The organism is Agrobacterium sp. BT-220-3 (genome assembly GCF_025910175.1).
GTDB classification, from domain to species: Bacteria; Pseudomonadota; Alphaproteobacteria; order Rhizobiales; family Rhizobiaceae; genus Agrobacterium; species Agrobacterium oryzihabitans.
In genome coordinates this window covers 622,368-1,073,700 of sequence record NZ_JAPAIX010000001.1, presented here as the reverse complement: position 1 = coordinate 1,073,700, position 451,333 = coordinate 622,368, and the positions used below count along the sequence as shown (strand labels likewise).

Sequence of the window (451,333 nt, the reverse complement as noted above, 5' to 3'; positions counted from 1 at the left end):
TTGGGAGTCCATGCCGCCTGTCTGGTGCGCTTGCGACGCCAGACCACCAAGATGGCATGGGCGGCAAAGAAAAAGGGCGATCCGAAGACCGCCCTTTCTTGTTCCAGAGACAGGAATGATTGGAAGTCCATGCCGCCCGTCTGGTGCGCTTGCGAGTCAGACCACCAAGATGGCATGGGCGGCAAAGAAAAAGGGCGATCCGAAGACCGCCCTTTCTTATTCCAGAGACAGGACTGATTAGAAGTCCATGCCGCCCATGCCGCCGCCAGGCATCTGGGGCATTGCCGATTCCTTCTTCGGAAGTTCGGCGATCATGGCTTCGGTGGTGATCAGCAGCGAAGCAACCGAAGCTGCGTTCTGCAGAGCCGTGCGAACAACCTTGACCGGGTCGACGATGCCGAGCTGGATCAGGTCGCCATATTCGCCGGTCTGGGCGTTGTAGCCGTAGTTGTCTTCGTTCTTTTCGAGGATCTTGCCAACAACGATGGAAGCTTCGTCACCAGCGTTTTCTGCGATCTGGCGAACCAGAGCCTGCAGAGCCTTGCGCACGATGTTGATGCCAGCTTCCTGGTCGTCGTTTGCACCCTTGGCGGTGATCTTCGTGGAAGAACGCAGCAGGGCAACGCCGCCGCCCGGTACGATGCCTTCCTGAACAGCAGCGCGCGTCGCGTTGAGAGCGTCGTCGATGCGGTCCTTCTTTTCCTTCACTTCAACTTCCGTCGAACCGCCAACGCGGATCACGGCAACGCCGCCAGCGAGCTTGGCAAGACGTTCCTGCAGCTTTTCGCGGTCGTAGTCGGAAGTGGTTTCTTCGATCTGCGCCTTGATCTGGGCAACGCGGCCTTCGATGTCCGACTTCTGGCCGGCACCGTCGACGATCGTGGTGTTTTCCTTGGAGATCGAAACCTTCTTCGACTTGCCGAGCATGTCGAGGGTAACGCTTTCGAGCTTGATGCCGAGGTCTTCGGAAATGACGGTACCACCGGTCAGGATGGCGATGTCTTCCAGCATGGCCTTGCGGCGGTCGCCGAAGCCAGGAGCCTTGACGGCAGCGATCTTGAGGCCGCCACGCAGCTTGTTGACGACGAGCGTTGCAAGAGCTTCGCCTTCGACGTCTTCGGCGATGATGACGAGCGGCTTGCCGGTCTGAACGACAGCTTCGAGAACAGGCAGCATGGCCTGGAGGTTCGAAAGCTTCTTTTCGTGCAGAAGGATGTAGGCGTCTTCGAGGTCCGCAACCATCTTTTCCGGGTTGGTCACGAAGTAGGGCGACAGGTAGCCGCGGTCGAACTGCATGCCTTCGACGACTTCGAGTTCGGTTTCAGCGGTCTTGGCTTCTTCAACGGTGATGACGCCTTCGTTGCCGACGCGCTGCATTGCTTCAGCAATGTCGAGACCGATCTGACGCTCGCCGTTTGCGGAGATCGTGCCGACCTGAGCAACTTCTTCCGAAGTGTTGATCTTCTTGGCCTTGGCCTGAAGGTCCTTCACGACTTCTGCAACGGCCAGATCGATGCCGCGCTTCAGGTCCATCGGGTTCATGCCGGCAGCAACTGCCTTTGCACCTTCGCGAACGATCGCCTGGGCCAGAACCGTTGCGGTGGTGGTGCCGTCACCGGCGATGTCGTTGGTCTTGGAAGCGACTTCGCGAACGAGCTGTGCGCCCATGTTCTCGAACTTGTCTTCCAGTTCGATTTCCTTGGCGACCGAAACGCCGTCCTTGGTGATGCGCGGAGCGCCGAAGGACTTGTCGATTACGACGTTACGACCCTTCGGGCCGAGGGTGACCTTCACTGCATCAGCGAGAATGTCGACGCCCTTGAGCATCTTTTCGCGCGCTGTGCGGCCGAATTTGACTTCTTTGGCTGCCATTTTCAAAACTCCTGGTTTCGAACGGCCGGACCGGGTCCGGCTTGAAATTTACGGAAACGATGGGTCCGGCGAAATCAGCCGATGATACCCATGATGTCGGCTTCCTTCATGATCAGAAGGTCTTCGCCGTCGAGCTTGACTTCAGTGCCCGACCACTTGCCGAACAGGACGCGATCGCCAACCTTGACGTCGAGAGCGACGACCTTGCCGGCCTCGTCACGTGCGCCGGAACCGACGGCGACGATTTCGCCTTCCTGCGGCTTTTCCTTGGCGGTATCGGGAATGATGATGCCGCCCTTGGTCTTTGCTTCGGATTCAACGCGACGAACGACGACGCGATCATGAAGCGGGCGGAAATTGGTGCTTGTCATTGCCTAATCCCTCGATCAAATGACTTCAGGAACCTTTTGGAGGTTCACGTGATGGGTGTTAGCACTCCCCTTGTTGGAGTGCCAGCGAGACCGAGATAAGGAGGCGTTCTACCTGAGTCAAGAACGCGCCGTCGGAAAAATTTTATGCGCTATGGTTATCAGCGTTCCATGACAGAAATTTCCCATGCTTGGGAGAAGTCATAAAACTCCACATCGTGAGCTTGGACGGCGCGAAAAGTCGCCGCCGTCATCCTCGGGCTTGTCCCGAGGATCTGCCAACGCATTGATTTTCTCGACGTGTTTAGATCCTCGGGACAAGCCCGAGGATGACGGCGAGTGTGAGGCGGCATTCCGTTCGGGCCGAAGCCCCGCTCGATACCGCTTTTTTTCTTGCCATCGGCGTCCCGCTTTGCGATGTGACGCACACCCTTTTCTCGCATCCGGAAAGCATATCATGGCCCATCGCATTCTCACCCTCGGCGAAATCACTGATGGGTTCGACGTTATTCTTTCGGATGTCTGGGGCGTGCTGCACAATGGTGTCAGCGCCTTTCCCCATGCGGCGGTTGCACTGCACGAAGCGCGCAAGGCCGGCAAGACGGTGGTGCTCATCACCAATTCGCCGCGTCCAGCCCCCGGTGTCATTGCCCAGCTTCGCGTGCTCGGCGTGCCGGATGAGGCCTATGACCGCATCATCACCTCCGGCGACGTTACCCGCGGCCTGATCGCCGAAGGTCCGAAGAAAGTCTTCCTGCTTGGCCCGGAGCGGGACATGCCGCTGCTCGAAGGTCTCGATGTCGAACGGGTGGGCGAGGCGGAAGCGCAATCCGTCGTCTGCACCGGTTTCTTCGACGACGAGACGGAAACCCCCGAGGATTATACCGAGATGCTCAAGGGCTTCATCGCCCGCGGCGCGCCGATGATCTGCGCCAATCCCGATCTGGTGGTGGAGCGCGGCGAGCGCATCATTCCCTGCGCCGGTGCCATGGCCGCCTATTATGAACAGCTCGGCGGCGAAGTCCGCATTGCCGGCAAGCCGCATGCGCCGATCTATGAAGCCTGCCTTGCGGCAGCCAAAGAAGTGCGCGGCTCCTTCCCGAAGGATCGCGTGCTCGCCATTGGCGATGGCATGCCGACGGATGTGAAGGGCGCGATTGCGAGCGGCCTCAACCTTCTTTATATCAGCGGCGGCATTCACGCCGCCGAATATACGCTGAACGGCCACACGGACGAGGCGCTTCTGAACGCCTATCTGAAGGGGCAGGGTGCTGCTCCCGGCTGGTGGATGCCCCGTCTTGCTTAAAGGGCGTCTGGCTTAAGCTGGCGCAAAAATGGATCGACTGCCATGACCGTCTTTCATCGCAACGAAAAAAAAGAGCCGCTGCCGGAAGCTCTTCGCGGCGGCGTGATCGCGATCGGTAATTTCGATGGTGTGCATCGCGGCCACCGCGCCGTTCTGGACCGTGCGCTGGAACTGGCCGAGGCGCGTGGCGTGCCCGCGCTGGTTCTGACCTTCGAGCCGCATCCTCGTTCCGTGTTCCGCCCCGAAACGCCGGTCTTCCGCCTCACCCCCGCACCGTTGAAGGCGCGCATTCTCGAAGCCATCGGTTTCCGCTCCGTCATCGAATACCCCTTCGACAGGGAATTCTCGCAGCGTTCGGCGGAAGAATTCGTCAAGTCCATTCTGGTCGACTGGCTGGGCGCCAGCGCCGTCGTCACCGGCTTTGATTTTCACTTCGGTAAAGGTCGCGAAGGCGGCCCGGCATTTCTGATGGCGGCCGGCAAGCGCCACGGTTTCGATGTGACGCTGGTGGATGCCTTCCGCGACGAGGGCTCGGATGTCGTTTCCTCCAGCCGCATCCGCTCGCATTTGTGCGAAGGCGATGTGGCGGGTGCGGCCGGATTGCTGGGTTACCGCTTCACTGTGGAAAGCGAAGTCATCGGCGGCCAGAAGCTTGGGCGCACATTGGGTTATCCGACAGCCAACATGGCGCTGGCACCTGAAACGGAACTGAAGGCGGGCATCTATGCCGTACGGTTCCGCCGTCCCGATGGTTCGATCCGAGATGGTGTCGCAAGTTTCGGCTACCGCCCGACGGTGACCGAAAACGGCGCGGCGCTGCTCGAAACCTATGTGTTCGATTTCTCCGGCGATCTCTACGGCGAAGTATGTTCGGTGTCCTTCTTCGGACACTTGCGTGACGAGCTGAAATTCGACGGCCTGGAACCGCTGGTCGCGCAGATCAGGCGCGATGAGGAAGAGGCGAGGGCGATGCTCTCAGGCGTGCGGCCGCTGAGCGAAGTTGATGAGAAGATCGCGTTTTGAGCGCGCAGGGCCGGTCAGCCCGTATTCCGGCCCATTTTACTGTCGCTTTTCTCTTCCTTTTTGCTGGAAAACCGCATAAACAACCGGCCATGTCCCAATACCGGTTGATGTTTAAAAATCAGATTGGCCGAATTATTGGCCCGGCCTTCCGCCCGCTCTGAAGAGCCGGAAGGTCCGGGATTTTGGCGCTTGTCATGGCATTTGTGACGGTGCTTTCCGAATTTGCCCTCTTTGAAATTGAGACGGCGCGACCGATACGGCGCGCAACAACGGTACAATTATGAGCGACACCGCAGAAAAATTCGACTATTCCGCCACCCTCTATCTGCCGCAGACGGATTTTCCGATGCGCGCCGGTCTGCCGCAGAAGGAACCGGAAACGGTGAAGCGCTGGCAGGAGATGGGCCTCTACAGACGCCTGCGCGCTTCCGCCGCCGGCCGCGAAAAATTCGTGCTGCATGATGGCCCGCCCTATGCCAACGGCAACATCCACATCGGCCATGCGCTCAACAAGATCCTGAAGGACGTCATCACCCGCTCGTTCCAGATGCGCGGTTACGACGCCAATTACGTTCCGGGCTGGGATTGCCACGGCCTGCCGATCGAATGGAAGATCGAGGAAGCCTATCGCGCCAAGGGCAAGAACAAGGACGAAGTTCCGGTCAACGAATTCCGCAAGGAATGCCGTGACTTCGCGGCCGGCTGGATCAAGGTTCAGTCGGAAGAGTTCAAGCGCCTCGGCATCGAAGGCGACTTTGAAAACCCCTATACGACGATGAACTTCCACGCCGAAGCCCGCATCGCCGGCGAACTCCTGAAGATCGCCCGCACCGGCCAGCTTTATCGCGGCTCGAAGCCCATCATGTGGTCGGTGGTCGAGCGCACGGCGCTGGCGGAAGCCGAAGTCGAATATGCCGATGTCGAGAGCGACATGATCTGGGTGAAATTCCCAATCCGCTTTATGCCTGATGCGATTTCGCTGCCTGTGGGCAGTCGGCTTCCTGAGGAATATGTTGCACGAGCGGCTAAACTTGGCGCGTCGCTTTCTCCAGACCTCGCGGGAGCCTCTGTAGTTATTTGGACAACCACGCCTTGGACTATCCCCGGCAACCGTGCAGTCGCATTTTCCTCGCGTGTTTCTTACGGTCTTTATGAAGTGGAAAGCGCACAGAACGATTTTGGCCCGCAACCGGGTGAAAAGCTGATCTTTGCGAAGAAACTTGCCGAAGAGGCTGCAGCCAAGGCGAAGCTGACTTTCAAATATGTGAGAGATGTGACAGCGCAAGAGCTGGCAGGCATCACCTGTGCCCACCCGCTCGCCGAATTGGGTTACAACTTCGATGTCCCGCTTCTCGATGGCGATCACGTTACCGACGATGCCGGTACGGGCTTCGTGCATACAGCGCCGAGCCATGGCCGTGAGGACTTTGACGTCTGGACCGCGCATCAGCGTGAGCTGGAAGCGCGCGGCGTGTCGCCGGCCATCCCGTTCCCGGTCGGCGACGACGGCTTCTACACCGAGGACGCCCCCGGTTTCGGCCCGTCCGCCGAAGGCGGTGCTGCCCGTGTGATGGACGACAACGGCAAGAAGGGCGATGCGAACGAGCGTGTCATCAAGGCGCTGATCGCGGAAAACAACCTGTTTGCCCGAGGCCGTCTGAAGCACAGCTATCCGCATAGCTGGCGCTCCAAAAAGCCGGTCATCTTCCGCAACACGCCGCAATGGTTCGTCTATATGGACAAGGAACTGGGCGACGGTACGACGCTGCGTTCGCGCTCGCTGAGCGCCATCGATGACACCCGTTTCGTTCCGGCCTCCGGCCAGAACCGCCTGCGCGCCATGATCGAAGGCCGGCCCGACTGGGTTCTGTCGCGCCAGCGCAGCTGGGGCGTGCCGATCGCCGTCTTCGCCGACGAAAAGGGCGAAGTCCTGGTCGATGAGGCCGTCAACGCCCGCATCATCGAGGCCTTCGAGGCTGAAGGTGCGGATGCCTGGTTTGCCGAAGGCGCCAAGGAACGCTTCCTCGGCAATGACCACGACCACGCCAGATGGCTGCAGGTCATGGATATCCTCGACGTATGGTTCGACAGCGGCTGCACCCACACCTTCACGCTGGAAGACCGCCCGGACATGAAGTGGCCGGCGGATGTCTATCTCGAAGGCTCCGACCAGCATCGCGGCTGGTTCCACTCGTCGCTGCTCGAAAGCTGCGCGACGCGCGGCCGTGCGCCCTATAACGCCGTTGTCACCCATGGTTTCACCATGGATGAGAAGGGCGAGAAGATGTCCAAGTCCAAGGGCAACGTGGTTTCGCCGCAGGAAGTCATGAAGGACGCCGGCGCGGATATCCTGCGCCTGTGGGTCATGACAACCGACTATTGGGAAGACCAGCGCCTCGGCAAGGCCATCATCCAGACCAATGTCGATGCCTATCGCAAACTGCGCAACACCATCCGCTGGATGCTCGGCACCCTTGCCCATTATGAGGGCGAGGAGATCGCCTATGCCGATCTGCCGGAACTGGAAAAGCTGGTGCTGCACCGCCTGTCCGATCTGGATAAGGTTGTGCGCGAAGGTTATGACGGCTTCGAGTTCAAGAAGATCGCCCGCGCGCTGGTGGATTTTGCCAATGTCGAGCTCTCGGCCTTCTATTTCGATATCCGCAAGGACACGCTTTATTGCGACGCGCCGTCGTCGCTGAAGCGCCGGGCGTCGCTGTCGGTCATCGCCAAGCTGTTCGATTGCCTCGTCTCGTGGCTCGCGCCCATGCTGCCCTTCACCACGGAAGAAGCGTGGCTTTCGCGTTATCCGGATGCGGAATCGGTGCATCTTGTCCAGTTCCCGGACATCCCGGCGGAGTGGAAGAACGATGCGCTGGAAGCGAAGTGGGAGAAGATCCGCAAGGTTCGCACGGTCGTGACGGGCGCGCTGGAAGTCGAGCGCCGCGAAAAGCGCATCGGCTCCTCGCTTGAGGCAGCCCCTGTCGTGCATATTGCCGATGCCGACCTGCTGGCGGCGTTGAACGGGCAGGATTTCGCCGAAATCTGCATCACCTCGGCCATTTCGGTGGTGGGTGATGAAGGTCCGGCCGATGGCTTCCGCCTGCCGGAAGTCGCAAAGGTCGTGGTCGAGCAGAAGCTGGCGGAGGGTGCAAAATGCGCCCGCTCGTGGCGCATCACCACCGATGTCGGTTCCGATCCGGATTATCCGGAGGTTTCGGCCCGCGATGCGGCCGCGCTGCGCGAGCTTGCGGCCCTGGCATAATGAAAATGGCCGGATGAATTGCGCTTTGGCTCTTCATCCGGTACACCTGCCTGAAAATGGCCGGATTTGCACGGCAATGCGGGCTGCCGCCTGCCGAAAGACGATGTCTGGCGAAGTGGGACGGACGGCTGGAAGGGTTTCGATGAAGACGATGCAGGGTAATGCGCAGGGTTTGGGCATGTTTCGCACGGTTGCAGGCATCACGGCGATAGGCGTGCTGCTCGGCGCTTGCACGAGCCCGACCTACGGTACAGGCAAGACGGCGGCGGAACAGCTTGTCGACGACCTCGGCAACGCGACGTCGATCACCGGTGATCAGACCAAGCGTAACCTGAAATACAGCCCCCGCCCGGGCCTCGTCGTTCCGGCCCAGTCCCGCGCCGAACAACTGGCCGCGCCGCAGCAGAACATGGCAAGCCGTGAAAACAACCCGCAATGGGTTGAATCGCCGGAAGAGACCCGCGAACGTCTGCGCGACGAGGCGGATGCCAATAAGAATAACCCGCACTACCGCTCGCCGCTGCTCGCCGGTAACGGCACTGCCGGCCAGATGACAGAAAGCCAGAAATGGGAAGCCTTCCGCAAGGCGAAGGCCGAAGCCCAGGGCGGCTCGGTCGTTAACGCCCAGCGCAAGTTCCTCACCGATCCGCCGGCCGAATATCGCAGCGTTCCGCAGGATCAGCTGACCGATCTTGGTGAGCCGGAGCAGAAGAAGGAAAAGCGCCGCAAGAAAGAAGCGGCTGTCGCAAATACCGGCAAGAGCTGGTGGAACCCCTTCTGATAAAATGACGGGCTGATGGTGGCCTGCGGGAAAGGTTTCTCCCGTCGGCCGCTCAATCGTCGAGACGTTTCTCGCGGAAAAATTGCCGCAGGATTTCCGCACTTTCGCTTTCCGCAAGTCCCGAATAAACATCCGGCGCATGGTGGCATGTCGGCTGGCTGAAGAAGCGCACACCACTATGCACCGCGCCGCCCTTGGGGTCTTCCGCGCCGTAATAAAGGCGGCGGATACGGGCGAATGAGATCGCCGCCGCGCACATGGTGCAGGGCTCAAGGGTTACATAGAGATCGGCGCCGGGCAGGCGTTCCTGTTCCAGCGCCTCGCAGGCCATGCGGATCACGGCGATTTCGGCGTGCGCCGTCACATCGTTCAATTCACGGGTGCGGTTGCCGGAACTGGCAATGACGCGGCCCTCCAGAACCAGTACCGCGCCGATCGGAACCTCCTGCCGCTCACCGGCGGCACGGGCTTCCGCCAGCGCCAGTTCCATGAAATGCGTCCTTTCGGCCATTGCGTTTCAATTTCCTCTTAACCCTTGTGCTTGGACCTGATAGGACAGCCCAAACAACAGGCAAACAGCAAATGACTTTTAAAGACAAGCCGAAGCGTGACGGCGGCAAGACAATTAGCCGCGACAAGAAGCCGAAAGGCCCCGGCAAGCCCGCCGCAGAGCGTGAAAACAAACCGGTGGAAGCAAGGGCTGCCACGGCGCAGGAAGCCGTCGTCGGCACCAAGCCAGAGCGCATCTCCAAGATCATGGCGCGTGCCGGTGTCGCTTCGCGACGCGATGTCGAGCGGATGATCATGGAAGGCCGCGTGTCGCTGAATGGCGTCAAGCTGGATAGCCCGGTGGTGAACGCCACGCTTTCGGACAAGATCGAAGTGGACGGCATGCCGATTCGCGGTGCCGAGCGCACGCGTCTGTGGCTCTACCACAAGCCCGCCGGTCTGGTGACGACCAATTCCGACCCGGAAGGCCGCCCGACCGTTTTCGACAATCTGCCGGGTGAATTGCCGCGCGTCCTGTCAATTGGTCGCCTCGACATCAATACCGAAGGCCTGCTGCTTCTGACCAATGATGGCGGTCTCTCCCGCGTGCTGGAACTGCCGACCACCGGCTGGCTGCGCCGTTACCGCGTGCGCGCCCATGGCGAGGTCGATCAGGCCGCACTCGACAAGCTGAAAGAGGGTATCGCCGTTGACGGCGTGCTGTATGGCGCGATCGACGCGACCCTTGACCGCACCCAGGGCCACAATGTCTGGATCACCATGGGTCTGCGCGAAGGCAAGAACCGCGAGATCAAGAACGTGCTCGGCGCGCTCGGCCTTGAGGTCAACCGCCTGATCCGTATCTCCTATGGCCCGTTCCAGCTCGGCGATCTCGCTGAGGGCAAGGTGCTTGAAGTGCGCGGCCGCATGCTGCGCGACCAGCTCGGCCCACGCCTCATCGAGCAGGCTGGCGCCAATTTCGACGCGCCGATCTACGATGCGCCGACGGTTGACGACGAAGAAGAAGCACCGGCAAAGCGCGCCAAGCCGGAATGGGCTAAGGGCGACGCGCCGGAAGGCAAGCCCCGTTTTGAAAAGACCGCCGGCAAGCCGGAAGACCGTCGCGAAAAGGCGCTTGGCCGGCTCGACACCAGGCGTGGCGACAAGCCTGCCGGCAAGTTCGGCTCCAAGCCCGCCGGGAAGTTCGGCGCAAAGGGCCGCAGCGAGGATGATGGCGAAGAGCGCCGCAGCCCCCGCCAGCCCGCCGGCACCAACCGCACCGCCAATGTGTGGATGGCGCCCGGCGCAAGGCCGACCCGTGACGGCAAGGAACGCAAGTCTTCCGCCCGTGCGGAAGCCGAAAGCCTGTTCAAGAAGCCATCTGCCCAGGCGGAGGCGCGCCGCAACGTCGTCAGGCATGCCGATGCCGAGGGCGAGTGGATTCGTTCGGATTCCCCCCGCGAAGAGGAAGGTGGTCGCGGACGCGGCGACCGTCCGCGTGGCGGCAAGAGCTTTGGCGATCGCGCGCCGCGCGGTGAAAAGACTTTTGGCGACAGGCCATTCCGCGACAAGCCGCGTGAGGATGGTGACCGCCCGCGCAGCGACCGCCCCCGTGGCGAGAAGAGCTTCGGCGACCGCACCGCGCGTGGCGGAAAGCCCTTCGGCGACCGGCCGTTCCGCGACAAGCCGCGTGAGGATGGTGATCGCCCGCGCAGCGACCGTCCGCGCGGCGAAAAGAGCTTCGGCGATCGCACCGCCCGTGGCGAAAAACCTTTCGGTGACCGGCCGTTCCGTGACAAGCCGCGTGAAGAGGGTGATCGCCCACGCAGCGATCGTCCGCGTGGCGAGCGACCTTTCGGGGATAAGCCCCGGGGCGCAAAACCGGGTGGCAGACCCGCATCGGGCAAGCCATCCTTTGGAAAACCGGGCGAGCGTGGCGAACGTTCGGGTTTTTCGGGCAAGGGTAAAGGCCCCGGCGGCAATGGCCCCGGCGGCGGCAAGCCGGGTGGCAAAGGCCCGGGTGGCAAACCTTCTGGAGGCAGGGGAATGACACGTAATGCGGATCGTAGGCGGTGAGTTCCGCGGCCGGACACTGGCCGCGCCGAAAACAAATTCCATTCGTCCGACAATCGACAGGACGCGGGAAAGCCTCTTCAACATATTGAGCCACGCCTATCCGGAAAGTCTGGATGGCACGCGCGTTCTGGACGTTTTTGCCGGAACGGGCGCGGTCGGTCTGGAGGCTTTGTCGCGCGGCTGTCGCGTGGCGCTCTTCGTCGAAAACGGCGTCGAGGGCAGGGGGCTTCTGTGGGAGAATATCGATGCGCTGGGGCTGCACGGGCGTGCCCGCATCCTGCGGCGTGACGCGACCAAGCTCGGCGGCGTCAACAATATCGAGCCTTTCGATCTTCTGTTTGCCGATCCGCCCTATGGCCATGGCCATGGCGAGAAGGCTTTCGCTGCTGCCCATGGTGGCGGCTGGCTGACACCCGGCGCGCTTGCCATTCTGGAAGAGCGCGGCGATGTCGCGGTCAATGTCGATGCAGCGTTCAAGCTGCTTGAAAGCCGCATCTTCGGCGACACGAAAATGCATTTCTACCGCTACGAGCCCTGACGGGAACACCTTCCCGTCACGCCACGGTCTTGTCTTGTTTGCCGAATAGGCAGAGCCTGCGTCCTGTCGACCTATACGGTCAGGCAGTGTCGCGGATATGCTATGCCGGCAGACAGGACCTGTGCGGGGAAAGAGTTTTGGGTATTCGCATGGAGCAGGGTGTAAACGAGAGCGTCACGATCGTCCGCGCCGGAGAAGATGTTCTCGAAGGCGGCGGCACGGGTGGCCAGGAACCGACATTCGGCGTGGCGCTCGGCGGCGGCGGTGCGCGCGGCATCTGCCACATCAACGTCATCGAGGCGCTGGACGAACTCGGCATCCGGCCGGTGGCGCTATCAGGCTCATCGATCGGTTCCATTATCGGTGCAGGCATGGCGGCCGGTATGACGGGCCGGGAAATCCGTGAATATACGCTCGAACTCATGGGGCGGAAGGGCTCGGTGGCCAACCGGCTCTGGAGCCTCGGCCCGGCATCGATGCGCCATGCGGTCGATGGTTTTCGCCTCGGGCAGTTCAATCTCGAACTCATTCTGCACGCACTGATGCCGCAGGCCCTGCCGAAGGATTTCTCGGAACTTGCCATTCCGCTCAAAGTGATCACCACGGACTATTACGCCCAAACCGAAGTGGTGGTGGAAACCGGCGAAATCATCCAGGCGCTGGCGGCGTCCGCCGCCATTCCGGCGCTGTTCATGCCGGTGCGTATCGATGGCCGCATCATGATCGATGGCGGCATCTTCAACCCCGTGCCCTATGAACATCTGCTGGATCAGGCCGATATCGTCATCGGCGTCGATGTCGTCGGCGGTCCCGAAGGCGACGGCACCACCATGCCGAACCGGCTGGACAGCCTGTTCGGCGCGAGCCAGCTGATGATGCAGGCGGCGATTGCCCTGAAACTGAGGTTACGTCCGCCGCACATTTTCCTGCGCCCGCCGGTGCACCGTTTCGGCGTGCTGGATTTCCTGAAGTCCGAGGAGGTGCTGAACGCATCCGCTGGCATCAAGGACGATCTGAAACGGCAGATCAACATGCAGGTGGAACTGTTTCACCGCGGGCAGGGCGTGGAGGCTTGAGCGCTACTCCCTGAATATTCACTATCGAGCGAGCGGGTGCCACTCGCTTCTTCTCCCCGCCGGGGAGAAGGTCGCGGCAGCGGAATGAGGGGGCGACGGTAGCGATATACGGAGAGCTTGCCCCCTCATCTGACCCTTCGGGCCATCTTCTCCCCGGCGGGGAGAAGAAACAAGCAGCGCGCTCCCTGCGCTAATGCCTGCCTCGTCACCTACAACGAACTTCCGTTTCCCCGTCTTCCTCTTCCTCGCGCTTCTCCGCCTTGTTCTTCGGCTTCATCAGCGGCTCAGGCTTCACTTCGCGCACCGGCTTGTTATGCAGCATCTGCCTGCCGGCGGCGAGACCTTCCACGGCCTGTAGCTGCAATCTCTCCTCGTCGCGCTCGCGTATGTCGTCGGAGATCGCCAGCGCCCTTTCGCCGTCCATGTCCAGCCCTTCCAGAATGCGCCTGCCGAACAGCAGACCCGATTCCAGCGTCTCGCGGATTTCATATTCCACGCCCTTTTTCCTGAGATCGAGAGAGTGCACGCGGTCATAGGAGCGGGCATAGATGCGCACGCTTGGAAATTCCGACTGGATCATGTCGATGATGCGGTCGGTGACTTCCTTCTTATGGGTGCAGACCGCCACCAGATCGGCCCGTTCGATGCCTGCCGCGATCAGCACATCCTTGCGGGTGCCATCGCCGAAAAAGATGCGGAAACCGAACCGTGCGGCCTGACGCACGCGATCGGCCGAACTGTCGATGACAGTCACATCCCGCCCGCCCGCCAGAAGGATTTGCGAGGCGATCTGGCCGAAGCGCGAAAAGCCGATCATCAGCACATCCGCGCCCGCCCCGTCGAAATCCTCGTCCAGAGTGTCTTCCTCGGCATCCTCCGCCGTCAGCCGGCGCGAAATCACGGCCAGTAGCGGCGTCAGCGCCATGGAAAGCGTCACCACGGCAACGAGGATCGAGGCGGTCGCCTGCGGAAACAGTCCGGAGGCAGCGGCCGTCGTGAACAGCACGAAACCGAATTCACCGCCCTGTGCCAGAAGCAGCGCGATACGGCTCGACGCATAACGGGACGAGCCGGCGATGCGGCACAGATTGTAGATGACGGCCGCCTTCACCGCCATCATCGCCGGCACGGCGATCAGGATGAGGACGATGTGCTCATAGACGATGTTGACATGCAGCGACATGCCGACCGCCATGAAGAAAAGCGCCAGAAGCAGCCCGCGAAACGGCTCTATATCGGCTTCCAGCTCGTGCCGGTAGGAGGATTCCGACAGCATCAGCCCAGCCAGCAGCGCGCCCATGCCCATGGAAAGCCCGACCGCCTCCATGATGGCGGCAGCACCGATGACGACGAAGAGGGCGGCGGCGATCATCACTTCCCGCGCACCCGTGCGGGCGATGATCTGGAACATCGGCGTCAAAAGGTAACGCCCGGCCAGCACCATGCCCGCCACCGCGACAACGGAGGCGACGAGATCGTAGGCCATCGAATCCGTCGGCACGTCCGGGCGATTGGACAGAATGGTGACGAGGGCGAGAAGCGGCACGATGGCGAGATCCTGAAACAGTAGGATCGAGAAGGAGCGGTTGCCATGCCGCGTGTTCATGTCGCCATCGTCTTCGAGAATTTGCAGCGCAAAGGCGGTGGAGGAGAGCGCAAGGCCGAAACCCGCAACAAGGCTGCCGCGCGCGTCGATCAGCCCGGCCCACCACGCGATCAATGCCAGGACGCTGCCCGTTACCAGCACCTGCGCCAGCCCAAGGCCCAGAATGTCGCGCCGCATCTGCCATATGCGCGACGGCTTGAGTTCCAGGCCGATGATGAAGAGCAGGAAAACGACGCCCAGTTCCGAGACATTGAAGATGTCCTTCGCGTCCGTGACGAGATGCAGGAATGGCCCGATGATGATGCCCGCCACCAGATAGCCGAGCACGGTGCCAAGCCCGAGTTTGCGGAAAACCGAGGCCGCGATGACCGCGCCGGCCAGAAGCAGCAATGGTTCGGAAAAGAGAGCGTCGTGCTCGGTCATGCGGGCGGACTTTCGAATATGGCGGCGATGGAGCCGCTCAGATGGAGAAAGCGGCGTTTCGCCCTTGATGCGGGGTGCCTGGCACAATAAATGGAACAGGAATGAAAGGCCAACTCATGTCCTCAGAAATAGATTCTTCCAAACTTCTCGATCGCGCCAGTGAACTTGTCGATCTTGCCCGTGCAGCCGGTGCGGATGAGGCGGATGCCGTTGTCGTCCGTTCACGCTCGCAATCGGTCGGCGTGCGGCTGGGCAAGGTGGAAAGCACCGAATCCTCCGAGAGCGACGATTTTTCGCTCCGCGTTTTCGTCGGACGGCGGGTGGCGAGTGTTTCGGCCAATCCCGGCTTCGATCTGAAGATGCTGGCGGAACGGGCAGTGGCCATGGCGAAGGTCTCTCCGGAAGACCCGTTTGCGTGTCTGGCAGACAGGGAACGGCTGGCGACATCCTACGACGATCTTGAGCTTTTCGATGCGACCGAGGTCTCGGCCGATCAGCTGCGCGAAGCGGCACTCGCCTCGGAAGAGGCGGCACTTGCCGTCAAGGGCGTCAGCAATTCCTCCGGCGCCGGCGCATCGAGCGGCATGGGCGGCCTCGTCCTCGTTACTTCGCACGGTTTTTCCGGCAGCTACATGGGCAGCCGTTTCAGCCGCTCCGTCAGCGTCATCGCTGGCGAAGGCACGAAGATGGAGCGCGACTACGATTTCGACAGTCGCCTTTATTACGCGGATCTGGATGCGGCCGAAGAGATCGGCCGTCGCGCCGGTGAAAAAGTCGTGCGGCGGGTCGGCCCGCGCCAGGTGGATACCGGCAGCAACATTACCGTGGTTTTCGATCCCCGCATCGCCCGCGGTTTCGTTGGTGCCATTGCCGGCGCGATCAACGGCGCTTCCGTCGCCCGCAAGACCAGCTTCCTGCGTGACAAGATGGGGCAGCAGGTTCTGAAAAAGGGCCTCCACCTCACCGATGACCCGCAGATCGTTCGCGGCCCGTCCTCTCGTCCCTTCGATGGAGAAGGTGTCAGGGGCGAGAAGATGACGATGATCGAGGATGGGGTGTTGAAACACTGGTTCCTCTCCACCTCGGCAGCGCGTGAACTCGGCCTTGAAACCAACGGCCGCGGCGTGCGCGGCGGAACCTCGGTATCGCCGGCCTCCACCAATCTCGCGCTGGAGCCGGGCGAACTATCTCCGGAAGAACTGTTGGCGCAGGTCGGAAGCGGTTTTTACGTCACCGAGCTGATCGGCCATGGCGCCAATATGATCACCGGTGAATATAGCTGTGGTGCAAGCGGCTTCTGGATCGAGAATGGCGAAAAGTCCTTCGCGGTCTCGGAGGTGACGATTGCCTCAAACCTGAAGGACATGTTCATGCGTGTCACGCCGGCGAACGATATCGACCGTAAATACGGCGTCGCTGCACCGACGCTCGCCATCGAAGGCATGACGATCGCGGGCAAGTGAGGCGACCCGCGGGTTGTTTTCGCCGGCACTTTGTGTGCAAGTGCGAAGAGAAAAACAGGCGCGCCGCCTGAGGCGCGCGGAAAATACGGCAAAATGAACGATATTGCAGAGGCCCGCTGGGCTTCCGATTTGAGGCTGGTCCTCGAGGCCGCGCGCAAGGCCGGCGAGACGGCGCTCGGTTTTTTCCGCAAGGATCCCGAGGTCTGGTGGAAAAATGGCGGTCTTTCGCCGGTGAGTGCGGCCGACTACGCCGCAAACGAAATTCTCGAAACCATCCTGCGATCCGCCCGGCCTGACTACGGCTGGCTGTCGGAAGAGACGGACGACGACACGGACAGGCTTGCCCGTTCCACCGTGTTCGTCGTCGACCCCATCGACGGAACCCGCGCCTTCATCGGCGGCAGGGACACCTGGTGCGTCAGCGTCGCGGTCGTGCATCAGGGGCGGCCGGTGGCGGCTGCCCTTGTCGCGCCGGCGCTCGCCGAGGAATTCACGGCACTGGAAGGCGGCGAAGCGCTGAAGAATGGGGAACCCATTTCCGCTGCCCGCGAAAATACCGGCACCTTTCATCTGGCTGCACCTGAAGATGTGATCGCGCATCTGCCGGACGAGGTTCGGGACGGCGTCAAGCGCATTCCGCATGTGCCGTCGCTCGCCTATCGGCTGGCCATGGTGGCGGATGGCCGCATTGATGGAACGCTCGTCAAGGCGAACTCGCACGAGTGGGATTTGGCCGCCGCCGACCTGATCCTCGAAAGGGCGGGCGGCCTTCTGGTCGGCCTTGATGGAAAACCTCTGATGTATAATCGCCGTGAGGTAAACCACCCCGCATTGTGCGCTGCAGCAGATTATGCGCTGCCTGCGCTTTTGAAAGCGTTTTCGCATCTGTCCGACGGTTGACGTTTGCCGGGAAATCCCGCAGATGAGGGGCTCTCTCAGAGCTTAAGAAAGAGATAAAGACATGACGGAATCTGGCAAACAGAAACAGCTGCTGCACCTGGTGTTCGGCGGCGAACTGGAAAACCTTCAGGATGTTCAGTTCCGGGATTTGAATGCGCTCGATATCGTCGGCATCTATCCTGACTATGCTTCTGCGCTGACCGCGTGGAAATCCAAGGCCCAGATGACGGTCGACAACGCTCATATGCGTTATTTTATCGTGCATATGCACCGTCTTCTCAATCCCGACGACAAAATTTGAGTACCTTTGCCCTTGCGTTGTAATACTATCGGGTGAAGGCGAGTTTTCCCGTGATTCCTGCCGAAGACGTGCAGGCCGGGATTTGGATTGCGAGAAAATGTGATCGCGCTTTCGTTTCCGATGACAAAAAATGACGCAATTTGAGAAGAAGTAGGCGGCGATAACAACAAAGAACAGGGGCAGGGCATTGAGCGGAATGATCAAGGGCAGAATGTCATGAGCAGCCGTCTCGCACGCTTCGCTCTTTCCGGTTACCGGATTGCCGGGATTGCCGCCTATCCCTTTGCCCGTCCCTATCTTTCCTATCGGGCGGCAAAGGGCAAGGAAGACAAGCGCCGTCGCCTCGAACGCTTCGGTTATGCCAGTGCCGAGCGCCCGCGCGGGCCGCTCGTCTGGTTCCATGCCGCAAGCGTCGGCGAGACGCTCGCTCTCATTCCGCTGATCCGCGAGATACGCAAGCGCGACATCTACGTGCTCCTGACCACCGGTACCGTGACCTCGGCCGAGCTGACCCGCACCCGGCTTGGCGATGATGTCATCCACCAATATGTGCCGCTGGACATCAAGATCGCGGTCAATCGTTTCCTCGCCTATTGGGCGCCGGATGCCGCCATCACCGCTGAATCGGAAATCTGGCCGGTGACGATGATGGAGCTGGAGCGCCGGCACATTCCCCAGATCAGGGTCAATGCGCGCCTGTCCGACCGTTCCTTCGATCGCTGGAACAACCGGCACGATATTGCGGAATCGCTGTTTTCCAAGCTTGCCCTCGTTGTCGCGCAATCCGATCTCGATGCCGAACGCTTCCGCGATCTCGGCTCCTGGCCGGTGGTCATTTCCGGCAACCTCAAGGGTGATACCGATCCGCCACCCTGCGACGAGGCTCTACTCGAGCACTATCGCAAGCAGGTCGGAACCCGCAAGACATGGGCGGCGATCTCCACCTTCGACGGTGAAGAGAAGGCAGCCGCCACCGTGCATGCGGCGATCAAGTCGCGCAATGGTCAATTGACCATCATCGTGCCGCGCCACCCCGAGCGGGGCGACGATGTGGAAGCCATGCTGAAGACCATGGGGCTGACTGTAGCCCGCCGAAGCCGCAACGACGTCATCACGCCGGAAACCGATATTTTCCTTGGCGATTCCATCGGTGAAATGGGGCTTTACCTGCGGCTGACCGAACTTGCCTTTGTCGGCCGCTCGCTGACGGCTGAGGGCGGCCAGAACCCGCTGGAGCCGGCGATGCTCGGCTGCGCGGTATTATCCGGCGCGCATGTGCAGAATTTCCGTGAGGCCTATCAGAAACTGATCCGTGCCGGCGGTGGGCGCATCATCCGCGATGTCGAGATGCTGGCCAAGGCGGTGCATTATCTGCTGGTCAACGACAATGAGCGTTACAAGATGATCGATGCCGGCAACCGGGTCATTCAGGATATGCGCGGCGCGCTTTCCTCCACCGTCAAGGCGCTGGAACCCTATATCAACCCGCTCACCGTTACCGCCAAGCTGCAACCTCGGAGCGCCATCGGTTCATGGTAGCGGATATCGAACGTGATGTGACGCAGTCGATCGCGGCCGTCCTTTTCGACAAGGACGGCACGCTTCTGGGCTATGACGCAAGCTGGGGACCAGTGAACCGCGAGCTTGCGGCGATCGCGGCCAAGGGTGATCCCGTTCTTGCAGACCAGCTGCTCGCCGCCTGCGGCATGGACCCCGTCACCGGCCATGTGGTGCCCGACAGCCTGCTGGCCGCCGGCAATACGGCGGAAATCGCCGCCGGTCTGGTCGCGGCCGGTTCGCCCTGCGATGTCGGCGAATTGACTGCGCGGCTCGATCGGCTTTTCACTGAGGCAGCGGATAAATCCGTGCCCGTCACCGACCTCAAGGCATTTTTCGCAAGGCTGAGGGCACGCGGCTACAAGCTCGGCATCGCCTCCAGCGACAATGAAAACTCCATTCGCCAGACGGCCATTCGCTTCGGTTTCGAAAGCGATATCGATTTCGTCGCGGGTTATGACAGCGGTTATGGCACCAAGCCGCAACCCGGCATGGTTCTCGGTTTCTGCGAGGCGGTTGGGTTCCCGCCGGAGCGGGTGGCGGTGGTCGGCGACAATAATCACGATCTGCATATGGCAAGGAATGCCGGCGCGGGATTGCGCATCGCGGTTCTGACGGGCACGGGATCACGCGAAAGCCTGGGCGCCGATGCGCATTATTGTTTCGATGACATTACGGCACTTGAAGCACTGCTGCCGGAACGGGTTGCTTAGGACGATAAGGTCCATTTTCCGTCATTCCGGCCTTGAGCCGGAATCCAGCCAGCCCAAGTCCTTGGGCTGAAAGGAGACCTTCCCACCGCGCAGACGCGCGTCGACTGGATTCCGGCACAAGGCCGGAAAGACGGAGAGTGGGTGTCCCCAGCGCACAGACATGTCGAGTAAAGCACCGCAAGCCGGTGTCGGGACAGACAAGGGAAACCCACTCAGTCCATTTTTGCAATTTACGGTTTTTTCTGGCAAACAACCTCCGGACATGACATCCGAACGGAATGCCGCGGACGACGCGGCCGGGAGCGGGCATATATGGTTTCTGAAGCGCCGCCCTTCTGGTGGCAGGAAGCAGGCTGGCAGGCCTGGCTGTTATCACCTTTTTCCCTTCTATACGGCAATATTGCCGGCCGGCGGATGCGTACGGCAAAACGGGCGAGCGTTCCCGTTCCGGTCATCTGCATCGGCAACTTCACCGTGGGCGGTGCTGGAAAGACGCCGACAGCGATGACAATCGCCAGAGCCGCCGTCGCAAAGGGCTTGAAACCCGGCTTCCTAAGCCGTGGTTATGGCGGCACGCTTGATGTCACCACCCTTGTCGATCCCGCGCAGCACCGTTCCGCCGATGTCGGCGATGAACCGCTGCTGCTTGCACGCGAGGCGGTGACCGTCATTTCCCGCAAGCGGGTGGAAGGCGCGCACCGGCTGGTGAAGGAGGGCGTGGACCTCATCATCATGGATGACGGTTTCCAGAGCGCCCGCCTGACGCTGGATTATGCGCTCGTCGTCATCGACACGGTGCGCGGCATCGGTAATGGCCATCTCGTGCCGGGCGGTCCGGTCCGGGCGCCGCTTGCCGAGCAGATGCGGCATATGACGGGACTTCTGAAGGTCGGTAACGGCCATGCGGCCGATCCGCTGGTGAGAATGGCGGCAAAGGCCGCAAAACCGGTTTTCGTAGCCGCAATCACGCCGCAGGAGCCGCAGGATTTCAGGGGAAGGCGCGTGCTGGCCTATGCGGGCATCGCCGATCCGGCCAAATTCTTCAGAACCGTCGAGGCTGTGGGCGGCGAGATCGTGGAGCGGCGCTCCTTTCCCGACCATCACCATTTCAGCGACGACGAGATCGCCGATCTTCTGCAGGACGCCGGCAAGCAAAATTTGCAGCTGGTGACGACGGCCAAGGACGCCATACGCCTCAACGGTCACCATGGCCGGGCGGAAGAATTGCTGTGGAACAGCGTGGTGATCGAGATCGACATGGTGTTCGACGATCCCAATGCGGCTGGAACGATCATCGAGACGGCGGTGGTGAACTGCCGCGCCCGCCTGCTGCGGGAACATGCGCGGCCGTCAATTTAGAGTACCTAAGAAGATAAACCGCCGTGCACCTACTTCTCCTCATTCCTGTGCTTGTCACAGGAATCCAGCCGACGCGCGTCTGCGCGGCGGGAATAGTCCTCTCAGCCCAAGGACTTGGGCTGGCTGGATCCCTGTGACAAGCACAGGGATGAGGGTGGAGAGTTGAGCAGTCTCAGCGTGAAAAGAAGCGTTCTCACGCATGGCTCTTTATGGGCGTGCTTCCGCGCCCTTATCACGCGGGCAAATTACCCGCCTTCTTTTCGGCTTCCAGCGAAGCCGCCGCATCCACATAGGCTTCCTGCCGCGCCACGCTCCAGTAGCGGAGCTCATCGAGCGGAATGGTCTTGCCGGTGATGGCGCAGGCAACATGCGAGCCGGTCTGCACGATCCGGAAGTCACCGTCGAGATATTCGATGACGGCGAGACGGTTTCCGCCTCCTTCAAATCTGTTCATCCGTTTTCGTCTCCTGCTATGTCCTGTCAGTGCATCCAGCCCGAAACGGCGCAGCGTTCTCCTGAACAATCCGGATGCTCCAGTCCCTTGAATTTATATCTCTCGACGCGGCCCAAGGCCAGCCCGCCGGGTAACGAGATCAGCTTCGGCCGAAGAGACGTTCTATATCGGAAAGTTTGAGCTCGATATAGGTCGGGCGGCCGTGATTGCACTGTCCGGAACCCGGTGTGTTTTCCATCTGCCGCAAAAGCGCGTTCATCTCCTCCGGCCGCATGCGCCGGCCGGAACGCACCGAACCGTGGCAGGCCATGGTGGCGGCGACATATTCTAGCTTGTTGGCAAGCGTGGAGGCGGCGTCCCATTCGGCAATCTCGTCGGCAAGCTGGCGCACCAGCCCCTGCACATTGACTTCGCCCAGCATGGCGGGCGTTTCCCGGACGGCGACCGCGCCCGGCCCGAAACGCTCGATGACGAGGCCCAGCGCATCGAAACCGGCGGCATGATCCATCAGCCGGTCGCAATCCTCTTCCGGCAGGTCGATGATCTCGGGGATGAGCAGCACCTGTGAAGGCGGTCGTCTGGAATGCAGCGCGTTGCGCATTTCCTCAAATACCAGCCGCTCATGTGCTGCGTGCTGGTCGACGATGACGAGACCGTCTTCCGTCTGCGCCACGATGTAGTTCTGGTGCAGCTGCGCCCGTGCCGCACCCAGCGGATAAAGCACCGGTTCTGGTGAGGGGCTTGCGGCGGTCTCGTAAGTCTCCCGCGGCTCGGCCCGCGCCGTCGGCATGGTGATGTCGGAAAAGCGCGACTGCACGGCCTCCGAAAATTGCGTTCCGCTGGAAACGGCAAGCGGCCGGGAAGGAGAAGTCGCGGCGGACCATGTCGCGGACGGAGAGGGCCGGAGATTGGACGGGCTGTAACCCGGGCGGAAGGCGCTCATCATCTGGCTCGCACCCGTCGTTGCCGCCCTGTCGCCGTCGCGCGTCAGCGCCTGGCGGATCGCGCCGACGATCAGCCCGCGAATAAGGCCGGGATCACGGAAGCGCACGTCGGATTTCGCCGGATGCACGTTCACATCCACAAAGGCGGGGTCGAGCGTCAGGGACAGCACCGCAACGGGATATCGCCCATGCGGCACGGTTTCGGCATAGGCGCCGCGAATGGCGGATAAAAGCAGCTTGTCCTGCACCGGACGGCCGTTGACGAAGACATATTGATGCGCCGAGTTACCGCGATTGAAGGTCGGCACGCCGGCAAAACCGGTCAGCGTCACATCCTCGCGCCCGGCATCGATCTCGATGGCGTTGTCCTTGAATTCCGCACCCAGAATCTGCGCCATGCGGGCGAGGTGGTCATCGCCGGTCGAGGGGATTTCGAGCGTGGAACGGTCGGTGCCTGACAACACGAAGCGGATATGCGGAAAGGCGATCGCCATACGCTTGACGACCTCGGTGATGGCGGCCGCCTCGGCGCGTTCCGTCTTCAGGAATTTCAGCCGCGCAGGCGTGGCGAAGAACAGGTCGCGCACCTCGACGATGGTGCCGGCATTCGAGGCGGCAGGCCGCACGTCCGAGACCTTGCCGCCCGTCACCGAAATCACCGACCCCTGTTCCGCGCCCTGTTGGCGGCTGATGATCGACAGCTTGGCGACCGAGCCGATGGAGGGCAGGGCCTCCCCGCGAAAGCCGAGCGTGCGGATATCATCCAGCGTATTGGATATTTTCGAGGTGCAATGACGCCGGACCGCAAGCTCGAGATCGGCAGGTGACATGCCGGAGCCGTTGTCGGTGATGCGCACCAGCCCCTTGCCGCCGCCTGCCGTGGCGATCTCGATCCGCGTTGCGCCGGCGTCGATGGCGTTTTCCACCAGTTCCTTCGTGGCGCTGGAGGGTCTTTCGATGACCTCGCCGGCGGCGATCTGGTTGATGAGGGTTTCTGAAAGCTGCTTGATGGCCATGATCGTCATTTTCGCGGATTCGTCACCGCTTCGAAAGCAAAAAACTCCGACGACGAGAGTTTGCACATGTTTTCCGGCCCGTTCGGCATTTAATCATTTCCGTCAACGCCGGGTTAAGCGTTAATCCGACTTTAATCGCCCCTGGTTATGGTGAGGCGGCTTGAAATGACCGCAGGAACGAGGCCCCCCTTTCGGGTGGTGTGTGACGTCGACTATGGGTGAGCGTCATCATCTCCTCAAGACTGCTTCAAGTGGCGAACCCTGATGTCTCTTTTTCGGAATGTGTCGTTTCATCCCGGCATCCGCCTCGGACGATTCCAATAGAAACATAAGCCTGACCCCTTAAAAACAGGCGGGAGTTTGCAGTTGAGTGATTTGGCGTCCTCTGGCGCGGGCGTTCATACGGTGATGCTTGATGCCCTTTGCGACGCGCTTGGCGCGGCGATCGTCGTTTACGACCGTAATGATCACATTATTTTCGCAAGCCGGAAGCTGTTAAGTTTTTTTCAGCTCGAAGAGGGCGTTGTCGGACCGGGCGCGCGGCTGCGCGACTATCTGAGTGCGCTTTACGATTGTTATCTTCAGGAAACGGAAAGTCTGGCAGCCAATGCCCGCCAGCTCGGGCGGGACGAATGGATCGGCGAGCGTCTGGCGCTGCACTGGAAGGAACGGGCGGAAAAGACCGAGCGGCTGAAGGGGGAACGCTTCCTGCGTTTCGTCATGAACCGCCTGCCTTCTGGTCTCGGCATCAGTGTCGTTGCCGATATTTCCGAACAGAAGAAAAGAGAAGAGCAGTGGCGCATCGATCTTGAGCGCGTCCAGCTGATCGAGGATATTCTCGACAATCTGCCGTTTCCGGTTTTCGTTAAGGATCGGAACATGGCCTATGCCGCAATCAACAAATCCGCCTGCGCCATGGTCGAGACCAGTGCCGAAGCCATTCTCGGAAGAACCGTTTTCGATCTCCATTCGCGCAAGGTCGCAGGCCGCATCGACGCTGCCGATCGCATGGTGCTGGACACCGGCACGCCGAGCGTCATTCCCGAAAGGGTGAGACGCCTGAATGGCGAAGAGGTGCTGACGATCACGCGCAAGCAGCGTGTTGGGCGTTCGGGCCGATATTTCCTCGTGACGACGATGGAGGATGTGACGGCACTTGCCACTATCGATGCGAACGGCATGCCCGTCATTCCTTCGCTCGAACACGTTGCTTTCGTCGCCTCCACCTACGGCAAGGATGATGAACGCGATGCCAGAAGCGGCCTGCTGAAGAGCAAGGCGGTGCTGGTCGTATCCGAAAACGGTCGTTTTGGAGACGTTGCCGGTCGAAGGCTGACCGCAGGCGGCATGGATTGTGCCGTCGTGACGAGCGAGGAAGAACAGCGCAGTTTCATCGACATTGCCGCCTCTGCGGGCGTCGGCATCGATGTCGTTGTCGTCGATGCGCAGATGAGCGTCGCATGCCTTGATATTGCGGAAGCCCATGGCCTGCCCGTCGTCACCATTGAGGAAGACGAGATTGATGCGTCCCTGCTGCATTATCTTGCCGTTGGCCTCAGCTCTTCTCCCAGAGAAAAATCCTCTGAAGAAGATTGGGAGATCATGACCGAGGACCTGCCCAAAATCCTCAAGACCGGCGGCGTCTGCGAGATACTTCTCGTCGAGGACAACAGGGTCAACCAGATCGTCTTCTCGCAGATTCTCGAAGGCCTGGGGCTGTCTTACCGGCTCGCCACCTCAGGCGAAGAGGCGCTGCGTCTTTTTGCGGAACAGGCGCCCTCCGTCGTCCTGCTGGATACGACACTTGCCGATATCGACGGTTTCGAGGTTGCCCGCCGCATGCGCGAGCTCGCCGGTGACGATCGCATTCCCATTGTCGGCGTCATCACCCATGCATTCGAGGGTGATCTAGACAAATGCCTGGCGTCGGGCATGGACGACATGCTGCTGAAACCCGTCAGTCCCGATATGGTCGAGGCTGTTTTCCTGCGCCTTTTCGGCAAGGATACCCTGCGACTGCAAGCCTGAAATTCAGCCGCCACGGTGAACACACAGCACATTTTTTGCCGCTGCTCGGGTCTTTTTGAGGCAAGCCGTGGATTTGCCGGAAAACGCCGCCGCTTTTTCGGTTCGCGGCTCTATGGCTTTTTTAATACTTGCCCTGCATTGTGAGCGCGATCACACAGGATTCACGAGATGCAGGAATGAAACGGCCAGAGCCGCAGACGTTGCAGGTCAGCCAGAACGAGCTGCAAGCGATGGCTTACAGCGATCCTTTGACGGGGCTCGGCAACAGATACCGTCTGCGAGACAAGATTCGCATGCTCGCGAGCGAACGCTCCAGCGATCCCGCACCCTTCACGGTCGGCATCGCGAATATAGACGGCTTCAAACCCATCAACGATCTTTTCGGCGTGCAGGCGGGCGACGAGATCTTGTGCCAGGTGGCGCATCGCCTGAAGGCCTGCATTCCCGATGGCGCGGTCGTGACGCGCCATGACGGCGATGAATTCGCTTTCGTGCTGCCGCTGGTCTTCGAGCGCACCGGTGCCGAGCGCATCGGCAACATGATCAAGGACGTGCTCTCCGCCCCTTACGATCTCGGCGATCGCAACGTCCGGCTTTCCTCTTCTTTCGGTTTTGCCATCTACCCTTTTGCCGGCGATGATTTCGAGGATCTGCTGAAAAGCGCCGAGACAGCGCTTTACCGGTCCAAACGGCGCGGCCGCGGCCAGATAACGGTCTATTCGCGCGAGATAGCTCAGGAGATGAAGCGCGCCACCCAGCTGGAACAGGCTCTGCGAAACGCCATCATCACCGATGCGATCGATGTGCATTTCCAGCCCATCGTCAGGCTGGAAGAGGCGAAAGTCATCGGTTTCGAGGCCCTTGCCCGCTGGAACGACCCTGATCTCGGCTTCGTATCGCCCGCCGTTTTTGTGCCGCTGGCTGAAGAAAGAGGTTTTATCGACGCTCTTTCGGAAGCCCTGCTCAGGAAGGCGGCGGAAGCAGCCCTGTTCTGGCCGCGCGAGCTTTTCTTGTCCTTCAACCTGTCCTCCGCGCAGCTGATGGACCCTGGCACGGCGGACAATATTCTCTCTATCCTGTCGCGTGTCGGTCTCGACCCGCACCGGCTGGAGCTTGAAATCACCGAAACGGCGGTGATGACATCCGCCGATACCGCGCAGCGCATCATCAGCGAGTTGCAGAGCGCGGGTGTGCGCATTTCCCTCGACGATTTCGGTACGGGCCAGTCAAGCCTCGGCCGTCTGCGCGATTTCACCTTCGACAAGGTCAAGATCGACCGCGCTTTCGTCTCCCGCATCAGCAGCGACCGCCCTTCGGAGCACATCATCAAGGCCATTGTCGCCATGTGCGAAGGTCTCGATCTCGAAGTGGTGGCGGAGGGTATCGAGGAACGGGCGGAAGAAGAAAAGCTGCGTGCACTCGGCTGCGCCATGGGCCAGGGCTATTTTTACGGCCGCCCCGCCGATGCCGCCGCAACCCAGCGTTACCTGCACGAGAATTACCGCGAGATCCTGTCGGATATTCCCTGAAAGGGCGGCGGCCTGGCTGCGACGTTCTTTGGTATATCAGTCTAAGGTTTATGTGTGGGTGCATCCCCACAGCCCTCATTCCTGTGCTTGTCACAGGAATCCAGCCGACGCGCGTCCGCGCGGCGGGAAGAGTCTTTTCAGCCCAAAGACTTGGGCTGGCTAGATTCCTGTGACAGGCACAGGAATGAGGAGAAGACTGCTGGGCCAAACCCTACAGCTTATAGAGCGGCTCGAACCGGCCTTTCACCTCAATCCCAAGCTCGAATGTCTTTCCGTGCTGCGGGTTGGCGGCAATGGCGTCGTCGTCGAGATTTTCGCGGGCGGATGTGACGAGAAGACGGGACGCATCGGGGCCGATGAAGGCCGGGCAGGTGGTTTGTCCCGCCGGCACCAGATAGCGTTCGATATGCTTGCCATTGGCATCGTAACGATCGACCGCCCCCATGCCCCAGCGGGCGTTCCAGATATGACCTTCCGCATCGCAGACCGAGCCGTCTATGCCGCCATCGATACCGGCGGAATCGACCAGCACCTCGGCCTTACCGGAGGGAAGGCCTGTCTCGGCATCAAGAGGCACCTTCATCAGTTTATTCACCTTGGTGTCGACGTAGTATCCGGTCGCGCCGTCAGGTGAAAAGCAGATGGAATTCGGAATGCTGACTTCAGCAAACAGCTTGGTGACGGTCCCTTTGGCGACGTGGTAGATGCTGCCCGCGCCGGTTTCCGCTTTCCGGCCCATCGTGCCGATCCAGAGCGCGCCCGAGGGATGCATGCGCCCATCATTGGAGCGGTTGCCGGGCATGTCCTTTTCCAGTTCCGCATGCAGCGTCAGCACACCGGTCGCCGTGTCACGCAGGAAAAGGCCGTCATCGGATGCGATCAATTGCTTGCTGTCGCTGATCTTGGCCAATGCGCTACCCATGAAAGGCAGGGCATAGACAGTTTTGCGGCCGGAAGCGAAATGCAGCTCATGCAGCTCCCGTTCGACAATATTGAACCACCAGGCGGTGCCGGTCGTCGCGTCGAAGGTCGGGCCTTCGCCAAGCGTCATCGGCGTCTCGTCCAGAACCTGTCCGGCAAAGGGAAAAACGGTTGCCAAGCTCTTATCCTCCGATTGCGGCGTCATAGGCAGAAAGCGTGACGGTGGCACGTTCCCGAACCTCCGCCGCCGTCATGCCGGGCTTGTAGAGGCTTGTTCCAAGCCCGAAGGCAAGGATGCCGGCCTTGGTATATTCGGCGAAATTCTTGTCCGACACGCCACCGACGGCGGCGATGACCAGATCCTTCGGCAGGATTGTCCTGATGGCATTGATACCGGCGGGGCCGATGATGCTGGCGGGGAAGAACTTCAGCCCCGTCGCCCCGGCCTTTGCGGCAACCAGCGCCTCGGTGGGGGTAAGAACGCCCGGCATCGTCACCATGCCCTTGACGCGCGCGGCGACAATCACATCCGCATCGGCGTTGGGGCTGACCATCAGCTTGCCGCCGGCCGCATCCAGCGATTCCACGTCTTCCACGCTCAGCACGGTGCCCGCGCCAATCAGGCAATCGGCGGGCGCCATCTTCGCGGCGATCTCGATCGAACGGAACGGATCGGGGGAGTTGAGCGGGATCTCGATGGCGCGGAAGCCGGTCTCGATCAGCGCGCCGACGACGCCTTCGGTTTCCTCGGGTTTCAGACCGCGCAGAATGGCGATCAGCGGATATTTTATGGAAGGGAAGGGGATACGCATGGTGTTTCTTTCGTCCTGAAGCGGAATGGCGACAAGTGCGGGCGGTTTTCGCGAGAAATTCCGCTCACACTATATGATTTAGGGCCAGATGGCATTTGCAGCGGCCAGCAATCCGCGCCGCACGGCCTCATCTGCATCGATGACCGTATATTGAATGTCCAGGGCTGCGAATGCACCCTCGTAAAGCGCGCCAAGTGCGCCGGAGCCGATCAGCACCACCGGCGTATCCCGCCTTGCGGTGGAATGCGCGCCGGCGATTTCCAGCCCGATCATGATGCCGGAAAGCTTGGCCTTGGCGTCGGTTGCGGCAAGGCCATGCAGCAACTGCCCGGAGCGCAGGGTGAACAGCCGGTTGGTCGCCAGCTGCGGATTGGCGTAGATGTCGCGTACGGCCGCCTTGAAGGCCTCGTGTTCGCCATTAAAGGCTTCGGCCTCGGCCACCGCATGGGAAAGGATCGTCTGCTTGGAGATGACCTCGAAGAGTTCGCCGGTCATGAACGTGGCAAAGCCGGTAACGTCGCCGCCCTTGACCGTCACCCATTTGGAATGCGTGCCGGGCATGCAGACCAGCTTTTCGCCGGCGTCGGCGGAAGCGAGTGCGCCGAGCAGCTGCGTTTCCTCGCCGCGCATCACATCGGGCGCGTTTTTATCCCGCTGCGCCAACCCCGGCAGAATGCGCACATCCCGCGCCTGACCCGGCACACGAACCGCACCGTCGAGAACCGCGGAAAGCGATGCCGGCACGTCTATATAGCCAGCCTCGACCCAGCCCTGCCGCGCCCCCGCCATGCCGCAGACGAGAACCGGCAGGTTGTCGGGCGCGCCGATGGCGTCGAGATGCGATTGCAGCACCTCGGCAAAACCGGTGCGCATGGCTGTCGTCATGCCTTCCGCGCTGCGTCGTTCGGCCAGCACCGCGCCTGATCGGCTGAGAAGCCAGAGCCGGAAGCTGGTCGTGCCCCAGTCAACGGCGATAAAAGCGGGTTCAGACATTATAACAGGCCTCCGTCTACGATTATGGATTGCGCCGTGATGGCGCTCGATGCCGATGATGCGAGAAACAGGCACGGCCCCGCCAGATCGGCGGCGACAAGCGTGCGCTTGAGACATTGCCGCGCCGTGGTCGCGGCAATCCCGTCATCCGTCAGCCACAGTTCCTTCTGCCGTTCCGTCACGATCATGCCCGGCAAAAGCGCGTTGACGCGGATGTTTTCCGGCCCCAGCCTGCCGGCAAGGCTTTTCGTCAGGCCGATGATCCCGGCCTTGGCCGCCGCATAGGAGGGGAGATCGCCCATGTTCAGGAGAAACGAGATCGAGGAGAAATTGACGATGGACGCATCCTTCGCCTTTCTCAAATGGGGAAGCGCCGCCTGAATGGTGAAGAACATCTGCTTCAAATTGACGGCCTGATTGGCATCCCAATAGGCTTCCGTCACGGTGTCGATGTCGTGGCGGTCGTCCCATGCGGCGTTGTTGACCAGCACCTTGAGGCCGCCGGTGGCGAATGCCGCCGCCTCCACTGTCCTTCCGATCGCGGGAATGTCGCTGAGGTCGGTCTTGAAAAAATGCACCGGGTGAGGCGCCATTGCCGAAAGCCGCCGGACAAGCGCGAGGCTCGGCTCTTCCGCAATGTCGATGAAGGCGACCTTCGCCCCCTGCATGGCAAAGGCTTCCACCAGCGATGCGCCGATGCCCGAGCCGCCGCCGGTGACGAGCACGCCCGCGTCCTTAAGGTCAGGGAAATGGGCTTGCGTCATCGGCATCGTCTCATCCATTGAGGGCTTGATTGTTCCAATATATGGAACTAGATTTTACTAAATGGAATTATTCTCTTGGCGTCACGCTTATGTCAAGGCAGATGACGGTGGATGTTGCCATGCCTGATCCTAAAAAGCCCAATCTTAAAAAGCCCGATGATCAAAAGCATGACGCCGTTCCGGGCCGGGCGCGAAAAACGGAAACCGTGACCGGCACGCTCGGAAAGGCCGTCTCGCTTCTGGAACTCATTGCCTTTGCCGAGAAACCGATGCGCTTTACCGATGTGGTCGAGGCTTGCGGCCAGCCGCGCGGCACCGTTCATCGCCAGCTCTCCCATCTCGTCGCCGAAGGTCTGATCGACCATGCCGCCGACCAGACCTATGCCGTGGGTTTGAGGCTGCTGCAACTGGCGGCGAAAGCCTGGAGCGGCAACGATCTGCGCAGCATTGCCGCCCCCCACCTGGCAGCGCTGCAGGAGGCGACGCAGGAATCCGTGCATCTCGCCGTTTTGAACGGCGGCCAGGTCACCTACCTCGACAAGATGGAGGGCAAGCAAAGTCTGCGCATGCATTCGCAGGTCGGCAAAACCTCGCCGGTCTATTGCACGGGGGTGGGCAAGGCCGCGCTTTCGCTGCTTGCCATCAAGGATCTGGCGGGGATCGCCGCAGGGCTGGACTTTCACCGCTTCACACAAAACACGCTCGTAACCCCGGAGGCGTTGATTGAGGATGTCTCGGCTATCCGCAAAAACGGTCATGGCTTCGACCTGCAGGAGCACGAGATCGGAATCCATTGTGTTGCCGCTCCGGTGCGGGCGCCCGGGCGCAATTTTTATGCGGCGATTTCCGTCACCGGTCCCGCCTATCGCGTTGATCTGGAACAGCTTCGCAAATGGGGACCGCTGGTGCGCGAAACCGCGGATAAAATTGCGGCGGAACTTGCTTTCAAATTATCCCCGGTTGCGGACGGTTGAATAAAACAGGGCTAGCGAAACGCTGGCAGAGAACGGGTTTGTGAAAGTGAAATCGTATTTTCGATTATTCTGAATTAAGTTTTCAACTTTTGTTTGCATGAATCGATTTGGTGAGTAACATCCGCAATTCCGGGCAAAGGGGGTCTTTGCGGCGGCATTTTCTCATTCTCGAAGAACAGCTTTCATGCAGAAAACAGAGACGGCCGCCGTTCAGTCGATTGGTGTGGATTGCGTTCGCGAGATCGCCGATCTGAACACGCAATTCGACATATTCCGTTTTTTGAAACGGCTTACGGAGGCATGGGAATTCAAGGCCTTCATGGTACTCGACCTGTCGTCCGAAATGGCGAGCGAGCTGTCGCAATATACCATCATCACCAGCTGGCCGGCCGAACTTTTGCAGCGTTACGATGAAGAGGGCATGCTGCAGAACAGCCGGGTGATGGCGCAGTTGAAAAAATCGACCGCACCCTTTTCCGTTTCCATGGATTTTCTGGCCAAGGGTGACGAACATATCGCCAGGAAATCGGTAATCGGTCTCTTCGAGCGGTTCGAAATGATCAATTCGGTTTGGTTTCCCGTTCACGACATCACCACGACGAGGGGCGCAGTGTCGTTCTCCGGCAATAAGACGGTTCTGCCGCTCAGCCAGCTGGCGGAGCTTTTCTATATTTCCAGCCATATCTTTGCCCGGCTATCTGAAATCCGCCGACTGGACCTGCGCGTGCCCGAAACATTGAGCGAGCGGGAAATAGACTGTCTGAACTGGACGGCGGCCGGCAAGACCAGCGCCGAAATCGCTGAAATCATGATGCTGTCTGAGCATACCATCAATCATTACCTGAACCGCGCGACGAAAAAACTCGACACGGTCAACCGCACCCAGGCGGTTGCCAAGGCTCTGCGCGTCGGCCTGATTAAATAGCGAAATCGCAATTTTATCATTGTGATAAACGGGTTCCTGGGCGATCCTTCTTTCGAATCACCGGAAAGGAGAAATCGTTTGCCGGAACGGCATAAGGTAAAAGCGGGATTTTCTCCGACTGTCGACTGCGCCGTGCTGGTAGCCGCTGCCGAGAAAGGCTTTGCTGCCGATGAAGGCATAGAACTGGAACTCGTCCGAAAGCAGTCCGCGCGCGCCGTGCTTGCCGCACTTGACGAGAATGACGTTCAGATCGCGCATCTGCCCGCGCCGCTTCCGGTCGGTTCCGCCGTTGGCCTCGACGATCTGCCCGCCGATATCATCGGTGTTTTTACACTCTCCCTTGGCGGATCGGCAACGACCGTTTCTCATGGATTTTACGACGAGCTTTACCGTGAAGGTTTGAAGCTGCCGGATCCGGCGGCCTTCGGGCGAGCCATGGCCCGTGTCTGTGCCGCGCGCCGGGCCGCGGGCGGGAACCCGCCTGTATTCGCGGTCGAGGATATCGTCTCCACACCGTTTTATGCCCTGCGATATCTGCTCGGAAGCTGTGGCGTGCTGCTCGGGCGGGATATGGAAATTGTCGAAGCCCTGCCGAAGGCGATGCCGGCACTTCTGGAAAGCGGCAAGGTCGATGCGCTCTGTACCGCCGAGCCGGCGGGCAGCGCCGTGGTTCTGGGGGGTGCCGGACGGATCGTCACGACCGGAGCGCTGATCTGGCACAATGCCCCGGAAAAGATGCTGGCCACGAAGCGGCCATGGGCGGAGGCGAACGCCACCCTGCTGGAGGGGCTGCTGCGCGCACTTTACCGTGCCGGCGAATGGTGCGCCAATCCCGCCAATATAGAAGAACTCACCGGCATTCTCGCCGCTCCCCATTATATTGACGAAAACGGCGAATTCCTGCTTCCGGCGCTGACGGGATATATTTCCACCTCGCTGCGGGACATGCGGCGCAATCCGGAATTTTTCGTGACGAGCGCCAAGGCCGCCAATTTCCCCTGGCAGAGCCAGGCCCTGTGGTTCTTCAGCCAGATGTTGCGCTGGGGCGAGGTTCCCGCCGAGCGCCGGTTCGACGCGGTCGTGGTGGAGGCTGCGCGCAATGCCTACCGGCCGGATATCTTCCGCAAGGCGATGAAGCCGCTTTTTGTGCCCGTGCCGGGCGCAAACCTGAAGCTGGAAGGCACGCTCAGGGAGCCGGTGCATGTCGGTGCCTCGCGCACCGGCCTCGTGCTCGGTCCAGATTGTTTTTTCGATGGCCGCGTTTTCGACCCGGAAACACTCGATATGGACGACGAAATCTGAAACCGGGGTGTTAAATCGTCGCGAATGTCCGCACCATCTTCTTTAGCATTGGCTAAGCGCTCTGGCTTGTCTATGGATGGCGCGGAATTGAGCCCCTATCCGGCGGGATGATGTAGCGGAGTAAAATTATGGCAGAGGTCAGCAAGAACCAGGTCGAGAAGGCTTTGGAGGCCGTCATCTATCCCGGCAGCGATAAAAACATCGTGGCGCTCGGCATGGTCTCTGAAATCTTCATTGCCGACGCGAAAGCCTATTTCTCGATCACCGTTCCCGCCGACAAGGCAGCCGATATGGAACCGTTGAGGCTTTCGGCGGAAAAGGCCGCCAAAAGTGTCGAAGGCATTGTCGGCGCAGTCGTGGCGCTGACCGCGGATCGCAAACCGGGCAAAGAGCCACCGCCGCGCCCCGCCGCCGCAGCCGGCCGCCCGGCCGCCCAGCCACGCTCTTCCAAGGTCGGGGTCCCGGGCGTCGGCGCCATCATCGCGGTTGCCTCGGGCAAAGGCGGGGTCGGCAAGTCGACGACCGCCGTCAATCTGGCGCTCGGTCTGCAGGCGCTCGGCCTCAGGGTCGGCATGCTCGACGCCGATATTTACGGTCCGTCCCTGCCGAGACTGCTCAAGATTTCCGGTCGCCCGCAGCAGCAGGAAGACCGCATCATCGTTCCCATGGAGAATTATGGGCTGAAGGTCATGTCCATGGGCTTCCTGGTGGATGAGGAAGCGGCGATGATCTGGCGCGGGCCGATGGTGCAGTCGGCATTGATGCAGATGCTGCGCGAAGTCGCATGGGGCGAACTCGATGTGCTGGTGCTCGACATGCCGCCCGGCACGGGTGATGCGCAGCTCACCATCGCCCAGCAGGTGCCGCTCGCCGGCGCGGTCATCGTTTCCACGCCGCAGGATCTGGCGCTCATCGATGCGCGCAAGGGCATCACCATGTTCCGCAAGGTGGAAGTTCCGCTGCTCGGCGTCATCGAGAATATGAGCTATTTCATCGCGCCGGATACGGGAGCGCGTTACGATATTTTCGGCCATGGCGGGGCAAAGGCGGAGGCCGAGAGGATCGGCGTACCGTTCCTCGGCGAAGTGCCGCTCACCATTTCCATCCGTGAAATGTCGGATGCCGGAACACCTGTTGTTGCCGCAGAACCGGACAGCCCGCAGGCTGCGATCTACCGCGATATTGCGGAAAAAGTCTGGGCACGCATCGGCGCGGACGAAAGAAAACCGGCGCCGAAAATCGTTTTCGAATAGCGTTCAACAAGCCGACCCAATGGTGGAATAGAAAGAATATCCTTTAAATACAGCAGATTAATCGGTGCATTCGGAGAGGGTCTTCGGGTTTAATCTCCAGAGATGCTTCGCCTGCAAGGCTGTCGCGAAAAAATATTGCTTGATTGCTTCTCGCTTTGGGAGCATACGCCTGCGCCGTTTGGCTCTTGGTCCGTCGGGCTGGCGAGATGTGAAAATCCCGCCCGTTCCAGCGTTCCCTGAAGTGTCGTCCAAAGGTTTGCCGACCTTGAACAGGATATGTTAAGCAGCATTGCGGCTGAAGCCTGCGATGCGGACCGGAGAAACGGATTGATAAAAGCCTATCGCGCCAATTGCGAGGCGATCAGCCTGTCGCCAGACGACGGCTCCGAACAGATTCCCGACGACGTCGTCTGGATCGATCTCGTCAATCCGGACAGGGCTGAAGAGCATCATGTGGAAAAGCTGCTGGGGCTTGACCTGCCCACCCGCGAGGATTTGAAGGACATCGAGCCCTCCAGCCGCCTTTACATGGAAGACGGCAATGTCTTCATGACCGCTTCTCTGGTGTGGAAGGCGGACTCCGACGATCCGCGCCTGACCGACGTCGCCTTCATTCTTGCCGGTAAACGCCTCGTGACGATCCGTTATGCCGAGCCGAAGTCGTTCAACCTTTTCATCGCTGCCATCACCCGCGCGCCGCATGAAATGCGCAGCGGCACCGTGCTGCTTTTGAAGCTGCTTGAAACCATCGTCGACCGGACGGCGGAAATCCTCGAAAACTCGGTGGCCGGCATCGACAATCTCGCCGCCGAGATTCTCGGCAGTCAGGCGCGCAGCAAGCGCAAGCAACCGCGCTATCTCGAGGAACGCCTGACGAATATCGCCGCCTATCACCGCCTCATCTCAAAAGTGCGCGACAGTCTCGCATCGCTTGCCCGTGTGCAGGGTTTTCTGCACACAAGCACGCAGGTGCAGCAGGACAAGGAGGTGAGGGAGCAGGGCAAGTCGATCGGGCGCGATATCCAGTCGCTGACCGAACATGCCTCCTTCGTTTCCGGCAATCTGACATTCCTGCTCGACGCTTCTCTCGGCATCATCAACATCGAGCAGAACGGAATCATCAAGATTTTCTCTATTGCCTCGGTGGTGTTTTTGCCGCCGACCCTGGTGGCTTCGGTTTACGGAATGAACTTTCAGCTCATGCCGGAGTTGAACTGGACATTTGGTTATCCACTCGCGCTCGTCGTCATGCTGATGTCCGCAATCATCCCGTTTCTCTTTTTTCGTTGGAAGGGCTGGCTCTAAGGAGCCAGGATCATCATGTCTCAAATCGTCGACAAGGACGTTGCCGAGAAACCGGATTCGGACGACAAACATCAGAACAAGGGGCTTTATGCCGCGATCCTTGGTTCCATCGGTGTTGTTTATGGCGATATCGGTACCAGCCCTCTTTATGCCTTCCGCGAAGCCCTGCGGCCGATCGCCTATGATGGCGTGACGCGGGAGGAAGTCATCGGTCTGACATCGCTGATGATCTGGGCTTTGACGATCATCGTGACGTTCAAATATATCACGCTTCTGCTGCGCGCCGACAATGACGGCGAAGGCGGCACGCTCTCACTTCTGGCGCTGTTGATGAAGACGGCCGGCACCCACCGCAGCATTCTCATCGTGCTCGGCCTCATCGGCGCTGCCCTTTTCCTGGGCGATGCCATGATCACGCCTGCACTTTCGGTGCTTTCGGCGGTGGAGGGTCTGAAACTCGTCACTCCGGCGATGGATGACTTTATTATACCGATTTCCGTCTGCATTCTCATCGGCCTCTTCGCGATCCAGTCGCACGGCACGGGAACCGTGGCGAAATTCTTCGGACCGATCACCGCGGTCTGGTTCCTGGTCATGGGTGTTGCCGGCCTCATTCACATCGCCGATGATTTCGGCATTCTCTATGCCTTCAACCCCTGGCATGCGGTCGAGTTTCTGGCGAATGAAGGCTTTTACGGCATCGTCGTGCTGGGCGCGGTTTTCCTGACGATCACGGGTGCTGAAGCGCTTTATGCCGATCTTGGCCATTTCGGCCGCCGTCCCATCCAGTGGGCATGGTTCTGTCTGGTGTTTCCGGCACTGACGCTGAATTATCTCGGTCAGGGCGCGCTGGTTCTCAAGGATCCGGCGGCAATGTCCAATCCGTTTTACCTGATGTTCCCGCAATGGGCGATCCTGCCGGCCGTCATTCTGGCGACCGCCGCCACCATCATCGCCAGCCAGGCGGTCATAACAGGCGCGTTTTCGCTGGTGCGCCAGGCCATCCACCTCGGCTACCTGCCGCGCATGGAAATCCTCTTCACCTCGGAAACGAATACCGGGCAGATCTACCTTCCCGCCGTCAACACCATCCTGCTGTTCGGCGTGGTCGCGCTGGTGCTCACCTTCAAGAGTTCGGATGCGCTGGCCACCGCCTATGGCATTTCGGTCACCGGTGCGATGGTCGTCACCAGCCTGATGTTCTTCGAATTCGTGCGCAAGCGCTGGCAATGGTCCATCTGGCTGGCCCTTGCCGTGCTGGCGCCGCTTTTGCTGCTGGAACTGGTGTTCCTCGGCGCCAACCTGCTCAAGATCCACGATGGCGGTTACGTGCCGGTGATGCTGGCAATCGCCTTCACCATCATCATGACCACCTGGCAGCGCGGCTCGAAAATCCTCTTCGCCAAGACCCGTCGCAGCGATGTGCCGCTCAAGGCCTTCGTCGCTTCGGTGGAGAAGGAAAGCGCCCATGCGCCGGTGCGTGTGCCCGGCACCGCGATTTTCCTGACTGGCGATCCGGAGGCCGCGCCGGCCGCATTGCTGCACAATCTCAAGCATAACCACGTCCTTCACGACAAGAACGTCATCCTGACGATCCGCACCGAGGACCAGCCGCGCGTCCGCCCGGAAGATCGTTATACTCTCACGAAACTGAGCGATCGCTTTGCGGTGGTCGAACTGCATTTCGGCTTCATGGAAACCCAGAACGTCACCCAGGCGCTGGGTTACCTGAGGCGCACCGGCTACAAGTTCGACATCATGTCCACCTCGTTTTATCTCGGCCGTCGCAAGCTGGTGCCAGATCCGAAGTCGGGCATGCCGGGCTGGCAGAACCGCCTGTTCATCGCGCTCGCCGAAACCGCCGCCGACCCGTCGGATTATTTCCGCCTTCCGGCCAACCGCGTGGTGGAACTGGGCTCCCACGTCGTCGTCTGACTATTGGGTCGCATGCGCGTTGGTTGCCGCGGAGAAAACCCGGTCGAAGCTTATGGAAATCTGCCCTACGGCTTCGTCAAGGAGCGCCGGTAATGCATGGCGACAACGCCGTTGCGGAGCGGCTTTACCGAAATCAGTTCGAGGTGTCGCGCGCTCGGCAAACCGTTCTCGTACAAAGTGGGGCCGTGGCCGGCGATCCTGGGGTGAACGAGGAACTTGTACTCGTCGATCAAATCCAGCCGATCCAGCGCAGCCGCAAGCTTGCCACTGCCCAGGAGCACGCCCGCCGGGGTCGCATCCTTGAGATTCTGTATGGCTGTTCGCAGATCACCGGCGATGTGGTGGCTATTGTTCCAGAGGAAGTCGGTTCGCGTTGACGACACCACGTATTTCGGCTTGGCATTCAGCTTGATCGCCCAATCGCGCATCGGCGGAGATGCCTCCGCTTCGCCGCGGGCGACTGCCGGCCAATAGCTTTCCATCATTTCGTAGGTGACGCGGCCCCACAACATCGCCCCGCTCTCGTCCATGAGCCGAGTGAAGAAGGCGTGTGTCTCGTTGTCGGCTATACCTTCCTGGTGGTCGACACAGCCGTCCAAGGTCACGTTAATGCTGAAGGTCAATAGTCCCATGCCGCAAACATACAATCTTCCGATATCGCAGTCACGCGGGCTCTTCCCTTGAAACGCCTGCCTCGGCTTTGGTGAGCCCGCACCCTGGAAGATGGTTACACATTAACGTGAAGCCACGTCCGGGCGCGGCGTTAACCAAGCATCAAGGTTAATAAGAGATTCTCGAACACCTGTAGCAAATTTGGTTGTCGGTGTTCGGAGTGCTGGTTTTGCGTTCGAAAAGTGTAATGCGTCGTCGGTCCTCCGCGTCCTTTCAGTCATGGACGTCCAGATGGGCCTCACCGGTCGTCTTCGGCCTTGCCGCCTGGCTCGTCTTTCCCTCCCTCGCTGCGCGTGCTGATCTCGCCTCCCTGCTGGCCGGGTTGGACAATGGCGGTGAGCAATGGCGCATGGTGCTGACAGCCTCTCCGGCCGGTTCCGTCCACAACGCCTCGCTCACTTTCAACGATGCGGCAGGGGAGGCGGCGCTGCATGGCAGCGGCATGACCCTGCCCGATGGCCGCAAGGTGGCCTTCGTGACCAACAAGAAGGGTGAGGAGACGACACCCGATAGCGACCGCGTCAACCGCGCCGCCAAGAAGGGCCGCATCGTCGCAACCGAAATCATGCAGCCGCCGAAGGCCTTCACTGCCGGTTCCGTTCTGCAGCGCACCAGCATGCTGGATATAGAGCCGCTGAAGCGCAAGGACCGCACCGCTTTCGTCAAGCCGAAACGCGGCAAGGATGTCGAACTCGCTTCTTTCTATTTCCGTCGTGATGAAAAGAAGGCGGACAAGAGCGTCTCGCCGATGCTGGCGGAACTCATCACCAACAGGACCCCGGACATTCTCGCCACGGCTTACGCGCCCGCCGCACCGGATTTTGCCCGCGAGTCTCCTTTCGACGCCATTCTCAGGAAGCCCGAGGCGGGACGTTTCGTGCCGCAGATCAGCGAGGAAGACCACGCCTGGGCTGCGACCCCGCTGCCGGCCGAGGTGTTTTCGCCGGCCGAACAGCAATGCCTCTCATCCGGCATCTATTTCGAGGCGCGCGGAGAATCGGTGAAGGGGCAGGCGGCCGTCGCGCAGGTCATCCTCAACCGCGTCCGCAACCCCGCTTATCCCAAAACCATCTGCGGCGTGGTCTACCAGAACAAGGACTGGCGCAACCGCTGCCAGTTTTCCTTCGCCTGCGACAATATCAAGGACCGCGTGAATTCCGAACGCCACTGGAAAATGGCGCGCGAAGTGGCCATGGCCACCACCGCGGGCAAGATCTGGCTGAAGGAAGTGGGTTCCGCCACCCATTATCATGCCGTTTATGTGCGTCCCGCCTGGGGCAAGACCATGAAGAAGGTCGGCAGGATTGGCCTGCACGTCTTTTACCGCACCTATGGTGGCGGCTGGAGCTGATCACACCGCCAATTTGTCGCATTTTCCGTGTCAAAAATGCCGATTCCCTCGCGAAACATCGCCGTCAAACGGCGATTTGGCATCAAGTCATTGTTTTTCAATGATTAATTTGTGCTGAAACAAGCACCCTCAGTGCCTTGACTAGAGAAGCCCCTAAAACTATGTTGCGCGCGACTTCAGAGCGGGCTGGAACAGGCTTAATCCGTCACCGTTTACAACTCCAAAGGGTTCTGGCATGGCTGGAACGGAGAAAATGGGTGGGATTTTAAGATGACTGGCAACCGTGACGATAGTCTGGACGAGCGCCGCAAGCGCCTTGCTGACGAGCTGGCAAAGGTGAAGGCGGAGGATGAGGCGGAAGTGAGGGCGGAGACCAACGCTGCGGAAAACCGAAAAGGTTTTGCGATGGCGGTGAAGCTCTCATCGGAGTTCATTTCGGCCATCGTGGTCGGCGCTATGCTGGGTTATCTTCTGGACTATTTTGTCGGCACGACGCCGTGGGGGATGATCGTTCTTCTTCTTCTCGGTTTCTGCGCAGGCGTATTGAATGTGTTGCGCTCGACGGGCGCGGTGGCAAAGCCGCCGCTGCTGGAGAAGGCGGACAGACGAGACGAGGGTGGAAAAGGCGGCGTTTAAGCTGTTTTTTCTTGCAGTTGAGATGCCGCCATGAGCGGCGACAGGTAAAGAGGGCAGCCGGTGGCAAACGATCCGACCCATCAGTTCTTGGTGCAGCCGATCATTCCGATCGAAATTGGCGGCGTCGATTTTTCCTTCACCAATGCGTCGCTTTTCATGGTTGCGACCGTGGCTGCCGCTTCGGGTTTCCTTTATTTCGCGACGTCGAACCGCGGTCTGATTCCGACCCGCATGCAGTCCGTCGCTGAAATGTCCTATGAATTCATCGCCTCCATGCTGCGCGAAGGCGCCGGCAAGAAGGGCATGGTGTTCTTCCCCTTCGTCTTTTCGCTGTTCATGTTCGTGCTGACGGCAAACCTTCTCGGCATGTTCCCGTATTTCTTCACGGTCACCAGCCAGATCATCGTCACCTTCGCGCTCGCCTGCCTCGTCATCGGCACGGTCGTCGTTTACGGTTTCTACAAGCACGGTCTTCATTTCTTCGGCATCTTCGCCCCCTCGGGCGTACCGAAAGCGCTTTTGCCGCTTGTCGCGTCAATTGAAATGATCTCGTTCCTGTCGCGTCCGATCAGCCTTTCCGTTCGTCTCTTCGCGAACATGCTGGCCGGCCACATCACGCTCAAGGTTTTCGCAGGCTTCGTCGCCTCCATGGGCGCGCTCGGCGCGCTCGGCATCGGCGGCGCTGTCCTGCCTCTCATCATGACGGTCGCAATGACCGCTCTCGAATTTCTCGTTGCCTTCCTGCAGGCATACGTCTTCGCGGTACTGACTTGCATGTACCTGAACGACGCCGTGCATGGTGGTCACTGAGAAGTAAAGTCGCTGACCCCGGAAACGGGCGTCAAAAACAGCCGCAACAACCTATATCTCAAGGAGTCTCACATGGAAGCGGAAGCAGCAAAGTACATCGGCGCAGGTCTCGCATGCCTCGGCATGGCTGGTACGTCCCTCGCACTCGGCCGTATCTTCGGTGATTACCTGTCCGGCGCACTGCGCAACCCCTCTGCTGCCGACAGCCAGTTCGGCCGTCTGGTATTCGGCTTCGCCGTTACGGAAGCTCTGGGCATCTTCTCGCTGCTCGTTGCTCTCCTTCTCCTGTTCGCTGTCTAATACCGGCATCAGGTCTGGATCACGGCTCGCGCTAATGGCGTGCCGTGATCCTTCGCATTTGCAGTCCCCCTGGAGGTGAGCATGTTCGTGACCGAGGCTTATGCCCAGTCAGCACCGACCGTAGGTGAAACGCATACGGAAACTCCGGCTGTCGGCCAGCCGCAACCGGAAGCCACGCACACGGAAACCGGTGTAGCGCACGGCGCTGAACACGGTGCTTCCGGCGTTTTCCCGCCGTTCGACCAGTCTACTTATGCATCGCAGGTCCTGTGGCTGGCGATCACGTTCGGCCTTTTCTACCTGCTCATGCAGAAGGTCATCGTTCCTCGCGTCGGCGGCATTCTCGAAAACCGTCATGGACGCATCGCACAGGATCTCGATGAAGCGGCACGGCTGAAAACCGAAGCTGACGCTGCCGTCGAAACCTATGAAAAAGAACTCGCGGCAGCCCGCGCCAAGGCAAGCTCGATCGGCTCCGCGGCACGTGACGCCGCCAAGGCGAAGGCCGATGCCGACCGCGCCGCGATCGAAGCCGGACTTGCTGAAAAGCTCGTCGCCGCCGAAAAGCGCATTGCGGGCATCAAGGAACAGGCTTTTGCCGATGTCGGCGCTATCGCCGAGGAAACCGCGACCGCGATTGTCGACCAGCTGGTCGGCGCCAAGGTCAAGGATACCGACGTCAAGGCCGCCATTGCCGCCGCTTCGAATGTGAAGGGAGCCTGATATGGCGTTTGATGCATCATTTTTCGCTCTCGTCGGCCTTATCCTTTTCTTCGTCCTGATCGCCTATCTCAAGGTTCCGGGCATGCTCACCAAGTCTCTGGACGAGCGCGCCCAGAACATTCAGGACGAGCTGGCCGAAGCCAAGCGCCTGCGTGAAGAGGCCCAGCACCTGCTGGCTGAATATCAGCGCAAGCGCAAGGAAGCGGAAGCGGAAGCAGCAGGCATCGTTGCCGCTGCCGAACGCGAAGCCGCCGCCCTGACCGCCGAAGCCAAGCAGAAGACGGAAGAATTCGTCGTCCGCCGCACGGCCCTTTCGGAGCAGAAGATCAAGCAGGCCGAAGAAGACGCCATCGGCGCCGTTCGCGCCGCCGCCGTGGACATCGCCATTGCCGCTTCCGAGAAGCTCATTGCCGAAAAGACCACCGCTGCCGCAAAAGCCAAGCTTTTCGCTGCGACGATCAGCGACCTGAAGTCGAAGCTGAACTAAGGTCACTATCGGACTGTTCAAAAACCCCTCCGGCTTCTGCCGCGAGGGGTTTTTTGTTTGAGGTGTTAAAAGTATCGGACCGACTTACGGCTTCACGATTACAGACGTAAAGAAATAATGTAATTTTAAATTATACCTAAGAATATTCACTGGAAATCGAAATTTAATGCGTAAATGGACAATATATCTCACGGCATTAATATTGATCACGTATATTGGATTTAAAATGTTTGAGCGGGATCATCGTCTTGCTATTGCACCATGCGGTATGGGGATAACTAAAGTTCTCTACGCTGAGGAACGATCGTGGGGCATCGGATTTCCCGGCGATAGCGAGACGGGTGTTATCGTGCTGCAACTGCCGGACGCAGTCTCTGAACTGATCGAAACACACGGCACTGAGTACCTTAAAAGCACTAAATGCCCTTTCGAGTTAGCTCGCGACTGGCGTGGTCAGTATTACCGATGGCAACAAACACCGATTATAAGTGACAAGGAATGGCACGTAGACAAAGTCGAACTCAGCGACTATCTCGATCAATACGGTTTTGGAATCACTATTGATCAAGCCATCGAATCAGAAATAAATGATGCAATTTCAAGTGAGGGAAACTTCTTTTCATATGGGCGTATCGGAATCATCGTGCTCGTGCCCAAAACTAAACGAGCATATTATTTTTACGCGGGGTAAGCGCTGTAAAAGTGCCTTACGGCCAATTTGAGCAATACCGAAATTATGGTTGCATTCAATGTTGCGCCGCGCCCGTCCCGCTAGTCTCCTCTGCCGCATCACAATGGTGGTTGGATAGACCTGAATTCGGAGAAACGGCGGTCGCGTAATCAATCCTGCTTCAGTGGCCGGAAGCTCATCCGGTGCAGCGGGCAGGGCCCGTGGCTTTCGATGGCTCGAAGATGAGCCGGCGTCCCGTAACCGGCATGGCCTTCGAAACCATAGGACGAATGCACGATGCCAGCCCGCTCCATCATCCGGTCGCGGGTTACTTTGGCGATGATCGAGGCGGCGGCGATGGAGAGGGAGCGGGAATCGCCCTTGATGACGGCCTTGGCCTCGCAGGTGATGCCCGGTGGCTTGTCGCGGCCGTCGGCCAGCACGAGGGCGGGGGAGGTTTCGAGGCCGAGCACGGCGCGGCGCATGGCATCGAGGCTGGCGCGCAGGATGTTCATGCTGTCGATCAGGCCGGGACCGGAGGAGGCGACGGAAACGACAGAGGTTTCCATGATGAGCCTGAACAGGCTCTCCCGCTTCATCTTCGTCAGCTTCTTGGAATCGTCGAGGCCCTTCGGAATATTGTCCGGATCGAGAATGACCGCCGCAGCGACGACCGGTCCCGCGAGAGGTCCACGGCCTGCCTCATCCGTACCGGCCACGGGCCAGAGGCCCTTCCTTCTCGCTTCCAGTTCGAAAGAGAAATCCGGGCCGGTATCGGCAAGATCGAAGAGGGCAGGAGAATCGGGTGCGGTGCGGCGTTTCATGCGGCGAAACTTGCACACACACCCGATCTCCTGCAAGCCCCCGGAAGCGGGCGATGACAGGCGCGGTGAGCCGGGATCGAGGGGCGTGGCTCACCGTACCCCTGAGGTCGTCATGACCTTTGATCCTCCAGCGGGGCGGCAGAGGAAAAATGATCGCACGCGAGGCGGCGGTTCCGGGGGGTGATGTCCGGCAGGCCAGGGAAAACCCGCCGGGCATTTCGTCGAGAGCAACAAGACAAGAAGGTTGCTCCTATGGTTCTGAATTCCGTCTGTTAAAGGCTCACAGAGCCTCCGATTATTGGCGAATTATCCTTCATGGTCGGCGTCATCTCCGGACCGAGCCCGGGGACGACGCCGTCTTCAGTTCCGGCATTCATCACTCTCGGACACTTTCCGCATCTGCTGCTTAAAGCAGCGATAATTGAACCCCTGCGCCACCCGGCGGCACGAAGAGATCGTCGCGCAGATGAGTGCCGCGGCGAACGAGGCCAAGCCGTTTCGTTGCCATCTCGAAACGCCTGCCGATCTGCCAGGCATAGGGACCGGCGCCCTTCATGCGCTTTCCAAACTCCGCATCGTAATCCTTGCCGTCGCGCATGGAGCGCACCAGCGACATGACATGCCGGTAGCGGTCCGGATAGTTGCGCAGCAGCCAGTCGCGGAAGAGGGGGCTGACCTCCAGCGGCAGGCGCAGCAGCACATAGGAGGCCTCGGTTGCGCCGGCGGCCTTGCCGGCTTCCAGAATGCGCTCGATCTCATGATCGTTGAGCGCCGGAATGACAGGCGCCATCATCACGGCCACGGGAATGCCTGCATCCGTCAGCGCCTTGACGGCCTCCAGCCGTTTTTCCGGCGTTGCGGCGCGCGGTTCCATGCTGCGCGCCAGCTTGCGGTCCAGCGTCGTCACGGAAATGCCGACCTTGGCGAGGCCCTTCCTGGCCATTGGCGCCAGAATATCGATATCCCGCTTGATCAGCGCGGATTTGGTGACGATGGCGACAGGGTGCTCGGCCTTCGCCAGCACTTCCAATATCTGCCGCATGATGCGCCATTCGCGTTCTATCGGCTGATAGGGATCGGTATTGGTGCCGATGGCGATGACGCGCGCCTTGTAGCCGGGTTTCGCCAGCTCCCTTTCGAGCAGCTTTGCCGCATCCGGCTTGGCAAACAGCTTGGCCTCGAAATCCAGCCCCGCCGAAAGCCCCATATAGCTATGCGTAGGTCTTGCGAAACAATAGATGCAGCCATGTTCGCAGCCGCGATAGGGATTGATGGAGCGGTCGAACGGAATGTCGGGCGATTCATTGCGGCTGATAATGCTGCGCGGCTTTTCCACCTGCACCTCGGTGCGGAACGCCGGCAACTCTTCCAGGGTTTGCCAGCCATCGTCGAAAACCTCCCGCTGCAGTGCCTCGAAACGCCCATCCGGGTTGAGACCCGCGCCACGGCCGCGACGACGGTCGATCTCGATCCGCAGGCCCGATGCATCGGCCAGCGCATTGGCAATGTCAGGCGTATGGCGCGGCTGAAAGGCAGCCTGCCCTGAAAGCGTATGGTCTCTCATCTGGATGCTCCAAGGTCATGACGCACCTTTGAAGGCACGCCCAACGCCCTAAACCGTTTCCGTTCGAAGAGGCTTTCACTGCCGCTTCGAATGATTAAATTCCTAACGCAGAAATGAGAACATTACAAGAACAAAAAATCAAGATCGGCATCTTCCGCCGGGTCGTGCCGCGATAAGGCCATCGTGGATTTTCCCGTGACGACCGGAGTGGCAATTTATTGTGCGATGCGTTAGAGCTATGCATATGTTGACAGTCATAATGGAATGCCGGGATCAGGAACCGGAACTGGCGCACACGCTGTCTGCGCTCGTAACCGGTGCCGTGGAGGGGCTTGTAAGCGATGTTGTGGTCCTCGATCACGGTTCGCGCGATGGGTCGTCGCGTGTCGCCGACGCCGCCGGCTGCCGTTTTTATGTGCAATGGGACATTGCCGATGTCATGCATTCCGCGCGCGGACAATGGATCCTGCTGGTCGAACCGGGCGCACGCCCGCAGAGCGGCTGGATCGAGGAAATCCTCGACTATGTGACAGTGTGTGCGGAGCCGGCGCGGTTTTCCCCATCCCGTTACCACAAACGCCCGTTCTTCAGCCGAATCATCCGCCGCCAGCCGCCATTGGAATATGGTTACCTGATGCCGAAGAAACATGCGGTGGCGATCGCAAAACCCGGCATGGGCCTGTCGCAACTCGTCCACGCGCAAAAGCCGCGCCGCCTGAATGCGGAACTGGTTCCGGCCTGGACAGCGCGACCTTCAAGCTAAGCTGAAGCGCTTAGACTCTCAAAGTATAATCAACTGAAGACTGAACTGGGTTGCGATACCTGGAAACTGCAAAATTTTGCCGAGAAGAAAGAAGAGGGACTCGACTTCTGCATGAATAAATGCAACCTATACATGTCTTTCAGGGGAGGGTTGCATGTTCTGCGGATTCTTTAAGTCTAATTCTTCTAAAATCCACGCTGCCTTTTGTTTTGCTACAATATTAGCTCTGCCGACGACAGCTTTGTCCCAGGCCCTATGTGGAACGGGGGGCGTCGTTTTCACCACGAAAGAACTCAAAGTTGATGCCGATGGGGCGCCGAACTCCTATCTGGTGAACGGCGAAGGCCTGTCCTACACCTGCGATGGAGTGACCGCGGTGGGGTCAACACCCGATACTGACCGGAATGGATGGCAGAAAAAATGCCGCGATGCCTGGAAGAAAGCTGTTGCGACCGGTGATTATTCAAAGGTCAGAATATTTGGTTTTTCCAAAGACGAGAACAACAGGCCGATAGTTCAAAAGGCTGGCGATCCCCTGCCGGGAAAGGCTTTCATAACGGAGACTTCCGTCTCGGTTCCGGATGGGCCGGCAGGAACACAAAGGCATTGGGTCGATGCCAACGAAATTCCGTATGTTGTTTTGTCTGGTAGTTTTGTGAGGAAGTATGGTGTGAAGGGTGGCGATATAGCCGTCGTTTATCGCCCGGCAACCAAACGTTTCGCCTATGGGGTTTATGCCGACGGCGGTAAGCTCGGCGAAGCGTCCGTGCGCTTCCATCAGGATATCGGCAACAACCCTTTGGTAAACAAGGGTGGCGTCCTGAGAGCAAAATCAGGCATTGCCGACGAGAAGAGAAATAAAGATCCGATCCCGGTCATTACGGTCGTTTTTCCCGGAAAGACGTCTCATCCCACCGTCGACGCAAAAAAATGGCGTGCCGAGATTGCCGCGATGGGAAAAGAGCAATTCGACAAATGGGGCGGCATTGAGAAATTGATCGAATGTGCACGCTAATTTGAGTTGTCCTATCCTTGCAGAAAGCGGGCGGCGATGGGCCGCCCGTATTCGATCAGACCTTTGCTCAGCCTAACCGGCGGAGAGCACCTTGCCGGGGTTCATAATACCGGCAGGGTCGAAGGCATGCTTGATCCGCCGCATCAATTCCATTTCGATGCCGGGCCGGATGGCGGCCAGTTCGTCGCGCTTCAATTGGCCGATGCCGTGTTCGGCTGAAATCGAGCCGCCGAGCGATAGCACGATGCCGTGGACGATCTCGTTCATATCCCGCCAGCGGCCGATGAACTCGGCCTTGTCGGCGCCGACCGGCTGGGAAATATTGTAATGGATGTTGCCATCACCGAGATGGCCGAAGGCGCAGACGCGGGCGCCCGGAATGGCGGCGATAACCGCCTTTTCCGCCGTCGCCATGAATTCAGGTATATTTGAAACCGGAACGGAAACATCGTGCTTGATCGAACCGCCCTCGGGTTTCTGCGCGTCCGACATGCTTTCGCGCATGTGCCACAGCGCCTGCCGTTGCGCCTCGGATGCGGCGATCACCGCATCCTGAACCAGCCCGGCTTCAAAACCGCGCTCCAGCAGCGATTGCATCATCGTCTCCGCCGTCTCCGCTGAATCGGAGGTGGAAATATCGATGAGTGCGTACCAGTCATGCGGATTTTCGAGAGGATCGCGCACGCCGGGAATATGTCTCGTGGTGAATTCCACGCCGATGCGCGGCATCAGTTCGAAGCCGGTCAGCGCCGTGCCGCAAAGGTTCGAGGCCATTTCGAACAATCTCAGCGCGTCTTCGGTGGAGCCAAGCCCCGCAAAGGCCACCTGATGACCGAGCGGCTTCGGGAAAAGCTTCAGCACCGCACCGGTGATGATGCCGAGCGTGCCTTCCGAGCCGATGAAGAGGTCGCGCAGGTCGTAACCCGTATTGTCCTTCTTCAACCGGCGCAGCCCGTTCCAGATTTCGCCTGTTGGCAGCACCACTTCGAGCCCCAGGCAAAGCTGGCGCATGTTGCCATAGGCGAGAACCGCCGTGCCGCCGGCATTGGTGGCCAGATTGCCGCCGATGCGGCACGACCCCTGCGAGCCGAGCGACAGCGGAAACATGCGCTCCACCGTATCGGCGGCCTTGTGAATATCATCAAGAATGCAGCCGGCATCCGCCACGATGATATTGGCGACGGGATCGATATCGCGGATGCGGTTCATGCGCTCGAGCGACAGGATGATATCGGTGCCGTCCGCACGCGGTGTCTGGCCGCCGACAAGGCCGGTATTGCCGGTCTGCGGCACGATGGGGGTTCCTGTTTCGCTCGCAAGCTTCAGGATGGCCGCAACTTCTTCGACCGAACCGGGCTTGATGAGCAACGGCGAGGCGCCGCGATAAAGCCCGCGATTTTCCACAAGGCGCGGCGCCATTTCCGCCGGGTCGCGGACCGCGTTCTTTTCGCCGACAATGGCGGCAAAGCGGTCGAGGATGTCGGAGGAGGGGATGGCGGTGGTCGTCATGGGCGGCGTCTCGCTGTCATTTGAAACGGTGGGCGAAAGGATTGGGTGCCGTCAGCCTCGCGGCGCGGCGGCGCGGGAGAGGCGGTCGTTGATCGCCTCTCCAAGACCATGGGTGGGAATGGCGGTGATTGCGATGATATTGGCCCCGCTTGCATCGGCGGCTTTGAGATAGTCGAACAGGTTGGCGGCGGCCTCTGCGAGGTCGCCGGAGGGGCTGAGATCGAGAACGGTAAGGGCCGTCTCCTCGCCTTCGACCGCGATGCCGCCAAACCGGATCAGGGCTTCGCTGGCAGAGACTGATGTTGCACCGAGGCGCACGGCAGCGCCCGGCGCATAATGGGAGGCCAGCATTCCGGGCGCCTCAATGGCGGCAGAGGCTTTTTTCGGCCGTTCGAGCCGTTGGCCGGCAATGCGTTCTATGTCCTCGGTGACAATGCCGCCGGGACGGAGCAGCCGCACCCGGCCGTCCTCTTCCACCTTGACGATGGTGGATTCGACGCCGACGGAAGCTGCCCCGCCATCGAGAATAAGATTGATCTTTTGGCCGAGATCGGCCTCGACATGGGCCGCACTCGTCGGGCTGATCTTGCCGGAACTATTGGCGCTCGGCGCTGCCAGCGGCCTGTCGAACTTTCGGATCAAATCACCGGCAAAACCCTGCGGCACGCGAATGCCGACCGTGTCGAGCCCGGCCGTTGCGAGCGAATGAATACCGCTTGCCGGTTTGAGGGGCAGAACCAGCGTCAGCGGGCCGGGCCAGAAGGCTTCGGCGAGGCGGCGCGATACGGGGTCGAAAACCGCGTAACGTTCGGCCATGGCGATATCGGCCATATGGCAGATCAACGGATTGAACTGCGGCCGGCCCTTCGTCTCGTAAATGCGGGTAATCGCCGCCGGATTGGTGGCGTCTGCCGCAAGGCCGTAGACGGTTTCCGTCGGCAGGGCGATGGGCTGGCCGTCTGCAAGCTCGGTGACGGCTGCCTGCAAGGCGGTTTCCCGCTCGTTTTCGATATTGATATGACGCGCCATGATGCTGCCTTTCAGGGCGGTCAATAGCGTATTTCGGGCAGGTATGGAAAGCGCAATCGCGGCTTTTTACATCGCCCTGATGATCTTGCGCATCTCGTCCGACCGCGCGCCAAGCATCAGCACGTTTTTAAGCGCCACGCGCGGATCGTGGGTCTGGAACAACAGGCCGCCGCGATGGAAGGACGTGTCGACGGCGAGGCCCCGATCGGGCAGCGCATTGATGGCGACGGCGAAATACATCCGCGAATAACGCGCATCGATGTTTTCGAAGAAGTTTTCAGCACCGCTCAGCTCGGCAAAGAAATTCGCGAAATAGAACGACCAGAAAACATGACGGCGCGCGTCGAAACTGGTTTTCGCCGCCGTGACATGGCAATAGCCGAGATGCGGCCGTTCATCGAGCAGATGGTGGAAAACCATCTTGGGAAAGCGGATGGACTGGTGAAATCCATTGAGACGGCTATGGGTGGCGTCGGCGGCAGCTTCGAGTTTGCGCCCGGTTATCGCGGCCACCTCGTCATGGCTGTAATAGACGCGCTCCTTCGGCAGCCAGCGTTCTTCGTAACGGGTAATCCGTCCGGTGCGCAGGAAGTCCGAATGCGCGGTATTGGAACGTATCGGCGTGACCGAATGTTTTGCCGCATCGAAATAACGTATGCGTGTCGCCTTCTCCACCAGGAGCGCCCTCGTTGCTGTCGATCAGCCAACATAGTTTAGGCAGCGTTAAAACTCCGTTGCGCCGTTACCCCCGTTTTCTGACGGGTTGATAGGATGTGCGCAGCATCATGCGTCATATTGCGACGCGGTTTATCGGACCGAATAGCGCGCGGATTTCGCAAGCGGAATGGCCTGCGACGGCCATCGGCGCATGTCGCAATTTGTCGCCAATGCGGAAGCCGATGTCGCTGTTTGCGCTGCCGCAAATACCCGCCGGTGTTTAGATGGGATCATGCTTCCGCAGCCCGCGTGAATGGTGCCGGGCAGGGCGGTTTGATCGAGGATTTGGCCATGGAATTGCGTGAAACCGTATTGCGCCAGCTGAAGAACCGCCGCGAAGGCTTCAGTCTGGAACAGCCTTTCTACACGGACCCGGATTATTTCAAGCTGGACATGGAAACGATCTGGTATCGCGACTGGCTGTTCGTTGGCCATGATTGCGAGGTGGCGAAGTCCGGCAGCTATTTCACCGTTCAGGTCGGGGCCTATTCCGTCGTCATCGTGCGCGGCCGGGACGGGCAGATCCGTGCCTTCCATAATTCCTGTCGCCATCGCGGCTCCCGCGTCTGCACCACGCAGAAGGGCCAGTCCGCGCGTCTCGTCTGTCCCTATCACCAGTGGACCTATGACCTGGACGGCAAGCTGCTGTTCGCCCGCCATATGGGCGAGGAGTTCGACAAGGGGGATTTCGGCCTGAAGCCGGTCGCCTGCGAAACCGTTGCCGGTTACGTCTTCATCTGCCTTGCCGACCAGCCGGCGGATTTCGCGCCCATGCGTGCCGAGGTAGAAAGTTACATGGCCCCGCACCGCATCTGGGAAGCCAAGGTCGCGCATGAAAGCACCATCATCGAAAAGGGCAATTGGAAGCTCGTCTGGGAAAACAACCGCGAATGCTACCATTGCGCCGCCAACCATCCTGAACTCTGCCGCACCTATCCCGAAAATCCGAGCGTGACGGGAACCGACGGTGGTGCGAGCGATCCTGAAATCGGCGGCCACTGGGCGCGCTGCGAGGCCGCCGGCCTGCCGAGCCGTTTCAAGATCGACCCCAAGGGCCAGTTCCGCGTCGCCCGCATGCCGCTGATCGGCGAGGCCGAAAGCTACACCATGTCCGGCAAACGCGCTGTGCGCCGGCCGCTGTCCGACGATGTCAGCATCAGCCATATCGGCGCGCTGCTGCTGTTCCACTACCCGACGACGTGGAACCACTTCCTCGGTGACCACACCATTTCCTTCCGGGTACTGCCGCTCAGCGCCAACGAAACCATGGTCACCACCAAATGGCTGGTGCACAAGGATGCGGTCGAGGGCGTGGATTACGATCTGGAAGACCTCACCCACGTCTGGAACGAAACCAACGATCAGGACCGCCGCATCGTTGAGGAAAATGCCTTCGGCATTCGTTCCCCCGCCTATGAGCCCGGCCCCTATTCCATGGAGGACGAGGGCGGCGTGATGCAGTTCGTCAACTGGTATGCCGATTTCATGGTCGACCGGCTGTCCGGCGACAAGGCCAGGCTTTCGGCTGTAGCGTGATGCGAAGATGAATATGGTTGTGAGCTATAAGCACATAGACGAGATGAAGCCGTGGAGTGACAAGCGTCACCTGCTGGAATGTATCTCGGTGACACCAGAGACACCTGACGTGATGACGTTCCTGTTCCGCTCCGAGGATCAGAACTGGTTTCGTTATCTGCCGGGGCAATTCGTGACGCTGGAACTGCCGGTCGGCAAGGAACCACTCTACCGGACATATACATTGTCCTCCAGCCCGTCGCGGCCCTATGCGCTGTCGGTCACGGTCAAGGCGCAGGCCAATAGCATCGGCACGCGCTGGATGTTCGACAATCTGAAGCCTGGTATGAAGATCCGGGCGCTCGGCCCGCTTGGCGACTTTTCGTATGTGCGGCATCCGGGTGAGAAATACCTGTTCATCTCGGCAGGCTCCGGTGTCACGCCGATGATGTCGATGGTGCGCGACATGAGCGACCGCGCTCCGCAGAGCGATATTGCCTTCATCAATTGTTCGCGGACTCCTGGCGATATCGTCTTCCGTCACGAGCTGGAATATCTCGCCCGCTTCATGCCGAACCTGTCTCTCGGCTTTATTGTCGAGAAATGCGGCCGCACCGATCTGTGGTCCGGCCTGAAGGGCATGGTCGACAAGGCCAAGATCGCGCTGCTTGCGCATGATTTCATGGAGCGCACCGTCTTCTGCTGCGGGCCGGAACCTTTCATGGCTGCCGTCCGCTCCATGCTGGATGCGTCAGGCTTCGACATGGGCCGTTACCATCAGGAAAGTTTCTCGCCTGCCGCCCCCGTCGCCGTCGGCGAAAGCGTTCTTGTCGATGCGGATGGCGAAGCGCTCTCGATGGTGGGCTTCACCGTTTCGGGAAAAGAAATGCCGTGCCAGCCCGGCCAGACGGTTCTCATGACGGCGCGTGCTGCCGGTGTGCGCATCGGCGCTGCCTGCGAATCGGGAATTTGCGGCACCTGCCGGGTGCTGAAACTTTCCGGCAAGGTGGAGATGAACCACAATGGCGGTATTCTCGATGAAGAAATCGAGGAAGGTTATATTCTCGCCTGCTGCTCGAGGCCGCTGACGGACGTGAAGGTGGAAGCCTGACAGGCTGTGCACCACCTTCCAGTTCCACCGGTTTTTGTCGTGGAACTAAATTTCCCCAAACTCGTTTGCACGTCATCGAATTCTTTTCGGGTGTTCCATGGGGCTGACCCTTACCTCCGATGAGAGCGAGCGATGAAAAGGCGCGGTTCAACGCGTTAAAGCAAACGGAGGAAGATCATGATGAATTTCCGGACAACGAGCGTCGCCACGGCGATTGTCGTTTTCCTCACCAGCTTCACGCCGTCGCAGGCGTTCCAGGCGCCCGTGCCGATGCCGAAGCCGGCAATATCCACCGACAATAATGTCGTTCCGGTGCAGTACCGCGAATGGGACCGCCGCTACGACCGCAGGCACGGTGACCGCATGTATCGCCCGCGCCCGCCGCGTGACGGATATTACAACGGCCATCGTGGCTATCGCGATCGTCGTCCGGGCTACCGTTATCACAACGGTTACTGGTTCCCGCTGGCGGCTTTCGCCGCAGGTGCGATCATCGGTGGCGCCGTGCAGCAGCCGCGCCCTGCCTATGGCGGCAGCCATGTGTCCTGGTGCCAGAACCGCTGGCGCTCGTATCGCGCTTACGACAACTCCTACCAGCCGACCAGCGGTCCGCGCCGCATATGCGTATCGCCTTACAGCCGCTGATAGTGGTTTTCGAAAGCCCGGACTTGATCCGGGCTTTTGCTTTCGGGCTGCCGGATCGGGTAACCGAAGCGTGAATGCATCGTTAATGCTGGGTTCAGGCGAAAACGCCTAGCCTGCAACCTCAAATGTAACGGCCAGCGCCGACAAGCTGGCTGAGTAAGAAGAAAAAGGTGCTATTATTCACGTATAACGGCCTGTCGACCGTCGTGAATGGAGGAAGTCAGATGAGAGACTATATGAAGAATATCTTGGCTGTCGGTCTTTCTGCGATCGTGGTTGCGGGAGCGATTGTTCCGGCAGAAGCGGCAATGCCATTGCCGACGGCACCGAAGAGTGTCGAGACGGTGGGCAACGACGCCAGCAAGAATATCGTGAATGTGCAGTACTGGCGCGATCGTCGCGACTGGGATGGCGGACGTCGTGGCTGGTACGGTGGTCATCGCGGTTATCGCGATTACCGTCCGGGCTATCGTCATCATGACGGTTACTGGTTCCCGCTCGCAGCCTTTGCGACGGGTGCGATCATCGGCGGTGCACTTTCGCAGCCGCGCGAAATCTACCGTCCGGTTCCGGAATATCGTCCGCGTCCGGTCTATCGCGAATACCGCCCTGTCCGTCGTGCCGGCATGAGCCAGGCGCATGTGAACTGGTGCTATGGCCGCTATCGGTCCTACGATGCCTATAGCAACACGTTCCAGCCGTATCATGGCCCACGCCAGCCCTGCTATTCGCCTTACAGCTGATAAGTGGACGAGCTGAAATCGATGGAGCCGCCCGGAGAAATTCCGGGCGGCTCAAGCTTCTTATAGGCCTCGTAACATCAGCCTTCGTCATCCTCGGGCTTGACCCGAGGATCTATTGTCGCCGGTGGTTGTGGATCCTCGGGTCAAGCCCGAGGATGACGCTGAGTGGGACTGTCGACGCCACCCCGCTAAGAAGTCGGTTGACCTCTGTTGATCGTCACAGAATCCGCGCCCGCTTCAGCACGAACCAGGCGAGCGCCACCGAGATCACGATGAAGATGCTGGCCGAAAGCGTGCCGCCCGTGCCGACCGTAAACGGCAGCTCATCCGTATTCATGCCGAAAAAACCTGTGACCAGCGATGGCGGCAGCAGGAATGCCGTCATCAGCGACAGGATATAAAGGTGCCGGTTGGTTTCGGATGAGAGTTTGGAATCGATTTCCTCGTGCAGCAGCCTTGCCCGCTCCTGCAAAGCGTAGACATCGTGGTCGACAGCTTCCAGACGACCCATCAGACGCGAGGCGACGTCCTCGAAACCATCGGGCATCTCGTCCTCGTCGGCAGCGGAGGCCCGTCGCATCAGGGTGAGCACGGTGCGCAGATGCCGGTGCAGGCGCACCACCGTGCGGCGCAGTGGCGCGAGACGCCGCCGCTCATCGCGGTTCTCACTGTCATAGACGAGATCTTCGATAGCGTTCAGCTCTTCCGTCGTTTCCATGACCAGACTGATGAGCGAGCGCTGGAATTCCGCAACGAGGCCCTCGAAGACGTGGGCAGGCGTGAGGTAGCGGTTGGAATTCTTGTCGACGGCAGCCTTCAGCCGGTCCACCGAACGCAGCGGCTGCAGGCGGGTGGTGATGATGAAGCGGTCGCTCACCGCAAAATGCAGCCACCCGAAATCGCGCGTCTCCTTGTCGAACTCACGCTGGAAATCGACCAGCGTGCCATAGAGCGATTTTTCGTCGACCACGATCGAGGGATGTGTCTCATGGGTAGTGAGGCTTGCCCGCGCCGCCGGATCGAGACCCTCGATCGTTTCGAGAAAATTTGCCACCCGCTGATCGGCGAGATTGAGATGCAGCCAGAAGAAACCGTCGCACTCGGACATTTCCTCGAAACCTGCATCGGGCGCCAGCCGCCGGCAAGGCGCTTTTCCGGGCTGGAAATGATAGGCCCAGACAAGGCCGGGGATGACGGGTGTTATGAGATCCATCGTGGCAGTCCTGACCGGCTGGATGGGAGGGGAGGCGTCCGGCGCCGCAGGGCGGAAACGGCAGCAGAGGCGTGAGCGCCTTTCAGCGCATGCTGAGCAAATTCATATGACAGTTTTATAACAATCCCGCCGAAATGACGGGAATTTTCAAATTGACGTTTACGTAAAAATCATTTAGCCCGAAGGCAGCACGATAGGCAAAAGCTTCGGGAGGAGGCAGCATGTATACCGCGCCGGTGGACGATATCGCCTTTACGCTCAAACATGTGGCGGGTCTGCAAGACGCGCTTGCAAAGGGTGCGCTGGGAGACCTCGGTGAAGATGTCGTTGATGCCATTCTGCACGAAGCCGGTCGTTTCGCCACCGCCGAGGTCGCTCCGCTTGCCGAGATCGGCGATCGTCAGGGCGCAAAACTCGCCGACGACAAGGTCACGACGCCGGATGGCTGGGCCGATCTTTACCGTCGCTGGGCGGAAGCCGGCTGGAACAGCCTGACGGCACCGGAAGAGTTTGGTGGCCAGAACCTGCCGCATATGCTGAATGTCGCCGCGCTTGAGATGTGGAATTCCGGTTCCATGGCCTTTGCGCTGGCGCCGACGCTCACTATGGGGGCAGTGGAAGCCATTGTCACCCATGGCAGCAACGATCTGAAACGCACCTATCTTCCAAAACTCGTATCCGGGGAATGGACCGGGACGATGAACCTCACCGAGCCGCATGCGGGATCGGACCTTGGCGTCCTGAAGACCCGGGCCGAGCGCAATGGTGACGGCACCTACCGCATCTTCGGGCAGAAGATTTTCATCACCTGGGGCGAACATGACGCGGCGGACAACATCATCCACCTCGTTCTCGCCCGCCTGCCGGACGCACCGGCCGGCACACGCGGCATCTCGCTCTTCCTCGTGCCGAAGTTTCTCCCTGACGACGACGGCACGCCGGGCAGCAGAAACGATGTCTTCTGCCATTCTCTGGAGCACAAGCTTGGCATTCACGGCTCGCCCACCTGCACGATGATTTTCGGAGACGGCAGGTTCGGGGAAGAGAAGGGCGCCCTGGGCTGGCTGATCGGTGAGGAGAACAAGGGTCTCGCCTGCATGTTCACCATGATGAACAACGCCCGCCTCGCCGTTGGCATGCAGGGCGTGGCGATCTGTGAAGCGGCGACCCAGAAGGCCATCGAATACGCCAGAGAGCGCACGCAGGGCAAGGCGCCCGGCTGGCAGGGTTCCGGCATGAGCCCGATCATCGAGCACCCGGATATCGCCCGCACGCTTCTGACGATGAAGGCACTGACGCAGGGATCGCGGGCGATCTCCTTCAGCTGCGCGCATGCCATCGATATGGCGCACGCGACTGAAGACGCCCGGCAGCGCGCTTACTGGCAGGAGCGCGCTGCCCTCCTGACACCGATCGCCAAATCCTTCTCCACCGATGCCGGTGTGGACGTTGCCTCCATGGGCATTCAGGTGCATGGCGGCATGGGCTTCATCGAAGAAACGGGTGCCGCCCGTTACCTGCGCGACGCCCGTATCGCCCCGATCTATGAAGGCACCAACGGCATTCAGGCGATCGATCTGGTGGTTCGCAAGCTGCCGCTTTCCGATGGCGCGCAGGTGCGTGGTTTCATCACCGAACTGCGCGAGATCGCCGCCCGGACCGCCGCCTCGAACCGCGACGATCTCGGCGAGACGGCCCGTTATCTCGAAACGAGCCTCAACGATCTGGAAACGGCGACCGACTGGCTGCTGGAACGGCTGAAGGCGGGCGAAACCGAAACCGCACTCGCCGGCGCGACACCCTACCAGCGTCTCTTCGGGCTGGCGCTCACGGGAGCCTATCTCGCCAAGGGCGCATTGGCCTCCGTGGAAGACGGCAGGGGCGGACAACGCGCCGCGCTTTGCCGGTTTGCGGCGGAAAACCTGCTGGCGGAAACGGCAGCGCTCAAGGACCGGGTCATCGCCGGGGCGGCAAGCCTTGCCGCTGCCCGCGCCGTTTTGGCTTCCTGAGTTGATTGAGGAGAGAGCTATGTCGGACGATCATATTCTCGTCGAGCGGGTCAGCCACGCGCCCGAAGTCCTGACCATCCGCTTCAACCGGCCGGACAAGAAAAACGCCATCACCGATGCGATGTATCTGCGCATGGCTGAAGCCTTGCAGGCCGCCAATGCCGATCCTGATATTCGCGTCGTTGCGTTTCTCGGCACGGAAGGCTGCTTTTCCGCAGGCAACGATATGGCCGACTTCCTTGCATTCGCCATGTCGGGCGCAAAAGGAAAGCTTGCCGTTCTCGATGTTCTGAAGGCACTCGCGACCTTCGAAAAACCGCTGGTTTCGGGTGTCGATGGTTTGGCCATCGGCATCGGCACGACGCTGAACCTGCATTGCGATCTGACAGTCGCCTCCAATCGCAGCCTGTTCAAGACACCTTTCGTGGATCTGGCGCTGGTGCCGGAAGCGGCATCCAGCCTGCTTGCACCGAGGCTCATCGGCCACCAGCGCGCCTTTGCGCTGCTTGCCATGGGCGAAGGTTTTACCGCCGAACAGGCGTTGCAGGCCGGAATGATCTGGAAGGTCGTGGCCCCGGAACATGTCGAGAGCGAAACGCTGGCACTCGCGACCCGGCTTGCCGCCAAGCCGCAGCAGGCGCTGAAGATCGCCCGCGATCTCGTGCGCGGCAATCCGCAGGATGTGCTGGCGCGCATCGATGAGGAAGCCCGCCATTTCATCGCGCAATTGCAAAGTGCGGAAGCACGGGCCGCCTTCGAGGCATTCATGCGCCGTTAAGCGTTTCGGCAGGAAGTCCTTGCGGTTAAGGAACCGGTCAATATGGCTCGGGTTAAATACCGTACCGTCATTGTCCGAAGGTCACCCGCATGCGTCACTTCGTTTTCGCCCTGTCCCTATTCCTTTCCGCCGCGACCGTTGCCGAAGCGACGGCGACTACGCCTTTGCTGGTGTCGAGCAACAACATCATTCTGGCGCAGTCCACGCAGGACGATAGCCCGAACTTCTATTCCGGGAACAGCCGCGATCGCCAGCGCCGCGCGCGTTTCGTCTGCGTCATCACTCCGCCGGATAGCGCCAATCGCCGCAGACCCTATATCTGCCCCATCGAGCAGGGCCGCGTCGGCGGTTCGTGCCGCTGCTCGGGCGTGGTCGGGAACGGCACGGTCGATACGGCCTGGTAACAAACCCCTCGGCCCTCATTCCTGTGACAGGCACAGGAATGAGGGCAATGGGCAGCTCTCCGCTCGGATTGCTTATTTCTCCAGCACCGCCACGGCTTCCACATGCGGCGACCATAAGAACTGGTCCACCGGCGTCACCCGTGTCACGCGATAGCCGCCTTCCGTGAGAAGGGCGAGGTCGCGCGCAAGCGTCAGCGGATTGCAGCTGACGGCGACGATCTTCTTCACCGTGCTGCGGGCAAGTTCCTTGCACTGGAATTCCGCACCCGCACGCGGCGGATCGAACACCACCGCATCGTAGTTTTTCAATTCGCTCGTCATCAGCGGCCGGCGGAAGAGATCGCGCTTTTCGATGCTGACGGGTTTCAGGCCCTGCGTGTTGCGGGCGGCGAAATCGAGCGCCTTCAGCGGCTTGTCTTCCGCTTCCACCGCATGTACCCGGCCGATACGCGCGAGCCTCAGCGCAAAGGTGCCGGAACCGCAAAACAGATCGGCAATGCGCTTGGATTTGCCCACATGGGCCAGCACCAGTTCGGCCATGGCGTCTTCGGCCTGTTTGGTCGCCTGGGTGAAACCGCCGGCCGGCGGCGAAACCGGAACGCCGCCGAATTCGATGATCGGCTTTTGCGGTTCGATGAGGATTTCACCCGACAGCGAGACGCGGGCGATGCCGCGCATGGCAAGCACCGTTTCCGTCAAGGCGCGGCGCTGCTTGTCGCCGACGGATTTGATGCCTTCGACTGAAATGTCGAGACCCGAAAGCGTTTCAAGGACGGTCATGCGAAACGGCTCGGCATTCGACGCAAGGGAAAGGCCGATGGCGCGGATGGCATCCAGCCGCGCGACGATGCCGGCCGAGGTGACGGGACATTCCTGGATGGCGACGATGTGATGGCTGTTCGCCTGGCTGAAACCGAGAAGCAGACCCTTTTCCGTCCTGCGGGCGGCAAACACCGCGCGGCGGCGCTCGCCGGGGCGACAGATGACGAGATCGTCCACCGGCGGCGTGAGACCCTTCGATCGAAGCGCCGAAACCACCAGCTCCCGCTTGAAGGCGTGGTAGGGCTGATCGGCGAAATGCTGCAGCGAACAACCGCCGCAGGTGCCGTTAACGCCCTCAGGGCCGAAGTGGCGACAGGCGGGTTCGCGACGGTCTGCCGAGGCTTCCGCAATCGAGATGATGGTGCCGGTATCCTTGACCTTGGCAATCGCCACCGTTTCGCCGGGCAGGGCGAAGGGCACATAGACCGGGCCGTCGGGACAGTGCGCAATGCCGTCGCCCTGCGCGCCAAGGCTCTTTATGCTGACGGTCTGCGTGCTCATGGCTTTTGGCCTCCGAGAAGAAATTCGATATTGCCGTCGCCGCCGGAAATCGGTGAGGGAATGAGGCCAAGGCTCTTCCAGCCCATGTCTTCAACGAGCCAGCGCTCCAGTTCGGCAGCAACGGCGGGGGCCGTTTCCGGTTCTTTCAGCAGCCCCGCCTTGCTGATGGCGTCGCGGCCCGCCTCAAATTGCGGCTTGACCAAGAGAACCGCCAGCGCGCCGGAGGCTGCAAGCCCAAGTGCGGGGGCGAGCGCCAGCTTGATGGAGATGAAGGACACGTCGGAGACGATGAAGTCCACGGATCGGTCATCGATGTCGTCGGCCGTGAGGAAGCGCGCATTCAGCCCCTCCAGATTGGTGACGCGCGGATCGTTTTCGATCCTTGGATGCATCTGCCCGTGGCCGACATCGATGGAGGTGACGTGCTTGGCACCGCGATGAAGCAGCACCTCGGTGAAGCCGCCGGTGGACGCACCGACGTCGAGACATTCGTGGCCCTTCGGATCGAGCCCGAAATGATCGAGCGCGGCGGTAAGCTTGAGGGCAGCGCGGGAAACATAGGCCTGCGCCGGATCGGTAATGGCGATCTTGACGTTTCCGGCAACGGTCTGGCTGGGCTTGGTGGCGGTTTTCCCGTTGACGCTCACGGTGCCGCGCGCAATCGCATCGCGCGCACGCGAGCGGCTGGCGAAGTGGCCGAGCGATACAAGAAGCTGGTCAAGCCGTTCATTTTCAGGTGTTTTGGACATGGTCCCGTGTCAATGACCGTCAAACTCCGCCGATGCAAGCGATTTATCATCGAAACCCGCCGACACTGCCGCCTTCGCCCTGATACAGGCGTGAATGTGGCATCGCTCAAACAGCATATGCGATTAATCCAATATAAAGGCTTGTATTGCACTTTGTGCGCAAGGCCCGTGCGGCCAGTCGGAACCTGCCATGACGGCATCTCCTCCAATCCACATTATTGCGACCGTTGCAACGCAGACGCTTGCTCCGAGGCATCGGGTCGCCGAGAGAGTTTGCGATGTCGCTGAAAAACTTCCCCATCAACATAAAGCTCATAGTCACCTTCTGTGCGTTGATGAGCGTGTGCCTGCTCGCCTCTGCGGTCGTATTCTGGCAGACGCTGGGGAGTGAGCGCGTTACGATCGAAAACAACCGCACCAAGGATATCATCCAAGCCGTGGACGGCGCGACGGCCGCCATGCTGGAACAGGCCGTCAACCAGCGCGGCTTCCTGCTGTTTCGCAGCGACAGCACCTATAATGATGTATTCGCCCAGCGCGACCTGATGCTGAAGAAGCTCGACGAAGCCCGCGTGCTCGCAGCCGGCCGGCCGGACATTCTGCAATCCATCGACGACATGCAGAAATCCGCCACCGTGTTCTTCAAGGAACTGGCGGAACCGCAGATCGCCGCGCGCAAGACGACCGAAGCGCCGATTTCCGAAATCATCGAGATCGGCCGCAACCAGGCCAAGGGCCAGCTCGACGGTTTCCGAGCCTCCGCCGCCAAGATCAAGGAACAGCTGAACGGGCTGTCGACCGCTTACGCGGCCGAACAGCAGGCTGCGGCGCTGAACCTGAAATACGCGCTTCTGGGCGGCGGCGCTGTCGCCGGTCTTCTCGCCGTTACCCTCATCTGGGCGCTGTCGCGCTCGATCGTTACGCCGATCGTCGGCATGACGGCGGCCATGAGCAGGCTTGCCGATGGCGACATGACCACGGAAGTTCCGGCGGTCGACCGCAAGGACGAAGTCGGCAAGATGGCCAAGGCCGTCCTCGTCTTCAAGGAGGCAGGGCTCGAAAAATCCCGTCTCGCCGGCGAAACCGAGCGCATGCGCTCCGCCACCGAGACCGAGCGTCGCCGCAACGAAGAAGAGAAGGCGCAGGACGAGGCCGCCAACGCCTTTGCGCGTGACGAGCTGGGCAAGGGTCTTTCCGCTCTGGCGGAGGGCGATCTTGCCTACCGGATCGAAACACCGTTCGCCTCCTACATCGACCCCATCCGTATCGATTTCAACAGCGCCGTCGAAAAGCTCCAGCATGCCATGCGCGCCGTTGGCGAGAATGCGGCAGCGATCAATGCCGGCGCTTCGGAAATGCTGTCTGCCGCCGATGATCTGTCGCGCCGCACCGAACAGCAGGCGGCCTCCATCGAGGAAACCGCCGCAGCCCTGGAAGAAGTCACCACCACGGTGCGCGACAGCGCCAAGGGCGCCGAAGATGCCGGCAGTCTGGTTCAACGCGCCCGCGCCGGTGCGGAAAAGTCGGGCGTCGTGGTGCGCAATGCGGTTGCCGCCATGCGCGAGATCGAAAAGTCCTCCGGCGAGATCGGCAACATCATTGGCGTCATCGACGATATCGCCTTCCAGACCAATCTTCTGGCGCTGAATGCAGGCGTGGAAGCCGCCCGTGCGGGCGATGCTGGCAAGGGCTTCGCCGTCGTCGCGCAGGAAGTGCGTGAACTCGCCCAGCGTTCCGCCAATGCCGCCAAGGAAATCAAGACGCTGATCGGCGCTTCCAGCCGGCAGGTGGAAAACGGCGTCAATCTCGTCGACGAAACAGGCAAGGCGCTGGACCTCATCGTGGCGGAAGTCGAGGAGATCAACGCCCATGTCAGCGCCATCGTCGTTGCCGCCCGCGAACAGGCGACGGGCCTGCAGGAAATCAACACGGCCGTAAACACCATGGATCAGGGCACGCAGCAGAATGCCGCCATGGTGGAGCAGCAGACCGCCGCCAGCCATTCGCTGGCCCGCGAAGCGGAAGCGCTCAACAGCCTGCTCGGTCAGTTCAGGATGGGTGGCACGCGTGCTGCCGTTGCCAGCGCCGGCAATGGTGCCGGCAGCTATGCGGCTCCTCGCCACTCCTCGGCAAAACCAGCCTTCCAGCCGGCACCTGCGCCGGCCAGGAAAGCACCGGTGAAACCGGCCTCCGCTACCGCAAGACCGGTCTCGTCACCGGCCCGTGCGCTTGGCCAGAGCCTCGCCCGCGCCTTCGGCGGCACGTCGGAAGCGCCAGCCGCGAAGGATCAGGACTGGACGGAGTTCTGAGCGGGGCGGTCAGTATCGTTGCACAGAAAAGAGGGGCCCGGTGCGGCCCCTTTTTATTGCTCGGTTTTCGGATCAAATAGGCAGGCGCTCGACCGCATCAGCAGATGATAAGCTAAGCCCGCCGCAGTTTTTCGAGAAAGGCGATTTCCAGATGGCAGCTCGCGTTAAGTTACGGCTTTTGGATGGTGAATATGGGGTGGCGCGGCTTCACGCGTCTGAAGCCATTCCGGCCTGGGCCGATGGCGGCGGGTTCGTCAGCATCAGCCGCACCGATGACGAACTTTCCATCGTCTGCCGGAAAGACCGCATCCCGCAGGATGTTCACTTTGATGCCGGCTGGTCGTGCTTTAAGTTTCAGGGGCCATTTGCCTTTGATGAAACGGGCATCGTCCTCTCCGTCATCGAGCCCTTATCCACCAATGATATAGGAATATTTGTGGTTTCGACTTTCGATGGCGACCATCTGCTTCTGAAAACGGACGATCTCAAAAAAGCGTTCGGTCTGCTGGCAAATGCGGGACATTCGCTCACCTGAGGATCCATTTAGCCATGACGATTTTCTGACGGTAGGCGTTTTGAAGGGTCTCAGGCGGAATGATCGGCCCGCATTGGATGCCAGATGGAAATATCCCGTGGCGCATCCAGAAGCTCGGGCAGGGCATCGTGCCATGCCTGACGATAGGGGCGATGTATCTGAACGTCGAGAACGTCCTGATGGTCGCTCCAGGTTTCGTGCAGCAGGAAGCGGTTCTCGTTTTCGCCGTCGCGATGCAGGGTCGCGTTCAAGAACGTCTTTTCGTGCCGCATGGCGTCGAGAAGCGCATTCAGCAATTCGAGAAAGCGCTCGCGCTGGCCGGGACGGACCTGAAAGCCGATAAGATAGGTGGTGTGCACGGGTCTTACTCCTTGGTGTCTTGCATCAGGGCGGTGCGGGTTGCCGCGTCGGCCGGGTAGAAACATTCCAGCACCAGTTCGGACAGCGTAACGTCCGTCGCCGTTCCGAAAACCGTGGTGGTCGAGATGAAGCTCAATATGCCGCCCGAAGACGGATCACGGAGCTGGAGCGGTATGGCTAGGGGGTCGGCCCCGGCCGTATGGGGCGATACCTTTGGCGCGGGGTAGGCCGCAAGCTCCGCATGCAATCGAGAAAGCACCTCGTCTCCCGTCTCTTCGACCTGACGGCGCAGGCGTTCCAGCAGGTGATGACGCCATTCGGCAAGGTTGGCGATGCGCGAACTCAGGCCCTGCGGATGCAGGCTCAGCCTCAAGGCGTTGAGCGGTGGGCGAAGCAGCTCTTCGGAAACGCCGGCCAGAAGCGACGTGATCGCCTCATTGGCGAGAACGACGTTCCAGTGGCGGTCTACGGCAAGGGCGGGGAAGGGCATGTGCCCATGCACCACGGTTTCGACGGCCCGCCGGGCCGCCGCCATATCGGGCGCGTCCATCGGCCGTTCGGAATGAACAGGCGCATAACCGGCCGCCAGCATCAGCCGGTTGGCGGCGCGGGCGGGCATCGAAAGCTGCTCGGCCAGTTTCACGAGCATCTCGCGGCTGGGGGATGATCGCCCGCTTTCCACGAAGCTCAGATGGCGCGCGGATATGTCCGCCTCCATCGCCAGATCGAGCTGGCTCAACCTCCGGCGCGCACGCCATTCCTTCAGCACCTGGCCGACATGTTCTCGATGATGTGTCATGTCCGCAACCTAGCAGAAGAGAGCGCCAATGCGATTACCTCTGAGGTAATTGTTCCGCTTCCCGACCGCCGGCATGTTTGGGCCGTCAACCAGAAGGAGCGCAATCATGACGCAGCATCTCGCAATCGCCGAAACCTATCTCGCAGCATGGAACGAGGAGGACAATGAACGCCGCAGGCATCTCGTCGGTCAGGCGTGGTCAGAAAACACGCGCTACGTCGATCCGCTGATGCAGGGCGAGGGTCAGCAGGGGATTGCCGCGATGATCGAGGCGGCGCGGCAGAAATTTCCGGGATATCGGTTCGTACTCACAGGCTCCCCGGATGGCCACGGCAATTTCACCCGTTTTTCATGGCGTCTCATTTCGCCAGACGGAGACGATGTCGCTGGCGGAACCGATGTCGTCAGCCTGAATGCCGAGGGGCGGATCGAAAATGTCGTCGGCTTTCTCGATGGCGCTGCATCCTGAGAAAGAGGCGGGATCGTCCCGCCTCCTGTCCCGGCAATCTTGTCAGCCGGCGAAACCGACGCCGGCCTGACGCTGGCCGAGCGCATTGAACACGGTGGAAACGATGCCGGCCCGGTCGAGGCCGGCATTGGCATACATGGTCTCGGGTTTGGCCTGCTCCACCCACTGGTCGGGCAGGGTCAGCGTCCGCACCTTCGGGCCATGGTCAAGCAGGCCGGCACTGGCCATGAAATGCAGAACATGCGCGCCAAAGCCGCCGACGGAGCCTTCTTCGATGGTCACCAGCACCTCGTGATTGCTGGCCAATTGGCGGATGAGGTCGAGATCGAGCGGCTTGGCGAAACGCGCATCGGCAACCGTGGTCGAAAGTCCGGCGGCATCGAGGTCTTCGGCCGCCGCCAGGCATTCCGCCAGCCGCGTGCCGAAGGAGAGCAGCGCAACCTTGGTGCCTTCCTTGATGATGCGGCCCTTGCCGATCTCAAGAATCTCACCACGCGCGGGCATCTCGACGCCCACGCCTTCGCCGCGCGGGTAACGGAAGGAAATCGGGCCTTCGTCATAGGCCGCTGCCGTGCGTACCATATGTTTCAGCTCAGCTTCATCCGAGGCCGCCATCACCACCATGCCGGGCAGGGTGGCGAGGAACGTCGTATCGAATGAGCCGGCATGGGTCGGTCCATCCGCGCCGACAAAACCGGCGCGGTCGATGGGGAAACGCACGGGCAGGCTCTGGATCGCCACATCATGCACCAGCTGGTCGTAACCGCGTTGCAGGAAGGTGGAATAAAGCGCGCAGAACGGCTTGTAACCATCAGCCGCAAGCCCGGCCGCAAAGGTGACGGCATGCTGCTCGGCAATGCCGACATCGAAGGTGCGGGTCGGGAAAAGCTCGGCCATCTTGTCGAGGCCGGTGCCGTTCGGCATGGCGGCGGTGACGCCGATGATCTTGTCGTCGAGGGTGGCTTCCTGGATCAGGGCTTCGGCAAAGACGCTGGTATAGCTCGGCGCATTCGGCTTGGCTTTCGCCTGCGCGCCGGTGATGACGTCGAACTTGTTGACGCCGTGATATTTGTCCGCCGCCGCTTCCGCCGGCGCGTAACCCTTGCCCTTCTGCGTCACCACATGGATGAGGACAGGGCCTTTCTGGTTGTCGCGCACATTGCGCAGCACCGGCAAGAGGTGATCGAACGAATGACCGTCGATCGGGCCGATGTGATAGAAACCAAGCTCCTCGAACAGCGTGCCGCCGGTCACGTAACCACGGGCATGGGTCACGGCGCGGGTAATGGCGCGATCGATGGTCTTGCCGAGATAGGCCGTCAGTTTCTTGCCGAAATCACGGAAACCCATATAGGTGCGGCCAGAGGCAAGACGCGCCAGATAGGCGCTCATCGCGCCCGTCGGCGGCGCAATCGACATGTCGTTGTCGTTGAGGATGACGATCAGCCGCGCATCGAGCGCGCCGGCATTGTTGAGCGCCTCAAACGCCATGCCGGCTGACATGGAGCCGTCGCCGATGACGGCGATGACCTTGCGGTCGCTTTCATCCAGCCCCGCCGCCACCGCCATGCCGAGACCGGCGGAAATGGAGGTGGAGGAATGGCCGGCGCCGAAATCGTCATATTCGCTTTCGGCCCGACGCGTGAAACCGGAAAGGCCGCCTTCCTGGCGTAGCGTGCGGATGCGCTCGCGACGTCCGGTCAGGATCTTGTGCGGATAACATTGATGGCCGACATCGAAGATCAGCCGGTCTTCCGGCGTGTTGAACACCTTGTGGATGGCAATCGTCAATTCCACCACGCCAAGGCCGGCACCCAGATGGCCACCGGTTTTCGACACCGCGTCAATCATCTCGTCGCGCAATTCCCTTGCCAGTTCCGGCAGGTCGCGATCATCGATCTCCTTGAGATCGGAGGGGAAATTTACCCGGTCGAGCAATGGTGTCTGTGGCATTCCGGTCAATCGTTCGGCCTTTTCTTGTCGTCAGCAGGGCGTGCCGGAGCGTCTTTCACGTCGAAAGCCGACGGCTCGTGCTGCATGTCGTACACTTCTATAGAATTTCAACCTTCCGGCAAAGGGACAAACTCTTCTTCGTCGCCGGGAACGATGTCGAAGCGTCCGGTTCTCCACTCCTGTTTGGCCTGCTCTATGCGTTCTTTTGATGACGAAACGAAGTTCCACCAGATGTAGCGACGCTGATTGAGTGCAGCTCCACCAAAAATCATGATGTGACAGCCATTGCTGCCAGCCTGAAGCGTGATGTCGTCGCCGGGCCGGAAGACGAGCAGCTGGTCGGCGGCGAAGATATCGCCGGCCACATCGAGCGAACCGGAGAGAATATAGATCGCCCGTTCCTCATGATCGGCGGAGAAGGGAAATTTCACGCCCGGCTCCAGCGTCAGATCAACGTAAAGCGTATCGGTAAAGGCCGAAACGGGGGAGGTAAGGCCTTCAAATTCGCCGATTACCACCCGGCCGGACGCGCCCTTGAGGTCGATCAGCGGCATGTCTTCCTTCGCCGTATGGGCAAAGGCGGGGGCGATTTCTTCCATATGGTCTGGCAGGGCAAGCCAGGTCTGCAGGCCGGACATGGAAAGCGGATGGCCGCGCAGGTTTTCCGGTGTGCGTTCCGAATGCACGATGCCGCGCCCGGCCGTCATCAGGTTGATGTCGCCGGGGCGGATGACAAGCTCGGTGCCAAGGCTGTCGCGATGCTTGATTTCGCCGTCGAACAGATAGGTGACGGTGGAAAGCCCGATATGAGGATGCGGTTTGACGTCGAGTGCCTCGCCCGCTTTCAGGATCGCCGGGCCCATGCGGTCGAAAAAGATGAAGGGGCCGACAAGACGCCGCTGCCGCGTCGGCAGCGCCCGACGAACCGCAAAGCCGCCAATATCGCTGGTGCGCGGAATGATGAGATTTTCGATGGCGTCGCAGGCAAAGGCATCACCCGCGACGGGATCGTTGCCGGGAAAAAAGGACATCGCAAGTTCCTCGTTTTGTCTGGCGGGAGTTTAGCATAACTGTCGGTACTGGGGAGCATCGCGATATTGAACGCTGTGTTTGTGCGTCGTTACCGGATGCAAGGGAGCGATTTTAACGCGGCTCAACCCACAAACTCCCTCATTCCTGTGCTTGTCACAGGAATCCAGCCGACGCGCGTCTGCGCGGCGGAAAGAGCTTTTTCAACCCAAGGACTTGGGCTGGCTAGATTCCTGTGACGAGCACAGGAATGAGGGAGGAGATAATTACTCCCCGTCCAGCGGTTCCACGCCCTGCGGCTTGCCCGCACGATCGAGGCGAATCTTCTCGATTCGCTTTTCAGCAGCGTTCAACAGCGTCTCGCAATGTTTCTTCAGGGCTTCGCCGCGCTCGTAGATGGCGATTGATTCGTCCAGAGCCACGTCTCCGCGTTCCAGGCGTGCGACAATGCTTTCCAGCTCGGCGACGGCCTTTTCAAAGGAATAACCGCTGACATCGGCTGTGTTGGCATTTTCCGTCATGTTCAACCCTTCATCATTCTCAAAATATGCATGGCCGCCGATTCCGCCAGCCCTTCCAGATCATAACCGCCTTCAAGCAGGCTGACGACCCGGTTCGAGGCGTATTTGTCCGCCATTTCCAGAAGCCGCCCCGTCGCCCAGTCGAAATCCTCTCCCACCAGATTGATCTGCGCCAGGGGATCGCGGTGGTGCGCATCGAAACCGGCGGAGATGATGATGAGATCAGGCGAAAAATCCGCAATCGCCGGCAGGACGCGCGATTTGAAGGCCTCGCGAAAATACTCGCTGCCGGTATTGGGCGAAAGCGGAGCGTTGACCACATTGTTCTTCACGCCGGTTTCATTTTTATCGCCGCTCCACGGATAGAGCGGCATCTGGTGGGTGGAACAGAACAGCACGGAGGTGTCGCTCCAGAAGATATCCTGTGTGCCGTTGCCGTGATGCACATCCCAGTCGATGATGGCGACGCGCTCCGCCCCATGCACCTTCTGCGCATGGCGGGCGGCAATTGCCGCATTGTTGAAGAGACAGAAGCCCATGGCCTTGGCGGTTTCAGCATGGTGCCCGGGCGGGCGGGCGGCGACGAAAACATTGTCGGCGGCACCCGTAAAGACGTCGTCCACCGCCGCCATCGCCGCACCGATGCCGGTCAGCGCCGCCTGCAGGCTTTTCGGCGAGACATAGGTGTCGGCCTCTATGCGGTTGATCTCGCCATCCTCTTCGGGGATCTGGCGCATGACGGCAAGCAGATGCTCTTCCGGATGCGCCAGAAGCACGGCGTCCTCATTGGCCTGCGGCGCTTGCCTGCGTTCAAGGCGCTCGAAATTCGGATGTTCGAGCGCGATGTTCAGCGACCGCAGACGATCCGGCCGCTCGGGGTGGCCTTCCGGCGTGATGTGTTCAAGGAAGATCGGATGTTCGTAAAGACGGGTCGCCATTCTTTTCCTCCCGGAGAAAGCTAGCTCAGGCGCGCTGCGGCAGAAGCGGATAACCCGCCATCACGGCGCGGCCGGCAAGAGCGGCAAGCACGGCCTTCAGTGCATCGCCGGGAATGAAGGCGAGCGAACCCATGAAGGCCTTTTCGAAACCAAGCCCGACGACCAGCGCCAGATAGGTGATGCCGAAAGCGTAAAGCACAACCACGCCGCCGATCAGGCTGGCGATGAAGAAACCGACGCCCTGCGCCAGAGCCGACTGGCCACGGTTGACGAGTTTTTCCGAGAGAGTGCCGGTGACGAAAACCGCCGCGATCCAGCCGATCAGGAAGCCCGTGGTCGGCGTGGTGAAGATGGAAAGGCCGCCGCGTCCGCCTGACAGTACCGGCAGGCCGATGGCGGCAATCAGGATCGTCAGGAGAACCGCCAGCGTGCCGCGCTTTGCGCCCAGCACGACACCGGCCAGCATGACGCCAAGCGACTGTGCGGTGATCGGCACCGGAATGAAACCCAGCGTGATCGGCGGCAGAAGCCCCAGTGCGATGATGATGGCGGAAAACAGCGAAATCAGCACAAGGTCGCGGGTCGTCATGGCTCGGAAACTCCGGATGGTTATCTGGCCGTCAGCTTTGGCCTCTGAAACCGCGCGCGTCAATGGCGTCGGCAATGGCATCGGCATCCTTCAACGTCATAATCACCAGCGGCACGATGATGGTGGCCATCCGCACCGGCAGGCCGCGCGCCCGGTGCGCATCGCGCACCGCATGGTAACGGTTGACGATTTCAGGCACGAACCGTACCACCAGCCCGACGGCAAGCCCGATATCGGCGGCCTTGACCAGCCCCAGCCTTTCCAGCGGTGTGGCGGCAAGCGCAATTTCGTCCATGAATTGCGAAATGCTGACGGTGATGGTGACGGCGGTGGCGAGAAGCGCCAGTGCTGTCAGCCGCAAAAGATTGACGCTGGCATCATGGGCCGGAAGCAGCAGATAGCTGAAGGCGGCAACCAGGAGAATGGTCAGCATCACCGGGCGCAGCCGCAGGCCGATCTCCCGCAAGGGCAGCCGCGTCTGGCGCAAAATGGCGGCGGCCAGAACCACGGCGCATCCCTGCAAAATCAGGTCTCGGGTAAGGAACAGCGCGATGCTGAAGACCATCAGCGTCAAGAGCTTGAGGCGCGGCGGGACGCGATAGAGCCAGCCGGTGCCTTCGACATGCAGGGACTTCATCGCGATGCCACCTCGAGATAGCGCGCCACCGCCTCTTCGGGGTCGGCATCGGCAACCAGCGCACCCTCGTGGAAGACCAGCACGCGGTCGAAGCCGGCAAGCAGCGGCAGATCATGGGTGATGACAACAAGCGCCTGCGACAGCGCCGCCATCGTTTTTTCCACGATCGCGCGGTTTTTCAGATCGAGCTGGTTGGTCGGTTCATCGAGAATGAGGATTTGCGGGTCGGTGACCAGAAGGGCCGCCAGCGCCGACAGCTGCAATTCGCCGCCGGAAAGCTCGTGCGCGCGCCGTTCTTCCAGATGAGAAATGCCGAGCCGGGCAAGCACGGCCTTCACCCGCGTTTCCGTCTCCATCTTGTTGAGGCCGAGCCGCTTCAACCCGAAGGCGACATCGTCGCGTATGATCGGCAGGATGATCTGGTTCTGCGGATTCTGGAAAATGAAGCCGACCGTCTGCAGCACCGCTTTTGCATCCTTGACGGTATCGAGACCGTTCACCGACACCTTGCCTTCGGTCGGCTTGTTGAGCCCGTTGACGAGCCGCGCAAAGGTGGTCTTGCCCGAGCCATTGAGGCCGATCACGCCGATGCGCCGTTCAGTCAATGTCAGGGACAGGGGCTGTAAAGCCTGCCTGCCCTCGAAGGCCACGCCGGCGCTGTCAAAACGGATTTCCAAGACTGATGCATCCCTCTATCGCTTTCCGGTTCTATATCGTGTCATCAACAGAAGTGAAACAAAGAACAAAAAAAGAACATTGCAATCCTGAAAAAGCCGTCATACCTTCAACGCCATGACGATCAAGGTTTCGAACGAAGCGGCAAGGCGGATTTTTCTGGCGCGGCAGGGGCTTTCCTCTCCGCCCGGCAAGGCGCTTTCCAAGGATGGCCTGCTGCAGCTCATCACCGATATCGGTTTCGTGCAGGTGGACAGTATCGGCACGGTGGAGCGCGCCCATCATCAGATAATATTCTCCCGCAACCAGACATACAGGCGCGAACATCTGACCACATTGCTGGAAAAGGACCGCGCGCTGTTCGAGCACTGGACGCACGACGCCTCCATCGTACCGACGGAATTTTATCCCTATTGGAAACACCGCTTCCGCCGCCGCGAGCCGATCATTCAGGAACGCTGGCGCAAATGGCACGGCGAGGGTTTCGATGCGGCTTTTGCCGAGACGCTGGAGCGCATCGCCGCCACGGGTCCGGTTCTGGCGCGGGAGTTGAAGGAGGAGGGGCACCAGTCCGGCGGCTGGTGGAACTGGCATCCTTCCAAGACAGCGCTCGAATATCTTTGGCACACCGGCAAGCTCGCCATATCCGGCCGCGTCAATTTCCAGAAGGTCTATGATCTGGCCGAGCGGGTCATTCCCGGCGAGCACCACGAAAGCGAAGTGGAGCACGCGCAATTCGTTGACTGGGCCTGCCGGCAGGCGCTCACCCGGCTGGGCTTTGCCACCCATGGCGAAATTGCTGCCTTTTTCGATCTCGTTACCCCGCAGGAGGCGAGGGACTGGGTCAAGAACCATCGCGACGAACTGTGCGAGGTCTCGCTTCTCGCAAGCGATGGCGGTGCTGCCCGCCCGTCCTATGCCTTTGCGGATTTCAGCGCCGATGTCTCCGACCTGCCGGAACCCTCGTCCCGCGTCCGTGTGCTGAGCCCCTTCGATCCGCTTTTGCGCGACCGCAACCGCACGGAGCGGCTGTTCGGCTTTTATTACCGCATCGAGGTCTTCGTGCCGGAGCCGAAGCGGCAATATGGCTATTACGTCTTCCCGCTTCTGGAAGGAGACCGGCTGATCGGCCGCATCGACATGAAGGCGGATCGCAAGCGCGGCACGCTGGACGTGCGCCGTCTTTGGCTGGAGCCGGGCGTGCGTGCCTCCGCGGGAAGGCTCGAGAAAATCGACGCGGAATTGTCGCGGCTTGCGAAGTTTACGGGGGTCGAGAGTGTGAATTATCTGGAGGGCTGGCGGGAGGAAAACTGAGGTCTTTCCCTCGGGTGATTGCTAGACGGGGCACACAGACACAACGTTGCTGATCCGTGATGCCGCATTGTCGCGCGGCGTTGCGGCATATTTCTTCTCCCCGCTGCCGCGAACTTCTCCCCGACGGGGAGAAGAAACGAGCGGAACCCGCTCGCCTCACGATAGCCCTGTGAAGCTAGGCAAAAGCCCCCAAATCAGCAGATATCCGTCGCCGAAATCTTGATGCCGAAACCTTCGAGGCCGACGTAGTGGCGTTCGCGCGTCGTCAGCAGCTTGATCGAACTGATGCCGAGGTCCTTCAGTATCTGCGCGCCGAGGCCGATTTCCAGCCACTCATTTTCGCGGGAGCGGGCCTGTGCATGCGCCTCGTCCGGATCACGCGCCTTGCGACGGCCGGCCACCTGGCCGACGCCGACGGAGCCCTCACGCAGATAAACGATGACGCCGCGGCCCTCTTCGGCGATCTTCTGCATATAGTGCCGCACCGGCTGGCGGTCGCCGAACACGTCGTCGGCGACATTTTCCGGGTGCAGGCGAACGGGAATATCGACACCGTCCCTGATATCGCCGAAAATCACCGCCATGTGCTGCATGCGGTCCCAGGGCAGGGAATAGGTCTGCGCCTTGGCCGGCCCGAAGGGCGTTTCGATGGTGAAGGCGGATTCCATCTCCACCAGCGTTTCCTTGCGCTGGCGATAGGCGATGAGGTCGGCGACGGAAACCTGCTTCAGCTGGTGTTTGTCCGCAAAAGCTGTGACCTGCGGCCCGCGCGTGACGGTGCCGTCATCATTGACGAGCTCGCAGATTACGCCGATCGGTGGCAGTCCCGCCAGCTTGCAGAGATCGACGGCCGCTTCGGTATGGCCGGATCGCATCAGCACGCCGCCTTCGCGGGCAATCAGCGGGAAGATATGGCCGGGCCGGGTAAAATCGGCGGCGCCAACATTGGGGTTGGCGAGGTTGCGCACCGTCAGCGTGCGGTCGTCGGCCGAAATTCCGGTTGTGGTACCGTGCTTGAAATCGACGCTGACGGTAAAGGCGGTCGTATGGGCGCTGTCGTTTTCGGCAACCATGGCATTGAGGTTCAGCCGCTTGGCTTCCTCACGCGGCATGGGGGCGCAGACGATGCCGGATGTGTGGCGAACGATGAAGGCCATCTTTTCCGCGGTGCAATGAACCGCCGAAATAATCAGATCGCCTTCGTTCTCCCGGTCGTCATCATCGGTCACGACAACGATCTCGCCGGCTTCGAAAGCGCGGATGGCGTCGACGACACGTTTCTGATCATATGCCATTTCTAGTCTACCTCACTTCAACCGGCCGGTCTGGCCGCGATCTCTCAAGTAATGGTCGGCAACGGTGCAGGCCACCATCGCTTCGCCGATCGGCACGGCGCGAATGCCGACGCAGGGGTCGTGGCGGCCCTTGGTGCGCACATCCACATTGTTGCCGTCCGCGTCGATCGACTGGCGCTCGGTCAGAATGGAGGAGGTGGGCTTGATGGCGAAGCGTGCGATAACAGGCTCACCGGTCGCGATGCCGCCCAGAATGCCGCCGGCATGGTTGGAGAGGAAAATCGGCTTGCCGTCATTGCCCATGCGCATCTCGTCGGCATTCTCTTCGCCGGAAAGCTCGGCGGAGGCAAATCCCTCGCCAATTTCCACGCCCTTGACGGCGTTGATCGACATGAGGTTGGAGGCGATATCCTGATCGAGCTTGGCATAAATGGGTGCGCCGATACCGGCCGGAACCCCTTCGGCTACCACCTCGACGACGGCGCCGATCGACGATCCCGCCTTGCGGATGCCGTCGAGATAGTCTTCCCACACGGGCACCATGGCCGCATCCGGGCAGAAGAACGGGTTCTGGTCGATCTGATCCCAGTCCCAATTGTCGCGGTTGATCCTGTGTTTGCCGATCTGCACCAGCGCGCCGCGCACATTGAGATCAGGCACCACCCTGCGGGCGATTGCGCCCGCGGCGACACGCGCCGCCGTCTCGCGCGCGGAGGAACGTCCGCCGCCGCGATAATCGCGAATGCCGTATTTCAGGTCATAGGTGAAATCGGCGTGTCCGGGGCGGAAGCGCCTTGCGATCTCGCCGTAATCCTTGGAGCGCTGGTCGGTATTTTCGATCAGCATCGAGATCGGCGTGCCGGTCGTCACCATCGTCTCGCCGTCGTCGTCCAGCATCACGCCGGAGAGGACTTTCACAATGTCGTCCTCGCGGCGCTGGGTCACGAAGCGGCTCTGGCCGGGCTTGCGCTTGTCCATCCAGTGCTGCACCTCGGCAAGCGTGAAGCGAATGCCGGGCGGGCAGCCATCCACCACGCAGCCCAAGGCGGGCCCATGGCTTTCTCCCCAGGTGGTAACGCGGAAAAGATGACCGAAGCTGTTATGCGACATATTTTTCAAGACCGGAAAACAGGGCCGACCTGCGGACAGGGGCCGTTTAAAACAAGCGGATTTGTCATAGTGGAAAATGAGACCAAGGCAAAAGCCTTTCTTTCATCGCAGGCCCGATAAGAAGGTGACATACCGTTCACGAAGCGCGACAGGCCGCAGGGCGACACACATAACCACGGAGAATAGACCCGGCTGGGGAAATGATTCGGTCTGAACCCCCGGGTTTTGGGAGATGACGAGAGTATAAAGATGCCGGCGTTTTCCACGCTAATCCGGAGTTTTCCAATATTGCTGCGAAATGCGGTGTAAAAATCACTAACGGCTTGAACGCGATCCCAAATCCGTTCATCAATTGGGCCGAAAATGTCATGGTTGCGGGCAATTTCCGCCACATTCGAAAGGCAATTCTTCATGCATGTAAGGTTTTCACGCAAATCCACGAAAGCTAGATCGATGCGTATGATGATTGCCGCCCTTCTGGCTACCGCCAACCTCCTGATGCCCATCAACGGCTTCGCCCAGAGCGTCGACGTGGAGGGAACGATCAGCAAGATCGACGCGAATGGGCTCAGCATTACCCTGAACGACGGCAAGACCTATCGCGTGCCGGAAGAGTTCAATTTCGAAGGCTTGAAAGCGGGCGTCAAGGTCGTGGTTTTCTACACGGAAGTGGATGGCAAGCGCGTGGTCGACGATCTTCAGGTCGTTGAGTAAATTTCCAGGCGGTAGCTATTATCCACCCTCATTCCTGTGACAAGCACAGGAATGAGGGAGTTCCCTGAAGAACCGGCAAGATTAAAGTCGCCCGCTGCTATTGATTTTTACGTCGCGGACTCTGTCCGCAATTGAAGCAGCCGTCGCGGCACTTCCCTCACGAAATCCACTCCGCACTATTCCTGTCCATCTCGACTTTCAAAATACGGTCCTGCGGGATTTGCGTCCGTGAGGCCTCGTCCTTGTCCATGCCTGACACCAACCGGAAGATGGAGCGGATCACGCCGCCATGGCAGACGCATACCGTCGGAACCTCGACGGAGGATAGCCATGCGCCGATGCGCCAGGAGAGGATTTCATAGCTTTCGGCATCCTGTCCGGGGGGAATGAAGTCCCACTTGTTGGCCTTTCGCGCCTTCACCCGGTCGGGAAACTCTTTTTTCAGTTCCGGCAGGGTCTGGCCTTCCCAGTCGCCAAAGGAAACTTCGACCAGACGGTCATCGGTGCGGTAGGCCCTGGGATCGAGCCCCATGGCCCCGCGCATCAGTTCCATGGTCTCGCGCGTGCGCCCGAGCGGGCTTGCCACGTAGTCGAAATCATCAGCCGATGCGCCGAGAATACGCGCCAGGACCTTGCCGTTGCCGACCGCCTGCTGGCGGCCGAAATCATTGAGCGGAATGTCTTTCTGGCCCTGAAGCCGGCGTATCGCATTCCAGTCCGTTTGTCCGTGTCGGATCACATAGACGAGCAAGGCGATACCCCTGTTTCAAGCATTCCTGAAGCGGGATGGCGAAAACTGAGAGCAGTTTTCGCCATCCCGCTCTAATTATTTGATCTCGTGGCGGTCAGTCCTTGACCACCGAAATGTCAGGCGCGTCCACCGCCTTCATGCCGATGGTGTGGTAACCGGAATCCACGTGGTGGATTTCGCCGGTCACGCCCGTCGAAAGGTCGGACAGCAGGTAAAGAGCCGACTTGCCGACTTCCTCGATGGAAACGGTGCGCTTCAGGGGCGCATTGTACTCGTTCCATTTCAGAATGTAACGGAAGTCGCCGATGCCGGAAGCCGCAAGCGTCTTGATCGGGCCGGCGGAAACGGCGTTGACGCGGATGCCGCGATTGCCGAGGTCGACGGCGAGATAACGCACGCTGGCCTCGAGTGCGGCCTTGGCCACGCCCATGACGTTGTAGTTCGGCATGACCTTCTCGGCGCCGTAATAGGTCAGCGTGACGATCGAGCCGCCATCATTCATGACAGGCTCGGCGCGCTTGGCAACGGCGGCCAGCGAGAAGACGGAAATGTCCATGGTGCGGTTGAAATTGTCGCGGCTGGTGTCGAGATAACGGCCGGTCAACTCGTCCTTGTCGGAGAAAGCGATGGCGTGCACGACGAAGTCGATCTTGCCCCAGTGCTTTTCCAGCCCGGCAAAAACCGCATCGATCGTCTCGAGATCGGTCACGTCACAGTGGCCGGCCATGAATGCACCGAGTTCCTGCGCCAGCGGCTCGACGCGCTTCTTCAGCGCATCACCCTGCCAGGTGAGTGCGAGTTCCGCGCCTGCGTCCGCGCAAGCCTTGGCAATGCCCCAAGCGATTGAACGATTATTGGCGACGCCCATGATGAGGCCGCGTTTGCCAGCCATGAGGCCGGATGCCTGAGCCATTTTATGCTCCCTGATACTTTCGATTGATCCTGCCTATGGCATAGGCTGCAATCCTGTTCAAGATTGCCAAAGATCATCAACTGTTAGGGAGCGTAACAAAGGGTGCGTTGTCCCGCCTATTCGCAAAACTTTCACAAATAGAGGCCTTCGCGCATGTGCCGCATGAGGTCGGTCACCTTTTCATCCGGCTTTTCGAGCAGGATGATGCGCAATTCAATGACGAGATCGCCATATCCGCCCTTGCCATCGGCAAGACCCTTGCCGTCAAGCCTGAGCACACGATCAGAGCCGGACCAGGCCGGAATGGTGAGATTTTCCTCACCGAGCGGCGTTTTCACGATCGTTTCGCAACCCAGAACGGCATCGCCGAGCGAGATCGGCAGCGTCGTGTGAATATCGAAGCCGCGAACGGAAAAGATGTCGTCGCGTGCAGCCAGCAATGTCACGGCAAGATCACCGCGCGCCATGTTGGGAAGCTTCAGCCCCTGTCCCTTCAGCCGCACCACGTGACCGTCGGTCATGCCGGGTTCGAGCTGGAAACGGGCTTCGCGCTCTTCGGCAAGCGCAACGGTGATCCACTTGCGCTCGAGGAGGTCTGCGACCGTGACCGTGGCTTCCGCCGTAATGTCAGGTGCTTTTTCCGGTGTCGGCTGCGGTGCGCGGAAGCGGCGCACGAGGGCGCTGAAGAGATTGGCGGCAAGCGACGCTGAGGAGGTTTTGTCGTCGGCGGCACCCGGCTGCGCCGTTTCGCCGGCACCCGGCATATCGCTTCTTGCACCGCTGGCCGCCGCTTTCGCGGCTTCCGCCGCCTGCTGCACCTTGGGATCGTTCTGCGCCTCTGCGCCAAATATCCGCTCGACGATATCCTCGGCCGTTTCCGGCCGGCCATCTGTCTTCTGGCCGGTCTGCGCCCGGTTGCGGGCGTCCGCACGGGCCAGCTCCTCCATCAGCTTCTCGGCCGCCTTGGCGCGCTCGGCAGCCTCGCGCGCCGCCTCCCGCTGCTGCATGATGGTTTCGCCGCGCTGCTTCTTCTCGGCCGCCCTGCGGGCCTGATCGTAGAGATCGCGTTTCTTGGGGTCTTTCAAAAGATCATAGGCCTGACCGATCTCGGCGAATCGCGCCGAGGCATCGGGGTCGTCGCGATTGGCGTCCGGATGGACGGTTTTCGCCTTCGTGCGCCAGGCGGCCTTGATTTCCTCGTGGCGGGCGTCACGTTTTACGCCGAGGATCGAATATGGATCGCGCATGCGAAACACCAGTTACGTTGGCTCAGGCGCATGCTGCCGCTCATGGCGCAATCCTGAAACTAACCCCTCCGAAAAGGGATGCCCGCGATCATTCGCCTGCACGCCCTCGTTTTATCAACGTCGACTGTTGCAATAAGTTGCTAATCAGTTCTTTACGGGGATACGCGCTGCGCCGAGGCCGGCCCTATTCCATGCGCCAAGGTAAACAGATTATTTCTGCTCGAAGCGGGTCAGCAGCCATTCGCCGGTTTCCGACAGGCAGGCCTGGCCGGCATAGGCTGCAACGCCCTCGAAGGAGTGGCGTGTCGTCCTGAATTCGCGGCAGACGAAACCGCTGGATTTGTCTTCGTGAATGGCGGTCACGACGCCGGCGCTGCCGGTTGCGGCATTTGCCCAGGGCAGCGGCTGGTCGGCAAGTTTGGCCAGATCCGCCGATGTCACCGCGTTGCGGATGGTCGCGTCGTCGGTCTGCGGCCCGTTATTCTGCTGGTTTGGAACGGAGGCGGTGGAAAGCGAGCGATCGACCTTGTCGCCGCCGAACAGATCGAGACTGACGCATCCGCTCAGCACCACGAGCATTGAGACGACGGCGGAAACTTCCGCGATCGACGAAAGGAGGCCCTTTGTTCGACTGTTCGACTTTGCTATGACGGTCACCATCTTTCACCAGAGATCATCTCTGGGGTCCAAATCAGCTCGGGAGCATTTTAGTCAATATGTCGGAAACGGGGTTAACATCCAGTGACTTCACTGAAGAAAATGAACCGTTCACGCTTTTTGCCGAATGGCTGAAGGACGCGACGGCCTCCGAAATCAACGATCCGAACGCGGTCGCACTCGCAACCGTGGACGAAAACGGCCTGCCGAATGTGCGTATGGTGCTGCTGAAGGACGTCGATGATCGCGGCTTCGTTTTCTATACGAATTTCGAAAGCCAGAAGGGACGCGAGATCCTCGGCCAGAAAAAAGCGGCCATGTGTTTCCACTGGAAAAGCCTGCGTCGGCAGGTGCGCCTGCGCGGGGAGGTGGAGATCGTCACCGATGCGGAAGCGGACGCCTATTACGCTTCGCGCCCGCGCGGAAGCCGCATCGGCGCCTGGGCGTCGAAGCAGTCGCGGCCGCTGGAAGGCCGTTTCGCGCTGGAAAAGGCCGTCGCCGAATATACCGCCAAATATGCGATCGGCGACATTCCGCGCCCGTCTTACTGGTCCGGGTTCCGCATTCGCCCCGTCAGCATCGAATTCTGGCACGACCGCAAGTTCCGCCTGCACGACCGCGTCGAATTCCGCCGCGAGACGCCGGATGCGACCTGGTCCAAGGTCCGCATGTATCCTTGATGCGGTAAAGGCGGGCCGTTTGAACTGTTGGTGAAATCTCACGCCAAACTCGACGTCATCCTCGGGCTTGACCCGGGGGATCCATGGTCGCGCCTGATTGTGGATCCTCGCCTCAAGGGCGAGGATGACGGAAGAGCAAGCGCACTGTTGTTGCAGTTGAAAGGCAGTCCCTTCTCTCTGCCTATTTCAGTAGCGAATCGAAGAGCGGCAGACCGATGACGGCGGAAATGGCGATCAGGCCGTAGCATATGCGCCTGAACGCAGCCTCGTCGGCAAGTCCGTGCAAACGCGCGCCGGCATAAAGACCCGCCCCGTAAAATGGCAGCGCCAGCAGGAAGAAAACCAGGACATCGGCGGTGAACAGGCCGCTGAAAAAATAGCTGGCGGTGGAGATTACCGTCGAAATCGCGAAATAGAGAATGACATTGGCGCGCACGAAGGCGCCCTTGAGGGCGCCGCCGAGCCAGTAGGCAACGATGGGTGGGCCACCCAATTGTGCAGCACCCGAAAACAGCCCGGCGACAAGCCCGGTGAACAGGGTCAGCGGCGTTTTCGGCCGGCCGCTATAACGCCAGCCGGAAAGCAGGAACAATAGGAGCACGACGACCACGACGGAGATGATCCAGCGCAGCGTGAGTGGATCGCCGTTGGAAAGAAGAAGTGTTCCGAGCGGAACGCCGACAAGCGCGCCGGCCGCCATGGTGAAGACTTCCCGCCGGTCCGCCATGCGCCATGCGGGCGGTATCATGCCGAGTGTCAGAACGCCGTCGACCACCAGCAGAACCGCCGAGGCGATGCGCGGCCCAACGATGGCGCTCGCCAGCGGAATGAAGATGAGGGCTGCGCCGAAACCGGAAAAACCGCGCGCAAGGCCGGCGAGAAAGGCAGCGCCCGCAAACATCGCAAGCAGCGACGGGCTATGCGCGGTGATGAGAGCCGAGAAAAAATCGAGGTGGGACATGGGCGATGGCACGGTTGTTCGAATACCTTTTCTCTATCTCGCTTGCAGGCGCATGTCGCGAAAATTTCCGTTCATGGTTGCACGACCCCCTTAAGGGTCGACGCCGTTGGAGAATCATGATTAGAGTTGTAGCGCAGGAACAAAGGATGAACAAATGCTTGCTGTCATGATGCACCAGTTTGAAGAAGCCTCGCAAAAATATGCTGCTGAAAACGGAATCTTCCGCGACCCGGACTGGTACATGCTGAAGCTTCAGGAAGAGGTTGGCGAGGTCACGCAGGCCTGGAACCGGCTGACGGGGCGAGGGCGCAGCAAGGGCACGAGCAAAGAGGAGATGAAGCGGGATCTGGCCGACGAAACCGCCGATCTCCTCGGCCATGTGCTGTTGCTGGCCCATTATAACGGTCTCGACATCAAGGGGTCGATAGAACGCAAGTGGCGCTTTACGCCGCCAGCATGACAGTTCGTGGCGTGCGATTCGACCTCCACGTTGCCGGCTCTGCCACTGCTGCGATTATGAGAGCGAGACCATGAAGAACAGAGTTGCGAGAATGGCGGCGACCGGTGTCATGACCCGCCGCTCCGCACGGCTTCGCGACATGGCGTTCAGCCCGATGCTCACCGCAAGCGTGCAGGCGATGACCCAGATGCCGGCTTCGATCCAGCCTGCCGGCCAGAGAGTGATGACGCCTGCCTTTTGCAGCGGAAAAGATGCGGCAAGGGCGTAGATCGCGACAGACCCCACGCTGGCAATGCGCTGCGTGGCGGGAAGAACCCTGTGCTCGCCGCCCCAGGCGAAGCGACCGAGAGGCGCACCCGCCGCGAGGGTAATCTGAAATGCGGAAAGAACGAGCAGGATAAATGTCGCGAGCGACACGGCGACAAGCAGCATGACCACTCCATTTATGGATGCGCCGACAATGAATTCGAACAGGATCGGCCTTTCAGCCGATATGTGCCTCATCATAAAGACCAATGGCTAAAGCCATGTGACGCGCTTTCATGCCTCTGAAAGCTGCGCCTTTTGCAGGAGGTCTGCAACCGCATGAAGGTCGCTCGATACGGCGATGCATTTTTCCCGCATTTCATTCGTCGGCGGCGCGACATCAGGCACCATGATCGTCAGCATGCCGGCCGACGTGGCGGAGCGGACGCCGTGATAGGAATCCTCAAGCGCAAGGCACTGCCCCGGATCGATGCCGAGACGTTTTGCGGCGGTCAGATAGGGCATGGGCGAGGGCTTCGGGTCCGTATAGTCGCCGCGTGCGACAATGGTGTCGAAACGCCTGAGAAGATCGTAGGGCCCGAGATGGCGGGTCACCGAATCATGCCGCGAGGAGGTGGCGATGGCGCGGCGAATGTCGAGCCGGTCGAGGAGATCGAGAATCTCGATGACGCCGGGTTTCAGCGCCACGCCTTCGGCCATCAGCACGGCGAGATGCCGGAGCCACGCGTCGCGGAAGGTATCGATGGGGAAATCCGCGCCATAATCGGCAAAGATGGTTCCGGTGATGACGTCCCACGGGCTGCCGCAGACCTTCTGATAGGTCTCGACTCGCATTCCGTGGCCGCCCTCATCCGATGCGGCCAGAAAGGAATCGCGATAAAGCGTCTCGCTTTCGATCAGCAATCCGTCCATGTCGAAAACGACAGCATGAGGAAGAAAAGGCAGCATGGTGACTTAACCGAACCGGAAGGGGCGTTCGCCGAGGCTCTCGAACGGGCGGATCAGATAGCCGTCCGGATCGGCGACGATGAATTGCCGGTTGCCGACTTCGACGGTGCCGCGTCGGTACCATTTTTCTTCCGGCGACAGGACAAGATCGATCATGGCCCGCTCCAGCCGTGCGAGAACCGGCTGCAGCGAGGGGACGGCGAGCTGCAGGTTCATGCCGCGCCCCAGCGGAAATTCAAGTGCTGCATTTTCCGCAACGAAGGTCCGGGTCGCGCCGATCTGGTCGATCATCAGCTGCGCGTCACCCAGCGCCAGATAGGCGAAGCCCTCTTCGGCACGTTCATAAACCACATGAAAACCGATCAGGTCACAATAGAAAGCGCGGCTTTTCTGCCAGTCGCTGACGGCTAGTTCCGGGACGAGGGCATTTCGTATGATGGTCATGGTCTCCTATGCCGCGCAGGCCGGCAATGGGAGGAAGGGCCTGCGGTGATGGTGCGATCTTAGCGTCTTACAGGTGACTTGCCAGAGAAATCCTCATCATGGCAGCCATGTGCGAGGCTGTTGGCTGAGACTGCCTGCGACCCTACGGACTGAACCTGTCGCAGGAGGTTCCATTTTCCAGCAGGCCACGACATTCCCACCGTCATGCCGGACCAGATCCGGCATCCAGCCAGCCCAAGTCCTTGGGCTGAAAAGGAGTCTTTCTCGCCGCGCGGACGCGCGTCGGCTGGCTTCCGGCTCAGGGCCGGAATGACGGATGTGGATTTCGCCACATCACGACAAAGGCCGCGCCGTGCATCGTGACTTACGCCACTAGCCGCAAGCCGAAAGACTTACGCCTTCGTGCCGCCGACGGTGATCTGGTCCATGCGCAGATGCGGCTGGCCGACACCGACCGGCACCCATTGCCCGGCCTTGCCGCAATTGCCGATGCCCGTGTCGAGTTTCGAATCGTTGCCGATCATCGAGACACGCTTCATCGCGTCCGGCCCGTTGCCGATCAGCATCGCGCCCTTGACTGGCGCGCCGATCTTGCCGTTCTCGATCAGGTAGGCCTCGGTGCAGCCGAACACGAATTTGCCGGAGGTGATATCCACCTGTCCGCCGCCGAAGGAAACGGCATATATGCCCTTTTTGACGGAGGCGATGATCTCCTCCGGCGTCTTGTCCCCAGAGAGCATGTAGGTGTTGGTCATGCGTGGCATCGGCACATAGGCATAACCCTGCCGACGCCCGTTGCCGGTGGCCTTCGCGCCCATCAGCCGGGCATTCTGCCGGTCCTGCATGTAGCCCACCAGCCTGCCGTTCTCGATCAGCACATTATAGGCCGAGGGTGTTCCCTCATCATCGATGGTCAGCGAGCCGCGACGGCTGTCGATGGTGCCGTCATCCACGACGGTCACGCCGGGAGCGGCCACCATCTCGCCCATCAGGCCGGCGAAGGCCGAGGTCTTCTTGCGGTTGAAATCGCCTTCCAGACCGTGGCCGACCGCCTCATGCAGCATGACGCCGGGCCAGCCGGAGCCGAGCACCACATCCATGGTACCAGCAGGCGCATCGATGGCGGTGAGGTTGACGAGCGCCTGACGCAGCGCCTCATCCGCGCCACGCTGCCAGTTCTCCGTCGTGATGAAATCACCAAAGCCGACGCGGCCGCCAATGCCGTATGAGCCGCTTTCCTGCCGGTCGCCTTCACCTGCGACCACGGAAATGTTGATGCGGGTCATGGGCCTGACATCGCTGACGCGGTGGCCATCGGCGCGCAGGATATCCACCACCTGCCAGCTTGCGGAAATCGTCGCCGTCACCTGCCGGACATTGGCATCCTTGTCGCGCAGATAGGCATCGATGTCGGTGAGAAGCTTCACCTTCTCCTCGAAGCTCGGGCTGCCGATCGGGTTTTCGTCGCCGTAAAGCTTCTTGTTGGTGCGCTGGGGTGCGGCGGCATAGGAGCCTGAATAACCTCTGGTAACTGCGCCGACCGCGTCCGAAGCACGTTTCAGCGCACTTTGAGAAAGCTCGCCCGCATGGGCGTAACCCACTGTCTCGCCGGCAACGGCGCGCAGGCCAAAACCCTGGTCGGTGTTGAAGGAGCCGCCCTTGAGCCGGCCATTGTCGAAGGTCAGCGATTCGGCCTGCGCATGTTCGATGAAAAGCTCGCCATCATCCGCGCCGGTAAGTGCTTCGGCGACCAGCTTGCGCAATTGCGTCTCGTCGCAATCGAAGAGATTTACAAGGTCGTTGGTCATCGGCGGCTCCAGTCTTGATCGTTATGACCGATTTAGGGACTGGAGCGGGCAGAAGCAAGGCTGGCCTTTGATGGCAAGCGGTCTTAAGGAAGCGCGTCGTAGCCCTCGGCAAAGCCGGTCAGTTCGATCGGAATGCCGACGCGGTCCTGATCGACGGATTCACGCAGCGCAAAAACGGCGGCTTTGCCGGCGCGCAGAACCTTCAGCAACTCGTCGTCAATATCCACTTCCACATAGCAGCCTTCGGAGAAGCAGCGGGTGAAATAGGCCCGGCCGATATTGTTGTTGTCGATATAAAGCTCCATGCCATCCTTCAGGAGAACACCGAGCGGCGCGAGGATGCGCAGGATGCGCGACTTGCGGTCGGCGGTTTTCAGCACCACCACCGAAAGCCCCACTTCCGGGCGGTCATCGGCAATCACGTTCTGCATCAGGGCGCATTGCTCTTCGGAGGCGCCTGCCGGCTTGTCGCAGATCACAGACCAGGCGCCATGCGTCGACTTCGGCGTGCCGGGCGGCTGCTGTTGCGCCAGCGCCGCAGCGGCGGGGGCGATGATGGCAAGACCGGCGGCGGCAAGAAAAGTGCGCGCGAGCGGGGAAAGACGCATGGATACCTCTGGGATTCGAATCAGTGCGGCTATTCTGACGCCATAATCCGGAAAAAAAAGCCTTGAGCCTTCAATTCCAGCGGAGTTGGGCGGAAATAGGACCTGTCCGTGCGTATGGACGTGTGATTTGCCTTGCACGACATTTATTATCCGGCGACGAAACTGGCCGCAAACCCGGCGTTAAGCAGGGGCTTTGTCGCATTTGCGCTGTTTGAAACTGCGTTCGGCCAGTCCCTCCGGCATGGGAGCGGAGAAAGTCGTCCGTGGATTGACCAATGGCAAAATTGGGGCGCATCCGTGTCCCGACGCATATTGCGGCTGAGGACAAACTGTGGTTTGAAGTTAGTACCATTAGCATGGATTCTGCGTTTGTGATTGATCAAGATCAGACGCGTGAGGGAGAGGGTACCGTGACGAATAGGATTTACGCAGCACTGGCGGGGATGACCTGTCTGCTCACGGCTGTCGGCGCCCAGGCCGATCAGCCGGTGCATTGGCAAATGGGCATGCAGGAGGCAGCCACGCCGATCATGCACGAAATACGCTGGTTCGAACAATATACGCTTTGGTTCATTGTTCCGGTTACGCTTTTCGTTCTTGCGCTGCTCATTATCGTCGCCTTGAAATTCCGCGCCGCGAAAAATCCGGTGCCTTCCAAGACCAGCCACAACACGACGATCGAGGTTGTGTGGACGCTCGCGCCGGTTCTCATTCTCCTGTTCCTCGCTTTCCCCTCGTTCAATCTTCTGAACGCACAGCTGACGCAGCCGGAAAACCCGGACCTGACGCTGAAGGCGACCGCGACGCAATGGCTGTGGAGCTATGAATACAAGGCCGCTGAAGGCGCAGAGCCGCTCTCCTTCGACAGCTACATGCTGAAGGAGCAGGATCGCGCCGCCGCCGGCAAGGAGGACAAGGCCCGCTATCCGCGTCTTCTTGCGGTAGATAATGAAATGGTCGTTCCGGTCGGCAAGACCGTTCGCCTTCTGGTCACCGCCGCTCCGACGGACGTGATCCACGCCTTCGCCATGCCCGCTTTCGGCGTCAAGATCGACGCCGTTCCGGGCCGCCTCAACGAGACATGGTTCAAGCCGGAAAAGGAAGGCCTTTATTACGGCCAATGTTCCGAGCTTTGCGGCAAGGACCACGCCTTCATGCCCATCGCCATTCGGGTGGTTTCCGAACAGCAGTACAACGCCTGGCACGCCGCCGCCGCTTCTGATCTGAACGGCGCGAACCGGGCGCTGATGGCCTCAATCGACGGTGCTCCGCGCACGGTTGATGTTGCGGCCAACGAAACCAACTGACGACTGGAGTGAGGACAATGGCTGGACCTTCCACACACGACGATCATCACTCGCATGGTCATTCCGCAAATGAAGCGCACGCGCATGACGATCATTCGCATGATGCGCATCATTCCCATACGCCGGGCTTTTTCGCCCGCTGGTTCCTGTCCACCAACCATAAGGACATCGGCACGCTCTATCTGATCTTCGCCATCATGGCGGGCATCATCGGCGGCGGGCTTTCCGTCGTCATGCGCATGGAGTTGCAGGAGCCGGGCATCCAGATCTTCCACGGTCTGGCTTCCATGGTCTACGGCTTCGAGGGCGACGCTGCCATCGACGGCGGCAAGCACATGTTCAACGTGTTCACGACAGCGCATGCGCTCATCATGATCTTCTTCATGGTCATGCCGGCGATGATCGGCGGTTTTGCCAACTGGATGATCCCGATCATGATCGGCGCTCCGGATATGGCTTTCCCGCGCCTCAACAATATTTCCTTCTGGCTGATCGTTCCGGCCTTCATCCTGCTGCTCCTGTCGCTCTTCGTCGAAGGACCGGCGGGCGGTTACGGCGTGGGTGGCGGCTGGACCATGTATCCGCCGCTATCGACCAACGGCATGCCGGGACCGGCGGTGGATCTTGCGATCTTCTCGCTGCACGTTGCCGGCGCGTCCTCGATCCTTGGCGCCATCAACTTCATCACCACGATCCTGAACATGCGCGCACCGGGCATGACGCTGCACAAGATGCCGCTGTTTGCCTGGTCGGTTCTGGTCACCGCATTCCTGCTTCTGCTGTCCCTGCCGGTGCTGGCTGGTGGCATCACCATGCTTCTGACCGACCGTAACTTCGGTACGGCCTTCTTCTCGCCGGAAGGCGGCGGTGATCCGATCCTTTACCAGCACCTGTTCTGGTTCTTCGGCCACCCGGAAGTGTACATCCTGATCCTGCCGGGCTTCGGCATCATCAGCCACATCGTGTCCACCTTCTCCAAGAAGCCGGTCTTCGGTTATCTCGGCATGGCCTATGCCATGGTCGCCATCGGCGCGGTCGGCTTCATCGTGTGGGCGCACCACATGTACACGGTCGGCCTCTCGCTCGAAGCGCAGCGTTATTTCGTTTTCGCCACCATGGTCATCGCGGTGCCGACGGGGATCAAGATCTTCTCGTGGATCGCGACGATGTGGGGCGGTTCGCTGACCTTCTCGACCCCGATGGTCTGGGCGATCGGCTTCATCTTCCTGTTCACGGTCGGCGGTGTTACCGGCGTCCAGCTCGCCAATGCCGGTCTCGACCGTTCGCTGCATGACACCTATTACGTCGTGGCGCACTTCCATTACGTGCTGTCGCTCGGTGCGGTCTTTGCGATCTTTGCCGGCTGGTATTACTGGTTCCCGAAGATCACCGGCTACATGTACAACGAGTTCATCGGCAAGCTGCACTTCTGGGTGATGTTCGTTGGCGTGAACCTGATCTTCTTCCCGCAGCACTTCCTCGGCCTTGCCGGCATGCCGCGTCGTTACATCGATTATCCCGATGCCTATGCCGGCTGGAACCTGGTATCTTCCTATGGTTCCTATATCTCGGCCGTTGCCGTGTTGATCTTCCTGTTCGGCGTATGGGAAGCCTTCGCCAAGAAGCGGATCGCCGGCAACAATCCCTGGGGTGAAGGTGCGACGACGCTCGAATGGCAGCTGTCCTCGCCGCCGCCTTACCACCAGTGGGAACAGCTTCCGCGCATTCGCTGATGCGTGGCCGGAAAGCGCAGGCGGGGCTTGCGCCTTCCGGTGGCTGAAAATGGGATGGCACGGTATCGTTTCGTGCCGTTTCCCACATCTGAAGGCATATCAGGAGGCGTGAGGCATTTTGTCCAAGCGAATCCGGGCGCCTGACATGATAAATGCCAAGCGCTGGGCTAAGATGGCATTCGACGCTTTATTCCGGTGACAGCCGCAAAGAACAAATCAAAGCGCCGCCATACCGAAAAAGCCATTCGGTTTTCGGGCAGGTGCAAAGGATGCCGCGGCAAGCGGCATTCGTAAGAAAAACAGGACAAGAAATGACCGTTATCGACAATCGCGAAATGCTGGGTGCGGAAAGTTCCGAACTTTCGGAAGCCGGCGCGCGCGATTATTTCGAATTGCTGAAGCCGCGCGTCATGTCGCTCGTCGTCTTCACGGCCTTTGCTGGCCTCGTGCTCGCGCCCGGCGAAATCAATCCGGTTCTTGGGCTCATCGCCATTCTCTGTATCGCCGTTGGCGCCGGTGCCTCTGGCGCTCTCAACATGTGGTACGATGCGGATATCGACGCCGTGATGACCCGCACCGCCAGACGGCCGATCCCGTCGGGCCGCGTCGCCCCGGGCGAGGCGCTCGCCTTTGGATTGACCCTCTCTGCCTTTTCGGTGGTCATCCTTGGCCTTGCGGTCAACTGGTTCTCGGCCGGCCTGCTTGCCTTCACCATTTTCTTTTACGCCGTCGTTTATACGATGTGGCTGAAGCGCTCGACACCGCAGAACATCGTCATCGGCGGTGCTGCCGGCGCTTTCCCGCCCATGCTCGGCTGGGCCTGCGTGACCGGCGGCGTCTCGCTCGACAGTATCATCCTGTTCCTCATCATCTTTCTCTGGACGCCTGCGCATTTCTGGGCGCTTGCCCTGTTCAAGATGCGCGATTACGGCTCCGTCGGCATTCCGATGATGCCGAACGTGGCGGGCGAGCGTTCAACCAAGAACCAGATGATCGTTTACGCCGTGCTGACCGCAGCCGCTGCGGTCGCGCCGTATTTTACCGGTCTCGCGAGCGTCGGTTACGGCATTTTCGCGGCGGTGCTGAGCGCGATCTTCATCTACTGTTCGTTCGATGTCCGGCGCATGCCGGAAGGAGACGAGAAGATGCTGCCCGCCAAGAAGATGTTCGCCTATTCGGTGCTTTACCTCTTCGCCATCTTCTCCGGCCTTCTGGCCGATCATTTCGCGCCGGCCCTGAAGGCCGTGATTTCGGGAGTTCTGTGATGGAAACGATAGAACTGAGCGCGGCGCAGAAAAAATCGAGACGCGGGCGCAACATCGCGCTCGGTGTCGTGCTCGCGGGGCTGGTGGTGCTGTTTTACATCATCACGATCATCAAGATCGGTTCGCATTGACGGCCTGACAATGAGAGCATGACTGGAGGAGTGGAGGAGGAGATGGCGAATATGGGAGCAGAAACGGCAAGGTCCGGCACGCAGCGGGTGAGCAATCGCTCCATCCTCGTGCTCTGTCTCGTGTTTTTCTGCGCGATGATCGGCATGGCCTATGCCGCCGTGCCCCTTTATACCCTGTTCTGCCGCGTCACCGGCTATAACGGCACGACCCAGCGCGTCGAGCAATATTCCGACGTCATTCTCGACAAGACCATCAATGTCACTTTCGACGCCAACACGTCGAACGGCCTCAACTGGGATTTCCAGCCGGTCGACAGGAAGGTCACGCCGAAGATCGGCGAAACGGTGCAGGTTACCTTCAAGGCGACCAACCGCTCACCGGTTGCGACCACGGGCACGGCGGTCTTCAACGTCACGCCCATGGAAGCGGGCGCCTATTTCAACAAGGTGGAGTGTTTCTGCTTTACCGAAACGACGCTGCAGCCGGGCGAAACGCTCGAAATGCCGGTGGTGTTCTTCATCGATCCGGACATCGCCACGGCGCGCGAAACCAAGAGCATTCATACTTTGACGCTGTCCTATACGTTTTATCCGGCCAAAACCGAAAAACCGGTTGCGTCCTTGCCGGTAAAAACTGAATCTGGCGAAAGCAAATTGTGAGAGGAGATCTGGCCTTCATCTTAAGGCCGGATCAGGGAAGAGATACCAGGGGATTGTCGCAATGGCAGATACGCATCAGAAGAACCACGATTACCACATCATAGATCCAAGCCCCTGGCCACTTCTGGCCTCGATCGGCGCCTTCATTCTGACCTTCGGCGGCGTCTGTTACATGCGTTACCTGTCAGCTGGCTCCTTCAAGCTGTTCGGCGTGGAAATGGCCAATCCCTGGCTGTTCTATATCGGCCTAGTCATCGTGCTTTACACCATGTACGCATGGTGGGCGGACACGATCAAGGAAGCCAATGAAGGCAGCCATACCCGCGTCGTTTCACTTCACCTGCGTTACGGCATGATCATGTTCATCGCCTCGGAAGTGATGTTCTTCGTCGCGTGGTTCTGGGCCTATTTCGATGCGAGCCTGTTTCCGCACGAGGCCATTCAGGCCTCCCGCCTCGAATATACCGGCGGACAATGGCCGCCCAAGGGCATCGAAGTCATCGATCCCTGGCACCTGCCGCTCTACAACACCGTTATCCTGCTTTTGTCCGGCACCTGCGTCACCTGGGCGCACCACGCCCTGCTGCACAATGACCGCAAGGGCCTGATCACCGGTCTCGTGCTCACCGTCGCCCTCGGCATCCTGTTCTCGACCGTGCAGGTCTATGAATACATGCACGCCCCGTTCGACTTCAAGAATTCGATCTACGGCGCGACCTTCTTCATGGCCACCGGTTTCCACGGTTTCCACGTGTTCGTCGGTACGGTTTTCCTTCTGGTCTGCCTGTTCCGGGCCATTGCCGGCGGTTTCACGCCCAAGCAGCATTTCGGCTTCGAAGCGGCCGCCTGGTACTGGCACTTCGTTGACGTTGTCTGGCTGTTCCTGTTCTTCGCCATCTATATCTGGGGTGGTTGGGGCGCGCCGGTACACGGGTAATTGCATCCGGTAGAGACCCAGGCCCGAAGCAAGGCATCGCTTCTGGAGCGAGCGGGTCCAACTTGTTTCTTCTCCCCGCCGGGGAGAAGTCCGCGGCAGCGGGATGAGGGGGCGACGTTAGCGATGGACCGAGAGCTAGCCCCCTCATCCGACCCTTCGGGCCACCTTCTCCCCGGCGGGGAGAAGAAATGCAACGCCGAGTAACGAGCTATTGCCCTTGTCTGGAGGTGAGCTTCCTGCAGGCTCGGCGTCATCCTCGGGCTTGACCCGAGGATACATAGCTCCGCTCAAATCGTAGGTCCTCGGGTCAAGCCCGAGGATGACGGAGGAGGGAGGATAGGTCCTTCGTCAACACTTCACGGGCGGCGATGCCGCCCTCGTGCTTGAGCGCCTTCCCAGCAAAGGGTTGCAGGCTGAAGCGGGAGGTCTCACCATGTCTGAACAATCAAACGGCAATTTCGCGCCGGTAGATCCGATCAGGGTCGGGCTGAAAGGCTGCTGCCCGCGCTGCGGCAACGGCCGGCTGTTTGACGGCTTCCTGACCCTTAAGCCGGCCTGCAGCGCCTGCGGGCTGGATTACGGTTTTGCCGATGCGGGGGATGGCCCTGCCGTCTTCGTCATGCTGATCGTGGGTTTTCTGGTGGTCGGGCTGGCGCTCTGGTTCGATCAGCGTTTTGCGCCACCCGTCTGGGTGCATGTCATGCTCTGGTTGCCTTTTACGGTGATTGTCTCGCTCGTGCTGCTGCGCAAGCTGAAAGGGATCATGATTGCGCTGCAATACCGCAACAATGCAAGCGAAGGCAGGCTTGATCGTGAATGACGTTTCCCACATGAAGGCGGCGGAAAGACGGGTCTGGTTCGCCGCGCCGCTGGTGCTGCTGGCACTTGCCATCCTTCTCGGGCTTGGCACCTGGCAGGTGAAGCGTCTCTATTGGAAAGAGGCGCTGATCGCCGATATCGAGGAACGGCTGAATGCTGGCCCGGTCGCGCTCTCCGATATAGAGGCGATGGCGAAAGGCGGCGGCGATATCGAATATCGCAGGGTCAGGCTGTCAGGCACTTTCGATCATGCCCGCGAACGGCATTTCTTCGCCACCCATCAGGGCCGAACCGGTTATTACATCTACACGCCGCTGACGCTTGCCGATGGCCGCATTCTTTTCGTCAATCGCGGCTTCGTGCCCTTCGAGATGAAGGAGCAGGCCAAGCGTCCAGACGGCCAGGTCGCCGGCGAAGTCACGATAACCGGGCTGGCGCGCGCGCCGCTGGCGGCGAAGCCATCCTCGCTGCTGCCCGATAATGATATCGCCAAGAATATCTTCTACTGGAAGGATCTGGCGGTAATGGCCTCCAGCACCGATATCCCGTCCGATCGGCTGGTCCACCTTTTCGTGGATGCCGACAATACGCCCAATCCCGGTGGCTGGCCGCAGGGTGGCGTGACGCTGATAGATTTGCCCAACAATCACCTCCAATATGCGATAACGTGGTATGGCTTGGCGGCGGCCCTTGTCATCGTCGCCGGTTTTGCCTATTTCCGGAACGGTAAGGCACAGGGTGACTAAAGCGGGCGCCGTCCGGTAAGGCAGGTTATCGGGCAAAGGCCAAGGAGCACGAATGAACATCGCCGTTTCCAAACCCCCTTTGACGATAAGGCTGTGCGGACCGCGCGGCTTTTGCGCGGGCGTGGACAGGGCGATCCAGATCGTCGTGCTGGCGCTCAAGGCCTATGGTGCGCCGGTCTATGTTCGCCACGAAATCGTCCATAATCGCTATGTGGTGGAAGGGCTGGAAGCCAAGGGTGCGGTCTTCGTCGAGGAGCTGCATGAAATCCCCGCCGAGCACCGCGAACAGCCGGTGGTCTTTTCCGCCCATGGCGTGCCGAAATCCGTGCCGGAGGATGCGCAGGCGCGCAACCTGTTCTATCTCGATGCCACGTGCCCGCTGGTCTCCAAGGTTCACAAGCAGGCAATGCGCCACCAGCGCCTCGGCCGCCATGTCGTGCTGATCGGACATGCGGGTCACCCGGAGGTCATCGGCACCATGGGGCAATTGCCCGAAGGCACCGTCTCGCTGGTCGAAACGGTAGAGGATGCCGGCACTTATGAACCGGTCGATCGTGAAAACCTCGGTTTCGTCACACAGACGACATTGTCGGTTGACGATACCGCCGGCGTTATCGCCAGGCTTCAGGAACGTTTCCCCGCCATTCAGGCGCCCGCCGCCGACAGCATCTGTTACGCAACCACCAATCGTCAGGATGCGGTCAAGCAGGCGGCGCCCGGCTGCGACCTGTTCATCGTCGTCGGTGCGCCCAATTCTTCCAATTCCAAGCGGCTGGTCGAGGTGGCGCTGCGCGCTGGCGCCAAACACTCGGTTCTGGTGCAGCGGGCAGCGGAAATCGACTGGGATGCGATCGGCGATATCCGCACGGTTGGTCTGTCAGCCGGTGCGTCTGCACCGGAAGTCATCGTCGACGAGATCATCGAGGCCTTCAAGGCGCGGTTTGACACGACGCTTGATCTGGCTGTCACGGTTGAGGAAACGGAGCATTTCCTCGTCAATCGCGAGCTGCGCAGCATTGAGCTGACGACGGACGACATGGCTTTCGTCAACGGCAATGCCAGCAACGCCCTGCCGCCCAAAACCGCCGCCGGCGCCTGAAACGGAATGGCGGTCAATGCGGGCGGTTTTCGCCTCGCATCTGTCATCCTCACCCCAGATTTCCACTCCATCCTTCATCAAGAGATTTGAAATTGGCAGTTTATACGGACATCACCGAAGATGATCTGAGGAATTTCCTCATACAATATGACGTCGGTACGCTCACCTCCTACAAGGGCATTGCCGAAGGCGTCGAAAACTCCAATTTCCTGCTGCACACCACCAAGGACCCGCTGATCCTGACGCTCTACGAGAAGCGCGTGGAAAAAAACGACCTACCGTTTTTCCTCGGCCTCATGCAGCATCTGGCCGCCAAGGGCCTGTCCTGCCCCCTGCCGCTGCCGCGCAAGGATGGCGCGTTGCTGGGCGAACTGTCGGGCCGGCCGGCGGCGCTTATCTCCTTCCTCGAGGGCATGTGGCTGAGAAAGCCGGAAGCGAAACATTGCCGCGAAGTTGGCAAGGCACTGGCCGCAATGCATCTGGCCGGTGAGGGCTTCGAGATCGAGCGCCCCAATGCGCTCTCCGTCGAGGGCTGGAAGGTGCTTTGGGACAAATCCGAAGACCGCGCCGACGAGGTGGAGAAGGGCCTGAGGCAAGAAATCCGCCCGGAAATCGATTATCTGGCCGCCCACTGGCCGAAGGATCTGCCCGCCGGCGTCATCCATGCGGATCTGTTTCAGGACAACGTGTTTTTCCTCGGCGACGAACTTTCCGGCCTGATCGATTTTTACTTCGCCTGCAACGATCTGCTCGCTTATGACGTGTCAATCTGCCTCAATGCCTGGTGCTTCGAGAAGGATGGGGCTTATAACGTCACCAAGGGCAAGGCGCTGCTGGAGGGCTATCAGTCGGTGCGTCCGCTGAGTGCTGAGGAGCTCGATGCGCTGCCGCTTCTGGCGCGCGGTTCCGCACTGCGGTTCTTCCTGACGCGGCTCTATGACTGGCTGACGACGCCGGAAGGCGCGCTGGTGGTGAAGAAGGACCCGCTGGAATATCTGCGCAAGCTGCGGTTCCACCGCTCGATCAGCCATGTCGCCGAATACGGGCTGGCCGGCGAATGAAACATGTTGATATCTTCACCGATGGCGCCTGTTCCGGCAATCCCGGTCCGGGCGGGTGGGGTGCCGTGCTGCGTTATGGCGAGGTCGAGAAGGAACTGTCCGGCGGCGAGGCGGAGACGACCAACAACCGCATGGAGCTGCTTGCAGCCATTTCCGCGCTGAACGCGCTGAAAAGCCCCTGCGAGGTCGATCTCTATACCGACAGCGCCTATGTGAAGGACGGGATCACAAAGTGGATTTTCGGCTGGAAAAAGAAGGGCTGGAAAACCGCCGATAACAAGCCGGTCAAGAATGTCGAGCTGTGGCAGGCGCTGGAGGCGGCGCAGGAGCGCCACAAGGTCACCCTGCACTGGGTCAAGGGCCATGCCGGCCACCCGGAAAACGAGCGTGCCGATGAACTGGCGCGCAAGGGCATGGAGCCCTTCAAACGGCGGTAATGGAAGCCTGTTCTGCTGCGGTCTTTATAATCCGGGGTTGTGAAAACTGAAACCCGATCTATCTTGTCGTCAAACAGCCGGACGGTGTTCCGGCGGAGGAGAGGAATTCGGATGATCCTGCATTGTGTATTTTTGCGCTTCAAGGCTGCGACGGCATCCTCTGAAAAACAGGCGATCTTTGAGGCGATTGCGGCCCTGAAGGACGTGATACCCGGCATCATCGATGTGAAATACGGCCAGAATGTCTCGCCCGAAGGCCTGAACGGCGGTTTCGTAGACGGTTTTATCGTGACGCTTGAAAGCCCCGAGGCCCGCGACGATTACCTCGCTCATCCCCAGCATATGGAAGTCGGAGAACGTCTCGTGTCGCTGACCGATGGCGGTCTGGCCGGGCTTCTGGTGTTTGATATGAATGTCTGAGGGGAGGGCGGCTTGGCCGCCCTTTTTGTTTGTGGCTAAAAGCAGCGTTGATGCGTTTGGCGATGTCGTGTCAGTCGATACACCGTCACCCCGGACTTGATCCGGGGTCCAGCGCGATCAAGTCCTTGATCGCAAAAGACCCTTATCACGGCGCAGACGCGCCGTGGCTGGATGCCGGATCAAGTCCGGCATGACGGAGAGACTAAGCCACCAGCTCTCAAAGCTGCTCGATCATCGCCGCAGCGGCCGAAACCGTCGCCTGGCCAGGGTTTTCCTCGACATTGAGCGACTTCACCACGCCGTCTTCGACCAGCATCGAATAGCGCTTGGAGCGTACACCGAGGCCGCCGCCGGAAAGGTCGGCATCAAGGCCAAGTGCCTTGGTGAAAGAGGCATCCCAATCTGCGAGGAAGTGGATCTTGCCCTGGCCGCCTGACGATTGCGCCCATGCGCCCATCACGTGCCAGTCATTGACGGCGACAACCGCGATGTCATCCACGCCTTTTGAGAGAATGGTGTCGCGGTTTTCCAGATAGCCCGGCAGGTGGTTCAGCGAGCAGGTGGGGGTAAAAGCGCCGGGCACGGCGAAGAGCACGACCTTCTTGCCGCCGAAAAGCTGATCGGTGGTGGTTTCCACCGGGCCGTCGGCCGTCTTTTCCTTGAAGGTTGCGGAAGGCAGTTTTTCGCCGATCTTGATGGTCATGTCCATGCTCCTGTGGCCGTTCGGTTCGCGCGACTATAGAGCAACCAAATGAAACGTGTCATGCGGTTTTCGCGGGAAATTCCATTGCGGAAGCGATCGCGCAGGCGTCGCCGCCGAACCGATCAGGGCTTTGGAAAATTGAGCATCGTTTCCATGGCCCGGTCGCCGGATTTCACCAGGATGGGCCAGCTGTTGCCCTGCACCTGATAGGTTTTCGGCAGGCCCTTGATGTTCATGTAGAAAGAAAGCTTGCGCTTGTCGCGGACCATGTTCTGCGGCTCGTAATAGGCAAAGCCGGAGGGACCGGCGATGAAAATGTCGGTTTCCTTCGGCGCGTTTTCCGGCAGCTGCAGCTGCACGCCGAGCATGGTCTTGTCAGGTGTGATATGGAAATCGGTCACCTTGAAATCGTCTGATGCCGCTTCGGGCAGTGTCTCGCGCGCCTCTTCCAGCAGGCGCCGTTCCTCGCCGTCGTCATTGCCCGCATTGCCGCGCTCAATCGAAAACGTCGCCTCGAAGGGAATGCAGATATTCTGGCAGACACCGATGAAGGCGGTGAGGTCGATCTTCCCGTTGGCCGATGTATCGGCGGCTTTCAGCTGAAAGGGAAGGCTGACGGCGTGGTCATAGCCGATATCGGTAAGATCGCCGTTTTCGATGAGCTTGGGAACGGGATACGCCATGGAGATAAGGCTCACGCCGCTTGCCGGGTCAAGCGAGATCTTCGGCGGTATGCCGGCTTCACCCGGTTCGCGCCAATAGGTAATCCAGCCGTCTTTCGGTTCGATCTGCAGCACGCCGCGCACAACGCCGTCGGCATCCATCGCAAGGCTTGCGACGCGCATCTGGCCGCCCTCGCTTCTTGCCCAATCGGTAATTTCCGCCTGGGCGGCTTGTCCGCCGCCGAGGAAGGCGGCGAAAGCGGCCGCGAAACGAAGATGTGAAAATCGAAAGAATGTCCTGACGCTCATAGTTCCCGTCTAACCCAACATCGGCTGGCGGACCAGTTACGAATTCGTGCGATGCATCATTTTCGGTTGATTGATGGCACGCGATGCCGCATCCTGTCCTTTGTCGAAGTGCGAACGCCGCTTTCCGTTCGATGACGGAATTCGGCCTGCTGGAGGCGACGGTGAGCTTTTCAACCCTGATGGACAAACGCGAACGTGGCTTTCTCGATGGTCAGTTCCTCATCGCGATGCCGGGGCTGGACGATGGCAATTTTGCCCGTGCGGTGATCTATATCTGCGCCCATTCGGATGCCGGCGCCATGGGTTTCATCATCAACCGGCCGCAGCAGATCACCTTCACGGATATTCTGCTGCATCTGAAACTGGTTGATAGCAACGACGCCATCATGCTGCCCAACCGCACCCGCGAATTTCCGATCCAGTGCGGCGGCCCGGTTGAATCCGGCCGGGGTTTCGTGCTGCATTCGGACGATTACCTGAGCGAATCCAGCATTCCGGTCAGCGACGACATTTCGCTGACGGCGACGCTGGATATTGTTCGCGCCATTTCCAATGGCCGCGGCCCGCAGAGGGCCACCATGCTGCTCGGTTATGCGGGCTGGGGTCCGGGCCAGCTGGAAAACGAGATCGCCAATAATGGCTGGCTGAACTGCCCGGCTGCGGAAGAGCTGATTTTCGACCGTGGGCTGGACAATAAATATGAGCGGGCGCTCGCGCTGATGGGCGTCGACCCCCGCATGCTTTCCACGGATGCAGGGCACGCCTGAAATTTGCGCCGCCCCCACACACGGTCGCGGGCTGGAACCAAACCTTGACCCCTTACGTTACTCACCCGGAAAGCCGGACAAACAGTGCGGCTCAACTAGGGAGCAGTGACATGGGTAGCACATCAGACAAGATCGCCGGCAAGGCCAACGAAGTCGCCGGCAAGGTCAAGAAGAACGTCGGCGAAGCCACCGGCAACAACGAGTTGCGCGCCAAGGGTGCGGCCCAGGAAACCAAGGGCAAGGTTCAGAAGAACGTCGGCAAGGCGAAAGACGCAGTCAAGGGCGCCGTCGACCGCATGTAATGCAGTCTGACGGGTTTCCGCCTCTTTGATGAAGCGGTGCTTTGGAGCGCATGTGTTTGTAGCACATGCGCTCTTGTCGTCTGGGCGTCGTTTGATGCGGATAATTTCCCCGGGGAGGGAAGCAGCGCAGACAACAGGTCAAGCAAGACCTTGAACCGTCAATCAAACTCGGCGTCGTCCTCCGGTCAGGCCGGAGAATGACGCCGTAACCGTAATTGCCAGGAGTTGGCGTATGTCGCCGACCCCTCCCGTCCCATGATCCATCGCAAGGGTTTCATAAATGAAGCTTTTTTCCTGCGCATCCTGTGGCCAGCCGGTCCATTTCGATAATCGTTTCTGCGTTTCCTGCGGCCATCGCCTGGCCTTCGTGCCGGAACGGCTTTCCATGGAAGCGCTGGCGCCTGCGGGTGAGCCGAACTGGCAGATCGTCGCCGACCTGCAAAAACAGGTGCGGTTCTGCGCCAATGAAGTGAATGACATCTGCAACTGGTCGGTGCCGGCGGAAAGCCAGAACGCCTTTTGCCCGGCCTGCAGCCACAATCGTCTGGTGCCGGATATCGCAACAGAGCAGGGCATCGAACAATGGCGGGGTATCAGCCAGGCGCAGCGGCATCTGTTTTATTCAATATTGCGGCTCGGTCTGCCGCATCCGAACCGGGATGCCGATCCGGTTGGCGGGCTTGTCTTCGACTTTCTGGTCGACGAGGTCGCGCCTGATGGTTCCGTCATTCCCGCCATGACAGGTCATGACGAAGGTCTGATCGCCATCCGTGCGGCCGAAGCCGATGATGCGACGCGCGAGCAGGTGCGCGCCAACATGAATGAGCCCTATCGCACCATGCTTGGCCATTTCCGCCACGAGGTCGGGCATTTCATCTGGAACAAGCTGGTTCGCGATGAGAACCGGCTGGAAGCCTGCCGCGCCGTGTTCGGTGACGAGCGCGAGGATTATGCGGCGGCGCTGCAACGTAATTACGAGCAGGGACCTCGGCCTGACTGGCAGGAGAATTTCATAAGCTCCTACGCCTCCGTCCACCCATGGGAAGATTTCGCCGAATGTTTCGCCCATTACCTGCATATCGTCGACACGCTCGAAACGGCGCGCGCCTTCGGTGTGGCGATCGATCCGGACGGACATGAGGAAATGGCCGCAGAGGTGACGTTCGATCCCTACAAGGCCCGCAGCGCCGCGCAACTGGTCAAGGCCTGGATTCCGCTCAGCGTCGCCATCAATTCCATCCAGCGCAGCATGGGGGAGGCGGACCTCTACCCCTTCGTGCTGACGCCGCCGGTGGTGACGAAGATGGAATTTATCCACGACCTCTTGCATGGCAGGGTGGCGGCGGATGCGTCGCCGCCGGTGGCGATGGTTCAGTAAGGAACGATTTGCCCTCAACGTCATCCTCGGGCTTGACCCGAGGATCCACAATCACCCGCGATAATGGATCCTCGGGTCAAGCCCGAGGATGACCTCGCGTTAAGGGGAGGGAGAAGGGGAGGGGGAGTGCGCTGCTGCACCCAATCCCCTTACGAAGCCCGCTTCGTCGGCTGGAACCGCTCCCTGAGCAACTTCAGCGCCGCATCGCCCGAGACCGGTGTTCCGAACAGGAAGCTCTGGCCAAAATGGCAATTCATGCGCGACAATTCCGCCGCGTCTTCCGGCGTCTCGATGCCTTCCGCCACCACCTGCATGTCAAGCGCGCGGGCCATGGCGATAACGGAGCGCAGGAGCACATTGCGCTTGTCGCTGGTATTGGCCACCAACGCCTTGTCGAGCTTGATCGTATCGAAGGGGAAGCGGGTGAGATAGGCAAGCGACGAATAGCCGCTGCCGAAATCATCCATGGCGAGGCTCAGGCCCGTTTCTTTCAGCTTGGAAAGCACCAGCCGCGCCTGTTCCGGGTTTTCCATGACGACGGATTCCGTCAGCTCCAGCTTCAGCTGCTGCGGATTGCAGCGCGTGCGCGTCAGCATGCTGCGCACATCATTATACAATTCGTTGTTCAGCAATTGCGCGCTGGAGATATTGACGGAAATGAAGATCGGCATCTTCTCGATGGCATGCTGCCAGTCCATTAGATCGGTCGCGGCCCGCTCCAGTGCAAACATGCCGAGCGGCTCGATCAGGCCGGAAGCTTCCGCAATGGGAATGAATTCGCTCGGCGGAATATTGCCGCGCTTGGGATGTTCCCAGCGCATCAGTGCCTCGAAGCCTGCCAGCTCGCCATCGTCGAGCTTGACGATCGGCTGATAGGCGAGCGACAGCTCCTTGCGTTCGATGGCGCGGCGAAGGTCGCTTTCCATCTGCAGGCGGTCGGTGCCGGAGGTGCGGAAGGCGGGGCGGAACGGCTCGACACGGTTGCCGCCGGCGCGCTTGGCGCGGTACATGGCAAGTTCCGCATCACTCAGGAGTCCGGCCGCACTTTCCTGCTGGTCGATCCACGAGACGAGGCCGATGGAGGCGGTGAGGATGATTTCGCGATTGGCGAAATTGATCGGCACCATGATCGCCTTGTTCACCGCATCGGCGAAATCTGCGACACGCTGCGGATCGCGCTCGGAGGTCAGGATCAGGCCGAATTCGTCGCCGCCGAGGCGCGCCAGCGTATCCTGCGGTTTCAACAGGCGGCGCAGGCGCCGCGTCAGCGCGATGAGAATATTGTCGCCCGCGGCAATGCCGAGCGTATCGTTGACCAGCTTGTAACGGTCGATATCGATCGCCATCACGGTCGGGCGCACGCCCTCGCTGTCGGGCGAGAGGTTGAGGATCGATTGCAGGCGGTCGAGGAAGACCTGCCGGTTCGGAAGTCCGGTCAGATTGTCGTTCATCGCATCCTGCAACAGCCGCTCGACCGAATTCTTCTGCTCGGTAATGTCTGTAATCGTGCCGACACAGCGGATGATTTCGCCGTTGGAGCCGAGAACCGGACGGGCGCGGATTTGCAGCCAGTGGAAATGCCCGTCTTCAGCGCGAATGCGGAATTCGTGGTTGAGGCGGCCCTTGCGGTGGTCGAGCAGCACGTCGAGCGTCGCCTTGAACCGGTCGCGATCGTCAGGGTGCAGGCGCGGCAGCCAGTTGCGCGCAGCACCATGCATGGTGCCGGGTTCCAGCCCCAGCCGGTTGGAAATGTCGGGCGTGGTTACGATGCGGTCGCGCGTCACATCCCAGTCCCACACGGTATCGCCGCTGCCCGTCAGCGCCAGCGACTGGCGTTCAAGGTCAGAGAACAGGCCCTGCTGATAGGCGCTGCCGGCAAAGGCATGCTGGATGACGGTAAAGCCGATCAGCAGCACGATCAGCACCAGCCCGCCGCCAAGCGCCGGCTGCACGATGTCGTTGTCCAGTTGCCCCGTTACCGTCAGCCAGCTGCCGAACAGCCAGACGAGAATGAGCGCCCAGGAGGGCACGAGCAAAATCGCCCGGTCGTAACGGTTGAAGCCGAGATAGATGATGAGCGCGATACCGGCCGTTGCGGTGAGCGCGAAGGACACGCGGGCGATGCCCGACGCAACCGAAGGATCGTAGATCGCGACGCCGAACAGCAGCGCCAGACCCACCACCCAAGCAAAGGTCGCGTAACCCAGATGCGCATGCCATCGGTTGAGATTGAGATAGGTGAAGAGGAAGACCACGAAGCTGGAGGCGAGCGCCACTTCGGCGCCCGCCCTCCATATTCGCTGATCGCTGGATGTGACGGTGATGAGCTTTTCAAGAAAGCCGAAATCAACGCAGATATAGGCAAGCACCGCCCAGGCAAGTGCGGCGGAGGCCGGCAGAACCGAAGTTCCCTTGACCACGAACAGAATGGTCAAAAGCACGGCCAGAAGGCCGGCAATGCCGAGAACGATGCCGCGATAGAGCGTGAACGCGTTGATCGTGTCCTTGTAGGCTTCCGGTTCCCACAGATAGATCTGCGGCAGTTGCGGCGTGGAAAGCTCGGCGACGAAGGTAATGACGGAGCCGGGATTGAGCGTGATGCGGAACACGTCGGCATCCGGGCTCGGTTGCCGGTCCAGCGCAAAGCCTTCGCTCGGCGTGATGGCGATGATGCGCTGCGAGCCGAGATCGGGCCAGAACAGTTTGGAGTTCACCAGACGGAAATGCGGGGCGACGATGACGCGTTCCAGCTGCTCTTCGGAGACGTTGGCGAGCGCAAAGACCGCCCAGTCGCCCTGATGATCCGTGGAACTGGCGCGCACCTCGATACGGCGGCGGATGCCGTCTGGTCCGGGGGCGGTGGAAACCTGAAAGGCCTCGCCCTGATTGGCGTAGATATCGGTCGTCGCGGTCAGATCAAGCGCCGTATCGTCACGGGAAATCTTCACCGGCTCGAAGGCGTAGGAATAGGAAGCAAAAAGCAGGAACAGCAGGAAAAACGGCGCAGCCAGTGCGATTGCCGCCAGACGTTTCGACAGGCAAGGCGCAGTGTGATTGTAGGTCATGTATCGTACTTCGTTCCGCCGGAGCTTTGCTTGTCGGCAAGAAGGGAAAACATCATATGATCCCGCCATTGGCCATTGATTTTCAGATATTCCCGCAAGAGACCTTCCCGCTGGAACCCGGCATTTTCGAGAAGCCGGATGCTTTTGAAGTTTTCCGGAATACAGGCTGCCTCGATACGGTGCAACTGAAGTCCGTTGAAGATGTATGGTATTACCAATTTTAATGCGGCAGACATATGGCCTTTGGCGGCGTGGCGTTCGCCTATCCAGTAGCCGATCATGCAGCTTTGCGCGGCGCCCCGGCGGATGTAACCGATTGTGATGCCGCCGACCAGGAGGGTCTCCTTTTCGAACAGCAGAAACGAAACGGCGGTACCGGAGGAAAATTCCTGGCCGTTGCGCACCACACGCATCCGGAAAGAGCCTTCCGTCAGTTCGTCCGGACGCCAGCTTGGCTCCCAGGGCTGGAGAAACTGCCGGCTTTCCGACCGCAGGACGTGCCATTGCTTGAAATCGCCATAGCGCGGCAGTCTGAGAAGATGGTCGGCGCTGCGCAGTTCGGGCGTGTCATTATGTCGGGAAAGAAAACGCAGCATTCACCATCCCCGTGCGGAAGAAACCGCCACGCTTAGCCGTTCGCCTTTATCCTTGCGGGCTGCTGCGCGGAAAGCGCGGCAGTGATGTCTGAAAGAGGCGGCAGATGTTCGAGCGGGCCAATCGCGGACAATGTCGGAACTGTATCGAAAAACAGCCGTCCCGCAAGATCGGTCAGCCGTTCGCGGGTAATGTCGCCAAGGCGCTCCATCATTTCCTCATTGGGAATGGGCCGGCCGTAGAGCATCATCTGCCGGGCCATCTGGCCGGCACGGGCCGCCGGGCTTTCCTGTCCCATGAGCAGTTGGGCGCGGATTTGCGCGCGCGCCCGGTCGATTTCTTCCTGATGGATGGTCTGCGAGGACTTGCGCAATTCTTCCAGAATGACCGGCACAAGTTCCGGCAGGTCGTTGCCGCCGGTGGCCGCATGTACGCCGAAAATGCCCGTATCGGAAAAGCCCCAGTGAAACGCATAGACGGAATAGCAGAGGCCGCGATATTCTCGCACTTCCTGGAAAAGACGCGACGACATGCCGCCGCCGAGGATATTGGCGAGAATCTGCGAACAATAGAAATCGCGGGCGTGATAGGCCTTGCCCTCGAAACCCAGAAGCACCTGCGCGTCCATCAGGTCGCGGGTCTCGCGGATTTCACCGCCGGTATAAACGGCCTTTTCGAGAACCGGCGTGGTGACGGGCAGTTGCGGCAACGAGGCGAAACGTTCTTCCACCTGCTTCACGAAGCTCTCGTGATCGACAGCACCGGCCGCCACGACGAAAATGCGGTCCGTCGTGTAGTTGCGGGCGAGATAATGCCTGATCTGGCCGGTGGTGAAGGATTGCACGGTATCCGGCGTGCCGAGGATCGGGCGGCCGATGGTCTGGTCGCGATAGGCGACACCGGAGAAATTGTCGAAGATCACGTCGTCGGGCGTATCGGTCGCCGCGCCGATTTCCTGCAGGATGACGTTTTTCTCCCGCTCCAGTTCCTCTTCGTCGAACAGCGATTCCGTCAGGATATCGGCAAGAATATCGACGGCGAGCGGAACATGGTCCTTGAGGACGCGGGCGTAGTAGGAGGTGGTTTCCGTCGATGTCGCGGCGTTGACTTCGCCGCCGACATTTTCGATCTCTTCGGCGATCTGCCGGGCGGTACGCCGCGCCGTGCCCTTGAACGCCATATGCTCGAGTAGATGGGCGATGCCGTGTTCGGCAGTCGTCTCGTTGCGGGATCCGGATTTGATCCACACCCCAAGAGCAACGCTTTCGAGATGCGGCATTCTTTCCGTCACAACGGTCAACCCGGACGAAAGCCGGGTCACATTAACTCTCATATCAAGTCTTTCCGCGTCTCTATTTGCCGGCGCGTGCATGTTGGCCGATGAAGGTTTCCACGGCTTTCAGCTCTGCGTCCAGAATGTCGAAACGCTCCTCCCGGTTCATAATGTCAGCTAACCATACTGGAAGCGCAGGCTCGATTGCGCAAGCGGATTTTACAGCAGCCGGGAATTTAGCCGGATGGGCGGTAGACAGAACCACCATCGGGCTGGACGCCTTTTCGTGCTTTTCCGCCACGAAAACACCGGTCGCCGTATGCGGATCGATCAGGTAACCGGTCTTTTCAAGCGTATCGCGGATCGTCGCCGCCACCTGCTTCTCGGTGGCACGACCGGCACGGAAATCCTTCTTGATGAATTTCAGTGCCTTCGGCGGAATTTCAAACGCACCGGACTGCTTCAGGCCGTCCATCGATGCCTTCACCGCCGCGGAATCGCGGTCATAGGCTTCAAACAGCAGACGTTCGAAGTTGGAGGAAATCTGGATGTCCATCGAAGGCGAGGTGGTGGGCGTGACGCCACGCATCTCGTAGCGGCCGGTTTTCAGCGTGCGCGCCAGAATGTCGTTGTCATTGGTGGCGATGACAAGCTTGTCGATCGGCAGGCCCATTTTCTTGGCGACGTAACCGGCAAAGATATCGCCGAAATTGCCAGTCGGAACGGTGAAGGAAATCTTCCGGTCGGGACCGCCAAGCGACAGAGACGCGGTGAAGTAATAAACCACCTGCGCCATGATGCGCGCCCAGTTGATGGAATTCACGCCGGAAAGCTTCACGCCATCGCGAAACTTCACGTCGTTGAACATTTCTTTGACGAGGTTCTGGCAATCGTCAAAATTGCCGTTGATCGCCAGCGCATGCACGTTGGAAGCCGTGGAGGTCGTCATCTGGCGCTGCTGCACCGGCGAGACCTTGCCGTTCGGGAAAAGGATGAAGATGTCGGTGCGCTCACGCCCGGCAAAGGCGTCGATGGCCGCGCCGCCGGTATCGCCCGAGGTTGCGCCGACGATGGTGGCGCGTTCGCCGCGCTCAGTCAGCGTATAGTCCATCAGGCGGGCGAGAAGCTGCATCGCCACGTCCTTGAAGGCGAGCGTGGTGCCGTGGAAAAGTTCCAGCACGAAGGTGTTCGGACCGGTCTGGGTCAACGGCACGACGGCCGGATGCCGGAAAGTGGAATAGGCGTCGTCGATCATCGCCCTGAACTTGTCGGCCGGAATTTCGCCGCCGGTGAAACGGTAGAGAACCTCGAAGGCGACTTCCTGATAGGACTTTCCGCGCAGGTTGCGGATTTCCTTTTTCGACATGGAGGGCCATTCGCGCGGCACGTAAAGCCCGCCGTCACGGCCAAGGCCCGCCAGAAGCGCGTCGCAGAAACCAAGCGAAGGGGCCGCACCCCTGGTCGATACATATTTCACGAGATAGTCCCTTGTCCGGTGCCGGTCATCGGCTTCTTCTTCAGCAGCGTCTCACGGAAATGAGGCGATTGGCGAGGTAATGAAGGGCTTTTTTGAAAATTCAAGCAAAACCGAACATGCCAATCGATTTTTTCCGGCGTCGCTGCTATAGACCATCGCCAACCTGCGTGAAAGGTCAATAAACAGCGTCTCCGGTTCGGTTCCGGGACAATGGAGAGGGAATTAGAAGAGTGTCAGGGAATTTCTTGCGTTTGTCCGCCGCGATGTCGCTTCTGGCCGTTGTTGCAGGATGCAATTCCTCCAATCCGTCGGACTCGCTTGCCGTCAACCCTCCGGCGGCGCAGGCCAATGCCGTTGCTCCGGTAGTGCAGGCCAACTGCCCGACGGTCACGGTTCTCGATGCCAATGCCGTCCACCGCGTTTATGCCGGTGGCACCAAGGATGATCCGCAGAAACTCGCCTATCAGGTCTCGCTGTCAGATACGACGCGCTCGTGCACCGCGAACGAAACCACGCTGACGGTGAACGTGCTGGCGCAGGGCCGCCTCGTTCCTGGCCCGATGGCCAAGCCCGGCCGCGTGACGGTTCCGATCCGCGTGACGGTGAAGGACGGCGACGGCGAGATTTACGGCGAAACGACCAATTTCGCCATCGATGTCCCGGCAGGCGGAGCTGGCACGCAGTTCATTTTCAACAACGACCATGTGGCCATTCCCAACGGTCCGGGCGGCGCACCGAAGTCGGTCAGCGTCTATATCGGCTTCGGCGGCGAGAGCGCGAAGTCAAAGACCAAGCGCCGGTGATTTGACGGGCGAAATGTAAAAACCGGAGTCTGCTCGGCAGGCTTCGGTTCTGATTGCGCGCAAAGGTCCGAATTCCGTCACCCCGGACTTGATCCGGGGTCCAGCGCGGTCAAGTCATTGATCGCAAAAGACTCTTCTCACGGCGCAGACGCGCCGTGACTGGATGCCGGATCAAGTCCGGCATGACGGAGGAGAGGTCTACGACTTTCCATGCTTTTTAAGCGGAGGGTTTTCCCACAGCCATCGCTTTCTCCGCTGACGGGCGGCTACGAGAGTTTCGATACTCCTCCACAGCCTCAAAAAAAGCTGGCGGCAAAACGTCCCTGGCGGGGCGCGCATTTGCTAGCTCTTCATTCGACATCTCGGGAAAGTCGACAGCATCCCAGTCCGCTTCGGTATAGCCTTGGCCGGGTACGAATTCCTTTTGTGGCTGGGATGTAACCACAGCTACCTCGTCAAAAAGCGCCTTCCCACTCCGCCATCGCCGCGATGACGGCCGGCAGATCCTGCATGCGGGAAATCACGGTTTCCGCGCCCGCATCCGTCAGCCGGTCGGCATGGCTCGGATAGGTGTGGGATGCGCCGGTGAAGCCGATGATGCGCATGCCGGCGGCCTTCGCGCCATGGATGCCGTGCACGGAATCTTCGACTACGACCACGCGGTCGGGGGAGACGCCGAACTGGGCCGCGCCGTGCAGGAAGATATCCGGCTTCGGTTTCACGCGGTCGGCTCCGAGATCCTTGGCGGAATAGATATGCGGCGCGAAATAGGGCTTCAGACCCACCTTCGTCAGCATCATGTCGAGGCGGTGGCTGGAGGAATTCGAGCAGATGCAGCGCGGTGTCGTCAGGCGCGACAGCGCGAATTTGACGCCCTCGATGATCTTCACGTCGCGTTCCAGCCGCATGTCGAGCAGCTTTTCGGATTTGTCGAGCAGGGAGGCGGAGAGGGGAATGCTGGCTTCGCTTTCCACCTGCAGAAGACTGTTCTTCCAGGTCATGCCGGCGAAGCGCTCGCCCATTTCCTCGACGGAGATCGGATAACCGGCCTCGGTCAAAAGGCGGGACTCCACCTGCGCCGCGATGATTTCGGAATCGACCAGAACGCCGTCACAGTCGAAAATAATGAGGTCGAAGCCGCTCATGGGCGCTCCCTGTATCGAATTTGCTTGGAAGAAAGTGATGCCGGCGCTTTTAGACCATGTCTGCGCCAAGCTCAACCGGTTGCCCCGCAAGGGTCGGTCCCATCAGGCTCATAGCTTGGCCGGTCGGGCAAGCGACTGTGCGGCTTCGAATATTCGGCTTTGCGCATCTGCCGCGTGCAAAAAGCGCTACACACAGTCGCGCGAGATGCGTTAAGGGATGTTATGCCCAAGACAGTGAAAACCACGCCTGAAGACACCATTGCCGCACGCATCAGCCGCACTCTGGCCGACCGCATCGTTCGCGGTGAACTGTCGCCGGGTGAACGGCTGAGGCAGGATCATATCGCTGCCGAATTCGGCGCCTCGCATGTGCCCGTGCGTGAGGCGTTCCGCAGGCTGGAAGCGCAGGGCCTGGCGGCGAGCATTCCGCGCCGGGGTGTGCGGGTCGCGGATTTCGGCCTTGCCGATGTGCGCGAAGTCGCAGAAATGCGCGCGGCACTCGAGGTTCTGGCGCTGCGCCACGCCATTCCCAACATGACTTCAGCCATTCTCGACCAGGCGGAAGCCGCGACACTCGAAGGCGATAGCGCCGTCGATGTGCAGCACTGGGAGGAGGCCAATCGCCGCTTCCACCGCCTCATCACCGCGCCCTGCAACATGCCGCGCCTGATGGAGGCGATCGACGGCCTGCATGCGGCGAGCGCCCGGTTCCTGTTTTCCGCCTGGCGGGCCGGCTGGGAGCGCCGCACCGATACCGACCACCGGGCAATCCTCGACGCACTTCGCGGCGGTCGCGCCGAAGAGGCGGTGCGCATCCTCGATGGTCACGTGCAATGGATCGGCCGCAAGGCGATCCGCACCTCTTCCGGCTCGATGCACGACGCCTTCGCGATCGTTGGATAAGCCAAGCGCAATTTGCTCCATATGGTGGCTCTCGGCTCGCCCTTTTGGACTCCGTCGAAAAAGTCGGGTATCGATATCCTGTCCGCGACAAGATCAGCGGAAGGGGAGATGGATGACGGTTGAGACGGCGAAATCACCGGGCGGATTTTTCGGCTGTCCCGCCTTGCGCTCCCTCTGTCCGCAGACCCCTTTCCAGCCCGGGAAACACCGCCAGTGACGGTTCGACTGCGCCCGCATCACCTTCTCTGCATGCTGACCTATGTGGGGAAGGGATATTCATCCGGCTTCGTCGAAAATTACGACCGTGTCGCCGCTCGCCTGAATGCGGGCGACGAAGATATCGAGCTGGTGGACGGCCCTGACGATATCTGCATCGGCCTTTTGTGCGAAAGCCATGCCCACTGTTTCAACGAAGGCGTAGTGCAGAGGGACGAGGCGGCCCGGCTTTCGGTTTCGACGCTTTTGGGCGGGACAATCAGTGTCGGAACACGGCTGCGGGTAACGCCGGATCTTTTGGCAAGGATGCGCGTGGCTTTCGCCGCCGGAGATATCCGGCAGGCCTGTCGCGGCTGCCAGTGGATCAGGTTGTGCGATCGCATCGCCGCATCAGGATTTGCCGGCGTGAAAGTTGGCGAGCCGCTGCAAATGACGGTCAAACACGAAAAGCATTTTTCCAGCCATCCGATGCTCAGGCCTAAATATGGATCGTCTGGCCGGAAACTGTGACGGTCCACATTCCACATTCCCCCAACGCCCTCATTCCTGTGCTCGTCACAGGAATCCAGCCAGCCCAAGTCCTTGGGCTGAAAAGACTCCTCCCGCCGCGCAGACGCGCGTCGACTGGATTCCTGTGACGAGCACAGGAATGAGGGAGGAGAGTTGGGGGCGCCGAGACGACTACTCCGGTACGTTCGTCTCTGTCCGTTCTGCGGCCTTGACCGTCGCCTTGATTTCCTTCGGGTCGCGGCCGGACTTCTCGTCGTAGCTCACCTTCACCGAATAATCGCCGGGATGCAGGGTCTCCTGATGCCGGGTGCCGTACCGGCCGGAAATTTCCTTTTGCGTGCCCTGAAGGTCTTTGGTCGTTTCGACAATGTCGATCCGCTCGGCACCCGGCGCCGTGATTGCCAGAACGCCCGCATTAAGGTCGATGTTGATTTCGGAGCGTTTTCCGGCCGCCACGGTAAAGGGCTGCTCGACCGTGACTTTGCCCAGACGGGCGCGCATCACGAAATCGCCCGCCGGCATTTCCATGATCTTGCCGGTGCCGTAAACGCCGTTGATGGTCTGGCGGGTGCCGTCCAGCGTCTCCTTGGCCGAGAGCGCCTCGAAACGGATATCGTCCGTCTCCACCGCCTTGCCGTCCTGCGCATAGACCGCCTTGGCAACGACCACGCCGCTCGGAATGACGAGCTCGTGGCTGATCTTCTCGCCCGCCTTGACGGCAAGCGTTTCCTGCGCCCGTGCTGGGCCGATACTGCCGGTGAGGAGCACGTCGCCCGCGGGTACGAAGACCGTGTTCTGGCCGTAAACGCTATCCTTGAAATCGCCCTTGGTGATGTCGGTCTTTGCCTGCGTTTCCACATCGCCGCCGGGACTGCGTTTCGGCACGACAGTCAGTTCCGCCGCGTTGAAATTAACCTTCGGCCTCGCGACGCTTCCGTCCTTCACTTCGAAGGCTATTTCGCTGATGACATTGCCCAGCGCCGCGACGCCGACATATTTGCCGGCCGGCAGCTTCGCCTCGAAAGTGGCGTCATAGGATCCGCCGGCATTGACGTCGGTGCGCGCTCCGGCTCGGTCCGCCTTGTAGAAATCCCATCGCACTTTGTCGCTGTTGCCCAGCGAGGGGCCGCCATCGAACATCACGGCGTCGGTCACGACATTAAATTGCGGTGCCGGCTCCTGCGCCCGCAATGGCGACGGCAATGCTGCCATCAGAAGAACGGCGGAAACGACATGCATTGAAAAAGAAGCCGTGCGCATCATGGACCCCATTCGGATTACCCCCGTTATTGCCGGTCTTCCTGCCGCACCGATAGGCGGAACAGGACAACCCGTTGTGCACAACGTTTTTACGGGACTTCGGGTTCCCCATGCGCCGCCGCAAATCCGCCATGCACGCCGCAACAGCCATTTATTTTGCATTTTCCGTGACTTGTTCAGGCTTTGATAACCATCTTCGGTAACCATAAGCATCAGTAGAGAGTAAGCGTATGGAGCGAGTACCAATGGCAGCAGTTTTTCCGCTGGCCGATTTTCGGCGTGCCGGTTTTGATCGTGCGGGCGAGAGTGACGCCTGGAAAGACAGCATCATCAAAGGTGATTGTGTCGCTGCCTTGGATGCCCTCCCGAGCCAGTCGGTCGATGCGATTTTCGCCGATCCGCCCTATAATCTCCAGCTTGGCGGCACGCTGCACCGGCCCGATCAGTCGCTGGTCGATGCCGTCGATGACGAATGGGACCAGTTCGCCTCCTTCGAGGCCTATGACGCCTTCACCCGCGCCTGGCTGCTCGCCTGCCGCCGTGTGCTGAAACCCAACGGCACCATCTGGGTCATCGGCTCCTACCACAATATCTTCCGCGTCGGCTCCATGCTCCAGAACCTCGATTTCTGGATCCTGAACGACATCGTCTGGCGCAAGACCAATCCCATGCCGAATTTCAAGGGCCGCCGGTTCCAGAACGCCCATGAGACCATGATCTGGGCCAGCCGCGATCCGAAAGCCAAGAACTACACCTTCAACTACGATGCGCTGAAGGCCTCCAATGACGATGTGCAGATGCGCTCCGACTGGCTGTTCCCGATCTGCAGCGGCCATGAGCGTCTGAAGGGTGACGACGGCAAGAAGGTGCATCCCACCCAGAAGCCGGAAGCGCTGCTGGCGCGCATCATCATGGCCTCCACCAAGCCGGGTGATATCGTGCTCGACCCGTTCTTCGGTTCCGGCACCACGGGTGCGGTCGCAAAACGTCTCGGCCGCCACTTCGTCGGCATCGAGCGCGAACAGGATTATATCGATGCGGCATCGGCCCGCATCGCCGCCGTCGAGCCGCTCGGCAAGGCGGAACTGACCGTGATGACCGGCAAGAAGGCCGAACCGCGCGTTGCCTTCAACACGCTGGTGGAAAGCGGCCTGGTCCGCCCGGGCCAGGTGCTGACCGATGCAAGACGCCGTTATAGCGCCATTATTCGTGCCGATGGTACTCTGGCATCCGCCGGGACCGCCGGCTCCATTCACCGCCTCGGCGCAAAGGTGCAGGGTCTCGACGCATGCAACGGATGGACGTTCTGGCATTTCGAAGATGGCGACGAATTGAAGCCGATCGATGATTTGAGAGCGATCATCCGCAGTGAAATGGCAAAGGCTGAATAGTCAAAAGCCGTAGAGGCTGGAGACGGACGATCCACCGCCCGCCCTTGTCAGGATACGTCTCCGTCCGGTTTAGTACCTTCAGTCCCGGATGGAGAACGACCAACGCCCGGCACCTCGGTGTCGGGCGTTGGTATTTTCGAATATTTTATTTTAGCCAGACAAGTTTCGCGCAAGAGACCGGCCATAGTGTCTGATGCAAAGCAGTGGTTGTGAAAAACCGTTTCGGAAAGATCGCAGGAACATTGCTGTCCCATGCCGCTTGCGGCAGGACTGGCGCAGGCTGGAGACCGCCATTTCCGCCTGCGCCAATTTTCTTTTCCGGGTTTTCGCGGACCTGTCCGAACCCGTCATGGCGCCCACGCCGGGTTCCCCAGCCTTAACGATAGATGTCCTGCGCGTTACGGAAGATTAACGTGACGCTATACATGGCGGGGAGTACATATTCTTCCAGGCTGAGTGTCGCCGGCGACCCAAAAAAGATCGCGACGCGACGATGCGAGACAGCCGGATTCGCGGGCCATTGCCCGCGATGAACAAGGAGGCGTGCCATGCGCTCGCTTTTCAAGACAGTCACAATAGCATCCTTCATTCTGGCGACGGCCACGGGCGGCGCTTTCGCGGCCGGACAGTCGCATGGCGAGCATTCCGGCTCCGGCGGAATGCACAGTGAACGGTCTCATGATGTCGACCGGGGCGGGAGACATTTCTTCCGTCACAACGATGACGACCTGTTCATGAATGACATGTACATGAACTATACCGGCCCCGCCGCTTACGGGCAGAGACCGCATCTGGTTCGTGTGCTTCATGAGCTGCGTGTCGCCGACCACCGGATCGACTTCGAACGCCAGCAGGGCAGGCTGAGCGCAAGCGCTTTCAACAGGCTCGAAAATCAATCATCCGCAATCCGCACCCAGACGCTGAAAACGGCTGACATGCATCATGGCCATATTCCCATGAAGGCATTTTCCACCCTTCAGGGCGAAGTCCGGCAACTTGACCGGAACATCGTCCGCATGAGCTGACCGGGGCTTTCCCGTCCTTGTGTGGCAAGGACCGGCCAGACTGCCAAAGACCTGCCGGAGAGCGGTGACGGGGCACGAACCCGCCCTCCGGCCTTCCAGATTATCACCCCCTTGGGGTTGCGCGGATTTCGAAAGAAACGATCGGAAACTCAAAAAACCATGCGCCCGGCCGGATGCATGGGGAGGCGGGCCTGCCTGCTCCCCTGAGGGCCAAGGCCTTGAGGATGTCCTTGAAAGGAGAAACACCATGACCAGTATTCTTCGCAGATATCGCATCGCGGCTTTGCTTGGCGCGGCCTTTGTCGCCGCTCCGCTTGCGATGTCCGTGTTTCTGCACAACACACCCGCTTTCGCCCAGGCCGGATTATCCGCCATCCCCGGTCCCGTGACCTCGGGCGGCTCCTTCGCCGGCATCGTCGCCGCCGACAAGCCGGCGGTGGTGACCATCACCACCGAAATGAAAACGCAGGAACAGGCGACAGACGACACGACGCCGTTCGACCAGCAGTTCCGCCAGTTCTTCGGCGAGCAGGGCATTCCCATGCCGCAACAGCAGCCGCAGCAGCGCCAGTCCCAGACTGCGGAAGCGCTGGGTTCCGGCTTCATCATCTCGCCGGACGGCTATATCGTCACCAATAATCATGTCATCGACAATGCCACCGCCATCAAGGTGACGCTGGATGATGGCACCGAGCTTCCCGCCAAGCTTGTCGGCGCCGATCCGAAATCCGATCTCGCCGTCTTGAAAGTGGTTTCTCCCAGACCGCTTGCGGTCATTTCCTGGGGTGACTCGGACAGGCTCAAGGCCGGCGATCAGATCCTTGCCATCGGCAATCCGTTCGGCATCGGCACAACGGTCACGGCCGGCATCGTTTCTGCCCGTGGCCGCGATCTGCACAGCGGGCCCTATGACGACTTCATCCAGATCGACGCGCCGATCAACCACGGCAACTCCGGCGGGCCGCTGGTCGATGTCGAAGGCAAGGTGGTCGGCATCAACACCGCGATCTATTCGCCGAATGGCGGCAGCGTCGGTGTCGGTTTCGCCATTCCCTCCGATCAGGCCCAGAACGTCGTCGTTCGCCTCATGAAGGATGGGTCGATCCAGCATGGCTTCATCGGTGTCCAGATACAGCCGGTGACGCCTGACGTGGCCAATGCCATCGGTCTGACGGCAGCGGAGGGCGCGCTGGTCGCAAAGGTCGACGCCGGCACGCCGGCAGGCCGGGCCGGCATCAAGAGCGGCGATGTCATCACCTCTCTGGGTGGGCAGGCGATCAAGTCGCCGCGCGACCTGTCGCGCATGGTCGCCGATTTGTCACCCGGCCAGAAGGAACATGTCACTGTCTGGCGCCAGGGAGAAAGCAGGGACCTGCTTCTGACCGTGGGAGGCAATGATGGCCAGAACGCGCAATCCTCCGCGGATAATGGTCAGCAGAAAGGCGACGCCTCATCGCAGTCCCTGCCGATGATCGGCATCGGGCTGGCCGACATCACCCCGGCGGTCCGCGAAGCCCTCAGTCTGCCTCAGGATGAGAAGGGCGCTATCGTCGAAAGTGTTGCGCCCTCGAAACCCGCAGCCGAGGCCGGCTTGCAGGCGGGTGATGTGATCGTCTCGGTCAATCAGGCGACGGTGAAATCGGCGGGTGACGCCAAGGCGGCCATTGCGCAGGCGGGCAAGGCCGGTCGCAAATCCGTTCTGCTGCTCATTCAGCGCGGCGATTCGCAGACCTATGTCGCCATCCCCTTCGCAAGGGGCTGAGCCCCGGCTTTCGGGGAGAACCGCAAGGAACGGGCAACTCCATCGGAGCTGCCCGTTCCATCATTCTCAGACATCCACACCGTGCGCCCGCAGGTCCTGCTTCAGCTTCTCGGCACCGGTGAAATGCACCGCCTGCCAGCCCGCGGCCTTCGCGCCTTCCACATTCACCAATGTATCGTCGATGAAAATGCTGGTGGCGGGGTTAAGACCGAATTCCTTCGCGTGCAGATCGTAGATCGCCACATCCGGTTTCAGGAGCTTCACGTCGCCGGAGACCGTCACGCCGCGCGGCAGCGTCAGGAAGGGAAACATCTTCTGCGCCTCGCGAAACGTGTCGGACGCGAAGTTGGTCAGCATCGTCACGTCATGGCCGCTGTCGATCAGGGCAACCATGATGGCGACGCTGTCATCATAGGAATGCGAGACCATCTCGTGCCAGAACTTGCGGAAGGCGCGGATATGCTCTTCCCGCTCCGGAAACTGTTCCAACAGCAACGCCTCGGCATCCTCCCAGCGGCGTCCGCGATCCTGTTCGAGGTTCCAGTCATGGGTGCAGACATTCTCGAAGAACCATTTGCGCTCATCGGCATCGGGAATGAGGCGGCTATAGGGAATATGCGGATCGTAATGGATCAGCACCTTGCCGATGTCGAATACGATATGCTCAATCTTGGTCATCGAAATTTCCTGCGTTCATCGAATGCGGATGGAATAGCTTGGGCGATGACTTTTTTCATCACCGTTGGCAGCGCCTGTGCGTCAAGATTTGTAACCGGCTCCCACCATCCGTCATCCGGACCGGCTTGAAGGCCGTCCGGCACCTGCGCGCGATAGACGGTGAGCCGCAGTTCGAAATGGGTGAAGACATGCACGATGACGCCCGCCGCCTGCCAGCCGGCGGCAAAGGGCGCATGGCTTGCCTCCGTGCCGCCGTCCATGCGCGCGGTCCATGCCGTTGTCGGCACCTCGGTCATGCCACCGAGAAGCCCGCTTTCGATGCGCCGCCGCAGCAGGATTTCACCGCTCGCATTCACCGCCACGAAGGCGGCCCCGAGCCGCACCGGTTTTGCCTTCTTCGCCGCCTTGACCGGAAAACGCTCCGGCTCGTCATGGGCAAGCGCAAGACAGTGGCCGTTGAACGGACAGAGCGCGCAGGCCGGCCGTTTCGGGGTGCAGATCGTCGCGCCGAGATCCATCATCGCCTGGGCGAAATCGCCGGGCCGGTCGGAAGGCGTAAGCGCGGCCACCTTCGCTTTCATGGCGGGCTTTGAGCCGGGCAGGGGAGCATCTATGGCGAAGAGGCGGGAGATGACGCGCTCCACATTGCCGTCCATCACTGCCGCCTGCCGGTTGAACGCGATGGCCGCCACGGCGGCGGCGGTATAATCGCCAATGCCGGGCAGTTGCTTCAGGCCCTCTTCGCTGTCCGGAAAGGTGCCGCCATGGTCGCGCGCCACGGCTTCGGCGCATTTCTTAAGGTTGCGGGCGCGGGCATAATAACCAAGCCCCGCCCAGGCCGCCATGACATCCTCGACCGGTGCCGCGGCCAGATCACTGACGCTTGGCCAGGCGGCAAGAAACTTCAGGAAATAGGGCTTGACCGCCTGCACCGTCGTCTGCTGCAGCATGACCTCCGACAGCCAGACATGATAGGGATCGGCGCGTTTTCCCCGTGCCGCCATGGCGGGAGACGTGCGCCATGGCAGTTCGCGATGGTGCCGGTCGTACCATGCGAGAAGTTGTTCCGCTGTCGGATGGGATATGTGTTGTCGCGCATCTGTGTTCATCGCCGCTGAACATAGAGACGGCGCGGCAATCTGCAACAGGATACCCGTTGCGACGGCGTGGAAAACCGTATCCCGCAATGAGCGCCCTGACATAGAATTCCCCATTCGATTCAGGAGGAACGAACCCATGCCAAACGCGCTGCTGGAAATGATACCCCCGCCGCTCCAGTACACTATCGGAGTTTTGCTGGCCCTGTGCCTGATCGGGTGGTTGCTGAACCATATCGGCCGGCTGTGTTTCGGGCATGAGAACAGCGTGGCCTTTGTGGTGGCGCGCCTGATCCGCGAAATCCGCCAGCTGGAAAAGATGCGGGGAAAGCCCTCCCGCCGTTTTCGTATTCTCGAATCCGGTTTCTGGGCGATTTTCTGCCACGGCCTGTGGATATATCTGTCCGTCGTGCTCATCTGCATGTTGGTGATCGCCGCTATCTCGGATAAGCCGGGAATAGGACATCTGAAGATTTTGGCTGGCGGATATTTCCTCTTTGGATGTTTGGCGGTCAGAATGATACGCTTGGGCGCCTGCCGTGACTGGCGGCGATTCCGGGCGCTGTTGCGCGGCGAAGAAGATGACGATGGCGCGACCGCTTGAGGTCAATTGGCCTCTGTCGAGGAGAGCATGAAGAAACCCGCAGATTCATTCCGCAAAGGCGTCGTGCAGATCGCCGAAGTCGCCAATGGCATCATGGACCCCGTGCTGTCGAAACGGGCGGGCATCAACACGGCGCTGCTCGGCTCCTGGGACGAGATCGCCGGTGATGACTTCGCCGATTGCACCCGCCCGGAAAAGATCACCTGGCCGCGCCGCGACGAGGGGCCGGATCGCGGCGGCTACCAGCCGGGCGTGCTGACGATTGCCTGCGAAGGCGCGCGCGCCCTGTTTCTCACCCATGCGCAGGGCGAACTGATTGCCCGTATCAACGGCTTTTTCGGCTTTCCGGCGGTGCGCCAGATCAGGATCGTGCAGAAGCCGGTCTCGCAAACCATCACCCGCAGGCGCAAACCGCAGCCCCTGCGCGGCGATGCGGCAAAACGTCTCGATGACATGATGAATGGCATCGAGAGCGAGGCGCTGCGCAAGGCGGTGGAGAGGCTTGGCACGGCGGTGTTGCAGAAAAAGCCGGGGCGCAGGACGATTTGATGTGACGGCGCCGTCCTTGACTGGTCACAATTCTTTGACAAGAAGAGTTCAAAACCCCGCTTGTGATGAACAGGCCGTCGCTATATCGGAATCAACGGACAATAGAGTCTATTACCAACAGGTGCTTTCATGCATTTTCCCGAACTGACCATTTCCCGTCGCAGCCTTCTCGGCGGCGTTGCCCTTGCTGCCGTTGCCACGGCCCTGCCGTTCGCCTTCGCGCCCGGTATCGCCGAAGCGCAGGAACTGCCTGAATCCACCGGTGATGTGGATATGGCTGCGGTGCTGAAGCCCGGCCCGCTGCCGGAAGCGGCGCTCGGCGATGCCAACGCACCCGTCAAGATCGTCGAATATATGTCGATGACCTGCCCTCACTGCGCCAACTTCCACAACAAGACCTTTGACGAGATCAAGAAGAAATACATCGATACCGGCAAGGTCTATTTCGTCATCCGCGAATTCCCGTTCGATCCGCGTGCGGCGGCCGCCTTCATGCTGGCGCGTTGCGCACCGGAAGGTCAGTATTTCCCGTTCGTTTCCATGCTGTTCAAGCAGCAGCAGAGCTGGGCCACGGCACAGGATGCCCGTGCCGCCCTGCTGCAATTGTCGAAAATGGCCGGTTTCTCACAGGAGTCTTTCGAGGCCTGCTTGACGAACCAGAAACTTCTGGATGATGTGAACGCAACCATGCAACGCGGTGCGACGGAATTCGGCGTCAACTCCACGCCGACTTTCATCATCAACGGCAAGAAATATGCGGGAGACATGTCGGTTGAAAACATGTCGGCTGTCATCGACAAGCTGCTCTGATCGCCGAACCCCTAAAGGAACGGGCGGCGGATATTTCCGTTCGCCCGTTTTTTATTGCCGTATTTCTGTCCGGAGCGTTGCGGCATGAAGTTCAACAAGCTCCGCGTCGTCGGTTTCAAATCCTTCGTTGAACCTTCGGAATTCATCATCGAGCCGGGCCTGACCGGTGTCGTCGGCCCGAACGGCTGCGGCAAGTCCAATCTGGTGGAAGCGCTCCGCTGGGTGATGGGCGAAAACTCCTACAAGAACATGCGCGCATCCGGCATGGATGATGTCATCTTCTCCGGTTCCGGCAATCGCCCGGCTAGAAACACCGCCGAAGTCGGCCTTTATCTCGACAATTCGGACCGCACCGCGCCCGCCGCCTTCAACGATGCCGATGAAATTCAGGTGACACGCCGCATCGAGCGCGAAAACGGCTCGGTCTACCGCATCAATGGCAAGGAAGCGCGCGCCAAGGATGTGCAGCTTCTGTTTGCGGATGCCTCCACCGGCGCTCGCTCGCCTTCCATGGTTGGGCAGGGGCGGATTGGCGAACTCATCAACGCCAAGCCGCAGGCCCGCCGCCAGCTGCTGGAAGAGGCGGCGGGCATTTCCGGCCTGCATTCCCGCCGCCACGAGGCGGAGCTTCGTCTGCGCGCTGCCGAGGCCAATCTGGAGCGGCTGGAGGATGTGACCGCCCAGCTTGAAAGCCAGATCGAAAGCCTGAAACGCCAGGCGCGACAGGCCAATCGTTTCAAGATGCTGTCGGCGGATATTCGCTCCCGCGAGGCGACCCTGCTGCATATCCGCTGGGTGGAGGCGAAGGACGCGGAGGGCGAAGCGGAAAGCGCGCTCAATCAGGCCACGAATATCGTTGCCGAAAAGGCGCAGGCGCAGATGGAAGCGGCAAAACAGCAGGGCATCGCCAGCCTGAAACTGCCGGAACTGCGCGAGGATGAAGCGCGTGTGGCCGCCGCCCTGCAACGCCTGCAGATCGCCCGCACCCAGCTGGATGACGAGGCAAACCGCCTGTTGCGCCGCCGCGATGAGCTGGCGCGCCGGCTCTCCCAGCTTGGCGAGGATATTGTCCGCGAGGAACGGCTGGTTTCGGACAATGCCCAGATACTCGCACGGCTCGATGAAGAAGAGGCCGAACTTCTCGAAATTCTCTCCGATTCCGGCCGCCATGCCGAAGAGATGCGCGAAGCCTTCGAGGCTGCCGCCGCCAAGCTGACCGAAAGCGAAGCCGTTTTCACGGCACTGACCGCAGAGCGCGCCGAGGCCGCTGCGGGACGCCAGCAGCTGGAAAAGGCGATCCGCGAGCTTTCCGACCGTAAACTCCGGCTGGAACGCCAGTCGCAGGAAGCGTCCTCCGAGATCGATGCCGTCGATGAAAAACTCTCCGGCCTTCCCGATCCGTCCGAGCGCCGCGAGGCGGTGGAGGCTGCCGAGATCGCGGTGGAAGACGCGCTGATCGTGGCGGAAGAGGCCGAAGCCGCCGTTGCCGCGGCGCGCTCCGCCGAAGCGCTGGCGCGCGGCCCGCTGGAAACGGCGAGAAACCGGCTGAACGCGCTGGAAACCGAAGCGCGCACCATCACCAAGATTCTCGCCTCCAGCGCTGCCGCCACCGGCAGCTTCACGCCGGTTGCGGAAGAAATGACGGTGGAACGCGGTTTTGAGGCAGCGCTCGGTGCCGCCCTTGGCGACGATCTCGAGAGCTCGCTTGATCCCGCCGCTGCCGCCTACTGGGCCGGCAATGGCGACGGTGCTGGCGATCCCGCTCTGCCGCAGGGTGTAAAACCGCTTCTGGACTACGCGAAGGCACCGGATCCCCTGCGTCGCGCGCTCGCCCAGATCGGCATTGCAACCGATACTGCGCAAGCCCTACACCTGATGCCATCGCTGAAAACCGGCCAGAGGTTGGTGACGCGCGAGGGGGCGCTGTTTCGCTGGGACGGCCACATCGCCAGCGCCGACGCACCGGGAGCGGCGGCCCTTCGTCTGGCGCAAAAGAACCGCCTTGCGGAAATAGAGACGGAGCTTGAAGAGGCCCGTTTCGGTCTTGAGGAAGCCGAAGAGCAGCTCTCCATCAGAACCGAGGATATCCGAAGCGCTGAATTGCGGCTATCGGAAGTGCGCGACAGAAGCCGACTAGCGACGCGCCAGCTTGCCGAAGCGCGAGAGGCGCTCACCGCCGCCGAACGCGCCTCGGGCGATCTTCTGCGCCGTCGCGATATCGTTTCCGAAGCGCTGAACCAGATCGGCGCGCAGATCGACGAGATCGTCGTTCAGGAAGAAAACGCCCGCATCGAAATGGAAGACGCGCCGGATCTTTCCGCCCTTGATCTGCGCCTGCGCGAAAGCCAGCTCGAAGTCGCCACCGACCGCGGTCTCTTGGCGGAAGCGCGTGCCCGCCACGAAGGGGTGAGCCGCGAGGCGGAAAGCCGCCAGCGCCGGCTGCAAGCGATTGCGCAGGAGCGCTCCACCTGGGCATCGCGAGCAGCAAGTGCCGCCGATCATATCGCCACCCTGCGTGAACGCGAGGAAGAGGCGCGCGAAGAAATCGCCGAGCTGGACATAGCGCCGGAGGAGTTTGACGAGAAACGCCGCAACCTCCTCAGCGAGCTTCAGAAAACCGAAGACGCCCGCCGTCAGGCCGCCGACCGGCTGGCGGAGGCGGAAAACCTGCAACGCGCTGCCGACCGGGTTGCCGTGACGGCGCTTTCCGAACTGGCCGAGGCCCGCGAAAAACGCGGACGCTCCGAAGAGCGGCTGGTCTCCGCCCGCGAGAAGCGGCAGGAAACCGAACATCGCATCCGCGAAACGCTGAATACCGAGCCGCATATGGCGCTGCGCCTGACCGGTCTTGGCCCAGACCAGCCGAAGCCCGATATTCGCGATGTCGAGCGCGATCTTGACCGGCTTAAGATCGAGCGCGAAAGGCTTGGCGCGGTCAATCTGCGTGCGGAAGAGGAGCAGGCCGAGCTTTCCGCCAAGCTCGCGGCCCTCATCAAGGAACGCGACGATATCATCGACGCCGTGCGCAAGCTGCGCGCCGGTATCCAAAACCTCAACCGCGAGGGTCGCGAACGGCTGATTGCGGCCTTCGATGTGGTGAATTCGCAGTTCCAGCGGCTTTTCACCCATCTTTTCGGTGGCGGCACGGCGGAATTGCAACTCATCGAATCCGATGATCCACTGGAGGCAGGGCTGGAAATTCTCGCCCGCCCGCCGGGCAAGAAACCCCAGACCATGACGCTGCTTTCCGGCGGCGAACAGGCGCTGACGGCCATGGCGCTGATCTTTGCCGTATTCCTCACCAATCCAGCACCTATCTGCGTGCTGGACGAGGTGGACGCGCCGCTGGACGACCACAATGTCGAGCGTTATTGCAACCTGATGGACGAGATGGTGGCCTCCACCGAAACCCGCTTCGTCATCATCACCCACAATCCCATCACCATGGCGCGCATGAACCGCCTCTTCGGCGTCACCATGGCCGAACAGGGCGTCTCGCAACTGGTGTCGGTGGATTTGCAAACCGCCGAACAGCTGCGCGAAGCCGTCTGAGCATCGTTTTCCAGTCATCATCCATCGTGAATTTATCTGGCCGCATCACCCATTCGGGTGGACGACAATGCGCGGCGTTTTGTTATGGTTAGTACAGAAGCCCAAGAGTGCTCTCCCAACCCCACCATCCGGTTTCCTGTACCGGATGGAATGCCTTGCGAGGCCGCTGCCGTGGCCTCGCAAGGCTTTCTTTATTGGTCTCGTGGTCTCGCGCGCTCTCGATCTCTCGGTCCCTCATTTCCTCATTCCTGTGCTTGTCACAGGAATCCAGCCAGCCCAAGTCGTTGGGCTGAAAAGACTCTTCCCCGCCACGCAGACGCGTGTCGGCTGGATGCCTGTGACAGGCACAGGAACGAGGGAGTGGGGATGTACCGCTTGCGGTACTCAGACGAAGTGGCGCAGGAATTCCTTTCTGGCACCTACTCCGCCTCAAGCCGTCGCCCAACTCACGCGGGCACTAGCCGCAGCCGCGTGCCCCAGGGATCCATTGCTTCCACAACTTTGTTCTCCATCTCCACCAGCACATAACCGGCCGCCCGCAGCCGTGTTTTCTGCACTTCTAGGTCGGCGGGATTTTTGATGGTGAGCGAAAACCAGTCGAGGCCGGTTTCGGTGGTGTTACGGCCTTTTGCGCCCCGGCTGTTCCAGGTATTGACGGCCAGATGGTGATGATATCCGCCTGAAGACAGGAAGGATGCATCCGTGCGGGCATCCTGTGTCGGTTGCAGGCCGATAGCTTCCTCGTAAAAGGCGCGGGCGGCGGCAATCTCGCCGACCCGCAGGTGAATATGGCCGATGCGCATCCCCGTGGGCGCGGCTTCATAATCGCTTTTCCTGGTATCGGTCAGTGTCACGAGATCATCGACATCAAGCGGTTCGGTGCCCATTTTCACCACGTTCCCGCTCCACACCCATGTGTCCTTCGGTCGGTCGCTGTAAACCTCGATGCCGTTGCCCTCGGGATCGTTGAGATAGATCGCCTCGCTGACATTGTGATCGGCAAAACCGGAAAGCGGCACCTGTCTGAGCGCCGCATGCACCAGCCACCGCGCCAGATCCTTGCGGCTGGGCATCAGATAGGCGATGTGGAAGAGGCCGGCTGAAGTGGGGCTTTCGTAATCGGCGGCCGGTTTGTGGACGAGATCGAGCAGCGGCACGGTGCCGACGCCGAGCGTCACGCCCCTCGATGTGCGCTCCACCTCGTTAAGCCCCAGTACGGAACGGTAATAGTCGATCATCGGGTCAAGTTCGCGAACCCGAAGGGCGGCCTGGCCGATATGCATGGGGGTCGTCAGCGCGAAGGGAAGGGCCGCGCCGGCATTTGCGGCGGGCGTGCCGCCTTCTGCTCTCAGAGCACCGGCAAAGGCGGTCGCGGCGCAAGAAATTCCGGCAAATTTCAACGTATGGCGGCGAGTAAATTGCATGAATAATCTCTTTTTGGGCGATGTGAATGGCTTAGGGAACACTCCGTTTCTCCGCACTACACGAATGCGTCAGCAACGCTGTTATTTTGCTTTTGCGGCAATTCTGGCGCGCAATTCGCCGCAATTATGCTGCACTGCGATGTAAACTGCACGTTGCGGCGTTTCCAACATGCTGCCAATGCTGTAGATGATAGAAAAATGACAACGCTTCTGGGTGGAGAGCGTGGAATGAAAAAGTGGGTTTATACCTTCGGCAACGGTGCTGCCGAAGGCCGGGCAGGTGACGTTGCTATATTGGGCGGCAAGGGTGCAAACCTTGCCGAAATGGCAAGTCTCGGCCTTCCCGTTCCCCCCGGCCTCACCATCATAACCGATGCCTGTGCGCTTTATCACAAGAACGATCGCGATCTTCCCGAGGAGCTGAAGCTGCAGGTCATGGCCGGGCTTCATGGCATGGAAGCCGTGACCGGCAAGACATTCGGCGGCAGCCAGACGCCGCTGCTTCTGTCGGTCCGCTCAGGCGCGCGTGCCTCCATGCCGGGCATGATGGACACCGTTCTCAATCTTGGCCTCAACGACCGCACCGTCGAGGCGCTCGGCCACGATGCGGGTGATGCCCGTTTCGCCTGGGACAGCTACCGCCGCTTCATCCAGATGTATGGCGATGTCGTCATGGGCCTCGACCACGAGCTGTTCGAGGAAATTCTCGAAGACGAGAAAGGCCGCCTCGGCCATGAATACGATACCGATATGTCGGCAGTTGAATGGCAGCACGTCGTCTCGCTTTACAAAAAGCTGATCGAGGACGAGTTGGGCGAAGCCTTCCCGCAGGACTGTCACGTCCAGCTCTGGGGCGCGATCGGCGCGGTGTTTGCCAGCTGGACGAACCATCGCGCCGTGACCTACCGGCATCTGCACAATATTCCCGGAGACTGGGGCACGGCGGTCAACGTCCAGGCCATGGTCTTCGGCAATCTCGGCTCGTCCTCGGCAACCGGCGTCGCCTTCACCCGCAATCCTTCGACGGGAGAGGCGGAGCTATACGGTGAATTCCTTGTCAATGCGCAAGGGGAAGACGTGGTTGCGGGCATCCGCACGCCGCAGTCCATCACCGAGGCCGCGCGACTGGTCTCCGGCTCCGACAAGCCGTCCATGGAAAAGCTGATGCCAGAGGCGTTCAGTGAATTCCTGGCGATCTGCAGGCGGCTGGAAAACCACTATCGCGACATGCAGGACCTGGAATTCACCATCGAGCGCGGCAAGCTCTGGATGCTCCAGACCCGTTCCGGCAAACGCACCACCCGCGCCGCCATGAAGATCGCCGTTGATATGGTCGAGGAAAGGCTGATTTCCAGGGAGGAAGCCGTCTGCCGCATCGAGCCATCTTCGCTCGACCAGCTGCTGCACCCGACCATCGATCCCGGCATCTCCCGGCCCGTCATCGGCTCCGGCCTGCCGGCTTCACCGGGGGCTGCGACGGGCGAGATCGTCTTCACCTCCGAAGAGGCGGTCGCCGCCGAAGCCGAAGGGCGTCGCGTCATTCTGGTGCGCATCGAAACCAGCCCGGAAGATATTCACGGCATGCACGCCGCCGAAGGCATTCTGACGACGCGCGGCGGCATGACCAGCCACGCCGCCGTGGTGGCGCGCGGCATGGGCATTCCCTGCGTCACCGGCGCCGGCTCCATGCGCGTCGACATGCGCAACAAGGTGCTGATCGGCGTCGGCTGTATGCTGAAGCGCGGTGACGTCATCACCATCGACGGTTCCTCCGGCCGGGTGCTGAAGGGCGAAGTGCCGATGACACAGCCGGAACTCTCGGGCGATTTCGGCAAGCTGATGCAATGGGCCGACGGGCTGCGCCGCATGACGGTGCGCACAAACGCCGATACACCGGCCGATGCGCGTGCCGCCCGCGCCTTTGGCGCGGAAGGCATCGGTCTCTGCCGTACCGAGCATATGTTCTTCGAGGGCGACCGCATCCATGTGATGCGTGAGATGATTCTCGCCGAAAGCGAAAAGGGCAGGCGGGCGGCGCTCGATGAGCTTTTGCCCATGCAGCGCTCGGATTTCACCGAACTTTTCCAGATCATGCACGGCCTGCCGGTAACGATCCGCCTGCTCGACCCGCCGCTGCACGAATTCCTGCCGAAGACCGATGGTGAGATCGTCGAGGTGGCCGCCGCCATGGGTATGCCGCAGACGGTGTTCCGCCAGCGGCTGGATGCGCTGCACGAATTCAACCCCATGCTCGGCCATCGCGGCTGCCGGCTCGCCATTTCTTATCCCGAAATTGCCGAAATGCAGGCACGCGCCATTTTTGAAGCGGCGGTTGCCGCAGCACGTATCACCGGTGCGCCGGTCGTGCCCGAAATCATGGTGCCGCTGGTCGGCCTCCGGTCCGAGCTCGATTACGTCAAGGCCGTCATCGACACGGTGGCGGCCGAGGTGGCGGAAGAGACCGGCATGACGCTCGAATATCTGACCGGCACGATGATCGAGCTGCCGCGTGCGGCCCTGCGCGCCCATGTCATCGCGGAAGCCGCGGAGTTTTTCTCCTTCGGCACCAACGACCTGACGCAGACGACCTTCGGCATTTCCCGCGATGACGCGGCGCGTTTCATCAATACCTATCAGCGCAAGGGCATCATCGAACGAGACCCGTTCATCTCGCTCGATTTCGACGGCGTGGGGGAATTGATCCGCATCGCCGCCGAACGCGGCCGCCAGACGCGGCCGGAGCTTAAGCTCGGCATTTGCGGTGAACATGGCGGTGATCCGGCCTCAATCCATTTCTGCGAGGATGCCGATCTCGACTACGTGTCCTGTTCGCCCTTCCGCGTGCCCATCGCCCGCCTGGCCGCGGCGCAGGCAACGCTGGCGGCGAAGAGAGATGAGGGCAAGGTGGCGAGCAATGTTGCCTTCATTCCCGTCAGGGGTTCTGTCGGACGATGATCTGACGTTCGACCACGACCGGCCTATAGAACATGTCGCGGTTCATCTGCGCCTGCCAGGCGCGGTTGTCGGCGCGGCGGTCTAGATCAAGGTCCAGCAGGCATCCGGCCATCTGGTCCGTACCGGGGCGGAAACCATAACCCCGGCATGTCGCCTCATCCCGCGCCCGGCGCTCTTCCGGCGTCAGCGTCTGGCAGGCGGTGAGTGCCAGCATGGCGGCAAGCGCACCGAAGACGATGGAAACGCGCATTTTTTTCTCCCTTGAACATGACAGCCGTACGGCACTTTTATTGCCGCGATTGATACGCCTGTTTTCTTGTGGGGAAAAGCCGCGTTGGGGCGGAAAGTTGCATTGGATCTGGGCTTGCGGAAGTCGAACGGGCTTCGGGTTTTCAACAATCTGGCGGTCGCGCTGTCACGCCCGCTTGGAGAAGGCCATTTCAGCGCGCATCCAGCTCGAATCTCCCCACGTCGAGAGCCAGATCATCAGGTCGGTGAGAAAGCCGATAATCGGCAGAAGCAGCCTGTGGCCCAAGCCGCGTGTCGTCTGGTTTTTCTCGGCCTCCTGCAGATGAGCCAATTCCTGTTCTTGAATAGAGGCGATCAGCTGATAGAGATCGGGATCTCTCGCCTGCAAAAAAGCCAGCTGATCTTTGAGATGGCGGTGAACAGTGCTTTCCACGGCCTCGGTGCAAATCCAGACCATGTTACGCCCGCCAAGCGCAGTGAGAAAGCCGAGTAAAAAGCCTCCGAGGCTCCAGAAAGCCATAACGCGACAGGGTTTGGCGTTTCTGGAAGGCATGGCTTCCAGAAACTGGTGGCAATGATCTATTTCGTCGTCACGCATTTCGCGAAGTGCCGGTACGATATCCGGAAACAGCCGACGGGCGACCCAGATCTGTGCTCCGTAGATGCGGATAGCGCCAAACTCGCCAGCATGATTAACTTTGAGAATGCGTCGAACGGTGAGAGCCGGGTCGTGTTTGCTGAAACTATCGGACATATGAAGCATTGCCTACGCTTATCCGTTTCTGGAATCTGTAGTACCGATATTGTCGACGATGGCCGCCTCTCTCAATGCCACCAAGCAAATTGTACGACCGTTTTGCGATCACAGACGTCAAATATGAACACAGCCGCCTCGCATTGCTGGCGGCTGTATTGATTGTGACACCGCTAAAATGATCGAAATCATCAGCGAAGTGCGCAGTCGGCGTTAGGCCGTCGCGACCTCCCGGTCATCGAGCGCGTCGATATCCTTGGCGTTGTTGTAGACGGCTTCGTTCAGAATACCCTCGCGCTTGGCGACGATGGTGGGCACCAGCGCCTGACCGGCGACGTTGACCGCCGTGCGGCCCATGTCGAGGATCGGGTCGATGGCGAGCAGCAGGCCGACACCTTCGAGCGGCAGGCCGAGCGTGGAGAGCGTCAGCGTCAGCATCACCACCGCGCCGGTCAGGCCGGCGGTTGCTGCGGAACCGAGTACGGAGACGAAGACGATCAGCACATATTCCTGGATGCCGAGCGGCACCTGGAAGAACTGCGCGATGAAGATCGCCGAAATCGCCGGATAGATGGCGGCGCAGCCGTCCATCTTGGTGGTGGCGCCGAGCGGCACGGAGAAGGCGGCATATTCGCGCGGAACGCCCAGGCTCTTTTCCGTCACGGTTTCGGTAACGGGAAGTGTGCCGATGGAGGAACGCGAGACGAAGGCGAGCTGGATGGCCGGCCATGCGCCTGCGAAGAAGCGCGATGGCTTCAGGCCATGGGCGAGAAGCAGCGCCGGATAGACCACGAAAAGCACCAGTGCCAGACCGATATAAACGGCCGCCGCATACCAGCCGAGCTGCGAAAGCGTCGTCCAGCCATATTGATCGACCGCGCGGCCGAGCAGGCCGATGGTGCCGATCGGCGTCAGACGAATGACCCACCACAGGATCTTGCGCACGATGGCAAGCAGCGACTGGTTGAAGGCGAGGAACGGCTCCGCCGCCTTGCCCGCTTTCAGCGCTGCGACACCGAAGGCAATCGACACCACGAGCAGCTGCAGCACGTTGAAGTTCAGCGAGGTGCTGGCAGAACCATTGTTGAGCTTGGTCGAAGCCTCAAGACCAAAGACGTTGGCGGGGACAAGACCCTTCAGGAAGTCGAGCCATGATCCGGTGGAGGAGGGTGCTGCCGCTGCCGTATTGGCAATCGCCGTGTTGACGCCAGGCTGGATGACGAGGCCGAGCACGATGCCGATGACCACGGCGATCAGCGCCGTGATGGCGAACCACAGAAGCGTCTGCCATACCAGCTTTGCCGCATTGGAGAGGTTCTTGAGATTGGCGATGGAGGCGACGATGGCCGTGAAGATCAGCGGCGGAACCAGCGCGCGCAGGAGCTGCACGAAAATGCTGCCGATGGTCTGCAGCGTCACGGAAAGCCAGTTCGGGCTGCCAGCGGCATCGGGACCGATATTGCGCGCAACGAGCCCGAGCAGTAGGCCGATGACCATGGCGATCAGAACCTGAAAGCCGAAATTGCGATAAAAGGGTTTGGCCCCAGAGGGGCGGACGGGCGTCGTTGCCTGTGACATGGCGTGTCTCTTTTTTATGCAAGAAAGCGAGAATGATGCACGTTTTACACGCATTCTCGAAGGAAGGGACCGAGAATACGCCGATTTCCTCATCAAATAAGGGATGAGCTTGCGTATTTGTTGCACTACCGGTGCATTATTCTCTTATGGGCAGACAATGCGGAAAAATATTCCCGCCATCGTCGCCCTGGTCACGCACACGCTCGAACCGATGTTGGAGGCTCGGAGCCTTTAGCTTGGCAACGCCGTGACAGCACGCTCCCCCACACCGGAGTGGATCCGGGTCCATTGCGATCACGTCTCCGATCGCGGGAGTCTTCTTCCAATGCGCACACGCGCCGTTGCGTCATACCGGATCATCCTCGGGCTTGTTCCGGGGACCGGCATGACGCAGGAAAGGTTTGCGCACTTTAGCATCGGATCAGACCCGTCCTTTGTTTTCACCGCAAATCCGGTCTATGACATCATATGCAGGTGATTCCCTTGCCAGATTTCGGGTGCAACGCTTTTACGCCAATGCGATCTTACGGATATCCGCTTCCATGACTGTGCGTTTCGTCCGGCCTTTTTCGGTTGCAGCCTATCTTTCCCGCTATCTTGGTCTGGCGGCGCTTTCGCTTTTTCTCATCGCCGCCGGCATTCACCGCTTCGGGCCGTTAACGACGCCTGATCTCGTCGGGCTGCTGATGATTGCCGCCGGAATTGCCCTGGTCGCCGTGCTTCTGGCGTTGATCGGCCTCGAACGGTTATGGACGAAAGGTGCGCGGGGCGGCCTTTCGGCACTTGCGGCGCTGCTTCTGTCGGCTCTTCCGCTCGGCGTCGTCGGTTATGGCGCCTTTCTCTACTGGCAGCAGCCGAAGATTTACGACATCTCCACCGATCTTGCCGATGTGCCGGAATGGCTGGTGATGCCGGCTGCCAACCAGCAATGGCTGGTCAGGCCCGCAACCGCTGCGAAAGAGGACCGCGATGCGCAGGCCGAAGCCTATGCGAGTCTCGCCGGACGCCGTTACGAAGGCGCGATAGACCGCATTTATGCCGCCGCCAAAAAAATGGCTGCCGCTCAGAACATTCGCATCACCCACACCAAGGGCGTCATCGGCGCGGTGGAGGCTCCTCCGGTCGTCATTCCGGAACAGGGCAAGACGCCGCCCGCCGAGGAGGGGCCGGTGGAGGATCTGCCCTCCATCGTTCCGGTGCCCATGGCGCGCCCGGCGGAAGCGCCGCAGCCCACCTTTTTTAACGGCAGCGGCGTGGTGCTGATGCAGGGCGAAACCCGCACACGCATCTGGGGCCTGCGCTTCGATATCCTCATCCGCCTCAAGGAAGAGGCGGAAACCACCATCGTCGACGTGCGCGTCGCTTCCCGCTACGGCCCGCACGATCTCGGTATGGGGGCTGCGATTGCCGAAGCCTATCTCGATGCGCTGGATGCGGAAATGCAGGGGTTGAACGACAATTGATGTGTCGCTGACGCTACGCTCTTGATGAGAAACGAGAGTGTGCCGCCTGTTTCTTCTCCCCGAGGGGGAGAAGGTGGCCCGAAGGGTCGGATGAGGGGGCACGTTCTCCGAATTTCGGGAGCTTAGCCCCCTCATCCCGCTGCCGCGACCTTCTCCCCGCCGGGGAGAAGAAACAAGTGGTATCCGCTCGATCCAATCAGGGAGTAGAGTGAGAGGCGAGGTCACAACGCGCCCTGAAATGTCGCGTGCTAGAAATACCCGCTATGCCGGGAAATATTCCCCCAGCAGCGATGGCGCACCATCGGTCCGCACCTCACCCTTTTCAATCAGGTCTTCGATATGCGCCAGAACGGAAAGGGCCGCAGCCCCATGCAGGCGCTTGTCGGTGCTGGCATAGATGACCTTCACCATATCGGCGATCCGCCGGTCTCCATCTTTGATGCGCTTCAAAACCGCTTTTTCCCGCATGCGCCGATGGGCGCGCAAGCCCCGCATGAAGGCGGCGGGATCGGTGACCGGGCCGCCATGGCCGGGCAGAAACAGCCGGTCGTCGCGGGTGAGCAGCCGTTCCAGCGAGGCCATGTAATCGCTCATCGCCCCATCCGGCGGCGCGACGATGGTGGTGGCCCAGGCCATGACGTGATCGGCGGAAAAGACGATGCCGCTGCCTTCGAATGCGAAGGCGGCATGGTTGGCGGTGTGGCCCGGCGTGTGCAAGGCCGTCAGTGCCCAGCCGTCGCCGGAAAGGCTCTGCCCGTCGCCAAGCGCGATATCGGGCGCAAAAGCGGTGTCGGAGCTTTCGGCAAAGGGATTGGTCTCCCCCACATGCAGCGGACGGGCGGCCCGGTGCGGGCCTTCCGCCACCGTCAGCGCCCCGGTCGCCTCCTTCAGCCGCCGGGCAAGCGGCGAGTGATCGCGATGGGTGTGGCTGACGAAGATATGGGTGACCTCGCGGCCATCAAGCGCCGCCATCAGCGCCTGAAAATGCGCCTCATCCTCCGGGCCGGGATCGATGACGGCGACGGAACGGTCACCGACAATATAGGAATTGGTGCCATGGAAGGTGAAGGCGGAGGGATTGTTGACGGTGATGCGTTGAATGAGCGGGGCGACGGGAACCGCCTCGCCATAGGCCGGCTGGAAATCGAGATCGAATGCCGGGTCCGCCATCGAGACCTCCTGAAAAATGCCATGCCAGCTTGAGTCACGGCCTCAACCGCCCCGCCGCCCAAGCCCTAACATGCGAACTTCGCCACGGCACCCAAAAAGCTTGGGTTTTGTAAAAAAATCGGTCGCCGGGTCATTGCCGGGCCGGGCAGGCTTTGCTAATCAGGCGCGGTTCGGGCAGCGGCGTTTCGCTTCACTGCCCTGTTGGGGCGTCGCCAAGCGGTAAGGCACCGGTTTTTGGTACCGGCATTCCCAGGTTCGAATCCTGGCGCCCCAGCCAAAATTCTCATTTCACGGGCAACCCGGCTTCGCCTCGGAAATTATCGACGCCGAGCGTGGAAAATTAGCTCAAGCGCAGCTTCGACGTCGTCAGGACCACGCACCTTGAAACGTGTATTTCCTCGATCGTCTTTGATCTCCAACTTCGATACACGAGAAAAGTGATCAACTGTGCCGCGAACGGTAATAGACAGTTCCTCGGCACGGGGCTGCACAATAACGTACCAGAAGTTATCCGGGGTTTCGCTGAAGTTGCGGGATAGACCACGCTTCAGTTCTCCTGGATAGCGTTTCCGAACGCCTTCGAGCAATTGCGTGGCAGCTCTTTGCATTGGATCGGGCAACTCGCTGTGGGCCAACTGCAGAAACTCGCGATCACCTGTAGGCATTGATACCGAATATCCATCCATAGGCTTTTCGATTTCGCGGCGTACTAAAGAAATCTCGGCGGTCGACAACAGAACGATAGTTTCCTGCTGCGTCCCTACATTCAATGCAGAGGCGTCGCCGATATCGAACTCTAACGTGCCTGTTTCGGGTTCGTACTTTCCCTCGTGAAGCAACAAAATGCTGCGTTCGCCAATAGCGCTCGGGGGATTGCCCAGCAACCTCACCTGATGAGGCGGCATATCTAACCGCCATATGCCCTCTGCTAGCTTTTGCACGCCGGTCGCTGTCATTCTTAGTGACATAATGCTTTCTCCAGATATACTTCTATCTGTACAGATAAATCTGCAGATAGTCAATTCAGATAAGCTGAAGGCATGGTTCGGGTGCGGTTGCCTGATGACAAGCACTTATAAACAGGTTCAGAATTTTGGACGGCGATAGAAGACAACGTTGCGAGTAGAGAAGTTCCCTCCAACAAAAACGCCGCGCATCCGGAGACACGCGGCGTCCAATCCTAAATCGCACCTAAGCCTTAGAGCGCGATATCCGGCACCTTCTTCACCGGCGCGCCCGCAGGCGCCGAACCGGCACCCTTCAGCGCCTCAAGGTCGATCTGCGGCGGGGTCGGCAGCTGCAGGTGTTCGGCGGTGTAGGCCCATTCCTGCTGTACCTTTTCCGGGTTGTCATTGAGCTTCGTGCCGTAGCTCGGCACGATCTGGCGGATCTTGGCCTGCCATTCCGGCGTTGCCACCTTGTTCTTGAAGACCTTTTCCAGAACGCTCAGCATGATCGGTGCGGCCGTGGAAGCGCCCGGCGAAGCGCCGAGCAGGCCGGCGATGCTGCCGTCCTTGGCGGCGACGACTTCGGTTCCGAGCCGCAGCACGCCACCCTTTTCCGCGTCGCGCTTGATGATCTGCACGCGCTGGCCGGCCTGCCACAGGCGCCATTCGCCCTGCTTGGCATTGGGGAAATATTCCTTCAGCGCGGCAAAACGGTCGTCATCCGACATCATCAGCTGGCCGGCGAGATATTCCACCAGCGGATATTCATCGATGCCCACCCGCACCATCGGCCAGGCATTGCTTGTCGTGACGGAGGAGACGAGATCGAAATAGGAACCTTCCTTCAGGAACTTGGTCGAGAAGGTGGCGAAAGGTCCGAACAGGATGACGCGCTTGCCGCCCAGCACGCGGGTATCGAGATGCGGAACCGACATAGGCGGCGAGCCGACCGAGGCCTTGCCATAGGCCTTGGCCAGATGCTGCATCGTCACATCAGGGTTTTCATTGATGAGGAAGGAGCCGCCCACCGGGAAACCGGCATAATCATCGCCTTCCGGAATGCCGGACATCTGCAAGAGGTGCAGCGCGCCGCCACCGGCGCCGATGAAGACGAATTTCGCATCCACCACCTGTTCGGCATCGGTCTTCGTGTTGGTGTAGGTCACGCGCCAGCTGCCATCGGCATTACGCTGGATATCGGAAACCTCGCTGTTGACCTGCAGGTCGAAGTTCTGGTCACCCTGCAGATGCGATACGAACTGCCGGGTGATTTCGCCGAATTCCATGTCGGTGCCGAGTGGCGACCAGGTCGCGCCGATCTTCTGGGAAGGATCGCGACCTTCCATCATCAGCGGCACCCACTTCTTGATCTGCTCCGGATCAGTGGAATATTCCATGCCCGCGAAAAGCGGGCTGGCTTTGAGCGCCTGATAGCGCTTTTCCAGATAGGCGACGTTTTCATCGCCCCAGACGAAGCTCATATGCGGCGTGTGGTTGATGAAGGAACGCGGGTTCTTCAAAACGCCGTTGCGCACCTGCCATGCCCAGAACTGCCGGGAAATCTGGAAGGATTCGTTGATGTTGACGGCTTGGCTGATCTTGATGTTGCCGTTGTCGTCTTCCGGTGTGTAGTTGAGTTCGGCAAGCGCGGAGTGGCCGGTGCCGGCATTGTTCCAGCCGTTGGAGCTTTCAAGCGCCACGCCGTCCAGCCGCTCCAGCATCTGCATCGACCAGGTGGGCTCGAGTTCGCGCAGCCACACGCCAAGCGTTGCGCTCATGATGCCGCCGCCGATGAGAAGCACATCGACCTTCTTGGCGGCCGTGTTGGCGAGAAGCGGTGTAACCGGCAGCGCGGCTGCGGCAATGCCGGCGAGCGCGCCGCCCAGAACCTGTCGGCGGTTCATGGGAAATGCGTTGGAAAGGGAGGTTTCCTTGGAAAGATCAGTGAGCTGGGATTTGTCTTGATCGATGGGAGTCACGGCCATACCTGATTCTTGTTTTGTGTTAAAAACATTCCTCCCATTCGCCCCGTTACAGCAAAGCGTAAACCGGCACAACCCGGACTCATTCACTCCAGTTCAAGCGTTTTTGCGGGGGGTTTACCGGGACATAAGGTCGCAAACGCGATTTTCGCCGCCTTGCGAATTGTCATTTTTTAGGATTACGAAGATTAGGCGCGGCTTTCAAACGGTTGAAAACGTCCTGCGTGCAAGATGCCGCGGAAAGGCCAGCGAGCCGCCGTTTGCGGAGCTACAGCGGAAGGGCTGGGCCATGGCAGGCAAATTTTTTTTCAGGAAAATGACAATAGTCCCCAAAAAGTGAAAGGCCCGCCGGTGTGGGCGGGCCTTGCTGTTCCATTTGCTTGCCGAAAAGCTCAGTTTGCGGCGAGGAATTCCGCGCAGTAGCTCGGACCGTTGACGCCGGGGCGGTCGGAGACCGTGCGCACCGAGGTGATCGTATAGTCGCTGGAAACGACAAGCTGCACCGTGCAGGAGAGCGAGGCGGTGCGGGCAGGCGAGATCTGGCGACCCTTCTTGCCGTCCTTGCCTTCTTCGAACTTGGCCGGAATGGTGGCCTTCTTGTAGCCGCCGCGCCAATTATAGACGGTCGAGCTGCCGGTCTCCGTGTCGCTCAGCGGCGGGCCGAATTTTGCGAAGAAAATACCTGCCGACTGGCCGACCCACCGCGTTTCAACGGGGCTCTTCTGGGTGAAGGAAGGGGCGGAGCCGCCCGTGGAGGTCGTGCAGGCGGAGAGCGCAATGGCAAACGCTGCGAGCGTTACGCTGCGAAATAGCATGGTGAAATGTCCTTTGTGCCGTGTCCGGCTTCCCGCCGGTCATTCCGTTCCCCTAGCAGATTTGACGGCGACGGGCAGGGGAGGCGTGCTGCCTGACGAAAATTTCCTGCCACAATTGCTTTTTTGTAACGTTTTCGGCCATCCCGGCCCGCGCCGCGGACACCAGTCGGCCGCCCTTCGCCACGCCGGGAGAACTTGTCATAAAAAATGCAATATGCCGCTTGTCGAATGCCGGAGGCTGGTCTATAGAAGCGCCGCTGGTCACGGAGTGTAGCGCAGTCTGGTAGCGCACCACGTTCGGGACGTGGGGGTCGGAGGTTCGAATCCTCTCACTCCGACCAGCTTAAGCCCAATAGTTCCCGAGGGCTTGAAACCAATCCCGATAGTTACTGAAAATCCTTCGAAGTCTTGTACCGAAACGGGACCGTTTAGAATGCATTCGCGCACCCGCGCCCGCAAATCAGAGCTTTAACGACTGCACGGGCAGTCAGCTACTCATTCCCGCCAGCGCGAGAATGAGAAAAACGCGGACAACAGCTTCGGACAAAAGTAATAGCCTCAACGTAAGTGCGGTCTATCGCCATTAGCGATAGCGGTAATCACCACGCCAGTCCCGACGGTCGCGCCAATCCCTCCGGTCGCGCCAGTCGCGACGGTCATAGTCACGATAGTGGCGATCGCGGTCATAGCTGCGGTAATAAACGCCGGTCGTATAATATCCGCCGCTCCGGTATCCTCGATCGTCGACACAGCCGCTCAGGATGCCCACCGAAACCAGGCAGATCGCTGCAGTCAGAATTTTCATGATCTTCATCTCCCAATGACGGACTCTAACGTGCGCTTGAGTACGCAGTTCCATTGCTGTGAGAGTGAGCTGTCGACCATTAACCGGGCCTGAACGCGGCTCCACGGGTTTCCCCTGTCGATGGTCGTGGCTGGACTATCCGGGCACCACGCAGGCTGCAACGCCAGTGCGAAGCGGTGCCACCGCGCTCGCCATCTTCCCGGCTCAGCTTGCGTTCGGAAATCTGATGAGTTTGCCGGTATCGACTGTAAAGAAGCCATTCTCAGCGCAGCCATAGGGAACGCAACCGCGCCTCACCCGTTATCCATTCACAACGACAATGGAGGATAACATGCTAAAGGGTATTGCGCTGTGGGCTATGGGCGTTCCGGTTGTGGTGATCATTCTGCTTTATATGTTCGTGTTTTAAGCGGCGCCTACACAACGGCCCGCAAACGAAAAAAGGCGACCGCATCGCGGTCGCCTTTTCTGTTCGTATCGGAACGTCCTCAGTCCAGATTGCTGATCAGTCGCGAGGCTGTTACGCCATCCGTGCGGCGGATGTCGATTTCGTCGCGGTGTTTGGCCAGCAGTTCGCTTGCCAGAAGCTTCTCAGCCAGATGCGCGGGCAGGGACAGGATGACCCGGTCGCCCTGTTCCTCGGTCGCGCCAACGCTGCGCTTGCCGGTGATCATGCCGCCCGCAACCGTGTTGTTGGTATCAGGGTCGATCAGGATGAAGGAGCCGGTTGCCCGGTTCTGCTCATAGGCATCGAAGATCGCCGTCTCGTCAAAGGAGAGCCGCACCTTGCCGATGGCGTTCATGGAGAGCGACGTTTCATGCGCCTGCCATTCGCCTTCTTTCAGGTTCAGCTGGCTCACCGGCTGCACGCTGACGCGCTGGCGGCGGCTGCCGCTTTTCAGCCAGTAGCGCTTGCCTGCCTCGATGCCGCCCGGCTGCAAGGCCACGATCTGGGCGTCGAAGGCAAGGCCCGTCTGCGGCTGTGCCTCGATGGAGACGATCATGTCGCCGCGCGACACGTCCACCTGACGATCAAGGACGAGCGTGACCGCATCACCCGCGACGGCGGCGTTACGCACCAGATCGAAAGTGACGATCTGCTTGACATTGGCGACCATGCCCGAAGGCAGGATGACGACGCTGTCGCCCGGCTTGACCGAGCCACCGGCAACCGTGCCCTGATAGCCACGAAAGCTCTCACCGGGTCGCGATACGCGCTGCACCGGCAGGCGGAAGCCGCCGGACTGTGCGGAGCGAACGGTGGCAAGCTCCAGCGTTTCAACGAGCGTCGGACCTTCATACCAGGGCATGGAGGCCTTGCCTGAGAGCACGACGTTTTCGCCCTTCAGCGCTGACATCGGAATGGCGGTAATCTGCTTGATTCCGAGATCGGAGGCGAAATCGCGGAACTCGTGGGCGATCAGCTCAAAACCGGCCTTGTCATAATTTGTCAGGTCGATCTTGTTGACGGCCAGCACGAATTGCCTGATGCCCATCAGCGCGGCGATGGTGGCGTGGCGGCGTGTCTGCTCCAGAATGCCGGTGCGCGCGTCGACCAGCAGCACGGCGAGATCGGCCGTGGAAGCGCCGGTCGCCATGTTGCGGGTATATTGCTCATGGCCGGGCGTATCGGCAACGATGAAGGCGCGCCGATCGGTGGCGAAATAACGATAGGCGACATCGATGGTGATGCCCTGTTCGCGCTCCGCCTGCAGGCCGTCCAGCAGCAGCGCGAAATCGGGCAGGCCGAGATCGTTCTGTTTGCCGCTGTCGCGGTGCAGGGTTGCGGCCTGGTCTTCCTTGACGGCCTTGGTGTCCCAGAGAAGACGGCCGATCAGGGTCGACTTGCCGTCATCCACGCTGCCGCAGGTGATGAGGCGCAGCGGGCGCGTGTCGCGCGCCGCCTTCGAATGCTCGGCAAAGGGCAGAATGGTGGCGGAAGAGGCGTTGGGGGTCGCAGCAGCACTCATCAGAAATACCCCTCGCGCTTCTTCTTCTCCATCGAGCCGGACTGATCGCGGTCAATCGCGCGGCCCTGCCGTTCGGAAACGGTGGCGATTTCGAGTTCAGCGATCACGTCCTGAAGCGTCGCCGCCTCGGAGCGGATCGCGCCCGTCAGCGGGAAGCAGCCGAGTGTGCGGAAGCGGATCGAGCCATGCTTAATCTCTTCGCCGGGCAGCAGTTCCAGACGCTCGTCTTCAGCAAGGATCATCATGCCGTCGCGCTCGATGTAAGGACGCTCGGCAGCGTAATAGAGCGGTACCAGCGGAATGTTTTCCGCCTCGATGTAACGCCAGATGTCGACTTCGGTCCAGTTGGACAGCGGGAAGGCACGCACGCTTTCGCCCTTGCGGACCATGCCGTTGTAGATGTTCCACAGTTCCGGACGCTGGTTGCGCGGGTCCCATTTGTGGTCGGGCGTGCGGAAGGAATAGATGCGCTCCTTGGCGCGGCTCGCTTCCTCGTCGCGCCGAGCGCCGCCAAAGGCCGCGTCGAACTGGCCGGCATCCAGCGCCTGGCGCAGCGCTTCTGTCTTCATGATGTCGGTGTAAAGCGCCGAACCATGGGAGAAAGGCGTGACGTTTTCGCTCGCACCGCGCGGATTGGTATGGGAAATAAGATCGAGATCATATTCCTTGACGATATTGTCGCGGAATTCGATCATTTCCTTGAATTTCCAGCCCGTATTGACGTGCAGCAGCGGGAAGGGGATGCGGCCGGGGAAGAAAGCCTTGCGCGCCAGGTGCAGCAGCACGGAACTATCCTTGCCGATGGAATAGAGCATGACAGGGTTGTCGAATTCGGCGGCGACTTCGCGGAAGATGTGAATAGCTTCGTTTTCAAGCGCCTTCAGATGGGGATCGAGCGGCGGCTTGGATGCGACAGTATTCTTGCTGTCCGTCTCGTGGACTGCGTTGGACATTGTGAACTCCGGGAGATGGTCTGAATGATTATCGTTGCGGGATGGCGGAAACGGCGGATGTCTGCTCCGCACCGGCGACGTGAAGACCGCATTCGCGCTTCTCGTCGTTTTCCCACCACCATCGTCCGGCGCGCTCAGGCTCGCCGGGCTTGATGGCGCGCGTACACGGCTCGCAGCCGATGGAGGGGTAACCGCGCTGGTGCAACGGATTGACGGGGATGTTCTCCTGGGCGACATGCGCCCGGATGAGGTCTATATCCCAGTCAGCCAGGGGATTGATCTTGATAAGATTACGCTCGGCGTCGAATTCGGCGAAAGGCGTCGTGGCGCGATTGCCGGACTGGCCGCGTCTGAGGCCGGTGATCCAGAAGGCGGCGCCTTCCAGCGCCTTGCCGAGCGGGATGAGCTTTCTGACATGACAGCAGGCGTGACGGGCTTCGACGCTTTCGTAAAAACCGTTCAGCCCGTATTTTTCGGCGTAAGCGTCGATATCGTCCTGCTCCGGGCGGAAGCGGCGGATTTCGATGCCGAAACGCTCTTCGGTTTCATCGATGAGATCGACGGTTTCCTTGAACAGGCGGCCGGTTTCGAGTGTCACCACATCGATCGGCAGGCGGTGAGTGCCGATGGCTGCCGTGATGACCTGATCCTCGATGCCGAGGCTGGTGGTGAAGACTGCGCGCCCGCCAAGGCCAGCGACAAAGGAAAGGCGCCCGGCAAGATCGAGCCCGGCAAGCGTGGCATCGAGGGAAGCGGTATCGGCAGAGGCATTTGCTGAATTGATCGTCATTGTCACGTCCGGGATTTCCATGGCCGATTATTGTTGAAATCCGGCCTCTGGAACAGAAATGACAGTCTTTGTGCGCTGCGCTTCAGAGCAAAAATGCCTCTCGCGCGCGTGGTATGAGCAAAAGATGCCCGTTCACCTTCTTTGCCGCTTGGATTTGAATTGTGACAACTTCTGCGCTAAGCCGGAATTGCCGGGTTTCCGGGCTTGTGATCTACTGGTTTTACGATGATTTCGCAGAAGGCAAAATATGCGCTGAGGGCGCTCCTTTCGCTGGCCAAGGCCGACGGGGCCTGTCCTGTGCAGATTTCCGACATTGCCCGCGAGCAGGCCATTCCGAAAAAGTTTCTGGAACAGATACTTCTTGAAATGAAGAAGGAACGTATCGTCGAAAGCCGACGCGGCAAGCAGGGCGGTTATCTCCTGGCGCGCCCGGCCTCGGATATCACCTTCGGCGAGGTGCTGCGCCTCATCGACGGGCCGCTCGCCCCCTTGCCGTGCCTGTCGCAGACCGCATATCGCCGCTGCGAGGATTGCGACGGCGAGAAGCAATGCGAGATACGCCACGTGTTCGCACGTGTGGCCGATGCCACCCGCAACATCCTTTTCAATACCACGATTGCGGATGCTGTTGCGGGTGTCGACGTGCCGGAGCTTTTGACGGCCTGACCGCTCGGCGGCATTTGGCCTGCGCCGGCTGTTCCCACCCTCATTCCTGTGCTTGTCACAGGAATCCAGCCAGTCCAAGTCCTTGGGCTGAGAAGAGTCTTTTCGCCGCGCAGACGCGCGTCGGCTGGATTCCTGTGACAAGCACAGGAATGAGGGGAGGGACAGGGTGCGCCGTGTCTACCGCGAGCTTGAGCCCGCTGAACGGACAGCCCTGTGCTGATACGTCTCTCCCATCCCCTCGCACCGCCCGACGAAAAAATCGTCTAAAACCCCATAATATTTTTCGCCGTCAGCGTAAAAAATCGTCAAAAATGTGAAATGCTTTTGCATTCAGCAAAGTTTTACACGACGCTTGTTGCGCCTTTCGCTTATGCTGCGCTGTATTTGTTGCCCGGGGAAACGCTCTCGGGAAACACTTTTTCGATCGTATTCAGCCTCATTGACCAACTCTACTCAGCCGGTAGAGTTAAGCCATCGCAATCAGGAGGGAATACCGATGTCCAAGTTTCTGTCCGGTTTGAGCGCTGTCGCTCTCGGCCTGTCCCTGACATTGGGGGGCGTTGGTTCGGCGGTTGCACAGACCAAGCTTCTTAATGTGTCCTACGATCCGACCCGCGAACTCTACAAGGATTTCAACGAGGCCTTCGCCAAGAAGTGGAAGGCTGACACGGGTGAGGATGTGACCATCCAGCAGTCGCATGGCGGCTCCGGCAAGCAGGCGCGTTCTGTCATCGACGGTCTGGAGGCGGATGTGGTGACGCTGGCGCTGCAGAGCGATATCGACGCCATTGTCGAAAATTCCGGCAAGATCAACAAGGACTGGCGCTCCCGTCTGCCGCACAATTCCTCGCCTTACACCTCCACCATCGTGTTCCTAGTCCGTAAGGGCAACCCCAAGGGCATCCATAATTGGGGCGATCTGGTGAAGGGCGACATCCAGATCGTCACGCCGAACCCGAAGACCTCGGGCGGCGCACGCTGGAATTATCTTGCCGCCTGGGCCTGGGCCAATGAAGAGTTCAAGGGCGACAAGGACAAGATCAAGGCCTATGTCGGCGAACTCTACAAGCGTGCTCCCGTGCTCGACACCGGCGCCCGCGGCTCCACGGTCACCTTCGCACAGCGCCAGATCGGCGACGTGCTGCTGGCCTGGGAAAACGAAGCCTATCTCGCCGGCCAGGAATTCGGTGCTGACGCCTTCGATATCGTCGTTCCGCCGATCTCGATCCTTGCCGAACCGCCGGTCGCCGTGGTTGACGCCAATGTCGACGCCAAGGGCACCCGCAAGGTGGCAGAAGCCTATCTGCAATATCTCTATTCCGATGAAGGCCAGAATATCGCGGCGAAGCACTTCTATCGTCCGTCGAACCCGGCTGTGGTCAACAAGGATCTGCTCAAGCAGCTGCCCGATATCAAGCTTGTCACCATCGACGATCCGCAGTTTGGCGGTTGGGCCAAGGCGCAGCCTGAACATTTCGGTGATGGCGGCATCTTCGACCAGATTTACAAGCCCGCCAAGTAAGCGGATGATGGGCTGAAAGAGATTGCCCGCCCGAAAGGGAAGCAGAATAACAGCAGCTCGATCGACCGGACACCATGCCGGTCGATCCTTTATAACAAGGCCGGGGAACACCGGCTCCCAGAGAGCATTTCCAGGAAAACTGGACCCCGGTTTTCTGTCTGGAAATGCGTCAAACTAAAGATTATCCGGAGCCTTGATGAGCAATAATACATCCGGAAACAGGTGGAAGTGGCGGCAGTCGAGCGTAATACCCGGCTTCGGCCTGACGCTTGGTTACACGGTAACCTATCTGTTTCTCATCATTCTTATTCCGCTGGGCGGCCTCATCTGGTCCACGGCGAAACTGGGTTTTTCAGATTTCATTGCGATCGCCACCGACAGCCGCACGCTGAATGCGCTGCGTGTCAGTTTCGGCACGGCATTTCTCGCCGCGCTGGTCAATGCGGTTTTCGGCGTCATCGTCGCCTGGGTTCTGACGCGATATCGTTTTCCCGGCCGCCGCTTCGTTGATGCCATCGTGGATTTGCCCTTCGCCCTGCCGACGGCGGTCGCCGGCATCGCGCTCACCACGCTTTATGCCAATCGCGGCTGGGTCGGCTCGCTGTTCGAACCTTTCGGCATCAAGATCGCGTTCACGCCGACCGGCATCGTCATCGCGCTCATCTTCATCGGCCTGCCATTCGTGGTCCGCACCGTGCAGCCAGTCATGGAAGAGATCGACCGGCAGGTGGAGGAGGTCGCGGCAACGCTTGGCGCCAACCGTTTCCAGACCATCACCCGCGTTCTGCTGCCGAGCCTCACACCGGCCATCCTCACGGGTTTCGCGCTCGCCTTCGCACGCGGCGTCGGTGAATACGGCTCGGTCATCTTCATCGCCGGCAATATTCCCTACGTATCGGAAATCGCGCCGCTCCTCATCGTCATACGGCTGGAGGAGTTCAACTATGCGGCCGCGACCGGCATTGCCACCATCATGCTGATCATCTCCTTCGCCATGCTGTTCCTCATCAATCTCATTCAGGCCTGGAGCCGCAAGAGGTACGGTTATGTCTGACGCTTCCCGCACGTCTGCCCGGCCGTTCCGTGATCCCGCCAGCGAGAGCCTGCCAGCCCGGCTGGCGCTGATCGCCGTCGCCTTCCTTTTCCTTGCGGCCTTCCTGGTGCTGCCGCTGGTATCGGTATTTTTCGAAGCCTTCCGAAAAGGCGCCGACGCTTTCTTGGAGGCGATCGTCGAGCCGGATGCGCTCTCCGCCATCCGCCTGACGCTGCTTGTCGCCGCCATTTCGGTGCCGCTCAACCTCATTTTCGGGGTTGCCGCCGCCTGGGCAATCGCGAAGTTCGAATTCAAGGGCAAGGCGTTTCTGATAACGCTGATCGACCTGCCGTTCTCGATCTCGCCGGTCATATCCGGTCTGGTCTATGTCATCCTGTTCTCCTCGCACAGCGTGCTCGGGCCATGGCTGAAGGGGTACGGCATTGAAATCCTCTTCGCCGTTCCCGGCATCGTGCTTGCCACCATCTTCGTGACCTTTCCTTTCGTGGCGCGAGAATTGATCCCGCTGATGCAGGATCAGGGCAATGGCGACGAGGAGGCGGCGATTTCGCTCGGCGCATCCGGCTGGCAGACCTTCTGGTATGTCACGCTGCCGAATATCAAATGGGGCCTGCTTTACGGCGTGCTGCTCTGCAACGCCCGCGCCATGGGTGAGTTCGGCGCGGTCTCGGTAGTGTCTGGCCATATTCGCGGTGAGACCAACACCATGCCGCTGCATGTCGAGATCCTCTATAATGAGTACAATATCGGTGCTGCCTTTGCGGTGGCGACGCTGCTGGCCGGTCTGGCGCTCGTGACGCTCGTTCTCAAAACCATTCTCGAAATACGCTTTGGCGCGGGCAACGCAGCCGGCAAGCATTGAAAGGCATATTCATGGAAGTGAAAGTTTCCGGCATCACCAAGCAGTTCGATCGCTTTCCGGCGCTGAACGACGTGTCGCTCGACATTCGTTCCGGCGAGCTGATCGCGCTGCTCGGTCCCTCCGGCTCCGGCAAGACGACGCTGCTGCGCCTCATCGCCGGCCTGGAGCAGCCGACCGAAGGCCACATTTTCTTTGGCGATGAGGATGCCTCGCACCGCACGGTGCAGGAACGCAATGTCGGTTTCGTCTTTCAGCACTACGCGCTGTTCCGCCACATGACGGTGGCGGAGAACATCGCCTTCGGCCTCAAGGTGCGTCCCTCCGCCAAGCGCCCGCCAAAGGCCGAAATCCGCAGACGGGTATCCGAGCTTCTCGACATGGTGCATCTCTCCGGTCTCGAAAAGCGCTATCCGACGCAGCTTTCCGGCGGCCAGCGCCAGCGCGTGGCGCTTGCCCGCGCGGTCGCTATCGAGCCAAAGGTCCTGCTTCTCGATGAACCGTTCGGCGCGCTCGACGCCAAGGTGCGCAAGGAGCTGCGCCGCTGGCTGCGCGAATTCCACGACCGCACCGGCCACACCACCGTCTTCGTCACGCACGATCAGGAAGAAGCGTTGGAGCTGGCAGACCGCGTCGTCGTCATGAGCCAGGGCAAGATTGAGCAGGTCGGCACGGCGGATGACGTCTACGACACGCCCAATTCCCCCTTCGTCTTCTCCTTCATCGGCGAATCCTCAAGCCTGCCGGTAACAATCCGTGAAGGCCATGTGCTTTTTCAGGGGGAAAGCATCGGTATCGATGAGAGCGGCGATGGCGATGGCGAGCTTTTCTTCCGTCCGGAAGATGTGGCGCTGACGGCGGAGAAGGACGCGCTTTACGGCAAGGTCACCACCTGTCGCCGCCTCGCCGGCACGCGCATCGCGGAAATCGACATCGCCAATAATGGCCACGAGCCCTATCACCTTGAAATCGAGGTGCCGCTCAACGCCGCCGTCGCAGTGGGCGCCGAACTGCGCTTCCGCCCGACGCGGTGGAAGATTTTCCGCAAATAACGGGCGGCGGGTTGCTATGCCGCTGATGGTGGCGGCGTCCGCAATGTCCTCGTCACACCGGCCTTGCCGGTATTCAGCCAGCCCAAGGACTTGGTCTGGGTGGTTCTCTGTGACAAGCATAGAGATGAGGCAAGGAGGCGACACTGCCCAGAACCGCAAATAAGGAAAAGGGCCGCCAGAGGCGACCCTTCCATGAGCTTGGTCCTGTTTACAGACCCGGGACTGTTTCTCAACGTTCCGAAGGCAAGAGGTTTTTACGCCGAGGGCTGCCCCGTCGAAAACCCACCCTTTCCATTGCCTGCACCAGAGACCGAAATCTCATTAGACATTGGATCACCTCCTTCCGATACGTTGAACATAACTAGAAGGTAGTACGATTCGCGCTTAATGCAAGAGGGGTTCGTTCGAGGTTTTGCCAGGCGGATTACGCCGCTTCTCCGGCACTCACGTCGAATTCGAAATGGATGCTGTCGTAGGGAAACTCGATGCCGCCCTCATTCCTGTCGATGATGCCCGCGTGGAGGAGCGTTGTCACATCGCGATGAACGGCCTGCACATCCCGTCCCACACGGCGCGCTACCTCGCGGATCGAAAGCGCCCCCTGTCCCGCCAGAGCCCTGACGATGGCAAGACGCAGCGGTGCGAGAATGCGGTGCAAATCCTCATAGCTTGAAAATGCGACTGACGGTTTTGCCGCCACCGGCTTTCCGGACATCGCCAGATTTCCGGCGGTGACAAACCGGTCTTTAATGTCGTCGATTGAGCTGAGACGTACGGTGAGAGCGGTCATGTCAAAATCCTTTTCATATCAGCCTGAAAAGCATCGAAGAGGGCTTCAAGCGTCGTGAACTCAATTGCGTCCTCATGCCCCGCCATATGGCGATGATCACCTTTCCCGCGTTCATTGTCATAACGCAGAACGCATTCCCCCCTCGATCACAAGCGCCAGCCGGTATTTGAAAGAGTGGACGCTTCCAGGAACTGGCTCCGGCAGATGCCACAGGACAACCTCGAAGAAGGCCGTTTCATTGATCACTCTGCGGGTCTTTTCGAGGAGTACGGCCTTCATGTTGTTATTCATGACAACGTCCATGGATGTTGTCAACGAAAACAACGCTGTTCGCTTCTTGCCGTCAGGACACCCGCATCACGATCTTGCCGATATGATTGCTGCTTTCCATCAGCCGGTGGGCTTTCGCCACTTCGTCCAGCGTGAAGACCCGGTTGATGACAGGCGCAACCTTGCCGCTTTCGATGAGCGGCCAGACCTGCTCGACGAGGTCGTCACGGATGGCGCGTTTCTCGTCGGCGGTGCGGGGGCGCATGGTGGAGCCGGTGACGGTGAGGCGCTTGACCATGATCGGCGTGAGGTTGACCTTCTCGGCGGTGGCGCCGCCCAGAAAGGCGATGATGGAAAGGCAGCCATCCTTGGCGAGTGCGGCAAGGTTCTTTTCGAAATAGGCCGCACCAATCATGTCGAGAACGACATCGACGCCCTTGCCATCGGTCTCGGCCTTGATGACGGCGGCGAAGTCTTCCTCGCGGTAGTTGATGGCGCGTCTGGCGCCGAGCTTGACGCAGGCTTCGCATTTCTCCGCTGAGCCTGCGGTGGCGTAGACATCCGCGCCGAAGGCTTTGGCAAGCTGTATGGCCGTTGTGCCGATGCCGCTGGTGCCGCCGTGGATGAGCACGGTTTCCCCTTCGGTGAGGCCTGCCATCTGGAACAGGTTGGCCCAGACGGTGAAGAAGGTCTCCGGCAATGCGGCAGCCTTAACGGCGTCGTAGCCCCTGGGGAAGGGCAGGGCCTGTCCGGTCGGCACGGTGCAATATTCGGCGTAGCCGCCGCCATTGGCGAGCGCGCAGACCTTATCACCCGGCTTGAATTCACTGACGCCTTCACCGAGCGCCACCACCTCTCCGGCAATTTCGAGGCCGAGAATCGGGCTCGCATCCTTCGGCGGCGGATAGGTTCCCTGCCTCTGCGCGACATCGGGGCGGTTGACCCCCGCTGCCTCGACCTTCACCAGTATCTCGCCTTTGGCGGGTTTCGGCAAAGGCGCTTGCGAAAGCTGCATCACCTCCGGCCCGCCATGGGAGGGAAGGTCGATGAAGCGCATTTTTTCGGGCAGGGTCATGGTGTAGGGCATGGCCAGGGGCAACTCCTCACTTGTCGGCGTCGCCTGAAGATGTAGGTCAGATGCGCCGCTTAGGGAAGAAGTCGCTTTGTCACGAGTGTCATTTTGTCTCGCCGAATACCCGGATGACGAGGCCGCCGTCATTTTCCTTTGCGGCCGCCTTGATGCAGGCGATCTCGCCGCCGATACGCTCGGGATTGGCGATGATCAGCCCTTTCGGCAGCGTGAGGACGCCGATCGAGCAGCGCAGCAGGGCGAAGTCGCGCTCGTTGCCGTGGCGGTCCTGGCCCTTCATGCAGCCGGCTGCACGGTCTTCGTCGGAATAGAGTTCGGCGACGTCGTCATGAAAATCGCTGAGCAACCGTTCGAGGATTTCCGTAAGTTCCTCCATCGACCAGTCGCGCACGCCGATGAAGAAGTCATCGCCGCCGATATGGCCGAGAAAGCAGTCACCGGCGAAGAAATACCGGCGCATCAGGGCCGAGAACAGGGTGATGGCGTGGTCGCCGGCGTTGAAGCCATATTTGTCGTTGAAAGGTTTGAAATTGTCGAAGTCGCAGTAACAGAAGAAACGGGTCTCGTCGCCATCGCTGCAGCTGTCGACGATGAAGCCACCGATTGCGCGGTTGCCGGGCAGCGCGGTCAGCGGGTTCTGGTCCTGCGCCATCTTCAGCTGTTTTTCATTGATGACCTTGATGAGTGACGCTGCCGAGACGATGCCGGCATAACGCATGTTCTCGGTCAGGATGATGCAGGCGCTGCCACCCATGCTGGCGAACATGTTCATCAACTGGTCGGCATCCGCATCCAGACCCACAATCGGCGCGGGGTCGACGAAGTGGGAAATGGTGCGCTCGTAGATCTTGTTCTTGAGCAGATCGCGTCCGAAAGGCCGGTAGATATATTCCTTGAGGTGATATTCGTTGATGACGCCGCGCGGTTCGCCATTGGCGTTGAGGACCGGGAAAAAAGCCTGCTGCGGGTTTCTGCGGAACAGTTCGAAGACGCTGTCGACGCTGTCATGCTCAAACACGGTGGGAAGACGCTCTATTTCGCGGCGGATCAGAATTTCGTCCAGCGACTGGCTGCTGCGCCGCGCCACGCCGAGACGGTTGAGATGGGGAAAGCTCTCAGGCAACTCGCTGATGAACACCGTCGGCTTGGCGATCAGCCAGCCCTGCACGAGATCGACGCCATATTCGCGGCAGGTCAGAAATTCCGCTTCCGTTTCGATGCCTTCCGCAATGACGCGAACGCCGAGAACATGGGCGATGTTGACGATGTTGCGCACGAGATGCTGCTTGCGGGGAAGGTGGTCGACACCGCTGATGAAATGCCGGTCGATCTTCAGGTAATCCAGCGGGAAGTCGCAGAGCAGCTTCATCTCGCCGTGGCCGGCGCCGAAATCGTCGATTGCTAGCTTGAAGCCTTCCTTGCGCATCCGCGCAATCAGCGACGTGAATTCCGGCACGCTGGTATTGTCGAAACGTTCGGAAAGTTCAAAGCAGATGGAAGAGGCCGGAATGCCCGCCCGCGCCAGATGGCCGACGAGCTTGTCGAGAATGGCGTCTCCATGCGGGATCAGCCGCACATCCAGATTTAGAAACAGGGTGGTGGAGGAAAAGTCGGGCAGGGTGGAAAATTTTGCCAGCGCCCGGCTTGCCAGCATCTGCTCGAAGGCCTTCAACTCGCCGTCTGCTGCCGCCTGGTCAAGAAGCGCCAGCGGATTGGAAAAGCCAAGCCGATCATGGCCGCGCATCAGCGATTCATAACCGAAGATCGTGCCTGTCGTTGCCTCGACAATGGGCTGAAACGCGGTCTCAAGAACAAGCTTCGCCATCGGAAACATCTGCCCGGAGGCAAACCGTCTTATGACATCGTTTTCCACTGTGACGGCCTGCATTTCTGTTCTCCGCTATTGCCCGTCCCAATCGTGGCATGCGCATGGAATGCCCATACGGGACGCGTCTCTTTTGCGGCAACAATTGCAGATGACAGGTCAACAAAAGCTTTCACGACTGTGAAGCTTTTGTGAACGTTTTATAACGGGCCCTCTATATCTAAAGAGGGCGTTGCGCCGGGCCCTATGCCCGGCGGACGTGGCCGGTGTGAGCAGCGTAAAGTTCCGCAACATTCATGCGTTCGCGGTCCGACTCGACAGGTTCTGCGGGGGTGGAGCCGACACCGTGTTCGGCGGAGGCCGCCCATAGTCTCAGCGCGGCCCTGACGACCTCGCTGCCGGATGCATAAGCGCCGCAATTAACGGCCTCGCGCATTCTTGCTGCCTGTTCCGGGGAAATCGATACTGTCACCATTGGCATGATATCACTCCCTTTTTCAATGACCGCCATAGGCAACCCGATAGATGTCCGCCGTGCGGACGGGGCGATGGCAATCTTTTGCGGGCGGTCGTTTTTTGAGGTTTTCGTCTGGACGCCGCTTCCAGCGAAATTGGTATCATTGTCTATCTTACCACGAAACGCGTTCCATACCCAATTTGCAGTATATAGGGGTTTAGTTTTTCCCTGTTCCGCGTCTAACCGATATGAGGCGGCAGGCGCGTCACAAACACCCTTATGTACGCATTGCCATGGCGAGCGCGATCATCGCAAAGCCCTGCATGATAAGGTCAATCGCCAGAAACAGGCCAAGCACCCAGAGGCTGTTCACCGGCCAGCCGGCGGCAATCACCAGACCCGCCAGTGCGGTCACTGCACCCGCCACGGCAACCCAGCCCCAGCCGGTTGCCGGTTTCAGCCTGAAGCCGACGACAAGGCGGAAGATGCCGGCGATAACCAGCGAAACCGCCATCAATAATGTCAGCACCGCCGCCGTCAGATCAGGGTTCTGGAAGGCGATGACGCCCGCAATGGCATAAAGCAGGCCGCTCAGCGTCCAGAACAGCACGCTTTCCCAGCCCTTCACCTGAAAGGCATGGAAAAGCTGCAAAATGCCGCCCATCAGCATCATGACGCCGACGTAAAATACGGAGGCAACGGTGGCGACGAGAAGATTGCCGAGCGCAATGACCCCAAAGGCCAGAAGAACGAGGCCAAGGGCCAGAAACCAACCCCACTTTGCTCTGAGGGGTGAAAATCCAGGCGCATTGAGACTGTGTGTCATCTCGCTGTCTCCATGAATGGTCGGGGTAAAGCTATCACGATTGCAGCATAGCGCAACGAGAATGCCGAAGATTTGATCCAGATCATGAGGCGCATGCAGCGGCAAAACCGTCTGCGCTTCAGTCTTTCCGCCCGGCAGCACATCCGCGACATGAAATGGCGCATTTTTTATTGATTGATTGATCAATCAAGAATATTTTGCCCGCCATCAAGGAGACCCTTATGCCCAAGATCGGAATGGAGCCTTTGCGCCGGAAGGCGCTTGTGGATGCGGCACTGCGCACCATAGGCCACCACGGTTCGCTGAATGTGACGATGTCGGATATCGCGAGGGAAGCCGGTGTGTCGGCCGCCCTTGCGCATCACTATTTCGGCAGCAAGCAGCAGCTTCTCCTGGAAACCATCCGCAGCCTGCTGCGCGACTTGAGGCGTGATGCGGTGGCGGCGCTGACCCGCGCCAATGGCCCGCGTGCAAGGCTGAGCGCCATCGTCCACGTGTCCTTCCAGAGCGACCAGTTCACACCGGAGACGGTGGCGGCATGGCTTGCCTTTTATGTCGAGGCGCAGCGTTCCGAGGAAACGCGCCGCCTGCTCGTGCTCTATTCGCGGCGTCTGCGCTCCAACCTCATGGCAAGCCTCAACCGGCTTTGCCCGCCCGATGATGCCGCGCGCATTGCGGAAGGGGCGGCGGCCCTTATCGACGGGCTTTATATCAGGCACAGCCTGCGTTCGGCGCCCCTCGGGCTCGCTTCAGCGCCGGCGCTTGTCGAGGATTATTTCGACATGCAGCTCAAATCTTTTCCCGATGGACAGCGCCCGAAGCCGTCCATCCGTGTTCTCTAAGGAGTATTCGACATGACCATCGCGACGCCGCTTAAGGCGCAGCCCAAAGCCTCGCATTTCATCGACGGGGACTATGTCGAAGACAATACCGGCACGGTGATCGAAAGCATCTTTCCGGCAACCGGCGAGGTGATTGCACGACTGCATGCGGCAACGCCGGCCATTGTCGAGCGCGCCATCGCCTCAGCCAAACGTGCGCAGAAGGAATGGGCGGCGATGAGCCCCATGGCGCGCGGCCGCATCCTGAAACGCGCCGCCGATATCATGCGCGAACGCAACGACGCGCTTTCCACACTTGAGACGCTGGATACCGGCAAGCCAATTCAGGAAACCATCGTCGCCGATCCGACCTCCGGCGCAGATGCCTTCGAGTTTTTCGGCGGTATCGCGCCGTCCGCATTGAATGGCGATTACATCCCGCTCGGCGGCGATTTCGCCTATACCAAGCGTGTGCCCCTCGGCGTCTGCGTTGGCATTGGCGCCTGGAACTATCCGCAGCAGATCGCCTGCTGGAAGGCCGCGCCAGCGCTCGTTGCCGGCAACGCCATGGTCTTCAAGCCTTCGGAAAACACCCCGCTCGGCGCTCTGAAGATTGCCGAAATCCTGATCGAAGCCGGTCTGCCGAAGGGCCTGTTCAACGTCATTCAGGGCGATCGCGACACCGGCCCGCTGCTGGTCAATCACCCGGATGTGGCCAAGGTTTCGCTTACCGGCTCGGTCCCGACCGGCCGCAAGGTGGCCGCTGCCGCTGCCGGGCATCTCAAACACGTGACGATGGAACTCGGCGGCAAGTCGCCGCTGATCGTGTTCGATGATGCCGATATCGAAAGCGCCGTCGGCGGGGCCATGCTCGGCAACTTTTATTCCTCCGGCCAGGTCTGCTCCAACGGCACGCGTGTCTTCGTGCAGAAAAAGGCGAAAGACCGCTTCCTCGAAAACCTGAAACGCCGCACCGAGGCGATGATCCTCGGCGATCCCTTGGATTACGCCACCCATCTCGGCCCGCTGGTCTCGAAAGCGCAGCAGGAGAAGGTCCTTTCCTATATCGAGAAGGGCAAGGCGGAGGGAGCAACGCTCGTCACCGGCGGCGGCATTCCCAACAATGTCTCGGGTGAGGGGGCCTATGTGCAGCCGACCGTCTTTGCCGATGTGACGGACGGCATGACCATCGCCCGCGAGGAAATCTTCGGCCCGGTCATGTGTGTGCTGGATTTCGACGATGAGGACGAGGTCCTCGCCCGCGCCAACGCCACGGAATTCGGCCTCGCCGGCGGCGTCTTCACCGCCGATCTCGCCCGCGCCCATCGCGTGGTCGACCGGTTGGAGGCGGGCACGCTGTGGATCAATACCTATAATCTCTGCCCGGTCGAAATCCCCTTCGGCGGCTCGAAACAATCCGGGTTTGGTCGCGAGAATTCGGCGGCGGCGCTGGAGCATTATAGCGAGTTGAAGACGGTGTATGTGAGCACGGGGAAAGTGGAGGCGCCTTATTAATTCGGTTTGGTGGGCGGGGCTTCACCCCCCTCTGTCCTGCCGGACATCTCCCCCTCAAGGGGGGAGATCGACCTGAGGCACGGTCTCGCCAATCTCAACGTTCGAGAATGAAATGACGAAACAGCGTCTTGCTGATCTCCCCCCTTGAGGGGGAGATGTCCGGCAGGACAGAGGGGGGTGAAGCCCCGCCCGCCACAACCAATCGGAACCAACGCTCATCGGAGAGAGCAAATCATGCACGCAGATTACGTCATCGTCGGTTCCGGTTCCGCAGGCTCCGCCATCGCCTATCGCCTGTCGGAAGACGGCCGCTATTCGGTGATCGTCATCGAGGCGGGCGGTTCGGACTTCGGTCCGTTCATCCAGATGCCGGCAGCACTTGCCTGGCCGATGAGCATGAAGCGCTACAACTGGGGTTATCTCTCCGAACCCGAACCGAACCTCGACAACCGCAGGATTACAGCACCGCGCGGAAAAGTCATCGGCGGCTCGTCGTCCATCAATGGTCTCGTTTACGTGCGCGGCCATGCGGAGGATTTCAATCGCTGGGAGGAGCTTGGCGCGCAGGGCTGGGCCTATGCGGATGTGCTGCCTTACTTCAAGCGCATGGAACATAGCCATGGCGGCGAAGAGGGTTGGCGTGGCACGGATGGGCCGCTGCACGTCCAGCGCGGGCCGGTCAACAATCCGCTGTTCCATGCCTTCATTCAGGCCGGCGCACAGGCAGGCTTTGAACTCACCGACGACTATAACGGCTCCAAGCAGGAGGGTTTCGGCCTCATGGAGCAGACCATCCATCACGGCCGCCGCTGGTCCGCCGCCAATGCCTATCTCCGGCCGGCGCTGAAGCGCGGCAATGTCACGCTGGTGAGTGGTTTCGCCCGCAAGGTCGTCATCGAGAATGGCCGCGCCGTGGGGGTGGAGATCGAGCGAAAGGGTGTCTTGGAAACCATCACGGCCAATCGCGAGGTGATCGTCTCCGCATCTTCCTTCAATTCCCCGAAACTGCTGATGCTTTCGGGCATCGGGCCTGCTGCCCATCTGGCGGAAATGGGCATCGAGGTGAAGGCGGATCGTCCGGGCGTGGGCGCAAACCTTCAGGACCATATGGAGTTTTATTTCCAGCAGGTCTCCACCAAGCCGGTCTCGCTTTATTCCTGGTTGCCGTGGTTCTGGCAGGGCGTGGCGGGTGCGCAATGGCTGCTGTCGAAGGGCGGGTTAGGGGCCTCCAACCAGTTCGAGGCCTGCGCCTTCCTGCGCTCGGCACCCGGTCTTAAACAGCCTGACATCCAGTATCATTTCCTGCCCGTCGCCATTTCCTATGACGGTAAGGCTGCCGCAAAAAGCCATGGTTTTCAGGTGCATGTCGGCTACAACCTGTCGAAATCGCGCGGCAATGTCACCCTGCGTTCCGCCGATCCGCATGACGACCCGGTCATCCGCTTCAACTATATGAGCCACCCGGAAGACTGGGAAAAATTCCGTCATTGCGTGCGCCTGACGCGAGAAATCTTCAGCCAGAAAGCTTTCGACGATTTTCGCGGACCGGAAATCCAGCCGGGCGAAAAGGTGGAGACGGACGAGCAGATCGACGCCTTCCTGCGAGAGCATCTGGAAAGCGCCTATCATCCCTGCGGCACCTGCCGGATGGGTGATCGCAACGACCCGATGGCGGTGGTCGATCCCGAATGCCGGGTGATCGGCGTGGAGGGATTAAGGGTCGCCGACAGCTCGATCTTCCCGCATGTGACCTATGGCAACCTGAACGGCCCGTCGATCATGACCGGCGAAAAGGCGGCGGATCATATTCTCGGGAAAGCCCCTTTGCCCCGCTCCAATCAGGAACCGTGGGTGAACCCGCGCGCGGCCGTCAGCGACCGGTAAGGATCAATGATAGTCGTCTTCGCGCTGGTGGCGGACGGCGGCGATGGTGACGGTTTCCGGGCCGTCGATGCGGAATAGCACGATATAGCCGGATGACCCGAACGGTACGAGGAGTTCGCGAATCAGGCTGTTTTCCGCAGATGCTTTGCGGCAACTGAAGGGAAACTCACCGAGAATCTCCAGTCCTGCTCTTATGGCGCGGATCGCTTTCTCAGCCACATCGATGTCGTAGGCGATCAGAAAGTCATAGATGCGATCAAAATCCGCCAGTGCTTCTTCGGTATAGCGAAGCTCATATGTCATTTTCGCTTCGCGGCTTTCGCAGCATCAAGCTTTCGTTGCATCATCGAAAGAACATCGTCGGTCGTATAATAAACGCCGGTGCGCTCAGCGTCTTCGAGTGACGCGAGCCCACGTGCAATGAACTCCGCCTGCGATTTGCGGATTTCCACCTGCCTGCGCACGGACTCTTCAACGAAGGAGGACAGTGTCTCGCCTTCCTTCAGCACGCTTTCAGCAGCTTCGCGAAAATCCGCGGTCACCCGCAACGAAGGGATCGTCGCCGTTTTCATATTGGTTCTCCGTGCGTTGCGATTGCGATGCAGAGAATGCGCCGATAGGGGCAACCTGTCAAATCCAAAACTTGCAATCAGTGCCCGGGAGGCCGATAAACGGGCATCCCGCCTACCAAAGCCTGATCTGGACCGCCATGCCCGCCGACTACAAAAAGCTGAAGATGCTTCGCCGTTCCCGTGTTGTCTGGGGATCGTGGCGGGTGTGGAAGCCAAGAGCCGTATTCTGGTTTGGCGCGCTTGCGGTAGGCATCATCAGCGTCGGGTTCGCATGGGCGGCGGATCGCGCCCAGCATCTTTTCTTCACCGCAACCTCTTCCGGCGAATGGTCGTTCCTGTTGCCGCTCGTCATAACGCCGCTCGGCTTCACGCTTTGCGCCTGGCTGGCATTGACGGTTTTCCCCAATGCAGGCGGCAGCGGCATCCCGCAGGCCATCGCTGCGCGGCACCTGCGAGACGATGCGGATCGCTCGCGGCTTCTGTCGCTGAAACTCGCCTTCGGCAAGGTGGTGCTGACGGTTGCTGGTCTTTTGTCCGGTGCCTCCATCGGCCGTGAGGGCCCGACCGTTCAGGTGGGTGCCTCGATCATGCTGCAGGCCGCGCGCTGGGGCGGCATGGCGCAGGCGAAAGGCCTCATCCTTGCGGGATCGGCGGCGGGCATTGCGGCCGCCTTCAACACGCCGCTCGCGGGCATTGTCTTCGCCATTGAGGAAATGAGCAAGACCTACGAATCCCGTGCCAACGGTCTTGTCCTCACCGCCGTCATCCTGTCGGGTCTTGCCTCGCTGGCGCTGGTTGGAAGCTATACCTATTTCGGTGCGAGTTCGGTACTCGCTGAAACGGTGAAGGACTGGCTTCTGGTGGTGATCTGCGGCATTGGCGGCGGTGCGTTCGGCGCGCTTTTCAGCGCCGGGGCGCTGCGCCTTTCCGCCCGCATCCGCCGCTTTGCGCAGACCATGCCATTGAAGCGGATGCTTGCGGTTGCCGCCGCCTGCGGTCTTGCCTCCGCTATTATCGGCATTGCAACGGGTGGCGCGACCTTCGGAACGGGCTACGAACAGGCCCGTGCGGCGATCGAGGGTCAGGCTGCGCCAACCTTCTTCTTTATCGAAAAGCTGGCTGCGACTTTCCTCGCGATGATGTCGGGTATTCCCGGCGGTATTTTCGCGCCGTCACTGTCGGTGGGCGCGGGCTTTGGCAGCACCATGGCCAATTTACTTGGCACCAGCATCGGCCTCGGCGCCATTGTCGGCATGGCGGGATATTTTGCCGGCGTCGTGCAGGCGCCGATGACAGCCTTCGTCATCATTCTCGAAATGACCGGTAATCATGAGGGGGTCATTCCCATCATGGCCGCTTCGATGCTGGGATATCTGACGTCCCGCCTGTTTTCCCGCGAGCCGCTCTATCACGGCCTGTCGCGCGTTTTCATCGCGCAGGTCATCCGCGCAAGAAGGGCAGGTCATACCTCCGATGCCTGATGGCGTCAGATGCGGGTATCCGCCACCCCGAAATAACCCAGCCCCGGTATCTTCACGCCGGGCCGGCTGAAATCCAAACCCGCAACCAGACCGAGGAAATTGACCTCGAAGCCGCTGCGCGCGCCTGCGGAAATGCCGAACAACCCGCCAAGCGAAAGGCTCGCATCCTTCCAGTCATCGGCGACATGATAAAAAGCGCCGTTCGGCAGATAATCACGGCCAACCGCGTCGGGCGGCAATACCACTCCCAGTTCAGGCACGCTGCGCAGCACATGGGCGACGAAGGTGTTGGAGTTCGGGCCGGGATAGATGCGGTATCCGCCCGGTTTGCCATAGGGGTAATCGGCAATCGCCTTTTCGATCTTCGGGATCAGCTTTTCTGCCTCTGCGCCATGGATGGCGACGACCTGACGCGGGGTGTTGGAATACCAGAAGGCATCCGCCGCATAGCCGTTGCGGCGGATCGGCGTGCCCCAGCCCACCTTGTCGTAGCGGTCATAAGCCGTCGCGCCCGGCTTTTTCAGCACGATCCAGGCGTGGCTGGCAACGGAGCCCTTGAAGCCGCCTGTCATGGCGGAGAACACATAGACCGCGGCCTCACCGTCGGCGTCGGTTTGCGGAAGGGCGCCGGAGGATGACCAGCGGGCATCACGCCAGCCCTGCGGATGCTCCCGCATGGCCCACAAACCGGCTGAGGCCAGTGCGGGAAGCAGATAGATAACGGCAATCGCCAGCAGCAGACGTTTTGCAAATTTCACTGATAGCCCCGTGCATCGGAAAATCAATCGCGCTATCAACGGCATGAAATCAGAATTTTTTGAGGCTGCGAACATGAACAATTCCGTTACCGTCGAAGTCACCCGTGGAAACCTTGTCGAAAGCCGCCATCAGGGCCTTGCCGTGGTGGTGGATGGCGATGGCGGCGTGCTGTTTTCGGCTGGCGATATCGAGCGTGGCATCTTCCCGCGTTCCGCCTGCAAGGCCATGCAGGCCCTGCCGCTGGTGGAAAGCGGTGCTGCGGACGCCTATGGTTTCGGCAGCCGTGAACTGGCGCTTGCCTGCTCCTCCCATTCCGGCGAAGACGACCATGCGGAACTTGCCGCCTCCATGCTTGCCAGGGCAGGCAGGGATGTCGATACGCTGGAATGCGGCGCGCACTGGTCTTCCGATCAGAAAACCATCATTCATCAGGCCCGCACGCTGGAAAAGCCGACGGCGCTTCACAATAATTGTTCCGGCAAGCATTCCGGCTTCATCTGCGCCTGCTGCCACACGGGCACCGATCCCAAGGGTTATGTCGGCTACGATCACCCCCTGCAGCGGGAAATCCGCGCGACGATGGAAAGCCTGACGGGCGCGGCGATCGGCCATGACAATTGCGGCGTGGATGGCTGTTCGATCCCCACCTATGCCGTGCCGCTGAAGGGGCTGGCGCATGGTTTTGCCAAAATGGTAACGGGCAGGGGGCTGGACGAGGGGCGTGCCAAGGCCTCCCGCCGCCTCGTCGAGGCCTGCATGGCGGAACCGTTTTATGTGGCGGGCACCGGCCGCGCCTGCACGAAGCTGATGCAGATCGCACCGGGAAAGATTTTCGCCAAGACCGGCGCCGAAGGCGTCTTCGTCGCGGCGCTGCCGGAGCAGGGCGTCGCGATCGCGGTAAAATGCGAGGACGGCACGACACGCGCGGCCGAAGCGATGATCTCGGCATTGCTCGCCCGCCATTTTGAGGAAGGCAGCGCCGAGCAGCAGGCCTTGCTGGGTATGGCGAACCGGCAGATGCGCAACTGGAACGGCATTCATGTCGGCGATATCCGCGTTGTCGGCCTTTAGAAATAACCTTTGACGCGACCGGTTGCCGGCACGATGATGGCTGGCCCTTGCGCGTGGCAGCCATCCCGTGGCTGCCGGCAGGGGCCGGCGTCCGCACACGAGGAGGTGGGCGCCCTCATTGCTTTGGAGGTCGCATATCCATGTTCACACTGTTTTTCTCCCCCGGCTCCTGCTCGCGCGCCAGCCATATCGTGCTTGAGGAATCCGGCCTGCCTTACACGGCCCACCGCGTCAATTTCGCAGATGGCGAGCAACGCTCCGAGGCATTCCTGAAAATCAATCCGAAAGGCCGCGTGCCGGCGCTCGCCACGGCAAGCGGGGTGTTGACCGAAACGCCCGCCATTCTCGCCTTCATCGCCCAGATGGCCCCGGAAAAGAAACTCGCACCACTCGACGATCCCTTCGAGTTTGCCCTGATGCAATCCTTCAACGCCTTCATTTCGTCCACGGTGCATGTCGCCCATGCGCATGGCCGGCGCGGCAGCCGCTGGGCGAGTGAGGACAGTTCTCTGGCGGATATGAAGGCGAAGGTGCCGCAAACCATGACCGACTGCTTCGAGCTGATCGAGCACGGCATGCTGCATGGCCCATGGGTTCTGGGCACGGCCTATTCGGTCGCCGACCCCTATCTCTTCGTCATGTCCGGCTGGCTGGAAAGCGACGGCGTGGATATTGCCCGCTTCCCGAAGGTGCATGATCACTTCCGCCGCATGAACGAGCGGCCTGCGGTTCAGAACGCGCTGGCGAGTGAGAAGGGGTGAAGCCTTAATGCGCCCAAGGGACCCCGGCTGGCGCCCTCGTTCAAGCAGCTTGCTTGTTTGCCACGCTCGCTTCCCTCATCCCTGTGCTTGTCACAGGGATCCAGCCAGCCCAAGTCCTTGGGCTGAAAGACTCTTCCCGCCGCGCAGACGCACGTCGGCTGGATTCCTGTGACAAGCACAGGAATGAGGGGCGAAAGAGATGCGCGTCGGCTCAAGGCCGGAACGAGGGAGGTGCGGGACGAGGAAGAACGCTTACACGCTCAAGCCGCCTCGGCGGCCCGGCTGTCCCACATCGTCTTGAAGGCCGTGCGGGCCTGGCAGCGGCCCAGCCAGCTTTTTACCGCCGGATGGGCGTCGAACAGCGGCTGGTGGCCCTGCGCATAACGGACTATTTCCGCCGCATTGAGATCGGCGACGGTGAAACGGTCACCCACCAGATAATCATGATTGGAAAGATGCTGTTCCAGCACCCGGAAAGGGCGCTTCAAGAGGCGCGCGGCGACATCGATGACCGCCCTGCCGGCATCGCCTTCCGAGAGCCCTTCGGCCACGGCCGAAGAAATCTTCAGCGAATTGGCTTCGACTTCGGTTGCGGCGAAAAAGGACCATTGCAGCATCGCCGCATCTTCCTTCAGATCGACCGGGGCGAGCGATCCACCATATTTGCGGGCCAGATAGAGATTGATGGCCATGGATTCATAAAGCACCATGCCGTCATCCTCGATGCAGGGAATGGTGCCCATCGGATTGATGGCGAGAAACTCGGGAGACAGCGTGTTGAGCGGTGCGTCGGTCGCCAGCGGATCGGCAAGGCGGCGGGCCTGTATCACCGGCACATGCTTGAATTCTATGCCCAGTTCCCCCGCAAGCCAGAGCGTGCGCGTGGCGCGGGAACGGTAGACACCGTAAATCGTCAACATCGAAATTTACCCCTTGAACCAGTTCGGTGACGGCACGTTACGGTTTCACTGTTTTAAAGTGAAGTTGCGGATCGCTGGGCCAGCTATGATTTTTTCTGATCCGTCAGGAAGTCCGTATCCGGCGACAGACGATACTCGAAACGGTCGATGAAGCGTTCGAACAGACGTGCGAATGTCTCGACATCCTCGTCTGCCCATCCATCCATCACATCCTTGATAACGCTCATCTTGGTCCTGCGCATTTCCTGCAGCAGGCTGGTGCCAAGCGGTGTGATCTCGACGATGCTGCGACGGGCATCCTCCTGCGAGACGCCGCGTTTCAACAGGCCGCGCCCGACCATATCCGCCACCACGCGGCTGCCGCGCGAGGGGTCGATGCGCATGCCCTCGGCAATGGCGCCAACGGTAACATCGCCGTCCGCGCGGCGCAGGATGTCGAGGACGTCGATATGGGAGAGTTCGAGACCGGGAGCGAGCTTGGCCAGCGCCATGCGGCCGATGATGCGGCGTCCGATCATGATGCGCATGCGCGTCATCGTATTGCCGATACGCCTGATGTCATCAGGCAGATCCTCGTTCCAGTCTTCCTCAGTCGCCACGCTTCATCGTCCCTTTCGATGCTGTTTCCGATCACATTTAGTGGCATTAGCATAGATGTCAAAAACTTGCCATTGACATATATATGCTAATAGCACACAAATTGTCGCAGCAAAACCGCCGGAAGCCAACGAGATTTTTCATGGATATGTCTACCGCCCCCGTGGCGCCGCTTGTGTCGGATCACCGGCGCAGGCTCATCGTCTTTCTGTTTCTGATGCTGGCCATGTTCATGGCGACACTCGACAACCAGATCGTATCGACAGCACTCCCCACCATCGTCGGCGAATTCGGCGCGCTGGAGCGTTTCGGCTGGATCGGCTCGGCCTATCTTCTGGCCACCAGCGCGGTCATGCCTGTTTATGGCAAGCTGGGCGATCTGTTCGGACGAAAATACGTGATGATTGCGGCGGTCATCATCTTCACGCTCGGTTCGCTCGCCTGCGGGCTGGCCTGGTCGATGGATAGCCTGATCGCGGCCCGCGTGCTTCAGGGCCTCGGCGGCGGCGGCATCATGGTGTCGATCTTCTCCGTCAATGCGGATCTGTTCGAACCGCGCGAAAGAGCCCGCTACCAGAGCTATTCCAGCCTCACCATCATGGCCTCCGGCAGCGTCGGGCCTATCCTCGGCGGCACGATGAGCGATCTGTTCGGCTGGCGGTCAATCTTTCTGATCAACCTGCCGCTCGGGCTGATCGTCATTACCGGCCTGATTTTCCTGCTGCCTTACCGCCGCCCCGCGCGCCAGCCGAAGATCGATTATCTCGGCGCCGTGCTGCTGGCAGCGACGATTGCCAGCGTCGTCTTCTGGGCCGACAGCAGCGAATTGTTCGGCTCGCTCATTGCCGGTCCAAGCCTCGGCATCATCGCCTTCGCCGTCATCTCCGCCTTTCTCTGGGTGCAGGTGGAGCGCCGCGCGCCGGAACCCGTGGTGCCGCTCAGGCTCTTCAAGGACAGCACCTTCCCGCTATTGATGATCGTTTCGCTGACCAGTGGCGGCATCGGCATCGGCATGGTGAATTATTATGCCCTGTTCCTGCAGACCACCACCGGGCTCTCCCCCTCCCATGCCGGGCTGTTCTTCATCGCGGTCACCGGCGGCATCGTCATGGGCTCGCTATCGGCCGGGCGGCTGATCTCGATCACCGGCGTCTACAAGCCGTTTTCGGTGGCAGGTCTGACGATCAACCTTCTCGCCATGCTCTGCTTTACGCAGGTGCATGCCGGCACGCCGCTGGTGCTGATCGGCGCGCTGATGCTGGTGCAGGGTTTCGCCGTCGGTCTTGGCCAGCAGGCGCCGATCATCGGCGTACAGAATTCCGCGCCAAAGGCGGATATCGGTGCCGCAAGCGGCGCGGTGACCCTGACCCGCATGGGTGGTGCTGCCATCGCCATCTCGGTCTATGGCGCGATTGTCACCTCCAGCCTCAAGGGCGTTGCCGTCACCATTCCGGGTGTCGGCAGGATCGAGGAGTTGACGCCGAAGATGCTGTCCGAACTGCCCGCGGCATCCCAGACAGCGGTTGCAGCCCTTTATTCGGATGCCTTTACCCCGCTGTTTTTCGCAGCCGCCGCAACCGCCGCCATCGGCCTTGCCGCAGCACTGATGCTGAAGCCGGTGCGGCTACCCTCGGCGACACCGGCGGCGAAGCCAGCGGAGAGTTTGGGGGAGTAGGGGCGGGACTTTTGCCTGGACAAGAAAATCGTTGAATGCGGGCTTTACGCGGCATTCAACGATTTTTCGACGGCCAGACGGAAGCCCAGCGCATGCATGACTTTCTGCACTGTTTCGTAGCGAAGCTTCGAGCCTGGCTTTAGAGCCTTGTAGAGGCTTTCCCGGCCGAGACCCGAAACATCCGCAATGTGTGACATTCCGCGAGCCCTGGCGACTGCGCCAAGGGCGGCAATGAAGACATCCGGGTTTTCATCTTCCATCGCGACGGCCAGATATTCGATCATGGTTTCATCGCTGTCGAGGTAGTCTGACACATCAAATTTGCTGAATTCCGTCATGGTCATTTCTTTCCAATTGTTTGCGCCATGTCGATCGCAAGCTTTATGTCCCGCTTCTGGGACGACTTGTCCCCGCCGATCAGAAGGAAATAAACTTTTTTGCCAATGCGGGTGAAATAGACCCTATACCCCGGACCGTAGTGGAGCGCATTTCGGAAACGCCGCCACCTACCGGCTCGCAATCGCCGAAATTTCCATGCTTGGCAGCGGTAAGACGGTGAAGAATCCGCACCTTTCCGGTGCGATCCTTCAAGGCCTTCAGCCATTCGTCGAACTCTGCCGATATCTCGAAACTGTTCATCATAAAAGTATCCGAGTGGATACAATTTAGCAAGCGCAAATCCCATGGCTGTCCTCCAACCGGCCGTGCGCTGGTATTGCGCCCGCGAACGTCGTGCCGCAACTCGATACAGCCCCGGCTCAAAGCCAAAATGACAGTGGGGGTGGCGGCAAAACAAAAACACCCACGCTGGAAATTTAACGCCCGTTCCGCGTTATGCTCGCAGCACTTTACATTCGCGCGGGCGGTCCTATCTCAATGAATATGAAGCCGGAACAGCTCCTGAACTCCACGCCCAAGGGCCTTTATTGTCCGCCGGGCGATTTTTATATCGACCCCGTGCGCCCGGTGGCGCGCGCGTTGATAACCCACGGCCATTCCGATCATGCCCGCGCCGGCCACGGGTCCGTGCTGGCCACCCGCCAGACGCTTGATATCATGCGCATCCGTTATGGCGAGGATTTCTGCGGCAGCGAGCAGGCGGTCGCATTCGGCGAGACGGTGGAGGTGAACGGTGTGACCGTCGGTTTCCACCCCGCTGGCCACGTGCTGGGTTCGGCGCAGATTTCCGTGGAAATGAACGGCATGCGCATCGTCGCCTCCGGCGATTACAAGCGCGGCATCGACCCCACCTGTACGCCCTTCGAAACGGTGCCCTGCGACGTGTTCATCACCGAGGCTACCTTCGGGTTGCCGGTGTTTCACCATCCGCTACCGCGGGTGGAAATCGGCAAGCTGCTGACCTCCATCAGGCAGTTTCCCGAGCGCACCCACCTGGTCGGGGCCTATTCGCTCGGCAAGGCGCAGCGCGTCATCAGGCTCTTGCGCGATAATGGTTACGCCGACCCCATTTATATCCACGGCGCGCTGGCGCGGCTTTGCGATTATTACGTTTCGCAGGGCATCGATCTCGGTGATCTCAGGCCCGCAACAGTGGAAAAAAGCAATCCCGCCGCTTTCAAGGGCGCCATCGTCGTCGGCCCGCCCTCGGCCTTTCAGGAACGCTGGGCGCGGCGCTTCAACGAACCGCTCATCGCTTTCGCCTCCGGCTGGATGATGGTGCGGCAACGCGCCAAACAGGGCGGCGTGGAGCTGCCGCTGGTGATATCAGATCATTGCGACTGGCCGGAACTCCTGGAGACGATCAAGGAAATCGGCCCTCAGGCCGTCTGGGTCACCCATGGCCGCGAAGAGGCGCTGGTGCGCTGGTGCGAATTGCAGGGCATTGCCGCCAAGCCGCTGCATCTTGTCGGTTACGAGGATGAGGGGGATTGAGATGAAAGCCTTCGCCACGCTGCTCGACCGCCTCGTTCTCACCCCCTCGCGCAACGGCAAGCTGAAGCTGCTGACCGATTATTTCCGCGATACGCCTGATCCCGACCGGGGTTACGGACTGGCGGCGATTGCCGGCACGCTGGACCTTAGAAGCGTCAAGCCTGCCATGCTGCGCGAGCTGGTGCTGGAGCGCATGGACGAGGTGTTGTTCCGCTACTCTTACGATTATGTCGGCGATCTGGCCGAGACCATATCGCTGGTCTGGGGCAATATCGGCGGTGCTGATGATTCCCAGGCGCAGGATCCGCGTCTCGGCGACGTCGTGACGCTGATGAATTCGCTCGGCCGTACCGAGGTGCGTGGTGCGGTGCGCGATCTGCTCGACCGGCTCGATACTTCGTCGCGTTTCGCTTTCCTCAAACTCGCCACCGGCAGCCTGCGCATCGGCGTTTCGGCGCGGCTGGCGCGTCAGGCGCTGGCGGATTTTGCCGGTAAGGACATCACCGAGATCGAGACCCTCTGGCACGGGCTGACACCGCCCTATACGCCGCTTTTCGCATGGCTTGAGGGGAAATCCGGGCGGCCGGTGCTGGCGACGCCTGCCATCTTCCATTCGGTGATGCTGGCGACACCGGTTGCAGACGGCGATCTCGATGCGCTGGACCCGGCCGACTACGCCGCCGAATGGAAATGGGACGGCATTCGCGTGCAATTGTCCCGCGCCGGCGCCACGCGAAAACTCTATTCCCGTTCCGGCGACGATATTTCCGGCGCCTTTCCCGATGTGCTGGAGGCGATTGATTTCGAAGGCGTGATGGATGGCGAATTGCTGATTGGCGGCACGGCCCGGTCCAACAATCTCACCCGCACCTTTTCAGACCTGCAGCAGCGTCTGAACCGCAAGACGGTAACGGCCAAGATGCAGCATGATTATCCGGCCTTCATCCGCGCCTATGACCTGCTGTTCGAGGGCGAGAGCGACATCCGCGCGCAGACCTATCTGGAGCGCCGCGGTAGGCTGTCGGATATTATCGAGCACGCACCGCATGACCGTTTCGACCTCTCGCCGCTGATCGGCTTCTCCAGCTGGCAGGAACTCGACACGCTGCGCGCCGCCCCACCCGATCCAGTGATCGAGGGGGTGATGATCAAGCGTCGCGACAGCGCCTATCAGGCCGGCCGCGCCAAGGGGCCGTGGTTCAAGTGGAAACGCGACCCCTATAATATCGACGCGGTGATGATGTATGCGCAGCGCGGCCACGGCAAAAGGTCGAGCTATTATTCCGATTTCACCTTCGGCGTCTGGGCGGAAGGTGAGGACGGCGAACAGCTCGTGCCTGTCGGAAAGGCCTATTTCGGCTTCACCGATGCGGAGCTGGAGGTGCTGGACAAGTTCGTGCGCGATAATACCGTCGAGCGTTTTGGCCCCGTGCGTGCGGTGCGCGCCACGCCCGATTTCGGTTTCGTGCTGGAGGTGGCCTTCGAGGGCATCAACCGCTCCACCCGCCATAAATCCGGCGTCGCCATGCGGTTTCCGCGCATTGCGCGGCTCAGGGCCGACAAGCTGCCGGCGGAGGCGGATCGCCTGTCGACACTGATCGCGATGATCGATGGCGTGGAAGGGTAAGGTGCCTCCGCTACCTCCCTCGTCCCCGTGCTCGTCACAGGCATCCTGCCAGCCCAAGTCCCTGGGCTGACAGGCTCCTCCCGCCGCGCCGACTGGATTCCTGTGACAGGCACAGGAATGAGGGGATGTTTTGTCCAGAAATTGCCACGATGCCTGCGAATACATTGTTGTCATTCGCGAATCCGTGATTGGACAGTCTGTCGCCGCAGTGCTGAACTGCTAATATTCTCATTCCCGCCCTCAGGTGCACATATGGCAGAAAAACGCTTTCTTTCCTCACCCTTCGGACAGGAAGAAAGCGGCGTGATCTGCCCGAGCCTGACGCGGCGCGGCCTGCTTGTCGGCGCGATGGGCGCCTCAGTCGCAGCGATTTTGCCGCCGGGCGCAAGGGCGGCGGGCTTTTCCGCCCCCGAAATCCTGCCGCTCGAAAGACAGGACTATGCGGATGCCCGCCGACGGTTCCACACCCATCTGCTGCGCAAGATGCCCGCACCGGAAAAATCCGCTGCCCTTGGAACGCCGCCGGGTGCCGAACGGGTGACCTATCGCGGCGGGCCGGATGGTTCGATCGAGCTGGTTGCCTGGCTTTCCCATTATCAGCCTTCGAAGGTGGAAAAGCCGGCCGTGTTATTCCTGCATGGCGGCAACGCCACGGGTGACGGTCACTGGGCGCTGATGAAACCCTATTGGGAGGCCGGTTTCGTGGTGCTTCTGCCTTCTTTCCGGGGTGAGAACGGCCAGAACGGCAATTATTCCGGTTTCTATGACGAAACGGCGGATGCGCTGGCGGCGGCGACCTATCTGGAAAACCTGCCCGGCATCGACAAAAAGCGGTTCTTCATCGCCGGCCATTCCAATGGCGGCACGTTGACGCTGCTCGCCGCCATGAGCCGGAAGTTCCGCGCCGCCGCGCCCATGTCTGCGGGCGTCAACTCATGGCGCTATTTCAACCGCTATTCGGACGAGATCTGTTTTGACGAAACCGACGAGCGTGAATTCATCATGCGCTCCTCGGTGTGCTTCGGCCCCAGCCTCAAATGTCCGGCGCTGCTGCTGCGTGGTGACGAAGAGCGGCCATTCGATGCCGATCACCAGCTTTTCGTCGATCGCGCTTTGTCGTCGGGTTTCAAGGTCGATAAAAAACTGCTGCCCGGAACCCACAATGGCGTGGTCCCGGGCGCAGTGGCGGAAAGCATCAGGTTCTTCAACGAATTCGCTTGAAAAGAAATCTGGCTGGAAGGGTATGACGGAAGCAGGGGGCGTCGCAAAACGCCCCCGCACTCCAAACGCTAGCTTGTCAGGCGCTCTTCTTGAAGTAGCCCAGCAGCCGCATGGCATTGGCGGTGACGAGAACCGTCGCGCCGGTATCGGCAAAGACCGCAAGCCACAGGCCGGAGAGGCCGGTAACGGTTGTCACCAGAAACACTGCCTTCAGACCAAGCGCAATCGTCACGTTCTGGCGGATATTCGCCATCGTGGCGCGCGAAAGGCCGATGAGGCGGGCGGCGTCGCCGACATTGTTGCGCATCAGCGCCGCATCCGCCGCTTCCATCGCCACATCCGTGCCCGAGCCGATGGCAACACCTACGCTGGCGGCGGCAAGCGCCGGCGCATCGTTGATGCCGTCACCCACCATCACCATGGTCTTTTGGGCCGCCAGCTTGCGGATTTCCTCGACCTTGTTCTGCGGCAGGAGTTCGCCGCGCGCTTCAAGGCCGAGCTTGTTGCCGATGGCACGCGCCGTGCGGGCATTGTCACCCGACAGCATCAGCGAGGAAATGCCCATATCCTTCAGTGCCTTGATACCTTCCGCCGCATCCTTGCGCGGCTCGTCGCGCATGGCGAAGAGGCCGCTTGCCGCGCCACCGGCCATAACGACAGCCACCGTCTTGCCTTCGCTTTCCAGTGCGGAAATGCGATCGGCAAGGTCCTTCGAGAGGGTGCCGACTTCGGTTGCAAAGCGCGGCGCGCCGATGAACAGGTCCTTTCCGCCGACAGTGCCCTGCATGCCGCGACCGGAAATCGCCTTGATGTTGGAGCCGGGCAGAGGCTTCACGCCGGCCTTTTCGGCATGGTTGACGATGGCCCGCGCCAGCGGATGGCTCGATTCATGCTCGATGGTTGCGGCTTGCGCAATCAGCGTGTTCTCGTCGCCGTCAAGCGCCACAACATCCGTCACGACAGGTTCGCCGAGCGTCAGCGTGCCCGTCTTGTCGAAGGCGACGGTTTCGGTGCGTGCCAGCATCTCAATGACCGCGCCGCCCTTCACCAGCATGCCGTGGCGTGCCGCAGCCGAAAGGCTGGAGGCGATGGCCGCGGGAACGGAGATGACGAGCGCGCAGGGGCAGCCGATCAGAAGCAAGGCGAGACCGCGATAAATCCAGGTGTCCCAGTCACCAAGGCCGGCAAGCGGCGGCACGATGATGGTGAGGACCGAGATCGCCACGATCAGCGGCATGTAATAACGCGAGAAGTTCTGGATGAAGCGCTCGGTTGGCGCGCGCGCATCCTGCGCTTCCTCGACAAGCGTGATGATGCGGGCAATGGTGTTGTCTTCCGGTGCACGGTCGACGCGAATGCGCAGCGAACCGTCATGGTTGATCGAACCGGCAAAGACGCGCGCGCCCTTTTCCTTGGCGACCGGAATGCTCTCGCCGGTCATCGGCGATTCATCGACGCTCGATTCACCTTCCATCACCACGCCATCGGCGGCGATACGGTCGCCCGGGCGCGCGACGACCACCTGGCCGATGCGCACCTGATCGGCAGCGATCTGCCGAAGCGAGCCGTTTTCTTCCACAAGAGCCGTCTTCGGCAACAGCGAGCCGAGAGCCTTGATGCCCGAACGCGCACGCGCGGCCGCAAAGCCTTCCAGCAATTCACCGACGGAGAACAGGAGCACGACGATGGCCGCCTCTTCCGCCTCGCCGATGAAGATCGCGCCGATGGCGGCGATGGTCATCAGCATCTCGATGGTGAAGATCGCGCCGAAACGCGCAGCATTGAAGGCGTTGCGCGCAATGGGAAACAGCGTCACCAGCGTTGCGACGATGAAGGCGTAGCTGCCCCATGACGGGAAGCTGAGTTCCGCCGCATAGGCGACCGCCACAAGCAGGGTGCCGGTGAAGGTGTTGCGGGCCTTTGCGGTGCGCCACCAGACGCCTTTTTCATCCGCGCCGTGGGCGTGGCCGACTTCAGCGCTCTGGGTTGCCGTCGCCGTCTGCGCCTTCTCATGCGAATGCTTGGCGTGATCATGGTCGTGGCCGCCGCAATTGGCGTGGTCGTGGTCCGAATGATCGTGTGCTGAATGATCATGGCCCGAGTGATCATGGCCCGAGTGATCATGATTGTGATCATGGCCGCTGCAGGACCCGTGGTCATGCCCGTGATCGTCGACTTTTTCGCGCGCGGACTTTTCCTGCGGCAGCAGGGCGGGCTTGAAACCGAGCTTGCGCAGCGTGTCCTCGATTTTTTCGACCGGTGTTTTGCTCTCGGCGAGAGAGAGATTCAGCCTTTCGCGTGCAACGGACACTTTGACATCGGCAACGCCGGGCAGGCGCGAAAGCGCGGTTTCGATCTTGGCTGCACAGCTGCCGCAATCCATGCCGCCAACCGAAAAGGTCAGGGCATTGTTCTGCTCGACACTGGGTGCTGCCTCGGCAGGGTGGTGACCGCCGCACGATGAATGGTCGTGATCATCCCCATGATCGTGGGCGTGCTCATGATGTTCCGCCGCGGCCTTTTCGCGGGGGGCCTTGTCCTGCGGCAGCAGAGCGGGTTTGAAACCGAGCTTGCGCAGCGTGTCCTCGATTTTTTCGACCGAGGTCTTGTTGTCGGCGAGCGACAGGTTCAGCCTTTCGCGGGCAACGGACACCTTCACGTCGGCAACGCCGGGCAGGCGGGAGAGTGCGGTCTCGATCTTTGCCGCGCAGCTGCCGCAGTCCATGCCGCCGACCGTGAAGGTCAGATCCTCCGATTGCCCGTTCAGATTGCCGCGTGTCGAAATATTCATGATTTCCGCTCCTGAATTATATTCGACAGCCAATCTGGCACCTCTAGCAACTAGAGGTTCAAGAGCAAAAATGCATTTTCTCGATTTTTTTTGAAAGGCTCACACCAGCCTCGCGCCAGCCGCGCGGTGCATCATGCCGCCACAGTTGGTTCCATGAAGCGGTTCAGATGACAGCACTCCTATTGAAAAACTGCCGCCGGGCGGCCTCTCTGGCGGGCCTTGCGCTGCTGCCCCTGTTGAGCGGCTGCCTTTTCGTGACGGATACGAGCCGGATGAACCCGGACGTCTTCGTGCAGGAAACGGCGCCCGTCTTCAATTTCAATTCCGTAAGCTCCAATCGCCAGCCGGAGCTGCCGCCGCAGCCGGGCCAGCTTTCCACGCGCCCGCCGGACCTGTTCAGAACCCGCTTCCATCAGGAATATGGCCCGCCGGTGCGCGGGCAGGGCCTCAACGCACCGCAGGTGCAGGGTATGAACGCGCCGCGGGCCGGGAGCCAGGGCGCGCCGCTCGCACCCGACCGGATGGCGACCTATGGCCTGCCGGTCTCCAACCCGCTGCACCGCGTGATGTATGGGCCGATCCGCGATGATGATCGTTCCTTGCCGGCCATTCCCTATGGCCGCATCGATCCGCGCTATTTGAGGCAAGAGGTGAGTTACCAGACGGCGGAAGCGCCGGGCACCATCATCGTCGATACGAAACAGCATTTTCTTTACCTGGTGCAATCCGGCGGCAAGGCGATCCGTTACGGCGTCGGCCTTGGCCGTGACGGTTACGCCTGGTCGGGCCGCGGCAAGATACAGTGGAAGGCGAAATGGCCGCGCTGGACACCGCCCGACGAAATGGTGAAGCGCCAGCCGGAACTCACTTCCATTTCCGCCGCCAATGGCGGCATGACGCCGGGTCTCAACAATCCGCTCGGCGCCCGTGCGCTTTATATTTTCAAGGATGGCAAGGACACGCTTTACCGCGTGCACGGCACACCCGACTGGCAGTCCGTCGGCAAGGCGACCTCGTCCGGCTGCGTGCGCATGCTCAATCAGGATGTGATCGACCTCTATGAGCGCGTGCCGCAGGGGGCGCAGATTGTGGTTATCTGACCACGTTCTGAAAGAAAGCGCTGTGCCGCGCCGTCGCTCGAACGCCTTGTGACTGGCTTTTAGCGGTCGGTTAACTATTTTCGCAATACGCCTGAGACGTGGAACAAACGACGTACAACGGCGATATAGCCGTTCGCAATGTGGGACAAACCGGACTTATGACGAGCACCGACACAGATCTTTCCAGACGTACCTTTCTCTCCCTTCTCGGCATTTCCTCCGCTTCGCTTCTGGCAGGCTGCGCCTCGTCGGGCACGGGAGACGCCATCCGCCAGCAGGCAAGCGCCATCGGCAGCGATTTCCGCCAGATGTTCTCGCCGGGCGTCAGCGATGCGGAACTGGCCGTCATGTACGGCTCCGTCGAGGATGGCGGTTACGTCATTCCCGCCGTGCCCTATCAGAAAATCGACCGGCGTTATTATCGCCAGCGGGTCGTCGACCCGACCGGCGAGCGCCCCGGCACCGTCGTTGTGGATACGCGCTCGCGCTTCCTCTATGTCGTGGAGCAGGGCGGCAGCGCCATGCGTTACGGCGTCGGCATCGGCCGCGATGGCTTTGCCTGGTCGGGTGAGGGCGTCATCCAGTGGCGTCAGAAATGGCCGAAATGGACCCCGCCGGATGAAATGGTCGCCCGCCAGCCGGAACTGGTCAAATATTCGTCCAAGAATGGCGGCATGCCGCCGGGCCTGAAGAACCCGCTCGGCGCGCGCGCTCTCTATATCTTCCAGAACGGCAAGGACACGCTTTACCGTCTGCACGGTTCGCCGGAATGGAACTCCATCGGCAAGGCCGTTTCTTCCGGCTGCGTGCGCCTGATGAACCAGGATGTCATCGACCTTTACGACCGCGTGCCGCAGAAGGCGCGTGTGGTGGTCTGGCAGTAAGCCGATACTCAATCGCATAAAAAGGCGGCCATGTGCCGCCTTTGTTTTTTTTGAGAATTATGGTCGCGCCAGGCTATCCTTCAGCGCATTCACCCGGTCCCGCAGCTGCGCCAGTTCCTCCAGCCCGCAGCCGGTGGCGCCGCCAATGGCCGCCATGATCTTCACGCCCTCTTTTTTGAGGTCGGCGCCCTTCGTCGTCAGGGCCACCAGCACCTGCCGCTCATCCACCGTGCCGCGTTTGCGGGTAATCAGCCCCGCATGTTCCAGCCTCTTCAGCAGCGGCGAAAGCGTGCCCGAATCAAGCCCCAGCATTTCGCCGAGCGCCTTGACGGTTGAGGTCTCTTTTTCCCAAAGCGCCATCATGACCAGATATTGCGGATAGGTCAGCCCGATCGGGTCGAGCAGCGGTTTATAGGCCCGCGTGAAGGCATGTGCCGCGCCATAAAGGGCAAAGCATATCTGCTGGTCCAGCCTCAACAGGCTTTCCATCTTGGTGTTATCGCCCTCTACGCCCATCGTTTCGCTCCAAAAATCAACCGGGAAGGGAACAATCGGCCCCGGCTTTCGGTTCCTGCCGCATGGATGCGCGACGAAATTTCGTGAAAATTATCGCAAAAAACAATTTCGCATTCAATGTGCAAAATTATATTGCGCACAATTTAATTGTTCGCTATAAGAGCTTCAACATCAACCCGAAGGGAGTAAATGCCATGCCTATTCTCTACACGACCAAAGCATCCGCCACCGGTGGCCGCGCCGGCAACGCCAAGTCGGAAGACGGCGTCCTCGACGTCACGCTGACTGTTCCGAAGGAACTGGGCGGCGATGGCGCCCGTGGCACCAATCCGGAGCAGCTTTTTGCTGCCGGTTATTCGGCCTGCTTCCTCGGCGCCTTGAAGGCTGTCGCCGGCAAGCAGAAGGTAAAGATTCCTGAAGACACGACTGTGACGGCAACTGTCGGCATCGGCCCGCGCGAAGACGGCACCGGCTTCGGCATCGAAGTGTCGCTGAAGGTCAACATTCCCGGTCTGGAACGCGAAAAGGCAGAGGAACTGGTTGCCGCCGCCCATATCGTCTGCCCCTACAGCCACGCCATGCGCACCTCCACGGAAGTGCCCGTTTCGGTAGCCTGATTTGTCAGGCTTGAAATCCGGGGCCGGGTGATTCCGGCTGCGGATGAGGAGCGAAACTCGCAGCACCCGCGACGTCATCCTCGGGCTTGACCCGAGGATGCATCGGTCTCGGTGGGTATGGATCCGCGGGTCAAGCCCGAGGATGACAGAGGCGAGATTTCGCGCCTCTGTCGGCAACGCTTGGGCCGGGTTCATCCCGGCCTTCTTGTTTTCAGAAAGAAACATGCTATATTCTTTCTAAGGAAAGGATTTGTGCCATGAATATTCACGCCAAGACCGCCAGTGATCCTGCATCGCAGGGCAGGGTCGTTACCAAGGCCGTCATCGCCGCTGCCGAACGGCTGGGCCTGAACGCCGCCCGCACGGCGGATATTCTCGGCGTTTCCGCGCCCACGGTCTCGCGCATGAAACGACTTGATTTCCTGCTGGAGCCGGGCGCCAAGTCCTTCGAGCTTGCGGTGCTGCTGATCCGGGTGTTTCGTTCGCTGGACGCCATCGCCGGTGGCGATGAGGCGGTCGCGAAAAACTGGCTGCGCAATCACAATACGGCGCTTGATGCCGTGCCTGCCGACAGACTCACCACCATTACCGGATTGATCGATGTCCTCTCCTATCTGGACGCCCGACGCGCTCCTGTCTGAAAAACGCACCGCATCGGGAAAATACTGGCGGCTGGTGGAGGCGCAACATCAGGTTTCCACCATGAAGCTGGTGGATACGGTGGAGGAGCAATCGCTGCTGGAAGATATTCTGGAAGCGAGCAAGAGGCCGTTTCCGCCGGAATGCGCCGGCTTCGACTATCTTCTCGCCACGCCCTTCCGTTATGGCGCCGCCTATCCGCATGGCTCGCGTTTCCGCCGGGCAGGGTTTACCGAAGGCGTTTATTACGCCGCCGCGAAGGTGGAAACTGCGCTTGCCGAAATGGCCTTTTACCGGCTGCTTTTTTATGCGGAATCCCCCGGCACGCCACTGCCTGCCAATCCCGCCGACTATTCCGCCTTCGCGGCACGCATTGCCACGGATGCGGCGCTCAATCTCACCAAGCCCGAACTGAGCCGGGACGAAGCGCACTGGACCGACCTGCAGAATTACGAGCCCTGCCAGGCGCTTGCCGAGCAGGCGCGGCTGGCGAAAATCGAGGCCATTCTCTACCGCTCGGTGCGCGATCCCGCAGGCGGCCTCAACATTGCCATCCTGTCGCCCAGGGCCTTTGCCGCAAAAGCGCCGGTGGAACGGATGAGCTGGCGTATTCACCTGTCCAAAACCGGGGTGCAGGCGCTTTGCGAATTTCCGATGCGCAGAACGGGTTTTTCAGTTTCGGATTTTGCCGGTGATCCGCGTCTGGCGGGTCTGTTGGGTTGATGGGCGTGGGGCAGTAAAGTTGCCGCTCGTTTCTTCTCCCCGAGGGGGAGAAGGTGGCCCGAAGGGTCGGATGAGGGGGCAACGGCAGCGATGGACCGCACCCTTGCCCCCTCATCCCGCTGCCGCGGACTTCTCCCCCTAGGGGAGACGAAACAAGCGGCATCGCTACAGTCTAATCGGGCCTAGCCGTAAGTTCGGGCAGCCCTTACTGCTTCGCCACACGTGCGCGCAGTTCTTCCACATGCGCAGCGATTTCCGGTGTCACCGCCTCGCCGAAATCTTCCATTTCGAACATCGGGCGGATTTCGATCTCGCTTTTTTCCAGCATCGGGTTGGGGCAGCGTTTTACCCATTCCACCGCCTCGTCCATGTCTTTCACCTGCCAGAGCCAGAAGCCGGCAACCAGTTCGTTGGTATGCGGGAAGGGGCCGTCGATTACGCTGCGGCTGTCGCCGTCAAAAACGATCCTTTTGCCCTTGGAGGAGGGGTGCAGGCCGTCGCCGGAAAGCATGATGCCGGCATTGACCAGTTCCTCGTTGAATTTCCCCATCGCCTCCATCAGCTCGGTCGTCGGCATGACGCCATCTTCGCTGCTTTTGGTTGCCTTTACAAAAACGATGACACGCATTGTCTTTCCTCCTTGGTTGCGTCTTCCCGATAGTTTCGCCGTTCGTCGCGACGGCCCGATGACATTTTCGGCGACAAAAGTGGCGATATGCCGCCTTCGTGTCAGCCGAGATCGATGAGATCGCGGCGCAGCCGGTCGGGGTCGCCGCTGCCGATGCGGGTTTCTATTTCGGCATGGGTCTGTTCCCATATGGGAAAGGCGGCGGCGAGTACGGCCATGCCATCGGCGGTCAACCGCAGGCGCTTGCCGCGCCTATCCCTGGGGTCCTGCTCGATGCTGACCAGCCCGCGCCGCTCCAGCGGCTTCAGCGCCGCCGTCAGCGTCGTGCGGTCCATGGCCAGAAGGTTGGCGACCGGCCCCATCGGCGGCGGTTCCGGCCGGTTGAGCGACATCAGCAGCGAAAACTGGCCATTATTGATGCCAACAGGCTTCAGCGCGTTGTCGAACAGCCGCGCAAGCGCCCGTGCCGCACGCTGCGCATGCAGGCAGAGACAGGCGTCCCGCACGAAAAGAGTTGCTGAAAAAGGAATTACGCTGGCGTTTGACATGGGATAAATATGTTGATATCAACCTAATTAGTCAAGCGGAACTTGATGCCTCGCTGATGGTTTTATTGACTTTCAATGCAGAAATAGGCGGCGCGCTGCGTGGGAGCGGAGTGGTGCCGTGGTGAAAGACGGATCCAAGGAGGAAAGATCATGTCTCATCCAGTCGTTTCGAATGAGGAGTGGATTGCGGCCCGCCGCGACCTGCTGGTGAAGGAAAAGGAACTGACCCGCGCCCGTGACAGACTGAACGAAGCGCGGCGTGCATTGCCCTGGGAAGAGGTGACGAAGGACTATATTTTCGATGCGCCTTCCGGCCCGAAATCGCTGAAGGAACTCTTTGGCACCTGCAGCCAGCTCATCGTCTACCATTTCATGCTGGCGCCCGACTGGGAGGAGGGATGCACCGGCTGTTCCTTTTTCGCCGACCATGTCGATGGTGCGATGGTTCACCTGAAGCACGGCGATGCGGCCTTCGTCGCGGTCTCCCGCGCGCCGCTCGACAAGATCGAGGGCTACAGACATCGCATGGGCTGGAAGTTTCCGTGGGTTTCGGCTGACGGCAGCGACTTCAACTATGATTATCAGGCCTCCTTCCGCGATGAGGATATCGAGAGCGGGGCTATCACCTATAATTACCGTGAAATCGAGCCTATGGGCGACCTGAAGGACCTGCACGGTGTCAGTGTTTTCGCCAAGGGCGAGGACGGCAAAATCTACCATACCTATTCCGCCTATGCCCGCGGCATGGAACAGGCGCTCGGCACGCTGATGCTGCTCGATCTGGTGCCAAAAGGCCGTAACGAAGACGGGGTAATGGATTGGGTGCGCCGGCACGATCAATATGAGGACGAGCCGAAAGCCGCATCCTGCTGCCACTGAAAACAGACAGACGAGGAGGACACAAGATGGAAATGGAAATCGCCAAACCGCAGAAGGAACATGAATTCCTGAAGAGGATTGTCGGAGACTGGGTCATGACCTCCAGTTCCGGCCATGAGGGATATGATCCGGATGATCCGAACCAGCAATTCAACGAGACCGTCCGCTCCATTGGCGGGCTGTGGATCATTGGCGACGGCACCGGCAAGATGCCTGACGGAACGGAGATGACGGCCGTCATTACGGTGGGTTTCGACCCGGCCAAGGGCAATTTCGTCGGCACCTGGGTGGGGTCGATGATGACCAATCTCTGGGTCTACAAAGGCTGGCTGGAAGATGACGGCAAGACCCTGACGCTGGAAGCGGAAGGGCCTGCCTTCGACGGTTCCGGCCGCATCGACACCTATCACGATGTACTGGTGCTGCATGACGATAATCACCGCAGCTTTTCCGGCAGCGTCAAGCAGCCGGATGGCACCTTCAAAACCTTCATGACGTCGGAATTCCGGCGCAAGGCATAAAGCGCCGCCGGAATTCATCCGAACCCGAAGCGCCGCCGCATTCCGCGGCGGATGATCGCTAAAAATTCGCACCAAGATCTCCGGAGGAGACAAAATGTCCGATACACACGGAAAATTCATATGGGTCGAATTGATGACGCCTGACATGGAAGCGGCCGCCCGTTTCTATGGCCATGCCATCGGCTGGCAGACCAAGGATTTCGGTTCGCCGGAAATGCCCTATCTCGTGCTGGAAGCTGACGGCAAAGGCATGGGCGGCATCATGGAGCTGACCGAGGAACATAAAGGGCAGGGCATTCCGCCGAACTGGACCGGTTATGTCTCCGTGGACGACGTCGATGCCTCGGCGAAACAATTCGAGGCAAAGGGCGGCTCCGTCATGCGCCAGCCGCAGGACATCCCGGAAATCGGCCGCTTTGCGGTGGTGGCCGATCCCTATGGTGCGGTTATCTGCATCATGACGCCGCTGCCGATGGAGAGCGGCGGTTTTCCCGAGGACATGCAGAGCAAGCAGGGGCATGTCGGCTGGTACGAACTGATGACGGGCGATGTGGATGGAGCGACCGCCTTTTACGGCGACGTCTTCGGCTGGACCAAGGACCATGATTTCGACATGGGCGAAATGGGCCCGTATCGCATCTTCGCCCATAACGGCAAAGCCATTGGCGGCATGATGAAACGCATGCCGCAGGTACCCGTCTGTTATTGGGGTTATTACTTCAATGTCGACGGTATCGATGACGCAGTCACCCGCATCAGCACCGGCGGCGGCAAGGTCGTCAACGGCCCGATGGAAGTGCCCGGCGAGAGCTGGATCGTCAATTGCCAGGACCCGCAGGGCGCCTTCTTCTCGCTGGTTTCGCAGAAGAAATAACGGTTAGTACCCCTCCCGCCGCGAAACCGGCGGGAGGGGTGGCCCATTCGAGGGCCATTACGCCGAGGCGAAAAACGCTTCCGGATCGTCGACTTCCACCAGCTTCCGCTTGTCTATCAGCCAGAAACGGGTCCCGACCGCCCGCACGAAACTTCTGTCGTGCGAGATGAGGACGCAGCTGGCTTCATGGCCGGTAATCTCCGCCTCCAGCGCTTCCTGCCCTTCAATGTCCAGATGGTTGGTGGGCTCGTCCAGCAGGTAGAAATTCGGTTCCGTCAGCCGCAGCGCCAGCATGGCAAGCCGGGCCTTCTGCCCGCCGGAAAGCGTTGCGATGCGGCGTTTCTGCATTTCCATGTCGATCCCCGCACCCGCAAGCAGGCCGTGCACACGCTGGTCGCCAATGTCGAAACGGCGCATCAGGAGCGCGAAGGCTGTGCTGTCATCATCGATTTCGGCAAGCGACTGATCGACATAGCCTGCTACCAGCGAAGGCGTGGCCTTTATGCCGTCCTGCATCTGGCCAGTGTCCGTTATCGCCTGCTTCAGAAGCGAGATCAGCCGCGTCTTGCCGACGCCGTTGCGGCCGAGAATGACGATGCGGTCGCCCTGGCGGATAAATTGCCGGCCGGTGCGAAACAGCACTGTTCCATCCGGTGTCGAAACGGGGATATCTTCCAGCGTAATCAGGACTTTGGCGTGGGTGCCACGATTGGAAAGCTGGATTTTGCCGGCCGATCGCTCACTATGCGCAGGCCGGGCTTTTTCCTCCAGCCTTTCGGCGCGCTGGCGCAACTGCTTGGTCTTGATGGTCAGTAGATCGCTGCCGGAATTGATGCCGATATTGTTGAGCTTCGCCGCCTGCCGGCGCAATTGCTGCACGGTTTTCATGTCGCGCTGGAAGCGTCGGTCATCGGCCGCATCCTCCTCCGCAAGTGCCGCACGCGCGTGGCTATAGGGCAGGCGGAAGAGCGCCGAATTTTCCGGCCGCAGAAACAGCGTGGTTCTCGTGACATTGTCGAGGAAGGCGCGGTCATGGCTGACGATGACGACCGCCGTATCGCGTGGCAGCTGATTGAGCCAGCTTTCCAGCACGTTGATTTTTTCGAGATCGAGATGGTTGGTCGGCTCGTCGAGCAGGAGCACATCCGGCTCGGTGATCCAGGCCCGCGCCAGCATGGCAAGCCTCTGCCAGCCGCCACTCAGCTCTTTCAACCGGCGATGACGATAGGGCTCCGGCACCATCATGGCGTCGAAGATAATGTCAGCGCGCCAGCTCTCATTGTCGATCGCATCCGCCGGCAGGGCGGAAAGCACGGCGTCCCGCATCGTCCGTTCCAGAAGCGCCGACGGCAGGTGCTGATGGACGATGGACTGCGTCAGCCCGCGCAGCCGGGTAATATCGCCGCTGGTGGCGTCCAGTTCACCGGCAAGGCAATTGAGCAGGGTGGATTTACCGCAGCCATTCGCCGCCACGATGCCGATGCGGTCTCCCGCATTCACGGTGAGGCTGAGATTGGAGAAAAGCGGTTTTCCCAGAATGATTCCGAGATTGCGAAGCGTGATAAGGGTCATGAAGTCGTCTCTGGCAAACGGACCAGCAACGAGCCGTGGTCCGCCATGGGCAGGACTGCGTTCAGCTCGAGTTGGTCAGTTGTGAAAAATGCGCAACCGCAGACATGCTGCTTTCTGCGCGGCCTTTTGGGCAAACCAGAGTGTTGGTGTTCCGGTCAGCCCTGCAAACGCGTCTGCAGGGCAAAAAGGTGGCAGAGCTGGCGGTTGCGCCAGAAGCAGGAAATATCCATGCGAAGCCTCCTTTCTTGAAACGGGTTGAACTGATCGATGCTTAACAGCGGCGGCTGTGTGAAGCAATGGGTTTTGTAAAAGGGGGAGGTTAGGGAGTGCTGTATGGGCGCGCAGCGACGATTGATCGCCAGACGCCTCCACTTCCGTCATTCCGGCCTTGAGCCGGAATCCAGTCAGCCCAAGTCATTGGGCTGAAAAGACTCTCTCCGCCACGCAGACGCGTGTCGGCTGGATACCGGCTCAAGGCCGGTATGACGGAAGGAGCTTACGGAAACGCTGTAAGCATGGAGCCTGCCCCAACAGGTGCGACCTTTGCGGTAGACCGGCTGAAACGTATCGCTTTACCGCTTCAAGCTCCCCAAAATCCCCCGCACGATCGCCCGACCGACAGAGGTTGCAACCGAGCGGGCCGCGCTTTTCATCGCCGCCTCGATCACCGTCTCGCGCTGGTAGCCGCTCGTCTTGCGTGCCCCGCCATTGCGGGTGCCGGTGGTGGAGGCCTGCGTGGGTTCGTCATCGCCGAAGCCCGGCAGGCGCCAGCGTCCCGAGGCATTGTCGGACTGGTTTGCGGTGTTTTCCTCTTCCGCGCGTTTGGCGGCTTCGGCTTCCGCCGCCTTCTGGGCGCGGGCATTGAGGATTTCGAAGGCTGATTCCCGGTCGATATCCTTGTCATATTGGCCGGCAACCGGGCTCAGATCGATCAGCGATTTGCGCTCGGCATCCGTCAGCGGCCCGACACGGCCCGATGGCGGCCGCACGAGGGTACGCTCCACGATGGAAGGCGCGCCCTTGTCATGCAGCGTGGAAATCAGCGCTTCACCCGTGCCGAGCGTGGTGATGATGTCGGCCGTGTTGAAAGCCGGGTTCTGGCGGAACGTATCTGCCGCCGTTCTCACCGCCTTCTGTTCGCGCGGCGTATAGGCGCGAAGCGCGTGCTGCACGCGGTTGCCGAGCTGGGCGAGGACCGTTTCCGGTACGTCGAGCGGGTTCTGCGTCACGAAATAGACGCCCACGCCCTTGGAGCGGATAAGCCGCACCACCTGCTCCACGCGCTCGACCAGCACCCGCGGCGCGTCGTTGAACAACAGATGCGCCTCGTCGAAAAAGAACACCAGGCGTGGCTTTTCCGGGTCACCCACTTCCGGCAGTTCCTCGAAGAGTTCCGAGAGCATCCACAGCAGGAAGGTGGCGTAAAGACGTGGGTTCATCATCAGCTTGTCGGCGGCGAGAACCGAAACCGTGCCACGCCCATCGGTGCCGACGCGCATGATGTCGGCGATCTTGAGTGCGGGTTCCCCGAAGAAATTTGCCGCACCCTGCTGTTCGAGGACAAGCAGCCCGCGTTGCAGCGAGCCGACCGAGGCCTTGGAGATGAGGCCGAACTGGTTGGAAAGCGCCGTTGCGTTTTCGCCCATGTAGTTCAGCAGCGATTGCAGATCCTTGAGATCGAGCAGCGGCAGCCCGCCCTGGTCGGCGATCTTGAAGGCGATGTTCAGCACGCCTTCCTGCGCTTCCGATGCATCCATCAGCCGGGCGAGCAGCAGCGGCCCCATTTCGGCGATGGTGGCGCGCACGCGATGGCCTTTTTCACCGTAGAGATCCCAGAAGATCACCGGCGACTTGCCATAGGAAAAATCCGTAAAGCCGATCTGTTCGGCGCGTTTCTGCACCCAGTCCTTGGCCTCGCCCTCAGCGGCGATGCCGGAAAGGTCGCCCTTGATATCGGCGCAGAAAACGGGAACGCCGGCCTTGGAGAAGCTTTCGGCCAGAACCTGCAAGGTCACGGTCTTGCCCGTTCCCGTCGCGCCGGTGATGAGGCCGTGACGGTTGCCGAATTTCAGCTCCAGATATTCGCCCTTGTTCAGGCTGTCGTCCGGATTGCGGCTGGTCCCGATATAGAGCTGTCCGTCCTGCAACATCGACCATTTTCTCCTGCGGCTGACGCGAATTAAAGCGTTACAAGCATGCTTTGGCCGCTGCCTGTAAAAGCGGCCTTTTCATAGTTTGGTTGTGATGATCTTATAAGGACAGTTTCAAGGCGCAACAACTGCTTGATGGCGATGAAGAAAAACCGCCTCATGAAAGTTGCCGCACCCGCCCGCCGCCCGCTTGAATGCGGCATGGGATTGTTTTACGTTGACGTTAACGTCAGTTATTCGATGTTGGCGTCGTTTTTCAACAGGAGGCAAGAATGAACGAAGTCGTAGATCAGATCGCCGCAAAGGCGGGTATCGACCCTGCATTGGCCGAAAAGGCCGTTGGCATGATTCTGGGTTTTCTCCAGCGCGAGGCCGCAGACGGTCCGATCGCCCGCATGATCGAAGCCATTCCGGGCGCCAGCGATCTGGTGGCGCAGTATAACGGCGAGGGCGCCGGCAACGGTGGCGGCCTGCTCGGCGGCCTGATGAGCGCGATTGGCGGCGGCGGCATCATGGGTCTCGGCCAGCAGCTGATGAGCCAGGGCCTCGGCATGGGCGAAATTTCCACGCTCGCCAAGGAAACCATCGCCGTTGCCCGTCAGCATGCGGGCGATGAGGTTGTCGATCAGGTGATCGCTTCGGTTCCGGGCCTCAGCCAGTTCGCTTGATGCGAGGTTACTCCAATGCGGGGCGCGGCGGCTGTTCGTTGAACAGGCGCCGCGCCTCTTCTATTTCCGCATGGTGCGTTTCCGCCCAGATCCATACGCCGCAAAAGGCGCTGCCAAGCGTTCTGCCGAGTGGCGTGAGATCATAATCCACATGCGGCGGAATGACGGGGTGCACGGTGCGGCGCACCAGCCCGTCGCATTCCATCTGCCTCAGCGTTTTCGTCAGCATCTTCTGGCTGATGGTGCCGACAAGCCTGCCGATCTGCGTGAAGCGCAGGGTGCCGTTCTCTTCCAGCACCTCAAGGATCAGCATCGTCCATTTGTCCGCCACTTTCGCGATGATGTCCTGCACCAGCGCCTCGATGACCGGATCGGTTTCAGTGGGCGGCGAGACCTTGCGCCTGTTCTCGATCGCGGGATCGGCGGCGTGCCGTTTCATCTTGCACTCTCCTTTGGGTAAGTATAATTCTTTTGGGTGCCTACTTACGAATGGAGAGTAGAGTAGCTAATTTCCTGTCATCCCACAAGCACGACAACAGGTAAGGATTTTCCGATGAAAACGACAGGCAACACCATTCTCATCACCGGTGGCGGCTCCGGCATCGGGCGGGCGCTGGCGGAAGCGTTTCACCAGCGCGGCAACAAGGTGGTCATTTCCGGCCGCCGCCAGACCGTGCTGGATGAGGTGACGGCGGCCAATCCCGGCATGGCCTCGGTGGTCATGGACGCGACCGATGCCGATGGCATCCGCGCTTTTGCGGACAGTCTCATCAAGGCGCACCCGACGCTCAACGCCGTCATCAACAATGCCGGCATCATGCGGCCGGAGGATATCGGCGCGGCCCCGGATTATCTGGAGACGGCAGAGGAAACCATCGCCACCAACCTTCTTGCACCCATCCGGCTGACGGCGGCGCTCCTGCCGCATTTCCTAAAACAGCCTGAGGCCACGGTGCTGACGGTATCCTCCGGCCTCGCCTTCGTACCCATGGTGCTGACCCCCACCTACAGCGCCACCAAATCGGCCATCCATGCTTATTCGGTCGCGCTGCGTGAGCAGTTGAAAGAGACCCCGGTGGATGTCATCGAAATCGTGCCGCCCTATGTGCAGACGACGCTGATGGGCCAAGGGCAGGCAAAGGACGAAAGGGCCATGCCGCTCGAGGCCTTCATTTCCGAAGTGATGGATATTCTGACCAACCGCCCGGAGGACAGGGAAGTGGTGGTGGAGCGTTGCAAGCCGCTGCGTTTTGCCGCCCAGAACGGCAATTTCGATCAGGTCTTCGGCATGATCAACGGCATGCATCCGTAAGCGTCCCTGTGCGGGGCAGGCTGCCTGTGATAGCCTGGCGTTCTTTGAAGGGAGCGCCAGGTTTTTTATGGGCAGTCGTCAATTCCTCATGCCGAAAACTGCCATGCCCGGTATCTCTGCGGTTGTGGCGGATAGCGACCGTGCCTTCCCACGCCACATGCACGACCAGTTCGGCATTGGCCTTGTGGAGCGCGGCGCGCAGAAATCGCTCTCCGGTCGCGGCATGGTGGAGGCGAAAGCGGGCCATGTCATCACGGTCAACCCGGGTGAGGTCCATGACGGCATTCCGCTGGGAGAGGGCGGCCGCGCCTGGCGGATGCTCTATCTCGACGTCGATATCGTGCGGGATACGATTGCCGATGTCCGCGAAAAGGATCGCGGCAGTTTCGAATTTTCCCACCCCGTCGATACCAGGCCCCTGGCAGACCGGTTCCGGGCGCTTTTTTCAGCCGTGACGGCAACGGATCGACCGGGCGAGACCCTGCATTGCGATGAGACGCTGCTGATGCTTCTGGCAGGTGCGATGGAAACGGTGGCAACGCCACGCGAGACGGCCGCGCCGGGCAGCATAAGACGGGCGAAAAGCAGCATCGATGACGATCCCGCCCGATCGTTTCGCCTAACCGATCTGGCGCGGGAGGCCGGCATGAGCCAGTTCCGCTTCCTTCGATCCTTCAGCAAGGCCACGGGGCTGACGCCGCACCGCTACCTTTTGCAGCGACGCCTGCATCTGGCACGGGATGCGCTGGCCAAGGGTGCTCCACCCGCCGATGTGGCGTTTTCCACCGGTTTTTCCGACCAGAGCCATTTGAACCGGCTTTTCGTGCGGCAGTTCGGGGTCACGCCGGCTGCCTATAGGGCGGCAGTTTCGTAGAAGCTATCCTCCCTCATTCCTGTGCTTGTCACAGGAATCCAGCCAGCCCAAGTCTTTGCGCTGAAAGGACACCTGCCCGCCGCGCAGACGCGCGTCGACTGGATTCCTGTGACAAGCACAGGAATGAGGGGGAGTGGGCGGAGCCTAGGCGGTATCCAGCTGCAATTTCATCCAAGACGCCCGCGCCGGGCACAGTCATGCTCCTGTCCTCCATCCCACAGGACTTGCAGCTTTCATGACCCTTGAATTCCTCATCACATCCCTCGTCGTCGTCGCCTCTCCGGGAACAGGCGTGGTTTACACGCTCGCGGCCGGTCTTTCGCAAGGGGCGAAAGCGAGCATCATTGCGGCCTTCGGCTGTACGCTTGGCATCGTGCCGCATCTGCTGGCCGCCATCACCGGCCTTGCCGCCATTCTGCACGCCAGCGCGCTGGCTTTCGGCGTGATCAAATATCTGGGCGTCGCTTATCTGCTTTACATGGCATGGAATACGCTTCGGGAAGACGGCGCGCTGAAGATCGACGATGGCCAGGAGCACCGCAAGGCCACGCGAGTGATTGGCGAGGCGATCCTGATCAATCTCCTGAACCCCAAACTGTCGATCTTCTTTTTCGCGTTCCTGCCGCAATTCATTGCGCCGGAGGAGGTGTCTCCGACATGGCGCATGGTCGATCTGGGGCTGATCTTCATGGCCATGACGTTTCTGGTGTTTGCGCTCTACGGCTGCTTTGCCGCCTCGGTCAGGCGCCAAGTGGTGGCGCGCCCGGCCGTGCTCACCTGGCTGAGACGCAGTTTCGCCGCCGCTTTCGTGGCGCTCGGGGCGAAACTGGCTTTGACGCAGCGGTGAGACCCAGCCGGGCTCACGCTACCGGTTGTCTCAATCGTCCCAATCGGGCGCGAGGTGGCCGGGGCTGACGATGCGGCCGTTCGGTTTGGCAAGCGCGTGGATCGCCTGCATCTCTTCTTCCGTGAGCGCAAAATCGAAAATGTCGAAATTCTCCTTCAGGCGGCTTTCCGTCGCGGTCTTGGAAAGCGCCACGACATCCGGCTGCTGCACGGCCCAGCGCAGGGTCACCTGTGCCGCCGTCTTGCCGTGCCTTGCGCCGATATCCTTCAGCACCGGATCGTTCGGCACCCGGCCATCGGCCATCAGATAATAGGCGGTGACCGAAAGCCCGTTTTTGCGCGCTGCCGAGATCACCTTCGTCTGGTCGAGATAGGGATGGTATTCGATCTGGTTGGTGGCAAGCGGCGTGTCGGACAGTTTAACCGCCTCTTCGGTCAGCGCCACGTTGAAGTTGGAAATGCCGATATTGCGGACCTTTCCGGCTTTGCGCACCTCGTTCAGCGCACCGATCCGTTCCGCCAGCGGCACATCGCTTTTCGGCCAGTGCAGGAGCAGGAGATCGACATAATCCGTCTTCAATTTCTGCAGGCTTTCATCGACCGAGGCTAGAAAATCATCGTGCCGGTAGCGGTCCACCCAGACCTTGGTGGTCAGGAAAATATCGTGCCGGGAAATGCCTGATTGCGCGATGACCTCGCCGACCGCACCTTCGTTCTTGTAGATCTGCGCGGTGTCGACATGGCGGAAACCGAGTTTCAGCGCCTCCGGCAGAATGCGCCGCACATCGTCTTCCGGAATGCGGAAGGTGCCGAAACCGAGGGCGGGAATATTCGCGCCATTGGCGTTGACGTGATACATGGATGTCTCTCCTGTTTGCTGAAAACATGACCGGCAAGGACTGCCGGACGGGGAAGCGGTCTTTTATTAACTGGTGTCCGCGCCATCGGTTTCAACCGGGTGGGCGATATCACATCAATACGTAATCCACCGGGCGCGGATCGGCCGGAAGGTCCGTCTCGCCCATCGCCTCGCGCAGATTGATCTCGATGACGGTGGCGAGCGAATTGATCGGCAGCGCATTGAAGCCGGTGCCGAAGGGGTCTTCCAGCTCGTCGGACAGGGCATCGAGGCCGAAAAATGTGTAGGCGATCAGTGTGCTGGTAAATGGCGTGGCCCAGCCGAGCAGATCGGTGAAACCAAACGGCAGCAAAAGGCAGAAGAGGTGTGCGGTGCGGTGCAGCAGCAGCGAATAACCGAAGGGAACCGGCGTGTGGCGAATACGCTCGCAGGAGGCAAGTGCGGCCCCCATCTGCTGCACGGTGGCATCCAGCATCTGCAGCTGGATATCGCTGATCTGCCCTTTTGCGTTTGCGGCAACGAGATCGCTTGAAATTCCGCGCAGGAGCATTTCCGGCCTGTTGCGGCTGCGGGCGTAGTTCTCGGCCAGATCATCCGGGATGAGCCCGGCAACAGCCGATTTCGCCCCGCCTGGGCGCAGATGCGAAACCAGCTCGTGGCAGAAGACGATGGCGAGATCGATGATCCGTCGGCGCGAGACGGGATCGGTGACGTCCTGCCGGCTTTCCAGAAGGGCGCTCTGGCGCGAGAGCGTGCGCGCCACGGTAATCAGCGCACCCCATTGCTTGCGGGCTTCCCACCAGCGGTCGTAACAGGCATTGGCGCGAAAGCCGAGGAAGACCGAAAGCGCGATACCCAGCAGTGAAAACGGCGCGCCGTTCAGCGCCTGCACCAGATCGGGCCGATCCTTGTGCGCCCAGACGACGAGCGTCGACAGCAGGAAAACGGCAAGCACCTGCGGAAAGATGCGGACGATGATGGAGCCGCGCACGATGATGAAAAGTTGCAGCAGGTTCGGTTTTGGACGAACGATCATGGCGGAGACTCGAAAATGCCTGTGAGCTGGGTGGTGATGGGAGCAAAAACCCGGGGCATATCTACATAATGGCAGGCCTGTATTGTCCACCCTTTTTTACGCGATTGCGCCCGGCGGCAGGCGGCGCTACCTGTCGGGCACGAAGATCGCCAACGGCAGATTGGAATGTGGAGGAAGGTCGCGTGTCGCGCTCACAACGGCTTCTTGATCTGTTGCAGATCCTGCGCTCCCACCGCATGCCGGTCAGCGGCACGGCGCTGGCCGCGCAGACCGGCGTCAGCCTTCGCACGCTTTACCGTGATATTGCAACGCTGCAGGCGCAGGGTGCGGACATTGAGGGCGAGGCGGGTGTAGGTTACGTGCTGCGCCCCGGTTTCCTGTTGCCGCCGCTGATGTTCTCGCAGCAGGAGATCGAGGCGCTGGTGCTCGGGTCGCGCTGGGTGGCGGGCCGTGCCGATGATAGGTTGGCGCAGGCCGCCCGTGATGCGCTCGTGAAGATCGGTGCCGTCTTGCCCGACACCCTGCGCGAGGAACTCGACAATTCCACGCTGCTCGTCGGCCCCGGACAGGCCCTGGCCGCCATCCGCGTCGATCTCGCCGCCATTCGCGATACGATCCGCAAGGAAATGAAGGTCGTACTGACCTATCGCGATGAAAAGGGGGAGGCGACGGAACGGGTGGTCTGGCCCTTCGCGCTTGCTTTTTTCGATCTTGTGCGGGTGGTGCTGGCATGGTGCGAGACGCGGCAGGATTTCCGCAGTTTCCGGGCCGACCGCATCGAGAGTTTCCACGTGACGGACAAGCGTTACCCGCGCCGCCGCCAGACCCTGCTGAAGGAATGGCGCGAGCGGGAAAAACAACGGCGTCGGCAATACCATGCTGACAGGAACTGACAGCAGGCGGGTCTAGAACCTGTTCATCCGCAACCAAGGAGAACAGCCATGACGACCCACCCTGATTTCACCATTCTCTACGTCGACAACCCGCCAGCCAGCACGGAGTTTTACAAGGACCTGCTGGGTGCCAGGCCGGTCGAAGCGTCTCCGACATTTTCTCTGTTCGTCCTCCAGAACGGTATGAAGCTTGGCCTCTGGTCGCGGCACACGGTGGAGCCGAAGGCATCCGTCACGGGCGGCGGCGGCGAGCTTGCCTTCCGCGTTGAAACCGATGCGCAGGTGGACGAAACCTTCTCCGGCTGGAAAGCGAAGGGCATCGCCATTCTCCAACCGCCGGGCACGATGGAGTTTGGCCACACATTCACCGCCGCCGACCCCGACGGTCATCGTCTGAGGGTCTATGCTTTCGCGGGTTAGAGATGAGGCGTTGAGGTCGATTGGCAAAATAGTGTGCCGTAGCCCTGTCGTACTCTAAGCTCTCCTCATCCCTGTGCTTGTCACAGGGAACCAGCCAGCCCAAGTCCTTGGGCTGAAAAGACTCTTCCCGCCGCGTAGACACGCGTTGGCTGGATTCCCGTGACAGGCACGGGAATGAGGGTGGAGGGGTGCGTCGGCATGCGAAAAACGCCGCATCCCGTACCGCGCGCTACTTCTTCACCGCCACCACGAAAAGCCGGGGAAAGCGTAGAAGCAGCCGGCCATCCGCCATCGGTGGATAGGCAGCTGCGATACGGCTTGTATAGTCAGCGAGGAAAGCCTCGCGGTTTTCCTCTCCGGCGGCGGCAAGATAGGGGCGCAGGCCCGTGCCCTTGACCCATTCCACGATGCTTTCCGCATCCTTCATCGGGTGGTTGTAGATGGTGTGCCACACATCCACCCGCGCGGATTTCGGCGCCAGCGCATCGAAATAGGCGGCCGGTGCGGGCAGGGGTTTGCGGCGCAGCTTGCCGTCCGTGAACGTGTCCTTCCAGGGGCCGCTCGCGCCCGTTTCCTCCATGGCGCGATGCGTCGGCTCCTGCAGATTGTCCGGCATCTGCACGGCGAGAACGCCGCCGCTTTCCAGCTGGTCCATCAGCTGCGAAAGAACGGCGAGATGGTCCGGCACCCACTGGAACACCGCATTGGCATAAAGCAGGTCCGCCTTCTGCGCCGGCTTCCACTGGCCGAGATCGGCCTTGCCGAAACGCGTGTTCGGCAGCCGGTCAGCCGCCTTTTCCAGCATGTCGTCATCGCTGTCGATGCCGGTAATGACGTTGACGCCGTAGCGATCGGTCAGAAGCTCGGTGGAATTGCCGGGACCGCAGCCCAGATCAAAGCCGTTCAGCACCCGCTCCAGCGGCACCTGCGCCAGCAGATCCCTTGCGGGACGTGTCCGCTCGTCTTCGAATTTCAGATATTGCTGGGCGGACCATGCCATGATTTCCTCCTGCTGAATGTCGCATCCGGACGGGCGAGCGAGGATGCGTAAAGGACGCCGCAGGCGCCGTGAGACCACCAGCATCGCATGGGCGAAATTGCCCCGCCATCATCCGACACATGAATTATTGTGATGAACCTATTCATCAACCTTTTGTTTCGCCTCATAAAACATCTTTGTCACGGCGTCTCGTTGTTATTTTCCATCAAAATCGAAGATCGCGGCAATTAAAACTTGACCTCGCCCGGTCAGAGGCATTCACTCCCGCCGATTTCCAGACCCCAATGGGCAAAAGCGCGAAGCGCTCTGCATCCGGAAATGCACCAGAACAAGAAGACGGAGCGTTTTCGCCAGGCGGAAATGCTTAGGACAGGAGACCATCATGAGCGTCGATACCGCACCCCGATCAACCACCTGGACCTATGTTGACGGTCAATGGCTGCCCGGCAATCCGCCGCTTATCGGCCCGACCTCGCATGCCATGTGGCTGGCCTCCACGGTGTTCGACGGCGCACGCTGGTTTGAAGGCGTCGCTCCCGATCTCGATCTGCACTGCCAGCGCGTCAACCGCTCGGCCACCAATATGGGCATGAAGCCGACGATGACGGCGGAAGAGATCGAGGCTCTCGCGCTGGAAGGCGTCAAGAAATTCGATGGCAAGATCGCGATCTACATCAAGCCGATGTATTGGGCCGAACATGGTTCGGTTGGCAGCGTTGTTGCACCGGACGCTAATTCCACCCGTTTTGCGCTCTGCCTTTTCGAAGCGCCGATGGATGCCGGCAAGCCCTTGACGCTCACCGTTTCGCCACTGCGCCGTCCTTCGCCCGAAACTGCGATGACGGATGCCAAGGCTGGCAGCCTCTATCCCAATAGCGGCCGCGCCATTCTGGAAGCCCGCGCCCGGGGTTTCGACAATGCGCTCATGCGCGACATGAACGGCAATGTCGCCGAATCGGCCTCTTCCAACATCTTCATGGTCAAGGACGGCGTCGTCCTTACCCCCGTTCCGAACCGCACCTTCCTTGCCGGCATCACCCGCTCGCGGGTCATCGGCCTTCTGCGCCAGGCCGGTTTCGAAGTGCGTGAGGCAACGCTGTCGGTCGAGGATTTCCGCGAGGCGGATGAAATCTTCTGCTCGGGCAATTATTCCAAGGTTTCGCCGGTGGTGAAGCTTGATGATCGCGAGTTGCAGGCAGGCCCCGTCGCGCGCAAGGCGCTTGATCTTTACATGGACTGGGCACGTCTCGGCGCCGACGTCTGAGACCCGTTAATAACGACGATTTCAAAAGCCGTGGCAGGTTTGTACCCGCCACGGCTTTTTATTTTGAACCAGCGCCATTTTCCCCCTCAAAATGAGGGGAGTTTAATCTAATTTTAGAAAAGCACCCTGTAGTTTGCGGCATTATCGATTTGGGCTATGGGGGCCACCAATGTCTTTCAGCATACGCAATATACTTGTGGGCTTTTTCCTGCTTGTCGGCATCGCGCTCGCGGGTTTCGTGGGCAACGGCATGTGGCAGTCCGTCAATCGCGCCCGCACGTTTTCCGAGGTGGCGCAGCTCGTCTCGATCGACAAGCTTCTTTTCAATGCATTGCTGAATTTCCGCAGCGAACGCGGCAACAGCGCCTCGGCGCTGACCGTCGATCCGGCAAAGACAGCGAGCACCATCGCCAGCGTTCAGGCCTCGCGCCAGAAGGTGGATGCGGCCATGGGCGCGTTTCTCGAGCAGTCCGCAGCGCTAGATCAGGCCGGGCTTCAGGCGCCGCTTAAACGCGTGAAGGATATCTACGCGCAGTTCCTCGAACTGCGCAAAAAGGTCGATGCCAACGTCACCCTGCCGCTCGACCGCCGCGAAAGCGGGCTGGACAAGACCGTGCTCGCGCTCGGCGCCGACCTGCTGGCCGCGCTTGAAACGGGCTCGATCGCGGTGGAGGGCGAGGTCCGCTCGCTGGACCAGAGCCTGACCGGTCTCATACAGCTCAGGTCCTATGGCTGGTCGGCGCGTGCGCTCGGCGGCAGCGCCACTGTGGTTATTAATGCGGTCGTGGCCCAGCAGCGCCCGCTGACGGCGCAGGAAGCCCAGCAGCTCAACAATTTCGACGCCGGTGCCGCCTTTGCCTGGAAAGCCACCGGCGAACTCGTCGCGCATGAATCGACGCCGCAATCGCTGAAGGATATCTATGCGGTTGCCGACAGGACCTATTTCAAGGGCGATTTCATCACCCAGCGCGCCAAACTTGTCGATGATCTGAACAACGGCCGTACCCCGGCTTTCACCATCGACACATGGCGTGACACGGTAACGGCGAACCTTGATACCGTCGCGAAGATCGCCTCCGAAGCGATGAATATTCTGAACGCCAACGCGGAAAAAGCCAAACAGGACGCCTTCATCGGCTCCATGGTCTATTTCGCGGCCTTCATTTTCACGCTGGGCGTCTGCATTCTCTGCCTCGGCGTCATCGTTGGCCGCGTCACCCGGCCGATCAGCCGCCTGACCAACGCGATGATGGAACTCGCCAACGGCAACCTCTCCATCGACGTGCCCGGCGCCGGACGCAGCGACGAAATCGGCGAGATGGCCCGTGCGGTGGAGATTTTCCGCGAGGCCGCCATTCGCAACCGTGAGCTGGAGATGCAGGCGGACGCCAATCGCGAAAAGGCCGAGCGCGACCGTTTCGAACTGCAGCAACGCGCCGAGGCCGAGGCCGAGGAACGTCTCAATCAGGCAACGGGCTCACTGGCGGGCGGCCTGCGCCGGCTTGCCTCCGGCGACATGGTCTGCGAGATCGCCACGCCCTTCGCACCGCAATTCGAAGCATTGCGGCATGATTTCAACAGCTCCGTCGTTCAGCTACGCGAGGCGCTGGCAAGTGTGGGCAACTCCGTGCAGACCGTGAATGGCGGCGCGCATGAAGTATCCTCCGCTTCCGACGATCTTTCCCGCCGCACGGAGCAGCAGGCAGCCTCTCTTGAGGAAACAGCCGCCGCGCTGGAACAGATCACTGCCAACGTCTCGGCCACCTCGAAGCGGACGGGGGACGCGCGCGACACGGTGCGCGAGGCACGCACTAAGGCGGATCATTCCGGCAAGGTGGTGCGTGATGCCGTCTCCGCCATGGAGCGCATCGAGCATTCCTCACGCCAGATCGGCCAGATCATCGGCGTCATCGATGAAATCGCGTTCCAGACCAACCTTCTGGCGCTGAATGCCGGCGTCGAGGCGGCGCGGGCAGGCGATGCCGGCAAGGGCTTTGCGGTCGTGGCGCAGGAAGTGCGTGAACTGGCGCAGCGCTCGGCCAATGCGGCAAAGGAGATCAAGCAGCTCATCAACACCTCCGCCATTGCCGTCAGTGAAGGCGTAAAGCTGGTTGCCGATACCGGCGTCGGCCTCTCCGAGATCGAGCAGCTGGTGCTCTCCGTCAACGCCCATATGGACGCCATCGCGACCGCGGCGCAGGAACAGTCCGCCGGTCTGGCCGAGGTCAATACCGCCGTCAACCACATGGACCAGGCCACGCAGCAGAACGCCGCGATGGTCGAGGAAATGAACGCGGCGGGCGCGGGGCTGGCGCAGGAATGCGCCAATCTCCATGCCCTGCTGGCGCAATTCCAGCTCGGCCAGCAAGCCTCCGCCCTGCATGAGACGGCAAGGCAGATGCAGCGCGCCGCAAGCCCGGCCCGTGCCCCTGCCGCTCCGGCCCCGAAGGCCCGCCCGGTTGCCGTCTCGCGCGGCAATGCGGCGCTGGCCGTGAAGGGCGATGAGTGGACAGAGTTCTGAAGGCGATCCAGCGTTGGATATGGCAAGGAACTAGTATCCGCACTCCGTCACCCCGGACTTGATCCAGGGTCCAGTGCGATCAAGTCCTTGATCGCGAAAGAGTCGTCTCACGGCGCAGACGCGCCGTGGCTGGATGCCGGATCTAGTCCGGCATGACGGAAGAGAAGTGTCCCATCAACAGGCCGAGGCTCGCGCCCTCACCCGGCGCGGGCCTCATCGTTTCCGCAGGTCGGGCAAGGCAGCGGCAAGCGCCCTGAGCGGCGCGGTCATGTGCTTGTCGCGTCTCAGCGCCAGCGCGATCCTGCGCTCAAGCGGCGGCTCGAGTGGGCGCCACTCCAGTCCCGACGCTGCGCCTTCGTGCTCCATCGCCATGCGCGGCACGATGGCAAGGCCAAGGCCCGCGCCCGCAAGTTTCTTGATGGCCTCGACGCTGCCCAGCTCCATGGCCGGTTGCACGGTGCGACCGCCTGTCGAAAACCATTGATCCACGAGCTTGCGCGTATTGCCGCCCTCGTAAAGCAGCAACGGCTGTGTCGAAAGGGTCTCCGCGTTCAGGATCGTTGCGGCGGGAACGGAGCCGCGCGGGAAAACGGCGACCAGTTCGTCGAGATGGATATCGCTGATATCGAGGCTGCGGCCGCTCGCGGGCAGGGCCACCACCGCCGCGTCGATCGTATTGGTTTCCAGAAGCCTCAGGATATCGTGGGTATTGCCGGTCTGCACGACGATGTCGATACCCGGCATCGTCTGCCGGATCCTGCCCAGCACCGGCGGCAGCAGATAGATGCAGGCCGTTGCCCCCGCGCCGATGCGCAGGCGTCCCGTCACCCCGTTGCGATGCGGTGCGACGGTGTCAATGGCATGCGCCACTTCCTCGGCGATCCGCCTTGCATGGATCAGGAAATCCCGACCTGCCGCCGTTGGCTGCGCGCGCCTGCCGACCCTTTCGATCAGCCGCACGCCGAGCTGCTTTTCGAGCAGCCGGATGTGCAGGCTGATGGCCGGCTGCGTCAGCCCCGCCTTGTCGGCGGCGGCGGAAAAGCTGCCGAGATCAGCTACATCCATGAAGCTGCGAACCTGCCGCAGATCGAGGTCCATCATCAAAGAAAACCTTATCGTTTGTATAAGACAGATAATCTTTATTTTGATTGCATCGCAATGCACAATGATGCCGTGAATGACCCGCAGGACAAGAGAATGACCCTTTCCACCGTTTCCAGCCTTTTGATCCGCCCCTGTGAGGAGGCGGATATTCCAGCCATTACCGAAATTTACCGGGACGCCGTGCTGCACGGCCGCGCCAGCTTCGAGATCGATCCGCCCGGCGTGGACACGATGCTAGAGCGCCGCCGTCTGCTGGTGGAGGGAAATTACCCCTATCTGGTGGCCGAAATGGATGGAAAGGTTGCAGGATATGCCTATGCCGGGGCCTACCGCGCGCGCCCGGCCTATGGCGCTGCGGTAGAAGATTCCGTTTATGTCGATCCCGCCGCAAAGGGCATGGGAATTGGCCGGAAACTGCTCGACGCGCTGATTGAGGACGCGACCTCGCGCGGCTTCAGGCAGATGATTGCGGTTATCGGCGATAGCGCCAACGCCGCCTCTATCGGCGTGCACCGCGCCGCCGGTTTCGAGCACGTCGGCACCTTCAGGTCCATCGGCTGGAAACACGGCCAATGGCTGGACACAGTGCTGATGCAGCGTGCGCTGGGCGTGGGCGACACCACGCCCCGTTTCTAAGGCATCAAGGCTTGGTGGAGCCGGGAATTTCAACCTTCAGCGTATCGCCGGCAAGCTCGCTGCCGAGTTCGACGGCCTTGGTCTTCTTGTCATAGACGCAGATATGGCTGATCGTCGCGTCAGCACCCTTGGCCTTGCCGGTGATGATGGCGAGGCCGTAATTCTCGCTGCCGACCGGATCGACCACGGCCTTGGCGTCTTCGATCATGTCTTTGCTTGCGGCAAGGCATGCCGTCTGCACATCCGCCACGAATTCCTTCCACGCATCGTCCGACGAGGCGGAGGCGGGCAGAGCCAGCGACGAGAAGGCGGCGACAGCGAGAATGTTTCGGGTGATGGAGCGCGTCATGGAATTTCCTTCCTGCAATCTCGGCAAAAGCGAACCGATAGGGTGGAAAACGGTACGCCAAGGTTGTGAAACAAATGTGGTGGCGGCTGTCAGAGGAGGAATTTTCTCTTTTGTCGGAACATTTTGATATTTCGCAGGTTGCCCAAACAGAGGTTCGCTCCTATGGTCCGCTCACACGGTTTCTAGGAGCGGTAACCCGCTGCAAAAAGGAGTAAAAACCATGGCCTTCGAACTTCCTGAACTCCCCTACGACTACGACGCGCTTGCACCCTACATGTCGCGCGAGACGCTCGAGTTCCATCACGACAAGCACCACAAGGCATATGTCGACAACGGCAACAAGCTGGCTGCTGAAGCAGGTCTTTCCGACCTGTCGCTTGAGGAAGTCGTGAAGAAGTCCTTTGGCACCAATGCCGGTCTCTTCAACAACGCTGCCCAGCACTACAACCACGTCCATTTCTGGAAGTGGATGAAGAAGGACGGCGGCGGAAACAAGCTGCCGGGCAAGCTGGAACAGGCAATCGCCTCCGATCTCGGCGGTTACGACAAGTTCAAGGCTGATTTCATCGCCGCCGGCACCACGCAGTTCGGCTCCGGCTGGGCGTGGCTCTCCGTCAAGAACGGCAAGCTCGAAATCTCCAAGACCCCGAACGGCGAAAACCCGCTGGTTCACGGTGCAGAGCCGATCCTCGGCGTCGACGTATGGGAACACTCCTACTACATCGACTACCGCAACCTGCGTCCGAAGTACCTCGAAGCCTTCGTCGACAACCTCATCAACTGGGACTACGTCCTGGAGCGTTACGAGGCTGCTGCCAAGTAAGGCTTGCTGACTGGAACTTTTCGAACACCCGGCCCCTCAGGCCGGGTGTTCTGCTTTTGAGGCCGTACAATCCAACTGTCGCCCCGGCTTGTCACAAGCCTGTCATCAGCCGGGTTTATCGCGGCGCATCATGACTGAAAAAACCAGACCGCTCTTCTCCTTCGGCATCGTTGCCGATCCCCAATATGCCGATGCTGATCCCCGCCCGGAAATGGGCCGGTATTATGCAGAGAGCCCGAAAAAACTGGCGCAGGCGATCGATGCCTTCAACCGCGAGGACCTGGCCTTCGTGGTGACGCTTGGCGACATCATCGACCGCGGCTTTGAAAATTTCGAGGCGATCCTCGGCGTTTATGACACCCTTCGCCATCCCTCGGTCATGCTGCCGGGCAATCACGATTTTTCCGTTTCCCCCGAGCATCTGCCCGCCATCCATGCCCGTCTCGGCATGAAGGCTCCCTGGCATGATTTCGCCATCGGCGAGATACGCTTCGTCGTGCTTGACGGCAACGAAGTCAGCCTCTTTGCCCCGCCGCCCGGTGATCCGCGCCGCGCGCTTGCTGAAAACAGGCTGAAGCGCCTGCAAGATGCTGAAGCCATCAATGCGCAAGACTGGAACGCATCGCTCAGCGACGAGCAGTTCGAATGGCTGCGCACCGTTCTGCAGAAGGCGGACGCGGCAGGCGAAAAAGTGGTCGTTCTCTGTCACTATCCGGTCTATCCGGAAAACGCCCACAATATGTGGGATGCGCCGCGCATCCTTGATCTTTTAGGCGCGCACCCTTCGGTCATCGCATGGTTCAGCGGCCATAACCACGATGGCAATTACGGCGTGCTGGGCAATACCCACTTCGTCAACTTCAAGGGCATGGTGGATACACCCGACCAGAACACCTTCGCCATCGCCGATGTTTTTACCGACCGGATCGTCATTCGCGGTTTCGGGCGCGAGGAGGATCGGGTGCTGGAGCATCTGCGGCAGAAGTCTTTAGAGCGGCTCAACAATGTCGGTCATGGTCAAGAAATGGCGGGTTGAGATCGGCAAATCTCGGCCCTCATTCCTGTGCTTGTCACAGGAATCCAGCCAGCCCAAGTCCTTGGGCTGAAAGGACTCCTCCCGCCGCGCAGACGCGCGTCGGCTGGATTCCTGTGACGAGCACAGGAATGAGGGCTCGCCTTAGTCACCGGCACGTTCCATATCTCTGCCCAGCTGATTGCTCTGCCAGCCGCTCATCCACAATTGCCGCAACCTTTCGCCTTCCATCTTGAAAAAGCTGCCCGTGGTTTTGCAGGCCATCACCCGGTCCGAGCGAAAGTTGCGGATCGCCTGGCGCAATTCGCACCAGGCGACGATATTCACCGTTTCCGAATAATAGATCACGGCAATGGGCCGGATCTGCCGCCGGGTCTCTGCGCCGGTTTCATCGCGATAGGTGAGGTCCAGTCGCTCCTCGTCGCGCACCGCCCGCCTGACCATGGAGAGATCGATGCCTGCGGGTGAGGGGGCGATGCTGCCCCAGGCATGCAGGGCATTGGCGGAGAGCATCTTCGACAGCGGTTCGGGCAGGGATGCGGCGATCTTGTCGCTGACCTTTTTTGCCGCCTGCCGCAATTCGGCATCCCCCGTGCGGGCAACCATGGCGAGCGCAAGCACGATTGCCTCGGTCTCCTCGATGGAAAACATCAGCGGCGGCAGGTTGAAGCCGGGACGCAGGATGTAACCGACACCGCGTTCCCCCTCGATCGGCACACGCATGGTCTGAAGGGCGGCTATATCGCGATAGACCGAGCGCGCCGTCACTTCCAGCGTCTCGGCAATGGTCTGCGCGGTCACCGGCCTGCGCGCCACCCGCAGGATCTGAATGATCTCGAATAGTCTCGACGCCTTGCGCATTGCCGTTTTTCCCGGTTCCTTCACCACGCAACTGACACAACGCTGTCAGTTGGCTTTTCCTATAAACAGGAAAACACATTGAGAAACATATGCTTTCCCGAATGTGTCGCAAACTGTCTTGGGAGATACTGACATGAGTTATGCTGAAAATCTCTGGCTTTTCTTTCTGGTCCTGTTCGGCATCATCATCCTGCCGGGCATGGACATGCTGTTCGTGCTGGCAAGCGCGCTGACGGGCGGCAAGAGAACCGGCCTTTCCGCCGCAAGCGGCATGAGCGCGGGCGGCATCGTACATTCGCTTTACGGCGCCCTGGGCGTCGGCATGCTTGCCGCCTGGATGCCGTCGCTTTTCCTGCCGCTGCTGGTCTTCGGTGCGGCCTATATGATCTGGATCGGCATCGGCCTGATGCGCAGCGCGATCGTCGTGAACGGTGATGAGGCGCAGGCGAGCGCCTCGGTCAGAAAGGCGTTCTGGCGGGCGGTGCTGACCTGCCTTTCCAATCCGAAAGCCTATCTGTTCATGATGGCGATCTACCCGCAATTTCTCAAACCCGTCTATGGCCCGATCTGGATGCAGGGGCTGGTGATGGGCGCGATGGTGGCGGTCACCCAGTTCACGGTCTATGGCGCTCTGGCGCTGACGGCGGATAAAAGCCGGGCATGGCTCGTTTCTTCGCCGGGCGCCACGATCTTCATCGGCCGCGCCGCCGGTTTCATGCTGATTGCCGCGGCCCTGCTGACGCTTTGGGAGGCCTTGTCCTAGACTTCTGTTTTCACGAGGGAATTCACCGCAATGTGACTTCTTTTCGCCATCCGGAAAGGGCATCCTCGCGCCGTTCCATCTAGCGTCCGGCGTCCGCCGGAATCAAGGAGAGAGTGTATGAAACTGAAAACCATCGCGGCGGCCATGCTTTTCGGCTGTCTTTGCGCCGGAGCGGTCTATGCTGCCGGCGAAGTCGAAAAGCGTGAAGGCATGATGAAGCAGATCGGTGGCTCCATGGGTGCGCTCGCCGCTATCTCCAAGGGCCAGAAGCCCTTCGACGCCGACGTTGTCAAGGCAGCCGTCACGGCCATCAGCGCCAACGCCAAGGCTTTCCCCGACCAGTTCCCGCCCGGCAGCGAGACCGGCAGTGCTGCGGCCCCCGCCATCTGGGAAAATTTCGATGACTTCAAGGCCAAGGCGGCGAAGCTCGGTGCGGATGCGGACACGGTTCTCGCCAATCTCCCCACCGATGAAGCGGGCGTCACCACCGCCATGAAGACGCTCGGTGCAGACTGCGGCACCTGCCACCAGACCTATCGTCTGAAGAAATAATGTGTCGGAAGACTGCTTTCGAGCGGTCTTTTCCCGGTCGCGGCTAAGCCGTGAACCGCTCCCGCGTCATCCTCGCCCCTGAGGCGAGGATCCATAAGCCGTCGAATTGTGGACCCTTGGTTCAGGCCCGAGGAAGACGTCCAGCAAGCGGGAGGGCTATCGATAATCTCGACCGCCTTCGGGCGGCCAAATATGCTCGGTCGGGCAAAAGGGGAGAGGGGTCATGTCCTCCATTTGGACGAAGCTTGCGGGCGGGATCGCGGTTGCGGCCATTGCGGGTTACGGTATTTTCGCCTGGGTCACCGCGCCTCAGCGGCAGGCGCCAAGCCATTGGGTGAGCCTTGGCGAGCCGGATCTGGCCAATGGCGAAACGCTGTTCTGGGCCGGCGGCTGCGCAAGCTGCCATGCGGCACCCGATGCGACGGGTGATGCGCTTTTGACGCTTTCGGGCGGGCAGGCGCTGAAAAGCCCCTTCGGCACCTTCCATGTGCCCAATATTTCCTCCGATCCGCAGCATGGCATCGGCAGCTGGACGCTGGCGGAATTCGGCGATGCCATGACGCGCGGCGTCGGCAAGAACGGCGAACATCTTTACCCCTCCTTCCCCTATGCCTCCTATGCCCGGATGACGCAGAAGGACATCAACGACCTCTACGGTTATCTGAAAGTCCTGCCCGCCAGCCAGAACGACGCGCCGGATCACGATCTGCCTTTCCCCTTCAACCTGCGCATGGCGCTGGGCGGCTGGAAATTCCTCTATTTCGACACATCGACACGGCCCCGTGTCGAGCTTGCCAATGCCAACGCCGAATTGCTGCGTGGCCAATATCTGGTGGAAGGGCCGGGCCATTGCGGCGAATGCCATACGCCGCGCAACGCGCTTGGCGGATTCCTCAAGGATAAATGGCTGGCCGGCGGTCCCAATCCGGAGGGCGAAGGCCGCATCCCCGACATCACCCCCGGTTCGCAAAGCATGGGAGCCTGGGCGGCGGCCGATATTGCCAGCTATCTGGAAACCGGCTTCACCCCGGAATTCGACAGCGTCGGCGGTTCCATGGTCAAGGTGCAGCAGAATATGGCGCGTCTGACGGCCGATGATCGCGATGCGATTGCCGCCTATCTTAAGGCGATACCGTCGCGGTAACCCTCGGCCGTCATGCCGGACTTGATCCGGCATCCAGCCACGGCGCGTCTGCGCCGTGAGACGGATCTATTGCGATCAAGGACTTGATCGTGCTGGACCCCGGATCTAGTCCGGGGTGACGAAGGTGGAGGCGACGGCGTGCGGTTGGAAAGCAGGCCCACCATTGACTCCCGCACCCACCCATCGGATAACAATCCTGTGATGGTTCCTTCCGGGCGTTCCGGAAGGTGAAAAGGGAACACGATAGGGAGACATCCTCATTCGTGGCTGCCCCCGCAACTGTGAGCGGAGAGCCTGAAACGAAATGCCACTGGCAAGCCATCTCGCCGGGAACCGAGGTTCCCGATCAAGGCGAGGGTGATGCCGGGAAGGCGTTTCAGGTTTTGACCCGTAAGCCAGGAGACCTGCCATTACGGAAATGTCCATGCCGGCGGGGTGTCCGGAAGAGCGGAATTTCAGGGCGGTCAGGCAAGGTGGCTCCCTGTGTCAGTCTCGTTATCCCCGTGGTGAAGTGTATCGCATGCGGCTGCGCGGCTTCTTGCCGTTCCGCCGCGTCTAAAGGCGCGGGGTCGCGCCGTAAGAGGGGTCACCATGTCCATCAACCAGAATACGGCAAATGCCGCCGTTTCAGCAAAAACGGGCAGCTTCGCGCAATCGCTGACGGCGATCGTGCTTGGCCTGTTCGTCGTCGGTTTTGTCGGCTTTTCGCATGTCGAAGCCGTTCACAATGCCGCGCATGACACACGTCATGCCAATGCTTTCCCCTGCCATTGAGGGGTAACGGCATGTCGTTCTTTCGCAATATCGTTTTTACCGCCGTTCTCGTCGGCATCGTCGGCGGTTTCGCCGTTTCGGCCATGCAGGCTGTCGGCACCACGCCGCTGATCCTTCAGGCGGAAACCTATGAAAGCGCCGGCGGCGAAGCAGCCCACAGCCATGATGCGCCCGCTGCCGGTTCCGCAGCCGCCGTTCCCGCCCATGAGCATGATGAAGAGGCCTGGGCTCCGGCCGATGGCTTCGAGCGCACCGCCTATACGGTCGCCGCCAATGTTCTGACCGCCATCGGTTACGCACTGGTGCTGACCGGCCTCATCTCTCTGCGTGGCACCAATGCCGGCTGGCGAGAAGGTCTTCTGTGGGGCGTTGCCGGTTTTGCCGCCGTCATGCTCGCACCGATGATCGGCCTGCCGCCGGAACTGCCGGGAAGCCCGGCTGCAGCACTTGAGGCGCGGCAGATCTGGTGGCTCGCAACCGTTGCCGCAACCGCGGGCGGCATTGCGCTGATCGCGTTCCGGCGCGAACCCTGGGCAATCGTTCTGGCGCTGGTGTTGATCGTTGCCCCGCATGTTGTGGGCGCGCCGCTTCCGCCGGAAGGCGAACATGCGCTGGCACCGGTGCCGCTGGAGCGCCAGTTCATTGTTGCCGCGACCATTACGAGCTTTGTTTTCTGGGCTCTGATTGGAACATTGAGCGCGTTTTTCCTGAAGCGCTTCCAGTCGGCTTGAGACCATGCAGGACGCAGCGGAATGGAGTGAGGAACTCGATGCGCTGCGTTTTGCCGTTCCCGGTCACGGCGCTTTCTGCGCCGTGCACCGCCTTGCCTTCAAGGCAGTTCTTGGCGCCAGCCCCGAAAGGGGGGCGGCGCTCGCTTTCTTCCATGAGCACGAAGCTGCTTTTACGGCTGCGGCACTCGCCAAGATAAAACGCTCGGCCTTGCCCGCCGGTCGCAATTTGCATTTGAACAGCCGCGATATTCGCCGGGCGATTGCGGGCGAGGGCGGGGATGTCGCGCCCCGTGTCTGCCGGGTGCTTGATCGCGGGTAATGCGCGATAGTCTCACGACTTAACCTCCCCACCACCCTCATTCCCGTGCTTGTCACAGGAATCCAGCCGACGCGCGTCTGCGCGGCGGAGGGAGTCTTTTCAGCCCAAGGACTTGGGCTGGCTGGATTCCCGTGACAAGCACAGGAATGAGGCTAGGAGAGCCTGCAAAACTGTCGATACCAGAATGCGCCTCACCGGTGCTCCGCCGCAAAAATTCCAAGTTCCGCCTCGGCTTGCGGACCAAAGAGGCCGAGGTGTTTCAGAATTTCCACCGCGAAACTGACCGGCGCACTGCCGGCTGCCGTGATGATGCCGCCATCGCTGACCGCTTTCGGCTGGTCGCGATAAAGCCCTTCCCCGCCATAGGCCGGATAGGCCTTATGCGATGTCAGCGAATTGCCGGTATGGGCGACGTCATCAAGGACGCCCGTGCCGCCGCGCAGATGCCGGCAACCAGCCGGTCCTTCTCGCGAAACCGCTGCACCAGCCCGCCAAGATCGGCAGCCGTTCCCTTTTCCCAGCTGAGACCGCCGGGAATGACGAGCGCATCGATATTGTCAGCGTCGAGCGCGTCATAGGATGTATCGGGCGTAACCTTCAGCCCGCCCATCGACGTCACCGGCCCACCATCCGGCGTGGCGTAAACGATCTCGACGCCGAGATAGCTGCGCGCCGCAGCAGCAAGCAGCGCCGGTTCCCAGTCCGCAAAATCCTGCGCGAGCGCAATCGCAATCCGTGTCATGGCCGTCTCCGTTCGGTGCAATCAGGCAATCGACTGCATGTAGCGCATGCCGGTGACCGGCCGGGGCGCGAAATCCATGTTTTCGTAGAAACGATGTGCCGCCACATTGCCGGTCGTGGCGCTGACGGAAAGATAGTCGCAGCCGAGCCGCTTGGCGATGTCGCGCGCGCGGGAAACCAGGTGCTGGCCGGTGCCATGGCCACGATGGCCGTCACGCACGTAGAGATGATGCAGCTCAAGTCCGCGCCGGCCTTCCTGCGCCCTGTAGAGCGGCAGAAGCAGGGCGTAGCCGATCAATTCACCATCGGCTTCCGCCACCAGCCCATGCACCCAGGGAAGCGGGCCGAACAGGTCGCGTTCCAGCTTCGCCGGCGTGATCGCTGCCGCATCGCCATGGTAGGCGGCAAGCAGGGTGATCATCTCGTTGAGTTCGGGCAAATCCGTCTTGCGCGCGCCACGAATAATGACGACGGGCGGTCTTTCCAGTGTAAGGGAGCTATCTTCGGTCATTTCGCTGGTCCTTCGGTTTTATCGGTGCCGTCAGGACGCTTGAAAAACAACAAAGCCGCCTGACGGCGGCTTGTTGACAATATGATCTGTCGAGCCGCCCTTAAAGGTAGGCCCAAAAGTACGAGCAGGAGATGGGTGCGCGTTCGTTGATCATGCCAATCAAATGCGCCCGAATCTAAAATCTGTCAAGCGGGTCAATTCGCAAATCGCGCGATTGCTGAAACAATGGCTTCCTCCATCCCCGCGTCTGCCGTGGAGTGTCCGGCGCCGTCGACCATGATCAGCTCGCTTCCCGGCCAGGCCACGGCAAGCTCGTAGGCGGTAACCGGCGGCCGCTGAAGATCGCGCATGCCCTGGATGAGCAGGCCGGGAATACCCGCCAGCCTGTCGGCGTTGCGAAGAAGCACCCCGTCGTCCAGCCAGGCCGCATGGTGGAAATAATGCGCGCAAAGACGCGCCCGTGTGAGCCTGTAGCGCTCATCCCGCCATCTTTCGGGAAAGGCCGAGGTGCTCTCTGCGGTAATCGAACCCGCCTCCCACAGATGCCATTCATAGGCCGCCCCTGCGCGGATGGCGGGGTCGGCGTCGTTCAAGAGCTGGTAATAGGCGGCAACCGGGTCGACCTTCGAGATGTGGTCCGGGATCGCTGCGATGAAACGCTGCCATTGCCCGGGCAAAAACATTCCCAGTCCCTGATACAGCCAGTCGATTTCCTTCTGCCGCGTCGTCGTGACGCCCGCCAGCACCATGGCGCGCACGTGGCGGGGATGGCGCTGGGCATAGGTCAGGCCAAGGGTGGAACCCCAGGATGTGCCGAAAACCAGCCAGTCATCCACGCCGAGTGCGACACGAATGGCCTCCATGTCGTCGATCAGATGATGCGTGGTGTTGTGCTCGAGGCTCATAGCGGCATTCGGCGTGCTTTGCCCGCAGCCGCGCTGGTCGAACTGAATGATGCGGTAACGCTCGGGATCGAAATAGCGCCGCACCGTTGCCGATATTCCCGAGCCGGGACCACCGTGAAGCAAGATCGCGGCCTGTCCCGCCGGATTGCCCGCAATCGTCACATGCAGCCTGTGGCCTTCGGAAACATCGATGAAAATAGTATCGAAGGGGGCAATTTCGGGAAAGGTTTCTGGCATCCGGCATCTCTTTTGAAGCGATGGCAGGCGCATATATCGCCGGCATGACAGCTGAATTTCATCGTCTCAGTCTTGCCGGCGTCTCAGTGCTCGCCTTCGCACATGCCGTGGTCGGAAAGCGCGCGGATAACGTAGCAATCCTCGATCGAATGGCCATGGCAATGGGAGACGATGCGCTCCAGCTCATGCTCCAGCTTCTTCAGGCTGGCGATTTTTTCACGCACATGGGCAAGGTGTTCGGCAGCGATACGGTCCGCCCCCTCGCACGGCATTTGCCGGTGCTGGCTGAGCGCGATCAACTCACGAATGGCGTCGATATTGAGCCCGATATCGCGGGCGTGGCGGATGAAGGCCAGCCTTTCGAGATCAGTTTTTTCGTAACGGCGCTGGTTACCCTCCGAGCGTCCCGCCTCGCGGATGAGGCCCATCTGCTCATAATAGCGGATCGTCGGCACCTTGACGCCGGTACGCTTCGACAGTTCACCGATCGACAGCATTGCTTTCTCCATATCCCTGGCACGGTGGCAAGAGGGCGAAGTGGTTTAGCCACTTATGCCCGATGCTCTAGTCTCTAGAGATATGGCTTTTCAGCCCGCCATTCAATGGGTGTCAGGCGGCCGCGTCCACGCCGAGCGCCTGAGCCAGCGCCTTCAAGACTTCCGTCTCGAGGCTTACGGCTGCTTCAGGCTGCGCAGCGGATGTCATCTCAAGCGCGGGCGTGGTGGCAGCGGAAGCACCGCTATCAAGGTTCCACAATGCAGCGGCGAGGCTGGCGGAAGCGCGGGCGGCCGGTGAGACTGCCGCAGCGACGCTTTCGGCGCTCGATATGGCGCGGTGCGCTGCGCGGGTCAGCTCCAGCAGAGCGTCGGTGGTGGAGTGGGCTTCCCTGTTCTTTGCCGGTTCAAGGGTCCGTACCGGCGTTGCGTAATAGCTGCTGGTGGTTGCTGCGATAGTCGTCATGACTGAGTCCCCAAGTTCTGATGGAGCATTTTTAGGGGCCGAAACATTCGCGAGGATTGCGTCACGCAGGCCTTGAACGGAAAAACATCGCGATATAGTATACCCCCCTATAGTATATGAGGTACCGATGTCCCACACGATCCGCAACAAGGAGAAGTTGCTTGCCCGCATCCGCCGCCTGAAAGGGCAGATGGAGGCGGTGGAGCGCGCATTGGACGATTCCAAGCCCTGCGGCGAGGTGCTGCAATTGCTGGCTTCGGTGCGCGGCGCGCTGTCCGGCCTGACGGGCGAGGTGATGCAGGAGCATCTGCACGAACACGTGGTGCATGCCGAAAATGAAGACGAGCGGGCGCGGGCGGCGGAAGAGCTGGCCCAGGTGCTGAAGACCTACATCCGCTAACATATCTCCTGAAAGTCTCCGTGTTTTGGGGGATGCGAGCGTGAAACGAAATATTCCAGGATCGAGCAGGATTAGCGACATGACGACGACATCCGAATTTTCCACAGCGGCCGGCCACGACCATGTTTTCCTTGGCCAGAACCATGAGCGTAACGAAAAGCGCGTGTGGATGGTGATTGCGCTGACCACCGTGATGATGGTGGCAGAGATCGTCGCCGGCCACTGGTTCGGCTCCATGGCGCTGACGGCGGATGGCTGGCACATGTCCACCCATGCGGGCGCGATGCTCATCTCGGCGCTGGCCTATCTCTATGCCCGCCGCGAGGCGCGCAATCCGCGCTTCACCTTCGGCACCGGCAAGTTCGGCGATCTCGCGGGCTTTGCCAGCGCCATCGTGCTGGCGGTGGTGGCATTGCTCATCGCTGTCGAAAGTGCGATGCGTCTCGTCAATCCGGTCGAAATCGACTTCAACCAGGCGATCCTCGTTGCCGTCATCGGCCTTGCCGTCAATCTCGTCAGCGCCGTGCTGCTGAAGGATGATCACCACCATGATCACGGCCACGGCCATGGTCACGCGCAGGGCTCACATGCCCATCACGGTCACGGTTCTCACGCGCATCATGGTGAACACGGCGCAAAGGGCGGCAGGGACAATAATCTGCGCGCGGCCTATCTGCATGTGCTGGCGGATGCGCTGACCTCGGTTCTGGCCATCGTCGCGCTGCTGCTCGGCAAATGGAACGGCTGGTCATTCCTTGATCCGGCGATGGGCATCGTCGGCGGCCTGGTCATCGCCCGCTGGTCATGGGGTCTGGTTCGCTCCACGGCGACGACGCTGCTAGACGCACTGCCGCAGGCCGATGACCTGCCGCAGGAAATCCGTCAAAGCGTGGAAACGGAAGAGGATCGCATTACCGACCTGCACGTCTGGCAGGTCGGCCCGGGCCATCACGCCGCCATCGTCGCCATCCGCTCGCAAGTGCCGAAGGCGCCGGCTTTCTACAAGCAGAAGCTTGCGGCCATACATGAACTTTCGCATGTAACGGTGGAGGTCAGCCCGGCAAGGGCCTGATGGGAATCGCCTATTTCAGTTTGTTGATGAAGGCGCTTGAATCTCTCCGCGTCATCCTCGGGCTTGACCCGAGGATCCATATCCGCTGAAGCCGTGGATCCTCGGGTCAAGCCCGAGGATGACGGAGGGTGCGGTTGAGGATGACGGAGGGTGCGGTTGAGGCTTTGTTCTGAAAGCCTATTCCGTATATTCCGAATAGGCGCTGCGCACCCATTCGGCCTTTGCTTCCACCTCGACCTCTGCAGATGCCGCAGCCGGCGCGCTGCCATTGCCGACGGCCCACAGCACATTGGCGAGCGACTGGGAAAGAATGGTGCTGGAAACAGTCGGGTTTCCGGGGCCGCGTTTTACAGCCTGCTCTTCTGGCGCGCTCTGTGCGTTGCCGGCTTTTTCGATGTCGCGGATACGTCCCTGATAATTGTACCCGCCAATATTGCTTTCGATCTGCATGTCGGTGATTCCGCGTTCAAAAGTTAACAAATGGTTAACGATGGCGGCTTGCCTGAAGCTTGCGTTTGCTGCGTTGCAGCGTCATTCCCGACTTGACAGCCGGCAAAGGAGTGCTTCGTTTTTGCCTAATGAAGACGGGGCAGGAGGAGATTGCCAGCTTTGTCCCTCGCGGCATTGCAGTCCGGTTTAAATTTCTGGCACCGGTGAACACCTCACTCCCGTCATTCCGGCCTTGAGCCGGAATCCAGCCGACGCGCGTCTGCGCGGCGAGAGAGCCCTTTCAGCCCAAGGACTTGGGCTGGCTGGATACCGGCTCAAGGCCGGTATGACGGAAAGAGGAAATCTCGCGGACGCGGCCAATCCGTCCGGTGCCGGATTACGCCGTTTCTTTTTCCACCGGAACAACCGTTTCCCGGGGCTTCTCCGGCTCCTCCGCCACTTCCACCGTAACCTCCGCCTCCTGAGGCGCAGGCGTGACCATGGCCGCCACCAGCGTGTCGAGGCCGATGCTGCCGACCGGCTTGCCGTCCTCGTCCACCACATGCGCGGTCGTCTCGTTCGCCTCCGACATGTCGCGGGCGATGGTTTCCAGCGTCGCGTTCTCAGGCACGGACATGCCCTCCGGGCGGCTTTCAAGCGGCTCCATGACCGTGGTCGCCTGCAGCACGCGGCCGCGATTGACGTCGCGCACGAAGTCGGTGACGTAGCCATCGGCCGGCGAGAGGATGATGCTCTGGCCGTCGCCCTGCTGCACCACTTCGCCGTCCTTCAAAATGGCGATATGGTCGCCGAGCCGCAAAGCCTCGTCCAGATCGTGGGTGATGAACACCACGGTCTTCTTCAGCTCCTGCTGAAGATCGAGCAGCATGGTCTGCATATCGACGCGGATCAGCGGATCGAGCGCCGAATAGGCCTCGTCCATCAGGAGAATATCGGCGTCATTGGCAAGCGCCCGGGCAAGGCCGACGCGCTGCTGCATGCCGCCGGAAAGCTGGTTCGGATAATAATCCTCGTATCCGGCAAGGCCAACACGCTCCAGCCAGTAACGGCCCTTTTCTTCGCTCTCCCTGCGCGGCACGCCCTGGATGTCGAGGCCGTAGACGCTGTTTTCCAGCACGGTACGATGTGGCAGAAGGCCGAATTTCTGGAACACCATCGCCGTTTTGTGGCGGCGGAATTGCCTCAGCGCCGAAGCGCTCATGCCGCAGATATCCTCGCCGTCATAGAGAACCTCACCCGCCGTCGGGTCGATCAGCCGGTTGATGTGGCGGATCAGCGTCGACTTGCCGGAACCGGAAAGCCCCATCACGACAGTGATCTTGCCGCCCGGCATGGTGATGTTGATGTTGTTGAGACCGAGCACGTGGTTGTGCCTGTCGTTCAGCTCCACCTTGTCCATTCCGGATCGCACCGCTTCGAGGTATTTCTCGGGATGCTTGCCGAAGATCTTGTAAAGATTCTTGATTTCGATGCTTTTAGCCATGGGAGACCTCGCGGTATTTCTGCAGACGCTTGCCGAAAGCCTGGCTCGCCCGGTCGAACATGATGGCGATGGCGACCAGAGCGAAACCGTTCAGGAAGCCCACCGTGAAAAACTGGTTGTTGATGGCCTGCAGCACGTTCTTGCCGAGCCCGCCGACACCGACCATGGAGGCGACGACGACCATGGCGAGCGCCATCATGATGGTCTGGTTGATGCCGGTCATGATGGTGGGCAACGCCAGCGGCAGCTGCACGTTGAACAGCTTCTGACCGTTGGAGGAGCCGAAGGCATCGGCCGCCTCAAGCACCTCCCGGTCCACCAGGCGAATGCCGAGGCTGGTGAGGCGGATGACGGGCGGAATGGCGTAGATCACCACTGCGATCAGGCCCGGAACCTTGCCGATGCCGAAAATCACCACCACGGGGATGAGATAAACGAAGCTTGGCAGGGTCTGCATCACGTCGAGCACGGGATTGATGAGGCGTTGCAGGCGTTCCGAACGTCCCATCAGGATGCCGAGCGGCAGGCCGATGACGATGGCGATCAGCGTGGCGATGGCGACGATGGAGAGCGTCGTCATGGCGTCGCGCCAGAGGCCGACGGCGCCGATCATAAGCAGGGAGATGGCAGTGCCACCGGTGATCTTGAAGCTGCGCCCGGCCAGATGAACGATGGCCAGAATGACCAGCATGGTGATGATCCACGGGGTCTGGATGAACAGCCGCTCCGAGGAATTGAGAAAAAGCTGCAGCGGATGCACGACGACGTCGATCGCATCGCCATAATTGCGCACGATGTCGCGAAAACCGTCATCGATGGTCTTGCGTGCCACACGCATCGTGCTGTTGTCGATGGCCGGAAACTTGCAGAGCATGTCCGGCAGGTAATTGCAGAGGGCCATTATTGTTGTTTTCCCTTTGGTTTTGATGGGATGGGCGGCAGAGGCTGGAGCGCGGGGCACCCCCCTCTGTCCTGCCGGACATCTCCCCCACAAGGGGGGAGATCGACAAGCGGCAAGGTCTCGCCCATCAAACAGGTTGCGGATTTGTGAGAAGGGGGCGCCCAGCCGATCTCCCTCCTTGTGGGGGAGATGCCCGGCAGGGCAGAGGGGGGTAAGCCACAGATGCAAACCCAGACTTTTCCCTCCTGCGGATGGGTTACATCGAAGCCTTGATCTTCTCCGCCACCTCGGCCGGAACCCACTTCGTCCAGATGTCCTCGTGGTTCTCGAGGAAATACTCCGCGCCGTCCTCGTTGGTGCCCTGGTTTTCATCCATCCAGGCAAGGATCTCGGCAACGGTCTTGTTGTCCCAGTTGCGGGCCTTGATGTAGTCCATCGTCACGCCCGCCTTGTCGGCGAAATCCTTGGTGATGACGGTGAAGACGTCTGCCACCGGATAAGCGTTGACCTTGGGATCGGCGCAATCGACCTTGGCCGTGCACTCGTCGTAATGGGCGCGGTCCAGCTCGACGCCGTCATCCAGCTTCACCATCTCGTATTTGCCGAGAATGGCGGTGGGTGACCAGTAATAGCCGAGCCAGCCCTGCTTCTTTTCAAACGCGTTGGCGATCGAGCCGTCAAGGCCGGCGGCCGAGCCCGTGTCGACCAGCGTGAAGCCCTTCTTGTCGCCTTCGCGCGCCTTGTAGAGATTGGTGGTCGTCACCTGGCAGTTCCAGCCGGACGGGCAATTGTGCACGGCGCCCTTGCTGGCGTCTTCCGGGGCTGGGAAGAGTTCGGGATGTTTCAGGGCATCCTCGACGGTCTTGATGTCGGGGTGTTCATCCGCGATGAATTTCGGGATCCACCAGCCTTCGACGCCGCCATCGCTGAGGATTTTCGACGCCTCGATCATGCGGCCTTCCTTGACGGCGGCGCTGAGCGGCTCACGCACGGCATTGACCCACAATTCGGGCGCCATATCGGGCTGGCCCTTTTCGTTCATGGAAGCAAACGTCGGCATGGTATCGCCGCTGACGACATTGACCGTGCAGTCATAGCCGTTTTCCATGATGAACTTGTCGACGTAAGCCGCGACACCGGCGGATGCCCAGTTCATTTCGGCGATGGAGATGCTGCCGCACTCTTCAGCGGCATTGGCGGAGTTTGCTGCACCGGCAGCGATGGTAAAGCCCGTTACGAGAATGGTCGAGGCGAGGAGTTTCTTCATGTGTAAGACCCCCAAGTCTGATGCAGTGTTTTCAATTGGCAAAGCGGGAGCACTGCAAAGCCCGGATTGCCAAGGGCGAACTGACATGGCGCGTGGAAAAGCCGAAAAATGACGGCAAGAAGAATATCCGCAGAACACGCTGCGGCATTGCCGCAGGAGATGCGGCGAAAAGGCGCATGAATATGTCAACGACCGGCATAATACGGCCAAAAAGTGATATTGCAACGCGAAATGGCGCATCGCAGCCATGCGTTCGATTCCCGGAACATTTTTCCGTCTGGCGTAATACTGAAAATATATTTGTAATTTACTGAGGTGTATTTTGAGTTTCAGTAGTTTGAAATAAAAATCCGTTATGCTGTAAAGTGGTATTTAAAGAAAAAATACCGGCGCGATTTTGTGGAAAAAATATTCAGAAACGGGTTTTCGAAGGGTATTTTTATACTGTTTTCGAAGCGGGCGACGTTATCCGCCGCCCGTTCCGCCATCAGCGGGTCATGCGGCGTCCTTGCCGGCCACCTTCAGCGCGAAGGCATATTCGAAGGCGATTTCTTCCAGCCGCTGGAAACGGCCCGACTTGCCGCCATGGCCGGCCGCCATGTTGGTTTTCAGCAGGATGGGGGCTTCTCCCGTGGTCTTCTCACGCAGCTTCGCCACCCATTTGGTCGGCTCCCAATAGGTCACGCGCGGATCGGTGAGGCCGGAAAGCGCAAGGATAGGCGGGTAAGGCTTCGCGCCCACATTGTCATAGGGGCTGTAGGCGGCGATCCAGCCATATTCCTCTGCCGATTCCAGCGGATTGCCCCATTCCGGCCATTCCGGCGGGGTGAGCGGCAAAGTGTCATCGAGCATGGTGGTCAGCACATCCACGAAGGGAACGGCGGCGATGATGCCGGCGAATTTTTCCGGCGCCATATTGGCAACGGCTCCCATCAGCATGCCGCCGGCCGAACCGCCTTCGGCGATGATGCCCCCATAGGAGGTGAAACCCTCCTGAACCAGATGATCGGCAGCGGCGATGAAGTCCTTGAAGGTGTTCTGCTTGTCTTCCATCTTGCCGGTTTCGTACCATTCGAAACCCTTGTCCTTGCCGCCACGAATATGGGCGATGGCATAGATGAAACCACGGTCGGCGAGCGACAGCGTGGTGGTGGAGAAGGAGGCGGGAATGGTGATGCCGTAAGCGCCATATCCGTAGAGCAGGCAGGGGGCTGAACCGTCAAGCGGCACGCCCTTGCGATAGAGCAGGGAGACCGGCACCAGCTCGCCATCATGCGCAGGCGCCATGATGCGGCGGGTGATGTAATCGTCCGGATTGTGGCCGGAGGGCACTTCCTGCGTCTTCAGCAGCGTGCGCTCGCGCGTCACCATGTCGTAATCGAACAGCTGGCTCGGCGTCGTCATCGAGGAATAGGAGAAGCGGATGACATCGGTGTCATATTCCGCCGCGCCATGCAGGCCAAGCGAATAGGCCTCTTCGGCAAAGGCGATGGAATGTTCCTCGCCGGTGCGGCGGTCGCGGATGACGATGCGCGGCAGGCCGTCGCGGCGTTCCAGCCAGATCAGGTGGCGGGCATAGGCATCGACGGAGAGAATAAGGCGGCCCGGCTCATGCGGCACGACTTCTTTCCAGTTTTCCTTGCCGGGTGCGGTGACCGGTGCTTCCACGATGCGGAAATCCTTGGCGTCGCCGTCATTGGTGAGGATGAAGAAGACATCGCCGCCTTCGCACATCGAATATTCGATACCCTCTTCGCGCTCGGCCACCACCATCGGCTCGGCCGTCAGGTCCTTCGTGGAGAGAATGCGATATTCGCTGGTCTCGTGGTCGTGAATGTCGATGAAGATGAAGTCATCGAGAACCGATGCGCCGACGCCCATGAAGAAGCCGGGGTCCTTTTCCTCATAGACCAGCCGGTCGGCCGATTGCGGCTCGCCGATGATGTGATGGAAGACTTTGGAAGGACGGTGGTTTTCGTCCTGCAGCGTGTAGAAGAAGCTCTTGCCATCGGGCGCCCATGCGCCGCCGCCGCCGGTGTTTTCCACGATATCGGCAAGGTCCTCGCCGCTTTCAAGATTGCGGATGCGCAGCGTGAAATATTCCGACCCCTTGTCGTCATAACCCCAGATGCCGTGACTGTGATCGGAAGACTGGTCGAGGCCGGCAAGACGGAAATAATCCTTGCCTTCCGCTTCCTTGTCACCATCAAGCAGCACATGTTTTTCGCCGCCATCGCGCGGAGTGCGGAAATAATGCGGCTGCTCGCCGCCGGTCACGAACAATGTCCCGTAAGCATAAGGCCCGTCATTGACCGGCACGGAGGAATCATCCTGCTTGATGCGGCCTTTCATCTCCTCGAACAGCTTTTCCTGAAGCGCCTTGGTGTCGCCCATGGCCGCTTCCATATAGGCGTTCTCCGCCTCCAGATGGGCGCGAATGGCAGGGTCGAGAAGGGTGGGGTCCTTGAACATGGCCTGCCAGTTATCGGCCCGGAACCATGCATAATCGTCGGTGCGGGTGATGCCGTGATGCGTGTCCTGAACGGGCCTTTTTTCGGCGGTTGGAGCAACGGGCAGGTTCTTGAAAATCGGCAAGGGAAACTCGCTTTCCTGTAAAATCCGTGGGCGGTACCAAGATGTAGAGTGCCCCTTACGGCCGATCAAGTTTCAAATCTCCACAGCCGCAATGTGGCTTGGGCACAATTTCGTCAGCTTTCGATCACATTTTGGCAATATCTGGCAAATCGGCGATGATGCGCGCCGGCCATCGGTCCGCCGTCCCTCGCCAGGAAAACGAAAAAAGACAAGAACAAACGAAAAAACTGACAGGATCCCATGCGAAAGCTTCTTCCCGCTGCCCTTTCTGCCTTTTTCCTTGGCTTGCAGGCCTTCACGCCCGCTTTTGCAATCGATGCCAGCGTGATGCGGCAGTTGAACGCGCTGGCGCCGGAGGAGCGCCTGGAACAGCGCTGCGATATCGAAGCGATGGAAAGAATAGCGACCGAGCAGAAGGGCATGCGGCCGGACAAGGTCATCGCTTACACCTTCGGTGATCCGGAGGTGGGCAAGAACTCCATCAAGGCACCGGGCGCGGTCTTCAGAAGCGCCGGCGAATGGTACAAGCTCAAATACAAATGCCAGCTGAAGAGCGACAGCCTCAGCATTCAGTCCTTCGACTACCGCGTCGGCGACAGGATTCCGGAGGAGCAGTGGAAGAAGTTGTATCTTTATGACTGACCGCCGAAATTTTCGGCGTCCATGCAAGGTTTAGCCCCCGCCTTTCTTGCCGCCCCGCCGGTGGCTCTGTAACCCTGTTTCTCGATCGAAGTGAGGGAGACGGGCATGGCGACACGATTCAAGGGACTTTCAGCTTTTCCGATGACGCCGGCCGATGAGGCCGGGCAGGTCGATACGCAGGCCTTTTCCGCTCTCATCGAGCGGCTTGATGCGGCCGGGGTGGATTCCGTCGGCATTCTCGGCAGCACCGGCATCTACATGTATCTGTCGCGCGCGGAGAGACGCCGGGCCATCGAGGCTGCCGCTGCGGTTTTGAAGGGCAGGCGCATATTGATGGCCGGTGTCGGCGCCCTGCGCACCGATGACGCCGTGGCACTGGCAAAGGACGCCGAAGCTGCCGGTGCGGATGCCCTGCTGCTGGCGCCCGTTTCCTACACGCCGCTGACGCAGGAAGAGGCTTATCATCACTTCGCCGCCGTGGCCGGCGCAACGGGCCTGCCGCTGGCCATCTACAACAACCCGACGACGACCCGGTTTTCCTTCAGCGACGACCTTCTGGTGCGGCTCGCCTATATTCCCAATATCCGCGCCATCAAGATGCCGCTGCCGGCCGATTCGGATTATGTGGGCGAGCTTGCGCGCCTGCGGCCGAAGCTGACGGATGGTTTCGCCATCGGTTACAGCGGCGACTGGGGATGCGCCGAGGCGACGCTTGCCGGCGGCGACACCTGGTACAGCGTCATCGCCGGCTTGCTGCCCGTTCCGGCGCTGCGGCTGATGCGGGCGGCTCAAGCTGGCGATACGGAAGAGACACGCCGGATCGACGCGGCCTTCCAGCCGCTCTGGGCGCTGTTTAAAGAATTCGGCAGCATCCGCGTGGTCTATGCAGCCGCCAGCATCCTGCCATTGGCGATCGGCGAACCGCCCCGGCCGATCCTGCCCCTCACCAGTGCGGAACGCCAGCGGGTGGAAGAGGCGCTGGCCGCCGTTGCTGCGCTGGAAGCCACGCCATAATTCGGGCGTTTTGCAGGCGGATTGCCACGTCCTTACACTTCGGAAACTGAAAAATGCTGCGTTGCCTGTCTTCTGCCGTCCTCTTCCTGTCCCTCACGACCGCTGCTTTCGCGGGAACGGGTCTTGTCGAGCCGTCTCTGAAGATGACGCCGCAGCATGACGGCAAGGTGCGGGTGGCCATGACGCTCGATGCCTGCATGGGCAAGACCGACCACCGCATTCTCGATACGCTGGTGAAGGAGCGCATTCCGGCGACGATCTTCGTTACCGCCCGCTGGCTGAAACATAATGGCGAGGCGCTGGCCACGCTCATGGCGCATCCGGACCTGTTCGAGATCGAAAACCATGGCGAAAACCATGTGCCGGCGGTGGATAAGCCGGTTTCCATTTACGGCATCGCCGCCGCCGGTTCGGAAGCGGCGGTCGAGCAGGAAGTGGAGGGCGGCCGGCAGGCCATCGTCGCCGCCACCGGCCTCCAGCCGCAATGGTTCCGAGGTGCCACGGCCAAATATACCAGGTCCTCCATGACCACCATCAACCGGCTGGGCATGCGGGTGGCCGGTTATTCCGTCAATGGCGACGGCGGCTCGCTTCTGGGGGCTGCTGCAACGGCAAAGCACATTGCTTCCGCCAGGGACGGTGACGTCATCATCTCCCACATCAACCAGCCCACCCATGAAGCGGGCGAGGGCGTGGTGAAGGGCCTTCTGGCGCTGAAGGCGCGCGGCGTGATTTTCACAAGGCTGGACGATCCGTCCTTCGCACCGCCGGGGAATTGATCCGCAAGGTCGCCGCCCGTTTCTTCTCCCCGCCGGGGAGAAGATGCCCGAAGGGCAGATGAGGGGGCAAGCTCCTCGCATCTCTCCACCGTCGCCCTCTCATCCGGCGCTGCGCGCCACCTTCTCCCCGGCGGGGAGAAGAAATATGCCGCACCGGCTTGGCCGCGAAACGGCGCGGACACGAGCCGACAACATCCCCTACATCCATGCCCGTTTTTCGGCGGCGCGGGCCAAAAAATTGCGCTAGCATCCTCCCCATGATGCTGTTCAAACGCCCCGACACAGAAACCCTCTATTCCGCCCTTGTAAACAAGGACCCCGCCTATGAAGGCGTGGCCTATGTCTGTGTGACCTCGACGAAGATTTTCTGCCGTTTCACCTGCACGGCGCGAAAGCCGAAGATTGAAAATTGCCGGTTCCGCGAGACCATTGCGGAATGCCTGGAAGCGGGCTTCCGTCCCTGCAAGCGCTGCAAACCGATGCTCGCCTATGGCACGGCCGACGAGACCGTGACTGAGCTGCTGACCGCGCTGGAAAACGAGCCCGCCCGCCGCTGGCGCGAGGAGGACGTGGTGGCGATGGGCCACGACCCGTCTACCGTGCGCCGCACCTTCAAGCGCCGTTTCGGCATGAGCTTTCTGGAAATCGCCAGGCTGCGCCGGGTTGGGGATGCGGCAACGAGCCTTGCCTCGGGCGAAGCCGTGATCGGTGCGCAGATCGATGCGGGCTATGAATCGGGCAGCGGTTTCCGCTCGGCCATCAACCAGCTCTTCGGCACCTCTCCGGCCGCCATGAAGGGCAAGGGCTTCCTGAAGGGCGACTGGATCGACACGCCGATCGGCCCGATGCTGGCCGTCGCCGACGATCACGCTTTGCATCTCCTAGAATTCGCCGACCGGCCGGCGCTTCCCACCGAGCTGAAACGGCTGAAGACGCGCACCGGCGCGGATATGGTGCTCGGCCGGACGGCCGTGACCGGCCAGATCGAAGCGGAACTAAAGGCCTATTTCGCCGGGCATTCCGCCGCCTTCGAAACTAGGCTTGCCGGCCACGGCACGCCCTTCGAGCGCGACGTCTGGCGCAGCCTGCGGGAAATCCCGGCGGGCGAGATCGTCAGCTATTCCTCGCTCGCAACCGCCATGGACAGGTCATCCGCCGTGCGTGCGGTCGCGCGTGCCAATGGCGCCAACCAGATCGCCGTCGTCGTGCCGTGTCACCGTGTGCTGGGCGCGGATGGCAGCCTGACGGGTTATGGCGGCGGGCTGTGGCGCAAGAAATGGCTGATCGAGCACGAGCGCCGCATGGCGAGCGCGCAGGGGGAGGCGCAGGGAATGCCGCTCGCTTCCTGAGCGGCCTGGCTGCTGGCGCGTGGGGTTTACCCCCCCCTCTGCCCTGCCGGGCATCTCCCCCTCAAGGGGGGAGATCGGCAGGAGGCGCTACCGCCATTTCATTCTCAACGTTGAGATGGGCGAAACCTCGCCGCAGATCGATCTCCCCCCTTGAGGGGGAGATGCCCGGCAGGGCAGAGGGGGGTAAACCCCACGCGCCGGCCGTCAAGGACAATCTCCTGACAGCTCAAACCCGGAGTAGTTCGCATTTCCAGCGGGAAAACCGCCGGTCAATCCGGCAGTTTGGGAACGACCCGGCGCGAGGGGAAAAGCTCCCGCGTCACCGTCATGGCGATCAGTGACAGCGGCAGCGCCAGCATCGCTCCGGCCGCTCCCCACATCCACGTCCAGAAGATGATCATCACGAAGACGAGGAAGGGGTTGATCTCCATGTTGCGGCCCACCACCGCCGGAAAGGCGAGGTTTTCCATCAACAGGTGGATGGTGAAGAAGATCGCCGCCGGCAGCAGCGCCAGAACGATATTGTCGTGGGTGATGATGCCGGCCACCGTCAGCGCAATCGTCATGGCGGTAATGCCGAGAAACGGCACGAAGCTGGAGAGGAAGGCGAACAGCCCCCAGAGCAGCGGCATGGCCAGCCCGCCCAGATAGGCGATGACCACCATCGTCACCCCGAGCCCGGCATAGATCAGCGCCGCCGTGGCGAAATAGGTGCCAAGCACCTCTTCCACCGAGGCGATGATGCGGATGGTCCGCAGCCGTTGATGGCGGGCCGGAAAGGCCATGATGATCGCCTTGCGCAGCCGCAGGCGGCTGTAAAGGAACATCAGCAGCGCGGCGAGGAAGATCATGCCCTGAATAACGGCTGGAGTAACATTTGAACCGAGCACGGAAATGATCTCACCACTGCGTGAAATCAGCGATTCCATCGACATCGAGCCCATGCTGAAAGTTGCCGCCGAGATATTCAGCCATCGCAGGTTTTGCAGATAGGGCAGGAAGCGGTCGATGCTGCGCTCCACCAATGCCGGTCCTTCGGAGGCGAGTTGCGACACCGGGTCGATCAGCGAATTGACCACGAAGAACATCACCGCCGCCACCAGGGTGGAGAGAATGAGCGCGACGCCAAAACCGGGAATGCCGTAGGAGCCGAGTTTTTCAGCGGCGATGCCGAGGATCATTCCCACCACGATCGCCATGACCACCGGAATGAGAATGAGCGACAATTCGTGGATGACGGCCATCATCACGACCAGAAAAATGCCGATTATCGACCATGCCACGACGACATCCAGCGCTTCGCGGCCAAGCGGCTGCTGGCTGCGGGCATCGTCGCGGTGCGATCCGGACGCAAGCCCCTCAAGCGGGTCGGCCCTCGTGGCCGCGGCAACGCCCGTGCCCGCACCCGTGCGGCCACCAATATTGCCCAAATTGCCGGCTTTTTCCGGTCTGGCATTCTCATTCATCGAACTGTCCCCCAATAAGACGACAAACGTTCGAAAAATGAGGCGGTTCCGGGGCGGTGAAAATTTCTGCCGCCCCGTCTTCCCTTACGCGGAAAGCTTCAGCCCGATGCCCCAGGGATCCTTCAGAACGATGCCGTCGCTCTGCCGTTCCGTGGCGATTTCCAGCCGGTCGAGAGCAGCCGTTGCGCGGTCAAGGGCATCAGGCTCGTTGAATTTCAGCGAGTAGCCGGAAAGGCCGGTCATGCTGTCCTTGCGGGCCGTGGCGCCGCGGCTGTTCCAGATATTGGCCGCCACGTGGTGGTGATAGGCCCCGGAGCCGAAGAAGCTCGCGCCCGGATACCGCGCCATGATCTTCAGCCCGAGTACGTCCTGATAAAATTCATCCGCCTGCGGAATATTGCCGACCTGCAGATGGATATGGCCGATTGCGGTTCCCTCTGCAGCGCCTTCGAACGCCGTCTTCGGCGCGCTGTCGTAAAGCGCCTGCAGATTGAGGCCGAGCGTTGCCATCTCCACCGTGCCGTCCTGCTGATAGGTCCATTCCTCCGGCGAACGGTCGCGATACACCTCGATGCCGTTGCCTTCCGGGTCGGCAAGATAGATCGCTTCGCTGACCAGATGGTCGGACGCGCCCTGAAGCTGGATATTGTTATGGGCGGCATGCGCCAGCCAGTGCGCCAGATCCTGCCTGCTGGGCATCAGGAAGGCGGTGTGGAACAGGCCTGCGGCATTGCGCGGCGCGCGCTCCGCGGCAGTTGAGGTGGAAAGCGTCAGCAGCGGCTGGCCATTGACGCCGAGAACCTCGCCGCTCGGGCTTTTTTCGATGACCGAAAGACCGATGATCTTCCGGTAAAAATCCGAAACGCGCGGCAGATCGTGAACGACGAGATGAGCCTGACCGACATAAGCCGGGCGCGTCAGGGCGAATTGTTTGATTTCACTCATCATAATCTCCATATTGAATCTGACGCGCCGAGGGCGGATCGGCGGCCGCCGGCATCGTCCGACGCCGCTTTGCGGCGTTTGTCGAAAGCGAATATGGGCGGATTTCATCGTTCAGCAAAGATCGCCATCCGGCGATTGACCGTCCACAATTCGTTGACAATGACCGCCCAAGCATGTCTCCCGGCTTTGACTTCGATCAAGGCGAAGGATGTGCCGGCGGGGAATATGAGCTTGAGCCACGAGAAACGGCAGATTACGCCAAAGGAGACAGCCATGTACAAAAAGATCATCGTACCGGTAGACCTCAGCGCCACCGACAAGGGTGAAAAAATCCTCGCCAAGGCCAAGGCGCTGCTGGATGCCGATGGCGAGATCGTCCTCATCAACGTGGTTGAGGAACTGCCCGGCTACATGGCGATCGACCTGCCCGTCGACCTTATTGAAAATGCCATCAAGGACGCCAAGGCGAAACTTGCCGACTTGAAGACGAGGGTCGGTTTCAACGGCAGCCAGGAAATCCGCAGCGGCGCGCCCGCGCGTGAGATCATCGCCGCTGCCGAAGAGCACAAGGCGGATCTCATCATCATCGCGTCGCATACGCCGGACTTTACCAATTATTTCATCGGCGCCACCGCAGACCGCGTGGTGCGCCATGCCAAGTGCTCGGTGCTGATCGACCGCTAAAGTGAGTTGAAATCTTGGGGTTGCGGGCGGTTTTCGCCCGCACCGGCTGGAGGAGAAGACCATGAATGCCCAAAGTTACGAGAAGATCCTGCGCGACCGTCAGCGTGAGCTTTATCGCCGCCTGCATAAAATCGAGGCTGATTTCGAGGAACCGCGCAATCCCGATGACGATGACCGCGCCATCGAGCGCAGCAATGACGAGGTGCTGGACGAGCTGGGGCAGGTGGGTCAGGACGAGCTGCGCGCCATCGACGCCGCCCTTGACCGCATCGCGAACGGCACTTTCGGCACCTGCGTCAAATGCGGCAAGAAAATTTCGGAAGACCGCCTGAAAGCCGTTCCCTATACGCCGTTCTGCCAGGAATGCGCTGCGGCGCTGTGAGGGGCGTTCCTTATCTACCCTCATTCCTGTGCTTGTCACAGGAATCTAGCCAGCCCAAGTCCTTGGGCTGAAAGAACTCTTTCCGTCGCGCAGACGCGCGTCGACTGGATTCCTGTGACAAGCACAGGAATGAGGGCGCCGGCGAGGACCGCTACTCAACCTCTCCTTTTGAAACAGCCTCGAACGCAATTTGATCGCCGTTAACCGGCTGCTGTCTTGTTCCTGTCTAATATTGCCGTCATGCTTGGCCACAAGCAGGCAAACGGGAATGGACTATGAGTAACGTGTGGCGGTTTGGTCGCCAGTATGATTTTCACGAGATTGTCGCCGATGGCATCGTCCACGGCGTGGGTATCGTTTTTGCGCTGGTGGGCGCCACGGCGCTGATTTTTTACGCGACCGTCTGGGGCAGCCTCAGCGCCATTGCGGCCGCCTGGATTTATGGTCTCGGCCTCGTCGCCTGTCTTTCCGTGTCTTTCACCTATAATATCTGGCCGCATTCCAACGTAAAATGGTTCCTGCGCCGGCTGGACCATTCGGCGATCTTCATCCTGATTGCAGCCACCTATACGCCTTTCCTGATGCGCGGCATTCACGATCCGCTGATTGCCACGATGCTGGGGCTGATCTGGCTTGCCGCCATCTGCGGCATATTGCTCAAATGCCTGTTTCCCGGCCGATACGACCGCGTTGCCATCGGCCTTTATCTCGCCATGGGCTGGAGCGGCATCATGGTGGTGCAGCCGCTTTCGTCCCATCTGGCGCCTGTCACGCTCTGGCTGATCGTTGCCGGCGGCGTCATCTATTCACTTGGCGTGGTCTTCCATGTCTGGGAAAAGCTGCGGTTCCAGAACGCCATCTGGCACGGTTTCGTCGTCGCCGCCGCCGTGGTCCACTATTTTGCGGTCGTCACCTCCTTCAGCCTCGCTCCCCTGACGTCCTGATATCGCGAGCACTGGACAGCCATCCGCGTCATCGCCTAATGCTCGCGTGAAGATCGTGTCCGGCAGGGCGCGGTGCAGGCAAGAACGAGGGCGAACGATAATGAGCGTGGAACTGCGCGATGCGACCGTGGATGATCTTTCCGGCATCATGGAGATTTACAATGACGCGGTCCTGAACACGACGGCGATCTGGAACGAGGTGCTGGTCGATCTGGATAACCGCAAGGAGTGGTTTTCCGCCCGCAAGTCACGCGGCTTTCCGGTCATCGTCGCGATTCTTGACGGCAAGGTCGCCGGCTATGCTTCCTATGGCGACTGGCGCGCCTTTGACGGTTATCGCCACACCCGGGAACATTCGGTCTATGTCCACAAGGACGCACGTGGCCACGGCATCGGCAAAAAGCTGATGCAGGCGCTGATCGACCATGCATCGGGCAATGACGTGCATGTGCTGATCGCCGCAATCGAATCGGAAAATCACGCCTCCATCCGCCTTCACGAAAGCCTCGGTTTTACGGTTGCGGGCCGGTTTTCGGAAGTTGGCACCAAATTCGGCCGCTGGCTGGACCTGACCTGCATGCAACTGAAACTGAGCTAGTTCGCGGGCCGGGATTTCTCTCAGGCGGGACGCCGGGCGAAGGCGAGCATGACGCCGAAGGCCATCATCATGGAGCCGCTGATCCGGTTCACCCGCTTCAGGGCGCGCGCATTGCGCATGAGACCGGACAGCCGAGAACCGACAAAGGCGTAAACGGTGATAGCCACCACCTCGAGCAGCAGGAAAATTGCGCCGAGCGTGGCGAAACTCTGCCAATAGGCGTCCTGCTGGATGAATTGCGGGAAAAACGCCGTGAAGATCAGGATGGCCTTGGGATTGCCGGAGGCGACGAAAAACTCCTGCCGCAGATAGGTCTTGAGAACATTTCCGTTGCCCGAGGATACATCGGGAGCGGTGACGTCCGCCCTTGAGCGGATGAGCTTGAAGCCGATCCACAGCAGGTAGAGAACGCCGATCCATTTGATCAGCGAAAACATCATTTCGGACGCCATCAAAAGTGCGCCGAGGCCCAAAGCGGCGATCGCAATCATGCCCGCGAAAGCAACCAGCCGGCCGCTTGCCGCCATCACCGCCGTCGCCATGCCGTATCGCGCACCCACAGTCATCGACAGGAGATTGTTGGGCCCGAACGCCATGTTCAGGGCAAAGCAGGCGGGAATGAATATGAGGATGGTTTCGAGCGCCATGATGGTGATCCGGAAGGAGTGAGATCGCGATAATCTCACTCTCCGGTCCAGCTGTCGAGACGGTCATTTTCTTCGCAACAAAGGCCGGCAGGCAGCCGGCCGTTACCCGTCTCTGATCAGATAGGTTCGAACACCATCGAATGGCCGTTGATGCAGTAGCGCAGGCCGGTGGGCTTCGGGCCGTCCGGGAAGACGTGGCCGAGATGGCCGCCGCAATTGGCGCAGCGGATTTCCGTGCGGACCATGCCGTAGCTCGCGTCACGATGTTCCGTCACGGCGCCCGGCTTTACCGGCTCGAAGTAGCTCGGCCATCCGCAGCCCGCATCGAATTTCGTGTCGGAGAGGAACAGCGGCTCGTCGCAGGCGGCGCAGCGGTAAAGACCCTTCTGGAACGTGTCCCAGTAGGGGCCGGTAAAGGCGCGCTCCGTGCCGTGTTCACGCAGGATGTGATATTGCTCCGGCGTCAGCTGCTCGCGCCAGTCGGCATCGCTCTTGTTCACTTTGGGGGATGTCAGATCGCTCATGGAATGATCCTTTCTGTTCCTGCCAGAAATAGTCATCACCGTTGCCGATTGAAAGAGGGCAGCCGTCATAACGAGTACGTTATGAGCCATGTGAAGAGTCGATTTGGGTTGAGATGGCGGTTCCTATGCCTTAACTGAAAAAATCGATTTGTAGAGTTTGAAAAGGAACGTCACCGAGTTGGCGTTCAAAGGGGTGGGGGAACCCCGGGAGATGTGAATGACATCAGATGTCACGTCGCTGACATTCCTGTCGCTGTTTTTGCCGTTTCTGGCAGCACTTGCCGCACCGGCGCTGGTGAAGAGGTTCGGTCACAACGCCGCATGGATCCTGGCGATTGCGCCCGGGCTGGCATTTGCCCATTTCGCGCTGATGCTGCCGCAGGTGGCGGCGGGCGGCGTGGTAACGGGTGGTTACGCCTGGGTTCCGAGTTTCAACCTCAGCTTCTCCTGGTTCATCGATGGCCTGTCGCTGACCTTCGCGCTTCTCATCACGGGCATCGGCCTGCTGATCGTGCTTTACGCGGGCGGGTACATGAAGGGGCACCCGCAGCAAGGGCGTTTCCTGTCATTCCTGCTTCTGTTCATGGGGGCGATGCTGGGCGTCGTCGTTTCCGACAGCCTGCTGATGCTGTTCGTTTATTGGGAACTGACCTCGATAACCTCCTTCCTGCTGATCGGCTTTGACCATACGCGTCCCGCCGCCCGCCGTGCCGCCTTGCAGGCGCTGGTGGTCACGGGTGGGGGCGGTTTGCTGCTGCTCGCCGGGCTGATCTTCATCTGGGACATGAGCGGCATGACGCAATTGTCCATGCTGGTGCGTGGTGGCGACATATTGCGCGACAGCCCGTTTTATCTCGCCGCGCTGCTTCTGGTGCTCGGCGGCGCCTTTACCAAATCGGCGCAGTTTCCCTTCCATTTCTGGCTGCCCAACGCCATGGAAGCGCCGACCCCGGTTTCGGCCTATCTGCATTCCGCAACAATGGTGAAGGCCGGCGTCTATCTTCTGATGCGCTTCAATCCCGTGCTCGGCGATACCGCCGCCTGGCAGATATTGCTGCCGTTCTTCGGCGGGCTGACCATGCTCACCGGCGCGCTGCTTGCCGTGCGCCAGACCGATCTGAAGCTGATGCTCGCTTATACCACGGTGTCGTCGCTCGGCCTGCTGGTCATGCTGACCGGCTTCGGTTCGGACCATGCCATCGAGGCGGCGGTGCTTTATCTGGTGGCGCATTCGCTTTTCAAGGGCGCGCTGTTCATGGTCGCCGGCATCATCGACCACGAAGCCGGCACCCGCGACGTGACGAAGCTCGGCGGCCTGCGAAAAGCCATGCCGATCACCTTCTGGGCGGCGCTCGCGGCGGCCATCTCCATGGCGGGCCTGCCGCCCTTCTTCGGCTTTCTTGCCAAGGAAGAGATTTATTATGCGCTGGCGCACGGCAATCCGCGCGCCGTGCTGTTCACCGGCGTCGCCATTCTCGGCAATGCGCTGATGTTCGCCATCGCCTTCGCGGTGGCGCTGAAACCCTTCCTCGGCAAGCCGGTGAAAACCCCGAAACACGCGCATGAGGGACCGCTGCTGCTGTGGCTCGGCCCGGCGTTGCTGGCGGTGAAGGGGCTGACCATCGCGCTCTTTTCCGGTATCGCGCATTTCTACATTTCGACGCCGATGGCAAGCGCGGTTGCGGGCGAGGCGCGCCCGATTGAAATATCGCTCATTCCCCATATCGGCGTGCCGCTCGGCCTGTCGCTGCTGACGATCGCGCTCGGCATCGTCCTCTACACGCAGCTTTCCGCTGTTCGTGGACTGATCGACCGCACCTTCAAGGCGCTGGGGGCAGGGCCGGACAGAGGCTTTGACGTCTTCATCGAAATGCTGGTGAAAGTGTCATTCCACATCACCCGGATCATCCAGCCGGGCAGGCTGGAATTCTACGTCACCGCCACATTCGCCGTCATCGCCGCGGTGCTGCTTGTGCCGCTGTTCCTTTATGGCGAACTTCCCGCCATGCCGGCATGGCCGCACGATATGCAGATCCATGAGCTGACCTTCATCGTCATTGCGGTGGCGGGCCTCGTTGCGGTGCTCACGGCTTCCAGCCGGCTGACCGCCATCATCGCGCTCGGCATTCAGGGCTTTGCCGTGGCCGTCATCTTCCTGTTGTTCGGCGCGCCCGATCTTTCCTTCACGCAGTTCATGGTCGAGACGCTGTCGGTGGTCATTCTGACGCTGGTGATGACGCGGCTTCGCCTGTCACCGTCGGACCATCGCGGCCTTGGCCAGAAGCTTCTGGACAGCACCATCGCCATCGCCTGCGGCACCGGCTTTGCCCTGTTCCTGATGCGGGCGACGGAAGCCTCGTTCGACAATCGCCTGACGGACTTCTACAACACCTATTCCAAGGTCATCGCCCACGGCGCCAATGTGGTGAACGTCATCATCGTCGATTTCCGTGGCACGGATACGCTCGGCGAAATCGCGGTGGTGATGATCACGGGTCTCGCCATTCTCGCGCTCATCCGCATCCGCCCGGCCGCCGCCGTCAAGGGGCCGGCCAAGACCGCGAAAAAGAAGGGAGCGCGGGCATGAACACGCTCATTCTGCGCACCGTCGCCCCTGTCGTCACCAGCCTCATGGTGCTGTTTTCCATCTTTGTGCTGCTGCGCGGCCATAACGAGCCGGGCGGCGGTTTCATCGGCGGGTTGATCGCGGTTTCGGCGCTGGCGATCTACGGCATCGCCTATGGCGTGGCGGCGGTCCGGCGCGCCATCGTGTTTCATCCGCTGTCCATCGCCGGCGCCGGGCTTCTCATGGCGATGCTCTCCGGCCTCGCCTCGATTGCCGCGGGCGTGCCGTTCATGACCGGGCTCTGGATCTATCCAAGCCTGTTCGGCATCGAAGTGCCGCTCTCCACCGTCATGTCCTTCGATATCGGCGTCTACCTCGTCGTGGTCGGCGCCATCACCTCCATTGCCTTGGCACTGGAAGAAAGGGAAAGCGACTGATGGAAGCGGTTTTCTCCATTCTCGTCGGCATCTTCTTTTCGGTGGCGATCTATCTCATGCTGTCGCGCCACAGCATCCGCATGCTGCTGGGCATCGCCATTCTCGGCAATGCGGTCAATCTGCTGCTGTTCACGGCGGGAAGACTGACGCGCGAAGTGCCGCCGATCATTCCGGCTGGCATGGATACGCTGCCGGCAGGTGCCGCCAATCCGCTGCCGCAGGCGCTGATCCTGACGGCGATCGTCATTTCCTTTTCCTTTTTCTGTTTCCTTCTGGTGCTGACCTGGCGTGCGTTCCAGGAATTGCAGACCGATGACACGGACGAAATGCGCACCGCAGAACCGGCAGGCGAGCCTTTGCCGCCGCTCGGTTATTGAGCGGGGCGAGGCGTAGACACACATGGCTTCATCCACCACCTCCGCAGTTTCCGATCTTTCCGCAGCGCTCGTCGTCGCTCCGGTGCCCTTGTCCGACTGGCTGATCATCCTGCCCGTCGCACTCTGCATCGGCGCAGGCGCCATTCTCATGATGATGCGCCACGCGATCCGCCGGCATGCGGCCATTGTCATCACGGCGCTTTCCCTGCTGGTGCTTCTCGATGCCGCATTGCTGTGGAAGGTCGTGACGCAAGGGCCGTTCACCATGGTCATGGGCCGCTGGCTGCCGCCCTTCGGCATTGCCTTCACCGCCGACCTCACCGGTGCCCTGCTATCGCTCGCGGCTGCGATTGTCGCGCTCGCCGGCGCCATCCACGCCAGCGCCGATATCGACAATAGCGGCAGGCGATACGGTTTTTATCCCTTCCTGATGCTTCTGATGGCCGGTGTTACCGGCGCGTTCCTGACCGGCGACCTCTTCAACCTCTATGTTTGGTTCGAGGTGCTGCTGATTTCGTCCTTCGGGCTGATCGTGCTCGGCTCGACACGCGAGCAGATCGACGGCGCGCTGAAATACGCCATTCTGAACCTCATCGGCACAACGCTGTTTTTGATCACGGTCGGTTATCTCTACGCCATCTTCGGCACGCTCAACATGGCCGATATCGCGCAGAAGGCGACGCAGCTACGTGGTACTGCACCGCTGATGACGCTTGCCAGCCTCTTTGCGCTCGCCTTCGCCATGAAGGCGGCGGCATTTCCGGTGAATTTCTGGCTGCCCGCTTCCTATCACACACCGCGAATCGTCGTTTCCGCCCTGTTCGGCGGCCTGCTCACCAAGGTCGGCATCTATTCGCTGCTGCGCGTCATGGTCATGCTGTTTCCGGTCGAGCGTGAGGAACTCAGCATCGTCATCGCCATCTCCGCGGCGCTGACCATGGTGCTGGGCGCCATGGGCGCGCTGGCCCAGAACGATATTCGCCGGATGCTCGGTTATGTCGTCATATCAGGCATCGGTTACATGATGGCGGGCATCGCCATCGGCACGCCCTCCGGCGTATCAGGTGCGATATTCTACGCGCTGCATTCCATGGTGCTGATGACGGCGCTTTATCTTGCCGCCGGCCATGCCGCCCGCCTCGGCGGCAGCTTCAGCATGCGCTCGCTCAGTGGCCTTTACCGGCAGGCGCCTTGGTTCTCGGCGCTCGCGCTCGCGCTGTTTTTCGCCGGCTCCGGCCTGCCGCCCTTTTCCGGCTTCTGGCCGAAGGCGGTCCTCGTCAAATCGGCGATCGATATCGGCGCCTGGTGGCTTGCAGCCGCCATCCTTGCCTCCGGCTTCATCGCCACCATCGCCTTTGGTCGGCTCTTCCTTCTGTGCTTCTGGCGTCCGGCAGTGGCGACGGCCGACCAGACCCCCGCGCCGCCCGCGTCACCACTCGCGGCACCACTCGCGGCACCCTCTCTCGTGCCGCTGGTGGGCCTGACAGCGCTGGTGGTGGGCTTCGGCCTGTTTCCCGAAAGCCTGCTCAATCTCAGCCAGCAGGCGGCCGCCGGGCTGGCTGATCCGCAGGCCTATATCCAGTCCGTCTTTTCCGAGGGGGGCAAACCATGAGCCTCTATATTGTCCAGCTGCTCTTCGTCGCCGTGTGGCTTGCGGTAAGCGGCAGCATTTCACTGGCGAATATCGTCTTCGGCCTCATCGTTTCGACGCTGGCGCTCGGCCTCATCCGCCACCAGCTTCCGGGCGGCGATAATCACTGGCTGCGACTCACCCGGGTGCTGTCGCTCGTGCTGCTGTTCTTCAAGGAGCTGGCGTTGTCCGCCTGGAAGGTGGCGGTGCTGGTGACGCGGCGGAGACTCGACGTGAAGCCCGGCATATTCGCCTATCCGCTGACGGTGACGACGGATTTCCAGATCACGCTGCTCGCCAACCTCATCACTTTGACCCCCGGCACGCTGTCGGTCGATGTTTCGGCGGACCGAAAAACGCTTTACGTCCACGCAATCGATTGCAGCGATATCGAAGCCACGAAGAACGACATCAGAAATGGCTTTGAAAAAAAGATCATGGAGGCGTTTCAGGGATGACGCCGGAACTAATAGTTTCATTTGCAACTATACTTGCCTCGGTTGTACTGTCGGTCGCCTTTTTGCTGACAGTATATCGGGTTGTGGCAGGTCCGACCTTGCCGGATCGGATCGTGGCACTCGATATGCTGGTCGGTATTGCGATCGGCTTCATCGCAGTCATCGCCATCCGTACCGGCGTCAATCTTTATGTCGATATCGCCATTGCGCTCGGTCTCGTGGGCTTCCTGGCGACGGTCGCCTTTGCCCGTTTCGTGCTGTCGCGCGGCCCGGATGGCAAACGGGAACGACAGACGGTGCTGGATGGCGAGCGGACGCCGGAAACCGCTGAAAAACCAGCAAAACCGGGGCCGAGTGGCGGAAAAAGAAAGGGTGGACGATGATGGGCTGGATCGTGGCTATTCTTGTTGCGGCGCTGACTGTCTCGGGGGCGGCGTTCTCGCTGATCGCGGCGATAGGGATTAATCGCCTGCCGGATGTCTACACACGCATGCATGCGGCTTCCAAGGCGGGCACAGTCGGGTCCGGCCTGCTTCTTCTCGCCGTCGGTATTCACGCGATGGAATTATCGACGCTGGCGCGGGCGCTCGCCGGTTTCTTCTTCTTCATTCTGACCGCGCCGGTCTCCGCACATCTTCTTGCAATGGCCGCGCACAAGGCAGGTTATCCACTGGATGTTAAATCGGTAGTTGATGACTTGAAGAAAATTTGAAGTTGAATTTCCCCCTAATAATAGGGGGTATGCATTTTCCATTACTACTTGGCATAGTATTTTATTACCCGTGATTTTTTGTATTGGGATTAGACTGTTTTGAACTGAAAAATTCACAATAGGAATTTGACTTTTGCTGTTTTGCTGTTATCCAAATTAAGTGTAAAGTTGCTAATCGCAATTTGCATCTAGCCTCTTCATAGTCGGCATAGACATTTTATTAATGTCTAATCTATGGTCCATCAGGCCATTGCTGCCCATGTCGCGGGCCGTAAGTTGAATCTCGGATCAATTCGTTTCCGGTTTTCGCTTGAAATCTAGGGGTAGATTTCACGTTGGTTTCAACAGAGCGAAGGTGGGGCACCGGGTAACTTCACATCGCCTGATGCGGCGTTCGCCCGCGTCAGGGGGTCAATAAACAGGAGATACTTAAATGACGGAAACTGCATACGGTAACGCCCAGGATCTGCTGGTCGAACTGACGGCGGATATTGTGGCTGCCTATGTTAGCAACCACGTCGTTCCGGTAACAGACCTTCCCGGCCTTATTTCGGATGTTCACACGGCACTCAGCGGAACATCGGCACCGGCTTCCGTGGCCGTTAATGTCGAAAAGCAGAAGCCTGCCGTCTCCGTTCGCAAGTCGGTTCAGGACGATCATATCGTCTGTTTGGAATGCGGCGGCTCGTTCAAGTCGCTCAAGCGTCACCTGACGACGCATCACAGCATGACGCCGGAAGAATACCGTGAGAAGTGGGACCTGCCGGTCGACTATCCGATGGTTGCTCCCGCCTATGCCGAAGCCCGTTCGCGGCTCGCCAAGGAAATGGGTCTCGGCCAGCGCCGCAAGGCCAGCCGCTAGTCGGATTTGCCCATTCTTCTCCCCGCCGGGGAGAAGATGGCTTGAAGGGTCGGATGAGGGGGCGACGTCAGCGATAGATCGCACTCTCGCCACCCTCATCCCACTGCCACGCCTTTCTCTCCGTCGGGGAGAAGACGCCAGCGGAACTAGCCCCTTCCATATTCAGCGCTGAAAACCATGCCTTGTCTCAAAGGCCATGACCTGCGGGAAGTTCTCTCGCCCTTCACGGAAATGTCCAGCCGGTCTTTCGACCGGCTTTTTTATTGCCGCTAGCAATATGGGTGGAGGAAAAAAATCCTTGATCATGAAGGGCTAGACCTCAAAAATAAAGCGAAATCAATCTCATATTTTTCGTCATCAAATTTGCACTTCCCCACATCCATCCTCAGGTGTATGAATTAATTCCTATTCGTAAAGGAGTTGCATATGCCGTCGGATATATCGTCTTTGCCTCCCCCCGCGCGGCCCTGCCTAGAGGTCGCCGATCGTCGTCTTCGCAGCTGGTCGCCTGCTGCCGGGCGCGATGAGATTTCGCGCATCTGCCGGCTGGTTCGTCAGCTGACGGGCGAAATGGTGAAATTGACCGGCGACCGGCTGGCGGCGCGTCGCGACAGGCGGCGCAGCGAATGCCATATCCGCCAGATCGCCATGTATGTGTGCCACGTGCAGCTCGGCATTCCCATGTCGGATATCGGCCCCTGTTTCGGCAGGGACCGAACGACGGTCGGCCATGCCTGCCAGGTGGTGGAGGACCGCCGCGACGAACCGGCCTTCGATGAATTTGTCGCAACGCTAGAGCGGCTTGCCGGCAGCATTTGCAACGTGATGAGGGGTGTCCGCGATGAGTGAGGCGAAAGGCGCCCCCGATGCTCGCCCCGATCCTGTCCTCCTGCGACTACTGCGTTTTGTCGCGGCGGGCGCCGCCGAGATTTCGGACGATGGCGGCGATATGGTCTTGCGGCGGCCCGGCTCAGGAAATAGCGGGGCAGGGCGCGAGGCATCGCGGTTCCCGGTTATGACGGTGCAGTCCGCCATCTCTTCGGGGTTGATCATGCGGCTGGAAAACACGCTTTCCGCTGCACCGCCGCTCGCCGCTTATCTGAAGCGCGCCATCGTGAAAGACCGCGACGAGATTTTTCAGGAACAGCACCGGGATGTGCAAAATGTGGTGGTGGATGTCGGCGAGGGCAGGCAGCCGGCCCGGCGCAACCTCAACACCTCGCCTCTGACCAGCCTTTCACGCCTGAAGGAGCGGGACGGCTCGGTGTTTTTTACCATTGACGCCCTGCAGGCGGGCGAGCGTCTCGCCGCCGATTTTCACCGCGCCCATCTCAATCCCAGGGTAACGGCGACATGGGAGCCGAGAATTGCCACCCGCACCAAAGGGGAGGCAGGTGGCGCGTTCGATCTCACCGAGGCGGCTATGGCAGCACGGGCGCGGTTTTCCCGCGCGGCCGATGCGATGGGGCCTGAACTCTCAGGCGTCGCCATCGATGTCTGCTGTTTCGAAAAGGGGCTGGAGACGGTGGAGCGGGAGCGGCAATGGCCGGCGCGCTCGGCAAAACTGCTGCTGCGCGCTGCGCTGCTCTCGCTTGCCCGGCACTATGCGCCGCAGGCGCAGGGCTCCAAAAGGACAAGCCACCATTGGGGCGACGACGATTATCGCCCACAAATGGCAAGAACGATGGCGGCGAGGTGAGGGGGATCAGGCGGCCAGAAGCCGGGCTTCCTCGCGGATGCGCTTGACCATGGAGCGCAGGCCATTTGCCCGCTGCGAGGAAAGATGCTCCACCAACCCGATCTTGTTGAACACCTCGATGGCGTCGAGGCCGGCGATTTCGGAGGCCTTCCTGCCGGAATAAACGGCAAGAACGATGGCGACGAGGCCGCGCACGATATGCGCGTCGGAATCGCCTTCGAAGATCATCAGAGGGTCTTCCGCGCCATCGCTATGGCTGACGAGCCAGACCTGGCTTGCGCAGCCCTGCACCTTGTTTTCGGCAGTGCGCTTGTCTTCCGGCAGATCGGGCAGCGCCTTGCCGAGTTCGATGACATAACGATAGCGATCCTCCCAGTCGTCAAGGAAGGCGAAATCGTCAAGGATCGTATCAAGAGAGGCCATTTGCGCGCCGTATCGTCCGTTATTGCATGTCTTTGCTACGATATAGGCGAAGTGCGGGCGGTTTTGAACCGTGCGGCCACGAAAAAGCCCACGGAAAACAGGTTTCCGTGGGCAAGTTTGGCAGGCAGTCACGCAGACGGACATATCCGGCTGCAGAGAAGGGGCGACGCGGCGTTCAGCGGCGGCGCAAAATATCAGGGTGCGGGGCGCTTCTGCGGCAGGGGAATGATGGTGCCGGTCTTCAGCGTGTCTGCATTCCCGGGGAATTCGACGCTGATGGCGGGCACTGCGGCCAGTTTTTCGCTCTCGCTCACAAGTTCGGCTGCAGGGGCGGTCTTTTCACCGCCGGCAAGCTGCGCATCGAGCAATTCATAAGCGACCTTGGCGCCTTCCTTTGCCCGTTCACCGAGTGCGTGGAAGGTTTCTGCGCCCTTTACGCAGACATCAGGTTTTTCGATGCAGATGGCGCTGACATAACGATAGGCCTCACCGGCTGCCGAAACGGCGCTGGGAATATCGAATGCCGAAGGTTCCTTGGCGGGATCGTTGCTGCTGCCAAAATAGGACAGCGCCACGAGAACCAGCGAAAACCAGAATGTTCCTTTGATCAGAAACCACATTGTCAGACTACCCTGCCAGATGATCTTTGTTTTGAAGCCCCGCCCGTTTTGGGTCATCGGCCTTTGTCCCGTTTTTCGGGCTTGTGCAGAAGCTACAGGTGACCGGCGAACAGCCGATTGCAAAAAGCGGCGCAATTTAATTCAAATTGTATCTATTCTCCTCGCATCGGGACTTCGACCTGCAATTCCTTCGCATTTTAACAGTCCATGTTAAGCATAATTGCGACAGAGGCCGCCTGTTCCGGGCGAAAGCTGGGGCCCGCGCTGCCACAAAGGTTAACGCGATGGCAAAAATGAAGCGAAATCCGTCGCTTACCCGTCATTAACCATGATTGGCAAAGGCTGGATGAAATGCCCCGTAATGGGACTGCGACGCATTTCGCAGGCGTTTGGCGTCATTCTTTTTATCCATTCCTTAAGCCGCCGCCTTCTATTGTCGGAGCCGTTAGATCCGCCTATGGGATTCGGTATTGGTATTGCGTAATATGAGAGAAAAAGCGGTCGCACTGGTCGACCATGCCGCAGGCAGATGGCTTGCGCGTATGGAAGAGGACGCCGAAAGGCGCGCCGGAACCGTTGCGCGCCTGCGCCGGCTGATTGCCTTCGGTGCTGTCGGCCTTCTGGTTGTGCCCGCCCTCTTCAGCCTCGTCTTCAGCCCCGCCATTGCGCTGCCCATCGGGGCTGCGCTGGTGCTGGCGCTGTTTCTGTCCGCCGCCGCCCTGTCGATCGCCTTTTCCCGCCCCGTGCGTGGCGTGGCGTCCTTTTCCGCCCCTCTCGCTGGCGACGATTTCGTTGCGGCATCGCAAATGCCGGGCCTTGTGCTCACCATCAATGAAAACGGCCTCGTCGAACGCGTTTCCGGCCGCGACCTCGACACGTTTCCGGTCGATCTCCAGGCCTGCAAGGGCCATGTCTTTGCCGAATATGTCTATGTCTCGGACCGTCTCGAACTGATGCAGGCCTTCGATCTTCTGCGCCAGGGCGAGGACAAGGCAAGCGCGGAACTCAGGTTCGAAACCGGTGCCAAGGCGCGCCAGACACAGTTCATGCATGTGCGCATCGAGATGACGGCGATCCGCAGCGCTGCCGGCCGCCTGCGTCGCGTGGTCGCCCAGCTTTCCGATGTCACCGAGATGGAGCTTCTGCGCCGCGATGTCGCCCGCAAGGCGGCGGAGGCGGAATCGGCCAACGATGCAAAGTCGCGCTTCCTCGCCGCCGTCAGCCACGAGCTGCGCACGCCGCTCAATGCCGTCCTCGGTTTTTCCGACATTCTGGCCGGCGAATATTTCGGCAGGCTGGAAAATGATCGCCAGCGGGAATATGTGGGCTTGATCCGCCAGTCCGGCGCGCATCTCCTGTCGGTGGTCAACACCATGCTGGATATGAGCAAGCTGGAAGCCGGCCGTTACGAGCTGATGATGGAAAGCTTCCCGATTGCCGAGACCATATCGTCCTGCGAGGCCATGCTCGGCCTGCAGGCGAAGGAAAAAGGCCTGACGTTGACGAGCCGCATCCAGCGCGGCATCGGTGAAATTTCCGCTGACCAGCGCGCCATCCGCCAGGTTCTCATCAATCTGGCCGGCAATGCCATAAAATTCACCGATGCGGGTGGTGTTGTGTCGATCGACGCCGCGCGTGAAGGCAAGATGCTGAAGCTGACCGTCAGCGACACCGGCATCGGCATCGCGTCCGACAAGATTGACCTACTGGGCCAGCCCTTCATGCAGGTTCAGAACGAATATACCCGCCGCTATGAGGGCACGGGTCTGGGCCTGTCCCTGGTCAAGGGTCTGGTGGCACTGCATGGCGGCACTTTCGTCATCGCCAGCAAGCCGGGCGAGGGGACAGTCGTAACGATCATGTTGCCTGCCGACGGTTCCGGCATGGCAGGTGGCGAAAACGCTGAAACCGAAAGCATGGTGGAATTTCCGCCGCGCATCAGGCAACTCGGCGAAATGGCCGCGATTATGAAGAAGGATGGTGACGATGGCCCCGCGAAAGCGAAAATCGCCTAAGAAAACAACGGCCCAGATCGGCGCCGGGATTGTTTCCTTGGTGGTTTCGGCCATCGGGCGCGAAATCCTGCGCCATCCGAAGCTGGTGGGCGGCTCGGGCGCCTTCGCCGTCGTCTTCGGTTTTGTCGCCGCCAATGCACTCTGGTATCAGCCGGGCGTGCATCCGTCGCCTTTCCTGCGGACGCGGGATGCGGAAAACCCGAACGGTATTGCCGGTTATCGCCCGGCAGAGCCGCTCGGCACCCACGGCAACGTCACCACCTTTCGCATAGAGCGGCCGGCTGAGACGGAAGCGACGCAGCAACCGGCCGCCGAGACTGCGGCGCTGCCCCCAGCCGACAGCCAGAAGCCGCAGCAGATCGTTGCCGATATTCAGGGCGAACTGAAAAAACGCGGACTTTACGAAGGCGACGCGGATGGTCGCATGGGGCCGAAGACCGCCGCCGCCATCATGTTTTTCGAGGAAACGCTCGGCATGGAACAGACCGGCGAGCCGACGACACGCGTGCTGGCAGCCCTCAGGATCGACGGCGCCACGGTTGCAGCAATTCCAAAGGACCGGCCGTCCGACACCAACACGGGCGGCGGAGTGGAAATCGACCCGGTCGCCGCCGCCATCCGCAAGGCGGAAAAGCCGCAGGTAAAGGCCGAACCAGCCTCCCTCAACAGCGCGGCTGCCGGCGCCAAACCCGTAAACAGCGCACTGATCGCCAAGATCCAGCAGGGGCTGATCAATATCGCCTATGCCGACGTGAAGGTGGACGGTGTGGCCGGCCAGCAGACCCGCAACGCCATTCGCGCCTTTGAAAAACACTATCGCCTACCGGAAACCGGCGAGCCGAGCGAGGCCGTGTTGAAGAAACTGAAGTCGATTGGGGCGATTTAGAGGTTTAAGCTTCAGGAGGTTGTCCGGTTACAGCGGGCCGGAGGTGCGTGGGGCTTACCCGCCTCTGCCCTGCCGGGCATCTCCCCCTCAAGGGGGAGATCGATCCGCGGCAAGGTCTCGCCCATCTCGAAGCTTGAGAATGAAGCGACAAAAGGGCCTCTTGCCGATCTCCCCCCTTGAGGGGGAGATGCCCGGCAGGGCAGAGGGGGGTGAAGCCCCGCGCACCCTCGATCCGTTGTCAAATCAACATTGAGAGCAAGTCCCACCGTTTTCATCGAAAGCACATCCATGCGCCTCAAATCCGAAATCTTCGTCTCAGCCCTCATCCGCCGGGTTTTTGCCGCCGGCGGATTTGCCGCTGTCGAAAAAAAGGGGGCGGAAGATGCGGGCGCGATCTTCATCCGCCAGCGCTTCCGTGATGGCCGTGAAAACCTCTATGGACCGGCCCCGCAAAGTTTCGCCGATGATGAGGAAATCCGTTCTGAGCGCCGTTTTGAAACGCGGCTTGCAGGTGTTGAGGGGGAGGAGGCCGCCGCCCTTCTGGAGAAGGAGCGCCGGTTCGACAGCGATCTGTGGATCGTCGAAATCGAAACCGATGAGATCGGCGCTCTCCTGACGCTGGTCGATCAGGTCTAGGCGGGCTTAACCCAGCGTTCCGGTTCTTTGAGTAGCCGGCGCGCTGCGGCTCGGCCGCTCACGGCCGTGGGTGTAGCTGTCGGCGCGCCGCCAGCTTTCCACGCGCTCTTCACATTCCACTGTATCGAGACGGTCGAGCAGGGCTTCGGCGCGGCTCATATCGCATTCGGCGGCGGCGAGATGCGGATAGAAGCATTGCAGGATGAAAGCGGCCTCGGAAAATTCCATGCCGAGCCCGATGAGCGTGGTGGCGAGCTGTGCGCCTGATATATCGAGCATGATGCGCTCCGACAGCCAGTAGCTGGACGACAGCGAATCCGCCAGTGCCACCGCGAACTGCCGGGCATTGCGCTCACGGGCAAACCGCACCAGCAGGGCCTCCTGCACGTCGCTCAGACGGCGCAGGCCAAGAACGTCGCTTTCCGGACGGTTGAGATGATGCGCCATCTGCTTGATCCGCTGGCGCATTTCCTCTTCGAGTGCGGATGCGGCCGCAATGCCTGCCGCTTCTTCTTCCACCTTCGGCTCTTCGGCGCTGACCACCGGCGACGGCGCGACGGCACTCGTCTCCTCGTCCGGCCGCTTCAAATCCTCGGCGTGGCGCAGGCCGACAAGCGCGTCGATGACGGTGGGGGAAAGATCGTCCCGGCGCACGATGGCGCGCGCATGGGCGGCACCCTGCGTGCGGGCAATGGTGATCAGGGTTTCATCATCGAGGCACTTCGACGAAATGAGGAAAGGGGCGGCAAGGGAAATCGGCTGGCAGGCGATGAAGAAGGCGACCGCCGAAGGCACGCTCGGGTGCTGGGACAGCGCCGCAATCGCTTCCCGCTTGGCCTCTTCGGTGGAGGCAATAAAAAGCGGCATGAAAAGTTCGGCGAACTGCCGAAGGTCCGTTTTTGACGGATGGGAAACATTCTCGAAATTCGTCACCGTGGCCATAAGCACCACATCTTTCTTCCTCACGGCTCTTGGCCTCTCAAGTTCTCGAAACCGGTCGGTCAACGCACTACCCAACAAACGCAAACACAATATCGCGTCAAATTAGAGCAAATGCGTTGACGTCCTGTTAACTATGGGGGGTGGCAAGAGATAATCTGCCTCTATCAACAAGGAAATTTTAAAACCTTAATGACGGAAAAAATGGCATGGAACTTTGCCGCATCGCCTTTGTTTTCAACGGATGCAGGGTTTGGGCGGATAAGTTGCCGTCTGGAGATTAAGGTTAACGGATCATTAACCTCTGTCTGTTTGTAATTTCATGGGCAGTATTAGGATTCCATGTTATTCTGAAACCTGGAATAAGAGCCTGAATGGCATCGAGATGCCTGAATGTCCGCATAGTCCTTCGTTAAGACGCTTTCGGTTTTAAGGGGCATGCGAAAACCAGTCTGTGGGCTGGATTATGCGCAATGTGATGGTGATGAAATTCCCGACGCAAGACGAGGCTTGCGCGGTTCCCATGGGCAACATTGACTCCCGAAGAGGAGACGAGCATGGCAGACATTATTCCAATCGGCGACGCACGACGAAGCCTGCGCCCGGCCGGCCTGGTCGGCAAGGTGATCGGCCCGGCAAAGGTCGTGCTGTTTACCGGCGTGCGTTATGAAAAACGCGATGCCGAGCCCTCCGACAAGGCGGCGCGCAAGCGCAAGCCTGCCCCGGAAACCGCTGCAAAGTCCTGATTACGCGTGATAAACCGGCGTTATTTCCACGGCGTCGGCTGGCATTTCGCCTCGTTCAAGAACCGTTCCGCTTCTTCCCCGAAACTTGGCTGCGGCACCATTGTCCGCAACACCACATACCCTTCCGACTGATCCGATTCCGCCAGAATGGCCTGTGAGAGCGCTGGCGGCTGCGCCTTGCGGATCGCCGCGATCTGCACCGAATCCGCCACCAGAATATCCATCACCCCGGCAGCGGAGGTGCGGTCGTTCATGCTGAAGACCTCGTTCGACGCCTTGTCGTAAACCGCGACGGACCAGAAGGGCACGGCGCCGAGTGCAGTCAGCCGGATCGGCTTTTCCTCGATGTTGAAGGTGCAGACCGCGACCCGCATGAAGGGATCGCCGCTGCCGAGCGTCTTTTTCTCCGTCGTCTCTTCGAGAAGATGAAATAGATGCGGCTTTCCTTCCGCCACCGCCCGGGTATAGGCGTCGCGATTGCTGAAATGCGGTATCGCCAGAAGAATGATGACATGCAGCACGGCGGCGGCGACAAGGCCGGTGACGATGGCGAGCAGGACCCTAAGCATTGCCACACCCCAGCTTGCGGATTTGCGGCATGGCGATGTCGATCAGGCCGGAGCTGCCGGCAACCGGCGTATCGAGCAGTGTCATCACCAGCTTGAAGGTCTGACCCTGCGGCACCGCCAGCCAGTTGTAGGTCTGGGCGTCGGGCGCAATGGTAACGTCGATGCCGCCATCGGCGCTGCGCAGAAGCGTGCGGGAATTGAGCGCGAAAGGCCGTCCGGCATCTTCCGCAAGCACATTGCCCTGCTGGTCGGCGGTATAAAGCGTCCAGAAACGCGAGGGCGGCACGGCCCCCGCCAGCCGGTAACGGCATTCGCCGGTCAGACGCTGGCCATCGCTGTCGACGGAGGCCGTAAAGGCCAGTCCTTCGGCCGTTCCATAAAGCAGCTTGCCGGCATCCGCGCGATGCGACTTGGCGTAAGGATCGGCCTCGATCGTCTGCGCTTCGGGGAAGGCGTCCCATGAGCCGATGCGGATCGAGCCGAAGCCGGATGTCGCCTCAAGTGCTGCGAGCGTCGCGGCAATACCGCCGCCAAAGGCGATCAATAGGGCGATGCCGACAAGGAATGGAACTCGAAACACGCTGTTTTCCCGTTTTTGAACAGGTCGAGGACTATCACTGATTCCCTGTTTGGAAAATGGTACGCCAAGTTTAGTCTTTGTGAAAATGCTCGGAACCGGGATTGCCGCTTTCAGGCCCCCATGACCAGCTTGAAGGCAATCGCCCACATGGTGAAGGCGATGACGCCTTCGAGGATGCGCCAGGCGGAGGGTTTTTCGAAAATCGGCCGCAGCCAGCGCGCGCCGTAACCGAGCGAAAAGAAGAATAGCAGCGAGCCGGTGGCCGCACCCGCGGCAAATGTCTTCTCAAAGCCGGGAAACTGTGTGGAGATGGTGCCGAGCAGCACGACGGTGTCGAGATAGACATGCGGGTTGAGAAAGGTTAGCGCCAGGCAGATGGCAAGCGTCTGCCACAGGCTGGCCTCCTGCCTTTCCGCGACTGAAAGCGCCTCCGATGAGCGCAGCGCCGAAAGCAGGCTTTTGGCGCCATACCAGATGAGGAAGGCGGCACCTGCATAACGCATGATGGGATCGAGCGCAGGCATGACAGCGCTTATCCGCTGAAAGCCGAAGACACCGACGGTGATCAGCAGCGCATCGGAAATGGCGCAGGTGGCGCAGACGGCAAAGACATGCGAGCGCGCCAGCCCCTGCTTCAGAACAAAAGCGTTCTGCGCGCCGATTGCGACGATGAGGCTGAGACCCATCGTCAGGCCGGTGAAGAAGATTTGTATGTCCATGCTGGCTGCTGCCTTTTTGTCTCTGCCTGTGCGGATGGCCGATGCCGCCGCTTCCAGACAGAGTGCCTGGATATTTCGCTTGCGTGGTTTAATCAAATTAAACAAACTCAGTTCAAGTAAGTAAAACTAATGATCCGTCGAACTATGCAAGGAGGACATTTTCCGCGTCATTGCCTCCCCTCCAACCTCATTCCTGTGACAAGCACAGGAATTAGGGAAGAGGAGAGTGCTGCTGCCCGATGCTTTGCTGCACCCACACCGTATCAACCCCTACAGGGACGCCTCTGATGCTCGACTATCCCTCCATGCGGGCCGTGGCGCTCGTCGCGCAGACCGGCAGTTTCGAAAAGGCGGCGCAGGTGCTGTGCGTTACGCCGTCGGCCGTCTCCCAGCGCATCAAGCAGCTGGAGGAGCGGTTGGGCGTCGTGCTGATCGTGCGCGGCAACCCTTGCGTGGCGACTGAAAAGGGTGAGTGGCTCTGCCGGCACATGGACCATGTCGGCATGCTGGAAAGCGAATTGTTCCGGCAGCTTCCGGCGCTCGCGGAAGCGGGGGAGGTGCCGGAGCGCGTCACGCTCAACATCGCCACCAATGCCGACAGCCTCGGCACATGGTTTCTGGACGCCGTTTCGAAATTCACCGGTCATTCCGATTATCTCGCCAACATCGCGGTGGACGATCAGGACCATACGGTGGAATGGCTGCGCGGGGGCAGGGTGCTTGCCGCCGTCACCGCCCATGACAAGCCTGTACAGGGTTGCCGCGTGACGCCGCTCGGTGTGCTCAGATATCACTCCACCGCCAGCCCGGACTTCATGGCGCGCCATTTTGCCGATGGCGTCTCGCCCGCCACGCTTTCGCACGCCCCGGGGCTGACCTTCAACCAGAAGGACAGGCTGCAGGCCAGCTGGATCAAAAAGGCGCTGGGTGAGGATGTCTCCTATCCCACCCACTGGCTGCCCTCGACCGATGGTTTCGTGAAGGCAAGCCTTGCCGGCATGGGCTGGGGCCTCAACCCGGTGCAGCTGGTGGGGGAACACCTTACGGCTGGCCGGCTTGTGGAACTCATGCCCGGCACGCCGCTCGATATCCCGCTCTACTGGCAGGTCAACCGGCTTGCCGCCGATCGTCTCGGCGCGCTGACGTCGCATGTGGTGGAAACGGCGAGGGCGGCGCTCCTTTCTTGAGGCGCATCAAATAGTCTGCCATTCGCTCCAGTTCAACACGCGCGGAATCTGCGGTTTTGCTTCGCCACCAAGAAACGCGATATATTCCAGCGAGTGGCCATCGGGATCCCTGAAATAGACGCTGGCTGCCGGCATCCATGGAAAGACGACGGGCTCGTCTATCTCCTTTGCGCCGTCAAAGCCAAGAGGTACTACGCCGTTTCGGCGTAGATAGTCCGGTGCGGCGAGAAGCTGATCAAACTCGACGCTGAAGGCGATGTGGAGTTTCATGTTAATGGGTGCGGAATGGATGGACCACAGGCCAAGCATCGATTGCCCACGTTCGCCGGTCCAGAAGAACGCTACATTCCTTTCCGGGAACCTTTGCGCCAACTCCAGGCCGACGACATTGCGATAAAAATCAACCGATCGTTCCAGATTCGAAACGGTCAAATGCGTCTCGAACAATGCTTTTACTTTCACCATTTCCTGTCCTCAATTGCCTGGCGCCTGCCCCTTCCGGGCATTCGCTCTCTTGCAACAGGACTGTGCAACCTCAACCATAATTGAGGTCAAGCACCGAATGTCGATTTTTCAAATCAGCGTGCAGTCTGCGGTCGTGAGGGAGGAACGCCTCTAGCGCGGATGAGCCGAGGCGGCCACGCCCTCAGCGCCTTTCCGCCTCATCCCTGCCGTCGCGAATGGTGGCTTCGGCCACCTTCTGCGTCGTCACGGTCAAGGGTGATGCTTCTTTCATCTTCTTGGCGATGGAGCGGATGACGCGGGTGGCTTCGGCCGAGAGCGAGCGCGGGCGGGTGAGCGCCGGCATGGTTGGCGTGTTGGCGGATGCGCCGGCCACCTGCGCCGAAGGCTGCGGCCGCGCGCCTGTTGGCAGCGGGTTCTGGATGCCGGGAATGGGGCGCAGCTCCATGCCCTGATGGGCATAATCCATCAGCCGCTTGTAGGTCATCGCCGGAAGCGCGCCGCCGGTCATGTTGTTCATCGGCGTGAAATCGTCGTTCCCGAACCAGACCGCAGTCGTGTAATTACCGGTGAAACCAATGTACCAGGCATCGCGGTAAGCCTGCGAGGTGCCCGTCTTGCCGCCGGAAACGATGCCGTTTTCCAGCGCGCCGCGCCGCGCCGTTCCCATGACGGGAATGGTCACCAGCATCTGGTTCATCTTCGAATTGGCGTCTTCGGAAAGCACCCGTTTGGCGGGCGGCTCGTCATGGCTGAAGTCGTAGAGAACGTTGCCCTCGTAATCCAGCACCTGCTCGATGCCGTGGCGGCGTGATTGCATGCCGTCGGCCGGGAACACCGCATAGGCGGTCGCCTGATCGAGCACCGTCACTTCCGATGTGCCGAGCGGGATGGTCTTGTCGCTGCGCAGCGGCGTGGTGACCCCCATCGCCTTTGCCGTGTCGACGATCACCTGCGTGCCGAGCACATCCTTGGCCAGCCTGACCGGCACGGTATTGTAGGATTTGGCAAGCGCCACCTGCAGCGTCACCTTGCCGGCATAGGAACGGCCGTAATTCTGTGGCGACCAGCCGCGCCAGGTCACCGGCGCATCGGAAATCACGGTATCGGGTTTCATGCCTTTTTCCATGGCGGCCGAGTAGGTATAGACCTTGAACGAGGAGCCCGGCTGGCGAAGTGCTGCGGTTGCGCGGTTGAACTGGCTTTCGCCGTAATCGCGCCCGCCGACCATGGCGCGCACGCCGCCGCCATTTTCGATCATCACCATCGCGCCCTGCTTGACGCGGTAGCCCTCGCCATACTCGCGTAGCTCCATTTCCATCGCCTGCTCGGCGGCCTGTTGCAGGCCGGTGTCGATGGTGGTGCGCACGACCACGGTGTGGTCCTTGAACTTGCCTTCGGCGGCCAGCCGCTGCACCTCGTCGAAAGCCCAGTCGAGGAAATAATCCGGCGCTTTCACGTCGGCGCGGTCGATGACGGTGGCCGGGTTGCGCCTTGCGCCGATCACCTGGCCCTCGGTCATCAGTCCGCTCTGCACCAGATTTGACAGGACGGTGTTGGCGCGCGCACGCGCGGCGGGCAGGTTGACGTGTGGCGCATATTTGGCTGGCGCCTTGAACAGGCCGGCCAGAATGGCGGATTCGGCAAGCGTCACATCGGTGAGGTTCTTGCCGAAATAAAACTGCGCCGCCGCAGCAGCGCCGAAGGTGCCGCCGCCCATATAGGCGCGGTCGAGATAAAGGCTGAGGATTTCCTTCTTCGACATGTTGCTCTCAAGCCAGAGCGCGAGCAAGGCTTCCTTGATCTTGCGCTCCAGCGAGCGCTCATTGGTGAGGAACAGGTTCTTGGCAAGCTGCTGCGTCAGCGTCGAGCCACCCTGCACGACGCCGCCGGCGCGGGCGTTCTCGCTCATGGCGCGGGCAAGGCCGATGAAATCAATGCCGAAATGGTCGAAGAAACGCCGGTCTTCGGTCGCCAGAACCGCCTTGATGAAATGATCAGGCATCTGGTCAATCGGCACGGAATCCTCATGGATGATGCCGCGATGACCGATGGTGTTGCCGTAGCGATCCAGGAAGGTGACGGCGAAATCGCCGCGATAACGCCAGTCCTTCTTGGTTTCCTCGAAGGCGGGCATGGCCAGCGCCAGAACCACGACGGAGCCCGCCGTTCCGAAGGTCAGCGCGTCCCCCGTCAGGTTGACGAGAAGTTTCTTCCAGCCGCGCACATGCAATTTGCGCGAGGCTATGGTAACGTCTTCCCAGAAATCGACCAGCCTTGCCGCAGCCGTCCACAGGCCGGAGTCGATGAAGCTATCGATCCTCAGCAGGATATGCCGTTTTTTACGGCCTTTTTTATCGTCTTTTTCTTCCTGCACCTGGCGATATTTTCCTGTTCAGCGCAACGCGGCCCGTCGATATGTCTGCTCCAACCCATTCCCGACGCAAAACCGTGGCATGGTTGTGTCGGAATTGCTTGACGCGGTGGCCTCTTGCGGGCCAATGACCCTCAGCCGCCTGCCAATATGCTAAAATATCGTACAAACCAGCCCTTGGCGATACGATATAAAGGATTAGGGACCGGTTAAACACTCCCGTCCAAGTGATCAAAATGAAACGGAAATGTTAACGATGAATGACGCGCCGTTCTGGAAAACCAAATCGCTCACCGAGATGACGGGTGAGGAATGGGAAAGCCTGTGCGACGGCTGCGGCCTGTGCTGTCTGAACAAGCTGGAGGACTGGGACACCGGCGAAGTGGTGTTCACCTCGGTCCGCTGCGTGCTTCTCGACGGCGAAAGCTGTCGGTGTTCCGACTACGAAAACCGCCGCGCCACGGTGCCGGATTGCATCCAGCTCGATCTGAAGAAGGTGCATGAGATTGGCTGGCTGCCGCCCACCTGCGCCTATGCGCTGGTGCGCGACGGCAAGGATCTGTACTGGTGGCACTATCTCGTCTCAGGCGACACCGAGACGGTGCATCAGGCCGGCATTTCCGCGCGCGGCCGCACGGTGAGCGAGGCGGATGTGGATGTTGACGACTTCGAGGATTATGTGGTCGACTGGCCGCTGACAGTGGGTGAGAGGGCAGGCGAAAAGGAGCGGACTTGACGGAAAGCGCCAATTCTCGTTTTGGTCCTATTCCTGCCCCATCAGTCACCTAAACCGCTCTTACCATTCAGGCAAATGATCCGCAAAATGTGGACGAGGGACATCAAAACGCATGCGCTACCGGCTGCCCGCCATCGTTCTTTCGTGCCTTGCCCTTCCGGGCCTCCTGCCGCTTTCCGCTTTCGCCCAGCAACAACCGCAGGCCTTCGAGTGCACGCTCGTCACCTCCATCGAAACCGGCGCGGTCATCAATCAGCAGGGCGCCTGCGACCAGCGCGTGGCGCCGGCCTCCACCTTCAAGGTGCCGCTCGCGCTGATCGGTTATGATGCCGGTATTCTTCAGGATGAGAAAAGCCCCGCCTGGGACTGGAAACCCGGCACGGAAGCCCGCGCTTCGGACCGTAAAACGGTCGATCCCACCATATGGGAGCAGGATTCGGTGCTGTGGTACTCGCGGGAAATCACCCGCCGCCTCGGTCCGGAAAAATTCGCCGCCTATGTGAAGCGTCTCGGTTACGGCAATACCGATGTTTCCGGCGAGCCGGGCAAGAATAACGGGCTGACCCATTCCTGGCTCGGATCGTCGCTGACGATCTCGCCGGTTGAACAGGTGGGCTTCATCCGCCGTCTGCTGGCCGGCAATCTGCCTTTTTCCCGCGACGCGCAGGCGAAGACAAGGGCGATCGTACCGGTTTTCGACGCGCCGGAAAGCTGGGCGGTGCACGGCAAGACCGGCACGGGCTATATGCGCGACGAAAAAGGCAACCCCGATCGCAATCGCCCCTTCGGCTGGTTTGTCGGCTGGGCGGAACGCGAAGGCCAGCACATCGTCTTCGCCAGGTTGCGCGTTTCCGACAAACCGTCGAACGAGCCGCTAGGCCCCGCCGTGCGCGACGCGTTCCTGCGCGATATTCCGCGGCTGGCGGTGCACAGGTGATTGCGCTGTCGGGTTGACCCCGGCTTGACCTTTGCCCGAAAAGGATACGCGCATGTCGGACATCTCCAATGATGTCATCAGGCTCTATAATGACCACGGCGCCGATTTCGACAGTCTGCGCGGTCGTTCGCTTGCCGAGAAACCATGGCTGGACAGGTTCGTGTCGCTCTTGCCGCAGGGCGCTTCCATTCTCGATATTGGTTGCGGTTCCGGCGAGCCGATTGCCGGCTATTTCATCGGCAACGGTTATGACGTGACGGGCATCGATGCGTCATTGCCGCTGATCGAACTTTGTCGCGCCAGATTTCCGGAAAAGTTCTGGGTGGTTGCCGATATGCGAAAACTCGCACTTGGCCGCCGCTTTGACGGTTTGATTGCCTGGCACAGTTTTTTCCATCTGAACGCGGAGGATCAGCGCCGCATGTTCGCAATTTTCCGGCAGCACGCCAATGACGGTGCGGCTTTGATGTTCACGGCCGGACCGGGGCAGGGCGAAGCGATCGGGACTTTTCAGGGAACGCCGCTTTATCACGCAAGCCTTGCCCGGGAAGAATATGAAAGCCTGCTTGCAGCGCACGGGTTCCGGCTTCTCGATCATATCGTCGAGGATCCGGATTGCGGCGGTGCGACGGTTTACCTCGCCAGACGCGCCGCGGCCTGACCGTCGGTTTCGCAGCCCGCCCATCTCAGCCCGCAAGCCGCGTGACCCCCTTGATATTACTGGTTTTATGGTCTGCGGCTGTGCTCACGATTGTGTGTTCAACAAAAAGCTTGCTCATACCTTGACCTTCCCATCATGGGAATCTCTACATAAGGTCTCGAAAGGGGATTTCCCATGAACGAGACAGTCAGACACGCCCATTCACAAGACCCGGTTTCCATTCCAGTGGAAGGCATGACATGCGCCTCCTGCGTTCGCCGCGTAGAAACGGCAGCCGCCAAGGTGCCCGGTGTCCTATCCAGTTCCGTCAACTTCGCCACGAAGAAACTCACCATCGAACCTGCGGATGGATTTTCGGCCAGGGTGCTTGGCGCCGCCATTAAGAAGGTCGGTTACGACATCGCCCCGGAACGGCAGGAATTTCTGGTGGAAGGTTTGCACGGCGAGGCGAATGCAGAACGGCTCAACGCCGTTCTGGAGGCGGTCGCCACCATCGTTGCCGTCAAGGTTGACGCTGCCTCGGCCAAGGTTGCCGTGGACATGATCGGCGGCCGGCGCGAACGCGATGCACTTGTTGAAACGGCAAGGCTTGCCGGTTTTACGCTGAAAACGCCGAGGGCGCACGATCATTCGGCCCATCACGGGCACCATGGACATCATCAGGGTCAGGCTCATGAGGCAGCCGGCGCAACCGGTGGCCACGACCATATGCAGCATGCGGGCGAAGAGGGGGCGCTGAAGCGCGACCTGACGATTGCCGCAATCCTGACCGCGCCGCTTTTCGTGCTGGAAATGGGCGGCCATCTCTATGAGCCGATGCATCACTGGCTGATGAGCATCGTCGAGACGCAGAACCTCTATTATGTATACTTCGTGCTGGCGACGGCAGTGATCTTCGGACCGGGCCTGCGCTTCCTCAAGACCGGTTTTCCCGCTTTGCTGCGCGGTGCACCGGAAATGAATTCGCTGGTGGCGCTCGGCGTCACGGCGGCCTACCTCTATTCGGTGGTGGTGACCTTCGCGCCCGACCTGCTGCCGGAAGAGGCCCGGTTCGTCTATTATGAAGCGGCCACCGTCATCGTGACGCTGATCCTGACCGGGCGTCTTCTCGAAGCCCGCGCCAGTGGCCGCACGGGAGATGCCATCCGCAAGCTGATGAGCCTGCAGGCAAAGACCGCCCGGGTGGAGCGTGACGGGAGCACCATCGATATCTCGCCGGAAGATCTGGTCGCGGGCGATATCGTCGTTATCCGTCCCGGCGAAAGGCTGGCGGTGGATGGCGAGGTCGTCGAAGGCTCGTCCTATGTCGATGAATCCATGATATCTGGCGAACCCGTGCCGGTGGAAAAGACCATTGGCGCAACGGTTGTCGGTGGCACCATCAACAAGACAGGCGCCTTCAAGTTCAGGGCAACCAAGGTGGGTGCCGACACCATGCTGTCTCAGATCATCCGCATGGTGGAGGAGGCCCAAGGATCCAAGCTGCCGATCCAGCTGCTGGTGGACCGCGTCACCGCGCTGTTCGTGCCCGTTGTCATTGCGATTGCGGTGCTGACCTTCATCGTCTGGGCGATCTTCGGTCCCGAGCCTGCCTATACTTTCGCGCTGGTCAATGCCGTGGCGGTGCTCATCATTGCGTGCCCCTGCGCCATGGGTCTCGCCACGCCGACATCCATCATGGTCGGCACCGGCCGGGCGGCGGAACTTGGCGTGCTGTTCCGCAAGGGACAGGCGCTGCAGGAATTGCGTTCGGCGCAGATCGTCGTGGTCGACAAGACCGGCACTGTCACCAAGGGTCGCCCGGAACTGACCGATCTGGTGGTTGCGGAAGGCTTCGCCGATAACGAGGTGCTGACGCTGGTCGCCGCCGTCGAGGGCCGCTCGGAACATCCGATTGCCGAAGCCATCGTCCGGGCTGCGGAAGAAAAGAAGGGTGCGACCCCCGCAGGACTCGAACCTGCGACCGTCGAAAACTTCGAAAGCGTGACGGGTTATGGCATCGCCGCCACCGTCAATGGCCGCAGGGTCGAAGTCGGCGCGGATCGTTACATGGCGAAACTCGGCCATTCCGTGGATATCTTCGCTGAAGCCGCCGCAAGGCTGGGTGACGAGGGCAAGACGCCGCTTTACGCCGCCATCGACGGCAGGCTGGCGGCCGCGATTGCCGTCGCCGATCCGCTGAAACCCTCGAGTGTGACTGCCATCAGGGCGTTGCAGGCCATGGGTATCGAAGTGGCGATGGTGACGGGCGACAATGAACGCACGGCGAACGCGATCGCCCGGCAGGTCGGCATTTCCCGCGTCGTGGCCGAAGTGTTGCCCGAGGGCAAGGTGAAGGCCATCCACGAGATGCGCGCAGGCGGCAAGGTGCTGGCCTTCGTGGGTGACGGCATCAATGACGCGCCGGCGCTGGCCGAGGCGGATATCGGCATCGCCGTCGGCACCGGCACAGATGTCGCCATCGAAAGCGCCGATGTGGTGCTGGTCGGCGGCGATCTTCTGGGCGCAGTCAACGCCATCGAGATGAGCCGGGCGACCATTCGCAACATCAAGGAAAACCTGTTCTGGGCCTTTGGTTATAATGCGGCGCTGATACCGGTTGCGGCGGGCGTGCTTTATCCCGCCTTCGGCATCACGCTGTCGCCGATGATCGGCGCGGGCGCCATGGCGCTGTCGAGCGTGTTCGTTCTTGCCAATGCGCTGCGGTTGAAACGGGCGAAGGTCGCCCATCGGGAGGTGACGTCATGAATATCGGCCAGGCATCGGAAGCATCGGGCGTTTCCGCCAAGATGATCCGTTATTACGAGCAGATCGGCCTCATCACCCCCGCCGCCCGCACCGGCAATAATTACCGGGTCTATGGTGAGCAGGACGTGCACAATCTGCGCTTCATCAAGCGGGCGCGCACGCTCGGTTTCTCGCTCGAAGAGACCGAGACGCTGCTGAAACTCTGGCAGGACAAGACCCGCGAGAGTTCGGCGGTGAAGGAGATCGCACTCCTCCACATCGCCGATCTCGAACAGAAGATCGCCGAGATGAAGAGCATGGTGAAGACGCTCTCCCATCTCGCCCATTGCTGCGGCGGCGACCACCGGCCCGACTGCCCCATCCTCGACGATCTCGCGGGCGCTGAAAAGAGCGCCGGCAAGGCCGCCAGAACCCACTGAGTTGCAATGCCGCTGGAACGAAGATGGAAGATGTGCTACTGAGTAGCACCATCTTCCACGATAAAGGGAGCGCCGCAATGTCGGTCAAGGCATCCGTATCCATTTCCGATCAGCAGGATATCTTTGCCCGCAGGCTGGTTGAGGAGGGGCGTTACGCGAGCCTCAGCGCGGTGGTGCAGCGCGGACTGGAGCTGCTCCGACAGGAAACGGAACTGAAGGAGGCCGAACTCGCCGCGCTTCGAGCTTTACTGGTTGAGCGCGGGAAGGGAGACTTCGTTTCTGTCGAAGACGGCAAGGAGAGGACGGCGGCCATGATCGCAGCCAAGAAGGCCGGTTATGGCCTTTAAGGTCCTGCGTTCGACACAAACGGATCAGGACCTCGGTCTCATTCTGGACCATCTCGTCCAGTCCTATCTGGACCTTGGCGACGCTTTGCCTGCGGCTTTCGCACGGGCTGCGAGGCGTATTGCATCTATTGAGGTGGATATGGACGCTCTGCACAAGGCGCCTTTTCAGGGGACGTTGTCATCCGAAATATTGCCGGGCCTGCGCCGGGTCACAAAAAATCAGGCGGTATTTTATTTCGATGTTGATGAGGGCGAAAAGACCGTGCGTATTCTCGCGGTGTTTTTTGGCGGGCAGGACCATCTGCGCCACATGTTGAAGCGCCTTGCGCCCCGCCCATAGTCGTCTTCAGACCTCGTCGAACGCCCCGCCTTCCCGTGAGGGATTGCGGTTGATCACCCGTTCTTCCGCGTCGTCGGGAAGGGCCTCGTCGCTTTCCTGATAGGGGTCATCCTCGCTCTCGGCTTCTTCTTCCTCGATTTCCTGTTCGATGGATTGCGGAATTTCTCCCTTTGCCGGAAGGGCGTCGATGTCGAGATCGAGCAGGTCCTCATTCATGGCGTCTTCGTTGAGGGGTACAGCTTTCTTGCGGTCCATGACGATATCCTTTCTATCGGGTCATTGCGCAAACGGCCGGGGGCGCAGAGGGTTCCTGAGACCGGTCGATTCGCTCAAACGGCATCGCGTGAAAAAGGCGTCTTGACCTCAATAGCGCTTGAGGTTCTAGCTTGCCCGCCGTATCGCAAAAATGGAAAGGATACGGCTTTGACGAGTGTGGAAATGACGGAGAAAAATGGCTGGATTGAATTGTTGAGCGGGGCGAACCTCTCGCTTCTGACCGTCATTTCCTCCGGTATCGGCCTGCATGCCTTCAATCAGTTCGCGGTGGTAACGGCCCTTCCGGTGGCCGTGCGCGAGATTGGCGGCGCTGCATTTTATAGCTGGGCCTACAGCCTCTATTTCGTCGGTTCCGTGGCGGGTGGCGTCACCGCCGTCCTGTTTCGCGAGCGATTTGGCGCGCGCGCCGTTCTCCTCCTGTGCTGCCTGATCTTTTCCATCGGCTCCGTTATGTCGGCGCTTGCCGACAGCTTCCTCTGGGTCGTCATCGGCCGGGCCTTGCAGGGGCTTGCCGATGGCCTGATCGTGGCGGTGTGCTACAGCCTCATACCTGCCGGTTTCCGTTCCGCCCTGCTGCCGAAGGTCTTCGCCATCGAGGCGGCCATATGGGCGGTCGCATCTTTCATCGGGCCTTTGACCGGCGGTTTTGCCACCGAGCACCTCTCCTGGCGCGCGACCTTTCTTTTGTCCGCGCCGCTGATTGCGCTGTTGCTGGCCTATACCAACTCTGCCGTATCCGCTGAGAGGCCGGTCGCAGCGACGCGCAAGCCGCTGGTTCCCCTGGCTCTTTGCCTTGTCGGCGCGCTGGCCTTTTCCGCGCCTTCCGCCTTCGAGGATGCGAGCCTGCGCGTCATTGCCCTGCTTGCCGGCGCAGCGCTGTTATGGGCCTCGCTGAAGGCGGGCGTCCGCCCTTCGACCGGCCTTTTCCCGAAGGATTCCTTCCGGCTGAAAACGGTGCTTGGCAGCGGTTTCTGGGTGTTGTTCCTGATGTCCTATGCCCATGCGCTGGGTAGCGTTTACCTCGCTTATGTCGCCATCAATCTCTGGCAATACGAGCCGACCTTCGCAGGTTTCATCGTCGTGACGATGCCGCTTGCCTGGAGCTTCGTCGCCATGCTCATCGGCAGCCTGCGTTCCGGCCGCCTGCGGGAAATTTGCCTGCATTACGGGCCTTACCAGATGGTGCCGGGCTGCGCTCTGCTCGGGCTGGGGCTTTCGACGGGGAACTGGATGGAAATGCTCATCGGGCAAATCCTGATCGGTTCGGCTTTCGGCATGTCCTGGGCGGGCATCAGCCAGGCGGCCATGGAAGCGGCGCCTGAAGAGGAGCGCAAGATGACGGGCGCGCTGCTGCCCACGGTCGCGACACTGGGTGCGGCGGCCGGAGCCGGTGCAAGCGGCACCGTCGCCGCGGCAACCGATCTTGTCACGCAGATCGAACGCGCCGATGTGACGATGCCGATGGTCTATCTTTATGGGCTGGGTGTTCTGGTGTCGCTGCTGGCGATCCTCACCACGCGCGGGCTGCGGAGCGCAGAGCGTTAAATCTCCGCCACGTGGCGCGTGGTTTACGACTGGGTGGCGGCGATGGTGATCGCCGCCAGATAGACGACGAAGGACATGATCGCGATTGCGCCGATAATGATGATGATGCCCTTGCCGGCGCGTTTCTTCTCACCCTTGTTTTCGTGGGCTTCGGTCGGAAACAGAATGGGATCGCTTGAATCGCTGATTTTGGTCATGCCGTTTCTCCTTCGGGCGGTTTTCTCAATGATCAACAGCCAGATCCGCCAAAAGGTTCCTCAGGGTCGCAGCGCCCAGGTGGTGGCGTGCACCACGGTGCCGGGTGCTGCTCTGAGTGCGGCGGAGCGCACGGGCTCGAAACCCTCGATCCGTTTCGTGCCGACATAGCGGCCACGGTTGGCAAAGACCTCGATCGAGCCGTAATCCAGAAAGATGCGGATGCGCGATGCCCTCGCGCCCTTGGCGATATAATGCGGGGAGGGGCCGTCACGCCCGTCCTCATGGCGGATCCACAGGCCGGTTTCATCGGAGACGAGACCGAGCGTCACTGCCGGATGATCTAGGGCCAGCTCGAAAGGCGCGCCGGGCGAGGCAAGCTCGATCAGCATTTCCACCGCCCCGTTGATGAAGGTAACGCGCTCGCCGGCCGCCAGACGCGTGCGGTCGAGAATATGGCTGCGCAGGCTTTCCGCAGCACCGATCGGCGGCGTCAGAAGCTCGCCGTTCGAATAGTGAATGCGGCGCGGCAGGGTCATGGAGGTGGGGAAATCGATTTCCGGATTGGCGTCCGCCCAATTGGCAAGCCAGCCGATACCGATGATGCTGTCGCCATCGAGAAACGCCTGAAAGGCGTAATTATCGGTGCCGAAATCCAGTTCCTGGCCGAATTCCCTGTTGAATGTCTTGCCATCGAACCAGCCGACATCGGCCATGGTCAGGTTCTTGCGGCCGGTCTCCGGGTCTTCCGAATGCATCAGCCCATAGACCAGCACCCAGCGGGTGGAGCGGGCATTGGCCGGGCCGTCAAGCGGCAGCAGGCAGGGGCATTCGATGGCCGTGGTCTTGTAGCGCGTTTCCACCCACAGCTTGCCCACATAGGTCCAGCCGGAGGCCGCAGTCGGATCGAGTGTTTCATAAAGAAGAATGACGCCACCACCGTCGCTCTGGCTGCCGAGCACCATTTTCCAAAGCCCATCGGGACCGCGAAAGACGTAGGGATCGCGGAAATCCGGTGTCAGCCCCTGTCCGTCCGGTCGGTGGCCGAGGATGACTTCCGCCTGTCCGGCCATGATGAGATCGGAGGATGTGGCGGTAAGCTGGATCTGCTGTTCGGGAATGCGGTCCTGCACCTGCTCGGTGAAGAACACGCGGATGCCCGTGCCTTCCACCAGCGGAATGGTGGAGCCGGAATAGGCGCCGCCGCGCTTGTCGGGTCGGGTCGTCAGATCCTCGGAGGGGAAAAGAAAGATCGGCAGGTGCCGCCAGCGAAGATAATCCGACGAGACGGCATGGCCCCAATGCATGGTGTTCCAGCGCAGCCCGTGTGAATAATGCTGATAGAACAGATGCGGCCTGCCTTCGAACCGTCCGAAACCGTTGGGATCGTTCATCCAGCCGAAGGGCGGGCGGAAGTGATAGCTGTCAGGCAACTCGGGTGCCGCATTGTCAGGCTTGGTGTGAACGACGGTGATGCCGGTTTCGAGCACGTCCGATGCGGTGAACCAGTAGATGACGGAAACGGCTGTGGTGACCGTGTCGTAACTCAGCTCCACATGGCCGCCGCCGAAGACCTGGTAGATTCGAAAGCCGAACTCTTCCGTGTTGAGGCTTGAAACCTCAGCGAATTTTCCGTTCGCATTGGAGAAGGAGACGGCGCCGGGTTCGGCCGGTTTCTTCGCCTTCAGCCAGACATGGAAGGTCGCATTGACCGGCAGGTCGGTGTGAAGGGTGCGGATGGCGCTTTCCGGCTCGGCGGCTACGGCTTCAACGACGGTCATTCCCGTTCCTTTCGTTGCGGCGTTTCTGGTTCAGGAAACGCAACGAATGGGACGAAAGAAAGTTCAACTGCCGGCTTTAGTCCGGCGTTGTTGTTTCGTATTTGCCTTCCAGTTCGAATACCAGCCCGTCGGGATGGTAGAAGGTGCGGCCTTCGCCTGAGAAATAGGCCGCGACGATCTGGTTGGTGAGCCGCGAACCGAAACCCGTGCGCGTCGGCGTCCTGACCGCGGGCCCGCCAGCCTCCCGCCAGCGCAGCGTGAAACGATCATCCTCATCCAGCGTCCAGACAATGTCGACCTTTCCGTTTTCATTGGAAAGAGCGCCGTATTTCAAAGCGTTGGTCGCCAGTTCATAGACGGCGAGCGACAGGCCGAGCGCCTGTTGCGGCGCGATTTCCAAGTCCGGCCCGGATATCGTGACGCGGGTCCTGTCGTCCAGATGCGGATGCACGCTGCTGTAGATAAGCTCGGCTATGCTGGTGCCCTGGCCGGAGGCGTGCATGAGGTTCTGGGCGTTGCCGAGCGCCGCGATGCGCTTCTTGATGGTGTCGCGCGCCTCGTCAAGCGATTGCGAATGGCGCAGGGTGGCGCTGACGACGGCAGTCGTGATCGCCATCGTGTTCTTGACCCGGTGGACGAGTTCGCGCCGCAGAAGCTCTTCCCGGCTGCGGCTCTGCACCGCTCCGGTCGTGTCGACGGCTATGTCTATCAGCCCCGCGATCTTGCCCTGGTCGTCGTAAAGCGGGCTGTAGGAAAAGGTCCAGTAGGTGTCTTCGGGATAACCGTTGCGGTCCATAACGAGATGCATGTCCTCGGCGAACGTGCCCGTGCCGGAGAGTGCCTGATCAACGAAGGGTTTCACATCGTTCCAGACATCGGACCAGATGATGTGAAACGGCTTGCCGAGCGCACCCTCTTCCTTCAGTCCAAGAAACGGGCGGTAGGCGTCGTTGTAGATGATGTTGAGGTCAGGCCCCCAGAACAGACAGATTGCATGCCCTTGCTTGAGGATCATCTGCACGGTGGTTTTGAGTGATACCGGCCATGTGCTGATCGGGCCCACGCTTGTCGAGGACCAGTCGAAGTGGCGGATGGCCTTGCCCATCTCACTGTCGTCATGGGGGAAGTCTGGCACCAGGATATCCTGCTTGAACTGTCACTCATCTATTGGCTGTTTGTATGTTCAAATATACGTACAGTTCAAACTGATTTTTCCGAAGTCCGGCGCAGCTTTTGACAATTGCAAATTTCGCACTCGAAAACGGGCGTGAAAATGGCCATATCAGGCAAAAGCAGGGAGTTTACCCGTGATCAGATTCGACAATTCCTATGCCCGCCTGCCGGAGCGTTTCAGCGCCGCGGTGCTGCCAACGCCGGTGAAAGCGCCGCGTCTCATCGCTTTCAACCGTGCGCTTGCCGACGAGCTTCTTCTCGACGTATCAGGCCTCGATGATGAAAGGCTGGCGGCGATCTTTTCCGGCAATGTGGTGCCGCAAGGAGCCAAGCCGCTCGCCATGGCCTATGCGGGCCACCAGTTCGGCGGTTTCGTGCCGCAGCTCGGCGACGGTCGCGCCATTCTCCTCGGCGAGGTGATCGACAAAAACGGCAAACGCCGCGATATCCAGCTCAAAGGCTCCGGCCCGACACCGTTTTCGCGAAGGGGAGACGGGCGCGCGGCGCTCGGCCCGGTGCTGCGTGAATATATCGTGTCGGAGGCGATGTTTGCGCTTGGCATTCCCGCAACAAGGGCGCTGGCCGCCGTCCTCAGCGGTGAAAGGGTGCAGCGCGAGATCGGTCTGCCGGGCGGCGTTTTCACCCGCGTTGCGGCCAGCCACATCCGTGTCGGCACCTTCCAGTTCTTTGCGGCGCGCGAGGATGACGAGGCGATCAGGAACCTCGCGGACTACGTGATCGACCGCCATTATCCTGAAGCGAAAAATGCCGGCAATCCTTACCTCGCCCTTTTGCAGGGGATTGCGCAGCGGCAGTGTGAACTCATCGCCCGCTGGATGATGGTGGGCTTTATCCACGGCGTGATGAATACCGACAATATGGCGGTCTCCGGCGAGACCATCGACTTCGGGCCATGTGCTTTCCTTGATGAATATCATCCGAACAAGGTGTTCTCCTCCATCGATGCGCAGGGGCGCTACGCCTTCAACAACCAGCCGGGCATCGCCCAGTGGAACATCGCAAGGCTGGCGGAATGCCTTTTGCCTTTGCTCGATCCGGAAGTGGAGAACGCCGCTGAACTGGCCAATGCCGTGCTCGCCGATTTCGCCGCCACCTTTCCCAGGCGCTGGCTTGCCGGCATGCGCGAAAAACTGGGCCTGAAGTTGGAAGAAGAGGGCGATATCGATCTGGTGCAGGCGTTGCTGGCGCTGATGCAGGCATCGGAGGCCGATTACACGCTGACCTTCCGGCGTCTTTCCCATGCGGTCGTCGGCGATGCCGAGCCGTTTCGCGGCATGTTCATCGATATTGCCGGGGCGGATGAATGGCTGGGGCGCTGGCGGGAGAGGGCAGCGCGGGAAGGTGTTTCCGCCGCTGCAAGGTCACAGGCGATGCTCTCGACCAATCCGGCCATCATTCCGCGCAACCACCGCATCGAGGAACTGATCGCAGCGGCGGTGGAGGACGATGATTTTGAACCCTTCCACGCCATGCTGGCCGCAATTGCAACGCCCTTCGAGGAACGGCCGGACAATTTCGTCTACATGCAGCCACCGATGAGCCATGAGAGGGTATTTCGGACGTTTTGCGGGACGTAGTTGGGATAAGGTCGTGGCCTTCCCCGTCATGCCGGACTTGATCCGGCATCCAGTCGACGCGCGTCTGCGCGGCGGAGAGAGTCATTTCAACCCAAAGACTTGGGCTGGCTGGATGCCGGATCAAGTCCGGCATGACGGGAGAAACTGCAGCCGTTTTCTTTACCCAACCCGGGCGAGCGGCTCATGCGTGCCGTAATACCGGCCGAACCGGTTTTCGAGGAATTTCGGCAACGCCACTTCTTCCTGCCGGACGAAGCCCTTCTGCGGCAAAGAGCCTTCCGCGAGAAGGTCGAGAACCGTGCAGATGCCGGCGGCGGTGGTGATCTGGATGGCGCTCATCATCCGGCCGGAAACCGGACCCGCATAGACCTTGTTGGCATAGGTTTCCTGCAGGAAACGGCCGTTGCGGGTGCCGCAGACGGTGACGAAGACGATGACCACATCCTGCATGGTGCCGGGCAGGGCGTTTTCGAAAAGATCCTTCAGCACGTCGCGGCGGTTGCGCAGGTTGAGGTCGTTCAAAAGCGCCTTCATGATCGCCACATGGCCGGGATAACGGATGGTGCGGTAATTCATCGTCCGCACCTTGCCTTCCAGCGTGGCGCAAAGCGTGCCGAGGCCGCCTGACGTGTTGAAGGCCTCATAGGTGACGCCGTCAAGCGAAAATTCCTCGCGTTCCTCAAGGGCAGGAACGGCGGTAAGGCGGCCTTCGACGATTGCTTCGCAGGGCTCGATATATTCGTTGATCAGCCCGTCCGTGCTCCAGGTGAGGTTGTAGTTGAGCGCGTTGGACGGATATTGCGGCAGCGCGCCGACGCGCATGCGCACGCTGTCCAGCTTGTCGAACCGGGCCGCGAGATCGGCGGCCACGATGGAGATGAAGCCGGGGGCAAGGCCGCATTGCGGAATGAGTGCGGTCTGCGCCGTTTCCGCCAGCGCCTTGACCTTGCGGGTGGATTCGACGTCTTCGGTGAGATCGAGATAATGCGTGCCGACGGCGACGGCCGCCTCCGCAATGCCCGCCGTCAGGTGGAAGGGGGCGGCGGACAGCACGGCGAACTTGCCCTTCAGCAGTGCTTCCAGAGCGGGACGATCGGTGATGTCGACGATTTCCGTGTCGACGCGCTCATGCGCCGGCACATTCGCCAGCTGGTCGGCCGAGCGATCGGCAACCGTGATGCGATAATCGCCGGTAGCAGCCAGCATCCAGGCGATGGCCGAACCGATATTGCCCGCGCCGATGACGACAATGTTTTTCATGTTTTTGTTCCCCGCAGTAAATTCGCATATGTGCGCGCACCGGATGCGCTTCAAAGACAGAATGCCAGCTTTTATTGACGATTCGCAGCTTCACTATGTGCAGATAGCGGGTTAATATTGCGCAGTTAGACGACAGGATTGGTCACTATGACGATTGCCGAAAAGGACCGGGCGCTGCTCGCCCTGCTTTCCGAAAATGCCCGCATGCCGGTGGCGGAACTGGCACGCAAACTCGGCCTTTCGCGCACGACGGTGCAGGCCCGCATCGAGCGACTGGAAGCCGACGGCGTGATCGCCGGCTACGGCCTGAGGCTTGCGGAAAGCTATCTGTCGGGGCTGGTGCGCGCTCATGTGCTGATCACCATCGGGCCGAAGGCGCTGCCCGGCGTGACGGCGGCACTTTCCGCCATCAAGGAGGTGACGACGCTGCATTCGGTCAGCGGCACTTTCGACCTGATCGCCATTCTGGCAGCGCCTTCCATCCTCGACCTTGACCGGCTGATCGACCGGATCGGCGCGCTGGATGGCGTGGAGCGGACGTTATCGTCGATCATTCTTTCGACGCGGATTTCGCGGTAGAACCGCTTGGGAGTGGAAGGTATGCGAAACCCACTTCCGTCATGCCGGACTTGATCCGGCATCCAGCCGCAGCGCGTCCGCGTGGCGGATAGAGTCTTTTCAGCCCAATGACTTGGGCTGGCTGGATACCGGCTCAAGGCCGGCATGACGGAAGCGATGGTCTACAAAAAGAAGCAGCAAAGGAGCTTGTCGCTCCCATGCCTCTGCCGCTACGCGAGGGTGAAGACCATCTAAACCACCGCCCGCTCGTCGTAAGCCCTCTGTGCCGCCATCACCGCGTCGATATTACCCTCCGCCCAATGGGCAAGCGCCGCCACCGTGTCGGTCAGCGTCCGCCCGAGCGGCGTCAGCGAATATTCGACCGTCACCGGCACGGTCGGAAAGACCTGCCGGGAAATCAGCCCGTCGCGCTCCAGCTTCTTCAGCGTCTGCGACAGGACCTTTTGCGAAATGCCCTTGATCTCGCGCCGCAGCAGGTTGAAGCGCACGGGGTCCAGCCGCAGCTTATCGAGGATCAAAAGCGCCCATTTGTCGGCGATCCTGTCCAGAACCATGCGTGTGGGGCAGCGGTCCTCGTAAACGTCATAGATGCGTTCCATCGATGTCATTCCCCTTGTCTCAAGGCCGGCAGGTTTCCCTGAGGATACCAGATAACCGAAAAGTGCTCTCTTTTCATGATTTCCAACACGCAGTATGTGTGTTTTCGAAACATGGTTTCCATTAGATACTAAGGATATTTGAGATGACAGGCAAGATACTCGTAATCGGCTCCACAGGCACCATCGGCACGCCGCTGGTCAAGGCGCTTCTGGCCAAGGGCGAAAGAGTGAAGGCGGCCTCGCGCACCGGCAAGGCGGTGGACGGCGCGGAAGGTGTGAGGTTTGATTATACCGATGCCTCGACTTACGCGGATGCCTTCGACGGCGTGGACCGGCTGTTTCTGATCCTGGCGGGCGGGCGTCTGGATGCCATCGACGCACTGACGCCGGTGGTCGAGGAAGCCGCACGCCGCAAGGTGAAGATCGTGTTCCTCAGCGTCTTCGGCGTCGATGCCGATGATTCCATTCCCTATCGCCAGATCGAGCTGAAGATCATCGCTTCCAGCGTGCCTTACGTCATTCTGCGCCCCAACTGGTTTGCGGATAATTTCCACACCTATTGGAAGGCCGGCATCGAACACGGAGAGATCGCCGTTCCGGCGGGCGAGGGCAAGTCGAGCTTCATCGATGTACGCGACATCGCCGACAGTGCCGCCGCCGCCCTGACCTCGAATGCCTTCGATGGCAAGGCGTTCAACCTGACCGGCCCGAAAGCGTTCGGTTACGGCGAGGCGGCCGCGATCATCTCGCAGGCAATCGGCAAGCCGGTCGGCTATAGCGCGGTTTCGGACGAGGCCTTCATCGCCATTCTCACCGGCGCTGGCGTTCCGAAGGACTATGCCTCTTTCCTCGCCTCTATCTTCCACCCGGTGCGCGAGGGCTGGACATCGGCGGTGACGGGCGATGTCGAGACTTTGACCGGCCGTGCGCCGCGTTCGCTGGAGACCTATGTGGGCGACCATGTGGACGTGCTGAAGGGCTGACGCTCAGAGCAATACGCCCGCCGCGCTCACGCCGGATCGGTGGAGCCGCGGCGGGCCTTGAAGAACATCTTCAGCCGCTGGATATCCTCGGCGCTCCAGCCTTCAGGCTCCGTCACCTCCGTCCAGGCATCGATATAGTGTTCCGGCGCATAGACATGGCCGTAGCCGATCGGGGCCGTGGTGGCGGCGGCAACATCGAGCCCGAGTTGCAGCAGGGTGACTACCGGGAACCAGCGGAAGGATGTGGAAACGTCAGGTCCGTGATGGGCCATCCATTCCGGCCGCCGGTAAAGCGAGGCGGCCTCGAAGAAGGTGATCGGATCGCTCGCATATTGCAGATAGACGATGCGCATCGGCCCCCACGCCACACCGGGCATATGGGCGGTGGTATATTGGTTGGCGAAGCGGATGACGGAGGAGTCGCGGAAACGCGGCAGCCATTCCGGCGTGCCCTTCACCCGGCCATTGGTCGCCATGCGCCATGTGGGGCTGGAAAAGGGCGGGCCGCTCCACAGCGCGCCCTGGAAGGGATCGGCCAGCACATCGTAAAGATCGGAGGATTTCTGCGAATTGAGCGAGCCGAGGCTGAGGCCATGCAGATAGAGCTTCGGCCGCGTCTCCTTCGGCAGGGTCGTCCAGTAGCCATAAACGGCCTGGAACAGCGCGCGCGCCGTTTCCACACCGTAATCCGGTTCGGTCAGAAGTGCGATCCAGCTCGAAAGATAGGAATATTGCACGGCGACGCTCGAGACATTGCCGTCGTGCAGATATTCGATGGTGTCGAGCGCTTCCGGGTCAATCCAGCCGGTGCCCGTGGGAATGACGACCAGCAGCACCTTGCGCTCGAAACCGCCGACCCGCTTCAGTTCTTCCAGCGCAAGCGCTGCTCTTTCCTCGGGCGTCGAGGCCGAGTTGAGCCCGGCATAGACCCGCAGCGGCTCCCTGGCGGGGCGGTGGGTGAAGGCGGAAATCTCCTGTGCCTCCGGCCCGCCGGCCACGAATTCACGGCCTCTGCGGCCAAGCGATTCCCAGCTCATCAGGGAAGCGCTGCTGCCGGTCTTGAGTGCGTCGGACGGGCGCGGCACATCCGGCTCGATCAGCGCATCGACCTGTTTCAGCGATGAATCGGCAAATCTGAGGCCGATGTCGAAGATCAGACCGTTCAGCAGCATCCAGGACAGCACGATGGCGGCGGCGATGCCAAGCACATTGGCAAGCCGGCGCGGCAGGAAATGACGGCTGCGCGCGGAAAAGAACCGCCGGATGAGCTGGAAAAGCCGGCCCGCGCCGATGAGGAGCGCGGCGACCAGCACCGCAACGCCGCCGGTCTTGGTCGGGTGGGCGCTGGGCAGCGGATCAAGTTCCATCAGGATGCGGATGGAATTCTGCCAGTCTTTCGCCTGCCATAAAAACGCGATGGCCGTGATGGCGCTGGCAAGCGCGATGAGGAAGCGAATGCCACGCGCATTATGGCGCGAGGGTTCGGGCAGTTCGAGATAGGCCCAGACCGCGTGTATCGCCACACCGATCAGATAACCGATGGCAAAGGAAAATCCGCACAGCACACCCTGCATCAGCCAGGTGCGCGGCAGAAGAGACGGTGTGAGCGAAGCGCAGAACAGAATAGTGCCGAAGACGATGCCGGTTGCCGAAAGACCCGCAAACAACCGCTCAACCCATTGTTTCACCAACTTGACCTGCCCCTTCTGCTCACCGCTTGCCGCCGAGTGTAATATGCGGCGGGCGAGGGTGCAAACCCTGTGGTAAGGATAAAAATCATGAATATAGGAAAATAATCCTTTACAGCGTGACGGTGGTTTGATAGTGTTTGGATACAGTCGGAGATTTGCGGCTGAGCGGCGGTTGGTTCGAAAAGACCAGGGCGCTGAGTTTTTGCGACTGCCCTTGCCCGCCGACCTCATTCCTGTGCTTGTCACAGGAATCCAGCCAGCCCAAGTCCTTGGGGTGGAAAAAATCGTTCCGACGCGCAGACGCGCATCGACTGGATTCCTGTGACAAGAACAGGAATGAGGGCCGCTTGGTTGAGCCGTTTTGCCCCTATGCCCACTTTATTCATCTCATTTTTCTCGTAGGCCAATCCCATGACTCACAATTGCGATCCGGCGCTTTACAGCGCGTGGCCGGAGAGGCCCGCTTATGGAAGCGAGTGCGTGATGGACACCGCGCCCGAGACAAAGTCGCTGGCCGACAAGCTGGCCGCCGAGGATGCGGCGCGTAACGGCGAGCTGCGGCAGATGCTGAACGAGCTGACGGTGGAGATGCGCGATCAGTTTCACATGTATCGCAACCTGCGTCAGGCGAGCGAGGCGGCATTGCTGGCGGCGGCGGAAGACGCTTCGGGCAAACAGGCGCGCGCCGATGTGAAGGCCGCGACGGACCAGCTTTCGGTGGTCGTCCGCACGCTGGAGAGGATCGATGTCCTGCAAAGGCTTCTGGCGGAAGAGCGCGCCGCGCTTTCCGGAGAGGATGACACCGATACCGAAGATTACGAAGCTGCGGTGGCGCATTTCCTCCAACGTATCGACGAACTGGCCGAGCAGAAATGCCGCGCGAGGATGGAGGCGGAAAGTGCGGTTACGGACGAGCCCCGCAACTCCGTCATGCCTGCCCTTGAGGCGGGGGTGACGTCGGGACTGTTGAAGACTACCCAATGAACATGAAGCCGAAGGCCGAGGAGGCGGGACCAGATGACGAACTTCTCGCCCGACCCCCGTCTGCAGGAACGGGTCCATACCCTTCTGCGCGACTGGCGCTTCATCGGCAACCTGCCGCAGCAGCCGCCTGAGGGAGACTGGCGGACGTGGCTTCTGATCGGCGGGCGTGGCTCCGGCAAAACCCGCGCCGGCGCGGAATGGGTGCACAGGATTGCGTCCGCCGCGCAACATTCGGATCTGCGCATCGCGCTGGTGGCGGAAACGCTGGGGGATGCCCGTGAGGTGATGATCGACGGTATCTCCGGCATCTGCCGCATTGCCCGCCGCCGCCGCCCTGCTTTCGAAGTGTCGCGCCGCCGTCTCGTCTGGCCGAACGGCGCGATGGCGCAGGTGTTTTCGTCTGAAGACCCTGAAAGCCTGCGCGGACCGCAATTTCACATGGCCTGGGCCGATGAACTCGGAAAATGGAAATATCCGCAGGAAACCTGGGACATGCTGCAATTCGGCCTGCGTCTGGGGGAGGCCCCGCGGCAACTGGTAACGACGACGCCACGGCCCATTCCGCTCCTGAAAGCGCTTCTCGCCGACCCCTCAAGCCGGGTGGCGCGGATGCCGACGGCTATGAATGCACAAAACCTGTCGCCCGGTTTCCTGAAAGCCATGCATGACCGCTACGGCGGCACCCGGCTGGGACGTCAGGAAATCGGCGGCGAGCTGATCGACGAGCGCGAGGGCGCGCTGTGGAAACGTTCCGACCTGGAAGCGATTGTGGAGGCGGCGCATGAGCCGCTGGTACGGATCGTGGTGGCGGTCGATCCGCCCGCCGGGGTGGGGGAGAATTCCTGCTGCGGCATTGTCGTTGCGGGGCTCGGCATGTCCGGCAGACTGGTGGTGCTTGCGGATTGTTCGGTGGAAGGCGAAACGCCGGCCGGCTGGGCGCGCGCCGTGGTCGCTGCCGCCCGTCACCACGAGGCCGACCGGGTGGTAGCCGAGGTCAACCAGGGCGGCGAGATGGTGCGGGCGATGCTGCAGAGCATCGACGCCGACCTGCCGCTGACGCTGGTGCGGGCAAGCCGGGGCAAATTCACCCGCGCCGAGCCGGTGGCCGCACTTTACGAACAGGGCAGGGTGCGCCACGCCGCACGGTTTGAAAAGCTCACCGACCAGATGACGGATTTCGGACCCGGCGGCTTGTCGTCAGGTCGTTCTCCGGACCGGCTGGATGCGCTGGTGTGGGCGATAACGGCATTGACGACGATGGTGGTGAATGAGCCGAGGGTGCGGGGGATGTGAGGTCGGCAATTGTTGGCCCCGTGAATGAGAGCCATCGCCTGTCGAACGATTGGGTGCCGCTTGTTTCTTCTCCCCGCCGGGGAAAAGGTCGCGGCAGCGGGATGAGGGGGTACGGTAGAGATATGCGGAGAGGTTACCCCCTCATCTGACCCTTCCGGCCATCTTCTCCCCGGCGGGGAGAAGAAATTCGCGGTGCCGTCATCGCCCATGATCGGGCGTCTGGCAGGTCTTATTTCTTCGGAGATTGCGCCGGCTTCGGCTGGGTGCCGGTTTCGCGCATCTGGCGCCACTCGTTTTCGAGACGGTCATAAACGGTCTGGGGGATTGTCGCTGTCATGGTGGCATTCCTCCTTGAATGGTCAACGCTGCGGAAGTGCGCGGTGAATGGAGTTAGCGCTCCAAGGTTCCCGAACTCAAGGAATTTTTTACCCCAAAACCCCGGCCTGCGGATTAAAATCGATTAGGTTTTTTTCAAATCGATTTAGTCCTGACGGCCGTCATGTGGAAAAACCGGGCGTTACATCGCCCCCGATTTTCAGGAGCCGGCTATGGCCTATGACGAGGCGCGATTCTTCGCGTCGGCGCGGATTTCCATCTTCGGCGGCCGCCTGCGCGCCACGCAGCTTGCCGGCACGAAGACCATACTTGCCGGTTTCGAGAAGGCCATGCCGGACGGCGACACGCGCTGGCTGGCCTATATGCTGGCCACCACCTTCCACGAGACGGCAGCGACCATGCAGCCGGTGCGCGAGACATTGGCGGCTGGCGATACGGAGGCGATCGCAAGGCTCGACCGGGCTTTTGCGGCGGGCAGGCTGCCCATGGTGCGCAAACCCTATTGGCGGCCGGACGCTGAGGGCAAAAGCTGGCTTGGGCGTGGTTTCGTGCAGTTGACACATCGCCGCAATTACGAGGCGATGTCGCGCCTGACCGGTGTGGATCTTCTGGCCCGCCCCGAGCGGGCCATGGAGCTGGATGTGGCGACGACGATCCTGATCTGCGGCATGGCATCCGGCAGTTTTACCGGCCGCAGTCTCTCCGATTTCTTCAGCGCAGAACGCGAGGATTGGGAAGGCGCGCGCGCCGTCATCAATGGCAGCGACCGGGCGCGGCTTGTCGGGGATTACGGGCGGGCATTTCATGGCGCCCTTGTCGCAGCGCGGATTGAACCGGGGCGGGCCAGATGATAACCCGTTACTCGGCGCCCCAAAGGCCGAATTCGAATTTTGCATGACAGGTGACACCGTGATCCGCCATATCGTTTTTTTCACCGTTCCCGAGGAAAACCGCGACGCCGTGCGCAAGGGGCTTTCCGGGCTCACCGCCATACCGCATTCGCTGAAGCTGGAAATCGGCGAGAACGTGAAGAAGGACCAGTGGGGCAACTCGGTCGACTTCATCGTCTATGGCGAGTTTGAAAACGAGGCGGCGCTGGCGGCCTACAAGGCCGATCCCGCTTATGATCTTTCCACCCGTACGGTAAAGCCGCTGCGCGAGACCCGTGTTGCTGCCGATTTCAACAGCGATACCGCGGTGAAAGCGCCTATCCGTTAAGTCTCGTCAAGATCCAAGCCCTCCACCCTCATTCCTGTGCCTGTCACAGGAATCCAGCCGACGCGCGTCTGCGCGGCGAGAGAAGTCCTTTCAACCCAGAGACTTGGGCTGAAAGGACAAGCACAGGGATGAGGGCCTAGCGGGAAACCGAGCCCGCATTAAAACAAGGACAATTCCATGCGATTTCCGTTTTCCCTGCCGTGGCGGCGCCCGGCGGATGGCAGAGCCGTGCCTGAACGCAAGACGGCGACGGGCGGTTTCATGGCGGTGGCGGCACAGGGCGGACAGGCCTTCTGGTCGGGCCGTTCCTATGCCGCACTTGCCCGCGAGGGCTTCATGAAAAACCCGGTGGCGCACCGCGCCGCCCGCATGGTGGCGGAAGCGTCCGCGTCGGTCAGCTGGCTGCTTTACGATGGCGATGAGGAGATAACCGATCATCCCCTGCTGGCGCTTCTGGCCAAGCCGAGCGCCCACATGGGCGGGCCGGATTTCTTCGAGGCGCTTTATGGCCACCTGATGCTTGCCGGAAACGCCTATATCGAGCCGCTGCTGATCGCCGAACGCCTGCGCGAACTGCATCTTCTCAGGCCCGACCGGGTCAGCATCATCGAGGGGTCAGACGGCTGGCCGGTGGGCTACGACTACCGTGCCGAGGGCCGTGCTGCTCGGCGCATCTCAGCCGAACGGGACGGGCTGGGCCTGCTGCACCTGAAGCTGTTCCATCCGCTCGACGACCGGGCGGGTTTTGCGCCACTTGCTTCGGCGGGCGCAGCACTTGATCTGCACAATGCCGCAAGCCATTGGAACAAACGCCTGCTCGACAATTCCGCCCGGCCTTCCGGCGCGCTGGTCTACCAGCCGAAGGAGGGCGGCAATCTTTCCACCGAGCAATATGAACGGCTGAAGCGCGAACTGGAGGAAGGTTATCAGGGCGCGATGAATGCCGGCCGGCCGCTTCTTCTGGAAGGCGGGCTCGACTGGAAGGCCATGGGGCTTTCGCCGCGCGACATGGACTTTCTGGAGGCGCGCAACGGTGCGGCGCGGGATATAGCGCTCGCTCTCGGCGTGCCGCCGATGCTGATCGGCATTCCCGGCGACAACACCTATGCCAACTACCAGGAGGCCAACCGCGCCTTTTATCGTCTCACCGTGCTGCCGCTTGTTTACCGCACGGCGGCAAGGCTCTGCGGCTGGCTTTCGCCAATCTTCGGCGCCGGGCTGCGGCTGGAACCGGATCTCGACAGGATCGCCGGGCTTGCCGGCGAGCGGGACGCGCTGTGGACGCGCATCGGCGCTGCATCGTTTCTCTCCGACGAGGAAAAGCGCGAAGCTGTCGGCTATTGATCGCGCCGCAGCGGGATCGCCCCCCGGTTTCCTGCTCAAGCATTTTCTGAAGTCGCGGACTCTCTTTCTGAGAACTTCCGCCCAAGCGATTCTGAAGATTCGTGAAATCACCCGTCGCAGACGCGCAAAGAACGCCTGCGGGCGACGCGGTGCGTCTGCCCGATTGCAACATCCTAAACCGGAATGATTACTCATGTCTGAATTCGCCAATGAGGCCGGAATCTGGGCCGCCCGCATCACCGGCGCCGTGGCGGGCGCGGGTGTATCGCTCGTCTATCTGCTGCCGAAAAGCAAACGCGAAGCCGCGAGCCGGTTCATCACCGGGGTCTCCTGCGGCATGATTTTCGGCGGTCCCGTGGGGCTGTGGATCGTGCAGCAGCTTGACATTGCCGGCGCGCTTTCGGGCCGCGAGATCATGGTGGCGGGCTCGGCCGCCGCCAGCATGGTGGCCTGGTGGGGGCTTGGCCTCCTGGTGCGCGTGGCCGACCGTTACAACGCCCGTCCCCGCGCTTAGCCTCCACACGCCTCCCTTTCCCCATTGCAGGAGTTACCCATGCACGCCTATCGCGGGCCGCGTCCCGCCACGCGCAAATTCGCCAATCTGGAACTGCGCGGCATTACAAGTGACGGCACGTTTTCCGGTTACGCCAGCGTCTTCGGCGAGGTCGATCTCGGCCGCGACGTGATCGAACGCGGCGCTTTCCACCGCTCCATCGAGGAACGTGGCGCAGCCGGCATCCGCATGCTCTATCAGCATGATCCGGCCGAGCCGATCGGCGCATGGCGCACCATTCGCGAGGACGAGCGCGGGCTCTACGTCGAGGGTGTTCTCGCCCCCGGGGTCGCCCGCTCCCGCGAGGTGCATTCGCTGATGAAGACGGGCGCGCTGGACGGGTTGTCGATCGGTTTTCGCACCGTGCGTTCCAGTAGGGAGGCGCGATCCGGCAAGGCGGCTCGCACGGGCGTCAGGCGCATTCTGGAGGCTGATCTCTGGGAAATCTCGGTCGTGACCTTTCCGATGCTGCCGTCTGCACGGGTCTCTGACGTGAAGCATGCCCGCTTCTTCCGCGACCGCGAGACTGAACTGGTGCGCACCATGCGCCGCGCCGCGCGCTCGCTTTTCGACACTGCCGTCAAACGCTGACTTCCGACAAAAACTTCCGACAAACCACCTCCGACACAAGGATGGCGACATGACTGACCAGACCACCAAACCGGCCGCAACGACGGTCGCGCCGCAGGTGAAGGCCGTGCCCGACACGATGACGGCCGCCTTCGACGAATTCATGGAGGCCTTCGAAGCCTTCCGCGACACCAACGACCAGCGGCTTTCCGATATCGAGCGCAAGATGGGCGCTGACGTCGTGACCCGCGACAAGCTCGACCGCATCGACAAGGCGCTGGACGACAACCGCAGGATCATGGACGATCTGGCACTGAAGAAGGCGCGGCCCGCTCTCGGCCGCAAGGAAGCGCTCTCCCATGACGCGGATGAACACAAGGCCGCCTTCGAGGCCTATATCCGCCGGGGTGAGGAGGGGGCGCTGCGCGATCTGGAGGCCAAGGCCTTTGCCGGATCGACAGGTGCCGATGGCGGTTTTCTGCTGCCGAGCGAGACGGATGGCGAGATCGGCCGGCGCATGACGGCGATTTCGCCGATCCGGGCGCTGGCGACCGTGCGGCAGGTTTCCACCGCCGTGCTGAAAAAACCGTTTTCGCCCGGCGGGCTTGCCACCGGCTGGGTCTCCGAAACGGCGGCTCGCCCCGAAACCACGACGCCGAAGCTCTCCGAACTTTCCTTCCCGACCATGGAACTCTACGCCATGCCGGCCGCGACCCAGGGCCTGCTGGACGATGCGGCGGTCGATATCGAGGCCTGGATCGCTTCGGAAGTGGACATCGCCTTCGCCGAACAGGAGGCCGCCGCCTTCATCGCCGGCGATGGCGTCAACAAGCCGAAGGGTTTCCTCTCCTATACGGCCGTCGCCAATGACAGCTGGAGCTGGGGCAATATCGGTTATGTCGCGACCGGCGTGTCGGCGGGCTTTGCATCTGCCGGGCCGATGGATGTGCTGCTGGATGCCGTCTATGGGGTGAAGGCCGGCCATCGCCAGAACGGCAACTTCCTGATGAACCGCAAGACGCAAGGGGCGCTGCGCCGTTTCAAGGACACGACCGGCGCCTATCTCTGGCATCCGCCAGCCGCCGCCGGCCAGCCCGCTTCGCTGATGGGCTTTCCGGTGATGGAAGCCGAAGACATGCCGAACGTCGCGGCAAACAGCTTCGCCATCGCCTTCGGGGATTTCCGCGCCGGCTATCTCGTCGTCGACCGCACGGGCGTACGCATCCTGCGCGATCCCTATTCGGCAAAACCCTACGTGCTGTTCTACACCACCAAACGTGTTGGCGGCGGCGTGCAGAACTTCGAGGCGATCAAGCTGGTGAAGTTCGGGGTCAACTGACCGCAAACTTTGCTCCCCTTTTCTTCTCCCCGCCGGGGAGAAGATGGCCCGAAGGGTCAGATGAGGGGGCAAGCTCTCCGCATATCTCGACCCTCACCCCCTCATCCCGCTGCCGCGGACTTCTCCCCGGCGGGGAGAAGAAACAAGCGGCGACCGCTCGCACCATCATCAAGCGCGTGGGCGGCGGTGTGCACAATTTTGAGGTGATCAAGCCTGGGAAGTTCGTGGCGAATTGACCGCAGACCTTGCGGCCTTGTTCTTCTCCCCGCCGGGGAGAAGGTGGCCCGAAGGGTCGGATGAGGGAGCAAGCTCTCGGTCTATCGCTAACGTCACCCCCTCATCCTACTGCCGCGACCTTCTCCCCCTCGGGGAGAAAAAACAAGCCGCGCCCGCTCGCGCAATATGTGATTACCTGCATTCCTTTCCGGAGACCCCATGACCTATGCCCTCATTCATCCGCCGCAGGCGGAGCCGCTGACGCTTGCCGAGGTCAAGGCGCATCTGCGTCTCGACGCCGGCGAGGAAGATGCACTTTTCGCCGCACTGATCCGCACCGCCCGCGAGCATCTGGAACGCACAACTGGCCTTTGCCTGCTGCGTCAGACATGGCGGCTTTATCTCGACCGATGGCCGCCAGGCGACGTGATTCCGATTGGCAAGGGACCGGTGCAAGCCATCGAAACGATTCTGGTTTTTGATGGTCAAGGGCGCCCGACCGACATCACCGCCGCCGACAGATTGCTCGACGGCGAGACGCGGCCTGCAAGGCTGTGGCTGCGCGATCCGCCGGCTCCCGGACGGGCGATGAATGGCATCGAGATCGACTTCATTGCCGGCTACGGCGAGGCGGGAACGGATGTGCCCGACACGCTGAAACGCGCCATGCTGATGCATGTGGCCCAGATGTTCGCCTTTCGTGGCGCCGTCGCCCTGGAAAACCAGCCGGCGGGCGTTCCTGCCGGTTATGAGCGGCTGGTGTCGCCTTTCTGCCGTGTGGGTCTTTAAGCCATGAACCTAGTTTTTCTCGACCCCGGCAAGCTGACGGCACGGCTGGAGCTGGAAGTGCGCGCGCAAACGTCGGACGGGCAGGGCGGTGCTGCGGAAAGCTGGAATGTCCTGCGTTCGCTCTGGGCCGCAATCGAACCCGTATCGGATGCATCCCATGAACGCGCCTCGGCCGAGGGCGTGACGATCACCCACCGCGTCTGGCTGGCCCATCGCAACGACATTGCCGCTGGCATGCGCTTTCGCAAGGGCCGGCGCGTCCTGGCAATCCGCACGGTGATGGACCCGGACGAGACCGGCCGCTTCATCGTCTGCCGCTGCGAGGAGGAAAACCCGTGAGCGCCGCAAACCCGCTTCTGCAGGCGATTTTCGCAAGGCTTGGCAGCGACGCGGCGCTGACGGCGCTCATCCCCGGCGGCATTGTCGACCGGCTTTTACCGCGCGGGCTCTTGCCGTTGGTCGTCATCGCCGACCTTGAAAGCCGCGATTATTCGACCGCGACGGAAAAGTCCGAAGAGCATTTTCTCACTCTGGAAATCTGGAGCGATGCCAATGGCCGCAAGCGCGCGGCTGAGATCGCAGCGCGGGTGAAAATCCTGCTCGACGATGCGACCCTTCCGCTAAGCGGTGTCTCGCTCGTCGCTCTGCAATTCCTCTCCAGCCGCTCGCGGCGGGAGCCGAAGACGCGGAATTTCCTTGCGGAAATGCGTTTCAGGGCGGTGACGGAGTAATTCTGTTTCACGAACCCTGCTTGCGCACGGCTCTCCACAGGACGATCAGCAGCAGAAATGAAATGCCGATCAGTACCGAGGCGATAATCAGCATGGCCGATACCCCGCCACGATCCAGCGCCAGCGTGAAGATGATGGGAGCCACGGCAATGGCAAGGTTCTGCGGCAGCGAGATGCGCGCTGCCTGGAGGCCATATTGCTCGGGTGAAAACACCGCCAGCGGCAACACGGCCCGGCTGACGGTGAGCACGCCCGCGCCAAAACCGAAAAACACGATGAAGGCGATGAAAGCGGGCATGGCGGGCGCAAAAGCGAGCAGCAGCAAAAGCGATAGCAGCAGCAGACAGAAACCGATCATGGCCGTTACAAAAGGGTTGCCGTGTTTTCCAAGCAGGAAATCGAGCCCGCGCGCCGTAATCGCAAGCACGCTGCGCGCCGCTGCCAGCTGCACGGCAAGCGATTGCGATGCGCCCGCCTGCACCAGCAAAAGGGGCAGCAGCGGCGACAGGCCGAAGGTCGTGAAGGCGCTGATCGTCGTCATTGCGGCCAGCAGCAGAAAGGCGCGTTTTGTGTCGACAGGCGATGGCGCAATCGCGGCCGCTTCCCCTGACTTTGCGGTTTTACGGGCCGGGCGTCCCGGAAGGACGAAGACATAAAGAGGCAGAAGAACGAAGAGTTGCAGACAGGCGTAAGCGATGAGGGTGCCGCGCCAGCCGAAGTGCTCAGCCACAAGCGCGGTGAGCGGTAGGAAAACCGCCGCAGAAAGCCCGGTAAACAGCATCAGAAGCGTCAGCAACCGGCCGCTTTCCGCACCGACCCGTTCCACCACCGCGGCGTGCGCCGCTGTCGTCAGGCCGCAGGCTGCCGCAAAACCGATCACCGCCCAGCCGATGGCGTAACTTATGACGCCGCCCGCGAAGGCGAGCACGACGAAACCGGCGGTGAACAGCAACGAACCCGCCACAAGGACGGGCGCTGCGCCGCGGCGCACGAGCGTTCTTCCAAGATAAGGGCCGCACAACGCGCTGATTGTCATCATGACGGTGAGGCCTGCAAAAACGACCTCGTTTGCGATGGCCAGTTCCTGCCCGATCCGTGGCCCGAGCACGGCAAGCATATCGAAACCGCTGCCCCAGCTGACGATCTGCCCAACCGCAAGCACGCCGATAAGGCGCGCGCGGGACGTGAAGGGGGCAGCGTCGGACATGATGAAAATCGCGGGTGCGAGATGCGGGAATAGTTTTGGTAGCAGGCCCTTTGCGGCCCGGCAACATCAATCGAGACGACATCCATCGAAACGGCATTCATCGACACGAGAGGGAGAACACCATGGTGGCGCAGAAGGGCAAGGACCTGCTGCTGAAGATCAACAATGCCGGTTCCTACGTGACCGTGGCGGGGCTGAGGACCAAGCGGCTGGCCTTCAACGCGCAGGCCGTGGATATAACCGACGGGGAAAGCGCCGGTCGCTGGCGCGAGCTTCTGGCCGGCGCCGGCGTGCAGCGGGCGTCGCTGACGGCGTCGGGCATTTTCAAGGACCTGGCGAGCGACGCGCTGGTGCGTGGCGCGTTTTTCGCAGGCAGCATTCCGGGGTGGCAGATCGTTATTCCCGATTTCGGCACCATCACCGGACCGTTCCAGATCGTCGCGCTCGAATATTCCGGCCGCCACGATGGCGAGGTGCAATTCGAGACTGCGCTGGAATCGGCCGGTCTCCTGAACTTCGGAGCGCTGTGATGCCGCAAGGACTGCGTTACGGGCGCGCGAACCGCCATCGCGGCGAGATCGAGGCGCAGATTGACGGCGAAAGGCGCATCCTCTGCCTGACGCTCGGCGCTCTCGCCGAACTCGAAACCGCCTTTCAGGCTGATGATCTCACCGCTCTTGCCGAACGCTTTGCAGGCGGGCGCATGAAGGCCGCCGACATGATCCGTGTCATCGGCGCGGGGCTGCGCGGTGCGGGCAACCTGTTTTCCGATGAGGATGTGGCCTCAGCCACCGTGGATGGCGGCATCGCCGGCCACGCCGCCATCGTCGCCGATCTTCTGACCGCGACATTCGCCCGCCCAAGAGGAGAGACCCCGCCGGACCCTTGAGCGCCGCGGCAGGTGAGGCGGACGATGGCGCACCACGCCCGTTTCCCTGGGAGGCGGTGATACACACCGGCTTATGCCTGCTGCGGCTTTCCTCCGAAACCTTCTGGCGCCTGACGCCAAGGGAGTTTTTTGCAATGACGGGCGGTGCGCGCGCCATTTCCCGCACCATCGACCGTCTGGCGATGGAGACGATGATGCGGCGGTTTCCGGATGGGTAAGCAGGTCAGGGCACCTTTCGCGGGCGCCCGCCTTTTGCGCCATTGGCACGGCTGGCGGCAGCCTTGGCCTCCGAACGGGATTGCCCGCCCTTGCGCTGCGCCTCCATGAAAGACCGGCTGCCGAAGATGCCGTTCATCAACCCGCTAATCGTGTAGTCGATATCGAGACTTTCCCAGTGCAGTCCTGTCTCGCCGAGAAGCTCGACCTCGGCAAGCTGTTCTGCCGTGGCATTTTGCAGTCCTTCCAGCGCCCGCACCGGAAACATGAAACAGGCGCCATTGGTGAAATCGACGATGACACGGGCCGATGCCGCTTCGAAACGCACCGAAACCGGAACGGGGCGTTCTGCGCGTTCCTGTTGCCAGCGCTCGCGGGCGGCGGCCAGTTCGGCGTCGCTGACCTCAACCATGATAGTGCCTCCAGGTTTCAAGAAAGAGGGTCCTGTTTTCCTCGATTATATCGACAGCGCGCCGGACATCCCTGTCAGACATGCCGCCCTGCGTGATGACGGTGAGGTTTACGAGATCAATGCGCGCTTCACCCTCGCCATAAACATGGGCATGCGGCGGCTCGTGATCGGCCGTGTAGATGACGAAGCGCATCCCGTGCTGACGTAGAACCGTGACCATGAGGACTATAACCCAAGAAGTTAGGTTTTGAAAGAGTGTGCGATGAAGTGGCCCGTTTTTCGAAGCCGTTTCAGCATCATGCATTCCTCAGTTGAATCAGAAAGGCAAGCGCGATGGCAGGCGAAGGATCGATTGCGGAAAGCCGTGAGCAGGCGGAAGCGCTGGTGGATGTGATGGGTGATCTCGAGTGGCGCTCCGAGCGGTTCGGGACGGCGCTGACCTCCGCAATGCAGGCGGCGGTGACGGGCGGCAAAGGGCTGGATGATGTGTTGCGCGGGCTCGGGGAACGGCTGTCCGGCATGGCGCTTTCCGCCGGTCTGAAGCCGCTGGAGAACATGATCGGCAATGCTGTCGGCGGGCTTTTGAACGGTGGCGGCTCGCTCTTCGCCTTTGCCGACGGCGGCGTGCCGGGACGAAGCATCACGCCTTTTGCCGATGGCGGCGTGGTCTCCAGCCCGGCCTTCTTTCCGATGGGGGCAGGGCTTGGCCTGATGGGGGAGGCGGGGGCCGAGGCTATCCTGCCGCTGAAGCGAGGTTCAGATGGGGCTCTCGGTGTCGCCGCACCGGCCGGTGGAGGTGGCGCGCAGATCGTTTTCAACGTGACGGCGACGGATGCGGCGAGCTTCAGAAAAAGCGAAGGCCAGATTGCCGCCATGCTGGCGCGCAGCGTCGGGCGGGGCCAGCGCGGCTTGTGACGGATTGCCCCTCCTGCCTGTCCTCATTCATGTGCCTGTCACAGGAATCCAGCCGACGCGCGTCTGCGCGGCGAAAAGACTCACTTCAGCCCAAAGACTTGGGCTGGCTGGATCCCCTGTGACAGGCACAGGGATGAGGGAAAGCGAATGACGCAACTGCCCGACCTTTGAGTCGAGCGTGATCCTTCCATCTTTCCCAGACCATCAAAAAGAATCCAGGAACAACGACATGGCGGCATTTCATGAAGTGCGGTTTCCGCTGCGGCTCGCGCTCGGCGTGAGCGGCGGGCCGGTGAGGCGAACCGATATCGTCAACCTTTCCAACGGGCGGGAGAACCGCAACCAGCGCTGGAAGAATGCCAGGCGCGCCTATGATGCGGGGTCGGGCCTCCGCTCCGTTGCCGATCTTTACGAGGTGCTTTCCTTTTTCGAGGCGCGGCGCGGGGAGCTTTACGGCTTCCGGTTTCGCGATCCGGTGGATTTCAAATCCTGCCCGCCGGGCGCGGCACCCGCCGCGACCGATCAGAGGATTGGCACCGGCGACGGGGTGACGGCGGGCTTTCAGCTGGTGAAGACCTATGGCGATGCGGGTGGATCCTTCAGCCGGCGGGTGCAGAAACCGGTCGAGGCTTCGGTCGTCCTCTCCGTCGATGGGGTGAAAGCACTGCCGGCGGATTTTTCGGTCGATCATGCGACCGGCATGGTGACGTTTCGCGCCGGTCGGGTGCCGACAGCCGGTTCGGCGATCCGTGCCGGTTTCGAATTCGACGTGCCGGTGCGGTTTGCGATCGACCGCATCGACGTGAACCTGACCGCCTTCGAGGCGGGCCGCATTCCCTCCATTCCGCTGATGGAAATCCTGCCATGAAGATTGTCCCTCCCGCCCTTGCCGCGCATTTGAGTGGAGACGCCACAACCACATGCCATTGCTGGAAGGTGACGTTGAAGGACGGCGCGGCGATCGGTTTTACCGACCATGACGAGGCCCTTTCCTTCGCCGGTGTGACCTACCTCGCCGCAAGCGGTTTCGGGGCCAGCGACAGCGACAGCGAAACGGGGCTGGGCGCGAGTGCGGGCGAGGTGACGGGGGGCTTTTCGAGCGAGGTCATTTCCGAAAGCGAGCTGGCAGCCGGGCGTTTCGATGGCGCGAAGGTGGAGCTTTTCCTCGTCAACTGGCAGGCGCCGGAACAGCATGTGCTGCTGAACATGCGCGAGATCGGCGAGGTGACGCGGGCGGGCGGTGCGTTTCGCGCTGAACTGCGCAGCATCGCGCACCGTCTCTCCCAGCCGCAGGGCAGGGTCTATGGCCGGCGCTGCGATGCCGCCCTTGGCGACCGGCGCTGCGGTGCCGATCTGGCGCGGTTCACCGGCAGCGGCAGCGTGACGGGAGTGGATGCGGCGGGCAACCTTTCAGCCACCGGGCTTGATGCTTTTGCCGAAGGCTTCTTCAGCCGGGGAAAGTTGCGGTTTCTGACCGGTGGGCTCACCGGCAAGAGTTTCGATCTCGACGGGCATGAGAAGCGCGATGGCGGCACGCGTCTGTCCTTCTGGCTGGCTCCGGAACAGTCGCCGTTGCCGGGTGACGCTTTTTCAGTCATCGCCGGCTGCGACAAGAGTTTTCCGACCTGCAAGGCGAAATTCGCCAATCATTTGAATTTTCGCGGCTTTCCACATCTGCCGGGGGCGGATTTCGCCTATTCCTACGCCAGCGGCGGCCAGAGCCATGACGGCAAGGCGTTGTTTCCATGAAGAGCACCGGAGAAAGAGTGCTGGCGCTGGCTGAAGGATGGATCGGCACGCCCTATCGGCATCAAGCATCGTTGCAGGGCGTCGGCTGCGATTGCCTGGGTCTCGTCAGGGGCATCTGGCGTGCGCTTTACGGCGAGGAACCGGAACTGCCGCCGTCCTATGCGCCGGATTGGGCCGAACGCGGCGGAGAGGACCGGCTGATGGCGGCGGCGGAACGTTACTTTTCAGCGGTGCCGGATATGGGAGAGGCGAGGCCCGGCGATCTGCTGCTGTTTCGATGGCGAGCCGATGCCGCGGCCAAACATCTCGGCATTTTCGCAGGGCCTCAGCATTTCATCCATGCCTATGAACAGGCATCGGTGCTGCGGTCTGCGCTGGTGCCCGGCTGGAAGCGGCGCATTGCCGGCGTCTTCCGTTTTCCCGATCCCTGATATTTTTCCGAGGCGAGCATGGCGACTATTCTCTTTCAGGCGGTGGGTGCAGCACTCGGTGGCGTTTTCGGCCCCGTGGGTGCCATCATCGGCCGCGCGGCCGGCGCGCTGGCGGGCAATGCCGTCGACCGCGCGCTGCTTTCGAACGGGCGGACGATGTCCGGCGCCCGGCTTTCGACGGCACGGATTCCGGGCGCGGACGAAGGTGCTGCGATCAACCGGCTTTACGGCACGGCGAGGATCGGCGGCACGCTGATCTGGGCGACGCGTTTCGAGGAAAGCATCGCGGTGGAGCGTCGCGGCGGCAAGGGCAGTCGCGGCCCGAAGGTCGAGACCTATCGTTATTTCGCCAATCTTGCCGTCGGGCTGTGCGAGGGCGAGGCGGCCATGGTGCGACGCGTCTGGGCCGATGGGCGGGAACTGGACCTGAGCGCCATCGAGATGCGCTTTTATCCCGGCAGCGAGACGCAATTGCCCGATCCGCTGATCGAGGCAAAACAGGGTGCTGGCAATGCCCCCGCCTTTCGCGGGCTGGCCTATGTGGTGTTCGAACGCCTGCCGCTTGACAGCTATGGCAACCGCATTCCGTTCATGCAGTTCGAAGTGGTGCGGCCGGTCGGAAGACTGGAAGAAGCCATCCGCGCCATCACCGTCATTCCCGGTGCCACGGAACACGGTTACGCGACGGCGCAGGTTTCGGAACGCACCGGCATGGGCGAGAGCCGCATCATGAACCGCAACGGCCCGACGGCCTTGACCGACTGGCAGGCCGCGATCGACGAATTGCAGGCGCTGTGCCCCAATCTGCAAAGCGTGGCGCTGGTGGTAAGCTGGTTCGGCACCGACATGCGGGCGGGTGAATGCCGCATTGTGCCGGGCGTGGAAGTGGCAGGTCGCGACAGGGAAAGTGCACCATGGTCCGTCGCCGGTGTTTCACGCGGGCAAGCGCATCTCGTCAGCCACCACGGGGGTGGTCCCGCCTATGGCGGAACGCCGGATGATCAAAGTGTTGTGCAGGCGATAGCCGACCTCAAGGCGCGTGGTCTGAAGGTCTGCCTTTATCCCTTCGTGATGATGGATGTACCCGATGGCAACGGCCTGCCTGACCCCTATGGCAAAGGCGAGCAGGACGCCTATGGCTGGCGCGGACGCATCACCTGTTTTCCGGCACCCGGCAGGGCCGGTTCTCCCGACCGTGGCGACGGCGTGCGCACGGAGATTTCCGCCTTCTGCAACCGTACTGAAGGGTATCGCCGCATGGTGCTGCATTATGCGGCGCTGGTGGCGCAGGCAGGCGGGGTGGATGCCTTCCTGATCGGCTCGGAGCTTCGCGGGCTGACAAGCCTGCGCGACCGCAACGATGCCTTTCCTTTCGTGGAGGAACTGATGCGGCTGGCGGCGGATGTGCGCGCCCTCGTCGGACCGGTTACGAAACTGACCTATGGTGCCGACTGGAGCGAATATTTCGGTTATCAGCCCGCCGATGGTTCGGGTGATGTGTTCTTCAACCTCGATCCGCTCTGGGCAAGCCCGGATATCGATGCCATCGGCATTGACAATTACATGCCGCTCTCCGACTGGCGCGACGAGGATGCTGCAAACGGCAATTCTGATGGCATGACCGGCCCGGACGATGCCGCCGCCTTCCGCCATGCGATCGCGGCGGGCGAGGGCTTCGACTGGTTTTACGCGAGCGACGCGGACCGCGCGGCGCGGCGGCGCACGCCCATCACCGATGGGTTGAAGGGAAAGCCATGGGTGTTCCGCTACAAGGACATCAGGAGCTGGTGGCAGAATGCCCATTTTGACCGGGTGCGGGGTGCGGAGAAATTGACGCCGACCGCATGGGTGCCCGGCTCGAAGCCGGTCTGGTTCACCGAACTCGGCTGCCCGGCGGTGGACAAGAGTGCGACGCGCCCGAATGTGTTTCCCGATCCGAAATCGGCGGAAAACGCCTTTCCCTATTTTTCCCGCAGAAGCCGCGCCGACAGCCAGCAGCGGCGGTTTCTGGAGGCGCATCTCGACCATTGGACGGGCGAGGGCGATGTGGCGATGGTGGACCAGAACCGGGTCTACCTGTGGACCTGGGATGCGCGGCCCTTTCCCGCCTTTCCGCAGAATGGCGCGGCCTGGAGCGATGGCGTCAACTGGCGCACCGGCCACTGGCTGAACGGCCGGCTGGGCACGGCCACACTTGCCGATGCCATGGCTGCGATTTTGACGGACCATGGCTTTTCCGGCTTCGATGTCTCGGCCGTCAGCGGCGATCTGACCGGCTATGTCCAGGGCGATGTCACCTCCGCCCGCAACCTTCTTGAGCCGCTGGTGACGGCGTTTCAGGTGGATGTGGCGGAAGATGGCGGAACCCTGCGTTTCCGCTCCCGCAATACGGCGGTCCTGCCTGTCCACGACGTTCCCGTGCTTGCCGATCTGGACGACGAGCCGCTATGGTCTGAAAATCGCGGCCATGACAGCGATTTTGCCGCTGAAGCCGTGCTGACCTCGTTCAATCCAGCGCTCGATTACGAGCAGGCAAGCGTGCGTTCGCGCCGCGTTGACAATGCCGGTAGCCGCGTCGTGCGGCTGGACCTCAACGCGGCCCTGCCGGCGGAAACGGCGGAAGCAGCGGTTGATGCCGTGTTGCGCGACAATCGGCAGGCCCGGCGCACTTTGCGTTTTGCGCTGCCGCCAGGAGATGTCGTTCTCGAACCCGGCGATTGTATCCGCCTGCCGCAGGACGCTTTTCCGGAAGCTTTGGCGGGGCGGTTTCTGGTCAGCCGGATCGAGGATGGTGCTGTGCGGCAGGTCGAGGCACGCGCGTTTTCCGCCGCCCTCTCTGTTTTCGCGGGCGCTGCGGATGAGCGGCGAACAAACGGCGCGAGCGGTGCGGAAGGTTTCGCCCCGGAAGTGCTGTTTCTCGATCTGCCGCGCCATGACGGCATCGCGCCGGAGGATTCGGCGCGGATCGCCGTCCTTGCAAGACCCTGGCGTCCAATCATCGTTTCCGCATCGCCCGGCACGGAAGGTTACCGGCAGCGCGCGGTGCTGGATCGCCCCGCGATGATCGGCGCGCTGGCGATGCCGCTGATGCCCGGCCCCATCGGCCGTTTCGACCGCAAAAACACCATCCTGATCGATCTGCCTTTCGGAGAGCTTTCCTCGGCTCCGGAGCTTTCGGTGCTGAACGGTGAGAACCGGATCGCGCTCAAGGCTGCAAACGGCGTGTGGGAGATCGCCGCTTTTGCACGGGCGGAGGAAATCGCACCTTGGCGCTGGCGGCTTTCAACTTTGCTGCGTGGGCTTGGCGGCACGGACGATGCGCTGGCAGCGGATACGCCCGCGGGAAGCCCGGTCGTGGTGCTGGATGCGGCCGTGCAGCCGCTCGGCCTTGCCGCAAGCGAGCGCGGCAGGCGGCTGAACTGGATTGCCGAGGCAGCGGGGAGGGCGGGCGCGCCTGCCGGGCCTTTTACCTTCGAGGGTGGTCTGCGGGCTGAAACGCCGCTTGCGCCGGTGCATCTTTTCGGCGAGCGGCGCAGGGATGGCATTCTGCTGCGCTGGATCCGCCGGGGCAGAATGGAGGCCGATGGCTGGGATGCCACGGACATACCGCTGGACGAACCGTTCGAGCGCTACCGCGTGGAAGTACTCGATAGCGGGGCCGTTCGACGCGCAGTGGAGGTCTCCGAACCCTTCTGGCTATACTCTGCGGCAGCCGAACTCACAGATTTCCCGACCTTGCGGGATCACATTTCCGTGCGTGTCCGCCAGCTTGGCCGCGCGGTGCCCTCGGGAGTGGCGGCGCAAGCCCTTCTCCCGCTCTGACAACCACCTGAAAAACAACGCAAAGGACGAGATTATGGAGAGTACCAAGCCATGGTATCAATCGCGCACGATCTGGGGCGCGCTGATTGCGGTTTTCGCACCGCTTTTCAGCATCGCCGGCCTTAACCTGCCTGCCGGCCTGCAGGGTGAGCTCGCGGAAGGGCTGGTGACGGTTGCGGGCGGAATTGGCGGCCTGATCGCGCTTTACGGCCGCCTTTCAGCAACCCGCGCCATCCACTGACAGCGCCCGTGCCCATGCCGTTCCCGCCGTGCGTCGTGGCGTCGGGGGCGGCATTCATTTGCCATTCAGACGCTTTGCGCTACATATTCGGTCACAATAGGGTTCGAGACGCACCCGGTTTTCTGTGGAAGTTTGTTCAATGGCATCACCTCTCATCATCGCGACGCTTGCAGCCGGGCTCTCCGGTTTCACGGCGCCCGAGGCTGATTTGCAGGGCCATTACATCCTGGCTGCCAGCGATTGCGGCGCAGCCGTAGCACGTGTCGTGCGCGAAACCGGTGGCCAGCTTCTTTCTGTCTATCCCTCCGGCGATGGTCAGTCCTGTGTCGTGACCGTTCTCGTCCAGGGCAATGGCGAGCGCCCGCGCAAGGTGACGATGCGCGTGCCGATGTAGCCTTGCCCGCATCGCCGAAATATCGGAAAACAATCCGAGATAATTAGCATGACCGGCGACGCGCGCGCGGGCCGGGACGGAAGGAAAGGGCGGACAATGCGTATTCTCGTGGTTGAGGACGATGCCAATCTCAATCGTCAGCTGACCGATGCTCTGAAAGAGGCCGGTTATGTTGTCGATCAGGCATTTGACGGCGAGGAAGGGCATTATCTCGGCGATACCGAGCCCTATGATGCCATCGTTCTCGATATCGGCCTGCCGCAGCTCGATGGCATCACCGTCGTCGAGAAATGGCGTGCGGCGGGCAAGGCCATGCCGGTCCTCATCCTGACCGCCCGCGATCGCTGGAGCGACAAGGTGGCGGGCATCGATGCCGGTGCCGACGATTACGTGACCAAGCCTTTCCATGTCGAAGAGGTTCTCGCCCGCGTGCGCGCGCTCATCCGCCGGGCCGCCGGCCATGCGTCCTCCGAACTCGTCTGCGGTCCGGTCAGGCTCGACACCAAATCCTCCAAGGCGACCGTCAACGGCACGACGCTGAAGCTCACCTCGCACGAGTTCCGCCTGTTGTCCTATCTCATGCATCACATGGGCGAGGTCGTCTCGCGCACGGAACTGGTCGAGCATATGTACGACCAGGATTTCGACCGGGATTCCAACACGATCGAGGTGTTTGTCGGACGTCTGCGCAAGAAGCTCGGGGTTGATCTGATCGAGACGATCCGTGGTCTCGGTTACCGGATGCAAGCGCCGGCAGATGCGAAGTAACTCTCTTACCGCCCGCGTTCTGCTGCTCGCCTCCGCCTGGTCGGCGCTGGCGCTGGTGGTGATCGCCGTCGTGATTTCGACGCTCTACCGGCAGGGCGTGGAGCGCAGCTTCACCGATCTGCTGCGCGCCCAGCTTTACAACGTCATCAATTCCGTGACGATTTCCAACGAGAACACGCTTGCCGGCAGCCCGCAGCTGGGCGATCTCAGGTTTTCGCAGCCCGATACCGGCTGGTACTGGGTGGTGGAGCCGCTCGGCAATTTCCAGACCGCACCGCTGGTGTCCTCCTCGCTCGGCGTGTCCTCCTTGCCGGTGCCGAGCATTCTCGACGCTCCCTTCGATAACAGATATGAGCGCTTTTACGCCGTCACCGATGAGGCGGGCAACAAGGTGCGTGTCGCCGAAACGGAAGTCGTGCTGGATGGCGAGGGCCGCGCGGCGCGGTTTCGCGTCTCCGGCAATCTGAATGTCGTCGAAGACGATGTGCGCGATTTCTCCAACAGCCTTTATCTGGCGCTTGCCGTCTTCGGCGTCGGCAGTCTCGTGGTCAACGGTTTGGCCATTCTCTACAGTCTGCGACCGCTCGATCAGGCTCGCCTCGCGCTCGGCAAGATCCGGGGCGGGGAGGCGGAAAGCCTCGAAGGCGAATTCCCGCGCGAAATCCAGCCATTGGCAAACGAGGTGAACGCGCTGATCGACAGCAACCGCCGGCTTGTGGAGCGCGCGCGTATGCAGGTCGGCAATCTCGCGCATTCGCTGAAAACGCCGATCGCCGTCCTTCTGAACGAGGCCCGCACGCTGGAACCGCAGCATGGCGATCTGGTGCGCGCGCAGGCGGATGCCATGCAGGCGCAGGTGCAATCCTATCTCTCCCGCGCCCGCATCGCCGCCCAGCGCGGCTCGATCCTTGCCCGCGTGGAGGCGGAACCGGCGCTGGAACGGCTGGTGCGCGTGATGCGCCGCCTGAACCCCGACAAGCAGTTCGTGCTGAATTTCGAGCAGCCCGGCGCCGTCCTCGGCATGGAGCAGCAGGATCTGGAAGAGGTCGTCGGCAATCTTCTCGAAAATGCCGCCCGTTTTGCACAGACGCGCGTGGTCGTCACGCTTGCGACCGGCACCCACCCGTCCTCCGATGCGGAAATCGCCCGTCGTTCCTGGGTGGAATTGACGGTGGAGGATGACGGGCCGGGGCTTGAGCCGGAACAGATCAGCGAGGCGATGAAGCGCGGCAGACGGCTTGATGAAAGCCGGCCGGGCACCGGACTGGGACTTTCCATCGTTTCCGAGGTGGTGTCAGAGTACCATGGCCGCTTTTCGCTGTCGCGCAGCGGCATCGGTGGGCTGAAAGCCGATCTGATTTTGCCGGGCCTCTCGAAAGAGCTTGCGTGAGGCAAGAAAAAAAGCAAGAAATTCAATGGTAGCATATTAGGTGCGATGCGGTAGGAAGAGGACAGGGTTTGGTTGACGTGTATGATGGCTGTCGCTCCGTGACGATGCGTTCGCTGGTGTCACGCCCGGCACTTCTCTCTATCCTGTGCGTTTCGATGCTGAGCGCCTGCACCACCACGGGCACCCGCCCGTCGGGCGGCGGCCTGTTCGGCCGATCGTCGCAGCCTTCGACGCCTTTCCTTGCCAATCTTGAGGGTGGCATTGTCGGGCGAAGCGGCGTGCAACTCGACAGGGGCGACCAGACCAAGGCGCTGGAAGCCGAATACAAGGCGCTGGAAACGGCCCCGGTCGGCACGCCGGTATCCTGGACCGGCGATGACGCCAAGGGTCAGGTGGTCGCCAATGCGCCCTATCAGGTCGGCAACCAGAATTGCCGGCAATATTCCCACAGCCTGACGGTTGACGGGCGCGAAACTAGGGTGCGCGGCGCGGCCTGCCGCAATGCCGATGGAAGCTGGTCTCCCCTGACCTAATCACTTTGACGTAAATCAAGGTCGCGAACCCCGCGCAATGACAGGAAGAGGCATGGCGGCACAGGCGGAATGTGCTGGCGGTGCGGCGTGATGTCTCAAATTCACGTCATTGCCGCGCTTCATGTTTCCATGTGCCGCGCATTCGAGTAATTGAGCCTTATGTTCTGGATTGTCGTTGCGATACTGACGGCGGCTGTCGCCATCGTCCTGATGTACCCGCTGATGCGGAAGACCGAGGTGGCTGAGACGCGCCGCGACGGCGAAGTCGCCGTCTATCGCGACCAGCTTGCCGAACTGGACCGTGAACGCGCCGCAGGCCTGATCGGCGAGACGGAGGCCGAATATGCCCGCGCCGAAATCGGCCGCCGGCTGCTTGCCGCTGCCGATGCCGGACAAAATGCTGAGAGCAGCAGCCGACCGCTGAGGCACAATCTCGCCGCGACCCTCATCACCGTGCTGCTGCCGGCGCTCGGGCTCTGTGTTTACATCTGGAACGGCAGTCCGGATGCGCCGGACATGCCGCTCGAGGCACGTCTTGAAAAACCCGGCAACGACATGAACCTGCTGATCGCCCGGGCCGAAAGGCATCTGGCGGAGAACCCGAATGACGGTGCCGGCTGGGATATTCTCGCGCCGATCTATTTCAAGACGATGCGGCTCGGCGATGCCGAGCTTGCCTATCGCAACGCTATTCGTCTTCTCGGATCGAGCCCGGAACGGCTTACGGGCCTTGGCGAGACGCTGGTGGCGGGCAATGATGGTATCGTCATCGAGGCCGCGCGCGACGCTTTTGCTGCGGCCGAGCGGCTGAAGTCCGGCAATCCGCGCGCCCGCTTTTACCTGGCGCTTGCGCTGGAGCAGGCGGGCAAGGCGGAAGAGGCGCGTGCAGCCTTTGCCGCACTGGCCGCCGATGCGCCGGCCGGCGCGCCATGGCTGCCGCTGGTGCGCGAACACCTTGCCCGGACCGGTGGCGCGGCGGCCCCTGCCGCACCCGGCCCGACCGCAGGTGACGTGGCGGCGGCAAACGACATGACGCCTGCCGACCGGCAGGCGATGATCGAGGGCATGGTGGCAAGCCTTGACGCCAAGCTGAAGGATAACCCGGCTGATTTTGAGGGCTGGATGCGGCTGGTGCGCGCCTATTCCGTGCTGAAGAACGAAGCCAAGGCCGGAGAGGCCCTGCGGGCGGGACTGAAGGCTTTCCCGCCGGAGGGTGAGCAGGGCAGGCAGCTTCTGGCGCTGGCGAAGGAACTGGGCGTTTCCGCCGGGCCGCTTCGGGGGAACGCGCCGCAGAATGCGATGCCGCAGGGAGTGACGCAATGACCCGCAAACAGAAACGACTGGCGATCATCGGCGGCGGCATGAGCTTCATCGTTGCAGCCGTGCTGCTCGTCATGTTCGCCTTCGGCCAGTCCATTGCCTATTTCTACATGCCGGCCGATCTGGAGAAGACGCCGGTCGATCCCGGCACCCGCATTCGCCTTGGCGGGCTGGTGGCGGAAGGCTCCGTCAAGCGCGGCGAAGGCCGCACGGTGAGCTTCACCGTGACCGACGGCGAAGCGAACGTGCCGGTCAGCTATACCGGCATCCTGCCCGATCTCTTCCGCGAAGGGCAGGGCGTGGTGACGGAAGGCGTTTTTGATGCCGCCACCCACGGCTTCGTGGCCGACAGCGTGCTGGCCAAGCATGATGAGAACTACATGCCGAAGGAAGTGGCCGACCGGCTGAAGGACAAGGGCCTGTGGCAGCACACGGAAGAGGGCGGACAGCCTTCGGGCGCTGCGACGGAGGGGGCTTCGGCCGACAAGACCGGAGCGACGAAATGATCAACGAGATCGGCCACTATGTTCTGGTTCTGGCGCTCGCTGTCGGGCTGATCGTCTCGACCCTGCCGGTGATCGGCGCGCGCCGCAACGACAGGGCGCTGATGGATGTCGCCTCGCTCGGCTCCATCGTGATGTTCCTGCTGGTGGCCTTGTCTTTTGCTGCATTGACAAGGGCCTATGCCGTCTCGGATTTTTCCGTTCGCAACGTCTGGGAAAATTCCCATTCGCTGATGCCGACGCTTTACAAGCTGACGGGTGTGTGGGGCAACCACGAAGGCTCGATGCTGTTATGGTTGCTCATTCTGGTGTTTTTCAGCGCACTCGTTGCCGTCTTTGGCCGCAACCTGCCGGAAACGCTGAAAGCCAATGTGCTTTCCGTGCAGGCCTGGATTTCCGTCGCCTTCCTGCTGTTCATCCTCTTGACCTCCAATCCGTTCCTGCGGCTGGAGCCGGTGCCGGCCGAGGGGCAGGACCTGAACCCGATCCTTCAGGATTTCGGTCTCGCGATCCATCCGCCGCTGCTTTATCTCGGTTATGTCGGGTTTTCCGTCTGCTTCTCCTTCGCTGTCGCAGCCCTTCTGGAAGGGCGCATTGATGCGGCCTGGGCGCGCTGGGTCAGGCCATGGACGCTTGCCGCCTGGACCTTCCTGACCGCCGGCATCTCCATGGGTTCCTATTGGGCCTATTACGAACTCGGCTGGGGCGGCTGGTGGTTCTGGGATCCGGTGGAAAACGCTTCTTTCATGCCGTGGCTTGCCGGAACCGCGCTCCTGCATTCGGCGCTTGTCATGGAAAAGCGCGAGGCGCTGAAAATCTGGACCGTGCTTCTGGCGATCATGACCTTTTCCCTGTCGCTGCTCGGCACCTTCCTCGTCCGCTCCGGCGTTTTGACCTCGGTCCATGCCTTCGCCACCGATCCGAGCCGCGGCATCTTCATTCTCGGCATTCTCACGATCTTCATCGGCGGAGCCTTCGCGCTGTTTGCATGGCGTGCGCCTTCGCTGAAAGCCGGCGGCCTGTTCGCGCCGATCTCGCGAGAGGGCGCGCTCGTTCTCAACAATCTGATCCTGACCGTCTCGACCGCAACCGTGCTGATCGGCACGCTTTACCCGCTCATTCTCGAAACCCTGACGGGCGAAAAGATTTCGGTCGGCGCGCCATTCTTCAACCTCACCTTCGGCCTGCTGATGATCCCGATCCTGATCGTCACGCCCTTCGGCCCGATGCTGGCCTGGAAACGCGGCGATCTGCTGGGCGCCTTCCAGCGGCTTTATGTGGCGGCGGCCATCGCTGCCCTTGCCGGGCTGACGCTCTGGTATGTGGAAAATGGCGGTCCGGTGCTGGCGGCGCTCGGCATCGCGGCCGGTTTCTGGCTGATCCTCGGCGCGTTGGCCGATCTCTGGTATCGCGCCAATTTCGGCAAACTGGCCTTGGGTATCGCGTTCCGTCGCCTGAAGGGCCTGCCGCGCTCGGCCTTCGGCACCGCGCTGGCGCATATGGGGCTTGGCATCACCGTGCTCGGCATAGTCATTGTCACCACCTTCGAGACCGAAACGGTTCTGGAAATGAAACAGGGCATGGTGGCGGAGGCGGGCGGCTACAGCCTTACCTTCGATGGTATCCGCCATGCCGTCGGCCCGAACTTCACCGAGGATCGCGGCCATTTCACCATCCGCAAGGCCGGTGTGGAGGTGGCCGATGTCTGGTCGTCCAAACGGCTCTATACCGCGCGCCGCATGCCGACGACGGAAGCCGGCATCCTGACCTTCGGCCTCAGCCAGCTTTACGTCTCGCTGGGTGACCCCATGGACGATGGCGGCATGGTGGTGCGCATCTGGTGGAAACCCTTCATCCTGTGCATCTGGGGCGGCACGCTGTTCATGATGGCGGGTGGTTTCATCTCGCTTTCCGACAGGCGTTTGCGGGTGGGTGCGCCGAACCGCAAGGCAAAGCCGGCAAAAACGGCCGCGATGCCGGAGGCGGCGGAATGAGTGTGGCCTTGCTACCCTCATTCCTGTGCTTGTCACAGGAATCCAGCCGACGCGCGTCTGCGCGGCGAAAGACTCCTTTCAGCCCAAGGACTTGGGCTGGCTGGATTCCTGTGACAAGCACAGGAATGAGGGAGGTTGTGGCGGGACTTACGCTCCTTCTCGTATTCTTGTTTGCAGTCTCTCCTGCCTTCGCCTTCAACCCGGACGAGGTGCTGAAAGACCCCGTGCTGGAACAGCGCGCCAGAAACCTCACCTCGCAGCTGCGCTGCATGGTCTGCCAGAATCAGTCGATCGACGACAGCAATGCCGAACTGGCGCGCGATCTGCGCGTTCTGGTGCGCGAACGGCTGGTTGAGGGCGACAGCGACAAGGCGGTCATCGATTACGTCGTGTCGCGCTATGGCGAGTTCGTGCTCCTGAAACCGCGCCTCAGCCTTCGTACCGTGCTGTTGTGGGGCGCGCCCATCGGCCTCACCCTTGCCGGGGTTTTTGCCGTCTTCATCTTTTCGCGCCGCCGGGCAACGCAGGAACGGCCGGAAACACTGAGCGCGGACGAAGAAGAGCGAATTCGCAATCTCATTGAAAAATAACCGATTTCCATGTCGGTCCCCGGTTCTTTTTCAACATTACGGATTTTTCATTCGTCAGACACTTCGCCGTAAGGTGTTGCCTCCTATATCTTCATCATCCACCGCTTCCATCCCGGTCAAACGGGCCCCAGTCTGAATGAAGAAAGAAGGTACACCATGTCTCAATCGCAAAACGGACGTTCCTCACTGAAGACGGCCTCGCTGAAGACGGCTCTGAAGGCCACGACCGTTGGCGGCCTTGCCGCTCTGATGCTCTCAACCGGCATTGCAGCACCGATCGTCCATTCCCTTGCCGCTCCGGTCGAGGTGACTGCGCCGCAGGTTCCGAGCTTCGCCAATGTGGTTGATGCCGTTTCGCCCGCTGTCGTCTCCGTTCGCGTACAGTCGAATGTGCAGCCCGCTTCCGATGATTCCAGCAACTTCTCCTTCAACTTCGGCGGGCGTGGTCTCGACCAACTGCCGGACGATCATCCGCTGAAGCGCTTCTTCAAGGAATTTGGCGGCCCCAATCAGGACCGTTCCGAGCGTGGCCCGAACCGCCACCGTGACGGCAAGGGTCCGCTGCGCCCGGTCGCTCAGGGCTCGGGTTTCTTCATCTCCGAAGACGGTTATGTCGTGACCAACAATCACGTGGTCGATGACGGTTCCGCCTATACGATCGTGATGAATGACGGCACCGAACTCGATGCCAAGCTCGTCGGCCGCGATCCGCGCACCGATCTCGCGCTGCTGAAGGTCGATGTGAACCGCAAGTTCACCTATGTGAAATTCGCCGATGACACCAAGATCCGCGTCGGTGACTGGGTCGTTGCCGTCGGTAACCCCTTCGGTCTCGGCGGCACGGTGACATCGGGCATCATTTCCGCCCGTGGCCGTGATATCGGCTCCGGCCCCTATGACGATTACCTGCAGATCGACGCGGCCGTGAACCGTGGTAACTCGGGTGGCCCCGCCTTCAACCTCAACGGTGAAGTCGTCGGCATCAACACCGCCATCTTCTCGCCCTCCGGCGGCAATGTCGGTATCGCCTTCGCCATTCCGGCATCGGTCGCCAAGGACGTGATCGCCGACCTGCAGAAGGACGGCAAGGTCGAACGCGGCTGGCTCGGCGTGCAGATCCAGCCTGTCAGCAAGGATATCGCCGAATCGCTCGGTCTTTCCGAAGCCAGCGGTGCGCTCGTCGTTTCGCCGCAGGCCGGCTCGCCGGGCGACAAGGCAGGCATCAAGCAGGGCGACATCATCACCGCCGTCAATGGCGAGCCGGTCAAGGATGCCCGCGACCTGTCGCGCCGCATCGGTGGCATGGCCCCCAATGCCAAGGTCGAAATCTCGCTCTGGCGCGGTGGCAAGTCGCAGTCGGTCACGGTGACGCTTGGTGATCTCGCAAGCGACGACGCTTCCAAGGCGACGCCGACCCAGAACGACGACAAGGGCAGCCAGTCTTCCAGCGAGAAGGTCCTGTCCAGCCTCGGCCTGACGGTTTCGCCCGCCGATGACGGCAACGGCCTTGCCATCACCGATGTCGATCCCGACAGCGACGCCGCTGCCCGTGGCCTGAAGACGGGTGAGAAGATCACCTCCGTCAACAACCAGCAGGTCGCTTCCGCCGCCGATATCGAGAAAATCCTCGAACAGGCCAAGAAGGACGGTCGCTCCAAGGCGCTGTTCCAGATCCAGACGGACGACGGCAGCCGTTTCATCGCTCTGGATATCGACCAGGGTTGATAATTCGAATGACGATGCCGGTTTCCTTGAGAGGCCGGCATCGTATCCCGCTCTTGAGATGGGGCGGTTGAGTATGGCAGGGCGTTGCGGCCCGTTTCTTCTCCCCGCCGGGGAGAAGATGCTCCGAAGGGGCAGATGAGGGGGCAACCTCTCGATCTATCGCGAACGTCGCCCCCTCATCCCGCTGCCGCGGACTTCTCCCCGGCGGGGAGAAGAAACAAGCGGCACCCGCCTGATCCATAGGCGATTGTTCCGCCTTGAAGCGCGATAGTGCTCAAGGCCATGTCTTCGGAGGAAACCTCATGGAAAACAAGGTTCAGGAAATGTCTGTCGCATCTGTTTCCGGTTGTGCGGAAAAGGGCGAGGGCGCTATTGTCCCGCACATGAAGATTCTTGTCATTGAAGACGACCTCGAGGCTGCGGCCTATATGACCAAGGCGTTCCGCGAAGCCGGGATCGTTGCCGACCACGCGAGCGATGGTGAGAGCGGTCTGTTCATGGGCTGCGAAAATGCCTATGACGTCATGGTGATTGACCGCATGCTGCCGCGCCGCGACGGGCTTTCCGTCATCAGCGAGCTGCGCCGGCGCGGCATCGAAACGCCGGTTCTGATCCTTTCCGCGCTGGGGCAGGTGGATGACCGTGTAACGGGCCTGCGCGCCGGCGGCGATGACTATCTGCCGAAACCCTATGCCTTTTCCGAACTGCTCGCCCGCATCGAGGTGCTTGGCCGCCGCAAGGGCAAGCCCGAGCAGGACATGGTCTACCGCGTCGGCGATCTTGAGCTTGACCGGCTGTCGCATGACGTGCGCCGGGGCGGCAAGGAAATCCTGCTGCAGCCGCGTGAATTCCGCCTGCTGGAATATCTGATGAAGAATGCCGGCCAGGTGGTGACCCGCACCATGCTTCTTGAAAATGTCTGGGACTATCATTTCGATCCGCAGACCAACGTCATCGACGTGCATGTCTCCCGCCTGCGTTCGAAGATCGAGAAGGACTTCGAGAAGCCGCTGCTGAAGACCATTCGCGGCGCGGGTTACATGATGAAGGACGAGGGCTGATTGGCGAAAATGGCCCGCCTCAGAATAGTGTTCCGGTCGACAGCGGTGCGCCTTTCGGCGCTCTATATCCTGCTGTTTGCGCTCTGCGCCGCCTTCCTCGTCTTTTATGTCACCGCCCTTTCCGAACGGCTGCTGAACCAGCAGACGCGCGACGCGGTGCTGCAGGAAGTATCGGATGTGCAGCGCATCTATAATCGCGGCGGCATCAACCCACTTCTGCGGATGATGGAGCGCCGCGCCCGTCAGCCGGGAGCGAGCCTCTACGTGATTGCCGGGCCGAACGGCGAAATCCTTGCCGGCAACGTCGCCTCCGTGCAGCCCGGCGTCTTCGACAAGGAGGGCTGGACGGGCTTCCCCTTTCGTTATGAACGTTATTCCGAAAGCGGCGACAGCGTCCAGCATCTCGCCACCGCCAATGTCTTCATGCTGGATAACGGCCTGCGCATCCTGATCGGCCGCGACCTTGGTGAGCCGACCAAGTTCCGGGCGCTGGTGCGCAACGCGCTGATGGTGGCGCTGGCCATCATGGGCGGCGGCGCGCTGCTCATCTGGTTCGGCATCGGCCGCAATGCGCTGAAACGTATCGACCGCATGTCGGCGGCGACCAAGAAGATCATGGCCGGCGACCTTTCGCAGCGCCTTCCGCAGGGCCGTTCCGGCGACGAATTCGACCGGCTTTCCGGCTCGCTCAACGCCATGCTCGGCCGCATCGAAAAGCTGAACGAGGGTTTGCGGCAGGTCTCCGACAATATCGCCCACGACCTCAAGACACCACTGACGCGGCTGCGCAACAAGGCGGCCGCAGCACTTGACGACGATGACGAGACGAAAAGGCGCTCCGCACTCGAGGGCATCATTGCCGAATCCGACCAGCTCATTCGTACCTTCAACGCGCTGTTGATGATTTCCCGCGTCGAGGCCGGCTCGATTGCTGCCGAAATGACCGATGTGGACATGTCGGCAATCGCCGCCGACAGCGCCGAGCTTTACGAGCCGGTGGCCGAGGATGCCGGGCTTGTGCTTGCGGCTGAGATCGAGCCTGGCCTGTCCGTAAAGGGCAATCGCGAGCTGATTGGACAGGCGCTGTCAAACCTCATCGACAATGCCATGAAATATGCCTGCGAGGGTGAAGGTGACAAGAAACTCGTCGTTCGCCTTGTGACGGAACCGGAAGCCATCGTGCTTTCCGTTGCCGACCATGGCCCCGGCATCCCCGCCGATAAACGCGGCGAGGTGCTGAAACGCTTCGTGCGGCTGGACGAAAGCCGCTCCAAACCCGGCACGGGGCTTGGCCTGTCTCTGGTGGAGGCGGTGATGGAACTGCATGGCGGATCGCTCGTGCTTTCGGACACGGACGCCTCGAATGCGGCCTGCCCGGGATTGACCGTTTCGATGGTGTTTCCCCTTCCCAAGCCGTAGACTGTGCCGTCTGGCGAGATTATCGCAGGCGAGATCGCTTCGTGATCGACAAAAGGACCTGCGACGCATGGCAAGCACATCGCCCTCGACCGGCGACCGACACCACCCGATCATTCTGTTCGATGCCGAATGCGTGCTGTGTTCCGTGAATGCGCAATTCGTGCTGCGGCATGACAAGGCCGGATATTTCCGGCTGGCATCCATGCAGGGAGACGTCGGTGCGGAAATTTACCGGCGACATGGCATGGACCCGAAGGATCCGGTCAGCCTGCTTGTCGTGGAAGGCGAAAGGGTGCGGCAGGACAGCGACGCGGTTTTGAGCATCTACGAGGCGCTGGGCATGCCGTGGCGGCTGCTCGCCGTGCTGCGCATCATTCCCGCATTTTTGCGCGATCCCGTTTATCGTTATGCCGCACGCAATCGCTACCGTTGGTTCGGAAAGCGTGAAGAATGCTGGGTGGCGCCGCCGGAATATAGGGACAGGTTCCTTTAACCCGGTGAGGGGCATCCGCCTAAGGCGTGCGGTAATTTTCGTGCCGGGAAAGATGCGCGGCCGGCTTGGCAGTGGCCGCGCACCCTCTCTCTGGGCGGGTGCCCCGGCTCAGAACGTGTAGGCTACACCCACCATCGCGAATGGCTGAATATCCTTTTTCGACAATGGGCTGTCCTTGGCGTCGCCCAACAGGAAGCCAACACCGCCGGTGCCGGTGATCGACCAGTTCTCGGTCATGAGGTAAGTGACGGAGGCGCTGGCATCGATGCGCTTGAAGCCCGATTTGGCGTCAAAGCGGCGCAGGCCCGACCGGGCGGACTGGGCCGAGGTGACGCCGAAATAGGATTTCATGTGCTTGTCGTCCGCCCAGGTGGCGGAAAGGTCTGCGCCGAGGATGAACTGGTCGACCTTGTGCGAAACGCTGGCGCCGACGGTTGCCGTCAGGCCTTCGCTGCCGTTGATGGTCTTGTCCACCTTGGCATAGACTTCGAAGGGGTCGAAGCCATAGGCGATAACGCCGCCGACCACGCCGCCCGCCTTGATGTCGCCCATTCCGCGAAGATTTTTCTTGTCGTCCTTTTCCTTGCGCCCGGCTTCCCAGCCGCCCTTGACGCCCAGTCTGAAGCCGTTGCTGTTCAGCAGGTTGACGGTGACGCCGCTGAAATCGATGCTCAGCGTATCGCCATACTCAACGGAAACCAGCGGAACCGCACCCGCTTCCAGCTTGTCCGAGCCCTCATATTTGGGAGCATAGGCAGCACCCACGCCGAGCGTGATCTTCCACTCGCTGGAACTGCTGTAGCGGGCATTGTCGAAATTGCCCTGCGGTTCGGCAAACCTGTCCGATTTGCCGATATCGGCGGCGAATACGGGCGTGCAGACGGCCTGCGCCAGGGGCAGCGTGCCCAGGCACAAGGCCATTGCACGCAGGTTCTTTTGCCATTTCACTGTAAAAATCTGTTTCATGATCATATCCGTTGCAGCATCAAGCCTTGCAAAACCTGGGAGTCGGGTTTCGTTGAGGAGGACGCTACGCGGGCACAATTGCGGAGACATTACGCGAGATTGCCGGCCACGACTGAAATGGCGCTTCCGCATGCCGGGACCTGGAAAAGATCGGTAAAAACGGTTTTCCTGATCGCAAAGCGCCCCGCATTTGTTACAACGCGGGGTGTATGCGCCCGAAAGCTTCGACAATCGCGGCGGCAGGACGATTTTGCGGGGAGCGATCCTTCCCGAAAGTCAGGCAGCGTCGAAGCGCAGGGCGCCCGGGAGAGGGAGAGAGACAGTGACGAAACGGGAAACCGCTGAAAGGCGGCTGAGCGAGGTTCTGCCGGGCGTTATCCGCCCCTATACGCAGACGGAACTGAAATCCGTTCTCTCGACGCTCAAGGATATCGCCAAGGCCGAACCGGCGGTGGCGGCGCTGCTCGCCGCCGAAAGCCCGCTGAAGGATTTCATCGCCGCGGCTTTCACGCTCTCGCCCTATCTGCGCGACATGGCGGCGGCGGATGAGGGGCTGCTGACGCTTGCGATTTCAAAGCCGCTGGAGCCGTTGCTCGCCGATCTTGTCCGTGAAGCGCGCGATTGCTGGAAACCCGGGGAAGAGGGCGGCGTGCCCGTCGAAAACGAAGTGATGTCGCGGCTGAGGATCGCCAAGCGTCGGCTTTCCTTCGTCGCAGCGCTTGCCGATCTGGCGCGCATCTTCACCGCCCGCGATACGACGCGCTGGCTGAGCGACATGGCGGATGCATCGCTTTCTGCCGCCATAGACCACCTGTTGCTGGCCGCCCATGAGAGCGGCAAGCTCAAACTGAAGAACGTGGCCGCGCCGAGCGAGGGTTCCGGCCTCATCGTGCTTGGTATGGGCAAGCTCGGCGCGCGCGAACTCAACTATTCCTCCGATATCGACGCCGTCGTGTTCTTCGAACCCTCGGCGGGCATCATGGACGATCCCTATGATGCGACGGAGAATTTCGGACGCATGATGCGCCGTCTCGTGCGCATCATGCAGGAGCGCACGGCCGATGGTTACGTTTTCCGCACCGATCTGCGGCTCCGGCCCGACCCCGGCTCGACACCGCTCGCCATTCCCGTGGAGGCGGCGCTGCTTTATTACGAGGGCCGGGGCCAGAACTGGGAACGCGCCGCCTATATCAAGGCGCGGCCGGTGGCGGGCGACATCAAGGCGGGCGAAAACTTCCTGCGTGAGCTGACACCCTTCATCTTCCGCAAATATCTCGACTATGCGGCAATTGCCGATATTCACTCCATCAAGCGGCAGATCCACGCCCATAAGGGCCATGGCGCCATTGCGGTGAAGGGCCACAACGTCAAGCTCGGGCGCGGTGGCATTCGCGAGATCGAGTTCTTCGCGCAGACCCAGCAGCTGATTGCCGGCGGGCGTATGCCGGCGCTTCGGGTGCGCGCAACGCAGGAGGCGCTTGCGGCGCTCACCGAAGCGAAATGGATTGATGCCGAAACGCGTGACAGCCTGACGGACGCCTATTGGTTCCTGCGCGAGGTGGAGCACCGCATCCAGATGGTGCGCGATGAGCAGACCCATGTGCTGCCGGACACCGAAGCCGAATTGAAGCGCATCGCCTTCATGCTCGGTTTTGAGGACACCAAAGCCTTTTCGGAAAAGCTGGAAGAGGTGCTGCGGCTGGTGGAGCGCCGTTATTCGGCGCTGTTCGAGCAGGAAACGAAGCTCTCCGGTGAGGCCGGCAATCTGGTCTTCACCGGCCAGAAAGATGACCCCGATACGTTAAAGACACTGTCAGCGCTCGGTTTCGGACGACCGGAGGATATTTCCCGCGTCATCCGCACCTGGCACAACGGCCGTTACCGGGCGACGCAATCGGTGGAAGCGCGAGAACGGCTGACGGAGCTGACGCCGGATCTGCTGAGGGCCTTCGGCGAAAGCAAGCGGGCGGACGAGGCGCTGCTGCGTTTCGATAATTTCCTCTCCGGGTTACCGGCGGGCATCCAGCTCTTTTCGTTGCTCGGCAACAACCCGGCGCTGCTCGACCTGCTGGTGACGATCATGTCGTCCGCACCGCGCCTTGCCGAAATCATCGCCGCCCGCCCGCATGTCTTCGACGGCATGCTGGACCCGGCATTGATGAGCGACGTGCCGACGCGCGACTATCTCGCCCACCGCATGGGCAATTTCCTCTCCAATGCCCGCCACTACGAGGATATTCTCGACCGGCTGCGCATCTTCGCCGCCGAACAGCGATTCCTGATCGGCGTTCGGCTGCTGACCGGCGCGATCCGTGGCGAGGTCGCCGCCCGCGCCTTCACCCATCTTGCCGATCTGGTGATCGAGGCGGCGCTGAATGCCGTTCTTTCGGAAATGGAAGCGGCGCATGGGCTTTATCCCGGCGGGCGGGTGGCTGTCATGGGCATGGGCAAGCTCGGCTCCTTTGAACTGACCGCCGGTTCGGATGTCGATCTTATCCTGCTTTATGATTACGACGATGCCGCTCATGAATCCACCGGCGCAAAACCGCTCGATGTGGTTCGCTATTTCACCCGCGTCACGCAAAGGCTGATTGCGGCGCTTTCCGCGCCAACGGCGGAGGGCGTGCTTTACGAGGTGGACATGCGGCTTCGCCCCTCCGGCAACAAGGGCCCGGTGGCGACGCGCATTTCCGCCTTCGAGAAATACCAGCGCGAGGAAGCCTGGACCTGGGAACATATGGCGCTTTCGCGCGCCCGCCTCGTCTGCGGCGAGGCTTCGCTGATGGAAGATGCGCGCCGCATCATTGCCTCGATACTGTCCCGCAAGCGCGATGTGGCGAAGGTCTCCACGGACGTGCTGGAAATGAGAACTCTCATCGAGCAGGAAAAGCCGCCGGAAAACATCTGGGACTTCAAACTCATCAATGGCGGGCTGGTCGATCTGGAATTCATCGCCCAATATCTGGCGCTGGTCGGCCCGGTAAAGGGCCTCGCCGCGCACGAACCCGGTCGCAACACGGCCGAAGCGCTGCAGGCGCTCGCCGCGCCGGTGATGGAACCGCAATCCTTCGACGACTGCATGGCGGCAATAGTGCTTTATACCGAGATATCGCAGATCGTGCGGCTCTGCATCGACGGCGCCTTCAACCCGAAGGAAGCGCCGGCCGGTCTTATTGATCTGGTTTGCCGGGCTGGGGATTGCCCTGACATTTCCACGCTGGAGGGTGAGGTGAAACGGCTGGCGAAGGCGGTGCGGAAGGCGTTCGTGGTGACAGTGAAGAATGGTGGTTGATGGGGGTGGGTGCGGCCTCACCCCCCTCTGCCCTGCCAGGCATCTCCCCCTCAAGGGGGGAGATCGGCAAGGAGCTAACACTCGCTCATTCGCAAAATCAGAGATGGGCTAAAGGCTGCCGCATATCGATCTCCCCCCTTTGAGGGGGAGATGCCCGGCAGGGCAGAGGGGGGTACTGCGCATTCGACCTTTACTTATTGCAAGCCAGCGAGCACGGCCCGACATCCCTCAATGCACCGTCCCACAATGCCCCGCCGCATGCGGAATGATGATCGTCACCACCGTACCGCGGCCTTCGCAGGAACGGATTTTCATCGTCCCCCCATGCAGCCGAACAAGCGAGCGCGAAATGGCGAGGCCGAGGCCCGAGCCGCCTTGGCTTTTGGCATATTGGCTCTGCACCTGCTCGAAAGGCTGGCCGATCTTGTCGAGCGCCCCGGCGGGAATGCCGATGCCGGTATCGGCGATGGTGAGGATCATGGCGGCCTCGTGCACATGGGTGCGCAATGCGATCCGGCCACCGTCGCCGGTGAATTTCACGGCATTGGACAGGAGGTTGAGCATGATCTGCTTCATGGCGCGGCGGTCGCCCTGCATCGTCAGCCCGGCGCAGACCTTCTGCTGCACGGTGATGTTCTTCTGTTCCGCCTGAATGGCGGTGAGGCGCAGGGTTTCTTCGATGAGCGGCGCAAGGTCTATCGTCTCGCGATTGATGCGCATATGGCCGGCTTCGATCTTCGACATGTCGAGAATGTCGTTGATGACGTTCAAGAGGTGCTTGCCGCTATCGTGGATATCGCGGGCATATTCGGAATATTTCGGCGAACCGACCGGCCCGAACATCTCGTTTTGCAGGATTTCGGAAAAGCCGAGAATGGCGTTGAGCGGCGTGCGCAGCTCATGGCTCATATTGGCGAGGAATTCGGATTTTGCGCGGTTGGCGGCCTGGGCGCGCTCTTTTTCCGCGAGATAATTGGCGTTGGCGGCGGAAAGCTCGGTTTTCTGCCGTTCCAGCTTGTGCTGCGAGGCGGAGAGATCGCCGATGGTCGCCATCAGCCGGCGTTCGGAATCGCGCAGGCGCTCCTGATGGCGCTTGAGCAGCGTGATGTCGGTGCCGACGGAGACGAGGCCGCCGTCGCGGGTGCGCCGCTCGTTGATCTGCAGCCAGCGATCGTCGGCAAGCTGCACTTCCGTCATGCGCGAAAGGCCTGATTGATCGGGGTCGGCAACGCGCCGCTCCACCACCGGGCGGGCAGCGGCCGCATGCACAGTGCTTTTTTCCGTGCCCGCCACCAGCACGCTGTCCGGCAGGCCGTAAGCCTTCTGGTAATGGGTGTTGCACATCACCAGACGGTCGTTCTTGTCCCACAGCACGAAGGCTTCCGAGGTGGATTCGATGGCGTCTGCAAGGCGCTGGTCGGCCTCGGCGTAGCGTTGCGCAAGGCGGTGCTGCTCGGTCACATCCATGGCGATGCCGATGACGCGCGGGCCGTTATTGGTGCGGATGACCTGGGCGCGGGCGCGCAGCCAGACATAATGGCCCTTGGCATGGCGCATGCGGAAGATCTGATCGATCTGACGCAGATTGCCGCAGCCGACAGCGCGGGCAAGCTCGTAGAGATTTCCATCTTCGGAATGCATCATCCGCGCCGCATCGGAGAAGGACAGCGGCGCAGCCTTGGGCGGCAACCCAAGAATTTCGTAAAGCGAGCCGGACCAGAACATGCGCCGGGTGGAAAGATCGAAATCCCACAACCCGCAGCGGCCGCGCGAGAGCGCCGTCTCGACCCGCAGGTTGGATTCGGCAAAGATATCGTCGGCGTCACGGGCGCGCTTGACCTGCATGTAATAGGCGTAAAGCACGACCAGCAGGATCGAGGATATGCCGGCAAACAACGTCACATTCATGGCGATTTCGCTGCGCCAGAAGGAGCGGATCGGCTGCAGCGAGCGCGCTGCAATCACCATCGCGCCATCGTCGCCGAAGGGGATCATCGTCGCATAATGCTGCTGGCCATCTATATTGGTCTCGATGGTGCCCGGCGCGCCCGGAAAGCGCTGCACGATGGCAATTTCCGGAAGCAAAGCGGGCAGCGACGTGCCGATATAAAGCATCGCTTCCTTGCCGGCGCCGGCGAAAATGCGGCCATTGCTGCCGGAGAGAAGCACCATGGTGCCATCGGCAAGGCTGCCCGACGGCAGCGCCGCAACGAGAGCAGCTTCTGCCTGGGCGCGCTCCTGCGAGGCGAAGACCGAACCGTTATTGAGAAGAGCCGCCTTGGCAGTCAGCGCCGTCAGTGCCGTGGAGTGACGGGCGGCCTCTTCCATGCGGCCGTATTCGGCAGCGATGCCCAGCATGCGTGACGCAGCGACGACGACGAGGAAGGCGAGGATGAGAATGGGGATCAGGCGCTTCAGCAGGGTCTCGACCTGCAAGACCGGGCGGTCGGAGCCATTCATCAAACCCATCAGGTCGCTGGAGAGCTTTTCGCTCCAGGCCGCAAGATCAGAAAATTTGGCATACGGCCGCTCACCGCCCGCAGTCGCCCGCCGCACGTTCGTCATTGTCCCGCCTTTTAGATGTCCCCAGTGATTCGAAGCGCCGCCGCTCGAATATCTCTAATGAATCAAATGCGATTCGCCCTGTCCAGAGGCAAAAGTTAAAAGAATTTTAACCCCTTGAACCGACTCCGTATTTTTTCGGGACAGTGCAGGATGCAAGGACTTCTGATGTCGTTATACCCACATTTCCTCATTCCTGTGCTTGTCACAGGAATCCAGCCGGCACGCGTCTGTGTGGCGGGAAGAGTCCTTTCAGCCCAAGGACTTGGGCTGGCTAGATTCCTGTGACAAGCACAGGAATGAGGGTTGTAGAGCACTCCGGCAGTCCGTTGCTAACTGCCGGAAAAATTAGGGAAATCAGCCCTTCAGGATACGCCCGACAATGTCGCTCACATCCGTCGAAAGCCCCTTTGCGTCGGCGATCGTCGAAAGGGCGGCCCGGGCATGTTCGGCGCGGCTTGCCTCCAGTGACCGCCATGAGCGCATGGAGGTGAGGATGCGGGCGGCAAGCTGTGGATTGCGCTTGTCGATGGCGACGATCTGCTCCGCGAGGAACCGGTAGGCGGCCCCGTCGGCACGGTGGAAACCGGTGGGGTTGGAGAAGGCGAGCGTGCCCACCAGCGACCGGACCCGGTTCGGATTGGTGGCGATGAAATGTTTCGATTTCATCAGCGCCTTGATGCGCTCCAGCGCCCCGTCGCCGGGAATCGCGGCCTGCAGCGAGAACCACTTGTCGAGAACGAGCGCATTATCGGCAAAGCGCGTTTCGAAGGCGGCCAGCGCCGCTTTCGTCTCGGTGCTGTCAGGGAAACGCTGGGTCAGCACACTCAATGCGTGGGCAAGATCGGTCATGTTGGTGGCGTCGGCATAGGCCTTCGCCGCGCGGGCCGGTGTCTCCTCGGCAAAGGCGAGATAGGTGAGCGCGCCGTTGCGAAGCGAACGGCGTCCCGCACTTTCCGCATCCGGGCTGTAGGCCTCGCCGTTGACGGTGCCTTCGCCAAGCTGCCTGAAGGTTTCAAGCCCGGCCGTTGCAATCGCCTTTATCGTGGCGTTGCGCGCCTTGTGGATGGCTTCGGGATCGTTGTCACCGCCCAGTTCACGCGCAATGTCCGTCTCGCTCGGCAGCGCCAGCGCCTGCGCCCGGAACGCGGGCTCGAGCGCCGGATCGCCGACGATTTCGATGAGGGTGGAGATGAGTTCGGCATCCGTGCGCACCTCGCCACCATTCTGCACGGCCCTGGTGGCCGCAATCAGCGCCGGCAAAGCGAGATCGGTGAGCGCCTGGAAGCGGGCGAACATATCCGTCTCGTGCCGGGCGATCTGCACCAGATCGGCAGCACTCTGTTCGAAATGCAGATTGACCGGCGCGGAGAAGCTGCGGTTGATCGACAGCACCGGCCGTGAGGAAATGCCGGAGAAGGAGAATGTCTGGTTACGTTCGGTCAGATGCAGCACGCCGTTGCGGTATTCACCACCCTCGACGGCCTGCGGCTCGGCGATCTGGCCGTTGTCGAGGATCAGCGCCAGCGACAGCGGAATGTGACGCGGCTGTTTCACCGGCTGGCCGGGGGTAGGCGCTGTCGTCTGTTCCAGCGTCAGGTTGAAGGTGGCGGTGGCGGCATCGTAGCGGCATGAAACGGAGACGAGCGGCGTTCCGGCCTCGGTGTACCACAGCGAAAACTGCGAGAGGTCGCGACCGCTGGCATCGGCAAAACTCTTGACGAAGTCTTCCACTGTCGCGGCGTCACCGTCATGACGCTCGAAATAGAGGTCCATGCCCTTTTTGAAGTCGCCTTCTCCAAGGATCGTGGCGATCATGCGGGTGACTTCGGCGCCTTTTTCATAGACGGTCGTGGTGTAGAAATTGTTGATTTCACGATAGGTATCGGGGCGCGGAGGGTGTGCCAGCGGGCCGGAATCCTCGGGAAACTGCTCCGATTTCAGGTGACGCACATCGGCGATGCGCTTGACCGGGCGCGAACGCATGTCGGCGGAAAATTCCTGGTCGCGATAGACTGTCAGGCCTTCCTTCAGGCAGAGCTGGAACCAGTCGCGGCAGGTGATGCGGTTGCCGGTCCAGTTGTGGAAATATTCATGGGCGATGATGCGCTCGATATTGGCGTAATCCGCGTCGGAGGCGGTTTCCGGGTCGGCCAGCACGAATTTGTCGTTGAAGACGTTGAGACCCTTGTTCTCCATCGCGCCCATGTTGAAATCGGACACGGCGACGATCATGAAGATATCAAGGTCGTATTCACGGCCGAAGCGTTCCTCGTCCCATGTCATCGAACGCTTCAACGCATCCATGGCATAGGCCGCGCGCGGCTCCTTGCCGTGCTCGACATAGATCTTGAGCGCCACTTCACGGCCGGAGACGGTGGTGAACGTGTCTTCCACCACGCCGAGATCTCCGGCGACGAGCGCGAAGAGATAGCTGGGTTTCGGATGCGGATCGAACCAGGCCGCAAAGTGGCGGCCTTCATCGTAATTGCCGCCGCCGAGGAAATTGCCGTTCGACAGCAGCAGCGGATTGCCGTCCTTCGCGGCAATGATCGTCACCGTGTAGGGTGCGAGAACATCAGGCCGGTCCGGGAAATAGGTGATGCGGCGGAAACCTTCCGCCTCGCATTGGGTGCAATAGACGCCATTGGTGCGGTAAAGCCCCATCAGCTGCGTATTGACCTGCGGATTGATGTAGTTGGTGACACAGATCTCGAAGGGAGACGCCGCCGGCAGATCGCGGATCGTCAGGCTGTCAGGCGTCGCGTCATATTGGCTTGCGGGAACATCCACCTGATCGAGCAGCAGGCCCGAAAGCGTCAACTCGTCGCCATCGAGAACGAGCGGCGCTGCCACGTCCACGCCCTCTCGGCGATGAAAGATCAGACGGGCTTCGACCTTGGTATTCTTGGGGTCGAGTTCGAAGGTGAGATCCACCCGCTCCAGAACGAAATCGGTGGGGCGGTAATCTGCCAGGTGAACGATCTGGCCCGTGTCTGTTCGCATGACTGTTCCTGAATAACTTTGTCGTTGTCCTCCGGGCATCATGTCGTCATCAGGCCCGGATGTAAAATAGGTGCAGTATTCGTCACGTTCATGTGCGCGTCGGGGGACGTTCTGTCCCGCCATGGAAGGCTTTTCCAGCCCCGTAGACGATCCTCCCGCTGCCGGACCTGCGGACCATGCCAGCAAATGTTGAACGATTGCTGAAGTGTTTCTAATTTTATTGAAAAATGATTTAGCGCTTGGGCATTGCTTGAGCGAAGGAGGGGGATCGTCCATCGCAAGTGCAGTCGCTACAAATTTGATATTTCACCGCGCGGCAATATCAGGCGTCGATAACGCGAGCATCGAAGCCTGTGTCTCCAACAGGATTTTCGATAACCCGAAAGCAGTAAATGCAATCGCACAACCACATTAATGCAAACCGCCACAGCATGCACGAAGGCATGCTGTGGCGTTATGAGACGTCTTGGAAGCTGGAAACCTCGGCAAAGCAGCCGTGTTTCGATTGCAACCAGAAATTATATCAATAAGTCGCTTTCCGTAATGGAAATTACCCCGGTAAAGCGGATATAAAAATCGGCCACACTGTCTCCATCAACGTCTCCCGATAGGGTGGTGACATTCTCAGCGGTTTCGAAACGCACTTCCCCAGCCCTCGAGCTAAAAGAACCTGTGTCAATGAAGGTAGACAGGGACAGTGCCGTGAGATCTATCCTGTCACTATGGCTACGTGAGAAGTCCTGAATGAGATCACCCGCCTGAGAGGAACTGTCTGCGATGTTATCAAAGACGAATGTATCGCTTCCCTCTCCCCCGAAAAGCGTATCCATTCCACCCCTACCATTCAGTACATCATTTAAATTTCCACCGATGATGACGTTGTCATCCCCGTTACCAGTTCCTGTAAATGAAGCGTTTCCGGTATATACGAGGTTCTCCACATGCGCGCCCAACCGATAGTCGGTAAGAGATGTTTGAACCAAATCGGTGCCGCTATTTGCAAACTCTATAATGGCCATATTAGTAGATTCGACTATGTAGGTGTCATTTCCCGCTCCACCAAAGAATTGGAACGGTCCGTTTCCGCCAATAAATACATCGGCATGGCTTGATCCTTGCACGCCCTCAATGCTGCTGAAGGAATCACCTGCCGCATCACCGGTATGGTTGCCGTCGGTCATGTTGACCTTCACTCCAGTGGCGCTATCACTGTAGCTCGCGATATCTATACCCGCACCACCATTCAGAATGTCCATACCGGCTCCACCCCGTAACGTATCGTTTCCACCACTTCCATTCAGAATATTGTCGATTGAATTACCGGTTCCATTGAAATTGCCAATTCCGGTAAAGGTCAGAACCTCGATATTATTTGCGAGAGTGTAGGATGACAGTGACGTTCTTACTGTATCGGTTCCGCTGCTAACCGCCTCGGCTATAGTGACGAGGGTCGTATTGACGAAATAAGTGTCATCTCCTCCTCCGCCTTGAAGAAACTGCCCTGACTTGGAGGACGTCAGGTGGTCAGCGAAAGCCGAGCCGACAATGCGTTCGATTGATGTAAGCACATCACGAGATGCGTCTCCGCCAAGGTTCACGCCTGTTAGCAGATTGATGGTGATTGCGGATAAGGAGTTGGCGTAATTTACCGTATCTGTGCCATTGCCACCATCGAAGTTGTCGCCAGCACTGGTAGAATAGAAAGTATCGTCAAATTTAGAGCCGACGAAACTCTCGATACTGTTAAACGTATCTCCCGCTGCGTCACCGGTGAACGCTCCGGAATGAAAATTGATCACGATCCCCATCCCAGCCGTAGCGTACGAAACAGTGTCGAATCCGCCGCCGCCATTCAGGACATCGCCACCCGCACCGCCGATCAATGTATCGTCGCCGTCTTTCCCATCCAGGATGTCGTTACCCGCGTAACCCTCCAAATGATTGTTGCCAGAGTTACCTGTCAGAATATCCGCATGTTGGGACCCTAGCAGATTCTCAACTCCTCTCAGCACGTCGCCAACGGCATGGCCGCCGCTAAGTGTATTCAAAGTCAAGTTGACCGTGACGCCAGCATTTGAGTTGATATAAGAAACGGCATCAAAGCCTTCTCCTCCGTCCAGTAGGTCGGCACCGTCATTTCCGATTAATATGTCGTTGCCTGCATAACCGTACAGCTGATCGCCGCCTTTACCACTCGTGATGACATTGTCTAGAGCATTGCCGTACAAAGAGGCATTTGTGGTGCCAGTGAAAGTCAGGCGCTCGACGTTTGCCCTTTGGGACAAGTAGTAGGTACTGCTGGTAGTGCGGATTTCATCATTGCCGCCATCTGCCGCTTCGATGATCGCTGCGGACGATGGAACGATGTAAATATCGTCACCCGCGCCGCCTTCGAAAGAGAACCCGGCCTCGCCGGTCAAGGTGTCGTTGAAGGCAGAGCCGATGATCTTCTGAATTCTGTAATATTTGTCCCCTTCCGCATCGCCGCCAGCGCCGGTCCCCATTTTGGTCGACGCAAGGTTGATATTGACCGCCTCCGGCGAGCCAGAATAGTCAACGGTGCCGCCGCCGTCGCCTCCGCTGAACGTGGAGGCTTCACTCCCGCTGATAAAGGTGTTGGGGTGGTTGCTGCCAACGAATATTTCGATGCCGTCGAACGTGTTTCCAGCGGCATATCCCGAATGGACGCCAGTTTTAAAGTTCAACGTAATGCCGACGGGGGACGTAGCATAACTTACGCTGTCGATCCCGGCACCGCCGATGAAATGATCTGCGCCACCGGCCCCATCCAACTGATCGTTGCCACTGCTACCCGTGATGACATTGTTGAGTGCATTGCCATACAAATAGGCATTTGCGGTGCCGACATACGTCAGACGCTCGATATTATCCTTAACGAAGATGGAGTAGGTACTGCTGGTGGTACGGATTTCATCGTTACCGCCATCTTTACTTTCGATGATGACAGCGGACGATGGAACGATGTAAATATCGTCACCAGCACCACCCTCGAAAGAGAATCCGGCGTCGCCTGTGATGGTGTCATTGAAGGCCGAGCCGATGATCTTCTGAATGCCCATCAAGGTATCACCTTGGGCGTCACCACCAGTACCGGTTCCCATTTTGGTCGCTATGAGATTGATGTTGATCGCCGCGCCTGATCCTGAATAATCCGCTTCAGCCCCTCCATCTCCCCCAATCAACTGATCCGCTCCAGCGCCACCTATTAACCTGTCAAAGCCTGATCCGCCAATTAAGACGTCATCGCCCTCTAAGCCGTACATAATATCAGCTTGGCTGGTTCCTATAAGGCGGTCTGCCGCGGAAGTTCCAGTAATAGTTGGCATGTTATCCTCCTATATTGGGGGGGTTGTCAATGATGGGCAGATTGTAAGCTGGTATTGTATCGAATATATTTCCAGATTTTTTTATTTATTTGCGAAGTCATAATTAAAGCCAATTTATATTTTTATTTCTCAATTAGCATTTGTAGTATTGGTGATTGATCCAATGGCTCTCGCGAGCAAATCATGGTGTCGTTAAAAGCATCCGCGATTTAAGTCTACAGCGGGTATAGGGATCCCAGGCATTTGGTCACAAGGCGGATGCAAATAAGCAAAAAAAGGCCAAATTCAATCCTTCAGTCTTGTGAGGACTCACTTCTTCTTATAGTTTCCCCTGCGTCGTCCTTCCCCGCATGAAAAATCTCCCGATGGCGTGTTTGCGCAGCCGATATGAGTAACTGCCAATGAACGCCGAGCCGACAAATCCCTTTCGCGGGATAAGCATGAAGCTGATTTCAGTCGGCTTTTTTCTGGTGATGCAGACCTGTATCAAGGCCTCCGGTCCCGATGTGCCGGCGGGTCAGATCACCTTCTTCCGCTCCGCTTTTGCCATCATTCCCATCGTTGTTTATCTGGCCTGGCTGCATGCGCTGACAAGCGCGCTGCAGACCAACAATCTTTTCGGCCATTTCAAGCGTGGTTTTCTCGGCATTCTGTCCATGGCCTGCGGTTTTTATGGCCTCACGCTGCTGCCGCTGCCGGAGTTCATCGCCATCGGCTACGCGTCGCCGCTGCTCGCGGTGGTTTTTGCGGCATTCGTCCTGCATGAGAAGGTGCGTGTCTATCGCTGGAGCGCGGTTTTCGTCGGCATGATGGGCGTGCTGGTGATCCTGTGGCCGAAGATGACGCTTCTGAGGGAAGGCGGCTTTGCCGCGGGCGAGGGGCTGGGCGCGATTGCCGTGCTTTGCGGTGCAGCACTGGGTGGTCTTGCCATGATCCAGGTGCGGCAATTGGTGGAGACGGAAAAGACGCCGACAATCGTGCTTTATTTCTCGCTCACCGCCACATTGCTGTCATTGATCAGCGTGCCTTTCGGCTGGAGCGACCTGGACACAAGACAGTCCGTCCTCCTGATTACCAGCGGCATCTGTGGCGGTGTTGCGCAGATCTTCCTGACGGAAAGCTATCGCCACGCGGAGGTCTCCACCATCGCACCCTTCGAATACAGCTCCATCGTGTTCGGCATCGTCGTCTCCTATATCCTGTTCGGAGACGTGCCCACCGTCACCATGCTGATCGGCACGGCAATCGTTATCATGGCGGGCATCTTCATCATCTTCCGGGAGCATCAGCTGGGGCTGGCGAGACGGGCGGCGCGCAAGGCTTCGACCCCGCAGGGGTGATGCGCCGGATGCGGCGGATGACGCAGATCCTGCGGCATCTGTCGTTGCGTCCTATACGACGCAGATGTTTCCCACGCCGGGCAAATCTCAACCTCATTCCTGTGCTCGTCACAGGAATCCAGCTGACGCGCGTCTGCGCGGCGAGAGAGTCTTTTCAGCCCAAGGACTTGGGCTGGCTGGATCTCTGTGACAAGCACAGAGATGAGGAGAGGATCGCGCCCTGTAAAAGCAGGCTTCGTAACCGACGCACCGGCGCCAAACCCTTGCGTCGCATCATATGACGCCGCCGGCGGCCATCGTCAGGTGCCGCAAAACCCCTGAAAAAGCAAAAGGCGCCTTCCCGAAGAAAGACGCCAGCGCGCAATCATCTATATGGACAGGATTTTACGCCTGCCTGAATGCTCTCAGCGCTCGCGGAAATCCGCGAAGACAGCTGCGGGACGTGTGACACGAACCTGCTGCATGGCAGCGCGTGCGGTCATCTGTTCGTTAGCGGCAGCGCCGAAACGATGGTAACCCTGACTGGAACGAGGGCCGAGGCCTGCCAGACGGAGGGTTTCAAAGCCGGAATGCACCGGACGGAAGCGAGTTGTCATTGCCTTGGTTCCTTAAACCGAATTCCTCCCAAGACACGCCGCCTATATCGCAGCGCAGCATGGATTCGGCAAGGCGGCCAAATGCGCCGCTGTTATGCACATTGTGCATGGCTTTTTTCATAATTCGTTTACACTGAGCAAGAAGAAGGCAATCAGCCTTCGGAGACTTTTGCTTGAAACGCTAATAAATCCTGCCATGCCAATGACTTGGAGGCCGGAGCGTTCAAAAGTTCCTGCGGATGCAGGCTCGCCAGGGCCGGTAAAACCAGGTGTCCGGCTGCGACATCACGCCACTGTCCGCGCAGCGTATGGATCGTTCCCGTGCCGCCGAAAAAGAAACGGGCGGTCAAGTTGCCAAGAAGCAACAGGTGTTTCGGCTCCGCAAGCGCGATCTGGCGCTCGATGAAGGGGCGGCAAATATCCATTTCGGCCTGGGTCGGCGGGCGGTTGCCGGGCGGACGCCAGGGCACGACATTACCGAGCATGATGCCTGAGCGTTCAAGGCCGATCGCCGCCAGCATACGATCCAGCAAAAGCCCGCTCTTACCGGCAAAGGGCAGGCCCTCCCGGTCGTCATCCGCATCCGGCATGGGGCCGATGACCATGATGGCGGAAGCGGGATCGCCCTGCGTGAACACCGTGTTGCGGGCGCTGTTCTTGAGGTTGCAGCCGCTGAACCCCTCAAGAGCGGTCTTGAGTTCAGGAAGCGACCGCGCGCTTTCCGCCGCAAAACGCGCGGCTGCCACGGCCTGTTCGTCCGGCACGGCGACATTTTGCTGAACGGCGGGAGCGGGCGGTGCAGCTCTGGTCGGCGCGGCACGATCCGCCGCCTGCCGCTGAGGAGCATCGGTGCGACGCTCTGGTCCACCGTCCATCTGGCGCGTGGGGGCGGAATTTTCCTGTCGCGCTGCCGGACGGGCAGGGCGGGCAGCGGCAAATTCGGCGAAACGGTCGAGCGGACTGTCCTCCAGCAGCCAATCCACACCCGCATCCGCATGGAAATGCAGGAGGGCGGCGAGTTCGGCCGGGGAGAGGTCGTGAGCGGCGATCATGGCTGGAAATTATCCCATGTTCGCCGCCCGGGGAACCCGTAAATCACGCTGTCCAGCGCTGAATATCACCGCTTTCGCCGATCATGGCCAGACCATGGGCAATCGAGAGCAGCTCGCCGCCGGTTTCGATCCGGTCCGCGTCGAAACGACGGGTGAAAAGCTCCCGCACCGCCGGCACGAAGGAGGTGCCGCCGGTCAGGAACACCTTGTCGATTGCTTCGGGTGCAACCTTCGTCTTCTCCAGAACCTCGTCCAGCGCGCCCTCGATCTTGCCAAGGTCGTCGGCGATCCAGGTGTTGAAGTCGCTGCGCTTGACCATCTTGCGGCCGGCCTTGCCGAGCGGTGCGAAGTTGAACTCCGCCTCCTCGGCCGAGGAGAGCGCCATCTTGGTGGCGGAAATCGACTGATAGAGCGGATAACCCTCGTCATGCTCCACCAGATCGATGAAAAGTTCGAGCTTGTCCGGCTCGATCGCCGAACGTACCAGCGATTTCAGATCGGTGAATTCCTTCGAGGTCTTGAAGATCGACAGCTGGTTCCAGCGGCCGAAATTCACGTAATAACCCGAGGGCACATCCAGCACCTTGTCGAAGCTCTTGAACTTGCTGCCCTTGCCGATCTCAGGCGAGACCAGATTGTCAATCATCCGGAAGTCGAAATGGTCGCCCGCCACGCCGACGCCCGAATGGCCGATGGGGGTGGCGGAAAGCTTGCCGGCATGGGTCTCGAAACGGATCAGCGAATAGTCCGTGGTGCCGCCGCCGAAATCCGCCACCAGCACGTTGGCGTCCTTTTTCAGGCTCTGGGCGAAATAATAGGCGGCCGCCACGGGCTCATAGACATAGTGGATCTCCGGAAAACCGGCCCGGCCCAGCGCCTCGTTGTAACGGGCAAGCGCGAGAGACTCGTCCGGATTGCTGCCGGCGAAACGCACCGGCCGACCGGCGATGACGGTGGAGACGTCGCCCGGCCATTCCGCGCCCGCATAGGTCTTCAGCTTACGCAGGAACACGTCCATCAGGTCCTCGAAGCTCTGGCGCTTGGCGAAGATCAGCGTGCCCTGAAAGAGGGGCGAGGCCGCGAATGTCTTGATCGACTGCAGGAAACGGCAATCGCCCGCATTGTCGATGAATTGCCGGATGGCGGCGTGGCCCGCCTCCACATGCAGGGCGGCAGCACCCAGCCCTGAATCCTTCATGAAGGAGAGTGCGGTGCGCATGCTGTCATCCGTGCCCGCGCTGCTGGTGAAGCGCATAGAACGGCTGTCGCCGCTGCCGTCGGAAAGAGCCATGACCGTGTTGGTCGTGCCGAAATCGAGGCCGAGAGCCCGCTTTTGCGTCATCGCCATATTCCTTGTCGCCGATGGAAATGCCCGCCCGGCCCTTGAGGTGGCCCGGCGTGAAAATAAGGGATGCCCGCAGCATCCCGATGTCAGAGGAGGGCGGTTGATTGCATAAGCCCGGCGGAATGGCAAGCACCGCACCCACGTTTATTGTGACATTTTCATGAAGTAATCGTCGCAATCAGGATGCACCCTTGTCGCGCACATTAAATATTTTTTCGCACAAGCCGAGTATAAGGCTGGAATATAGCGTTAACGAGCAGGTTGATTTTTTGTATTTGTGCGTTTGTAAACGGAGCCACAATGTCCCACAAGCCGGCTCGTTCCTTGCCTGAAGAAGTGGCGCCAGAGAGGGCCGCGCTTGTTCGCGGCGACGTTGAAAGCTTTAATCACCATCTCATGGATCTGATGGAGGCTTCGCAGCAGGGTTATGCGCTTTTCGACGGCGGAGACCAGTTGCGCTTCGCCAACAGTGCGTTTCGCATGGCGCTCGGCATCGGGCCGGAGGACTTCCCGACATGGGTGGAGCTGATGCGTGTCGGCTATCGCAGCGCCACCGGCACCGCCATCGAAACCTCCGATTTCGAACTTTGGCTGCGCTCCGCCAAGACGAGGCGCGGCAAATTGCCATTCCGCACCATCGAGACCAGCCTGAATGACGGTCGCTGGATGCTGACCACGGAAACGACGCTGCCCGGCGGCTGGATGCTGTGCGTGATCACCGATGTTTCCGAACTCGGCATAGAATTGCGCGATCTTCGCCAGGAACGCGACAAGGCGCTGAAATCGGCACTGAGCGACGAGTTGACCGGTCTCGGCAACCGCCGTTACGCCATGGATAGTCTCAACCACATGCTTGGCCCCAACAAGGCCCAGGCCCTTGCGGTGATCATCATGGATATTGACCACTTCAAGGCGGTGAACGACCGCTTCGGGCATGCAAGCGGCGATCTGGTCCTGAAAGATTTCGCCGGCCGCCTCTGCGCCGCCGCCGGCCGCGACGATCTGCTTGGGCGGATCGGGGGCGAGGAGTTCCTGCTCGTTCTCGGCGGTTCACGCATGCTGAGCGCGGAGATCATCATGCAGCAACTGCTGTCGTCGTTGACCGCGGCATCGCCGCTGAGCGACGTGCCGGATTTCCGCTATAGCTGCTCGGCCGGCATTGCCTTTGCCAATCCCGGCGAGAGCGCCAGCGATGTCTTGCGCCGTGCTGACACGGCGCTCTACGAAGCCAAGAACACCGGCCGAAACCGCTTCGTGATCTACGGAGCGGCTTCTTGACCGGTTGAGTTCTTCCCGGCGTCAGTTCGACTTCGCTGCGCCGCCATCTACCCTGAGCATCGTGCCGGTGATGTAGCTTGCCGGCACCGAGCAGAGGAAGGCGCCGGCGGCGGCGAATTCTTCCACTGTGCCGAGCCGGCCGGCCGGAATGCTCTTGACGGAAGCCTCACGGATTTCCTCAAGGCTTTTACCCAGACGCTTGGCATTGGCGCCATCGAGTTCGTCGATGCGGTCGGTATGGATGCGGCCGGGCAGGAGAAGATTGGAGGTGATGCCGAAACCGGCCACTTCGGAGGACAGCGTCTTGCTCCAGCCCACCAGCGCCCCGCGCAGCGTGTTGGAGAGCGCCAGATTGGGGATGGGCTCGAAAACGCCCGAGGAAGCGACGGTCAGGATGCGGCCAAAACCCTGTTCCTTCATCTGCGGCAAAAGCGCATTGGTGAGCGTGATGACGCGCAGCACCATGGATTGGAAGAAGTTTTCCAGTTTCTCGGCCGTGATCTCCTGCGCAAGACCCGGTGTCGGGCCGCCGGTATTGTTGACGAGAATATCGATGCCGCCGAGCTTGTCTTTCACGGCCTGAACCATGGCCTCGACGAAATTGTCATCGGCAAGATCGCCCCACACCCAGTCTGCCTTGCCCTTGCCCAGCGCGTTGATCGCCTTGCAGTTCGCATCCAGCTTCTCGCCGCTTCTGCCGACGAGAAGAACATTTGCGCCTTCCTTCGCCAGCGCCGTTGCAATGCCCAGCCCAAGGCCGCGTGAGGAGGCGAGAACGAGGGCGCGTTTGCCGGAAATGCCGAGATCCATGGGTTTTGTCCTGTCTTGTTTGCGATGTCTTCGCTGTTTATAGGAAGGTGAAACCCGCTTTTGAAGGTCAAATACGCGTCATGACAGAACAATCTCTGCTTAAATTTTCCATTGCCGTCACGGTTCTTCTGGCCGCGTTCGGCATCGGCGCGGGTTTGTTCTCGGGCTCCTTCGCGGTGGTGTTCGATGGCGTTTATGCGCTGACCGATGCTTTCATGACGGTGCTGGCGCTGCTCGTCGCGCGGCTGATCGCGGCCTCGGCAGCACCAAGGCCCGGTGGCCGGTTGGCGGAACGTTTCACCATGGGTTTCTGGCATCTGGAGCCGATGGTGCTTGGCCTTAACGGCACGCTCTTGATGGGGGCTGCGATCTACGCCCTGATCAATGCCATCGACAGCCTGATGGACGGCGGCAGATCGATCGAGTTCGATTACGCCATCATCGTCACCTTCGTCAGCTTCGCCGTCTCGCTCATCATGGCGTGGTTCGTCAAACGCCAGAACCGCAGGCTGAAATCGGCTTTCGTGGCGCTGGACGCCAAAAGCTGGCTGATGAGCGCGCTCCTGAGCGTGGCCCTGTTCCTGGCCTTCGCCATCGGTTACGGGCTGACGGGAACGGCGCATCAGTGGATCGCGCCCTATATCGACCCCGCCGTACTGGCGCTGGTCTGCCTCGTCATCATTCCCATGCCGTTCGGCAATGTGAAACAGGCGCTGGCGGATATTCTTCTGGTGACACCGCTGGAATTCAAGCAGCACGTGGACAGGGTGGCAGGGGAGATCGTGGCGAAGTTCGGCTTCTCTTCACACTATTCCTATGTGGCCCGCGTCGGCCGCGGTCGGCAGATCGAACTCTTCTTCATCGTGCCGAAGAACTGGCCGGCCCGGCGTCTGGAAGAATGGGACGCCATCCGCGACGAAATCGGCGATGCGCTCGGCGGCGAGGGAACGGATCGGTGGCTGACAATCGTGTTTACGACGGATGAGGAGTGGGCGGTTTGAAGCGGAGAATTCGGCGGCGATCTTCGCGCGCCGCTAATCCTGCGTGAGCGCTTCAACAGGAGCAAATAGCGAAAAGACCAGACCATCACGCTCGAAAGCAAGGTCCACCGTGCCATGAACATAGCTGGCAAGCGCCCTTTCGATCATTCGTGAGCCAAAGCCTTTTTTGGCCGGATCAATGACCTCAGGACCGTCCCGTTCCCGCCAGACAAGATTGAGGCAGTCTTTTTCGTTGACCTTCTCAATCTCCCAGCTGATGGAGATATTTCCGCTCTCATTTGCCAGGGCGCCATACTTGATGGCGTTGGTCGTCAACTCGTGAAAGGCGAGCGCGATTGCGAGACCGCTTTTAGGCGCGAGGGTAACCTTGGGTCCGTCGATCCTTATTCGATCAGCGGACTGCTCGTTTGCCACCGTTTCGGCAACGGCTTTCAGCGTCGTCATGTCGTGGCTCGGGCGCAGCAACAGGTCATGCGCGCGGCCAAGTGCAGCCAGCCGGGCAAGAAAGGCGGGCTTTGCCACTGACATTTCGTCATCGTCTTTAAGGGTTTGACCCGCAACGGATTGCACGAGAGCCAGAATGTTCTTGATTCTGTGTGATAATTCGTTGCGCAGAAGAAGCTGCTGCTCTTCGAATTCCTTCACGCCGGTGATGTCTCGGGAAATGGAAAGAATGCTGTCGACCGAGCCGCTGTCGTCAAAAATCGGAGACACCTTGACGTCCCAGAAGCGGCGGTTTCCCGTTGCCGTATCCGCAAATCCGAGAAATCGGGAGCTTCTGCCTTCACGTGCCTCGTTGATGGCCGCTACAGCTGCGATATTGCCCTTTCCTTCCCAGAAATCCGGCCAGGGGCAGCCTTTTACGGCTTCGAAATCCTGTATCTCCATGACCCGTTGCCCGCCCTCATTCATGAACTGAAGGGAGCCATCCAAACCAATAATTTTTATGCAGTCGTCCGAGGCAGCCAAGGCGGCGTGGATAAATCGCTGGCTTTGATCGTTTGACGTTTGCGTCATTGAAAATCCACCTGAACCGAGAGCACCATATAAGCTCTGCTGAACAATTATTGGTGGCTTTGGGATAAACATAGTGGATACTTTTCTAAATGCCAAGATGATCACATATGGCGCATATCCGCAGTAATGACCTGGCCACGAAGCCCTCATCGGCCGAATGACGGGATGGGTTTTTGGATGCGAGACCCGACGCCAACCTAACGTCACTCTCAAATCTGCAAACACTGACAAGCTTGACGCCCACACCAGCTGCGCCTATCCTCTATATTACGTGAACGTAAAAGTAATAAATTAGTCATCAGGTTGTCTGACAATAGAGTGGCGTGCGACATGTTTTGCCGCTATAGAAGCTCGACAAAGGCGTTGTGCTTTGCGAAGACAGGCGCTGGTGAATGCGGTGTCGCGGATGGCTTTTGACCTGCGCAGCCAATGCGGCGAAGATGCCAAAAAGCGGATATAACAACAGCCGGATGGGACCGGCGATGCGGAGAGGACAAGATGACGGAAGTGATGGAACTGCCCGAACGCGAAGCGATGGAATTCGACGTTGTGATCGTCGGTGCTGGTCCTGCGGGCCTTGCCGCCGCGATCCGTCTGAAGCAGGTCGAGCCGGAGCTTTCGGTCGTCGTGCTGGAAAAGGGCGCTGAAGTCGGCGCTCACATTCTCTCCGGCGCTGTGGTTGATCCCATCGGCATAGACAGGCTGCTGCCCGGCTGGCGCGAAGAGGAGGGGCATCCCTTCAAGACCGAGGTCAAGGACGACCAGTTCATGTTCCTGGGCCCTGCCGGCTCCATCCGCCTGCCGAACTTCATGATGCCGCCGCTCATGAATAATCACGGCAATTACATCGTCTCGCTTGGTCTCGTCTGTCGCTGGCTGGCGGAAAAGGCGGAGGCTCTCGGCGTCGAGATCTATCCGGGCTTTGCCGCCACCGAAGTGCTTTATAATGACGAGGGCGCGGTGATCGGTGTCGCCACCGGCGATATGGGCATCGAGAAGAACGGCGAACCTGGCCCCGCCTTCACCCGCGGCATGGAACTGCACGGCAAATATGTGCTTGTTGGAGAGGGTGTGCGCGGTTCGCTCGCCAAGCAGCTGATTTCCAGATTTGACCTTTCGAAAGATCGCGAGCCGCAGAAATTCGGCATCGGCATCAAGGAGCTCTGGCAGGTCAAGCCGGAACACCACAAGCAGGGTCTCGTGCAGCATTCCTTCGGCTGGCCGCTCGGTTTCAAGACCGGCGGCGGCTCGTTCCTCTACCATCTCGAGGATAATCTCGTCGCCGTCGGCTTCGTGGTGCACCTCAATTACAAGAACCCCTATCTCTATCCTTTCGAGGAATTCCAGCGCTTCAAGACCCATCCGGCCATCCGCGATACGTTCGAGGGCGGCAAGCGCATCTCCTATGGCGCGCGCGCCATTACCGAGGGCGGTTACCAGTCGGTGCCGAAGCTGATTTTCCCGGGCGGCGCGCTGATCGGCTGTTCGGCCGGTTTCGTCAACGTTCCGCGTATCAAGGGCAGCCATAATGCGGTGCTGTCGGGCATGCTGGCGGCGGAAAAGATCGCCGCGGCGATTTCCGCCGGCCGCGCCCATGACGAGGTGGCGGAGATCGAGGCCGAATGGCGCGACGGTGATATCGGCAAGGACCTGAAGCGGGTGCGCAACGTCAAGCCGCTGTGGTCGAAATTCGGCACGCTCGTCGGTGTCGGTCTTGGCGGTCTGGACATGTGGACGAACCAGCTGTTCGGTTTCTCCGTCTTCGGCACGCTGAAGCACGGCAAGACGGATGCTGAGAGCCTGGAGCCGGCCTCGAAACACAAGCCGATCGCCTATCCGAAACCCGATGGCGTTCTGACCTTCGATCGCCTGTCGTCGGTGTTCCTGTCCTCCACCAACCATGAAGAGGACCAGCCGGTGCATCTTCATGTGAAGGATATGGAGTTGCAGAAGCGCTCCGAACACGACATCTATGCCGGCCCCTCGACGCGTTATTGTCCGGCAGGTGTTTACGAGTGGGTGGAGAAGGACGGCGAAGAGGTTTACGTCATCAACGCCCAAAACTGCGTGCACTGCAAGACCTGCGACATCAAGGATCCAAACCAGAACATCAACTGGGTGCCGCCGCAGGGTGGCGAGGGGCCGGTTTACGCCAATATGTGATGGCGACAAGGCCTGATCCATCTGCGTCGTCATGCTCGGGCCTGTCCCCAGCATCTGCAACGGAGTGATTATCGGTCGGTGGATGGATCCTCGGGACAGGCCCGAGGATGACGTTGCGTGTTTTGTCGCAGATGCGCCGTGGCTGGATGCAAGCGCAAGAGCGGTATGGCGGGCGAGCGTTGCCCGCGGCCTGTTTCCCGTCAGTATTTGTGGATTGCTCTTCGATTTCTTACATATAGGATGTTGGGGTGTTGTAGCGTCAACGGCGCGTGGAGTGCGGGCCGTAAATGCGGTAACGCCTTGATGTGCATATGGTCCTAGGTGCCGTCGCCCGGCGGCAGGGAGTTAAGAGAATGTCCGGCTTTCAAAGGCTGAATATCGTGCGGAACACAAGGTTTGGCGTCGCTTTGGCGGCGGGGGTGGTCGTTGCAGTCTCATTGAGCGGCGGTCCGCTGGTGGCTGCCAGCTGCCGTACCGATGCCATGGCCGGCATCGACTGGCGCGAATGCAACAAGCGCCTGCTGATGCTGGGCGGTAGCAATCTCGATTCGGCAATGCTTTACGGCACGGATTTCACCTATACCGATTTGCGCGGTTCCTCTTTGAAGGGCGCCAATCTCGAAAAGGCGAAACTCATCCGCACGGCTCTGGGAGAAGCAAACCTTCAGGGCGCCAACCTGACCAAGGTGGAAGCCTATCGCAGCGATTTTTCAGCCGCCGATGCCACCAATGCCAAATTCATCAATGCCGAAATGCAGCGCACCAAGTTCGAGAATACCAAGCTCGACGGCACGGATTTCACCAAGGCCGAACTCGGGCGGGCCGATTTCGAGGGCGCAACGCTGAACGGCTCGAAATTCTCCCTCACCAACCTGTCGCGTGCCCGTTTCGGTGGCGCAAAGCTTGGCGGCCCGGTGGATTTCACCAGCGCCTTCCTGCTGTTGACCCGGATCGAAGGGGTTGATCTTTCCACCGCGACCGGGCTGGAGCAAAAGCAGGTGGATATCGCCTGCGGCGACGCCAAGACCAAATTGCCGAACGGCCTGACGGTACCCGCCTCCTGGCCATGCCCGGAAGATCCGGACGACGAGTGACGGGAGTGGCCGCGCGGTTTTTACGCGGCAAATGCGTTTTCCGTAAAAGGGGATAGAAGCGTCCGCGATGCGGACGCCTCATCTTCGATCAGAAGCCCGAAAGTACGATCTTGCCCTTGGCCTTGTTGCTCTCGATCAGAGCATGCGCCTTGATGAGGTTTGCGGCGTTGATGGTGCCGAACACTTCCGTCAGCGTCGTTTTGATTTTGCCGGCATCGACCAGCTGCGCGACGTGGTTGAGCAGCTTGTGCTGTTCGATCATATCAGGCGTCTCAAAAACTGCGCGGGCGAACATCATTTCCCAATGGATCGATATGCATTTACGCTTGAAGGCCATGATGTCGAAACCGCCGGCCGGATCGTCGATCAGCGCGAAACGGCCCTGCGGGGCGATGGTTGCGACGCTGTCGGCGGCGTGGATATCGCTGTGGGTGGTCGAGAAAACGAAGCCCGGGGCACCGAGACCAAGCGCCTCCACCTGCGGGGCGATCGGCTTGCTGTGATCGACGACGTGATGTGCGCCGAGGTCTTTGGCCCATTGCATCGTTTCTGGCCGTGAAGCCGTGGCGATGACGGTGAGGTCCGTCAGCGCCCTCAGAAGCTGGATGGCGATCGAGCCGACCCCGCCAGCGCCACCAATCACCAGAACGGCGTTCGCGGCACCCGGAACCGGCTCCTTCACCCGCAGCCGGTCGAACAGCGTCTCATAAGCGGTGATCGCCGTCAGCGGCAGAGCGGCGGCTTCCTCGAAGCTCAGTGATTTCGGCTTTGCGCCGACGATCCGCTCATCAACCAGGTGGAATTCGCTGTTGGAGCCTGGGCGGTTGATGACGCCAGCGTAAAACACCTCGTCGCCGGGCTTGAACAGCGAGACCTTGTCGCCGACGGCCTTTACCACACCCGCCGCGTCGAAGCCGAGCACGCGAGCTGTGCCGTTTTCCGGAGCCTGATTTCGGCGCACCTTGGTATCGACGGGGTTGACCGAAACGGCCTTCACCTCCACCAGAATATCGTGCCCCTTCGCCTCCGGCTGGGGCAGGTCGATATCGACAAGGGCTTCTTTTGCGGTGATTGGCTGGTTCGTCCTGTAACCGATGGCGCGCATGAACAGTCTCCTTTGCTTGTTTGCGTGCCTCTTACTTGATACATATGAACATCGATCGCAAGAATGCACATTTTGTGATGATACATACAAAAAGGATACTGTGATGTCGCGACCGCGCGCCAAGCTTACCGGCAACTTTCCCGGCTGCCCGGTGGAATCGGCCTTAAGTTTTCTCGACGGCAAATGGAAGGGCGTGATCCTCTATCATCTCATCAATGAGGGGACGCTGCGTTTCAACGAGCTGCGCCGCCATATTCCCAGCGTCACCCAGCGCATGCTGACGAAGCAGCTGCGCGAGCTGGAAGAGGCGGGGCTGATTTCGCGCACCGTCTTTCCGGTGGTGCCGCCGCGCGTGGACTATGCGCTGACACCGCTTGGCGAGACCATGCGGCCGGTAATCTCGGCGCTGAAAGTCTGGGGCGACGCCCATGTCGTCTGCAAGAACGGCGCGAAATATACCCAGCTTCCGCAGGCTGCGGAGAAGGCGGCCTGAAAAATCACGGGTAAAACCACATCCACACTTGCGGGCCGGGGATGGTGCAATGCAACACGGATTTGCCCCGATTGATGCATAATGCTGCCATCGTGATTCGCAGCAGGGACATCAAAGCACATGAGCATGGGTTGGATGGAGGCCGGATTCCTCGGCCTTTTGCAAGGACTTACGGAATTTCTTCCGATTTCTTCAAGCGCGCATCTGCGGATCGCCGGGGAGTTTTTGCCCTCCGGCACGGATCCGGGTGCCGCCTTCACCGCGATTACCCAAATCGGCACGGAAATGGCAGTGCTGGTTTACTTCTGGTCCGACATCATGCGGATCGCCGCTGCCTGGCTGCGGCAGAACCTTCGACTCGGCCCCTATGACAAGGCCGACGCCCGGCTTGGCTGGCTGATCATCGTCGGCTCGGTGCCGATCGTCTTTCTCGGCCTGTTCTTCAAGGACGCCATCGAGCACTCGCTGCGCAACCTCTATATCACCGCCGTAATGCTGATCGTCTTCGGTATCGTCCTCGGCATCGCCGACAGGATCGGTGAAAAGCGTTACAAGCTGAACCAGCTGATCTGGCGCGACGGTATCCTGTTCGGTTTCGCGCAGGCCATGGCGCTTATCCCAGGCGTCTCGCGCTCCGGCGGCACCATCAGCGCCGGCCTGCTTTTAGGTTACACCCGCGAGGCTGCGGCCCGTTATTCCTTCCTGCTCGCCGTTCCCGCCGTCTTCGGCTCTGGCTTCTATCAGCTCTTCAAGAGCATCGGTGAGGATAATCCGGTCGGCTGGGGGCCGACGGGACTTGCGACTCTGATCGCCTTCATCGTCGGTTATGCGGTGATCGTCGTCTTCCTCAAGCTGGTCTCGACCAAAAGCTATATGCCCTTCGTCTGGTACCGCGTGGTCATCGGCTTCATTCTGCTTGGGCTGCTGGGAACGGGCGTCATCAGCGCCGGCGGGTGATGGGCTTTTCCAGGAACCATGCTTTTGGCAAAGTTGCATCATCCGCACGCCGTCACCCCGGACCAGATCCGGGGTCCAGCGCGATCAAGTCCTTGAGCGCAAAAGACTCTTCTCACGGCGCAGACGCGCCGTGGCTGGATGCCGGATCAAGTCCGGCATGACGGAGGAGAGATTATGACGTGCCGCGAAATGTAGAAGGCCCGCTCCTCCGAGCGGGCCTTTCGTCTTTCAAAGCAATGTGCCGCTCAGGATTACCAGCGCCACCGAGAAGTAGATGACGAGGCCGCTGACATCCACCAGCGTGGCGACGAAGGGGGCCGATGCGCTTGCGGGGTCGAGCCGCAGGCGCTGCAGCACGAAGGGCAGCATGGAGCCGGCGAGCGAACCGAAGGTGACGATGCCGACAAGCGCCGCAAAGACGGTGGCGCCCACCAGCAACCAGTGCTCGCCATAGTCATAAAAGCCCGCCTGCTGCCAGACAGTCAGACGCAGGAAGCCGATGGCGCCCAGAATGCAGCCAAGCGTCAGGCCGGTCGGGATTTCCCGCAGCAGCACCCGCCACCAGTCGGAAAGCTTCAACTCGCCGAGCGCCAGCGCCCGGATGATGAGCGAGGTGGCCTGCGAACCCGAGTTGCCGCCCGACGACATGATGAGCGGAATGAACAGCGTCAGCACCACGGCCTTTTCCAGCTCACCTTCGAAATGCTGCATGGCGCTGGCCGTCAGCATTTCACCGAGGAAGAGTGCTGCGAGCCAGCCGGCGCGCTTGCGGATCATGTCCGGAAAGCCGATCGTCATATAGGGCTTGCCCAGCGCTTCCATACCGCCGAACTTGTGGGCGTCTTCCGTGGTATCGGCGATCATGGTGTCGATCACGTCGTCAACGGTGACGATGCCGAGAATATGCGAGTGGTCATCGACGACTGGCAGCGCCAGAAGGTCGTGCTTGCGGATCAGCCGGGCGACATCCTCCTGCGACATCAGGGGGCTCGCACAGACGATGCCTTCCTTCGATGCGACGGAGAGGATGGAAGCGCCGGGCTCACCCGTCACCAGGCGGCGCAGCGTCACGACGGTGGAGAGCGTTCCGTCCTCAGCCAGCACATAGATGGCATAGACCGTTTCACGCGACCGCTCGACGACGCGGATGTGCGAAAGGGTCTGTTCCACCGTCCAGTCATCAGGCACGCTGACGAATTCCGTGGTCATGATCGAGCCGGCCGTGCGCGGCGGATAACCCATCAGGTGCTTGATGGAGAGAGCCGTCGTCCGGTCCAGCCGGGAAAACAGCTTTGCGCGCGGCTCTTCTTCCATTTCCGCCATGACGTCGGCCACGCGGTCGTCAGACATCAGATTGACGAAGCGGGCGGCCTGTTCGACAGGAATATGGGCGATGATGGCTGCTGCGCCATGCAGTTCGGGCCGGTCGAGAATGGCGACGGCCTTTGCCTGCGGCATTGCGAGGAGGGCGGTTGCAGCTTCGCTGACATCGAGCGTGTTGAGGTGCTCGACGCGTTCGGCGATGGTGGTGGAAGAACCGGTGGTTCCGCTACGAAGAAGACGTGCGGCCTTGCTGGCCCTCTGGGAGAGGTTGTGGAAGTTCATGATTGCTCACCTTTCCGTCGATTCGCCGATAACGGCGAACGCGGTGGTGAGCCGACAGCGGTCGGATCAGTTCACGTTCGCCGGTCTCGGCAAAGGCAATCGACTGCTACTGTCGCTAGACATCCAATGATGCTCCGTTGAAATCCGCGCCGTGCTGGTTGGCATGCGCGTAAGGCCGTGTTGCGCCTGAAACCGAAAAGAGTCAAGCGCCCGATTATGAAATTTCCGCAAGGTTCTGCACCGCGGCGAGGGGCGGCGATGCAGGCTGTGAAAAAGGCGACTTCAAGCCGCCTTTTCGCGTCGTTCGACGGTGACGGAAACGAGGAAAACGCCAAGCCCGAGAAGGGACAAAACCGCGCCGACATAACCTGTCGAGGCATAACCATAGCCCATGGCGATAACGAGGCCGCCGAGCCAGGCGCCGAGCGCATTGGCGATGTTGAAGGCGGAATGGTTGGAGGCGGCAGCAAGCGTCTGCGCATCCGCCGCCACATCCATCAGGCGCGTCTGCACGGCCGGACAGGCGGCGAAACCGCAGCCGATCAGGAACACGCAGAGGCAGAGCATGAACGGATCCTGCGCCGTCATGCCGAACACCGCCATGACCACCACATTGAAGGCGAGCATGCCGCCAATCGTGCCGTTGAGCGAGATATCCGCAAGCCGCGAGCCGACCACATTGCCGACATTCATGCCGATGCCGAACAGCGCCAGCACCATGGAAACGGTGGAAACCGGCATCATCGCCACATCCGTGGTCGTCTTGGCGATATAGCTGAAGACCGAGAACATGCCGCCGAAGCCGACCGAGGCGATGGCGAGCGTCAGCCACACCTGCACACGGCGGAAAGCGCCGAGTTCGCGCCAGACGCTGGCACCTTCCTCCACCTTGTCACGCGGCTGGAACAGCCACAGGAGAGCAATAGTCAGCAGTGCTATGCCGCCCACCAGCATGAAGGCCGCGCGCCAGGACAGCAGCTGGCCGAAGAAGGTGGCAAGCGGCGTGCCGAGCAGAGTGGCGATGGTGAGACCGAGCATGACGCGACCGACGGCGCGGGCGCGCTTGTGGATCGGCGCCATGGAGGCCGCCACCAGCGCCGCAACGCCGAAATAGGCGCCGTGCGGCAGGCCGGTGATGAAGCGCAGAACGGTGAAGCTCAGGAAATCGGGTGCGAGGGCGCTCAGGATATTGCCAGCCGCAAAAAGCCCCATGAGGCCGAGAAGCAATGTGCGGCGCGTCATGCGCGCGGCAAGGACCGCGATGATGGGTGCGCCGATGACGACACCCAGCGCATAGGCCGTGATGACGTAACCCGCCTGCGGCACCGTCACGCCATAGGTCGTTGCGACATCCGGCAAGAGGCCCATGATGGCGAATTCGCCGGTGCCGATACCGAAGCCACCGGCGGCAAGCGCCAGCTCGATGAGAGCGATGGCAAACGGTGACAGGGTCACAGCCGGTGCAGCCGTGTAAACGGTTTCATTCTCCGCTCCGGAGCGGACTTCGGAAATATTCGACTGGCTCATTGTGACCTGAGAAGGGGAGGGCCCCACAGAAAAAAGGGCAAGACCGTATGGGAGCGGTCTGCCCTGACTGGAGATGCGCGGTCATGAAAATGACCTTAAGTCATCCCTAACATGAAATGATGCGTTGCGGTAGAGCGATTCTCGGCAAAAGAGCATCTTCACGCGATGGTGTTTGGAACCCTATATAAGCCCAGGCATTTACGCGCGGCTGCCTCACAGGATCAGGTTGGAACATGAAGCTCATAGCAATTTTCAATCGTGACGGCGGCACCTTTCGCACCACGGATATGGATGCCTATTGCGAACACGCCCGCGAGGTCTTTTCCCGCGCCGGCCACACGATCGATTGCCGGCTGGTTTCCGGAAAGGATATCGTTGAGGAAATGGAGCGTGCCGCCGATGAGCCTGATATCGAAGGCATCATTGCCGGCGGCGGTGACGGCACGATTTCGGCGGCTGCCGGTATTGCCTGGAAACACGGCATCGCGCTCGGCATCGTGCCCGCCGGCACCATGAACCTGTTTGCCCGTTCGCTGAAGCTGCCGCTCGATATTCGCCAGTCCCTGGAAACGCTGGCAAATGGAGAGGTTGCCAATGTCGATATTGCCAGCGCCAATGGCAGGCTTTTCGTCCACCAGTTTTCGGCGGGCCTGCATTCGCGCATGGTGCGCTATCGCAACAACTTGGCCTTCGCGTCCCGTCTCGGCAAGATCAAGGCAAGCATCCGCGCCGCCATCAGCGTCATTCTCAATCCGCCTGTGTTTGAGGTGGACTACACGGTCAACGGCACGGTGCAGCACCGCAAGGTCTCGGCCATTTCGGTCTCCAACAATGAGTTCGGGCAGAATTCGCTGCTGGTGGCGGATAGTGTGTCGGGCGGCCATCTCGGTTTTTACCTCACCGATCCGCTGCCGCCTTCGGGTGTCGCAAGGCTCGTTTTCGACATTCTGCGCGGCAGGCTGAAGGAAAACGCCGCCGTAACGGCCATGACCGTGACGGATGTGGAGTTGCATTTCCCGAAGAAGCGCCATGATGTGCGCTGCGTCATCGACGGCGAATTGCTGCCGATGGAACGGGACGTGGCGCTCACGGTCCATGCCGGCGAATTGAAGGTGCTGGTGGGGCGGGCGTTTTTCGCATGATGTGTGGCTGAGATGCGAGACAACCGCGAGGGATCGGCTGGTCGCCGCTTGTTTCTTCTCCCCGAGGGGGAGAAGTCCGCGGCAGCGGGATGAGGGGGCGAGGGGCGATATATTCGGAGAGCTAGCCCCCTCATCCGACCCTTCGGGCCACCTTCTCCCCCTCGGGGAGAAGAAACCCGGCCGCCTCCGCTCGTCCAGGCCGCCCCCCAAAAAACGCCAGTCTTGCCAAATCGAAGCCGCCCGGCCATGTTCGGCGGGCGCGGCAGCGTGAGCGCCGTCGCCTTTATGGGAGTGCGATCTGTCATGAATGAAGTCTCCAAGCCGATGTCCAATCTCGCCGCCATCGATGCCGCCCATCACCTTCACCCTTTTTCCGACATGGGCAAGCTGAATGCCGCCGGCACCCGCATCATCGAGCGCGCGGAAGGGGTGTTCATCTATGACAGTACCGGCAAGAAATATCTCGACGCCTTTGCGGGCCTGTGGTGCGTGAATATCGGTTATGGACGCCGCGAGATCGCCGATGTCGTGCAGCGCCAGATGAACGAACTGCCCTATTACAACGCCTTTTTCGGCACCACGACACCGCCCGCCACACTTCTCGCGCAGAAGATCGCTTCGCGCGCCGGGCCGAAGATGAACCATGTGTTCTTCACCAATTCCGGTTCGGAGGCCACCGACACCTGGTTCCGCATGGCGCGGGTCTACTGGAAGGCGCTCGGCCATCCGACCAAGACCAAGGTGATTGCCCGCCGCAATGGTTATCACGGCTCCACGGTCGCCGGCGCTTCGCTCGGCGGCATGAAGTGGATGCATGAGCAGGGCAACCTGCCGATCGAGGGCGTGGCTCACATCGGTCAGCCCTATTGGTATGCCGAGGGCGGCGATCTCTCACCCGCGGAATTCGGCCTGAAAGTCGCCCGCGAACTGGAAGCGAAGATCGACGAACTGGGCGAAGAGAATGTCGCCGCTTTCGTGGCGGAACCCATTCAGGGCGCCGGTGGGGTCATCGTGCCGCCGGAAACCTACTGGCCGGAAATCGCCCGCATCTGCAAGGCGCGCAACATTCTGCTGGTGTCGGATGAGGTGATCTGCGGTTTCGGCCGTCTCGGCTCCTGGTTTGGTTACCAGCATTTTGGTGTGGAGCCGGACCTCGCGCCCGTCGCCAAGGGCCTGTCTTCCGGTTATCTGCCGATTGGCGGGGTCATCGTTTCCGACCGTGTGGCGGAGGTGATGTTGTCCGAGGTTGGCGATTTCAACCACGGCTTCACCTATTCCGGCCATCCCGTCTGCGCCGCTGCTGCCCTTGAAAACCTTCGCATCATTGAGGATGAGGGGCTGGTGGAGCGGGTGCGTGACGATATCGGCCCTTATTTTTCTGAGGGCTGGAAAAGCCTCACCGACCACGAACTGGTGGGTGAGGCGGTGAATGTCGGCCTCATGGGCGGCCTGCAGCTGACGGCCGACAAGGCGACCCGCAGGCGTTTTGACAAGCCGGATGATATCGGCACTGAAGTGCGCAACCATTGCCTGACAAACGGCCTCGTGATGCGCGCCACCGGCGACCGCATGCTGGCTTCGCCGGCGCTGACGATCAGCCGTTCGGAGGTGGACCAGATCATCGAGACGCTGCGCCACGGGCTCGATCACCTGCGCGATACGCGAGAGCATATCCGGTAAAAGCGTATAGCCATTTACGTCCGGAAAAATGCGACAAAAAAATTTTAAGGGAGGAATTAACATGGCAGGACAGGAACATCACTATGCCGTTCAGGTGAAGTGGACCGGCAATCGCGGCAAGGGCACCTCGGGCTACCGTGACTACGAACGCGACTATACGATTTCCACTTCGGGAAAAGCCGATATCGCCGGCTCCTCCGACCCAGCCTTCCGCGGCGATCCTTCCCGCTGGAACCCGGAAGACCTGCTGGTCGCCTCGCTCTCGGCCTGCCACAAGCTCTGGTATCTGCATTTCTGCTCCGTCAACGGCATCATCGTTGAAGACTATATCGACAATGCCGAAGGCACGCTGGTGATGGAAAAGGACGGCGCGGGGCAATTCAGCGAAGTGGTGCTGAAGCCCGTTATCACCATCTCGAAAGGCGACCTCGCCAGAGCGGATGAGTTGCACCATGATGCACACGAGAAATGCTTCATCGCACGCTCGGTGAATTTTCCCATCCGCGTGGAGGGGACGGTGAAGGTGGTTTGAGCGGATGTGGCGCGCGATCCGCGCGAGCGGACCGCGACCGGCGACTTCGCAAGAGCGTCTCCAGTAAAAATGCGTATCGGTCTTACTGGAGATGCGTAAAAATAAAGATAGAGCGCTTCCAAAGATCGCGTTTTTTGCCTGACGCACTATAGGCCCAGGCATAATCGTTGCTGTCCGCTAAATGCACTATTTTGCTGTGGTCGTACTGTTTTTTCTCCGTCATTCCGGCCTTGAGCCGGAATCCAGTCAGCCCAAGTCCTTGGGCTGAAAAGACTCTTCTCGCCGCGCAGACGCGCGTCGGCTGGATTCCGGCTCAAGGCCGGAATGACGGAGGTTATGTTCTTTGATGGCAATGAGAGCATTGAGTGAGTCAATTAGGACTCATCCATTCTCCAGCTATCGCGGACTCCACTGAGATTGCCTTCCCGGCCGACGCCTCGTAGCTCCCGGTGTCTCCGGATAAATTCTCTCAGGGCCATTTCAACCGCTGCTTCTGCGTTGGAAACTCCAGTAATTTCCATGACCTCTGCGATCAGCTCGTCATCGAGGTCGATCGTCACACGCATTTCGACGCCTCAAGGTGTATGAGCCAACATCAGCACCTTGAGGGCGAAGATGCGCGATCTTACTGGAACGCCGTCTCGTAAAAGCTTCGAAGCTTGCGCGAGTGCAGCGTTTCGGTCGGCATGGCGGCCAGTTTCTGCACGGCGCGGATGCCGATCTGCAAGTGCTGGGCGACCTGCGTGCGGTAGAACTCCGTTGCCATGCCCGGCAGCTTCAGTTCGCCATGCAGCGGCTTGTCGGAGACGCAGAGAAGGGTGCCATAGGGCACGCGGAAGCGGAAGCCGTTGGCGGCGATGGTGGCCGATTCCATGTCGAGCGCTATGGCGCGCGATTGCGACAGGCGCTTGACGGGGCCCGCCTGGTCGCGAAGCTCCCAGTTGCGGTTGTCGATGGTGGCGACGGTGCCGGTGCGCATGATGCGCTTCAGCTCGAAGCCTTCGTAACCGGTGACTTCCGCGACAGCACCTTCCAGGGCCAGCTGCACTTCCGCCAGAGCCGGGATCGGCACCCAGACCGGCAGGTCGTCGTCAAGCACGTGGTCCTCACGCACATAGGCATGCGCGAGAACATAATCGCCCAGTCGCTGGCTGTTGCGCAGGCCGGCGCAATGGCCGACCATCAGCCAGGCATGCGGGCGCAGCACGGCGATATGGTCGGTAATCGTCTTGGCGTTGGAAGGGCCAACGCCGATATTGACGAGCGTGATGCCGGCATGGCCCTTTTTCTTCAGGTGATAGGCGGGCATCTGCGGCAGGCGGCCGAGAACGGCGTCCGTTTCCGGCCTGTCGGAGCCGGCAGGGGTGATGATGTTGCCCGGCTCCACGAAGGCGGTGTAACCCTCACCGCCATTCTTCATCAACTGACGCGCCCATGCGGCGAATTCATCGATATAGAACTGGTAGTTGGTGAACAGCACGAAGTTCTGGAAATGGCTGGCGCTGGTCGCCGTATAGTGGCTGAGGCGCGCCAGCGAATAATCGATGCGCTGCGCCGTAAAGGGCGCAAGCGGCGCGGGTTCGCCGGGCACCTGATCATATTCGCCATTGGCGATGAGATCGTCGGTATTGTTGAGATCGGGCGTATCGAAGAGATCGCGCAGCGGCACGTCGGACAGCGACGAGGCCGCCGCCGCCTCGACATAGGCGCCTTCGCCGAAAGCGAAATGCAGCGGAATGGGCGTGGCCGATTCCGATACCGTGACCGGAACGCCGTGGTTCTTCATCAGAAGCCCCAGCTGCTCCTTGAGATAGTGTCGGAAAAGCTCCGGCCGGGTGATCGTCGTTGTATAGACGCCGGGGGCGGTAACATGGCCGTAGGAGAGACGCGAATCGACATGGCCGAAGGTCGCGGTCTCAAGACTGACCTGCGGATAGCAGGCGCGGTAGCGACCGGCAATCGGCGCGCCCTTGGCCAGTTCGGTGAAGGAATTGATCAGGAACGCCGTATTGCGTTCGTAAAGCGCGTTCAAAGCCGCCACCGCTTCTTTCGGGTCCGTGAATGTCTGCGGCGCGAAAGGCTCTGGGGTGACGAAGGTGAGGGGCGGAATCGTTGGTTTTGCTATTGTCATGGCCCATTATAAGAGGCCTATTTCGACAGGCAAGCGACAGAAATACGAAGAAACTGAAAAGAAACGGAAAAAGCGGCTGAAGCGATAAGGGATTTGCGAAATCTCAGCCGAGCGCGCCGCGCTGCAGGCTCATCAGGAGCACGAAACCGGCGCCCTTGGATGCCGGGCGGGGATCGGCCTTGTAAACCGCAAGTCCCGCCACCGGGCCGAGAAAGATCGAGGCCATCAGCACCAGTCTCAGTGCGGAAAACAGGCCATTGGAAAAGCTGCTGGTCATGGACCTGTCCTTCTTAGAGCACGACGGGGCAATTGGCGATGGGTGCCGGGCTATGCTGGCAGGCGATGGCCGCACCGGCATTCACCCGCTGAAAGCTGCGGTTGGGATTGACGACGAGCGAAGCGAAGGACATGGCGAAGATCGCCATGAGAAACGCGAAGATTGCCAGCCGGCTGATCAACTTTGTCATGTCCATTCCCCTTTATTGGAGTTGATGGACAGAGTTTTGCCACAGTCGGACTGAACGGACCCTGAGACCCCGGTTCATATGGTGTTCAGGGAGGTTAACAGGCCAGATTGCGGCAGAAATTGAAGCTTTCGAAGGTGCAAGGAGCATGGATGCCCGTTTTCCGCATCATGCGGGAGAAGCTCCGGCGCGCTCGACAAGTTCGACGACGAAGCTCTCAAGCGCTGCGGGTTTCGCAACATCCACAAGCGGCATGCCGTGTTGCCGCGCCGATGCCAGCATTTCGGTATTTTCACGCAGCGATCGTTCGATGAAGGCATCCAAGAGCCGGCGCTGGCCGGCCGTCGCATCGGCGTATTGCGCCTGCGAGCGCATTCTCTCCAGAAGAAAATCATTCTCCGCATGGAGGAAGACACCGGCGGTGGTGATATCAAGAAGCGGGGCTATCAATTCCGGCCGCAGGGCCGCACCCTCGAAAATGGCGAGATTGCCGGTGCCGGTTTTGCTGTCGATCAGCGCGCGGATAAGCGGCCAGATATTCTGGTGATGCACCTTCAGAAACCAATGGATCGTTTCTGCCGACAGCTGCGAGTAAAATTCCTCCACAGGCGCCGGTATGCCGGGCCAGGGACGTCCCGGGTGGCGCGCGAGACTGTCGGTCGATATTGCCTCGCAACCGAGCTTTGCGCTCAAGCGACCGGCAAGGGTGCTTTTGCCGACATGCGAGGTGCCCGAGATCAGGATTGTGGAGAGGGTGGGGCGCATGCGTCGCTCTTGATGGTGTTCGGCTGGGCCGTAAAGATACACCAGCGGATAAATCTGTTCCACGCCACATCCGTTTGCAACGGCAGGCAAGCTGTCAAAGCTTACCCGCCGCGCCTTGTCTTACAGCCGCGTCCAGGTCTGTGATTTGCACAGGATCTTCAGCACGCAACCCTTCATGCTCAGCGAATTGCCGGAAACGGTGCCGGAGCCGCTATAGGTCTTGTCGGCGGCGGGATCGGTGATTTCACCGGCATAGCTGTTTCCCTTGCCGGAAAGCTTGCCGATCTGTTTTCCCGCATGTTTGCCGGTCTTCAGCGTCACGCAGAAGGCTGCGCCGCAGGGGCCGATTGAGGCTGTCTCGCCGCTTGCCGTCTTCCAGTTGCCTTCAATGGGCTCGGCGGCAAAGGCAAAGGTGCCGCCCATCATGAGGGCGGCGGCAATCATCATCACACGCTTCATAAAAACTCCTCCCGAAATTCGCGCAGCCTCTCCTGAACCCGGTCAGGGACTATATGCGCAGATCCAAACCTCTTCGGCTGCCATGCGCCATCCACGATGCATGGCCGCCCTGCGGCGCAACGATTGCTCGCCCCGTTCGCTTTGTCCTTTGCCTGTTTCATCCTCATGACAGGCAGGCGGATATTATTTTACGTTCACGTAAAAGGAAACAGAAATTTGCGGTCGTTAGGGAGCATTTGCGCCTGCGGAAAGCGAAGGAGGGTGGGAAATTCAAAAATCGTTGTTTTGATCGTGGTGAATGAAGGGTTGAAATCCAATTCTGAAGTTTTCGTAAAATTCGCCGCAAAGTCCTTAATTTCCGCACCTTGCGATATTTAACAAAAACCCAATTTTACCAATCGTTTGCAGTTTGTTTGCGTCACATTAATCATGCCTTTTAAGTGCCCGTTGAAGGCCTCATGGCATATTGGGCTCATCAAAAGCGCAGGGAAAACCTGCCGGCCGGAAGGACAAAAAAGCCGCATAAGACGGCAGGTTCGAACGGTAGCCTCGGCAAGAAGGCACTTGATGAAACAGGCGAGAAGACAGGGATAAAAACGATGGCACGCTTTGAAATTCGCGATATCGAAATGGCAGTTGCCGGTGGCGAAACCCGCGCCGACACCCTTTGCAATCTCGGCCTGGTCTATGCGACCGGGCGGGGATGCAAGGTGGACCTGGTTGCGGCCCACAAATGGCTCAACATCGCCGCGATCCGCGGATCGGAAAGAGCCGCTTCGCTGCGCGCCGATCTTGCCCGCAACATGACCAAGGCGGAACTGGCCGAAGCGCTGCGTGCCGCCCGCGACTGGATGACGATGCACTGACGCACCCGCATCCGCGATAGAATTTCCGGTCAGGTTCCCTCCAGTCCCGATGACCGGTGCAAACGAAAGTAAACCCGAAGGGGAATGCGGCGAGGGCTTTGAAAAGGGCTTTTGCGCTGACACATCAAACCGCGACCGGCAGGAACAAGGCCGGCGCGGTTTTCTTATGTTTGGCAATGTCGTTTTCTGGAAAATGATTCGCGGGCAGGGGCTTGCGGGCGGATTTTGAATCGCATTCGCATCACGCTGTGGTGGGGATGAAACCGCTCCGGCAGACATGGCAGATGCGGTTTTCGATTTGCTTCCTTCTTCCGTCATGCCGGACTTGATCCGGCATCCAGCCACGCCGCGTCTGCGGCGTGAAAGAGTCTTTCGCGATCAAGGACTTGATCGCGCTGGATTCCGGCTCAGGGCCGGAATGACGGAAAGGAAAGCATTAAATATCACCCAATCGCCTTGATAACCTTCGGCAGCGCCGTTTCAAAAAGATCAAGCTTGTCTTCCGGTCCCACACTCACGCGAATGCAGCGGTTGAGCGGAGCGATGCCCGGCATGCGGATGAACACGCCATGTTCCATCAAGCCGTCAACGATGGCGCGGGCGTAAGTGCCGTCGCGGTGACAATCGATGGTGACGAAATTGGTGGCGGAGGGGAGTGGCGAAAACTCGTTATCGCGGGCAATCGCCGAGATGCGATCGCGGGCCTCTGAGATTTTCCCGACGACCTCATGCAGATAGGCCTGGTCCTTCAGCGCCGCCAATGCGCCGGCGACAGAAATACGCGCCATGCCGAAATGATTGCGGATCTTGTCGAAGGCTTCGACATTGCCAAGCGTGCCGATGGCATAACCCACGCGGGCGCCAGCCAGCCCATAGGCCTTCGAGAAAGTGCGCATGCGCAGGATGTTCGGCTGGCCGATCAGCGCGTCAATGGCCGGAACGGCGCTGGCAGGTGCGGTTTCGCAATAGGCCTCGTCCAGAATGAGCAGGCAGGTTTCCGGCAACGCCCGGGCAAAGGCAACGACCTCGCTTGCTTCCCACCAACTTCCCATCGGATTGTCGGGATTGGCGAAATAGACGAGCGGTGCATTTTCCCGGATAACGAGATCGAGAAGCCCGTCGAGATCCTCGTGATCATCGACATAGGGCGTGGTCACGAGTTTTCCGCCAAAGCCGTTCACATGATAATTGAAGGTGGGATAACCGCCGAGCGACGTGACCACCGGCGTTCCCGGCTCGACGATCAGCCTTGCGATCTCACCCAGCAACCCATCGACCCCGCCGCCAATGGCAATGTTGCCGCGCGCAACGCCGTGGTGGATGGCCAGCGCCTCCTTCAACTCGAAATTTTCCGGATCGCTATACATCCAGGTGTCGGCGGCCGCATCCCGCATGGCCAGAAGCACGGAAGGGGCGGGGCCAAAGCCGCTTTCGTTGGCGCCTATCCGCGCTTCCACCTTCAGGCCGCGGTTTCGCTCGATGGCCTCGGGGCCAACGAAAGGAACGGTTGAAGGGAGCGAGACGGCAAGCGGCGTAAGGCGTGAAAAAGCGGACATTGGCTGAGAGTTCCGGTACCTGTTTTAAAACCCGGCACACAATAGGTGCAAAAAAACCGGACGCAAGCTGCGCCCGGTTATCGGATGACTGTTTTGGAACAGTTTTTGCCACTCCCCGACAGAAAAACCTGCCGGCGAATCGGTCGGCACGCCGTGTCGGGTTCAGGCGCTGGTCTCGAAACTCAACCTGCGCACATGGTGCAGGAATTCGGCATCGATCAGCATGTTGAAGCCGATGGTCACCTTTTCCTCCTCCCGACGGATCAGCGTGCAGCCGATTTCGTCGCGAATACCGAGGATTTCCAGATAGAAATTGGCAGGCATCTCCAGATGCGGGCTGACTTCGAGTTCCGCGCCGTAAAGGGAAATGGTGCGCACGAGGCAGCGCATCGTGTCCTTGGCGCTGAGATGATGCCCGATGAAGGTGATCTTGCCGGGCCGGTCGATCTGAAATTTCTCGTACTGCTCGTCCTGGGGGACGCTTTGACGGGGATCCATATGTAAAGCCATGACAACCTCCCGGATTGCCTCTTCCTGGTGCCTATTTTAACGCGGCTTCCTTGCCAGGTCGTGAAGGAAATCCGCGCAATTATACCTTGTCCGTCTCGACATGGGCCAACATCCATTTCGCAAAACGATGTTTCCCTTGATGGAAATGCGCCCGGCTCCTTCCGGTTGCAGTCCTGTCTGAGCCAGTGCTGATAATGCGTCATGCTTGCACAGGGCTGGCGTGGCTGCGCGGTTGACGCGGGCCGTACTTGGCGTTACGCCTGATCCGGCAATATGGCTTCGTGAATGCGGCAGGATCGTCCCATCGCGATTGTTCTGGGAGTGGAATGTGACGGGAAGGCTGGTAATCGTCGGGGCAGGGCAGGCCGCTTTCGCGCTGGCCGCAAAGCTCAGGGCGCTGAAGGATGAGCGCCCCATCACCATCATCGGTTCCGAGGATGCCTATCCTTACCAGCGGCCGCCGCTTTCCAAAAAATACCTTCTCGGCGAGATGAGCTTCGACCGGCTGATGTTTCGCCCCGTGGAATGGTACGCGGAAAACAATGTCGATATCCGGCTCTCCACCTGGGTGGAGGAGATCGACCGCGCGGCCAAATCGTTGCGCATGCAGGATGGCAGCACGCTTTCCTACGACAGGCTGGTGCTGGCAACCGGTGCTTCACCACGCCTGCTGCCCGCCAGCATCGGCGGCGATCTCGAAGGGGTTCTGACCGTTCGCGACAAGCGCGATGCCGACCGGCTGATGGAAGAGATGAAGCCCGGCCGCCGGCTGCTGGTCATCGGTGGCGGTTATATCGGTCTGGAGGCGGCGGCCGTCGCCCGCAAGCTCGGTCTCGATGTGACGCTGATCGAAATGGCCGACCGTATTCTCCAGCGCGTGGCGGCGAAGGAAACGGCTGACATCATGCGCGGCATCCATCAGGCAAACGGCGTCGCGATCCGCGAAAAGACCGGCCTCGTGCGTCTTGTCGGCATGGATGGCCGGGTTGCCGCCGCTGAACTTTCCGATGGTTCGACGCTCGACGTGGATTTCGTCATCGTCGGCATCGGCGTGACGCCGAATGATCGTCTTGCCCGCGAATCGGGCCTCGATGTCGGCAATGGCATTCTGGTGGACGAATATACCCGCAGCTCGGACAAGGATATTCATGCGGTGGGCGATTGTGCCTTGCTGCCCTGGCGCGGCCAGCATGTGCGAATCGAATCGGTCCAGAACGCGGTCGATCAGGCCGAGGCCGCCGCTCATGTGCTGGCGGGCACCGAAATCGCCTATGACGCCAGGCCGTGGTTCTGGTCGGATCAATACGAGGTGAAGCTGCAGATTGCCGGTTTCAATCTCGGTTATGACGAGACGGTGCTGCGGCCCGGCGCACGCGAAGGCAGCTGGTCTGTCTGGTATTTCCGCGATGGCCGCTTCGTGGCCGTGGATGCCGTCAATGACGCGAAGGCCTATGTCTCCGGCAAGAAACTGCTCGATACTGGCGCAGAGCCTGACCGCACCATCCTGGCGGACCCGTCTGCCGATCTGAAATTACTGCTCTCCTGAGGACATCATGCCCGCTCCCGAAAATCGTTTCAAAACAGCCATCCATGCCGGCAAGCCGCAAATCGGTCTCTGGCTCGACATGGGTGAGGCCATCACGGCGGAAATCGCCGGAACAGCGGGGTTCGACTGGCTGGTGATTGACGGCGAGCATGGGCCCAACGATCTGCGCAGCATCATCGACCAGCTGCGCGCCCTTGCCACGTCGCCCGCCGAGCCGGTGGTGCGTGTGCCGGTCGGCGAAAGCTGGATGATCAAGCAGCTATTGGATGCGGGCGCCCGCACGCTGCTCGTTCCCATGGTTGATTCGGCAGCCCAGGCTGAAGGTTTGGTCAGCGCCATGCATTATCCGCCGCGCGGCATTCGCGGCATGGGGGCGGCCGTTGCCCGCGCCTCCGCCTTTAATACGATAGCCGATTATGCGGATAGCGCTTCCGACAGCGTCTGCCTGCTGGTGCAGGCCGAAACCCGTGCGGCGATCAACGATCTCGACAATATTCTCGCGGTGGAAGGGGTGGACGGCGTCTTCATCGGCCCGGCGGATCTTGCGGCGGATATGGGCTATCTCGGCAGGCTGGATGAGCCTGAAGTGCAGGCGGTCATCGAGGCGGCAATCGTCAAGATCGTCGCGGCCGGCAAGGCTGCCGGCATTCTCACCTTCAATGAGACTTTCAATCGCCGTTATCTCGAACTCGGTGCGTCCTTTGTCGCCGTCGGTGCCGATGTCACGGAATTTGCCAACACGTTGCGGACGCTCTCCAGCCGCTACAAGGGCGGGGCAGCACCTGCGGCGAAATCCGGATACTGACGCTCAATCGTCGTTGCTGGCATTCAGCTTTTCCGGCGGAATGCCCTCTTCGCCGGAGGCAAGATAACCGCTGTTTATGAGGGCGGCGCGGACGATGCGCTGGATCGCCTCATCCCTGTTAATGCCGTGATCTCTCGCAAAATCCGACAATGCCTCTTCAAGATCGTCGCTGAACTGCATGTTCGCCCCCATTTTTCATGTCTTTGGAATTAACGCGAAGAAGCAAGGCGGAATAAATCCCGCCTTGCCCTGGGTTTTGGTCGTATAGGCAGACTATCAGCGCCAGCGATAAAGGCTGCTGTTGGACGAGCCCTGCTGTGTACCCGCGCCGACCGCATAACCGATCGCAAAACCGAGTGCGCCGACGATCGTCAGCAGCGAGGTCGCGGTGCCGGGATTTTCCTTGACCGCCTCCACGACGTTCTGTCCCTGGGCGCGCACGTTGCTTGCCGCTTTGCGAACGCGGCCACGTGCCTCATCCAGAAATTCGGATGCATCCTCGCCTACACCTTCCGCGCGGGCGGAAACGGATTTGGAGAGAGACGCGATTTGCGTGCGCAACTCCGCAATCTGGTTTTCGATCGTGTCTTCGACAACATTCAGTTTGGTCTGAGCCATTAGAACACCTCTTTTGTTTCCGAAGCGAGAACGTGCCGGCCTTAAAGAAGTTCCCCAATTGCCTGCAAAGTTTCACTGACCGTTGCTCCACCAACAGGTTTTTCGGCTTCTCGGCGAAAAAGCCTTGCAATCATTTTTTTTAAGCAATAATCAGGCCGCACCGGAGAGGTGGCCGAGTGGTCGAAGGCGCTCCCCTGCTAAGGGAGTATACGTCAAAAGCGTATCGTGGGTTCGAATCCCATCCTCTCCGCCATTTCGGCACAAACGGGAAATTCCGTACCGCCGACTTCCCCCGCTACCAGGCCTTAAGCATTTTTATCGTGTGCGGATTGAATCATCCACCGCCTCTTGAGGCGATGCGCTTCGCAGCATGGGCGCCGATACAAGCCGCGTCGGTGCGTGCCAGATCCCGAATAGAGATGAGGCCAGAAAAGCGTTCACAGGGGGTTCTGCGGGTCGAACAAGCGGCTCCGCTCAGTGCGTACACCTGACACTATCCGGGGTCTTTCCCGTCCACGTCCGAAAGGCGCGATAAAACGAGTTCGGCTCATCAAACCCGAGCAGGAAAGAGATCTCTGTCAGGGGCAGGGCCGTCTTCATGAGGTAGTGGTGTGCAAGAGCTTCGCGTGTCTCCGCCAGGAGTTGCTGATAGCTGGCGCCTTCAGACTCGATGCGCCGTTGCAAGGTTCGCTTGCTCATCGCGAGCTTCCCGGCGATCGCCTCAACGGAAATACGCCCGCTCGGGATTCCCTCGAGAAGGGCCGCACGAACGCGTTGCGACGTCGTGACATCTCCATCGAGTTCGGCGAGCTGCTGACGTAGATGGGGCTCGAATGTCGCCCACATTTGCGAATTTGAGGTCAGGAAGGGGCGGGTCGCATCGGCTGCACTAAAGACGAGCTGATAGTGCGCCCCCTGTTTCAGGCTTATCCCAAGAAAAGCTTCGTAAGGGGCGATCGGTGAGGGCAGGGCGGTCGCCGTCACTGCGATTGGAATAACCGTCTCGCGCGTCCCCATGCGAGCGAGCGACACGAAAAAGATCAGTTCCAGCAGGATCAGGGAATCCGGCGGCTGGTCCGCACAGATCCACGAGAGCACCAAGGTCATCGCATCATGCTCCTCCAATACCTCGATGTGCATTGGCGCGATCAGCCGCTTGTATTGAGCGATGCGGCGGATGGCCGTTACGAGGTTCGGGCTGCACAAGGCGGCGAAGATCGGCGGCGAAAAAGCTTCGCCGCGGATCGCTTCGCACACCCGCAGCGGGAGAAGTCCATCACCCGCCTCCGCCTCCATTCCGTTCCAGAGACGGTGGTATTCATCGGGCAGGAGGCGAACTGAGCGGTGTTGCAGAAGATCGTCTGACAGGCCCGCACGCCGCAGGGCGTTGGCAGGGACGATGCCGAGGTCCTTGAGAATCATCCGCCAAGTCGTATCAATCGCGTAGGTGTTCGATGAGGCCATTCTGGTTTCTCGCGCGCGGTGACGTCAGCCGTCCACTTGCAGCGCATATTTCAACGGCCAGCAACTTTCAGCAATACCGACCGGACGTTTATTGCACGATGCGCAGGGAGCGACATACTGGAAGCAGATTATTGGTAAACGCGTTCGCCCGTGCGAAGAGTTCGGTCAAATTCTCTTCGTCGGTTTCGAGCGTTTTTCCCTCCTTCAACAATTTCTGTCCCTGGGGAGCAAGCACTGACCAGGCATAAATGGCCCATTCTTCCGGCTGCTCTTTACCGTCACTTATCGCCAGAAGAAAAAGCTGTTCGAACCTGTCCAACCTGACGCCACCGCCGGTCACCGGAGAGGCGAGAAACTGTAGAGTTTCGCTGTCCTTCGCGCTCCTGCAAACAGCAGCGTTGAACGCGGCGCAGCTTTTATCGCGCTTCGCCTGTCCCTCCGCCCGCAGGCATGGCTGGAGGTATCCTGCGCCGACGAGTGTGCTCAGCGTGTCCGTCACTTGCCCCCAGGACAGAGAACGACCAACGATACTGTCGCTCAAAATTTCCCGCACGGTAACGGGACCGCCAGACAGAACATTCAGCAGCGGCTCGTAAACCGCCTCTTGAAGCTGCTGATTTGTAAAACGCCGTTTCAGGGCTGCGGCAACCACGTCGCGCGGTCTGGAAAGCGCAAACCGGGCATCGATCCATCCGCCTGCCGAACTTCGAACCGAATGGGGGATTGCGCCCTTTACGAACAGATCCCGACGAAACTGCTCATTCGTCACGATGGCTTTCAACGCCTCGCGCTGTATCGGATCCGCCTCACCGCCCAGCAAATCGTGCTGCGCGGGGCTCAGCAACTGGCTCTCTACCACATCAAGCAGATCGACCGAGCCGAGGAATGAGAGCTTTGCCGCAGACAACTCCCTGACGACATCCGCAAAATACATGGGATGCCAGTCCTCATTGAAATATTCGTGCGCGAGATAATTGCGCGACATCGGCTGCATCTGGCCGAAATGCGTTTTCACCGAAGGATTGTTTTTGAAATATCCTGCATCTGAGTTGAGAAGCGTGTCCGCGAAAGCGAGGGCTTCCTCGATGCGCGCCTGCAATGGTCCTGAACTTCGATTTGCCTGATCGATAAGGATGCGCCGCAAAGGCAGGACAGACGACCAGCCGGGAAGTGTGTTGTAGCTGATGAAGACGAGACCACCGGGCTTCAGCTTGCGAAAGATGAAGTTTGCGATCTCGCCGCGGTTCTTTGCCGATATCCAGCTGTAGACCCCGTGGAGAGAGATGATATCGAAGCCATCCGGAAGCGCGGGCTCGTCGGTAAAATCTGCGAACGCATGCTCGTAAAAGTGGACATTGGCGAGTGCGGCGTCATTGGCCAGCGATCGCGCGCCGGCAATGTGGGCGGGATTGAAATCATTGGCATAAAATTCGATGTCGGGATTGGCGGCGGCAAGAAGATTGGTCGAAAATCCTTGGCCGCAGCCAAGCTCGCAATATTTCAGTGGCCGGCCTTCAAAGGCAAATTTCTGCCCCCTGCAAAGGGCTGCGAAGCCCAGCAATGAAGGCGTCAACTCCCGGTAAAAATCGAACGTATAGTCCAGGCCGTCTACATAACCCTGCGTCCAAGACATCAAAATATACCTGCTGTTGATACCGGCTTTAATTAGGGCCTATCACTTCGCACGCCCGCAGCGGGTGAAGTCCATCGCCCGTTCCTCCTCGATTTCGTTCCAGAGGCGGTGATATTCATCAAGCAGCGGGCGAACAGATGGGCGTTGCAGAAGATCGTCCGATGGGCCGGCGATACAACTTAAACCATCCCGACCTGCGCCTTCAGAGCAGCAAAAAACTCTGCATCGTCTGACGCGTCGCGCGCGGCCAGAAACCGCTCCGCATCAGCGCCAGCGATATAGCGGAGCCGGTCGCTCTCGTCCGTTGTCGCTTCGTAAACGACTTCCGCAATCGCCTCCGGCGACGAGGTGTGTTCCTTCATCGAACTCACAAGATCCCCCATGCCCTGAATAAGGGGCTGATATTCAACAAGCGCCGGATCGTTGTTGTATTCGAAGGACCGCCCGGAAAAATCGGTATTGATCATGCCGGGCTGGACAATTTTCACACGGATGCCAATTGGCGCCAGCTCATATTGCAGCGCTTCAGAAAAGCCCTCCACCGCGAACTTGGTACCGTGATAAAGCGTGCCGGTCGGAAAGGCGATCCGTCCACCCATCGATGAGATGTTGACGATTGTACCACTGCGGTTTGCCCGGAAATGTGGCAGAAGGGCTTTGGTCGTTGCCATCAGTCCAAGGACGTTCACTTCATATTGGCGGCGAATACTTTTCAGAGGCGTTGTCTCAAGGGGGCCGTAAGCGCCATAGCCCGCATTGTTGACGAGGGCGTCGATACGCCCGAACGCTGCCAGGCCGGCGGCCACCGCGGCAGTGATCGACACGGCATCCTGAACATCGAGGCGGGTGACGAGGGTATTGGCAAGCTGCGTCAGCTCTGTTTCGGACGCAGGGTCGCGCATCGTTGCGATGACGTTCCATCCCTTCGCCTGAAAGAGCTTGGCCGTGGCACGGCCAAGTCCACTCGAAGTTCCGGTAATGAGGATCGTTCCAGTCATCTTGCGCTTCCCAATTTCGTGATGAGCGACTGTTTATGGGATTGGTTTTTCGGCGTCAGTATCGGACCGCGCCATTGTACTATCGGATCGCGCCAACCTTTGCGTGATCAAGCCTGGCAACCAGCCCTCGCTCCTTCCGACAGTCCCGCGCAGAGCGGAGCGCGCGTTTTCTCACGGCGCTCACGGAATTGAGATGCCGGTCCCATGAGGTTCATGCTGGGGCTATGCGCCAGCCGTGTGAACTGAACGACTCGCATTGTGTCGTGTTCAGCGACACGCACCTGTTTGATGCAAATCAGCACGCCGTATGACGGACCGGAACCAGCTTTCCGATTCGTTGTTTGATGAAACGGCGTCGACCCGTCTGTGTTTATCGGTGCTGTTGGTGATGCCGTATCGGGGACGGGATAAGGAAAAGCAAAAATTTCCGTTATCCTTGGCCGGCGAAGCAATAGTTCATGGAAAAGGCTCGTAGTTTAGAAAGGCCTTGTTAACCGCGCTAACTAACGGATTTTCAAGGAACTTCTTAACGCATTGTAAAGCCGCCTGCCAGCTGGCGACGCGCTGTGTGTTGTTTCCGCAACAAACCGAAATGAAGCATATACGTAAATGCGGTTTATCGGATGTTGGCGATTGCAAGCCGCGAAACCTTTTGTATTTTCACGACCAGAAGCGAGGCGGTGGATCGTTTGGCTTCTAAGAACACGGGAATGGGGCAGGGAATGCTGTCCTTCAGCGAAAGTACCCAGACCCTTTTAAAAACTTTGACTGGAGGTCAACCATGAACATCAAGAGCCTTCTGATCGGCTCCGCTGCGGCACTCGCAGCAGTATCCGGCGCCCAGGCTGCTGACGCTATCGTCGCTGCTGAGCCTGAGCCCCTCGAATACGTTCGCGTTTGCGACGCTTTCGGCACCGGCTTCTTCTACATCCCCGGCACCGAAACCTGCCTGAAGTTCCAGGGCTACGTTCGTTTCCAGGTAGACTTCAAGAACGGTAACGGTACAAGCGCCGGCACCAACAACGGCGGCACTTCTGATTGGGACGCTTTCACGCGCGCTCAGTTCGAAATCGACACCCGCACCGACACCGAGCTCGGCGCTCTGCGTGGCTTCATCGGTTTCCGCGGCAATGCTGACAACGGCTCTTCCTCGTCCTCGAGCGTTTTCGTTGACCAGGCCTTCATCGAACTCGGCGGCCTGAAGGTCGGTAAGTTCTACAGCTGGTGGGACGATGGCCTCTCTGGCGAAACGGACGAGCTGTCTTCCAACGCTCTGTTCAACTCCATTCGTTACACCTACGACGCTGGTTCCTTCTGGGCAGGCGTTTCGGTTGACGAACTCGAAGGCGTTAGCGTCGCCAACACCCTTGGTGGCACGCTTAACGAATCCGACAACAATGTTGGTGTTGCTCTCGGCGTTGGCGCCAAGCTCGGCGCTGCTTCCTTCCAGCTCATCGGCGGCTACGACACCGACCGCGAAAACGGCTCTGTACGCCTGATCGCAACGGCTGACGTTGGTCCGGGCACGCTTGGCCTGGCTGGTGTTTGGGCTTCCGGCGCAAACGCTTACTACAACGTCTCCGAGTGGGCAATTGCTGCGGAATACGCCATCAAGGCAACCGACAAGCTGACGCTGACCCCCGGCGTTCAGTACTACGGCAACTACGGCCTGGTTTCCTGGGACGACTTCTCGAACGACGACGGCTGGAAGGCTGGTCTGACGCTCGACTACAAGATCACGCAGGGCCTCTCCACGAAGATCGCTGTTAACTACGTTGACATCGACAACCGTGACGACCAGGTTACCGGTTTCGTTCGCCTTCAGCGTTCGTTCTAATCTGATCTGACATTGTCAGTGATGGAAGCCCGGCTCTCGAGCCGGGCTTTTTTATTTTCTGTCAATCTGACCTCGGAAGGCGCGTGTGACGCATCACTGCACAGGTGATCGAGCTACGATTGACTGCGGTGCTTCGAGTGCATTTTCTCTGACTGGCGTTAGACGGCGTCCATGGCTGCCGATTCGTTCATATATTGAGCGGGGCGGTGAGGCGGTTCTGAGCGCCGAACGTGTCCGATTCTACAGCCCAGCAAATCGCTTTTTTGGCAACTTCGCGTGGCGTGATTGCGTCGGCATTCTGTTTTTTGGCCGAATCTTGCTCGCGAGGGAATTTCGCCTTTCCTCGTAAGTATGTGAAATAAATAAGAAATTAACGATTCATTAAGAATTGAGTTGGGGCAATTAGAATTGTAGCTATTTCGCAACAATGAAAAACTAAGGACACCTTACTGTCTTCCTTTTGTCACGATTGCGATTGCCTGTCCGGCCCGTTTTGGCTCTAATCATCTCCATAAGCGGCACGCATCGATTTGTGTTTCCCACTCGCTGCTTAGAAGATTAAGCGTTTGACTGGAGGTCAACCATGAACATCAAGAGCCTTCTCATCGGCTCCGCTGCGGCTCTCGCAGCAGTATCCGGCGCACAGGCTGCTGACGCTATCGTCGCTGCTGAGCCTGAGCCCCTCGAATACGTTCGCGTTTGCGACGCTTTCGGCACCGGCTTCTTCTACATCCCCGGCACCGAAACCTGCCTGAAGTTCGGCGGTTACATCCGTTTCCAGACCGACTTTAACCGCGGTAACGGTTCCAGCGCCGGCACCGCAGCTGGCGGCACGTCTGATTGGGATTCGTTCACGCGCGCTCAGTTCGAAATCGACACCCGCACCGACACTGAACTCGGCGCTCTGCGTGGCTTCATCGGCTTCCGCGGCAATGCTGACAATGGTTCTTCCTCGTCTTCGAGCGTTTTCGTTGACCAGGCCTTCATCGAACTCGGCGGCCTGAAAGTCGGTAAGTTCTACAGCTGGTGGGACGACGATCTGAACGGTGAAACCGACATCCTGTCGACCAACACCCTGTTCAACTCGATCAAGTACACCTACGATGCGGGCTCTTTCCAGGCTGCTCTCTCGGTTGACGAGCTCGAAGGCCAGTACGGTCAGTACCAGTACGGTCCGGACAACAACGTCGGCATCGGCGGCATGATCGGCGGCAAGTTCGGCGCAGTTACCGCCAACCTGATCGCCAGCTACGACTTCGATGCAGAAAACGTTGCCATCCGTGGCATCCTGTTCGCGGACATTGGTCCGGGCACCTTCGGCCTCGCCGGTGTGTGGGCTTCGGGCGACAACGCTTACTACGCAAAGTCTGAATGGGCTGTTGCGGTTGAGTACGCGATCAAGGCTACGGATCGTCTGACGCTTACCCCCGGCTTCGAATACCTCAGCAAGCTGGACGTTAACCAGCTTGACGGCGACTTCACTGGCGACCGTGACGCCTGGACTGCTGGTCTGACGGTTGACTACAAGATCACCGAAGGTCTGAGCACGAAGATCACCGCGAACTACTACGATGAAGATGGTGCTGACGACCAGGTCACCGGTTTCGTTCGCCTTCAGCGCACGTTCTAATCTGATCTGACATTGTCAGTGATGGAAAGCCCGGCTCTCGAGCCGGGCTTTTTCTTTTGAAGCCATCAAAGGCAGAAAAGTCTTCCGTTCAAATGCGGAAAACAAAAAAGCACCGGACCAGCCGGTGCTCGAATGCATGCAGCGATCGGCCGATGCTGGTCGTTATCCCGCCCGCCCATGACGCAAATCATCGACGATATCGGCGGCCTGTCCAAGCCGGGTCTTGTAAACCTGATAATTCTCCATCACCCGCTGCACATAGTTGCGGGTTTCGGGGAAGGGGATGCGCTCGATCCAGTCAACCACCTCGTCGATGGGCTTGCCGCGCGGGTCGCCGTAACGGGCGATCCATTCCGGCACGCGCTTCGGTCCGGCATTATAGGCGATGAAGGTGAGGATATAGGAGCCGCCGAAACTGTCGATCTGTTCGCCGAGATAATGGGCGCCGAGCGTGGCGTTATAGCCCGCGTCGCTGGTCAGCATTGCCTGCGTATAGGGCAGGCCATGGCGTCCGGCCACGCCCTTGGCGGTTCCCGGCAATAATTGCAGCAGCCCGCGGGCATTGGCGGCGGAGACCGCGGCCGGGTTGAAGGCGCTTTCCTGTCGGGCGATGGCATAGGCAAGCGCCTTGCCGGAGCCGGCAATATTGGCGCTCGCGGGAATGACGCCGAGCGGGTAGGCGAGCGCTGCCGCATCTATACCGCGGCTGAAGGCCGTCTTGCCGATTTGCAGCGAAACCTGATGGTTGCCGTTGCCCTCCGCGCGGGCGGCCAGAATGGCAAGTTCGCCCGGGCTGTCGAGCTGATCCGCCAGCGACCGGTAAAGGCTGTCGGCCCGCCAGCCATAACCTGCGGCCTCCAGCCGGTCGATGGCGCGCACGGCTTCGCGGCCGGCGAAGCGTTCACGGTCGCCGCCACTGGGGGCGGGATAGGTCACGTTCAGTGTCTTTGCGCCTATCCGTGCAGCGGCGAGCTGGCCATAAAAGGTGCCGGGATGACCGGCGGCCTTGGTGAAGAAATCTCGCGCATTGCCCGGCCCGCCCGCTTCCGCCGCCCGTCCGAGCCAATAATAGGCGCGCGAGGCCGAAAGCGGCCGGTTCGAGGTCTGCAAAAGCGTATTGAAGTGGCGGGAGGCCGCCGCGGGGTCGCGCAGCGCCCGCAGCGCGTACCAGCCGGCGTGGAATTCCGCATCGGCAATATCAACGGCGGAGGTGGCCGAATGATTGGCGACGATGCGATAGGCCTCGGCGAAATTACCGAGATCCGCAAGACCGCGGGCGATGATGCGCCGCTCGTTCCACCATTCGCCGGGATTGACGAGTTTGCCCGCTTCTTTGGGTGCCTGCCGCAGCAGGGCGGCCGCTTCGGGGTATTTTTGCTGGTTGCGCAGGTTTTCAACGCGCGCGAAGAGAAAAGCCGTGTCGTTGCGCCATGTCGCATCCACCTTGCCCAGAAGCGCGCCCGCATTGGCGGATCGCTGCAACACGGCGGCCCAGGCATTGTAAAGCGGCTGCGCCTTGCCCAGATCGCCAAAGCGCTTCGCCTGGCCGATGCGGCTGCGATACATCAGGTAATCCATGCGCGCCTTGTGGTCGGCGGGCGTGAGGTAAGTGGGGAACTCGGCAAGAACACGGTCTTCCATGTCCTTGTCCATGCCTTCGCTCACCCAGAGCTGGCGAACGAGGTTCTGCGCTTCGGCGCCCTTGCCGGAAGAAGCAAAAGCCTTGGCGAGCACCACCGTGCCCTCGGCCGTTTCCGGCCGGCTGCTGCCAAAGGCGGCAAGCACCTGGGACGCGGGTGGATCTTCACGGTAAAGCGCTTTTTCTGAATTGGCGCGCAAGGTTGCCGCACCCGGCCAGCCGGTCAATTCGCGCTGGGCTGCGGCGATCTCGGCAGAAGGCACATCCTTCTGGCCGGAAACGGCAATCGCCCAGGAAAGAATGTGCCGGTCAAGGCTGCCCGAGGGCATGGCGTTGCGCAGTGCAATGGCGCGCGCGGCATCGCGGCTGGAAAGGGCGTCGAGGCCCACCTTCAACTGGCCGGCATCATCGGGACGGTTAAGCCGCGGTATCGCACCGGTGATTTCGGGGGAGGCGGGCATGAAGGCAGGAACGGTCGGCGCATTCGGCTTCACATAGGGAAGCGGCACGGAACCTTCCGGCACGGGGCCGGCCAGCGCGTTCCAAACGGTTGCGGCAAGACCTGCCGCCATCAATGCCCAAACTGTCTTTTTCATACCGCTCTTCATCACCGGACGGAAACAATCGACCTTCTTGTATTGTCAATTCATTGCAGCGGGATTGCGGGAAGCGCCTGTGGTTCTGGTCCGAAATCCCGCCTTCAAATCTACGGAGATCGAGGTTAACGAAATCTTACCTGCCGCCGCGCAATCCTATCAACTTTTATTCACCGGCTCGCGAGCGGCGCGCATTTCCACCGCCTCGTTTTTTCAGCTGCCGTGTGGCGCTCGAAGAGTGTCACACTTCCGACAATTTCGGACAAAATAGGCTTCCTTTGCGCTTGTCGGCGCCAAGGGCTGGCACTAATGTGTGCCGGTTTTAACCATCGAATGCGGCCGAAGCATGAACCGGCTCGGCGCCAGGAGCTTTGCATGTTCAAGGGATCAATTCCCGCCCTCATTACCCCGTTCACGGACAATGGCGCCGTGGACGAACAGGCATTTGCCGCCCATGTGGAATGGCAGATCGCCGAAGGCAGCAACGGACTTGTGCCTGTTGGCACGACGGGGGAATCTCCAACCCTGTCCCACGACGAGCACAAACGTGTGGTCGAGCTGTGCATTGAGGTAGCGGCGAAACGGGTTCCGGTCATTGCGGGCGCTGGCTCCAACAATACCGATGAGGCGATCGAGCTTGCCCTGCATGCGCAGGATGCCGGTGCGGACGCGCTGCTGGTGGTCACCCCTTATTACAACAAGCCGACACAGAAGGGGCTTTTCGCCCATTTTGCCGCTGTCGCCGAAGCGGTGAAGTTGCCGATCGTCATCTACAATATCCCGCCGCGCTCGGTCGTGGATATGTCGCCGGAAACCATGGGCGCGCTGGTCAAGGCCCATAAGAACATTGTCGGCGTCAAGGATGCGACGGGCAAGATCGACCGTGTTTCCGAACAGCGCATTTCCTGCGGTAAGGATTTCATCCAGCTTTCGGGTGAAGACGGCACGGCGCTCGGCTTCAACGCCCATGGCGGCGTCGGTTGCATTTCGGTCAGCGCCAATGTCGCGCCGCGGCTCTGTTCGGAGTTCCAGGCGGCGATGCTTGCCGGCGATTATGCCAAGGCCCTTGAGTATCAGGACCGCCTGATGCCGCTGCACAAGGCCATCTTCATGGAGCCCGGCGTCTGCGGCACCAAATACGCGCTTTCGAAAACCCGTGGCGGCAACCGCAAGGTTCGCTCGCCATTGATGAGCACGCTGGAACCGGCAACGGAAGCAGCGATTGATGCCGCGCTGAAACATGCCGGCCTGATGAACTGAGGGAGGCTTGAAGGCCTTGAAGGCGCGCAATGGACCTGCTTCGCGACAGAAGCGGTTCCGCGCGCCTTTTCTTTTTGCGACGACGATACTAAATAGAGCATGCCTCCCAGAAGTGGTCACCGGTTTTGGGACAAAGACATGCGCAAAAATATAGTTCGAAAACCGCTCCGGCCGGCAGGCTGCGGCGCAATAAGAAAAACAAGGGATTGAAATATCATGGCCCCCAAAGGCAGCCAGCGCGTGGTGAACAAGATCGTTGCGGAAAACCGCAAGGCCCGGTTCAACTACGAAATCATCGACACCTATGAGGCGGGCCTCGTGCTGACCGGCACCGAGGTCAAGTCGCTGCGCGAAGGCAAGGCGAACATCGCCGAATCCTATGCCTCGGACGAGGGCGATGAAATCTGGCTGATCAACTCCCACCTGCCGGAATATCTGCAGGCCAACCGGTTCAACCACGAGCCGCGCCGCCGCCGCAAGCTGCTTTTGAGCAAACGCGAAATCAGCCGCCTGCGCGCCGGCATCAACCGCGACGGCATGACACTGGTGCCGCTGAAGGTCTATTTCAACGAAAAGGGCCGCGCGAAGCTGGAACTGGCGCTCGCCAAGGGCAAGAAGCTGCACGACAAGCGCGAGACGGAGAAGGAACGCGACTGGAACCGGCAGAAGTCGCGGCTGCTGAAGGGCGGCAACGCTTAAACCCTACTCCCTCATTCCTGTGCCTGTCACAGGAATCCAGCTGACGCGCGTCCGCGCGGAGAGAGAGTCTTTCCAGCCCAAAGACTTGGGCTGGCTAGATTCCTGTGACAAGCACAGGAATGAGGAGAGCGAGGATACTTTCGCTGCAGCGAGCCGTTACGCAGCCCGGTAAGTCCGCTCCACATAGGCCTTCGACGCCGAAACGCTGAAGCGGCTGACAAGCGCTGCGAGATTGGCGCTGACATCGCTCAGATTATGCGTCGCCGCATTGGTTTCTTCCACCATGGCCGCATTCTTCTGGGTCAGATTGTCCATGCTGTTGATGGCGGCGCTGATTTCCTGAATGCCGACGGACTGCTCCTGCGCCGCCTTGGTCAGCGAGGTGATGTGATCCTGGATGTGATCGACCTTGTTGCCGATCGTGTTGAGGGATTCGCCAGTCTTGTTGACCAGCGATACACCCTGCATCACATCATCGGAGGATTTGGCGATCAGGGTCTTGATTTCCTTGGCGGCGGTGGCCGAACGCTGGGCGAGTTCGCGCACTTCCTGGGCGACGACGGCAAAACCCTTGCCGGCATCGCCGGCACGGGCGGCTTCCACGCCGGCATTCAGCGCCAGAAGATTGGTCTGGAACGAAATCTCGTCGATGACGGAAATGATCTGGGTGATCTTCTGCGACGACTCCTCGATGGCGCCCATCGCCTTGACCGCTTCAGTCACCACATCGCGCGACCGTGCCGCCTCGACAGCCGAGCTTTCGACGATGGCCTTGGCCTCTTCGGAGCGCTGCGCCGAAAGCCTGGAGATGGTGGTGATTTCCTCAACGGCGGCGGCGGTTTCCTCAAGGGCTGCCGCCTGCTGCTCCGTCCGGCGGGCCATGTCGTCTGTCGCCGACGTCAGCTCGCGCGTATTGCCCGATATCTTGTTGGCTTCCTCGACGATTTGCGCAAATGCACCGGAGAGATTGCCGACGGCCGTATTGAAATTGGCGATCAGCCCTTCGAATTGCGGCGCGGTTTTTTCGCCGATGCTGGAGGTTAGGTCGCCATTCGCCAGCTTGGTGAGCGCGTTGTTGAGCAGTTCGAGAACATGGTCCTGCTCCTTCTTCATCTGCGCCTGCTCTGCCTCCACCTTCAGTCGCTCGGCTGCGAGCACGTCGAGATAAACGGAGATGGAATAGTCCATGTCGAGAAGGGCGGCCTTGACGGTCACCGTCAGGGCGTCCTTCAGCTTTCTGGCCTTCTTTTCCACGAAAAGGCCCTTCAATTCGGAATCGATGACGGCCTTGACGATGCCATCAAGCATCAGCGCATAACCGCCAATATACCATCGCGGCTCCAGCCCCAGCTTGGCATGGGTGCGGCCAATGGCGGTCACGGCGTCGGTGTAATCCGAATTGAACGTGCCGGAGGCAATTCGCGTCCAGTGTTTCACCTGCATGCTCTTGGCGTGCTGAATATGCGCATCGCTCGAAAAGAACTTCGCCGTCTCCGGCACCGTTCGCACCTTCGCATAAAAACGGTCGAGAGAAGCATCGAGAGAACCGGTGATGACACCCTTAATTTCTGAAAGGTTTTGCCGTTGCTCGTGACCGAGCCCCAGAAAATTCAGTCTTTCATCGAGTTGTCGGTCGGTTTTTGCTTGGCCATGCATGTCTAGTCATCCTGATTTGGCACCGAAATCATGTGGTTGGCGCCGTTGCGGTGATTTAGACACGTCTAAAATTAACCAAGTTATAATTTTCACTGTCTGAATTTGATGTTTGTTAATTTCAAGGGCAATTTTTACCTCTCACGCCGGGCGGCTGCGCGAGGCGAGGACGCCAAACAAAAAACGCGCCCGTCTTTTGTACGGACGCGTTCGTGATGTAATCGCAGTGAAAACCGGGATCAGATCGTCTCGGAGCTTTCGGCGTGACGGGCAGGGCGCTCGTTCGGATCGCGGCCGATCTCGGCCTTCAGCGTCATGAGATCAATGAAGTGATCGGCCTGCCGGCGCAGGTCGTCGGCAATCATTGCGGGCTGCGTTGCCATGGTGGATACCACGGAAACCTTGCGGCCCTTGCGCTGAAGCGCATCGACGAGCGTGGTGAAATCGCCGTCGCCGGAAAACAGCACCAGATGATCGACGGTCTCGGACTGCTCCATGGCATCGACGGCAAGTTCGATATCCATGTTGCCCTTGATCTTGCGGCGACCCAGCGCGTCCGTGAATTCCTTGGCGGGCTTGGTTACGACCTTGTAGCCGTTATAATCCAGCCAGTCGATCAGAGGGCGGATCGAGGAATATTCCTGATCTTCGATAAGCGCGGTGTAATAATAAGCGCGCAGCAGATAGCCACGCTTCTGAAACGCCTTCAGAAGCTTGCGATAGTCAATATCGAACCCCAGGCTTTTCGATGCTGCATAAAGATTGGCCCCGTCTATGAAGAGCGCAATTTTCTCCCGTGGATCGAACATTCCATCCCATTCCTTTTTTTGGAAAGGCCATTATCTGGCTTTTATTTCCGGTCGCTAACGCAAAAAATCATGTCGTATCAACGAATTTTGCGCGTCGCCGTTGCGTTTTAAGTAAGCTACCTTCCCCCGTATTCCAAGACAATTCTTCTAGACATTTTGTTCATCAGACGCCAAACATGGGCAATAAGGTGCCAAAAGACGCCAAAGACAGGAAAAACTTGAATTCCGCGGCCAATGGCTGTATCGGAAGCTGGAAGGCATCGTCGCGAAAAATATCCAGCGTTTTTCTCAAGGCACGAAGCACAGATTCAATAGGTTAGAGTGTCCCTTGTGCACCCCCCGGGAACGCACGGCGCTCTGATCCACGACATTACGACCCGCAAAGGACAGGCAATGGCCCGCGTCACAGTAGAAGATTGCATTGATAAAGTAGACAACCGTTTCGAGCTGGTGCTTCTTGCCAGCCACCGTGCACGCCAGATTTCTCAAGGCTCTTCCATCACGGTTGACCGCGACAACGACAAGAACCCTGTCGTGGCGCTGCGCGAAATCGCTGATGAGACGCTGTCTCCCGACGATCTGAAGGAAGACCTCATCCACTCGCTGCAGAAGCATGTGGAAGTGGACGAGCCCGAGCCCGATCCGGTCACGCTCGCAGCCTCCGCTGCTGCCGATGGCGAAGACGACGACCAGCCGGAAACGGTTACTTTCGACCAGATGTCGGAAGAAGAACTGCTGGCCGGTATTGAAGGCCTTGTGCCGCCAGAGAAAAATGACGACTATTGATCTGACTTTATGACGCCATGGCAGGCGGTGGTTACCGTCTGTCAATATTTGCCGTCATAATCTGATCCTTATTGATGCAGCATTGTGCGCCGACCCCAAGGTTGGCGCGCTTTCTTTTTGTGGAATATCGCATGATGCGGCAATACGAACTCGTTGAGCGGGTTCAAAAATATAAACCGGATGCGAATGAGGCCCTGCTGAACAAGGCCTATGTGTATGCCATGCAGAAACATGGCCAGCAAAAGCGGGCCAATGGCGACCCCTATATCTCGCATCCGCTGGAAGTTGCCGCCATCCTCACCGAAATGCATCTCGACGAATCGACCATCGCGGTGGCGCTGCTGCACGATACGATCGAGGACACTACCGCCACCCGCGCTGAAATCGACGAGCTTTTCGGCGAAGACATCGGCAGGCTGGTGGAGGGGCTGACCAAGCTCAAGAAACTCGACCTCGTCACCCGCAAGGCCAAGCAGGCCGAAAACCTGCGCAAGCTGCTGCTCGCCATTTCCGATGACGTGCGCGTCCTTCTGGTCAAGCTCGCCGACCGCCTGCACAACATGCGCACCATGGAATATATGCCGGCGGACAAGCGCAGCCGCATTTCCGAAGAGACCATGGAAATCTATGCGCCGCTCGCCGGCCGCATGGGCATGCAGGACATGCGCGACGAGCTGGAAGACCTGTCCTTCCGTTATCTCAACCCGGAAGCCTATGAGACGGTGACCAACCGCCTGCAGGAACTGGAAACGCGCAACGAGGGCCTCATCAAGAAGATCGAGGACGAGCTGCGCGAGCTTCTCGTGGCGAACGGCCTGATCGGGGCCAACGTCAAAGGGCGTCAGAAGAAGCCCTATTCGGTGTTCCGCAAGATGCAGTCGAAGTCGCTCTCCTTCGAGCAGCTTTCCGACGTCTACGGTTTCCGCATTCTGGTGGACGATATTCCCTCCTGCTACCGGGCGCTCGGCATCGTGCACACCCGCTGGCGCGTGGTGCCGGGCCGCTTCAAGGATTACATTTCCACGCCGAAGCAGAACGACTATCGCTCCATCCACACCACCATCGTCGGCCCGTCGCGCCAGCGTATCGAGCTGCAGATCCGCACCAAGCGCATGCACGAGATCGCCGAATTCGGCATCGCCGCCCATGCGCTTTACAAGGATGGCGAAAACGGCGAGGGCGATCTGCTCTCCAAGGAGTCGAACGCCTATTCGTGGCTGCGCCACACCATCGAATCGCTGGCCGAGGGCGACAGCCCGGAAGAGTTCCTCGAACATACCAAGCTGGAACTGTTCCAGGACCAGGTGTTCTGCTTCACGCCCAAGGGCAAGCTGATTGCGCTGCCGCGCGGCGCAACACCCATCGATTTCGCCTATGCCGTGCACACCAATATTGGCGATACGACCGTCGGCGCCAAGATCAACGGGCGGATCATGCCACTCGTAACCCGGCTCAACAATGGCGATGAGGTGGAGATCATCCGCTCCGGCGTGCAGGTGCCGCCTGCCGCATGGGAAGAGGTGGTGGTGACGGGCAAGGCCCGCTCGGCCATCCGCCGCGCCACCCGCATGGCCATCCGCAAACAATATTCCGGCCTCGGTTATCGCATTCTGGAGCGCACCTTCGAGCGCGCCGGCAAGGCCTTCTCCCGGGAAGCGCTGAAGCCCGTGCTGCATCGCCTGGCGCAGAAGGATGTGGAAGACGCCATCGCCGCCGTCGGACGTGGTGAGGTCTCCTCGCTCGACGTGCTGCGTGCGGTCTATCCCGATTATCAGGATGAGCGCGTCACGGTGAAGATGACCGGCGACGATGGCTGGTTCAACATGCGCAGCGCCTCCGGCATGGTCTTCAAGATCCCCGGCAAGTCGCGCTCGGTTCTCGAGGACGACGGTGCGGCCGAGATGCTGGATGGACCGGACCCGCTGCCCATCCGTGGCCTTTCCGGCAATGTCGATGTGCATTTCGGTGCGGCCGGCGCCGTTCCGGGTGACCGCATTGTCGGCATCATGGAAAAAGGCAAGGGCATCACCATCTATCCCATTCAGGCGCCTGCGCTGCAACGCTTCGATGACGAGCCGGAGCGCTGGATCGACGTGCGCTGGGATCTCGATGAGGCGAACAAGTCGCGCTTTATGGCACGGGTGATGATCAATGCGCTGAACGAGCCGGGCACGCTCGCCTCGGTGGCGCAATCGATCGCAACGCTGGACGTCAATATTCGCGGCCTCAACATGGTGCGCATCGGCACGGATTTTTCCGAGCTGGCGCTCGACGTCGAAGTCTGGGATTTGCGGCAGCTGAACCAGCTCCTGTCGCAGCTCAAGGATCTCGATTGCGTATCCACGGTCACGCGTGCCTTCGATTGAGGCATTTTTGACCGTCTGCACATTTGAAAAGGCCGTTGTTATGCGTTGAATGCATGGCAGCGGCCTTTTCCTGTCTCTGGTCGTTGGTGGGGTTTGCGACTATCTTCCTCTCAGAAATTGAAGAAAAGGAAATGAGGCGTGCCGGTGGATTGACACCGATGAGAAACGCCGCTTCCAAACCGAAAGGACCGAAAATCATGTTTACTCCGCTTCGCAAGATCGCCCGCGCTGTTCGTGGCAAGACCACCCAGGAACGCGAATTCGAATATCTCAGCGGCTCCGTGTCGAATGTCGACCTCGAGTTCCGCCAGCGCGAAATCGACCGCGGCCTGTTCCGCCGGTAATGCACGCAGCGCATGGCAGCCAATCGCCATGCTTATGGAGCCAGCAGGTGCAGCCGTATCGGCCTGTGTATTGCTGTGTCTCGCAAACTATGTGAATGCGCGCTTCAAGCGGGCGTCCACCGCTGTCCGGTCTAGATGACAGGACACGTTGCTTTTGACGCGAAGTTGACGGCGAGAGGGTGCGTATTTCCTCGACGTCATCCTTGGGCTTGTCCCAAGGATCTAATCACGTTGAATTAAATCAATCGGTTGCAGATCCTCGGGACAAGCCCGAGGATGACGTCAGAGTGTCCGGCAAGGTTCGTATTCATCTGGTGACGCCGCGCAGTATCGGCGGAATGCCAGCTAAGGCCGGGATGACGGAAGCGGAGAATACACCTGCAAAAGAAATCCTCCCGTCGTCTATGATGCTCTTGGCTCAACCGGGGCGATGAAATAGACTGCGCCCATGCCGTTTCGCCGTCGTGAACCCGTTGGTTTTTCAGAGAAGATTCGTGACCTGTTTTGGCCGCGAACGGGTTTTTCCCGTTCGCTGCGCTATATGAAGCTGCGCCTTCTGCGGCTTTCCGCCTCTCCGCATTCGATTGCCGCCGGTGTCGCCATCGGTGTCGGCGTGGCCTGGACGCCTTTTCTCGGGGTTCATATCATCATCGCCATGGCGCTCGGTTTCCTCATGCGCGTCAATCTGGTTGCGGCCGCTCTCGGCACCACCTTCGCCAATCCGCTGACATTTCCCTTCATCTGGGCATCCACCTGGGAACTCGGGCACTTCATCCTCGGGCGGCAGAAGGCGGAGAGCGCCGGACATGTGGATTTCGTGGCGCTGTTCAGCCATCTCGAATTCCGTCAGATATGGACGCCGGTACTTGAACCCATGACCATCGGTGCGCTTTTTCCCGCCGCCATCAGCGCGGTTATCGCCTATGTCGCCGTTTATGGCCTCATCAGCGGCTTTCAACGGCGCAAGATGGAAAATCTCGCGCACCGTGCCGCCAACAAGAACGCTTCTCTGGAGATGCTGAAATGATCATTGGATTGGGCAGCGACCTGATCGACATCCGCCGCGTCGAAAAGTCGATCGAACGGTTCGGCGAACGGTTCACGCATCGCTGTTTTACCGATATCGAGCGCGCTAAATCCGATGGCCGCAGGAACCGTGCCGCTTCCTATGCCAAGCGCTTCGCCGCCAAGGAAGCCTGTTCCAAGGCGCTGGGCACCGGACTTGCGAACGGTGTTTTCTGGAAGGATATGGGCGTCGTCAATCTGCCGGGCGGCAAGCCGACCATGAAGCTGACCAACGGCGCTGCGGAAAGGCTGGCCGAAATGCTGCCTGCCGGTCACCGCGCCAATATTCACCTGACGATCACGGACGATCACCCTTACGCTCAGGCATTTGTGATTATCGAGGCGCTTCCCGTGACCGGGTAAGACCCGGTGAAGCCGCAATGGCGGCCTATTTGCGGGCGTGTCACAGAAGCGCTTCCCTTCGGGCTGGAAAGGTTCTAGAGAAGTCGCAGAAATATGAAAGCGTTGCCGGCTGCGTGAAAACCGCTTGCCCGCCGCAAATGCGATAAAACAACGGCCCGGATGCTTCGTAAAGTCGGAGAAACCGGTAAACAATCAGGCAGGTCTTTAAGTGTCCGAAAAAGCTGAGAAGAAGCAGAACGCCCTCTGGGAGAACGTCAAGGTCATCATTCAGGCGCTGCTGCTGGCCATGGTCATCCGCACCGTCCTGTTTCAGCCCTTCACGATCCCGTCAGGCTCGATGATGCCGACGCTTCTCGTGGGCGACTATCTTTTCGTCAACAAGTTCTCCTACGGCTATTCGAAATATTCGCTGCCCTTTTCGCCGAACCTGTTTTCGGGCCGCATTCTCGAATTCAGCAAGCCGAAGCGCGGCGATGTCGTGGTCTTCCGCCTGCCGCCCAATCCTGAGGTTGATTACATCAAGCGCCTCGTCGGCCTGCCCGGTGATCGCATCCAGGTGACGAACGGCGTGCTGTTCATCAATGGCCAGCCGGTACCCAAGCAGCCCGATGGCACCTTCACCTCCGATTACCGCGCCGATCCGGGCGCCAATGTGCCGGTCTTCCGCGAAACGCTGGATAATGGCGTCACCTACGACACGCTCGACCAGTCGCCCGATTCGCGCGGCGACAACACGCGCGAATTCGTGGTGCCGGAAGGCCATTATTTCATGATGGGCGACAACAGAGACAATTCGCTCGACAGCCGCTTCGACGTCGGTTTCGTGCCTGAGGAAAACCTGATCGGCCGCGCCAGCGTCATCTTCTTCTCGCTGGGCAACGACACGCCGTTCAGCCGCATTTGGGAATGGCCGGCCAACATGCGTTGGGACCGCCTCTTCAAGGTTGTGGAATGAGCAAGACCAAGCCGCTTTCGAAGGAAGAGATTTCCCGTCTGGAAGCGTTGATCGGATATGAGTTCAAGGAAAAGGCCCGGCTTGATCGGGCCTTGACCCATGCCAGCGCCCGCTCTGCCGCCGCCGGCAATTACGAGCGGCTGGAGTTTCTGGGCGACCGTGTTCTTGGTCTCTGCGTTGCCGAACTGCTGTTCTCGACTTTCCGTCATGCCTCCGAAGGCGAGCTTTCCGTTCGCCTGAACCAGCTCGTCAGCGCTGAGTCCTGCGCCGCGATCGGCGACGAGATGGGCCTGCACAATTTCATTCGCACCGGATCGGATGTGAAGAAACTGACTGGCAAGGCGATGCTGAACGTGCGCGCCGATGTGGTCGAAAGCCTGATTGCCACCATCTACCTGGATGGCGGGCTGGAAGCATCGCGCAAGTTCATTCTGAAATACTGGCAGGGCCGCGCGACCAGCGTGGATGCCGGTCGGCGCGACGCCAAGACCGAATTGCAGGAATGGGCGCATGCCAGATTTGCGACCACGCCCGCTTACCGGGTTGACGATCGATCCGGACCGGATCACGATCCCCGCTTTACGGTGACTGTCGAAATTCCCGGCGTAAAGCCGGAAACCGGCGTCGAGCGCTCCAAGCGCGCGGCCGAACAGGTGGCGGCAACAAGATTGCTGGAACGCGAAGGCGTCTGGCAGAAGGGCTCCACCCAGAACTGAGCGCCCGCCATAGGGTGCTAAATCGAGCGCATGGCGGACCGAAACGGCCGCATGTTGAATACCTCTGACCTTGATGGATATCATGACCGATCACGAAAACCCCGCCATTGCAGGCGAAGACAATAACCTTCCGACCCGTTCCGGCTTCGTCGCCCTCATCGGCCCGACCAATGCCGGCAAGTCGACGCTGGTCAACAGGCTGGTGGGCGCCAAGGTCTCGATCGTCAGCCACAAGGTTCAGACGACGCGTGCGGTGATGCGCGGTATCGCCATCCACAAGAACGCGCAGATCGTTTTCATGGACACGCCCGGCATCTTCAAACCGCGCCGCAGGCTCGACCGCGCCATGGTCACTTCCGCCTGGGGCGGCGCGAAGGATGCCGATCTCATCCTGCTGCTGATCGACAGCGAGCGTGGTCTTAAAGGTGACGCCGAGGCTATTCTCGAAGGCCTGAAGGATGTTCCGCAGAAGAAGATCCTCTGCCTCAACAAGATCGACCAGGTGAAGCGCGAAGATCTTCTGAAGCTTGCCGCCGCCGCCAATGAGACGGTGGCGTTTGACCGCACCTTCATGATTTCAGCCACCAACGGTTCGGGTTGTGAAGACCTGATGGATTATCTGGTGGATGCCCTGCCGGAAGGTCCGTGGTATTACCCGGAAGACCAGATTTCCGATCTGCCGATGCGCCAGCTCGCCGCCGAAATCACCCGCGAGAAGCTGTTCCTGCGCCTGCATCAGGAGCTTCCCTACGCCTCGCATGTCGAGACGGAGAAGTGGGAAGAACGCAAGGACGGCTCGGTACGCATCGAGCAGGTGATCTATGTCGAGCGCGACAGCCAGAAGAAGATTGCACTGGGCAAGAACGGCGACGCCATCAAGGCGATCTCCACCGCCTCGCGCAAGGAACTGTCGGAAATCCTCGAGCAGCCTGTCCACCTTTTCCTCTTCGTCAAGGTGCGCGAGAACTGGGGCGACGATCCCGAGCGCTTCCGCGAAATGGGCCTGGAATTCCCGCGAGGCTGACGCACATCCTCTCCATCCCTCATTCCTGTGCTTGTCACAGGAATCCAGCCAGCCCAAGTCCTTGGGCTGAAAGGACTCGTCCCGCCGCGTAGACACGCGTCGACTGGATTCCTGTGACAAGCACAGGAATGAGGGAGGTGCGCAAGTTACGCCTCACAAATCTTCAGCCTCCATCGGGAACCGATTGCGTTCGGGCGGGTTGTTCCAAAACAATTGGGCGCAACCTTTTTCGATGACGGGCATTCATGTCGCCAAAAAAACCGAACGGAATTTCCACCACGCCTTGCCAGCACTGTCCCTTGCGCGACCTGCCGCATTTCAGGGATTTTTCATCGCCCGAGCTGGATTTCGTCTCCCGTTTCAAAACGGGGGAGCTGGCGGTTGAAAGCGGCTCCGTCATTCTAATGGAAGGGTCGCACAGCGCCCATCTTTATACCGTGCTGCATGGCTGGGCGTTTCGCTACAAGACGCTGGAAGACGGAAGGCGGCAGATCCTCAACTATGTCATGCCGGGCGATCTGGTGGGCCTGCAGGGCACGGTGATGGGGGAAATGCAGCATTCCGTCGAGGCGCTCTCGCCGGTGACGCTCTGCGTCTTCGAGCGGTCCCGCCTCAACAATCTCTTCACCGATCATCCGACCCTTGCCTATGACCTGACCTGGATTGCGGCAAGCGAGGAGCGCATGCTCGACAACCATCTGCTCAGCATCGGCCGGCGTACCGCGCTGGAGCGCGCCGCCTACCTCATCGCCTTCCTTTACAGCAAGGCCAAGGCGGTCAATCTCATCCAGGGGCAAACGCCGATCCCCGTGACCCAGCAGCATGTGGCCGATACGCTCGGCCTCTCCATCGTCCACACCAACAAGACGTTGAGAAAGCTAGTTGATCGCGATCTGATCCGCTGGACGGACAAGGGGTGCCTCGTTCTGGACAATGACGGGCTGAGCCATGTGGCGGGTTGGAAAAGCGATGAAAAGCGGCAAAGACCCTTCATCTGATCGTCTTTCGACATGTCTTTTTTAAATGACGGTCCGGCCGTAATTTGCGAATCCTCTCGTGCTATCGCACAAAAGACATTTCGGAGACCGCGGCGGATATCCGGGTGGCTCCCCTCAATTTGAAAGAAGAAAACATATGGTGCCACAACGGTGTGTCATCGTTGAAGATGAGTATCTGGTGGCGCTCGATGTCGAGGCGGTCCTCCAGTCCATCGGCGTCGAAACCATCACGATTGCAACGACACTGGCGCAGGCGAAGGAGACCATCGAGCAGGATGGCGCCGACTGCGTGCTTCTTGATGTCAGCCTTTCCGACGGCAAGAGTTACGATTTCGCGCGTCAGCTGCGCGATCAGGGCATTCCCTTCGGTTTCGTCAGCGGTTACGGGGACACGAGTGGTTTTCCCGATGATCTTGCGGATGCGCCCTTGCTCGGCAAGCCTTTCGGTGAAAGCGAGATTACCGATTTCGTCCTCGGGCTCGTTGGCGCGTCCGGTGCGACGGGTGAGGCCGCAAAAGAATAACGTTTCCCCGCCAGATCGGTTATGATCGGGCCTGAATCGGAATTCGGACACGTTTCATGCAGTGGCAGGACGAAGCAATCATTCTTGGCGTAAAACGTCACGGCGAGACAAGCGTCATCGCCGAGGTGATGACCCGTTCGCGCGGCCGCCATCTGGGGCTGGTGCGCTCGGGGCGGTCCCGCAGCATGCAGCCGGTTCTCCAGGCGGGAAACCGGGTGGATGTCATCTGGCGGGCGCGGCTTGACGACCATCTCGGCGAATATCGCATCGAGCCGCTGCAATTGCGGGCAGCGCAGCTGATGGAAACGGCAACCGCCGTTTATGGCGTTCAGGCCATGGGTGCGTTGCTGCGCCTCTTGCCGGAGCGTGATCCCCATCCGCATCTCTATCAGGCGCTCGACGTCATTCTCGACAATCTCCATGATCCTGTCGATGCAGGGGAATTGTTCGTGCGCTTCGAACTCGCGGTGTTGAACGATCTCGGTTTCGGGCTTGATCTCAGCGAATGTGCGGCGACGGGGCTGCGTACCGATCTCATCTATGTATCGCCAAAAACGGGCAGGGCGGTCTGCCGCACCGCGGGCGCGCCCTATGCGGAGCGGATGTTGTCATTGCCGGCTTTCTTGAGCGAAGGCCAGTCGAAGGCCGCAGACCGCGATAGCCTCGCAGCTGCCTTCCGCCTCACCGCCCATTTCCTCAACCGGCATGTCTACGATCCGCGCGGCCTGAATGAAAACGCCGCCCGCGACGGTTTCGTGCAGGCGGCGCTGAAGGCGCTGGATCGAAAGGCGCTGCCGCCCACGCTCGATAGAGCCGTATAGCTTCAGGCTATTGCGGGCCGGGGTGCCGGCCGCTCCTGAATGGGCCAGTGCACGATGGCCGCAAAAATCCCCATGCCGACGCCGAGCCACCAGACGAGATCATACGAGCCGAGCCGGTCGTAAAGAAAGCCGCCGAGCCAGACGCCGAGGAACGAGCCGATCTGGTGCGACAGGAACACGACGCCGCCCAGCATGCCGAGATGGCGGGTGCCGAACATGATCGCCACCAGCGCATTGGTTGGCGGCACTGTCGAAAGCCAGAGGATGCCCATGACGGCGGCGAAGATGATGACCGAAAGCGGCGACTGCGGCAGAAGCAGGAAGGCGCTGACGGCGATAGAGCGGGCGATATAGATATAGGCCAGCATATAGGGCTTCGAATAACGCTGGGCGATGACGCCTGCCGCCAGCGAGCCGATGATGTTGAAGAAACCGATCAGCGCCATGGCTATCACCGCATAACGCGGCTCGATGCCGATATCGCCGAGATAGGCCGGGAAATGCGCGGTGATGAAGGCCACCTGGAAACCGCAGACGAAGAAGCCGGTGGTCAAAAGCAGATAGCTCTTGTGGCCGAGCGCTTCCCTCAGCGCTTCGCCCGCCGTCTGCTGGAATTGCGTTTGTGACTGGCTGCCGGAAGAGGAGTTGCCGCGCATCGGATAGGCGAGCAGCGGCACGAGCATCATCATCACGGCAAGCCAGACGAGGCTATCGGACCAGCCATAGGTGGAAATCAGGCCCTGGCTGATGGGCGCAAACAGGAACATGCCGGCCGAGCCCGCCGCCGTGCCGATGCCGAAGGCGAGTGAGCGCTGCTGCGGCGTGACGTGGCGTGCGAAGGCAGACAGGATGACGCTGAAGGAACCGGCGGCGATGCCAAGTCCCACAAGAACGCCGCCGCCGAAATGCAGCCAGAAGGGCGAGGTGCCGAAGGACATGCAGATGAGGCCGGCCGCATAGAGGAAGCCGGAAAGCACGAGCACGCGGCCGGTGCCAAACTTGTCGGCGATGGCGCCGAAGAACGGCTGGCCAAGGCCCCAGAAGAGGTTCTGCAACGCCATGGCCAGACCGAAGGTGGAACGGTCCCAGCCGGTATCGGCGAGCATGGGCAGCTGGAAAAAGCCCATGGCTGACCGTGGCCCGAAGGTCATGACCGCAATCAGCGACCCGGCGACGATAATCAGCCAGGGCATCGTCTGGCGTGTGGCTTGCGACATGAAAATTCTCCCGCTGAAGCACCTTGCGGATTGGCGCAAGGCTTGCTGCAGATTCCCCCGTTGATGAGAGGAATATTATCTTTTGTCAGGCCGCCCCACTAGCGACTTTTCTTGACGGCATTATTCGTGCGATTGATGAGACGCCCAGGGTTGAATGCCATCGGGTAATATGAGGAAGCGATGAAGCAGAATATTTATGACGACCCGCAGTTTTTCGAGCGCTACAGCGCCATGCCACGCTCGCTTGAAGGGCTGAGGCAGGCGGGCGAATGGCATGAGCTGCGCGCCATGTTGCCCACGCTGAAAGACAGGACCGTGCTCGATCTCGGTTGCGGTTTCGGCTGGCATTGCCGTTATGCGGCGGAAGAGGGCGCGGCGCATGTCGTCGGTGTCGATCTTTCGGAGAACATGCTGCGCCGTGCCGCCGAGATAAACGGCGGCCCCGGTATCGAATATCGCCGCGCCGCGATCGAGGATATCGACTTTGCGCCTGATAGTTTCGATCTGGTGCTGAGTTCGCTCGCCTTGCATTACGTCCGCGATCTCGACGCGGCCTTCGCGAAGGTTTTCACCGTCCTGAAATCCGGCGGCGACTTCGTCTTTTCCATCGAGCATCCCGTATTCACGGCGCTGGACAAACAGGACTGGTTCTACGGCGAGGACGGCGAAATCCTGCATTGGCCGCTCGATAATTATCAGAACGAAGGCGTACGCCATTCCAACTGGATGGCGGATGATGTCGTCAAATATCACCGCACGGTGTCAGGCATTCTCAACGCCCTGCTGGCGGCTGGCTTTACGATCACGCGCGTGGCGGAACCGAGGCCCGATCCCGCTCTGCTGGCGGAGCGCCCGGACATGAAACATGAAGACCGCCGCCCGATTTTCCTGATCGTCGGTGCACGTAAAGCGTGACATAGCTCGTGCGTTGTACCGCCGGCTTGCACGAAGATTGAGATCGGCGCGTCAGGCTCGAAGCTTGCCGTTGTCCATAGTGCTCCCGTCCTCTCCTCATCTCTGTGTTTGTCACAGAGATCCAGCCAGCCCAAGTCCTTGGGCTGAAAAGAGTCCTCTCGCCGCGCAGACGCGCGTCGGCTGGATTCCTGTGACGAGCACAGGAATGAGGGAGCGAGGGTGTGCCGGCGTATGAGAACGCCGTGCCGTTTGCTGTGGATTCCGTTTGAACCGGACCGACTTACCGCCGTTTGATCGCCCAGCCGTCCGGCCGTTCCTCGACCACCTTTGCCACATCGCCAACAGCTAGCCTGCCTTCGCCGCGCGGCGTGACATTCCAGCCGAAGAGCGGGCCAGGTACACGCCGGTCACCGGACATGCGGATGCGGCCCATGGCCTTCATGGGGGAGGGCACATCGCGGGAACCGGTTGTCTGGTCCTGCGTGGTCATGATGCAGCGGGCGCAGGGCTTGACGAGGTCGAAACGGATGCCGCCGATCTCGATGGCCGCCCAGCGATCCTCCGCCCACGGCTCGTCCGTTTCCAGCACGATATTGGGCCGGAACCGCTCCATGCCGACGGCGTCCTCGCCATTGTCGCGCATATTGTCGTTAAGGGCTGCAAGCGAGGCGGTGGTGGTGACGAGGATCTGATAACCGTCGGCGAAAGTGACAGGCGTTTCGTTACCGGTCCATTCCAGATTGGCGAGGCGTCTGGAATTGTCGTCGAAAAACACCAGCCTCACGTCGCGTCCAAGCCATGCTGAAAGCGTGTCGTTGGTTTCGCCATCGGCAATGTTGGCGCTGACGATTGATCTCCACACCGCCACATCCATGCGCTGCCCGGAAGGCCTGGCGAAAATCTCGCCACCTGCTTCCCGCGAAAGCATCATGCCGCCATCCTCATGCCGCGCCAGAATGGTGGCGATATCAGGCAATTCACGTTGCGTGATGAAATGGCCGGAAGGATCGGTCAGCATCGCGCGGCGGTCGCCGGGCAGACCTTCCGCCGAAACGTCGCTTTGCGAGAGGACAATGCCGCGCGCGCTTTTCAGCGGATAGATGTTGAGTTCGGTCACACGCATCTTGTTTCTCCTCAGATTTCGTCGAGAAACAGGTCCAGTACCTGTTGCAGGCGTTCATGGCGGGCCTTCGCCAGTTCTCGCCCGGTTTCGGTGCGGAAACCGTCCGCAAGCTTGAAAAGCTTCGTTTCGAAATGGTCGATGGCAAAGGCGCGGTCGTCCAGCGGCCGGTCTTTCGCCAGCGGATCGGCCGGATCATAAAGCGCCGAACCCATGCGCCCGGCAATATAAAAGCACCGGGCTGCCCCCACCATGCCAATGGCGTCCAGCCGGTCGGCATCCTGCAGGATTTTTGCTTCCAGCATCTGCGGTTCTATATTGGCGGAAAAACTATGGGTGGTGATGGCATGCGCGGCGGCCTCAATGTCGACCTGCCGCCAGCCAAGCCCGGCCAGAATGCCGGCAGCTTTCTCCGCCGCCAGCCGCGATGCCTGCGCGCGGAGCGGCGAGTTCTTCTCCACCGCCACGCAATCATGCAAAAGCACGCTGGCCGCCAGCACCGTGCCATCGCCACCTTCGCCCGCATGGATGCGCATGGCGTTGCGGAAGACCCGGTGAATATGGGCAAGATCATGCGAGCCGTCGCCCGCATCGGCGGCGTGCGGTATCAGTTCCTGCGCAAGCGCCTCAAAAGGCGCGAAAGCCTCGGCCGCGATCATGCCTGCGGCTTCCGGGTGAGGATTTTCTGGTAGAACAGGCCGATGCCGATCAGCACCGCGCCAAGCCCGATGAAGGACAGCGCCCGCAGCACGCCTTCAAGGTTGCTCATGTCGATCAGGAAGGCCTTGGCGACGGAGATCAGCACGAAGGCGGCGGATGCCAGACGCAGGCTGCGGGCATTGAAGCGCGAGCCGAGCACGAGCAGCAGCACGCCGATCAGCAGCCAGACCACCGAATAGCTGTAGGTTTCACCCTGCAGGAAGCCCTTCCAGTCGGCAATGTTCTCGCCCTGCCAGAAGCGCCGGACCGAAAGTGTTGCCCAGGCAAAACCGAGTGCCGCACCCGCCACCGCCAGCAGGCTGACATAGGGCGGGGGACGTTTGCCGCGCGCATACCAGGCAAGGCCGCCATAGGCGAGCGCCGGCAGCAGATAACCGATCAGCAGCAGATTGAGGAACGGGATGCGGCCGGTATTTTCGCCGGTGAAATAGGGGTTGAGCGTGAAGAAATGCATTGTCAGCACGTTGATGACCGCAATCACGCCGGCAATCATCGAGCCGTAACGGAAGACGGGGCTGGGGCTCTTGAGATCCAGCGTCATCAGCACGCCTGAAAAACCGATGGTCAGCAGCGTATAGATCGACTGCTCGCCGAGCGTCGGCACGCTGTCATTGAGAGTGCCGCCATTCATCGCATGGCGGATGAGGATGGCGATGGCCAGCAGACCCATGACGCTGGCGATGGCCTGCAGAAAGTTCTTTGCCCGGACGTTCGGCCAGTCGCGCAGCATCCAGGCCGAGACGATGGCGAGCAGGGCCGGAATGCCATAACCCGGCAGCAGCGCGTTGAAGACCGGCGTAAGCCCAAGATTTTGCGGCCCGACAATGGTGGGTTCCCAGGCGATGCGGCCAAGAACGGCAACACTTGCCACCGCCATCACCCAGGGCAGAATATCCCAGTTGCGATAGCGGGTCGCCAGCACATAACCGAAGCCGATGACGGAGAGCAGCACGGTCGTCGCAAGCCCCTCAGTCAGCGTATGCAGGCAAAGCGCGAAGGCGGCAAACGAGCCGAGCACGAGGATGTTGAGCGGTTTGCGATAGGCCTCATTGTTCTGCCGGTGCAGCCATTCCGCACCGGCGATCAGCACGAGGCCGAGGCCAAGACCATAGGCCGCATGCAGCCAGTCACGGCCGAGATTGCCATATTCGACGAAGCTTGCCGTGCCGAGCCAGACCGGGAAAAGCGCTGCAATCCCCGCCCAGAGCTGGGCGAAATCCGGATCATCCGCGCCCTTGCGTTTCAGGAACGAGAAACCGCAGAGAATAAGGATGGCGCCAAGGCCGAGCGCCATGGCGATGGCTGCGGTGTAGCCCGTTCCGACGGGAGGAAGCGTGACGGCGGTATCATTTATCAGGCCGATGAAATCGATACCCTGCCGCGACATCAAGGAGACCGCAGCCTGTGCGCCGAGTGCGGCGATAATGGCCGGCCACACCGCATTGTGTCGCGCAGCGCCAAGAGCGGCAAGCGTTGCGATGAGTGCGGAAACGATGAGGGCCGGATGGGTGTCGATGCTGCCGTCGGTGAAGAGGAAGCCGATTGCCGGCACGATCGCGGCCATCGAGACAGTGAGGCTGATCGCAAGCGACGGGCGCAACAAAAGCCGCATGGCGCGAATGGCGCGCCGCTCAGGCGTGGTGCTGGTTTCGCTTTCCTCGGCGGGCGGCGTGTCGAAGTGCCTGCCGGGCCAGAGGAAAAGGGTGCCGGCCAGCATGACAAGCAGTGAAAGCGTCGGCGGTTCGGCGCTGATCGTCTCGGAAAAAGCGATATAACCGAGCACCCAGAGGCCGAGACCCGCATTGGCAAGCGAAGGAACCACGGTCCAGCCCTGCCTGCGCGCGGCGGCCGCGGTTGCGAGCCACGAGATCGTCAGGAAAACGAACAGCGCCCAGATATTCGGTGTTTCGCTGGAAATCAGCGCAGGCGTCAGCATCGATCCCAGCAGGCCGAGACCGGCGAGCGCCTGTCCGTGCAGAAGCGACAGGCCGATGGTGGCGAAGGCGACGAGCCCAAGCAGAATGAAGGCGGTGCCGGAGCCGATATAGTCATAAATGCCATAGGCCGCATAAACCACGCCGAACAGCGTCAAGGCGCCGGCGGCCGTCAGCACGCCCGGTATCATGGCGTTGGCGTAAGTGGTGGCGATGCCCGGCACAGCCTTGCGGCGGATCGCCTCGCCGGCAAGGCCGAGAACGAGACCGAAAATGGCGGCGAGCGAAAGCCGCACGGCCGGGCTCAGGAGCCCGGCTTCGATGGAATATTTGACGAGGAAAATGCCGCCAAGCGCCAGCGCCAGGCCGCCAGCCCAGACGGCCCAGCGTGCGCCGAGCAGGCTTTCGAAGCTTTCCTTCGTTTCCGGTATGGATGCAGCCTCACGCGCAAGCACGCGCTCTTCTTCCTTGCTGGCAAGGTCTTCCGCCTCCGCCATGGCGGCGGCCACTTCCGCTTCGGACGGGTGTTCGGCCTGGAAGGCCGCGTCTTCCTCAGATGCCGCGCTTTCCTCTTCCGCGTCGAAATCCGCTCTATCCGCCGAATCGGCCGTCTCCGCCTGCGCTGCCACAGGGGAAGCCACCCCGGCCGCCATCAGCCGCTTGAGGCTGACAACCTCGCGCTCGAGAGACTTGATTCGGCTTGAATTGCGGATGCTTGCGACCAGCGTGTAGATGAAGGCCGCGATGACGGCGAGGATAAGCAGCGGGATTTCCAAACAGAACTCTCCAATTACGAAGCTGTTTTTAAAGCCCTTTTGGCGAATTTATGCAAGGCCCGGTTGATGAAGCCGCGCTGCCTGTTTCTTCTCCCCGCCGGGGAGAAGATGCCCCGAAGGGGCAGATGAGGGGGCAAGTTCTCGGTTTATCGCTGACGTTGCCCCCTCATCCCGCTGCCGCGGACTTCTCCCCGGCGGGGAGAAGAAACACGCGACGCCCGCTCGATCCAACTATCGCCACTTCGGATCGGATCAGGAAGCCTCCGCAAGCCAGCGCCGCGCCGCCTCGATATCTGCAAGCCCAAGCTCGTGTCCGTCATCCACCGTTTCCACCCCGGCCTGCGCGCCGCTGGAGGAAATCCTGTCCCGCAGCTCCGTCGCCTTATCGCGGTATTTATCGCGTTCGCCGGCCACAAACAGGAAGTTCCGCCCGGAAAGATCGGTTTCCGGCCAGGTTTCGAGAACCGGCATCGGACGGTAAAGCAGCGCGTCTCCGGCAAGCTCCGGGTAAAGCGCTGCAAAGGCCGTATAGAAATTCGCGCCATTGGAATGGCCGACAAAGCGAAGCCTCGAACGATCAAGGCCATAGGACCGGATCGCGCCATCCACAAAGGCGGCAAAGGCTTCCGCCTCGGAGACGATATCCTTCTGGTCGAAGCTGAAATCGGGATAACGGCGGAACCAGCGGGCGATGTCCTCTTCCGTGCTGCGGCCGCGAACGCCGAGAAGCGTGGCGCCCGGTGCCGCCCGATGCGCCAGCGGCATCAGGCTCGTTTCGCTGCCGCCGGAGCCGTGCAGCAGGATGAGGGTGCTACCGTCAGGCTTTTCGGGCGTGTAGAAGCGGTGTACGAAGGGCAGGTCGCGATAGACGATACGCTCTTCGCCGGGCATCGAAAATTGCGGCAGCGCGACGCGCACATCCGCTTCATCCTTCATGAAAAGCGGCGGAATGAACAGCTTTTCGCCAAGCGCTTCCAGGGGCTCGTCAACGGTCATGCCAGGCGCGTCGGTCGCCATTTCGATCAGCACGCCACCCGGTTCGCGGACATAAAGCGAATGGAAATATTTCCGGTCATGGGCATTGGTGGTGCTGGAATTCAGCGATTTCAATTCACCCAGCACGGCGTTCAGCTCGTCCAGATCCTGCGCGCGGAAAGCGATATGATCGACGGTGCCGGTGCCCGGCGCGCTGGACCAGAAGCCGGTGGCGTCACGCACGTCGATAATGTCATCGCTTTTCGAAACGAGCCGGCGGATAGCGCCTGTCTGGCTTTCCTGCTGGTAACCGAAATATTTTGTGAGGAAAGCCACCGTTTCTTCCGGCACCTCGCTCAGCACGGTTGCGCCATAGATGCGGCGAATGGCGTCTTCTGCCGGAATGTCGTTGGTTACATGCGGCGTGGCATCGGGGAAGGCGTGGGTGCCGACCAGCTTGACGATGAGGCCATCAGGGTCTTTCAGCCGGATGACCGGGGTGCCGAATTCGTCGGATGGTCCCTCGGCGCGGATGCCGAATTTCAGCGCCCGCGTCAGCCAGAAACCGATGCTGGCGGGATCGATCGCCAGCGACACTTCCAGCGTCTGGCCATAACCCACACGGCCCTGGCCGCCATCTTCCCAGACCAGAAAGGTCAGCAGGGAACCGGGTGAGGCGATATCGTCGCCATAAAGCAGATGAAGCTGCATGGCGTCTTCGAAGCCGGCCGTGCGCTTGGCCAGCCTTAAACCCAGGAAGCCGGCGTAAAAATCGACATTCGCCTGCACCTTCCGGGTGATCATGGTGATGTGGTGTATGCCCAGTGCAGAATTCATCTTGCCGTCCCGTCGTTTTGCCTGCCATTCGTGGCTCTATTTGTCTTACCCTGCACCTGATCCGCAACCCCGGCAAATGAGAACGCTGTGTTCTCTGCATGAACGGAATTACCCTGGCTTCGTTGCATGCGAGATGGGCAGAGATCGGGCTTTTTGCCTTCATATCAATCAATGATGCATATAAAATAAGCATACAAAATAATGGCTATTTTGTATGCAATTTTATCTTGCCTTGAGGGCTGGAATTGGGTCTTATGCAACCAATCCAACAAAACCATCAGGGGGAATAGATGATGTTAACGCGCAGGTTGTTGTCCAGGGCTCTGGCCATTGCCGCTGTCGGTGCCGCTGCCGGATTTACGCTGCCCGTAACGGGTGCTCATGCCGAAACGCCGGTGAAATTCACGCTCGACTGGAAGTTCGAAGGCCCCGCCGCCGGCTTCCTGCTGGCGCTCGACAAGGGATACTTCAAGGCTGAAGGCCTCGACGTGACGATCGACAGCGGCAACGGCTCGGTGGAAGCCATTCCGCGCGTCGCGACCGGCGCCTACCAGATGGGTTTCGGCGACATCAATTCGGTGATGAAGTTCCTCGATGAGGATCCGAGCCAGAAGATCAAGGCCGTCTATATGGTCTATGAACGCCCGACATTTGCCGTTGTCGGCCGCAAGTCGCTCGGCGTCACTGGCGATCCGAAGTCGCTGGAAGGCAAGAAACTCGGCGCACCGCCGCCGGATGGCGCTTTTGCGCAATGGCCGGCCTTCAAGCAGGTCGCGGGTCTCGATGACAGCAAGATCAAGATCGAATCGATCGGCTTTCCCGTGCGTGAGCCGATGCTGGCCAAGGGCGATGTCGATGCCGTTTTCGGTTTCGCCTTTTCGGTTATCCTCAACTTGAAGAAGCAGGGCATTGCCGATGACGATATCTCGACCATTCTAATGGCCGAGCACGGCTTGAATCTTTATGGCAATGCGGTGCTGGTAAACACTGATTTCGCTGAGAAAAACCCTGATGCCGTCAAGGGTTTCCTGAAGGCGCTGGCCAAGGGCTTCGCCGATTCCGTCAAGACCCCGGAAGAGGGCGTGGCGGCCGTGCTCAAGCGCAATGAAACGCTCGACAGCGCCATCGAGCTCGAACGCCTCAACATGGCCAACAGCATGAATATCAAGACGCCCTATGTGGTGGAAAATGGCATGGGCGGCGTCGATCCGGCCAGACTCGCCGCTTCCGTCGAGACGCTGAAAGTCTCGCTTGGCCTCAAGGGTAACGTCAAGGCGGATCAGGTCTTTGACGCGACCTACCTCCCGGCCAAGGAAGAGCGCATGCTTCCCTGAGGGGGATTTGTGGGGCCTGTTTGGCGCCTGGAGTGGTGGAGTTTCTCCACGTCATCCTCGCCCTTGAGGCGAGGATCCATCGCCGGCTGGAATAGTGGATCCTCGGGTCAAGCCCGAGGATGACGAAATAGAGGTGTGGCGTTGACTGTGGTGAGGTTGCGCGCGCCGAAAAAACTGGGGACTGCGATGTCACATCTCGTGGAAATAGACAATGTCGACATGCGCTACGGCGGGTCGGCCGGCACGCTGGCCGTATCCGGCCTCAATCTGACGGTCGACAAGGGTGAGTTCGCGGCCGTCGTCGGCCCCTCGGGCTGTGGCAAGTCGACGCTCATGAAGCTGGTGACGGGGCTGCATATTCCGCAGAAGGGCAATGTCATCGTTGCCGGGCGGCAGGTCACGGAGCCGGTTTCCATCGTCGGCATGGCGTTTCAGAACCCGACAATGCTGCCCTGGCGCACCACGCTTGAAAACATCCTGCTACCGCTGGAGATCGTCGAGAAACATCGACGGCGCCTGCGCGCCCACAAGGCCGAATATGTCGCAAAGGCAGAGCGCTTGCTGGAAATCGTAGGTCTCAAAGGCTTCGGTTCGAAATTCCCCTGGCAGCTTTCCGGCGGCATGCAGCAGCGCGCCAATCTTTGCCGCGCCCTGATCCACGAGCCGGACCTTCTGATGCTGGACGAGCCTTTCGGCGCGCTCGATGCTTTTACCCGCGAGGAATTGTGGTGCGTCATCCGCGATCTGCATGCCGCGCAGCGGGTTACCATCATTCTGGTGACGCACGATCTGCGCGAAGCGACCTTTCTCGCCGACAAGATTTTCGTGATGAGCGCAAGGCCGGGCCGCGTGCTGGCTGAACACCGCGTGCCTTTCGCGCGCCCCCGCCAGCTGGATATCATGTATGACAAGGGTTTCAACGACATGGTGCAGGAACTGCATGGCGAGATAGCGCAGGCGAGGGTGGCAGCATGAGCGCGATTGTTGAAAGCACCGTGGCGGCAGAGCCGCCAAAGCCGCTGATCGCGCGCGTCAACTGGGTGAAGGCAGCCCCCTGGCTTTATACGCTGGCGCTGTTCGTGCTGTGGGAACTCCTAGTTTACGCGCTGAAAATGCCGCCGACCATTCTGCCGTCGCCTGTCAGAGTAGGGCAGGCCATCGTGCAATATTGGTCGCCGATCTGGAAGAACTCGCTTCAGACGCTGTATACGACGACGCTGGGCTTTGCCATTGCGGTCGCCGCCGGTCTCGCCATCGGCCTTTTTATCGGCTGGTCGAAAACCATCTATGCCGGGCTTTATCCGCTGATGATCGGCTTTAATGCCATCCCGAAGGTGGCGCTGGTCCCGATCCTCGTCATCTGGTTCGGCATCGGCACCGTGCCTGCGGTTCTGACCGCCTTCCTGATCTCGTTCTTTCCCATCGTCGTCAACGTCGCGACCGGCCTTGCCACCATCGAGCCGGAAACGGAGGATGTGCTGCGCGCGCTTGGTGCAAAGAAGATGGATATCATGCTGAAGGTCGGCATTCCGCGTTCCATGCCTTACTTCTTCGGCTCCCTGAAAATCGCCATCACGCTCGCCTTCGTCGGCTCGGTCGTATCGGAAACCGTCGCCTCCAACTATGGCCTTGGCAACATGATGAGTTCGGCGCAGAGCCAGTTCAATGTGCCGCTGGTCTTCGCCGGCCTGCTGATGCTCGCCGTGGAAGGCATCGTCATGTACGCGATCATGGCCTGGCTCGAAAAGCGCATGACCGGCTGGGCGCATCGTTCGACCATGGGGCAGTGAGCGCTCCCCGCTTGTTTCTTCTCCCCGAGGGGGAGAAGGTGGCCCGAAGGGTCGGATGAGGGGGCAATGTTGCCGAATATCTCGACCCTTGCCCCCTCATCCCGCTGCCGCGACCTTCTCCCCCTCGGGGAGAAGGCGAAAACCTCACGCGCTCGCTTCTGGCGGAAACGCCATGCCTGCAAAGGGCTTAGTGCGCCGCCATTTCTTTCATGATCTCGGGACCGTCCATCATGAAGGGATAATAGGTTGGCCAATTGGTCACCTCGTCGAGCAGCGCCTTGCGGTCATTGCCCCAATAAAGGTGGTAATGGCCGGCCTTGGCAGGCGCGATGGTGTGGTCGCTGAACTGGACGAATTGCGGAGCTGCGGCATCTCCAATGGTCTTCTTGAAAATGTACCTGACACCGCGATTGCCCTTCTTGTAGGTCAGGATTTCGTAGCCGTCGGCGGCATAGGTAGCCTCAACGGGCTTGGCTCCGCGATAGAAGGAGAAGCTGTTACCCTTGATGACGATGCGATTGACGTCGGTCTTGTAGCCGATCTCGTAATAGGCGCGATATTCCTCGGCGCTCTTGTCACCATGCGCCGCCTTTTCCGCCATGACCGGATCGAGGGAGCCGTTCAGCAGATAGGGGTAGACCGATTGCCAGTCGCCTTCCCAGTCGGAAAGCGTGCGTGGCTTCACCTGGGCATCCTCGAAATAACCCTTGTATATCTGCTTTTCGGCTTCGGTCTGGCCATGGCTGTGGTCGTGGCTATGAGCGGAGGAAGCCTTGTCTTTGCCGGCCGCCAGTGCCGAGGCTGTCATCAACAGCATGGAACCGATTGCAAGCGCGCCGGTGACGCGGGTGATCGTTTTTTGCATTCTTCTGGCCCTTGTGTGTCTGTAAAGCGAAAAATAAGTTATGTAATAACATTACAGTTCATCGTATAAACACGTCCGTCTGCAGATGCAAGGGCGGTATCTGAAAACGCAAAAGGCCGGCTGAGCGCCGGCCTTCATGTTTGGAGAAGCGTCTAACACTAAGTCAGGGAGCGCGGTCCTCAAGCGGGTTGCGCGTTCACTTCCGCTTTGCGCTCGTCGAAAGCGAGCTTCATCGCCTTTGTCACCTCACGCGTCGTCGCGAAGTAATTGTCGCTGCGCACCCAGTAGCGTAATTTGACTGTGGCGCTGTCAGTGGTGACCGAATCCACGAAAGTGACGGGTGCGGGGTCGAGCAGCACACGGCTTTCCGAACGCACCACGCGCATCAGCATGTCCTGAGCGGCGGACAGATCCTCGTCATTCTTGACCGTCAGGCTCAGTTCGTGGCGGCGTGAAGGGAAGCGGCTGTAATTGGTGATCGGCACGTTCCACAGCGTGGAATTGGGCGCGAGGCGATACAGCCCGTCGCTGGTTTTAAGCTCGGTCGCAAACAGCCCGATTTCCACAACCGTACCGCTGACCGAGCTGGTCTCGATATATTCGCCGACCCGGAAGGGGCGCAGCACCAGAAGCATGATGCCGGCGGCAATGTTCTGCAGCGTGCCCTGCAACGCAAGGCCGATGGCGAGACCGGCGGCGCCGAGCGCGGCGAGGATAGAGGCCGTCTGCACCCCGAACTGGCCGAGTACCATAACCAGCACCAGAATGAGCACCACGTAACGAATGGCGCCCGCGAAGAAACCGGCAAGCGTCGCATCGAAACCACGGATGCGCGACAGGCCCTGAAAAGCCCAGCGCTGCAGGAATGTGGCGGCCAGCCAGCCGACGATGAGCAGCAGAAGCGCGCCGACGATCGAGAAGGAATATTGCACCGCAAGCGCGCTCGCCTGTCGAACCGCCGCCTGCGATGCGACGATGATATCGGTTGCCTGTTGTTCCATGAATTATCCCGTGATTTTCATTGCTGTTCAGGGTTGCTAACGAACGGATGCCGCCCGGGTTCCGCAAAAATGGATGCTTTCAGGCACCGAGCGGCAATACGAACGGCACGTTGCCATCCGTATCCGCGCCTCTGCCGATTGACTTGATTGCCTTGACCAGCCTGCCGTCCCGCCCGAGCAGCCGGTCGCCAATGGCGATGATACGGGCATTGGGCGTCGCATAGGGCGAGGCGGCGCGAAGGCTGAGTGCAAGCGCCATCTCGTCCTGATCCGGATAGAGGCTCAGCGCCGCAATGACGGCGGCGGCGGGCGAGCGCGACACGCCCATCCAGCAATGGATGAGAAGCGGTGCGGATTGATCCCATTCGCGTGCGAAATCGATCAGTCGCAGCACATGCGCATCATCGGGCGCGATAAGATCGCCCGTGCCCTTGAAGGCGATGTCGTTCATGGCGAGTGTGAGGTGCCGCTCTGCGGCAATCACGGCCGGGCGGTGAAAGGTCTGCTCCTTGGCGATCAGCGTCACCATTTCGCGGGCCTTGTGCTTCACGGCCATTTCCGCGATCCGCGATAGCGGCGATACGACGATGGCCGTCATGTCACGTCACCCGTCTTCCCGGCCCGCAGCGCTTCGATCGCCTCGAAACGTTTGACGAACAGCGACTGCGCCTCCGTCGAGGGAAGGGGGGTAATATCGAACATGTCGCGGGTGATGCCGCGCGGCAGGCCGAAGAATTTCTGCGCCTCGGCGATGGAAAAGCCGGCAAGCTCCGTCGCCTCGAAAAAGGCGGCAACCGTATCGGCCTTCTTGATGCGGTCCTTCAATTCACGCGAGGCATGCGGCGGCAGGCCGAAGCGCAGATGCACGGCGGCCTCCAGTCTCTTCTCCACGGTTTTGTAACCGCCGCCGACGACCGATTTGAACGGCGAGATCATATCGCCGATGACATATTCCGGCGCGTCATGCAGAAGCGCCATCTGCATGTCATCGGGCGTGGCACCCGCGCACATCCGGCAGAAGATCGTTTCGACGATGAGGCAGTGCTGTGCGACGGAAAAGGCGTGATCGCCGCGGGTCTGGCCGTTCCAGCGGGCGACGCGGGCAAGGCCATGGGCGATATCGGCGATTTCCACGTCAAGCGGCGAAGGGTCGAGCAGGTCGAGACGCCGCCCGGAAAGCATGCGCTGCCAGGCGCGCGGACTTTTTGCGGGCGCCACGCTTATTCCTCCGCCTGCGCCGGATCGACTGTCGGGAAGGAAATGCCGCTCCAGACCGGGAGGGTCACGGAGACAGTGATATCGTCCGCAAGAAGCGGTGTGCCGGATGCCAGCGCATCGGCAATACGGTCGATCCGCACGATGGCAAGCGCTTTGGTGCCGCTAACGGTTCCAAGCGTGCCCACCGGTTTTCCGTTGGCGGTGATGTCCGTCCCGGTAGCGGGAAGTTCGCGTTCACCCGCAACGGTGACGACGCGCCGTCTTGCCGTGCCACGATGTTTCATGCGCGAGACGACCTCCTGACCGACGAAGCAGCCCTTTTTGAAGGAGACGCCGTCATTCACATCCATCAGCACGTCGTGGGGAAAGGCATCCTGCAGCGCGTAATCCCGGCCGGATTCGGCAATTCCGTGTTCGATGCGAAGCGCATCGTAGGCAGCGGCATCGCCGGAGGCCGATGCGCCCGGCACGCGGAAAAGATTGATACCGGCCTTGGCAAAACGGCCGTCCTTCACGCCCGCTTCAGGCGCGCTCTCATTCCAGAACAGGCTCACACCTTCTACAGGCTCGGCCTTGAGATCGACGGGCGCGCGCAGCTTGTACATGGTAAGGCGGCGCAGCAGCGCATCCAGTTCAGCCGCACCCGTTTCGATCAGATAGTCCGACCCATCGCGCGCGATCAGGAAATCGAACAGGATCTTGCCCTGCGGCGTCAGAAGTGCCGAGGCGCGGGCTTCTCCCTGCGGCAGATTTTCAACATCGGCCGTAATGAGATTGTTCAGAAACTCCTCGGCACCCGTGCCGGAAACTCTGATCAGGCGGCGGTCGGCAAGAAAGGCGGAAGGCATGGCGTCACCATTCGGTTCATCGAGCGCATCTGGTCGAAACCTTTTACAGTGTATGGCGCGAAGTCCAAGATTGGTCCGGCAAGCGCAGGGCTTACGGTCGTCGAAAAGGCTCGCTGTCTCCGTCATTCCAGCCTGGGGCCTGAATCCAGTCCACGCGCGTCGGCGCGGCGGGAGGGCTCCTTTCAGCCCAAGGACCTGGGCTGGCTGGATTCCGGCTCAAGGCCGGAATGACGGGAGAAGGAAACTTAAGAACCGCAGCAAACCTAGAGCTGGCCGCGTCAATCTCAATCCTCGTGTCGTTCACTTTGAAAACGAATCTTAGAAATGCTCCCTCGATTGCTTCACACATCACGGCAACAACGCGACCGCGCTTTTGCCAGAATGCTCATTCCGCACAGTTAGGATTTTTACAAAAGAACGGCAAGCGCCGCGATGCGATCAATCGCCGGCGGTGAAGAACTTCCACTTGCCATCAGGCGAGATGCCGATGCGGTAAAAGCTGTAATTGCCGTATTCCTGCATATCCGCCAGATCGCCCGCCGTAATGATGCGCAGAAGCTCCACCTTTTCCGGTGCGGTCAACGTATTGAGCGGCTTGCCGGCGAAATAGGGGAAAACATAGGCTTCATCGGGCGTACCGGCGTCGACATGGGCATAACCGGTCGACAGCAGGTCGATGATGATCGCCATCACCTCAAGGCCGTCGGGATCGCCCGAATAGCTTTTCAGCGCCGCGATTGGGTCTTCGCCGTCATTGCCGTCTATGCGGAATTCCTTCTGGCCGGCCGCGATGAAGGGTCGCAATTTTTCAATATCGCCAGATGCGGCCGCGTCCATGATCTCCTGGCGCAGCTTGCGCACGGCTTCCGGCGCCTTGGAAATGTCATGCTCGATCACGACGGACATTTCAGGGGAATTGTCCGGGGTGGCGGGCTTCTGGTTTGCCTGACCGGCGGAACGGTCGACCAGCGGATCGGGCAGGGGAATACCTTCCGAATCACCTTCGATCTCATCCGGCTCCGGCGGCTGGGGCTGCTGCGGCTCTCCGCCGTTTTGGGCCTGCGGCTCGCTTTCGGTATTTTGCGCCGGTTTCAGCTCGGAAAGGGCAAGGGCACGGCTTGGCAAGCCAATGGACCCCGCGGTCAGGGCAAGCAGGATGGACAGCATGGCGGAAGAGCGCAAAAGCCCCTTGCTCAGGCAAGACATGATAGACCCCTGCTTTACTGTATCACCCGCTGCGGAGAAAATTCGCCTTCAAGCATGCGCTGGCGCAGCGATTCCAGCATTGCTTCAGCGCCGGCCTCGCCATGCATGCGAATGGTTTCGCGCATGGCCAGAGCGATTGCGGCATCGGCGATGATCTCCGGCTCGATGCCGTCGGCCATGCCGTCAGCCCATGCCTCGTTCTGGTGTTCCAGAGCGACCTGCATCTTTTCATGCACGATCATGTCGTCGATTTCGTTACGGCTCGTCTGCATTTTTCATCCTCGACAGGGCGGGCAAGTCCTTACCACCCTGTTAACAACACTATCAGTCTTTTATCAAAACGGCACGGCCTGCGGCGAAAAGAGGTTAATAAACCGCTAATTTCCGAACCTGGACGCGATTTCCTGAGCAAGTGTTGCCCCTTCGTTACGGTAGCTCTCTTCTGCCATGACAGCGGCGCGTGTGCAACTGGTGTGGATGGCCGCAAAGGAGCGGTATCCACGGTTGAATGCAGCCGTCATGCGCTGACGCCGCTCGGGCTCGTTGGCTGTGTCCGCAGCCAGAAGATCGCTCATGGATCTGCGCCAGTCCTCTGGACCGGAGGAGGGGCACAGGGTTCTCAAATATTGCACCGCGCCCAGTATCTCGGACAACCGGGCCAGCCTGTCGTCATAGGGGGCGGGTTTGGGGGGCTGCGCTTCCGGGGGGCGTGCCTCCTTGGAAATGGCGTTGGAAGGCTGCGCGTAAGCGACGCCTTCCAGCCCGGCCACGGCCAGCATGGTCAGTAAAAGAGACAGGAAAATGGTTTGCCGCATCAAAATTCTATTCTGCCCCACACATACTCGTGAACACCCGGCGGGCGGATTATTCCTAAATAATCGCGATTCTGGCCGCCTGGCAATCATGCAAGCAGACGCTCCGCGCATTCGACGACGCTTTCCGGCGCCGGCAACCGGCGGATTTCCGCCAATGTGTACCAGCCCGCATCCGCCGCATCGTCGGCTGCCGTCACCTCCGGGTCTTCATCCGTTTCCACGGTGAAGACGGAGAGGAAATAGTGGCTCGTCAGTACGCCTTGCCCATCGTGGGACGGCAGATCATAGGTCGCGAACAGTTGCGGCTTGCGCGCAAGGATACCGGTTTCCTCGTGAAGTTCGCGAAGCGCCGTCTCGGCCGGCGTTTCCCCCTCTTCGCCGCGCCCGCCCGGAAAGGCGAACATGTCCTTGGAAGGCGGATTGATGCGGCGCACGAGAAGCAGCCGGTCTCCGTTTCTGACGATGGCGGAAGAAGCGGGGCGGGGCTTGATACGAAGGGTCATTGAATGGGTCGCCTGTTTCAGCCCTCTGGGCCAGTCTCTATTGGGCGCATGAACCCGGGGAGCCGAAGTTGCGCCGCACAAAAATCGATTCCGCTTTCTGCGCCGATGTTATAGTCCGGAATCGATTGGATTGTGCACGCAGAAGACGGTGGAATGAAGGTCTATCTTATTTATGCCCTGGCGGCGCTCGCGGAAATTGCCGGCTGCTTTTCCTTCTGGGCCTGGCTGAAACTCGGCAAGACGGGATGGATATTGCTGCCGGGCATGCTCGCGCTGGCCGCTTTTGCCTGGCTTCTGACACTGGTGCCGACCGAGGCGGCGGGCCGGGCCTATGCCGCTTATGGCGGGATCTATATCGCCGCGTCGCTTTTCTGGCTCTGGGGCGTGGAAGGGCATGTGCCGGACAAGTGGGATATCGCCGGCGGGGTCGTCTGCCTTGCCGGCACTGCCATCATTCTATTCGGCCCGCGCGCCTGAGGAGACAAGCATGTGCGGACGTTTCGTTCTGAAAGCGACGCCAGAAGAGATCGCCGATTATCTCGACCTGATCGGCCTTGAAGATTTTCCCGCCCGCTTCAATATCGCGCCCACCCAGCCCATCCTGATCGTGCTGGAGGGCGAGCGGCAGGAGCGCGGCAGCAACCTGCCCAACCGGCGGGCCATGCTGGTGCGCTGGGGCTTTATGCCCGGCTGGGTCAAGGACCCTAAGGATTTTCCGCTGCTCATCAATGCGCGCTCGGAAACGGCCATCGGCAAGGCATCCTTCCGCGCCGCCATGCGCCATCGCCGCGTGCTTGTGCCCGCAACCGGCTTTTACGAATGGCGACGCCCACCCAAGGAGGAGGGCGGCAGGCCCCAGCCCTATTTCATCCGCCCGAAAAGCGGCGGCATCGTCGCTTTCGCCGGCCTCATGGAGACCTGGTCTTCCGCTGACGGATCAGAGGTCGACACCGGCGCGATCCTCACCACCGCCGCCAATGCCGCGATCGGCCGCATCCACGACCGGATGCCGGTGGTGATTGCGCCCGAGGATTTCAGCCGCTGGCTGGATTGCAAGACGCAGGAGCCCCGCGACGTAGCCGATCTGATGCGGCCGGTTCAGGATGATTTTTTCGAGATGATCCCGGTGTCGGACAAGGTCAACAAGGTCGCCAATATCGGCGCTGACCTCATTGAACCGGTGCCGGAAAGCGTGCCGCTGGTAAAAATCAAGCCGGTGAAGGATGAGGGGCAGATGTCGCTGTTCTGACGAGTGGAGGGCCTCAGCCGTTCCGCCCGATTTTCTGCAGGCCTTCCTGAATCATGATGTCGGAATAGACGCGGTTGCGGCCGTTCGCCTTGGCGAGATAGAGCAGCTGGTCTGCGGCATTGAGCTGGTTGTCGAAGGGTTCGCCCTTTTCGATTTCCACGACGCCGAGCGAAATCGTCAGCGCCAGGCTGCTGCCGCTCAGCTGGCGACCGTTCTTTTCGACGGCGCCGCGCAGCTCCTCGCAGAACTGATAGGCCGCCCGCGCGTTGAGCCCGCGCAGGAACACGGCGAATTCCTCGCCGCCAAGGCGCGCGGGAATGTGGCGCTGCTCATGGCACATGTCGTGCAGCAGTTCGGCAAGCTTCTTCAGCGCCCTGTCGCCGGCATCATGCCCCAGCGTGTCGTTGATCTTCTTGAAATGGTCGATGTCGAGAATGGCGACCGCGCCGTTCTCGTCATTGTCGTTGATGACGTCCATCAGCGCCCGCGTACGCTCGAAGAAGGAGCGACGGTTCGGCAGACCGGTCAGATGGTCCCGCTCGGCCAGTTCGCGCAGGCGTTTGAGCTGTTTCAGCGTTTCGATATTGTTGTCGATACGGCACTGCAATTCTTCCGGCACAAAGGGGCGGTAGACGAAATCCGACGCCCCGGCCTTGAGAAAGCTTGCCGAAAGCAGCCGGTCCGTGGAGGACGAGATGCCGATGACCCGCAGGTCTTCCGAAGAACTGCTGTCGCGGATGCGGCGCGTCAATTCATAGCCGTCCATGTCAGGCATATGGTAGTCGGTGATGACAAGCTGGATCGATGGATCCTGCGACAGGATTTCCAGCGCTCGCTTACCCGAATGAGCCTCGCTGACCCTGAAATTCTGCCGCTCGAGAATTTCCACGAGGCCCGAGCGCGCGGTGCGCGCATCATCCACCACCAGCACGGAAAACAGCCTGTTGGTCAAAATCCGGTCGACCGTTTTCACCACGGCATCAACGGTGCGATGGCCATCCTTGACGATGTAGTCGATGATCTTCTTTTCGGCGTAGCGCTTGCGCGCCTCTTCATCCACCGTTGCGGTAAAGACGATCGCCGGTACCTTGTGGTCGGCAAGAAGTGCGAGAATTTCACCCTTCGGCGCATCGGGCAGATTGAGACCGGTCAGTGCCAGCGTGAAATCATGGGCGCGCAGCAGGATATCGGCCTGCGCCATGCTGTCACAATGGATCACTTCGGCTGCCGTTTCCTCCGAAAGCCGCGACTTCAGCAGCATGGAAAGAGCAACGGAATCTTCAATCAGAAGGATTTTATCCTGCATGCCGTATGAAGCCCCCCATGGCCCGTCTTCGTTGTTTTTCCCGCAACATCCGAATTGGTCCGATACCGCCTGTCAACGGCATCGAAAATCGGCCTTGTTCGCTGTAGCAGGAAGAATCGCTAAAGTAGAAAATTTTTTGATGCTCAGTAATCGATGCGAGACTATCCGTACAGTCGTCCCGTGGAAGTCGAATACTTTACTTCGTTTTCGTTGCAGCTTCGTTACGGATTGGGAAATTTTATGAAACAGGCCGGTTTCATGCGGTTCTCGATGGGGGCCGCACAAATGGAGACGGCGCTAATATTAGCGCCGCACATTTATCCGGATGTTTTTCGGATTGACCGTTGCCATCGCAAGTCCTGCCAGGCCCTGGATGGTGTGCTTTTAAGAAAAGCGAATGTTTTCAGGCGGTTTTGGCGGCGGGTTTGCGCTTCAGCATCAGGGCTGCGGCCGCAACGGCCTTCAGTCCGAGCGGTCGGTAGTGGCTCTTGAGGTCGGGCTTCGCCTGCGGCTGCGCCTTCGTCTCGTTCGTCATTTCTCTTTCTCCACAATTCACGTCAATCGCCGTTTCGATACGTGTGAGCCACTTCTTTCGTGGGTAATCTTGACGGATTCGAGGCGAAAGAAGACTAAGCCCGCTTTTCGGGCTGCGACATTTTGCGTCACGTCAAACGCTGGTTCGCGGGAGAAAAATAATACCTGCGGTTTCAAATACCGCGATCGAGGCCGTTGCCGCCATTGGCGTCGTCATGCGCGTCTTCCTCAATCGTCAGCGTGCCATAACGGCGGTGCCACAGGCGGGCGCTGATGGGAATGAAGACGAGATAGGCGGCCACCGTCAGAACCAGCACCTCCCAGGTGAAGCTCATCAGCATTGCCACGTAAAGCACGACGACGAGGATCATCGGCAGCACCAGATCGCGGCGAATGCGGCTGGTGCCGGATTTTCCCGACCAGACCGGCAGGCGGCTGATGAGAAGATAACCGATCAGCACGGTATAGGCGGCGGCGACATAAGCGAAGGGCTTGTCCGGCTCGACACCGAGGAAACCGAGATAAACGGGCAGAAGCACCAGCATTGCGCCCATCGGCGCAGGAACGCCGACGAAGAATTCATTCTGCCACGGTGCCTTCACCGGCCGCTCGATCATGACGTTGAAGCGCGCCAGGCGCAGGCCGGCGGCGATGACATAGATGAGCGCGGCGATCCAGCCGAGCGAACGCGCCTGATCGAGCAGATAGGCATAGACCACGAGGGCAGGGGCGACGCCGAAATTGACGATGTCGGCCAGACTGTCCATCTGTTCGCCGAATTTGGAGGTCGCTTTCATCATGCGGGCGATGCGCCCGTCGATACCGTCGAGGAAGGCGGCGAGCAGCACCATGCCGACGGCCAGCTCGAAGCGGCCCTCGATGGCGAGGCGCACGCCGCTCAGGCCCGCACAGATGGCCAGAACGGTGATGAGATTGGGAACCACGAGGCGAAAGGGAATTTCCCTCAGACGCGGCCCACGGCCGCTATCGTTGCGGCCCTCATGTTTTCCGTTCTGTTGTGGCTCCGAGATCGGCGTTTCCATGGCGCATGCCCTTCCTGTTTTCGTCAGCCGCGGCGGCTGACGACCGGGCCCTTGGCGGAGCCGAATTCGGCGAGCACGGTTTCACCCGCAATCGCCGTCTGGCCGACCGAAACGCGGGGCTGAAAACCTTCCGGAAGGAAGATATCGAGGCGCGATCCGAAGCGGATAAGACCGAAACGCTCGCCGGCATCAACTGGTTCATTCGGCTTGACCCAGCAGACGATGCGGCGCGCAACCATGCCGGCGATCTGCACGACGCCGACCTTGCCATGTGCGGTCTCGATGACGAGGCCGTTGCGCTCATTGTCTTCGGAGGCCTTGTCCACTTCCGCATTGAGGAACAAACCGGGACGATAGGCGACATTGACGATGCGGCCGCGCACCGGCGCGCGGTTCACGTGGCAGTTGAAAACATTCATGAAGACCGAGACGCGCACCATCGGCTCCTTGCCGAGTTCCAGCTCCAGCGGCGGAACGATGGTCTGGATGGCGGAGACCTTGCCATCGGCAGGGCTGATGATCAGGTCGTCATCCTGCGGCGTCACGCGTTCGGGATCGCGGAAGAAGTATGCGCACCAGGCCGTCAGTACGAGGCCGACCCAGAACAGGGGTTCGGATATCCAGCCGAGCACCAGCGATGCGACGAAGAAGGCGGCTACGAAGACATAACCTTCCTTGTGGATCGGTACGATGGTGTTGCGAATGGTGTCGAACAGATTCATGAGATTCCTTGCTCCGGTTTTCGTCTGCCGCGTCTATATGTAGTCGTGATACGACACGATCCCTACGGCAATACGACAAATTTTGCCTAGCTGGTTACAGCCAAACGCCCCGCCCGGCAATGGCCCGGTTGCCGTGCCGCCCCAAGTTCCCCGGGGTTTCTGCCGGTTAATGCGCGGGTTCGCCGCGGTCTACCACGCCAAGGTCGTCGGTTTCGCGAACATGGCGCAGCATCTCCTCCGCCCGGATCGCCTCGCGCTGGCGGCTCCACATCGAGGCATAAAGCCCGTTCTGCGCCATCAGCGAGGCATGTGTTCCGCGCTCGGCGATCAGCCCTTCCTTCAAAACGATGATTTCGTCAGCGCCGATGACGGTGGAGAGGCGGTGGGCGATAACCAGCGTCGTGCGGTTTTTCGAGACGATATCGAGCGCGCTCTGGATTTCCTGCTCGGTATGGGTGTCCAGCGCCGAGGTCGCCTCATCGAGGATGAGGATCGGCGGCGCCTTGAGAATGGTTCTGGCTATCGCCACGCGCTGCTTTTCGCCGCCGGAAAGCTTCAGGCCCCGCTCACCAACCATGGTGGCGTAACCCTCCGGCAGCTTGCCGATGAAGGCGCTGATCTGCGCCGCATCCGCCGCCGCGGTGACCTCCTCATTCGTCGCCGAAGGGCGGCCGTAACGGATGTTGTAGGAAAGCGTATCGTTGAACAGCACCGTATCCTGCGGGACCATGCCGATCACCGAGCGCAGGCTCTTTTGCGTCACGTCGCGAATATCCTGCCCGTCAATGGTGACCGCGCCTTCCTGAATATCATAGAAACGGTAAAGCAGCCGCGAGATCGTCGATTTTCCCGCACCCGAAGGCCCGACGATTGCCACCGTCTTGCCCGCCGGCACATCGAAGGAAACACCCTTCAAAATCGGCCTCTCGGGATCATAGGCGAAATGCACGTCGCGGAACGAGATCGCGCCGGGTCCGCTGGCGAGCGGTTTTGCATCCGGCCTGTCGGTGACCTCGGCCTCGACCTCCAGAAGCTCGAACATCTGTTCGATGTCGGTCAGGCCCTGGCGGATTTCGCGATACACGAAACCGATGAAGTTCAGCGGCACCGAAAGCTGCAGCAGAAGGGCATTGACGAAGACGAAATCGCCGATGGTCTGTTCGCCGCGCTGCACGGCAAGGGCCGACATCACCATCATTATCGTGGAGCCGATACCGAAGATCACGCCCTGGCCGAAGTTCAGCCAGCCGAGCGAGGTCCAGATCGAGATCGCCGATTTTTCGTAACGCTCCATGGCGACATCGAAGCGTTTCGCCTCCATCTCCTCGTTGCCGAAATATTTTACGGTCTCGAAATTCAGGAGCGAGTCGATTGCCTTGGTATTGGCGTCCGTATCGCTGTCATTCATGGCGCGGCGAATGCCGATACGCCAGTTACTGGCCCGGACGGTGAACCAGATATAGGCCCAGACGGTGACGACCGTGACCAGAACATAGGAAAAGCCGTAGGACGCCCAGAAGATGATCGCCGTCAGCAGGAATTCAATGAAGGTTGGCGCGGTGTTGAGAATGGTGAAGCGGACAATGGTTTCGATGCCCTTGGTGCCGCGTTCGATAACCCGCGAAAGCCCGCCGGTCTTGCGCTCCAGATGGAAGCGCAGGGAAAGCCGGTGCATGTGCACGAAGGTTCTGTAGGCGAGCTGGCGCACCGCATGCTGGCCGACGCTTGCAAACAGTGAATCGCGCAGCTGGTTGAGGCCGACCTGGATCAGCCGCGTCAGATTATAGGCGATGACCAGCGCGACCGCGCCGAGCAGGAAGGCCGGGACCAGTCCTGCCATGTCGAGCTTGCCATTCAGCGCATCCGTCGCCCATTTGAAGAAATAGGGAACGGCAATCAGCACCAGCTTGGCGACAACAAGGAATATCGTCGCCCACACGACCCGCATCTTCAGGTCCCAGCGGCCCTCCGGCCACATATAGGGCCAGAGATTGATCAGCGTCTGGGTCGGATTGCTGGAATCCGCCGAAATGGTTTTTTTCTTCGTGGCCATCATTCTCTCCGGTCACTGCCGGAAGCCGACAGCAGGACGGCGGCTTTGCTCAAGCCGCCGCGCGTGTCACAGATAGGGTCGCCGCGGGTTCACCGCAACGCTTCAAATGCTCAGGAGCCGCCCTTCAGCCGCTTGCGGTGAAGTTCTTCAGCATTTGGCAGCGCCTCTTTCGGCACGCCGAAAATCTGGCCGGGCTCGATCAGGTCAGGGTTTTTGATCTGGTCCTCATTGGCGAGGTAGATCGTGGTGTACCGCACGCCCTGACCATAAACGCGGCGCGAAATCTGCCAGAGCGTATCGCCACGGCGGATGATGACGCTGTTCTGGCTTTCGGCGAGCGGCGCCTGCTCGAAGGTCTGCGGACCGGCCGGCGCCTGCGGCGCGGGAGCGGGCGGCGCGGTGATGTGGAGTTCGGCAAGGCGGCTTGCGAGCGAAGCGATGCCCTTGCCGATTGCCGCCACGTCGTTCGGCCATGCCTCGACCGTTGTCAGCAGCTGACGTGCCTTGGCGGCAATGTCGCCTGCAAAGGCGGTGAAGGCCGGTTCGGTCGCGGCAGCGGTGCGGAATTCGGAGAGCGACTTCAGGCCGATCACCACAGCGGAGCGGCCGGCAATCGCCTGGTCGAGCGCAGGTGTGGCCTGATCCTTGTAGAGATTGGAAAGAATGCCGAAGGCCTTGGCGATATCCGTGCGCAGTTTTTCGAAAGCGGCGCGGTCGCTGGCTGTGCTCTGGTTCTCAGACGGCGCAGCCGTTGCGGTGGCGGCGGGAGGTGCCTGCATGGCGACGGTTGCCTGATCAGTCTGCGGACGCTCGAAAGGAACGCGCACGCGCACCTTCACCGTGCCGTCGGCATTCAGCTCTTCGACGGTGATGATATGGCTGCCAACAGTCAGATCGACATCGCCCTCGATGACGAAATGGCCGGAGGCTTCCGCGGTGGTCTTGCCGATTTCGCTGTCATCGACCAGCGCACGCACCGTCGAGGCAGCAGGTGCTGAACCGGCAACGAAAATCTTCGACCCTTCGAATTCAACGGCGCTGACCTGAACGGTTGACGTCAGCGGGGCAGCGGCCGGAGCCATGACGCCGGCAGCAGGGGCGGGCGTGTTGCTGGCGCCTGTTTCGGAGGTTGCCGCAGGCTGCTGCGATTGAGCGGCTTGCTGGGGCTGAAGGGCTGGAGGTGCGGCCTCAGGCATTGCGAGCACGCGGCTTGCCTTGCCGGGCTTGGAAACCATGGCCAGAAGCTCGCCCGCCTTGTTCTCGGGCACGGAAACGGTTGCGACTTCTTCCGATTGCGTCGCCTTGCCGCTCGCATCGGTCGAACGCAGCACCAACTCATGGTCGCCCGGTGGCAGCGGATTGTCGAAAACGGCGGCGAAATCGCCGGTGCCGTCAATGGTCGTCTGCGCGATCACCTTGCCGTTGCTGAGAATTTCGAGCTTCGCGCCGGGCTGTGCCTTGCCCGCGACAACGGCCGAGCCATCCGGCTCGACGCGCAGCACGTCGAAAGTCGGCGCGCCGGGCGTGGCCTGGGCGGCATCGCCGGGAGCGGGGGCCGCTGCGGGTGTGGATACGGGTTGCGCCGGCTGGGCTGCGCCATCATCGGTGCCGGCAAAAACGCCTGCCAGGCGACGGACCTGTGCTGCCGCCGCCGCCGCGCTGTCGGGCAGGCCGCGCAGGAAGGCCGTGGTGCGTTCGGCCGCCGAACGGGCCGTGGTGATCAGCCGCGACGTGGTTTCATCCAGCGTTTCAGGAATTTCGATATTGGTCAGTTCCTTGAGCGATGCCTCGACCTTCTTGCGCGCTGTCGCGAAATCGGCGTCGGAAGGAACCTTGCTATCGGCGAAAAGCGTGGTCAGATCCTTGATCGACTGGGTCGCGGAAGCGGCGAGACGCCCGACCTTGTCGGCAATATTGGCGGTCTCCTGGGCGGCGTCGGACAGAATGTCTCCGGCCTTGTCGCTGCCCATTTCGACGCTGTTCTTCACCGCGTTGCCGGCCTCGTTGATGGCGTCGCCGATCGGTTTGCCGTCATTGGAAATCCTCGGCAGGACGAAAAAGATCATGAGCAGGGACGCAATCCCCAACACGATCAGCGCCAGCAAACCGGCTTTATTGTTTTTCATCCTGGAATCTCCGGGTATTTCAAGCGTTTCACACAAGTTGAGATTGCTAGCGTCTTACCTTGCCCCAGACAAGCGGCGTGTGGGCAAAAGGCCACATTTGCAAGGGATTTCCCAAATTTTCTTGACGCGCCGCATCCTGCATTGTTCCTTCCCCTCATGACGGACAAAAATACAGCGATTCGATCCATCTGCGTTTATTGCGGTTCCCAGCCCGGACGTGATCCGGCTCACATGGAGGCCGGCCGCGCGCTTGGGAAATCCATTGCCGAAAACGGCATTCGCCTCGTTTATGGCGGCGGCACCAAAGGCATCATGGGTGCGGTTGCCAGCGGCGTTCTTTCCAATGGCGGCGAAGTAACCGGCATCATACCGGAGTTTCTGGTCGATATGGAGGCGACGCGCCATTCTCTCGGACAATTGAACGAGCTTGTCGTCACCAAGGACATGCATGAGCGCAAACATATGATGTTCGAGCGCTCGGATGCCTTCGTGACGCTGCCTGGCGGCGTCGGCACTCTGGAAGAGATCGTCGAGATCATGACCTGGGCGCAGCTCGGCCGTCACGCCAAGCCAATGGTCTTCGCCAATATCAACGGCTTCTGGAACCCGATGCTGGAACTGGTGCAGCACATGCGCGACCAGGGCTTCATTCACCGCGCCCATCTTCTGAACCCGCTGGTCATCGACGAGGTGAAGGACATCGTGCCCGCCATCATCGACCGGGCGCTGGCGCAGCAGAACCCGGAAGGCGATCCTTCGGTCATCTCCCGCCTCTGATCCATTTTGCCCAGCGGAAGAACGTTAACGGACCGCCATGCGGTTCGTTATAATTTTAAGTGTATATTAATACAGTTTTAACTGCGGCATTGCCCCGCCCGCTCTTTTCATGGCCCCGTGACCGATCCTGTGCCAGCGTCAACAAGGCGTTGGTTGACCGCGAAATTTGTTTCGCCGCCAAGAGCGTGGGTGTTATCGGAAATGATTGCTTTTGTGGTGCGGCTAAAAAGCCGGGCGCATTTCATTATTCAAAGAAGTCCGCTGCGCAGCAGGGAGGCCATCCTCGGCTCCGCCGCCCGCCGCAGGGTCGATGCGAAAATGCGGCTCGGGCTGCTCATCGCGGTCTTCGCGGTCCTTTATGGTGTGGTTGCCGCGCGCCTTGTTCAATACGGTTTTGCAGAACCTGTCACGACCGCCTGGATCAATAGCGGCGCGACCGTAGTCGCATCCCGCCCCGATATTGTGGACCGCAATGGCCGGTTGCTGGCGACCGATCTCAACATGGTGTCGCTCTATGCGGATCCGCGCAGGGTCGTGGACGCCGATGAAGTCGTCGAAAAGCTCGCAACCGTCATTCCCAATCTCGACTGGCGCGAGACACATCGCAGATTGCGTATGGACAGCGGCTTCCAATGGCTGCGACGCCAGCTCACGCCGCGGCAGCAGGCGGATATCTTGAACCTCGGCATACCGGGCATCGGCTTCAGGCCGGAAAAGCGGCGTTTTTATCCGGGTGGCCCGACGGCCTCGCATATCATCGGCCACGTCAATGTCGATAATCAGGGCCTTGCCGGCATGGAGCGTTATCTCGACCAGCAGGGTCTGGCCGATCTGCGCGCAACCGGCCTTGCAAGCGGCGTGGCGCTGGAGCCGGTAAAACTGTCGATCGATCTGCGGGTGCAGAATATCGTTCGGGAGATCGTCGTGAAGGCGAAAAACGACTATCAGGCGGAAGCGGCCGGTGCGGTGATCGTGGATGTGGAAACGGGCGAAGTGCTGGCCATGGCCTCGGTGCCCGATTACGATCCGAACGAACCCTCCCGCACCCTTGCCGATGGCAGCATCGACAGGGAGTATGAAAAAGGCTGGTTCAACCGGATGAGCAACGCCACCTTCGAGATGGGTTCCACCTTCAAGAGCTTCACGCTGGCCATGGGTCTGGATGCAGGCGCGATCACGCTGAATTCGGTGGTCGATGCGACGCGGCCGATCCGCATTGGCGGTTTCACCATCAAGGATTTCTGGGGCAGGAACCGCCCGCTCTCAATCCCGGAAGTATTTCAATACTCGTCCAATATCGGCACGGCGGCAGTCGCCGACATGGTTGGCGTCGAAGGCCACCAGCAGTTCCTGACGAAACTCGGGCTCCTGTCGCGGATGGAAACGGAGATGCCCGGCGTCGCCATGCCCACCCAGCCGAGGGCGTGGAAGAAGATCAATTCCGTCACCATTTCCTTCGGGCACGGCATCGCCACCACGCCGCTGCAGACGGCGGTTGCCGCCGCAGCGCTCATCAATGGCGGAAACCTGATTTCGCCGACCTTCCTGTCGCGCTCCAAAGAGGAGGCCGCAGCGCTTTCCCGTGCTGTCATCAACGGAAAGACCAGCGCAGACATGCGTTATCTTTTCAACTGGAACGGCATCAAGGGCTCGGGCAGGCGTGCGCAGGTCGATGGATTTCACGTGGGCGGCAAGACCGGCACCGCCGACAAGGTCATCAACGGCCGTTATGCCAAGGACATCAACTTCAACAGTTTCGTCGCCGCTTTTCCGATGCACAAGCCGAGATATGTCGTGCTCTCGATGATCGATGCGCCGAAGACGGGTGAGAACGGCGGGCGCACGGCAGCCTCCACCGCGGCACCGATGATCCGCGAAATCGTAACCCAGACGGCGGCACTTCTCGGCGTCAAGCCGCGCTTCGGTTATGACGCTGCACCGGAATTGCTGATGGATTATTGACCTTGGAGTGCTGTGCCTCTGCAAGGGGCGCTATGATGGCATCCCTCATTCCTGTGACAAGCACAGGAATGAGGGAGAGAAACTTCGACGTACTTCCTTACCGCTTGAGCCGTAGCAGGCTCGAACCGGTATAGATCGCCAGCGCCAGCCAGATCATCGCAAAGGCCGCCATCCGCACCATGTCGAAAGGCTCCTTGAAGATGAAAATGGCGATCAGGAAGATCATCGTCGGGGCGATGTATTGCATGATGCCAATGGTCGACAGCCGCAGGAGTTTCGCGCCATTGCCGTAAAGAATGAGCGGAACGGCGGTGATGAGGCCGCTGGCGACCAGAAGCCAGGTATCCGTCGCATTACCAGCCATGAAATGCGCCTGTCCACTGAAGCCCAGCCATGCCATGACCAGGACGGCCGGGATTGACAGCAGCATGACTTCCAGCAGAAAGCCCTGTGTCGCACCAATCGGCAATGTCTTGCGGAAGAAGGCGTAAAAACCCCAGGAGACGGTCAGCACAATGGAAACCCATGGCAGGCTGCCAGCATGCCAGGTGAGGATCGCGACCGCAAGCGCCACCAGAGCGATGGCGGCGATCTGCGCCGGATAAAGTTTTTCCTTCAGAAGCACTGCGCCGAGGAAGATGCTGAACAGCGGATTGATGAAATAACCGAGCGCCGCATCGAGCGCACGTCCGGCGCCAATCGACCAGATATAGACGCCCCAATTGATACTGATGAGAGCGGCCGTGAGGCTCGCCATGGCCAGCATTCTCGGGTTTTTAAGCGCCGCCCTGATTTCCGTTGTCCGCCCGAGTGCAATCAGCACCGCCGCCGCGATCGGTACCGACCAGATGACGCGGTGAACGATGACCTCGATCGGCGAAATATGCGCGACCGCTTTCATATAGAGGGGAAGAAACCCCCACAGCAGATATGCGGAAAGCGCGAAAGCAAAACCGCGCGCGCTGTCGCCGCCCTCTTGGGCCGGGAGCGTTTTGTCGAGTGCCATGGGAGTACCGCCAAATTGTTCGGATAACCCCTTCATAGCGGATCGGCGTGGCGGGAGCCAATTCATTTCCGTGAAGGGTTCATGAGAAAAACTGCATGAATAAAAGGCGCATTGCTCTTGAAACAGGCGGCGTCCTGACCGGCCGGATGATCCACGCCCGACAATTCGCATGAATCATTGTCTCATCCGGCCGTTCCAAGCTACTGAAAGAGCTGATTATTTCCCTGCGAACCGATCGTTTGCGCGGATCAGCTGGTCAAGAATGCCGGGTTCGCTCATGGCATGTCCGGCGGCCTCGATGATATGGAAATCGGCCTTCGGCCAGGCCTTGGCCAGCTGCCAGGCATATTTCAGCGGGCAGGGCATGTCGTAACGTCCATGCACGATGACACCGGGAATATCCCGGAGTTTGCCGGCATCGCGTAGCAATTGCCCTTCTTCCAGCCAGCCGCCATTGACGAAGAAGTGGTTCTCGATGCGCGCAAACGCGATGGCATATTTGTCCTCGCCGAAATCCTCGACGCGCTCCGGATCTGTCACGAGCGCGATGGTTGCGCCTTCCCACTGGCTCCATGCCTTGGCGCATTCCAGCTTCTTTGCCTCGTCCTTACCGGTGAGATAGCGATTATAGGCCTGCATCATCTCGCCGCGCTCGGCCTCGGGAATCGGCGCGATGAAGTTTTCCCAGCGGTCGGGGTACATTTCCGAGACGCCGAACTGGTAATACCAGTCCAGCTCCGGTTTGGTTACGGTGTAGATGCCGCGCAGAACCAGTTCGCTGACGCGGTCGGGATGGGTCTCGGCATAGGCGAGCGCCAGCGTCGAGCCCCAGGAGCCGCCGAAAACCAGCCATTTTTCGAAGCCGCAGAGTTCGCGCAGCCTTTCGATATCGGCAACGAGATGCCATGTGGTGTTGGCTTCAAGCTCCGCATGCGGCGTGGAGCGGCCGCAGCCGCGCTGGTCGAACAGGATGACGTCGTAAAGGGCGGGATCGAAGACGCGGCGATGCGTGGGGTTCACCCCGCCGCCCGGACCGCCATGCAGGAATACCGCCGGTTTCGCACCCCGTGTGCCCACCCTTTCCCAATAGATCGTGTGGCCGTCGCCGACATCGAGCATGCCGGTCTCGAAAGGTTCTATCTCGGGGTAAAAGCCGCGCAATTCATCGGTCATGGGTCATCATCCTTCGCTGGCCATTCGGCCGTATCATGGTCCGGGTGCTGGCAATTGTTCACCCGAGGGGGAGGGCTATCCGTTGCAGGTTCCGGCTCGACCGGCAAGCCATCGAGTGCGCCGAACCAGTGCATTTTGCCGGCGAGATTGGATTGCGCCTCGGGCCTTACCCGCTGCGGCTCGTCCAGCGAGCCGAGGGTGATATTGATGAAATCGGCGCCCGGCATGTCGTAGAACAGCGGCGTGCCGCATCGGCCGCAAAAGCCGCGACGCACGTGATCGGAGGACTGGAACCATGCTGCTTCGCCGCGGGTCATTTCAAACTGCGTAACCGTACTTGCGGCAAGTGGCATGAAATAATTGCCCGATGCCTTCTGGCACATGCGGCAATGGCACAGATGCGGATAACGAAGACCGCCTCCTATCCGATAACGCACCGCGCCGCACTGGCATCCGCCGCTGAAACCCTCGGTTTCGCTCATGCACGACCGTCTTCCGGCGGCCAGACCTGCGTGTCGTGATCCGGGTGCTGATAGGAGGTGATCTCCGCCTCGTCCACGCCTTGCTCCACGGTCGGCTTGCCGAACAGCTGCTCGATCCACGGCATGCGCTTATGGAAATTGACCTGCACCTGCGGCTCGATCCGCTCGGGTTCATCGAAGGCGCCGATGGCGATCTCCACGCCGCCGGGATAATGATAGGTCAGCGGCGTGCCGCATTTGCTGCAGAAACCGCGATGGATTTTTCCCGAGGAGCGGAAGAGAGACGGCTGGCCGCGTGTCCAGGTCAGATGCGCCTGATCGGCGCTGACCAGCGCGCCGAAGAAATTGCCGAAATGTTTCTGGCACATGCGGCAATGGCAGATGGAGGCCCGGCCGAGCTTGCCCGCATGGAAACGCACGGCGCCACACTGGCAACCGCCGGAAAAGCCCGCTTCACTCATCATCTGTTCTCCGGTGGCCAGTTTTCGGTGTCGTGGTCGGGATGCTGGTAGGAAACGAGATCGGCGAGGTAATCCACCTGCGTCAGGTCGTCTTCGGTGGCAACGGCAGGCAGTGTGTGAAGGCTGTCGACGAAATCGATCTTGCGCTCCACGCCCCACTGGATGGTCGGCGGCAGGGCAGCGGGATCGTCAAAGGCCCCGGCCGCCACCGCCACACCGTCAGGCGCTTCATAAGTCAGCGGCGTTCCGCATTCGGGGCAGAAACCGCGCTTGACGACACTGGAGGACTGGAAGCGTTTCGGCTCACCGCGCGTCCATTCGAATTCAACGTCGCGTACGGAGACCAGCGGCGCATAATAGGCCCCGAAAGCCTTCTGGCACATGCGGCAATGACAGATGGAACTGTCTTTCAGTTCGCCGGAGACGCGAAAACGGATCGCGCCGCACTGGCATCCGCCGGTATATGTCGTCATGGTCGGTCCTCCTTCACCGTTCGGATAATGTGGAGACAGACATTGTCGATGTCTCTGAGGATATCCTCGTTCCAGAAACGGAGGACTGTCCAGCCAAGTTCCTCGAACGTCTGTGTTCTCTGCTGGTCATAGGCTGCCGCAACGTCGCCCGCGTGCTGAAACCCGTCCAGTTCGATAATGATCTTATGTGAGGGGCAAGCGAAATCAACGATATATCCGGCGACCGGCAGCTGGCGTCTGAAAGACATGCCGTCTAGGCGGTGAGCGCGGACGGCGTTCCAGAACTTCAGTTCTGCATCGGTCATAGCTTTTCGCATCTGCCGGGCATACGCGCGATGTTTTGGCTCGACCTTGGCATGGGGCATTGAGATGCTCGCGGCTTGAAGCGGTGCCGCGAGATTGGAACATGGTGTGGACGAAAGCAAGGGATTGCCGTGGAGCTTTACCCCCCTCTGCCCTGCCGGGCATCTCCCCCTCAAGGGGGGAGATCAGCAAGCGGCTTTACCGCAACTTCAACCTCAAGCTTCGAGATGGCGAAACGTTCCTACGGGTCGATCTCCCCCCTTGAGGGGGAGATGCCCGGCAGGGCAGAGGGGGGTGAGCCCCAACCGCTGCCGGCTCACCGCTTCAACTCCCAAGTCGTCGTCCGCTCGCCGGTTTCCTTGTCCTTGCCATCCTTCAGCTGAATGCCCTTCTCGGAAAGCTCGTCGCGCAAACGATCCGCCTCCGCAAAGTTCTTCGCCTTCAACATTTCAAGGCGCAGCTGCACCAGCGCATTGACCGCCGAAACGATGGCCTCGTCCATTTCCGCTTTTTTCGGCAGCACGCCGAGCAGGGCGGCGCTGGCCGCAAAGGCTGGCAGGCGAGTTGGATCGGAATTGGCGGCGTGCGCCAGCGCGTGCAGCGCCTGCACGGCGGCAACCGTGTTCAGGTCGTCGGCGAGCGCGTCCAGCACGGCAGCATCCGGCTCGGCGTCGGTCGGTTCGGCCGCCGGCCACTTGGCCAGCAGATGTTCTGCCTCTTCCAGCCGCTTCACCGAAAAGTCGATCGGCTCGCGATAATGCGTCATCAGCATCGCCAGGCGAAGAACTTCGCCCGGCCATTGGCGGCCGCCGAATTTCTCCGTGTGCAGCAATTCGTAGATGGTCACGAAGTTGCCCTCGGACTTCGACATCTTGCGGCCTTCCACCTGCACGAAGCCGTTGTGCATCCACACATTGGCCATGACATGCGTGCCATGGGCGCAACGGGATTGCGCGATTTCGTTCTCATGGTGCGGGAAGATGAGATCGAGCCCGCCGCCGTGAATGTCGAACACCTCGCCGAGGTAGCGACCGGCCATGGCCGAGCATTCGATGTGCCAGCCCGGACGGCCGCGACCCCAGGGGCTTTCCCAGCCCGGCTCATTGTCCGAGGACAGTTTCCACAGCACGAAATCGCCCGGGTTCTTCTTGTGGGCTTCCACCGCCACGCGCGCACCCGCCTGCTGCTCGTCCAGCGGGCGTTTGGAGAGCTGGCCGTAATCGGCCATCGAGCGGGTGTCGAACAGCACCTCGCCGCCCGCCGTATAGGCATGGCCGCGGGCGATCAGCTTCTCGATGAGGTCGATCATTTCCGCGATGTAGTCGGTGGCGCGCGGTTCGACGGTCGGCGGAAGGCAGCCGAGTGCGGCCACATCCTCATGGAATTGGTCGGCAGTTTTTTTCGTCACCGCGTGGATGGCATCGTTCAGCGGCAGATGCGGATAGTCGCGCAGCGCCCGCGCGTTGATCTTGTCATCGAGATCGGTGATGTTGCGGGCATAGGTCACATGGTTTTCGCCATAGACGTGGCGCAGCAGCCGGAAAAGAACATCGAAAACGATGACCGGGCGCGCATTGCCGATATGGGCGAAATCGTAGACCGTTGGTCCGCAGACATACATGCGCACATTATCTGCGTCGATCGGCGCAAATTCCGACTTTTCGCGTGTGAGTGTATTGTGAAATTTCAGGCGCAAGGACATGCGGCAGTTCCCTAAAGGCAGAATATTATCCTGGCCGGAACGTTTATCTTTCTTGACCTTGCGGGAGACGAAAACGATCTGGCCGGTGGCGAACCAGCAAAAAAAATCTCAGCAGCAGGTGCAGATCATCGTTCTCATATCTTGCTTTATGGCGCGGCGGTGCGGCCCGGTCAAGAGCAACCGTGGTGACCAAATCGCCGCTCCAAGCGGAAAATATTCACTCCGGCTGACGGTAGTCCACGAATTTCCCCTCGCGCACGAGGAAGAGTTTGCCGGTTTCGGTCAGATCGGGCGAGGCGAGCGGAAGAATGGCCGCGGCCACCTCTGATGGATGCGGCACGGTGGCCGGGTCTTCGCCGGGCATGGCCTGCGCACGCATCGCCGTGCGTGTCGCACCGGGATTGATGCTGTTGACGCGAAGGGCGCTCTTCTGCGTTTCCGCCGCCCAGGTGCGGGCCAGCGCTTCGACTGCCGCCTTGGAGGTGGAATAGACACCCCAGAAGGGGCGACAGCTGTGGGCGGCGCCCGAAGACAGGATCAGCGCGCGGCCAGCATCCGACTTCAGAAGCAGCGGCTCGACCGAGCGGATCAGCCGCCAGGTGGCGGTGACGTTGATGTTCATGACCCTTTCGAAGACTTTCGCCTCGATATGGCCGACCGGTGAGATCACGCCGAGAACGCCGGCATTGGCGACGAGAATATCGAGCTTGCCCCAGCGCTCGAAGATATTCGCGCCCAGCGCATCGATGGCTTTCATGTCGGAAAGATCGAAGGGAACGAGCGTCGCCGTGCCGCCGACGGCCTTGATGGCGTCGTCCAGCTCCTCAAGACCGCCCACCGTGCGGGCGCAGGCGATGACATGCGCGCCGGCCTTGGCGAGTTCCAGCGCCGTGAAATAGCCGATGCCGCGCGAAGCGCCGGTAACGAGAGCGATGCGGCCCTTGAGATTGACGGTCATGGTCCCCCCGAAAATGATTGCACTTCCTTCTACGAAGCGCCACGGGCCTTTCACAAGCGATTATATCGTCGCAGGCGAGGGCCTGAACAAAAGGCAAGAAAAAAGCGGCCACCGGAGGCCGGTGGCCGCTTGTTCGTCCGGACTATCAGCCGTTGCTGGCCAGCATGGAAATCTTGCTGCCCATCGACTCGCCGTTTTGATCGAGAAGGCGGGTCGGGTAGTCGCCGGTGAAATAATGGTCCGTGAATTGCGGCCGCGCATGGTTGCGGTTTTCGCCGCCGACGGCGCGGTAAAGCCCGTCGATCGACAGGAAGGCCAGCGAATCGGCGCCGATGAATTTCGCCATGGCGTCCACATCGGCATATTGGTTGGCGAGCAGCTTGTCGGCATCCGGCGTGTCGATGCCGTAGAAATCCGGATGGAAGATCATCGGGCTGGCGACGCGGATATGCACTTCCTTGGCTCCCGCCTCGCGGATCATCTGCACGATCTTCACCGAGGTCGTGCCGCGCACGATGGAATCATCCACCAGCACCACGCGTTTGCCCTCGATCATCGCCCGGTTGGCGGAATGCTTGAGCTTGACGCCGAAAGCGCGGATCTGCTGGGTCGGTTCGATGAAGGTACGGCCGACATAATGGTTGCGGATGATGCCATATTCGAAGGGAATACCGCTTTCCTGTGCAAAACCGAGGGCTGCCGGCGTGCCGCCATCGGGAACCGGAACCACGACATCGGCTTCCAGCGGCGCTTCCTTGGCAAGGTTCATGCCCATGTTCTTGCGCGTCGTATAGACGTTGCGGCCGCCGACGACGGAATCGGGACGGGCGAAATAGACATATTCGAACAGGCAGAGACGCTCCGGCTGCGGCTTGGAGGGCTTGCGCGCATCGATGGTGATCGAACCATCCGGCTGGATCTCGCAGATGATGACTTCACCGTTTTCAACATCACGCACGAATTTCGCGCCAATGATATCGAGAGCGCAGGTCTCCGAGCAGAAGATCGGCTTGCCGTCCAGTTCGCCCATCACCAGCGGACGGATGCCGATCGGGTCGCGGGCGGCAATCAGCTTGGTGCGGGTCATGGCCAGCATCGAATAGCCGCCTTCCATCTGGCGGATGGCGTCGATGAAGCGATCGGCGGTGGAAGAGTGGCGCGAGCGGGCGATGAGGTGCAGCACGACTTCGGTATCCGACGTCGACTGACAGATCGCGCCCGTGGCGATGATCTGGCGGCGAAGCGTCAGGCCATTGGTGAAATTGCCGTTATGGGCAATGGAAATGCCGCCTTCTTCCAGTTCAGCAAACAGCGGCTGCACGTTGCGCATCGCCACTTCACCGGTCGTGGAATAGCGGGTGTGGCCAATCGCGATGGAGCCGGGCAGGCGGGCAAGCGTTGCCGGATCGGTATAATGATCGCCGACGAGGCCCATATGGCGTTCCTGGTGGAAGCGTTTGCCGTCAAAAGAGACGATGCCCGCCGCTTCCTGGCCGCGATGCTGCAGCGCATGCAGGCCGAGAGCGGTCAGCGCCGAGGCGTCGGCATGACCGAGAATGCCGAAAACGCCGCACTCTTCGTGCAACGTGTCGCCGTCGATCTCTTCCTTGAAAGTGGCCCCATGGAACTTGGAATGCGAAAGCGGCTCAATCATCCGGCTTGCCCTTGCTCTCTACCGAGAAAAACGAAAGACCTCTCCGGTGAGCTTGTCTCCCGGTCGGCCTGTCTGTGTCGTGCTTGATATTTAGCACAAATAGCGCGCCTTGCATGCATTGCAAGGCGCACCCTCGTGTCAATTATTCGTTGCCGGCGGATTTGTCGCCGGTGCATCTTCCGCTGGCGCCTGCGCAGCTGTCGGTTCCTGTGGCTTTCCGAGAATGCGGGCGCGGATCTGCGGTTCGATATCGTCAGGCAGAACCGCCTCCAGCTTGCCCACCAAACCATCCAGGAAAGGCTTGGACTTGGCCTGCGTTACCCATTCCGGCTGCGTCTTCACATCCACCAGCCAGTTCCAGAAGGCGACCGCGACAACAAGCAGCAGAATGCCGCGCGCCGCGCCGAACAGGAAACCAAGCGTGCGATCCAGCGCGCCGATGCGGCTGTCGATGATGAAATCGGCAATGCGCGAGGTGATGAAGGAGATGACGATCAGCGAGACGAGGAAGACCACGCCAGCCGAGCCGGCAATGGCGATCTTGTCGTCATCGGTATAGTTGCGCGCATAGGGCAGCAGGACCGGATAAAGATAATAGGCGGCGGCGACCGAACCGGCCCAGCTCGCGATCGACAGAATCTCGCGGGAAAAGCCGCGTACCATCGCGAGAATGGCGGAGAAAAGAACAACGGCGATGACGATGCCGTCGAAAATTGTAATGGGCATATACCAACTCCGGAGGTGCGACGCCTTGTCAGACGCTGCCTTGCCAATTTTGCGATCCTCTTACACCACTGTTTCCCTTGGCGAAAGGATCAATATTCGTCGTCCTCAACCTGTTTGAACCGGTTGCCGGAGCCGGCGATGCGCGCCACGAGGTCTGGCAGGCTTTCAATTTCCGTCCAGCGCCCCTTGCCGCCCTTCGGCAATTCAGCCGAAGCAGAAGGCAGAAGTGCGGCGGAAAAGCCGAGTTTCTCAGCTTCTTTCAATCGCTGGCCCGTGTGCGAGACCGGCCGCACCGCGCCCGACAGGCTGACTTCGCCGAAATAGACGCAATCGGCGGGCAGGGCAAGACCGGCCAGCGAGGAAACCAGCGCAGACGCGATCGCCATATCCGCAGCCGGCTCAGAAATTCTATAACCACCGGCGACATTCAGGTAAACATCGTGCTGACCGAGCTTCACCCCGCAATGGGCCTCCAGCACGGCAAGGATCATGGCAAGCCGCGAACTGTCCCAGCCGACCACGGCGCGGCGCGGCGTGCCGAGCGAGGTGGCGGCGACCAGCGCCTGCACCTCAACCAGAATCGGGCGCGTGCCTTCCATGCCGGCAAAAACGGCGGCGCCCGGCGATTTTTCGTTTCGCTCGCCCAGAAACAGTTCGGAAGGGTTGGAAACCTCACGCAATCCCTTGTCCGACATTTCGAACACCCCGATCTCGTCCGTCGGTCCGAAGCGGTTCTTGACGGTACGAAGAATGCGGTAGTGGTGACCGCGATCGCCTTCGAAATAAAGCACGGCGTCGACCATGTGCTCCACCACGCGCGGACCGGCGATCTGGCCTTCCTTGGTCACGTGGCCCACAAGCACCATGGTCGCGCCAGTCTGCTTGGCAAACCGGATCATCGCCTGCACGCCGGTGCGCACCTGCGTCACCGTGCCGGGGGCGGAATCGGCCGTGTCGCTCCACAGCGTCTGAATGGAATCAATGATGACGAGATCGGGCCGCTTGCCCTCGGAAACCGTCGCCAGAATGTCTTCGACATTGGTTTCGGCGGCCAGCAGCACATCGGTCTCGGCTGCACCAAGGCGCTGGGCGCGCAGGCGCACCTGCGCCACCGCCTCTTCACCCGAAACATAGATGATGCGGTGTCCGCGCCTCGAAAGGGCAGCGGCCGCCTGCATAAGCAGGGTGGATTTGCCGATACCCGGATCGCCGCCGATCAAGACCGCCGAACCGCGCACGAAGCCGCCGCCGGTCGCCCGGTCGAGTTCGCTGATGCCGGTCGGAATGCGCGGCGCTTCCTCGATCTCGCCGGAAAGCGAGGTGAGCGTGACAGGCCGACCCTTCTTGGGCGTCTTGCCGGGGCCGGAACCGATGCCGCCCATCGGGTCTTCCTCGACGATGGTGTTCCACTCGCCGCAGCCTTCGCATTTTCCCGCCCAACGGGTGTGAACCGTACCGCAGTTCTGGCAAATGAATTGAGTCTTGGCTTTGGCCATGTATGTCAGTTTTCTTCTTGTTTGAAATGGTCGGCGGAGATGTCTTGGTGGCCGTGAAGCACGCGCAGGACATAGATTTTCTTGTCATCGACAACGAAATAGATGCAGCGATTACGATACGGGAACGCCCGCAAATTCGGAACGTAGTTTCGAGGCACACCCGTTATCCCGTATCGGGCCAGCGAGATCATTTTAACGTTGATGTCGTCCAGAAAGCGCCTTGCGGCGGCAGGATTGAATTGTGCAATGTAATTATGATCGGCGAGAAGATCGTTCAGCGCCTGAGCGGTGACCACCAGACGCCTTCGCTTCATTCTGCTCCTCCGCGAGCTTTATGATGTGAGCGGTTAGATCGTCCGCCGTTGAGAATTCCATCACCCTGCCGGCCTCCAGATCGTCCAGCCCTTCCTGAATCAATCGTTGAAGCTCAACGAAGCGGCCTTCCTTGCTGCCCAGCAAACGAAGGCCGGCTGAAATAACCGCATCGGCGTCCTTGAAGATGCCCGCCGCCACCTGCTCTTCGATGAACTTCTCGTCCTGTTCGCTCAAATGGATTTCGGGCATTTCGATCTCCTTTTGTTCTCTTTTAGCACAGGTGACGTCAGCTTTCCAAGGGCTAAAGGCGAGGCTTAGTCATCGGCCATCAGATATTGCCGCTCGTAACGTAGGCCAAGCCCCGTCAGCATTTCATAACCGATAGTACCGGCCGCCCGTGCGGTCTCATCGACAGGCACATTGGGACCGAAAAGCTCGATATAGTCGCCGGCGCGGATGGCATTGGCAGGAATATCCGTGACGTCGAAAATGGTGAGGTCCATGGTGACGCGGCCGGCGACCGGCACCTTGTGGCCGTTGACGACGCCATAGGCGCCGCCGTGGCCCATTTCGCGCAGGGGAATGCCGGAGCCGGAAAGCGACCGCTGGTATCCGTCCGCATAACCGACGGAAGCGATGGCAAGGCGGCTCGCCCGTTTCAGCAAATAGGTGCCGCCATAACTCACGGTCTGGCCTTCACCAGCCTCGCGAAGCTGGATGATCCGCGCTTCGGCCTTGGCGACGGGCCGCATCGGGTTTGTCACGTCATTGACCGCTTCGCCGCCATAAAGCGCGATGCCGGGGCGGGTAAGGTCGAAATGATATTCGTTGCCCAGAAATATGCCTGCCGAAGCCGAAAGGCTTGATTCGATACCTTCGAAAGCAGCGCTAACCCTGCGGAATGCCTCGAGCTGGACCCTGTTCATCGGCGAAGACGGCGTGTCGGCGCAGGCGAGATGCGACAGTACCAGAACCGGATCGAAACTCGCCGGCCGCGTCACGTCGTCGGCCAGAAACAGCGCATCGTCCAGCGGCAGTCCGAGCCGGTTGAAGCCGGTATCCACATGCAAAGCGCAGGGGTGGTCGCCGCGCTCGGCCACTGTCGCCATCCAGAAGGAAAGCTGCTCCTCTGAGGCCAGAACCGGAACCAGATCATTGTCGAAGACCTGACGCTCCTGGCCCTGCCAGATGCCTGATAGCACGAAAATGCGCGCCTCCGGTGCATAGGAACGGAGAGTCGCACCCTCGGACACCGTCGCCACGAAGAAGTCGCGTGCGCCGGCATGGTAAAGCGTCGCGCCGCAATCCTCGATACCAAGCCCGTAGGCATCCGCTTTCACGACGGCCGCCGTCCGCGCCTTGCCGGACCGCTTTTTCATATCCCGCCAATTGTCGGCGAGCGCGCCGAGATCGACGGTAAGCCTCAGCGGCGCGTGCTCGAAAGCGTCGGTTTCGTTTTCGGGAAAGCTGTCTTCGAAGTCGTCTGTCATGCCATGCGTCCGGTTGATTTGGAACCGGTTCGGACCCTAGCACTTTTGTTCAAGACGGTAATGACCGAATGCTTTAAACTCCTTCTATGCACAATGTTTCGCAGGAACAGGCCATAGACGTCATGCCCATTGCCGCGACGGAAACGACCCGTTTCTGGCGCGACGGGCGTTTTGGCGGCATGGAATGTCTGAGCGCCACATTCCTGACCCATGAATATTCCCCGCATGCGCACGACACCTTCTCGATCGGCGCGATCGAAAGCGGTTCGCAGATTTCCACCATTCAGGGCACCACCGAGCAGACAGGGCCGGGGCATCTTTACCTTATCAACCCGGATGAGATTCACGATGGTGCGCCGGGCGGCGGCGGTTATCGTTACCGCATGATCTATCCCGATGCGGCGCTGCTACGCGATATTATCGAGGATGTGACGGGCAGGGCCTTTCACGGCACGCCGTCCTTTCCACGGTTTCTGCCACGCGATCCGCAGATGGCTATGGCTTTCCAGATGGCGCATCGGCGTCTGGAGGCGAAGTCCGGCGCTCTGGAGGCGGATGAGGGCATGTTCTCGGTTCTTGCGGCCCTGTTCGGCAGGCACGGCAGCGCCATCATTCTGCCGGTCGAAACCCGCGAGAAAACGGCAGTCTATGCTGCCCGGGACTATCTCGCGGACAATTACGAGACCGATATCGGTCTTGAGGAACTGGCATCGATAGCCGGTCTCAGCCGCGCCCACCTCATACGCGCCTTCCGGAAGGAGTTTCACATCACCCCGCACGCCTATCTGACGGATCTGCGCATCCGGCAGGCTCGCCGCCTTCTGCGTGCGGGTGAGACGCCGGCCGAAGTGGCGGCCTTGTGCGGTTTTGCCGATCAGGCGCATTTTACCCGGCATTTCAAGGCGCGCACCGGCGTCACGCCCGGGCAATTCCGTGCGGCGTGATTTTTCCGCGCAATGTCACTTTCATTCAAGACCGTGAGGCTTGCCGGGCGTAATCGCACTGTTCTGCAAGGGAGAATGCGATGTCCGTATTGGAAAAGCGCGCGGAATTCGGCGCGGGGTTGAGGGCTGCCGCCCCGCTGCTGGTGGCCATGGTGCCCATCGGCGTGGTGTTCGGGGCAGTCGCGGTCGGCAAAGGCCTGTCACCGCTGGAAGCCGCGTTGATGTCGCTGCTGGTTTTTGCCGGCGGCTCGCAATTCGTGGCCATGGATCTGTGGATGCATCCGGCAAGCTGGAGCGCGCTCGGGTTCGCAGCCCTGCTGGTCAATCTGCGCCATGTGCTGATGAGCGCCTCCATCGCCGGCAAACTGGATGATTTTACCGGATGGCGAAAATGTGCGGCGATGCTGGTTTTGACCGATGAATCCTGGGCGCTGTCGGAGTTTCGGGTCATCGCTGGCAGGCTGACGGCGGCTTTCTTCGCGGGTGCTGCACTGTCGATCTACCTCGTCTGGAACCTCGCCACTCTGGCAGGCGCGCTGCTCGGCTCCGTCATGGGTGACATGTCGGTGATCGGTCTGGATTTCGCCTTCCCGGCCGTCTTCATCGTGTTGCTGATGGGGTTCTGGAAGGGCAGGGAAACCGGCTTCGTGCTTCTGGCGAGTGCTTCCGCTGCTTATCTCACCCACGCGCTGGTTCCGGGCGCCTGGTATATTGCAGCCGGCGCGCTGGCGGGGCTTGCCGTTGCGGCCTTCGGTCATGAAGATCAGGCGGAGCAGCCGGCATGACGCTCGATCAAAATACGCTGCTGGCGATCCTCGCCATGATGGCGGCAACCGTCGCCACACGGCTCGGCGGTCTGCTGCTGGTCAATCATTTCACCCTGACGCCGCGCCTGAAAAAGGCGCTTGGGGTGGTTCCGCCCGCCGTTCTGATGGCCGTCGTCACGCCGACGGCGCTTGCGAGCGGACTGGCCGAAACCATCGCCTGCGCGGTGACGGCAGTCGCGGCACTCCGCCTCAGCCTGCTGCCGGCCGCCGCGCTCGGTGTCGTCACCGTGGCGCTGCTGCGCGGAATCGGATTGTGAGGCAATCCCGCCAAGACCTTGAAAAGACTCCGCCCGTTTCATTCCGAACGTGGGAAAGAAGATGAGGGCGAAAACCGTTCGCCCTCATGACTTCGATCGGCTCAATGCTCTTCGTACTGGCTGAAACTCGGGTCGGCCAGATCCGCAAAGCGGGTGAATTCGGACTGGAACTGCAATTTTACTGTACCGGTCGGTCCGTGACGCTGCTTGGCGATAATGACATCGGCCGTGCCCTTCACCCGGTCGAAATGTGCTTCCCATTCGGCATATTTCGCATCGCCGGGATCGCGCGGCTCCATGTTTTTCACATAATATTCCTCACGGAACACGAACAGCACCACGTCGGCGTCCTGCTCGATGGAGCCCGATTCACGCAGGTCGGAAAGCTGCGGGCGCTTGTCCTCTCGGCTTTCCACCGCACGGGAGAGCTGTGACAGCGCGATGATGGGAACATTGAGTTCCTTGCCCAGCGCCTTCAGGCCCGTGGTGATCTGGGTGATTTCCTGCACGCGGTTTTCGCCGCCCTTGCCGCCACCGGTCATCAGCTGAATATAGTCCACGACCAGAACATCGAGGCCGCGCTGACGCTTCAGGCGACGGGCACGGGCGGAAAGCTGGGCGATGGAGATACCACCGGTCTGGTCGATGTAAAGCGGCACTTTCTGCATCATCTGGGAGCAGGCGACGAGCTTTTCGAAATCGGCCTCGGTAATGTCACCGCGACGGATTTTCGACGACGAGACTTCGGTCTGCTCGGAAATGATACGGGTTGCCAGCTGTTCGGACGACATTTCGAGCGAATAAAAGCCGACGACGCCGCCGTTCTTCGCCTTGAACGAGCCGTCTGGCTGGACTTCCTGATCGTAGGACGCCGCGATGTTATAGGCGATGTTGGTGGCAAGCGAGGTTTTGCCCATACCCGGGCGACCGGCAAGCACGATAAGGTCGGAACGCTGCAAACCGCCCATGCGGGCGTCGAGTGAGTGAATGCCGGTGGAGATGCCGGAGAGATTGCCGTCGCGCTCGAAGGCGGCCCCCGCCATGTCGATCGCCAGCGCCACTGCGTCGTTGAACGACTGGAAGCCGCCATCGTAACGGCCGGTTTCCGCCAGTTCGAACAGGCGGCGCTCGGTGTCCTCGATCTGCGCCTGCGGTGGCATGTCGAGCGGCGCGTCATAGGCGATGTTGACGACATCCTCGCCGATCTGGATCAGCGCGCGACGCAGCGCCAGATCGTAAATCGCGCGGCCGTAATCTTCTGCATTGATGATCGAAACGGCTTCCGCCGCCAGACGCGCGAGATATTGCGCCACCGTCAGGTCGCCGATCTTGTCGTCGGCGGGCAGGAAGGTCTTGATCGTCACCGGATTGGCGGTTTTGCCCATGCGGATGATATCGCCCGCCACCTCGAAAATCTTGCGATGCAAGGGTTCGTAGAGATGGACGGGCTTCAAAAAGTCCGACACGCGATAATAGGCGTCGTTATTGACGAGGATGGCGCCGAGCAGCGCCTGTTCCGCCTCGATGTTGTTGGGCGCTTCGCGGTAATGCGGTTCCGCCGGCAGCGCGGGGGTGATCTTTCTCACAGCGTCGTTCATGGTTTGCGCGATCTCCCTTTGCCTTGTCCTTAAACCTCGGGTTTGGCTTCCTGGGGCATGGCAGTCAATGATATTGTTGCAACACTATACGGCAGGCTGACGTCCGTTCTGAAAAGCTGGATCACATCTTCAGTTGTCCCCAGCAATCCACAGGCGGGTGGGAACGAGGTGCCGGAATTTCCCGGCAACGTGATTCGCTGCCATGAGTTTACCGCATGGCAGACCCGGCATGAAAGAAACTTGAAAATCGTCAGGCTTCCGAATAAATAGGCAGAAAATAAGTAGTGTGCTAATTATAAGGCTGACTGATATGTCCCGCGAGACCGACAAGGAACAGCTCCTCGATGAAGTCTCCGCTTTTACCCGCAAACTGCGCGCGTTTTTCGACGCCAGGGTAGGGGAAAGCGGCCTGACGCTGGCGCGTGCGCGCGCTCTTTTTGCCCTGTCGCGGCGCGGGCCTTTAACCCAGACTGAACTTGCCGAGGAAATGGAAATCGAAACGCCCACGCTGGTGCGTGTGCTGGATGGCATGGAGAAACAGAACCTCATCGAACGCCGCTCCGACGAAAACGACCGCCGTGCCAAACGCATTCACATGACAGCGGAGGGAGAGAAGACCTCGCAGACGGTGCAGGCGGTGGCGAAATCGCTGCGCTCGGAAATCGCTGCCGATATTTCCTCGCAGGAACTCGCAATGGCGCTTGATGTCATGCGCCGGCTTTCCGCCAACCTGCAAAATCTGGCAAGCGGGAGGGTGCAATCGTGAGCACCGTGTTGCCGCAGACAGCCGATGAGGCCGCTCCCGCAAATACAGAAGCGACCGTCAAGCCGGACCACCTTGCGGAAGAGCAGGCCAATACATCGCCGAGCGATGCAGGCACAAGCGAGACCGCGCCGGAAGCTGCCGTTCCCGCCGCGCCGCAACCGTTGGAGCGGCCGGTGTGGCTGCGGCTGTGCTTCATCTTCGCGGGCCTGTCGTTCTTCATTACCCAGGGCCTGGGCATGAACCTCGTCATGGCCAATATCTACCAGCTTCAGGGCGAGTTTTCCGCAACGGTGGCGGAAGTGGCATGGCTCTCCGCCGCCTATATGGCGCCCTATGCCACGTTTTCCATCGCGCTCTTCAAGATCAGGGCGCAATATGGCCTGCGGCCCTTTGCCGAACTCTCGATCATCGCCTTTGTCGTTGCTTCCTGTCTCAACCTGTTCGTGACGGACCTGCATTCCGCAATCGTCATCCGCTTCGTCAGCGGCATGGCCGCCGCGCCGATTTCGTCGCTCGGCTTTCTCTATATTCTGGAAGCCTTTCCGCCCGCGCGGAAATTCTCGCTCGGTTTCAGCATCGCGCTGACCGGCACCTTGCTGTCGGCACCCATCGCCCGCATCGTTTCGCCCTCTCTTTTGGAAATCGATGGCTGGAACGCGCTTTATTCTATGGAGGTGGGGTTTGCGCTGATCTCCTTCGCCATGATCTACGTGCTGAAAGTCACACCGCCGCCGCGTGCGAAAGTCATCGAGCGCATGGATATTCTGAGCTATCTGCTGTTTGCGGGCGGTCTCGGCTGCCTCGCGGTCATGCTCACCCTTGGCCGGTTCTACTGGTGGTTCGAAACATGGTGGCTGGGCGTGCTTCTGGCAACGTCGATCGCGCTCCTGACGCTGATGGCCTTCATCGAATTGCCGCGCAAAAACCCGCTGCTCGACCTGCGCTGGATTTTTTCGAAAACCAACCTGCATATTATCGCGGTGCTGCTCGTTTATCGCGCGGTTTCTTCCGAACAATCCTCAACGGCGGTCAGCTTCTACCAGCAGCTTGGCCTGCTGAACGACCAGACGACGACGCTTTATGCGCTGGTGTTGCTGGCGACGGTGCTTGGCGGTGCGGCCTGCGCCTGGCTGATGCTGACGAAATACGTGGATACGGCGCATGTGATTGCGCTGGCGCTGATCGCCGCTGGCTCGTTCATGGACAGCCAGTCAACCAATCTGACACGGCCGGGCGAAATGTATCTCAGCCAGATGATGATTGCCTTCGGCGCGGCTATGTTCCTGCCGCCCGTCATGTCCAAGGGTTTTGCCGCAGCACTTGCCAGAGGCGCACCCTATCTGGTGAATTTCATCACCATCTTCCTGTTCACCCAGATCACGGGTTCGATGCTGATGACCGGACTGCTCGGTAGCTTCGTGACACTGCGCGAAAAATTCCATTCCAATATACTGGTGGAAAATGTCCTGCTCACCAATCCCGTGGTCGCCCAGCGCGTATCCCAGCTTTCCGGCGCTTACAGCCACGTCATCACCGATCCGGCGCTGCTGAAGGCCGAGGGGCTTTCCCTTCTCGGCCAGCAGGTCAGCAAGGAGGCCTATGTGCTTGCCTATAATGATACGTTCCTGCTGATCTCCGTTGTTTCGGCGCTGGCGCTTGCCGCGCTTTTGATCCACCTTGCATGGCTGCGCATCCGTCCGTTCCTGTCGAGGGACAATGTCGATACCGCACCGGCACAACAGTCTTGAACCTTCCAAGAGTGATAAAATGCTGAAGAAGTTTTTTACCCCCGTTTCCATTCTCGTGCTGCTCGGCGGCCTCGCCGGCGTCGCACTCGTGCTTTACGCTTGGCGGTTGCCGCCTTTCCTCTCCACGGTCGAAATGACCGACAACGCTTTCGTGCGCGGTTACGTCACGACCATGAGCCCGCAGGTCAGCGGTTATGTCGTGGACGTGCCGGTCAAGGACTATCAGGAGGTCAAGAAGGGCACCTTGCTGGCGAAGATCGATGACCGCATCTACCGCCAGAAACAGGCGCAGGCGGAAGCCACGCTCGATACGCAGAAGGCGGCACTGGATAATTCCCGCCAGCAGGAAAATGCAGCCAATGCCAATATCCTTTCCAGCCAGGCGGCTGTCGATGCCGCTGAGGCCTCTCTGAAGCAGGCGCAGCTCGCATCCGACCGGCAGGATAATCTCATCAAGAGCGGTGTTGGAACCTCAAGCCTGCAGGAAGAGGCGCATGCCGCTCTTGAAAAGGCGCGCGCATCCCTGTCGCAGGCGAAAGCGGCCCTCGAGGTCTCGCGGCAAGATCTGCAGACGATCATCGTCAACCGCAGCTCCCTGCAGGCGGCAGTCGCCAATGCTGAGGCCGCCGTCGAACTCGCGAAGATCGATCTCGACAATACCGAGATCCATGCGCCGGTCGACGGCAGGCTCGGCGAAGTCAGCGTGCGCACCGGTCAATATGTCACGGCAGGGACGCAATTGATGGCGGTCGTGCCGCATGATGTCTGGGTCATCGCCAATTTCAAGGAGACCCAGCTTGCGGGCATGCAGGTCGGCCAGCCGGTGACGATCTCGGTGGATGCCCTGCATCGCCGCAAGCTCAACGGCCGAGTCGAGCGGTTCTCGCCCGCCACGGGGTCGGAATTCGCCGTCATCAAACCCGACAATGCGACAGGCAATTTCGTGAAGATCGCCCAGCGTGTCGGCGTGCGCATCTCGATCGATGCGGATCAGCCGCTGGTGGCAGATCTGTCGCCGGGCATGTCGGTGGTCGTGCACCTGGACAAGAGCATCGCGCCGGAAGGGGCGGAGACGGCGGCGAAGTAGTCCGGCTTGGGAGCGTGCCGAGGGACACCCCCCTCTGTCCTGCCGGACATCTCCCCCTCAAGGGGGGAGATCGGCAAGACTTTCTCTCATCGCTACACTCGCAACGTTGAGATGAACGAGGGCTAGCCACGAATCGATCTCCCCCCTTGAGGGGGAGATGTCCGGCAGGACAGAGGGGGGTGTCCCTCCACACCCTCAACGCAACAAAAAACCCCGGATGTCGCCACCCGGGGTTTTCCTTATGGCCGCTAGGCCAAATCTTATTCGTCGTCGTCGTTGCCGTCAGCTTCCGGATCGAAGAAGTCTTCCGGGCGCAGGGCGTCTTCGTCAACGCCGTAGATGGCGTCGGCGGAGGTGAGGCTTTCGCCCTTGGACTGACGCTCGGCTTCTTCGGCGGAACGGGCAACGTTCAGCTCGACCTGAAGCTCGACTTCGGCGTGCAGGTGCAGGGTGACGTCGTGCAGGCCGATGGTCTTGATCGGCGTGTTCAGTTCAACCTGGTTGCGGCCGATGTTGAAGCCTTCTGCACCGAGGATTTCGACGACGTCGCGAGCAGCAACAGAGCCGTACAGCTGGCCGGTTTCGCCAGCCGAACGGACGACGATGAAGGACTTGCCTTCGAGTGCTTCGGCAACCTTCTGGGCTTCCGACTTGCGCTCGAGGTTACGGGCTTCAAGCGTTGCGCGCTCGGTTTCGAAACGGGTCTTGTTGGCGGCGTTGGCGCGCAGCGCCTTGCCCTGCGGCAGCAGGAAGTTACGTGCGTAGCCGTCGCGAACCTTGACGGTTTCGCCCATCTGGCCGAGCTTGTTGATGCGTTCGAGAAGAATAACGTCCATCTTCTTGATCCTTTCTATGTGTTGGTTTCGTTCGTATTGTCGGTTTTCCGTGCAGGCGTCAGCGAGATCGTGCTGCGCACGTCGCTCAAGCCGAGCACGAGAATGATGAACAGCGGAAAGACAAAGACCGCTGAAAGATAGGCGAGGATGAGAACCGGCAGACGCCAGTCTTTTCCACGCGCGCGTTTATGCAGCGAGGCATAACCAGCCATCAGGAAGCCCGCGCCAAAGGTGCCGCAGACGACTGCGCCAACCATGGCGGCGACGCCACCGAAGAACATGGCGACGATACCGCCAAGAAAAATGAAGATCGCGTTGCGGTGCATGCGCAGCGCGGAAGCAATGTCCTCACGCGGGCGAAGGCCCTTGCCGAAGGAACCGACCAGCCGGGTTGCAAAATAATAGGCCGCGAACAGAAGGATGACCCACAGGCCGCCCTGAACGATCGGCAGCATCAGCACCAGCAGCGATTTTGTCTGGGCGAGCGCCTCGGCATTGGGTTCGAACAGCGGCTCGCGGTTTTGCACCGAGGTCATCATCAGGTCGACCATGCGCGCGACGAGATCGGGACCATAACCGATCATCCAGCCGAGAATGACGACGGCAACCGCAACCAGAAGGCAAAGATGCAGGATGATGCCGGAGAGTGGATACCAGGCAAGAAGATCATCCGGGCCGCCAAGTTCGGAGGCCGGGCGCGCCAGATTGGCGAGATGCGAAAGCCAGCCCGCCGGGATCAGCGTAAAGATCGCGATGGTCAGCGCAAAAAGCGGCGAGATAACAAGCGCGCCGATAATGGCGGTGGTGATGATTGCAACAATGGCGGCGCGGTTGCCCCAGCCCATGCCGGCAATGAAGATGGGCATGGCCGAACCGGCGTAGAGCAGGAAGGAAAAGGACGACTGTGCCGTTGCGCCAAGCGTTAGAAACGCGGCGCATATGCCGGCGAGAACGCCGGTGATTAGCACTGTCTGGTTCAACTTTTGCACTTCGCTGTCCTGCTGAAACTAAAGCAGTTAGAGGATCGCTCCTGAGAGCCTCATCCCCAACATGGTTTTTTGGTATCGATCCGCGCCCAACGCGGAAGGATTTGGAAGCCTTCAACCTACTGCTTAGAAGGCAGTAGCTTCAAAGGAGAAAACGAGGCCGCGCCGAAACGCAGCCTCGCTTCAATTCATTACGCTACGACGTAAGGCAGCAGGCCGAGGAAACGGGCGCGCTTGATCGCCTGGGCGAGTTCGCGCTGCTTCTTCTGGGAAACGGCCGTGATGCGGGAAGGAACGATCTTGCCGCGCTCGGAAATGTAGCGCTGCAGGAGGCGAACGTCCTTGTAGTCGATCTTCGGAGCGTTTGCGCCGGAGAAGGGGCACGTCTTGCGACGGCGGTGGAACGGGCGGCGTGCCTGGGAAGAGGATGTATCAGCCATTGGTCAATTCTCCTTATGCACGGTCTTCGCGCGGACGGCGCGGACGGTCTTCGCGGTCGCCGAAGCCACCTTCGCGCGGTGCGCGGGGACCACGATCTTCACGCGGGCCACGGTCCGGACGGTCGCCATCGCGGCGCGGACGGTCGTCACGGTCGCGCTTCTGCATCATCGCGGACGGGCCTTCTTCGTGGGCTTCGACGGCGATGGTCATGTAGCGAAGAACGTCTTCGTTGATGCGCATCTGGCGCTCTACTTCATGAACTGCAGCCGCCGGAGCGTCGATGTCCATGAGAGCGTAGTGAGCCTTGCGGTTCTTCTTGATGCGGTAGGTGAGGGACTTCAGACCCCAGTTCTCGACGCGTCCGACTTTACCGCCGAACGATTCGATAACGCCCTTGTACTGCTCGACAAGTGCGTCGACCTGCTGGGCAGAAATATCCTGCCGGGCAAGGAAGATGTGTTCGTAAAGAGCCATTTAAGCTTTGCCTTTCTTGCGTTTCGTCCTTCACCCGGCAACGGCGCTAAGCCTCAACGACTGCTCTTGGGTGAGGCGGTAAAGCCTTAAAGCAAGAAAAGCGTTGTTCGAGACGGTCGAGAGCGGAGACACGGGAGGCCGGAAAAACCTTATGGTTCCTGCTGTTTCGTTACCGAAACCAGCCCTCCGTTCAGCCACCAGCCAATTGGACCGGGTGTTGTGAACAGCGCGCTTATACGCAATTTTGCCCGGAATGCAAGGGCAAGGGGCGAAAAAGCGCGCCGTGATCGTGTCAGATCGGCATCGGATATTGCCGATGGATCGCGGCGATGCCCTTCAGCACCTCTTCCGACAGTGCCACATCGGCGGCCGCAATATCGGTCTTCAGCTGTTCGATCGTGGTTGCGCCGATGATGACGGAGGCCATGAAGGGACGCGTGAGGCAAAATGCGATGGCGAGCTTTGCCGGATCCACACCATGTTGCGCTGCAAGCTCCAGATAGGCCTTGACCGGCGCTTCCTGAAGCGGCTGCAGGCGGCCGCCGAGGTCCTTGTTGATGGTGGCGCGCGAACCGGCCGGGCGCGCGCCGTCCTGATACTTGCCGGTAAGCAGCCCCGCCGCGAGCGGCGAGTAGGCCAGCAGGCCGACATCTTCGTGATGGGCGACTTCCGCCATGTCGAGGTCGAAGCTGCGATAGAGCAGATTATATTCGTTCTGGATGGTGGCGACGCGCGGCAGGCCGTGGGCCTCGGCGATGTCGATATATTTCTGGGTGCCCCAGGCGCTCTCGTTGGAAAGGCCGATGGCGCGGATCTTGCCGGCTTTCACCAGTTCGCCGAGCGTCTCGAGCTTCTCGGTGATTTCGGCGAGCGTGCGCTCCTTCTCTTGACCGGAAGCGTCAAAGCTCCAGGCGCCGCGGAAATGATAGGTGCCGCGGTTCGGCCAGTGGATCTGGTAGAGGTCGATATAGTCAGTCTTCAGGCGCTTGAGGCTTGTATCCACCGCCTCGCGAATGGCGGCGGCATCGATATCGCGTCCGCCGCGAATATAGTCGCGACCGGAACCGGCGACCTTGGTGGCGAGCACGATCTGGTCACGCTTGCCGGTCTTTTCGAACCAGGAGCCGATAAACTCTTCCGTCCGTCCCTGGGTTTCGGCGGAAACGGGGGTGGTGGGGTAAAGTTCGGCGGTATCGAAGAAGTTAACACCGTTTTCGATGGCGTAATCCATCTGCGCATGTGCGTCGGCTTCGGTGTTCTGCGTGCCCCACGTCATCGTGCCAAGGCAAATTTCGGACACGGAAATACCCGTGCGGCCCAATAGTCTCTGTTTCATGGAAATGTCCCGGTACTTGGCGAGATGTTTTGAAAGGTGGCATGAAAGTAATGGGGAATTGCCGCAGTGCAAGAAAAAATATGATGAAAAGAATGCGGAAAATAGGTCGGCAAAACCCCTTGGGTGGGGCTGTCTGAGGGCTTGAAGCCTTGACTTCGCGGGCCGGAATGTGAATGGAAGTCCGAAAGAATAAAGGCAAGGCCAGACAAGAAGGACGACATCCCATGGGTATTGCATTCACATTTCCCGGTCAGGGAAGCCAGGCCGTCGGCATGGGCAAGGAACTCGCCGACACCTATGTCGAGGCGCGCGCCGTCTTCGAGGAAGTCGATGAGGCGCTTGGCCAGAAGCTTTCCGACATCATGTGGAACGGCCCGGAAGAAACGCTGACGCTGACGGCGAACGCCCAGCCGGCGCTCATGGCGGTGTCCATGGCGGTCATGCGGGTTCTGGAAGCGCGCGGCCTGAAGCTCTCCGACGCCGTCTCTTATGTTGCTGGCCATTCGCTCGGCGAATATTCGGCACTCTGTGCCGCCGGCACCTTCTCGATTGCAGACACTGCCCGCCTTCTTCGCATCCGTGGCAATGCCATGCAGGCCGCCGTGCCGGTGGGTGAGGGCGCCATGGCCGCGATCATCGGGCTGGAACATGATGCCGTGTCCGCAATCTGTGAGGAAGCAGCCATTCTCGGCATCTGCCAGATCGCCAACGACAATGGCGGCGGCCAGCTGGTCATTTCCGGATCCAAGGCTGCGGTTGAAAAGGCTGCGGCGATCGCTTCCGAAAAGGGCGCCAAGCGCGCCATCATGCTGCCGGTTTCCGCGCCCTTCCACTCGGCGCTGATGGCGCCTGCCGCAGAAGCGATGCGCGAGGCGCTGGCGACCGTCGAAAAGAACAACCCGGTCGTGCCTGTCATCGCCAATGTGCGCGCCGCTCCCGTTTCCGACGCCAATGAGATCGCCGCCTTGCTGGTTGAGCAGGTGACGGGCCAGGTGCGCTGGCGCGAAACGGTTGAATGGTTCGCCGCCAACAATGTGACGCAGCTTTACGAGATCGGCTCCGGCAAGGTGCTAACGGGCCTTGCCCGCCGCATCGACAAGACGGTGAACGGCGTTGCCGTCAACGGCGCTGCCGATATTGACCAGCTTCTCGCCACCCTTATCGGCTGAGACGGGCCTCGCCCCGTAACGGCCTTTTGTTTTACGGTAATTCCCGATGCAATTCCGCTAAAAGGCTTTTGCGGAATTGCTCTAAAGAAGGAACGGAACATGTTTGATCTGACAGGCCGCAAGGCTCTCGTAACCGGCGCGACCGGCGGCATCGGCGAGGAAATCGCCCGCCTTCTGCACAGCCAGGGCGCAACCGTCGGCCTGCACGGCACGCGCGTCGAAAAGCTCGAAGCGCTGGCGGCGGAACTTGGCGAGCGCGTCAAGATTTTCCCGGCCAACCTTGCCGATCGCGCCGAGGTCAAGGCGCTTGGCGAAAAGGCCGAAGCCGAGCTGGAAGGCGTCGATATTCTCGTCAACAATGCCGGTATCACCAAGGACGGCCTCTTCGTGCGCATGAGCGACGAGGACTGGGACAATGTCATCGAAGTGAACCTGACGGCGATGTTCCGCCTGACGCGCGAACTGACACATCCGATGATGCGCCGCCGTTTCGGCCGCATCATCAACATCACCTCCATCGTCGGCGTCACCGGCAATCCCGGTCAGGCAAACTATTGCGCCTCCAAGGCAGGCATGATCGGTTTTTCGAAGTCGCTGGCGCAGGAAATCGCAACCCGCAACGTCACCGTCAACTGCGTGGCGCCCGGCTTCATCGAAAGCGCCATGACCGGCAAGCTGAACGACAAGCAGAAGGACGCCATAATGGGCGCCATTCCCATGAAGCGCATGGGAACCGGCGCGGAAGTCGCGTCCGCCGTTCTTTATCTGGCTTCCAATGAGGCGGGCTACATGACGGGTCAAACTCTGCACGTCAATGGCGGCATGGCGATGATCTGACGGCGCTCAAGGCCGTCTTGAAAAGGATTGCGGCGCTGTTTAAGCACCTTCTTGGGTAGCTGGCGCCGCAAGGCTCCGCCGACGGGTTTCCGGCGAAATTGCCTGTCATACGCTGTGCTTAGCGCGTTTTCAGGCTTTTCGACCGATTGAAACCATGTTAAGCGGGCCAAGACTGTGAACAGTCGTCCCGGAGAGACAGGAAGCCGTTGCGGTTTTGCGCGACGATGTCTAGCTTGGACCGGGTTGAACGGGTTTGCCCGCAGTGCCGGATTTGAACGGCGCATGAGGGCTTCTAACAGGGCAGGGTGCCGCGAGGCATTCCCTTCAAAATAAAGGTCGAGGAAACCGACATGAGCGATATCGCAGAACGCGTAAAGAAAATTGTAATTGATCATCTTGGCGTTGACGCCGACAAGGTTGTTGAAGGCGCTAGCTTCATTGACGATCTGGGCGCTGATTCGCTCGATACCGTTGAACTGGTCATGGCTTTCGAAGAAGAATTCGGCGTCGAAATTCCCGACGACGCAGCTGACTCGATCCTGACTGTCGGCGACGCCGTCAAGTTCATCGAGAAGGCCCAGGCCTGATCGACCTTCGCAGGGGAGGTGAAATACCCTCCCGTCTTGGCCCGGCTTGTCCGGGCCAATATTTTATCGTGAGACGGATCGCGCCCGAGATGGTGCATAGTCCGGGCTGACGCCTGACCCTCTTGACCGGAACAGGTCTGTGGTTGGCGTCATGCGGAAACAGAAAATGTTGCAGCGTCTCTTCCAAGACGTTTGACGTTGCAAAGAAGACCGATGATTTGGATAAGGGCGGAGCGTTGGCGATGAGGCGTGTCGTTATCACCGGTACCGGCATGGTATCTCCTCTTGGATGCGGAACGGAAGTGACCTGGGAGCGGCTGCTGGCCGGCCAGAATGGCGCCCGTCTCGTGACTGAATTCGAAGTCGAAGACTTGCCCGCCAAGATCGCCTGCCGCATTCCCGTCGGCGATGGCTCCAACGGCACCTTCAATGCCGACGACTGGATGGAAGTCAAAGAGCAGCGCAAGATCGATCCCTTCATCCTTTATGGTGTGGCGGCAGCCGACATGGCGCTTGCCGACGCTGGCTGGCATCCCGAAACGGACGAGGACCAGATCGCAACCGGCGTTCTGATCGGTTCCGGCATCGGCGGTCTGGAAGGTATCGTCGAGGCGGGTTATACGCTGCGCGACAAGGGCCCGCGCCGCATCTCTCCATTTTTCATTCCCGGCCGTCTGATCAACCTCGTGTCCGGCCAGGTTTCCATCCGCCACAAGCTGCGCGGACCGAACCATGCCGTTGTGACGGCCTGCTCGACCGGCGCGCACGCCATTGGCGATGCCGCACGGCTCATCGCGTTCGGTGACGCCGACGTCATGGTCGCGGGTGGCGCCGAATCGCCGGTCTGCCGCATTGCGCTTGCCGGTTTCGCTGCCTGCAAGGCGCTCTCCACCCAGCACAATGACGATCCGCAGAAGGCATCCCGCCCCTATGACCGCGACCGTGACGGTTTCGTCATGGGCGAAGGCGCCGGCATCGTCGTTCTGGAAGAGCTGGAGCATGCCAAGGCGCGCGGCGCGAAGATTTATGCCGAAGTCGTCGGTTACGGCCTTTCCGGTGACGCCTATCACATCACAGCTCCGTCCGAAGACGGCGAGGGCGCCTATCGCTGCATGGCTATGGCGCTGAAGCGCGCGGGCCTCACGCCTGATGATATCGACTATATCAACGCCCACGGCACCTCCACCATGGCCGATACGATCGAGCTTGGCGCCGTCGAGCGGCTCGTGGGCGATTCGGCCCCGAAGATCTCGATGTCGTCGACCAAATCGGCCACCGGCCATCTTCTCGGTGCAGCCGGCGCGATCGAAGCGATTTTCGCCACGCTTGCGATCCGCGACAACATCGTCCCGCCGACATTGAACCTCGACAATCCCGATGTGGAAACGAAGATCGATCTGGTACCGCACAAGGCGCGCAAGAGGCAGGTCAACGTCGCCCTGTCGAATTCCTTCGGCTTCGGCGGCACCAACGCCTCCCTCGTGCTGCGTCGTTACGAAGCATAAACTGCGGCGGCGGCTTTGCCGTCGCGGGTGCGGCGCTCTCCTGCCGGGCGCTGAAAAGAGTGTTCTTTCACTTGAAGAACGCATTGCGGCTTGCGAAAGCCATTCCGGTTTTCGCGCCGATATTGTAGTCGTTTATGGAAGACGTTTGTGGGTTCGGGTGATTTCCGGCCGCAGACGGCCTCCTCCATCGGCTTTGTCCGAAACGATAGTCGTGAAGCAGAACAACAGGCCTTCACGATGTCTCTATGTGGTGCAGGAAGACATTCCGAACCTGTTTTTGCCGCATTACCTGCGCAAAAAGCGCTGACAACGCCGAACTGAAAAGGACCGACGGTGAGCGACACGAACCAGAACAGCCAGGGACCATACGGACAGAACGGCGCGGGCGAGGGCAATCGCGGCCCGATCATTCCGAAATCCCCGACCGAGGCGCTGCGGCCGGAAAAGGTGCCGGCGCCGCCGAAGCGCTCGCGCAAGGCCCACGGCCAGCTGGTGATCTTCCTGAATTTTCTGATGACGCTTGCCGTTGCCGTCTGTGTGCTCGCCATCGCCGCCTTCTATTACATGATCAACGCGTTCCAGGAGCCTGGTCCGCTTCAGACGAATACGCATTTCACGGTGCGTAACGGCGCCGGCATCATCGAGATCGCCAATAATCTCGAGCGCAACGACGTCGTCTCGAACGCCCGTGTATTCCGCCTCATGACGGGCAGCTACCTGCAAAAAGACCAGACGCTGAAGGCGGGCGAATACGAGATCAAGGCCGGGGCATCGATGAAGGACATCATGATGCTGCTGGAATCCGGCAAGTCTATTCTCTATTCCGTGTCGCTTCCCGAAGGCCTGACCGTCAAGCAGATGTTCGCGCGCCTTGGCGCTGATGAGGTTCTGGACGGTGAACTTCCCTCGGCCTTGCCGCCGGAAGGCAGCCTGCGTCCTGATACCTATCGCTTTACGCGCGGCACCAAGCGTGAGGAAATCATCAACCAGATGAGCGCGGCGCAGGACAAGCTGATCGACATGATCTGGGAACGGCGCGACCCCGACCTGCCGATCAAGACGGTTGAGGAATTCGTGACGCTCGCCTCTATCGTGGAAAAGGAAACCGGCAAGGATGACGAGCGCGCCCATGTCGCTTCGGTCTTCTACAACCGGCTGAAGAAGGGCATGCGCCTGCAATCCGACCCGACGATCATCTATGGTCTGTTCGGCGGTGACGGTAAGCCGTCCGACAGGCCGATCTACCAGTCGGACCTGCAGAAGCAGACGCCGTTCAATACCTATGTTATCAAGGGCCTGCCGCCGTCTCCCATCGCCAATCCGGGACGTGCCGCACTTGAGGCTGTAGCCAATCCATGGCGCACCGACGACCTTTATTTCGTGGCTGATGGCACGGGCGGTCACGTCTTTGCCAAGACGCTGGACGAGCACAACGCCAATGTCCGCCGCTGGCGCAAGATCGAGGCGGAAAAGGCGGCTGCCGGCGCTAATCCCGATGTTGCCGTGGATGGACAGCCCGGCGGCGCCGAGGCGGAAAAACCCGCCAACAACTGATAATCCTGACCGGGCCTTGTCATCGCAAGGCCCGGTTTTGCAAGGCATGATGGGGGGCTTTCTGAATATGACATTGCAATCGATGACCGGCTTTGCGCGCAGCGAGGGAACGTCCGGCCGTTACCGCTGGGCGTGGGAATTGCGCTCCGTGAACGGCAAGGGGCTGGATGTGCGCCTGCGCCTGCCAACCGGTCTGGAAGCGCTGGAAACGAACCTGCGGGAGATTGCCGGTGAGCATCTTTCGCGCGGCAATATCCAGGCGGGATTGACGCTGTCTATTGCGGAGAACCGGCTGGAAGCGGTGATCAACCGCGATGCGCTTGCGGCAGTCCTCGCTCTGAAGAAGGAGCTGGGCGATGTCGTCGATGACAAGCCGCTGAGCTTTGATACGCTGCTGACGCTGCGCGGGCTGGTCGATTTTCGCGAGGCGGAAGACGATGCGCAGGCGCAGGCTGCGCGCAACAGCGACGTGCTGGCCGGCTTTGCCGCCGCCGTCTTGAAGCTGAAGGACATGCGCGAGCGGGAAGGCGCTTCCCTGTTTGCCATCCTCTCCGGCCATATCGACAGGATCGAGCAGCTTGTGGGCATTATTGAAAGCGACCCGTCCCGTCAGCCGGAGCAGATCGCGACAAGGCTTGCCCAGCAGATCGCCCTGATCGGCGAGGGCATGCACGGGCTTGATCGCGACCGTCTTCACGCCGAGGCGGCGCTGATCGCCACCAAGGCAGATCTGCGCGAAGAGATCGACCGGCTGCACGCCCATGTGGAGGCGTCGCGCGAGCTTTTGCAGAATGGCGGGCCTGTCGGCCGCAAGCTCGATTTTCTTGCACAGGAATTTAACCGCGAGTCGAATACAATCTGTTCCAAATCGAACGCCAGTGCGGTAACCGCAGCAGGCATAGAGCTGAAAGTGGTTATCGACCAGTTCCGCGAGCAGGTCCAAAATCTGGAGTAGACCCATGGTCCCGATGAACGATTCCCCTGTCACGATTGCCCGCAGAGGGCTGATGCTGGTGATCTCGTCGCCATCGGGTGCAGGAAAATCCACGATTGCCCGTAATCTGCTCGACAAGGACAAGAATATCAGCCTGTCCGTCAGCGTGACGACCCGCCCGCGCCGTCACAGCGAGATTGAAGGCATCCACTATCACTTCATTTCGACGCGCGAATTCGAGCGCCTGCGTGATGGCGACGCGCTTCTGGAATGGGCGGAGGTTCACGGCAATTTTTACGGAACGCCGCGCGAACCTGTTGAAGTGGCAATGGCCGCCGGGCGCGACATGCTGTTCGATATCGACTGGCAGGGCGCCGAACAGCTTCAGGACAAGATGAAGGCCGATGTCGTGTCGATCTTCATCCTGCCGCCGACAATGACAGAGCTGCAATCGCGCCTGCATCGCCGCGCCGAAGACACCGAGGAAGTGATCAAGACCCGGCTTCTCAATTCCCGCGCCGAGATCGAGCACTGGCGCGATTATGACTATGTTATCCTCAACGACGACCTGCAGGCCGCTTTCGAGGCCGTAGAGGCGATCGTGAAGGCCGAACGCGTGCGCCGCGACCGCCGCCACGGCATGTTCGATTTCGTGCGGGCGCTGCTTGAGGAAGAGCCGAAGCTCTGATTGTTGCGGTGAAGACCGCGATATCTACTTTGTCCAGTGATTAAGCAGCCATTGGCGAGAGATGCGCTCATCCGCAGCATCTTCCGCCCAGCCATGTCCTGTGGGAATTGTTTCCAGCTCAACATCTGCTCCGGCTCTTGCAAGTTGATCCGCCAGATGAGGCGCATCGGCAGGCTGCCGCCGTTCGTCATGGGCGCCTGCAAGCAGAAGTACCGAATATCCGGTGAGGGCCGGAAAATGCTCGCCATTTCGGGGAGATAGCGGCCGCAGCAGAATGGCGCCCCTCGACAGGCGATTGTTCTGGCAGATCGTTTCAGCGGCTATGATCGCCCCGTTCGAATATCCCACGAGGAAGGGGCGTTGTCCCGTTTCCTGAAAGACGAAGTCGATGAACCGGCAAAGGCTTTCGGCATGATGTTTCAGATCATCGACATCCAGTTGCCGGTCGGGCTTTCTGCGAAAAAACGCAAAGCCGTCTTCCCAGGGGACTGCCCCTCTGAGCGCAAACAAAACTCCATCGGGAAAGACCGTGCGGCCAAAGGAAACGAGGTCATCTTCCGTTCGCCCAGATCCGTGCAGCAAAACGACCACGCAATCAGGCGATCCGGCAGGGGTGTGGAGTTCGTAGTGAAAACCGGCATTCTCCACGCACTGGTCTCCTTATTCGACCTCTATCGACGAATCGGTTTGGCGTGCGCCCATGAATGGCGTTGCCGAAGCTCCGCGCTACTCACAGGCTATTCGCCAATGTTACGAATTCCTCAACGGACAGCGTTTCCGCTCGCCGGGTCGCATCGATGCCCGCCTTTTCCAGCAGTGTCTCGCCGCCGAGGCTTTTCAGGCTCTGTCGCAGCATCTTGCGGCGCTGGCCGAAGGCGGCCTCCGTTACCTTCTCAAGCTTGGCGACATCGCAGGGCAGCGGCTTTTCCTTCGGCAGCAGGTGCACGACGGTGGAGGTCACCTTCGGTGGCGGGCTGAAGGCCTGCGGCGGAACGTCGAAGGCCATTTCCGAGACCGTGCGCCAACCGGTGAGAACGCCGAGGCGGCCGTAATGGTTGTCGCCTTCTTCCGCCACGATGCGCTGGCCGACTTCCTTCTGGAACATCAGCGTCATGGAAAGCCAGAAGGGCGGCCATTCTTTCGGCAGAAGCCAGTTGACGAGCAGTTGCGTGCCAACATTGTAAGGCAGATTGGCGATGATCCTGACGGGTTCGCCGACGGGAATTAGTGCCTCGAAATCGGTCTTGAGAGCATCGCCCTCGATGACCTCGAGACGTCCCGGATAATGCGCTTCGATTTCCGCCAGCGCCGGCAGGCAGCGGCTGTCGCGCTCAACCGCGATGACTTTTTTGGCGCCGAGCGAGAGAATGGCGCGGGTGAGGCCACCGGGACCGGGGCCGACCTCGATCACCGTCACGCCCTCGAGCGGCCCTGCCGTTCTGGCGATTTTCTGGGTGAGGTTGAGATCGAACAGGAAGTTCTGCCCAAGCGATTTCTTTGCGTCGAGCCCATGCCGCTGGATGACATCGCGCAGCGGCGGCAGTCCGTCTATCGCGGCCATTATGCGCTGACCCGGCTGCGGGCGGAAATCTCCGCCGCCATCTTCAGCGCCGCGACGAGGCTCGCCTCATTGGCAATACCCTGACCGGCTATGCCGAAGGCGGTGCCATGGTCGGGCGAGGTGCGGATGAAGGGCAGGCCGAGGGTGACATTGACGGAATCGTCGAAGCCGAGCGCCTTGGCCGGAATGAGCGCCTGATCGTGGTACATACAAACCGCAACGTCGTAGCGCCTGCGGGCGGCATCGTGGAACATCGTGTCGGCGGGCAGGGGGCCGAAAGCATCGATCCCGTCCTTCCGCAACCGAATGGTTGCCGGATGAACCACATCGCGGTCCTCGGTGCCAAGTGCGCCGTCTTCGCCCGCATGCGGGTTGAGACCGGCGACTGCCAGACGCGGGGCTTCGATGCCGAATTTCTGCCGGAGATCCGCATCGATGATGCGGCAGGTCGTGACGATCAGTTCTTCCGTCAGCGCCGCCGGCACGTCTTTTATCGGGATATGGATCGTTACCGGGACGACGCGAACCTTGGGTCCGGCAATCATCATCACCGGTGTCACCTGCTCGCCGGTGAGGCGCAAGGCGAGATCGGCAAGAAATTCCGTATGACCGGGAAAACCGAAGCCGGCTTCATAAAGTACGGATTTCGCAATGGGATTGGTAACGACGGCGGCAGTCTTGCCCTCGACGGTCAGGGAAACGGCGGTCTCGATCGCCTTGATCGTCGCATGGGCCGCGCCGACATGCGGCTGGCCTGCCTGTACCTCGAAACCGACGGGAAGGGGAAGGACCGGAAAGGCGCGATCGAAAAGGTCGACGGCATCGGCCACATCGCACGTCTCGATATTGACCGGAATGCCAATCAGGGCCGCACGGCTCGCCACCACATCCGGATCGCCTATGAAGACGAAGGGCGCCACGCCGTTTTCCCGGCGCCTGGCCCAGGCGGCAATGGCAATATCAGGGCCGATACCGGCTGGGTCTCCCTGTGTCAGGGCAAGCGGCAGGGATGCATGTGTCACGGAAAGGCCGGCTCTCGTATCAGGTGTTGACGATCTGCGCTTTCTTGCGCAACTCATCCATGTATTTCTTTTCGTTCGGGTTTTCGCCTTCCTTGGCCTTCATCAGGTCTTCGGACTTGAACACCATTTCGGCGGCATAGTCGTCTGAAACCTGACGCTGCTTGCAGATCGCCAGATATTCAACGCCCTTTTCGGTGACACGCGTGCCCGTCGTGCCGCCTTCCTTGGTTTTTTCCACCAGCGCCTTCCAGTCTTCCGGCAGCTCGGGTGCGAGAATGCGTCCGAGATCCTTGATCGCCACATCGCGCATGGTCGCGGCGAAGGTCATGGCCTGGTCGCAGCCGGGATAACGCTTGCGGGAAGCTTCAGCCTCGGCCTTGCGCTTGCCGGTAATGGAGTTGCGCTTTGATTCCGGGATGACGAAAATTACCTGCTGCAGGAAATATTCCGTCGTTACCGGCTTTTCGCCGCGTTCCTTCAGACGGGTAACGAGATCCTGCGTCGACATCTTGCCACGTGCGCCGTAGCGGGCGTTGACGAGGCGCGGCCAGCTCATCTGCACGGCAATGAAGGATTTGAAATGGTCGGCGCCGACCCCAGCCTGCGACAGCACCTTGGTCAATTGCTGCGGGGTCATCTTGTTGTTGCCGGCAAAACGCGCAAAAGCGGCATCGACGTCTTCGGTGCTGACCGACATTTTAACACGGCCGATTTCCTCACGTTTCAGCGCTTCGTCGACGAGCTGCTCGCGGGCCTTTTCATTGAGATTGCCGGACTGGCGCTGCAGCTTCAGGAAGGCGACGCGCTTGGCAATATCGTCATTGGTAATGGGGGTCTTGTTGACGACGATCTTGACGGTGTTATCGGCGAAAGCCTGGCCGGCATAGGGCACAATGGCCATGGGAACGGCGAATATCGCAAAGGCAAAAGCAGCGCCACGCAAAGCCGTCTTTCCGAAATTCATCATGTCCTTCTCCCTTTCGTCGGGCAGGGTCCTGTTTCCCCGTCCCGCCAATCTGTTTTGTCTGTCGATGGGGAGTTCCGCACCCCCGGCCTTTCAGACCTGCACTTCTGCATCCGCACCGCGAATTGCCACGTATATATCATCGCGATCCGCAAAACGGCAATGTGTCGGTCGTTGAAAGAAAACCCGATACGGTCTTATGCCAAGCCGACACTGGCGCGTTGTTGCGGCAAAACCGTGACTTTTACTGACTGAGCAGCAAAAAGGCAGGCCACGATGCTGTGCGGCCTGCCTTTAAACTCAGTAATTGTTCGGCTTCCAGCCGATATCCATGTCGGCCCAGTCTTCGTTTGCGGAGCCGATGCTGACATCGCCGAGTGTACGGAAAGCCAGACGGGCATTGATCGACCAGTCATTGGCGGCCTGCCGGCTGGAATTGATATTACCTTCGTCGGAGTAGCTGACCGTCAGGATCGTGCACTCATCCTGGTAGGCAATGCCAATACGGCGCTCTGCCGCAAATTTTCCGTTCAGATCGTAATTGATCGAGCCGAACAGCGACCAGTTGTCGTCCATGCGCAATGTACCTGACGCCTGGATGATATCGCGGTCTTCGTTATAGCCATATTTCGGCTGTGCCTTGACCTGCGTATAGCTGAGCTTGCCGGTGAGGCGGCGGTCCGAATAGCTGATGCCCGTCTCCGACCGGTTGATGTCGAGATCGTCCTTGTCGAGACGCAGGCTCGACGACAGCGAAAGGCCGATCGGCGCATCGAAAGCCGCCATGGCGACGTAATCCGAACGGTTGGATTCGAGGCCGGAATTGGCGCCGGCATTGACAAGATCGTAGGAAGCGAAGGAATTGTCGCCCGCCAGATGGAACGACTGGCCGGCAATGGCGCGAACGCCGTAGCCATTGTCGAAGGTGCCGTTATAGCGGAAGCCGATATTTGCGCGCGTGCCGCCTTCGATCCGGTCGAAACCGGAGAATTTGTCGCGCTCGAAGAGGTTGGTTGCGTCGAATACGAAGGCCTGCGCATCCTCGTTCGGAAGACGGCCGGCATATTGCTCGTTCGGCCGCACGAAGATCTGCGCGATCGGTTCGATCACGTGGCTGCTGTTGAGCGCCGTGAAGAGCCAGGGATAACGCACTTCCAGACCGCCGGTGACCATGCCGCGAAACGCTGCGTCGTCATGCATCATGCCCTGATAGGCATAGGATGTGCCGCCGGAGGTGAAGCTTGCCGGCGACATGTCGGTCCACAGCGCATCGCCACGTGCGGCAAGGATCGGCGTGATCTGCAGGCCGCTGTCCATCGTAAACGTACGCTTCCACTCGGCTTCGGTGGAAAGCCGCGTATAGTCGCCTTCAAGCCCGTTGAAGCGGGAATAACCGCCAAGCGCGTAGGCATCCTGCTTCAGACGGGTGATGCTGGTGAGGTTGGTCGTCAGCGAAAGTTCACCGCCATAGATCGGATCCGGCACGAAATAGCGGTAGTCGACAACGGGATGAACTATGGCCTGCTTGCGTTCCTTGGATTCGGTGTTGTCCGTATCCTGAACATTGAAATAATAGCCGCGCGCGTCGAAGCTGTTCCGCTCGCTCGAACCACTCAAATAGATCTGATTGGTCTGAACGTCGTTCCTGTAACCCTTCAGCCCGTAGGTGCGCGAAAAGTTGTTGTCGGTCTGCACCATGGCATCCCAGCCGAACGCCCAGCGCGGATTGATGCTGAAATCGCCCTTGCTGGCGATCATGCCGCGATTGTCGTTGAGCGCGTCGCTGGTTCCAGCCGTGAAGGTCTCGGATTTCAGCTGGCTGATGCCGGCAATCGTTACCGTATGCATGCCGGTCTCGAAACGCTGGCGCAATTCCGCCTGCAACAGCAGACCCTGCGTCGTGTAATAGGTCGGCGTGACGGTCACATCCGACGTATCGGACAGAACCTGGAAATAGGGGACGCCGATACCAAAACCGAGATTGTCGGTGATGCTCATCTGCGGGAACAGGAAACCTGACTTCCGCTTCACCGTATTATCGGGAACCGTCAGGAACGGCACATAGGCGATCGAATGGCCGAAAAGCTGCAGGCGCGCCTTTTCGAGCCGGATCGTATGGGTCTTGCCATCCTGAACGACGCGCTCGGCCTTGACCTGCCACAGCGGCGCTTTCTCAGGCTTGGCGGCGCAGGGCAGACAGGCCGTATAGACGCCGTTGTTGAGGACCATCAGATCGCCTTCGAGGCGCTCGGCGCTTTCGCCCGCGATACGGGTATTGTCCGGGGTCTCGACACGCAGCGCATTGACGAAGCCCTGACCGAAATCGTCAGTGACATCCATCTCGTCGGCATAAATCTTGTTACCGCCGGGCTCGATCAATTCGATGTTGCCATGGGCGATCACGCGGCCGGTCTGCTGATTATATTCCACTTGCTGGGCCACCATGCGGTAGCCCGAATATTTCATGCGAACCACGCCCTTCGCGATCACGCGCTGGGAATCGCGATTATAGGTCAGTTCATTTGCTGTAAGCAGGAGTTTCGAATCGTCTTGGCTTGCCGACGCGAGCAATCCATCCTGGCCGAAAGCGACCGGGCTGGATGCCAAATACGCGCACACAGCGGCACCTGTCAGAAGGGCCGTCCAAAGCCGCCTGATATTCCCGCGGTCATATACCGCCACTAGCCGTCCTCCTGATGAAGCAGAATTGTTGCCCCCAAAGCCAACGCCACGACGACTGGAACCCAGACCGCGACGGTGGGAGGGACAACACCACCACTCCCGAATGCCCTTACGAGCACGGTTACTACATAAAGCACGAAGCCGGAAACGATTCCACCCAGAATCACGGAGCGCGATTGGGCGAAGCGGCTGAACTTTAATGAAACGGTCGCGGCGATCAAGGTCATCGCAACCAGAAGCAGGGGCGTCGATAGCAGGAAATGATACTGCGTCTCAAGCGCTTTTGAAGACAGTCCAAAAGACTTTGCAACTTCGATCTTGTGAGAAAGATCAAAGAAAGCAACGGTTTCCGTCTGCGTCATCCGTTCCTGCACGAATTCGCGTCTCAGATTGGTACTGATCCGCGTGCTCTCTTGCCGAACTGGCACATGTCCGGCGCGTGTTTCTGTCACGCCGTTAAGAAGCCAGTAACCATCTTCCAACTTTGCCGACTTGGCATCCTGTCGCGAGACGATATTCCCGTCCTTGTCGAGGTGGATAAGCACCACGTCGAGAAGCATGGTTCCGTTGTCTTCGAAGCTCTTGGCGCCGATGATCGTGTCCTGACCGCCGCTTGCCTGACGCATCCACGGAATGATCTCCTGCTGGCGGCCGCCATTTGCTTCATTGCGCAGGCCCGCCTCCATCGCCAGCGACCGGTTCTGGCCCCAGGCGGCGATAGGATTGAGGACCACGACAGACAGAATGCCGATGAGGACAGAGCCAAGGACGAAAGGAAGGATGAATTGCCAGGCGGAGATGCCGGCCGCGCGCGTGACAACCAGTTCGTAACGCCGGTTAAGCGAGATCAGCGTCGTCATGCCGACGAAGAGCGCGATGAAGGGAACAGTCTGCTGCAGGATCAGCGGCAGGCGAAGCGCGGTGAGACCAAGCGCTGCCGGAACGGTATAGCCGGGCAGGCCGGACATGCGCCGTGCCGTTTCGCTGAAATCGGCGAGATAGATGATCGACGACACGCCGAGCACGAACCAGACGGCCGTCATCAGATATCGTTTGAGGAAATAGCGGGCGAGCGTGTTGAAAATCATGCGTTACCGCTCCCGGAGCTTCGCGCCAGCCGGCTGGAGAAAAGACGGCGTACGCGGCCGGCCGTATCGGCAATGATCTTCGGCATCCTAGGCTTGCGGCCCGTGATGAGAACGAAGGCGGCCGCAGCGCCGCTGAGACCCGGCACGGCATAGACAAGCGGAATGAAGGCCGCGCTCTGCTTGACCTGATTGGTGACGTAAAAACCGAGCCAACGCAGCATGAAAGCGGTCACAAGTGCTGCGACCATCGGATGCAGGCGCGCCTCGCGGTGTGAACGCGCATCGGCAGCGATGACCAGCGAGATCAATGCGAAGGCGAAGGCGAACATCCAGTCCGAGAGGCGCTTGTGCAATTCGCTACGGAAATTCTCCGGTGAGCGCTTGTAGCTCGCATTATTCTCGTCGGGCGAGAGAAGGAAGCCGAGGCTGGCATCGCCGGGAGAAAGCGAGGGTTCCGAATCCTGCTTTTCCGACATGGTCGAAAGGTCGAAAGCATAGGACAGGAATTTGACGATCGAGACCTTGCCATCAGGTGTCTTCTGCTGAACCTCACCGTCGCGCATGGTCAGCGACGTGCCGCTTTCATCGATCATGCCTTCCTTGGCATAATAGATGAGATCGAAATTCGGATCACGGCGGTCGGCGACGAACAGGCCCTTGAGGATGCGGCCCTGGCGCTGGGCGATCTGCACGTAAAGGCCGTCCTGAATGGTGCGGAAGGTCTTTTCCTCGATAACCGAGGACAGAAGGTCGGCATAGGCCGCGGCCACCATCTGCCGTGCGGAACTGCGAGCAGGCGGCTCGATAAAATTGGTAATGGTAAAAGAAAACGCGCTCAGAACCGCGGCCAGAATGAGAACCGGGCGAAACATGATCGAACGCGGCGCTCCGGCCGCATCGATGATGGCAAGCTCGGAATCATTGTTCATCGCCGTGAATATCTGGGTAATGCCGATGACGAGGGCGAATGGCAGCACGACCGGAATGAGCGTCGGCAGGATCATCGTCGCGAGCGCCATGAAGGAACCCATCGACTGACCGGTATCGGTAACGAGATTGATTCTCTGGAGAACCTGGATGGTCCATATGATCGCGAGCACCGGCAGCAACGCGACCAGAAACATCTGCGTTGTCCGCCGCAGGATATAGTTCTCGAGAAGCTTCATACGGCCCTGTTCGACATTGTTTTCCCGTGCGGTCGCCCGCCGGATTTCCGCTTATCTAATCGCATCGTTTGCAATTGGCTATTCCGGCATGCTCACAAATATGTTTTGCGCGACGATTTTTCCGTCGCCTGTGTCTTTTTGTGGAACAAGCTGTCGGTTTCATGACGTGACCGTGCATTCCACAAAAATACCTTTCCTTTAAAGAATATGGACCTTTAAAGAATGCAGGCCTTTAAAAATGCGGGGTTGCGCCAGGGGCCGAAAAGGCCATGATCAGGCGCACCACGCAAGTCGTCCACGAAGAGCAGGAAACCATGTCCGCCAAATTCGATATTTCTTTCGCCAATTCCGCCTCGCTTGAAAATGCCCTCGCCGTCGTGCTGCAGGCGTCTGGTGAGGCTCACGCCGTTGCCGGTGCTTCCGAGGCCGATCCGGGCGGCGTGATTGCCCGGGCGGCAAAGATTTCGGGTTTTGCCGCAAAGTCGATGACGACGCTCGATGTGATCACGCCGCAGGGTTCGAGCGCCGACCGGCTTCTCGTCATCGGTCTCGGCAAGCCGGCGAAACTTGTCGCGCATGACTGGCTCCGTGCCGGCGGCACGGCTGCCGCCAATTTCAAAAAGGCGGACAAGGTCGCCATCTACCTCGATGCCCCCGGCGTCGAGATCGGTGCGCAGGCGGCTGCGGATTTTGCGCTTGGCCTTCTTTTGCGCGCCTACAGCTTCGATGCTTACAAGACCAAAAAGAAATCCGACGACGAAAAGACCCCGAAGAAAGTCGAGGTCGTTATTGTCACAGCGGCCCATCAGGAAGCGGAAAAGGCTTTTGCCGTCTCCGAAGCGGTTGCGGGTGGCGTGATTCTCGCGCGCGATCTCGTCAACCTGCCGCCGAATGCTCTCGGCCCGGTCGAGTTTGCGGAAAAGGCTGAAGAGCTGCGCAAGCTTGGCGTGGAGGTGGAAATCCTCGGCGAGAAGGAGTTGAAGAAGCTCGGCATGAACGCGCTTCTTGGCGTGGCGCAGGGCTCTGCGCGTCCGCCCCGGCTTGCGGTCATGCAGTGGAACGGCGGCTCCAAGAAAGACGAGCCGATCGCCTTTGTCGGCAAGGGCGTCGTTTTCGATACCGGCGGCATTTCGCTGAAGCCCGGCCTCAACATGGAAGATATGAAGGGCGACATGGGCGGCGCTGCGGCCGTCACCGGCCTCATGCATACGCTCGCGGCCCGCAAGGCGAAGGCGAATGTCATCGGCGTCATCGGTCTGGTGGAGAACATGCCCGATGGCAACGCCCAGCGCCCCGGTGACATCGTCACCTCCATGTCCGGCCAGACCATCGAGATCATCAATACCGATGCCGAAGGCCGGTTGGTTCTGGCCGATGCGCTCTGGTACACCAAGGAGCGTTTTAGCCCGAAATTCATGATCAACCTCGCCACCTTGACGGGCGCGATCACGGTTGCGCTCGGCAATCTTCAGGCCGGTCTTTTCTGCAATGACGACGAACTTGCCGTGCGTCTTGCACAGGCGGGCGATGTGACGGCGGAAAAGCTGTGGCGCATGCCGCTCGGCAAGGATTACGACAAGATCATCGATTCCAAGTTCGCCGACATGAAGAACAGCTCTGGTCGTCTGGCGGGCTCCGTCACCGCTGCGCAGTTCCTCAAGCGTTTCGTTGGCGAAACACCATGGGCGCATCTCGATATCGCCGGCACCGCAATGGGGTCGCCGATGACCGAGATCAACCAGTCCTGGGGATCGGGCTATGGCGTGCGGTTGCTGAACGAACTCGTTCGCGCCCATTACGAAGATTGACGCGACGGAGCTTAAAAGTCTGCGGATGACTGAAATTCTGTTCTACCATCTGACGGAATCGAAGCTGGAGGATGCGCTGCCGCCTTTGCTCGAAAAATCGCTGGAACGCGGCTGGAAGGTCGCGATCCAGACGGTGGACGAGGAGCGTCGCGATTTCCTCGATGCTCATCTGTGGACCTTTCGTGACGACAGTTTTCTGCCACACGCGACGGACAGTTCTTCCACGCCGCAAAACCAGCCGATTCTTCTGACAGCATCGGCTGGCAACAGCAACGAAGCCAGCGTCCGCTTCCTGGTTGACGGTGCCGAACCGCCGGCCGTGGAAGCCTATGAGCGTATCGTGTTCATGTTTGACGGATACGATGCCTACCAGCTCGAAATGGCGCGAAATCACTGGAAAAGGCTGAAGACCGAGGGTCATGCCCTGACCTATTGGCAACAATCGCCGGAAGGCCGCTGGCAGAAGAAGGCCTGATCACGGCTCCCCACACAAACAGACTGGCAAAAATTCGCATGTGGCGCCGCCTGCCGGTTTTCGCATTATGAGCCGAATCGAACATAGCGCTCTGATCCGGCCGACAGGTGACTGAAAGTGGCGGCTGCCACAGACGAAACAGCAGAAGGACATCATCATGGGACAGGCGATTTCACGGCCCGACAGGGAAATAGAGCGTCTGGTCGCGGTGCGGTCAATCATGTCCTTCAAGAATGCCGAGATGCCGGAACTGGAAGTGCTGTCTCGATTGGGGCAGGGCGTCTTTGACGTCCCGCGTGCGGCCGTTCACATCGTCGATGAGGACTGGCTCCATATTGCCGAACAGGCGGGGATGCAGCTGTCGGAATGCCCGCGCGATCTGTCGATCTGCAACCGCGTCATCGCCAGGCAGGATGTCGTGGTCATTTCCGATCTGACCCAGCACCCGGATTTCCGCTTCATGTCCTATGTAAAAGGCGGGCCGGAATTGCGTTCCTATGCCGGCGCTCCGATCGAGCTGGAACCCGGGCTGGTCGTCGGTGCCTTTTGCCTTGTCGATACGGTGCCGAGAAAATTCTCCCACGGCGAAATCGACAATCTGAGGCATTTCGCATTGCTGGCGGCTGCACTCCTGCGTCTCCAGAAGGCCAATTTCACGATGAGCCTGGCGGAGCGCGAATTGCGGGATGCGGCGATGACCGATCCGCTGACCGGCTTTTACAATCGCAAGGCGCTGGAGGCGATTGTTGACAGCCAACTCGGCGCGGCTCTGCGGGAGAACGAGGCCTTCGGCGTGCTCTATCTCGATCTGGACGGTTTCAAGGCGATCAACGACACGTTCGGCCACCCGGCGGGTGACCGGGTGCTGACCGCCGCTGCCGCCCGCATTCGCAATGCGATCCGCAGCGAAGATACGGTGGTGCGCATGGGGGGCGACGAATTCGCCATTTTCATACCTCGTCCCAACACATCTGAGGTGATGAACGGGCTGGCCGATAGGCTTCTGGCCGCTTTCCGTGAACCCTTTGATGTCGACGGGCAGGCGGTCGGCGCCCGTCTCAGCATCGGCGGCGCAATCGCTCCGCAGGCGGGTTCGGACCGTGCCACGCTTTTGCGCAGTGTCGACGAGGCGCTGTATCAGGCCAAAAAATCAGGGCGCGACCGCTTCGTCAGCCGCGCCCTTTGATATATCTGGCTTTCGGCAACCCCTTGGCCTTCTCAGTCGTAGAAGGAATCCACGAATTTGTGGCGGCCGAGCAGGAAGGCGTCAGCCACATGGGTTAGTGGTGCAAGGTCGACGTCAGAGCGGCCGGCCTTGATGATCTCCGCGAAGCGCTCGTAAAGCGCCGGATATTCCCGTTCCGGCTGCGACAGTTTCTCTTCGCCGTTGATGGAAAGCTTCGCGCCGCCTTCCGACAGAACCATCCGTCCGGCTGCCGTTTCCGCCACGATATCCCAGCTCTGCTTGCCGGTCTGGCGCCAGTCGAATTCGGCGTGCACCGGCATTTTCGTCACGTCCGAAAAATGCAGGTCGGCGGCGATCGGCGCGTCGCGGTTTTCCGGGAATTCGAGCGTGGCCTTGGTCAGGAACAGAGCGCGGGGCAGGATATGGGTGATGATCGACAGCGCGTTGATGCCGGGGTCGAACACACCAAGGCCGCCCGCCTGCCAGATCCATGCCTGGTTCGGGTGCCAGTGGCGCACATCCTCTTTCCAGATCACATGCACGCTGTCGATTGTCGTCGAGGCCAGAAACGCCTTTGCGGCCTCAACCGCCGGCGCATAACGCGAGTGCCAGCTTGCAAACAGCGAAAGGCCTTTCGAATCCGCGAGGCGGATAAGGTCCTGAACTTCCGAAAGTGTCGCACCCGGCGGCTTTTCGAGGAAAACGTGCTTGCCGGCATTCAGCGCAGCATAGGCTGCCTCGTAACGATATTGCGGCGGCATGCACAGCGAAACCGCTTCGATCTGCGGAACGGCTTCCAGCATGGCCTCGATGGTGCCGTAGGAAGCAACGCCGTCCACCGTGCCGTGGCGGCTCGCCGTTGCAATCAATTCGAAATCCGGATTGCCCGCAATGGCTGGAAGGTGCTGGTCGCGAACGATTTTGCCGACGCCGACGATGGCAAGCTTGGTGGCTGACATGAATGGAACCTGTTTGAGCGCGTCATGGATAAAGTGTGACTTTACAAGTTTTTAGCAGAAACAATCGAAGGAGCAAGGCAATCGTCCTTGCGCGATGAGTGTTTTTTCAGTTCGTTATATCGCAACATAAATCGCGAGTTCTGTATTTTTATAGTACATAATATTTGAATTTTACAAATATTTTCTCGATATTTAAAGTGTTGTTTTTCGTTTCGAGGTGGTTTTAATGGTGTAAATTTAAGGTATATTCAATCGATATTCGATAATGATTTTATTAATTTTAGGTTTCGCTTGAATAGATTTTGAAGAGCACATGTATGGTGGTTTTACTTGGGGATGACCGTTCGTCCGGCTTCGTCCAGAAAGTCAACGAGAGCAATCGTCAATTCAATACATATGGATTGGTTTTCGGCGTCGTCCTCTATAATCTGTACATATTCGTCGACATGACGCTGGTGCCGGAGATCATCTGGCTGGATCTCGTCGTCCGGTTGTTCGTTATCACGCCGCTCCTGTTCCTTTATTTTCCCGCACGATATTATGCGACGAGGGCGCGGCCGGATGCGATCGCGCATGAGGTCCTTCACGGGCTGGGCTGCATGCTGGTCGTCGCGTCGCTGATGTTCATCTATGCCAATGCGAGGACCTCGGCGGCGAGCGAATATTATATGGGGATCATCACCGTCGTCCTCTACATGAATACGATACATCGCAAACCATTTCCGCTTGCGGTCATGGGAACGGTCGGTTGCATGGTCGTCTTCATCGTTGGCCTGGAATACGTCACGGTGACGAGTGAAGTTGCCAAGATGCCGGCTATCATGTGTTCGGTCGGTGTTGGCGTGGTCTCGCTCTTTGCTGCCTATCGCATCGAAAATGTCGAACGGCGGGATTATCTGGCGTCGGTGCGCGAAAAAACGCTGCTGCAACGCATTCAAAACGCAAATCGGGAGCTTCAGCAGCTTTCCAACACCGATCAACTGACCGGAATCCGCAATCGTCGCAGTTTTGATGAGGCGGCGGGCGAAGCTTCAGACAATGGCGGCAGGCCAAGGGCGCTCATCCTCCTCGATGTCGACTATTTCAAGAACTACAATGATTCAGAGGGTCATGTTGCGGGCGACGATTGTCTACGCAGGATTGCCGGCAGGTTGCGGGGAGCGCTACGCAAGGACGACGACGACAGAAGTTTCGTCGCGCGCTATGGCGGCGAGGAATTTGTGGTCTTGCTCGACAATTGCGCCGTCTCCGCAGCTCTCGCCGTCGGTGAAAGGCTGCGGCTGGCTGTGTCCGACGAGGCCATACCCCACCCGAACCGTCCGGACGGGCTGGCAATCGTGACAGTCAGCCTGGGGGTCGCGGTTTCGACCGATGGTAGGGAAATAACATCCGAAATGTTGAACCAGGCAGACGTTGCGCTTTACGAGGCGAAGCGCCAGGGCCGCGACCGGCTGGTGCTGGCGAACGAGAATATCGCGACGATTGCGAGGCCGGCTGGGTTCGCCGGTGTTGAGCCCGCAATAGCGATATAGACCGGCCGGTTCGACCGGCAGAGTGCGAATATGGTCCCGCACAAATGCGGGATCGGTGAAGGCCAAACGCCGGAATTCCGGCGCCATAACAATAATGACCGGGGGATTGCAGATGATGGAATTGATCGCCACCCAGGCGGCGGCGGCCGCCGCCGAGCTTCCATTTCTGCTGCTCCAGGCAGCCGCCGTGATCGGCATGGTATCCGTGCTGATCCTTGTAAGGCGCGACATAGCGCTCGATGACGCGCGTTATAAGATCTACTATGGCCTCATATTCGGGGTGGCCGGCTTTTTGCTGACGCTCCTTGTTTCCGAGTTCATCAAGCTGCCCTCCAAACCCTATATTCGCTCGGACCTGTTGTTTCTGGCGGGTGTGCTGGGTTCCTGGCAGGGGGGATTGATCAGCCTGGCGTTTATCGCCGTCGGGCGTCTCGTATTCGGTGGCACTGCGCTGTTTTTCGCCGCCTTTCAGGATATGGTGGTCATTTCGGCTAGCGGAATCATGCTGTATGGCTGGATGCGCAGGCGCCGTCTCAACGACCTCGAAATTTGGGATATTCTCGGCGTGTTCGCGGTGAGATTCGTTGCCGCGCTGTTTGCGATCTCCCTGTCATTCGGCATTGGTCTGATCGACCAGGCGCTTTTCCTGAGCGCGGTCGGCCGCCGTACCCTGGGTGCGGTGGCCGTTGGTCTGCCGATGATCGCCTTCCTGCTTCTCTTGCTGCGCGGCGAAGCGCGCGCACGGGAAGAAGTGAGGAAACGCGAAGCCGCAGCACGGACCGATTCCCTGACTGGCCTCCCCAACAGGCGTGCCCTCAAGGATCATATCGAAATGACGACGAGGCTTAAACCGGCCGTTCCGCATGCCCTTGTGCTGATTGAAATCGTCAATATTGCCGATGTCGCTGCCTGCGAGGGCGAGGATTGGGGCGATCTTTTCTGGCCGAGGCTGGCGCAGGAGATCTGCGACGAGGACAACGGCCTGCTGTCCAAATCCAACGCACCATGCAGCTTCATGTTCGGCGATACGACACTTGCGGTTGTCATGCAGGGGATTTCGCTGGAGAAGTCGGAAAGCGCGAGGCTGATGATGCGTCTCCATGACGCGTTGAGCGCATTTTCCAAGTCTACGGAGACGGGGCCTGCACCGCACCTGAAAATCGGCGCGGCCAATCTGGATATGCTGTCCCGGCAGAACGTGGCCTCCTTCCTCAGGCATCTTAGCCTGGCGCTGAAGGGAAGCGAAAACCCGGTGCAGATTTTCCCGTTTTCCTTTGCTGAGAAAGCGACACGCGACGAGGGCGTGCGGCAGATGCTGGTCAGCTGGATCAAATCCGGCCAGCCACCAATTTATTATCAGCCGAAATTTGAAATGCACAATCGCCGCATGGTCGGCGCCGAAGCCCTTTTGCGGGCGGTCGATGCACGGGGGCAGTCGCTTTCGCCCTATTACGTGCTGGAGATTGCCGAGCGCCATCGGCTGCTGGTGGAGTTTGAATGGTCCACGATCGAAGCCGTTGTCCGCGACCTCGCCGACCTGCGGGGCCTCGATGCGGATTTTCACCTGGCCGTGAATATTTCCGCCTCGTCTTTTGCAACCGCGCGTTTTGGAGACCGTGTCGTTGCGCTTTTGAACGAGATGGGGGTGCCGTCGCAGCGCCTCTCGATCGAGGTGACGGAGATGAGCAGAATACCGAATATCGATATCGTGCAGCAGAATTTCGACAGGTTGAGTGCTGCCGGCGTGCGGCTCTCACTGGATGACTTCGGTACCGGTTATGCCGCACTCACCCTGCTTGCGCGGTTCCCGTTCGAGGAGGTTAAAATCGATCACTGGATGACGTCACGGCTCGATCAATCGAGGTTCAGGGAGGCGATCGCGCTCGCCTTCGAAAGCGCCGAGCGTTATGGCGCCAAGTTGGTGACGGAAGGCATAGAAACGGAGGAGCAGAGCAGGCTGCTCATGCAGATGGGCATCCGTTTCGGCCAGGGTTATCTCTATTCGCCCGCCGTGCCGCTTGAGCGGTTGAAGCCCATGAAGGAATGCGCCTAGCATCTTTCGGTCAAATGCGTCGCCCCTTATTCCCGTGCCTGTCACAGGAATCGGGCCGACACGTGTCTTTGCTATAGGCTCTTTTCTGCCCAGATATTTGGGCTGCTGGATGTCTATGACAAGCAAAGGGATGACGATAACCTGGAGCGCGGCGAACAATGGTAAGCTCCAGCGTGGTGTCTGAATTCAGCCCTGACTGGATTGAATGTTCCTCCGGTCTGTGCTGAGGAAGCCCTTAGACGAACCCATGTTCCGACCGTGTTTTGCGGTCACGCGAGCGAACGGATGCTTGAAAACGACGACATATGGCACGACGGGGCCGGCAAGCCTTCGCCGGAGAGACAGGCCACACGGGCGGGAAGCGTCAGCCAGTCGCTGCGGACGGTCGCCGATGCCGTGTCCGGTCGTCGGGGCCCTGCGGGCCATCCGCGCGCGACCTCTGGCTGGCCGTGGCTGAGGATGCTGCTGGTCTGGCTGTTGCTCATGGCGGCGGTCACTGCCGCTCTGGCGGCTTATCAATATGTCAGCCTGCTCGGCGAACTGGAACGGCAAAGCAACGCCCTGCAGGCGGAGGCTTCGCGCCGGGCAGATCAACACGACGCCCATGTGACCGCGCTTTCGGCCGTGGCGCAGGCGGAGCAGGGGCCGGACTACGGCCTGCTGCTCGATGTGGCGGCTCCCATCCTGCAATTTTACCCGCGCATTGATGAAGTTCAGCTTGTTTCCCTCAACGATGAGGGCCCTGCCATAGGCACCCGGCCGCTGGAAGGTGAACTGGCCGCGGCGATCCGCAGGGCGGGATCGGTATTTACCGGCCGGCCGGCATTGCTGGCGAGCGGGCTGAGGCCCGGGCATTACATGATCGTCAAGCGCAGCCCCAACAGCGAGACGGCGTCGAAACTGCTGGTGCTCGCCGTCGACAGCGCGGGACTGCTCGCATCAGACGCGCCCTTCTGGTCGGCGAAACAGGCCGTGATCCGGCTGAAGATGCCGGACGGTACATTGCTGTTCGGTCCGCCGGCACTGCCGGAAAAACCGCAATATGTCCGGCAACTGAGCAGCGCCAGCCAGCCGCTGCTTCTGGAAGTTGCCCTGTCCATTACCTGGCAGGATCTGTTGCCTGGCCGCGCTCTGCTTGCCCTGCTGGGCAGCGCCAGTGTCGTTTTCCTGCTCGGCATCGTGATGGTGAGACAGAGGATGCGTATGCGGGCTGCCGAAAGGCGGGCGGAACTGAGCGGTATGGAAGCAAGGCTTACCCATGCCTCGCGGGTCAATGCGCTGGGCGAGATGGCCAGTGGCCTGGCGCATGAGCTGACGCAGCCTCTGACGGCAATCTTGGCGCAGGCGCAGGCGGGGCGGCGGCTTCTCGCCCGCCAGGATCTCGCAACGCTTTCCGGTGCTCTGGATGACATGGTCGAACAGGCCCGATGCGCTTCCAACATGCTCGACCGGTTCCGCAACTGGTCGCTGCCGCATCGACGGCCGGCGGCGGCGCATGACCTGCGGGCGGCACTTCGCAATGTTGATGCGCTTCTTGCCGGTGAAGCGGCACGTCAGGATGTGATTATCGATATCATCGTGCCGGGCGCGCCGCTCCCGGTGCGGGTCGATCCGGTGGAAATCGAGCAGGTGATGTTCAACCTGCTGCGCAATGCGCTCGATTCGCTCGGCAGTTCGGAGGTCAGGGGCGCAATTACTGCCACTCTGAGCCAGCAGGGCGACTTCGCCGTGCTTGAAGTCACTGACAATGGCCCCGGCGTTGCGCCGGAATTGCGCGACCGGCTGTTTACGCCTTTCGCAACCACGAAAAAGAACGGCATGGGGCTGGGACTTGCGCTGAGCCAAAGGCTGGTGGAGCGCGCCGACGGCGAAATCCTTTATGTCGATCGTGAGAACGGCGCTCTTTTCCGGGTCGTCCTGCCCGTCGCGGCGGAGGCATAAAGGCCATGACCTTGCCCGTCTATCTCGTTGACGACGACGCCGCGGTGCGCAAGGCGCTGATTTTGCTGTTGTCCACCGTCGGCATCAAGGCGAGGGGTTTTGCCGATCCCATGGTTTTCCTCGGTCAATTGCAAAGCCTCGAGCCCGGCTGCCTTATCCTCGACATCCGCATGCCGGCGATCACCGGATTGAAGCTGCAGGAAAAGCTGCTGGAAGAAGGTGTTGACTGGCCGGTCATCATCATTTCCGGTCATGGAAATATTGATGCATGCCGCCGAGCTTTCCGCAACGGCGCGGTGGATTTCCTCTCCAAACCCGTAGACGAACAGGATCTCATCGACGCGATCCAGAAGGCGCACCAGACCCTGTCCCGCACGCTCGATGCGAAGGCGCAGCATGCCGAGACGCTGGCGCTGCTGTCGCTCCTGACCGCGCGTGAGCGTGAGATACTTGAACGCATCGCGCTTGGTTTCACCACCCGCCAGATCGCCGATGGACTTGGCCTTTCACCGCGCACGGTCGACAGCCACCGTGCGGCCATCGGTCTCAAACTCGGCACCACGTCGCAGGCGGAAATGACAAGGCTCTGGCTGGAGGCCGGAGAGGATCGTTAGGCGCGGATCGGTAGAACTACCGAGAGGGCGGCCAATCTTACGGATTCGCGGCCTTGCTCCTTGCGCCTAAAGTGCAGTCCTCACCACGCAAGAGGACTTTCTTATGCTCCGTAACCTTTTTATCGTTTCGCTTCTGATCGCCCCTTCGGCAGCTTTCGCACAGGCTTTGCCGACTGCGCCTTACCTGCCGCTCGAAATGGCGGAGAAGGCGGCCAGGGCAGCGCTTCAGGCCTGCTCGGCAAAGGGTAATGCCGTCACCGTCACCATCGTTGCCCGTGACGGCGCCACCAAGGTGATGCTGAAGGCCGACGGCTCCGGCCCCCATACGGTCTCCAGCGCAACCGGCAAGGCCTTTGCGGCCGCATCGCTCGGCCGTGACATTGGCGAGATTGCAGACTTCATCGCCTCCAAGCCCGCCAATGAAGGTCTGCGGACCATGGACGAGCGTCTGGTCATTCAGGCCGGCGGCCTGCCGATCAAGATCGGTGAAGCCCTGGTCGGCGGCATCGGCGTCGGCGGCGCACCTTCGGGCGCCATCGATAGCGAATGCGCCCGTGAAGGTCTCAACGCCATCGGCGCGAAGTAAGCACCGTCAAATTGCATACGGCGGCTTCGCTGGAAGCCGCCGCATTGTCGCGCATCACTGCGCCATCGCATCCTCATATTCGCTTGAAAGCATGAGCCACTGCTCCTCGGCGTCTGAAAGCTTGGCAGCGGCCTCGCCGCGTTCTTTCACTTTCTGCGCGGCCTTGGCGGGCGCTTTTTCGTATAAAGCAGGGTCCGAGAGTTCCTTGTCGAGCGCTTGAATCATTTTCTCAAGCTTCGCCGTCAGGGATTCGATTTCATTGATCTTTTTCTTGAGCGGTGCGAGCTGGGCACGCTTTTCCGCATTGGCCTTGCGCTGGTCGGCTTTCGATGCCTGATCGGCGGCGGCCTCGACCTTGTCTTCCTTCCGCTTGCCGGAGGAAACGACGAGGTCGCGATATTCCTCCATATCGCCTTCGAAGGTCTTGACAGTGCCATCAGCCACCAGCCACAGGCGATCCACCGTCGCCTCGATGAGGTGCCGGTCGTGGCTGATGAGGATGACGGCGCCGTCATAGTCGTTCAGCGCCTCGATAAGCGCCCGGCGACTGTCGATATCGAGATGGTTTGTCGGTTCGTCGAGGATGAGCAGGTTGGGCGCGTGAAAGGCCGCAAGCCCCATCAGCAGCCGGGCCTTTTCACCGCCCGACAGGTCTTTCGCCGCCGTCGCCATCTTCTCCGTTGCCAGACCCATCTGCGCCACCCGCGACCGCACCTGCGCCTCCGGCGCCAGCGGCATCAGCTTGCGCACATGTTCGACCGGCGTCTCATCCGGCACGAGATCATCCAGCTGGTGCTGCGCGAAAAAGCCGATCTTCAGGCCGGGCGCAACACGGAGATCGCCCGCCTGCGGGGCAAGTCGGCCGGAGATGAATTTCGCAAAGGTCGATTTACCGTTGCCGTTGGAGCCGAGCAGCGCGATGCGGTCGTCATTGTCGATCCGCAGATTGAGCTGTTTCAGGATTGATCTGCCCGGCTCATAACCCACGGCACCGCCATTGATGGCGACGATGGGCGATGCCGGTTGCTTTTCCGGCTCCGGGAATGTGATCGGCTGGACGTGATCCTCGATCACGGCAGCAACGGTGCCCATGCGCTCCAGCGCCTTGATGCGGCTCTGCGCCTGGCGCGCCTTGGTGGCCTTGGCGCGAAAACGGTCGATGAAGCTTTGCAGATGTTTGCGCGCAGCGTCGTTCTTGACCTTCGCCTTCATCTGCAATTCGTCGGCCTCGGCCTTCTGCCGCTCGAACTGGTCGTAACCGCCACGATAGAAGGTCAGCTTCTTCTGGTCGAGATGCACGATGGAGTTGACGGCGTTGTTCAGAAGATCGCGGTCGTGGCTGATGATGATGACGGTATGCGGATAACGGCGGATATAGTCTTCCAGCCAGAGCGTGCCTTCGAGGTCGAGATAGTTGGTCGGCTCGTCGAGCAGCAGAAGGTCCGGTTCGGCAAACAGCACGGAGGCAAGCGCCACGCGCATGCGCCAGCCGCCCGAAAAGGAGGAGGCCGGGCGAAGCTGCGCCTCGTGATCGAAGCCGAGACCGGCAAGAATGCTCGACGCACGGGCTTCGGCCGAATGGGCGTCGATATCGACAAGCCGCATCTGGATTTCGGCGATACGGTGCGGATCGGTTGCGGTTTCCGCCTCGGCCAGCAGCGCGCTGCGTTCCTTGTCGGCGGAAAGCACGATGGAAATCAGCGACTCTTCCGTTCCCGGCGCTTCCTGCGCCACCTGGCCGATGCGCGCCTGTTTCGGGATCGTTACCGAACCGCTTTCCGCAGAAAAATCGCCGGTGATGACCCGGAACAGGGTGGATTTGCCAGCGCCGTTGCGGCCGACAAGGCCTGCCTTTACGCCCGCCGGAAGCGTTACGCTGGCATGGTCAAGAAGCAGGCGCCCGGCGATGCGGGCGGAAAGATCGGTAATCGTAATCATGGCGCCGTTTTGGCCGAACTGCGTGGCCAAGGCAAGAGCGCCCGCGCCACACAGCAACAGAATGCAGCGTCAACAGCCGAGCTGCGCCAGATAGCTGCTGCGGCTATGTTGCGCCACGTCCCGGGAGTAGCCGATGACGCAATTGCGCGTGCCGCAGCGGGCGGAGAGCAGGGCGAGTTCGGCATGGCCGAAAAATTCGGCGGGCGTGGCGGTGCCGTCCACTGCCGCGACACCGATCGAAACCGTCAGATGTTCGCCTTCGCCCTCGCTGGTTACGAAGCGCAGGGCCGCCACGTTTTGCCGCAACCGCTCGGCAATTGCTTCAGCCGTATTTTGCGAGACGCCGGCGAACAGAAAGGCGAACTCATTGCCGCCGATACGGGCGACGAAATCGTCCTTCTTGATTGTCTTGCGAAAGAGTGTGGCAAACCGCCGAAGCGCCTTGTTGCCGGCGGTAGGGCCGTATTTTCCGTTGATTTCGCGGAAATGGTCGATGTTGAGCAGTACCATCGACGTGGTGGATGGCGCCTGATCGCCTGAGAAGAGGTCTTCGAGTTTTTCAAGGAATGCCGGCCGATTGGGAAGCGCCGTCAAGGCGTCACGCAGGGAGTTCGCCTGAAGCTCGGCCCGTCGTTTCTCAACTTCCCGGATTTTCATCAGCCCCATCGAGATGAAATGCTTGAGACTGGTCTGTTCTTCGCGAATGTCGCCCATCAGTTGCGCAAGCCGTTCCAGTGACGGCGGCTCATCGTGATCTTCCTCGGCAAGGCTGGTGACGAATGTTTCGCTGCGCTGCAGGCCGGCTTCCAGCCGCGCGGAAATCTGGTTCAGCGTTTCGAAAGCCGTGGCCGCCATCTGTTCCGCTTCGATGCGGGAGAAACCGGGCAGATTGTGCCTCTGGCCGATAATATCGATTTCATGCTGTTGCGGCGCGTTGCCGAGCGCGAGAATATCGCGCCCCATGGCCGGGTTATGCCCCGACAATATCTCATAGATCAGTTCATAATTACGCGGCAGCGGCGCAATGTTCATCTTGCCGATGAATTGCGTGATCCGGGTCACGACAAGACCGTTTCTGGACTGTTCGCGTTTTATATCGCCAGCAGATGTTGTCACGGTCAGCCCCAAGAGATCATGTTTATGAATGCGTCCAAATATTCGACTTCCGAATTGGGGTTACTCATACACGCGACGGTTTAAAATAGGCTAAACTCGCGGGAGGTTTTTGCCACCTTCAACCATAAATTCCGGCATGGTGAAGGCTGTAAGTCGCAAACGGCTTTTGATCGGTGCTATGACAAATCCTGATTTGATTTCAGGTGATGGCCGTTCTTATATCGTTTCTCCAACAGGACATAAGAGGGTGCAGCCTATGACGACCTCCAGAACCTTATATTCTCTCTGCGGAAGCGATAGCTCCCGGCCGTTTTCTCCCCATTGCTGGAAAACGGTGCTTTCGCTGGCGCATAAGGGGCTGGATTTCGAGGAACGCCCTTTGCCCTTCACGGTCATTCCGACGGTGGAGGACGGTTTTTCGAGGACCGTGCCGATCCTGCGCGATGGCGACCAGCTGGTGAGCGACAGTTTCGAAATCGCCCTTTATCTCGATGAAGCTTACCCGGAGCGCCCGTCACTGTTTAACGGCGAGGGCGGCAAGGCAATGGCGCGCTTTGTCGAAAGCTGGTCGCAGACCCAGCTTCACCCGGCCATCACCCGCATTGCCGTGCTCGATATCCACAATATGCTTGATGAGCCGGACCGCCTTTATTTCCGCGACAGCAGGACGAAGGCGCTCGGCCGGCCGCTTGAGGATGTGGTGGCCAATCGTCAGGCGGAAATCGCGGCCTTCCCGGCGCTCCTGGCGCCGATCCGCCGTATGCTGAGCTTCCAGCCCTTCATCGGCGGCACTTCGCCGTTATTTGCGGACTATATCGTTTTCGGCGCGCTGCAATGGGCGAGGATCACCACCGGGGCTGATCTGTTTTCTGAAAACGATCCTGTCCGGGACTGGTTCGAGGGCTGCCTCGATCTCCACGACGCGAGAGGCCGCAGTGTGACAGCGGCGTGAAATGTCTGCCGCCATCGTCGCAATGTGGTTGATCCCCCTTGTTTTCGGGCCTTTGGGCGGGTAAAGACCGCCCACTTTCTATAGGAAAAGGAAACGGACACATGGCGATTGAACGCACATTTTCGATGATCAAGCCGGACGCAACCAAGCGTAACCTGACGGGCGCGATCACCAAGGTATTTGAAGACAACGGCCTGCGCGTCGTCGCCTCCAAGCGCGTCTGGATGAGCAAGCGCGAAGCCGAAGGCTTCTACGCCGTTCACAAAGAGCGTCCCTTCTTCGGCGAACTCGTTGAAGGCATGACCTCCGGCCCGACCATCGTTCAGGTTCTGGAAGGCGAAAACGCCATCCTCAAGAACCGCGAAATCATGGGCGCCACCAACCCGGCCCAGGCTGCGGAAGGCACCATCCGCAAGACCTTTGCGCTCTCCATCGGCGAAAACTCCGTTCACGGTTCCGATGCTCCGGAAACCGCCGCACAGGAAATCGCCTACTGGTTCGCTGAAACCGAAATCGTCGGCTGATTCAGAATATCAACGGCTTGAATCGCCTTCTCAGGTGATTGCGTGAAGCCGCTGAAAAGACACGATGAAACGGAGCCGAAAGGCTCCGTTTTTTTTGTTTCAAGCACCGGGTAAATGGTTTTGTGCGCGAGCATCACCACACCCTCATTCCTGTGCTCGTCACAGGAATCCAGCCGACGCGCGTCTGCGCGGCGAAAGAGTCCCTCCAGCCCAAGGACTTGGGCTGACTAGATTCCTGTGACAAGCACAGGAATGAGGGGGAGGGGTTCACGACGCCGGACACCCCTCCACCGGTCGCATATCCGTCGTGCCATCCGGTTTGAACACCTCCGGATTGGGCGTATAGAGCGGCCCGACTGTGAGCGGCTTGGCCGGAAGAAGCGACTGGTCCGTGTCGGAGCGGATCGTGGTCTCTATCGTTTGCAGGATATCACCCTCCGGCCCCTTTATGCGGATGGTGACTTTATAGGGGCGGTCCTGCTTCACGCACTCGACCGGCGGGCTTTGGACGGCGATCTTCTCGTCTGCAGGGAAAATCTTCTCCCGCGTCGTCAACTCAGCGCCGCCGCGAGGATTTTCGAAGCTCGCCTCCAGCGTGCTGCCGTCGCGGATGGGCGCGATGCGTTGCAGGGTCACGAGATAGGTGGCAATCGCCACCCGGTAGTTGAAGACGAACATGCGGCCCGAAACCTTTGCGACATCGCGCGGCTCGTCCCGCTGGCATCCGGAAAGAGAGAGCAGCGCCGCAATCGCCAGCAATGGAATGGCAGTTCTTTTCATGTCTGCGCCTCCTTCTTCCGCTGATAATGCCGGCTGGCTTTCTGCCTGTTGCCGCACACCGCCATGTCGCACCAGATGCGGCTTCTGTTCTTGCTGCGGTCGATGAACAGCCAGCCGCAATTGCCGCAAATCTTCAGCCGTTCCCGCGTCTCTGCCGAAAGCAGCGAAAGGGCGGAATGGGCGGTCGCATTGCCGAGGCTTGTCGCGAGAGGAAACGACCGCAATGCCGCGCCGCAGGCGAAAAGAAGCTCAGCCAAGCTGCCGTCATCATTGCCGCCACTGGCGAGTGAGGAGCGGAAATAGTCGTCGATAGCCTCACGCAGACCAAGAAAAACCGGCCGCTTTTCCGCCTCAGGCGCGATGAGCGTCGGAAACCTGCCGCGCTCTGCACCGAGACGGGTCGCAGCTTCCGCAAAGGCAATGATCTGCTCGGGTGCGGCAAAACGGTCGATCGATTTTGCCGCGTCGGAACGCAAGATGATACTGTTGGCAACATCGAGTGCCAATGCGCCGCCTGCGAAACGATGTTCTGTCCAGCGAAATGTCATGTCAGACATTATAACTGTCAAAATCCATTTTAACAGTTATAATAGCGGCGGGAGGACGCGTTTGGCCTATTTCCTGCAACAATTGCTGAATGCCGTGCCGGTCGCCTCGCTTTATGCGGTCCTGGCCTTCGGTTACGCGATCGCCTTTTCGATCACCAGACGGGCGGATGTCACCTACGGCGCGATTTTCGCCTTCGCCGGCCAGACCTGCCTGCTGTTTGCCGATTTCGGCTGGAACCGGCTGTGGCTGGTCCTGCCCGCAACGCTTGCCCTTGGGGCGGGGATGGGGCTGCTCGGCGGGCTGTGGGCGGCGGCTTTCATCGGCAGGGCAGTGATGCGGCCGCTGGCGAAAGCCTCCCCCAATGCGGTGACGGTCGCCTCCATCGGCGTGCTGATCGCGCTCACCGAAAGCGCCAGACTTGCCGCCGGCACACGGCAATTATGGCTGCCGCCGCTTTTATCCGAACCGGTGCGTTTCTGGGCCGATGGCAGCTTTGCCGTTACCCTGACGCCAATGCAGATGCTGAACACGGCCGTTTTCTGCCTGCTCGTTCTCGCAGGCTATTTCTATTTGCGGCGTTCCGGCTTTGGCAGACGCTGGAAGGCGGTGTCGGACGATGCTTTCGCCGCCTCGCTCTGCGGAGTGAATGCGGGCAGAATATTCCTGCTGTCCTATTGCGCGGCGGGCCTTATCGCCGCAATCGCCGGCGTATTGGCGACCTTTTATTACGGCACAATGGATTTCGGCGCCGGGCTGGTATTCGGCCTGAAGGTCGTGCTCATTTCGGCAGCGGGCGGTTATGCCAGCCCGCTCGTCTGCGCGCTCGGGGCCGCTGCCGTCGGTTTTGCCGAAACCCTGTGGGTTGGTTACGGGCCTGTCATCTGGCGGGATGCGGCCGTTCTGACGCTTCTGGTCGGTTGGCTGATCGTCATGCGCAGCAGGGTGGAAGCGCCCTAGAGCATTCCGAGGAGAAGTGGGCGCCAGTTTTCCGTCCGGAAATGCGAAAACGACGAAGCGTTACCGCCACTTGTCCTTGGCCGCGTCATCCGTCGCCTTGGCCGCGATCCACTCGCCCGCCGTGCCATCCTTGCCATGTTCCTTTTT

At 60.4% G+C, this 451,333-nt stretch carries 444 protein-coding genes, 3 tRNA genes, 3 pseudogenes and 1 riboswitch (1 of these 451 running past the window's edge); of the genes and pseudogenes, 247 read left to right on the top strand and 203 right to left on the bottom strand.

Annotated elements, in window-relative coordinates; translation table 11 throughout:
* Window positions 1–237: 237 nt before the first annotated feature.
* Window positions 238–1,872, bottom strand: coding sequence for a chaperonin GroEL (gene groL, locus OK142_RS05490; protein WP_003494079.1), 1,635 nt, complete (start codon window positions 1,870–1,872; stop codon window positions 238–240).
* Between the two features lie 74 nt (window positions 1,873–1,946).
* Window positions 1,947–2,243 carry a co-chaperone GroES gene (gene groES, locus OK142_RS05485; RefSeq protein ID WP_003494080.1) on the bottom strand — a complete coding sequence of 99 codons (297 nt, stop codon included), beginning with the start codon at window positions 2,241–2,243 and terminating at the stop codon, window positions 1,947–1,949.
* 454 nt (window positions 2,244–2,697) lie between these two features.
* Here groES and OK142_RS05480 point away from each other — a divergent pair, with 454 nt between their 5' ends.
* The 4 genes from OK142_RS05480 (at window position 2,698) to OK142_RS05465 (ending at window position 8,615) form a co-directional block, all read left to right on the top strand.
* A complete protein-coding gene (locus OK142_RS05480; RefSeq protein ID WP_003494082.1) occupies window positions 2,698–3,546 on the top strand; it encodes a TIGR01459 family HAD-type hydrolase in 849 nt (282 codons plus the stop codon).
* 42 nt (window positions 3,547–3,588) lie between these two features.
* On the top strand, window positions 3,589–4,569 hold the full coding sequence (locus OK142_RS05475; RefSeq protein WP_137037167.1) for a bifunctional riboflavin kinase/FAD synthetase: 981 nt from the start codon (window positions 3,589–3,591) through the stop codon (window positions 4,567–4,569).
* Window positions 4,570–4,849: 280 nt separating this feature from the next.
* Window positions 4,850–7,834, top strand: a complete 2,985-nt coding sequence (ileS, locus tag OK142_RS05470) for an isoleucine--tRNA ligase (RefSeq protein WP_498681503.1) — start codon at window positions 4,850–4,852, stop codon at window positions 7,832–7,834.
* A 142-nt stretch (window positions 7,835–7,976) separates the two neighbouring features.
* On the top strand, window positions 7,977–8,615 hold the full coding sequence (locus OK142_RS05465; protein ID WP_313612324.1) for a hypothetical protein: 639 nt from the start codon (window positions 7,977–7,979) through the stop codon (window positions 8,613–8,615).
* Window positions 8,616–8,667: 52 nt separating this feature from the next.
* Here OK142_RS05465 and OK142_RS05460 read toward each other — a convergent pair whose 3' ends face one another.
* Window positions 8,668–9,126: a nucleoside deaminase gene (locus OK142_RS05460; RefSeq protein ID WP_498681501.1), complete on the bottom strand. Its 459-nt coding sequence runs from the start codon at window positions 9,124–9,126 to the stop codon at window positions 8,668–8,670.
* A gap of 71 nt (window positions 9,127–9,197) precedes the next feature.
* On the opposite strand from OK142_RS05460, the gene OK142_RS05455 reads away from it, so the two are divergent.
* The 3 genes from OK142_RS05455 to OK142_RS05445 all read left to right on the top strand — a co-directional run bounded on the left by OK142_RS05455 (window position 9,198) and on the right by OK142_RS05445 (window position 12,794).
* On the top strand, window positions 9,198–11,180 hold the full coding sequence (locus OK142_RS05455) for a pseudouridine synthase (RefSeq protein ID WP_498681499.1): 1,983 nt from the start codon (window positions 9,198–9,200) through the stop codon (window positions 11,178–11,180).
* On the top strand, window positions 11,161–11,718 hold the full coding sequence (gene rsmD / locus OK142_RS05450) for a 16S rRNA (guanine(966)-N(2))-methyltransferase RsmD (protein ID WP_082183794.1): 558 nt from the start codon (window positions 11,161–11,163) through the stop codon (window positions 11,716–11,718). Before OK142_RS05455 ends, rsmD begins: the two co-directional genes overlap by 20 nt.
* Before the next feature lie 149 nt (window positions 11,719–11,867).
* Window positions 11,868–12,794, top strand: a complete 927-nt coding sequence (locus tag OK142_RS05445; protein WP_498681497.1) for a patatin-like phospholipase family protein — start codon at window positions 11,868–11,870, stop codon at window positions 12,792–12,794.
* Window positions 12,795–12,999: 205 nt separating this feature from the next.
* On the opposite strand, the gene OK142_RS05440 is transcribed toward OK142_RS05445, so the two are convergent.
* Window positions 13,000–14,823, bottom strand: a complete 1,824-nt coding sequence (locus OK142_RS05440) for a monovalent cation:proton antiporter-2 (CPA2) family protein (RefSeq protein ID WP_498681495.1) — start codon at window positions 14,821–14,823, stop codon at window positions 13,000–13,002.
* A gap of 116 nt (window positions 14,824–14,939) precedes the next feature.
* Here OK142_RS05440 and OK142_RS05435 point away from each other — a divergent pair, with 116 nt between their 5' ends.
* From OK142_RS05435 to lpxK, 6 genes are all read left to right on the top strand, one after another.
* Complete coding sequence (locus OK142_RS05435; RefSeq protein ID WP_498681491.1) at window positions 14,940–16,286, top strand: TldD/PmbA family protein; 1,347 nt, start codon at window positions 14,940–14,942, stop codon at window positions 16,284–16,286.
* A gap of 93 nt (window positions 16,287–16,379) precedes the next feature.
* Complete coding sequence (locus OK142_RS05430) at window positions 16,380–17,186, top strand: 3'(2'),5'-bisphosphate nucleotidase CysQ (protein WP_035241665.1); 807 nt, start codon at window positions 16,380–16,382, stop codon at window positions 17,184–17,186.
* Window positions 17,187–17,247: 61 nt separating this feature from the next.
* A complete protein-coding gene (locus tag OK142_RS05425; RefSeq protein ID WP_003494094.1) occupies window positions 17,248–17,487 on the top strand; it encodes a DUF4170 domain-containing protein in 240 nt (79 codons plus the stop codon).
* A gap of 216 nt (window positions 17,488–17,703) precedes the next feature.
* The gene (gene waaA, locus OK142_RS05420) at window positions 17,704–19,026 is read left to right on the top strand and encodes a lipid IV(A) 3-deoxy-D-manno-octulosonic acid transferase (RefSeq protein WP_003494096.1); all 1,323 of its coding nucleotides are present in this window, start codon (window positions 17,704–17,706) and stop codon (window positions 19,024–19,026) included.
* Window positions 19,020–19,757, top strand: a complete 738-nt coding sequence (locus OK142_RS05415) for an HAD family hydrolase (protein ID WP_498681489.1) — start codon at window positions 19,020–19,022, stop codon at window positions 19,755–19,757. The genes waaA and OK142_RS05415 overlap by 7 nt, the downstream gene beginning before the upstream one ends.
* A 312-nt stretch (window positions 19,758–20,069) precedes the next feature.
* Window positions 20,070–21,116 (top strand): tetraacyldisaccharide 4'-kinase, encoded by a 1,047-nt coding sequence (gene lpxK, locus OK142_RS05410; protein WP_498681487.1) that lies wholly within the window; start codon window positions 20,070–20,072, stop codon window positions 21,114–21,116.
* 232 nt (window positions 21,117–21,348) lie between these two features.
* Here the strand turns inward: lpxK and OK142_RS05405 are convergent, their stop codons facing one another.
* Together OK142_RS05405 and mutL are read right to left on the bottom strand one after the other, a co-directional pair.
* Window positions 21,349–21,570, bottom strand: a complete 222-nt coding sequence (locus OK142_RS05405) for a DUF2093 domain-containing protein (RefSeq protein WP_003494102.1) — start codon at window positions 21,568–21,570, stop codon at window positions 21,349–21,351.
* Between the two features lie 139 nt (window positions 21,571–21,709).
* A complete protein-coding gene (gene mutL / locus OK142_RS05400; RefSeq protein ID WP_498681740.1) occupies window positions 21,710–23,530 on the bottom strand; it encodes a DNA mismatch repair endonuclease MutL in 1,821 nt (606 codons plus the stop codon).
* Between the two features lie 408 nt (window positions 23,531–23,938).
* Between mutL and OK142_RS05395 the strand changes: the two genes are divergently transcribed.
* Both OK142_RS05395 and OK142_RS05390 read left to right on the top strand, forming a co-directional pair.
* Window positions 23,939–25,558, top strand: a complete 1,620-nt coding sequence (locus OK142_RS05395; protein WP_498681738.1) for a response regulator — start codon at window positions 23,939–23,941, stop codon at window positions 25,556–25,558.
* A gap of 176 nt (window positions 25,559–25,734) precedes the next feature.
* Complete coding sequence (locus OK142_RS05390) at window positions 25,735–27,087, top strand: putative bifunctional diguanylate cyclase/phosphodiesterase (protein ID WP_003494108.1); 1,353 nt, start codon at window positions 25,735–25,737, stop codon at window positions 27,085–27,087.
* A gap of 211 nt (window positions 27,088–27,298) precedes the next feature.
* Here OK142_RS05390 and OK142_RS05385 read toward each other — a convergent pair whose 3' ends face one another.
* From OK142_RS05385 to OK142_RS05370, 4 genes are all read right to left on the bottom strand, one after another.
* Entirely contained in the window at window positions 27,299–28,186 is an 888-nt protein-coding gene (locus tag OK142_RS05385; RefSeq protein ID WP_498681484.1) for an SMP-30/gluconolactonase/LRE family protein, read from the bottom strand.
* Between the two features lie 4 nt (window positions 28,187–28,190).
* Entirely contained in the window at window positions 28,191–28,820 is a 630-nt protein-coding gene (locus OK142_RS05380) for a 2-dehydro-3-deoxy-6-phosphogalactonate aldolase (RefSeq protein ID WP_216330809.1), read from the bottom strand.
* A 78-nt stretch (window positions 28,821–28,898) separates the two neighbouring features.
* Window positions 28,899–29,813 carry a 2-dehydro-3-deoxygalactonokinase gene (locus tag OK142_RS05375; RefSeq protein ID WP_498681480.1) on the bottom strand — a complete coding sequence of 305 codons (915 nt, stop codon included), beginning with the start codon at window positions 29,811–29,813 and terminating at the stop codon, window positions 28,899–28,901.
* Entirely contained in the window at window positions 29,813–30,595 is a 783-nt protein-coding gene (locus OK142_RS05370; protein WP_498681478.1) for an SDR family NAD(P)-dependent oxidoreductase, read from the bottom strand. The genes OK142_RS05375 and OK142_RS05370 overlap by 1 nt, the downstream gene beginning before the upstream one ends.
* A gap of 71 nt (window positions 30,596–30,666) precedes the next feature.
* Here OK142_RS05370 and OK142_RS05365 point away from each other — a divergent pair, with 71 nt between their 5' ends.
* The 6 genes from OK142_RS05365 (at window position 30,667) to OK142_RS05340 (ending at window position 38,271) form a co-directional block, all read left to right on the top strand.
* Entirely contained in the window at window positions 30,667–31,551 is an 885-nt protein-coding gene (locus OK142_RS05365) for an IclR family transcriptional regulator (protein ID WP_498681476.1), read from the top strand.
* 184 nt (window positions 31,552–31,735) lie between these two features.
* A complete protein-coding gene (locus tag OK142_RS05360) occupies window positions 31,736–32,476 on the top strand; it encodes a helix-turn-helix transcriptional regulator (protein WP_003494120.1) in 741 nt (246 codons plus the stop codon).
* A gap of 78 nt (window positions 32,477–32,554) precedes the next feature.
* Window positions 32,555–33,778 (top strand): CmpA/NrtA family ABC transporter substrate-binding protein, encoded by a 1,224-nt coding sequence (locus tag OK142_RS05355; RefSeq protein WP_498681474.1) that lies wholly within the window; start codon window positions 32,555–32,557, stop codon window positions 33,776–33,778.
* Window positions 33,779–33,906: 128 nt separating this feature from the next.
* Complete coding sequence (locus OK142_RS05350; protein ID WP_498681472.1) at window positions 33,907–35,031, top strand: Mrp/NBP35 family ATP-binding protein; 1,125 nt, start codon at window positions 33,907–33,909, stop codon at window positions 35,029–35,031.
* Window positions 35,032–35,358: 327 nt separating this feature from the next.
* Window positions 35,359–36,336, top strand: coding sequence for a magnesium/cobalt transporter CorA (corA, locus tag OK142_RS05345; RefSeq protein WP_216330818.1), 978 nt, complete (start codon window positions 35,359–35,361; stop codon window positions 36,334–36,336).
* Between the two features lie 15 nt (window positions 36,337–36,351).
* Window positions 36,352–38,271, top strand: coding sequence for a potassium transporter Kup (locus OK142_RS05340; protein ID WP_082183806.1), 1,920 nt, complete (start codon window positions 36,352–36,354; stop codon window positions 38,269–38,271).
* Between the two features lie 65 nt (window positions 38,272–38,336).
* Here OK142_RS05340 and OK142_RS05335 read toward each other — a convergent pair whose 3' ends face one another.
* Entirely contained in the window at window positions 38,337–38,903 is a 567-nt protein-coding gene (locus tag OK142_RS05335; protein ID WP_498681467.1) for a dihydrofolate reductase family protein, read from the bottom strand.
* Between the two features lie 227 nt (window positions 38,904–39,130).
* On the opposite strand from OK142_RS05335, the gene OK142_RS05330 reads away from it, so the two are divergent.
* From OK142_RS05330 to OK142_RS05300, 7 genes are all read left to right on the top strand, one after another.
* Window positions 39,131–40,294 (top strand): cell wall hydrolase, encoded by a 1,164-nt coding sequence (locus OK142_RS05330; protein WP_498681465.1) that lies wholly within the window; start codon window positions 39,131–39,133, stop codon window positions 40,292–40,294.
* 270 nt (window positions 40,295–40,564) lie between these two features.
* Entirely contained in the window at window positions 40,565–40,930 is a 366-nt protein-coding gene (locus OK142_RS05325) for an AtpZ/AtpI family protein (RefSeq protein ID WP_003521044.1), read from the top strand.
* Window positions 40,931–40,990: 60 nt separating this feature from the next.
* Complete coding sequence (locus OK142_RS05320) at window positions 40,991–41,740, top strand: F0F1 ATP synthase subunit A (protein ID WP_003494138.1); 750 nt, start codon at window positions 40,991–40,993, stop codon at window positions 41,738–41,740.
* Between the two features lie 72 nt (window positions 41,741–41,812).
* Window positions 41,813–42,040, top strand: a complete 228-nt coding sequence (locus tag OK142_RS05315) for a F0F1 ATP synthase subunit C (RefSeq protein WP_003494147.1) — start codon at window positions 41,813–41,815, stop codon at window positions 42,038–42,040.
* A gap of 81 nt (window positions 42,041–42,121) precedes the next feature.
* Window positions 42,122–42,763, top strand: a complete 642-nt coding sequence (locus OK142_RS05310) for a F0F1 ATP synthase subunit B (protein WP_082183812.1) — start codon at window positions 42,122–42,124, stop codon at window positions 42,761–42,763.
* 1 nt (window position 42,764) lies between these two features.
* On the top strand, window positions 42,765–43,250 hold the full coding sequence (locus OK142_RS05305; protein ID WP_498681459.1) for a F0F1 ATP synthase subunit B: 486 nt from the start codon (window positions 42,765–42,767) through the stop codon (window positions 43,248–43,250).
* Window positions 43,251–43,416: 166 nt separating this feature from the next.
* The gene (locus OK142_RS05300; protein ID WP_137037185.1) at window positions 43,417–43,941 is read left to right on the top strand and encodes a hypothetical protein; all 525 of its coding nucleotides are present in this window, start codon (window positions 43,417–43,419) and stop codon (window positions 43,939–43,941) included.
* Window positions 43,942–44,090: 149 nt separating this feature from the next.
* On the opposite strand, the gene rnhB is transcribed toward OK142_RS05300, so the two are convergent.
* Window positions 44,091–44,744 carry a ribonuclease HII gene (rnhB, locus tag OK142_RS05295; protein ID WP_498681737.1) on the bottom strand — a complete coding sequence of 218 codons (654 nt, stop codon included), beginning with the start codon at window positions 44,742–44,744 and terminating at the stop codon, window positions 44,091–44,093.
* A 406-nt stretch (window positions 44,745–45,150) separates the two neighbouring features.
* Window positions 45,151–46,308 carry a PA0069 family radical SAM protein gene (locus OK142_RS05290; RefSeq protein WP_498681458.1) on the bottom strand — a complete coding sequence of 386 codons (1,158 nt, stop codon included), beginning with the start codon at window positions 46,306–46,308 and terminating at the stop codon, window positions 45,151–45,153.
* A 244-nt stretch (window positions 46,309–46,552) separates the two neighbouring features.
* Between OK142_RS05290 and OK142_RS05285 the strand changes: the two genes are divergently transcribed.
* The gene (locus OK142_RS05285; protein WP_137037187.1) at window positions 46,553–47,071 is read left to right on the top strand and encodes a glycosyl transferase; all 519 of its coding nucleotides are present in this window, start codon (window positions 46,553–46,555) and stop codon (window positions 47,069–47,071) included.
* Window positions 47,072–47,225: 154 nt separating this feature from the next.
* Entirely contained in the window at window positions 47,226–48,086 is an 861-nt protein-coding gene (locus OK142_RS05280; RefSeq protein ID WP_498681454.1) for a hypothetical protein, read from the top strand.
* A 72-nt stretch (window positions 48,087–48,158) separates the two neighbouring features.
* On the opposite strand, the gene OK142_RS05275 is transcribed toward OK142_RS05280, so the two are convergent.
* From OK142_RS05275 to OK142_RS05265, 3 genes are all read right to left on the bottom strand, one after another.
* Window positions 48,159–49,595 carry an FAD-binding oxidoreductase gene (locus tag OK142_RS05275; protein ID WP_313609828.1) on the bottom strand — a complete coding sequence of 479 codons (1,437 nt, stop codon included), beginning with the start codon at window positions 49,593–49,595 and terminating at the stop codon, window positions 48,159–48,161.
* Between the two features lie 51 nt (window positions 49,596–49,646).
* Window positions 49,647–50,624 (bottom strand): L-threonylcarbamoyladenylate synthase, encoded by a 978-nt coding sequence (locus OK142_RS05270; protein ID WP_313609827.1) that lies wholly within the window; start codon window positions 50,622–50,624, stop codon window positions 49,647–49,649.
* 66 nt (window positions 50,625–50,690) lie between these two features.
* Window positions 50,691–51,299: a DUF6656 family protein gene (locus OK142_RS05265; RefSeq protein ID WP_216330830.1), complete on the bottom strand. Its 609-nt coding sequence runs from the start codon at window positions 51,297–51,299 to the stop codon at window positions 50,691–50,693.
* Window positions 51,300–51,632: 333 nt separating this feature from the next.
* Between OK142_RS05265 and OK142_RS05260 the strand changes: the two genes are divergently transcribed.
* The 4 genes from OK142_RS05260 to OK142_RS05245 all read left to right on the top strand — a co-directional run bounded on the left by OK142_RS05260 (window position 51,633) and on the right by OK142_RS05245 (window position 55,355).
* The gene (locus OK142_RS05260; RefSeq protein WP_035219001.1) at window positions 51,633–52,877 is read left to right on the top strand and encodes an aromatic ring-hydroxylating oxygenase subunit alpha; all 1,245 of its coding nucleotides are present in this window, start codon (window positions 51,633–51,635) and stop codon (window positions 52,875–52,877) included.
* Window positions 52,878–52,884: 7 nt separating this feature from the next.
* A complete protein-coding gene (locus OK142_RS05255) occupies window positions 52,885–53,967 on the top strand; it encodes an FAD-binding oxidoreductase (protein WP_498681451.1) in 1,083 nt (360 codons plus the stop codon).
* 177 nt (window positions 53,968–54,144) lie between these two features.
* Complete coding sequence (locus OK142_RS05250) at window positions 54,145–54,612, top strand: BA14K family protein (RefSeq protein ID WP_035241695.1); 468 nt, start codon at window positions 54,145–54,147, stop codon at window positions 54,610–54,612.
* A gap of 224 nt (window positions 54,613–54,836) precedes the next feature.
* Window positions 54,837–55,355, top strand: coding sequence for a BA14K family protein (locus tag OK142_RS05245; RefSeq protein WP_035241698.1), 519 nt, complete (start codon window positions 54,837–54,839; stop codon window positions 55,353–55,355).
* Between the two features lie 217 nt (window positions 55,356–55,572).
* Here OK142_RS05245 and OK142_RS05240 read toward each other — a convergent pair whose 3' ends face one another.
* Complete coding sequence (locus OK142_RS05240; RefSeq protein WP_498681448.1) at window positions 55,573–56,568, bottom strand: transporter; 996 nt, start codon at window positions 56,566–56,568, stop codon at window positions 55,573–55,575.
* 221 nt (window positions 56,569–56,789) lie between these two features.
* On the opposite strand from OK142_RS05240, the gene OK142_RS05235 reads away from it, so the two are divergent.
* The 3 genes from OK142_RS05235 (at window position 56,790) to OK142_RS05225 (ending at window position 59,759) form a co-directional block, all read left to right on the top strand.
* Window positions 56,790–58,577 carry an acyl-CoA dehydrogenase gene (locus OK142_RS05235; protein ID WP_498681446.1) on the top strand — a complete coding sequence of 596 codons (1,788 nt, stop codon included), beginning with the start codon at window positions 56,790–56,792 and terminating at the stop codon, window positions 58,575–58,577.
* A gap of 19 nt (window positions 58,578–58,596) precedes the next feature.
* Window positions 58,597–59,355 carry a crotonase/enoyl-CoA hydratase family protein gene (locus OK142_RS05230; RefSeq protein ID WP_003494179.1) on the top strand — a complete coding sequence of 253 codons (759 nt, stop codon included), beginning with the start codon at window positions 58,597–58,599 and terminating at the stop codon, window positions 59,353–59,355.
* Window positions 59,356–59,444: 89 nt separating this feature from the next.
* Complete coding sequence (locus OK142_RS05225) at window positions 59,445–59,759, top strand: hypothetical protein (RefSeq protein WP_498681444.1); 315 nt, start codon at window positions 59,445–59,447, stop codon at window positions 59,757–59,759.
* 72 nt (window positions 59,760–59,831) lie between these two features.
* On the opposite strand, the gene OK142_RS05220 is transcribed toward OK142_RS05225, so the two are convergent.
* On the bottom strand, window positions 59,832–61,082 hold the full coding sequence (locus OK142_RS05220; RefSeq protein WP_498681442.1) for a class I SAM-dependent RNA methyltransferase: 1,251 nt from the start codon (window positions 61,080–61,082) through the stop codon (window positions 59,832–59,834).
* Window positions 61,079–61,831, bottom strand: coding sequence for a TlyA family RNA methyltransferase (locus tag OK142_RS05215; RefSeq protein WP_003494183.1), 753 nt, complete (start codon window positions 61,829–61,831; stop codon window positions 61,079–61,081). The genes OK142_RS05220 and OK142_RS05215 overlap by 4 nt, the downstream gene beginning before the upstream one ends.
* Before the next feature lie 278 nt (window positions 61,832–62,109).
* Between OK142_RS05215 and OK142_RS05210 the strand changes: the two genes are divergently transcribed.
* Both OK142_RS05210 and OK142_RS05205 read left to right on the top strand, forming a co-directional pair.
* Complete coding sequence (locus OK142_RS05210; RefSeq protein ID WP_498681440.1) at window positions 62,110–64,140, top strand: methyl-accepting chemotaxis protein; 2,031 nt, start codon at window positions 62,110–62,112, stop codon at window positions 64,138–64,140.
* A 151-nt stretch (window positions 64,141–64,291) separates the two neighbouring features.
* A complete protein-coding gene (locus OK142_RS05205) occupies window positions 64,292–64,675 on the top strand; it encodes an ACT domain-containing protein (RefSeq protein WP_313610096.1) in 384 nt (127 codons plus the stop codon).
* 50 nt (window positions 64,676–64,725) lie between these two features.
* Here the strand turns inward: OK142_RS05205 and OK142_RS05200 are convergent, their stop codons facing one another.
* A complete protein-coding gene (locus OK142_RS05200; RefSeq protein WP_003494188.1) occupies window positions 64,726–65,034 on the bottom strand; it encodes a putative quinol monooxygenase in 309 nt (102 codons plus the stop codon).
* A gap of 5 nt (window positions 65,035–65,039) precedes the next feature.
* Window positions 65,040–65,834, bottom strand: coding sequence for a helix-turn-helix domain-containing protein (locus tag OK142_RS05195; protein ID WP_498681438.1), 795 nt, complete (start codon window positions 65,832–65,834; stop codon window positions 65,040–65,042).
* 106 nt (window positions 65,835–65,940) lie between these two features.
* Here OK142_RS05195 and OK142_RS05190 point away from each other — a divergent pair, with 106 nt between their 5' ends.
* Window positions 65,941–66,303, top strand: a complete 363-nt coding sequence (locus OK142_RS05190; RefSeq protein WP_137037201.1) for a nuclear transport factor 2 family protein — start codon at window positions 65,941–65,943, stop codon at window positions 66,301–66,303.
* 42 nt (window positions 66,304–66,345) lie between these two features.
* Here the strand turns inward: OK142_RS05190 and dxs are convergent, their stop codons facing one another.
* The 7 genes from dxs to OK142_RS05155 form a co-directional block, all read right to left on the bottom strand.
* Window positions 66,346–68,265 carry a 1-deoxy-D-xylulose-5-phosphate synthase gene (gene dxs / locus OK142_RS05185; protein ID WP_498681436.1) on the bottom strand — a complete coding sequence of 640 codons (1,920 nt, stop codon included), beginning with the start codon at window positions 68,263–68,265 and terminating at the stop codon, window positions 66,346–66,348.
* A gap of 98 nt (window positions 68,266–68,363) precedes the next feature.
* Window positions 68,364–69,287 carry a pirin family protein gene (locus tag OK142_RS05180; protein ID WP_082183837.1) on the bottom strand — a complete coding sequence of 308 codons (924 nt, stop codon included), beginning with the start codon at window positions 69,285–69,287 and terminating at the stop codon, window positions 68,364–68,366.
* A gap of 264 nt (window positions 69,288–69,551) precedes the next feature.
* Window positions 69,552–69,806: an exodeoxyribonuclease VII small subunit gene (locus tag OK142_RS05175; RefSeq protein ID WP_003503059.1), complete on the bottom strand. Its 255-nt coding sequence runs from the start codon at window positions 69,804–69,806 to the stop codon at window positions 69,552–69,554.
* A 2-nt stretch (window positions 69,807–69,808) separates the two neighbouring features.
* A complete protein-coding gene (locus tag OK142_RS05170) occupies window positions 69,809–70,744 on the bottom strand; it encodes a histone deacetylase family protein (protein ID WP_498681433.1) in 936 nt (311 codons plus the stop codon).
* A 25-nt stretch (window positions 70,745–70,769) separates the two neighbouring features.
* Complete coding sequence (locus OK142_RS05165) at window positions 70,770–71,333, bottom strand: biotin transporter BioY (protein WP_082183839.1); 564 nt, start codon at window positions 71,331–71,333, stop codon at window positions 70,770–70,772.
* Window positions 71,334–71,364: 31 nt separating this feature from the next.
* Window positions 71,365–71,970, bottom strand: a complete 606-nt coding sequence (locus OK142_RS05160) for an energy-coupling factor transporter transmembrane component T family protein (RefSeq protein WP_498681430.1) — start codon at window positions 71,968–71,970, stop codon at window positions 71,365–71,367.
* On the bottom strand, window positions 71,967–72,647 hold the full coding sequence (locus OK142_RS05155; RefSeq protein WP_498681427.1) for an energy-coupling factor ABC transporter ATP-binding protein: 681 nt from the start codon (window positions 72,645–72,647) through the stop codon (window positions 71,967–71,969). The genes OK142_RS05160 and OK142_RS05155 overlap by 4 nt, the downstream gene beginning before the upstream one ends.
* 115 nt (window positions 72,648–72,762) lie before the next feature.
* Here OK142_RS05155 and OK142_RS05150 point away from each other — a divergent pair, with 115 nt between their 5' ends.
* Window positions 72,763–73,959, top strand: a complete 1,197-nt coding sequence (locus tag OK142_RS05150) for a winged helix-turn-helix domain-containing protein (RefSeq protein ID WP_498681426.1) — start codon at window positions 72,763–72,765, stop codon at window positions 73,957–73,959.
* A 194-nt stretch (window positions 73,960–74,153) separates the two neighbouring features.
* On the opposite strand, the gene ribB is transcribed toward OK142_RS05150, so the two are convergent.
* The 3 genes from ribB to OK142_RS05135 are packed head-to-tail and all read right to left on the bottom strand — an operon-like array spanning window position 74,154 to window position 76,777.
* A complete protein-coding gene (gene ribB / locus OK142_RS05145; protein ID WP_498681424.1) occupies window positions 74,154–75,254 on the bottom strand; it encodes a 3,4-dihydroxy-2-butanone-4-phosphate synthase in 1,101 nt (366 codons plus the stop codon).
* Window positions 75,255–75,266: 12 nt separating this feature from the next.
* Window positions 75,267–76,364, bottom strand: a complete 1,098-nt coding sequence (aroC, locus tag OK142_RS05140) for a chorismate synthase (protein ID WP_498681422.1) — start codon at window positions 76,362–76,364, stop codon at window positions 75,267–75,269.
* 5 nt (window positions 76,365–76,369) lie between these two features.
* Window positions 76,370–76,777, bottom strand: a complete 408-nt coding sequence (locus tag OK142_RS05135) for a hypothetical protein (RefSeq protein ID WP_498681421.1) — start codon at window positions 76,775–76,777, stop codon at window positions 76,370–76,372.
* Window positions 76,778–76,817: 40 nt separating this feature from the next.
* Here OK142_RS05135 and OK142_RS05130 point away from each other — a divergent pair, with 40 nt between their 5' ends.
* On the top strand, window positions 76,818–77,078 hold the full coding sequence (locus tag OK142_RS05130; protein ID WP_006699882.1) for a DUF1344 domain-containing protein: 261 nt from the start codon (window positions 76,818–76,820) through the stop codon (window positions 77,076–77,078).
* 157 nt (window positions 77,079–77,235) lie between these two features.
* Here OK142_RS05130 and OK142_RS05125 read toward each other — a convergent pair whose 3' ends face one another.
* The 4 genes from OK142_RS05125 to OK142_RS05110 form a co-directional block, all read right to left on the bottom strand.
* Complete coding sequence (locus OK142_RS05125) at window positions 77,236–77,829, bottom strand: histidine phosphatase family protein (protein ID WP_082183850.1); 594 nt, start codon at window positions 77,827–77,829, stop codon at window positions 77,236–77,238.
* Between the two features lie 94 nt (window positions 77,830–77,923).
* Complete coding sequence (fabI, locus tag OK142_RS05120; RefSeq protein WP_003494220.1) at window positions 77,924–78,742, bottom strand: enoyl-ACP reductase FabI; 819 nt, start codon at window positions 78,740–78,742, stop codon at window positions 77,924–77,926.
* A 131-nt stretch (window positions 78,743–78,873) separates the two neighbouring features.
* Entirely contained in the window at window positions 78,874–79,989 is a 1,116-nt protein-coding gene (locus OK142_RS05115; protein WP_313608759.1) for a DnaJ C-terminal domain-containing protein, read from the bottom strand.
* A gap of 210 nt (window positions 79,990–80,199) precedes the next feature.
* The gene (locus OK142_RS05110) at window positions 80,200–80,649 is read right to left on the bottom strand and encodes an RT0821/Lpp0805 family surface protein (protein ID WP_035218578.1); all 450 of its coding nucleotides are present in this window, start codon (window positions 80,647–80,649) and stop codon (window positions 80,200–80,202) included.
* A 56-nt stretch (window positions 80,650–80,705) separates the two neighbouring features.
* Here OK142_RS05110 and pdxH point away from each other — a divergent pair, with 56 nt between their 5' ends.
* Window positions 80,706–81,326 (top strand): pyridoxamine 5'-phosphate oxidase, encoded by a 621-nt coding sequence (gene pdxH, locus OK142_RS05105; RefSeq protein ID WP_498681419.1) that lies wholly within the window; start codon window positions 80,706–80,708, stop codon window positions 81,324–81,326.
* A gap of 181 nt (window positions 81,327–81,507) precedes the next feature.
* On the opposite strand, the gene OK142_RS05100 is transcribed toward pdxH, so the two are convergent.
* A complete protein-coding gene (locus OK142_RS05100) occupies window positions 81,508–82,287 on the bottom strand; it encodes a sulfite exporter TauE/SafE family protein (RefSeq protein ID WP_216330862.1) in 780 nt (259 codons plus the stop codon).
* Window positions 82,288–82,441: 154 nt separating this feature from the next.
* Here OK142_RS05100 and OK142_RS05095 point away from each other — a divergent pair, with 154 nt between their 5' ends.
* Window positions 82,442–82,747, top strand: a complete 306-nt coding sequence (locus OK142_RS05095) for a pyrophosphohydrolase domain-containing protein (RefSeq protein ID WP_003494231.1) — start codon at window positions 82,442–82,444, stop codon at window positions 82,745–82,747.
* Between the two features lie 54 nt (window positions 82,748–82,801).
* On the opposite strand, the gene OK142_RS05090 is transcribed toward OK142_RS05095, so the two are convergent.
* The 5 genes from OK142_RS05090 to OK142_RS05070 form a co-directional block, all read right to left on the bottom strand.
* Complete coding sequence (locus tag OK142_RS05090) at window positions 82,802–83,179, bottom strand: hypothetical protein (RefSeq protein ID WP_035242024.1); 378 nt, start codon at window positions 83,177–83,179, stop codon at window positions 82,802–82,804.
* A gap of 108 nt (window positions 83,180–83,287) precedes the next feature.
* Window positions 83,288–83,962: an HAD family hydrolase gene (locus tag OK142_RS05085; RefSeq protein WP_498681414.1), complete on the bottom strand. Its 675-nt coding sequence runs from the start codon at window positions 83,960–83,962 to the stop codon at window positions 83,288–83,290.
* Between the two features lie 6 nt (window positions 83,963–83,968).
* The gene (locus tag OK142_RS05080) at window positions 83,969–84,406 is read right to left on the bottom strand and encodes a bleomycin resistance protein (RefSeq protein ID WP_003494239.1); all 438 of its coding nucleotides are present in this window, start codon (window positions 84,404–84,406) and stop codon (window positions 83,969–83,971) included.
* Window positions 84,407–84,798: 392 nt separating this feature from the next.
* Entirely contained in the window at window positions 84,799–86,214 is a 1,416-nt protein-coding gene (gene tldD, locus OK142_RS05075; protein ID WP_003494241.1) for a metalloprotease TldD, read from the bottom strand.
* An 83-nt stretch (window positions 86,215–86,297) separates the two neighbouring features.
* Window positions 86,298–86,822 (bottom strand): invasion associated locus B family protein, encoded by a 525-nt coding sequence (locus OK142_RS05070; RefSeq protein WP_003494243.1) that lies wholly within the window; start codon window positions 86,820–86,822, stop codon window positions 86,298–86,300.
* A gap of 443 nt (window positions 86,823–87,265) precedes the next feature.
* Between OK142_RS05070 and coxB the strand changes: the two genes are divergently transcribed.
* The 12 genes from coxB to OK142_RS05010 all read left to right on the top strand — a co-directional run bounded on the left by coxB (window position 87,266) and on the right by OK142_RS05010 (window position 97,437).
* The gene (gene coxB, locus OK142_RS05065; RefSeq protein ID WP_035242025.1) at window positions 87,266–88,129 is read left to right on the top strand and encodes a cytochrome c oxidase subunit II; all 864 of its coding nucleotides are present in this window, start codon (window positions 87,266–87,268) and stop codon (window positions 88,127–88,129) included.
* A gap of 17 nt (window positions 88,130–88,146) precedes the next feature.
* Window positions 88,147–89,862, top strand: coding sequence for a cytochrome c oxidase subunit I (gene ctaD, locus OK142_RS05060; protein ID WP_003494249.1), 1,716 nt, complete (start codon window positions 88,147–88,149; stop codon window positions 89,860–89,862).
* A gap of 311 nt (window positions 89,863–90,173) precedes the next feature.
* Window positions 90,174–91,127 (top strand): heme o synthase, encoded by a 954-nt coding sequence (locus OK142_RS05055; RefSeq protein ID WP_035241717.1) that lies wholly within the window; start codon window positions 90,174–90,176, stop codon window positions 91,125–91,127.
* Complete coding sequence (locus tag OK142_RS05050; protein WP_003494255.1) at window positions 91,127–91,258, top strand: cytochrome c oxidase system small membrane protein; 132 nt, start codon at window positions 91,127–91,129, stop codon at window positions 91,256–91,258. The genes OK142_RS05055 and OK142_RS05050 overlap by 1 nt, the downstream gene beginning before the upstream one ends.
* A gap of 42 nt (window positions 91,259–91,300) precedes the next feature.
* On the top strand, window positions 91,301–91,918 hold the full coding sequence (locus tag OK142_RS05045; protein WP_035241719.1) for a cytochrome c oxidase assembly protein: 618 nt from the start codon (window positions 91,301–91,303) through the stop codon (window positions 91,916–91,918).
* A 61-nt stretch (window positions 91,919–91,979) separates the two neighbouring features.
* Entirely contained in the window at window positions 91,980–92,855 is an 876-nt protein-coding gene (locus OK142_RS05040; protein ID WP_498681410.1) for a cytochrome c oxidase subunit 3, read from the top strand.
* A 433-nt stretch (window positions 92,856–93,288) separates the two neighbouring features.
* Window positions 93,289–93,675, top strand: coding sequence for a DUF983 domain-containing protein (locus OK142_RS05035; protein ID WP_035241722.1), 387 nt, complete (start codon window positions 93,289–93,291; stop codon window positions 93,673–93,675).
* 10 nt (window positions 93,676–93,685) lie between these two features.
* A complete protein-coding gene (locus OK142_RS05030) occupies window positions 93,686–94,420 on the top strand; it encodes an SURF1 family protein (RefSeq protein ID WP_498681735.1) in 735 nt (244 codons plus the stop codon).
* A 52-nt stretch (window positions 94,421–94,472) separates the two neighbouring features.
* Window positions 94,473–95,519, top strand: coding sequence for a 4-hydroxy-3-methylbut-2-enyl diphosphate reductase (gene ispH / locus OK142_RS05025; RefSeq protein WP_137037217.1), 1,047 nt, complete (start codon window positions 94,473–94,475; stop codon window positions 95,517–95,519).
* Between the two features lie 92 nt (window positions 95,520–95,611).
* Window positions 95,612–96,580: a homoserine kinase gene (locus OK142_RS05020; RefSeq protein WP_498681407.1), complete on the top strand. Its 969-nt coding sequence runs from the start codon at window positions 95,612–95,614 to the stop codon at window positions 96,578–96,580.
* On the top strand, window positions 96,577–97,017 hold the full coding sequence (gene rnhA, locus OK142_RS05015; protein ID WP_003494262.1) for a ribonuclease HI: 441 nt from the start codon (window positions 96,577–96,579) through the stop codon (window positions 97,015–97,017). The genes OK142_RS05020 and rnhA overlap by 4 nt, the downstream gene beginning before the upstream one ends.
* Before the next feature lie 111 nt (window positions 97,018–97,128).
* A complete protein-coding gene (locus OK142_RS05010; RefSeq protein WP_003494265.1) occupies window positions 97,129–97,437 on the top strand; it encodes a Dabb family protein in 309 nt (102 codons plus the stop codon).
* A gap of 217 nt (window positions 97,438–97,654) precedes the next feature.
* Here the strand turns inward: OK142_RS05010 and OK142_RS05005 are convergent, their stop codons facing one another.
* Together OK142_RS05005 and OK142_RS05000 are read right to left on the bottom strand one after the other, a co-directional pair.
* The gene (locus OK142_RS05005; RefSeq protein WP_216330873.1) at window positions 97,655–98,140 is read right to left on the bottom strand and encodes a peroxiredoxin; all 486 of its coding nucleotides are present in this window, start codon (window positions 98,138–98,140) and stop codon (window positions 97,655–97,657) included.
* Window positions 98,141–98,262: 122 nt separating this feature from the next.
* Window positions 98,263–99,111 carry a protein-disulfide reductase DsbD domain-containing protein gene (locus OK142_RS05000; protein WP_216330874.1) on the bottom strand — a complete coding sequence of 283 codons (849 nt, stop codon included), beginning with the start codon at window positions 99,109–99,111 and terminating at the stop codon, window positions 98,263–98,265.
* Window positions 99,112–99,272: 161 nt separating this feature from the next.
* On the opposite strand from OK142_RS05000, the gene OK142_RS04995 reads away from it, so the two are divergent.
* The 3 genes from OK142_RS04995 (at window position 99,273) to OK142_RS04985 (ending at window position 101,558) form a co-directional block, all read left to right on the top strand.
* Window positions 99,273–99,878 carry a YqgE/AlgH family protein gene (locus OK142_RS04995; RefSeq protein WP_035242027.1) on the top strand — a complete coding sequence of 202 codons (606 nt, stop codon included), beginning with the start codon at window positions 99,273–99,275 and terminating at the stop codon, window positions 99,876–99,878.
* A 110-nt stretch (window positions 99,879–99,988) separates the two neighbouring features.
* Window positions 99,989–100,180, top strand: coding sequence for a CsbD family protein (locus tag OK142_RS04990; RefSeq protein ID WP_003494272.1), 192 nt, complete (start codon window positions 99,989–99,991; stop codon window positions 100,178–100,180).
* A 280-nt stretch (window positions 100,181–100,460) separates the two neighbouring features.
* Window positions 100,461–101,558: a zinc-binding metallopeptidase family protein gene (locus tag OK142_RS04985; protein WP_498681401.1), complete on the top strand. Its 1,098-nt coding sequence runs from the start codon at window positions 100,461–100,463 to the stop codon at window positions 101,556–101,558.
* Window positions 101,559–101,707: 149 nt separating this feature from the next.
* On the opposite strand, the gene OK142_RS04980 is transcribed toward OK142_RS04985, so the two are convergent.
* Genes OK142_RS04980 through thrC form a run of 4 tightly spaced genes read right to left on the bottom strand, consistent with a single transcriptional unit; the run spans window position 101,708 to window position 107,967 of the window.
* The gene (locus OK142_RS04980; protein WP_498681398.1) at window positions 101,708–104,623 is read right to left on the bottom strand and encodes an EAL domain-containing protein; all 2,916 of its coding nucleotides are present in this window, start codon (window positions 104,621–104,623) and stop codon (window positions 101,708–101,710) included.
* The gene (locus OK142_RS04975; protein ID WP_080833704.1) at window positions 104,620–105,219 is read right to left on the bottom strand and encodes a GNAT family N-acetyltransferase; all 600 of its coding nucleotides are present in this window, start codon (window positions 105,217–105,219) and stop codon (window positions 104,620–104,622) included. The genes OK142_RS04980 and OK142_RS04975 overlap by 4 nt, the downstream gene beginning before the upstream one ends.
* Window positions 105,220–105,251: 32 nt before the next feature.
* Window positions 105,252–106,550 carry a M16 family metallopeptidase gene (locus OK142_RS04970; protein ID WP_035218531.1) on the bottom strand — a complete coding sequence of 433 codons (1,299 nt, stop codon included), beginning with the start codon at window positions 106,548–106,550 and terminating at the stop codon, window positions 105,252–105,254.
* A 19-nt stretch (window positions 106,551–106,569) separates the two neighbouring features.
* Window positions 106,570–107,967, bottom strand: a complete 1,398-nt coding sequence (gene thrC / locus OK142_RS04965) for a threonine synthase (RefSeq protein ID WP_498681394.1) — start codon at window positions 107,965–107,967, stop codon at window positions 106,570–106,572.
* Between the two features lie 263 nt (window positions 107,968–108,230).
* On the opposite strand from thrC, the gene OK142_RS04960 reads away from it, so the two are divergent.
* Window positions 108,231–108,770: a PilZ domain-containing protein gene (locus tag OK142_RS04960; protein ID WP_498681733.1), complete on the top strand. Its 540-nt coding sequence runs from the start codon at window positions 108,231–108,233 to the stop codon at window positions 108,768–108,770.
* A 250-nt stretch (window positions 108,771–109,020) separates the two neighbouring features.
* Here the strand turns inward: OK142_RS04960 and OK142_RS04955 are convergent.
* Together OK142_RS04955 and OK142_RS04950 are read right to left on the bottom strand one after the other, a co-directional pair.
* Window positions 109,021–109,215, bottom strand: a pseudogene (locus OK142_RS04955) (BrnA antitoxin family protein); the annotation flags it as partial.
* A gap of 10 nt (window positions 109,216–109,225) precedes the next feature.
* A complete protein-coding gene (locus OK142_RS04950; RefSeq protein ID WP_498681391.1) occupies window positions 109,226–109,915 on the bottom strand; it encodes an HAD family hydrolase in 690 nt (229 codons plus the stop codon).
* Between the two features lie 222 nt (window positions 109,916–110,137).
* Here OK142_RS04950 and OK142_RS04945 point away from each other — a divergent pair, with 222 nt between their 5' ends.
* Window positions 110,138–110,818 carry a GntR family transcriptional regulator gene (locus OK142_RS04945; protein WP_082183867.1) on the top strand — a complete coding sequence of 227 codons (681 nt, stop codon included), beginning with the start codon at window positions 110,138–110,140 and terminating at the stop codon, window positions 110,816–110,818.
* Between the two features lie 249 nt (window positions 110,819–111,067).
* Window positions 111,068–111,544, top strand: coding sequence for a DUF1284 domain-containing protein (locus OK142_RS04940; RefSeq protein ID WP_498681731.1), 477 nt, complete (start codon window positions 111,068–111,070; stop codon window positions 111,542–111,544).
* Window positions 111,545–111,715: 171 nt separating this feature from the next.
* On the opposite strand, the gene OK142_RS04935 is transcribed toward OK142_RS04940, so the two are convergent.
* A complete protein-coding gene (locus OK142_RS04935) occupies window positions 111,716–112,816 on the bottom strand; it encodes a hypothetical protein (protein ID WP_498681388.1) in 1,101 nt (366 codons plus the stop codon).
* A gap of 233 nt (window positions 112,817–113,049) precedes the next feature.
* On the opposite strand from OK142_RS04935, the gene OK142_RS04930 reads away from it, so the two are divergent.
* The 3 genes from OK142_RS04930 (at window position 113,050) to OK142_RS04920 (ending at window position 116,982) form a co-directional block, all read left to right on the top strand.
* Window positions 113,050–114,195, top strand: a complete 1,146-nt coding sequence (locus tag OK142_RS04930; protein ID WP_035218524.1) for a site-specific DNA-methyltransferase — start codon at window positions 113,050–113,052, stop codon at window positions 114,193–114,195.
* A gap of 548 nt (window positions 114,196–114,743) precedes the next feature.
* Window positions 114,744–115,220: a hypothetical protein gene (locus OK142_RS04925; RefSeq protein ID WP_498681385.1), complete on the top strand. Its 477-nt coding sequence runs from the start codon at window positions 114,744–114,746 to the stop codon at window positions 115,218–115,220.
* Between the two features lie 247 nt (window positions 115,221–115,467).
* Window positions 115,468–116,982 (top strand): DegQ family serine endoprotease, encoded by a 1,515-nt coding sequence (locus OK142_RS04920; protein WP_498681384.1) that lies wholly within the window; start codon window positions 115,468–115,470, stop codon window positions 116,980–116,982.
* Window positions 116,983–117,048: 66 nt separating this feature from the next.
* On the opposite strand, the gene OK142_RS04915 is transcribed toward OK142_RS04920, so the two are convergent.
* Window positions 117,049–117,660, bottom strand: coding sequence for an HAD family hydrolase (locus OK142_RS04915; RefSeq protein ID WP_498681382.1), 612 nt, complete (start codon window positions 117,658–117,660; stop codon window positions 117,049–117,051).
* Window positions 117,657–118,769, bottom strand: a complete 1,113-nt coding sequence (gene mutY / locus OK142_RS04910; protein WP_498681730.1) for an A/G-specific adenine glycosylase — start codon at window positions 118,767–118,769, stop codon at window positions 117,657–117,659. Before mutY ends, OK142_RS04915 begins: the two co-directional genes overlap by 4 nt.
* 127 nt (window positions 118,770–118,896) lie before the next feature.
* Between mutY and OK142_RS04905 the strand changes: the two genes are divergently transcribed.
* The 4 genes from OK142_RS04905 to OK142_RS04890 all read left to right on the top strand — a co-directional run bounded on the left by OK142_RS04905 (window position 118,897) and on the right by OK142_RS04890 (window position 124,272).
* Window positions 118,897–119,361, top strand: coding sequence for a hypothetical protein (locus tag OK142_RS04905; RefSeq protein WP_035218515.1), 465 nt, complete (start codon window positions 118,897–118,899; stop codon window positions 119,359–119,361).
* A 27-nt stretch (window positions 119,362–119,388) separates the two neighbouring features.
* A complete protein-coding gene (locus OK142_RS04900) occupies window positions 119,389–119,910 on the top strand; it encodes a DUF721 domain-containing protein (protein WP_035218512.1) in 522 nt (173 codons plus the stop codon).
* Between the two features lie 129 nt (window positions 119,911–120,039).
* Window positions 120,040–120,720: a DsbA family protein gene (locus tag OK142_RS04895; RefSeq protein WP_080833727.1), complete on the top strand. Its 681-nt coding sequence runs from the start codon at window positions 120,040–120,042 to the stop codon at window positions 120,718–120,720.
* Between the two features lie 84 nt (window positions 120,721–120,804).
* Window positions 120,805–124,272 carry a chromosome segregation SMC family protein gene (locus OK142_RS04890; RefSeq protein WP_498681378.1) on the top strand — a complete coding sequence of 1,156 codons (3,468 nt, stop codon included), beginning with the start codon at window positions 120,805–120,807 and terminating at the stop codon, window positions 124,270–124,272.
* A 446-nt stretch (window positions 124,273–124,718) separates the two neighbouring features.
* On the opposite strand, the gene OK142_RS04885 is transcribed toward OK142_RS04890, so the two are convergent.
* Window positions 124,719–125,696 (bottom strand): VOC family protein, encoded by a 978-nt coding sequence (locus tag OK142_RS04885; protein ID WP_498681376.1) that lies wholly within the window; start codon window positions 125,694–125,696, stop codon window positions 124,719–124,721.
* Between the two features lie 228 nt (window positions 125,697–125,924).
* Here OK142_RS04885 and ppdK point away from each other — a divergent pair, with 228 nt between their 5' ends.
* Window positions 125,925–128,651, top strand: a complete 2,727-nt coding sequence (gene ppdK / locus OK142_RS04880; protein ID WP_498681373.1) for a pyruvate, phosphate dikinase — start codon at window positions 125,925–125,927, stop codon at window positions 128,649–128,651.
* Here ppdK and OK142_RS04875 read toward each other — a convergent pair.
* The 3 genes from OK142_RS04875 to OK142_RS04865 all read right to left on the bottom strand — a co-directional run bounded on the left by OK142_RS04875 (window position 128,629) and on the right by OK142_RS04865 (window position 131,232).
* On the bottom strand, window positions 128,629–128,901 hold the full coding sequence (locus tag OK142_RS04875; RefSeq protein WP_082183877.1) for a hypothetical protein: 273 nt from the start codon (window positions 128,899–128,901) through the stop codon (window positions 128,629–128,631). The two genes, ppdK and OK142_RS04875, sit on opposite strands and share 23 nt — an antisense overlap.
* Window positions 128,902–129,066: 165 nt before the next feature.
* A complete protein-coding gene (locus OK142_RS04870; protein ID WP_313609500.1) occupies window positions 129,067–129,663 on the bottom strand; it encodes a demethoxyubiquinone hydroxylase family protein in 597 nt (198 codons plus the stop codon).
* 204 nt (window positions 129,664–129,867) lie between these two features.
* Window positions 129,868–131,232, bottom strand: coding sequence for a dicarboxylate/amino acid:cation symporter (locus OK142_RS04865; protein WP_498681370.1), 1,365 nt, complete (start codon window positions 131,230–131,232; stop codon window positions 129,868–129,870).
* Window positions 131,233–131,774: 542 nt separating this feature from the next.
* On the opposite strand from OK142_RS04865, the gene OK142_RS04860 reads away from it, so the two are divergent.
* Window positions 131,775–132,695, top strand: a complete 921-nt coding sequence (locus OK142_RS04860) for a DUF1499 domain-containing protein (RefSeq protein ID WP_498681368.1) — start codon at window positions 131,775–131,777, stop codon at window positions 132,693–132,695.
* Between the two features lie 261 nt (window positions 132,696–132,956).
* On the opposite strand, the gene OK142_RS04855 is transcribed toward OK142_RS04860, so the two are convergent.
* Complete coding sequence (locus OK142_RS04855; RefSeq protein ID WP_498681365.1) at window positions 132,957–133,865, bottom strand: MBL fold metallo-hydrolase; 909 nt, start codon at window positions 133,863–133,865, stop codon at window positions 132,957–132,959.
* A gap of 202 nt (window positions 133,866–134,067) precedes the next feature.
* On the opposite strand from OK142_RS04855, the gene OK142_RS04850 reads away from it, so the two are divergent.
* Window positions 134,068–134,142: transfer RNA gene (locus tag OK142_RS04850), tRNA-Gln, on the top strand.
* A 40-nt stretch (window positions 134,143–134,182) separates the two neighbouring features.
* Here the strand turns inward: OK142_RS04850 and OK142_RS04845 are convergent.
* The 3 genes from OK142_RS04845 to OK142_RS04835 form a co-directional block, all read right to left on the bottom strand.
* Window positions 134,183–134,833, bottom strand: a complete 651-nt coding sequence (locus tag OK142_RS04845) for a hypothetical protein (protein WP_498681364.1) — start codon at window positions 134,831–134,833, stop codon at window positions 134,183–134,185.
* 230 nt (window positions 134,834–135,063) lie between these two features.
* Window positions 135,064–136,797 (bottom strand): malate dehydrogenase (quinone), encoded by a 1,734-nt coding sequence (gene mqo / locus OK142_RS04840; protein WP_498681362.1) that lies wholly within the window; start codon window positions 136,795–136,797, stop codon window positions 135,064–135,066.
* A 389-nt stretch (window positions 136,798–137,186) separates the two neighbouring features.
* A complete protein-coding gene (locus OK142_RS04835) occupies window positions 137,187–137,609 on the bottom strand; it encodes a hypothetical protein (protein ID WP_003494303.1) in 423 nt (140 codons plus the stop codon).
* A 264-nt stretch (window positions 137,610–137,873) separates the two neighbouring features.
* Between OK142_RS04835 and OK142_RS04830 the strand changes: the two genes are divergently transcribed.
* Window positions 137,874–137,950 (top strand) — tRNA-Pro (locus OK142_RS04830).
* Window positions 137,951–138,192: 242 nt separating this feature from the next.
* Here the strand turns inward: OK142_RS04830 and OK142_RS04825 are convergent.
* From OK142_RS04825 to OK142_RS04810, 4 genes are all read right to left on the bottom strand, one after another.
* The gene (locus OK142_RS04825; protein ID WP_035241752.1) at window positions 138,193–138,414 is read right to left on the bottom strand and encodes a hypothetical protein; all 222 of its coding nucleotides are present in this window, start codon (window positions 138,412–138,414) and stop codon (window positions 138,193–138,195) included.
* A gap of 488 nt (window positions 138,415–138,902) precedes the next feature.
* Window positions 138,903–140,384, bottom strand: a complete 1,482-nt coding sequence (cysN, locus tag OK142_RS04820; RefSeq protein WP_498681359.1) for a sulfate adenylyltransferase subunit CysN — start codon at window positions 140,382–140,384, stop codon at window positions 138,903–138,905.
* Window positions 140,384–141,337, bottom strand: coding sequence for a sulfate adenylyltransferase subunit CysD (gene cysD, locus OK142_RS04815; protein WP_216330926.1), 954 nt, complete (start codon window positions 141,335–141,337; stop codon window positions 140,384–140,386). The genes cysN and cysD overlap by 1 nt, the downstream gene beginning before the upstream one ends.
* A 28-nt stretch (window positions 141,338–141,365) precedes the next feature.
* On the bottom strand, window positions 141,366–142,148 hold the full coding sequence (locus OK142_RS04810; RefSeq protein WP_498681357.1) for a phosphoadenylyl-sulfate reductase: 783 nt from the start codon (window positions 142,146–142,148) through the stop codon (window positions 141,366–141,368).
* Between the two features lie 204 nt (window positions 142,149–142,352).
* Here OK142_RS04810 and OK142_RS04805 point away from each other — a divergent pair, with 204 nt between their 5' ends.
* The 5 genes from OK142_RS04805 to OK142_RS04785 all read left to right on the top strand — a co-directional run bounded on the left by OK142_RS04805 (window position 142,353) and on the right by OK142_RS04785 (window position 147,280).
* Window positions 142,353–142,793, top strand: coding sequence for an RrF2 family transcriptional regulator (locus OK142_RS04805; RefSeq protein WP_082183884.1), 441 nt, complete (start codon window positions 142,353–142,355; stop codon window positions 142,791–142,793).
* 496 nt (window positions 142,794–143,289) lie between these two features.
* Complete coding sequence (locus tag OK142_RS04800; RefSeq protein WP_082183885.1) at window positions 143,290–144,315, top strand: sulfate ABC transporter substrate-binding protein; 1,026 nt, start codon at window positions 143,290–143,292, stop codon at window positions 144,313–144,315.
* A 196-nt stretch (window positions 144,316–144,511) separates the two neighbouring features.
* Window positions 144,512–145,369, top strand: coding sequence for a sulfate ABC transporter permease subunit CysT (gene cysT, locus OK142_RS04795; RefSeq protein ID WP_003509001.1), 858 nt, complete (start codon window positions 144,512–144,514; stop codon window positions 145,367–145,369).
* Window positions 145,362–146,231 (top strand): sulfate ABC transporter permease subunit CysW, encoded by an 870-nt coding sequence (gene cysW, locus OK142_RS04790; protein WP_498681355.1) that lies wholly within the window; start codon window positions 145,362–145,364, stop codon window positions 146,229–146,231. The genes cysT and cysW overlap by 8 nt, the downstream gene beginning before the upstream one ends.
* A gap of 11 nt (window positions 146,232–146,242) precedes the next feature.
* The gene (locus OK142_RS04785; RefSeq protein WP_498681352.1) at window positions 146,243–147,280 is read left to right on the top strand and encodes a sulfate/molybdate ABC transporter ATP-binding protein; all 1,038 of its coding nucleotides are present in this window, start codon (window positions 146,243–146,245) and stop codon (window positions 147,278–147,280) included.
* A 424-nt stretch (window positions 147,281–147,704) separates the two neighbouring features.
* Here the strand turns inward: OK142_RS04785 and OK142_RS04780 are convergent, their stop codons facing one another.
* From OK142_RS04780 to OK142_RS04755, 6 genes and pseudogenes are all read right to left on the bottom strand, one after another.
* Window positions 147,705–148,070, bottom strand: coding sequence for an HVO_A0114 family putative DNA-binding protein (locus OK142_RS04780; protein ID WP_035241759.1), 366 nt, complete (start codon window positions 148,068–148,070; stop codon window positions 147,705–147,707).
* A pseudogene (locus OK142_RS04775) lies at window positions 148,067–148,349 on the bottom strand (toxin-antitoxin system TumE family protein). The gene OK142_RS04780 and the pseudogene OK142_RS04775 overlap by 4 nt, the downstream one beginning before the upstream one ends.
* 64 nt (window positions 148,350–148,413) lie before the next feature.
* A complete protein-coding gene (locus tag OK142_RS04770) occupies window positions 148,414–149,427 on the bottom strand; it encodes an NAD(P)H-quinone oxidoreductase (protein WP_498681350.1) in 1,014 nt (337 codons plus the stop codon).
* Between the two features lie 88 nt (window positions 149,428–149,515).
* Window positions 149,516–151,318: a GGDEF domain-containing protein gene (locus tag OK142_RS04765; protein WP_082183888.1), complete on the bottom strand. Its 1,803-nt coding sequence runs from the start codon at window positions 151,316–151,318 to the stop codon at window positions 149,516–149,518.
* A gap of 181 nt (window positions 151,319–151,499) precedes the next feature.
* Window positions 151,500–151,736 carry a ribbon-helix-helix domain-containing protein gene (locus tag OK142_RS04760; RefSeq protein ID WP_082184616.1) on the bottom strand — a complete coding sequence of 79 codons (237 nt, stop codon included), beginning with the start codon at window positions 151,734–151,736 and terminating at the stop codon, window positions 151,500–151,502.
* Window positions 151,737–151,989: 253 nt separating this feature from the next.
* Window positions 151,990–152,538 carry an HdeD family acid-resistance protein gene (locus OK142_RS04755; protein WP_035242032.1) on the bottom strand — a complete coding sequence of 183 codons (549 nt, stop codon included), beginning with the start codon at window positions 152,536–152,538 and terminating at the stop codon, window positions 151,990–151,992.
* A 221-nt stretch (window positions 152,539–152,759) separates the two neighbouring features.
* On the opposite strand from OK142_RS04755, the gene betI reads away from it, so the two are divergent.
* The 3 genes from betI to betA all read left to right on the top strand — a co-directional run bounded on the left by betI (window position 152,760) and on the right by betA (window position 156,758).
* Entirely contained in the window at window positions 152,760–153,380 is a 621-nt protein-coding gene (gene betI / locus OK142_RS04750) for a transcriptional regulator BetI (RefSeq protein WP_035241765.1), read from the top strand.
* A gap of 12 nt (window positions 153,381–153,392) precedes the next feature.
* Window positions 153,393–154,874, top strand: a complete 1,482-nt coding sequence (gene betB / locus OK142_RS04745) for a betaine-aldehyde dehydrogenase (RefSeq protein WP_498681347.1) — start codon at window positions 153,393–153,395, stop codon at window positions 154,872–154,874.
* Window positions 154,875–155,108: 234 nt separating this feature from the next.
* On the top strand, window positions 155,109–156,758 hold the full coding sequence (gene betA, locus OK142_RS04740; RefSeq protein WP_498681345.1) for a choline dehydrogenase: 1,650 nt from the start codon (window positions 155,109–155,111) through the stop codon (window positions 156,756–156,758).
* A 3-nt stretch (window positions 156,759–156,761) separates the two neighbouring features.
* Here the strand turns inward: betA and OK142_RS04735 are convergent, their stop codons facing one another.
* Window positions 156,762–157,061 carry a type II toxin-antitoxin system RelE/ParE family toxin gene (locus tag OK142_RS04735; RefSeq protein WP_082183892.1) on the bottom strand — a complete coding sequence of 100 codons (300 nt, stop codon included), beginning with the start codon at window positions 157,059–157,061 and terminating at the stop codon, window positions 156,762–156,764.
* Complete coding sequence (locus OK142_RS04730) at window positions 157,058–157,330, bottom strand: YlcI/YnfO family protein (protein WP_035218459.1); 273 nt, start codon at window positions 157,328–157,330, stop codon at window positions 157,058–157,060. Before OK142_RS04730 ends, OK142_RS04735 begins: the two co-directional genes overlap by 4 nt.
* A gap of 137 nt (window positions 157,331–157,467) precedes the next feature.
* On the opposite strand from OK142_RS04730, the gene OK142_RS04725 reads away from it, so the two are divergent.
* Window positions 157,468–158,811, top strand: coding sequence for a chloride channel protein (locus OK142_RS04725; protein WP_313611962.1), 1,344 nt, complete (start codon window positions 157,468–157,470; stop codon window positions 158,809–158,811).
* A gap of 5 nt (window positions 158,812–158,816) precedes the next feature.
* On the opposite strand, the gene OK142_RS04720 is transcribed toward OK142_RS04725, so the two are convergent.
* Entirely contained in the window at window positions 158,817–159,569 is a 753-nt protein-coding gene (locus OK142_RS04720; RefSeq protein WP_498681342.1) for a DUF3750 domain-containing protein, read from the bottom strand.
* Window positions 159,570–159,642: 73 nt separating this feature from the next.
* Here OK142_RS04720 and OK142_RS04715 point away from each other — a divergent pair, with 73 nt between their 5' ends.
* Together OK142_RS04715 and OK142_RS04710 are read left to right on the top strand one after the other, a co-directional pair.
* Window positions 159,643–160,641 carry an asparaginase gene (locus OK142_RS04715; RefSeq protein WP_498681339.1) on the top strand — a complete coding sequence of 333 codons (999 nt, stop codon included), beginning with the start codon at window positions 159,643–159,645 and terminating at the stop codon, window positions 160,639–160,641.
* Between the two features lie 140 nt (window positions 160,642–160,781).
* Window positions 160,782–161,402 (top strand): glutathione S-transferase family protein, encoded by a 621-nt coding sequence (locus tag OK142_RS04710; RefSeq protein WP_313611343.1) that lies wholly within the window; start codon window positions 160,782–160,784, stop codon window positions 161,400–161,402.
* 260 nt (window positions 161,403–161,662) lie between these two features.
* On the opposite strand, the gene OK142_RS04705 is transcribed toward OK142_RS04710, so the two are convergent.
* Entirely contained in the window at window positions 161,663–162,322 is a 660-nt protein-coding gene (locus OK142_RS04705) for a glutathione S-transferase family protein (RefSeq protein ID WP_082183895.1), read from the bottom strand.
* Window positions 162,323–162,405: 83 nt separating this feature from the next.
* The gene (locus OK142_RS04700) at window positions 162,406–162,921 is read right to left on the bottom strand and encodes a MarR family winged helix-turn-helix transcriptional regulator (RefSeq protein ID WP_003494334.1); all 516 of its coding nucleotides are present in this window, start codon (window positions 162,919–162,921) and stop codon (window positions 162,406–162,408) included.
* A 140-nt stretch (window positions 162,922–163,061) separates the two neighbouring features.
* On the opposite strand from OK142_RS04700, the gene OK142_RS04695 reads away from it, so the two are divergent.
* Window positions 163,062–164,594 (top strand): MDR family MFS transporter, encoded by a 1,533-nt coding sequence (locus OK142_RS04695; protein WP_498681335.1) that lies wholly within the window; start codon window positions 163,062–163,064, stop codon window positions 164,592–164,594.
* 44 nt (window positions 164,595–164,638) lie between these two features.
* On the opposite strand, the gene OK142_RS04690 is transcribed toward OK142_RS04695, so the two are convergent.
* Together OK142_RS04690 and OK142_RS04685 are read right to left on the bottom strand one after the other, a co-directional pair.
* On the bottom strand, window positions 164,639–164,938 hold the full coding sequence (locus OK142_RS04690) for an addiction module antidote protein (RefSeq protein WP_003494336.1): 300 nt from the start codon (window positions 164,936–164,938) through the stop codon (window positions 164,639–164,641).
* A 73-nt stretch (window positions 164,939–165,011) separates the two neighbouring features.
* Window positions 165,012–165,236, bottom strand: coding sequence for a type II toxin-antitoxin system RelE/ParE family toxin (locus OK142_RS04685; RefSeq protein ID WP_498681332.1), 225 nt, complete (start codon window positions 165,234–165,236; stop codon window positions 165,012–165,014).
* 234 nt (window positions 165,237–165,470) lie between these two features.
* Between OK142_RS04685 and OK142_RS04680 the strand changes: the two genes are divergently transcribed.
* The 3 genes from OK142_RS04680 (at window position 165,471) to OK142_RS04670 (ending at window position 169,335) form a co-directional block, all read left to right on the top strand.
* A complete protein-coding gene (locus OK142_RS04680) occupies window positions 165,471–166,487 on the top strand; it encodes a ligase-associated DNA damage response exonuclease (protein WP_498681330.1) in 1,017 nt (338 codons plus the stop codon).
* Between the two features lies 1 nt (window position 166,488).
* Window positions 166,489–168,114 (top strand): cisplatin damage response ATP-dependent DNA ligase, encoded by a 1,626-nt coding sequence (locus OK142_RS04675; protein ID WP_498681328.1) that lies wholly within the window; start codon window positions 166,489–166,491, stop codon window positions 168,112–168,114.
* Window positions 168,115–168,366: 252 nt separating this feature from the next.
* Window positions 168,367–169,335 (top strand): alpha/beta hydrolase family protein, encoded by a 969-nt coding sequence (locus OK142_RS04670; protein WP_313611975.1) that lies wholly within the window; start codon window positions 168,367–168,369, stop codon window positions 169,333–169,335.
* A gap of 76 nt (window positions 169,336–169,411) precedes the next feature.
* On the opposite strand, the gene OK142_RS04665 is transcribed toward OK142_RS04670, so the two are convergent.
* The gene (locus tag OK142_RS04665) at window positions 169,412–172,126 is read right to left on the bottom strand and encodes a heavy metal translocating P-type ATPase (protein ID WP_498681325.1); all 2,715 of its coding nucleotides are present in this window, start codon (window positions 172,124–172,126) and stop codon (window positions 169,412–169,414) included.
* Between the two features lie 167 nt (window positions 172,127–172,293).
* Here OK142_RS04665 and OK142_RS04660 point away from each other — a divergent pair, with 167 nt between their 5' ends.
* Window positions 172,294–173,226: a L,D-transpeptidase gene (locus tag OK142_RS04660; RefSeq protein ID WP_003494343.1), complete on the top strand. Its 933-nt coding sequence runs from the start codon at window positions 172,294–172,296 to the stop codon at window positions 173,224–173,226.
* Between the two features lie 158 nt (window positions 173,227–173,384).
* Window positions 173,385–174,110 carry a L,D-transpeptidase gene (locus tag OK142_RS04655; RefSeq protein ID WP_003494344.1) on the top strand — a complete coding sequence of 242 codons (726 nt, stop codon included), beginning with the start codon at window positions 173,385–173,387 and terminating at the stop codon, window positions 174,108–174,110.
* 57 nt (window positions 174,111–174,167) lie between these two features.
* Here OK142_RS04655 and OK142_RS04650 read toward each other — a convergent pair whose 3' ends face one another.
* A complete protein-coding gene (locus OK142_RS04650; RefSeq protein WP_003494345.1) occupies window positions 174,168–174,626 on the bottom strand; it encodes a MarR family winged helix-turn-helix transcriptional regulator in 459 nt (152 codons plus the stop codon).
* A gap of 194 nt (window positions 174,627–174,820) precedes the next feature.
* Between OK142_RS04650 and OK142_RS04645 the strand changes: the two genes are divergently transcribed.
* From OK142_RS04645 to OK142_RS04635, 3 genes are all read left to right on the top strand, one after another.
* Complete coding sequence (locus OK142_RS04645; RefSeq protein WP_003511906.1) at window positions 174,821–175,243, top strand: organic hydroperoxide resistance protein; 423 nt, start codon at window positions 174,821–174,823, stop codon at window positions 175,241–175,243.
* A 257-nt stretch (window positions 175,244–175,500) separates the two neighbouring features.
* Window positions 175,501–175,884, top strand: coding sequence for an MbcA/ParS/Xre antitoxin family protein (locus OK142_RS04640; RefSeq protein ID WP_003494347.1), 384 nt, complete (start codon window positions 175,501–175,503; stop codon window positions 175,882–175,884).
* Complete coding sequence (locus tag OK142_RS04635) at window positions 175,844–176,605, top strand: RES family NAD+ phosphorylase (RefSeq protein ID WP_498681321.1); 762 nt, start codon at window positions 175,844–175,846, stop codon at window positions 176,603–176,605. Before OK142_RS04640 ends, OK142_RS04635 begins: the two co-directional genes overlap by 41 nt.
* 205 nt (window positions 176,606–176,810) lie before the next feature.
* On the opposite strand, the gene OK142_RS04630 is transcribed toward OK142_RS04635, so the two are convergent.
* The gene (locus tag OK142_RS04630; protein ID WP_082183901.1) at window positions 176,811–177,233 is read right to left on the bottom strand and encodes a YciI family protein; all 423 of its coding nucleotides are present in this window, start codon (window positions 177,231–177,233) and stop codon (window positions 176,811–176,813) included.
* Window positions 177,234–177,334: 101 nt separating this feature from the next.
* A complete protein-coding gene (locus tag OK142_RS04625) occupies window positions 177,335–177,781 on the bottom strand; it encodes a MarR family winged helix-turn-helix transcriptional regulator (protein ID WP_498681318.1) in 447 nt (148 codons plus the stop codon).
* Here OK142_RS04625 and OK142_RS04620 point away from each other — a divergent pair.
* The 4 genes from OK142_RS04620 to OK142_RS04605 all read left to right on the top strand — a co-directional run bounded on the left by OK142_RS04620 (window position 177,748) and on the right by OK142_RS04605 (window position 180,055).
* Window positions 177,748–177,906, top strand: a complete 159-nt coding sequence (locus OK142_RS04620) for a hypothetical protein (RefSeq protein WP_498681753.1) — start codon at window positions 177,748–177,750, stop codon at window positions 177,904–177,906. The genes OK142_RS04625 and OK142_RS04620 overlap by 34 nt on opposite strands.
* 25 nt (window positions 177,907–177,931) lie before the next feature.
* Window positions 177,932–178,660: a DUF899 domain-containing protein gene (locus OK142_RS04615; protein WP_498681316.1), complete on the top strand. Its 729-nt coding sequence runs from the start codon at window positions 177,932–177,934 to the stop codon at window positions 178,658–178,660.
* Window positions 178,661–178,686: 26 nt separating this feature from the next.
* The gene (locus OK142_RS04610; RefSeq protein WP_137037254.1) at window positions 178,687–179,181 is read left to right on the top strand and encodes a DUF1579 domain-containing protein; all 495 of its coding nucleotides are present in this window, start codon (window positions 178,687–178,689) and stop codon (window positions 179,179–179,181) included.
* 94 nt (window positions 179,182–179,275) lie between these two features.
* Window positions 179,276–180,055 (top strand): VOC family protein, encoded by a 780-nt coding sequence (locus tag OK142_RS04605; RefSeq protein WP_082183905.1) that lies wholly within the window; start codon window positions 179,276–179,278, stop codon window positions 180,053–180,055.
* A gap of 57 nt (window positions 180,056–180,112) precedes the next feature.
* On the opposite strand, the gene OK142_RS04600 is transcribed toward OK142_RS04605, so the two are convergent.
* Together OK142_RS04600 and OK142_RS04595 are read right to left on the bottom strand one after the other, a co-directional pair.
* Window positions 180,113–181,627: an ABC-F family ATP-binding cassette domain-containing protein gene (locus OK142_RS04600; protein ID WP_498681313.1), complete on the bottom strand. Its 1,515-nt coding sequence runs from the start codon at window positions 181,625–181,627 to the stop codon at window positions 180,113–180,115.
* Window positions 181,628–182,199: 572 nt separating this feature from the next.
* Entirely contained in the window at window positions 182,200–183,777 is a 1,578-nt protein-coding gene (locus OK142_RS04595) for a helicase HerA-like C-terminal domain-containing protein (RefSeq protein WP_082183908.1), read from the bottom strand.
* Between the two features lie 272 nt (window positions 183,778–184,049).
* Between OK142_RS04595 and OK142_RS04590 the strand changes: the two genes are divergently transcribed.
* The gene (locus OK142_RS04590) at window positions 184,050–184,445 is read left to right on the top strand and encodes a hypothetical protein (RefSeq protein ID WP_003494362.1); all 396 of its coding nucleotides are present in this window, start codon (window positions 184,050–184,052) and stop codon (window positions 184,443–184,445) included.
* 7 nt (window positions 184,446–184,452) lie between these two features.
* Here the strand turns inward: OK142_RS04590 and OK142_RS04585 are convergent, their stop codons facing one another.
* Window positions 184,453–184,884, bottom strand: a complete 432-nt coding sequence (locus tag OK142_RS04585; RefSeq protein ID WP_498681310.1) for a winged helix-turn-helix transcriptional regulator — start codon at window positions 184,882–184,884, stop codon at window positions 184,453–184,455.
* Window positions 184,885–184,998: 114 nt separating this feature from the next.
* Between OK142_RS04585 and OK142_RS04580 the strand changes: the two genes are divergently transcribed.
* The 3 genes from OK142_RS04580 to OK142_RS04570 all read left to right on the top strand — a co-directional run bounded on the left by OK142_RS04580 (window position 184,999) and on the right by OK142_RS04570 (window position 187,478).
* A complete protein-coding gene (locus OK142_RS04580; RefSeq protein ID WP_498681308.1) occupies window positions 184,999–185,757 on the top strand; it encodes an SDR family oxidoreductase in 759 nt (252 codons plus the stop codon).
* A 67-nt stretch (window positions 185,758–185,824) separates the two neighbouring features.
* On the top strand, window positions 185,825–186,631 hold the full coding sequence (locus OK142_RS04575) for an AraC family transcriptional regulator (protein ID WP_498681306.1): 807 nt from the start codon (window positions 185,825–185,827) through the stop codon (window positions 186,629–186,631).
* A 235-nt stretch (window positions 186,632–186,866) separates the two neighbouring features.
* Window positions 186,867–187,478 carry a LysE family translocator gene (locus OK142_RS04570; RefSeq protein WP_498681303.1) on the top strand — a complete coding sequence of 204 codons (612 nt, stop codon included), beginning with the start codon at window positions 186,867–186,869 and terminating at the stop codon, window positions 187,476–187,478.
* A 30-nt stretch (window positions 187,479–187,508) separates the two neighbouring features.
* On the opposite strand, the gene OK142_RS04565 is transcribed toward OK142_RS04570, so the two are convergent.
* The gene (locus OK142_RS04565) at window positions 187,509–188,336 is read right to left on the bottom strand and encodes an aldo/keto reductase (RefSeq protein WP_137037262.1); all 828 of its coding nucleotides are present in this window, start codon (window positions 188,334–188,336) and stop codon (window positions 187,509–187,511) included.
* Between the two features lie 109 nt (window positions 188,337–188,445).
* Entirely contained in the window at window positions 188,446–189,372 is a 927-nt protein-coding gene (locus tag OK142_RS04560) for a bestrophin family protein (RefSeq protein ID WP_498681300.1), read from the bottom strand.
* A 182-nt stretch (window positions 189,373–189,554) separates the two neighbouring features.
* Between OK142_RS04560 and OK142_RS04555 the strand changes: the two genes are divergently transcribed.
* On the top strand, window positions 189,555–190,265 hold the full coding sequence (locus tag OK142_RS04555) for a helix-turn-helix transcriptional regulator (RefSeq protein ID WP_498681298.1): 711 nt from the start codon (window positions 189,555–189,557) through the stop codon (window positions 190,263–190,265).
* Between the two features lie 48 nt (window positions 190,266–190,313).
* Window positions 190,314–190,685, top strand: coding sequence for a VOC family protein (locus tag OK142_RS04550; RefSeq protein WP_082183917.1), 372 nt, complete (start codon window positions 190,314–190,316; stop codon window positions 190,683–190,685).
* 229 nt (window positions 190,686–190,914) lie between these two features.
* Here OK142_RS04550 and tam read toward each other — a convergent pair whose 3' ends face one another.
* A complete protein-coding gene (gene tam / locus OK142_RS04545; protein ID WP_137037266.1) occupies window positions 190,915–191,685 on the bottom strand; it encodes a trans-aconitate 2-methyltransferase in 771 nt (256 codons plus the stop codon).
* A 382-nt stretch (window positions 191,686–192,067) separates the two neighbouring features.
* Between tam and OK142_RS04540 the strand changes: the two genes are divergently transcribed.
* Window positions 192,068–192,949, top strand: coding sequence for a branched-chain amino acid aminotransferase (locus OK142_RS04540; RefSeq protein ID WP_137037267.1), 882 nt, complete (start codon window positions 192,068–192,070; stop codon window positions 192,947–192,949).
* 169 nt (window positions 192,950–193,118) lie between these two features.
* On the top strand, window positions 193,119–195,470 hold the full coding sequence (locus OK142_RS04535) for a methyl-accepting chemotaxis protein (RefSeq protein ID WP_498681295.1): 2,352 nt from the start codon (window positions 193,119–193,121) through the stop codon (window positions 195,468–195,470).
* Between the two features lie 213 nt (window positions 195,471–195,683).
* Here the strand turns inward: OK142_RS04535 and OK142_RS04530 are convergent, their stop codons facing one another.
* Window positions 195,684–196,571, bottom strand: a complete 888-nt coding sequence (locus OK142_RS04530; RefSeq protein WP_498681294.1) for a LysR family transcriptional regulator — start codon at window positions 196,569–196,571, stop codon at window positions 195,684–195,686.
* A 96-nt stretch (window positions 196,572–196,667) separates the two neighbouring features.
* Here OK142_RS04530 and OK142_RS04525 point away from each other — a divergent pair, with 96 nt between their 5' ends.
* The gene (locus OK142_RS04525; RefSeq protein WP_035242042.1) at window positions 196,668–197,210 is read left to right on the top strand and encodes a GNAT family N-acetyltransferase; all 543 of its coding nucleotides are present in this window, start codon (window positions 196,668–196,670) and stop codon (window positions 197,208–197,210) included.
* Between the two features lie 4 nt (window positions 197,211–197,214).
* Here OK142_RS04525 and OK142_RS04520 read toward each other — a convergent pair whose 3' ends face one another.
* Window positions 197,215–197,559: a hypothetical protein gene (locus OK142_RS04520; protein WP_003494379.1), complete on the bottom strand. Its 345-nt coding sequence runs from the start codon at window positions 197,557–197,559 to the stop codon at window positions 197,215–197,217.
* Window positions 197,560–197,779: 220 nt separating this feature from the next.
* On the opposite strand from OK142_RS04520, the gene OK142_RS04515 reads away from it, so the two are divergent.
* Entirely contained in the window at window positions 197,780–198,382 is a 603-nt protein-coding gene (locus OK142_RS04515) for a superoxide dismutase (RefSeq protein WP_003494380.1), read from the top strand.
* A 130-nt stretch (window positions 198,383–198,512) separates the two neighbouring features.
* Window positions 198,513–199,418 (top strand): metallophosphoesterase, encoded by a 906-nt coding sequence (locus OK142_RS04510; RefSeq protein ID WP_498681290.1) that lies wholly within the window; start codon window positions 198,513–198,515, stop codon window positions 199,416–199,418.
* Between the two features lie 141 nt (window positions 199,419–199,559).
* Here the strand turns inward: OK142_RS04510 and OK142_RS04505 are convergent, their stop codons facing one another.
* Window positions 199,560–200,276 carry a helix-turn-helix transcriptional regulator gene (locus OK142_RS04505; protein WP_498681288.1) on the bottom strand — a complete coding sequence of 239 codons (717 nt, stop codon included), beginning with the start codon at window positions 200,274–200,276 and terminating at the stop codon, window positions 199,560–199,562.
* 133 nt (window positions 200,277–200,409) lie between these two features.
* Here OK142_RS04505 and OK142_RS04500 point away from each other — a divergent pair, with 133 nt between their 5' ends.
* The 6 genes from OK142_RS04500 to OK142_RS04475 all read left to right on the top strand — a co-directional run bounded on the left by OK142_RS04500 (window position 200,410) and on the right by OK142_RS04475 (window position 204,559).
* Window positions 200,410–201,039, top strand: coding sequence for a LysE family translocator (locus OK142_RS04500; RefSeq protein ID WP_216330960.1), 630 nt, complete (start codon window positions 200,410–200,412; stop codon window positions 201,037–201,039).
* Window positions 201,040–201,156: 117 nt separating this feature from the next.
* Window positions 201,157–201,591 (top strand): c-type cytochrome, encoded by a 435-nt coding sequence (locus tag OK142_RS04495; protein ID WP_216330961.1) that lies wholly within the window; start codon window positions 201,157–201,159, stop codon window positions 201,589–201,591.
* Between the two features lie 223 nt (window positions 201,592–201,814).
* The gene (locus OK142_RS04490; protein ID WP_137037275.1) at window positions 201,815–202,735 is read left to right on the top strand and encodes a cytochrome c; all 921 of its coding nucleotides are present in this window, start codon (window positions 201,815–201,817) and stop codon (window positions 202,733–202,735) included.
* Between the two features lie 185 nt (window positions 202,736–202,920).
* Window positions 202,921–203,161: riboswitch (cobalamin riboswitch) on the top strand.
* Between the two features lie 165 nt (window positions 203,162–203,326).
* On the top strand, window positions 203,327–203,509 hold the full coding sequence (locus OK142_RS04485; RefSeq protein WP_003494386.1) for a CbtB domain-containing protein: 183 nt from the start codon (window positions 203,327–203,329) through the stop codon (window positions 203,507–203,509).
* A gap of 11 nt (window positions 203,510–203,520) precedes the next feature.
* Window positions 203,521–204,240 (top strand): CbtA family protein, encoded by a 720-nt coding sequence (locus tag OK142_RS04480; RefSeq protein WP_498681285.1) that lies wholly within the window; start codon window positions 203,521–203,523, stop codon window positions 204,238–204,240.
* 4 nt (window positions 204,241–204,244) lie between these two features.
* Window positions 204,245–204,559 (top strand): hypothetical protein, encoded by a 315-nt coding sequence (locus OK142_RS04475; protein WP_498681284.1) that lies wholly within the window; start codon window positions 204,245–204,247, stop codon window positions 204,557–204,559.
* Window positions 204,560–204,750: 191 nt separating this feature from the next.
* Here the strand turns inward: OK142_RS04475 and OK142_RS04470 are convergent.
* From OK142_RS04470 to OK142_RS04450, 5 genes and pseudogenes are all read right to left on the bottom strand, one after another.
* Window positions 204,751–205,301 (bottom strand): annotated as a pseudogene (locus OK142_RS04470) (type 1 glutamine amidotransferase family protein).
* A 21-nt stretch (window positions 205,302–205,322) separates the two neighbouring features.
* Window positions 205,323–205,811, bottom strand: a complete 489-nt coding sequence (locus tag OK142_RS04465; RefSeq protein WP_003494390.1) for a GNAT family N-acetyltransferase — start codon at window positions 205,809–205,811, stop codon at window positions 205,323–205,325.
* 194 nt (window positions 205,812–206,005) lie between these two features.
* Window positions 206,006–206,953, bottom strand: a complete 948-nt coding sequence (pip, locus tag OK142_RS04460) for a prolyl aminopeptidase (protein WP_498681281.1) — start codon at window positions 206,951–206,953, stop codon at window positions 206,006–206,008.
* A gap of 83 nt (window positions 206,954–207,036) precedes the next feature.
* On the bottom strand, window positions 207,037–207,450 hold the full coding sequence (locus OK142_RS04455; protein ID WP_082183927.1) for a MerR family transcriptional regulator: 414 nt from the start codon (window positions 207,448–207,450) through the stop codon (window positions 207,037–207,039).
* 112 nt (window positions 207,451–207,562) lie between these two features.
* Complete coding sequence (locus OK142_RS04450; RefSeq protein ID WP_498681279.1) at window positions 207,563–207,913, bottom strand: hypothetical protein; 351 nt, start codon at window positions 207,911–207,913, stop codon at window positions 207,563–207,565.
* A gap of 127 nt (window positions 207,914–208,040) precedes the next feature.
* Between OK142_RS04450 and dmeR the strand changes: the two genes are divergently transcribed.
* Both dmeR and dmeF read left to right on the top strand, forming a co-directional pair.
* Window positions 208,041–208,313 carry a Ni(II)/Co(II)-sensing transcriptional repressor DmeR gene (gene dmeR, locus OK142_RS04445; RefSeq protein ID WP_003494395.1) on the top strand — a complete coding sequence of 91 codons (273 nt, stop codon included), beginning with the start codon at window positions 208,041–208,043 and terminating at the stop codon, window positions 208,311–208,313.
* Between the two features lie 79 nt (window positions 208,314–208,392).
* Window positions 208,393–209,385 carry a CDF family Co(II)/Ni(II) efflux transporter DmeF gene (gene dmeF / locus OK142_RS04440; RefSeq protein ID WP_003494396.1) on the top strand — a complete coding sequence of 331 codons (993 nt, stop codon included), beginning with the start codon at window positions 208,393–208,395 and terminating at the stop codon, window positions 209,383–209,385.
* Between the two features lie 177 nt (window positions 209,386–209,562).
* On the opposite strand, the gene OK142_RS04435 is transcribed toward dmeF, so the two are convergent.
* The 4 genes from OK142_RS04435 to OK142_RS04420 all read right to left on the bottom strand — a co-directional run bounded on the left by OK142_RS04435 (window position 209,563) and on the right by OK142_RS04420 (window position 213,486).
* Entirely contained in the window at window positions 209,563–209,835 is a 273-nt protein-coding gene (locus OK142_RS04435; protein WP_498681277.1) for a hypothetical protein, read from the bottom strand.
* Between the two features lie 376 nt (window positions 209,836–210,211).
* Window positions 210,212–211,318 (bottom strand): quaternary amine ABC transporter ATP-binding protein, encoded by a 1,107-nt coding sequence (locus OK142_RS04430; RefSeq protein ID WP_498681276.1) that lies wholly within the window; start codon window positions 211,316–211,318, stop codon window positions 210,212–210,214.
* Window positions 211,311–212,219, bottom strand: coding sequence for an ABC transporter permease (locus tag OK142_RS04425; RefSeq protein ID WP_082183931.1), 909 nt, complete (start codon window positions 212,217–212,219; stop codon window positions 211,311–211,313). Before OK142_RS04425 ends, OK142_RS04430 begins: the two co-directional genes overlap by 8 nt.
* Before the next feature lie 256 nt (window positions 212,220–212,475).
* The gene (locus tag OK142_RS04420) at window positions 212,476–213,486 is read right to left on the bottom strand and encodes an ABC transporter substrate-binding protein (protein ID WP_498681274.1); all 1,011 of its coding nucleotides are present in this window, start codon (window positions 213,484–213,486) and stop codon (window positions 212,476–212,478) included.
* Window positions 213,487–213,521: 35 nt separating this feature from the next.
* Between OK142_RS04420 and OK142_RS04415 the strand changes: the two genes are divergently transcribed.
* Window positions 213,522–213,800, top strand: coding sequence for a hypothetical protein (locus OK142_RS04415; protein ID WP_168207988.1), 279 nt, complete (start codon window positions 213,522–213,524; stop codon window positions 213,798–213,800).
* Between the two features lie 181 nt (window positions 213,801–213,981).
* Here OK142_RS04415 and OK142_RS04410 read toward each other — a convergent pair whose 3' ends face one another.
* Window positions 213,982–216,081 (bottom strand): S9 family peptidase, encoded by a 2,100-nt coding sequence (locus OK142_RS04410; RefSeq protein WP_498681272.1) that lies wholly within the window; start codon window positions 216,079–216,081, stop codon window positions 213,982–213,984.
* 240 nt (window positions 216,082–216,321) lie between these two features.
* On the opposite strand from OK142_RS04410, the gene OK142_RS04405 reads away from it, so the two are divergent.
* The 4 genes from OK142_RS04405 to OK142_RS04390 all read left to right on the top strand — a co-directional run bounded on the left by OK142_RS04405 (window position 216,322) and on the right by OK142_RS04390 (window position 219,865).
* Window positions 216,322–216,723: a DUF930 domain-containing protein gene (locus tag OK142_RS04405; protein WP_082183934.1), complete on the top strand. Its 402-nt coding sequence runs from the start codon at window positions 216,322–216,324 to the stop codon at window positions 216,721–216,723.
* Window positions 216,724–216,828: 105 nt separating this feature from the next.
* A complete protein-coding gene (locus OK142_RS04400) occupies window positions 216,829–217,737 on the top strand; it encodes a dihydrodipicolinate synthase family protein (RefSeq protein ID WP_498681268.1) in 909 nt (302 codons plus the stop codon).
* A 53-nt stretch (window positions 217,738–217,790) separates the two neighbouring features.
* Window positions 217,791–218,516 carry a polysaccharide deacetylase family protein gene (locus OK142_RS04395; RefSeq protein ID WP_498681266.1) on the top strand — a complete coding sequence of 242 codons (726 nt, stop codon included), beginning with the start codon at window positions 217,791–217,793 and terminating at the stop codon, window positions 218,514–218,516.
* A 257-nt stretch (window positions 218,517–218,773) separates the two neighbouring features.
* Entirely contained in the window at window positions 218,774–219,865 is a 1,092-nt protein-coding gene (locus OK142_RS04390; RefSeq protein ID WP_003497221.1) for a bifunctional transcriptional activator/DNA repair enzyme AdaA, read from the top strand.
* Between the two features lie 269 nt (window positions 219,866–220,134).
* Here OK142_RS04390 and OK142_RS04385 read toward each other — a convergent pair whose 3' ends face one another.
* Both OK142_RS04385 and OK142_RS04380 read right to left on the bottom strand, forming a co-directional pair.
* Entirely contained in the window at window positions 220,135–221,331 is a 1,197-nt protein-coding gene (locus OK142_RS04385) for an AI-2E family transporter (RefSeq protein WP_498681264.1), read from the bottom strand.
* Between the two features lie 84 nt (window positions 221,332–221,415).
* Window positions 221,416–222,276, bottom strand: a complete 861-nt coding sequence (locus tag OK142_RS04380) for a VOC family protein (RefSeq protein ID WP_498681261.1) — start codon at window positions 222,274–222,276, stop codon at window positions 221,416–221,418.
* A gap of 273 nt (window positions 222,277–222,549) precedes the next feature.
* Here OK142_RS04380 and OK142_RS04375 point away from each other — a divergent pair, with 273 nt between their 5' ends.
* The 4 genes from OK142_RS04375 to OK142_RS04360 all read left to right on the top strand — a co-directional run bounded on the left by OK142_RS04375 (window position 222,550) and on the right by OK142_RS04360 (window position 224,884).
* Window positions 222,550–222,960: a universal stress protein gene (locus OK142_RS04375; protein ID WP_003497216.1), complete on the top strand. Its 411-nt coding sequence runs from the start codon at window positions 222,550–222,552 to the stop codon at window positions 222,958–222,960.
* Window positions 222,961–223,021: 61 nt separating this feature from the next.
* A complete protein-coding gene (locus OK142_RS04370; RefSeq protein ID WP_313614333.1) occupies window positions 223,022–223,342 on the top strand; it encodes a TraR/DksA family transcriptional regulator in 321 nt (106 codons plus the stop codon).
* Between the two features lie 275 nt (window positions 223,343–223,617).
* Entirely contained in the window at window positions 223,618–224,286 is a 669-nt protein-coding gene (trhA, locus tag OK142_RS04365; RefSeq protein WP_035242747.1) for a PAQR family membrane homeostasis protein TrhA, read from the top strand.
* 100 nt (window positions 224,287–224,386) lie between these two features.
* Complete coding sequence (locus tag OK142_RS04360) at window positions 224,387–224,884, top strand: GNAT family N-acetyltransferase (RefSeq protein ID WP_498681254.1); 498 nt, start codon at window positions 224,387–224,389, stop codon at window positions 224,882–224,884.
* A 20-nt stretch (window positions 224,885–224,904) separates the two neighbouring features.
* Here the strand turns inward: OK142_RS04360 and OK142_RS04355 are convergent, their stop codons facing one another.
* Window positions 224,905–225,531, bottom strand: coding sequence for a LysE family translocator (locus OK142_RS04355; RefSeq protein WP_003497209.1), 627 nt, complete (start codon window positions 225,529–225,531; stop codon window positions 224,905–224,907).
* A 116-nt stretch (window positions 225,532–225,647) separates the two neighbouring features.
* Window positions 225,648–226,055, bottom strand: a complete 408-nt coding sequence (gene msrB / locus OK142_RS04350; RefSeq protein ID WP_082183942.1) for a peptide-methionine (R)-S-oxide reductase MsrB — start codon at window positions 226,053–226,055, stop codon at window positions 225,648–225,650.
* A gap of 217 nt (window positions 226,056–226,272) precedes the next feature.
* Here msrB and OK142_RS04345 point away from each other — a divergent pair, with 217 nt between their 5' ends.
* The 10 genes from OK142_RS04345 (at window position 226,273) to OK142_RS04300 (ending at window position 234,796) form a co-directional block, all read left to right on the top strand.
* Complete coding sequence (locus OK142_RS04345) at window positions 226,273–228,642, top strand: putative monovalent cation/H+ antiporter subunit A (RefSeq protein ID WP_498681250.1); 2,370 nt, start codon at window positions 226,273–226,275, stop codon at window positions 228,640–228,642.
* Entirely contained in the window at window positions 228,639–229,058 is a 420-nt protein-coding gene (locus OK142_RS04340) for a Na+/H+ antiporter subunit B (RefSeq protein ID WP_003497194.1), read from the top strand. Before OK142_RS04345 ends, OK142_RS04340 begins: the two co-directional genes overlap by 4 nt.
* On the top strand, window positions 229,058–229,435 hold the full coding sequence (locus OK142_RS04335) for a Na+/H+ antiporter subunit C (RefSeq protein WP_003497192.1): 378 nt from the start codon (window positions 229,058–229,060) through the stop codon (window positions 229,433–229,435). Before OK142_RS04340 ends, OK142_RS04335 begins: the two co-directional genes overlap by 1 nt.
* 22 nt (window positions 229,436–229,457) lie before the next feature.
* Complete coding sequence (locus tag OK142_RS04330; protein WP_498681246.1) at window positions 229,458–231,047, top strand: Na+/H+ antiporter subunit D; 1,590 nt, start codon at window positions 229,458–229,460, stop codon at window positions 231,045–231,047.
* On the top strand, window positions 231,044–231,523 hold the full coding sequence (locus OK142_RS04325; RefSeq protein ID WP_498681244.1) for a Na+/H+ antiporter subunit E: 480 nt from the start codon (window positions 231,044–231,046) through the stop codon (window positions 231,521–231,523). The genes OK142_RS04330 and OK142_RS04325 overlap by 4 nt, the downstream gene beginning before the upstream one ends.
* On the top strand, window positions 231,520–231,906 hold the full coding sequence (locus OK142_RS04320) for a cation:proton antiporter (RefSeq protein WP_035242745.1): 387 nt from the start codon (window positions 231,520–231,522) through the stop codon (window positions 231,904–231,906). The genes OK142_RS04325 and OK142_RS04320 overlap by 4 nt, the downstream gene beginning before the upstream one ends.
* On the top strand, window positions 231,903–232,235 hold the full coding sequence (gene mnhG / locus OK142_RS04315; RefSeq protein WP_498681240.1) for a monovalent cation/H(+) antiporter subunit G: 333 nt from the start codon (window positions 231,903–231,905) through the stop codon (window positions 232,233–232,235). The genes OK142_RS04320 and mnhG overlap by 4 nt, the downstream gene beginning before the upstream one ends.
* 433 nt (window positions 232,236–232,668) lie before the next feature.
* Window positions 232,669–233,097 (top strand): MucR family transcriptional regulator Ros, encoded by a 429-nt coding sequence (gene ros, locus OK142_RS04310; protein WP_003497181.1) that lies wholly within the window; start codon window positions 232,669–232,671, stop codon window positions 233,095–233,097.
* Window positions 233,098–233,523: 426 nt separating this feature from the next.
* Window positions 233,524–233,946, top strand: coding sequence for a helix-turn-helix domain-containing protein (locus tag OK142_RS04305; protein WP_035242744.1), 423 nt, complete (start codon window positions 233,524–233,526; stop codon window positions 233,944–233,946).
* Window positions 233,939–234,796, top strand: coding sequence for a DUF6456 domain-containing protein (locus OK142_RS04300; protein WP_498681237.1), 858 nt, complete (start codon window positions 233,939–233,941; stop codon window positions 234,794–234,796). The genes OK142_RS04305 and OK142_RS04300 overlap by 8 nt, the downstream gene beginning before the upstream one ends.
* A 6-nt stretch (window positions 234,797–234,802) precedes the next feature.
* Here OK142_RS04300 and OK142_RS04295 read toward each other — a convergent pair whose 3' ends face one another.
* On the bottom strand, window positions 234,803–235,219 hold the full coding sequence (locus OK142_RS04295; RefSeq protein WP_498681235.1) for a SufE family protein: 417 nt from the start codon (window positions 235,217–235,219) through the stop codon (window positions 234,803–234,805).
* 194 nt (window positions 235,220–235,413) lie between these two features.
* On the bottom strand, window positions 235,414–235,839 hold the full coding sequence (locus OK142_RS04290) for a DUF5330 domain-containing protein (RefSeq protein WP_003497166.1): 426 nt from the start codon (window positions 235,837–235,839) through the stop codon (window positions 235,414–235,416).
* A 485-nt stretch (window positions 235,840–236,324) separates the two neighbouring features.
* Here OK142_RS04290 and OK142_RS04285 point away from each other — a divergent pair, with 485 nt between their 5' ends.
* From OK142_RS04285 to OK142_RS04275, 3 genes are all read left to right on the top strand, one after another.
* Window positions 236,325–237,854 carry a sensor histidine kinase gene (locus OK142_RS04285; protein ID WP_498681234.1) on the top strand — a complete coding sequence of 510 codons (1,530 nt, stop codon included), beginning with the start codon at window positions 236,325–236,327 and terminating at the stop codon, window positions 237,852–237,854.
* Window positions 237,826–238,740, top strand: coding sequence for a peptidoglycan-binding domain-containing protein (locus OK142_RS04280; RefSeq protein ID WP_035242844.1), 915 nt, complete (start codon window positions 237,826–237,828; stop codon window positions 238,738–238,740). The genes OK142_RS04285 and OK142_RS04280 overlap by 29 nt, the downstream gene beginning before the upstream one ends.
* A 288-nt stretch (window positions 238,741–239,028) precedes the next feature.
* Entirely contained in the window at window positions 239,029–239,376 is a 348-nt protein-coding gene (locus OK142_RS04275; RefSeq protein ID WP_498681231.1) for a DUF1491 family protein, read from the top strand.
* A gap of 6 nt (window positions 239,377–239,382) precedes the next feature.
* Here OK142_RS04275 and OK142_RS04270 read toward each other — a convergent pair whose 3' ends face one another.
* A complete protein-coding gene (locus OK142_RS04270; protein ID WP_498681728.1) occupies window positions 239,383–240,318 on the bottom strand; it encodes a DUF2336 domain-containing protein in 936 nt (311 codons plus the stop codon).
* 554 nt (window positions 240,319–240,872) lie between these two features.
* On the opposite strand from OK142_RS04270, the gene OK142_RS04265 reads away from it, so the two are divergent.
* Window positions 240,873–241,061 (top strand): hypothetical protein, encoded by a 189-nt coding sequence (locus OK142_RS04265; RefSeq protein ID WP_216330985.1) that lies wholly within the window; start codon window positions 240,873–240,875, stop codon window positions 241,059–241,061.
* Window positions 241,062–241,081: 20 nt separating this feature from the next.
* Here the strand turns inward: OK142_RS04265 and OK142_RS04260 are convergent, their stop codons facing one another.
* The 3 genes from OK142_RS04260 to OK142_RS04250 form a co-directional block, all read right to left on the bottom strand.
* Window positions 241,082–241,630 (bottom strand): DUF1254 domain-containing protein, encoded by a 549-nt coding sequence (locus tag OK142_RS04260; protein WP_137037300.1) that lies wholly within the window; start codon window positions 241,628–241,630, stop codon window positions 241,082–241,084.
* The gene (locus tag OK142_RS04255) at window positions 241,623–242,210 is read right to left on the bottom strand and encodes a DUF1214 domain-containing protein (protein ID WP_082183952.1); all 588 of its coding nucleotides are present in this window, start codon (window positions 242,208–242,210) and stop codon (window positions 241,623–241,625) included. The genes OK142_RS04260 and OK142_RS04255 overlap by 8 nt, the downstream gene beginning before the upstream one ends.
* A 110-nt stretch (window positions 242,211–242,320) precedes the next feature.
* On the bottom strand, window positions 242,321–242,929 hold the full coding sequence (locus OK142_RS04250; RefSeq protein WP_137037301.1) for a LysE/ArgO family amino acid transporter: 609 nt from the start codon (window positions 242,927–242,929) through the stop codon (window positions 242,321–242,323).
* 287 nt (window positions 242,930–243,216) lie between these two features.
* Here OK142_RS04250 and OK142_RS04245 point away from each other — a divergent pair, with 287 nt between their 5' ends.
* Entirely contained in the window at window positions 243,217–244,116 is a 900-nt protein-coding gene (locus OK142_RS04245; RefSeq protein ID WP_498681229.1) for a LysR family transcriptional regulator ArgP, read from the top strand.
* A gap of 6 nt (window positions 244,117–244,122) precedes the next feature.
* Here OK142_RS04245 and OK142_RS04240 read toward each other — a convergent pair whose 3' ends face one another.
* Window positions 244,123–244,581: a VOC family protein gene (locus OK142_RS04240; RefSeq protein WP_313614654.1), complete on the bottom strand. Its 459-nt coding sequence runs from the start codon at window positions 244,579–244,581 to the stop codon at window positions 244,123–244,125.
* Window positions 244,582–244,762: 181 nt separating this feature from the next.
* A complete protein-coding gene (locus tag OK142_RS04235; protein WP_498681226.1) occupies window positions 244,763–246,955 on the bottom strand; it encodes a transglycosylase domain-containing protein in 2,193 nt (730 codons plus the stop codon).
* Between the two features lie 253 nt (window positions 246,956–247,208).
* Between OK142_RS04235 and OK142_RS04230 the strand changes: the two genes are divergently transcribed.
* The 7 genes from OK142_RS04230 (at window position 247,209) to OK142_RS04200 (ending at window position 253,140) form a co-directional block, all read left to right on the top strand.
* A complete protein-coding gene (locus OK142_RS04230) occupies window positions 247,209–247,688 on the top strand; it encodes a YcgN family cysteine cluster protein (protein WP_003497144.1) in 480 nt (159 codons plus the stop codon).
* Window positions 247,689–247,800: 112 nt separating this feature from the next.
* Window positions 247,801–248,625 carry a class D beta-lactamase gene (gene blaOXA / locus OK142_RS04225; RefSeq protein WP_003497141.1) on the top strand — a complete coding sequence of 275 codons (825 nt, stop codon included), beginning with the start codon at window positions 247,801–247,803 and terminating at the stop codon, window positions 248,623–248,625.
* A 52-nt stretch (window positions 248,626–248,677) separates the two neighbouring features.
* A complete protein-coding gene (locus OK142_RS04220) occupies window positions 248,678–249,286 on the top strand; it encodes a class I SAM-dependent DNA methyltransferase (RefSeq protein ID WP_498681224.1) in 609 nt (202 codons plus the stop codon).
* Window positions 249,287–249,460: 174 nt separating this feature from the next.
* Window positions 249,461–252,034, top strand: coding sequence for a heavy metal translocating P-type ATPase (locus tag OK142_RS04215; RefSeq protein WP_498681222.1), 2,574 nt, complete (start codon window positions 249,461–249,463; stop codon window positions 252,032–252,034).
* A complete protein-coding gene (cueR, locus tag OK142_RS04210; protein ID WP_003497137.1) occupies window positions 252,031–252,453 on the top strand; it encodes a Cu(I)-responsive transcriptional regulator in 423 nt (140 codons plus the stop codon). The genes OK142_RS04215 and cueR overlap by 4 nt, the downstream gene beginning before the upstream one ends.
* Before the next feature lie 77 nt (window positions 252,454–252,530).
* Window positions 252,531–252,800: a ribbon-helix-helix domain-containing protein gene (locus OK142_RS04205; protein WP_498681220.1), complete on the top strand. Its 270-nt coding sequence runs from the start codon at window positions 252,531–252,533 to the stop codon at window positions 252,798–252,800.
* Window positions 252,790–253,140 (top strand): type II toxin-antitoxin system RelE/ParE family toxin, encoded by a 351-nt coding sequence (locus OK142_RS04200; RefSeq protein WP_498681218.1) that lies wholly within the window; start codon window positions 252,790–252,792, stop codon window positions 253,138–253,140. Before OK142_RS04205 ends, OK142_RS04200 begins: the two co-directional genes overlap by 11 nt.
* A gap of 6 nt (window positions 253,141–253,146) precedes the next feature.
* On the opposite strand, the gene OK142_RS04195 is transcribed toward OK142_RS04200, so the two are convergent.
* A complete protein-coding gene (locus OK142_RS04195) occupies window positions 253,147–253,395 on the bottom strand; it encodes a hypothetical protein (protein ID WP_003497133.1) in 249 nt (82 codons plus the stop codon).
* A 183-nt stretch (window positions 253,396–253,578) separates the two neighbouring features.
* Here OK142_RS04195 and OK142_RS04190 point away from each other — a divergent pair, with 183 nt between their 5' ends.
* Window positions 253,579–254,961: an MFS transporter gene (locus tag OK142_RS04190; RefSeq protein ID WP_498681215.1), complete on the top strand. Its 1,383-nt coding sequence runs from the start codon at window positions 253,579–253,581 to the stop codon at window positions 254,959–254,961.
* Window positions 254,962–254,984: 23 nt separating this feature from the next.
* Here the strand turns inward: OK142_RS04190 and OK142_RS04185 are convergent, their stop codons facing one another.
* From OK142_RS04185 to OK142_RS04175, 3 genes are all read right to left on the bottom strand, one after another.
* Window positions 254,985–255,158 carry a hypothetical protein gene (locus OK142_RS04185; protein WP_082183963.1) on the bottom strand — a complete coding sequence of 58 codons (174 nt, stop codon included), beginning with the start codon at window positions 255,156–255,158 and terminating at the stop codon, window positions 254,985–254,987.
* Between the two features lie 60 nt (window positions 255,159–255,218).
* Window positions 255,219–256,937, bottom strand: a complete 1,719-nt coding sequence (locus tag OK142_RS04180; RefSeq protein WP_498681213.1) for a glycoside hydrolase family 32 protein — start codon at window positions 256,935–256,937, stop codon at window positions 255,219–255,221.
* A 76-nt stretch (window positions 256,938–257,013) separates the two neighbouring features.
* Window positions 257,014–258,072 carry a sensor histidine kinase gene (locus tag OK142_RS04175; protein ID WP_498681211.1) on the bottom strand — a complete coding sequence of 353 codons (1,059 nt, stop codon included), beginning with the start codon at window positions 258,070–258,072 and terminating at the stop codon, window positions 257,014–257,016.
* A 175-nt stretch (window positions 258,073–258,247) separates the two neighbouring features.
* On the opposite strand from OK142_RS04175, the gene OK142_RS04170 reads away from it, so the two are divergent.
* On the top strand, window positions 258,248–259,708 hold the full coding sequence (locus OK142_RS04170) for a protein adenylyltransferase SelO (RefSeq protein ID WP_498681727.1): 1,461 nt from the start codon (window positions 258,248–258,250) through the stop codon (window positions 259,706–259,708).
* Between the two features lie 159 nt (window positions 259,709–259,867).
* Here the strand turns inward: OK142_RS04170 and OK142_RS04165 are convergent, their stop codons facing one another.
* Complete coding sequence (locus tag OK142_RS04165) at window positions 259,868–260,968, bottom strand: saccharopine dehydrogenase family protein (protein WP_003497118.1); 1,101 nt, start codon at window positions 260,966–260,968, stop codon at window positions 259,868–259,870.
* A 147-nt stretch (window positions 260,969–261,115) separates the two neighbouring features.
* Between OK142_RS04165 and OK142_RS04160 the strand changes: the two genes are divergently transcribed.
* The gene (locus OK142_RS04160) at window positions 261,116–261,547 is read left to right on the top strand and encodes an Lrp/AsnC family transcriptional regulator (protein ID WP_003497116.1); all 432 of its coding nucleotides are present in this window, start codon (window positions 261,116–261,118) and stop codon (window positions 261,545–261,547) included.
* Between the two features lie 230 nt (window positions 261,548–261,777).
* On the opposite strand, the gene OK142_RS04155 is transcribed toward OK142_RS04160, so the two are convergent.
* Window positions 261,778–262,146, bottom strand: a complete 369-nt coding sequence (locus OK142_RS04155; RefSeq protein ID WP_498681726.1) for a winged helix-turn-helix transcriptional regulator — start codon at window positions 262,144–262,146, stop codon at window positions 261,778–261,780.
* A 143-nt stretch (window positions 262,147–262,289) separates the two neighbouring features.
* Here OK142_RS04155 and OK142_RS04150 point away from each other — a divergent pair, with 143 nt between their 5' ends.
* Window positions 262,290–263,129, top strand: a complete 840-nt coding sequence (locus tag OK142_RS04150; RefSeq protein WP_498681206.1) for an SDR family oxidoreductase — start codon at window positions 262,290–262,292, stop codon at window positions 263,127–263,129.
* A 26-nt stretch (window positions 263,130–263,155) separates the two neighbouring features.
* Here the strand turns inward: OK142_RS04150 and OK142_RS04145 are convergent, their stop codons facing one another.
* Window positions 263,156–264,796, bottom strand: coding sequence for an alpha/beta hydrolase (locus OK142_RS04145; RefSeq protein ID WP_498681725.1), 1,641 nt, complete (start codon window positions 264,794–264,796; stop codon window positions 263,156–263,158).
* Between the two features lie 435 nt (window positions 264,797–265,231).
* On the opposite strand from OK142_RS04145, the gene OK142_RS04140 reads away from it, so the two are divergent.
* From OK142_RS04140 to OK142_RS04090, 11 genes are all read left to right on the top strand, one after another.
* On the top strand, window positions 265,232–265,804 hold the full coding sequence (locus OK142_RS04140; RefSeq protein WP_498681205.1) for a hypothetical protein: 573 nt from the start codon (window positions 265,232–265,234) through the stop codon (window positions 265,802–265,804).
* 33 nt (window positions 265,805–265,837) lie between these two features.
* A complete protein-coding gene (locus OK142_RS04135) occupies window positions 265,838–267,097 on the top strand; it encodes a DNA-packaging protein (protein ID WP_498681203.1) in 1,260 nt (419 codons plus the stop codon).
* A gap of 548 nt (window positions 267,098–267,645) precedes the next feature.
* On the top strand, window positions 267,646–268,284 hold the full coding sequence (locus OK142_RS04130; protein WP_444759579.1) for a hypothetical protein: 639 nt from the start codon (window positions 267,646–267,648) through the stop codon (window positions 268,282–268,284).
* Between the two features lie 43 nt (window positions 268,285–268,327).
* Window positions 268,328–268,651: a Dabb family protein gene (locus tag OK142_RS04125; protein WP_003512096.1), complete on the top strand. Its 324-nt coding sequence runs from the start codon at window positions 268,328–268,330 to the stop codon at window positions 268,649–268,651.
* Window positions 268,652–268,828: 177 nt separating this feature from the next.
* Window positions 268,829–269,995 carry a phage portal protein gene (locus OK142_RS04120; RefSeq protein ID WP_137037315.1) on the top strand — a complete coding sequence of 389 codons (1,167 nt, stop codon included), beginning with the start codon at window positions 268,829–268,831 and terminating at the stop codon, window positions 269,993–269,995.
* Window positions 269,996–270,188: 193 nt separating this feature from the next.
* Window positions 270,189–270,509, top strand: a complete 321-nt coding sequence (locus tag OK142_RS04115; protein ID WP_003497097.1) for a DUF6107 family protein — start codon at window positions 270,189–270,191, stop codon at window positions 270,507–270,509.
* A gap of 39 nt (window positions 270,510–270,548) precedes the next feature.
* Window positions 270,549–271,139 (top strand): HK97 family phage prohead protease, encoded by a 591-nt coding sequence (locus tag OK142_RS04110; RefSeq protein WP_498681200.1) that lies wholly within the window; start codon window positions 270,549–270,551, stop codon window positions 271,137–271,139.
* Between the two features lie 49 nt (window positions 271,140–271,188).
* Entirely contained in the window at window positions 271,189–272,457 is a 1,269-nt protein-coding gene (locus OK142_RS04105; RefSeq protein ID WP_498681198.1) for a phage major capsid protein, read from the top strand.
* Window positions 272,458–272,892: 435 nt separating this feature from the next.
* Entirely contained in the window at window positions 272,893–273,462 is a 570-nt protein-coding gene (locus OK142_RS04100; RefSeq protein WP_498681197.1) for a head-tail connector protein, read from the top strand.
* 3 nt (window positions 273,463–273,465) lie between these two features.
* The gene (locus tag OK142_RS04095) at window positions 273,466–273,801 is read left to right on the top strand and encodes a phage head closure protein (protein WP_498681195.1); all 336 of its coding nucleotides are present in this window, start codon (window positions 273,466–273,468) and stop codon (window positions 273,799–273,801) included.
* Window positions 273,798–274,193: a DUF3168 domain-containing protein gene (locus OK142_RS04090; protein WP_498681193.1), complete on the top strand. Its 396-nt coding sequence runs from the start codon at window positions 273,798–273,800 to the stop codon at window positions 274,191–274,193. The genes OK142_RS04095 and OK142_RS04090 overlap by 4 nt, the downstream gene beginning before the upstream one ends.
* 7 nt (window positions 274,194–274,200) lie before the next feature.
* On the opposite strand, the gene OK142_RS04085 is transcribed toward OK142_RS04090, so the two are convergent.
* Entirely contained in the window at window positions 274,201–275,400 is a 1,200-nt protein-coding gene (locus tag OK142_RS04085; protein WP_498681192.1) for an MFS transporter, read from the bottom strand.
* A 122-nt stretch (window positions 275,401–275,522) separates the two neighbouring features.
* On the opposite strand from OK142_RS04085, the gene OK142_RS04080 reads away from it, so the two are divergent.
* Genes OK142_RS04080 through OK142_RS04070 form a run of 3 tightly spaced genes read left to right on the top strand, consistent with a single transcriptional unit; the run spans window position 275,523 to window position 276,507 of the window.
* Window positions 275,523–275,930, top strand: coding sequence for a phage major tail protein, TP901-1 family (locus OK142_RS04080; RefSeq protein ID WP_003497085.1), 408 nt, complete (start codon window positions 275,523–275,525; stop codon window positions 275,928–275,930).
* The gene (locus tag OK142_RS04075; protein WP_035242736.1) at window positions 275,930–276,289 is read left to right on the top strand and encodes a gene transfer agent family protein; all 360 of its coding nucleotides are present in this window, start codon (window positions 275,930–275,932) and stop codon (window positions 276,287–276,289) included. The genes OK142_RS04080 and OK142_RS04075 overlap by 1 nt, the downstream gene beginning before the upstream one ends.
* Window positions 276,286–276,507: a rcc01693 family protein gene (locus tag OK142_RS04070; protein WP_035242735.1), complete on the top strand. Its 222-nt coding sequence runs from the start codon at window positions 276,286–276,288 to the stop codon at window positions 276,505–276,507. The genes OK142_RS04075 and OK142_RS04070 overlap by 4 nt, the downstream gene beginning before the upstream one ends.
* 5 nt (window positions 276,508–276,512) lie before the next feature.
* On the opposite strand, the gene OK142_RS04065 is transcribed toward OK142_RS04070, so the two are convergent.
* Together OK142_RS04065 and OK142_RS04060 are read right to left on the bottom strand one after the other, a co-directional pair.
* On the bottom strand, window positions 276,513–276,917 hold the full coding sequence (locus OK142_RS04065; RefSeq protein ID WP_003497079.1) for a DUF2442 domain-containing protein: 405 nt from the start codon (window positions 276,915–276,917) through the stop codon (window positions 276,513–276,515).
* Window positions 276,910–277,137: a DUF4160 domain-containing protein gene (locus tag OK142_RS04060; protein WP_035242734.1), complete on the bottom strand. Its 228-nt coding sequence runs from the start codon at window positions 277,135–277,137 to the stop codon at window positions 276,910–276,912. The genes OK142_RS04065 and OK142_RS04060 overlap by 8 nt, the downstream gene beginning before the upstream one ends.
* Window positions 277,138–277,250: 113 nt before the next feature.
* Here OK142_RS04060 and OK142_RS04055 point away from each other — a divergent pair, with 113 nt between their 5' ends.
* The 18 genes from OK142_RS04055 (at window position 277,251) to OK142_RS03970 (ending at window position 296,265) form a co-directional block, all read left to right on the top strand.
* Window positions 277,251–277,832, top strand: a complete 582-nt coding sequence (locus OK142_RS04055; protein ID WP_498681187.1) for a phage tail tape measure protein — start codon at window positions 277,251–277,253, stop codon at window positions 277,830–277,832.
* Window positions 277,833–278,061: 229 nt separating this feature from the next.
* On the top strand, window positions 278,062–278,700 hold the full coding sequence (locus OK142_RS04050; RefSeq protein WP_498681185.1) for a phage distal tail protein, Rcc01695 family: 639 nt from the start codon (window positions 278,062–278,064) through the stop codon (window positions 278,698–278,700).
* On the top strand, window positions 278,697–279,581 hold the full coding sequence (locus tag OK142_RS04045) for a phage/gene transfer agent baseplate hub protein (RefSeq protein ID WP_498681182.1): 885 nt from the start codon (window positions 278,697–278,699) through the stop codon (window positions 279,579–279,581). Before OK142_RS04050 ends, OK142_RS04045 begins: the two co-directional genes overlap by 4 nt.
* Window positions 279,578–280,012: a C40 family peptidase gene (locus OK142_RS04040; protein ID WP_498681180.1), complete on the top strand. Its 435-nt coding sequence runs from the start codon at window positions 279,578–279,580 to the stop codon at window positions 280,010–280,012. Before OK142_RS04045 ends, OK142_RS04040 begins: the two co-directional genes overlap by 4 nt.
* 18 nt (window positions 280,013–280,030) lie before the next feature.
* Window positions 280,031–283,834, top strand: a complete 3,804-nt coding sequence (locus tag OK142_RS04035) for a baseplate multidomain protein megatron (RefSeq protein WP_498681179.1) — start codon at window positions 280,031–280,033, stop codon at window positions 283,832–283,834.
* Window positions 283,835–283,868: 34 nt separating this feature from the next.
* The gene (locus OK142_RS04030; RefSeq protein WP_003497071.1) at window positions 283,869–284,075 is read left to right on the top strand and encodes a hypothetical protein; all 207 of its coding nucleotides are present in this window, start codon (window positions 283,869–283,871) and stop codon (window positions 284,073–284,075) included.
* 139 nt (window positions 284,076–284,214) lie between these two features.
* Window positions 284,215–284,469, top strand: a complete 255-nt coding sequence (locus tag OK142_RS04025) for a hypothetical protein (RefSeq protein ID WP_003497070.1) — start codon at window positions 284,215–284,217, stop codon at window positions 284,467–284,469.
* 96 nt (window positions 284,470–284,565) lie between these two features.
* Window positions 284,566–285,237 carry a response regulator transcription factor gene (locus tag OK142_RS04020; RefSeq protein WP_003509815.1) on the top strand — a complete coding sequence of 224 codons (672 nt, stop codon included), beginning with the start codon at window positions 284,566–284,568 and terminating at the stop codon, window positions 285,235–285,237.
* Window positions 285,227–286,627 (top strand): ATP-binding protein, encoded by a 1,401-nt coding sequence (locus OK142_RS04015; RefSeq protein WP_137037329.1) that lies wholly within the window; start codon window positions 285,227–285,229, stop codon window positions 286,625–286,627. The genes OK142_RS04020 and OK142_RS04015 overlap by 11 nt, the downstream gene beginning before the upstream one ends.
* Before the next feature lie 104 nt (window positions 286,628–286,731).
* Window positions 286,732–287,160, top strand: a complete 429-nt coding sequence (locus OK142_RS04010) for an RT0821/Lpp0805 family surface protein (RefSeq protein WP_003497058.1) — start codon at window positions 286,732–286,734, stop codon at window positions 287,158–287,160.
* Between the two features lie 159 nt (window positions 287,161–287,319).
* A complete protein-coding gene (ccmI, locus tag OK142_RS04005) occupies window positions 287,320–288,483 on the top strand; it encodes a c-type cytochrome biogenesis protein CcmI (protein ID WP_498681177.1) in 1,164 nt (387 codons plus the stop codon).
* A complete protein-coding gene (gene ccmE / locus OK142_RS04000; RefSeq protein ID WP_035218206.1) occupies window positions 288,480–288,986 on the top strand; it encodes a cytochrome c maturation protein CcmE in 507 nt (168 codons plus the stop codon). Before ccmI ends, ccmE begins: the two co-directional genes overlap by 4 nt.
* The gene (locus OK142_RS03995) at window positions 288,983–290,977 is read left to right on the top strand and encodes a heme lyase CcmF/NrfE family subunit (protein ID WP_498681175.1); all 1,995 of its coding nucleotides are present in this window, start codon (window positions 288,983–288,985) and stop codon (window positions 290,975–290,977) included. Before ccmE ends, OK142_RS03995 begins: the two co-directional genes overlap by 4 nt.
* A 125-nt stretch (window positions 290,978–291,102) precedes the next feature.
* Window positions 291,103–291,567, top strand: a complete 465-nt coding sequence (locus OK142_RS03990; protein WP_498681174.1) for a cytochrome c-type biogenesis protein — start codon at window positions 291,103–291,105, stop codon at window positions 291,565–291,567.
* A gap of 156 nt (window positions 291,568–291,723) precedes the next feature.
* The gene (locus OK142_RS03985) at window positions 291,724–293,292 is read left to right on the top strand and encodes a Do family serine endopeptidase (RefSeq protein ID WP_498681172.1); all 1,569 of its coding nucleotides are present in this window, start codon (window positions 291,724–291,726) and stop codon (window positions 293,290–293,292) included.
* A 302-nt stretch (window positions 293,293–293,594) separates the two neighbouring features.
* On the top strand, window positions 293,595–294,353 hold the full coding sequence (locus OK142_RS03980) for a response regulator transcription factor (RefSeq protein WP_174029043.1): 759 nt from the start codon (window positions 293,595–293,597) through the stop codon (window positions 294,351–294,353).
* A 9-nt stretch (window positions 294,354–294,362) separates the two neighbouring features.
* Window positions 294,363–295,772, top strand: a complete 1,410-nt coding sequence (locus OK142_RS03975; RefSeq protein ID WP_498681724.1) for a sensor histidine kinase — start codon at window positions 294,363–294,365, stop codon at window positions 295,770–295,772.
* Window positions 295,773–295,839: 67 nt separating this feature from the next.
* Window positions 295,840–296,265: a thiol-disulfide oxidoreductase DCC family protein gene (locus OK142_RS03970; protein WP_498681171.1), complete on the top strand. Its 426-nt coding sequence runs from the start codon at window positions 295,840–295,842 to the stop codon at window positions 296,263–296,265.
* 108 nt (window positions 296,266–296,373) lie between these two features.
* On the opposite strand, the gene OK142_RS03965 is transcribed toward OK142_RS03970, so the two are convergent.
* Entirely contained in the window at window positions 296,374–297,237 is an 864-nt protein-coding gene (locus OK142_RS03965; RefSeq protein ID WP_498681169.1) for a MipA/OmpV family protein, read from the bottom strand.
* A gap of 316 nt (window positions 297,238–297,553) precedes the next feature.
* Between OK142_RS03965 and OK142_RS03960 the strand changes: the two genes are divergently transcribed.
* Complete coding sequence (locus tag OK142_RS03960) at window positions 297,554–300,523, top strand: bifunctional [glutamine synthetase] adenylyltransferase/[glutamine synthetase]-adenylyl-L-tyrosine phosphorylase (protein ID WP_498681166.1); 2,970 nt, start codon at window positions 297,554–297,556, stop codon at window positions 300,521–300,523.
* A 228-nt stretch (window positions 300,524–300,751) separates the two neighbouring features.
* Here the strand turns inward: OK142_RS03960 and OK142_RS03955 are convergent, their stop codons facing one another.
* From OK142_RS03955 to OK142_RS03945, 3 genes are all read right to left on the bottom strand, one after another.
* Window positions 300,752–303,088 carry a PAS domain-containing sensor histidine kinase gene (locus OK142_RS03955; protein WP_498681164.1) on the bottom strand — a complete coding sequence of 779 codons (2,337 nt, stop codon included), beginning with the start codon at window positions 303,086–303,088 and terminating at the stop codon, window positions 300,752–300,754.
* Window positions 303,089–303,442: 354 nt separating this feature from the next.
* Window positions 303,443–306,091 carry an aminopeptidase N gene (gene pepN, locus OK142_RS03950; RefSeq protein ID WP_498681162.1) on the bottom strand — a complete coding sequence of 883 codons (2,649 nt, stop codon included), beginning with the start codon at window positions 306,089–306,091 and terminating at the stop codon, window positions 303,443–303,445.
* Window positions 306,092–306,609: 518 nt separating this feature from the next.
* Window positions 306,610–309,438 carry a M10 family metallopeptidase C-terminal domain-containing protein gene (locus OK142_RS03945; protein ID WP_498681160.1) on the bottom strand — a complete coding sequence of 943 codons (2,829 nt, stop codon included), beginning with the start codon at window positions 309,436–309,438 and terminating at the stop codon, window positions 306,610–306,612.
* Window positions 309,439–309,839: 401 nt separating this feature from the next.
* Between OK142_RS03945 and OK142_RS03940 the strand changes: the two genes are divergently transcribed.
* Complete coding sequence (locus OK142_RS03940) at window positions 309,840–310,778, top strand: DMT family transporter (RefSeq protein ID WP_137037341.1); 939 nt, start codon at window positions 309,840–309,842, stop codon at window positions 310,776–310,778.
* A gap of 404 nt (window positions 310,779–311,182) precedes the next feature.
* On the opposite strand, the gene OK142_RS03935 is transcribed toward OK142_RS03940, so the two are convergent.
* From OK142_RS03935 to OK142_RS03925, 3 genes are all read right to left on the bottom strand, one after another.
* Window positions 311,183–311,374: a hypothetical protein gene (locus OK142_RS03935; protein WP_003497027.1), complete on the bottom strand. Its 192-nt coding sequence runs from the start codon at window positions 311,372–311,374 to the stop codon at window positions 311,183–311,185.
* A 152-nt stretch (window positions 311,375–311,526) separates the two neighbouring features.
* A complete protein-coding gene (locus OK142_RS03930) occupies window positions 311,527–312,426 on the bottom strand; it encodes a uracil-DNA glycosylase (protein WP_498681157.1) in 900 nt (299 codons plus the stop codon).
* A gap of 43 nt (window positions 312,427–312,469) precedes the next feature.
* Complete coding sequence (locus OK142_RS03925) at window positions 312,470–313,768, bottom strand: Hsp70 family protein (RefSeq protein ID WP_444759852.1); 1,299 nt, start codon at window positions 313,766–313,768, stop codon at window positions 312,470–312,472.
* A gap of 303 nt (window positions 313,769–314,071) precedes the next feature.
* Here OK142_RS03925 and OK142_RS03920 point away from each other — a divergent pair, with 303 nt between their 5' ends.
* Window positions 314,072–315,049 carry a GGDEF domain-containing protein gene (locus OK142_RS03920; protein ID WP_313610663.1) on the top strand — a complete coding sequence of 326 codons (978 nt, stop codon included), beginning with the start codon at window positions 314,072–314,074 and terminating at the stop codon, window positions 315,047–315,049.
* A gap of 21 nt (window positions 315,050–315,070) precedes the next feature.
* Here OK142_RS03920 and OK142_RS03915 read toward each other — a convergent pair whose 3' ends face one another.
* Window positions 315,071–315,859: an SDR family oxidoreductase gene (locus OK142_RS03915; RefSeq protein WP_082183994.1), complete on the bottom strand. Its 789-nt coding sequence runs from the start codon at window positions 315,857–315,859 to the stop codon at window positions 315,071–315,073.
* Between the two features lie 80 nt (window positions 315,860–315,939).
* On the opposite strand from OK142_RS03915, the gene OK142_RS03910 reads away from it, so the two are divergent.
* Window positions 315,940–316,860 (top strand): cation diffusion facilitator family transporter, encoded by a 921-nt coding sequence (locus OK142_RS03910; RefSeq protein ID WP_082183995.1) that lies wholly within the window; start codon window positions 315,940–315,942, stop codon window positions 316,858–316,860.
* Window positions 316,861–316,893: 33 nt separating this feature from the next.
* Here OK142_RS03910 and OK142_RS03905 read toward each other — a convergent pair whose 3' ends face one another.
* Window positions 316,894–317,982, bottom strand: coding sequence for a sensor histidine kinase (locus OK142_RS03905; protein WP_498681153.1), 1,089 nt, complete (start codon window positions 317,980–317,982; stop codon window positions 316,894–316,896).
* Window positions 317,983–318,375: 393 nt separating this feature from the next.
* Here OK142_RS03905 and OK142_RS03900 point away from each other — a divergent pair, with 393 nt between their 5' ends.
* Together OK142_RS03900 and OK142_RS03895 are read left to right on the top strand one after the other, a co-directional pair.
* The gene (locus tag OK142_RS03900; protein ID WP_498681151.1) at window positions 318,376–320,040 is read left to right on the top strand and encodes an electron transfer flavoprotein-ubiquinone oxidoreductase; all 1,665 of its coding nucleotides are present in this window, start codon (window positions 318,376–318,378) and stop codon (window positions 320,038–320,040) included.
* A gap of 353 nt (window positions 320,041–320,393) precedes the next feature.
* On the top strand, window positions 320,394–321,134 hold the full coding sequence (locus tag OK142_RS03895) for a pentapeptide repeat-containing protein (protein WP_082183998.1): 741 nt from the start codon (window positions 320,394–320,396) through the stop codon (window positions 321,132–321,134).
* 88 nt (window positions 321,135–321,222) lie between these two features.
* Here OK142_RS03895 and OK142_RS03890 read toward each other — a convergent pair whose 3' ends face one another.
* Complete coding sequence (locus OK142_RS03890) at window positions 321,223–322,239, bottom strand: zinc-binding alcohol dehydrogenase family protein (RefSeq protein ID WP_082183999.1); 1,017 nt, start codon at window positions 322,237–322,239, stop codon at window positions 321,223–321,225.
* Between the two features lie 103 nt (window positions 322,240–322,342).
* On the opposite strand from OK142_RS03890, the gene OK142_RS03885 reads away from it, so the two are divergent.
* Complete coding sequence (locus OK142_RS03885; protein ID WP_035218162.1) at window positions 322,343–322,732, top strand: winged helix-turn-helix transcriptional regulator; 390 nt, start codon at window positions 322,343–322,345, stop codon at window positions 322,730–322,732.
* A 120-nt stretch (window positions 322,733–322,852) separates the two neighbouring features.
* The gene (locus OK142_RS03880) at window positions 322,853–323,689 is read left to right on the top strand and encodes an undecaprenyl-diphosphate phosphatase (protein ID WP_080833958.1); all 837 of its coding nucleotides are present in this window, start codon (window positions 322,853–322,855) and stop codon (window positions 323,687–323,689) included.
* A gap of 228 nt (window positions 323,690–323,917) precedes the next feature.
* Here OK142_RS03880 and mgtE read toward each other — a convergent pair whose 3' ends face one another.
* Both mgtE and OK142_RS03870 read right to left on the bottom strand, forming a co-directional pair.
* Window positions 323,918–325,294 carry a magnesium transporter gene (gene mgtE / locus OK142_RS03875; protein WP_216331028.1) on the bottom strand — a complete coding sequence of 459 codons (1,377 nt, stop codon included), beginning with the start codon at window positions 325,292–325,294 and terminating at the stop codon, window positions 323,918–323,920.
* A 282-nt stretch (window positions 325,295–325,576) separates the two neighbouring features.
* Window positions 325,577–326,821, bottom strand: a complete 1,245-nt coding sequence (locus OK142_RS03870) for an MFS transporter (protein WP_498681149.1) — start codon at window positions 326,819–326,821, stop codon at window positions 325,577–325,579.
* 233 nt (window positions 326,822–327,054) lie between these two features.
* On the opposite strand from OK142_RS03870, the gene OK142_RS03865 reads away from it, so the two are divergent.
* The 3 genes from OK142_RS03865 (at window position 327,055) to OK142_RS03855 (ending at window position 330,175) form a co-directional block, all read left to right on the top strand.
* Entirely contained in the window at window positions 327,055–327,963 is a 909-nt protein-coding gene (locus OK142_RS03865) for a diacylglycerol/lipid kinase family protein (RefSeq protein WP_313609947.1), read from the top strand.
* 303 nt (window positions 327,964–328,266) lie between these two features.
* Entirely contained in the window at window positions 328,267–329,643 is a 1,377-nt protein-coding gene (locus OK142_RS03860) for an aspartate aminotransferase family protein (protein WP_498681146.1), read from the top strand.
* A 61-nt stretch (window positions 329,644–329,704) separates the two neighbouring features.
* A complete protein-coding gene (locus OK142_RS03855) occupies window positions 329,705–330,175 on the top strand; it encodes an OsmC family protein (protein WP_498681144.1) in 471 nt (156 codons plus the stop codon).
* A 374-nt stretch (window positions 330,176–330,549) separates the two neighbouring features.
* Here the strand turns inward: OK142_RS03855 and OK142_RS03850 are convergent, their stop codons facing one another.
* The 6 genes from OK142_RS03850 to OK142_RS03825 all read right to left on the bottom strand — a co-directional run bounded on the left by OK142_RS03850 (window position 330,550) and on the right by OK142_RS03825 (window position 333,994).
* Window positions 330,550–330,741: a type II toxin-antitoxin system VapB family antitoxin gene (locus OK142_RS03850; protein ID WP_035242720.1), complete on the bottom strand. Its 192-nt coding sequence runs from the start codon at window positions 330,739–330,741 to the stop codon at window positions 330,550–330,552.
* Window positions 330,742–330,800: 59 nt separating this feature from the next.
* Window positions 330,801–332,306, bottom strand: a complete 1,506-nt coding sequence (gene amn, locus OK142_RS03845) for an AMP nucleosidase (protein ID WP_003496988.1) — start codon at window positions 332,304–332,306, stop codon at window positions 330,801–330,803.
* 103 nt (window positions 332,307–332,409) lie between these two features.
* Window positions 332,410–332,583 carry a hypothetical protein gene (locus tag OK142_RS03840; RefSeq protein ID WP_003496987.1) on the bottom strand — a complete coding sequence of 58 codons (174 nt, stop codon included), beginning with the start codon at window positions 332,581–332,583 and terminating at the stop codon, window positions 332,410–332,412.
* A 13-nt stretch (window positions 332,584–332,596) separates the two neighbouring features.
* Complete coding sequence (locus OK142_RS03835) at window positions 332,597–332,779, bottom strand: hypothetical protein (RefSeq protein WP_313614401.1); 183 nt, start codon at window positions 332,777–332,779, stop codon at window positions 332,597–332,599.
* Window positions 332,780–332,938: 159 nt separating this feature from the next.
* Window positions 332,939–333,535 carry a hypothetical protein gene (locus tag OK142_RS03830; RefSeq protein ID WP_498681723.1) on the bottom strand — a complete coding sequence of 199 codons (597 nt, stop codon included), beginning with the start codon at window positions 333,533–333,535 and terminating at the stop codon, window positions 332,939–332,941.
* A 120-nt stretch (window positions 333,536–333,655) separates the two neighbouring features.
* Window positions 333,656–333,994 (bottom strand): DUF2147 domain-containing protein, encoded by a 339-nt coding sequence (locus tag OK142_RS03825; protein WP_003496984.1) that lies wholly within the window; start codon window positions 333,992–333,994, stop codon window positions 333,656–333,658.
* 599 nt (window positions 333,995–334,593) lie between these two features.
* Here OK142_RS03825 and OK142_RS03820 point away from each other — a divergent pair.
* Both OK142_RS03820 and OK142_RS03815 read left to right on the top strand, forming a co-directional pair.
* The gene (locus OK142_RS03820; protein ID WP_003496982.1) at window positions 334,594–334,860 is read left to right on the top strand and encodes an SEL1-like repeat protein; all 267 of its coding nucleotides are present in this window, start codon (window positions 334,594–334,596) and stop codon (window positions 334,858–334,860) included.
* A gap of 49 nt (window positions 334,861–334,909) precedes the next feature.
* A complete protein-coding gene (locus OK142_RS03815) occupies window positions 334,910–335,089 on the top strand; it encodes a hypothetical protein (RefSeq protein ID WP_082184010.1) in 180 nt (59 codons plus the stop codon).
* Window positions 335,090–335,303: 214 nt separating this feature from the next.
* On the opposite strand, the gene OK142_RS03810 is transcribed toward OK142_RS03815, so the two are convergent.
* Together OK142_RS03810 and OK142_RS03805 are read right to left on the bottom strand one after the other, a co-directional pair.
* The gene (locus OK142_RS03810; protein ID WP_216331037.1) at window positions 335,304–336,416 is read right to left on the bottom strand and encodes a pyridoxal phosphate-dependent aminotransferase; all 1,113 of its coding nucleotides are present in this window, start codon (window positions 336,414–336,416) and stop codon (window positions 335,304–335,306) included.
* A gap of 162 nt (window positions 336,417–336,578) precedes the next feature.
* Entirely contained in the window at window positions 336,579–336,926 is a 348-nt protein-coding gene (locus tag OK142_RS03805) for a hypothetical protein (protein WP_035242718.1), read from the bottom strand.
* Window positions 336,927–337,254: 328 nt separating this feature from the next.
* Between OK142_RS03805 and OK142_RS03800 the strand changes: the two genes are divergently transcribed.
* Both OK142_RS03800 and OK142_RS03795 read left to right on the top strand, forming a co-directional pair.
* A complete protein-coding gene (locus OK142_RS03800; protein WP_498681138.1) occupies window positions 337,255–338,472 on the top strand; it encodes an NAD(P)/FAD-dependent oxidoreductase in 1,218 nt (405 codons plus the stop codon).
* Between the two features lie 7 nt (window positions 338,473–338,479).
* Window positions 338,480–339,277: an aldolase/citrate lyase family protein gene (locus OK142_RS03795; protein ID WP_498681137.1), complete on the top strand. Its 798-nt coding sequence runs from the start codon at window positions 338,480–338,482 to the stop codon at window positions 339,275–339,277.
* A gap of 3 nt (window positions 339,278–339,280) precedes the next feature.
* Here OK142_RS03795 and OK142_RS03790 read toward each other — a convergent pair whose 3' ends face one another.
* Together OK142_RS03790 and OK142_RS03785 are read right to left on the bottom strand one after the other, a co-directional pair.
* Complete coding sequence (locus OK142_RS03790) at window positions 339,281–339,457, bottom strand: hypothetical protein (protein ID WP_003496976.1); 177 nt, start codon at window positions 339,455–339,457, stop codon at window positions 339,281–339,283.
* 96 nt (window positions 339,458–339,553) lie between these two features.
* The gene (locus OK142_RS03785; RefSeq protein ID WP_498681135.1) at window positions 339,554–339,895 is read right to left on the bottom strand and encodes a hypothetical protein; all 342 of its coding nucleotides are present in this window, start codon (window positions 339,893–339,895) and stop codon (window positions 339,554–339,556) included.
* 162 nt (window positions 339,896–340,057) lie between these two features.
* On the opposite strand from OK142_RS03785, the gene OK142_RS03780 reads away from it, so the two are divergent.
* Window positions 340,058–340,148 (top strand) — tRNA-Ser (locus OK142_RS03780).
* Between the two features lie 221 nt (window positions 340,149–340,369).
* Here OK142_RS03780 and OK142_RS03775 read toward each other — a convergent pair.
* From OK142_RS03775 to OK142_RS03765, 3 genes are all read right to left on the bottom strand, one after another.
* Window positions 340,370–341,359, bottom strand: coding sequence for an AraC family transcriptional regulator (locus tag OK142_RS03775; protein ID WP_498681134.1), 990 nt, complete (start codon window positions 341,357–341,359; stop codon window positions 340,370–340,372).
* 88 nt (window positions 341,360–341,447) lie between these two features.
* Window positions 341,448–342,992 carry a methyltransferase regulatory domain-containing protein gene (locus OK142_RS03770; RefSeq protein ID WP_498681132.1) on the bottom strand — a complete coding sequence of 515 codons (1,545 nt, stop codon included), beginning with the start codon at window positions 342,990–342,992 and terminating at the stop codon, window positions 341,448–341,450.
* Between the two features lie 179 nt (window positions 342,993–343,171).
* Entirely contained in the window at window positions 343,172–343,990 is an 819-nt protein-coding gene (locus OK142_RS03765; RefSeq protein ID WP_498681131.1) for an SDR family oxidoreductase, read from the bottom strand.
* Window positions 343,991–344,771: 781 nt separating this feature from the next.
* On the opposite strand from OK142_RS03765, the gene OK142_RS03760 reads away from it, so the two are divergent.
* Complete coding sequence (locus OK142_RS03760; RefSeq protein ID WP_082184013.1) at window positions 344,772–345,827, top strand: porin; 1,056 nt, start codon at window positions 344,772–344,774, stop codon at window positions 345,825–345,827.
* A 583-nt stretch (window positions 345,828–346,410) separates the two neighbouring features.
* Window positions 346,411–347,457, top strand: coding sequence for a porin (locus tag OK142_RS03755; protein WP_498681129.1), 1,047 nt, complete (start codon window positions 346,411–346,413; stop codon window positions 347,455–347,457).
* A 162-nt stretch (window positions 347,458–347,619) separates the two neighbouring features.
* On the opposite strand, the gene OK142_RS03750 is transcribed toward OK142_RS03755, so the two are convergent.
* The gene (locus OK142_RS03750) at window positions 347,620–349,692 is read right to left on the bottom strand and encodes a lytic transglycosylase domain-containing protein (protein WP_498681127.1); all 2,073 of its coding nucleotides are present in this window, start codon (window positions 349,690–349,692) and stop codon (window positions 347,620–347,622) included.
* Window positions 349,693–350,067: 375 nt separating this feature from the next.
* On the opposite strand from OK142_RS03750, the gene dapA reads away from it, so the two are divergent.
* Together dapA and smpB are read left to right on the top strand one after the other, a co-directional pair.
* Window positions 350,068–350,952 (top strand): 4-hydroxy-tetrahydrodipicolinate synthase, encoded by an 885-nt coding sequence (dapA, locus tag OK142_RS03745; protein ID WP_216331045.1) that lies wholly within the window; start codon window positions 350,068–350,070, stop codon window positions 350,950–350,952.
* Between the two features lie 216 nt (window positions 350,953–351,168).
* The gene (gene smpB / locus OK142_RS03740; protein WP_035218083.1) at window positions 351,169–351,651 is read left to right on the top strand and encodes an SsrA-binding protein SmpB; all 483 of its coding nucleotides are present in this window, start codon (window positions 351,169–351,171) and stop codon (window positions 351,649–351,651) included.
* 156 nt (window positions 351,652–351,807) lie between these two features.
* Here the strand turns inward: smpB and OK142_RS03735 are convergent, their stop codons facing one another.
* Window positions 351,808–353,307, bottom strand: a complete 1,500-nt coding sequence (locus OK142_RS03735) for a methyl-accepting chemotaxis protein (RefSeq protein ID WP_498681125.1) — start codon at window positions 353,305–353,307, stop codon at window positions 351,808–351,810.
* Window positions 353,308–353,543: 236 nt separating this feature from the next.
* Window positions 353,544–354,113: a LabA-like NYN domain-containing protein gene (locus OK142_RS03730; RefSeq protein WP_003496951.1), complete on the bottom strand. Its 570-nt coding sequence runs from the start codon at window positions 354,111–354,113 to the stop codon at window positions 353,544–353,546.
* Between the two features lie 393 nt (window positions 354,114–354,506).
* On the opposite strand from OK142_RS03730, the gene rpoZ reads away from it, so the two are divergent.
* The 11 genes from rpoZ to recO all read left to right on the top strand — a co-directional run bounded on the left by rpoZ (window position 354,507) and on the right by recO (window position 364,074).
* On the top strand, window positions 354,507–354,899 hold the full coding sequence (gene rpoZ, locus OK142_RS03725) for a DNA-directed RNA polymerase subunit omega (RefSeq protein WP_082184018.1): 393 nt from the start codon (window positions 354,507–354,509) through the stop codon (window positions 354,897–354,899).
* Between the two features lie 131 nt (window positions 354,900–355,030).
* Window positions 355,031–357,265: a RelA/SpoT family protein gene (locus tag OK142_RS03720; RefSeq protein WP_035242706.1), complete on the top strand. Its 2,235-nt coding sequence runs from the start codon at window positions 355,031–355,033 to the stop codon at window positions 357,263–357,265.
* Window positions 357,266–357,462: 197 nt separating this feature from the next.
* On the top strand, window positions 357,463–357,609 hold the full coding sequence (locus OK142_RS03715; protein WP_003496944.1) for a hypothetical protein: 147 nt from the start codon (window positions 357,463–357,465) through the stop codon (window positions 357,607–357,609).
* 448 nt (window positions 357,610–358,057) lie between these two features.
* A complete protein-coding gene (locus OK142_RS03710; protein ID WP_137037367.1) occupies window positions 358,058–358,636 on the top strand; it encodes a DUF2062 domain-containing protein in 579 nt (192 codons plus the stop codon).
* Window positions 358,633–359,037 (top strand): holo-ACP synthase, encoded by a 405-nt coding sequence (acpS, locus tag OK142_RS03705; protein ID WP_035242703.1) that lies wholly within the window; start codon window positions 358,633–358,635, stop codon window positions 359,035–359,037. The genes OK142_RS03710 and acpS overlap by 4 nt, the downstream gene beginning before the upstream one ends.
* A gap of 208 nt (window positions 359,038–359,245) precedes the next feature.
* Window positions 359,246–359,992 (top strand): signal peptidase I, encoded by a 747-nt coding sequence (gene lepB, locus OK142_RS03700; protein ID WP_003496938.1) that lies wholly within the window; start codon window positions 359,246–359,248, stop codon window positions 359,990–359,992.
* Entirely contained in the window at window positions 359,989–360,708 is a 720-nt protein-coding gene (rnc, locus tag OK142_RS03695; protein WP_003496936.1) for a ribonuclease III, read from the top strand. The genes lepB and rnc overlap by 4 nt, the downstream gene beginning before the upstream one ends.
* A 73-nt stretch (window positions 360,709–360,781) precedes the next feature.
* Window positions 360,782–361,732: a GTPase Era gene (gene era, locus OK142_RS03690; protein WP_216331048.1), complete on the top strand. Its 951-nt coding sequence runs from the start codon at window positions 360,782–360,784 to the stop codon at window positions 361,730–361,732.
* Between the two features lie 245 nt (window positions 361,733–361,977).
* Window positions 361,978–362,730, top strand: coding sequence for a Crp/Fnr family transcriptional regulator (locus tag OK142_RS03685; RefSeq protein WP_313609030.1), 753 nt, complete (start codon window positions 361,978–361,980; stop codon window positions 362,728–362,730).
* A 136-nt stretch (window positions 362,731–362,866) separates the two neighbouring features.
* Window positions 362,867–363,253: a response regulator gene (locus OK142_RS03680; RefSeq protein WP_313609031.1), complete on the top strand. Its 387-nt coding sequence runs from the start codon at window positions 362,867–362,869 to the stop codon at window positions 363,251–363,253.
* A 56-nt stretch (window positions 363,254–363,309) separates the two neighbouring features.
* Window positions 363,310–364,074: a DNA repair protein RecO gene (recO, locus tag OK142_RS03675; protein WP_498681120.1), complete on the top strand. Its 765-nt coding sequence runs from the start codon at window positions 363,310–363,312 to the stop codon at window positions 364,072–364,074.
* Between the two features lie 2 nt (window positions 364,075–364,076).
* On the opposite strand, the gene OK142_RS03670 is transcribed toward recO, so the two are convergent.
* Entirely contained in the window at window positions 364,077–365,291 is a 1,215-nt protein-coding gene (locus OK142_RS03670) for an MFS transporter (protein ID WP_082184022.1), read from the bottom strand.
* 180 nt (window positions 365,292–365,471) lie between these two features.
* Between OK142_RS03670 and OK142_RS03665 the strand changes: the two genes are divergently transcribed.
* On the top strand, window positions 365,472–366,206 hold the full coding sequence (locus OK142_RS03665; protein ID WP_498681118.1) for a class I SAM-dependent methyltransferase: 735 nt from the start codon (window positions 365,472–365,474) through the stop codon (window positions 366,204–366,206).
* Between the two features lie 280 nt (window positions 366,207–366,486).
* Here the strand turns inward: OK142_RS03665 and OK142_RS03660 are convergent, their stop codons facing one another.
* The 4 genes from OK142_RS03660 to OK142_RS03645 all read right to left on the bottom strand — a co-directional run bounded on the left by OK142_RS03660 (window position 366,487) and on the right by OK142_RS03645 (window position 372,568).
* Complete coding sequence (locus OK142_RS03660) at window positions 366,487–367,329, bottom strand: MOSC domain-containing protein (RefSeq protein ID WP_498681116.1); 843 nt, start codon at window positions 367,327–367,329, stop codon at window positions 366,487–366,489.
* Window positions 367,330–367,340: 11 nt separating this feature from the next.
* Window positions 367,341–367,985 (bottom strand): HD domain-containing protein, encoded by a 645-nt coding sequence (locus tag OK142_RS03655; protein WP_498681114.1) that lies wholly within the window; start codon window positions 367,983–367,985, stop codon window positions 367,341–367,343.
* A complete protein-coding gene (locus OK142_RS03650; RefSeq protein ID WP_498681112.1) occupies window positions 367,982–370,756 on the bottom strand; it encodes a DUF2339 domain-containing protein in 2,775 nt (924 codons plus the stop codon). Before OK142_RS03650 ends, OK142_RS03655 begins: the two co-directional genes overlap by 4 nt.
* 252 nt (window positions 370,757–371,008) lie before the next feature.
* Window positions 371,009–372,568 carry a VOC family protein gene (locus OK142_RS03645; protein WP_498681110.1) on the bottom strand — a complete coding sequence of 520 codons (1,560 nt, stop codon included), beginning with the start codon at window positions 372,566–372,568 and terminating at the stop codon, window positions 371,009–371,011.
* 290 nt (window positions 372,569–372,858) lie between these two features.
* Between OK142_RS03645 and OK142_RS03640 the strand changes: the two genes are divergently transcribed.
* The 3 genes from OK142_RS03640 (at window position 372,859) to OK142_RS03630 (ending at window position 375,692) form a co-directional block, all read left to right on the top strand.
* On the top strand, window positions 372,859–373,902 hold the full coding sequence (locus OK142_RS03640) for an ABC transporter substrate-binding protein (RefSeq protein ID WP_035242698.1): 1,044 nt from the start codon (window positions 372,859–372,861) through the stop codon (window positions 373,900–373,902).
* 186 nt (window positions 373,903–374,088) lie between these two features.
* Complete coding sequence (locus OK142_RS03635; RefSeq protein ID WP_035242696.1) at window positions 374,089–374,877, top strand: ABC transporter ATP-binding protein; 789 nt, start codon at window positions 374,089–374,091, stop codon at window positions 374,875–374,877.
* Window positions 374,874–375,692, top strand: a complete 819-nt coding sequence (locus OK142_RS03630) for an ABC transporter permease (RefSeq protein WP_444759561.1) — start codon at window positions 374,874–374,876, stop codon at window positions 375,690–375,692. Before OK142_RS03635 ends, OK142_RS03630 begins: the two co-directional genes overlap by 4 nt.
* 187 nt (window positions 375,693–375,879) lie before the next feature.
* On the opposite strand, the gene OK142_RS03625 is transcribed toward OK142_RS03630, so the two are convergent.
* From OK142_RS03625 to OK142_RS03585, 9 genes are all read right to left on the bottom strand, one after another.
* Window positions 375,880–376,557: a ZinT family metal-binding protein gene (locus OK142_RS03625; protein ID WP_498681106.1), complete on the bottom strand. Its 678-nt coding sequence runs from the start codon at window positions 376,555–376,557 to the stop codon at window positions 375,880–375,882.
* Between the two features lie 179 nt (window positions 376,558–376,736).
* Window positions 376,737–377,558: a mechanosensitive ion channel family protein gene (locus tag OK142_RS03620; RefSeq protein ID WP_082184029.1), complete on the bottom strand. Its 822-nt coding sequence runs from the start codon at window positions 377,556–377,558 to the stop codon at window positions 376,737–376,739.
* 79 nt (window positions 377,559–377,637) lie between these two features.
* Window positions 377,638–378,156: a tyrosine phosphatase family protein gene (locus OK142_RS03615; protein WP_003496901.1), complete on the bottom strand. Its 519-nt coding sequence runs from the start codon at window positions 378,154–378,156 to the stop codon at window positions 377,638–377,640.
* Window positions 378,153–378,776 carry a YfbR-like 5'-deoxynucleotidase gene (locus tag OK142_RS03610; RefSeq protein ID WP_164056201.1) on the bottom strand — a complete coding sequence of 208 codons (624 nt, stop codon included), beginning with the start codon at window positions 378,774–378,776 and terminating at the stop codon, window positions 378,153–378,155. Before OK142_RS03610 ends, OK142_RS03615 begins: the two co-directional genes overlap by 4 nt.
* Before the next feature lie 2 nt (window positions 378,777–378,778).
* Window positions 378,779–379,624 carry a CAF17-like 4Fe-4S cluster assembly/insertion protein YgfZ gene (ygfZ, locus tag OK142_RS03605; RefSeq protein WP_498681104.1) on the bottom strand — a complete coding sequence of 282 codons (846 nt, stop codon included), beginning with the start codon at window positions 379,622–379,624 and terminating at the stop codon, window positions 378,779–378,781.
* Between the two features lie 438 nt (window positions 379,625–380,062).
* Entirely contained in the window at window positions 380,063–380,830 is a 768-nt protein-coding gene (locus tag OK142_RS03600; protein WP_498681103.1) for a hypothetical protein, read from the bottom strand.
* Window positions 380,831–380,844: 14 nt separating this feature from the next.
* Window positions 380,845–381,102: a hypothetical protein gene (locus OK142_RS03595; protein WP_003496894.1), complete on the bottom strand. Its 258-nt coding sequence runs from the start codon at window positions 381,100–381,102 to the stop codon at window positions 380,845–380,847.
* Between the two features lie 105 nt (window positions 381,103–381,207).
* Window positions 381,208–381,648: a TIGR02301 family protein gene (locus OK142_RS03590; protein ID WP_498681100.1), complete on the bottom strand. Its 441-nt coding sequence runs from the start codon at window positions 381,646–381,648 to the stop codon at window positions 381,208–381,210.
* A gap of 83 nt (window positions 381,649–381,731) precedes the next feature.
* The gene (locus tag OK142_RS03585) at window positions 381,732–382,148 is read right to left on the bottom strand and encodes an NUDIX hydrolase (RefSeq protein WP_216331063.1); all 417 of its coding nucleotides are present in this window, start codon (window positions 382,146–382,148) and stop codon (window positions 381,732–381,734) included.
* Between the two features lie 153 nt (window positions 382,149–382,301).
* Between OK142_RS03585 and OK142_RS03580 the strand changes: the two genes are divergently transcribed.
* On the top strand, window positions 382,302–382,625 hold the full coding sequence (locus OK142_RS03580; protein ID WP_216331064.1) for a YnfA family protein: 324 nt from the start codon (window positions 382,302–382,304) through the stop codon (window positions 382,623–382,625).
* Between the two features lie 10 nt (window positions 382,626–382,635).
* On the top strand, window positions 382,636–383,397 hold the full coding sequence (locus OK142_RS03575) for an SOS response-associated peptidase (RefSeq protein WP_498681099.1): 762 nt from the start codon (window positions 382,636–382,638) through the stop codon (window positions 383,395–383,397).
* Window positions 383,398–383,410: 13 nt separating this feature from the next.
* Here the strand turns inward: OK142_RS03575 and OK142_RS03570 are convergent, their stop codons facing one another.
* From OK142_RS03570 to OK142_RS03545, 6 genes are all read right to left on the bottom strand, one after another.
* Window positions 383,411–384,703 carry a GGDEF domain-containing response regulator gene (locus OK142_RS03570; protein ID WP_003496884.1) on the bottom strand — a complete coding sequence of 431 codons (1,293 nt, stop codon included), beginning with the start codon at window positions 384,701–384,703 and terminating at the stop codon, window positions 383,411–383,413.
* A gap of 403 nt (window positions 384,704–385,106) precedes the next feature.
* Window positions 385,107–385,238: a hypothetical protein gene (locus OK142_RS03565; RefSeq protein ID WP_004440985.1), complete on the bottom strand. Its 132-nt coding sequence runs from the start codon at window positions 385,236–385,238 to the stop codon at window positions 385,107–385,109.
* Window positions 385,239–385,410: 172 nt separating this feature from the next.
* Window positions 385,411–386,280, bottom strand: a complete 870-nt coding sequence (gene pssA / locus OK142_RS03560; protein ID WP_498681097.1) for a CDP-diacylglycerol--serine O-phosphatidyltransferase — start codon at window positions 386,278–386,280, stop codon at window positions 385,411–385,413.
* A gap of 23 nt (window positions 386,281–386,303) precedes the next feature.
* Window positions 386,304–387,002, bottom strand: coding sequence for a phosphatidylserine decarboxylase (locus OK142_RS03555; RefSeq protein ID WP_498681096.1), 699 nt, complete (start codon window positions 387,000–387,002; stop codon window positions 386,304–386,306).
* Between the two features lie 166 nt (window positions 387,003–387,168).
* Window positions 387,169–389,055 (bottom strand): ABCB family ABC transporter ATP-binding protein/permease, encoded by a 1,887-nt coding sequence (locus tag OK142_RS03550; RefSeq protein WP_498681094.1) that lies wholly within the window; start codon window positions 389,053–389,055, stop codon window positions 387,169–387,171.
* A 110-nt stretch (window positions 389,056–389,165) separates the two neighbouring features.
* Window positions 389,166–391,181 carry a LysM peptidoglycan-binding domain-containing protein gene (locus tag OK142_RS03545; RefSeq protein ID WP_498681092.1) on the bottom strand — a complete coding sequence of 672 codons (2,016 nt, stop codon included), beginning with the start codon at window positions 391,179–391,181 and terminating at the stop codon, window positions 389,166–389,168.
* Between the two features lie 156 nt (window positions 391,182–391,337).
* On the opposite strand from OK142_RS03545, the gene OK142_RS03540 reads away from it, so the two are divergent.
* The gene (locus tag OK142_RS03540; protein WP_065115288.1) at window positions 391,338–391,958 is read left to right on the top strand and encodes an LOG family protein; all 621 of its coding nucleotides are present in this window, start codon (window positions 391,338–391,340) and stop codon (window positions 391,956–391,958) included.
* Between the two features lie 201 nt (window positions 391,959–392,159).
* On the top strand, window positions 392,160–393,920 hold the full coding sequence (locus tag OK142_RS03535; protein WP_498681090.1) for a peptidoglycan D,D-transpeptidase FtsI family protein: 1,761 nt from the start codon (window positions 392,160–392,162) through the stop codon (window positions 393,918–393,920).
* A 97-nt stretch (window positions 393,921–394,017) separates the two neighbouring features.
* Here the strand turns inward: OK142_RS03535 and rarD are convergent, their stop codons facing one another.
* The 14 genes from rarD to alr form a co-directional block, all read right to left on the bottom strand.
* Window positions 394,018–394,926, bottom strand: a complete 909-nt coding sequence (gene rarD, locus OK142_RS03530; protein ID WP_498681088.1) for an EamA family transporter RarD — start codon at window positions 394,924–394,926, stop codon at window positions 394,018–394,020.
* Window positions 394,927–395,142: 216 nt separating this feature from the next.
* On the bottom strand, window positions 395,143–396,099 hold the full coding sequence (gene pip / locus OK142_RS03525; RefSeq protein ID WP_498681086.1) for a prolyl aminopeptidase: 957 nt from the start codon (window positions 396,097–396,099) through the stop codon (window positions 395,143–395,145).
* Window positions 396,096–396,581 carry a GFA family protein gene (locus tag OK142_RS03520; RefSeq protein WP_498681083.1) on the bottom strand — a complete coding sequence of 162 codons (486 nt, stop codon included), beginning with the start codon at window positions 396,579–396,581 and terminating at the stop codon, window positions 396,096–396,098. The genes pip (OK142_RS03525) and OK142_RS03520 overlap by 4 nt, the downstream gene beginning before the upstream one ends.
* Window positions 396,578–397,042 carry a GFA family protein gene (locus OK142_RS03515; protein ID WP_313609542.1) on the bottom strand — a complete coding sequence of 155 codons (465 nt, stop codon included), beginning with the start codon at window positions 397,040–397,042 and terminating at the stop codon, window positions 396,578–396,580. The genes OK142_RS03520 and OK142_RS03515 overlap by 4 nt, the downstream gene beginning before the upstream one ends.
* Window positions 397,042–397,515, bottom strand: coding sequence for a GFA family protein (locus OK142_RS03510; protein ID WP_498681082.1), 474 nt, complete (start codon window positions 397,513–397,515; stop codon window positions 397,042–397,044). The genes OK142_RS03515 and OK142_RS03510 overlap by 1 nt, the downstream gene beginning before the upstream one ends.
* The gene (locus tag OK142_RS03505; protein ID WP_498681722.1) at window positions 397,512–397,880 is read right to left on the bottom strand and encodes an endonuclease domain-containing protein; all 369 of its coding nucleotides are present in this window, start codon (window positions 397,878–397,880) and stop codon (window positions 397,512–397,514) included. Before OK142_RS03505 ends, OK142_RS03510 begins: the two co-directional genes overlap by 4 nt.
* Window positions 397,881–398,134: 254 nt before the next feature.
* Window positions 398,135–399,520 (bottom strand): cysteine--tRNA ligase, encoded by a 1,386-nt coding sequence (cysS, locus tag OK142_RS03500; RefSeq protein ID WP_498681081.1) that lies wholly within the window; start codon window positions 399,518–399,520, stop codon window positions 398,135–398,137.
* 217 nt (window positions 399,521–399,737) lie between these two features.
* Window positions 399,738–400,478, bottom strand: a complete 741-nt coding sequence (locus OK142_RS03495; RefSeq protein ID WP_498681080.1) for an SDR family NAD(P)-dependent oxidoreductase — start codon at window positions 400,476–400,478, stop codon at window positions 399,738–399,740.
* A gap of 145 nt (window positions 400,479–400,623) precedes the next feature.
* Window positions 400,624–402,132: an amidophosphoribosyltransferase gene (gene purF / locus OK142_RS03490; RefSeq protein WP_003496866.1), complete on the bottom strand. Its 1,509-nt coding sequence runs from the start codon at window positions 402,130–402,132 to the stop codon at window positions 400,624–400,626.
* A gap of 138 nt (window positions 402,133–402,270) precedes the next feature.
* A complete protein-coding gene (locus tag OK142_RS03485) occupies window positions 402,271–402,858 on the bottom strand; it encodes a CvpA family protein (RefSeq protein WP_003496865.1) in 588 nt (195 codons plus the stop codon).
* Window positions 402,859–402,947: 89 nt separating this feature from the next.
* Window positions 402,948–404,354 (bottom strand): DNA repair protein RadA, encoded by a 1,407-nt coding sequence (gene radA, locus OK142_RS03480; RefSeq protein WP_003496863.1) that lies wholly within the window; start codon window positions 404,352–404,354, stop codon window positions 402,948–402,950.
* A 5-nt stretch (window positions 404,355–404,359) separates the two neighbouring features.
* Entirely contained in the window at window positions 404,360–404,650 is a 291-nt protein-coding gene (locus tag OK142_RS03475; RefSeq protein WP_498681078.1) for a type II toxin-antitoxin system RelE/ParE family toxin, read from the bottom strand.
* Complete coding sequence (locus OK142_RS03470; RefSeq protein WP_003496859.1) at window positions 404,607–404,918, bottom strand: type II toxin-antitoxin system ParD family antitoxin; 312 nt, start codon at window positions 404,916–404,918, stop codon at window positions 404,607–404,609. The genes OK142_RS03475 and OK142_RS03470 overlap by 44 nt, the downstream gene beginning before the upstream one ends.
* A gap of 65 nt (window positions 404,919–404,983) precedes the next feature.
* A complete protein-coding gene (alr, locus tag OK142_RS03465; RefSeq protein ID WP_498681077.1) occupies window positions 404,984–406,159 on the bottom strand; it encodes an alanine racemase in 1,176 nt (391 codons plus the stop codon).
* Window positions 406,160–406,245: 86 nt separating this feature from the next.
* On the opposite strand from alr, the gene OK142_RS03460 reads away from it, so the two are divergent.
* From OK142_RS03460 to OK142_RS03450, 3 genes are all read left to right on the top strand, one after another.
* Window positions 406,246–407,103 carry an AraC family transcriptional regulator gene (locus OK142_RS03460; protein WP_498681076.1) on the top strand — a complete coding sequence of 286 codons (858 nt, stop codon included), beginning with the start codon at window positions 406,246–406,248 and terminating at the stop codon, window positions 407,101–407,103.
* An 80-nt stretch (window positions 407,104–407,183) separates the two neighbouring features.
* A complete protein-coding gene (locus OK142_RS03455) occupies window positions 407,184–407,888 on the top strand; it encodes an AzlC family ABC transporter permease (protein ID WP_498681074.1) in 705 nt (234 codons plus the stop codon).
* A complete protein-coding gene (locus OK142_RS03450) occupies window positions 407,885–408,187 on the top strand; it encodes an AzlD family protein (protein ID WP_003496847.1) in 303 nt (100 codons plus the stop codon). Before OK142_RS03455 ends, OK142_RS03450 begins: the two co-directional genes overlap by 4 nt.
* Before the next feature lie 101 nt (window positions 408,188–408,288).
* Here OK142_RS03450 and OK142_RS03445 read toward each other — a convergent pair whose 3' ends face one another.
* A complete protein-coding gene (locus OK142_RS03445) occupies window positions 408,289–409,785 on the bottom strand; it encodes a replicative DNA helicase (RefSeq protein ID WP_498681072.1) in 1,497 nt (498 codons plus the stop codon).
* A gap of 57 nt (window positions 409,786–409,842) precedes the next feature.
* Here OK142_RS03445 and OK142_RS03440 point away from each other — a divergent pair, with 57 nt between their 5' ends.
* The 4 genes from OK142_RS03440 to OK142_RS03425 are packed head-to-tail and all read left to right on the top strand — an operon-like array spanning window position 409,843 to window position 413,386.
* The gene (locus OK142_RS03440) at window positions 409,843–410,055 is read left to right on the top strand and encodes a hypothetical protein (RefSeq protein ID WP_313608871.1); all 213 of its coding nucleotides are present in this window, start codon (window positions 409,843–409,845) and stop codon (window positions 410,053–410,055) included.
* A 40-nt stretch (window positions 410,056–410,095) separates the two neighbouring features.
* Window positions 410,096–410,551, top strand: a complete 456-nt coding sequence (locus OK142_RS03435) for a MarR family winged helix-turn-helix transcriptional regulator (RefSeq protein ID WP_003496842.1) — start codon at window positions 410,096–410,098, stop codon at window positions 410,549–410,551.
* Window positions 410,548–412,299, top strand: coding sequence for an MFS transporter (locus tag OK142_RS03430; protein WP_498681069.1), 1,752 nt, complete (start codon window positions 410,548–410,550; stop codon window positions 412,297–412,299). The genes OK142_RS03435 and OK142_RS03430 overlap by 4 nt, the downstream gene beginning before the upstream one ends.
* 19 nt (window positions 412,300–412,318) lie before the next feature.
* Window positions 412,319–413,386: an HlyD family secretion protein gene (locus OK142_RS03425; protein ID WP_498681067.1), complete on the top strand. Its 1,068-nt coding sequence runs from the start codon at window positions 412,319–412,321 to the stop codon at window positions 413,384–413,386.
* 260 nt (window positions 413,387–413,646) lie between these two features.
* On the opposite strand, the gene rplI is transcribed toward OK142_RS03425, so the two are convergent.
* The 5 genes from rplI to OK142_RS03400 form a co-directional block, all read right to left on the bottom strand.
* Complete coding sequence (gene rplI / locus OK142_RS03420) at window positions 413,647–414,222, bottom strand: 50S ribosomal protein L9 (protein WP_498681064.1); 576 nt, start codon at window positions 414,220–414,222, stop codon at window positions 413,647–413,649.
* A 14-nt stretch (window positions 414,223–414,236) separates the two neighbouring features.
* On the bottom strand, window positions 414,237–415,211 hold the full coding sequence (locus tag OK142_RS03415) for a DUF2232 domain-containing protein (protein ID WP_082184055.1): 975 nt from the start codon (window positions 415,209–415,211) through the stop codon (window positions 414,237–414,239).
* A 188-nt stretch (window positions 415,212–415,399) separates the two neighbouring features.
* Window positions 415,400–415,648: a 30S ribosomal protein S18 gene (gene rpsR, locus OK142_RS03410; protein ID WP_003496832.1), complete on the bottom strand. Its 249-nt coding sequence runs from the start codon at window positions 415,646–415,648 to the stop codon at window positions 415,400–415,402.
* A gap of 13 nt (window positions 415,649–415,661) precedes the next feature.
* A complete protein-coding gene (gene rpsF / locus OK142_RS03405) occupies window positions 415,662–416,123 on the bottom strand; it encodes a 30S ribosomal protein S6 (RefSeq protein WP_003496829.1) in 462 nt (153 codons plus the stop codon).
* 292 nt (window positions 416,124–416,415) lie between these two features.
* Window positions 416,416–417,459: an aldo/keto reductase gene (locus OK142_RS03400; protein WP_498681059.1), complete on the bottom strand. Its 1,044-nt coding sequence runs from the start codon at window positions 417,457–417,459 to the stop codon at window positions 416,416–416,418.
* Window positions 417,460–417,683: 224 nt separating this feature from the next.
* On the opposite strand from OK142_RS03400, the gene fabD reads away from it, so the two are divergent.
* The 7 genes from fabD (at window position 417,684) to gmk (ending at window position 424,733) form a co-directional block, all read left to right on the top strand.
* On the top strand, window positions 417,684–418,628 hold the full coding sequence (gene fabD / locus OK142_RS03395; protein WP_498681055.1) for an ACP S-malonyltransferase: 945 nt from the start codon (window positions 417,684–417,686) through the stop codon (window positions 418,626–418,628).
* A gap of 99 nt (window positions 418,629–418,727) precedes the next feature.
* Window positions 418,728–419,465, top strand: a complete 738-nt coding sequence (gene fabG, locus OK142_RS03390; protein WP_003520726.1) for a 3-oxoacyl-[acyl-carrier-protein] reductase — start codon at window positions 418,728–418,730, stop codon at window positions 419,463–419,465.
* A 350-nt stretch (window positions 419,466–419,815) separates the two neighbouring features.
* The gene (locus OK142_RS03385) at window positions 419,816–420,052 is read left to right on the top strand and encodes an acyl carrier protein (protein WP_003502080.1); all 237 of its coding nucleotides are present in this window, start codon (window positions 419,816–419,818) and stop codon (window positions 420,050–420,052) included.
* Between the two features lie 242 nt (window positions 420,053–420,294).
* Window positions 420,295–421,557 carry a beta-ketoacyl-ACP synthase II gene (gene fabF / locus OK142_RS03380; RefSeq protein WP_142169827.1) on the top strand — a complete coding sequence of 421 codons (1,263 nt, stop codon included), beginning with the start codon at window positions 420,295–420,297 and terminating at the stop codon, window positions 421,555–421,557.
* A gap of 333 nt (window positions 421,558–421,890) precedes the next feature.
* Window positions 421,891–423,111 carry an endolytic transglycosylase MltG gene (mltG, locus tag OK142_RS03375; protein ID WP_003496813.1) on the top strand — a complete coding sequence of 407 codons (1,221 nt, stop codon included), beginning with the start codon at window positions 421,891–421,893 and terminating at the stop codon, window positions 423,109–423,111.
* A 67-nt stretch (window positions 423,112–423,178) separates the two neighbouring features.
* Entirely contained in the window at window positions 423,179–424,066 is an 888-nt protein-coding gene (locus tag OK142_RS03370) for a YicC/YloC family endoribonuclease (protein ID WP_498681053.1), read from the top strand.
* Between the two features lie 4 nt (window positions 424,067–424,070).
* The gene (gene gmk, locus OK142_RS03365) at window positions 424,071–424,733 is read left to right on the top strand and encodes a guanylate kinase (protein ID WP_137037395.1); all 663 of its coding nucleotides are present in this window, start codon (window positions 424,071–424,073) and stop codon (window positions 424,731–424,733) included.
* A 24-nt stretch (window positions 424,734–424,757) separates the two neighbouring features.
* On the opposite strand, the gene OK142_RS03360 is transcribed toward gmk, so the two are convergent.
* From OK142_RS03360 to OK142_RS03330, 7 genes are all read right to left on the bottom strand, one after another.
* Window positions 424,758–425,381: an alpha/beta hydrolase gene (locus tag OK142_RS03360; RefSeq protein ID WP_498681050.1), complete on the bottom strand. Its 624-nt coding sequence runs from the start codon at window positions 425,379–425,381 to the stop codon at window positions 424,758–424,760.
* 82 nt (window positions 425,382–425,463) lie between these two features.
* The gene (gene rsmA / locus OK142_RS03355) at window positions 425,464–426,294 is read right to left on the bottom strand and encodes a 16S rRNA (adenine(1518)-N(6)/adenine(1519)-N(6))-dimethyltransferase RsmA (RefSeq protein ID WP_498681048.1); all 831 of its coding nucleotides are present in this window, start codon (window positions 426,292–426,294) and stop codon (window positions 425,464–425,466) included.
* Complete coding sequence (pdxA, locus tag OK142_RS03350; protein ID WP_498681046.1) at window positions 426,294–427,316, bottom strand: 4-hydroxythreonine-4-phosphate dehydrogenase PdxA; 1,023 nt, start codon at window positions 427,314–427,316, stop codon at window positions 426,294–426,296. The genes rsmA and pdxA overlap by 1 nt, the downstream gene beginning before the upstream one ends.
* Window positions 427,317–427,335: 19 nt before the next feature.
* Window positions 427,336–428,283 carry a SurA N-terminal domain-containing protein gene (locus tag OK142_RS03345; RefSeq protein WP_003496802.1) on the bottom strand — a complete coding sequence of 316 codons (948 nt, stop codon included), beginning with the start codon at window positions 428,281–428,283 and terminating at the stop codon, window positions 427,336–427,338.
* Window positions 428,284–428,580: 297 nt separating this feature from the next.
* Window positions 428,581–430,962 (bottom strand): LPS-assembly protein LptD, encoded by a 2,382-nt coding sequence (locus tag OK142_RS03340; RefSeq protein ID WP_498681043.1) that lies wholly within the window; start codon window positions 430,960–430,962, stop codon window positions 428,581–428,583.
* A complete protein-coding gene (lptG, locus tag OK142_RS03335; protein WP_082184064.1) occupies window positions 430,962–432,050 on the bottom strand; it encodes an LPS export ABC transporter permease LptG in 1,089 nt (362 codons plus the stop codon). Before lptG ends, OK142_RS03340 begins: the two co-directional genes overlap by 1 nt.
* Complete coding sequence (locus tag OK142_RS03330) at window positions 432,047–433,216, bottom strand: LptF/LptG family permease (protein WP_313608973.1); 1,170 nt, start codon at window positions 433,214–433,216, stop codon at window positions 432,047–432,049. The genes lptG and OK142_RS03330 overlap by 4 nt, the downstream gene beginning before the upstream one ends.
* A gap of 314 nt (window positions 433,217–433,530) precedes the next feature.
* Here OK142_RS03330 and OK142_RS03325 point away from each other — a divergent pair, with 314 nt between their 5' ends.
* The 3 genes from OK142_RS03325 to OK142_RS03315 all read left to right on the top strand — a co-directional run bounded on the left by OK142_RS03325 (window position 433,531) and on the right by OK142_RS03315 (window position 436,685).
* On the top strand, window positions 433,531–435,024 hold the full coding sequence (locus tag OK142_RS03325; RefSeq protein WP_313608992.1) for a leucyl aminopeptidase: 1,494 nt from the start codon (window positions 433,531–433,533) through the stop codon (window positions 435,022–435,024).
* A 25-nt stretch (window positions 435,025–435,049) separates the two neighbouring features.
* A complete protein-coding gene (locus OK142_RS03320) occupies window positions 435,050–435,499 on the top strand; it encodes a DNA polymerase III subunit chi (protein ID WP_313608974.1) in 450 nt (149 codons plus the stop codon).
* Window positions 435,500–435,656: 157 nt separating this feature from the next.
* Window positions 435,657–436,685 (top strand): sensor domain-containing diguanylate cyclase, encoded by a 1,029-nt coding sequence (locus OK142_RS03315; RefSeq protein WP_498681041.1) that lies wholly within the window; start codon window positions 435,657–435,659, stop codon window positions 436,683–436,685.
* Window positions 436,686–436,717: 32 nt separating this feature from the next.
* Here the strand turns inward: OK142_RS03315 and OK142_RS03310 are convergent, their stop codons facing one another.
* Window positions 436,718–437,644: a Gfo/Idh/MocA family protein gene (locus OK142_RS03310; protein WP_498681039.1), complete on the bottom strand. Its 927-nt coding sequence runs from the start codon at window positions 437,642–437,644 to the stop codon at window positions 436,718–436,720.
* Between the two features lie 317 nt (window positions 437,645–437,961).
* Here OK142_RS03310 and OK142_RS03305 point away from each other — a divergent pair, with 317 nt between their 5' ends.
* The 5 genes from OK142_RS03305 (at window position 437,962) to OK142_RS03285 (ending at window position 444,370) form a co-directional block, all read left to right on the top strand.
* Window positions 437,962–439,176 carry a GGDEF domain-containing protein gene (locus tag OK142_RS03305; protein WP_498681037.1) on the top strand — a complete coding sequence of 405 codons (1,215 nt, stop codon included), beginning with the start codon at window positions 437,962–437,964 and terminating at the stop codon, window positions 439,174–439,176.
* Window positions 439,177–439,288: 112 nt separating this feature from the next.
* Window positions 439,289–441,229, top strand: coding sequence for an EAL domain-containing protein (locus OK142_RS03300; RefSeq protein WP_498681035.1), 1,941 nt, complete (start codon window positions 439,289–439,291; stop codon window positions 441,227–441,229).
* Window positions 441,230–441,514: 285 nt separating this feature from the next.
* The gene (locus tag OK142_RS03295; protein WP_498681033.1) at window positions 441,515–443,170 is read left to right on the top strand and encodes a sensor histidine kinase; all 1,656 of its coding nucleotides are present in this window, start codon (window positions 441,515–441,517) and stop codon (window positions 443,168–443,170) included.
* Window positions 443,171–443,175: 5 nt separating this feature from the next.
* Window positions 443,176–443,784, top strand: coding sequence for a response regulator transcription factor (locus tag OK142_RS03290; RefSeq protein ID WP_082184071.1), 609 nt, complete (start codon window positions 443,176–443,178; stop codon window positions 443,782–443,784).
* 103 nt (window positions 443,785–443,887) lie between these two features.
* A complete protein-coding gene (locus OK142_RS03285; RefSeq protein ID WP_082184072.1) occupies window positions 443,888–444,370 on the top strand; it encodes a GlcG/HbpS family heme-binding protein in 483 nt (160 codons plus the stop codon).
* Between the two features lie 54 nt (window positions 444,371–444,424).
* Here OK142_RS03285 and abc-f read toward each other — a convergent pair whose 3' ends face one another.
* Both abc-f and OK142_RS03275 read right to left on the bottom strand, forming a co-directional pair.
* Window positions 444,425–446,308, bottom strand: a complete 1,884-nt coding sequence (gene abc-f / locus OK142_RS03280) for a ribosomal protection-like ABC-F family protein (protein WP_498681721.1) — start codon at window positions 446,306–446,308, stop codon at window positions 444,425–444,427.
* 69 nt (window positions 446,309–446,377) lie between these two features.
* Window positions 446,378–447,424, bottom strand: coding sequence for a GGDEF domain-containing protein (locus tag OK142_RS03275; protein ID WP_498681031.1), 1,047 nt, complete (start codon window positions 447,422–447,424; stop codon window positions 446,378–446,380).
* A 256-nt stretch (window positions 447,425–447,680) separates the two neighbouring features.
* Between OK142_RS03275 and OK142_RS03270 the strand changes: the two genes are divergently transcribed.
* Both OK142_RS03270 and ndk read left to right on the top strand, forming a co-directional pair.
* The gene (locus OK142_RS03270) at window positions 447,681–448,376 is read left to right on the top strand and encodes a glutathione S-transferase family protein (protein ID WP_080600306.1); all 696 of its coding nucleotides are present in this window, start codon (window positions 447,681–447,683) and stop codon (window positions 448,374–448,376) included.
* 101 nt (window positions 448,377–448,477) lie between these two features.
* Window positions 448,478–448,900 (top strand): nucleoside-diphosphate kinase, encoded by a 423-nt coding sequence (gene ndk, locus OK142_RS03265; RefSeq protein WP_003496769.1) that lies wholly within the window; start codon window positions 448,478–448,480, stop codon window positions 448,898–448,900.
* A 267-nt stretch (window positions 448,901–449,167) separates the two neighbouring features.
* Here ndk and OK142_RS03260 read toward each other — a convergent pair whose 3' ends face one another.
* Window positions 449,168–449,680 carry a hypothetical protein gene (locus OK142_RS03260; RefSeq protein ID WP_498681027.1) on the bottom strand — a complete coding sequence of 171 codons (513 nt, stop codon included), beginning with the start codon at window positions 449,678–449,680 and terminating at the stop codon, window positions 449,168–449,170.
* Window positions 449,677–450,228: a CGNR zinc finger domain-containing protein gene (locus tag OK142_RS03255; RefSeq protein ID WP_216331504.1), complete on the bottom strand. Its 552-nt coding sequence runs from the start codon at window positions 450,226–450,228 to the stop codon at window positions 449,677–449,679. The genes OK142_RS03260 and OK142_RS03255 overlap by 4 nt, the downstream gene beginning before the upstream one ends.
* A 61-nt stretch (window positions 450,229–450,289) precedes the next feature.
* On the opposite strand from OK142_RS03255, the gene OK142_RS03250 reads away from it, so the two are divergent.
* Entirely contained in the window at window positions 450,290–451,186 is an 897-nt protein-coding gene (locus OK142_RS03250) for a branched-chain amino acid ABC transporter permease (RefSeq protein ID WP_498681025.1), read from the top strand.
* A gap of 60 nt (window positions 451,187–451,246) precedes the next feature.
* On the opposite strand, the gene OK142_RS03245 is transcribed toward OK142_RS03250, so the two are convergent.
* On the bottom strand, window positions 451,247–451,333 hold the final stretch of the coding sequence (locus tag OK142_RS03245; RefSeq protein WP_498681024.1) for a molybdenum cofactor biosynthesis protein MoaE. The gene runs 381 nt beyond the window's last position; the window shows 87 of its 468 coding nt (coding positions 382–468); its start codon lies beyond the right edge, outside the window; it ends in the stop codon at window positions 451,247–451,249.

Bases quoted from the DNA above. Each gene is read 5' to 3' on its own strand.
- acpS (WP_035242703.1), top strand. From the start codon at position 358,633: ATGATCATTGGATTGGGCAGCGACCTGATCGACATCCGCCGCGTCGAA.
- OK142_RS03750 (WP_498681127.1), bottom strand. From the start codon at position 349,692: ATGAAAAAGACAGTTTGGGCATTGATGGCGGCAGGTCTTGCCGCAACC.
- OK142_RS04945 (WP_082183867.1), top strand. From the start codon at position 110,138: ATGCCCAAGACAGTGAAAACCACGCCTGAAGACACCATTGCCGCACGC.
- rpoZ (WP_082184018.1), top strand. From the start codon at position 354,507: ATGGCCCGCGTCACAGTAGAAGATTGCATTGATAAAGTAGACAACCGT.
- OK142_RS04295 (WP_498681235.1), bottom strand. From the start codon at position 235,219: ATGGCCTCTCTTGATACGATCCTTGACGATTTCGCCTTCCTTGACGAC.
- rplI (WP_498681064.1), bottom strand. From the start codon at position 414,222: ATGGACGTTATTCTTCTCGAACGCATCAACAAGCTCGGCCAGATGGGC.
- OK142_RS04020 (WP_003509815.1), top strand. From the start codon at position 284,566: ATGCGTATTCTCGTGGTTGAGGACGATGCCAATCTCAATCGTCAGCTG.
- OK142_RS04280 (WP_035242844.1), top strand. From the start codon at position 237,826: ATGGCCCCGCGAAAGCGAAAATCGCCTAAGAAAACAACGGCCCAGATC.
- OK142_RS04635 (WP_498681321.1), top strand. From the start codon at position 175,844: ATGTCCTCTCCTATCTGGACGCCCGACGCGCTCCTGTCTGAAAAACGC.
- OK142_RS05165 (WP_082183839.1), bottom strand. From the start codon at position 71,333: ATGACGACCCGCGACCTTGTGCTGATTTCGCTGTTTTCCGCCATCATC.
- OK142_RS04705 (WP_082183895.1), bottom strand. From the start codon at position 162,322: ATGTTGACGATTTACGGTGTCTACCGTTCCCGCGCCACGCGCACGCTC.
- OK142_RS04900 (WP_035218512.1), top strand. From the start codon at position 119,389: ATGAAGAAACCCGCAGATTCATTCCGCAAAGGCGTCGTGCAGATCGCC.
- OK142_RS04455 (WP_082183927.1), bottom strand. From the start codon at position 207,450: ATGCTGTCGATCGGTGAACTGTCGAAGCGTACCGGCGTCAAGGTGCCG.
- OK142_RS03820 (WP_003496982.1), top strand. From the start codon at position 334,594: ATGGCACGCTTTGAAATTCGCGATATCGAAATGGCAGTTGCCGGTGGC.
- OK142_RS04035 (WP_498681179.1), top strand. From the start codon at position 280,031: ATGGCGACTATTCTCTTTCAGGCGGTGGGTGCAGCACTCGGTGGCGTT.
- ppdK (WP_498681373.1), top strand. From the start codon at position 125,925: ATGAAAAAGTGGGTTTATACCTTCGGCAACGGTGCTGCCGAAGGCCGG.
- OK142_RS05285 (WP_137037187.1), top strand. From the start codon at position 46,553: ATGTTGACAGTCATAATGGAATGCCGGGATCAGGAACCGGAACTGGCG.
- OK142_RS05370 (WP_498681478.1), bottom strand. From the start codon at position 30,595: ATGGATGAGACGATGCCGATGACGCAAGCCCATTTCCCTGACCTTAAG.
- OK142_RS03455 (WP_498681074.1), top strand. From the start codon at position 407,184: ATGTCCGTATTGGAAAAGCGCGCGGAATTCGGCGCGGGGTTGAGGGCT.
- ribB (WP_498681424.1), bottom strand. From the start codon at position 75,254: ATGGCATATGATCAGAAACGTGTCGTCGACGCCATCCGCGCTTTCGAA.
- OK142_RS03945 (WP_498681160.1), bottom strand. From the start codon at position 309,438: ATGCCAACTATTACTGGAACTTCCGCGGCAGACCGCCTTATAGGAACC.
- OK142_RS05245 (WP_035241698.1), top strand. From the start codon at position 54,837: ATGAGAGACTATATGAAGAATATCTTGGCTGTCGGTCTTTCTGCGATC.
- OK142_RS03270 (WP_080600306.1), top strand. From the start codon at position 447,681: ATGACGACCTCCAGAACCTTATATTCTCTCTGCGGAAGCGATAGCTCC.
- OK142_RS04860 (WP_498681368.1), top strand. From the start codon at position 131,775: ATGACTGTGCGTTTCGTCCGGCCTTTTTCGGTTGCAGCCTATCTTTCC.
- OK142_RS03470 (WP_003496859.1), bottom strand. From the start codon at position 404,918: ATGCCCGAAATCCATTTGAGCGAACAGGACGAGAAGTTCATCGAAGAG.
- OK142_RS04080 (WP_003497085.1), top strand. From the start codon at position 275,523: ATGGTGGCGCAGAAGGGCAAGGACCTGCTGCTGAAGATCAACAATGCC.
- OK142_RS04605 (WP_082183905.1), top strand. From the start codon at position 179,276: ATGTCCGATACACACGGAAAATTCATATGGGTCGAATTGATGACGCCT.
- OK142_RS03555 (WP_498681096.1), bottom strand. From the start codon at position 387,002: ATGAATCTGTTCGACACCATTCGCAACACCATCGTACCGATCCACAAG.
- dmeF (WP_003494396.1), top strand. From the start codon at position 208,393: ATGACGACGACATCCGAATTTTCCACAGCGGCCGGCCACGACCATGTT.
- OK142_RS05335 (WP_498681467.1), bottom strand. From the start codon at position 38,903: ATGGGACTATTGACCTTCAGCATTAACGTGACCTTGGACGGCTGTGTC.
- OK142_RS03975 (WP_498681724.1), top strand. From the start codon at position 294,363: ATGGCCCGCCTCAGAATAGTGTTCCGGTCGACAGCGGTGCGCCTTTCG.
- OK142_RS04980 (WP_498681398.1), bottom strand. From the start codon at position 104,623: ATGACCTACAATCACACTGCGCCTTGCCTGTCGAAACGTCTGGCGGCA.
- fabF (WP_142169827.1), top strand. From the start codon at position 420,295: ATGAGGCGTGTCGTTATCACCGGTACCGGCATGGTATCTCCTCTTGGA.
- mnhG (WP_498681240.1), top strand. From the start codon at position 231,903: ATGATGGGCTGGATCGTGGCTATTCTTGTTGCGGCGCTGACTGTCTCG.
- OK142_RS03255 (WP_216331504.1), bottom strand. From the start codon at position 450,228: ATGACATTTCGCTGGACAGAACATCGTTTCGCAGGCGGCGCATTGGCA.
- recO (WP_498681120.1), top strand. From the start codon at position 363,310: ATGCAGTGGCAGGACGAAGCAATCATTCTTGGCGTAAAACGTCACGGC.
- OK142_RS03290 (WP_082184071.1), top strand. From the start codon at position 443,176: ATGACCTTGCCCGTCTATCTCGTTGACGACGACGCCGCGGTGCGCAAG.
- OK142_RS05430 (WP_035241665.1), top strand. From the start codon at position 16,380: ATGAACGATATTGCAGAGGCCCGCTGGGCTTCCGATTTGAGGCTGGTC.
- OK142_RS03755 (WP_498681129.1), top strand. From the start codon at position 346,411: ATGAACATCAAGAGCCTTCTCATCGGCTCCGCTGCGGCTCTCGCAGCA.
- OK142_RS03990 (WP_498681174.1), top strand. From the start codon at position 291,103: ATGAGGGAGGTTGTGGCGGGACTTACGCTCCTTCTCGTATTCTTGTTT.
- OK142_RS04240 (WP_313614654.1), bottom strand. From the start codon at position 244,581: ATGGTGAAAGTAAAAGCATTGTTCGAGACGCATTTGACCGTTTCGAAT.
- OK142_RS03865 (WP_313609947.1), top strand. From the start codon at position 327,055: ATGAAGCTCATAGCAATTTTCAATCGTGACGGCGGCACCTTTCGCACC.
- OK142_RS05035 (WP_035241722.1), top strand. From the start codon at position 93,289: ATGTCTGAACAATCAAACGGCAATTTCGCGCCGGTAGATCCGATCAGG.
- betB (WP_498681347.1), top strand. From the start codon at position 153,393: ATGACCATCGCGACGCCGCTTAAGGCGCAGCCCAAAGCCTCGCATTTC.
- OK142_RS05175 (WP_003503059.1), bottom strand. From the start codon at position 69,806: ATGACGGAAAATGCCAACACAGCCGATGTCAGCGGTTATTCCTTTGAA.
- OK142_RS03615 (WP_003496901.1), bottom strand. From the start codon at position 378,156: ATGACGGCCATCGTCGTATCGCCGCTATCGCGGATCGCGGAAATGGCC.
- OK142_RS03785 (WP_498681135.1), bottom strand. From the start codon at position 339,895: ATGGCTCAGACCAAACTGAATGTTGTCGAAGACACGATCGAAAACCAG.
- rsmD (WP_082183794.1), top strand. From the start codon at position 11,161: ATGCGGATCGTAGGCGGTGAGTTCCGCGGCCGGACACTGGCCGCGCCG.
- OK142_RS03535 (WP_498681090.1), top strand. From the start codon at position 392,160: ATGATTGCTTTTGTGGTGCGGCTAAAAAGCCGGGCGCATTTCATTATT.
- OK142_RS05305 (WP_498681459.1), top strand. From the start codon at position 42,765: ATGGCGTTTGATGCATCATTTTTCGCTCTCGTCGGCCTTATCCTTTTC.
- OK142_RS05045 (WP_035241719.1), top strand. From the start codon at position 91,301: ATGGCGAATATGGGAGCAGAAACGGCAAGGTCCGGCACGCAGCGGGTG.
- OK142_RS04495 (WP_216330961.1), top strand. From the start codon at position 201,157: ATGAAACTGAAAACCATCGCGGCGGCCATGCTTTTCGGCTGTCTTTGC.
- rpsR (WP_003496832.1), bottom strand. From the start codon at position 415,648: ATGGCTGATACATCCTCTTCCCAGGCACGCCGCCCGTTCCACCGCCGT.
- OK142_RS05150 (WP_498681426.1), top strand. From the start codon at position 72,763: ATGACGATCAAGGTTTCGAACGAAGCGGCAAGGCGGATTTTTCTGGCG.
- OK142_RS04730 (WP_035218459.1), bottom strand. From the start codon at position 157,330: ATGAAAACGGCGACGATCCCTTCGTTGCGGGTGACCGCGGATTTTCGC.
- OK142_RS04585 (WP_498681310.1), bottom strand. From the start codon at position 184,884: ATGAAACGGCACGCCGCCGATCCCGCGATCGAGAACAGGCGCAAGGTC.
- mqo (WP_498681362.1), bottom strand. From the start codon at position 136,797: ATGGCCGTGACTCCCATCGATCAAGACAAATCCCAGCTCACTGATCTT.
- OK142_RS05375 (WP_498681480.1), bottom strand. From the start codon at position 29,813: ATGTCTGAACCCGCTTTTATCGCCGTTGACTGGGGCACGACCAGCTTC.
- OK142_RS04525 (WP_035242042.1), top strand. From the start codon at position 196,668: ATGACCCTTTCCACCGTTTCCAGCCTTTTGATCCGCCCCTGTGAGGAG.
- OK142_RS03300 (WP_498681035.1), top strand. From the start codon at position 439,289: ATGATGGAATTGATCGCCACCCAGGCGGCGGCGGCCGCCGCCGAGCTT.
- OK142_RS04905 (WP_035218515.1), top strand. From the start codon at position 118,897: ATGCCAAACGCGCTGCTGGAAATGATACCCCCGCCGCTCCAGTACACT.
- OK142_RS03645 (WP_498681110.1), bottom strand. From the start codon at position 372,568: ATGAATTCTGCACTGGGCATACACCACATCACCATGATCACCCGGAAG.
- OK142_RS05205 (WP_313610096.1), top strand. From the start codon at position 64,292: ATGGCAGCTCGCGTTAAGTTACGGCTTTTGGATGGTGAATATGGGGTG.
- rnhA (WP_003494262.1), top strand. From the start codon at position 96,577: ATGAAACATGTTGATATCTTCACCGATGGCGCCTGTTCCGGCAATCCC.
- pssA (WP_498681097.1), bottom strand. From the start codon at position 386,280: ATGGAAACGCCGATCTCGGAGCCACAACAGAACGGAAAACATGAGGGC.
- OK142_RS05280 (WP_498681454.1), top strand. From the start codon at position 47,226: ATGTTCTGCGGATTCTTTAAGTCTAATTCTTCTAAAATCCACGCTGCC.
- OK142_RS04930 (WP_035218524.1), top strand. From the start codon at position 113,050: ATGGCAGCAGTTTTTCCGCTGGCCGATTTTCGGCGTGCCGGTTTTGAT.
- OK142_RS04685 (WP_498681332.1), bottom strand. From the start codon at position 165,236: ATGATGAACAGTTTCGAGATATCGGCAGAGTTCGACGAATGGCTGAAG.
- OK142_RS04490 (WP_137037275.1), top strand. From the start codon at position 201,815: ATGTCCTCCATTTGGACGAAGCTTGCGGGCGGGATCGCGGTTGCGGCC.
- OK142_RS03285 (WP_082184072.1), top strand. From the start codon at position 443,888: ATGCTCCGTAACCTTTTTATCGTTTCGCTTCTGATCGCCCCTTCGGCA.
- rnc (WP_003496936.1), top strand. From the start codon at position 359,989: ATGAGCAAGACCAAGCCGCTTTCGAAGGAAGAGATTTCCCGTCTGGAA.
- OK142_RS03890 (WP_082183999.1), bottom strand. From the start codon at position 322,239: ATGCGCGCCATCGGTTACAGGACGAACCAGCCAATCACCGCAAAAGAA.
- OK142_RS03680 (WP_313609031.1), top strand. From the start codon at position 362,867: ATGGTGCCACAACGGTGTGTCATCGTTGAAGATGAGTATCTGGTGGCG.
- alr (WP_498681077.1), bottom strand. From the start codon at position 406,159: ATGACAGACGACTTCGAAGACAGCTTTCCCGAAAACGAAACCGACGCT.
- OK142_RS05005 (WP_216330873.1), bottom strand. From the start codon at position 98,140: ATGACCATCAAGATCGGCGAAAAACTGCCTTCCGCAACCTTCAAGGAA.
- OK142_RS04055 (WP_498681187.1), top strand. From the start codon at position 277,251: ATGGCAGGCGAAGGATCGATTGCGGAAAGCCGTGAGCAGGCGGAAGCG.
- OK142_RS05425 (WP_003494094.1), top strand. From the start codon at position 17,248: ATGACGGAATCTGGCAAACAGAAACAGCTGCTGCACCTGGTGTTCGGC.
- OK142_RS04970 (WP_035218531.1), bottom strand. From the start codon at position 106,550: ATGAGAGTTAATGTGACCCGGCTTTCGTCCGGGTTGACCGTTGTGACG.
- OK142_RS04475 (WP_498681284.1), top strand. From the start codon at position 204,245: ATGCAGGACGCAGCGGAATGGAGTGAGGAACTCGATGCGCTGCGTTTT.
- OK142_RS04075 (WP_035242736.1), top strand. From the start codon at position 275,930: ATGCCGCAAGGACTGCGTTACGGGCGCGCGAACCGCCATCGCGGCGAG.
- OK142_RS04200 (WP_498681218.1), top strand. From the start codon at position 252,790: ATGGCCTTTAAGGTCCTGCGTTCGACACAAACGGATCAGGACCTCGGT.
- OK142_RS03850 (WP_035242720.1), bottom strand. From the start codon at position 330,741: ATGCGTGTGACGATCGACCTCGATGACGAGCTGATCGCAGAGGTCATG.
- OK142_RS04320 (WP_035242745.1), top strand. From the start codon at position 231,520: ATGACGCCGGAACTAATAGTTTCATTTGCAACTATACTTGCCTCGGTT.
- OK142_RS03310 (WP_498681039.1), bottom strand. From the start codon at position 437,644: ATGTCAGCCACCAAGCTTGCCATCGTCGGCGTCGGCAAAATCGTTCGC.
- OK142_RS03545 (WP_498681092.1), bottom strand. From the start codon at position 391,181: ATGAAAAACAATAAAGCCGGTTTGCTGGCGCTGATCGTGTTGGGGATT.
- OK142_RS04205 (WP_498681220.1), top strand. From the start codon at position 252,531: ATGTCGGTCAAGGCATCCGTATCCATTTCCGATCAGCAGGATATCTTT.
- ccmI (WP_498681177.1), top strand. From the start codon at position 287,320: ATGTTCTGGATTGTCGTTGCGATACTGACGGCGGCTGTCGCCATCGTC.
- OK142_RS04305 (WP_035242744.1), top strand. From the start codon at position 233,524: ATGCCGTCGGATATATCGTCTTTGCCTCCCCCCGCGCGGCCCTGCCTA.
- OK142_RS04500 (WP_216330960.1), top strand. From the start codon at position 200,410: ATGAGTTATGCTGAAAATCTCTGGCTTTTCTTTCTGGTCCTGTTCGGC.
- betI (WP_035241765.1), top strand. From the start codon at position 152,760: ATGCCCAAGATCGGAATGGAGCCTTTGCGCCGGAAGGCGCTTGTGGAT.
- OK142_RS04330 (WP_498681246.1), top strand. From the start codon at position 229,458: ATGGCTTCATCCACCACCTCCGCAGTTTCCGATCTTTCCGCAGCGCTC.
- OK142_RS05000 (WP_216330874.1), bottom strand. From the start codon at position 99,111: ATGAGCGTCAGGACATTCTTTCGATTTTCACATCTTCGTTTCGCGGCC.
- fabD (WP_498681055.1), top strand. From the start codon at position 417,684: ATGGGTATTGCATTCACATTTCCCGGTCAGGGAAGCCAGGCCGTCGGC.
- OK142_RS05110 (WP_035218578.1), bottom strand. From the start codon at position 80,649: ATGGTGACCGTCATAGCAAAGTCGAACAGTCGAACAAAGGGCCTCCTT.
- OK142_RS04085 (WP_498681192.1), bottom strand. From the start codon at position 275,400: ATGTCCGACGCTGCCCCCTTCACGTCCCGCGCGCGCCTTATCGGCGTG.
- OK142_RS04185 (WP_082183963.1), bottom strand. From the start codon at position 255,158: ATGACCAAAATCAGCGATTCAAGCGATCCCATTCTGTTTCCGACCGAA.
- OK142_RS04630 (WP_082183901.1), bottom strand. From the start codon at position 177,233: ATGCGTGTCATCGTTTTTGTAAAGGCAACCAAAAGCAGCGAAGATGGC.
- OK142_RS04195 (WP_003497133.1), bottom strand. From the start codon at position 253,395: ATGGACCGCAAGAAAGCTGTACCCCTCAACGAAGACGCCATGAATGAG.
- OK142_RS04120 (WP_137037315.1), top strand. From the start codon at position 268,829: ATGCGATTTCCGTTTTCCCTGCCGTGGCGGCGCCCGGCGGATGGCAGA.
- waaA (WP_003494096.1), top strand. From the start codon at position 17,704: ATGAGCAGCCGTCTCGCACGCTTCGCTCTTTCCGGTTACCGGATTGCC.
- OK142_RS04570 (WP_498681303.1), top strand. From the start codon at position 186,867: ATGACCCTTGAATTCCTCATCACATCCCTCGTCGTCGTCGCCTCTCCG.
- OK142_RS05415 (WP_498681489.1), top strand. From the start codon at position 19,020: ATGGTAGCGGATATCGAACGTGATGTGACGCAGTCGATCGCGGCCGTC.
- OK142_RS05100 (WP_216330862.1), bottom strand. From the start codon at position 82,287: ATGTCCCACCTCGATTTTTTCTCGGCTCTCATCACCGCGCATAGCCCG.
- OK142_RS04105 (WP_498681198.1), top strand. From the start codon at position 271,189: ATGACTGACCAGACCACCAAACCGGCCGCAACGACGGTCGCGCCGCAG.
- smpB (WP_035218083.1), top strand. From the start codon at position 351,169: ATGGCCCCCAAAGGCAGCCAGCGCGTGGTGAACAAGATCGTTGCGGAA.
- OK142_RS04765 (WP_082183888.1), bottom strand. From the start codon at position 151,318: ATGCAGGCCGTCACAGTGGAAAACGATGTCATAAGACGGTTTGCCTCC.
- OK142_RS03910 (WP_082183995.1), top strand. From the start codon at position 315,940: ATGACAGAACAATCTCTGCTTAAATTTTCCATTGCCGTCACGGTTCTT.
- OK142_RS03485 (WP_003496865.1), bottom strand. From the start codon at position 402,858: ATGCCCATTACAATTTTCGACGGCATCGTCATCGCCGTTGTTCTTTTC.
- OK142_RS05310 (WP_082183812.1), top strand. From the start codon at position 42,122: ATGTTCGTGACCGAGGCTTATGCCCAGTCAGCACCGACCGTAGGTGAA.
- OK142_RS05270 (WP_313609827.1), bottom strand. From the start codon at position 50,624: ATGGCGCGTCATATCAATATCGAAAACGAGCGGGAAACCGCCTTGCAG.
- blaOXA (WP_003497141.1), top strand. From the start codon at position 247,801: ATGCGCTACCGGCTGCCCGCCATCGTTCTTTCGTGCCTTGCCCTTCCG.
- OK142_RS03770 (WP_498681132.1), bottom strand. From the start codon at position 342,992: ATGTCTTGGACGCAGGGTTATGTAGACGGCCTGGACTATACGTTCGAT.
- trhA (WP_035242747.1), top strand. From the start codon at position 223,618: ATGAGTAACGTGTGGCGGTTTGGTCGCCAGTATGATTTTCACGAGATT.
- OK142_RS04680 (WP_498681330.1), top strand. From the start codon at position 165,471: ATGAATATGAAGCCGGAACAGCTCCTGAACTCCACGCCCAAGGGCCTT.
- OK142_RS03520 (WP_498681083.1), bottom strand. From the start codon at position 396,581: ATGAGCGAAACCGAGGGTTTCAGCGGCGGATGCCAGTGCGGCGCGGTG.
- OK142_RS05340 (WP_082183806.1), top strand. From the start codon at position 36,352: ATGTCTCAAATCGTCGACAAGGACGTTGCCGAGAAACCGGATTCGGAC.
- OK142_RS03540 (WP_065115288.1), top strand. From the start codon at position 391,338: ATGACGGACAAAAATACAGCGATTCGATCCATCTGCGTTTATTGCGGT.
- OK142_RS04045 (WP_498681182.1), top strand. From the start codon at position 278,697: ATGAAGATTGTCCCTCCCGCCCTTGCCGCGCATTTGAGTGGAGACGCC.
- aroC (WP_498681422.1), bottom strand. From the start codon at position 76,364: ATGTCGCATAACAGCTTCGGTCATCTTTTCCGCGTTACCACCTGGGGA.
- OK142_RS03400 (WP_498681059.1), bottom strand. From the start codon at position 417,459: ATGAAACAGAGACTATTGGGCCGCACGGGTATTTCCGTGTCCGAAATT.
- OK142_RS05180 (WP_082183837.1), bottom strand. From the start codon at position 69,287: ATGTCCTTTTTTCCCGGCAACGATCCCGTCGCGGGTGATGCCTTTGCC.
- OK142_RS05215 (WP_003494183.1), bottom strand. From the start codon at position 61,831: ATGTCCAAAACACCTGAAAATGAACGGCTTGACCAGCTTCTTGTATCG.
- OK142_RS05010 (WP_003494265.1), top strand. From the start codon at position 97,129: ATGATCCTGCATTGTGTATTTTTGCGCTTCAAGGCTGCGACGGCATCC.
- OK142_RS04340 (WP_003497194.1), top strand. From the start codon at position 228,639: ATGAACACGCTCATTCTGCGCACCGTCGCCCCTGTCGTCACCAGCCTC.
- OK142_RS04510 (WP_498681290.1), top strand. From the start codon at position 198,513: ATGACTGAAAAAACCAGACCGCTCTTCTCCTTCGGCATCGTTGCCGAT.
- OK142_RS03665 (WP_498681118.1), top strand. From the start codon at position 365,472: ATGAAGCAGAATATTTATGACGACCCGCAGTTTTTCGAGCGCTACAGC.
- groES (WP_003494080.1), bottom strand. From the start codon at position 2,243: ATGACAAGCACCAATTTCCGCCCGCTTCATGATCGCGTCGTCGTTCGT.
- OK142_RS04215 (WP_498681222.1), top strand. From the start codon at position 249,461: ATGAACGAGACAGTCAGACACGCCCATTCACAAGACCCGGTTTCCATT.
- OK142_RS03425 (WP_498681067.1), top strand. From the start codon at position 412,319: ATGCTGAAGAAGTTTTTTACCCCCGTTTCCATTCTCGTGCTGCTCGGC.
- ros (WP_003497181.1), top strand. From the start codon at position 232,669: ATGACGGAAACTGCATACGGTAACGCCCAGGATCTGCTGGTCGAACTG.
- OK142_RS04940 (WP_498681731.1), top strand. From the start codon at position 111,068: ATGCTGACCTATGTGGGGAAGGGATATTCATCCGGCTTCGTCGAAAAT.
- OK142_RS05190 (WP_137037201.1), top strand. From the start codon at position 65,941: ATGACGCAGCATCTCGCAATCGCCGAAACCTATCTCGCAGCATGGAAC.
- OK142_RS03985 (WP_498681172.1), top strand. From the start codon at position 291,724: ATGTCTCAATCGCAAAACGGACGTTCCTCACTGAAGACGGCCTCGCTG.
- OK142_RS05055 (WP_035241717.1), top strand. From the start codon at position 90,174: ATGACCGTTATCGACAATCGCGAAATGCTGGGTGCGGAAAGTTCCGAA.
- OK142_RS04450 (WP_498681279.1), bottom strand. From the start codon at position 207,913: ATGACGACTATCGCAGCAACCACCAGCAGCTATTACGCAACGCCGGTA.
- OK142_RS03435 (WP_003496842.1), top strand. From the start codon at position 410,096: ATGTCCCGCGAGACCGACAAGGAACAGCTCCTCGATGAAGTCTCCGCT.
- OK142_RS04610 (WP_137037254.1), top strand. From the start codon at position 178,687: ATGGAAATGGAAATCGCCAAACCGCAGAAGGAACATGAATTCCTGAAG.
- OK142_RS04505 (WP_498681288.1), bottom strand. From the start codon at position 200,276: ATGCGCAAGGCGTCGAGACTATTCGAGATCATTCAGATCCTGCGGGTG.
- rnhB (WP_498681737.1), bottom strand. From the start codon at position 44,744: ATGAAACGCCGCACCGCACCCGATTCTCCTGCCCTCTTCGATCTTGCC.
- ileS (WP_498681503.1), top strand. From the start codon at position 4,850: ATGAGCGACACCGCAGAAAAATTCGACTATTCCGCCACCCTCTATCTG.
- OK142_RS04650 (WP_003494345.1), bottom strand. From the start codon at position 174,626: ATGGGCGTAGAGGGCGATAACACCAAGATGGAAAGCCTGTTGAGGCTG.
- OK142_RS04135 (WP_498681203.1), top strand. From the start codon at position 265,838: ATGACGAACTTCTCGCCCGACCCCCGTCTGCAGGAACGGGTCCATACC.
- OK142_RS05090 (WP_035242024.1), bottom strand. From the start codon at position 83,179: ATGCTGCTTGTCGCCGTGTCGCTCGCGACATTTATCCTGCTCGTTCTT.
- OK142_RS04690 (WP_003494336.1), bottom strand. From the start codon at position 164,938: ATGACCATGACGGAATTCAGCAAATTTGATGTGTCAGACTACCTCGAC.
- OK142_RS05405 (WP_003494102.1), bottom strand. From the start codon at position 21,570: ATGAACAGATTTGAAGGAGGCGGAAACCGTCTCGCCGTCATCGAATAT.
- OK142_RS03965 (WP_498681169.1), bottom strand. From the start codon at position 297,237: ATGATCATGAAACAGATTTTTACAGTGAAATGGCAAAAGAACCTGCGT.
- OK142_RS03635 (WP_035242696.1), top strand. From the start codon at position 374,089: ATGTCACATCTCGTGGAAATAGACAATGTCGACATGCGCTACGGCGGG.
- OK142_RS05480 (WP_003494082.1), top strand. From the start codon at position 2,698: ATGGCCCATCGCATTCTCACCCTCGGCGAAATCACTGATGGGTTCGAC.
- OK142_RS03685 (WP_313609030.1), top strand. From the start codon at position 361,978: ATGTCGCCAAAAAAACCGAACGGAATTTCCACCACGCCTTGCCAGCAC.
- OK142_RS05435 (WP_498681491.1), top strand. From the start codon at position 14,940: ATGTCCTCAGAAATAGATTCTTCCAAACTTCTCGATCGCGCCAGTGAA.
- coxB (WP_035242025.1), top strand. From the start codon at position 87,266: ATGACCTGTCTGCTCACGGCTGTCGGCGCCCAGGCCGATCAGCCGGTG.
- OK142_RS05085 (WP_498681414.1), bottom strand. From the start codon at position 83,962: ATGCTGCCTTTTCTTCCTCATGCTGTCGTTTTCGACATGGACGGATTG.
- OK142_RS04370 (WP_313614333.1), top strand. From the start codon at position 223,022: ATGAATGCCCAAAGTTACGAGAAGATCCTGCGCGACCGTCAGCGTGAG.
- OK142_RS03595 (WP_003496894.1), bottom strand. From the start codon at position 381,102: ATGCAGACGAGCCGTAACGAAATCGACGACATGATCGTGCATGAAAAG.
- OK142_RS04485 (WP_003494386.1), top strand. From the start codon at position 203,327: ATGTCCATCAACCAGAATACGGCAAATGCCGCCGTTTCAGCAAAAACG.
- OK142_RS05360 (WP_003494120.1), top strand. From the start codon at position 31,736: ATGCAGAAAACAGAGACGGCCGCCGTTCAGTCGATTGGTGTGGATTGC.
- OK142_RS04275 (WP_498681231.1), top strand. From the start codon at position 239,029: ATGCGCCTCAAATCCGAAATCTTCGTCTCAGCCCTCATCCGCCGGGTT.
- OK142_RS04950 (WP_498681391.1), bottom strand. From the start codon at position 109,915: ATGAGCGGCTTCGACCTCATTATTTTCGACTGTGACGGCGTTCTGGTC.
- pip (WP_498681086.1), bottom strand. From the start codon at position 396,099: ATGACCGATGAATTGCGCGGCTTTTACCCCGAGATAGAACCTTTCGAG.
- OK142_RS03305 (WP_498681037.1), top strand. From the start codon at position 437,962: ATGGTGGTTTTACTTGGGGATGACCGTTCGTCCGGCTTCGTCCAGAAA.
- OK142_RS04060 (WP_035242734.1), bottom strand. From the start codon at position 277,137: ATGGTCACGGTTCTACGTCAGCACGGGATGCGCTTCGTCATCTACACG.
- OK142_RS04895 (WP_080833727.1), top strand. From the start codon at position 120,040: ATGCATTTTCCCGAACTGACCATTTCCCGTCGCAGCCTTCTCGGCGGC.
- OK142_RS05235 (WP_498681446.1), top strand. From the start codon at position 56,790: ATGTATACCGCGCCGGTGGACGATATCGCCTTTACGCTCAAACATGTG.
- OK142_RS05220 (WP_498681442.1), bottom strand. From the start codon at position 61,082: ATGAGCACGCAGACCGTCAGCATAAAGAGCCTTGGCGCGCAGGGCGAC.
- OK142_RS03795 (WP_498681137.1), top strand. From the start codon at position 338,480: ATGCCCGCTCCCGAAAATCGTTTCAAAACAGCCATCCATGCCGGCAAG.
- OK142_RS03835 (WP_313614401.1), bottom strand. From the start codon at position 332,779: ATGGACATGACAAAGTTGATCAGCCGGCTGGCAATCTTCGCGTTTCTC.
- OK142_RS03510 (WP_498681082.1), bottom strand. From the start codon at position 397,515: ATGACGACATATACCGGCGGATGCCAGTGCGGCGCGATCCGTTTTCGC.
- OK142_RS04660 (WP_003494343.1), top strand. From the start codon at position 172,294: ATGACAGCACTCCTATTGAAAAACTGCCGCCGGGCGGCCTCTCTGGCG.
- OK142_RS04715 (WP_498681339.1), top strand. From the start codon at position 159,643: ATGAACAATTCCGTTACCGTCGAAGTCACCCGTGGAAACCTTGTCGAA.
- OK142_RS04785 (WP_498681352.1), top strand. From the start codon at position 146,243: ATGGAAGTGAAAGTTTCCGGCATCACCAAGCAGTTCGATCGCTTTCCG.
- groL (WP_003494079.1), bottom strand. From the start codon at position 1,872: ATGGCAGCCAAAGAAGTCAAATTCGGCCGCACAGCGCGCGAAAAGATG.
- lptG (WP_082184064.1), bottom strand. From the start codon at position 432,050: ATGATTTTCAACACGCTCGCCCGCTATTTCCTCAAACGATATCTGATG.
- rpsF (WP_003496829.1), bottom strand. From the start codon at position 416,123: ATGGCTCTTTACGAACACATCTTCCTTGCCCGGCAGGATATTTCTGCC.
- OK142_RS04920 (WP_498681384.1), top strand. From the start codon at position 115,468: ATGACCAGTATTCTTCGCAGATATCGCATCGCGGCTTTGCTTGGCGCG.
- OK142_RS05395 (WP_498681738.1), top strand. From the start codon at position 23,939: ATGCTTGATGCCCTTTGCGACGCGCTTGGCGCGGCGATCGTCGTTTAC.
- lpxK (WP_498681487.1), top strand. From the start codon at position 20,070: ATGGTTTCTGAAGCGCCGCCCTTCTGGTGGCAGGAAGCAGGCTGGCAG.
- OK142_RS04140 (WP_498681205.1), top strand. From the start codon at position 265,232: ATGACTCACAATTGCGATCCGGCGCTTTACAGCGCGTGGCCGGAGAGG.
- OK142_RS03585 (WP_216331063.1), bottom strand. From the start codon at position 382,148: ATGACCCTTCGTATCAAGCCCCGCCCCGCTTCTTCCGCCATCGTCAGA.
- OK142_RS04925 (WP_498681385.1), top strand. From the start codon at position 114,744: ATGCGCTCGCTTTTCAAGACAGTCACAATAGCATCCTTCATTCTGGCG.
- OK142_RS03440 (WP_313608871.1), top strand. From the start codon at position 409,843: ATGGCAGTCAATGATATTGTTGCAACACTATACGGCAGGCTGACGTCC.
- OK142_RS03730 (WP_003496951.1), bottom strand. From the start codon at position 354,113: ATGTTCGATCCACGGGAGAAAATTGCGCTCTTCATAGACGGGGCCAAT.
- OK142_RS04260 (WP_137037300.1), bottom strand. From the start codon at position 241,630: ATGCTTAGGGTCCTGCTCGCCATCGTCACCGGCCTTGTCGCCGCCGCC.
- OK142_RS03920 (WP_313610663.1), top strand. From the start codon at position 314,072: ATGTCCCACAAGCCGGCTCGTTCCTTGCCTGAAGAAGTGGCGCCAGAG.
- OK142_RS03505 (WP_498681722.1), bottom strand. From the start codon at position 397,880: ATGCCCCATGCCAAGGTCGAGCCAAAACATCGCGCGTATGCCCGGCAG.
- dmeR (WP_003494395.1), top strand. From the start codon at position 208,041: ATGTCCCACACGATCCGCAACAAGGAGAAGTTGCTTGCCCGCATCCGC.
- OK142_RS04100 (WP_498681197.1), top strand. From the start codon at position 272,893: ATGACCTATGCCCTCATTCATCCGCCGCAGGCGGAGCCGCTGACGCTT.
- OK142_RS04265 (WP_216330985.1), top strand. From the start codon at position 240,873: ATGGCAGACATTATTCCAATCGGCGACGCACGACGAAGCCTGCGCCCG.
- amn (WP_003496988.1), bottom strand. From the start codon at position 332,306: ATGACAATAGCAAAACCAACGATTCCGCCCCTCACCTTCGTCACCCCA.
- OK142_RS05210 (WP_498681440.1), top strand. From the start codon at position 62,110: ATGTCGCTGAAAAACTTCCCCATCAACATAAAGCTCATAGTCACCTTC.
- OK142_RS04040 (WP_498681180.1), top strand. From the start codon at position 279,578: ATGAAGAGCACCGGAGAAAGAGTGCTGGCGCTGGCTGAAGGATGGATC.
- OK142_RS04985 (WP_498681401.1), top strand. From the start codon at position 100,461: ATGAAGCTTTTTTCCTGCGCATCCTGTGGCCAGCCGGTCCATTTCGAT.
- OK142_RS04835 (WP_003494303.1), bottom strand. From the start codon at position 137,609: ATGCTATTTCGCAGCGTAACGCTCGCAGCGTTTGCCATTGCGCTCTCC.
- OK142_RS05390 (WP_003494108.1), top strand. From the start codon at position 25,735: ATGAAACGGCCAGAGCCGCAGACGTTGCAGGTCAGCCAGAACGAGCTG.
- msrB (WP_082183942.1), bottom strand. From the start codon at position 226,055: ATGAGCGATCTGACATCCCCCAAAGTGAACAAGAGCGATGCCGACTGG.
- OK142_RS03765 (WP_498681131.1), bottom strand. From the start codon at position 343,990: ATGACTGGAACGATCCTCATTACCGGAACTTCGAGTGGACTTGGCCGT.
- OK142_RS04355 (WP_003497209.1), bottom strand. From the start codon at position 225,531: ATGGCGCTCGAAACCATCCTCATATTCATTCCCGCCTGCTTTGCCCTG.
- OK142_RS04515 (WP_003494380.1), top strand. From the start codon at position 197,780: ATGGCCTTCGAACTTCCTGAACTCCCCTACGACTACGACGCGCTTGCA.
- OK142_RS03805 (WP_035242718.1), bottom strand. From the start codon at position 336,926: ATGGCTTTACATATGGATCCCCGTCAAAGCGTCCCCCAGGACGAGCAG.
- OK142_RS03855 (WP_498681144.1), top strand. From the start codon at position 329,705: ATGGCAGGACAGGAACATCACTATGCCGTTCAGGTGAAGTGGACCGGC.
- OK142_RS04675 (WP_498681328.1), top strand. From the start codon at position 166,489: ATGAAAGCCTTCGCCACGCTGCTCGACCGCCTCGTTCTCACCCCCTCG.
- OK142_RS04580 (WP_498681308.1), top strand. From the start codon at position 184,999: ATGAAAACGACAGGCAACACCATTCTCATCACCGGTGGCGGCTCCGGC.
- OK142_RS03550 (WP_498681094.1), bottom strand. From the start codon at position 389,055: ATGGCCACGAAGAAAAAAACCATTTCGGCGGATTCCAGCAATCCGACC.
- OK142_RS03345 (WP_003496802.1), bottom strand. From the start codon at position 428,283: ATGATGAATTTCGGAAAGACGGCTTTGCGTGGCGCTGCTTTTGCCTTT.
- OK142_RS03575 (WP_498681099.1), top strand. From the start codon at position 382,636: ATGTGCGGACGTTTCGTTCTGAAAGCGACGCCAGAAGAGATCGCCGAT.
- OK142_RS05030 (WP_498681735.1), top strand. From the start codon at position 93,686: ATGAAGGCGGCGGAAAGACGGGTCTGGTTCGCCGCGCCGCTGGTGCTG.
- OK142_RS04160 (WP_003497116.1), top strand. From the start codon at position 261,116: ATGACGATTGCCGAAAAGGACCGGGCGCTGCTCGCCCTGCTTTCCGAA.
- OK142_RS04540 (WP_137037267.1), top strand. From the start codon at position 192,068: ATGAGCGTCGATACCGCACCCCGATCAACCACCTGGACCTATGTTGAC.
- OK142_RS05440 (WP_498681495.1), bottom strand. From the start codon at position 14,823: ATGACCGAGCACGACGCTCTCTTTTCCGAACCATTGCTGCTTCTGGCC.
- OK142_RS03995 (WP_498681175.1), top strand. From the start codon at position 288,983: ATGATCAACGAGATCGGCCACTATGTTCTGGTTCTGGCGCTCGCTGTC.
- OK142_RS05115 (WP_313608759.1), bottom strand. From the start codon at position 79,989: ATGCGCGATCCATATTCGATCCTCGGCGTAAAACGTGACGCCCGCCAC.
- OK142_RS03760 (WP_082184013.1), top strand. From the start codon at position 344,772: ATGAACATCAAGAGCCTTCTGATCGGCTCCGCTGCGGCACTCGCAGCA.
- OK142_RS04435 (WP_498681277.1), bottom strand. From the start codon at position 209,835: ATGCAGATCGAAAGCAATATTGGCGGGTACAATTATCAGGGACGTATC.
- OK142_RS05380 (WP_216330809.1), bottom strand. From the start codon at position 28,820: ATGCGTATCCCCTTCCCTTCCATAAAATATCCGCTGATCGCCATTCTG.
- ndk (WP_003496769.1), top strand. From the start codon at position 448,478: ATGGCGATTGAACGCACATTTTCGATGATCAAGCCGGACGCAACCAAG.
- OK142_RS03715 (WP_003496944.1), top strand. From the start codon at position 357,463: ATGTTTACTCCGCTTCGCAAGATCGCCCGCGCTGTTCGTGGCAAGACC.
- OK142_RS03860 (WP_498681146.1), top strand. From the start codon at position 328,267: ATGAATGAAGTCTCCAAGCCGATGTCCAATCTCGCCGCCATCGATGCC.
- ctaD (WP_003494249.1), top strand. From the start codon at position 88,147: ATGGCTGGACCTTCCACACACGACGATCATCACTCGCATGGTCATTCC.
- tldD (WP_003494241.1), bottom strand. From the start codon at position 86,214: ATGACCAACGACCTTGTAAATCTCTTCGATTGCGACGAGACGCAATTG.
- OK142_RS04480 (WP_498681285.1), top strand. From the start codon at position 203,521: ATGTCGTTCTTTCGCAATATCGTTTTTACCGCCGTTCTCGTCGGCATC.
- OK142_RS04065 (WP_003497079.1), bottom strand. From the start codon at position 276,917: ATGGTTGAGGTCAGCGACGCCGAACTGGCCGCCGCCCGCGAGCGCTGG.
- OK142_RS04960 (WP_498681733.1), top strand. From the start codon at position 108,231: ATGTCGCTTCTGGCCGTTGTTGCAGGATGCAATTCCTCCAATCCGTCG.
- OK142_RS05240 (WP_498681448.1), bottom strand. From the start codon at position 56,568: ATGGATCTCATAACACCCGTCATCCCCGGCCTTGTCTGGGCCTATCAT.
- era (WP_216331048.1), top strand. From the start codon at position 360,782: ATGGATATCATGACCGATCACGAAAACCCCGCCATTGCAGGCGAAGAC.
- OK142_RS03325 (WP_313608992.1), top strand. From the start codon at position 433,531: ATGTCCGCCAAATTCGATATTTCTTTCGCCAATTCCGCCTCGCTTGAA.
- OK142_RS05170 (WP_498681433.1), bottom strand. From the start codon at position 70,744: ATGGCGACCCGTCTTTACGAACATCCGATCTTCCTTGAACACATCACG.
- fabG (WP_003520726.1), top strand. From the start codon at position 418,728: ATGTTTGATCTGACAGGCCGCAAGGCTCTCGTAACCGGCGCGACCGGC.
- OK142_RS03370 (WP_498681053.1), top strand. From the start codon at position 423,179: ATGACATTGCAATCGATGACCGGCTTTGCGCGCAGCGAGGGAACGTCC.
- OK142_RS04625 (WP_498681318.1), bottom strand. From the start codon at position 177,781: ATGTCAAACGCCAGCGTAATTCCTTTTTCAGCAACTCTTTTCGTGCGG.
- OK142_RS05455 (WP_498681499.1), top strand. From the start codon at position 9,198: ATGACTTTTAAAGACAAGCCGAAGCGTGACGGCGGCAAGACAATTAGC.
- OK142_RS04565 (WP_137037262.1), bottom strand. From the start codon at position 188,336: ATGTATCACGTCAACGCCAATGGCGCGAATATTCCCGCCCTCGGTTTC.
- mutL (WP_498681740.1), bottom strand. From the start codon at position 23,530: ATGGCCATCAAGCAGCTTTCAGAAACCCTCATCAACCAGATCGCCGCC.
- OK142_RS04385 (WP_498681264.1), bottom strand. From the start codon at position 221,331: ATGAATGAGAATGCCAGACCGGAAAAAGCCGGCAATTTGGGCAATATT.
- OK142_RS03885 (WP_035218162.1), top strand. From the start codon at position 322,343: ATGTCGCGACCGCGCGCCAAGCTTACCGGCAACTTTCCCGGCTGCCCG.
- OK142_RS04405 (WP_082183934.1), top strand. From the start codon at position 216,322: ATGCGAAAGCTTCTTCCCGCTGCCCTTTCTGCCTTTTTCCTTGGCTTG.
- OK142_RS04595 (WP_082183908.1), bottom strand. From the start codon at position 183,777: ATGTTGCAGGACGGACAGCTCTATATCGGGACCAGCCGCAATCCGGAC.
- OK142_RS03625 (WP_498681106.1), bottom strand. From the start codon at position 376,557: ATGCAAAAAACGATCACCCGCGTCACCGGCGCGCTTGCAATCGGTTCC.
- OK142_RS03840 (WP_003496987.1), bottom strand. From the start codon at position 332,583: ATGACCAGCAGCTTTTCCAATGGCCTGTTTTCCGCACTGAGACTGGTG.
- OK142_RS04530 (WP_498681294.1), bottom strand. From the start codon at position 196,571: ATGATGGACCTCGATCTGCGGCAGGTTCGCAGCTTCATGGATGTAGCT.
- OK142_RS04360 (WP_498681254.1), top strand. From the start codon at position 224,387: ATGAGCGTGGAACTGCGCGATGCGACCGTGGATGATCTTTCCGGCATC.
- OK142_RS05445 (WP_498681497.1), top strand. From the start codon at position 11,868: ATGGAGCAGGGTGTAAACGAGAGCGTCACGATCGTCCGCGCCGGAGAA.
- OK142_RS04325 (WP_498681244.1), top strand. From the start codon at position 231,044: ATGAGCCTCTATATTGTCCAGCTGCTCTTCGTCGCCGTGTGGCTTGCG.
- OK142_RS04345 (WP_498681250.1), top strand. From the start codon at position 226,273: ATGACATCAGATGTCACGTCGCTGACATTCCTGTCGCTGTTTTTGCCG.
- OK142_RS03930 (WP_498681157.1), bottom strand. From the start codon at position 312,426: ATGATCGCCGCTCACGACCTCTCCCCGGCCGAACTCGCCGCCCTCCTG.
- betA (WP_498681345.1), top strand. From the start codon at position 155,109: ATGCACGCAGATTACGTCATCGTCGGTTCCGGTTCCGCAGGCTCCGCC.
- OK142_RS03515 (WP_313609542.1), bottom strand. From the start codon at position 397,042: ATGAGTGAAGCGGGCTTTTCCGGCGGTTGCCAGTGTGGCGCCGTGCGT.
- OK142_RS04520 (WP_003494379.1), bottom strand. From the start codon at position 197,559: ATGACGCGCTCCATCACCCGAAACATTCTCGCTGTCGCCGCCTTCTCG.
- OK142_RS04095 (WP_498681195.1), top strand. From the start codon at position 273,466: ATGAACCTAGTTTTTCTCGACCCCGGCAAGCTGACGGCACGGCTGGAG.
- OK142_RS04655 (WP_003494344.1), top strand. From the start codon at position 173,385: ATGACGAGCACCGACACAGATCTTTCCAGACGTACCTTTCTCTCCCTT.
- OK142_RS04615 (WP_498681316.1), top strand. From the start codon at position 177,932: ATGTCTCATCCAGTCGTTTCGAATGAGGAGTGGATTGCGGCCCGCCGC.
- OK142_RS04665 (WP_498681325.1), bottom strand. From the start codon at position 172,126: ATGAATATTTCGACACGCGGCAATCTGAACGGGCAATCGGAGGATCTG.
- cueR (WP_003497137.1), top strand. From the start codon at position 252,031: ATGAATATCGGCCAGGCATCGGAAGCATCGGGCGTTTCCGCCAAGATG.
- OK142_RS05330 (WP_498681465.1), top strand. From the start codon at position 39,131: ATGCGTCGTCGGTCCTCCGCGTCCTTTCAGTCATGGACGTCCAGATGG.
- OK142_RS03790 (WP_003496976.1), bottom strand. From the start codon at position 339,457: ATGCAGTTCAGCGACGATCTTGAAGAGGCATTGTCGGATTTTGCGAGA.
- OK142_RS04725 (WP_313611962.1), top strand. From the start codon at position 157,468: ATGCCCGCCGACTACAAAAAGCTGAAGATGCTTCGCCGTTCCCGTGTT.
- OK142_RS04560 (WP_498681300.1), bottom strand. From the start codon at position 189,372: ATGATCGTTCGTCCAAAACCGAACCTGCTGCAACTTTTCATCATCGTG.
- gmk (WP_137037395.1), top strand. From the start codon at position 424,071: ATGGTCCCGATGAACGATTCCCCTGTCACGATTGCCCGCAGAGGGCTG.
- OK142_RS04030 (WP_003497071.1), top strand. From the start codon at position 283,869: ATGGAGAGTACCAAGCCATGGTATCAATCGCGCACGATCTGGGGCGCG.
- OK142_RS04855 (WP_498681365.1), bottom strand. From the start codon at position 133,865: ATGGCGGACCCGGCATTCGATCTCGATTTCCAGCCGGCCTATGGCGAG.
- OK142_RS04165 (WP_003497118.1), bottom strand. From the start codon at position 260,968: ATGAAAAACATTGTCGTCATCGGCGCGGGCAATATCGGTTCGGCCATC.
- OK142_RS05080 (WP_003494239.1), bottom strand. From the start codon at position 84,406: ATGACCATCATACGAAATGCCCTCGTCCCGGAACTAGCCGTCAGCGAC.
- OK142_RS03495 (WP_498681080.1), bottom strand. From the start codon at position 400,478: ATGACCGTCAATCTCAAGGGCCGCATCGCTCTCGTTACCGGCGCTTCG.
- pepN (WP_498681162.1), bottom strand. From the start codon at position 306,091: ATGCGAACAGACACGGGCCAGATCGTTCACCTGGCAGATTACCGCCCC.
- mutY (WP_498681730.1), bottom strand. From the start codon at position 118,769: ATGAACACAGATGCGCGACAACACATATCCCATCCGACAGCGGAACAA.
- OK142_RS04990 (WP_003494272.1), top strand. From the start codon at position 99,989: ATGGGTAGCACATCAGACAAGATCGCCGGCAAGGCCAACGAAGTCGCC.
- OK142_RS03620 (WP_082184029.1), bottom strand. From the start codon at position 377,558: ATGGAACAACAGGCAACCGATATCATCGTCGCATCGCAGGCGGCGGTT.
- OK142_RS04805 (WP_082183884.1), top strand. From the start codon at position 142,353: ATGATTTCGCAGAAGGCAAAATATGCGCTGAGGGCGCTCCTTTCGCTG.
- OK142_RS04335 (WP_003497192.1), top strand. From the start codon at position 229,058: ATGGAAGCGGTTTTCTCCATTCTCGTCGGCATCTTCTTTTCGGTGGCG.
- OK142_RS03600 (WP_498681103.1), bottom strand. From the start codon at position 380,830: ATGTCTTGCCTGAGCAAGGGGCTTTTGCGCTCTTCCGCCATGCTGTCC.
- OK142_RS04975 (WP_080833704.1), bottom strand. From the start codon at position 105,219: ATGCTGCGTTTTCTTTCCCGACATAATGACACGCCCGAACTGCGCAGC.
- OK142_RS04755 (WP_035242032.1), bottom strand. From the start codon at position 152,538: ATGACACACAGTCTCAATGCGCCTGGATTTTCACCCCTCAGAGCAAAG.
- OK142_RS04915 (WP_498681382.1), bottom strand. From the start codon at position 117,660: ATGACCAAGATTGAGCATATCGTATTCGACATCGGCAAGGTGCTGATC.
- OK142_RS03315 (WP_498681041.1), top strand. From the start codon at position 435,657: ATGGGACAGGCGATTTCACGGCCCGACAGGGAAATAGAGCGTCTGGTC.
- OK142_RS04935 (WP_498681388.1), bottom strand. From the start codon at position 112,816: ATGGGGTCCATGATGCGCACGGCTTCTTTTTCAATGCATGTCGTTTCC.
- OK142_RS04825 (WP_035241752.1), bottom strand. From the start codon at position 138,414: ATGAAAATTCTGACTGCAGCGATCTGCCTGGTTTCGGTGGGCATCCTG.
- OK142_RS04875 (WP_082183877.1), bottom strand. From the start codon at position 128,901: ATGCGCGTTTCCATCGTCTTCGGTGCGCTTGCCGCCATGCTGGCACTC.
- OK142_RS05365 (WP_498681476.1), top strand. From the start codon at position 30,667: ATGTCAAGGCAGATGACGGTGGATGTTGCCATGCCTGATCCTAAAAAG.
- OK142_RS03940 (WP_137037341.1), top strand. From the start codon at position 309,840: ATGAACGCCGAGCCGACAAATCCCTTTCGCGGGATAAGCATGAAGCTG.
- OK142_RS03655 (WP_498681114.1), bottom strand. From the start codon at position 367,985: ATGATCGCGGCCGAGGCTTTCGCGCCTTTTGAGGCGCTTGCGCAGGAA.
- OK142_RS03640 (WP_035242698.1), top strand. From the start codon at position 372,859: ATGATGTTAACGCGCAGGTTGTTGTCCAGGGCTCTGGCCATTGCCGCT.
- OK142_RS05250 (WP_035241695.1), top strand. From the start codon at position 54,145: ATGATGAATTTCCGGACAACGAGCGTCGCCACGGCGATTGTCGTTTTC.
- ispH (WP_137037217.1), top strand. From the start codon at position 94,473: ATGAACATCGCCGTTTCCAAACCCCCTTTGACGATAAGGCTGTGCGGA.
- cysS (WP_498681081.1), bottom strand. From the start codon at position 399,520: ATGTCCTTGCGCCTGAAATTTCACAATACACTCACACGCGAAAAGTCG.
- OK142_RS03880 (WP_080833958.1), top strand. From the start codon at position 322,853: ATGAGCATGGGTTGGATGGAGGCCGGATTCCTCGGCCTTTTGCAAGGA.
- OK142_RS04640 (WP_003494347.1), top strand. From the start codon at position 175,501: ATGAATATTCACGCCAAGACCGCCAGTGATCCTGCATCGCAGGGCAGG.
- OK142_RS03775 (WP_498681134.1), bottom strand. From the start codon at position 341,359: ATGGCCTCATCGAACACCTACGCGATTGATACGACTTGGCGGATGATT.
- OK142_RS05195 (WP_498681438.1), bottom strand. From the start codon at position 65,834: ATGACACATCATCGAGAACATGTCGGCCAGGTGCTGAAGGAATGGCGT.
- OK142_RS04430 (WP_498681276.1), bottom strand. From the start codon at position 211,318: ATGGCTAAAAGCATCGAAATCAAGAATCTTTACAAGATCTTCGGCAAG.
- OK142_RS03450 (WP_003496847.1), top strand. From the start codon at position 407,885: ATGACGCTCGATCAAAATACGCTGCTGGCGATCCTCGCCATGATGGCG.
- cysW (WP_498681355.1), top strand. From the start codon at position 145,362: ATGTCTGACGCTTCCCGCACGTCTGCCCGGCCGTTCCGTGATCCCGCC.
- OK142_RS05465 (WP_313612324.1), top strand. From the start codon at position 7,977: ATGAAGACGATGCAGGGTAATGCGCAGGGTTTGGGCATGTTTCGCACG.
- OK142_RS04890 (WP_498681378.1), top strand. From the start codon at position 120,805: ATGAAGTTCAACAAGCTCCGCGTCGTCGGTTTCAAATCCTTCGTTGAA.
- OK142_RS04465 (WP_003494390.1), bottom strand. From the start codon at position 205,811: ATGACCGAAGATAGCTCCCTTACACTGGAAAGACCGCCCGTCGTCATT.
- OK142_RS03830 (WP_498681723.1), bottom strand. From the start codon at position 333,535: ATGCGCCCCACCCTCTCCACAATCCTGATCTCGGGCACCTCGCATGTC.
- OK142_RS03630 (WP_444759561.1), top strand. From the start codon at position 374,874: ATGAGCGCGATTGTTGAAAGCACCGTGGCGGCAGAGCCGCCAAAGCCG.
- OK142_RS04870 (WP_313609500.1), bottom strand. From the start codon at position 129,663: ATGCTTCATATGTCCGATAGTTTCAGCAAACACGACCCGGCTCTCACC.
- OK142_RS03925 (WP_444759852.1), bottom strand. From the start codon at position 313,768: ATGACGCAAAAGCGGGCTCTCGGCCTCGATTTCGGCACGACCAACACG.
- OK142_RS05290 (WP_498681458.1), bottom strand. From the start codon at position 46,308: ATGAGAGACCATACGCTTTCAGGGCAGGCTGCCTTTCAGCCGCGCCAT.
- OK142_RS03670 (WP_082184022.1), bottom strand. From the start codon at position 365,291: ATGTCGCAAGCCACACGCCAGACGATGCCCTGGCTGATTATCGTCGCC.
- pip (WP_498681281.1), bottom strand. From the start codon at position 206,953: ATGCCAGAAACCTTTCCCGAAATTGCCCCCTTCGATACTATTTTCATC.
- mgtE (WP_216331028.1), bottom strand. From the start codon at position 325,294: ATGAACTTCCACAACCTCTCCCAGAGGGCCAGCAAGGCCGCACGTCTT.
- OK142_RS04290 (WP_003497166.1), bottom strand. From the start codon at position 235,839: ATGTGGTTTCTGATCAAAGGAACATTCTGGTTTTCGCTGGTTCTCGTG.
- OK142_RS03810 (WP_216331037.1), bottom strand. From the start codon at position 336,416: ATGTCCGCTTTTTCACGCCTTACGCCGCTTGCCGTCTCGCTCCCTTCA.
- OK142_RS04285 (WP_498681234.1), top strand. From the start codon at position 236,325: ATGAGAGAAAAAGCGGTCGCACTGGTCGACCATGCCGCAGGCAGATGG.
- cysT (WP_003509001.1), top strand. From the start codon at position 144,512: ATGAGCAATAATACATCCGGAAACAGGTGGAAGTGGCGGCAGTCGAGC.
- OK142_RS05300 (WP_137037185.1), top strand. From the start codon at position 43,417: ATGCGTAAATGGACAATATATCTCACGGCATTAATATTGATCACGTAT.
- OK142_RS03660 (WP_498681116.1), bottom strand. From the start codon at position 367,329: ATGCGTGTGACCGAACTCAACATCTATCCGCTGAAAAGCGCGCGCGGC.
- OK142_RS04150 (WP_498681206.1), top strand. From the start codon at position 262,290: ATGACAGGCAAGATACTCGTAATCGGCTCCACAGGCACCATCGGCACG.
- OK142_RS04535 (WP_498681295.1), top strand. From the start codon at position 193,119: ATGTCTTTCAGCATACGCAATATACTTGTGGGCTTTTTCCTGCTTGTC.
- OK142_RS04760 (WP_082184616.1), bottom strand. From the start codon at position 151,736: ATGCCAATGGTGACAGTATCGATTTCCCCGGAACAGGCAGCAAGAATG.
- OK142_RS04230 (WP_003497144.1), top strand. From the start codon at position 247,209: ATGAATGACGCGCCGTTCTGGAAAACCAAATCGCTCACCGAGATGACG.
- OK142_RS04110 (WP_498681200.1), top strand. From the start codon at position 270,549: ATGCACGCCTATCGCGGGCCGCGTCCCGCCACGCGCAAATTCGCCAAT.
- OK142_RS04155 (WP_498681726.1), bottom strand. From the start codon at position 262,146: ATGGAACGCATCTATGACGTTTACGAGGACCGCTGCCCCACACGCATG.
- OK142_RS05130 (WP_006699882.1), top strand. From the start codon at position 76,818: ATGCGTATGATGATTGCCGCCCTTCTGGCTACCGCCAACCTCCTGATG.
- OK142_RS03935 (WP_003497027.1), bottom strand. From the start codon at position 311,374: ATGACAACTCGCTTCCGTCCGGTGCATTCCGGCTTTGAAACCCTCCGT.
- OK142_RS05230 (WP_003494179.1), top strand. From the start codon at position 58,597: ATGTCGGACGATCATATTCTCGTCGAGCGGGTCAGCCACGCGCCCGAA.
- OK142_RS04865 (WP_498681370.1), bottom strand. From the start codon at position 131,232: ATGTCACAGGCAACGACGCCCGTCCGCCCCTCTGGGGCCAAACCCTTT.
- OK142_RS03570 (WP_003496884.1), bottom strand. From the start codon at position 384,703: ATGCAGGATAAAATCCTTCTGATTGAAGATTCCGTTGCTCTTTCCATG.
- OK142_RS04050 (WP_498681185.1), top strand. From the start codon at position 278,062: ATGGCGGCATTTCATGAAGTGCGGTTTCCGCTGCGGCTCGCGCTCGGC.
- OK142_RS03720 (WP_035242706.1), top strand. From the start codon at position 355,031: ATGATGCGGCAATACGAACTCGTTGAGCGGGTTCAAAAATATAAACCG.
- OK142_RS04380 (WP_498681261.1), bottom strand. From the start codon at position 222,276: ATGAGTGAAATCAAACAATTCGCCCTGACGCGCCCGGCTTATGTCGGT.
- OK142_RS04600 (WP_498681313.1), bottom strand. From the start codon at position 181,627: ATGACCCTTATCACGCTTCGCAATCTCGGAATCATTCTGGGAAAACCG.
- OK142_RS05070 (WP_003494243.1), bottom strand. From the start codon at position 86,822: ATGCGTCTTTCCCCGCTCGCGCGCACTTTTCTTGCCGCCGCCGGTCTT.
- OK142_RS03915 (WP_082183994.1), bottom strand. From the start codon at position 315,859: ATGGATCTCGGCATTTCCGGCAAACGCGCCCTCGTTCTCGCCTCCTCA.
- dapA (WP_216331045.1), top strand. From the start codon at position 350,068: ATGTTCAAGGGATCAATTCCCGCCCTCATTACCCCGTTCACGGACAAT.
- OK142_RS04425 (WP_082183931.1), bottom strand. From the start codon at position 212,219: ATGGCCCTCTGCAATTACCTGCCGGACATGCTCTGCAAGTTTCCGGCC.
- tam (WP_137037266.1), bottom strand. From the start codon at position 191,685: ATGGCATGGTCCGCCCAGCAATATCTGAAATTCGAAGACGAGCGGACA.
- OK142_RS04300 (WP_498681237.1), top strand. From the start codon at position 233,939: ATGAGTGAGGCGAAAGGCGCCCCCGATGCTCGCCCCGATCCTGTCCTC.
- OK142_RS03735 (WP_498681125.1), bottom strand. From the start codon at position 353,307: ATGCATGGCCAAGCAAAAACCGACCGACAACTCGATGAAAGACTGAAT.
- ccmE (WP_035218206.1), top strand. From the start codon at position 288,480: ATGACCCGCAAACAGAAACGACTGGCGATCATCGGCGGCGGCATGAGC.
- OK142_RS04190 (WP_498681215.1), top strand. From the start codon at position 253,579: ATGACGGAGAAAAATGGCTGGATTGAATTGTTGAGCGGGGCGAACCTC.
- OK142_RS03445 (WP_498681072.1), bottom strand. From the start codon at position 409,785: ATGAACGACGCTGTGAGAAAGATCACCCCCGCGCTGCCGGCGGAACCG.
- OK142_RS04420 (WP_498681274.1), bottom strand. From the start codon at position 213,486: ATGAAGAAACTCCTCGCCTCGACCATTCTCGTAACGGGCTTTACCATC.
- OK142_RS04015 (WP_137037329.1), top strand. From the start codon at position 285,227: ATGCGAAGTAACTCTCTTACCGCCCGCGTTCTGCTGCTCGCCTCCGCC.
- OK142_RS04770 (WP_498681350.1), bottom strand. From the start codon at position 149,427: ATGCCCTACACCATGACCCTGCCCGAAAAAATGCGCTTCATCGACCTT.
- OK142_RS04645 (WP_003511906.1), top strand. From the start codon at position 174,821: ATGCCTATTCTCTACACGACCAAAGCATCCGCCACCGGTGGCCGCGCC.
- OK142_RS03460 (WP_498681076.1), top strand. From the start codon at position 406,246: ATGCACAATGTTTCGCAGGAACAGGCCATAGACGTCATGCCCATTGCC.
- OK142_RS03955 (WP_498681164.1), bottom strand. From the start codon at position 303,088: ATGACGAACGTGCGGCGGGCGACTGCGGGCGGTGAGCGGCCGTATGCC.
- OK142_RS04270 (WP_498681728.1), bottom strand. From the start codon at position 240,318: ATGGCCACGGTGACGAATTTCGAGAATGTTTCCCATCCGTCAAAAACG.
- OK142_RS04025 (WP_003497070.1), top strand. From the start codon at position 284,215: ATGGCATCACCTCTCATCATCGCGACGCTTGCAGCCGGGCTCTCCGGT.
- OK142_RS04780 (WP_035241759.1), bottom strand. From the start codon at position 148,070: ATGACCGCTCTCACCGTACGTCTCAGCTCAATCGACGACATTAAAGAC.
- OK142_RS03320 (WP_313608974.1), top strand. From the start codon at position 435,050: ATGACTGAAATTCTGTTCTACCATCTGACGGAATCGAAGCTGGAGGAT.
- OK142_RS03815 (WP_082184010.1), top strand. From the start codon at position 334,910: ATGACCGGTGCAAACGAAAGTAAACCCGAAGGGGAATGCGGCGAGGGC.
- OK142_RS03825 (WP_003496984.1), bottom strand. From the start codon at position 333,994: ATGAAGCGTGTGATGATGATTGCCGCCGCCCTCATGATGGGCGGCACC.
- OK142_RS04575 (WP_498681306.1), top strand. From the start codon at position 185,825: ATGGGCAGTCGTCAATTCCTCATGCCGAAAACTGCCATGCCCGGTATC.
- cysD (WP_216330926.1), bottom strand. From the start codon at position 141,337: ATGTCCAACGCAGTCCACGAGACGGACAGCAAGAATACTGTCGCATCC.
- purF (WP_003496866.1), bottom strand. From the start codon at position 402,132: ATGATTGAGCCGCTTTCGCATTCCAAGTTCCATGGGGCCACTTTCAAG.
- radA (WP_003496863.1), bottom strand. From the start codon at position 404,354: ATGGCCAAAGCCAAGACTCAATTCATTTGCCAGAACTGCGGTACGGTT.
- OK142_RS04220 (WP_498681224.1), top strand. From the start codon at position 248,678: ATGTCGGACATCTCCAATGATGTCATCAGGCTCTATAATGACCACGGC.
- OK142_RS04115 (WP_003497097.1), top strand. From the start codon at position 270,189: ATGTCTGAATTCGCCAATGAGGCCGGAATCTGGGCCGCCCGCATCACC.
- OK142_RS05040 (WP_498681410.1), top strand. From the start codon at position 91,980: ATGGCAGATACGCATCAGAAGAACCACGATTACCACATCATAGATCCA.
- ygfZ (WP_498681104.1), bottom strand. From the start codon at position 379,624: ATGCCTTCCGCCTTTCTTGCCGACCGCCGCCTGATCAGAGTTTCCGGC.
- pdxH (WP_498681419.1), top strand. From the start codon at position 80,706: ATGTCGGAAACGGGGTTAACATCCAGTGACTTCACTGAAGAAAATGAA.
- OK142_RS05225 (WP_498681444.1), top strand. From the start codon at position 59,445: ATGCGTCACTTCGTTTTCGCCCTGTCCCTATTCCTTTCCGCCGCGACC.
- OK142_RS03295 (WP_498681033.1), top strand. From the start codon at position 441,515: ATGCTTGAAAACGACGACATATGGCACGACGGGGCCGGCAAGCCTTCG.
- OK142_RS03895 (WP_082183998.1), top strand. From the start codon at position 320,394: ATGTCCGGCTTTCAAAGGCTGAATATCGTGCGGAACACAAGGTTTGGC.
- OK142_RS03900 (WP_498681151.1), top strand. From the start codon at position 318,376: ATGACGGAAGTGATGGAACTGCCCGAACGCGAAGCGATGGAATTCGAC.
- OK142_RS04845 (WP_498681364.1), bottom strand. From the start codon at position 134,833: ATGTCACTAAGAATGACAGCGACCGGCGTGCAAAAGCTAGCAGAGGGC.
- OK142_RS04800 (WP_082183885.1), top strand. From the start codon at position 143,290: ATGTCCAAGTTTCTGTCCGGTTTGAGCGCTGTCGCTCTCGGCCTGTCC.
- rsmA (WP_498681048.1), bottom strand. From the start codon at position 426,294: ATGGCCGCGATAGACGGACTGCCGCCGCTGCGCGATGTCATCCAGCGG.
- OK142_RS03565 (WP_004440985.1), bottom strand. From the start codon at position 385,238: ATGACGAACGAGACGAAGGCGCAGCCGCAGGCGAAGCCCGACCTCAAG.
- OK142_RS05260 (WP_035219001.1), top strand. From the start codon at position 51,633: ATGGAATTGCGTGAAACCGTATTGCGCCAGCTGAAGAACCGCCGCGAA.
- OK142_RS05135 (WP_498681421.1), bottom strand. From the start codon at position 76,777: ATGAAGAATTGCCTTTCGAATGTGGCGGAAATTGCCCGCAACCATGAC.
- OK142_RS05050 (WP_003494255.1), top strand. From the start codon at position 91,127: ATGGAAACGATAGAACTGAGCGCGGCGCAGAAAAAATCGAGACGCGGG.
- OK142_RS04390 (WP_003497221.1), top strand. From the start codon at position 218,774: ATGATGCTGTTCAAACGCCCCGACACAGAAACCCTCTATTCCGCCCTT.
- OK142_RS03580 (WP_216331064.1), top strand. From the start codon at position 382,302: ATGAAGGTCTATCTTATTTATGCCCTGGCGGCGCTCGCGGAAATTGCC.
- fabI (WP_003494220.1), bottom strand. From the start codon at position 78,742: ATGGCTCAGGCATCCGGCCTCATGGCTGGCAAACGCGGCCTCATCATG.
- OK142_RS04810 (WP_498681357.1), bottom strand. From the start codon at position 142,148: ATGGAAATCCCGGACGTGACAATGACGATCAATTCAGCAAATGCCTCT.
- OK142_RS04245 (WP_498681229.1), top strand. From the start codon at position 243,217: ATGCTCGACTATCCCTCCATGCGGGCCGTGGCGCTCGTCGCGCAGACC.
- rarD (WP_498681088.1), bottom strand. From the start codon at position 394,926: ATGGCACTCGACAAAACGCTCCCGGCCCAAGAGGGCGGCGACAGCGCG.
- OK142_RS04125 (WP_003512096.1), top strand. From the start codon at position 268,328: ATGACAGGTGACACCGTGATCCGCCATATCGTTTTTTTCACCGTTCCC.
- OK142_RS04400 (WP_498681268.1), top strand. From the start codon at position 216,829: ATGGCGACACGATTCAAGGGACTTTCAGCTTTTCCGATGACGCCGGCC.
- OK142_RS04375 (WP_003497216.1), top strand. From the start codon at position 222,550: ATGTACAAAAAGATCATCGTACCGGTAGACCTCAGCGCCACCGACAAG.
- OK142_RS04670 (WP_313611975.1), top strand. From the start codon at position 168,367: ATGGCAGAAAAACGCTTTCTTTCCTCACCCTTCGGACAGGAAGAAAGC.
- OK142_RS03970 (WP_498681171.1), top strand. From the start codon at position 295,840: ATGGCAAGCACATCGCCCTCGACCGGCGACCGACACCACCCGATCATT.
- OK142_RS04590 (WP_003494362.1), top strand. From the start codon at position 184,050: ATGAACGAAGTCGTAGATCAGATCGCCGCAAAGGCGGGTATCGACCCT.
- OK142_RS05325 (WP_003521044.1), top strand. From the start codon at position 40,565: ATGACTGGCAACCGTGACGATAGTCTGGACGAGCGCCGCAAGCGCCTT.
- OK142_RS05160 (WP_498681430.1), bottom strand. From the start codon at position 71,970: ATGAAGTCCCTGCATGTCGAAGGCACCGGCTGGCTCTATCGCGTCCCG.
- OK142_RS05095 (WP_003494231.1), top strand. From the start codon at position 82,442: ATGCTTGCTGTCATGATGCACCAGTTTGAAGAAGCCTCGCAAAAATAT.
- OK142_RS04695 (WP_498681335.1), top strand. From the start codon at position 163,062: ATGGATATGTCTACCGCCCCCGTGGCGCCGCTTGTGTCGGATCACCGG.
- abc-f (WP_498681721.1), bottom strand. From the start codon at position 446,308: ATGATTACGATTACCGATCTTTCCGCCCGCATCGCCGGGCGCCTGCTT.
- OK142_RS03260 (WP_498681027.1), bottom strand. From the start codon at position 449,680: ATGAAAAGAACTGCCATTCCATTGCTGGCGATTGCGGCGCTGCTCTCT.
- OK142_RS04010 (WP_003497058.1), top strand. From the start codon at position 286,732: ATGCGTTCGCTGGTGTCACGCCCGGCACTTCTCTCTATCCTGTGCGTT.
- OK142_RS05255 (WP_498681451.1), top strand. From the start codon at position 52,885: ATGAATATGGTTGTGAGCTATAAGCACATAGACGAGATGAAGCCGTGG.
- OK142_RS03870 (WP_498681149.1), bottom strand. From the start codon at position 326,821: ATGAGCCAGTCGAATATTTCCGAAGTCCGCTCCGGAGCGGAGAATGAA.
- OK142_RS04735 (WP_082183892.1), bottom strand. From the start codon at position 157,061: ATGACATATGAGCTTCGCTATACCGAAGAAGCACTGGCGGATTTTGAT.
- OK142_RS05460 (WP_498681501.1), bottom strand. From the start codon at position 9,126: ATGGCCGAAAGGACGCATTTCATGGAACTGGCGCTGGCGGAAGCCCGT.
- OK142_RS03330 (WP_313608973.1), bottom strand. From the start codon at position 433,216: ATGAAGCTTCTCGAGAACTATATCCTGCGGCGGACAACGCAGATGTTT.
- OK142_RS05475 (WP_137037167.1), top strand. From the start codon at position 3,589: ATGACCGTCTTTCATCGCAACGAAAAAAAAGAGCCGCTGCCGGAAGCT.
- OK142_RS05315 (WP_003494147.1), top strand. From the start codon at position 41,813: ATGGAAGCGGAAGCAGCAAAGTACATCGGCGCAGGTCTCGCATGCCTC.
- OK142_RS03385 (WP_003502080.1), top strand. From the start codon at position 419,816: ATGAGCGATATCGCAGAACGCGTAAAGAAAATTGTAATTGATCATCTT.
- OK142_RS04130 (WP_444759579.1), top strand. From the start codon at position 267,646: ATGGCCTATGACGAGGCGCGATTCTTCGCGTCGGCGCGGATTTCCATC.
- OK142_RS04550 (WP_082183917.1), top strand. From the start codon at position 190,314: ATGACGACCCACCCTGATTTCACCATTCTCTACGTCGACAACCCGCCA.
- cysN (WP_498681359.1), bottom strand. From the start codon at position 140,384: ATGAGTGCTGCTGCGACCCCCAACGCCTCTTCCGCCACCATTCTGCCC.
- OK142_RS04710 (WP_313611343.1), top strand. From the start codon at position 160,782: ATGTTCACACTGTTTTTCTCCCCCGGCTCCTGCTCGCGCGCCAGCCAT.
- OK142_RS04180 (WP_498681213.1), bottom strand. From the start codon at position 256,937: ATGACCGTCGTTGAAGCCGTAGCCGCCGAGCCGGAAAGCGCCATCCGC.
- OK142_RS03710 (WP_137037367.1), top strand. From the start codon at position 358,058: ATGCCGTTTCGCCGTCGTGAACCCGTTGGTTTTTCAGAGAAGATTCGT.
- OK142_RS04885 (WP_498681376.1), bottom strand. From the start codon at position 125,696: ATGCAATTTACTCGCCGCCATACGTTGAAATTTGCCGGAATTTCTTGC.
- OK142_RS05275 (WP_313609828.1), bottom strand. From the start codon at position 49,595: ATGACGACCACCGCCATCCCCTCCTCCGACATCCTCGACCGCTTTGCC.
- OK142_RS04250 (WP_137037301.1), bottom strand. From the start codon at position 242,929: ATGGACATACAAATCTTCTTCACCGGCCTGACGATGGGTCTCAGCCTC.
- OK142_RS03980 (WP_174029043.1), top strand. From the start codon at position 293,595: ATGGAAAACAAGGTTCAGGAAATGTCTGTCGCATCTGTTTCCGGTTGT.
- OK142_RS04395 (WP_498681266.1), top strand. From the start codon at position 217,791: ATGCTGCGTTGCCTGTCTTCTGCCGTCCTCTTCCTGTCCCTCACGACC.
- OK142_RS05350 (WP_498681472.1), top strand. From the start codon at position 33,907: ATGGCAGAGGTCAGCAAGAACCAGGTCGAGAAGGCTTTGGAGGCCGTC.